Origin of the sequence: Luteibacter flocculans (assembly GCF_023612255.1) — a bacterium.
GTDB classification, from domain to species: Bacteria; Pseudomonadota; Gammaproteobacteria; order Xanthomonadales; family Rhodanobacteraceae; genus Luteibacter; species Luteibacter flocculans.
In genome coordinates, this window is sequence record NZ_CP063231.1 from 3883187 (window position 1) to 4299254 (window position 416068).

Here is a 416068-nt window from a genome sequence, read left to right on the forward strand (position 1 = left end):
GATCTGAATTACCTGCGCTCGCGTGCCCGCAGCAAGGGCGATCGCAGTGTGAGCTTCCTGAGTTCCATGCTCGGCACGGCGCTGGACATCAAGCCGATTCTCCGCGCGCACCGCGGCGAAACCGGGCCGGTGGGCAAGGTGCGCGGCTTCGAGCAAGGGGCGTTGGCCCTGTTTGAATATGCGACCAAGCGTGTGCAGGCCGGCCTGCTGGTGCCTTCGCTGTCGCTCAGCTACGGCGGCGACCTCGACGATATGCGCAACCTGCCGGGTTACGGCGCACTCGTGCGTACCTGCGAGGACGCGGGCGTGACGGTACTCGAATCCCCGATGGGCATCACGGGCATGGTCAACGTCGGCGAGGGCGCCATGACGCTCGGTCTCGCTTGCGAGGACCACGTGGCGGAGTTCTGATCGTGGGCCGCCTCGGTCGCCTGATGGCGCTGGCGCTATGCGCCGCGAGTGGCACCGCGACGGCCACCACGGTCTACAAGTGCCAGGCAGGCGGCCAGACCATCTATCAGCAGGCGCCCTGCGCGAAGAACCAACGCCAGGAGACGATCGCCCTGCCCGACTCCGCGCCTGCCGATGGACAGGTGGCTCCGATGCTCGAGGCACCGGCACGCGCCAGCGCGGACGAGACGGCGCCGCCGCCCACGGCGGCCGTTCCACCTCCCCGACTGTTCGGCTGCATACGTGCGACCGACGGCAAGCCGTATACGAGCGAGAACGGGCAGCCGGCGCCGTATCAGGCGCCGTTCGGCGTGCTCGGCGCCGTGAGCCAGCCGCTGTCCGAGGCGTACGGTCGCGGTGCCGCCGTTGCTTCCGCTCCGGAATTGAACCGCGGCAATGGGATGGCGGCCGCCGTGGCGACACGCAACTACGTATGGGTACAGGACCAGTGCCGCCCGCTCTCGCCCGCCGAGGCGTGCCAGGTGCTGCGCGAGGATGCGGAGGCCAACCAGCGACAGATCCGCAACGCGTTCAAGAGCGAGCGCGGACCACTGGACGCGAAGGACGCCCAGCTTCAAGCGCAACTGAAAGGCTGCGGCTAGCCTACGCCGACGCGGGCTCGGTGCTTCCTTCGACGGCCGCCACCGCCAGACCGGAGACGACGCCGAGCGACGGATCGCCTTCGACCAGCGGAATATCGGGAAAACTCTCGCGCACGGCGGCTTTGACTACCGGCGAACGCGATGTGCCACCGGTGAGGAACACGCTGCCGGGAACGCCCGGCCATTCCGCACGCACTTCGGCGAGCAGGCGCTGCATGCGCTCGACGAACGGCTCCACCGCCGCATCGAGGTCGCTGCGCGCCACGCTTACACCAAGGCCCGGCTCGAGAAAGCCGAGGTCCGCGGGCGTCTCCGCGTCGCTGCTCAGGGCGATCTTGCTGCGTTCAGCGGTCTGGTTGAGCCGGGTGGTGGCGCCAGGCTGTTGCAGGGCGCGCAGGCGCGATTGCCAGGGTTCGTCCACGAAACGGTAATCCTGCCGACGGAACTCACGCTGCTTCGGCAGGTTGTGCACGCTGGCCGCTTCCACGTAGTGGTGCACCGGCACCCGCGTGACGTTGTTACCTAGCTGCGGCATGAAGCTGTGCATGCTGAGGTTCACATCGAGGTCGGTACCGCCCTTGGCGAGGCCCCAGGTGCGGACGATGCGCGGCAGCTCGTCGCCACCCAGTTCGGCAAAGGCGACGTCGGTGGTACCGCCGCCGATGTCCACGATGAGCGCCGTCTGCCGCGTGGCGAGGCGCTTGTGGTAATGCATGGCGGCGGCGGCGGGTTCTTCGAGAAACGTCACGGCGTCGAAGCCCGCAACGGCCGCGGCTTCGCGGATGATCTCCACGGCCTGCTCGGAGCCCCTGTCGCCCATCGAACTACGGAAATGCACGGGACGCCCGATCACGGCCGTGCGCACGGGTCCGCCAAGCTGGCGGCTCGCCGCGAGACGGATGTGTTCGAGGATATGCGTGGCGATGTGCACGATCACCTTGCGCACCTGCGGGTCGAGCCGATAACCCAGCATCGACTTCGGCGATTCAATCAGATTGCCGTCGCCATATTCGAGGTAGGCCTGCACGGCGTCGTCGCCGAACAGGGCGTGCTGAAAGCTCTCGACCGTGGCGGTGGGCGATTCCGCCGCACGGCGCTCCATCCACTGGCGACGCACGGTGCGCAACGCGTCGCGACGCAGATCGGCATCGCTGCGCTCGGTATACGAACGCCCCTGCTGCCGCGCCTCGGTGGCGAACTGGCGTTGCTGTGCACGCGCGTCGCGCACATGGGATTCGACCTGTGCGTCGAGTTCGGGCGTGAGACGGAAGTCGCTCGGATCCGGCACCACTTCGGGAAAGAAGACGGCGGTGCGGAACTGCTTGGCGTCGCCGAAATGAACGAGCGTCAGCTCGCCGTCCACATACGTCGCGGCGGCGGAATAGCTCGTACCGAAGTCGATACCGATGTTCATGACGTCACTCGAAAAGCTGCGGATGCGCCCACCGCTCGCGACGAGCCGGCGCTGGGGAACCGCGTATCTTAATGGCTTTAGAAGCCGTAGCGCAGGAAACCGCCATCCACGGCGATGATCTCACCCGTGATGTAGCTGGAAGCGGGAAGGCACAGGAAGGCCACCGCAGAGGCCACTTCCTCCGGCTCGCCGATGCGCCCCATCGGCGTGCGATCGAGCACTTCTTCCAGGTATTCCACGTCCGCCAATGCCGGTTCGCTGCGCTGGGTGCGGATGTACCAGGGCGCCACGGCGTTCACACGGATACCGTCTTCGGCCCACTCGCAGGCGAGATTGCGCGTCATCTGGTGCAGCGCGGCCTTGGTCATGCCGTACGGCGAACCGGTACGCACATGCGTGATGCCCGATACCGAGCCGACGTTCACGATGGCGGCGTGCGCGTGCTGCACGAGATGCGGATACGCGGCGCGGCTCATCTCGAACGCGGAAAACACGTTGAGTTCGAACAAGGCGCGGTATTCGTCGTCCTCGTAATCCAATGTCGCCTTCGGCGTATTGCCGCCGACGTTGTTGACGAGCATGGAGAGGTTCATGCCGAGGTCGGCCACCCAGTCGAACACCGCGAGGCGATCCTCGTGGTCGGCAAGGTCGGCGGCCATGCCCAGCACTTCCACGTCGGGGCATTCGTCGGCGAGTTCGTCGCGCACTTCCTGCAACACCAGTTCGTCACGCGCCACGAGCAGGACGTCGGCGCCGAGGGCGGCCAGTTCCCGGGCGCAGGCATAGCCGATGCCCTTGCTCGCGCCGGTGACGAGGGCGGTACGTCCGTCGAGGCGCCAGTTGGTGAGTCGTGGATGCATGTCGGGTCTCCCGTGCGATGCCGGGCATCGTACAAGGGATGTGCGCGGTATGCTCCGACGCATGGATACATCCCCGCTGCTTTCGATCGACCGAGCGACCGTGCTTCGCGATGGCCGCCCCCTGCTCGATGCGCTCACGCTCGACATCGCCCCCGGCCAGCACACGGCGATTCTCGGACCGAACGGTTCGGGCAAGTCCACGCTGGTGAAGCTCATCGAGCGACGCATCTATCCGCTCGTCCACGACGATGGCTCGCCGGTGGTGCGCGTCTTCGGCCGCGATCGGTGGAACGTGGCCGAACTGCGCTCGTTGCTTGGCGTCGTGTCCTCGGACCTGCGCCGTGAGTTCGAAACCAGCAGCGAGAGCGCGCTGAACACGGTGCTTTCCGGCTTCTTCGCATCGATGACGCTGGGCCTGGACCACGTCGTGGACGAGACCATGCTCGAGCGCGCACGCCAGGCGCTTGAACGCGTGGGGGCAGCGCACCTGGCGGACCGAGACGTATCCACGCTATCGACCGGCGAAGCCCGCCGGGTATTGATCGCACGTGCGCTGGTGCACCGGCCGCGCGCACTGCTGCTGGACGAACCCTGCGCCGGCTTGGACCCCGGCACGCGCAGGCGCTTCCTCGACCTGTTGCGCGATCTTGCGCAAAGTGGAACGACGCTGCTGCTCGTCACCCATCATGTGGAAGAGATCGTGCCGGAGATCGAGCACGTTGTGATGCTGCGCGATGGGCGACTCCATGCCCAGGGCGGCAAGGCGCAACTCCTCGACGGGAACGCCCTCTCCACCCTGTTCGACTGGCGCATGGACGTGGAACGGCATGGGGAATTCTACGGAACGCGTTTGCGCTGACCTCGCGGGCGCGCGAGACTCGTCCCGAACCAGGAGGACCGCCATGACCCGTTATCTCCCGCTCCTTGCTCTGGCGACCGCTTGCGCGGCCTGTTCGAAGCCACCTCAACCGCACGAGCCGCCCGCGCCTCAGGCGCGGGTCGAAACCCCGTGGGACTCGCTGGAAGCGCAGAAAAAGAAAGCCCAGGACGTACAGAAGGTCGTGGACGACCAGGCCAAGGCGCAAGCCAAGGCCATCGAGGCGCAAGCCAACTAAGCCCGCGCGAACCTCAGTGCGGCGAGCAGAAGCAGTAGGCGTAGACGTGGGGCTTGCCGGCCTCGGCGTTGCGGAACAGCGACCACTCCGGCGCCAGCTTCGGCAATTCGGCCACCCATGACGGCAGGCGCAGGCCCCAGGACATCGCCACGCGCGCTTCGCTGCTGTCGCCGACGCTGGTCAGGAAGCGCTCGAATGCACCCATGGGCTTTTCGGCGTAGCGGACGTTGAAGTCCTTGCCCAAGCCGGCCTCCCCCGCCGCGTCGCGGATGGCGTCGTCGAGGCTGCCCATGCGATCCACCAGGCCGCGCTCCATCGCCTGCTGACCGGTCCACACGCGACCCTGCGCAATGGCGTCGATGGCGGCGTAGTCCTTGCCGCGCGCCTTCGCCACATTGCCGACGAAATCGCGGTAACCCTTGTCGATAATGCTCTGGATCAGCACGCCGACGTTGGGATCGAGCGGGCGGGTCATGTCGAACGCGCCGGCAAGCGAACCCGTCGAAACACCGTCGCTCTTCACGCCGATCTTGGCGAGCGTATCCGGCACGGTGAAGAACATGCCGAAGATACCGATGGAACCGGTGATCGTGTTCGGCTCGGCATAGATCCGATTCGCATTCATCGAGATCCAGTACCCGCCGCTCGCGGCGACGTCACCCATCGATACCACCACGGGGATGCCAGCCTCGCGCGTCAGTTCGACCTCGCGACGGATCTGCTCGGCCGCATACACCTCGCCGCCCGGCGAATTCACGCGCAGCACCAGCGCACGGGTGCGACGGTCCTTGCGCACGCTGCGGATAAGCGCTGCCGTCGACTCGCCGCCGATGGTGCCCTGCGCCTGCTTGCCGCCTGTGATCTCGCCCTCGGCCACGACTACGGTCACGCCCGGACCCGTCTGCAGCATGTCGGCCTGCGAGAGACCGCGGTCGGCGAGATAGCCGGCCAGATCGATCTGACGGAACGACTGGTCCTTCTTGCCCGCCGGCACGCCTTCCTTGCGCAGCATCTGCACGAACTGCTGCTCGGTGGCGATGCCATCGGCCAGTTTCTCTTCCACCGCGAGCTGGGCGAGGCTGCCCTTGGCGTCGCGCACGCGTTCGGCCAGCTCGTCGACGTCGGCGCGCAATGCGGCAGGGTCGATGCCACGCATGCGTGCGACTTCGTCGATCCACGTGGTCCACAGGCCGCCGAGCCAGAACGCATCGGCTTCCTTCGATTCGGGCGACGCATGATCCAGAATGAATGGCTCCGCCGCGCTCTTGAACTGACCGACGCGGAACAGATGCACCTGCACGCCGAGACGGTCGAGCAGATCCTTGTAGAACAGACGGTAGTTCGCGAGGCCCGTAGCCATCACGCCACCCTGCGGATCGATGTAGACCTTGTCCGCGTGTGCGGCGAGGTAGTACTGGCCCTGCTCAAGGCTGTTGGCCCAGACCAGCACCGGCTTGCCCGCCTTGCGGAAGCGATCGAGCGCCGCGCCAACCTCGCGCAGCGCGGCGAAGCCGCCGGGCTGCAGGTGGTCCGGACGCAGCACGATGCGCGTGATGCGCTGATCCTTGGCGGCGCTGTCGATCGCCCGGACCAGATCGCGCACCTGCACCTGCTTCACGCCGTCGCCCGACATGCGGCCAATGGCTCGCGAGAGCGGATCGGCGCTGTACTGCTCCACCAGCGCGCCTTCGGGCGCCAGCACCAGCACGGTGCCGTCGTCCACCAAATTGGCCCGGCTACCGAGGAACACCACCAGCAGGATCGCTGCGAGCAGACCGAAGAAGATCGTGTTGACGATCACCAGTCGCGTGATGTTGATGCCGCGGCCCAGGCCGCGCAGGAAACGTCCAAAGCCGCCTCGCCGGGGCGGCGGTACCGGTTGGGGGCGGCTCGGCAGGGGCGGTGGCACGGCGTCGTAGCGGTCCGACATCTAAGCGGTTCCTCGAAGGTCGCGCGCAGCGTAGCGCGTCGGCCCGTTGGTATCACGTGTGGAATGGCAGGGGCGCCGCGGTCTCCGGATCGTTGCGCCAGTTTCCTTTGGCGCTACTGCGCCAGAATCTTGCGAACAGCAGGATCGCGGCCATGCTCAGGCCCGCGATCAAGCCCATCCACATGCCGCGCGCGCCGAGGTCGTGATGGAAGGCGAGCCACCAGCCGACCGGCATGCCCACGCCCCAATACGCGAACAAGGTGATACCCATTGGCACACGGGTGTCCTTGAGGCCGCGCAACGCGCCGTTGGAGGCGACCTGGATGCCGTCGGAGAACTGGAAGAAACCAGCCAGGATCATGAGCTGGGATGCGGTCGCGATCACCGCCGCGTCGTTCGTGTAGAGACGCGCAATGGCTTCCGGAAAGAGCAGCATCACGCCGGAGGACACGAACTGGGTCACCAGTACGAGGGTGATGCCCGACATGCCGGCGTAACGCACGCCAGCGACGTCGCGACGACCGGCCGCGTTGCCGACGCGCACCGTGATCGCCATCGACAGCCCCAGCGGAATCATGAAAGCGACCGAGGCCACGTTGAGCGCCACGTGGTGGCTGGCCGTCACGGTTTCGCCCAACCGCCCGATCAACAGCGCTACCGCCACGAAGAGCCCTGCCTCCATCAGCAGCGTGACCGCCATCGGCACGCCGATGTGCAGGAGCTGGCCGATCTGCTTCGTATTCGGCACCGCCATGCGCTGGCGCAGGTGGAGGTCGCGGTAGTTGCGGTGCTTCAGCACGTAGATCGCAAAACCCAGCATTTCCAGCCACAGTACGATCGCCGTGGCGATGCCGCTGCCGCGCGCGCCAAGCACGGGAAGACCCAGCTTGCCGTACATCAGCACGTAACCGAGCGGCGCCAGCACGAGCAGGCCACCGAAGCTGAAATACATCGACGGGCGCGGCATCGACAGCCCCTCGGACAAACCGCGCAGCGCGAAATAGGTGGTGAGGGCCGGCGCGGCGAAGCAGATCGCGTGGAGAAAGGCTTCCACATCCGGGCGCATGGACGGCGCGACGCCGAAGATCGCCATCAATGGCGAGGCGTGCCAGACCGCGATGCCCAGCAGCAGGCCGAGCCCCCAGGCGATATAGAGGGCTTGGTGGAATACCGGGCCCACCTCGCTGCGCCGACCGGCACCGTCGAGCTGAGCCACCGTGGGCGGTACCGCCATCATCGTGCCGATGCCCGTCACGATCGCCAGCACCCAGATGCTTGCGCCGGTGACGACAGCCGCCTGCGTGTGCGCGCCCTGGTGGCCGGCGAGCACGGCATCGACCACATTGGTGCCGATGGCGGAGAGTTGAGCGACGATCATCGGCAGGGCCAACCGCAAGGTGGCGCCGATCTCTCGCCGCGCGCGGGCGCGGTCGATGGACATGGAAGGATCGCGGTAAGGGGCCGCCCATTGTAGCGGTTGCCGTGCCATCATCCGCAGCCGAAAGGGGAGGAACAACGGATGAACGAGCTGAAGCCTTCGCCCGTCCTGCTGTGCGCGAACTGCAGCGCAGAGCTACAGGGCGAGTTCTGTCACCGCTGCGGCCAGTCGATCAAGAGCGTGATACGCCCGATCTCGCACATGCTGGAAGACGCGGGCGATCTGTTCTTCCACCTGGACGAGCGGATCGTCCATACGCTCCCGCCGCTGTACACGAAGCCCGGTTTCCTCACGCTGGAATACTTCTCGGGCCGTCGCGTGCGCTATATCGCGCCCTTCCGGCTGATGTTCGTGTTCTGCCTGCTCGCATTCTTCTTCGTGCACCTGGCCTTCAGCGAGGTGCGCTTCGGCGAAGGTGTCACGGACGGCAAGCCGGCAGCCGACGACGTGGCCGCCTTCCAGGCGGCGAAGACGCCCGATGAAGTGCTCAAGCTCTACAACGGACAGATCGACGACCTTGACGAAGCCATGGCCAACCCGGCCCTGCCGGCTCCCGCTCGCGCGGGGCTGGGTGTGGCCAAGGACGTGGTGCTCGAAGCCGCCAATCGCCGACTGACCGAACTGAAGGCACCCCCCATCGCCCCGCCGGCCGGGCAGCCTTCGATGCCGTTGACGGAGCGTCGCAATCAAAACTGGGTGCACCAGCCCACCGTGGTCGACATCGCCTGGCTACCGGACTTCGTGACGCGCCGGCTTGCTACCGGCATCGCCCATTTCAAGTCGAATATCGTGCAGCTGCAGGCGGGCGGCGAGCAGAAAACCGAGGTCCTGCATCGGATGGGCGAGGGCTTCTTCTCGGTGCTCCCGCAGACCCTTCTGGTGATGATCCCGGTCTTCGCGCTGATCCTGAAGCTGTTCTACGTGTTCCGCCGCAGGCTCTACATGGAACACATCATCGTGGCGCTGCACAGCCACGCGTTCCTGTTCATTTCCCTGCTCGGCCTGATGATCCTCGGCTTCGCCAAGGAGGCGATCCAGCCGCATGCGGCGATCGCGGCCAAGCTGATCGGCCTGGTCCAATTCGCCATGTGGGCCTGGATGCCCATCTACCTGCTGCTGATGCAGAAACGGGTCTACCGGCAGGGCTGGCCGATGACGCTGCTGAAGTACTGGCTGATAGGCAGCGTCTATTTCTGGCTGGTGATCTTCGCCGTGGGCTTTGCCTTTCTCATCGGTGCAGCGCACTAGGACTTTCTCCTAAGCGCCAGAGGGTTGTGCACAGGCCGCGGGGGGCCTTCGCGTTTGTCAAGTCTTCATGGACAGTCAGTGAACGGCCCGGCCAACCAAACCGACAAGCCTTTGATTTATAGATACATTTCAGCTTGGTTAAAATGTACCCAAGCTAACCGGAACGGCTCAACCATGCGCCCTGGATGCCTCCCATCCGAGGCTCATCCACAGAGTTATCCACAGGACTTGTGGATAACACGGAAAGCGGTCGCCCAGCAGGCACTTAGCTCGTATTCCTCTTTCGAGGGATCTCATTCGCGGGCAAGCCCATGTGCCGATGACCAATCATTGACCAGCAAAATCGGCATACCCCATGAAACAGGCTCTGCGATAATCCGTCCGAGCTCATGACCGCCGTCCTACGCGTCGCCCTTCCCGTACCGCTGCCCACGCTGTTCGACTACCTGCCCCCGGAGGCAGGTGACGTCCAGGCGGGATCCCGCGTGCGCGTGCCGTTCGGCCGGGGCGAGATGGTCGGCGTGGTGGTGGATCCCGCGGCCGAGGCGGCGGTGGGCGCGAAGCGTCTGAAACGCGCTATCGAGGTACTGGACCCCTACCCGCTGCTGGACGCCGAACTGCTCGCGACCCTGGCCTGGGCCGCCGACTACTGGGCCGGTGCCCCGGGCGAGGCGGTGGCCAATGCCTTGCCACTCGCCTTGCGCGAGCCGCGGCCGCTGCCCGCTACCGGCCGTGAGGTCTGGGGCTTGACCGAAACAGGCCGCGAGGCGCACGACAGCAAGCGCCGCAAGGGCGCATCAGCAACCCTTCTGGACGCTCTCGCCGACGGGCCGCGCAGCGCCGAGGACCTCGGCCTCGCCCTGCCCGACTGGCGCGCCGCGGCACGGCGGCTGCTGGAAGCCGGCCTGCTCGAAAAGCGCATGGTCGAAGAGGCATCCATGCCCGCCATGCCCGCGCCAGGCCCGGCCCTGAGCGACGAACAAGCGGCCGCCGTGGCGGCGATCGGCGAAGGCTTCGGCGGTTTCCAGCCCTACCTGCTGGACGGCGTCACTGGCAGCGGCAAGACCGAGGTCTATCTCGCCCTGATCGAGCGGGCGCTGGCGGAGGGCAAGCAGACCCTGCTGCTGGTGCCGGAGATCGGGCTGGCGCCGCAGACCGTGCGCCGCCTGCGCGAGCGGCTTGGCGTAGCGGTGGAAGTGCTGCATTCGAACCTCGCGGAGGGCGAGCGCGCACGCGCCTGGCTGCGTGCCCGCAACGGCAGCGCGCGCGTGATTCTCGGCACGCGTTCCGCCGTGTTCACCCCGTTGCCGGAGGCTGGCCTGATCGTCGTGGACGAAGAGCACGACCCGTCCTACAAACAGCAGGAAGGTTTCCGTTACCACGCGCGCGACCTCGCCGTGGTGCGCGCTCGTGCGTTGGGCGTGCCGGTGGTCCTGGGTTCTGCCACGCCATCGCTCGAAACCCTGGGCAACGTAGAAGCCGGGCGCTATCGCCGGTTGGTACTGCGCGCACGACCGAGCGCCTCGCAGCCCACGCGCGTGCAGATCGTGGACATGCGTGCGCAACGGCTGGACCACGGTCTGTCGCCGACGCTGGTTCACGCCGTGGCAGCCTGCGTAGAACGCGGCGAGCAGGCGCTCGTGTTCCGCAATCGACGGGGCTACGCGCCCGCCCTGCTTTGTCACGATTGCGGCTGGCACGCCGACTGCCCACGCTGCGACCGGCCGTTGACACTGCATGCCGGACGGCGGCGCCTGATCTGCCACCACTGCGATTACACGACGGCGGTACCCGCGGCCTGCCCCAGCTGCGGCTCGGCGAACCTCAGCCCGCAGGGTCAGGGCACGGAGCGCCTCGAAGAAGCGCTGGCGGAACGCTTCCCCGATATCCCCGTGGTGCGCATCGACCGCGAGACTACGCGGCGGCGCGACGCTTTCGGCGACATTCTGGACGGCCTGCGCGAGGACAAGCCGGCGATCCTGGTCGGCACGCAGATGCTCGCCAAGGGCCACGACCTGCCCAATCTCACCCTCGTCGCCATCGTCGGGGTGGACGAAGGGCTGCACAGCATCGATTTCCGCTCGGGTGAACGCCTGGCTCAGCTTGTCGTGCAGGTCGCCGGCCGCGCCGGCCGCGCGAGCAAGCCCGGCAGCGTGCTTCTGCAGACCCATCATCCCGACCACCCGATGCTGCACGCCTTGTTGCGCGGAGGGTACGCCGCGGTAGCGACCGGGCTGCTCGAGGAACGGCGATTGCTCGACCTGCCGCCCTACGCGCATCAGGTGCTTCTGCGCGCCGATGCCCTGGGCCGCGCCGAGGTGGACGTGTTCCTCGCCGAGGCACACGCCTTGATCGGTGAGCCGAAGGAACTGCGCGTCGCCGGGCCGATGCCGGCGCCCATGCCGCTGCGCGCCGGCCGGCATCGCGGCCAGCTCCTGGTCGAGGCGAGCACGCGCGCGCGCCTGCACAACTTCCTGCGACCGTGGCAGCAAGCGCTCGCCGGCCTTCCGGCGGCACGCAAGGTCCGCTGGTCGCTGGACGTCGATCCCATCGACCTGTACTGAGCCAGGGACACTCAGCCGCTCACGGGAGGTGGATGTCCGCTGACCGATACTTACGGATGCCTACATTTGTCGGGCGATAGGCGCGACAATAGATCCCTTATCAGGTAACGGAACCCCCAACGTGACCAGCCAACTCGAACAGCTCCGCAAGATCACCACCGTCGTGGCCGATACCGGCGACATCTCGGCCATCGAGAAGTACAAGCCGCAGGACGCCACCACCAATCCGTCGCTTCTGCTCAAGGCCGCCGGTATCCCGAACTACGCGGGCTACATCGACGAGGCCGTGCAGTGGGCCAAGTCCCAGGGCGGCGACCGTGATCGCCAGCTCACCGACGCCAGCGACCGCCTCGCCGTCCTGATCGGCCGCGAAATCCTCAAGCTGGTGCCGGGCCGCGTGTCCACCGAAGTGGATGCCCGCCTGTCGTTCGACGAGACCGCCTCCATCGAGAAGGCCAAGCGCCTGATCGGCATGTACGAAGAGATCGGCATCGATCGCAAGCGCGTGCTGATCAAGCTCGCTTCGACCTGGGAAGGCATCCGCGCCGCAGAAAAGCTGCAGAAGGAAGGCATCGACTGCAACCTCACCCTGCTCTTCAGCTTCGAGCAGGCCGTGGCGTGCGCCGAAGCCGGCGTGTTCCTCATCTCGCCGTTCGTGGGCCGCATCTTCGACTGGTACGTCGCCAATACCGACAAGAAGACCTACGCCCCCGAGGAAGATCCGGGCGTGCAGTCGGTCCGCCGCATCTATGACTGGTACAAGCTGCACGACTTCAAGACGGTCGTCATGGGCGCCAGCTTCCGCAACATCGGCCAGATCCAGGCACTCGCCGGCTGTGATCGCCTCACGATCGCGCCTGAGTTGCTGAAGGAACTGGACGAAACGAACGACGCCCTGCCGGTCGCGCTGAAGGACATGGGTCGCCGCGAAGCGGCCACCGAGAAGCTCACCGAGGCCAAGTTCCGCTGGGGCCACAACGAGAACGCGATGGCCACCGACAAGCTGGCCGAAGGCATCCGCAAGTTCGCCGTGGATCAGCGCAAGCTCGAAGAGCTGCTCGGCGCCAAGCTGTAAGAGACACCACCACGCGAAGAGGATCGAGCGTTACCTCTTCGCGTGGCGCGTCAGCGCCGGATTTTCAGCGCCAGCAGGCGCTTTATCGCCGCCCCGTACGGTGGCCGCAGCAACGCCGTGACATCGAAGCGCGACTGCCGATAGACGGCACGCGCGTGACTGAATGTCCGGAAGCCGTCTACCCCGTGGTACGCCCCCATGCCTGACGGACCAATGCCACCGAAAGGCAGGTCGTCCATCGTCAGATGCACGATCGTGTCGTTGAGCGTGACGCCACCCGCCACAACCCGCGAAAGTACGCGCTCGCTTTCGACGCGGTCGTCGCCGAAGTAGTAGAGGCTCAGCGGACGCGGGTGGGCGTTGACGTAAGCAATGGCGTCATCGATCGCGTCATACGGAACGATCGGCAGGATCGGCCCGAATATTTCTTCTTGCATGACCGCCATGCCGTCGTTCACCCCGGTCAGCACGGTAGGTACAAGCCGCCGCTCGTCCGCCCTGCCGCTTTGAACATGCAGCGGATGACGTACGGCGCCCTTGGCTTCGGCGTCGTCGAGATAACCGCACAGGCGATCGAAGTGCCTGGCGTTGACGATCGCCGCATAGTCGGCGTTGCCATCGAAGGTGGGGAACATCGCGACCGTGGCATTCTTCAATGCGCCGATCAAGGCGTCCACCTTGCTCCGCTCTACGAGCACGTAGTCCGGCGCGACGCAGACCTGGCCTGCGTTGAGCGCTTTGCCGAACATCAGTCGTCGTGCGGCGAGGTCCAGATCGGCGTCGCGACCGACGATGGCCGGCGACTTGCCGCCCAGTTCGAGGGTGACCGGTACAAGGTTGTCCGCTGCCGCACGAAGGATGTGTCGCGCAACCGATGTCGCGCCGGTAAAGATCAGATGATCGAACGGCAGCGCCGCAAAGGCTGCGCCCACGTCGGCGTCGCCAGTGAAAACGGCGACCTCGGTCTCATCGAATGCCCCCGCAATCAGCCGCTGCATGAGTGCAGACGAGCGCGGCGTGAATTCGGAAGGCTTGATCATCGCCCGGTTTCCCGCAGCGAGAATCCCGGCCAACGGCGCGAAGGTGAGATTGAACGGGAAATTCCACGGCGAGATCAGCCCGACGACGCCCTTGGGCTGGTAGTCGATCCAGGCGCGTGCGCCAAGCCACGCCAGGGCACCCGGCGATACCTTGCGCGGTTCCCGACGCATCCACTGCCGCACGTGACGGCGTGCATGCTTCAGCGGCTCGATCGACGCCGCCACATCGGTGACCATGGACGCGACGATCGGCCGATGACCGAAGTCCTCTCGCAACGCGTCGGCGATGTCGGCGGCATGGTCGACCAGCAAGCCGATGGCGCGGTCGAGACGATCGATACGCAACGCGGCCGAGGGCGAGCCGTCGTTGAGCTGGGCGAGTTTCTGGCGGTCGAGGATGTCACGCATGCCGCCACTATAGCGTTGTGGCATGCGCGTCGCCCCGACCCGTGCCGATAACGGTCACACCCGCATCGCAGCGCCCTACGGCTGCCGCGAGCGGCGGGTAACGTATCTCATGACGCGCTCCACCCACCACCGAGCGCACGCACCAGTTGCACGCTGGCGCGAAGCTGCCTTGTTTCCAGGTCGATCACGCTGCGACGCGCATCCAGCGCCGCGGTTTGCGCCTGCACCACGTCGAGGTAACCCACGGCGCCCTCGCGATAGCGATTGAGCGAGAGATCCACCGAGCGCTGAGCCGCAGCTGCTGCCGCGCGCTGATCGACCAGCGCCGTGCCGAGATCGCGCAGCAGCGTGAGGTTGTCCTCCACCTGCGCGAACGCCGCGAGCGCCACACCGCGATACTGCGCGCCGGCTTCGTCCGTCGCGGCTTTCGCAGCCTCCACGCCCGCCTTGCGACGCCCGCCGTCGAAGACGTTGAGCAATAGCGTCGGCCCGATGGACCAGAACCGGTTCGGTGCGGTGGCGATGCTTCCCCAACGGTCGCTCTGCCACCCGCCTTGCCCGTCCAGCGTGAGCTGCGGGAAATACGCGGACCGTGCCACGCCCACGCGCGCGTTTGCCGCCGCCGTACGTCGTTCGGCGGCGGCAACGTCCGGTCGTCGCTGCAGCAGCAGCGACGGCACTTCAAGCGGAATGGAAGGCACCTGCACCGGCGCGTCGTTTGCCGCGAGGGTAAAGCCCGAGGCGGAATCGCCGACGAGCACCGCGATGCCGTGCAGGACCAGCGCGCGCTGCGCCTGCGCCTGAGTCAGTTGCGACTTCGCATTCGACAGCTGGGTCTCCGCACGCGCCACATCCAGGCCGGAAGCGATCCCGCCCTCGTGGCGCGAGCGAGTCAGTTCGAGTGCGCGCGCAAACGCATCGATGCTCTCGTTGAGCACCTTGATCTGCCGATCGAATCCGTTGAGCTGCAGATAACTGTCTGCGAGCTGGGCCTGCAGGCTGAGGCGCACCGACGCGAGATCCGCCGCCGAGGCGGCCTGTTCCGCCGTGCCCGCCGCGACGGTATCGCGCACGCGACCCCACAGGTCGATCTCGTAGTCGAGCTGACCGCCGACCGTGTACGAATCGTAGTAGGTCGGCGACGTGGCGCCGCGTAACGGACGCGTATCCGATTGGCGATTGCGTGAGGCATTACTGTTCAATCCCACCTGCGGGTACAGGCCGGCACTCACCTGCCGAGTAAACGCCACCGACTGCTGATAGTGCGCCAGTGCCGCGGCGAGCGTCGCGTTGTTCGCCAGCAACTTCGCCTGCAGGTCGTCGAGGCGCGCGTCGCCGTAGAGCTTCCACCAGCCATCGCGATCGAGATGATCGGCCGGCGTCGCCTCGACCCACGGACCCGACGCATTCGCATAGTGCTCCGCGACAGGTGTCTCGGGCACCTTGTACGCAGGCGCGAGCGAACACGCCGACAGCCCGAGCGACACGCACGTGGCGACCGCCATGGCGACCCAATCAAGCCTTGGCATGATCGCCTTCCGCGGTCTTGGGTACCTGGATGCGCACCGTATCGCCATCGGCCAAACCATCCGGCGGGCTTTCAATCAGTCGATCGCCCGCGGCAAGGCCGGAACCGAGCTGCACCGTCTTACCGAAGTCGCGAGCGATGGTGACCGGCTTGAACGTCACCTTGTTGTCGCGATCGACGACGGCGACCCGCAGGCCCTTGTCGTCGAAGACCAGCGCGCTCGCGGGCACGCGCAACAGCGACGCGTTGGCCGGCAGATCGAAGGTCGCACTGGCATAACCTCCGGGCAGGAGCTTGCCGTCGCTGTTGTCGACCAGCACCTGCACCAGCGTCGTTCCCGAGGCCGCATTGATCGCCGAGGAGCTGGCCTCGATCGTGCCCTTGAACGTTTGCCCCGGGTACTCCGGCACCGTGAGTTTCACCGTGGCGCCCTGCTGGATGGATGGCGCGTAGTTCTGCGGCACGTTCACGTACAGGCGCAGCTTGCGCACGTCCGAGATCACGAACAGTTCCTGGCCGCCACCGCCTGCGTTGATCAACGCACCCACGTCGGTTTCGCGCGCCGTCACCACGCCATCGAACGGCGCCACCAGCTTCGCAAAACCCTTCAACGCTTCGATCCGCTCGAGATTGGCCTGCGCCGCCTGGGCCAACGCGTGCTTGGCGTCGTAGTCGCCCACCTTCTCGTCCACTTCCTGCTTGGACACCGAATCGGAATCGCGCATCGCCTGCCAGCGCTTGGCGGTCGTCTGCGCCAGTGCCTCGTTGGCTCGCGCGCTCGCGAGATCGGCCTTGGCCTGCAGCAGCTGCTGGTCGAGATCCGGCGTTTCGATCTCCGCGAGCACGTCGCCCGCCTTCACCTTTTGCCCGATGTCTGCCTTCCAGTACTTCAGGTATCCGCTGGTGCGGGCAAAGATCGGTGCGCGCGTATAGGCGGCGAGGCGACCGGGAAGATTGAGCTCACCGCCGCCCTGCCCGCCTTCTGGCGTCACCACGCTGACCGTGGGGACGGCTTGCTGATCGGTCCATTCGCGTAGCTTGCGCGAGTCGTTGGCGCGCGTCGCTACGCCGGCCACGACGATCGCGAGCACGACGATCGCAACGATGATGCCGGCCAGACGAAGCCGGCGCGGCGGAGGTGTGTGCAACGTATCAGGCGACATGGACGGGCTCTCCGGAAGCGTTCGCCGGGGTGGGTGACGGGTGACCACGCCGTGCGTGGATAATGCTGAAGACGACCGGGACGAAGAACAGCGTGGCAACCGTGGCGAAGACGAGACCGCCGATCACGGCACGCCCCAGCGGCGCATTCTGTTCGCCACCCTCGCCAAGACCAAGCGCCATGGGCGCCATACCGATGATCATTGCGAGCGCAGTCATGAGCACAGGACGGAAGCGCACGAAGCCACCCTCAAGTGCTGCCGCCGTCGCGTCACCCAGCTCCGCGAGACGTTCGCGGCAGAAGCTCACGACGAGGATCGAGTTGGCCGTCGCCACGCCCATGCACATGATGGCGCCCGTGAGCGCTGGCACCGACAGCGTGGTATGCGTCGCGAACAGCATCCAGACGATGCCCGCAATGGCCGCGGGGAGCGCGGTCACGATGACGAACGGATCGCTCCACGACTGGAAGTTCACCACGATCAACAGGTAGATCAGCACGATCGCTCCCAGCAGGCCGAAAATCAGACCCGAGAACGCGTTGTTCATCGTCTGCACCTGACCCAGCAGGACCGTGCTCGACGCCTTGGGCAGCGCCTTCTTGTTCGCCTCGATGATCTTCTGGATGTCAGCGGCGACGGCGCCGAGATCCCGGTCCTGCGTGGTGGCGTAGATTTCCACCATCGAATTGATGTTGTACTGGCTTACCACCGCATTGGTCGCGGTGCGCGATACGGTGGCGAGACCACCAAGGATCTGCGCACCGGCGTTCCCGCTGCTCGGGCTGATCGGCACGTTCTCCAGATCGGGCAGGCTGTCCAGGCTGTATTGCGGCGTCTGCATCACGATCGGATAGGACACGCCGTTGGCCGGATTGAGCCAGAAGGTCGGCGCGATCTGGCTCGATCCCGCGAGATTCACGCCAAGGCTGCTGGTGACGTCCCGCTCCGTGATGCCCACCTGCTGTGCGCGGCTGCGATCCACATCGACGTTGAAGCCCGGGCTCGTCTGCGACTGCTGGATACGCGCATCGGCGACACCCGGCACGCGGCGGATCTCGCGCAGCAGGCGGTTCGCATAGGCGAAATTCGCAGGCAGGTTCGGACCGCGGATCTGCAGATCGATCGGTGCAGGCGAGCCGAAGTTGAGGATCTGGCTGATGATGTCGGCCGGCGGGAAGGAGAACGTGACGCCTGGAAACTCCCGAGGCAGCGTCTCGCGCAGCGAGCGCACGTAATCAGCCGTCGGTGCGTGGCCTTCGTTCAGCGCGATCTGGATGTCGCCATCCTGCGAGCCGATCGTGCCGGTGTTGTTGTAGGTATTGTTGATGCCCGATGACGACAGACCGATGTTGTCCACCACCGTGCCCAACTCGTCCTTCGGAATGACACGACGCACCGCATCGGTGACCTCGGCAAACAACCGCGCACTTTCTTCCACGCGCGTGCCCACTGGCGCGCGCACATGCATCAGGATCTGCCCGGAATCCACCGCGGGGAAGAAGTTGCGACCCAGCATCGGAACGAGCGCGAACGACAGCACGACGAACGCGATAAAGCCGATCGTGAACACCTTTCGATGCTGCAAGGCCAGGGCGAGCAGCCCGTGGTAGTTCTCGCGGAACCGTTCGAAGCGTGCTTCGAATCCGCGCTGGAAGCGCACCAGCGGATTACGCGAAGGCTTCTTCCCGTCCCCATGCGGATCGTCATGCGAATGGGGATGCAGCAGGTACTTCGCCATTGTCGGCACAAGGGTGCGGGAGAGGATGAAGGACGCGATCATCGCGAACATCACCGCCTCGGCCATCGGCACGAAGAGGAATCGGGCGACGCCGTCGAGGAAGAACATCGGCACGAACACGATGCAGATGCACAGCAGCGACACGAACGCAGGCGTCACGATCTGCGCGGCGCCATCGAGGATGGCGGTCTCGACGTCCTTGCCCTGCTCCAGGTGCCAGTTGATGTTCTCGATCGTCACGGTGGCATCGTCGACGAGGATGCCTACCGCCAGCGCCAGGCCGCCCAGGGTCATGATGTTCATCGTCTCGCCCAGCGCCGACAGCGCGGCGATCGAGCCGAGAATGGCGAGTGGGATGGACGTGGCGATGATCACCGTCGATCGCCAGCTACCGAGGAACAGGAGAATCATGAGGCTCGTGAGCGCCGCGGCGATCACACCCTCGCGGGCCACGCCCTCGATCGCAGCGCTGACGAACAGCGACTGATCACCGATGGGCGCGATCTTGAGGTTCGCCGGCAAGGCGTCCTTCATCGAGGCGACGCGCTCCTTGACGCCGGCAATGATGGCGAGCGTTGACGCGGAACCGTTCTTCAGCACCGTCATCAGCACTGAACGATCGCCGTTGACGTGCACGATATTGGTCTGCGGCGGAGAGCCGTCGCGCACGTGCGCCACGTCGCGAATGAACACGGTGGCGCCGTTGACCGCTTTCACCGGCAGGTTGCCCAGCTCGTCGATCGCCGACGGCGAGTTGTTGAGCTGCAACGTGTACTCGAAGCGGCCGATCTTCTGCGTGCCGACGGGCGTGATCAGGTTCTGCGCGGCGAGCGCATTCGCCACGTCCTGCGCGGAGAGGCCGCGTGCCTGCAGCGCCTGCGGATCGATATCGATCTGCACCTGGCGCGTCTTGCCGCCGAACGGGTACGGAATGGCTGCACCGGCCACCGAGACGAGCTGCGGGCGGATGATGTTGAGGCCAAGATCGGCGAGGTTCTGCTCGGTGAGACCTTCGCCTGACAGCGCCAGCTGGATGATCGGTACCGTCGAGGCGCTGTAGTTGAGGATCAACGGCGGTGTGGTGCCCTGGGGCAACTGACGCAGCAGCGTCTGCGCCACGGCGGTCACCTGCGCGTTCGCCGTACGAATGTCCACGGTGGGCTGGAAGAAGATCTTGATGATGCCGAAGCCCTGGATCGAACTGGCTTCGATGTGCTCCACGTCGTTCACCGTGGTGGTGAGCACGCGCTCGAACGGCGACGACACGCGTCCCGCCATCTGATCAGGCGGCAGGCCGTTGTACTGCCACACCACCGCAATCACCGGAATCTTGATGTCCGGAAAGATGTCCGTAGGCGTGCGCAGTGCAGCGAGCGGACCGACGATGAGAATCAGCAACGCGAGGACGATGAAGGTATACGGCCGCGTGAGTGCGATCCGGACGATGCCAATCATGGGGGACGGATTCCGAGCGCGATGTTGCGTCACCGCGAATTTTGCGCCGTAAGGAATCGTGGGCGTAGTTAAGATTTATTTAGGGGCTGTTTACCGAGCCCTAGATCGCGGGACAGGTCACGGAAAACACCGCGCCCTTCTCGTTGCCGCCGACCGAGAGCGAGAATCCATGAAGGCGCACGATCGCGGCAACGATGGCCAGACCGAGCCCGCAGCCCGGCTTGGATCGCGTCTCGTCGCCGCGATAGAAGCGGCGGAACACCGCTTCGCGTTCGGCGACGGGAATACCGGGGCCGGTATCGGCGACGTCCACGCGGGCGTCGCCACCGGCGTCGGTCGATGCGACCAGGCGCACCGTGCCACCGTTCGGGGTGAATTTGATCGCATTGCCGACGAGGTTGGCGAATGCCTCGAACATCAACTGCGGATCGCCGCGCAGAAGGGGCAGCTTGCCCACCTCGATCTCGAAGCGCTGCTCGCGGTCTTCGGCCAGCGGCGCATAAAACTCGTGCACGTTACGCAGCACGGTGCCGAGATCCATGTTCTCGAAGCAGGCACTGCGTTGGCGATCTTCCAGCTCCGACACGCGCAAGAGCGCGCGGAATCGCGCCAGCACGGTATCGATCTCGGCAACGCAGGCGTCGAGTTGCTCGCCTTCCGGCTTTCCTTCGAACTGTTGCTGCAAGCGATACAAGCGCGTACGCATGCGGGTCAGCGGCGTGCGCAGGTCGTGAGCGATGTTGTCACTGACTCCCTTGACCTCGCCGAGCAGGCGTTCAATCTCGGTCAGTGTGGTGTTCACGGTCGCTGCAAGCAGGTCCACTTCGTCGCCGCCGCGACTGACCGGCAGGCGCACGCTGAGATCGCCCTCGCGAATCGGTTCCATCGCCTGCTGGATCGCACGGATGCGTCGCGCAGGGCCGCGCGCAATCAGCACGCCGCCCAGCAGCCCGGGAATCAACGTGAGCGACAGGCCCCACAGCACGCCACGTCGGATGATCGCGCCGATACCGTCGATGGTGGTGCTTTCCTTGGCGACGACGATACGGCTGCCGTCCGGCAACTCGCGCGTGATGCCTCGCACGCGTGCCGTCGCCTTTCGTGTGGGACTGTCGAGGGTGGCTTCAAGCGGAAGCACCACGCCATCCTGCCCCAGCTCGCGCGGCACGGTGGCGATGTTGCCGGCGATTCGCCTTCCCTGTGCATCGAACAGGCCGATCCACATGTAGCCCTGCACGTCCACTTCGCTGGCAGCCTCCACGGTAGCAGGCAGGCGCCGCGGGTCCGTGCGCTCGAGATAATGGATACGCGCAGCGAGCATCTGATCGACGACACCCGACAGATAACGCGATGCTTCCCATTGCACGACACCAAGGAGCACCACGCACCAGATGGCGAACAATGCGCCGTAGATGATGATCAGGCGCGAGGTGGCAGAACGCCAGGCGTCAGTCAGCGGGCGCAAGGACGTATCCCGAGCCGCGGACGGTGCGAATGAGCGGCAGCTGGCCGGCGCCGTCGATCTTGCGGCGAAGGCGACCGATATGGACGTCGATCACGTTGGTGCCCGGATCGAAATGAAAGCCCCAGACGTGTTCGAAGATCATCTGCCGGGTCACGACCTGCCCCGCATTGCGCATGAGGAATTCGAGCAGACGGAATTCCGTGGGCAACAAGGTCAGTGCCTGCCCGTTACGTTGCGCGTTGTGCCGCACGAGATCCAGCTCCAGGTCCGCTACGCGCAGGCGCGTTTCGTTGGCAGCAGGCCGGCGTCGGCGCAGCAGCACCTCGGCCCGTGCGGCCAATTCGTCGGGCGCGAACGGCTTGGTGAGGTAGTCGTCGCCGCCGGCGCGCAGACCGCGCACGCGCTCGTCGACATCGGACAACGCACTGATCATGAGCACCGGCGTGTCGATCGCGCGTTGGCGCAATGCGGAGACGACGTCGATGCCGTCCATGCCGGGAAGCATGCGATCAAGAGTGATGATGTCGTAACCATCGGCAAGCGCACGTTGCAGACCGTCGCGGCCATTCGCGACCCAGTCGGCCGTGAGACCGTGCGCACCCAGCTCCGCGACGATGTCGCGAGCAGTGACCTCATCGTCTTCGATGACCAGGGCCCTGAGCATCAGGTTGGACTCCCGCATGGTGACAACGGAAAACGGCCCCCGAGGGGGCCGTTCCGGATCTTACGCCGCCGATGGATCAGGCCGCGATGGCAACCCGCATCTTCTTCATCGCATTCGCCTCGATCTGGCGGATACGCTCGGCGGAAACGCCGTACTCGTCCGCAAGATCCTGCAGCGTGGCCTTGTTGTCCTCGGCCAACCAGCGGCGCTGGATGATGTCACGCGAACGGTCATCCAGATTGCCGAGCGCCGAGGACAGCGCGCCCATCTGGTTGTTGCTCGCGTCTTCCTCGGCGAGGTTGTCGTACGGGTCCGCGCCTTCGTCGACCAGGAACGCGGCCGGTGCCGGCTTCTCGTCGTCATCCGCATCAGCCGGGGCTTCGAAGCCCACGTCGCGGCCCGACAAACGGGACTCCATCTCGCGAACGGTGGCCTCGGGCACGCCCAGGTCATTCGCCACGACGCGCACCTCTTCTGCGTTCATCCAGCCCAGACGCTTCTTGCTCTTGCGCAGGTTGAAGAACAGCTTGCGCTGCGCCTTGGTGGTGGCGACCTTCACGATGCGCCAGTTGCGCAGGATGAATTCGTGCATTTCGGCACGGATCCAGTGCACCGCGAAGCTGACCAGGCGAACGCCCTGGTCCGGGTCGAAGCGCTTCACCGCCTTCATCAGGCCGATGTTGCCTTCCTGGATGAGATCGGAAAGCTGCAGGCCGTAGCCGTTATAGCCGCGAGCCACGTGGACCACGAAACGCAGATGCGACATCACCAGTTGCTTGGCGGCGTCGAGGTCGGCTTCCTCATGGAAGCGCCGCGCGAGCGACTGCTCCTCGTCAAGGCTGAGCACCGGAATGCGATGGACCGCCGAGATATAGGAATCCAGACTGCCGACGACGCTCGGTAGCCCGTAGTTACGGGTGGCGAGGGCTTGTGACATGTGTGGAACCTCCTGAAAGTCTTGTACGCAGATTAGCAGTCCCGGGATGAGAGTGCTAAGTCGGCCCGAAGTTCATCGGTTAACTGTACTCAATGGTACAGAAATAGGTTAGGCATGTCCAGGGGCTGGCTTGATCGATTCAGGAGCGGTACGGCGTGGTTCGCTGACGGGCACGGTCGGCAGCGGCGGCTGGACCGCTTAACGCTACGGCGCCAACGCCGCCCGGGGCGGCAGCGACCAGTCGATCGGCGTTTCGCCGCGGGACTCGAGGTAGGCGTTGGCCTTGGCGAAGTGGCCACAGCCCATGAAGCCGCGGTGGGCGGACAGCGGCGAGGGATGCACACTGCGCAGGACCAGGTGGCGTTTGCCGTCGATGAGCTGGCCCTTGCGCTGGGCGTGGCTGCCCCAGAGCATGAATACGAGCCCTTCGCGCTCCCGGTTGAGTGCGTCGATGGCCGCGTCGGTGAAGCCCTCCCACCCCTTGCCCTGGTGCGAGCCGGCCTGCCCTGCTTCCACGGTGAGCACCGCGTTGAGCAACAGCACGCCGCGATCGGCCCAGGGCGTGAGGCAGCCATGGTCCGGGCGAGGGATGCCGAGGCAGTCCTCGATTTCCTTGAACATGTTCTGCAGCGACGGTGGCACACGCACACCGGGACGCACGGAGAAACTGAGGCCGTGCGCCTGTCCGGGGCCGTGGTACGGGTCTTGGCCGAGGATGACCACGCGCACCCTGTGAAAAGGCGTGTGGGCGAAAGCGTTGAAAATCTCAGGCCCCGGGGGATAGATCACCTTGCCGGCAGCCTTTTCCGTCCGCAGGAAGTCCGACAGGGCGAGCATCTCGGGGCGGTCCAGATACGGGCCGATCCGCTCCTTCCAGGAGGGCTCGAGTTTCACGCGATCGTTCAATGCGCCATCCTTTCGCGCAGATGCTGAGCAACACGGAGCTGGAACAAAAGCTTGGTGATGAGGAGCTTTTCCTCCACCGGCTTCTCGACCAGATCGTTGGCACCGGCGCGCAACAGCGCGGCCTGATTGGCGGGATTCTCGTCGCCCGTCATCACGAGCGTGGGCAGTTGGCCCTTGCCGTAGCCGAAGTCGTTGCGAATGCGCTCGACGAGATCGCCACCCGTGAGTTCGCCTTTCAGGCTGACGTCGGTCAGCACGACGTCCGCGCCGACCTCGCCACGCGCTCGCGCCGCGTGGAGATGATCGAGCGCGTCTTCCGCGCTGATCACGTGATGCACGGTGAGCCCGTACTTTTCCATCATGCGGCGCGTCGCCAGCGCGACGACGCGACTGTCTTCCACATAGAGGACTTCGCCTTCCGCGCCGCCTTCGGGGCGCACGTAGCCGCGAATGAATTCCGCCAGGGCGCCGAAGCCCAGGGACTTATCGAAATAGTCGGTGATGAATTCGCCCAGCTCTCGCCGGTGCAGGCGCTGTTCCACATCGCCGGAGACAACGACGATGGGCATGTAGATCTGCGGTGCCGACTCGCGGACGAAGCGGGCGAGATCGAGGCCATCCATGTCCGGCAGGCGCAACGCGATGGTCACGAAGTCGAACACGCCGCGCTGCAACTCGGCCTGGGCTTCGGCCCCTGTGGCTACGCCGACGATCTCCACGCCCGGCACTTCGGCCGTGACGACGCGGGCGATCAACTGGCGCACGACCTTCGAGCCGTCCACCACCAGAATGCGCGGCGTCGCGCCGCCGTCACGTGATCCGATCTGAGTTGCCAACCCCGCCCCCTTTTCGTCAGGCCGCCGTGGCGCGGCGAATTTGCCGCGCGCTGACGAGCCTCGCCCCGAGCCACCCCAGCACGGCCGAAGCAAAGGGTACCGAAAGCAGCAGCCACGCAGGGAGTCCGCCGAAGGTGACGCTGCCATCGTAGGCGGCCGCCAGCCGCCCCACTGGCCCCGCCATCGCCAGTTCCAGCACTACGGCGAGCACCACCGCGAGCACGCCCGCGAGGAAACCCAGCCAGATGCCGGTGTAGAGATAAGGCCGGCGAACGAAGGGCCGGCTCGCGCCGATCAGCAGCAGGACGCCGATCTCCGCACTGCGGCTCTGGATATCGACGCGGATGGTATTGCCCACCACCAGCAAGGCGGCGACACCGAGCAGCAAGGCCAGGAGCGCCACGGCACGGCCGCCCACGCCGAGCAATGCATCGAGTCGCTGCCGCCACGCACCGGTGTCCTGGACCATGTCCACGCCCGGCGTGGCCTTCATGGCGTCGACCAGCCGCCCGACATCGTCGGCGCTGAGGCCCGGCTTCGGCTGCACCGAAAGCACGTAGGGCAGCGGGTTCACGTCGAGTGACTGCAAGGCGCCGGAAAAACCCTGTACTTCGGCAAGCTCGTCCAAGCCGTCCTTCGGCGTGCGGACGACTATGTCGGCCACTTCCGGCCGCCCGCGAAGCGCCGAGGCGGCGGTCTGGGCCATAGCGGCGTTCTGGCCGGGCCTCATGAAGGCGCTGATCGACTGATTGCGGCCAAGCGCATCGCCCATCCGCTGGACGTTGCCGAGCAACAGATAGAACGCCAGCGGCAGCGCCAGCGCCACGCCCATCACGGCCACCGTGAGCAGCGTGCCCAGCGGCCGGGCACCGAGCCGGCGCAGGCTGATCGACATACTCCACGCGTGGTGCTCGCGCCAGGCGCCGAGCTTGCGCGGTTCGCTGCGGCGGGTCTTTTCCGGCTCGGGGGCTCTGCGAGGTTCGCGGACGGCGTTCATATGACCTCCGTGGCCGGAACGTCGGCGATCAGCTTGCCGTGGTCGAGCACGACGACGCGCTTCTTCATGCGCTTGATCAACATCAGGTCGTGGCTGGCGACGAGCACGGCCGTGCCGACGGCCTGGAATTCCGCAAACAAGGTCATGATCTCCATCGCCAGTTGCGGGTCGAGATTGCCGGTGGGCTCGTCGGCGATGAGCACCGCCGGCTTGGCGACGATGGCGCGCGCGATGCCCACGCGTTGCTGCTCGCCCGTGGAAAGTGCCTCAGGCAGCTGCTTCTCGTAGCTCAGCAGGCCGACCTTTTCCAACGCTGCGCGCACTCGCCTGCCACGATCGGCGGGCGGAACGCCGGCAATGACCAGCGGCAGTTCCACATTGGAGAACACGGTGCGGTCGAGCAGCAGGCGATGGTCCTGGAAGACCATGCCGAGCTTGCGTCGTATACGGGGGATATCGCCGGGGCGAACCGTATTGAGTTTCTGGCCGTCGAGCGTGACCACGCCGTTGGTGGGGCGCTCGATCATTGCCAGCAGCTTCAGCAGCGTGCTCTTGCCCGCGCCGGAGTGTCCGGTGACGAAGGCCATCTCGCCCGCGTCGACGTGGAAGGACACATCGGTAAGGGCCTGGTGACCGCCCTCGTACCGTTTGCTCACCAGATCGAAACCGATCACCGCATCACCCATTGGCCCGTGAATCTCGAGAGGATAAGGGATGTAGTGAGGAATTGTGGGCGCCGCCATGGTGGCGAGAAGCCCACGGAACAAAGGTAGGAGCCACCCTGGTGGCGAAAAGCCAACGAAGCGGTGTAGCAGCAAGGCAAGCCCCTATCGCCAGCAGGCTGGCTCCCACCGCAAGCCCGCATCGCCAGCAGGCTGGCCTCCCACCGGCAAGCTCCCCTCGCCGCCATGGCGGCTCCTACAACTGCCGCTGGATCATCGACCGCCGAACAAGCGACCGATACGACGCAGCAAACCGACCTTCTCCTTCGGCGGTGCGGCGGCCGGCGCAGGAGAAGGTGCCGGACGCGTGGCGGTCACCTGGCGCGACGGGCGACGCGTCGCACCGTTCTGGCCGTCCGCGGCGCGTGGCGTGGCGGCCTTCTCGGCGCGCGGGGCGCCGTTGTTGCCGGAGGCGTCTGCGCCCTCGCCGGTACCGCGGCCCCGTCCGCCGCGACGGCGACGGCGCTTCTTCGGCGCCGAGGCGTCGGCCATCGCTTCCGCAGCAGCCGGCAAGTCGGCCACGGTCTCGGCCACTACCACCGTCTTCACCGGCACTTCGGTCGGTGAGGCAGCCGGACGATCTTCGCGCGGCGGGCGCGGACGGCGCTCGCGGCCGCCGGAGCGCTCGCCCGAACGACTACCGGTACGCGAACCGCCACGACCGCCCTTCTCGGGCGGTGCGCCACGGGTCGGCACGTGACCGCCGGTATCGTTCGGGTCGTCGACCTCGTCCTGCACGCCATCGGCGCGGGGCCGCGGCGCCGGCATCACCAGCATCTTCGCCTCGATCGACGCGGTGGGAATCTTCTGGTTGATGTAGGCCTCGATGTCCGGAAGGCCCATGGCGTAGAGATCGCAGGCGAAGCTGATCGCGTCGCCCTCGGCGCCGAGGCGCGCGGTGCGGCCGATGCGGTGGACGTAGTCTTCCGCATCCTGCGGCAGGTCGTAGTTGAAGACGTGGCTAACGGCCGGGATGTGCAGGCCGCGGGCAGCGACGTCGGTGGCCACCAGGAGGTCGATCTGGCCCTCCTGGAAGCGCTGCAACAGCTTCTGGCGCTTCACCTGCGGCACGTCGCCGGAGATGGCGCCGACGCGGAAGTTGTGTCGCTTCAGGCGATCCGTGATCCGCTCGGCGGCGGCCTTGGTGTTGACGAAGATGATGCTGCGCTCGGCCTTGCTCTCTTCGAGCAGGTTGAACAGCAGCGGCATCTTTTCTTCCTTCGACGGGAAGTAGACGACCTGGCGCACGCGGTCGGCGGTGATGTTGTCCGTTTCCACCACGAGCTTCTCGGCTTCGTGCATGTGCTCGTAAGCCAGCTCCAGCACGCGGTGGCTCAAGGTGGCGGAGAACAGCAGCACCTGCCGCTTCTCGCGCGCCGGGAGGCGACGGAAGATGAAGCGGACGTCCTTGATGAAGCCGAGGTCGAACATGCGGTCCGCCTCGTCGATGACCATGACCTCGACGCTGCCGAAGCCGAACACGTCCTGCTTGTAGTAGTCGAGCAGGCGGCCCGGCGTGGCGATGATGATGTCGCAGCCATCGCGAAGCTGCTGACGCTGCTTGTCGTAGTCGACGCCGCCGTAGATGAGCGCGCTGCGCAGGCCGGTGGCCTTGCCGATGGCCTGGAAGTCCTTCTCGATCTGGATCGCCAGCTCGCGCGTGGGCGCGATGACCAGGGCACGGGGATCGGAATCCTTGCGGTCGGGCTGGGCCGGGTGCTTGAGCAGGCGATCCATCAGCGCGACGAGGAAGGCGAAGGTCTTGCCGGTGCCCGTCTGGGCCTGGCCGGCGACGTCGCGCCCCGCCAGCGCCACCGGAAGGGTCAACGCCTGGATGGGCGTGCAGCGCGTGATGCCGGCAGCGGCGAGGCCTTGGTGAAGCAGCGGGTGGAGATCGAGGTTTTCGTAGAAGACGTCGGTGAGAACGGTTTGGGACATGGAGTTGAAGGACCTGGACTGGCGCGCCGCGGGTGAGCGGCGGCGCCCCATGGGCGTGTATGGCCTGGGGCGGTGGGTGATCCGGCGGGCGTCACGGGAGAGTCGAAGGGCGACCGGTTGTCAGCCGGGGGCCGCACGACGCGCCCGGCGCACGGTGGCCGGAGGCGGCGGCGCGCGACCCGACGGTTCCCGCTGGCATAGGTGAAAAAGCTCGCCGAAATCTGGCGGCGGACGGATCATGAACGGCCGGAGCCTGTTCACCTATGTCAACGAGAACCGATCCGTCGGCGCCCTTGAATCGCTTGAATCGCGCCCCGAGTTGGGTTGGAATGAGGGCCGCCGGCTGCAATGGCCAAGACCTTCGGTTCCGGTTGGACCCGTGACACGGGGCTCCTTAGTGTAGCCGATGCCAGCGTCACGGTCGTCAACCCCCTTCTACCCCTCCCTGGAGACCACGGTGAGCGACAAGATCACCCACACGAGCGACGCTGCCTTTTCGAAGGACGTGCTTGAATCCGATACCCCCGTCCTGCTCGATTTCTGGGCGGAATGGTGCGGTCCCTGCAAAGCCATCGCTCCCGCGCTCGAACAGCTTGCCCACGAGTACGAGGGCAAGGTGAAGATCGTCAAGATCAACATCGACGAGAACCAGCAGACGCCGCGTACATTCGGCATCCGCGGCATCCCGACCCTGATGGTCTTCAAGGACGGCAAGGTCGCCGGCACTCAGATCGGTGCCGTGAACAAGGGCGTGCTCGCCGAGTTCATCGACAAGTCGATCTGACGGTTCGCTTCACGTTCCTCTCTTATGCCGCCGCGTGAGGCGCTTTACGCCGCGCCTCACGCGATGCTAGGCTCTAGGAGTTCGCCGGGACACCGCTTGTCCCCCACGCTGCGAACCCTCTCCCTCTTTTCTTCCAACGGCGCCCCGTGAGGTTTGCCCGTGTCCGATATCGAAACCAAAGATTCCATCGACGCCAAGGGCGCCGGCGATCAGCCTGCGACCGAAGCCCGTCCGCGCGGCCGCCGCAAGGCACCTGCCCCCGAGACCCCCGCGGTCGAGACGAGCGCTCCGGTGCCGGCTCCCGCCAAGCCTGCCCCTGCACCTTCTCCGGCCCCTCAGGCTGAGTTGCAGTTGGGCAATGCGCCGTCGGGCGATTCCCGTCCGGCACCCGCACAGCAGCAGGCCGAAGGCCGGGATCAGGGCCAGCAGGGCCAGCCGCAGGGGGGCCACCAGCCCGGCCAGCCGCAGGCTCGCGGCGAGAACCCGAACCCGCAGCAGAACAACCGTAATGACCGCAACGACCGTAACGATCGCGAAGGCCGCGGCCGGCGGCGCCGGAACGAACGCAACCAGCAGCAGCGCCCGGGTGGCGGTGGTGGCGGAAACGGCAACGGCGGCGGCAACTACCAGCACCCGCGCAACAACAACGGCTACCCCGTCGACGACGACGAGAACGCCGACGCAGGCAGCAACGACCGCCTGATCAACCTCACCGAACTCAAGCGCAAGAACTCCATCCAGTTGCTTGAGTTCGCCGAGTCGCTCGGTGTCCGCGAAGGCGTGGCCCGCCAGCGCAAGCAGGATGTGGTCTTCAACATCCTCAAGGCTCATGCGCGCTCTGGGGGCGGCATCTGGGCGGAAGGCGTGCTCGAGATCCTGCAGGACGGTTTCGGCTTCCTGCGCTCGGCCGACGAGTCCTATCTCGCCGGTCCGGACGACATCTACGTGTCGCCCAGCCAGATCCGCCGCTTCAACCTGCGCACCGGCGACTACATCACCGGACGCGTCCGCCATCCGAAGGAAGGCGAGCGTTACTTCGCCATGCTCAAGGTCGACGACATCAACGGCGACCCGCCGGAAGCGTCGAAGAACAAGCTGCTGTTCGAGAACCTGACCCCGCTGTTCCCGCGCAAGGCGTTCAAGCTGGAACGCGGCAACGGTTCCACCGAAGACATCACCGGTCGCATCCTCGACCTGGTGGCGCCGATCGGCCGAGGGCAGCGTGGCCTCATCGTCTCCCAGCCGAAATCGGGTAAGACGATGATGCTGCAGAACATCGCGCAGGCCATCCAGTACAACCATCCGGACGTCCATCTGATCATGCTGTTGATCGACGAACGCCCGGAAGAAGTCACCGAAATCGCCCGCACCGTCCGTGCCGAAGTCATCAGCTCCACCTTCGACGAGCCCGCCGTGCGTCACGTGCAGGTCGCCGAGATGGTGATCGAGCGCGCCAAGCGCCTGGTCGAGCACAAGAAGGACGTGGTGATCCTGCTCGATTCGATCACCCGCCTCGCTCGCGCCTACAACACCGTGGTGCCGAGCTCGGGCAAGGTACTCACCGGTGGTGTCGACGCCAACGCACTCCAGCGCCCGAAGCGTTTCTTCGGCGCCGCGCGCAACGTCGAGGAAGGCGGCAGCCTCACGATCATCGCTACGGCGCTGACCGATACCGGCTCCAAGATGGACGAGGTGATCTACGAGGAGTTCAAGGGCACCGGCAACATGGAAGTGCACCTGTCCCGTCGTATCTCCGAGAAGCGCGTCTACCCGGCGATCGACATCAACCGTTCGGGCACCCGCCGCGAAGACCTCCTGATCGACCCGGACCTGCTCGCCAAGATCTGGATCCTGCGCAAGCTCCTCCACCCGATGGACGAACTCGCCGCTATGGAGTTCATGCTCGACAAGATGAAGAACACCAAGTCCAACGACGAGTTCTTCAACTCGATGAAGCGCTGACCTCGCGGGTGCCGGAAAGGGGCCAGCCAAGCGGCCTCTTTCCCACCTGTCGATCGAAAGCGTGAGGCAAAAGCCGGATCTGAGGCTCAGAATCGGCTGTTGAGTTTAGGCCTCTTAACTTTTAGAGTAGCCCCTAAGTGGACTGGGAGACCCCGGTCGGCGTCATGGCCTCGGTGTGATCACCGGGGCTTTTCGCTTTCTGGGTGCGGGAAAATTTTCAATCCCCACCCCTCGAAATCTACGCCAACACGTCGGCGCCCTCCCTTACAAAAGAATTTGCTTCGCAGAACGTCGAACGCCCGGTTCGGCCGATCAGGTTTCAACACGGAAAGACCTATCGGCCGCGCGACCAGGTCAGCAAGCTGCAGCCCAGAAGAGTTGGTCTTCTTGTCGGCGAACACGATCACGAACGGAAGCTGCTTGCCCCACCGATTGGCGCCATCGCAAATCCGGCGAAACTCAAGCTCGAGATCCCTATCCTCTTTCTTTCCTCGGCATTCCACGACCACATGCGTCGGCAAGCATTCCTGCCCTTTTTCACCGACGAGTTCGAAGAGCGTCTCCAGGCAGAATCCAAGCGCTAGGTGATAGGGGTTGCTACCCCATTGAGATCGCTCGCGCAGACGAGCCTTGTCGATGACGCAACTGATGAGAATGAAGTTGCTGCTGTCGATAATTCCCGTGAGTTCATCAAGGAACGCTTCCTTGTGCTCGCGGTCGATGAAGCGAAACTCACCTTTTTCCTTGCGAATGTCGTGCTCGTGCAATATCACCGTGTCATGTCCGAAGTGCTTGAACTTGAACATCTCGATGGCAGGCACGACGCGCTCCGCATAATGCCCCTTGTGAAAGACGCAGAATGCGAGAGCGAACACGGGATAATTCGGATCAACCGCTTCGAGCCCGTGGTCACCGCTCTCGTCGACGTAGATCACATAGTGGCTGCGCTGGATCAGCGGGACGGTAGGTAACGGCGCGACTTCTGGGCGCGTGGACGGCGATGCAAATGGCAGATCGAATTGGCCTTCCGCTCGATCTTCCCCATCCTTGAAACGATCTTCTTTCCGTTGCGTCATGTCGTCCTGACTCAATGCGGGCTACCGCCGCGGCAGCTTTCCTTCGGTGGATCATAGCTTTCATGTGACCTGACGCGAAAACGCGTCGTGATCCAGCACATTTGCTACGCTTCCTTGCCGGCATGCACCTTTTCCCGGCGTCAGCGCGCCCCCATGTGAGGCGCAACCGGCCCAGAGCCCAAACGTCAAGGAAAGTCCGTGTCCATTCCCAGCGCCGCCAAGAGCACGCCCATCGGCGACCGCCACGATCTGGCCGCCTATCTCGCCAAAGGCGAGAAGCCTCGCTCTGACTGGCGCATTGGCACGGAACACGAGAAGTTCGGTTTCTACGGCGACGACCTGACCCCACCGCCCTTCGAAGGCGACCGTCCGGGGATTCGCGCGATCCTCGAGGGACTGGCATCGCGCTTTGATTGGGACATCGCGCGCGAAGGTGACACGCCCGTCGCGTTGACCAAGGGCAAGGCCAACATCACGCTCGAACCCGCCGGCCAGCTCGAACTCTCGGGTGCGCCGCTAGAGACGATCCACCAGACCTGCGACGAGGTCACCAATCACCTCAAGGAAGTGCGCTCCGTTGCCGAGGAATTCGGCATCGGTTTCCTCGGTATGGGCTTCCAGCCGAAATGGCGCCGCGACCAGATGCCGTGGATGCCCAAGGGCCGCTACAAGATCATGCGCGAGTACATGCCCAAGGTCGGCTCGCTCGGCCTGGACATGATGACTCGCACCTGCACCGTCCAGGTCAACCTCGATTACTCGAGCGAAGCCGACATGGTGAAGAAATTCCGCGTAGCCCTCGCCCTGCAGCCCATCGCCACGGCGCTGTTCGCCAACTCGCCCTTCACCGAGGGCAAGCCGAACGGCTACAAGTCCTACCGCTCGCATGTCTGGACCGATACGGATCCCCACCGCACCGGCATGCTCGACTTTGTTTTCGAGGATGGCTTCGGCTACGAGCGCTACGTCGATTACATCCTCGACGTGCCGATGTACTTCAGCTATCGCGACGGCAAGTACCTTGACTTGGCCGGCCAGGACTTCAAGGCCTTCATGCGTGGCGAGCTGGCAGCACTGCCGGGCGTGAAGCCGTCCATGACCGATTGGGCGGACCACCTCACCACCGCCTTCCCCGAGGTCCGGCTCAAGCAGTACCTCGAAATGCGCGGCGCCGATACGAGCACCTGGAATTCGCTGTGCGCACTGCCCGCCTTCTGGGTCGGCCTGCTCTACGACGACACGGCGCTCGACGCCGCCTGGGATCTGGTCAAGGATTTCAGCACAGCCGAGCGCCACGCGCTGCGCGACGGCGTACCGGAACACGCACTGGCCCTGCCGTTCCGCAATCACACCGTGCAGGATCTCGCGATCGAGGCACTCAAGATCTCGGATGCCGGCCTCAAGCGGCGCAACCGCCTCAGCAGTCGCGGCGCGGATGAATCCATCTATCTCGAACCGCTGATGGAAATCGCGCTGTCGGGCAAGACTCAGGCGGACGTGAAGCTCGAACTCTTCCACGGTGAGTGGAACGGCAGCGTCGATCCGGTCTTCCGCGACTACGCCTACTGACCTTTCTTAACGCACGCCGGAACGCGCCCGCCCTTCACCGCACGCGAGGTGACGAAGGCGCGCGTCACTCGCCTCGCGTCTTGTCTCCACCAAAAGAAAAAACCTCCCTGTTTCCAGGGAGGTTTCATGGACCGATCAGTCGATCGCGGAAGCGATCAGAACTGGTACTTGGCCGAGACGCTCAGCAGGTTGCCCTTGTCGTCGCTCTCGCCCACGAGGCGATCGGCCGTCGCATCGGACACGCCGCCGATGTGAGCCTTGTTCACGAAGATGTGAGCGTAACCAGCGTTGATCTCGAAGCGATCGGTGGCCTTGTAGCCGATACCGAAGGCCAGCCACTTGCGGGTCGAGTCCGGCACGCGCGGCGAGCGGGTGTCGTCGTACGTCGGCGTGCTGTCGACGGCCACACCGCCACGCAGGGTCAGCTTGTCGTTGACGTAGTACTCGCCGCCGACCGAAGCGAACCAGCTGTTACGCCAGTTGTATGCCTCGGTGGTGGACGGCTGGTTCGGGTTCGAGTAGTTGACCGTGAGGTCCTTGAACGAATCCCACTTGGTCCACGACAGGTCGAAGCCGAGACCGAACTTCTGATCCTGGTGCCAGAAGCTGGCGGTGGCGATCGCGGGCGTGGTGAAGCCGGCGCTGCCGTTGGTGTGGGTGAACGGCGGCTGGCCGCTGCCCAGCAGGGCGCCGACGGTCGGGTTCGACAGCACGGCCGAGACGTTCGTCGGCATCGTGAAGTTGCCGGTGCCTTCCAGCGTGTGGCTGATCTTGCTGCGGTAGTTGAGCGCGATGCGATCGTTCGGCGTCAGCTTCCAGATACCGCCGACCTGCCAGCCATAGGCCCAGTCGTCACCCTTGATCTTCGCGTAGCCATCGCTGCCCGGCGGCACGACGGTGGCGTACTGCGTCGCGAGGGCGCGGGCTACGGCCGGCGAAATCTGGCCGGCTGCCGCGGCGCGCTGGATGAGACCCAGGCCCACGGTGTTGTAGTTGATGGCGCTGGTCAGCTCTGCGCTGGTCTTCTGCGCGATGGCGCTGACACCGACGGCGAAGTCGTCGGTGACGTCGAACGAGGCCGACAGCGTGGCATCAAACGACTTGAAGTCCGACTTGACGGCGTTGTAGCGGCCCTTCCAATCGGAGTCGTATTCGGTCTTGAAACCGAACGGGGCGGTCAGGCCGAGGCCCAGATGCCAGCGATCGCCAACCTTGGAAGCGAAGTACAGGGCCGGGACCGGAATGGTCGTGCCCGCGTCGCCGCCATTGCCGCCACTGATCGGACGACCCTGCGCGTCGGTCGCGGTGCCGTGGAACTTGGTGCTGAAGTTGATGCCGGTGACGTCGGCCTGGAACACGTTGCCCTGGAGCAGGCTCATCGCCGCCGGGTTGTTGACGATCACCGAAGCGTCGTCGCCCGCAGCCGCCGAACCGGCGAAGGCGCGACCGAGCGCCTTGGCGCTGTTTTCCTTCAACTGGAAGGCGCTGGCCTGAGCGGCCTGGGGAGCCACCAGCGCGCCGGCGATGGCCAGCGAGAGGGCGGCGACGGCCAGCGGCCGGGTCGAAAGGTTCAGCTTCTGCATTTGGGGCTCCTGCTTTCTTGTTCTGCTGGGGATTTCACGCGCGGAAACCTGAAAAGTTTCCCCTTTTCATACGCGCGTTTAACAATCTCGGTGGGAACTCTGGACGAGTTGACGAGGAATTTGCAAGTGCAACTGCAACAAAGCTGAAATGGCCTCAGGCGCAATGACTCACTTCGCGTCGCGCATTTGGTAAGTTGGACTACCACGCCGTCAGCGAGACCTGCCGTCATGCACTGCTTCGTCTACGCCAGCCAGCGCAAGCCCGACACCTACGTATGGCTTCCCCGCCGTGAGGCCTTCGATCTTCTGCCCGAGACGCTTCTGCTCCTGCTGGGCGAACTCCGCTTCGTACTCGAAGTGGAGCTGACGCCTCAGCGCAAGCTGCCGCAGGAAGACACCGAGCGCGTGCTCGCCAATCTCGCCGAGCAGGGGTGGCATTTGCAGACCCCGTCGAACGAGACACTCAGCGTCTGCAACCAGCCCAACCACAATCATGAGATCGACCCGACGCAGACGCTCGCGCGCAGCTGACACACGCGCCCTGCGCGTGCGTCGAACGTGCAACCTGAGTTAACGCGGCGTTACCGCGTAGGCGGTATTCGCTCCGTATACTCCTGCGCATGGCCAATCCCAAACGTCGTCGACCGTCGCTGATCAAAGCGCTGCCCTGGTTCCTTCCCGCCCTCGCGGCGGTCGCCTGCGCAGGCTTCATCGCCTCCCCGCTGGCGCTTATTCCGCTGTTGTTCGCCAACGCGCTGGCGATGGGCGCCGTGTGTCACGCGATCGGCTTCGACCCGGAGTCGACCTACGTGCGCACGGTGCTGAGGCGCGGTGCGGCGCACGTGGTGATGTTCACGGCCTACACGTTCGCGGTCTTCGTCCTGGTCGCCTGGCCCCTGCTCAAGCTGACCCAGACGCCTAGCCTGGGTGCGGCATTGCTCCTTGCCGCGACGCTGGTGGTCGCCCTCGCGGCGTTGTGGCGGGTGTGGCCGGCGTTCGGACTGGTTTTCGTCTGGGACGACGCGTATCCGGCGCAGAGCGGCAACGGTTCCTGGATCTTTACCGCCATGGCGCGCTCGATCAGCTTCGGCCGGCACCTCTCGGCCGAGGAACGGTTCTTCTCTCACTTCCTTCCGGCGTCGCTGGGCCTCCTCGTCCTCGCCTTCTGTGCCGTGGCACTGTCGGGGCTCTACGGCGTACTGCCCGCAGAGATGCGCGTCGCGGCCCTGGGTGTCTATGCGGTCGTGCTGCTGCCCCTGGGATGCATGGTCATTGCCAACCGTACGCTGCGCGCGCTGCTCTGCGACCGCCGCGGAAACATCCGCACGCCGCGCACGGAACCACGGCGCGAGCCCGCGCTGGACCCGGCGGATGTGCCGCGCCCACCGATCCCCGTGCTCAGTACCGAAGAAAGCCAGCCGGGCGTGCGCGAACGCGAACTGCTGGCGGCGACGCGTGCCGGTGACATCGCGCGTGCGGTGGCACTGGTCGAAGCAGGCGCGGATCCGAATACGGCGGCCGAAACGGGTGACCGCGATCAGCGCCCCGTGCTCACCCTCGCCGCATTGGCGCCCGATACCCGACTGCTGCGTGCGTTGATCGCCAAGGGCGCCAAGGTCGATCGCGTGCACAACGGCATGACCGCCCTGCTTGCCGCCAGTCGCGACAGTTGGCACGGTCGCCCCGAGGCGGTGCTCACCTTGCTCACCAACGGCGCCAACGCAGCCGGTACCGACGCCGAAGGCAACACGCCGCTGCATGGCGCCGTGCTGAGCGCGGAACCGACCGTGGCAGCGATGCTGCTGGATGCCGGCGCTCCCGTCGACGCGGTGAACCATGCAGGCGACACGCCGCTGGTCATTGCCTGCCGCGCGGCCAACTGGACTCTCGCGCGCTTCCTTCTCGAACACGGCGCCAAGCCGGCGCCGGTCGGCGGCGAGCCCGCCCTGGTCGCGGCGGCCGGCATTCCCGATGACGACAGCGAAGGCGTGAAGGTGCTGCTCCGCTACAAGGCCCCCGTGAACGCGACGGACACCCAGGGGCGCACCGCACTGATCGCCGCGGCGGCCGAAGGTCACGAGCAGATCGTGCGTGCCCTCCTGCAGGCCAACGCCCAGCCGAACATCGCCGATCGCCATGGCACCACGGCGCTCATGGAGGCGGCGCGCGCAGGAGCACACGGCATCGTGCAGCTGCTGGCCGACGTGCATGCCGACGCCTCGCCTCGCGACAGCCATGGGCGTGACGCGCTCACCCTCGCCTGCCAGTCACCGCGCGCCCAGGTCGCCACGGTGCGGGCCTTGCTCACGCTGGGCGCGCAGCCGAAGGAGCCCGCCGCCGATGGACGCAGCGCGCTCGATCACGCCGCTGCCGCGGGACGCTGGGACTTCGTCGCGCTGCTCGATCCGGAGACGCCGTTGCCGGCCTCGCTCAGCGAATCGGTGGTACCCGAAGCCGGCGCGGATTCACCGCAACACCTGTACGACGCGCTGCGTTTCGGGCACTGGGCCGTGGCGTCGACCTTCGCCACAAAGGTGCGCGAATGGCCCGCTCACGAACTCGCTGCGCTGTATGTCGACCTTGCCGGCCCCGGCGGCGAAGCAGCGCGCGCCTGGCTGCTCGATCATGGGCTGCCGGCAGAAGCGCGCCTGACCCCGCCGACGAGCGAGGACGAAAGTGCGCTCGGCCGACGCCTGTTCGACGCGCTGCTGCCGCAGTTGCCGCAGTCCGCCGACGCCCTGCTTCAGTTGATGCGCGCGGGCGCCACGCCCGCGGGAACCGGGCTGCTGGGACAGGCGATCTGCCGCCTCGAAGGTGCAGACGAGCGGCTGACCCTGGCGATGCTCGAAGCGGGCGCCGATCCGTTCGGTGCCGACGCCCGCGGTCGCACGCCGGTACACATGGCTGCCGCCACCGGCAGAGCCGCCCTTCTTGCGGCCCTGCTCACCCGCGGCATGGACCCGAACGTTCGCGACACAGGCGGCCGCACGCCCCTGCATGCCGCGCTGGAACAAGGTGGTGACAGCCTGCCGCTGGTTCGCCTGCTCGTCGCCCATGGTGCCGATCCGGAAGCGGCGGACGTCAACGGCGAGACGCCTTACGGGCTGGGCATCGGCCATGGCGACGTGGAGCGCTGGCTGAGCTGGTCGTCGTGGTCGCTGCCACGCCGCGCATTGCGCGCGGAGGACCTGCCTGCCGCCGCCGCGGCGGGCGACGTGAACGCCGTCGAGCGGCTGCTGGAACTGGGTTTCGCCGTAGACGCCCGCGACCATCAGGGTGCCACCGCGCTGCTGCGTGCCGCAGGCGCGGGCAAGCGCGACGTCGCCGAGCGCCTCCTCGAAGCTGGCGCCGATCCGACCCTCACCGCCGCGTCCGGCGTCACCCCGCTCGCCGCTGCGGTGAACGCACGCCGCGACACCGTCGTCGAATTGCTGCTCGCGCGTGGCGTGGCGGTCGATCAACGCCTGCCGGGGGAAACCACCGCGCTGATGATCGCTGCGGCACTCGGCTATCCCGAGATCGTCGACGTGCTGCTGGCCGCAGGCGCCGATGCCGCGGCGGAAGATGCGCACGGTCACACCGCCCTGCACGCCGCCGCGCAGTACTGCTTCGGAAGCAGCGACAGCCTGCGCGCCCGGCGCCTGCTGGACGCTGTGATCCGCAAGGGCGCCGACGTGAACAAGGCGGACAAGGATGGCGTCACGCCGCTGCTTATCCTGCTCGGCGCGCACATGCGTCCGGGCACGGGTGCCGATGCCACGCATCTCGGCGCGCTCGTGCCTGTCCTGCTGGATGCCGGTGCGGTGTTGGAGCACGCCGATCACCGCGGCGTCAGCGCACTGCACGCATGCGCCATGCATGCGCTGCTGGCGCCCGCACGCGTGCTGCTGAATCGCGGAGCCAACCGCAATGCCGCGGACGCGTTCGGCCGCACGGCGGGCGACGTGGCGCGACATCTTGGCTATGTCGACATCGCCCACGAGCTGGGCACGCGCGTCGGTGCAATCCCGAGCGTCAGGCAGACCTTGCGTCAGCCTGCGCAGCCGGACTGATCACCAGGGTCTGAACAGGCCTTACGCGTTGCCGCGCTCGCGCTCTTCCGCCAGGTCGGCCTCGAAGAGCTGCTGCAGATCGTGCAGCGCTTCCTTTGTGCTCTGCACGAGTGCCGTCTCGTCGTCGTAGACGAGGTACTGGGCTCGCAGCACCTGCTCGTCGTGCTTGCGGAAACGGTCGATGCGGCTCTGCGCGACGTCCGCCGGCATGTCCAGCGACTCCAGCACATTGCGCGTCATTTCCAGGCTGGAATAGAACGTCTCGCGCACCGGGTCTTCCACGCCGATATCCATCAAGCGGAACGCGTGCTGGCGGTTGCGTGCGCGGGCCACGATCTTCAGGTGCGGATACTGCCTGCGCACCAGCCGCGCCGTGCGCAGATTGGCTTCCGGATCGTCGGTGGCAATGACGAAGACCTCGGCCTTGTCCGCCTGCGCCGCGCGCAGCATTTCAGGGCGCGCAGGATCGCCGAAGAAGAGCGAGGTGCCCCCGAAGCGGCGCGAGGTTTCCACCTGCTCCACCGAGCTTTCCAGGGCGACGAACTGGATGCCCTGCGCGCGCAGCACGCGCGCCACGATCTGACCCATGCGACCGAAGCCTGCGATGATGACGCGCGGCGTATCCGTCTCGATCTCGTCGAATGCACGATCGGGCTTCTTCACGCGCTCGCGCATGAGACGGGAAGCCAGCAGCACCAGTACGGGTGTCAGCGCCATCGACAGCGAGATCGCCATCACCATCAGGCCGCGCTGGTCGCCGTCGATCAGGCGATTCTGCTGCGCAAGGTTGAGAATGACGAAAGCGAACTCGCCACCGCATGCAAGCAAGGCCGCGAGGCGCACCGAATCCGCCGTGCCGAGCGATCCCACCAAGCGGCCAAGGGGCAGGATCAGCGCGGCCTTGATCGCCAGCAGCAAAGCGACCATCCCCAGCACCAGCAAGGGCTTCTCGACCAGCATGGCGAGGTCGACGGACATGCCCACGCTGACGAAGAACAAGCCCAGCAGCAGCCCCTTGAACGGTTCGATGTTGGATTCGAGTTCGTGGCGATATTCCGAGTCGGCCAGCAGCAGGCCGGCGAGGAACGCGCCCAGCGTGGTCGAAATGCCAGCGAGTTCCATGAGCCACGCGGTACCCATCACCACCAGCAGGGCCGTGGCGGTGAAGACTTCCGTGCTCTTGGCGCGCGCGACGAAACGGAACACGTGACGCAGCAGCAACCGCCCGCCGACAATCACCGCGAAGATCGTGCCGACGACGCGGAGCACGCTCGTCAGGTCGGGCGCGTGTGCGTCACGCGCGAGCGCGCCGCCGAGCAGCGGAACGGCGGCGATCAGGGGAATAGCTGCCAGGTCCTGGAACAGCAGGATTGCGAACGCCTGACGGCCGTAGACCGAGCCCGCCTCCTTCCGCTCGGCAAGGATCTGCAAGCCGAAGGCCGTGGAAGAGAGCGCGAGACTGCCGCCGACGATGACGGCAGCCTTCCAGGTGAGACCGAACAGGAAGTAACCCGTGACGCCGAGCGCCAGCGCGCAACTCAACACTTGCAGGCTGCCGCTGCCGAAGACCGCGCGGCGCATGACCCACAGGCGCGACGGCGACAGTTCGAGGCCGATCACGAACAGCATCAGCACGACGCCGAAATCGGAGATCGTGGCGACACCCGCGGTATCGCTGACCAGGCCGAGTACGGACGGCCCGATCACCACGCCCGCCAACAGGTAGCCGAGCACCGCGCCGAGGCGGAAACGTTTCGTCAGGGGAACGGCGACCACCGTCGCCAGCAGGAAGACGACCGCCGTCTCAAGAAAATGATGCCCGTCCATCCCGGCTCCCTATGTGTCTGCCGGATTATGTCACGCGGGGACGCATGGGTTTTGGCGATTTCGGCGGCGTTTGACGATGCCGCCGGCATCGCATGTTGCCGCTATCGCGTGGGCTCGCTCAGCCAGCGGGCCACGTCGAGGGCGAAGTAAGTGAGGATCGCATCGGCGCCTGCCCGCTTCATCGCCAGCAGCGATTCCAGCACGACAGCCTTCTCGTCCAGCCAGCCATTCTGCACGGCCGCCTTGATCATGGCGTACTCGCCGCTCACCTGGTAGACAAACGTCGGCGCGCCAAAGGTTTCCTTCACGCGACGCACGATGTCCAGGTAGGGCAGCCCGGGCTTCACCATCACGGCGTCGGCGCCTTCGGCGAGATCCAGCTCCACCTCGCGCAGGGCTTCGTCGCTGTTGCCGACGTCCATCTGGTAGGTGTGCTTGTTGCCCTTGCCGAGGTTGGCCGAAGAACCGACCGCATCGCGGAACGGCCCATAGAAGCTGGACGCATATTTGGCCGAATAGGCCAGGATGCGGGTATGGATGTGGCCGGCATCCTCCAGGGCGTCACGAATGGCGCCAATGCGGCCGTCCATCATGTCCGAGGGCGCGACGAAATCCATGCCAGCATCGGCCTGCGCCAGCGACATCTTGATCAGCGCCTCGATGGTCGGCTCGTTCATGACGTAGCCGGCGTCATCGATCAGGCCGTCCTGTCCATGCGTGGTGTACGGATCGAGCGCCACGTCGCCGATGAGGCCCAACTCCGGAAAACGACGCTTCAGCTCGCGCGTGGCGCGCTGGAACAAGCCATCCGGATTCCAGGCCTCGCGCGCGTCATCGGTCTTCACCGAGCCATCGACCGAGGGGAACAGCGCCAGCGCCGGAATGCCCAGGGTCACGCACTGCTCGCCGAGCTTCACCAGCTCATCGATCGAGAGACGCTCGACGCCGGGCATCGACGGTACCGGCTGTCGCACGCCTTCGCCGTCGACCACGAAGGCCACCATGATCAGGTCGGAAGCGGTGAGCACGGTCTCGCGCATCAGCGCGCGAGAGAACGCATCGCGGCGCATGCGGCGCATACGAACGGCGGGAAAGGTCATGGGACGAGCCTGTACGTGGGCGATCCAGCCATTTTACTCCGCTCTGCGGCGCTCCCGGTGGGCAAAGCGCCGCAGGGGGGGACCTCAGTCCGCGATGATGCGGGCCGTGGTTTCCGGATCGAAGAAATGCAGGCGCTCGGCATGGAAACCGAAAGCAACCTCGCTTCCCGGCTGCACCGTGGAATGGGGTGGCACGCGCGCGACAAGCTCTTCGCTGCCCAGGCGCATGTTGAGAAAGACCTCGTTACCCACCGGCTCCACCACGTCCACGTGCGCACGCAGGCGCTCCGCGATCCCGGCATGATCGGCCACGCTGAGCAGATCCTCCGGACGGATGCCCACGATGATGGGCCGGTCGATGTAAGCGGCGAGTCCAGGCGCTTCGGTGCCGAGCGCGATGGTGCCTTGCTTGGTTTCCACCTGCAGCCCGTCGGCACGACGCAGCGTGCCGTGGAACAGGTTCATGGCGGGGCTGCCGAGGAAGCCCGCCACGAACAGGTTGGCAGGCTTGTTGTACAGATTCATCGGCGTGTCGAGCTGCTGGATCTCGCCGCCGTTCAGCACCACGATGCGTTGACCGAGCGTCATGGCTTCGATCTGATCGTGGGTCACGTAAACCATCGTGGCGCCGAGCCGACGGTGGATGCGCGCGATTTCGACGCGCGTGGACAGTCGCAGCTTGGCGTCGAGATTGGACAGTGGCTCGTCAAGCAGGAAGACCGCCGGATCGCGAACCAGGGCGCGGCCAAGCGCCACGCGTTGCCGCTGTCCGCCGGAGAGTGCCGCGGGACGGTGGTCGAGGCGCTCGTCCAGGCCAAGCATGTCGGAAGCGTCGGCCACGCGACGATCGATCTCCTCCTTTGCCACCCCGCGCAGCCGCAGGCCGAAGCCCAGGTTCTCGCGCACGGTCATGTGCGGATAGAGCGCGTAGTTCTGGAAGACCATCGCGATGTCGCGATCCTTCGGCGCCACGTCGTTCACCACGCGACCGCCGATAGTCATCGTGCCGCCCGAGATCGATTCCAGGCCCGCGATCATGCGCAGAAGCGTGGTCTTGCCGCACCCGGAAGGACCTACGAGCACCAGCAGCTCGCCGTCGGCGATCTCGAAGCTCGCCTCCTTCAGGGCAACGTGCCCGTTGGGGTAAACCTTGCGCACCTTATCGAGGCCGACCGCTGCCATTACATACCCTCTCGTTGGACCCGGGGCGGTCAGGCCGTGCCTGCCATTGCCACGGGCAATACGGTATTCTGCCGACGTAATCGTTTACGTGAAAGTGCCGCGCGGCTGATCCACCCCCTGCGGTCCCCCACCTCGCAAAAACATACCGCGACACGCCTTCACTAGACGCGAGCGCGCCCGCGAGGCACCCTTGACGGCTTCCGTGACACGACAGGTTTCCCCAACATGGCCAACGTGAGCGCCCCGGCGCCGACCCTGCTCGCCGATCTCGGCGGCACCAACGTGCGCTTCGGCATTGCACACCCGGATGAAGACCAGCCGCTGATCAGCGAGAGCATCCGGCGCTACCACGTCAAGGACTACGCATCGCTCGGCGACGCGGCGAGGCAGTACTTCAAGGAAACCGGCCACGAGGCGCAGCGCGCGATCATCGCCGCCGCCGGCCGCATCGACAACGGCGAGACGGTGAAGGTCACCAACAACCCGTGGGCGATCTCCGCGAAGAGCCTGGCGAAGGAACTCAACCTGGAATGGGTTCACCTGGTGAACGATTTCGCCGCCCAGTCGATGGCGGTGATGCTCATGAGTCCCGAAAAGACCGTGGACGATCAGGGCCATACCGAACTCGTGCAAGTCGGCAAGCCGGCCATTCCCGTTATCGGCGCCAAGGAAGAGCAGACCTTCGTGGTCGTCGGTCCGGGCACCGGCCTCGGCGTCGGCGGCCTGCTGATTCGCGGCGACAAGGTCAGCGTGTTGCAGACCGAAGGCGGCCACGCCGGCTTTGCCGCGCACACGGCCGAGGACATCGAGATCCTCAAGGTGCTCAATCTGCGTTACGGCCGCGTCTCCAACGAGCGATTGATCTGCGGCGCGGGGCTCGTGAACCTGTACACGGCCATCTGCGAGATCTCCGGTCAGAAGCCGGACGAGGCGATCACGCCGGAAGACATCACCAAGCGTGCGAAGGACGGCACCTGCGCGATGTGCTCGCGCGCGGTCGAGACGTTCGCCGGCATCTTCGGCAGCGTAGCGGGCGACCTGGTGCTTACGCTCGGCGCGTGGGACGGCGTCTACCTCACCGGCGGCATGATTCCGGTGCTGCTGCCGTGGATTCAGCAGGGCAATTTCCGCGAGCGCTTCGAGGCCAAGGGCCGTTTCCGCGACACCATGGAAAACGTGCCCACCCAGGCAATCATGAACCCGGAGCCGGGTCTGGTCGGCGGCGCCGCCCTGGCGATCGTCGAAGCAGGCGGCTCGCCGCTGCGTCGCTGAGCCTATCCGCGAGTCCGCAATACAAAAGATGCCCGGCACATGCCGGGCATCTTCGTTTCATGCCTCAGAGCAGCCAGGAGGGCGGAAAGACGCCGGGCTTGACCGTGACGCGGGACACGCATTTCGGGTTGGCATACGAGAAACCGAAGGCGATTTCGCCCGCGGGGCCGTAGATCGACCATACGGCGCGGGCGTCCGGAGAAGCCGATCGAGGCGCGTCGGTCATGATGGCCGACGGATAACGGGATCGCACGGCTTCCAAGCTCACGCACGGTCCGGCGGTCGCCATGGTCGCGAGAATGAGGCGCGATGCGTCGTCTCGCGCCGTGCGGAACTCCGAGTCCGTCACGTCGATGCCATCCACCAGTGAAGCCGGTCCCGCCACCCAACTGTTGGCAAAGTCCTTGGATTGAGTCAGCGCGTCTCCTGCGGGCCAGTGTGCTCGCAGCACCTCGATGCCTTCAGCCGCATGGGTGCCTAGCGACTCCACATGTTTGAAGAACGGCTCCGGATCGAACCGCGACGGCGGTGCGATGGCCAGATAATGGGCGTCGTACCAATCGCCGTAGTAATCGAGATAGTTCTTTCCGGAGATCGACTCGGTGTTTCGTTCGCAAAAGGCGTAACCGAAATCTCCGTAGAGGATAGGCGGATCCGCCGCCATGGCTTCGTACCACGCGACGAAGTACGGCACATCGGCCGTCACCACGCCGGTATCCACACCAACGCATTGCTTGATCGAGCGGCGCGACGCAATGTTCACGCCAAGCGCGAATCCTTCGTCGGTGCATCGGCTTCGGATATAGGCTTCCCGAGATGAGAGGTTTTCCCGAAACGTAATTGTCGCATGTCCGACCTCATGCGCGACGTGCGAGGTGCCATACGAATCGGTCTGCCCGCTGACGATCGTGATGATCTGCTTATCCTTTTCGGTGGCAGATGCGCTTCCGTAGCGCATCGTCCAGCCATCGTCCACGACCTTCTTCGTGCGCCATTGCAGGGGATAGGCGCTATGCACCAGATCGTCGACGCCCTCGCCGAGCCCCGTGCTGACCCTCGGCGGCGGGACGGGAAACTCGCTTGTACACGTTCCGACGAATTGAGCCTGTGCTGCCAAGGGCAGCCCTGAAAAAATCGCGAGCATGCTCGCGGCCACCATGCGATTCATTCGCGAATGACTCCATTGAATGAGCGCGGCACCATCGGTGCCGCACGCACGCCATAGGGCGCGCACCCCAATGATCGTCAGCGAACGGCCGCTCTGTCTTGAGAATCTGATCCAGACATCAAGGGATCCCGCAAAACGAGATACCGATCACCCTTTGCGGCACTTCAAGCTGGCGGCGCAAGCAGCGCGTCGAGATCGCTTTCGTCGAAGCTGAGGCGTTCGCGGCTGCCACCGCCTTCGAGTACCGCATCGGCCAGTTCGGCCTTGCGCGCTTTCAGTTCCTCGATGCGTTCTTCCACGGTGCCGGCCGTAATCAACCGATAGACGAACACCGGCTTGTCCTGTCCGATGCGATGCGCGCGATCGCTGGCCTGCGCCTCGGCGGCAGGATTCCACCACGGATCGTAATGGATGACGGTATCGGCGCTGGTGAGGTTGAGGCCCACGCCGCCCGCCTTCAACGACAGCAGGAAGAGAGGCACCTCGCCGTCCTGGAAGCGTCGCACCGGTTCGGCACGATCGCGCGTCTCGCCGGTCAGCGTGACGTAGCTGATGCGGCGGCGATCGAGCTCGACCGCGATGAGCTTCAACATCTCGGTGAACTGACTGAAGAGCAGCACACGGCGGCCTTCGGCAAGCAACGCGGGAAGCATGTCCATCAGCAGCTCGAACTTGGCCGAGTCGCGTACACCGCGCGCCGCTTCGAGTTTCACCAGACGCGGATCGCAGCACACCTGGCGCAGCTTGAGCAGCGCATCGAGCACCACGATGCCGCTGTGTGCGATGCCACGTTGCGCGATGACCTCGCGCAGTTCCTCAGCAAGCGAGAGGCGCAGGCTTTCATAGAGATCGCGCTGCTTCGCCTCCATCACCACGCGTCGGGTGATTTCCGTCTTCGCCGGCAGTTCGGAAGCTACCTGCGCCTTCGTACGACGCAGGATGAACGGTGCGATGCGACGGTTGAGCCGATCCTGGCAGTCGTAGTCCTGGTGTTTCTCGATCGGTAGCCGGTAGTGCCGGCGGAAGGCGCCTTCGTCACCGAGCAGGCCGGGCACCGCAAGATCGAGCTGCGACCACAGTTCGCCCAGGTGATTTTCCAGCGGCGTGCCGGTAAGGCACAGGCAACGCGGCACCTTCATCGCGAGCAGCGCACGGCGCGCCTGCGTGCGCGGGTTCTTGACCTGCTGAGCCTCGTCGAGCACGACCAGCGAGAACGCCTGTTTGCGCAACGTCTCCACATCGCGCGGCAGCAGCGCGTAGGTCGTGAGGATGACGTCGTGTTCGGGAATACGGGTGAACGTCTCCGCGCGCTGCGGGCCGTGCAGGGCGAGCAGCGTCAGGCCGGGGGCAAAGCGCGCCACCTCGGAAATCCAGTTGGGCACGAGGCTCGTCGGCACGACCACCAACGCGGGCGACGTGAGGTTGCCGCTCTCCTTCAGCGCGAGAAGGTGCGTGATGAGCTGCAACGTCTTGCCGAGGCCCATATCGTCGGCGAGCACGCCACCGGTGCCGGCCTCCGCGAGTGCGTTCATCCAGCGCAGGCCGTCGCGCTGATAACCACGAAGCTCGGCATGCAGCCCTTCGGGCACGGCGTCGCTCGCGCGTTCCGCGGCTTCGCGCAGGCGCCGCGTGAATCCGCGGAGGCGTTCGGGCGCCTCGAACGACCCACCGCTCGGCAGCGCCTGGGCCAGCTCTTCCAACCGGCCCGCCTGGACACGCGGAAGATGCAATTGCTGCCGTGGCTTTTCGAGGTATTCCGCCAGCGGCGCGAGCAGCCCGCGCAGCTCCTTCAAGCGCACGGGCACGCGGCGGCGCTCGTCCACAGGGGCGTACCACACGGAGTCTTCCGCTTCGCCGGGCGTGGGGCTGAGGCTGAGCTGGTGCTCGGCCAGGGCCTGCGCGACCGCCGGAAGCAGGTTCACCCGGCGGCCTTCCACTTCGATACCGATTTCGAGATCGAAGGCGCGATCGGCGTCGTCTTCATGGGCCTGGCCGTACCAACGAACAGGCCCTTCGAGCACCTCGAACGGAAAGCTCGGCGCGTATTCGAGCACGAAGCCATCGGCCTCAAGCTTCGGCCGCAGCGCGAGCCAGCGAGCCGGCGTGTTCACTTCGAGCGCGCCCGCATAACCCTTGCCGGGAAACAGCCAGGCGTCGTCGGGCAGCGTATCGGCCATGTCCCAGGGGAGGCCCTCGGTATCGACGGCGGGGTTGAGGCCGACCGACTCGAGGTTTTCCATCGAGGCCAGTTCTTCGGCGCGGCGCCGGCTGATCTCGAGCAGCGCCCCGTTGCGCACGCGACGGACGAGCGGTTCGCCGCCGCGACCGGGCAGACGTTCACCCGCGTAGTCGAAGGCCAACCGGCCATACGCCAGGGGCGGGGTGCCTGCGGCCAGCCGCGCATGCCGCGTCAGGGCATGCAGCACGAGCACCGGCCGCGGCGAGACCTCCGCACGCTTCATCTCGCCGAGCATCTGCGGCGCAGGAACGCGTGGCCCCATGCGTGCCGCGTCCAGTTCCGCGCGGAACGCTGCGGTGCTTTCCGGCGGCAGCGGCGGAAGATCGAGCCAGGCGCTTTCTTCGGGAGCAGCTTCGAGCGGCCCAACCTCCGCGTGCTCTGCGTCGAGGAACCACAGCGAGCCCACACGGAACAGGCGCTGGCTGGCGGGCACGTCGGGGAGCAGCTTCTGGCTGCCATCCTTCTCGAGGTTCCAGCGCCAGCGCAGCGGATGCGGCTTGCCGCGCGACAGCTGCAGGCCGGCCACGCCGCCGAAGAAACAGGGTGCGGTGTCGAGGATCTCCGCGAGCAGCTGGTCGCCCAGCGCGCCGGTGAAGCGGGCGTAGCTGCGACTCTTGCGCAGGGTCTGCGGCAGGCCGAGCAGCGTGGCGGCCAGTCGCTTCTCGGCGACGGTCAACGAGACGTCGGGAAGGTGCCGGCTATCCAGCGGCAAGGGTCGGGAGTAGCGCCCCTCGGGGCTCACCGTGAGCAGGACGGGGGCGACGTCGAGATGCGCGGCCGGCTCGTGGTCGTCGTTCACGCCCTCGAGGAAGAAGCCCAGCACGCTGCGCTCGGCGACGGCGCTTGCGGCGGGCTCGGCGAGGACGCGGCGCCACGCCTGGGGCAGGGTCCCCGCGGCGTCGTCCCGCCTGCGCTTGTCGTCCGGTTGATGCATCCCTATCGATCCCGCCCGCGCGACCAAAACAGGAAGCTTAGCAAAGGCGGGATCGGGAACCCGTAGGACTTTTACCCCATGGACCGGCCCGGTTCAGCGAGCCGGGTGACGCCATCAAGCGGCGTCAGACGGGCCGGTTGGGGAACAGATCGACCGGGTATTCGGCCTTCTGCTCACGCCCCATCAGGGTGCGCAAGCCTTCCTCCGGCGTGACCTCGCCGTGCAGCACGGCACGGACACCGAACGAAATGGGCAGGTCGAGCCCGTGGAAATCCGCCAGGCGGGCCACCTCGTCCGCCGTGACCACGCTTTCCACCACCTGGCCGATCTGGCGCACGGCCTCCTCCAGCGGGACACCGCGCCCCAGGGCAAGGCCCAGACGGCGGTTGCGCGAGAGGTCGCCCGTGCAGGTGAGCACGAGGTCGCCGAGGCCGGCGAGGCCCATGAGCGTTTCCGGCCGGGCACCAAGAGCGACCCCGAGGCGCAGCATCTCGTTCATACCGCGGGTGATCAGGCCGGCACGGGCGTTGAGGCCCAGCTCCATGCCGTCGGCCACGCCGGTCGCAACGGCAAGCACGTTCTTCATCGCGCCACCGAGTTCCGCGCCGAGGATGTCGTGCCCGGTGTAGGCGCGGAAGTTGGGGGCGTGCAGCAGAACCGCCAGTTCCTTCCCGAACGCCTCGTCCGTGGCATGCACGGTGACGGCACTGGGCAGGCCGGCTGTGACCTCACGGGCGAACGACGGGCCGGTGACCACGGCGGCGGCCCGCCCCGGAAGCTTCTCGTTGACCAGCTCGTGCAGGAAGCGGCCGGTACCGGTCTCGAAGCCCTTGGTCGCCCAGGACACGCGGGTATGCGGTTCGAGCAGCGGCACGATCTGGTCGAGCAGCGCCGCGAAGGCGTGGCTCGGCACCACCAGCAGCACGATATCGGCACAGCGAAGCACGGTGGCGAGGTCCGCTTCGTAGGTCAGCTCGCGCGGGAGATCGAGGTCCGGCAGGTAGCGCAGATTGCGCCGCGCCGCGGCCATGGCGGCCAGGGCGTCGGCGTCACGTCCCCACAGGCGCGTGGGAACGTCATTACGCGCCAGCAAGGCTGCCAGCGCGGTACCCCATGACCCGGCGCCGAGAACGGCGACGGTGGGTCGGGACGTGGCGCTCATCGCTCAGCTATTGAGCGGATGGGCACCTGCGCCTTCAAGCTGCTGGCGCTGCTGTTCGGCGTAGAGGGCGTCGAAGTTGATCGGCTGGAGCAGGAACGGCGGGAAACCACCCTCCTGGATCATCGACGAGACCATCTGGCGCGCGTACGGGAACAGCAGGTTCGGGCAATAGGAACCCAGGATGCCGTCGCGGTCGTCGCCGGTGAAGCCGGCGATGCCGAAGATGCCCGCCTGGTGCACTTCGGCCAGATAGGCCGTGCGCTCGCCGAGGTTGCAGGTGAGGGTCAGGCTGAGGACAACCTCGAAGAGATCGTTGCCCAGGTCCACGGCCTTGTGGCCGAGGTTGAGCTGGACCTGCGGCTGCGCCTCGGTCTCACCCATTTCCTGGAACACCTGCGGGGCGTTCGGCGCCTCGAAGGAGGCGTCCTTCACGTAGATCTTCTGCAGCATGAGCTGCGGCTGGCCGGCCTGGCCGTTGGCGGTGATTTCTGCCATTGCGTAGTCCTCGAAAAGGCGTCGTGTGGGCTGACTGCGTGCCGCTGGCACGAAAGCCGGGATTGTTTCACACAACCCGGCGCGCCGCACAGTCCGGCTTGCGCCGCCGCGCCAGATTCTGAGAGAATGCCCGGCTTCCCTATGCCAGCCCGACATGTCGGGCAGGTCCGTCACGCGATGCGGGCCTTGTCGGCGGAAGTGCTCCAACCTCCAGCCATCGCGTGGCGTCCGGTCAATCGGCGCGCTGCTGGGCCGATGCCGTCCTGGCCAAAGGGCGGTCCAACGAATCTATAAGGAGGCCACCATGGCCCGTAGATGCCAAGTCACCAACAAGGGTGTGCAGACCGGTAACAACGTCTCGCACGCGAACAACAAGACCCGTCGCCGCTGGTTGCCGAACCTGCACGAGCGTCGCTTCTGGGTCGCCAGCGAGAACCGCTGGGTGAAGCTGCGCGTTTCCAACCACGCGCTGCGCACCATCGACAAGAACGGCATCGAGTCCGTGCTGGCCGACCTCCGTTCCCGCGGCGAAAAGATCTAAGGAGATCGAGACATGGCAAGCAAGCGCGATAAGCACCGCCTGATTTCCACCGCGGGCACCGGTCACTTCTACACGACCACGAAGAACAAGAAGAACACCCCGGAAAAGATGGTCTTCATGAAGTACGACCCCGTCGTCCGGAAGCACGTCGAATACAAGGAAGGCAAGATCAAGTAAGCGCATAGCGCTTCGGATCTTCGAAGGACCCCGCCTCGATGGCGGGGTTTTTTTTTGGTTCATCGCCAATGCGGGGCCTGGGCGATGTGGGTTCCGGCTACACCGCTTCGTTGGCTTCTCGCCGCCGTGGCGGCGAGGGGAAGCTTGCCGGTGGGAGCCAGCCTGCTGGCGATCGGGGCCTGACTCACTGCTACACCGCTTCGTTGGCTTTTCGCCACCAGGGTGGCTCCCACCCTGCTCCGCTGGCTTCTCGCCGCCATGGCGGCTCCCACATGTATCCTTCCCGGAAATGCGCGACGAGCCAATAAAAAACCCCGCCGTCTTTCGACGGCGGGGTTTTTCATGTCACGACCGAGGGTGTTACGCGCCGACGGCCGAGTAACCCTTCAAGCGCTGTGCGAACTGCTGGAGCGAACGGATGCCGCTCTGCTCCGCTTCGACGATCCATTGCTGGAGCGCCTTGAGCGACTTGTCGGCACCGCGCTCTTCCATCAACGCCACGAGGCGTGCACGGAATTCGCAGACCGTCTTCAACGCCGGCCGGTTAGCCAGCGCGGCCTGCAGACGCTCGCGCGCGTCGTTGTCGAGCCAGCGGCCGCCATCGGCAAGGGCGCGGCGCAGGCGACGCGGTACCGACTTGATGCTGTCGCCAGCCTGGGCCATTTCCTCGCGCATCGTCGGCAGGATCACGTTGCGGTAGTAATCGGTGGTGGCCTGGAAACGCAGCGCCAGCACGCCCTTGAGCGTTTCGGCGTCCGGCAGGTGCACGTTCGGGCGGATGTTCAACGTCGGCGCCACGCGAAGTACCTTGGCGAGACCGACGAAGCGCAGGCCGCAGATCGTGGCCCAGCCAATGTCGAACTCCCACTTGCGCAGCGCGAACTTCGCCGAGCTCGGGAAAGCGTGGTGGTTGTTGTGCAGCTCTTCGCCGCCGATCCAGAAGCCCCAGGGCGAGATGTTCGTCGCCGTGTCGGAGCTTTCGAAGTTGCGGTAACCCCACCAGTGACCGATGCCGTTGACGAAGCCGGCAGCCCAGAACGGAATCCAGATCATCTGGATCGCCCAGATCGCGAGACCGACCACGCCGAACAGCGAGATGTCGATCACCGCCATCAGCGTCGGACCCCAGTAGGGATGACGACCGAACAGCGTGCGCTCGAACCAGTCGTCCGGCGTACCGCGGCCGTACTTCTCCATGTCGGCCTTGTTGTAGCTGGCCTCACGATAGAGAGACACGCCGTCGAGGAAGACCTTCTTGATGCCGAAGATCTGCGGGCTGTGCGGATCTTCCTCGGTCTCGACCTTGGCGTGATGCTTACGGTGGATGGCAACCCACTCCTTCACCACCATGCCGGTCGTCAGCCAGCCCCAGAAACGGAAGAAGCCGTTGAGGATCCAGTGGAAGTCCACACCGCGATGGGTCGCGCTACGGTGGTAATAGAGCGTCACCGTGAAGATGGTGAGCTGGGTGACCACCAGCACATAGACCAACATCTCGCCCCAGCTTGCGCGGGCGAGTCCGTTGGCGAGGAAATCGAGCAGGGTGTCGAACATGGAGTCGTTACCGCGCGGCAGTGAAAGGGTTCTTGCGTCACCAGTCTAACGAGCCCCTTCCGTACCCACCAGCACGGAGATCGGCAAAATGTGAAGAGCGCTGTTGTGGTCGGGACGGGCCATTCCGCACAATCGCCCGATGACACACCGCCCGCTCGTTCAGCGAGTTCAAGATCGATTGCCCTGTTGGGCGCGTAATCCTGCGCGTAAGCCGCAGATCGGCGCCGTTCGCTCATGATCGAGAGCGGTTTGCTGAATGTGCAGTCCGTTTCCCGTCGCCGCGCGGGTCGCTCCGCCGTGGCCGACCTGTCGTTTTCCCTGAACCGCGGTGAAGTACTGGGGCTTCTGGGCGTCAATGGCGCGGGGAAATCCACCACTTTGGCGATGCTTGCAGGGGCACTTCGTCCCGAGAGCGGGCGCATCGATCTCGGGGGCCGCGACTTCGTGTCGCAGCCCGATATCGCCCGTCGCCTGGTCGGCTGGTTGCCCGAGAACGCGCCTCTGTGGCCAGAGCTTTCGGTCGAGGAACACCTCGTCGCCTTCGCTCGCCTGCGCGGCATGACGCGCGCCCAGGCACGCCAGGCGGCGGACGGCGTGCTCGCGCGGCTGCAACTGGGCGATCTACGCCGCCGGCTGGCCGGCGTGCTGTCCCAAGGCCAGCGCCAGCGCCTCGGTCTGGCCTGCGCGCTCGTCCACGCCCCCGCCCTGCTCATCCTCGACGAGCCCGCGAATGCGCTCGATCCCGTTCAGGTCGGGGAACTGCGCAAGGTGATCCGCGAACGAGCGGCCGCCGGTGCCGCGGTGATTCTGTCGACGCATGTACTCGCCGAGGTGGTGGCCGTGTGCGACCGCGTCGTCATTCTCCACGAGGGCCGACTCCGCTACGACGCGCCGCTGAGCCGCGAGGGTGACGGGGCCTCACTGGAACATCACTTCTTCTCGATCGCCACCGGAGCCGCCGCATGACCGTCGCCGCGGTTGCCGGACTGGAACTCCGCCGTCTTGCCGTACGCCCGCTGGCCTGGGCATTGGCGGCTTTGACCATCGCCTGGCTGGCCTGGACCTTCGTGCTCGGACTCGGGCAGTTCCTCGGCGCGCAGGTCAAACTGGCCGCCGTGGCCGACGCCCCCGGATTCACCGATCTGGTCGCCATTCCGCTCCTGGCGGAACTGGCGAAACTGGCGTTTCTGGTGGTGCCGCTCATGACCATGGGTTTGCTGGCGGGCGAACGGCGCACCGGCACGCTGGCGCTGCTGGCATCCACCGGACTCGCCCCTTGGCGCATCGTGGTGGGCAAATACCTGGCCGTACTGGCCTGGCTCGTCCTCTGGTTGCTCGCCACGCTGGCGATGCCGCTACTGGTTGGCGCCGGGTCGACCGCTGACTGGGGCAAGCTGGCCTCCGCGACGCTGGGCACCGCACTCATGCTCGCCACGCTGGCCGCCATCGGCATTGCCTGCTCGGCCGCGACGTCCTTTCCCGCCATCGCGGCCGCCATGGCCCTGATCATTACGCTGGCGTTGTGGACGATCGACCGCGGCGCGCAGGCCGCCGGCGTCAACGGAGGGTTTCTGGAATGGCTGACGTTGGCGACGCATCTGCAGAATCTGCTTCGCGGCCTCGTGGTCACCAGCGATCTGGTCTGGTTCGCCCTCGCTATTACGCTCTCCCTCATTCTCGCCACGCGCCGACTCGGCAGTGACCGGGAGCGCCAGTGATGCGTCGTCTCGATCGCTGGCTCGTTCTTCTCGGTCTCGTGGTGGCCACCGGGTGCATCGGGTTTCTCAGCTCACGGCACAGCTGGACCTTCGACTGGACGCGCGGCGCACGCGCCAGCCTCGCGCCCGAGAGCGTCGCGGTCCTCGATCGCCTGCCGGGCCCGGTATCGGTGGTGGGCTACATCTCGCCGACCGGCCCCCTTCGGGAACAGATCGCAGCCGTGCTGGAACGCTATACCCGCGCGAAAAAAGATCTCACGCTGTCCTTCGTCGATCCCGACCTGGATCCGGCCGCCTCGCGCCAATTGGGCATTGCCGGCGACGGCGCGCTGCTCGTGCGCTATCGGGGGCGCGAGGAGCGCGTCGAAAGCCCGATCAACGAACGCAACCTGTCGAATGCGCTCGAGCGCCTGGCGCGTGGCGGCGAGCGCATCGTCGCCTTCGTCACGGGCGACGGCGAGCGACAGGCGGACGGGCACGCAAATGCGGACCTCGGCCTCTTCATGAGCCAGGTGGAGCGCCGCGGCATCCGCGCGGTGCCGCTGAATTTCAGCCAGACCCAGGGCGTCCCCGAGCACACCGATCTCGTCGTGCTCGCCAGCCCGGTCGCACCGTTGCCGGCGGGCAGCGTCGCCGCACTGGTCGACTACGTGCGTGGCGGCGGCAACCTTCTTTGGCTCACCGAACCGGGCAACGAGGATCTCGGCACCGGCGCGCTGGCGGATGTGCTCGGCGTACGCGTGCTGCCCGGTGTTCTCGTGGACGGCCAGGGCAGCACGCTCAACGTCAACGACCCGCGTATCGTCGTGGTGGGCGACTACCCCTTCCACGCCATCACCCGCGCCTTCCGCGATACGACGCTGTTCCCGCAGGTCGCGGCCTTGGCCCAGGTCTCGGATCACGACTGGGCCGTGGTGCCCTTCCTCCGCTCCGGGGAACGCAGCTGGACGGCGTTTGGCGGCATCGACAACGACCATCCCTCCACCGTCGCCTTCCATCCCGAGGCGGGCGAATTGAAGGGTCCGCTGGACTTCGCCTTCGCCTTGAACCGGCTGTCGCCCAGCCCGGCCAAGAGCGAGCAGCGCGCGGTCGTCATCGGCGACGGCGACTTCCTCTCCAATACCTACGTCGGCAACGGCGGTAACCGCGCGCTTGGCGAACGGGTGCTCGACTGGCTGCTCGGCGACGACGTGCTCGTGGACCTGCCGACGCGCGGTGCGCCGGATCGCGTGGTGTCGCTGTCGCAGGACGGCCTGAACGCCCTGAGCTTCACCTTCCTCGTGGCGCTGCCGCTGATCTTGCTCGGCATGGGCGTGGGTATCGCCTGGCGCCGGAGGCGGCGTTGAGGTGAAGGCGCGACTCATTGGCCTGGTGGCGCTCGTTGTCCTCGTCGCCGCGGTCGCATGGCAGTGGCATGCGGACGAAGCGGACGCCCAGGCGCATCGGCTCACCGCGCTCGATCCCGACGCGGTCAATCACATCGAGGTCGCGCTGAAGGGACTGCCGCCGGAGCGTTTCGACCGCCGCGATGGGCGCTGGACGAGCGCCACCGCAGCCACGGACGAAGGGCGGGCAGAGGATCTGGCGGCACTCGCCGCCACGCCGGTGGCGTCATGGCGGCCCGCGGGCGAATTCGACGCAGCCAAGATCGGCCTGGCACCGCCGGTCGCGGTGCTGACGTTGAACGACACCCGCATCGAGTTCGGCGACATGACGGCGTTGCGCAAGCAACGCTACGTGCGGGTCGACCGGCAGATCGCCATCGTTCCGGCGCAGGCATTGCCTCGCCCGCCTCGCGCCGACTCGCTGGCAGCCCCCTCGTCCAGCGCGCGCTGAACGCGACGACATCGCTTGCGCGGGCGGGCATTCCGCCCCATCTTCGCGTCATGCCTGAACTGCCCGAAGTCGAAACCACGCGCCGCGGTATCGCCCCTCACATCGTGGGACGACGCGTCACGGGCGTGGTACTGCGTCGCCCCGACCTGCGCTGGCCCATTCCGCCGGAAGTATCCACGCTGCTCCCCGGGCAGGTGATCGAGGCCGTTGAACGTCGCGCGAAATATCTCTTGTTGCACACTGCGGCGGGCACCGCACTGCTTCATCTCGGCATGTCGGGCATGCTGCGCGTCCTCCCCGAGACCACACCGATCGGCAAGCACGACCACGTGGACATCGCCTTCGACACCGGCAACGTGTTGCGCTTCACCGATCCGCGCCGCTTCGGTGCCCTGCTCTGGCAGATGCCAGGAGAAACGCACGAACTTCTGGAAGGCATCGGACCGGAACCGCTCACCGACGATTTCGACGGCGACGTGTTGTGGCGACTCTCGCGAGGCCGGTCGGCTGCGGTGAAAACCTTCCTGATGGACAACGCGGTCGTCGTAGGCGTCGGCAATATCTACGCGAGCGAGGCCTTGTTCGCTGCAGGCATCGATCCCCGCCGCGCAGCGGGAAAGGTCTCGCGCGAGCGCTACGCACGGCTTGCCGCCGAGGTGAAACGCATCCTGGCCTATGCGATCGATCGCGGCGGCACGACGCTTCGCGACTTTCTCGCACCGGACGGCGCGCCGGGTTACTTCTTTCAGGAACTCTTCGTGTACGGACGTGCCGGCGACGCGTGCAAGGTCTGTGGCCATCCGGTGCGCGTGGTGACGCTCGGTCAGCGCGCGTCGTTCTACTGCGCAACCTGCCAGAAGTAGCGCGGACTACAACGCGAGTCGGCCTAGCCTGACGGCGGGGCACGGGCGAGGGTTTCTAGACTTCCCTCTCCCCACCCACGGAAGGCATGCCATGAACCTCGCCCACGTCGCCGCAGGATGCCTCGGCCTGCTTGCGTTGTCGTTTCACACCGGCAACGCCCTAGCCACTACACCGACAGACACCACACAGAGCTTCGACCGCTACAGTTGGGTCACGACCCACAACGCGTTCTCGTACAACGGCATGCTGCCGAACCAAAGCCAGTCGATCGCGCAGCAGCTACGCGAAGGTGTGCGCGGCCTCATGCTCGATCTGCATTACAGCAATGGACGCGTGCGCCTGTGTCACAACGTCTGTACCAGCGCGTCGTCCATGACGTTCGCCGATCTCGTCAACGACACCTTGCTGCCGTTCCTCGACGCCGATCCGAACGCAATTCTCACGCTTCAATTAGACGACTTCACCGATCGCCGCCAGCTTCGCGCTGAGTTCGACCATATGCCGGAACTCGTCGGCAAGACATTCGATCCTTACGCCTGGCAAACCGACACGTGGCCGACCTACGACGAGATCGTCAAGAGCGGCCAGCGCATCCTCATCTTCACTCTCAACCGCGATCAGAGCGGCACCTTCTTCACGCGTGCGGGCGGCGTGCACATCATGCCCAGCGAGGACTTCACGGTGGAAAACTACTGGAGCCTCGGCACCGTGTCGCTGACGCACGATTACCGCTGCTACAGCCGATGGGGCGAGAACGTGGTGCCGCTGCGGCGCGCAGAGATTCCCGGCAAGCCGGGTTGGCGACCGTTGTTCACGATGAATCAGTTCCACGGCGTGCCGTCCGCGTCGCACGCCGAGAAAGACAACAACTTCGCGGCATTGCACGAGCGTTACGTCGGCTGGTGTCGCCCGGCCGCCATGCGCAAGCCGAACTACGTGGCGGTGGATTTCCACGAACGTGGCGACGTGGATGCCTTCGTGGAATGGCTCGGCATGCAGCCGGCCGACGCCTCGCCCTGACCGGGCAAGGCGTCGTAGCCAGACCTCAGTCGGGCCAGCGCATGGCCGCGTGAGTGTTGTTGAAGCGAGGGTCTTCCTCGTCGCCTGACAAGGTGACGGCCAGACCACCCGCCACGCCATCCACTTCGATTCGCTGCTCGGGGTCGAACTGGGCGCCCAGCGCGCCCAGTTCCACGAAGCTTTCGGCCAGCGCTCCGGCCCGATCGATCTCGCGGTCGGGCACGTTGGTCAGGCTGACGTCCGGGCGGCCGAACTTGCGCATGCCGCGCGTTCGGATCCATGAACGCCCCTTGCCCTCTTCCGGGCTGCACAGGATCAGCACGTGGTGCCGGGGCGGCGCGCCGCCAGGCACGAGGTAGTGCTCACGCCAACCGGCCGCGTCGAACAACGTCAGGATCTGCGGATCGACCACCGCCTTGCCGCCCACATCGGTCAGCGCGGCGACCACGCCAAGCGTGTCGCGCAGGTAATCGAGCGTGGACTTGTCCGGAAAGCGGCCACGGATGGCGATCACATGAGGCGCGCTACGGGCCGCCTCATAGGCGTCCGGATTGTCTTCGCGCAGCAACTCACCAAGCGCGCCGGAGAGCGGATAACCCTCCCACTTCGCGAGCACCGCATTCTGGACACGCTGCAATTCCACGCCCTCGGGAAGCCCGGGGCTGCCGTAGCGGGCGGCAGGTATGGCGAGATCCTCGGGGAAGGCGCCAAACACGAAGAACAGCAGGACCGCCTGCTCATCGTTCGGTTGCCAGTAGGGGCGCGGCCATTCGGCGGCGTGGGTCGTCGTCTCGGTCACGCGTGGGTTCCTTCATCGGGATCGTTTTCGCCGAGCGGCAGCACAGGCTGCTGCAACTCGATACGGCCGTCGCCACCGGTAATGCTCTTGAACTCGGCGCGGCTCACGGAGACATAGCGGTCGTTGCCGCCGATCTCAACCTGGGGCCCCTGGGTGACCGCCCGGCCGTGTTCATCCACGCGGACGACCATGGTGGCCTTCTTCCCGGAGTGACAGATCGTCTTGATTTCCTCGAGATCGTCGGCCCAGGCGAGGAGGTACTTGCTGCCCTCGAACAGCTCGCCGCGGAAGTCGGTACGCAGCCCGTAGGCCAGCACGGGGATGCCCAGCCGGTCCACCACGTCGGAAAGCTGCCAGACCTGCGCCTTGCTCATGAACTGGGACTCGTCCACCAGCACGCAGTGGAGCGCGCCGCGCCGCGCGATGTCGCCTTCGACCATCGCGAAGAGGTCGTCGTCCGCAGCGAAGCGCATGGCGCGGGCCTGCAGGCCGATCCGCGAGGCGACGATGCCCTCGCCGAAGCGATGGTCCAGCGCGGGCGTGAGAATCAACGTGCGCATGCCGCGCTCGTGGTAGTTGTGCGCGCTCTGCAGCAGCGTCGTGGTCTTGCCGGCATTCATCGCCGAATAATAGAAATAGAGCTTGGCCATGCCCGACTCGGTGCGATCACAGCCTCCTATGGTAGCGAAAAGCGGGCCGGAGGCCGGCTCAGCCCGACTCAACCCCGCGCCGCGCACCTGCTACCATGCGTGGCCTCGCCCGTCCCGGTCGACACCATGCTCAATCCGCAACAACACGCGGCTGTCGAATACTGCGACGGCCCTCTCCTCGTGCTGGCCGGCGCCGGCTCCGGCAAGACCCGGGTCATCACGGAAAAGATCTCGCACCTCATTTCGCGCCGTCACCTGGCCGCGGAGAAGATTGCCGCCATCACCTTCACCAACAAGGCGGCGAAGGAAATGCGCGAGCGCGTGGGTCGGCTGATCTCGGAAAGCGCCGCGAAGGCGCTCACCGTGTGCACCTTCCATGCCTTGGGTCTCAAGTTCCTGCAGATCGAGCATGATCGGGCGCGGCTGCGTCGTGGGTTCTCCGTGCTCGACGCGGACGACAGCGCCAACATGATCAAGGAGCTTTCGCCCAAGGGCGTGAAGCCCGAAGTGATCCTCGGCATCCGCAACCTGGTCGGTCGCGCCAAGAACGCCGGCATGACCCCCGAGGAAGCCATGGCGGCGGCGCGCAGCCCGCGCGAGATCGAGGCCGCCACTATCTACGACCTGTACCAGCAGCGACTCGCGGCATTCAATGCCGTGGACTTCGATGACCTGATCCGCCTGCCGCTGCGCATTCTGGAGACGGACGACGAGGCGCGTGCCATCTGGCAGGAGCGCCTCCGTTACCTGCTGGTAGACGAATATCAGGACACCAACGACGCACAGTACCGATTGCTCAAGGCCATCGCCGGACCGAAGGCGCGCTTTACCTGCGTGGGCGACGACGACCAGAGCATCTATGCGTGGCGCGGCGCCAACCCGGAAAACATCGACCAGCTAGGCCGTGATTTTCCGAACCTGCGTGTGATCAAGCTGGAACAGAACTACCGCTGCGCGAAGCGCATCCTCCGCGCCGCGAACCACCTCATCGCCAACAACCCGCACGTACACGAGAAGAAGCTCTGGAGCGACCACCTCGAAGGTCCACCCATCCGCGTGCTGGAATGCAAGGACAACGAGCACGAGGCCGAGCGCATCGCCGCCATCGCAGCCAACCTGCACGAGAAGTACAAGGACAAGGGCGTTCGCTGGGACGATTTCTGCATCCTCTATCGCGGCAATTTCCAGGCGCGAGCCCTCGAGAAGGCACTGCGCCTGGCGCGCGTGCCGTACCACCTGAGTGGCGCGCTCTCGTTCCTCGACCGCGCGGAGGTAAAGGACATCCTCTGCTACCTGCGCCTGCTCACGAATCCCACCGACGATGCGGCGTTCCTGCGCGTGGTCAACGTGCCGAAGCGCGAGATCGGTGCAACGTCGCTGGAGAAACTCGGTCAGGCAGCCCAGTCGCGCAACGCATCGCTGCTGGATGCCGCGCGCAGCGACGCCGTACTGAAGACCCTTTCGCCACGTCCTGCTTCCGCATTGGCAGGCTTCGCGCGGCTGATGGACGAGTTACGCAGCCATGCCGTGCACGAAAGCGCGGCGGACCTCGTCAACACGGTGATCGAGAAGACCGGCTACGGCGCGCAGATCGCTGCCACGACACCCGACGAGACCTTGCGCGAACGCCGCCTCGGCAATCTGCGCGAGCTGGTCGACTGGTTCCGCGCCATGGGCAAGGACGGCGGACGCACCGGCGACATCGCCGCGCAGTTGGCGCTGCTCAGCCACGCCGATCGGGACGACCCCGGCAATGCGCTGCGCATGATGACGCTGCACTCGGCGAAAGGCCTCGAATTCCGCTTCGTCTTCATCGTGGGTTGCGAGGACGGCACCTTGCCGCACGAAGGCGCCATCGACGAGGGCCGCCTGGATGAGGAGCGCCGGCTGATGTACGTGGGCATCACGCGTGCGAAGGAAATGCTGACACTGTCGTTCGCGGCGAAGTCGCGCAAGTACGGCGAGATCCTGTCCAACGATCCCAGCCGCTTCCTGCAGGAGCTGCCGCAGGACGACCTGCACTGGGACGGCAAGGACCCGGAAGCCGACGCCGAGGTCAAGAAGGAAACCGCTGCAACGCACATGGCGCGCATCCGCGCCATGCTTGCCGGCAATCCCTAGTACAGGCTAGACGAGCCCCTCGCCTTCGAGTTCGCTCTTGAGATAGGCGTAGTAGATGGGCGCGGCGACGAGGCCGGCGAGCCCGAAGGCCGCCTCGAACACGAGCATCGCCACCAGCAGTTCCCAGGTGCGTGCACGGATCTGCCCGCCGACGATGCGCGCGTTGAGGAAGTATTCCAGCTTGTGCACGACGATAAGGAAGGCGAGCGCGGCCACGCCGACCCACAACGACACGGAAAGGCCCGCGATCGTCACCAGCGTGTTCGATATGAGATTGCCGACCACGGGTAGCAGACCGACCACGAAGGTAGCGATGACCAGCGTCTTCGCCAGCGGCACATGGATGCCGAAACACGGCAGTGCGACGAGAAGAAACAGTGCGGCCAGTGCGGTATTGATGGCCGAGATTTTCAGCTGCGCGAAGATGATGTTGTGAAACGCATGCGCCAGGCGCGCGGTGCGCGTCGACAGTTCGAACGACAGCGGCTTGGTCGGTCGTCCACCCGACCCATGCGACACGGCCACGATGGCGCCGAGCACGAGCCCGATGAGGATATGCGCGAACACGCGCGCGGCCGTGGTGCCCACCAGGCGCAGATCGCCCGCGTGATCGTGCGCCCAGGTCATGCCCTGGTCGCGGAAGTCGATGAAGCTATCCGGCAGGTTCGCCGTCAACCACGCGGGCAGTTGCTCGTGGGCCTTGGTGAGCAAGGGCAGCAGCTTCGTGTCCCACAGCTCTTGGGGATCGCCTAGATCGCGCCGGTAGAAAGTGAGCGCAGCCACCACGATCAGGATGATGGCGCCCACCACGACGACGGTGACGACCGCTACGGCAATCGGCCGCGCACGCTCACTTGGAGCGATGCGGCGAATGAGCGGCGTGAGCGCCTCGACCACCTCGTAGACCAACAGCCCCGCCAGCAATGCGGAAATCAGGTGAAGCATGAGAACGCCCCACAAGGCCAGCGCCGCCAGGATATAGGTGGCGATGCGAATGGCGCGGGTGTCTCCGGCGGTACCGAGCATGCTGCAACTCCTCGAATGTGCGGCGATTCCAGCAGCCAGGCGATGAAAGCGAGATCAAGCGCCGCCGATGCCCCTGCGCCTGGCTAACGCTAGATAAGGTGCTCGGCTTCCAGCTCTGCCTTCAGATAGGCATAGAAGATCGGTGCGGCCACCACGCCCGGCAAGCCGAACGCCGCCTCGAACAACAGCATCGCCACCAGCAGTTCCCACGCCCGGGCGCGAATCTGGCTACCGACGATCCGCGCGTTGAGGAAGTATTCGAACTTGTGAATGACGATGAGGAACGCGAGCGCCCCCAGGCCGACGTAAAGCGACACCGACAACCCGACGATGGTGATGGCGGTGTTCGACAACAGATTGCCGATCACAGGCAGCAGCCCGACGACGAAGGTAATGACGATCAGCGTCTTGGTCAGCGGAAGATGCACGCCGAACAGAGGCAACACGCCGACGAGGTAGATCGCCGTGAACAACGTGTTGAACAGCGAGATCTTGATCTGCGCGAAGACGATGTTGTGGAAGGCATCGGCCAGACGGGCGCTGCGCAGGCTGAGCTCCGCGGCAAACGGCCCCACCTGATGCGTCGGCCGCGTGCGGCTGAGCGCCACGATCGCACCGAGCACCAGGCCGATGATGATGTGCACCACGACGCGCACGGCCTCCTTGCCGGCCAACTGAAGCGTCACCGCATGCGAGCGAACCCAGTCCATCGCGGTGATGCGCAAGGCTTCCACGCTGTCGGGCAGACGGTCGACCACGGCCTGCGGCAATTGCTGCCGGGCGCGCTCCACCAGCGGCATGAGCCGGTTCTGCCAGAGCTCCTCGGGGTTGCCGATCTCGTTGCGGAAGAAGCTGATGCCGCCAAGCACCAACAAGGTGAGCAAGCCCACCACGATGACGCCGACCAGCGCGACGGCGAGCACGCGCGCGCGATCGCCCGAAAGCCGCCGACCCATGAGCGGCGCAGTGGAGACCACCACCTCATAGACCAGCAGGCCCGCCAGCAGGGCAGGCAGCAGGCGCAGATATAGGACGAGGAACAGGCCGAGTCCGGCGGCGATGTAACTGGCGATGCGCACGGCGTGCGTCCGCGAGGGGGCGGCTTCCATGAGCGGTCTCGTCGTGGATGAGGGCGCAGTCTGTCAGGACGTGGGGGCCGGGCGCCAGAGGTGGCGACTAGCTGTTATTCGTCACCGGGTAGCGGTGGCATCCCTAGGCCCCCGTCGTCACGCTGTCGTAAACTCGCTCGACAATCGCCGCCCCACGGGCGCGGTGCCCGTTTTGCCAGGGGTTCCCATGATGAAGTTCGTCCCGGTCGCACTCGCGGCCGTTCTGTCAGTCGCCGGCTGCGCCCATGCGCCGCAGACGGCAGCGCCTGCCCCCGCGGTGGCACAGGCTGCGCCCGCCGCCCCTGCCGTCCGACCGGCGGCGGACGACAACCTCAACGCGGTGGCTTGGTCGCAGCGTGCCAGCGAGCACGACTTCATCTTCGTGCAGACCTATCGCGATGCGCAGGAGAAACTCCTCAAGGCGAAGAGCGATCCGAACTGGGACGCGCTGCCAAAGGACGATCGCGCCGCGCATCCCTCGCTGAAGGGATTGAAGCCGGCCGTGGTGCTCGACATCGACGAGACCGTGCTGGACAACTCGCCGTACCAGGCGCGCCTCATCCGCTCGGGCGGGGAATTCAACGAGGCCGAGTGGGCGGCGTGGTGCCAGGAAGCCATCGCCAAGCCCATGCCGGGCGCCGTGGCATTCACGAACTTCGCTGCGCAGCACGGCATTGCCGTCATCTACATCTCCAACCGCGCCAAGGACCTGGACGAGCCGACGCTCGCCAACCTTCGTTCCGCGGGATTCCCGGTCGCCGACAAGTCGTCCTTCCTTGGCCTTGGCACCTTCGTGGAAGGCTGTGAGCAGGTCGGCAGCGAAAAGGGCTGTCGTCGTCAACTCGTGGCGCAGAAATATCGCGTGCTGATGCAGTTCGGCGACCAGATCGCCGACTTCGCCAATATTCCCGGCAATACCGAAGACGGACGCACCCGCGCCATGGCGCCCTACACCGCCTGGATCGGCGAACGTTGGTTCGTGCTGCCAAACCCGACCTACGGCGCGTGGGAAAGCGCTTTGTTCGACAATGATTACGCGCTGCCGCGCGAGGAGCGTCGCCAGAAGAAACTGGACGCACTTCGCCTCAAGTAAAATCAGTGAGTTAAGTCTCAAAAGCTGACGTATTGCTTTAGCAATGTCAGCCAACTATCATTCCTTTCGCCGAAACCTGCGGTGCCAAAAGCAATGCAGGCAAGGCCATTTCCCTTTCCGGCTTCGGGCTGGATAACCCCGTGAGACCTCGCGTCTCCGGGGTTTTTTCTTGTTACGCTCCCCGCCCCCGGTTTGACGACGCCTCCCCATGTTCAGGTCCTGGGTCCTGCTGCTGGCCCTCGTGTTCCTCGCCGCCTGCGGCAAGCAAAAAGACGAAGTGTCTGCCACGCCGGGCGGCGGCTCGCCCGAAGATGCAGCGCGCGAATCGCTGATCCTGCTCCGCGACGGCAAGTTCGATGCGTTCTGGCGCCATGCGCTGCCGCCTGCGGATTTCGCGACGCTTCGCGCCGACTGGCCGCGCCGCAACGAGGCCGCCGAACCGTTGAATCCGGACGATCGCGCCAAGTTCGCGGCAGGCCTGAAGCGACTCACCGAGCCGGATGCCGAAAAGAAGCTCTTCGCCGACCTGCGCCCCACGCTGGTCCGCTTCGACCGCGAGTACAAGAGCCAGATGCCGCTCGTCTCGGGCATGGGGCAGTCGATGGCGTTGACAGCGATCGATCAGGCTACGGACCTCTCGGTCTCGCAGAAGCATCAGCTTCGTGAGGCCGTGAACGTCGTGGCGCCGTGGACGCAGACGATCGACTGGGGCGACCAAGCCAAGGCGAAGGAAGCCATTGCGGTGCTCGTCGACACCGCGCGCAAGGCCAACCTGTCCACGCCGGATGCCCTGCATACGATGAATTTCGAGCAATCCATGGCGACCTGGTCCACGGCATGGCTGGGCTTCAAGCGCCTGCTCGACGTCTATGGGCTGTCCATCGACAAGACCTTCGACTCGATCAGCATCGACACGCTCGAGAGCAACGGCGGCTCCGCCCATGTGAAGATCACCTACACCTTGCTGGACAAGCCGATCCAGACCGACGCGACCCTCGTTCTGCTGGACGGCCGCTGGTACGACAGCGACCTGCTGCAACGCGTACGCGACGAGCACGCGAAGCTCACGCCGCCCGCCCCGGCCACCAGCGCGCCGGCCAGCCCCGCCAGCGCAGCGGCGCCGCCTGAACGGGCCGCGGGCATGCCGGTGGCGGGCGCACGGGGTCGTTGAGCCTTACAATCGGCGGATGTCAGAACTTCCGATGAGTGCGGACCCGCACGTCCACGTTGCCCGATCGCCCTGGTGGTTCAAGCTGCTGGGGCGAATGCTCGAGCCCTGGGTGCGGATCAAGCGCGACCCCGCCGAACCCACCACCCTGCTCCACAGCGGTGTGGCCGTCTGCTATGCCATCGAGCGCGACGGCACCTCCGATGCACTGATCCTGGAGCGGGCCTGCCGCGAAGCGGGCTTGCCGAGCCCGATGCAATTGCTCGACCTCCCGGTACGGCGACGTCGCTCGGTGTTCTCGCTGAGCCGCCGCGAGGGCTGGCTGTTCGGCCGCACCGATGCGCGCGGTCCGAAGGAACCCATCGGCCAGCTCATCCGCGCACTGGAAGACGATCCGACGCGCGATATCCAGATCGTGCCCGTGTCGATCTACGTCGGCCGCGCGCCCAACCGCGAAAGTGGCTGGTTCAGCGTGCTGTTCGCGGAGAACTGGCTGGTGGTGGGCCGCTTCCGCCGCATGCTTGCGCTGCTGCTCAACGGACGCGACACGGTGGTGCACTTCTCAACGCCGGTGTCGCTGCGTGCCGTGCTTGCCGAGTCCGGCGGTCTGACGCCAGAACGGCTCACGCGCAAGATCGCCCGCGTGCTGCGTACGCACTTCCGACGCATCAGGGCGGCGGTCATTGGCCCCGATCTTTCGCATCGCCGCACCGTCGTGGATGCCGTTCTGAACACCGGACCCGTGCGTGACGCCATTGCCGCCACGGCGAGCAAGGAAAACATCACGCTCGCGAAGGCGCAGCGGCGTGCGCGCGACTTCGCGCTCGAGATCGCAGCGGATTATTCGCACCCCGTCGTACGCTCGTCGTCGTTCCTGCTCTCCAATTTCTGGAACAAGCTCTACGACGGCATTGCCATGCATCACTTCGACAAGGCTCGCGCCGCTGCGCCGGGACATGAAGTGGTGTACGTGCCATGCCATCGCAGTCATACCGACTATCTGCTGCTGTCCTATCAGCTGCACCATTCCGGTGTGGTGCCGCCGCACATAGCAGCGGGCGTGAACCTCAACCTGCCAGTCGTAGGACCCATCCTCCGTCGCGGTGGTGCGTTCTTCCTGCGCCGCAGTTTCAAGGGCAACGCCCTGTACTCGGTGGTGTTCAACGAATACCTCGCACAGCTGGTCGATCGCGGCGTGCCGCTCGAATACTTCATCGAAGGTGGCCGTTCGCGTACCGGCAGGTTGCTTGCGCCCCGGGCGGGCATGCTGGCGATGACGCTGCGCGCCTTCCTCCGCGCGCCACGACGCCCCGTGATGTTCCAGCCGGTCTACATCGGCTACGAAAAGCTCATGGAGGGCAAGTCGTACATCGGCGAACTGTCCGGCAAGCCAAAGGAAAAGGAATCGCTGCTGGGTCTGATCCGTGGCTTGAAAGTGCTGCGTCAGCGCTATGGCCACGTCACGCTGAACTTCGGCGAGCCGATCCTGCTGACGCCCATGCTCGACGAGGCCGCGCCGAACTGGCGTGAAGCCACCGCAGACCCCGACGTGAAACCGGAATGGATGAACAGCGTGGTCGACGACCTCGCCGAACGCATCCAGGTGAACATCAATCGCGCGGCGGACGTCAATCCGATCAACCTGCTCGCGCTCGCGTTGCTGGCGACGCCGAAGCACGCCATGGCGGAAAACGACCTGCTGGCCCAGCTCGAACTGAGCAAGGCGCTGCTGCAGGAACTGCCTTACTCCGATCGCGTGACCGTTACGCCGATGAATCCGCAGGGCATCATTGCCTACGGCGAACAGATGGGCTGGATTCGTCGCGTGCGTCACCCGCTAGGCGACGTGCTCGTGACCGACGGCGAGCAGGCGGTGTTGCTCTCGTACTTCCGCAACAACGTGCTGCACCTTCATGCAGCAGCCGCGTGGGTCGCTGCGTGCTTCCTCAACAACCGGCGCATGTCGCGTTCGTCGGTATTGCGCCTTGGTCGCATCATCTACCCGTTCATCCAGGGCGAGCTGTTCCTGCCTTGGGACGAGGACGGCTTCGCCGACCAGTTGCAGCACACGATCGAATTCTTCGTCCGTCGCGGCCTGCTGGAAACCAGCGCGGAGGGACGCGTGCTCGAACGCGGGCCCGGGCAGGACGATGGTGCCTATCAGTTGCGTGTCATCGCGCGCGCCATGTTGCAGGCCTTCGAGCGCTACTACATCGCTATCGCCGCCCTGGTGAAGAACGGCCCGCATACGATGAGCGCGGGCGAACTGGAGACCGCATGCACGCTCACGGCGCAGCGCCTCAGTCTGCTCAACGAGTTGTCGGCACCGGAGTTCTTCGACAAGGCGTTGTTCCGTGGCTTCATCCAGAAGCTGCGCGAGGCCAAAGTCGTATGGACCGACAATGCAGGCAAACTCGATTTTAGCGACGCGCTGGAAGACATGGTGCGTGACGCACGGGTCATTCTTGCCCGCGAAGTGCGCCACTCGATCCTGAAGATCACGCCCGGCGGCGAGAACGAACGCGATCTCGATGCCCGCCCCCCTGTCGATCCCGATGACGGCTCCGCGGGCGAATCGCTGCATGATCGCCACGTTGCCAACGAACACACCCGTCACGACAGACCTCACTAGGCAGAACCAACGAGTCCGATTCCGCCCACGCAAGCGCCAGGGAAAAGGCGCTCGTGCTAGGCGCCGCCCGCGGACATACGGAGGGTCTACGCCCACCTAGCCTTGGCGTTCCCCTCCACGCCAAGGATAGCCATTGGACATGCTTCCCCCGCAGGCACCGCCTGCGCACGTTTCCCACGCCAACCAGGCCGCGGTCGACATGCTCCGGCGCATGGGCGACACCCAGCAATGGCTCGCCGATCAGCAGGACGCGCTCTGGGAGTTGCCGGGCACGCTTGCCGGTCGCGATGCGTTTCTCGCCGGACTGGATACCTTCTGGGAAACCCCGGTCGAACACACCGCCGGCGAACCCGCTTCGTCCCGCCGCCAGGCCCTGGCCCGGCGTCTGGGGCAGGCCGCACGCGACGATGCCGCCCTTCGCCACAACGACGGCACGCTCTCCGCGGAGGCTGCGGCGATCGTCGCCCGCCTTCCGCGCCAGGACGGCTCCTTGCCCGACGGCCTGCGCGCGCGCGCGCTGCTCGTCGGCACCACGCCCTATGCCGGTGCGTTCGTGGTCGAGGATGATCGCCAGCCCGGCCAGGTGCTGCTCTTCCTGGCCGACAGCGGCTGGCGAGTCTTCGATTCGCTCGACATGCTCTACCGCGAGGTCGAGGAGCGCTTCCGCCGGCAGCTGACCGACAAGGGCGAACTGCCCGGTGTCGACGCGAACGTGATCGAGGCCCATCTCGACTCGTACTTCCTCGACTCCCGCCCGCTCACCGGCGAGGTCCTCGACACCTTGGCGCGTCGCCTCATCGCACGCCACCGCGAGCGTGCTGCCGCCGCGTACGACCGCGCCCTCACCGACAAGGATCTGCAGGATCCCCTGCAGGCGGCGATCAACCTGCACGAACTGCTCGACACCCACGCCATCGTGCGCCACCGCGACCTCGCCCTGGCTGGTCAGCGCGATCAGGAACGCCTGGCCAGACAGCCCGCCAAGGTCCGCGAACAGTGGCAGCAGGCCGCCACCGCCTACCGCGACAGTTGGCGACAGGCGGATGCGGTCGACGTGTTCGATGCGCCCGCCGACGTCCGCACCTTTGCCGAAGCCCAACTCAACGAGGCTCTGAAGAAACACGGCATCGATGCCCCGGCACACACCGTGTACGTGACCCATAAGCGCATCGCGGCGGAGAAGCCCATCGCGACCCTCTCTCAAGGCTTCCCTACCGAGAACCTCTCGCTGATCGAACTGGCCTTCCGCAACATCAGCTCCTTGAAGACCGATCGCTTGGCCGTCATCCATGCCGATGGCTCGCCGCGAGACGACATCGCCGCGGATATGCTGCGCGACATCGTCCGCGATCTGGACCTGCCCAACGCCTACGCGCGTCACCTGGACGAGACCCTGAGCAATAGCCCCGAGGGCCGTCGGCGGCGTGCCCTGGCCGCGGATACGCTCAAGGCGCGCATGCGCTTCGAGGCCGCCGATGCCCGCCTGTCCTACCTCGACCCCAGCGAGCCCCGCTCGTTCATGGACGATCGCCTGGAGCGTGGCTTCCAATGGGTCCAGGCCGTGGTCAACCACCCCAACCCGGCCCAACGCGCCAAGGTCGAGCGCCACGAGATCGTCGTCCATCAGCTCACCTACAAGGGCTCGGCCTTGACCGACGTCTTCATGATCTCCGCACGCCAGCGCAAAGCCGTGGCCCGGGTCGTGCTCTACACCCCCGGTGCGGCCGACGGCATCGCCTTCCGCGAATTCGACGATTGGGCCGACCTTACCCGGCGCTTCCTTCTCGATCGCCGCTTCGAAAACTATCTGCTCGAGCACCTGCCGGCCGAGTACAGCGAGTTCGACGACAGGGGCAAGCGTCGCGTCAAGAGGTTCAAGTTCAACGGCAGCCGCTCCCTCAACTGGATCCTGGGAGGATGCGGCGACTGCACCCAGTGGAGTGAGGATTTCCAGGAGCGCGAAGTGACCGGCTCCTTCCTCGATGCCGCCTACGACACCACCATCGCGCTGATCAAGCGCAACGCCTACGACGCCTCCCGTACGAGTGAGCAGGCCCAGTTCGATGCATGGATCTCGGCCGTTAGAAGCTCTCACATAGTGCTCAATCTAGGTATCGAGGTGGGCACCAGCATCGTCATGAGCGTCCCGAACACCGCCAACGCCGCCTGGCGTTTCTATGACCACGTCAAGGCCGGTGAATCGCCCGAAGCCTTCCTGGCCTTCACCGACGGCTACGTCAACGCCTTGAACGTCTTGCCGCTCGTCACCCAGGTGCCTGCCGCTTGCGGCCGTTATGTGCGCGCCGCATTCAACGGAAAGGTTCTTGTAGCGAGCGGGCGCGCGCTGCCCGCCGCCGACACCCTGTTCGAGAAACGCTTCATCGCCAAGGGCGTGACCGCACCCCCTGGCCCCGCGCCTGCGTCAGGCGTCTACACCATCGGCCACGATCGCTTCATCCACCACGCCGGCCGGTTCTATCAAGTGCGCTTCGATCCCAACATCGACGGCTGGCGGTTGACTTACAAAGGCACGCCGGATGCCAACTTCACCGGGCCCGCCATCAAACGCCTGGCCAACGGCAGTTGGCATTACCGGCGCGTCGGGCTGCTCGGCGGCATGGATAACGAACTGTCCTATCAGGCCACCGACATGGTCATGAACATGCGTCCGACCGCAGAGCTGAACCCGCAGATATCGAACATGCCTTTCAATCAACAGCATGCCCTTGCGGAGGAACTATTGCGCCGCACGACCCCTGCCGAGGCGAATACGATCTTCACCACCATGACTCGCTCGACGCCCGATGCCACGCTCACCACAGCGCAACTTCGTCTGTGGGACGAAGCCTTGGCGATCGCGTCGAGACAATCGCCTTCTGCCGCGAGCTCCAGCGCGCCCACCCGTCTTGCGGCAGCAGCTTCCCCAGCCCGTTCGGTGCAATACACGAAGCTGACCGATGCGCAGTGGCCTGACCACGTCTATGTGTATATGTCGAGCAGCGAGTTGGCATCCGCGTTCGCAAATGGCAGGCTTTATCTGAAACCGAAACGGCTTCCCTTTGGCAAGAGCGGCATTGCTGTGACGACGCTTCCGCCGGAAACGCCATGGCGCGCCATCCCCCACCGAGGACTCATCTCACCGCGCCCCTTGTCGTCACAACAACCCCACTCCCTCGGTAGCAGCGCTTCCGCGTGGTTCCGGATCGACACACGCGGATTGAGGTCGCTCCATCCCTTTCAAACGCTGTCTCGGGTGGATGGCACCGATCTTTTCGTCATGCCTCGGCCGGGTGGTCGTTGGCTCGACCTGGAAGGTTCCCACATTTTCACCCGAAATCCGGCCGGTCCCGGCACGAGCGGCCAGCCTCTTTTCGGCGTATTCGGCACGCCATAAGCCCGCAATTACCGTCGCGGGTGCCCGAAAGTGGACAAAGCAGTACCATCCACGCATGGATACTCAGAAAACCACCCACTTCGGCTTCCGCGACGTCCCGGCCGCCGATAAGCAAAAGCTTGTCGGCGAGGTCTTCACGTCGGTCGCGCGCAACTACGACCTCATGAACGACCTGATGTCGTTCGGCATCCACCGCCTGTGGAAACGCCATTTCGTCGCCGTGAGCGGCGTGAGGCGCGGTGACCGGGTGCTCGACCTGGCAGGTGGCACCGGAGACATCGCCGCGCTGTTGAAGCCGGTCGTGGGTGACGAGGGCGAAGTCGTGGTGGGCGACATCAACGCCGCAATGCTCGGCGTGGGTCGTGATCGCCTGACCGATCGCGGCATCGTTTCCGGGCTGCGATGGGCGCAGATGAATGCGGAAATGCTGCCGTTTCCGGACAACAGCTTCGACGCCGTGACGATTGCGTTCGGCCTTCGCAACGTCACCGACAAGGACAAGGCGCTGGCCGACATGCACCGCGTGTTGAAACCGGGTGGCCGCGTGCTGGTCCTGGAATTTTCGAAAGTGCGTCATCCGTTGCTGTCGAAGCTCTACAACGTACATTCGTTTCAGATCCTGCCGCGCCTTGGCCGTCTGTTCGCGAACGACGCCGACAGCTACCGGTATCTCGCCGAATCCATTTGCAAGCATCCCGATCAGGAGACCTTGAAGGGCATGATGCTGGCGGCAGGTTTCGGACACGTGGAAGTCCGCAACCTCACTCAAGGTATCGTCGCCATCCATCGCGGCTACAAGCTGTAACGACGGTTACCCCGACAACACATCGGCGGATCACTGACAGGTTGTCGTCTCCGCCCGCGGACATACAAGCCGTCTGCGCGCACCTAGCCTTGGCGTTCCCCTCCACGCCAAGGATAGCCATTGGACATGCTTCCCCCGCAGGCACCGCCTGCGCACGTTTCCCACGCCAACCAGGCCGCGGTCGACATGCTTCAGCGCATGGGCGACACCCAGCAATGGCTCGCCGATCAGCAGGACGCGCTCTGGGAGTTGCCGGGCACGCTTGCCGGTCGCGATGCGTTTCTCGCCGGACTGGATACCTTCTGGGAAACCCCGGTCGAACACACCGCCGGCGAACCCGCTTCGTCCCGCCGCCAGGCCCTGGCCCGGCGTCTGGGGCAGGCCGCACGCGACGATGCCGCCCTTCGCCACAACGACGGCACGCTCTCCGCGGAGGCTGCGGCGATCGTCGCCCGCCTTCCGCGCCAGGACGGCTCCTTGCCCGACGGCCTGCGCGCGCGCGCGCTGCTCGTCGGCACCACGCCCTATGCCGGTGCGTTCGTGGTCGAGGATGATCGCCAGCCCGGCCAGGTGCTGCTCTTCCTGGCCGACAGCGGCTGGCGAGTCTTCGATTCGCTCGACATGCTCTACCGCGAGGTCGAGGAGCGCTTCCGCCGGCAGCTGACCGACAAGGGCGAACTGCCCGGTGTCGACGCGAACGTGATCGAGGCCCATCTCGACTCGTACTTCCTCGACTCCCGCCCGCTCACCGGCGAGGTCCTCGACACCTTGGCGCGTCGCCTCATCGCACGCCACCGCGAGCGTGCTGCCGCCGCGTACGACCGCGCCCTCACCGACAAGGATCTGCAGGATCCCCTGCAGGCGGCGATCAACCTGCACGAACTGCTCGACACCCACGCCATCGTGCGCCACCGCGACCTCGCCCTGGCTGGTCAGCGCGATCAGGAACGCCTGGCCAGACAGCCCGCCAAGGTCCGCGAACAGTGGCAGCAGGCCGCCACCGCCTACCGCGACAGTTGGCGACAGGCGGATGCGGTCGACGTGTTCGATGCGCCCGCCGACGTCCGCACCTTTGCCGAAGCCCAACTCAACGAGGCTCTGAAGAAACACGGCATCGATGCCCCGGCACACACCGTGTACGTGACCCATAAGCGCATCGCGGCGGAGAAGCCCATCGCGACCCTCTCTCAAGGCTTCCCTACCGAGAACCTCTCGCTGATCGAACTGGCCTTCCGCAACATCAGCTCCTTGAAGACCGATCGCTTGGCCGTCATCCATGCCGATGGCTCGCCGCGAGACGACATCGCCGCGGATATGCTGCGCGACATCGTCCGCGATCTGGACCTGCCCAACGCCTACGCGCGTCACCTGGACGAGACCCTGAGCAATAGCCCCGAGGGCCGTCGGCGGCGTGCCCTGGCCGCGGATACGCTCAAGGCGCGCATGCGCTTCGAGGCCGCCGATGCCCGCCTGTCCTACCTCGACCCCAGCGAGCCCCGCTCGTTCATGGACGATCGCCTGGAGCGTGGCTTCCAATGGGTCCAGGCCGTGGTCAACCACCCCAACCCGGCCCAACGCGCCAAGGTCGAGCGCCACGAGATCGTCGTCCATCAGCTCACCTACAAGGGCTCGGCCTTGACCGACGTCTTCATGATCTCCGCACGCCAGCGCAAAGCCGTGGCCCGGGTCGTGCTCTACACCCCCGGTGCGGCCGACGGCATCGCCTTCCGCGAATTCGACGATTGGGCCGACCTTACCCGGCGCTTCCTTCTCGATCGCCGCTTCGAAAACTATCTGCTCGAGCACCTGCCGGCCGAGTACAGCGAGTTCGACGACAGGGGCAAGCGTCGCGTCAAGAGGTTCAAGTTCAACGGCAGCCGCTCCCTCAACTGGATCCTGGGAGGATGCGGCGACTGCACCCAGTGGAGTGAGGATTTCCAGGAGCGCGAAGTGACCGGCTCCTTCCTCGATGCCGCCTACGACACCACCATCGCGCTGATCAAGCGCAACGCCTACGACGCCTCCCGTACGAGTGAGCAGGCCCAGTTCGATGCATGGATCTCGGCCGTTAGAAGCTCTCACATAGTGCTCAATCTAGGTATCGAGGTGGGCACCAGCATCGTCATGAGCGTCCCGAACACCGCCAACGCCGCCTGGCGTTTCTATGACCACGTCAAGGCCGGTGAATCGCCCGAAGCCTTCCTGGCCTTCACCGACGGCTACGTCAACGCCTTGAACGTCTTGCCGCTCGTCACCCAGGTGCCTGCCGCTTGCGGCCGTTATGTGCGCGCCGCATTCAACGGAAAGGTTCTTGTAGCGAGCGGGCGCGCGCTGCCCGCCGCCGACACCCTGTTCGAGAAACGCTTCATCGCCAAGGGCGTGACCGCACCCCCTGGCCCCGCGCCTGCGTCAGGCGTCTACACCATCGGCCACGATCGCTTCATCCACCACGCCGGCCGGTTCTATCAAGTGCGCTTCGATCCCAACATCGACGGCTGGCGGTTGACTTACAAAGGCACGCCGGATGCCAACTTCACCGGGCCCGCCATCAAACGCCTGGCCAACGGCAGTTGGCATTACCGGCGCGTCGGGCTGCTCGGCGGCATGAACCATTTGTCGTCGGCTGAGGCCACCGAGTTGGCCAAGACCATTACCCATACTGAAACCATGAGCCCGGCCCTGGTGCCGATGACTCAATACCAGCGCAGCGTGGTCCTGGGAAGCCTGCAAAGCCAGCTGCCTTTCAATGACGCCTTGCGGGTTGCCCGCGCGATGAACGTGGAGCCCGCCATGTTGACTCCGGCGCAGGTTCGCGCCTGGGATATCGCTGTGGACGCGGGCCGAAGGGCTCCGCCGCTGAATCCCTCCCCGCTACCGCTACCGCCACCGCCCAGAGCGGGGACTTCGAGCGTGCGCCAAGGGAGCTCGAGTGGATCACAGGCCGCACCGAGCGCACGTCCGATCGGAGAGACGACCATGGTGGGACCAGCACCGTTTTTTGTGCAGGTCCCACCCCGTATCCCACGCGCGCAGTGGCCGAACGAGGCCTATGTTTACCTGTCGCCCGAGGAGCTCCAGACATCGCTCGGCACCACCACCGTTGCGCTTCCGCAAGCCCGCGTGGGAAATCACCTTGTCGGTGTCACCGCCTATACGCTCACGCCTGATATGCCTTTATCCATGCTACCGCCAGGCGTGATCGGTACCAGGAATCCAAATGCGTCGCTCGCCAGCAGTCATGGCGCCTGGGTACGCATCAACCTCCAGCAGGTCGCAAACCGCGCAAGCACGCCTGCCGGGCCCGTCATGGAACTTTTCAGCGTACCGGACAGCGGCGGCAATGCCTTTTTTCTTCGCCAGACCACGCCGGGTCACTCGCCATGGATGTACGACACACGGCTTGTGCTCCGCACCAACGAGCACGCCTGGGGTTATACGCAGTAGGCCGATATGGCTTGCGTCGCTGCGCGGCCTGTAAGGCCCGCCAGTCCTCGCCTTCCGGTTGGCGGGCGAGGACTGGCGCATACGGAGCGGGTGGGACGCACTGCGTCCACCACGACGGACCATCAGGCCACCCGATCTCCCTCGCCCGGAGGGAGACGGAACTTAGCGATCCCTGACAGTCGCGATCCACCGCCTACAAAATCCAGGATCGCTCACTGTAGGGGCTTCGTACAGCATTCTCAGCCTTCGACGCCACGATGTCCGGTTTACCACCGGCATAACCAAGGGCGAAGCCGAGCTAATTTCTGGAGTCTTTCCAGAGGTAGCTCATATGGACATGCTTCCGCCACAGGCGCCCCCCGCCCACGTTTCCCACGCCAACCAGGCCGCGATCGACATGCTCCAACGCATGCGCGACGCCCAGCAATGGCTAACCGATCAACAGGACGCGCTCTGGGACCTGCCCCGCACGGTGGCCGGTCGCGAGGCTTTTTTTAAGGGACTGGACACCTTCTGGGAAACCCCTGTCGAGCACGCCTCCGGCGAGCCTGCCCGGTCGCGCCGCCACGCCCTGGCTCGTTACCTGGGGCAAGTCGCGCGCGATGATGCCGCCCTGCGGAACAACGACGGCACGCTCTCCGACCAGGCCGCGGCGATCGTCGCCCGCCTTCCATACCAAGGCGGCGCTCTGCCCGACGGCCTTCGCGCCCGCGAGCTGCTCGTCGGCACCACACCCTATGCCGGCGCACTGGTGGTCGAGGACGACAAGCAGCCCGGGCTGGCACTGCTCTTCATGCCCGACAACGGCTGGCAGGTCTTCGAGTCGCTTGATGCGCTCTATCGCGACGCCGGACCGCTCGTCATCCCACGGATGGAACAGGACGAGCTGCCCGATACCAACGTGGCCGCGATCGAGACACAACTCGATATCGGCACCCGGAACGTCGGCGACGTCTCCGGAACTCAACGGGATGCTCAATCCACCACTGTTCTCGATGCCATCAAGGCCCGCATCGAGGCCTCCTTCCTCGACTCCCGCCCCATCACCGGCGAGGTCTTCGATACGTTGGCACGCCGCCTCATCGCGCGTCAGCGCGAGCGCGCCTCCACCGTGTATGACCTGGCACTCGACGACACGCATCTTCAGGACTCCCTGCCGGAGGCCATCAACCTGCACCAACTGCTCGACACACACGCCATCGTGCGCCATCGCGATCTTGCCCTGGCCGCCGTGCGCCATCAGGAGCGCCTGGACAAGCAGCCGATCAAGATCCGCAAGCATTGGCAGGATGCTGTCCTCGCCTTCAACGACAGTATCCAAGAAGCGAATGAGCTGAACGTCATCCCCCCCATCGCCACCTTTGCCGAAGCCGAACTCACCAAGGCGCTGAAGAAGCGTGGCATCGACATCCCGGCGCCGGCTCTCTACGTGGCCCATGCACGCCGCACGATAACGACCATGAAGACCTCCCTCAAGGGCATCCGCTTCCCCTCCGAGACGCTCTCGCTGATCGAACTGGCCTTCCGCAACATCAGCTCCCTGCCGACTGATGGCTTGACCGTCGTCCGTGCCGACGGAACCCCACGAGACGACATCTCCGCAGACGCGCTGCGCGAGATCGTTCGCGATCTGGACCTGCCCAACGCCTACGCGCAACATCTGGACGAAGCCCTGGGCAGCAGCCCCGAAGGCCTCCTGCAGCGGGCCCTGGCGTCGGATGTGCTCAAGGCGCGCATGCGCTTCGAGGCCGCCGATGCCCGCCTGTCCTACTTCGATGCGGACGAGCCCCGCTCGTTCATGGACGATCGTCTGGAACGCGGCTTCCAGTGGGTCCAGGCCGTGCTCGATCACCCCGACCCGGCCCAGCGTGCCAAGGTCGAGCGTCACGAAATCGTCGTCCATCAACTCACCTACAAGGGCTCGCCCCTGACCGGCGTCTTCATGATCGCCGCACGCCAGCGCAAGGCGGTGGCGCGTGTCGTGCTCTACACCCCCGATGCACCCGACGGCATCGCCTTCCGTGAGTTCGACGATTGGAACGACCTCAACCAGCGATTCATCCTCGATCGCCGCTTCGAAAGCTATCTGCTCGACCGCCTGCCGACCGAGTACACCGAGGTCGACGACCAGGGGAAGCGCCATTTCAAGACGGTCAAGCTCAACGGCCGTTCCGTCGATTGGGTACTCGGGACCGGAAACTGCCTGGAATGCACGCAGATACCCGAGAATTTCCAGGAGCGCGAGGTGACCGGCTCCTTTCTCGACGCCGCCTACGACACCACCATTGCCCTGGCCAAGCGCAACGCCCATCACATTTCTCGGACCAGTCTTCGGGCCCAGGTCGACGGCTGGTTCGACGTCGTTATCGGCTGGAACCTGCCTTTGAACGTCGCCCGCGAGGTGGTCGTCGGCACGATCCAGAGCATTCCCAACACCGCCAATGCGGCCTGGCGCTTCTACGACCACGTCAAGGCCGGTGAATCCATCGAAGCCCTCTCGGCCTTCGCCACGGCCTATGGCTCCGCCGTGCTCCTCGCACACCCCTTCCGCTCACCGCGCTCCATCGGCGGCTCCTACGTGCGCAATGCCTTCCAAGCCAAGGGTTTCGTCCATAGCGGTCGAACCCTGATGGCCCCCGATGCCGTGTTCGAGAAGCGCTTCATCGCCAAGGGCGTGAGTGCCCCTGCCGGCCCCGCGCCCGCCTCGGGCGTCTACACCATCGGCGTCGATCGCTTCATCCATCAGGGCGGCAAGTTCTATCAGGTGCGCTTCGATTCCAACATCAATGGCTGGCGGTTGACCTACAAAGGCACGCCGGATTCCACCTTCACCGGCCCGGCCATCGAACGCCTCCCCGGCGGGCAATGGTACTACCGACGCGTCGGATTGCTCGGCGGTATGGACAATGTCTCGATGGATCAGCTCACCACATTGAGCACGACCCTCCGCAATACCGCGACGCTCGCCCCTGAATTGCAGCCGCTATCGCAATACCAGCGAAGCGTGGTGCTGGGCAAACTGCTCGATCAATTGGGCTTCGATGACGCGCTGCAGGTCTCTCGCGCGATGAATGTGCAACCGGCTGCTGTGTATGCATCGCATCTTCATGCCTGGGACGTCGCTGTCGCTGCCGGCCGACAGGCGCCCTTGCAGAATCCGCGCCCAGTCACGCTGCAACCCTCCTCCGGGTCATCGAGTGCAAGCACCAGTAGCGCAAGCCAGGTCCCGGGCCCATCGCGCTCAGTGGGTTCGCCCATTGCCGGCACACAGACGCAGCTGTGGGAGACGATTGCGACGCGGTTTCACAACGCCCCTGTCCGTGGAAAGGGTTTTTATTGGCCAAAGACCGTCTACGTCTTTATGTCGCGGCGCGAACTCGCCGCAGCGTTCAAACCGCCGGGCCTCGTCATCCCGCAAGCCCAAGTGAACGGCCAGACCATGGGCGTACTCGCATTCAGGGTACCGAGGTCGTCGCACTACCTGCAGGCTCCTTACGAGGTCAGCCGACAGCCTTCGGTAGCGCAGCTGGGCATCAATACCGAGGCATGGGTACGGATCAGGCTCGATCCGCTTGGCGCCCGAGTGAGGCAAGGTGGAGGAACACCCCCACAGCTTCTCTTGGTGCCGAGATCGAACAACAACACCTTCGTCCTGCGCCAACAGCCGCTAGATGGCACAACGTCAGCCGGCGCCGCCGCCAGCGCGGACATGACCTTGCTCCCTGGCGAGTTCACATGGGGGTACACCGACCTGATGTCGACGTCTGCCCCACCGACCAGTGGCGTATCACTGCCCCGATAGGACTGACCCGCGGTCGTTGCGCTCCGGCGCAACGACTCGCTCCGACCCTCTCCGCCTTCACCCCACGAGCGGCTGGTCCAACCACTGCCGGCCCGCATCGTATTCCCAACGGTAGCTCATATGGACATGCTTCCCCCGCAGGCGCCCCCTGCCATCACGCAAGGAACGAACCAGGAGTCGATCGACGCCGTATCTCGGCTGGTCGACACACATGCATGGCTGCTCGATCAGCAGACCGCTGTTCCCGTCACTCCGGAATTGCGCAGCGCTGACGCGTTGGCGACTTACTTAACCACCTTGGACGCTTTCTGGGCGGCATCGGTGGCGAACGCCGATGGCGGTCCCGATGTGCCGCGATCGGCTGCTCTGGCGTCACGATTGGCTTCGCTCATGCGGGACGAGGCCGTATTGCGTGTCGCCGATGGCACGCTGACACCCGAGGCCGGCGAACTTGCCCTGCGTTTTGCGCGTTCGCGTGGCGGCTCGCTGCCTCCCGGTCTGCACGCCGCGGAGTTGCTGCTCGACGGCGCTCCGGACATCGGTGCGGTCGTCGTTACTGATGAACGCATGCAGGACCTCGCACTGCTGTTCACGCCGGCGCGCGGGTGGGATGCCTTCGGCTCGCTCGCCGAGCTCCACGAGGAAACCGAGTATCGGGTCAATCTCGACATCGCACAGGGTACGCCTCCCCCGGTCGTCCCGGTCGAAGACCGCCACGTGTTCGACGACATCCTGCGAGTGGATTCTCGCGAAATCGTTGGCGATCCGTTCGACGCCATGACGGCTCGTCTCCTCGAAGTACAACAGGAACGCCTGCGCAACCTCGTGGCCGATGTCGAAGAGGGCATTGTCGATGCCGGCGGCGACGGCCAACATGCACTGACCATCCCCCAACTGAGCGAATGGCTCGATACCGCCTCGCTGCTCCGAACACGCAATGCGCGACTTGCCGCGACCCTTCTCGAAGAGCGGATGGCGTCCGTACCCGTGCATGTGCAGAACGAATGGCTGGACGCCGTAGAGAAGCATCAGGCCGAGTTGGAGAACAGCCAGGGGTTCGATGAGGATGGGGCGTCCAATCTCGTGACATTGCGCGATTTCGCGCATCGGGCTGTGAAAGCGAGCCTTGCCATAATGGGGCTGTCCCTCGACCCGGACGATGTGACCATATCTGCATACAAATGGCCGAAGGACGCGTTCTACGTCGAGCAGGACCTGACGAAAGCGACACCTCTGGAAACCGTCTCTCTGACTGATCTGGCCCTCAAGAACATCAGCATCCTGGACAGTCGATTTCTGGTGGCGACCGGCCCGAACGGGCAGAACCTGTCGCGACCGCTCACGCACGGCGCCATCATGCACCTGGTTCGCGATCTCGACATAGCGCTGAAGTACCACGATTACCTGCTCGCAACCCTAAAAACCTCGTCCCGAGGCCAGCTCATCCGCGCACGCTCCGTCGAACTGCAGCGCGCACGCATGCGTCTCGACCTTGCCGAGGCCCACGTATCTCAGCATCTACCGGACGAGTCCGATCAATTCCTGCCGGATCGTCTGAACCGGGGCTATAGCTGGGTGAAGGCCATCGTCGATTCGCCTTCGCCGCAACTGCGTGCGCAGGTGGAGCGACACACGATCGTTGCCAGTCAAATCACCTACAACGGCGCCGTGGTGAATGACGTGCTGATGATAAGCGCGGAGCAGGAGCTTGCCGTGCCCAACGTGGTGTTCTACACGCCTGACGCCCCCGACGGCCTTGCGTTTCGCGAGTTTCGCTCGCGCGCGGAGGCCAATGCCGCGTTCTCCAACTCCTCGGCCTTCGACGAATATCTTCTGGATCGACTGCCTAACGATGCCGCGGTCGTGGAGGCGGGCCGGCGAGGCCGCAAGTTCGCGCGAAGCGCCGCTAGCGAACGGTTCCGCTGGGTATTTGCACAGCCGTCGGACTCGCCGTCACGGCCTCGCAGGGCGTATCTGTTCGGCGAAAGGGCGATCGAAGGAAATGTGTTCGAGGCGCAATACGATGCCGCCCTGTCGGTCATGACGCGGAATATCCAACCCTTTGCGCGCACGAGTTCCGCGGCGCTCGCCGACGAGTTTCCCGACATTGACGTGGAACGCGTTCAAAGACGGTTCTCCGCATTCATAGGAAGACCGTTCAATGCCGCCTGGCGAGGCTATGACAGGATCAAAGAGGGCGACTACTCAGAAGGCTTCCTCGAATTCACCGAAGCCTACGTCGCCGCGCTCGACTACGTTCCTATTCCCGCACTCAAGTCATTGCCCGCACTCAATTCATTGTCCGCACTCAAGTCACTTCCCGCGCTCAAGTCATTGAAGGGCCCCGCGATCATGGTGCGCACCGCGAACCAGTCACGGAACGTGAGCGCGACCGGCAAGCGGCTTCGCGATGCGGATACGGTATTCCCCGCCGCCTATCGTTCGACGGCCGATGCATCGAAGGCGCACTCGGTGGAACGCGGCATCCATTACATCGATGGGAAGCCCTATATCCAACAGAATCGCGAGATGTACGCTGCGCGCTTCGATAGCGCCAACGGGACGTGGCGAATTATGCGGCCTGGTGCCCCGATCACTGCGTATGCCATCCCTGTCGTCAGGGATTCGAGCGGTATCTGGCGCTTCAACCGCAACGTGGGTCTGCTCGGTGGGAGCCCATCCGCCCGGCCGCCGGACCTATCCGCGATCCTGCGCAAGACCACGCGGCACGATCCCACCACGCGCGGCATGACGGGCCAGCAACTCGCGACCATGGAGCGGCAACTGATCCAGAAGACAGGCAGTTACGAGGGGGCGCAGGCGCTGGCCCTGCGGCGCTCGCAGCTGCTTCCGATGCGCGAAAGCGAAAGCGGATACTGGAAAGCCGCCAGCGACGCTGCCCGGACCACCACCACGGCCCGACCGGCCGCATCGCGTTCGATGCAAGCGGCTCTGCCTGGACGCCTCCCTGGCCGCACCCACGACCTCATCCCGGTCGATCGCTCCCTTTGGCCCGCGACGGTTCGCCACTTCACACGAGCGGATTCCCTCGCCAGCATCCGGACGGACTATTTCCTGAATCAATCGCTCAGGCGTCGCAACTATCCTGCCGGCGTCTACGTGACCACGATGGACCCCGCGACCGCCACCCGGGAGCAGATTGCCCGCGCCATATCGGGCCACAACCGGTGGCGGAGAGGCGGCAATTTTCAGAAGAAAATGGACACCTGGCTGGAACTCGACACCAGCAAATTGCCCCCAGGAACCACGATCTACAGAGTCTCCAACACAGCCGAGGGTACTTATGTGGTTCGGCCGCCGACGCTGACATCGGGTGCGCACGCTGCGAAGACCGGCGGACCTGTGCTACCCGCCCTTAATGTCCGTGGTGCGATTACCTCCACAAGACAGTGGAGCAGCAGGCCGGCACTCGATTAGGGACTCGTGAGGGAGCTTGGAGGGCGGCACGGCGATGGCATACTGGGCCTTTCTCAACCCGGATGATCCCCTGCGATGCGTCTGCTTCCCGTGTTTGCCCTCACCATGGCGTTCCCCGTCGTGGCCTTCGCCGCCGATCCCCACTCCTATGCTCAGCCGGAGGCGGTCCGCGTCACTCACCTGGACCTCGACCTCAAACTGGACTTCGGCAAGCGCGAACTGGCAGGCAACGCCACCCTCAAGCTCGACTGGAAGGATTCGCACGCAAAAGATCTTGTGCTCGACACACGCGATCTGAAGATCGCACGCGTGGAGTCGCTCGACACCTCGGGCAAGGCGTCTCCGCTGAAGTTCGCACTGGCGCCGCGCGACAAGGAACTGGGCTCCAAACTGACCATTGAAGCCCCTGCGCATCCGGCCAGCGTACGCATTACCTACGCCACCGTGCCGGAAGCCTCCGGACTGCAATGGCTCACGCCGGAGCAGACGGCGGACAAGAAGCAACCCTTCATGTTCTCGCAGTCCGAATCGATCCATGCGCGTTCGTGGGTGCCGCTGCAGGATTCCCCCGCCATTCGCTTCACCTACGATGCGCACGTCAGCGCGCCGAAGGACGTACGCGTCGTGATGAGCGCCATCAACGATGCGAAGCATCCGCTCAATGGCGACTTCACCTTCGACCAACCCCATCCGATTCCGTCCTACCTTCTGGCGATCGCTGCCGGCGATCTGGCGGTGAAGGAAACCGGCCCGCGCAGCGCGGTGTATGCCGAACCGAGCGTCGTCGGCAAGGCGGCCCACGAGTTCGAGGACACCGAGAAGCTGATCGCCACGACCGAGCAGCTTTATGGCCCGTACGCCTGGGGTCGCTACGACATCCTGGTGTTGCCGCCCTCGTTCCCGTTCGGCGGCATGGAAAACCCGAACATGACTTTTGCGACGCCGACCGTGTTGGTGGGCGACAAGAGTCTTGTGTCGCTGGTGTCGCACGAGCTGGCGCATTCCTGGTCGGGTAATCTCGTGACCAGCGCGGCATGGCGCGACATCTGGTTGAACGAGGGCTTTACCACCTACGTGCAGGGCCGCATCACGGAAGCGGTCTACGGCAAGCCGCTCGCCGACGAGGAAGCGCTGCTTTCGGCGCGCGAACTGCAGAAGACCATCGGCGATATGCCCGCCAATTCGCAAAAACTCACGCCCGATCCGCGTGGTGTCAGCGCGGACGATGCGTTGTCCGCCGTGGCATACGACAAGGGCTCCTGGTTTCTGCGTACGCTCGAGCAGCGCTTCGGTCGCGAGAACTTCGACGCCTATCTGAAAGGCTACTTCGCGCACTTCGCCTTTCAGAGCATCGACACCGACACGATGTTCGCGTACCTGAAGGCCAATCTGCTCGACAAGTATCCGGGCAAGATGAGCGAGGCCGAGGCGCGCGCGTGGATCTGGCAGCCCGGCATCCCGAAGGACGCGCCGCTGCCGTCTTCGCCACGCTTCGATAGCATCGATCACCAGCGCGACGACTTCCTTGCCGGCAAGCTCTCCGCCGACAAGCTGGATGCCAAGACCTGGAACACCCAGGAATGGATGTACTTCCTCGATCGCCTGCCGGACGTCACGCCGCTGGCAAAGATCAAGGAGATCGATACGGCCTGGCATCTCACCGGCACCCCGAACGCTGAGATCGGCATGCGCTGGTACGCCCATGCGATCGCAGCGGGCGACAAGGATGTCTGGACGGCTGCTGCCGAACACATGACGCGGATTGGTCGCCTGTATCTGACGACCCCCGTCTATCGCGCGTTCGCCCGCACGCCTGAAGGCCTGGCTTTCGCCAAGGCGACCTACGCCAAGGCGAAGAGCGGTTACCACCCCATGACTCAGCAGGCCGTGGAACGCATCCTCGCCGGCACGCCCAAGAAGAAATAACGCAGTCTGCGGCAACGCCGCCGCGAAAGAACGCTTGCATCCCACCGCGACGCCCCGCATCTTGCGGGGCGTCCTTCCGCCCAGGCTCCGTCCCCATGGCCAATACCCCATCCCCCGTCACCTCGACCACTCGGCCACTCTGGCAGCGGCTGCTGTTGCGTCGATTGAAGTTTCTCGTGGTGGTGGTGCTCGTGCTGGGAGTCGGCGCGGGCCTGGTCTATCTCTTCACACCCTCCCTGCTGCTCAAGGCGGATGCCGCGCGCCTCGCGATGTCGGCGCACGTGCAGAAGAAAACGATGATCGCGGGGGATACCACGTGGTCGTATTACGAGGGCGGCGACGGCCCGACCATCGTGCTGTTGCACGGCTTCGCGGCGAACAAGGAAGTCTGGCTGGAGACAGCCAAGGGCCTGACCGATCATTTCCATGTGGTGATCCCGGATCTCGCTGGCTGGGGCGAGTCATCGCGCAACGACAACGGCGACTACGGCATCCCCGCCCAGGCGACGCGCCTGGAGGCCTTCGTTGCTGCCGTCGGGGCCCAGCGTTTCATGCTGGTCGGTCATTCGATGGGGGGCGCGATAGCAGGCGTCTACGCCGAGCAACATCCGGAGCGCGTCGCCAGCCTGATGCTGGTCAGCTCAGCGGGACTCAGCTTCAAGGAAAACGACTTCGTGCGTGACGTGAAAGCCGGTCGCGATCCGTTTCTTCTCCACGACCGGGCCGATCTCGATGCGCTGCTCTCGCGCATCTACCTCACGCCGCCGTCCATCCCGGGCCGCCTGAAAGATGCACTCGTCGAGCGCAACGAGAAGGACCATGCGTTCATCGAGCACACGTTCGCGGAACTGACCCAGCCCGCACAGGCCTATGCGCTCGATCCGGTGATCGGGAAGCTCGCCATGCCCGTGCTGGGCCTGTGGTGCCGCGAGGACAAGATCATCGACGAGTCCGCGCTCGACACCCTGCGTAACGGCCTCAAGAGCTCGCCCTCCATCGGCGCCACGGTGCTCAACGGCTGCAACCACATGCCGATGCTGGAAAAGCCGGACGAAACGGCGCGGATCATCACCAGCTTCGCATTGGCGCACTGAGGCTGCCGCGTTAGCGCGGTCAGTCGGCGACATCGGCAATCAGGCGATCCAATTGTCGCTTCAATGCGCTGCCGTTGGTCCGCAGCCAGGCACGCTGTTCCTTGTAGTCAGGCGAGAGCGCTTCCACCCAGTGCCAGAACTTCGGCGAGTGATTGCGCACCTTGAGGTGACACAACTCGTGCACCAGCACATAGCGAAGCGCCGCGGGCGGCGCCAGCGCGAGCGCAAGGTCAAGGTTGATCCTGTCGCGCGTGTCGAGGCTTCCCCACAGGCTCTTCAAGGGTCGAATGCGTAACGCGGTGGGCGCGGCGCTGATCTGCGGAATGTAGGCCGGCAGCCAGCGTGATACGTCACGACGGATCTGCATCTCGAAATGCGTGGCAAGCAGCCCACGCGCGACGAGCAGGGCACGGGTATGCGGCCGGGGAATCTGCAGCACGATCTGGCCCGGCTCTTGCTCGACGCGGGGATACGGTCCTTCCGCCCAGTCGAGCACGACGTCCTCGCCGCGGAACGGAAACGTGGTCGGCACACCGACGCGCAACGGCGGCAGCGGTTCGGCATCGAGGTTGAATTCGCCGAGCTTCTGCTCGAGCCAATCGACGTGATGACGGAGGAAGGCCGTCATCTGCGCCACGTGCGTACCGTTGGGATAGGTAAGCCGGGCGCCCTTGGGCGTGACCGTCAGGCGCAAACGACGAGCGCGTGGATGCGCCGCTTTCAGCACACGGATAGTGCTGCCCCCTGGGGCAGTCAGTTCAAGCCACTCACCGTCTTCCGATGCCATGTCGCGATTCTCTTGCTGATCCCGACGAACATCCCACGAACGCGTGTCACGCCTTGCGACTGTCGCCTCACTCCGGCCGGGGCAGCTTGAACCACTCTTCCAGCTTGCTCAGCAGGCGACCGTATTCCAGGGTCATCAAGGCGAAATTGGCGTCCATCTCGGCCGCCGCCGATTCGGGGCTGTCTGCCTGTTCATCGAGCACGACGTCCGTGAACTTGATTTTACGCAGGATCAGGTCTTCGCCAAGTACAAAGGAAATGCGGTCGTCGAAGACCAGACCCAACTGAAAGACCTGTTTACCCGTGCGCAGGTGCTCCCGAATCTCATCGGTATCGAGATCTTGCCGACGGCACCGGGCAATGGCGCCGGTGGCTGTGGCAGGGTCGCGCAGTTCGCACTCGTCCCCCAAGGCCAGGCCGGCCGGCAACTCGCCCGTCGCCACCCAGTGAGTCATCAGCACCCGGGGCGACTCCTCCGGCGCCAGCGGCACCGCGGGGAAGCTGCCAAGGGCCTCGCGAATCTGGCTCAGGGTGTTTTCGGCCGACTTGCGGCTGGACGTATCCAGCACGAGCCAGCCGGCTTTCTTGTCTGCATAGGCTTTCATGCGCGAGCTGCGCACGAAGGCGCGCGGCAGCAGCTCGTTCATGACATCGTCCTTGATCTTCTTGCGCTCGCGCCCACTGATCTTGCGTCCTTCCTCCTCGGCGATCTTCTGCACGCGGTTGGCCAGCTCGTCGTTCACCACGGCGGCCGGCAGGAGCTTATCTTCGCTGCCCACCGTGACCATCGTATGGCGACCCACGCTATGCGTGAGCGCTTCCTCGTTGCGACCGAGCGGCGAGACGAAGCCGCGTGTGGACATCTCCATCGGACCGACCGGCCGCAGCCGGTGCTCGGGCAGCGCCTCGTCGAGGCGTTCCAGGTCGGCGGCGACAGGCTCGGAAAAACGGAACAGCGTCAGATTGCGAAAGAACATGGATCGACAAATCTCGTGCGAAGGAGAAGCCATGACGGGCGCCGTGGCGCCCGTCGGCGAAGAATGCGGTAGAGCGGAAGCTAGACGACGCTGGCGATGGCTTTCGCCACGCGGTCGAGGTTGCCCTGGTTGAGGGCGGCGACGCAGATACGGCCAGTGCCCACGGCATAGATGCCGTATTCCGTGCGCAGGCGTTCCACCTGCGCGGCCGACAGGCCGGAATACGAGAACATGCCGCGCTGCCGCTCGATGAAGGCGAAGTCGCCCGCATCGGCGAGGCGCTCGACCAACCCGCGGCGCATCGCGCGAATACGCTCACGCATCTGGCCCAGTTCGGTTTCCCAGGTCGCACGCAGGTCGTCGTGGTTGAGCACCGCCGAAACCACGGCGGCACCGTGCGTCGGCGGGTTGGAGTAGTTCGTGCGGATCACGCGCTTGACCTGCGATTGCACGCGCAGCGCCTCATCGTGCGAGGCGGTGACGATCGACAGCGCGCCGACACGCTCGCCGTACAACGAGAACGACTTGGAGAACGAGCTGGCGACGAAGAAAGACAATTGCGCGTCGGCGAACAGGCGGACTGCGACCGCGTCTTCTTCGATGCCGTCACCGAAGCCCTGGTAGGCGATATCGAGGAACGGTACAAGGCTGCGTTCGCGCACGGTGTCGATCACGCGCTTCCAGTCGTCGACGCCGAGATCGACGCCCGTCGGGTTGTGACAGCACGCGTGCAAAACAACGACGGCACCCTGAGGGAGCTTCGCGAGTCCGGCCAGCATCGCGTCGACGTCGACATCGTGCGTGGCAGCGTCGTAGTACGGGTATTCCACGACGGAGAAGCCGGCACCCTCGAACAGCGCGCGGTGGTTCTCCCAACTCGGGTTGCTGATGGCGACCGGCACCGAAGGATTGAGGCGCTTCAGGAAATCCGCACCGACCTTGAGCGCACCGGTGCCACCGAGCGCCTGCGCCGTGACGACGCGGCGGTCGGCCAGCAGCGGCGACGAGGCGCCAAAGAGCAGCTTCTGCACCGCGCTGTCATAAAGCGCAATGCCGTCGATCGGCAGATAGCCGCGCGGCAGTTGCGCTTCCAGGCGCGCCTTTTCGGCTTCGCGCACCGCGCGCAGCAGGGGCACGTGACCGTTTTCGTCGTAGTACACGCCAACGCCGAGGTTGACCTTGTCGGCACGCGTGTCGGCACCAAACGCTTCGTTGAGGCCGAGAATCGGGTCGCGCGGAGCGAGTTCGACGGAAGAGAACAGGGTCATGGTCGGAAAGCCTTGAAACGGGTGGGCAGAAGAATCATTCGTTGGCATCGTCGGTCGGGCCACCAGCAAGCCATGCATGGGCATCGGCACGCTTTGCACCTTCCCGCGCACCGAGGCTCGCGAAATCGAACAGGTTACGGTCGGTCAATTGCGACGGCGCGACATTGCCCATCGCGCGGAAGATCGTCTCGCTACGGCCGGGATGGGATTTTTCCCAATCCTGCAGCATGCGCTTCACGACCTTGCGCTGCATGTTCTCCTGCGAACCGCAAAGATTGCAGGGAATGATGGGGAAAGCACGCGCTTCCGCATAGGCGGCGATGTCGTCCTCGCGGCAATAGGCCAGCGGACGGATGACCACGTGGCGGCCATCGTCGGAGCGCAGCTTCGGCGGCATCGCCTTGAGGCTGCCCTGGTAGAACATGTTCAGGAAGAACGTGCCGAGGATGTCGTCGCGGTGATGGCCCAGCGCGATCTTGGTGATGCCATTGGCAGCCGCCCAGTCGTACAGCGCCCCGCGGCGCATACGCGAACACAGGCTGCACATCGTCTTGCCCTGCGGAATGACCCGAGTGACGACGCTGTACGTGTCCTGCTCGATGATGTGGAACGGCACACCGCGCGCCGTGAGGTATTCGGGCAGCACGTGGGCCGGGAAGTCCGGCTGCTTCTGGTCGAGGTTGACCGCGATGAGATCGAAACGCACCGGCGCCTTGGCCTGCAACGACAGCAGCATATCCAGCAGGGTGTACGAGTCCTTGCCGCCGGACAGGCACACCATCACCTTGTCGCCGTCCTCGATCATGCCGAAGTCGGCAATGGCCTGCCCGACCTGATGACGCAGGCGCTTGGCGAGCTTGCCGGCTTCGTAGGTCTGCTTGCGGAGGGCTTCGGGGGTGGCGGACATGTGGCGATCGGGGCACCGGCCTGGGGAAGGGCCCATTGTAGCCGCTGCGGCCGCGTTCGCTGGCGTTACAATGGCGGAACCCCCGCCGCCCGGCCGAACGCCATGCAGGTCCAGGATCCCGCTCAGCTAACCCAGCGCCTCGCCGAACTGAAGGTGGAGCATCGCGACCTCGATTCCGCCATCGAACACCTGGCCACCTCGATCAGCCGCGACGAACTGCAGCTCACCCGCCTGAAGAAGCGCAAGCTGCTGCTGAAGGACACCATCGCCCGCATCGAGAGCAGTCTCATCCCGGACCTGGACGCCTGACCCGCCATGACCCCCGATCGCCTGGAAAGCACGTACGTCACGCTGGAACCGCTGTCACTGGACCACGTCGGGGCGCTGGAGCAGGCCGCGGCGGACGGCGAACTGTGGGATCTATGGTTCACCTCGGTGCCCCGGCCCGGCCTGATGACGGCGTACGTGGAAGCGGCCTTGCGCGGCCAGGAAGAAGGGCGGATGTGCCCGTGGGTCGTACGCGAGAACGGCAGCGGCGAGATCGTCGGATCGACGCGCTACTACGACATCGTCAGCGACCCGTCCCGTGTCGCCATCGGCTACACCTGGTACGCGCGCCGCTGGCAGCGCAGCCACGTGAATACCGCCTGCAAGCATCTGCTCCTGGCAAACGCCTTTCAGCAGGTGGGTGCGGTGGCCGTCGAGTTCCACACCGACGCCTATAACCAGGATTCCCAGCGCGCCATCGAGCGACTGGGCGCCAAGCGCGAGGGCGTGCTCCGCGCACACAAACGCCGCAACGACGGTTCGCTGCGCGACACCGTCTGCTACAGCATCCTCGCCACCGAATGGCCGGATGTAGACAAGTGGCTCCAGTCGCGCCTGCGTCGCCTGGCGCCGCGCTGACGGATCACGCGGCGCCCCAGCGATGGCCATGGCTCAACGCATGGCGACCGCGTCAGGATGGGAAGGCTTCACCACCAGCGTCGCCGTCATGCCTGCGGCCAGCACCGTACCCGGCGGCATGTGGGCGGTATCGATCTTCACCCGGACCGGCACACGCTGCGCCAGGCGCACCCAGTTGAAGGTGGGGTTCACGTCGGCGAGCAGGTCGCTTCCGGTGGGATTCTCGGCATCGGTGATGCCGTGTGCGACGCTTTCCACCGTGCCCTTGAGGTGCACGCCACCGCTCATCAGGCGGATATCGACCGGATCGCCCACGCGAAGGCCCGGCAGCTTGGTTTCCTCGAAGTAGCCGTAGACCCAGTACGAGTGGCTGTCGATCAGCGCGAGACGCGCCGCACCCGCGTTGGCGTAGTCGCCCACGCGCACGTCGAGATTGGTGATATAGCCATCCACCGGGGCGCGCACTTCCGTGCGATCCAGATTCAATTGCGCGGACGCCAGTTCCACCTGGGCCTGCGCCACCGCAGCGAGTGCCTGCTGCTGCGCGGCGCTGGCCTGCTTGGTGCTGGCTTGCGCCTGCTGCCAACCGGCACGCGCTGCATTCGCCGCAGCCGCAGCATTCGCCTTGTCTTCAGCCGAAATCACGTTGTTGATGAGTCGCTGCCGCCGCTCCGACTGGGCTGCGTACATCTCGAAGTTCGCGCGGCTCTGCTGCGCACCGGCCGATGCCGCATTGATGCTCGCGCCGGCCGCCCGCGCGGCCGCCTCGGCGGCGTGGAGATTCGCCTCCGCCTGGGCCACGGCATTCTGGTAGCGCGCCTTGTCCACGACGAAGAGCAGATCGCCCTTCTTCACCGTCTGGTTGTCCACCACGCGTACGTCGGTCACCAGGCCCGCGACGTCGGGAGCGACACGCACGATTTCCGCGCGGACGCGGCCATCGCGGGTCCACGGCGAATACATGTAGTGCTTCCACAAGGCGTGGCCGACGAAGGCCGCCACAACCACGATGGCGGCAGTGATGGTGAAGCGGATGAGGGAGGCAAGTTTCATGACGACATCACTCAATGCAGGAACAGCGCGAAAGCGCCGAAGACACAGACGAACACGGCAAACCGGAACAGCGGCGGATGCCAAACGAGTCGGTAGAAACCGAGGCGGCCAGCCAGTCCGTCGAGCAACCAGAGCACCAGAAGCGCAAGCACGAACAGAACGAGCAAGCCCGGAACCAGGGCGTCGCCGAGTGCGATTTCACGGGGCATGGGCGATCTCCTCGCTGAGAGGCGTGTCGGGCATGTACGCCGCCAGGACGGACTCGCCGTCGAGCAGCGCCATGCGGATGAGATGGAGGTGTTCGAGCAGCGACGCCATACTGGTGTGCTCGCCAACGCCCGCGATAGCCGTGGCGACGGCATCGCGGGCGAGCAGATAACCTTGCGCATCCGGGCGTTCGTAGAAGCGCGCCAGCGTGCGCAACGACGCTTCGAGGTGAGGCCGCAGCATCGCAGGGATCTCCTGTTGCGCCATATCGTGGCGCAGTTCGATCAGCGCCCTGCCCGTCTCGTGCACGGCAAGCGCCCAGGCGATCAGGCTGCGCGAATCCGCGCTGCCCGGCTCGGTCTGCGCGACGACCTGGCTGAAGAGATCGTGGTTCACGCTCTCGAAGCGATGGCGCAGCCCCGGCAAGGGCGCCTCCGCGGCCAACGCAACCTGTGCGCGCAGGCGGGCCAACTGGCGACGGCGTAGCCACACGCTGCCGATGGCGGGCGGAATCACCACGAAAGACATCGCCGCGGCACCCAGGCCCACTGCCTGCGCCACGGCATCGTTGATGAAGTGAGCAGGATCGTAGGTCTGCCCATTCTTCAACGCGAGGATGTACGCGAAGCCCATGGCCCAGCCGAGCCCATGCGAGGCGTAGCGGGGGCTCATCATCATGACCAGGCCCACGGCAAGAAACGGGGCCACGCCGATCACCAGCAAACCGTAGCCGTCCAGTTGCGTCAGCACGAAGAACTCGCAGACGAAGCCCGCCAGCATGCCGCCGATGTAACCGAGCGTGACGTACCAGGTCACCCGCGTCGGATTGGGCGTCGTCGCGAACAGACCGGCGAAGACGGTAGCGAGCAACATGGCGCTGGCGCCTGAGGGCCACGCACTCTCGATCCAGTAAGCGCCGAGCACCAGCATGGTCAACGTCGTGCGGATCGTGGCAATGCCCGCGCCGAGGAAGTCATTGCTTCGGTCGAAGCGCACCCGTTCGGCAGCGCCGCCAATGACGTGCGGCGCCTGCAGCATCGCTGCGGCGTCGACGTAGTCATGCAGTTCTGCCGCGAAACGGTGTAGCAGGGATGCACCGGTATCGAAGTCGCGCAGGTCCTGTTCCCCGTCGAGCCCAGCGCGAAGACGCGTCGCGTTGGCGTGCATGGCGTCGCGTGCCATCGTCAGGCGTGGCAACAACACGCGTGCCGCCGCGCCGGCCTCGATAGGCGCATCCAATGCCTCCCCCAGCGGCGCGTATAGTCGAATCAGGGCCTGCGCGGCTGCGTCACGCCGCGCGCGCTCAAGGCGATTGATGAGGTGATGCAGCGACTGAAAGCTCGTGGAGGCGGCCATGAAGCGTTGGTTGAACAAGCGCAGATGGTTACTCCGCGAGCGCGCTTCCGCATCCTCGAAGATCACCGAGCTGCGCAGGTCTTCCAGCGCGACGGCGGCACGCACGAAGCGCAGATGCGCGCGTTCCATGGAATCGCGCGGAATCGCACCGCCGACGCTGTCGCGGACGAAGCCGACAAAGTGAGCGAACTGCTCGCGCGCCGTACGGCGCAATACGTCGCGCATGCGGCTGGGGAACACCACGTCGCTCACCACGCCGCTCACCAGCAGGCCCAACAGCACTTCGCTGATGCGCGCCGTCGCCGAATCGAACACGGCCGGCGGATTGTCGATCACGGGAATGGCGATGATGGCGGCCGTATAGCCACCGAGCACGAAGGCATAGGACTTGAAGTTGCGGTAAAGCGTGGCGCCACCCGCGCAAAGACCGATCCACAACGAAAGCGACACCAGGAACAGGTCACGCTGCTGGGGGAACATGGCAACGATGGTCACGCCCGCCACGGCACCGGCCAACGTGCCGAGCGCACGATAGAAACTCTTCGCCAGCACCATACCCGCCTGGCGGTTGGCAACGATGATGGTCGTCAGCATGGCGGTGGACGGCGCCGGCAGCGCCAGCCGCATCGCGATCCAGCCGGTCACGAAGAACGCCAGCAGCGTCTTTGCCACAAACAGCCAGGTCGAGGCCTGCTCGCGCAGGGTGTCGGCGATGACCGATGAGACGGCTGGTGCCGGAGTGGAAAGTCGGGTAGCGGACATGACGCGCGCGCTCTTAGTCCCCGAACCCAGCCAGCATCTTCTTCAGCAGGGTTTCCAGTTGACCCTGCTCGCTAGGCGTGAGGTTACGCGTCTGACGGTGAAGCAACGTGACGATGTCGGGAAGAAAGCCCTCGATCAGCGCGACGCCCTCGGGAGTCAGGGTCAAGGTGACCTTGCGACGATCCTCGTCGCTGCCGGCGCGCGCGACGTACCCCTTCTCGCACAGGCTCGTCGTAAGGCGCGTGACGTTGGCGGACTTCTCGCCCGCCGCCTCGGCCAGTGCCGAAGGGTGCATCTGATTGTCGGGCGAGCCGTACAGCATCATCAGGATGTTGTACTCGGCGTGGTTCAGTCCATAGGGCCGCATCACGACGTTGGCCTCGTCGTGGATCTCCTTGAACAGGTGCTTCACCAGCCGCACCAGCACCGCCGGCGACCGCGGAAAGTCGGGGTACTTGGCCCGGGTAACGTCCAAACGGGCTTCGGTCGGGGCGAAATCGCTCATCGTGAGGTTCCAGCAAGTGGTTACCTCATAAGTATATAGTTCATTTATGTATATTCAATAGGGGTATTACTTTTCTTCGCGCCACCTGGGCGAAGACAGATGTCGCTAACCCTTTAGGTCAACACTGGGCCTTAAAGGCGCCATGACCCTTAAGACTCGCCGGGCGGATGGCGACACCGAGGGACTCGGGGGCAGGCATCTTCGTGAAAAATCGTGCTGGCGGCGTGTGAGATTTCGTGCGCTCGCTCGAATCATGGGTTGAAAGGGGCGCGACGATCGCGCTGGTGAACTAATGGATACCATCGCAACCGCCATGACCGCGAACGACGCCCGACAGGCCTTCAGCGCGCTGCTTCAGCGTCATTCCGGCATTGTGTTCAAGATCGCCGGCAGCTACGCGCACGGCGCCGAGGACCGCGCCGATCTGGCCCAGGAAATCGCAGCACAGCTCTGGCACGCCTGGCCGAAGTACGACCCGGCGCGCAGCGTCACCACCTGGATGTACCGGATCGCGCTGAACGTGGCGATCAGCCATATGCGCAATCGCCAATTGCGGCAACGGCACGACGCTTTGCCACTGGACGAAACCCTGCACGACGTGGCCGACGGAAACCCTGTCGATCCGGAGAACGAACAGGCGCTTCGCCTGCTGCACGAGTTCATAGCCCGCCAGCCGCCGCTGGACTGCGCGCTGTTGCTGCTTTATCTCGAAGACCGCTCGCAACGCGAGATCGCCGAGATTCTCGGTATCACCGAAAACAACGTCTCCACCAAGATCGGGCGCCTGAAACAGCGCATCCGCGACGAATTCCGATAACACCGACAGGGATACCTCAATGGAACTCGATGACTTCAAGTCCGCCTGGCAATCGCTCGACCACCGGCTGCAACTGGACAACACGCTGAAACTTCTCGAACTGCGCGAGCGCAGGCTGGACAAGGCTCGCGGCAGCCTGCGCCCGCTGTTCTGGGGTCAGGTGGCACAGATCCTGTTCGGTATTCCCTTCATCCTGCTCGCGTCGCTGCTGTGGATGAGTCAGCCTGCGCATGCCTCGTCCATCGTCGCCGGCGTGGTCGTGCAGGCTTACGGCGTGCTGACGATCGTCGCCGCGGGCATCGTACTGGGGCAGCTCGGCAACATCGACTACTCGCAGCCGGTGCTCGTCATCCAGAAGCAACTGCTGCACGCACGCACGCTGTACGTCCGCAGCGGCATGATCGCCGGTCTGCCGTGGTGGTTCCTGTGGGTCGCGGTCGTGCAGACCCTGGCGGGCCTGGGCGATGTCGATCTGCTGGTCAAGGCGCCCGCGTTCGTGTGGAGCGGATACGGCATTGGCATCGCCGGCCTGCTGGCGACGGGGTGGTTCCATCGCTGGGCGCGCCGCCCGCAACGCGCCGAGTTCGGCCGGAAAATGGACGATTCCTTAAGCGGTCGCAGCCTGCGCAACGCGCAGGCGCAACTGGACGAACTGCAGCGCTTCGAACGTGACTAAATCCTTAATGCAGGCCTCATGTGGGAGTACGAGAAAGTTTCGGCGGGTAATGGCAGCCTGCCATCGACAGGTCCATGAGTACGATCACAGGGGCGCCTCCGAGACGGATATCGTGTGGCGCGGCGTGCAGCAATCCAGATAACAGCAGCCACCCCTATGCGGCCTCGACGCGAAACACATCAACCGCCGTGCGCAGCAACGCCGCCTGTTCGGCAAGCGACCGCGACGCGGCGGCGCATTGCTCGACCAACGCAGCGTTCTCCTGGGTGACCTGATCCATTTGCGTGACTGCGCGATTGACTTGCTCGATGCCGGCAGATTGCTCCTGGGACGCGGCGGAAATTCCGCCCATCACGCCAGAGACTTCGTGAACCGCGCTCACGACGCCCTGGATCGTGGATCCGGCCTCGTGAACCATCGAAGAGCCTTCCTGAACACGCTCGATGGAGACGTCGATCAACGAGCGGATGTCCTTGGCTGCCACCGCGCTTCGCTGCGCCAGCGATCGGACTTCGCTTGCCACCACCGCGAACCCTCTCCCGTGCTCGCCCGCGCGGGCCGCCTCGACGGCGGCGTTCAGCGAAAGAATATTGGTCTGGAAGGCCAGCCCGTCGATGATGCCGACGATGTCGGCCACCTGCGCCGAGCTGGCGGCAATACCGTTCATGGTCTCGACGACGCGGCTGACCGCTTCGCCACCGCGCCCGGCAGCCAACGACGCGGTGTTCGCGATGTTCGTGCCGAGCAGGGCGCTGTTGGTGTTCTCGCGGACCGTGGCCGTGAGTTGTTCCATGCTCGCTGCGGTCTCTTCGAGCGAGGCCGCCTGTTCTTCGGTGCGTTGCGACAGGTTCGCATTGCCTTGAGAAATTTGATCGGCGGCCGTGGCAATGGAATGGCTCGAACGCTTGATGCCGGAAACGATGGTCGACAGGTGATCGCGCATGCCGACGATCGAATACAGCAGGCTCGACGAGTCCCGTCGCTTCAGATCCACGGTCACCGTAAGGTCGCCATCGGCGATGCGACGGACCACCTCGGCGGCATAGAGCGGCTCCCCACCCAATGCGGCGTAGAGGCGCCGTCCCGTCCAGACTGCGACGCACGTACCGAGCGCGAGGCCCGCACTGGCGATGCCGATGAGTACGCGCAATAGCAAGTCGTACCGCTCACGTGACGCGTGATACTCGCTGGCGGCGACATCGACCTGAAGCTTGCGCAGGCGGTCCAGTCGAGCGAGGGTTTCGGGCAGCAGCGTATCCACGCGCCCGTGCAGGGTCTTGCCCGCGCTCGCGATGTCGCCAGCAAGCAACGCCTCGCGTGCCGGGGCGAGGCCTTCGCGCTCCAGCGTCAGATACGCATCGTGAAATCCGTCGGCCAGGATTTTCTCGTCGGGCGTCCAGTAGGTGGCGGCATAGGTCTTCCACTCGTGATCCAACGCCGAACGACGCTGAAGGCTCTGGTCGGCAGCGGATTTGCCCGGGAATTGCGCCGGATCGAGGGTGGCTCGCGACAGCAGCATGGCTTCGTCACGCAGGGCGTCGCTCACCACGGACAGCTGCTGGATACAGACGGTGCGATCTTCATAGACGGTTCGCAGCGCTTCGCCCGTCGTCGACAGGGCATATAGCCCTGAGGCACAGGTGGCCAACATGGCCACGGCAAGGCCACTGGCCAGAAGAGCGAGCTGAGCCCGCACGCTTAAATTTGCCATTTTTGTGCATTTCCCCTCGGTTGGACGAGAGCAACGGCTGCGATGGCTCGAACTTAAGGCTCACGGACGCAATTAGGTAAGAATTAACGGAATTGGTTCATCAACGTGAAATACACGTGACGCGCAACCGTGGGGCGGGGGCCAAAGAACATCCCGCTCGTGCTGCCGCGAGGCGCTACCTCTTGGTCTTCGCCGTAGCGTCATCCGCTAACGCGCCACCACTCACCCGCAGGTTTGCCCTCAAGTACTGGCTCAATACGGGGTCGGGCGGCGTTTCGGCGGGACCGCCGAGGACGGTGCGCAGGGCTTCGGCCGTCAGGTACAGGCCGGCTTCCTTGGCGACGACGCGGTCGTTCTGGTGTCCCGCGGCGGGGTCCACCAGGAGCGTCACGTTCTTGTCCAGCAGCGTCAGCCGCGCCACGTAGCCGAGCACGCCGCGCAAGGCCACGCGCTGATCGTCGCCGCCGGCAAGGATCGTCAGCGGGCGGTTCATGCGCTCCGCATTCGCGAGGGGCGATTGCGCATGCAGCGGACCCATGCGTGCGGGATCGTTCAGATCGAGCGCGACAAGCGACATCCATCGTTCGAACGGCAAGACGGCGGACAGCACCTGCGCTTCGCGCGTCCGCGTGATCCAGGTGAGATCCCAGGCGAAATCCGCAGGTGGCACGAAGGCCACGCCGACGCGGAACAATTCGGGCTGCCAGGTGAGTCCGAGCAAGGTGGCGTAGCCGCCGAACGACGCACCGACGATGCCGACGCGGTCCCGGTCGCCGACACCTGCCGCAAGCAGCGCTTGCGTGCCTTCCACGATGTCGCGCTGCACCCGACCATTACCGAAGTCGCCGTTCGCGGCGAGCATGTAGTCGCGCCCGAAGCCCGTGGACCCGCGGAAGTTCGGCTCGAATACGGCATAGCCCCGGTTCACCAGGAACTGCGCATAGCCCGTACCGAATTCTTCTGCGGCCACCTGACCCCACGGTCCGCCGTGGACCATGGCAACGAGCGGCACGTGGGCGGGATCGCGCCCAGGCGGCACGCGTACGAACCCATGCAGACGCATGCCATCGGAGGCCGTCCAAGAGAACGGCAGTTGCCGCGCCATGGCGGATTCCGGCAGCCACGATGCGGCGCCGTCGTCGCGTGCGCGACGCGGCGGATCGTCGAGGATGTCGCTGACCTGTCCGTTCGTCGGGTTATAGAGGTGATAGCGGACGCCCTGCAGCGCACCGCCTCGCTCCACCACCAGCCAGCGGGAACGTCCCGGTTGCAGCGTCAACGCGCGCCCTCGGTAGCGCTGCTCAATCGCGTCGATATGCGCCTGCATTGCGCGGTCGATACCTCGAACGGTGACTACAGTTCCACGAAAATACGCGAGTCCTGGCGCACCCGACACCGGGTCCGCCATGAAGTCGTCCAGATCGGCCTCGCCGCGCGGATCGGCAAGCACGGCGCTCACCGAGCCATCGGGTTCGAGCCGCTGCAGGCGGCGCAGGCTTCCACCGATGTCGCCAGCGAACAGCATCCGCCCCGCGTCATCGGTGCGCGGCCACAACCCGCAGCGATGCATGCGCTCGCAATGGAGCACGTCCTGCCTTGTGCCGTCGGCGGCAATCCGCCATGTGAGCAGACGGTCGTCCTGCATCACCTGCAGATAGGCAAGTCGCCCGCTCGGGTCGAGCGCATAGCCGGTGACGCGATCCCGCGTTTCCGCCAGCACCTGACGACGACCGTCGACGTAAACGCGTACGAGTCGCCATGACTTCGTTGACCCGGTGGGCGCCAGCGTCCGCTCGCGCACGATCGCCGCAGCGTCTCTGACGGGATCGGCATCCATGAAGTTTCGCTCCTCCGCGCCACCGAGTTCGGCGAGCAGACGCGAACCGCCCTGCCCCACAGCAGCAACGGCGAAAAGGCGTCGCGAGGAAATCACCAACAACCAGCGGCCGTCGCGCGTCCACGCCAACGCCGTGGCATCCGTGGACGCAAGCACCTGTCGTTCGGACCCATCGACGGACGATGCCAACCAGAGCCCCCGCGCATCGTCCACACCGCGAACGAAGGCGTATTGCTCGCCGTCTGGCGACAAGGTCACGTCGGCAGTGGAAGCCCGGACAAGAAACGCATCGCGCTCGAAGCGAACCGCTTGCGGCCGTCCGCGCTCGATCGCCAAAGCGCGCTCGAATGCATTGTCTGCCGCGAAACACGGTGACGCGAAGACGAGCGCGCCGAGCGCCCCGAGCCATACCCGGAACGGTGTCATCTTCTTCTCCATGGCGCGTTAGCTGGCGGGAACGGAACGGAGCGACGCGTCGACCAGACCTTCGCGCCGCGGCACGACGAGCAGGAGGCTGACCAGTGCGGGCACGCTGATGCATCCGCATGCGAGCGTCCAGACGATGCGGGACGAGAGGGACGACAGCCGATGTGCGGCGAACCATCCGCCGATCACCAGCGAAAGCAGCGCAAGTGCAGCGGCCAGCGTTCGCACGGCATCGGGAATGGGCGGCACCGCGGTCTCGCTCAAGGGGTCTTGCGGTGCGAGCCACCGGGTTGCCGCCTGGCGCACGGTGTACAACGCAGGCGACGACCACCATGCTCTGTAGCGGTAGAGGGCCGGGAAATCCTGTTGAATGAGGCGCGTGGCTACCGGCGTGACGCGGCCCTTGTCATTCACCCACAGAATCGTCTGGTAGGGCGGTGCGCCGAGCATGGTGTGCGCGTACTCGGTAAAGGTGAACGATAGGAGGTAGCCGTCTACCAGTTCCACCAGGTCTGCCGCATGGAGGTCGCCGGGCTTGCCTGGGATGTCGACGCGGTAGCGCGGAGACGACGGCGTGTCGCCATCGAGAAGATGTCGCCCGTCGAACAGATAGACGGCTCGATCAGTCAGCGCGGCGAGACTGCCACCGACCGGTGTCGTGCCCAGCAGCCATTCGCCTGCGGGCACACTCGTCCGCGGCACGATGATTCGCGTGGCCGAGAGGTATTGGTATAGCGTGTTTCCCGCGACGATCGCCATGTCGCCTTTCGCCATACCGGGAAGCACGCCGGCAGGCGACGCGATGGCCCCGAAGGCGGTGTTTTCTGTACCCACGCCCAGCTCGCCGCTACGCCGTCCATCCACAACACCGGTTCCCTCGAAACGCATGCGCGCATGACTGAACGTCCATTGCGTTCGCGTTTCCGCATCGTCGAAGGCGAGCGGCCCGGTATTGTTCACTTCGCCACGCGTGGGGATACCACGCATCTGCCGCTGCAGCGCATGCACGTCAGACAAAACGACCTGCTCACGCCACAGCGCCGCATCCGTCGATGTCGCAGTCGCCAGGCCCGCGATCAGGCGCTCGCGCCCCGACATGCGCTCAGCTTCGACCACGCCGCCACGGGGCGGCGTGCCCATGTTGTTCGGATGCGTGCCCAGCATGATCCACGACAATTCGCCAACGAAGCCCAGGAGAAGCAGCCCGGCGTAGACCGCCAGCTGCACCGGCACGACTGTCACCACCATGCCGACCGCCGTCCGCGGCGGCTCGCCAAGATCAGGACGAAACACTATGGACACCATCGCCAGCAGCGTCACGCAGGCGAGCACCTGAACCACCAGTGCCGCGAGGCCCGTGGCATCCGATACCGCCATCCAGGCGAGCGGCACCAACCCAGCGATGGCATAGCGACGATTGGCGAGCACACCGTAGGCTCCCGCCAGATAGCCGCCCATGGCGATAAGCATTGCCGCAACCGGCAGAATCGCTTGGCGCATTTCAACGATGCGCGCCGTACCCGACACCTGCCATGCCACGACGATCGCGATCGGAAGCGCCACCGCCACCAGCATGGCCATCGTGCCGGCGCCAAGCAGGCCGGCACCGATGCGCCACGGTGCCACCGGACGATGCAGAAGATTGATCCACTGGTTCGGTCGGCGCCATGTGCCCATCTGATGCAAACCGAGCAGGATGCCGGTAAGCGCATAGACCGCACCGAACAGGCGGCGAACGTTGATCGGCTGCTGGCCGAGATCTGCCAATCGGTTGAAGAACACCAGCACCAGCAGGTGAACCGCCGCGAAGGCGAGGATCCAGAGTTGGTAACGCAGCCATTCGGCCTTGACGATGTCGCGCATGAGGAACCCCCTGGACGAATGAGCGATCAGGCGGCCGCGGGGGCTGCGTGCTGCTTGGAAAGAAAGCCGTTGACGGCGCGGTCGAGGCTTACCGGCAGGCAATGGATGTCGCGGGCGCCGCACGCGCGAAGGAAGTCCGCGAAGTCTTCGCCTTGATCGAGCACCAGGTAGTGATGGATGCCATCGATGCGCTGCGCATCGAGCAGGCCCGGTACTGTGCGCGGGTCCGGCCCACGAAACGGGATGTCGGCCACCCAGTGCGATACACGCGCGCGGAAATCATCGGGCGGCGAGACGTTCCGCAGCATGCCGCACTCCATGATGATGAGGTTGTCCGCCACGCGTTCCACTTCTTCCATCTGGTGCGAGCAGTAGATGACCGTGCAACCTTCCACGGCATTGGAGTGAAGCAAGGTCTCGAGAAAGGCGCGCTTGGCGACGACGTCGAGGCCGAGCGTCGGCTCGTCGAGCACAAGCAGTTCGGGGCGTTGCGCGAGACTGAGCGCGAGGTTGAAGCCCGCGCGCTCGCCGCGCGAAAGCTGGCTCACCTTCTGCGTCGTCTGCACGTTGTAGTGCCCTACCACTTCGTCGAAAGCGGATTGGCTCCAGCGGGGGTACTGGCGCCGCTGCATGGCGGTGACGGCAGCAACGGTCATCCAGCCCTGCAGCGTGTGCTCTTCGTTGACGAAGCCGATCCGTTCGCGGTCGGACGGGGTCAGCCGGCGACTGTCGCGCCCGAGGATGCGCGCCTCCCCCGAGGTGGCCGGAAGAAAGCCGAGCAGGATGCGAAACAACGTCGATTTGCCCGCGCCATTCGCACCGACGATGGCATGCACGCAGCCGCTCTCGATCGCGAGGTCCAGATGGTCGATGGCGATCTTCTTCCCGTAGCGCTTGGTCAGACCGCGCGTCTCGATCACATACCCGGTGGGTGTCGTCTCGTTCATGGGCGTTCCTTGGCGGGACTCAGGCGGACTTCTTCGCGAGCACGCTCAACGCCTTGTCGAGGCGGGCGATGGCGCGGTCGGGCGGGTAGTCGAGGGCGGCCACCTCGTAGACGAACGCCTGGATCGCCTCGTCCATGCGGCGGTCGCGTTCCGCCGCACTGAGCCGCTGACGGGGGGGCGCAACGTACAGGCCGAGCCCCTGGCGAGATTCCAGCCACCCTTCGGCGGTCAGCTCCGCGTAAGCCTTGGCGACGGTGTTGGGATTGATGGTCAATTGCTGCGCGAGGCCGCGTACGCTCGGAAGCCGCGCCCCGGGCTCAAGGTCGCCCGTGGCGATACGCATGCGCACGGCGTCGACGATCTGCTTGCCGATGGGACGGGGATCGCCGGTGGCGATCTGGATGGGCAATGCCTGGATACGGGTCATCATGGTGAACCATGTGTACTAGTGCAAATAGTACAGCAGGATTCACTGCGCCCCGTCAACAGGTTCGCCGCAGGCCAATCGCCCGCGGCGAACGATGGCCGCCGTCACCCGCTCAGACGTTCGGCGCCAGCAGGTCTTCGATGCCCGCGCGCCAGAACAGCTCGCGGCGGACGCGATCGGCGACGCCGTTGACGATCTCCGCGCCGTCCTGCGAGGGGTCCACGTGCACGCGGAACGGGCGCTTGCCGAAGGGCAGGTTCACCACGTCCACGATCTTGCGCGCTACTTCGGTGGCATCGGCGTCGGCCGGTTCGAGGCTCGCGAGGCCCTTCAGTATCTTCTCCGGCATGCCGGCATACGGGCCCTGCATGTATTCCGCTTCGCGCGCTCCATCCGCCGGCTTTCCCGCATGCGCGAAATGGTTGGTGCCCTTGGTGAACGCGCCCGGCACCATGATGGACGTCTCGATGCCCCAGCGGGTCAGCTCGCCCGAGTAGCTCACCGCCAGTGAATCCATGGCCGCCTTGGCCGCAAAATACGGTGCGAGGAACGGCGGCGTACCACCGCGCGTGCTGCTCGAGGAGACCCAAAGCACCAGCCCCTTGCGCTGGCGGCGCATGGCCGGCAAGGCCGCGCGATTGACGCGCTGCGTGCCGAGCACATTCACGTCGTAAAGCTGCGCGTACTGTTCTGCAGTGAAGGCCTCCGCCGGTCCGAAAACCATATGCCCGGCATTGTGGACGAGCACGTCCAGGCGACCGTCGTTGCGCAGGATGGTGTCGATGGCGTCCTGGGCCGAGTCGTCGGACGTCACGTCCAGCTCGACCACACGCAGGTCGACGTTGCGCTCTGCCGCTTCTTTGCGCACGGCGTCGGCCTGCGCAGCGTTGCGTCCGGCGATGTCGCGCATGCTGGCGTAGACGGCGTGTCCGGCGTCGGCGAGGGCACGGGCGGTCAGCAGGCCGAAGCCACTCGATGCGCCTGTGATGAGGATGATCTGCTTCATGAAAGTCTCTCCGCGGGACAAGGCGTAAAGAAAAGTGGGCTCAGACGACGCCGCCGTTGGCGCGCAAAACCTGGCCGTTGATCCAGCCGCCATCGGGGCCGACGAGGAAGGCGACGGCAGAGGCGATGTCTTCGGGCGTGCCGAGACGCTCCAACGGGGAAAGCTTTGCGAGGCGGTCCACCAGTTCCGGTGATTTGCCGTCGAGGAACAGGTCCGTGCCGGTCGGCCCTGGCGCGATGGCGTTCACCGTGATGCCGCGACCGCGCAGTTCGCGCGCAAGGACCATGGTGGTGGCATCGATGGCCGCCTTCGTTGCGGCATAAGCGGCGTAGGTCGGTTGCAGCAGGCTGACCACGCTGGACGAGAAGTTGACGATCCGACCGCCGACGCGGAGACGCCGGGCCGCTTCACGCATGGTGTTGTAGCTGCCCTTCACGTTGACGTCGAAGAGCCGGTCGAAATCGTCGTCCTTCAGCTCGGCGACGCTGGACAGGATCATCAGCCCTGCGTTGTTGACCAGCACGTCCACGCCGCCAAAGACTTCCTCGGCCTTGTCGAACAGGCGGCGCGCGTCGGTCACCTTGGACACGTCCGCCTGCGCGCTGATCGCACGGCCGCCTGCCGCTTCGATCTCGTGCACCACGGCTTCGGCCGCCTGGGCGTTGCCGGCGTAGTTCACGACCACCGTGTAGCCCTCGCGTGCCAGACGCTTCGCCACGGCGGCACCGATACCGCGCGAGGCCCCGGTCACGATGGCGACCTTCTCGTTCGAGTTCACGTTCATGTCGGTTCTCCTCCCGGCGGGATTGCCGGGTGGAGAAAGCATGAGCGTTGATTCACCGCGGATAATCGCTCACGATACGACATCACCATTCCATCGAATGGAACAATCCATGGCTCTCGACCGGTTCGAAACGATGCGGCTCTTCGTCCGCATCGTGGAGCGACGCAGCTTCACCCTGGCGGCCACGGACCTCGACCTGCCGCGCTCGACGGCCACCCAGGCCATCAAACGGCTGGAAACCCGGCTGGGCGTTCGGCTGCTGCAACGGACCACGCGGCAGGTGAGTCCGACGCTCGATGGCGAGGCCTACTACCGCCGCTGCGTGACGATCCTGGCGGACATCGAGGATGCCGAGGCGGCGTTTGGCGAGGCTCGCCCGAGCGGGCTGCTACGCGTGGACCTGCACGGCACCTTGGCGCGTACGTTCGTGCTTCCGCTGCTGCCGGATTTTCTCGCGCGCTATCCGGCATTGCGCGTCCACATCGGCGAAGGCGATCGCTGGGTGGACCTCGTGCGCGAAGGCGTGGATTGCGTGCTGCGCGTGGGCGAATTGAGCGACAGCACCATGGTAGGCCGGCGCATTGCCCTGCTCGACGAAGTGACCTGCGCCAGTCCCGCGTATCTCGAACGCCACGGGACGCCGACATCGCTCGACGATCTGGAAGGTCACGTCGCGATCGGATTTCTCTCGACCGCCACGGGCAGCACGCTGCCGCTGGAATTCGTCGACGGCCATGACGTCCGCCACGTGTCGCTACCGTCGGTCGTGACCGTGACGGGTGCGGAAACCAACCTCGTGATCGCGCGACTGGGGCTCGGCCTCATCCAGGTACCGCGATACCACGTGGCCGAGGATCTTGCGGCCGGCACGCTGGTGGAGGTATTGCCCGAGCATCCCCCCACGCCTTCGCCCGTCTCGCTGCTGTATCCGCACAACCGCCAGCTATCGCCGCGCGTTCGGGTATTCATCGACTGGCTGACAGGCGCCTTCGCCACCCGGGCGAGCGAAGGCGTGACCATGCTCTGACCTACGCGATCAGTCGATGGCCCGCCCATCGGCGTCGAGCAGGCGAAGGCTGGGAAAGCGCTGTCTGAGCGGGCCTTCCACCACGCTACGATCGCCCATGATCAACCAGGTCATGCGTGCGTTGCTGAGAACCGATTGAATGGCTGAATTCGCCGCTGCCGCATTGGTCTGGCGGAGCAGCGTCGGGAGGCGTTGCCAGAAATCGTCGGACCGACCGAGAACCCGTTGCGCGGACACGTTCGCCAGCATGGCGTCTCCCGATTCGAGCATCCCCACGATCGAGCGTGCGACGCCCATGCGCGTCGCATCGACGGCTTCTTCGGCGAGCGGAGTGCGATTATCGACGAGAGCGGCAACCTCGCTCCGAACCGCATCGATGGCGTCGCCCGTTCGATCGGTCTGCACGGGCACCTGAAACAACAGCGGCCGCGGTCCACGTTGCTGCGCCAGCGTGCTCTCGACACCGTAGCTCCAGCCCTTCGTATCACGCAGAAGGTTGTCCAGACGCGATCCCGACGCGCCCCAGAAGACCATGTTCGCGACGCCCAGGGCCACGTCGTCGCCCGCGGGCGGCGCAAACATGCCGATGGCGATATGCGATTGCCCCGCACCCGGCCTGTCGATCAGATAAGCCACCTCGCCTGGCTCGGGAACGGCTACCGCTGTGCTTGGCAACGGCACAGGACCCGGCGGTGCCGTCCAGTCGCCAAGCACGGCCGCCAGCGTGTCGATGCACGCGGCCAGCGATACGTCGCCGACCACCACCACGCGAACGTTGTCCGGGCGAATGAAGGCGCCGTGGTAGGCGTGCAGCACGGCACTGTCGAATGGCGCCATGGACGGGTGCGCGTCGATCGACGGAGCCAACGCCGCATACGGATGACCTTCGCCGTACAACAGGCGCGACATGACGTCTGCCGCGAACTGATACGCGTCGGTTTCTTGCGAGGTCGACTCCGACAACCAGGCCGCATGCCGCCGCGCGATGTCGGCCGAAAGGAACGTGGGGTGGCGCAGCGTATCGGCCGCAAGAGCGACTGCGTCGGCGAAGCGTCGACGGGGCACGGCAAGATCGAGGAAACATGTGTCGGTGTCGCAACCGTCGCTGACCTCGACGCCCAGCCAGTTCTCCCTTTCCTGGACCTCGCGGCTGTCCGTCGTGGTCGCACCCTCGCGCAGCATGCTCATGGCGAAAGGTGCCGTGCCCGGTGGATACCGCTGCTCGGCGGCGGTGCCACCATCGAAGAGAAAGCGTACATGGACGAGATCGGTGCCGCGTCGCGGAGCCAGAATCACTTCGGCGCCGTTCGGCAGTCGTGCCCGTTCCAGAGCGGGAAGCCGCGGCTCGGGAAACGCCTCGCCAACGGCCGGCAGCTGCCGGCGATCTGCCGACCAACCCGTAACTGGACGTAGCTCGTCGGTGGAAACGCGCACAGACGCGGGCTTGGCATCGGACGCCACGCGGCCTTCGTCGGCGAGATCTTCGGCCTCGCCATCGAAGCCCTCTTCCGCGGGAAGCACGTGCAACGTATGCGCGGGTCGAAGCAACCAGACGGCTTCGCGCGCCACGTGAGCCGGCGTCAGTTGTACGGCGAGTTGGCGTTGCCGAAGACTGGCCCACGGGTCGTCGTGCTGCAGCAAGCCACGGGCAAGCACCTCACCGCGCGCACTCAGCGACTCGGTGTGCAATGCCATCTCGGTTTCAGCGTGTGCGAGCGCGCGATGTAGATCGTCAACGGAAGGCCCCCTGTCGACGAAACGGCGTAGTTCGTCGTCCAGCACGCGTTCCACGGCAGCGACATCCGCGTCGTCGCTGATCGCGACCGAAATGACGAATACGCCAGCCAGGCCCATCGGGGTCAACTCCGCGCTCACCTCGCTGGCGAGGTGTTCGGTCTCGACGAGACGCCGATGCAGCAACGAGCGCCTGTCGCCGCCGAGGACGTCCGCAACGAGCGCGAGGGCCGCACCGGATGGCGATCCGGCCTCCGGTGCCGGCCACGCCCTGACAACACGACGCTGCGCCACGTGGTCGTGCATCACACTGCGCGATGGCGCATCCAACGGCGCGAACCACGGTTGTTGGCGATCCTGCTCCGGGCCCGGCGCCACGTCCGCGAAGTAGGTCATCGCCTTGTTGCGCGCCTCGTCGGGCGTGATGTCGCCCGCCAGCACGAGCACCGCGTTGGCGGCGCCATAGTGGTCTCGGAACCAGGTCTTGACGTCGTCCAGCGATGCTTTAGCCAGGTCTGCCGACAGCCCGAGGGGATCGCGGTGATAGGGATGATTCGCGGGAAAGACGTGACGCAGCAGCCTCGACCAGGTTCTCCCGAGCGGCATGTCGTAACGCTGCCGCCGCTCGTTCTCCACGACGCCACGCTGGGTATCCAGACGCTGCTGGGTCAAGGCGCCGAGCAGGTGCCCCATGCGATCGGATTCCAGCCACAGGGCGCGATCGACGGCCTCGGTGGGAACCGTCTCGTAATACACCGTGTGGTCGAGCGAAGTGGTGCCGTTGACGCCGCTGCCGCCCAGGGCATGCATGGCGTCGATGAACGAACCGTCGTAATGCTCGGACCCGTAGAACATGAGGTGTTCGAACAGGTGCGCGAATCCGGAACGCCCAGTGGGTTCGTCGGCCGAACCGACGCGGTACCAGACGCCGATAGAAACGAGCGGCACGGCGTGGTCCTCATGAACCAGGACCGTAAGACCGTTGGGCAAGCGGAACTGCTTGAACGGCAGTTCCGCCGCGGGCGTCGACCATGCGGGCCCGATCATGGCAGAGAACACGACTGGTAAGGACAGCGCGAGCCGCCTGAGTCGTGCGCCGATGGCTGTCCGTTCCATGGAAACGTCCTTCGTGAGAGGAGCCACGAAGGTAGAAGCCTGGGACAAGGCGAGCTATCGGCACATCGCCCGCCTCATCGTGCGTGTGACGCGTCAGTTCTTGAGCGGTACCGTCTCGAAACCGCCTTGCGGCGTGGTGGCGGCCGGCGGAGGCGGCGTGTCGGCATTGCGTGCCGGCGCGACCGACCGGCTACCGCAGCTATAGGCGCCCCAGTCCTGCGAGCCTTCGTTCGGCTCGCCCAACGGCTTGATGGTGTCCGCGCCCATCTTGGCGGCCTCGTTGCGTGCCAACACTTCGAGTTCGTCACGAACCTTGAGGTCGTTGCGATCGACGGGGCCGACGCGGTTCATGACCGAAACGGTGACCTTGCCCTGCTCATGGCAACTGCCCACGTCGCCGTTCCAGGCGGTGCGCACGTTGCGGGCGGCATCGTCCAGCTTGATCCCCCAGGTACATGCCGAGAGAGCGAAGGGAATGGCGAGTATCAGGATCTTGCGCATGGGGAACTCCGGTGGAACGTGGATGGCTATGCTAGCCGGACGAGCGATGGGGCGCGACGATCGATCGCGCCCCATCGTCCTCAGGGCTTCGAAGGTTCCGCTGCCGGTGCCTTCTTGCGTGCACCACCGGACGCGGCCGCTTGCTTGACCGGATGCCCGTCGGCGTCGATCACCTGTACCTCACCGAGATGCAAGGCGCGCACCGGCGCCTCGATCTTGCGCAGGTCGCCCACGATCACCCAGGTGATCGCATCCGGACGTACGACGGCACTGAGCGCCGCTTCCGCAGCCTTGCGATCCACAGCTTCGATACGCGGCTTGAGCGTCTGCACGTAGTCGTCGGGACGGTCGTAGACGACGATGCCGCTCATGGCGCCCAGTACGGATCCGGTGGTCTCGAAGCTGCCCGGCAGGGCACGGATACGCTGCGCGCGGATCTTTGCGATCTCATCGTCCGTCAGCGGCTTGGCACCGACGACCGCCTTGGCTTCCTTGAGAATTTCCGCCGCCGATTCCGCCGTCTTGTCGGTCTGCACCGGCGCGTAGATCAACATTGGGCGCTGCCCCTGGGCTTCGGCGAGCAAGCTGCTGGCACCGTAGGCCCAGCGTTTTTCCTCGCGCAGGTTCATGTTGAGACGCGACGTGAACGTGCCGCCGAACGCGCCGTTGGCGATGCCAAGATCGATGGCGTTCTTCGCTTTCGTGGACGGCGCGAGCAAGCCCGCGAGGATCAGCGATTGCGGTGCGTCCGTGCGATTGATGAGGAACACGCGCGGCTTCGTCTGCACGGCGACCTCGCCGATGCGCTTCTTCGGGATAGGCGTGGTCGGCGGGGTCCAGTCGCCAAACACTGCATCGAGCTGCGGAAGGATCGTCGCCAGCGTGGTATCGCCCGCCACCAGGATGCGTGCGTTGTCGGGGCGCAGGAAGTCGCGCTGGAAGCCCTTGAAGTCGTCCACGGTCAGCGACGAGATCGCGTCGGCGGTGCCACTGCCTGTGAACGGGATGCCGTAGGCGTGGTCCGGACCGTAGAGCAACGGCGGCAAGGTGCGCATGGCAAGACCGGTGGGCTCGGTCTTCTCCTGCGCGATGCCCGCAAGCCACTGCCCACGGATGCGCTCGACATCCTCGGTCTTGAAGGCCGGATGACGCACGATGTCCGCGAACAGCGCCAGCGACGGAGCCAGTTCGGCGTTGAGCGCGTTGAGGCCAACCGCGCAGGTGTCGAGCGAGCAATCCGCGTTCACGGCGGCGCCGAGGCGCTCCTTGCGCCGCGCGACCTCGACCGAATCGAGCGACGTGGTGCTTTCCTCCAGCAAGGCGGAGGTGAAGCTGGCCGTGCCGAGCTTGCGCCCTTGGTCGGCCGCGTAGCCCGCATCGAACAGCAACTGAATCTGGGTCACGGGTACCGTGTGGCGTTCGGCCAGCACGACCTCGATGCCGTTCTTCAGGCGCCCGCGCTGAAGAGCCGGAAAGATCAGATCGGGGAAGGCATCGACCGATGGCACGCCCTTGGCGCGATCCACCGCCGGGGCCGCGACTGTGTAGGTCTTGGCCGGGGGTTCGGCCACTGCGGGACGCTGGCTCGACGGCCCGAGCCCCACCACCGCCTTGTCTTCTGCCGCCGGATCGAAGCCCGGCTTTGCCGGCAGCACGGTCAAGGTGTAGTTGCCCTTGCCCAGCCACGTCTTCGAGGCTGCCAGCACCGACGCGGCCGTCGCCGCATCCGAACGGGCGAGGTCTTTCTTGTAGGCCTCCGGATCGTTCCGGTAGACCTGACCCTCGGCGAGGATCGCGGCCTTGCCGCCCGAGCCGCCGACCTTCTCGAGACCGCGGATGAACCCAGCGCGGTTGAGCACTTTCGCACGGGCAAGCTCGTCGTCGGTCGGACCGTTGGCGAGGAAGGTCTTCCACACGTCCGCGATCGCCGCCTCGACCTTGGCAGGATCGACACCATTCGTCACGGCGACGGTCAACTGCACCTGGCCGGCCAGGGCGAACGGCGAGATGCCGAGACTCACGTCGTCGGCCAGTTTGTCCTGGTAGACCAGCCGCTGATAGAGCCGCGAGGTCTTGCCGCCGCCGAGCACCGTGGTGGCGAGATCCAGCAGGATCGCGTCGTCGGTGCCGAGCTGCGGCACGACCCACGTGCGGATGATGCGAACCTGCGCGACCTGATCGTGCTGTACGCCGCGAGTGGCCTTTTCCACGGGCGTGATCCATGGCTGCTGACGCGGCACCGGCGGCCCGGCGGGGATATCGCCGAAGTACTTCTCCGCCTTCGCCTTCGCCTGTGCGACCGTGATGTCGCCGGCCAGCACGAGCGTGGTGTTGGCGGCGCCGTAATAGTCGTGGAACCACTTCTTGACGTCGGCGAGCGAGGCCGCGTCCAGGTCGGCCATGGAGCCAATCGTGTCGTGGTGATACGGATGATTGGCGGGATAGGTGTTGACCAGCACGTTCTCATCGACGCGCCCGTAAGGGCGGTTCTCGTCCTGGCGCTTCTCGTTCTGCACCACGCCGCGCTGCGTATCCAGTTCCTTCTGCCCGATGGCGCCCAGCAGATGACCCATGCGGTCGGACTCCATCCACAGCGCCATGTCGAGCGCGGTGGTCGGCACGGTCTCGAAATAGTTCGTGCGGTCGAACCAGGTCGTGCCGTTCATGTCGGTGGCACCGGCCATCTCGAACGGCTGGAAGAAGGTGCCCTTGTGGTTCTCCGAACCGGAGAACATGAGGTGCTCGAAGAGATGGGCGAAGCCCGTCTTGCCTGCAGGCTCGTCTGCCGAGCCGACGTGGTACCAGATGCTGACCGCGACGACAGGCGCCTTGTGATCCTCGTGCACGACGACGGTCAGTCCATTGGGCAACTGGAAGCGTTGGTAGGGAATATCGGGAATGGCGTCTGACGGCACAGGGGCGGCCGACGCGGCACCGATAAAAAACGACAGCCCGGCAACCAGCAGGGCGCGGAATGGCTTCATGTACGACTCCTCAGTGGGCCTTCGTGGCCTCTGGTCACGCAGGCTAGCCCGCGTCGTCTGTCAGGCGCAATCGGGCGCCACTTACAGCCCCGGACGGTGTCCGGTGCGGCGCGGGCAGTGTCCGCGGACACGGTCGCCCTCTGAGCGGACCTGACAAACCTCATACGAATCAGCTCATTGCTGGCAATCGAAAGCTGGCACGGCGTTTGCGTTACTAGTCCTGCCAAGCCGGAGGACATTCCCCCGGTACGCCCTGAGGAGAACGCCATGAAATACGAAATGTTGATGCTGCGCAGCCTGCTCGTGACCTCGATGCTGATCTGCGGCCTCACCCTCGGCCAGATGTTCTGACCCCCTCGTTCGAACCTGAGGAACCGACACCATGAAACACGAACTCCTGATGTTGCGCAGCCTGCTGGTGGCGTCGCTGCTGGTTTGCGGCCTGATCCTGGGCAACATGCTCACCTACGCTGGCGAGCCCATCCAATTGGCGACGCTGAGCGCTTCGACAAGCCTCACGGCGGCAAGCTGCGCCCTGCCCCCGGATGGCGTCGTCTGCCCGCGCGCGGCCTCATAATGGGGGCATGCCCCACGTCATCCTTTTCCGACCCGAGATCCCGCCCAATACGGGCAACGTGATTCGCCTCTGCGCCAATACCGGCGCGGACCTGCACCTCGTACGACCGCTCGGTTTCGAGCTGGACGACGCCCGCCTCCGCCGCGCGGGGCTGGATTACCACGAGTTCGCCCGCGTCGCGGTCCATGACGACCTCGATGCCTGCCTCGACGCCATCGGCCATCCGCGCGTGTTCGCCTTCTCGACCCGCGGCCGCCGGCTGCATACCGACGTGCCCTTCGCCAACGGCGACGCCCTGCTGTTCGGCTGCGAAACGGCAGGCCTGCCCGACGACGTGATCGACGCGCTGCCCGAGCCACAGCGCATCCGCCTGCCCATGCGACCCGGGAACCGAAGCCTCAACCTGTCGAACGCCGTGGCAGTCGCCGTGTTCGAAGTGTGGAGGCAGGCCGGGTTCGAGGGTGCGGCACCGTAGACACGTGGCGCTCACGCGTGGCTGCGGACCCGCCAAGCTACAATCGGCCGCATGACTCCCGATCGCCCCGCGGCCGACGCCGGCCCCAACCGCTTCCTGCCCCGCCCCTTGCGCGCCCTCGCTGGTCGCGCCATGGAGGCGGCGCTCAACCGCGTCGTGGACCTCGATCCCGATACGCGCGCACGCTTCGACGTACTCGATGGCCGCAGCATCCAGGTGCACCTGGATGGTCCGGACCTGGCCCTGCGTGTTTCCGTGGCAAAGGGGCGGCTTCGCGTGGGCCCGCCGGAAGACAACGGCACACTCCGCGTCAAGGCGACGCCGGGCAGCCTGCTCGCCATGGCGTTGCGTCGCGATGACGACGGCGTGGCACCCGGAAAGGTGGACATCGCTGGCGATGCCGAACTCGCTCGCCGGCTGGAACGGCTTGCGCGGCAGTATGCGCCCGACATCGAGGAAGCCTTCGCAAAGACCTTTGGCGACGTCATCGGCGTGCCGCTGGCCAAAGCATTGCGCGACGCCTTGGGTCACGCCCGCGAAAGCGCCGCGCATCTGACCGAGGACACGGCGGACTGGCTGCGCGACGAGGCGCGCTTAGCGGTCTCGCCAAGCGAAATGGACGGGTTCCTCGACGGCGTCGATGCCGTGCGCGAACGCGCCGAACGCGCCGAGGCGCGGTTCGCCCGGCTGGAACGGATGATCAAGGGGACCGGCGCATGACGCCGCTGCGTCTACTGCCCCGCCTGCTGCGCGTGGCCGCCGTCCTACTCAAGTACCAGCTCGACGATCTCGTGGATGGCGCGCACCTGATCCGTCCACTGAATATCGTGCGGCCGTTTTTCCCGAAGGCGACCGCCGAGGTGCGCGCGCTGCCTCGCGGTGCGCGTCTGCGCCTCGCCCTCACCGAGCTGGGGCCCATCTTCGTCAAAGCCGGTCAGGTGCTTTCGACGCGCCGCGACCTCGTTCCAGCGGATGTCGCCGACGAACTCGCCTTGCTGCAGGATCAGGTGCCGCCGTTCCCCGGCGCCGAAGCCCGTGCGATCGTCGAGCGGGAACTGAAAGCGCCCGTCGGCGTGCTCTTCGCATCGTTCCAGGAGACCGCGCTGGCCTCCGCGTCCATCGCGCAGGTTCACGCAGCGACCTTGCATGACGGCCGCGAGGTGGTGATCAAGGTGCTGCGGCCGGGCATCGATACCCGCATCGCTGCCGATGTCGACCTGCTGCACGCGCTGGGTCAGCTCGCCCAGCGCTGGCACCCCAATGCCGACAAGATCCGACCGCTGGAAGTGGTGGCCGAAGTCGAGAAGATGCTTTCCAACGAACTCGACCTGCAGCGCGAAGGCGCCAGCGCAAGCCTCCTTCGCCGCAATTTCGCCAGCGGCATCGATCTGTACGTGCCGGAAGTGCATTGGGACTTCAGCACCGAGCGCGTGCTTACCCTGGAGCGCGTGCGCGGCGTGAGCGCAGACGACGTCGCGGCGATCGACGCTGCGGGACTCGACCGCAAGCGCCTCGCCGCGAAGGGCGTACGACTCTTCTACGAGCAGGTCTTCCGCGACAACTTCTTCCACGCCGATGCACACCCGGGAAATATCTGGGTCGACACGTCGCGATTGGACGAGCCGCGTTTCATCGCGCTGGACTTCGGCATCATGGGTTCCTTACCCGAAGCCGACCAATACTGGCTCGCCGAGAATTTCATCGCCCTGTTCGAACGCGACTACGCACGCATCGCGCAACTGCATGTCGCGGCGGGCTGGATGCCCACGACCATTCGCCTGGACGAACTGGAAGCGGCCGTACGCACGGTGTGCGAGCCGTACTTCACCCGCCCGCTCGCGCAGATTTCGATCGCTGAGCTGGTGGTGAAGCTGTTCCAGACTGCGCGTCGTTTCGAACTGACCCTGCAGCCGCAGCTGATCCTGCTGCAGAAGACGCTGCTCAACATCGAGGGCGTGGGGCGTACGCTCGATCCCGACATCGACATCTGGGCGGTGGCGCATCCCGTGCTGAAGCGCATCCTCCGCGAGCGCTACAGCATGCGTGCGACGCTGCGTGACGTGCGCCGCCGATTGCCGGAATGGATTCACAGTGCGCCACGCATGCCCGAACTGGTACGTGATGCCTTGCGCCAGGTCGCCAGCGGCGAACGCCGCGAGGTCGCCGATCCCCTAGCGCTTGCGCTGGCGCGCGATGACGCACGCCGGATGCGCCGTCTGGTCGCGTGTGGGTTGCTCGGTGCGTCGTTGCTGCTGTGCGCCGCGCTGGTCGGCACACTGGCGCCTCAAGGCGTCTGGCCCGCGATCGGCATGGCATTTGCCGGATTGGTTGCGTTCGCCGTCGGCTGGCCGCGTCGCGCGTCCTGATCGTGCTGGAGATCCTGTACCAGGACGACGACATCGTCGCCGTCAACAAGCCGGCCAACCTCGCGGTGCATCGCTCGACCTTCGTCGGACCGGACGATGCCTTCCTGGTCGATCTGCTGCGCGAACAGGTGGAGGGGCGTCTGCACCTCGCCCACCGGCTCGATCGCGCCACCTCGGGCGTGTTGCTCGTGGCTCGCTCGGCGGACGTAGCGGCACGACTGGGCGAGCAGTTCATGGGGCGCAGCGTTTGCAAGCGCTACCTCGCTGTCGTGCGCGGCTGGCCCGAACCCGAAGAAGGCACGGTGGACTATCCCCTGCCCGGCTCGCGGGAAACCGGTCCGCGAAAGGACGCCCGCACCGACTACCGCCGCCTAGCCACCGTCGAAGTGGACATCGCGCTCGGCCGCTACGAGAAGCAGCGGTACGCCTTGGTGGCTGCCGAACCGCAGACCGGACGCTTCCGCCAGATCCGCAAGCACTTCGCGCATATCCACCATCCCATCGTGGGCGACAGCCAGCACGGCCGCGGCGACCACAATCGCCTGTTCAAGCAACACTTCGGCTCGCACCGCCTGCTTCTTCACGCAGATGCCCTGTCGTTTTCGCATCCTCTGAGCGGACAACCGTTGACGCTGCAAGCGAGCCTCGACGACACCTGGAATCGCATGCTCGACCGGTTCGAGTGGCGTGCTGCATACGCAGCATGGCGTGACGCAGCGGGCTGAGCGCGCGTTGGCGGCCACTCCGCCGCCTGTTTAACCTAGAATCCGTCCGCCATGCTCACCGTGACCGGAACCATCGCCATTCCCGACGCCGAACTCGTCGAACGCTTCATGCGTGCGGATGGGCCGGGAGGTCAGCACGTCAATCGCACTGAGAGTGCTGTGGAATTGCGCTTCGACGTAGCCGGGTCACCCTCGCTGCCTGACGACGTGCGACAGCGCCTTCTCGCTCGTCGCGACCGCCGCATGACGGATGCCGGCGTGCTTGTGATCCAGGCGCGCCGTTTCCGCGATCAGGCACGCAATCGCGATGACGCGCGCGATCGGCTCGTCGCGATCATCCTCGAAGGCACGCGCGTGGAGAAAAAGCGTCTCGCGACCAAGCCTACGCGAGCGTCGAAAGAGCGCCGTCTCGCCGGCAAGGCACAACGCGGCCAGACTAAGCGCACGCGCTCGCGCGACTGGAGCCGCGAGTGAAGGGTGTACCCACGCTTCTTCCTGCGCAGGCGCCTTCACTGCCGGACTCGCGCTGGAAGCGTCTCTGTCGCTGGGCCATCCTGCGCAGCGGCTGGCGCATCGTGGGCGAACTGCCGAACCTGCCCAAGCTGATTCTCATCGGCGCGCCGCATTCGTCCTACTGGGATGGGGTCTGGGGTCTGCTGATGAAGTCGGCGATCGGGCTCGACCTCAGCGTCATGATCAAGCGCGAAGTGTTGAACGGCCCGTTTGGACCGGTCGTGCGTCGCCTGGGCATGATTCCCATCGATCGCTCGGCCGCCACGAACGTCGTCGATCAGATGGTCGCGCGCTTCGCCAGTCACGAGACGATGTGGCTGGGCATCACACCGGAAGGCACGCGCAAACCCGTCAAGCAATGGAAGTCCGGCTTCCTGCGTATCGCCCGCGCCTCCGGCGTGCCGATCCAGCCGATCTTCATCGACTATCCAACGAAAACCTTCACCATCGGTCCGCTGGTCCAAGCCACCGATGACCTCGATGCCGACATGGCGCGCATCCGCGCACTGTTCGTCGGGTATCACGGCAAGCATCGCGACGCTTGAGAGAAAGGCGCCGTGGAAGAGCCACGACGCCCTATCGATCAGCCCAGGCCGCGGCGATGGCGGATCTGGTAGTCCGCGGCCCTTGCCCACTCATTCTTCGCGACGATTCGATACGTGCCGGGACCGAGGTCTGGCACATATGACGGGAACCCACTCGTCATGTCGACCCAACCACTCCCACTAAGCCGCTGAAGGACGACGGTCGCACCGGAAGCCGACGCCGAGAACGAACTGTGGCACGTCGTCCTCCAGGTGAACACCACTTCCGAGTCGCCCCCATTCAACCTTCCTGCCAACGTCAGCGGCGGCAGGTAGGCAATACAACGTCCCCAGTCACCATGCCCCTGGTTGATGACGTCACGGGAGAACTGCGCTTGCGCCGATGGCGCGCCGGCGATGAGCGCACTCACCGCAGCAACGCAAATCAAAGCCTTCATGAAACACCCCTTGAACGCGCACGACTGCGCTTCGAAACCTTATGAAACAGGTCTCCGGGCAACCATCGGTTGTCGGCCATCCTACGTGTAGGTTTGCGCACGGGCACGTGCTGAGACTTCCCTACGCTTTGCGAGAACACGCGAGGTCCCTATGCCGCGTCCCACCGACTGTCGCGCTTCGCCGTTGCCGCGATGCTTGACGCTCGCAACCACGAGGGGATACGCATGGAATATACGATTGGCATGAGGGCGCCGCGCAGTTTCACGCTGGGGGAACGACTGGCAAAAGAACGGCCCAATCAATTTGGTTATCGGGACCAGCCCGTAGAGAAGGGCGATCCATCCCGGGTCGCGGAGGATATGCCGAAGGACATCCAAGATAGCCTGTTGCGCCTGGATCTTCATTCAATCGATTCGCGAGATCTCAGCGAGCTAGCCAACGAACTCATGTGGGAGGGCTACATCTCTCAAAGGGCAGCCCTGAAATTCTCTCTTTATCAACTTGACCACCCCGGCAAGCTCGACCTCACCCAATGGATCGACGCAGCACGAGCGGACATCAAGAAAGGCACGTTCCACGGTTATCCCGTGGCGCTACAAGGCCAGGAAGCCGGCATCGATGCAGCCGAAGGCATCCTCAAGCTGGTGGATTACTTGAATGGCCGGCTTGTGGATGTCCACGCGTAGTTACCGCTCGGAGTGCCCCGATTCGTCGTAGTCGCGATGCGTCAGCAGGCCGGGGCGGATGAGATCGATGAAGGCTCGCGCTTCCGGGCTGAGGAACTTGCCCTTGCGCATCACCACGCCGTAGCTGCGCTGCGGGAAGTAGCGACGCAGGTTGCGTACGACGAGACGTTGTTTGTCCGCTTCCGTGATGCATATGCCGGTGACGATCGAAATGCCGAGGCCCATCGCGACGTATTGCTTGATGACGTCCCAGCCGCCGACTTCGATCGCGACGGTGTACGGCACATGGCGCTGCTGGAACACCATGTCGACCAGGCGGAACGTCGTCAGCCGTTGAGGCGGCAGGATCAGGCCATAGGGCGACAGGTCCTCGAGGGTAATGTCCTCCTTGGTGGCCAACGGATGGTCGGGAGGCATGATGAGCATGGGGTCGTAGTGGTACACAGGGGCCCACGCGATGTCCTGCGGTACGTCGAGCATGGAGCCGATGGCGATATCCGCCTCGTCGGCGCGCAGCAGTGCGAGGCCGTCCTTCCCTGTGACGTTCGCCAGTTGTAGATGGACGTCTGGATGGCGCTCGCGATACGCCTTCACGAGTTCCGGCAGCAGGTACTGGATCGTGGAAGACCCGGCTGCGACGGTGAGCTTGCCGCCCGGCCTGCCTCGCGTCTTGAGATGAAATTCGCGGTCGAGGTTCTCGAACCCTTCGACCAGTGGCCGCGCTATCTCGTAGAGCGCCTCGCCGGCATCGGTCAGGGTGATGCGGCGGCGCGTGCGTTCGACCAGTGGTGCGCCCATTTCCCGCTCAAGCGCCTTGAGCTGCAGACTCACGGAAGGCTGAGACAGGAACAAGGCCTCCGCGGCCCGGCTCAGCGTTCCCATACGGGTGATGTAAACGAAGGCCCGGAGCTGCTTTAGCCGGTTGCCCTTGTAGTAAAAGCGCGCGGCTCCGTCGGCCTCTGCCGGCTTGGAAGTCCCAACGCGACGGGTCGACTTGGCGCCAGTAACGCGGACATTCAGCTTCTTCGGCACCTTTTACTCCATCACTTTCAGTGATTTATAAGGATCATTAGTTTTATTAATACTAGTCTTTGAAACATATGCTTTGTCAAAAGCATGCCTCCGGACCTAGCGTGAATCAACACCGCAGCGGAGGACGGTTTCATGGCAGTACCCCAGAGCGCGATCGACCGGCATCCCGACGTCAAGTTTGGCGACAGCCGCTCCCACTACGACGACATCCTCACCCCGGCCGCCATCGCGTTCGTTGCCGACCTGCACCGTCGTTTCGATGCGCGCCGTCTCCAGTTGCTCGCCGAGCGGACGGCGCGACAGCAGCGCTACGACGCGGGCGACCTCCCCGACTTTCGCGCCGACACCGTCGAGATACGCGAAGGGGATTGGACGGTGGGGCCCATTCCGGCCGCCCTGCGCGACCGCCGCGTAGAGATCACCGGGCCGGTCGAACGCAAGATGATCATCAACGCCCTCAATTCGGGCGCGAAGGTGTTCATGGCCGACTTCGAGGATTCGAGCGCGCCCACCTGGGCAAACCAGATGGACGGCCAGCGCAACCTACGCGACGCCGTGGACGGCAGCATCGAATTCACCAGCCCCGAGGGAAAGCATTACCAGGTCGGTGACAACCCTGCCGTGCTGGTGGTGCGTCCGAGGGGATGGCACCTGCCCGAGCGGCACGCCGAGGTGGACGGCGATGTAGTGGCAGGCGCGTTCGTGGACTTCGGGCTGTTCGCATTTCACAACGCCAAGCGGCTGCAGGAGCGCGACCGCGGTCCGTATTTCTACCTGCCGAAGCTTCAGAGCATGGAAGAAGCGGCGCTGTGGAACGATGTGATGACCCACGCCGAAGGCGCGCTCGGTCTGCCCCGGGCCAGCATGAAGGCGACGGTGCTGATCGAGACCTTACCGGCCGTGTTCCAGATGCACGAGATCCTTCATGCGCTGCGCGAGCGCGTGGTGGGTCTCAACTGTGGTCGCTGGGATTACATCTTTTCGTATCTGAAAACCTTCCGCGCGCATGCCGATCGCCTGCTGCCCGAACGCGGCCAGGTCGCTATGACGGTGCCGTTCCTGAAGGCATATTCGGAACTGCTCATCCAGACCTGCCACCGCCGAGGCGCGTTCGCCATGGGTGGCATGGCAGCGCAGATCCCCATCCGCGGCGACGAGGCGGCCAACGAAGCGGCCATGGTGAAAGTTCGCGCGGATAAGTTGCGCGAAGTGACGGCCGGCCACGACGGCACCTGGGTCGCGCACCCCGCCCTCGTGCCGATTGCGCAGGCGGTGTTCGACGAACACATGCCGACGCCTAACCAATTGCATGTGACGCGCGACGACGTACGCGTGACTCGCGATGCACTGATTGCCCCAGCGATCGGCACGATCACGCGGCAGGGCTTCGACAACAACGTAGAGGTCTGCCTGCGTTACACCGCCGCATGGCTGGACGGCATGGGCTGTGTACCGATCCATCATCTGATGGAAGACGCGGCCACGGCGGAGATCGCGCGGTCGCAACTCTGGCAATGGTTGCACCACGGACCGCTCGAATTCAGCGACCACGCACCCATCACTGGCGCGCTGTTCGATCACGCACTCGCGTCGCACTGCCATCGATTGAAAGAGAGCCAGCACCCTGGCGCCCGTCGCGCCGAAGAGGCCGCAGCATTGATCGCCGCGCTGACCCACGCCGAAGAACTTCGCGATTTCCTGACCCTGCCCGCTTACGAACACCTGCATTGATCACGCGCCTAGGAGCCCGACCATGAAGACGCATACCGCTGAACAGATCACGCTCGACTGGAAGAACAACGACCGCTGGCAGGGCATCGAACGGCCTTACACCGCCGAGGACGTGCTGCGCCTACGTGGCAGCATCCAGGTCGAATACACCCTGGCCCGACGTGGCGCGGAACGCCTGTGGCGTTCGCTCAACGAGCAGCCTTATGTGAACGCCCTGGGCGCGCTCACAGGTAACCAGGCCATGCAGCAGGTCAAGGCCGGCCTTCAAGCCATCTATCTGTCGGGGTGGCAGGTCGCCGCCGATGCCAACACTGCAGGCACGATGTATCCGGACCAGTCGCTGTATCCGGTGGACTCGGTGCCGAACGTGGTTCGTCGCATCAATAAGACGCTGCTGCGCGCCGACCAGATTCATCACGCCGAAGGCAAGAACGGTATTGATTGGCTGGTGCCGATCGTCGCCGATGCGGAAGCCGGTTTCGGCGGCGTCCTCAATGCGTATGAACTCATGTCGCACATGATCGAGGCCGGCGCGGCAGGCGTGCATTTCGAAGACCAGCTCGCAAGCGCCAAGAAGTGCGGACACATGGGCGGCAAGGTGCTGGTGCCGACTCAGGAAGCGGTGCAGAAACTCGTCGCCGCCCGTCTCGCCGCCGACGTGGCGGGCGTGCCGACGCTTATCGTCGCGCGTACCGACGCCATGGGTGCCGCGCTGGTGACGTCCGACGTCGACGATTACGACAAGCCCTTCCTTACTGGCAAGCGCACGGTCGAGGGATTCCACGAGAGCCGCCAGGGCATCGAGCAGGCCATCAGTCGCGGGCTTGCCTATGCACCGTATGCCGACCTGATCTGGTGCGAAACGTCCACGCCGGATATGACCCAGGCGCAGCAGTTCGCGGACGCGATCCACGCCAAGTTCCCTGGAAAGAAGCTCGCGTACAACTGTTCGCCCAGCTTCAACTGGAAGAAGAATCTCGACGAGAAGACCATCGCGGACTTCCAGAAGCGCCTGGGCGAGATGGGCTACGCGTTCCAGTTCATTACGCTGGCGGGCTTCCACGCGCTCAACTACTCGATGTTCCAGTTGGCGCGTGGTTATCGCGATCGGCAGATGGCCGCGTATGTGGAGCTGCAGGAAGCGGAATTCGCCGCCGAAAAGGATGGCTACACCGCTGCCAAGCATCAGCGCGAAGTCGGCACGGGCTACTTCGATACCGTGAACCAGGTCATCGCCGGCTCGCTCAGCTCGCTCTCGGCACTCAGCGGTTCGACGGAGGAAGAACAGTTCCATCCGGCTTCCGCTGCCTGAGAGATGGCCCCTGGCCTTGCCGGGTCGGTGATCCGGCAAGGCCAGCACGCATAAGAACATCGGCCTGCGCCTGGAAGGCGGGCCGATGTGCGGACAAAAGGGTGGTCCCGCGAAGAAAAGGCCGGGTCCCGGTGCTGGAGCGGGGGGAGGGAGGGGTATCCAGCACCGGGACAGGGCGGGCAGCCATTAAGAGAACCGCCTGGTACAGAATTCTCCCCGCGCACCCCCTATTTGTCAACCCATCGGTACATGAAATAAGTATTAACTCTCCAGGGTGGGCTCTGCGACTCTCTGCGGCTCGGCGAAGGTCAGGCCTTCGGTTGGCAGTGAACGGTTGAAAGCGCCTCGGCCTTGACCCCGTCCGCGTCAGTGAAGGTGACGTTCCATTTCATCGTCATCGGCTGCGAAGAGGAACAGCTATGCGTGATGGTCCTCGGCGTTTCCGCGGTGGCGAAGCGCCCTCCCAACGACACGCACAAAATCCCGGAAGGGCACTCGGCCACCGTCGACGTGTACTTGACCGGGAACCGCGGGAACCCTCCGAAGACGATCTCCGCATCACGGGTCGAGTCGGACACCACGGTCACTTCGGAATAAGTGGCACTGAATGTCTCGCACCCATTGCCTTCCTTGAACATGCGGTAGGCTTTTTCGAGACCGCGCATTGCGAGGTCTTGAAAGACATAACTCTGAATGGCCACCGCATCCTTGGGATTCGTATGAAATCCCATCTCAGCAATAATGCTTGGCATCTCTGCCAAGCGGTTCTCACCGTGATTCTTCGGACTGCTCACCAGTGCCACCGGGAAGTCTGCATAAGCGCTGTTCGTTCTTAGGCTCTCCCGCATGTAGCACAACGCCAGGTCGCCTAAACGTTTGCTATCGGAGCTATTGGGTTGATGGAAAACTTCGACTCCGCGTCGACTTGCGCTGGCTGCATTCGTATGCAGGTGGATGAGCGCATCCACACCGAGATGGTTTGCATATAAAGGGCGACTTCTGATGTCTTGCTCGCGCTCGCCCGTGCTCGTCGCTCCGGCGCTTCCCGCACTATTCCAAATCTCTGCATGTTCGGGCAGTACGTTTTTGATGTGGTAGCGGGCAGCCATGAGAGACCAAGGTTGGGCACTATCGGGATGCGCAGATATATCGGTTGAGCGTGCGCGATGTACGGTGGAATTGCTGCGGCCCCGTAAATAGTCCTGCAGAAGACGGGCAAATGCCGGCGTTATGAAATCCTCGACAATCCCGTTCGTGCGATCTCTTTGCGCGCGCCAGTCCTTATATTTCGAGTTGTAGTAGATGCCGTGACCAGCCGCCACGAGAACCTTGCTTTCTCCAATGTCACGCTTGGATCGGCTTCTCGCCTGCGGATTGACTTCAAGTACACGACGCTCGGTCGGACCGCGCTCCTCCGGAAAGTAATCGAAGATGTCTTTGCCATCGAACCAGACGCTCACCCGAAAGATTTCAGTCGGCTTCTCGGTGTAGTAGAGAATGTCGGCGATCTCGTTGACACGCTCCTCCAGGGATATCGAGTAATGCGGCGGAAGAAATCCCTTACCAAGGTCAATGTTGATCGTGTCGCCTTCGTCGCTGTACCAAACTTTGGGGACGATCATCGCTTGCTGACCCTCAAGGGGTTCCTTTTTGGTCAAATACTGCTGAACAAGCGCAGTAAGTATCTGCTCGAACTCGATACGTTCTGAGATAGGCGCCTTTGGCAAATCATTCGATTGCCTTGAAGGTCCTACCTGCTCCGCTGCGGACACACCATCGGACGAGACGCATGTAGTCGCCACGATGGCAACAAGCGCGAGGCACCGCGTGATTGACAGTCTTAAATTTCTCATAGAGGCCTCCGTAGACGGCAGCGATGCAAGTGAGACGTTCGCTGCACCCCTAGACTCATCGCTTCATCGCTCCCAACGTAGCGGCTCGTGCCTGCATTGCCGTGCAAGTCGTTGCCTCGACGAAAGACGGACGACGCCCCGCGAAACCCTCGTACTGGACTGCATTTCCGACCCGCGATGCCGTCAGCACTCGCTGCCTCGTCGCATCGCCTAGAATCAGCAGGTCTGCCGTAACCGAATTCCGCCGCCGCGCGAACAACCCTTCGCCGATGTCGGATCGGCGCCAGGGATCGAGGGGCTCATGACCATCAACTTCTCTTGCACCATGTGCGGCCGCTGTTGCCACGGCTTGCGATTACCCGTCGGCGTGGACGAGGCGGTGGCATGGCTGCGCGACGGCGTCCAGGTGCAGCTTTTCTGCGAAGCGATTCCCTGGCCAGCGGAGCCGCCGGCCGACAACCTGTTGGCCTGGTACAAACGACGCCGGGCATTCGCGGCGACCAGCGGACAGCTTCCCTTGCGGGTCATCGTCTCGCTGATGGCGACGTTTACGGATGCCTGCCCGAACCTCCTGCCAGACTTCCGCTGCGGCATCTATGAGCGGCGGCCTCGTGCCTGTCGGGTGTATCCCGCCGAGGTAAACCCCTTCGTCGTGCTGGAACGGGATGCCAAGCTATGTCCGCCTGAGGCTTGGGAATCCACACAGGTATTGAAGAGCGACGATGGAACGTGGGCCGATCCGGAGGTGGCTGCGTCGGTGGTCGGCATGCAGGAAGCCGACGCACGGGACGCCGACGTCAAGGCACGCCTGTGCGCCATCCTCGGCGTCGCGCGCAGCGGATTGTCGAACGAGGGTGTCGTGATCCATGTTCCCGATGGTCAACGATTGCTTGCGGCCCTGGAGCTGGCGACCGCTGGCGGGGATCATGCGAAGCAGCCCGGCGCGCCCTGGGAGATCGTCTCCCACCGGCAGGCCACACTCGATTTGCTTCACTCGGCCGGGTGCGCGTCGCTGCCCGCCTCGGCTCTCGTGGGACAGGGCGTCAGCTTCCTTGGGTTCGTTCCGGGCGATGCCGCCTGACGTTCCGCTGCGTGATGGACGGGCCGTATACCCGCCATGTGACCGCGCGGCTTTCGTTGGACTGTGCCCGAATCAGAACCGCCGGTAGTGCATCGCTTCCGCCAGGTGCACCTTCTCCACGCAACCCGTTCCGCCTTCGAGATCGGCGATCGTGCGCGCCACGCGGAGAATGCGGTGGTATGCACGCGCAGAGGCACCGAGCTTGTCCAGCGCCGTCTCCAGCCATTCGCGGTCGGAGCTCTGCAAGGCGCAGTCGCGTTCGAGGTTCACGACACTGAGTTCGGCGTTGGCCTGGCCGGCCCGCAGCAGCGCCTTCTCACGCGCGGCGATCACGCGCGCACGCACGGTGGCGCTGTCATCGTCGCGCGGACCACGCACGGATGCGACTTCCGCAAGCGGTACGCGCGGCACCTCCACACAGAGGTCGATGCGGTCGAGCAGCGGCCCGGAGATCCGGCCGCGATAGCGCTGCACCTGATCGGGCGTGCAGCGACATTCATGAAAGGAGTCACCCGCGTACCCGCAGGGACAAGGATTCATCGCGGCGACGAGTTGGAACTCGGCAGGGAACGTCGATTGCCGTGCGGCCCGCGAGATCACGATCTGCCCGGATTCCAACGGTTCCCGAAGCACTTCCAGGACGTGGCGACTGAACTCGGGCAGCTCGTCGAGGAACAGTACGCCGTTATGGGCCAAGGAAATCTCGCCCGGTCGCGGCGACGACCCGCCACCCACGAGCGCGACACCGGACGCCGTGTGATGAGGTGCGCGGAAGGGGCGGCGACGCCAGCAGCTCGGATCGATGTCCTCACCCGACAGCGAACGAATGGCGCAGCTCTCCAGCGCTTCGGACTCGATCATGGGCGGAAGGATGCCGGGAAGCCGCTCCGCCAGCATGGTTTTGCCGGTACCGGGCGGACCGATCAGCAGCAGGTGATGACCACCGGCCGCAGCGATCTCCAACGCGCGGCGCGCTTGATGCTGGCCGCGGACATCACGCATGTCCGGGCCACAGGTCGGCATGTCGTAAAAGTCGGCTGCCTCGGGAGCCGTCAGTTCCGCTTGGCCGCGAAGCCAGGCACAGACTTCGGCAAGGCTATCGGCAAGCAGGACATCGCCTTCGCCGATCAGCGCGGCTTCGGCAGCGTTCGCGCGTGGCACCACGATACGCCGGCCGCTGCGGCGGGCACGGATCAGCGCAGGGAGGATTCCGGTCACCGCCCGCAACTCGCCGGACAGCGCCAGCTCGCCGAGGAACTCGCAATCGTCGAGTCGCTCGCGCGGCACCTGCGAACCCGCAGCCAGGATGCCCAGCGCAATGGCAAGGTCGAATCGGCCGCCGTCCTTCGGCAACTCCGCAGGTGCGAGGTTTACCGTCACCCGTCGGTTGGGATACTCGAAGGCGGTGTTCTGGATGGCAACGCGTACCCGGTCACGCGCTTCGCGGACCGCCGCCTCGGGCAGCCCGACGATGGACGTGGATGGCAGACCGCCGGAAAGATGAACTTCGACGACGACTTGCGGCGCCGCGACACCTTCCTGCGCGCGCGAAAGGGTGACGGCGAGGCTCATGGCGACGAATATCGTAAACGGTAACGGACCGTCACGAGCAGCGAACCTTCGTGATCCAAGTGGGACCGGGTTCGCATGCGCACTCCTTTGCGATCACAGGAAAAATAACCGCCCCCGACCGCTCTCGGGGTGAGGGTGACGGATCGGGGGCGGTCCCGGGACGTGCGGCCGTCCTTACTGGCCGCGGTTTGCCGCGCTGACTTCTAGGTCGGCAAGGCGCTTTTCCAAAAGCTCGAGTCGCTCGCGCGTACGCGCCAGAACCTGACTCTGAACATCGAATTCTTCGCGAGTTACGAGATCGAGGCGGCGTAGTCCTTGCGCCAGAATGTCTTTGAAGTTGGCCTGCATGTCCTCACGCGCTTGCGCCAACCCTGGCGGAACCAACGATGCCAACCGCTGTGCGAGTTGATCGATACCCTGCACATCCATCTTGCGCACCTCGATGTCGTGGAATGAAGTTTAAGTGATGGGTTTGTAGGCGCTATAGGCCTACGCCTACAGTTAGTGTAGGGGTTTTCCTACAAGCTACCGTATGGAGACGGGTCCGGGACCCGGTGGCACAATGTCGTTCCGCCCGCCGGAGACCGGCCGTGCCCCTAGGAGTTCCAACATGAAGCTCGTGGTCGCCATCATCAAGCCCTTCAAGCTGGACGACGTCCGCGAGGCCCTCGCCGACGTAGGCGTGCAGGGGGTCACGGTGACCGAGGTGAAGGGTTTCGGGCGGCAGAAGGGCCATACCGAGCTGTATCGCGGTGCCGAATACGTGGTCGACTTCCTGCCCAAGATCAAACTCGAGGTGGCCGTGGCCGACGAACAGGTCGAGCGCGTGGTCGAGGCGATTCAGCAGGCTGCGCGCACCGGCAAGATCGGCGACGGCAAGATCTTCGTCAGCGCGCTGGATCAGGTGATCCGTATCCGAACTGGCGAGTTGGATAACGACGCCCTTTGATCCTGGACGTCGCTACCGGTCAGACGACCTGCAAGGCGCGCTTGTGCCGACGGTGGTGTACGAGGATGCCGGCGTAGTAGGTCAGGTAGTAACCCACGGTCAGTCCGACAATCGCCATGGTCAGCGGGCTGTTGCCCGGTGCCGGTCCCTGGACGACGCCGTCTCCCGTCAGGGCAGGCATCAGGGCGAGAAAGCGCCAGGCGAGGCGCCCCACCAGCAGCGCCGTGAGTACGCCGCCCATCCAGGGGTTGGGAACGTAGAAGTCCGCGCCATCCGCGCCTGACTCGAAACGGGTCAGGCGCAGGCCAAGCAGAAGCGCCAGCGTGGCACCACCGACCGCACCCTCTAGCGCGCCTTCGGCGAGGCGCACGTCCTGCAGCCCCGACGTCATCATCAGGCACACGACGATCGCGAACATCACCACGCGAGCCGTCATTCGACGGGTGCGGATGAGCTGCCGACCGAAGCTGCCGCGCACACGGCGATATACGGCAAACACCATCACGGGAGCGACGAACAGCGGGAGGACGGACGGAGCCAGCATGGCGGAAACCTCGGTGGGATCGTGTAAGGCCAGCTTAGCGACCCACGGTTTTCGTTCGAGGGGCGATTGTGACCCGTCGCAGGTGACGGCTGTCATCCCGGCAGCGACCGCGGCCGGTGATGACAGCTAGGGTCCCCAGGCCTACTTGGCCTTACCCTGATTCGCCACGGCGGCCATCTTGGCCTCGATCTCCGCCTGATCGCCCAGGTAATAGTGCTTCACGGGCTTGAGGTCGGCGTCGAATTCGTAGACGAGCGGGATGCCGTTGGGGATGTTCAGCTCGGCGATGTCGTCATCGGAAATGTTGTCGAAGAACTTCACCAGCGCACGCATGGAATTACCGTGGGCCGCCATCAGCACGTTGTGACCTGCGCGGATGGCCGGGGCGAGCACTTCGTGCCAATAGGGCAGCACGCGGGCCACCGTATCTTTCAGGCACTCGGTCAGCGGCACGTCGATGCCTTTGTACCGGTCATCGTCCGCGAACGAGGTGGCGCCCGGCTCCAGGGCCGGCGGCGGGGTGTCGTAGCTGCGCCGCCAGACGTGGACCTGCTCGTTGCCATACTTGGCCGCCGTTTCGGCCTTGTTGAGGCCGGTCAGCGCGCCGTAGTGCCGCTCGTTGAGGCGCCAGTCGGTCACGACCGGCACCCACATCAGGTCCATTTCGTCCTGCACGTGCCAGAGGGTCCGGACAGCGCGCTTGAGGTACGAGGTATGGGCCACATCGAAGGTGAAACCGGCCTCCTTCAGCAGGCGACCGGCTTCACGCGCCTCCGCCACGCCCTGTTCGCTGAGGTCGACGTCGGCCCAGCCGCTGAAACGGTTCTCGAGGTTCCAGGCCGACTGGCCGTGGCGAATCATGACGAGCTTGTACATGGCATCCAACGATGGGGAGGAAAAATCCGATGGTGGAACCTGCGCCGGAGGCCGTCAACTTCGGGGCGCCCTTCCCTTCGCCGAGCCAGCGAGCGCCGGGCCGCCTGGGCCGCCCCTGCCGTGAGTCACGCTAAACCCTGGGCGCCCCGGATGCATCCTAGGGGTCCATGCCACCGGAGTTCCGCCATGCGCCGTACCCTTCTCTCGCTTCTCATTGCGCTGTCCGTCTCAGGCGCCGTCATGGCCGACGACGACATCAGCAAGGTCAATGGCACTGCCTCGGTAGAGGATGGGCAGCATGCCGGGGACGTCCACACGGTCAACGGTTCCGTGCGAATTGGCGCCCGCGCCGTGGTGCAACGAGCCACCACGGTGAACGGTTCCGTCGAACTGGGCGACGCGGCAGCGGCGTCCACAGTCAAGACAGTGAACGGCGCAGTACGACTGCACGAGAAGTCGCGAGCCAATGAGGTCGAGACGGTGAATGGACGGGTCGAACTCGCGCGAGGCGCCGAGGTGACCGGGCACCTTTCGAACGTCAACGGGGACATCAATCTCGACGGCGCCCATGTCGGCGGTGGCATCGAAACGGTGAATGCCGACATCACGGTGGGAGATGGTTCCCGAATCGAAGGCGGCATCCTGGTGAAGAAGCCTTCCTCGAGCTGGTTCCACGAGAACAACCGGCTGCCCAAGATCGTCATCGGCCCGCATGCCGTCGTGCAGGGATCGCTGACCTTCGAGCGCCCGGTCGAACTCTACGTCAGCGATTCGGCCACCGTCGGCAAGATCGAAGGCGCCACGGCGAAGACGTTCGCCGGCGCCTCGCCCTGAGGTCGTGCGTCATGCGACGCGGCGCGCACGGCGCCGCGTCGATCAGAACCAGTCGCGCGGGACGAGGTAGTCCTGCAGCCGCGCTTCTGCGCTGCCGGGTTCGGGCGTATAGCCGTACTCGAAGCGCACGCGCGGCGGCAGGCTCATCAGAATCGACTCGGTGCGACCGCCGGACTGGAGTCCAAACAAAGTGCCCCGGTCATACACGAGATTGAATTCCACGTAGCGCCCGCGGCGATACAGTTGGAACTCGCGTTCGCGTTCGCCGTAGGGCATATCGCGGCGCCGCTCCACGATCGGTACATAGGCATCGAGGAAGCCCTGCCCCACGTCGCGCATGAAGTTCATGCACCGCTCGAAACCGCCTTCGTTGAGATCGTCGTAGAACAGGCCACCGACACCGCGCGTCTCGCCACGATGCTTGAGATAGAAGTACTCGTCGCACCAGCGCTTGTAACGCGCGTAGACATCGTCGCCATAGGGTTCGCACAAGTCCTTCGCCACCGTGTGCCAGTGACGGACATCCTCGTCGAACGGATAGAACGGCGTGAGATCGAACCCGCCACCGAACCACCACACCGACTCGGTGCCTTCCTTGCTGGCCTCGAAATAACGCACGTTCGCGTGCGTAGTCGGAACGTACGGATTGCGCGGATGCAAGACCAGCGACACGCCCGTGGCGACGAAGCTGCCGCCGACGAGATCGGGACGATGCGCCGTGGCACTCGGCGGTAGGGGCGACCCCGACACACGGGAAAAGTTGACCCCCGCCTGCTCGAAGATGCGACCGTCGCGCAGCACGCGAGTGCGTCCACCGCCTCCGGCGGGACGCGTCCACGCGTCCTCCTCGAAGTCCGCTTCGCCATCGAGCGCCGCGACCGCGGTGCAGATGCGGTCTTGGAGACCGCGCAGGAAGGCTTCGGCGATATCGGCTTGCTCGGACATGACGATCGATCCTGACGACGGCTAGCCCCAGAGCTTAGCAAGGTGCCGCATGACATCGCTGTGACATGCCGCCGCGCACGACGCCCCTGGCATATGTGCTCAGGAAATGCGCGCCGCCATGCGACGGTTCCCGCTCACGGCGGCCCAGCGCATGCCGGTGTCGATCCACATGAGGTAACCCGCTTCCATCATCAGGCGGATGACGTAGCGCCGCCCCCACGGAAGACGCTCTTCCGCGGCAACCGGCGCGGCATCGAAACCCAGTCGGCGTGCGAGATAGAGACAGCGCGCCAGATGGTAGCGACTGGTGACGAGCCAGACCGGCGGCAGCGACGCGTCAGCCGCTTCACGCAACAACTCGCGAGCGTGGCGCAGGTTTTCCAGCGAGTCGATGGATGCCTGTTCCAATTCCATGCGTACGGTGGCCGGCCAGCCCTGCTCCACCAGCCAGCGGCGCCCCGCCTCGGCCTCGCTGACTTCGCCGCCGCTCTGTCCACCCAGTACGAGGACGCGGTCGGTGCGGCCTGCCCATGCGCCTTGCCGTCCCCGGGCAAGGCGCGCGACGAAATCCGCTTCAGGGCGGTCATCGACCAATCGGCGGCCGAAGATCAGCATCGTGCGACGCTCCGACGGTCGCGTGGTACTCCGGCCCGCATGCCAGCAGACGCGGGCGAGATGGGCGACGTAGAGCAGGCCCAGCGTTGCCGTGAACGCCAAGGCGGTCATCAGCGCCGCGACGAGAATGTCCCGGTCGCTGAGATAGCGCCAGACGCCGCGGCGGAGGATTTTCGGAGCGTGGATGCCGGACATGCGACCGTCCCGGGGGAGAAGCAAAGTCTTGCGGATTCGGCACGTCCCATGCAATCGGCTGAACGCCTCCGCGCGTTCACGCGACGCAAGAGAGCAAAAAGGATAGGCTCCCCGCATGCCGCATCCCATGCCTCCGCTCGCCATCCGCGCGTACACCGCCACCTCCGCTCTCGGCCGTGGTCTTCAGGCCCACGCCGACGCTCTCGCCGCCTCGCGCGGCGGTCTTGCTCCCAACGATTTCAGCTTCGCGCCACTGGCGTGCTGGATCGGCCGCGTTGCCGGCGTGGAGGACGCACCGTTACCGCCGGAACTCACGGAATGGGACTGCCGCAACAACCGACTCGCATGGATGGCGCTGCAACAGGACGGCTTCGCCGACGCCGTACGTGCGACACGCGAGCGTTACGGCGCCCATCGCGTTGCCGTGCTCCTGGGTACATCGACGGCAAGCATCGGCGCCACCGAAGAAGGCTACCGGCGCCTCGATAACGGCAACATGCCGGCCGACCTCCATCGCCCGGTGCTGCACACGCCCCACTCGCTCGCTGGTTTTGTCGCCGCGGCGTTCGAACTGGAAGGCCCCTGCCTCACCGTGGCCACGGCGTGCTCGTCCAGCGCCAAGGTCTTTGCGAATGCCGAGCGGATGATCCGCCTCGGGCTGATCGACGCGGCCGTGGTCGGCGGTACCGACACGCTGTGCGACAGCGTTCTTTTCGGATTCAACTCGCTGGAGCTGGTGTCGCCGGAACCGTGCCGGCCGTTCGACGCACGGCGCAACGGGATATCCATTGGCGAGGCCGCCGGCTTTGCCATCGTGGAGCGTATCGCTGGCGTGGCCGATGCGCCGCTGCTCATCGGTTACGGCGAGGCAAGCGACGCCCACCATATGTCGACGCCGCATCCCGAAGGCCTCGGTGCGGAACTCGCCTTGCGCGACGCGCTCGAGCGCGCCGGCATCGAACCCGCCGACGTCGACTACATCAACCTGCACGGCACCGCGAGCCAGAAGAACGACGAAGTCGAGGCCGCGCTGGTCGCGCGGACCTTCCCGGCCTCGACGCGTGCCAGCTCGACCAAGGGCTTCACCGGTCACACGCTCGGTGCGGCCGGCATATTGGAAGCCGCGATCACGCTGCTTGCCATGCGCGACGGCCGCGTACCCGCCAACCTCGGCGCGACGCAGCCCGACCCGCTGTGCGGACCGCAGATGGCATGGCACGAGGAATCCAAGCCAATCCGCATCGCGCTCAGCAATTCATTCGGCTTCGGTGGCAACAACGCATGCCTTGCCTTCGCTCACGCGGAGCACGCAGCATGAGCGCAGCGCTTTCGGTCTGGGTAAGCGGTATCGGTCTGTGGGCGCCGGGGGCGTCGACCTGGGATGCCTTCCGTGACGTCGTGAGTGGCGGTGCGCCATCTGGCGCCAGCGAGCGGCCCGTGGCCGACGTGCTACCGCCCAACGAGCGTCGTCGCGCACCGGAGAGCGTTCTGCTCGCGGCGGCCGCCGCAGGTCAGGCGGTGCGGATGAGTGGTCGCGATGCCGCCACCCTGCCCTGCGTCTTCGCCTCGGCGCACGGCGACCAGGTCATCACCGACTACATGTGCCAGACCCTCGCCACCGCGCCCCTCGAACTCTCGCCGACGAAGTTCCATAACTCCGTGCATAACGCGCCCGCTGGTTACTGGACGATCGCCACGCACTGCCACGCGAGTTCCAGCGCCGTGTCGGGCGGCGAACAGGCCTTCGGTGCCGGGCTGCTGGAAGCAGCGAGCCTCGCCGTCGCCGACGACCGCGACGTACTCCTGGCCAGCTACGACATCGCGGGTTCGGGCCCGCTCGGCGCCATGACCAGCACCACCGGCCCGTTTGCCGTGGCCATGGTCCTGTCGCCGCGCGCCGGTGGCGCCGCCACGCGACTCGACATCACGCCCGAGCGCGGCAACGTCGGCGCCGAGCCGATCGGCGATCCGTGGCTCGACGGCCTTGTGGCAAGCAACCCGGCGGCCCATTCGGTGCCGTTGATGCATGCCCTGGCACTGATGCGTCCCACGGCGCTGCGTGTGCCTGCCGCGCGCGGTCTCGACCTGCACATCGACATCGGGGTGGCCGCATGAATACCACCGCGGGGCGCTACTGCATCCTGATTCCCTGCCTCAATGAGGAAAAGGCCATCGGCCGCGTGGTCAGCGAGGCGCTGGCGCTCGGCCTGCCGGTGATCGTCGTGGACGACGGCTCGGACGACCGCACGCCCGACATCGTTGGCGCCATGCCGGTCACGCTGTTGCGGCATCCGACCCGGCGCGGCAAAGGCGAGGCGCTGCGTACCGGCTTTCGCGAAGTGCTGCGTCACGACTACGACGGCGTGGTCACCATGGACGGCGACGGCCAGCACCTGGCCGCCGACGTGCCTGCGATCATCGCAGCCGGCGAGCGCTACCCCGGCAGTATCGTGATAGGCGCCCGCCTGCTCGAACGCGAACAGCAACCCCCCGGCCGACGCCGTGCCAACGCCGTGGCCGACTGGGGAATCTCGCTGGCATGCGGCTGGCCCATCGCCGATACGCAAAGCGGTCAGCGTCTGTATCCGCGCTCGGTGCTCGATCTGGTCGACCTGCCTGCGGAACACTTCGTGTTCGAGGCGGCCATGCTCATCACCGCCTGTCGCGAGCGCGGCGTGCGCGTCGTATCGGTGCCGATCGCGTCGCGCTATCAGGGCGAGTTCCGTCTCAGTCACTTCAGCCCCGTGCGCGACGTGACGCGGATCACCACCTATACGATCGGCCGGGTGTTCCATTATGGAAACTTCCTGGCCTGCTATCGCCAAGCCAAGGCGCGGCCGACCATTGTCACCCCCGATATCGGCGCCGCCAAAGAGTCGCACTGACACCACGAGGAAGAGATCGATGGACCGCACGCCACACAACGCTGTCATCCTCGGGGGAGGCCTGGCCGGGCTGACGCTCGCCATGCAACTCAAGGGCAGCTACCCGGACATGGACATCGTCGTGCTCGAACGGCAGGTCCATCCGCTGCCGGAAGCGGCGCACAAGGTCGGCGAATCCACCGTCGAGATCGCCGCGCACTACTTCGCCGACACCCTCGGCCTGCGCGCGCATCTCGATGAGGCGCACATCCGCAAATTCGGTTTCCGTTTCTTCTTTTCCGAAGGGAAGGACGATCTCGCCGACGTCGCGGAACTGGGCGTCAGCGCTGTGCTGCCGACCCCGAGCTATCAGATCGATCGCGGCATTCTCGAGAACTTCCTCGGCGAGGAGGCCCGGCGACGCGGCATCGACTTCCGCGAGGGCGTCACCGTGCGCGGCTTCGACATCGGCTCGGGCGAGGCGCCGCACAGCGTACGTTTCGCCACCCGCGATGGCGACGGCGAGCTGCAGGCCCGGTGGTTGCTTGATGCGTCTGGGCGTGCAGGACTCATGCGGCGCAAGCTCGATCTGACCCGTGACAACGGCCATCACGCCAACGCCGTGTGGTTCCGTATCGACGATCGCATCGCTATCGACGACTGGTGCGACGATCCGGAGTGGAAAGACCGCTGCCATCCGGCCGAGCGCTGGCGATCGACCAACCATCTGTGCGGCCCCGGCTACTGGGTGTGGCTGATCCCGTTGTCGTCGGGTGCGCATTCCGTCGGCATCGTGGCCGATGCTGCGATGCACCCGCTCGAACGCATGAAGACGTTCGATCTGGCGCTCGCCTGGCTGGAAGAGCATCAGCCCATGGTGGCCCGCCACGTCGCCAGCCGGCGCGACAAGCTGATGGACTTCGCCTTCTTCCGTCACTTCTCCTATGGATGCGCGCGGATGTTCTCGTCCGACCGCTGGGCGCTGACCGGAGAGGCGGGAGCCTTTCTCGATCCGTTCTATTCGCCCGGCAGCGATTTCATCGCGATCGCCAATACCTACATCACCCTGCTGGTCGGCCTCGATCGCCACGGCGAGAACCTCGCGTCGCACGCGCGGCACTACGAGCGACTGTTCTTCTCGTTCTACGACGGCACGCTGCGGATGTACCGCGACCAGTACAACCTGTTCGGCGACCCCGAGGTTCTGCCGATCAAGGTGATCTGGGACTACGCCTATTACTGGGGCGTGCTCTGCCAGCTCGTCTTTCAGAACCGCCTCGGCGATGCCGCATTCATCACGCGCATGGGCTCGGAACTGGTGGCCGCTGCGGATCTGAATACGGCCATGCAGGGCTTCTTCCAGCGCTGGCATGCGGTGTCGGAACGGCGCAACCGCAAGACGATGATGGACCAGCGCGAACTCACCTGGTTCGCAGACATGAACGCTACGCTGCACGACAAGCTCGACGATGAAGCCCTGGCAGCGCGCCTGCGCAACAACGTCGGAATGATGCGCTCTCTCGCCGCCACCATCGTGGAACGTGCCGCCGAGGACCATCCGACCGTCCGTGAGGGCTATGACGAACTCGCGAACGGCGGCACGGCACGGATGAAGCTGTTCGCGTAGCGCGCTGTCGGCGCGTCGCGAACGGTGAGACAGACGGCGAGCACACTGATCTGGTCGACCCGGAGGGTGGCGGTCAGGCTCCTCATCAGTCCCCTTTCAAGCCTCTCCGGGTCGACGATCAATCCCGGCGATTACACCGGCGGGTGAATCACCGCCGCACGGCCCGAGGCGATCTCGGCGCCGTCATGGACGATACGGAACGCGTACTGTGCGCCGCTATCGTCCGCCAGCAGGCAGTCGGCATGCACGTGCAGCGTGCCTTCCAGCGTATCCACGCGCTCCACGGCCAAGGTCACGCCACGCAGGCTCACCAGCATGCCGGGGCGGGGTTCGGCACGGTCTTCCGCCTGCGCGCGCAACGCGCCATGCACGGCCATCGCTTGGGCGCCGTATTCCGCAAGATGCACCGCATGCAATCCGTTCGCCCCACGCAGCGGGTGCGTGACCAGCACGTGGCTGGTGCTTACCGCATGGATGGATGACGCTTCCCACGCGAGCACGCCGTCCAACAGGCACATATCGCCCGCATGCGGCACGAGGTCGATGAAGTCAGTCTTGGCGAGCATGCGGAGCCATCAGGATCGAAAGACAGAAGTGGAACGCGACACCCAGCGCCACGGTAAGACCGATCGCACGAAGTACCGGAATCGACGACCACGCCAGCATGCCGAACACGAGCAATGCCGCGAGCACGCAGACCACCGTGGCGTGCAGCGTACGCCGCTGCTCCGCCGGGTCGCCGGTATCGCGTTCGAAGAACAGCGCGTAGTGCAGACCCAGCCCCGCCGCGAGAATCAGCGCCACCAGATGGAACAGCGACACAGGAATGCCCAGCACGCGTTCGACCGCCAGCACCAGGAAGGTCGCGAGCGTCATCGGCGCCAGCACGTGCCACGCGCGACGCAGGCTGCGCAGGGCGAGCGTGATGGTGATGAACAGCAACGCGCCCGCCGCCAGCACGGCGTGCAGGATACGCGTGCGGTAGGCCGCAACGAGCGATTCCGAGGCGTCCTTCAAGTCGAGCAATCGGGCATTCGGCGCCGCTGACGATACCGCCGCCGCGAGCGCCGACGCATCGCGAACACCGCTGAGCGTGGACAGCCCCACCCAGTGATCGCCGCGCTGCACCAGCATTGCCGCAAGCCGCTGCCCGAGCGCCGAGCGCGAGAACGTCTCGGGCGTCAGCAGAGGTGCCGTACGTGCTGCCTCCACGTCCGCTTCGAACGGGGCAAAGAGATCCCTGCGGAACGGCAGCCCTTCCAACGCACCGTCGAGGGCCGCGTCGAGCGCAGGGCGATCGGGCAGCTTCGCCTGGCGGGCGCGCTGGGTCGCCAGGTCCGGCAGGTAGATCGAGGGCAGCTCGAAGCCGTCCAGGTTTTTTGCCGTGACCTGCGCGCGCAAGGCCGGCTCGAGTTTCGCGGACGCGGTGAGCACGCCGTCGGCCGTCGGCGCCTGCACCACGAGCAGGTAGCGCACGTCGGGCGCACCAAGCTCGCCGCGAAGGCGTGCGTCGGTCATCAGCATGTCGCGCGGCAGCGGCGTGAGCGCGGAGAGATCGTTCTGCCAGAACGATCCCGGGGCGAAGGCGAGCATCGCCACCACCGCCGCCAAGATGGGCAACGGCAGCCACCGCGGACGTGGCAGGTTGTCGAGCCAGGTGCGGAAGGCAGCGAGGCCCGGCATGTCGGCGACGTCTCGCGCCTTTTCCGGCAGCAGATAAGGCAACGCATAGCGGGTGGAGAAGCCCGCGGCGAGCAGACCGACGATGGTGAACACCGCCAGTTGCTTCAAGCCACCCACGCCCGACGCATAGAACGCGAGGTAGGCGATGCATGCGGAGCCGATCGCGGTCAGCAGCAACGGCCAGAGGCCACGCACACTCGCCAGCGCGGATTCCCCGGCACGTCGATGGCTGAGCAGGCGGATCGGGTACTCCTGCGCCACGCCCAGCAGCGTAAAGCCGAAGGCGAGCGTGATGCCGTGCACCTCGGGGAACCACAGGCTCAATGCCACGATGCCCGCGAGCGCGCCGGTGGCGACCGGCAGCGCCCCGAGCAGCAGGGCGCCGATGCTGCGATACGCCGCGAGCATCAGCACGATGAACCCGATCGTGGAAATCCGGCCGATCCAATCCGCCTGATCGCGGGTCTGCGCATTCACCACGACCGTGAAATAACCCGGGCCGCTGATGGTCAGATGCGACTGCCCGCTTCCGGGCAGTGCAGCGAATGCCGCACGCAGGCGGCCAATGGCGTCGTCCTGAGCGCCGGGATCGAAACCGGCACCGCGTGTCTGCGCGAGCAGCAGCGCTTCGCCGCGGGAGGAGAACCACACGCCCTCGCGCACCTCCGGCGAGTGCGCCGGTGTCCAGCGTTCGGCCACCTTGAGCGTTTCGAGCGTGGGATCACGCGGCAACAGTCCCTTCAACAGTGTGGCCGCGGGCGAGCTCAGGTCATCGAGACGTTGCTGCAGCTGGTCGGCCAGATAGGCCTCATCCAGGCGCTGGGTATCGAGCGTCGGCGACAGCAGGAAGCGATACGGCAGCAACGAGCTGTCGAGCATGCCGAGGTCGAAATCGCCGTTCACCACCTGAGTGAAGGCAGCATCCTTGCGCAGCGCCGCGGCCAGACCGCGGCTCAGCGCAGCCTTGGTCGTGTCGTCTCCGCCATCGATGGCGACCAGCAGCAAGCGCGAACCTGGGCCCTCGCCCACTTGCTCCATGAGCAGCTTCTGGTCCGGCGTGGTCGGTGCCGGCATGAAGCTACGCAGATCGGTACCCACCTTCAGATGGGTGGCGACCACGACGCCGAGCAGCGCGAGCGTGGCGATCCAGGCGATGAGGAGCCCGAGACGAGCGCCCTTCACATCGCCCCGCCGCACTGCGCGATGAGACCTTCGCGGGTGGGATCCGCCGGCATCTGCGTGGCGAGATCACCGAGCAGGTCGATGGAGGTGTCGCCGTCGCTTTCTTCCATGCGCATGCAGCGCGCCAGGGCGCCGGCACCGTACACGTGGATGCTGGCGATCTGCTTCGCCACGCGCGCATCGCGCGGCGTGAGCGTCAGTTGCCAGCGGTCGGCGTCACGGCCGAGCGACACGTCGAAGGAATCCGCCAGGCGCGACGGATCGCCCGCCAGCAAGGCCACGAAGCTGTCCAGCAACACCTGCAACTGCGGAGCGCGCTTCAACGAGAAGCTGCGCGGCGACTTGCCTTCGCGCTGCTGGGTCACTTCGCCGTCCGCGATGGTGGCGGTTTCCTTGGTCGGCTTTTCTACCTTGCGCTCAAGGCGGTCCCCACCTAGCCACGCCAGTTCGCCGGATACCAGCAGCGGCTTGTCGAGCACGCGCATGAAGCGCGCTTCGGCAAACGACGTGCGTGCCGGTGCAGGACGATGCAGGCTGGAGATCAGCGCGTTGGCGTCGTCCGCATCAGGCGTCGGAGTGGCGAGGCACGTGAACGGCAGCAGGCTCGTCAGCAGGACCAGTTTCTTGCCAGAAATCATAGAAATTGAACCAGTTGAAGGGATGGACGCGGGCGTAATGCTCCAACCGCGAAGCGTAACGGGCAATGATGTCGTCCAGCACGGCAGCACGCTGGGCGCGTGGAATGTCGATGCCTTCGGAGAAGGCTTCGAAGATCAGGCGGTATCGGTTACCGCCCAGGTAGATACCCATGCACAGGATGACCGGCACCTTGAGTGCCGACGCCAGCAACCACGGGCCGACGGGAAACGGCGCAGGCGTGCCGAGGAACGGCACGCGCCGGACCGCCTCGTTGCGATGCCCGCGGTCGGCAAGCAAGGCCACCATGGCACCCTCTGCCGCGCCTTCCGCCATGGCGAGCGCCACCGAGGCGCCACCCCGCGAGGCGTCGATGACTGCAGCGCCGACGTCCGGCGCCAGCGCCTCAAGCACCGCCGTCAAGGCGGGCGTCTTCTGCTTGTCGAGCACCACACGCAGCGGCACCTCCGGTCGCCGTGCGCCGAGCGCGCGCAGGGCCTCGAAGCTGCCCTGATGCGATCCGATCAGCAACACGCCACGACCGGCATCGATGCAACGATCCAGCTCGGCCAGACCTTCCACGTCCACGTCGAAGTCGCGCTCGCCGCGCGCCAGGAAGAACAAGCGATCCAGCAGGGTCGCCGCGAACATGTGGATGTGATGGAACACATCGCGCTGAGTGACCGGCCGATGCAACACGCGCGACAGGTACGCGCGCGATGCGGCGCGCTCATCGGCGCGACGCAGAAAAAAGTACAGCGCGATGGGATAAAGCAGCAGACGCGCGACAGTGCGACCAAGCCGCAGGGCGATCGTGCGGATCAGCCAGATCGCGAACCAGCCGCCACCTTCGCGCTGCTGCCAGTGACTCATGCACTCGCCTCGAGCGTGCCGCGGAGCAAGGTCGCATCGCCGCGGCGCACGGTGAAGCGGAAGCGACGTTCATCGACGGCCATCAGCGTCAGCTCGGCGTCTTCGTCAGGCAGTAACGGCGCGAGAAACTTCGCGTCTACCACCTGACGCACCGAAAGCCCGCGCCATGCATGCAACGCCTGCGCGGCGGCTTCAAGAAGAAGCACGCCCGCGACGATCGGGCGCCCCGGAAAATGCCCGGCGAAACTCGGATGCCCCGCGTCGAAACGCAGGGCATGCACGAACGCGGCGGTATCGGCGGATTCGCTCATCGACATCTCCGGACCTCGGTCGGCGCCAGCAGGGCAGGCACATTGCGCTGAGGCGAAAGCAAAGCACGCCCCGGGCAAGTGCGGCCTGAACGGCGTCAGGCCGCGGCGCGGTGCTGCTCGATATGCTCGGACAGCGTGCGCAGACTCGTGAAGATCGCGCGGTTGTTCTCGTTGTCGGACTTGAGCTGGAAACCGTAGTGCTTGGACACGGCCAGCGCGATTTCGAGGGCGTCGATGGAATCGAGCCCCAGGTCTCCGCCGAACAGCGGAGCATCCGGGTCGATGTCGGCCGGCTTCGTCGATTCGAGGTTGAGGCTCTTGACGATGAGTTCGGCCAGTTCTTGCTGTTCTGCGGTCTGCGTTGCCATTGATCTTTCCAGGTCCTGGATGTGCCTGCCTCCCCCCGGATGGCAGCGGCCGCGGAGTTTAACACAGGGGTATCTCGGCCATGCCTGACGCGTTCAGGCTCGTGAATCCGCGGCATTCACGCTACGGGCTGGCGAGGGAACGATATGATGGCCGGGACACGTTGGACGGACCACTTGATGCTCCCAGGAAGTGATATGCGCGAGCACGCGCCGCTCGCCACCCCAGCCTCGCCACGCGTGGATTATCGGGAAGGGTACGCGGCGCTCTCGCCCCGCACGTTAGCGGCATTCGATTTCGGCGCGGCAGCGCCCGAACAGGACGATCCCCGCTGGTTACGCGTGGTGCTGGAGCCCATGGGCGGCCGGCAGAGCGAGATCTGGGAGGTCGACGGCGAGATCGAGAGCAGCCGCGCGGGCGATCTTCGCTGGTCGCGCGGCGGTGGCTGGCTGTTCGCCGCCGTGACCTGTCGGGAGGATCAGCACGGTGGCACCGAGGGCGCGGCGAGGCACGCGTACGAGCAGCTGTCGCGGTTCGTGGCGGCGGCCGACGAGCGTCACGTCCAGCGTATCTGGAACTACCTGGGCGCCATCAACGCAGGCAGCGGCGATGACGAGCACTACAAGCATTTCTGCACCGGTCGTATCGAGGGCATGGGCGAGGTCTTTGCCCACGGTTTTCCCGCGGCGACCGCCATCGGCCACCATGCCGACGAGGCGTTGCTGCAGGTCTATCTGCTTGCCACGGACCGTCCCGGCACCCGCGTCGAGAATCCGCGCCAGGTGAGCGCGTGGCGCTATCCGCGCCAATACGGCCGCACGCCACCCAGCTTCGCGCGGGCCACGCTCCTGCCCGCGGGCGACGTCCTGGCGATCTCCGGCACAGCAGCCGTGGTAGGCCATGCCTCGGCCCATGCCGGCGACATCGATGCGCAACTGGCCGAGACCTTGCGCAACCTCGACGCGCTGTTGGCCGCAGGCGGTCTGCCGCCCGGATTCGATCGCTCTGCCCCGCTCAAGGCTTACGTACGCCGGCCGGAACATGCGGCCGCAGTAGCCGGGTTTGCGGCCACTCACTTCCCGCAAGCCCCCCTGATCCTGCTGCACGGCGACATCTGCCGCGAGGAACTGCTTGTAGAGATCGACGGCTGGCGCTTCCGCGGCTAAGCAGGAGCGCTCAACGGCGACTCACGTTTTCTTCGTCGGGCGATGCCAGCCTTCGACCGCGGTCTGTCGCCCGCGCGCAATCGTCAACGTATCGGCCGGCGCGTTCTTGGTAATGACCGAGCCCGCGCCGATCGTGGCGCCCGCATGCAACGTGACCGGCGCCACGAGCGAGCTGTTCGAGCCGACGAACACACCATCTTCGATCGTGGTGCGGCTCTTGTTCACGCCGTCGTAGTTGCAGGTAATGGTGCCGGCGCCGATGTTCACCTTGCTGCCGATCACCGTATCGCCCAGGTAGGACAGATGGTTGGCCTTGGAGCCTTCCGCGATCACCGCGTTCTTGGTCTCCACGAAGTTGCCGATGTGCACGCCCGCCGCCAGATCGGTGCCGGGACGCAACCGTGCAAACGGTCCGATGGTGCATGGTCCATGCGTCACCACGCCATCGAGATCGCAATGCGCGAGCACCACGGTGCCGGCGGCAAGGTTGGCATGACGCACGCGGGTAAAAGGACCGATGCGTACGTCGTCGCCAAGCACGACGTTACCTTCGAAGATGACGTCGACATCCACCTCGACGTCACGGCCGGCGGAGACGGTGCCGCGCACGTCGAGTCGCCGCGGATCGGCGAGGCGCACGCCGGCGAGTGCCAGTGCACGCGCGCAGCGCTCGCGGAACAGCGCTTCCAGCGTCGCCAATTGCCAGGGATCGTTCGCGCCTGAAGCCTCCACGGCATCACAGTCCACGCATGCGGCGGGCACGCCTTCGGCCGCCGCCATCTCGAAGACATCGGTGAGGTAATACTCGCCTTGTGCGTTATCGTTACCGAGGCGCCGCGTCCACGTCAGCAGTTTTGCCGCGTCGGCGGCGACGATGCCGGTGTTCACGAGATCGATTGCGCGCTCGGCTGCACTGGCATCCTTCTCTTCCACAATATGGCGAACGCGACCGGCGGCATCGAGCACCACGCGTCCGTAGCCACTCGGATCAGTGAGACGGGTCGCAAGCATCGACAGGGCGTCGCTTGACGTCGCGAGCATCGCCAGCGTCTCCGGCCGAATCAGCGGCACGTCGCCGTAGAGAACCAGCACGCGCCCTTCCAGTTGTCTGGATGCCTGCAGTGATTCAAGCGCGGTGCGTACCGCATGACCCGTGCCGAGCCGTTCGCGCTGCTCGATCCAGCCGAGGCTGGCGTCCGCGGCGAAGGCCTCACGCACCTGCGCACCGTTATGACCGTAAACCACGTGGATGCCAGCCGGTTCCAACGACCGGGCAGCTTCGATGACGTGCGCAAGCAATGGTCGTCCGGCGAGGGGCATCAGCACCTTCGCCGAGGCGGACTTCATCCGCTTGCCTTCGCCAGCGGCCAGGATGAGGACGTGAAGGGGCGTCGCGGTCATGGGCGTCGTTGCCTGCCTGAGAATCGAGGGCCGCACTTTCGCGCGTTTGCGGCCCCGTGCCAAGTCGGCTAGTCGTCTTTCGGCCGCTCGGTCAGGTGTTCCAGGTTTGGCTTGTACGCCTGGATGAACGCATTGCGCAGCACACCCAGGATGGCTTCGAGCGCGGACATGTTCTTATCGCCGATGCTTCCCGAGATCGGCACGCGAGTCGCGAACTGATCCTTGGACTGGTTCTTGAACAGCTTGGTGACGCCTTCTGCCAACGCTTCATAGGCGAGCTTGACCGGGCCCTTCTTGTCCTGCTCGACGTCCTGTTTCCAACTGAAGATGCGCAGGTCGTGGAACAGCGGCTTGGCGTAGCCTTCCAGCCGGCGATCGCGTGCCTGCAACTCCATGAAGAAGTCGCCCTCGCCGCCCGCGAAATCGAGGCCGCTATAGGCGCGTGCCAGATCGTTGGCCTTCACCAGCTTGATGTTGCGGACAGTCAGTTCGTAACGGAAATCGCCCAGTTGCTCCAGCGGATCGAACTCGGCGCGCGCTTCCAGCGGCGCGTCGCCCAGCACCTTTGCCGTGGCATGCATGTGTGCGACCCGCGAGCCACCTTCGCGCTGCACGTTCGTGAGGTTGGTGGCGGTGCCGTTCACGTCGGTCATCTTGAGATCGACCTTCGGACTGGACACGAAGTTGTGGAAGGTGATGGTGCCATCCATGACATTGACCTCGTCCAATTGCGTCGGCACGAGAGCTTTCAGCTGGGCGCGCCAATCGACGCCCTTACCGGTCTGCGTATCGCCCTCGCCGCGCCCATCGACGAAATTCACCACGGGTTTATAGAAGTCGATCTTGCCGCGCAGGTGCCCGCGAGAAAGCGCGAGCCAACTCAGCGAGATGTCCGCACGATCGGTATCGAACAGCGGCACGGGAACCTTGCCGTCCACCTTCTTGATGGTCAGCCGATCGATCGAGTACGCACCGCGCCAGAGATGAATGTCGATGTCGGCGATATGGCCTGCGTACGATCCCATGCGCGACAACCGACCATTGAGGTAGTCGAGCACGACGAAGGGCAAGGCGATGCGCGCCGCGATAAGCACGACGGCGGCCACACCGATGATCCAGAGGCTGCGGCGGTAGCGGGTTCGCATGGGCGTGTCCCGTAAGGCGGATACGCGTCAGTGTGGACGCACCGCGGTCATGGTTACATGAACGCGTGCGGGCGATGGGAGCTTGCCTCATGGCCACACCGCTTGGTTGGCTCCTCGCCACCATGGCGGCTCCCACACACCAAAAAAAACCCCTCCGAAGAGGGGTTTTCGTGGATCAGTGCTTGAGCGTCTTGCGCAGTCGTTCCAACGCCTGGAGCTGGGCGAGCGCTTCGGCCAGCTTGGCCTGGGCCTCGGCCACGTCCAGTTGCTCGCCGCGATTCGCCAGGGCGGCCTCGGCTTCTTCCTTCGCCCTCAGGGCGGCCGCCTCGTCGAGGTCGGCCGCACGGGCCGCCGTATCGGCAAGGATGGTTACAACCTGCGGCTGCACCTCGAGAATGCCGCCGGAGACGTAGAACTGCTGGCGCTCGCCGCTTGCCGCGACCACGTCGACGTGGCCGGGCTTGAGCCGGGTAATCAGCGGGGCGTGACGCGGTGCGATGCCCAGCTCGCCAAGCTCACCGGTGGCGACCACGAGCGTGGCTTCGCCGGAGTAGATCTCGGCTTCGGCGCTGACGATGTCGACGCGGATGGTGTGGGGCATGAGAGGCTCCGGCTTCTTCGTTCTATAGGATGCGATGAGGTACGGCTTGGTGAAGAGTGAACAGTGAACCGTAAGTTGAATCGTGCAGCTTACGGTTCACAAGGCGGCGCCAGCCGCCGCTCACGCTTCACGAGAAGGCCGCTTAGGCGGCCTTCTTCGCACCCATCTCCTCGCCCTTCTTGATGGCTTCGTCGATGCCGCCGACCATGTAGAAGGCCTGCTCCGGCAGGTAGTCCACGTCGCCGTCGACGATCATCTTGAAGCCGCGGATGGTTTCCTTGAGCGGCACGTACTTGCCCGGCGAACCCGTGAACACTTCGGCCACGTGGAACGGCTGCGAGAAGAAGCGCTCGATCTTGCGCGCACGCGACACGGCTTCCTTGTCTTCCTGCGACAGCTCGTCCATGCCCAGGATCGCGATGATGTCCTTGAGCTCCTTGTAGCGCTGCAGCGTGCCCTGCACGCGGCGGGCCACGTCGTAGTGCTCCTGGCCGATCACGCCCGGGTCGAGCTGGCGGCTGGTGGAATCCAGCGGATCCACGGCCGGGTAGATACCCAGCGAGGCGATGCTGCGGCTCAGGGTGACGGTCGCGTCCAAGTGGGCGAACGTGGTAGCCGGCGACGGATCGGTCAGATCGTCCGCGGGCACGTACACGGCCTGGATCGAGGTGATCGAACCGGTCTTGGTCGAGGTGATGCGCTCCTGCAGCACGCCCATTTCCTCGGCGAGCGTGGGCTGGTAACCCACGGCCGACGGCATGCGGCCCAGCAGGGCGGACACTTCCGTACCGGCCAGCGTGTAGCGGTAGATGTTGTCGACGAAGAGCAGCACGTCCTTGCCCTTGCCGCTCTCGTCCTTCTCGTCGCGGAAGTACTCAGCCATGGTCAGGCCGGTCAGTGCCACGCGCAGACGGTTGCCCGGCGGCTCGTTCATCTGGCCGTACACCATCGCGACCTTGTCGAGAACGTTGGAGTCCTTCATCTCGTGGTAGAAGTCGTTGCCCTCGCGGGTACGCTCGCCCACGCCGGCAAACACGGACAGACCCGAGTGCGCCTTCGCGATGTTGTTGATGAGTTCCATCATGTTCACGGTCTTGCCGACGCCGGCGCCGCCGAACAGGCCGACCTTGCCGCCCTTGGCGAACGGGCACATGAGGTCGATGACCTTGATGCCGGTTTCCAGCAGCTCGCTCGCGGCAGCCTGATCGTCGTACGACGGGGCTTCGCGATGGATGACCCAGCGCTCCTGCTCGCCGATCTCGCCGGCTTCGTCGATCGGGTTGCCGAGCACGTCCATGATGCGACCGAGCGTGGCCTTGCCGACCGGCACCTTGATGCCTTCGCCGGTGTTGCGGGCGATCAGGTTGCGGCGCAGACCGTCGGTGGAACCGAGCGCGATGGCGCGCACGATGCCGTCACCGAGCTGCTGCTGCACTTCGAGGGTGATCTCGGTGCCGTCGACCTTCAGTGCGTCGTAGACCTGCGGTACCTGGTCGCGCGGGAATTCGACGTCGACGACCGCGCCGATGATCTGAACAACTTTACCCTGGCTCATGGATGTGCTCCGGATGAATCTTCTTTAGGTTCTGTGCGGCGCCGCTGTCGCGTCGCCATCGCTTGTTTCGTCAGACCGCCGCGGCGCCGCCGACGATCTCCGAGATTTCCTGGGTGATCGCAGCCTGGCGGGCCTTGTTGTAGCTGAGCGTCAGTTCGCCGATGACCTTGGTCGCGTTGTCCGACGCCGCCTTCATGGCGACCATGCGCGCGGCATGTTCGCTGGCGAGGTTTTCCAGCGCGGCCTGATACACCACCGACTCGATGTAACGCGTCATCAGGTGCTCGAGCACCGTGCGCGCATCCGGCTCGTAGATGTAGTCCCAGTCGTGCGTCTGCTCGACCTTGACGCCCTCGGACACCGTGCCCTCGGCGTGTTCCAGTTCGTTCGCGACCAGCGACAGCGGCAGCAGCGCATCGATACGCGGTTTCTGCACGATCGTGTTCACGAAGTCGTTGAAAGCGAGGAACACGCGATCGAGCCGATTCTCGCCGTAGGCGTCCAGCACCACCTTGATCACGCCGATCAGGTCTTCGAGCTTCGGCTTTTCGCCGAGATGCGTCGCACTGCCGATCAGGTTCACGCCCTTGATGCGGCGGAAGAACTGCACGGCCTTCTGACCCACCGCCACGATGTCGACCTCGACGCCCTTGCCCTGCCACTCGCGGATGTTGACGAGCATGCGGCGGAACAGATTGGAGTTGAGACCACCGGCGAGGCCGCGGTCGGTCGAGACCACGATGAACGCCACGCGGGCGACGTTCTCGCGCTCGCTCAGGAACGGATGGGTGAAGTCGGTGCTGGCCTGGGCGACGTGCGCGATGACCTTGCGCATCAGGCGCGCGTACGGACGCGACGCCTTCATGAGGTCCTGCGCCTTGCGGATCTTCGACGCCGAGACCATTTCGAGCGCGCGCGTCACCTTGCGCATGTTCTGCGTGCTCTTGATCTTGGTTTTGATTTCGCGGCCGCTAGCCATTGTGATCGCCGTGGTCGTGTTGCTTGATTACTGAGGAAAGTGAACCGTAAACCGTGAACCGTAAGTTGCACGATGTCACTTACGGTTCACCCTTCACGCTTTACCGGCGCGCTTTCGCGCGACTCACCAGCTACCGGTCTTCTTGAACTCGTCGGCGCCCGCCTTGAAGGTGGCTTCGATGTCCTTGTCCCAGTCGCCGGTCTGATCGATCTTGGTCATCAGCTCGCCGTGGTTCTGGCGGAAGAACGCATGCAGACCCTTCTCGAAGGCAAGCACCTTGTTGACCGGCAGGTCATCGAGGTAGCCCTTCTCGGCCGCGAAGATCGACAGGCCGAGTTCCGCCAGCGACAGCGGCGAGTACTGCGACTGCTTCATCAGTTCGGTCACGCGCTGACCGCGATCCAGCTGCGCGCGCGTGGCGGCATCCAGGTCCGAGGCGAACTGCGCGAACGCTGCCAGCTCGCGGTACTGCGCGAGCGCGAGCTTCACGCCGCCGGAAAGCTTCTTGATGATCTTGGTCTGCGCGGCACCGCCGACGCGGGACACCGAGATACCGGCGTTCACCGGCGGACGGATGCCCGCGTTGAACAGGTCGGTCTCAAGGAAGATCTGGCCGTCGGTGATCGAGATCACGTTGGTCGGCACGAAGGCCGACACGTCGCCCGCCTGCGTTTCGATGATCGGCAGTGCGGTGAGCGAACCCGTCTTGCCCTTCACTTCGCCGTTGGTCATCTTCTCGACGTACTCGGCGCTGACGCGCGAAGCGCGTTCCAGCAGACGCGAGTGCAGATAGAAGACGTCGCCCGGATAGGCTTCGCGACCCGGCGGACGCTTCAGCAGCAGCGAGATCTGGCGATACGCCACGGCCTGCTTGGAGAGGTCGTCGTAGACGATCAGCGCGTCTTCGCCGCGGTCGCGGAAGTACTCGCCCATGGCGCAGCCGGAGTACGGTGCGACGTACTGCAGCGCGGCCGCTTCGGATGCCGAGGCCACCACGACGATGGTGTTGGCCAGCGCACCGTTTTCTTCGAGCTTGCGCACGACGTTGGCAATCGAGCTGCGCTTCTGGCCGATGGCGACGTAGATGCACTTAATGCCGGAGTGCTTCTGGTTGATGATCGCGTCGATCGCCACGGCGGTCTTGCCGGTCTGACGGTCGCCGATGATCAGCTCGCGCTGGCCGCGGCCGATCGGGATCATCGAGTCGATGGACTTGTAGCCGGTCTGCATCGGCTGGTCGACCGACTGACGCCAGATCACGCCCGGAGCCACCTTCTCGACCGGGCTGGTGCCTGCGGCTTCGATGGGGCCCTTGCCGTCGATCGGGTTGCCGAGTGCGTCGACCACGCGGCCGAGCAGGCCCGGGCCAACCGGCACTTCGAGGATGCGGCCGGTGGTCTTGGCGGCATCGCCTTCGCGCAGGTGAGCGTACTCACCGAGCACCACGGCGCCGACCGAGTCGCGCTCCAGGTTCAACGCCAGAGCGAAGGTGTCGTTCGGCAGTTCGATCATTTCGCCCTGCATCACATCGGCCAGGCCGTGGATGCGCACGATGCCGTCGGACACGCTGATGATCGTGCCTTCGTTGCGTGCCTCGGCGCCGAGCTTGAACTGCTCGATGCGGGTCTTGATCAGCTCGCTGATCTCGGACGGATTCAGTGTGGTGCTGGACATGGTCGGTTCCTTGGGTTGCGCCGCTCTCACGGCACCCGGTGGTATGAGAAGCTCGTATCAGTGCGCCAGCGCGCTGGCCAGCCGCTGCAGGCGGCCGCGCGCCGAACCGTCGATGACCTGCTCGCCCGTGTCGATGACGACACCGCCAAGCAACGCCGGATCGACGTGCGTATCCAGTTCGATCTCACGCTTGAAGCGGCGCTTCAGCGAGGCGCGCAGCTGTTCGGTCTGCGCCGCATCGAGATCCAGCGCGCTCGTGACCTTCACCTTCAAGGTCGATTCCGACTCCAGCTTGTACTGGTCGTAGAGCGCGGCGATTTCCGGCAGCAGGTGCATGCGACGGTTCTCGGCCAACTCCTCGAGGAAGCGGGCGAAGGGCGCATCGGCAGCCATGCCTTGCGGAAGGTGGATCGCGACGAGCTGCGCCGGCAGCACACGCGGATCGTTGCCGAGGCCAGCGACCTGAGGGTCGACCGCGACCGCGGCGGCGAAAGTGAGCGCCGCCGACCAGTCGGCGAGCGCACCCGCCGCGTGCGCCACCTCGAAGGCGGCGCGCGCGTAGGGACGGGCGAGGGTGAGCGCCTGGGCCATGGTCAGATCTCGGCGGCGAGTTGGTCGATCAGGGCCTTGTGGGCCGCCGGATCGATCTCGCGCTGGACGATCTTCTCGGCACCGCGGACGGCAAGCACGCCGACCTGCTCACGCAGCTGTTCGCGTGCACGCTGCGCCATCGACGCGATCTCGTCCTGGGCCTGGGCCTTCAGACGGTTGATCTCGTTGGTGGCTTCGGCGCGAGCCTTGTCGAGCAGCTGGTTGGCCTGCTGCTGCGCCTTGTCGATGATCTCGGTCGCCTGCAGGCGGGCCTGCTTGATCTCGGTGGCGACCTTGGCGTCGGCATCCTTGAGCTCGGCGCGCGCGCGCTCCGCGGCGGCGAGACCCTCGGCCACCTTCTTCTGGCGCTCTTCGATGGCACCGTTGAGCTGGGGCCAGATGAACTTGGTGGTGAACCAGACCAGGATCGCAAAAGAGATCATCTGGCCCAGGAAGGTCATGTTGATTTCCATGATCTCTCCGAAAGACTCCGAACGCTTGGGTACTGACGATCGCCGTGACCGGAACGGTCACGGCGACAAGACGAACGGCTGATCAGCCGCCGGTGGCAGCGCGGACGACGCCGACCAGCGGGTTCGAGAACGCGAACAGCAGGGCGACGGCGAGGCCGATGATGAACGCCGCGTCGATCAGGCCGGCGAGCAGGAACATGCGGCCCTGGAGCAGCGGAACCAGCTCAGGCTGACGAGCAGCCGACTCGAGGAACTTCGAGCCCATGATGGCGATACCGAGACAGGCGCCGAGCGCGCCGAGGCCGATGATCACGCCGATGGCGATGGCGGTCATGCCCTGGACGTGGGCGAGAAGCGAGGCGAGTTCCATGGTGTTCTCCTGGGATGTACGAATAGCGAAAGGTGGAAGCGAAAAAAGGTGGAGCCGAAGGTTCTAACGTCGGAGCGGTGAGTCAGTGGTGTTCCCGCGCGGTGGCGATGTAGACGATCGTGAGCATCATGAAGATAAACGCCTGCAAGGCGATGATCAGGATGTGGAAGATCGCCCACGCCGTGTTGAACACGACGCCAGGCACGAAGCTGATCCAGCTCACCATCAGACCGGCAATCAGCATGAACACCAGTTCGCCGCCGTACATGTTGCCGAACAGTCGCATCGCGAGCGACACGGGCTTCGACAGGGTTTCGACGACGTTGAGAAGGAAGTTCGGGATCACCAGCACCAGCTTGGCGATCGGGTTATGCGCATGGAACGGCGCGGTGAGCAGTTCCTTGCCGAAGCCGAAACCGCCCTTCGCCTTGATGCCGTGACCGATAACGATGAACAGCACGGCGACCGACAGGCCAACGGTGGTGTTGATATCAGCGGTGGGGACCATGCGGAAGTAAGTGTGATGCGCGACGTCGTGACCCGCGAAGGTCTGCACCAGCCAGCCAGCGAGATCGACCGGCAGCAGGTCCATCGCATTCATGAGGAACACCCACATGAAGATCGACAGCGCCAGCGGCGTCACCGTGCGACGGTCGCCGTGAAAGGTGTCCTTCACCTGGGTATCGACGAATTCGATCGCCAGCTCGACCAGAGCCTGACCCTTGGACGGCACGCCCGAGGTCGCCTTGCGCGCGAACAGCCAGAACCACAGGCAGAACGCAGCACCGAGCACGAACGAGATGACGATCGAGTCGGCACGGAGATTCCAGAACCAGAAATGGTCGGCGCTGAAATTCACCGTGAGGTGATTCAGGTGGTGCTGGATGTATTCGGTCAGACCGCCCTGCGGTTCGCTCGCCATGCTCAACCCTTGAATCTGAATGCAAATACGTTGACCGCGTAGCCTGCCACCAGCCCCGTCAGTGCGGGCAAGGGTGGCAGCTTCCACTGAACCAGCAAGAGAGCCAGGCCCCCTATGAGCACGATCCAGCGAAGGATCATGCCCACAAGAAACCGCGCAAACGTTGCTCCTGCTCCACCCAGCGCGCTGAACGCTCGCGCGGCAAGCAGCGCGGTAGCGATAGCGACGATCAGGGCGCCCCCGAAGGCGGCCAGCGCGGCTGGACGACCCTGCAGGGAAAAAGCGAGCCCCGCGACAACGGCCACCACCAGCTGCGCAATGACAATGCGCAAGGCGAGGTGACGACCGGCAGCAAGACTGTTGAGCAACGCGAGGCTCCCGTGGTTTCGCTCGAAGGCGGCACCAGATGGTTCAACGGGCCACGGTTTAATCTGGAAAAGTATACCAGTGCCGTAAACGACGGGACAAGCTGCGAAAGTCCACAAACACCCGCCGGCGCGACCGGCCGTCGCGTCGTTGGCGAGGAGGCGCGGTGAGTCAGGCCCTGGCGGGCGGGCCCACCAAAGCGCCGAGCGATGTCGCCGTCTGCACCGCCACATCGAGGATGTCGCCTGCGGCAGAGGCCGTGCGCTCCACACTCTGGCGCTGAAGATCCCCGCCACGCGCAAACACGGCGCGGAGGGCATCGGCGTCGGAGGCCACCATGGCGTCGGCCATGAGACCCGTCGCGGCGCGCGCATGACCTTCCAGTGCCTGCAACTGCAGATCGGCCACGCGCTCCATGCCCCGCCAGGCGAGCGCCTGGGCGGCGGCGGCTTGCTCGACAAGGCGAGCGAAGTCGGCGTAATCGTTTACTGCGGCCATCGAGATGCACCGTCGGGGAACGGGGAGGTGCCGGAGTGTAGACCTGCGTGCCGCGACGCAGCAACCGCGATTATTTGCGGCGGACCGCGGTCAGTCGCCCGTGTATTCGGCACCGGACGTGCAGGTCTCATGCACCACGACCTTCGCCAGACCCGGCACGTCCGGGCGCAACCGTTCGAAGATCCAGCGCGCCAGGTTCTCGCTGGTTGGGTTTTCCAACCCCTCGATGTCGTTGAGATAGTGGTGGTCGAGACGGTCGTAGAGCGGCTGAAACCGAGCCTTGAGATCGCCGAAATCCATCACCCAGCCCAGCACGGGATCGATCGGCCCTTCCACGTGCAGATCGACCCGGAACGAGTGCCCGTGCAAGCGTGAACACTTGTGCCCTTCGGGCACATTCGGCAAGCGATGCGCCGCTTCGATATGAAAGGTCTTGAAGATACGCATGGGGCGACAGCCTTGCTCAGATGACCCCGCATTGTAGCGGAGGCTGTCCCGCGCGCCCTGGATCGCCGGATTCACGACACGGTTCGCAAATCCGAAAATTCGTAGTAGTCATTCATGGACTTTTCATCGCTCAACGGTTGCAGTGGTAACTACTGAAGGGCGCGGAGGGGCGTTCCTTCGGTTTCCATGCGTGCACTGAGGAGGCATCGATGTGCCTTGGTCGTGGTTCGCTCGACGGTCCGCACACCTGCGGACTCGCTGAGGAAGTGTTTGCTGCCCTGCCCTGGCCATGCGTGGTCTGGCGCCAAGAGGGACAGCGTGCGGTGATGGTCAACGCGGCGTTCAAGCGCGAATTCGGCATCGCCTGCGGACGCGCAGGACCGGCGTGGCTGGATGAGCATTTCCAACCGACCGCCGCTGCCGACGAGTTTGTCTTCCGGGACCGGCATGCACGAACGCGGCGTTACCACATGACCCGCCAGCTCATCGACGTGCCCCCTGCCGCCTTTCATGCCGTTTTTTTGATGGCGCTGGCAGACGACGAGCAAGGCATCGAAGAACCGGCCACGAGCCACTTCACCACCCTGCGGCCCGACGTATCGCTCACCCCCCGTGAATCCCAGGTCCTCGACGGCATCATGTGCGGCAAGCTCAACAAGGTCATCGCGGGCGAACTCAACATCAGTCCGAAGACCGTCGAGCTGCACCGCGCGAATCTGATGGCCAAGCTGCGCGTGAACAACGTGGTGGAGCTGGCGCGCGTAGTGCTGGACATGGACCTGTCGCCCCGCCAGGAGGCCGCTACTCCGTTGTAGGAGCTTGCTGGTGGGAGCCAGCCTGGCCGGCGATGGGGACTTGCCGATGGGAGCCAGCCTGGCCGGCGATGGGGACTTGCCGATGGGAGCCAGCCTGGCCGGCGATGGGGACTTGCCGGTGGGAGCCAGCCTGCTGGCGATGGGGACTTGCCTCACCGCTACACCGCTTCGTTGGCTTATCGCCACCAGGGTGGCTCCTACCTTTGCTCCGTAGGCGGGCTGCCACAAGGCCAAAGAAAAAGGCCGCGCCTGGGAGGCGCGGCCTTTGCCGTCTTGGTGGCTAGAGGCGGGCTCGAACCGCCGACCTCAGCATTATGAGTGCCGCGCTCTGACCAGCTGAGCTACCTAGCCGTGAAACCTGGTCGTTCACGGGCGGACCCGCGAAGGCCGGGCAGTTTAATCGGCGCTGGCCTTCCGTTCAAGTAGCGCCTTGCCCGCGCTTCTCACGCTGTGGTTGAATCGGGCGCATCGAGCGTGCCGGCGTACCGCCGGAAAACGCCGGACCGGGTCTGCGGAGGGCGGATGATCGACGCTGATGGCTATCGACCGAACGTGGGGATCGTGCTCCTGAACGGAGACGGCCGCCTGTTCTGGGCGCGTCGCGTCAATCGCGACGGCTGGCAGTTCCCTCAGGGGGGCATGCGTAGCGACGAGACACCCCTGGAAGCCATGTACCGCGAGCTGGAGGAAGAAACCGGCTTGCGCGCCGAACACGTGGAAGTGCTGGCGGAAACCCGTGGCTGGCTGCGCTACCGCCTGCCGAGCCGGTTCGTCCGCCATCACCAGCGGCCGACATGTATCGGCCAGAAGCAGGTCTGGTTCCTGCTGCGCCTCACCTGCAGCGAAGACGCGTTCCGGCTCGACGCCTGCGAGAAGCCCGAGTTCGATCTCTGGCGCTGGGTGGATTTCTGGTATCCCGCCCATCACGTGGTCAATTTCAAGCGCGAGGTCTACGAGCGCGCCCTGCGCCAGTTCGCACCTACCGTGGAGACCGTTTGCCGCGTCGAAGTCGGCCGCTGCCCCCAGCAAGCCGAGGCACTCCGCCGGGCGCCGTAAGCCTGGGCGCCGCGTGGATTAACGGTCGCCCACGCCTTCACATTTGTGTAGTTGACAATCGTTCGCATTCGCGTTCGAATGCGCACCCATGTACATCTGCATGTGCAACGCCGTTACCGACCACGCCATCCGCCGCGCCGCGGCCGAGGGCGTCGAGTCCTTCGCCGAACTCCAGGCCCGCACCGGCTGCTCGGACTGCTGCGGCGCGTGCGAGTCGGAAGCCCGCCAGTGCCTGCGCGACGCCGTCGCGGAGACCCGCTCGGTGCTGACCTTCCTGCCGCAGCCAGCCTGACCTCTCCGCGTCCTTAGCTGCGGACGCGAACCGCCTTCATTCTCGTTACGCTGCTGTCTTTCAGAGCGACGTATAGTCGCGCCTCGTATACGCAAGGAGATCCCCATGAAGGGCGACGCGAAGGTCATCGAATACCTCAATAAGGTCCTCTACAACGAGCTGGCCGCGATCAACCAGTACTTCCTCCATTACCGGATGTTCAAGGACTGGGGCTACAACGAGCTGGCCAAGCACGAGTACGAGGAATCGATCGAGGAGATGAAGCACGCGGACAAGCTCATCGAGCGGATCCTGTTCCTCGACGGCCTCCCGAATCTCCAGCACCTGGGCAAGCTGCGCATCGGCGAGAACGTGGTCGAAGCCCTGCAGGGCGATCTGGACCTCGAAATGCTCGCCACGAAGGATCTGCGCGAGGCCATCGCCTACAGCGAAGGCATCCACGACTTCGTCAGCCGCGACCTTTTCAAGTTCATTCTCGGCCAGGAAGAGGAACACATCGACTGGCTGGAGACGCAGTTCAGCCTGATCTCCGACATCGGACCCGAGCGCTACATGCTAAGCAAGGTGGGCTCGCTGCACGATTGACCGAAAGCCGCCGCAAGGCGGCTTTCCCGTTCAGGGGGCGGGTTCCTTGACCTTGGGTGGAAGCGGGGGCTATACCATCCCGCCTTCACGCCTTCTCCACGGAATTGTCCATGGCTCCTCGCCACCCGCCCCGCTTTGTCGTGCGTACGCTCGACGATGCGGCCAGCCTTCGCCGCAAGCGACTCGTCGTAGCGGCGGGCTGGGTGCTGAGCCTCGTCCTGGTGGCCGCGGGCGCGTGGTTTGCCGCTTCGGGTGGCCCGGCAACCGTCACCGATAAGGGCGCCCTGCGTCGCCTCCGCGCCGAGAACGAAGACCTGCGCCAGCAGGTTACGAACCTGGAACGTGCCGCGCAGGTCAGCGACGTGGCTGCGAAGGAACTCAAACGCAACCTTGCCGAGCGCGACGAGGAAATCAGCGGCCTGCGTACCGACCTGGGCTTTTACTCACGCCTGGTGGGCAACGGTGGCCAGCGTGACGGCCTGAAGATCCAGGGCGTCCGCGCCAGCCCGGTCAAGGGCACCGCCAACGGCTGGAACCTCGTCGTCACCCTGACCCAGAACGCCCGCCGAGGCGATGTGGTGAAGGGTTCACTGAAGGTGGCGGTCGAGGGAATCCAGGGCAACAAAGTGGTGACCCTGGAGGGCGGCGCGCTCGGGCAAGCCGGGCAATCCAGCGAACTCCCCTTCTCTTTCAAATACTTTCAGCAGATTCAAGGCAATTTCACCTTGCCCGCAGGGTTCAAACCGACCCGCCTGCGCGTGGTCGCCGACGTCAGCGGCGACCAGGCCGTCACCGGGGCGGTGGCGTGGGCCGATGCTCTGCGCAACAACGAGGCCAGTGATGTTCAACAGTAACCGGAAGAACCAGGGGCCCGCCGTCAACGCGGCCACCACCAGCCTGATCGCCCGCGGGGTCACCTTGAACGGCGACGTCCAATTCACCGGCACGCTGCACCTGGACGGCACGATCGAGGGCTCGGTACAGGCCGATCCCGCCGGAAGCAGCGTACTCACCATCAGTGAGACCGGCCGTGTCGTGGGTCGGATCGACGTGCCCCATGCCGTCATCAACGGCTGCGTAAATGGCGACGTAGAAGTATCGGAACGCCTCGAACTCGCCCAACTGGCCCGCATCGACGGCGATGTGCATTACCAGATCCTGGAAATTGCGGCCGGTGCTCAGGTGAACGGAAAGATGGTTCACCGCGCCCCCCAGACCATCCGCCAATTGGCCCAGGCCGCGATCGACGCCGCACCGGTCCTCGGCGAGGCTTGACCTGACGGGGAACGGCGCCATTATGAGCGGCATGAACAACCCATTCCCCATGGCTCCGGGCCAGGCGCCGGACTACCGCTCGGCAGGCGCGCCGCTCGTCTTCACGGAGGCCGCTGCCCGCAAGGTGCATGAGCTGATCGAGGAAGAAGGCAACCCCGAGCTGAAGCTCCGCGTATACATCAGCGGCGGCGGTTGCTCCGGCTTCCAGTACGGCTTCACCTTCGACGAGGCGCAGGCCGAGGACGACCTTGCCGTCGCCCGTGAGGGCGTCACGTTGCTTGTCGATCCGCTCTCGCTGCAATACCTCACCGGTGCCGAGATCGACTACGCCGAATCGTTCAGCGGCTCGCAGTTCGTCATTCGCAACCCGAATGCGAAGACCACCTGCGGGTGCGGTTCCTCGTTCAGCGCATGACTGGTCGCGAGGCGTGAGCGTCGAGCAGGAGCGAGACAAGGAAGCCGCCACGCGCGCCCGCGAGAACGTGTTCGCGGGCATAGACATTGATCGGATGTCCGAGCGGCGCGACGACCGGCTCTGGGTCGAGGAGATGGAGCGCCATCCCGATACGCGCTTCCTCGTGCTCGACAGCGAAGGCCATGCCTTCGCCCGGGAAGATGCCGAATGCCTGCTCTGGATGTCGCCGGAAATGCGCGCGGAGCGCTTCGGCGATGTCGCTTCCACCCTCCTTGGCCTGGCAGATGGCCGCGCGTGGTTCGCCCTGGTGCTCGATCACCCGCAGGCTGACCTGTATGCCTCGTTCGCGGCGCACCGCCGCATGTCGCTGCGCGAAGCGGGGCTGATCCTGCCTGCCTTCGAGGCCGGCTTGTTCGCGTATGCGAAGGGTATTACCCATTGGCAACGGCAGACGCGGTTCTGCAGCCAGTGCGGCGCGCCGGTGCTCGTCGTGGCGTCCGGCCATCGTGCCCAGTGCACGAATCCGGACGGCCCGCACATGCATTTCCCGCGCACGGACGCAGCGATCATCGTCATCGTCGAACAGGGCGACGCCTGCCTGCTGGGCCGACAGCGCGGCTGGCCGGCCGGCCGCTACTCCACGCTCGCGGGCTTCATCGAGCCCGGGGAATCGCTGGAAGACGCCGTGCGCCGCGAAGTACGCGAGGAATCGGGCGTCGAGGTCGTACACGCCACGTACCATTCGTCGCAGCCGTGGCCGCTGCCCGCCTCCTTGATGGTGGGCTTCACCGCCACCGCTCGCAACCGCGACATCCACCTGCGCGACGATGAACTCGAAGACGCCCGCTGGTTCACCGCCGACGACATCATCCGGGGCATGCGCTCGGGCAGCCTCGGTGTGCCACCGCCGCTCTCGGTTTCCTACCGACTGATCGAGCACTGGCTCGCGTTGCGCGGCGTATCGCTCGACGATCTGGTGACTACGTCCCTGCCGAAGCGCTAGGGACACGCTAGAAAACGCCTGAATCGTGATCCAGCGCGAAAGCGCGTGACGCGATCCATCGCCTACAATCAAGCATCGTCCTGCGGATCGCGCCTGCCATGGCCTTACGTCTTCTTGCCGTTCTCGTCGCCCTCGTCATCGCCTGGAGCCTTCCTCAGCTCGCGCGCTGGCGCGACGATCGGTGGTTCCGCCTCTGGGTGAATCGACTCGGCGACATCGCCGGTCCCGCTCGGGTTGCGGTCGTGCTGCTGGTGCCGGTGGTGGGCTGCGCCATTCTGGCCGGCATTCTGCGCACCCTGCCCTTCTTCGACCTCGCCTGGCTGGCCTTCGCGATTCTCGTGCTGGTCTACGCCTTGGGCCCCAGAGAAATCGAGAGCGACATCGACGCGATCGTGCGCGCACCCGACACGCTGCGTCGCGAGGAAGCCGTGGCGGCGCTTCGCCACGACGATGCACCGCTGGGCTGGTTCGCACCCGTGCTGGTGGAAGCCGCCTTCTACGGCGCCTTGCGCCGCCGCTTCGGCGTCCTCTTCTGGTTCTTCTTGCTAGGCCCCACGGGCGCGCTCGGTTACCGCCTCGCACAGGTCCTCGGACGCGACGCCGCGCTGGCGCTGGATGGCGCCACCCGTACCGCCGCACGGCGCGTGGCCGACGCGCTCGACTGGGTCCCGGCGCACCTGATGGTGTTCGCGATGGCGCTCGTCTCCGACTTCGACGCGGTCATGGGCGCGTGGAAGCTGTGGCATCGCACATCGGGAAGCCCGCGCTCGCGCCTGGACCCCGAGTTCCTCGGCGCCGTGGCCCGCGCTGGCGTCGACGCCGACGTGGAAGCGGGCGACGGCTACGTGCAGGACGTGAGCGATCCCATCGCCGAACTGGAGGATGCGCGTCGCGTGATCCGGCGCGTACTGGTGGTATGGCTCGCCGTGGTGGCCACGATCGTGCTGGCCGCCTGGTTCGCCTGACCGTTACGCCGCGTCGCCGCGCAAGGCGGCCACGCGGCTTTCCAGTGCCGCTGCGTTGGCTTCACTGGCCGGCACGATCGAACCGCCCACGAGTTCAATCCGCGACCAGAACCGCCTCGGCAACCGCGCGCGGTGCAAAGCGCTGTCGCGACGACTGAAGATGCTGCCCCACATGCCGCGCAACGCCAGCGGCACGACCGGCACCGGACGCCGCGCCAGGATGCGATCCACGCCAGGACGAAATGGCTGGATGCTGCCGTCGCGCGTGATGCCGCCCTCGGGGAAGATGCACACCACTTCGCCCTTCGCCAGCGCCTCGTCCACGAGTTCGAAAGCGCGCTCCATGAGTGCCGGATCTTCCTTGCTCCCCGCAATCGGGATGGCCTTGGCCGTGCGGAACACGAAGCGCAGGATGGGCAGGTTGTAGATGCGGTAGTACATGACGAAGCGCATCGGCCGGCGCACGCTCGCCATGAGGATCAGCGGGTCCATGAAGCTCACGTGGTTGCAAACGACGAGCGCCGCACCTTCATCGGGCACGTTCTTCAAGCCATCCACACGCACCCGGTAAAGCGAATTCACCAGCACCCAGGTGATGAACCGCATCATGAATTCGGGCACGAGGGTGAAGATGTAAACGGCGACGGCAACGTTGACGATGCCGGTGATGAGGAAGATCGTCGGCACGTCGAGCCCGAGTGCCGTCAAGCCGATGCCGAAGCCGGACGCCGCACAGATCAGCAGCGCATTGACGATGTTGTTGCCGGCGATGATGCGCGACAGACGCTCGCGCGGCGCGCGGCTCTGCACGAAGGCAAACAGGGGCACGACGTAGAAACCGGCGAAGGCCCCGATCATGGTGAGATCGAGCATCACTCGCCACGCGCCCGGAATCGCGATGAACGACATCCAGTCGAGCGCCGCACCCGGCGTCACCGCCGGATGGGCAAAGAAAAGATCCGCCGAGAACACGGTAAGACCGAACGCCCCCATGGGCACCAGCCCGATTTCCACGCGGCGATTCGACAACCGCTCGCACAGCAGGGAACCGATGCCCGTGCCCAGCGAGAACAGGGTCAGCACCAGCGTATTCACCGAGCCGTCGCCACCGAGAACGTGACGCGTGTACGTCGGCAACTGCGCGATCATCACGGTGCCGAAAAACCAGAACCACGAGATGCCCAGCACCGCGTTGAACACGGCGCGATCGTCGTGCGTGATCTTCAGCACACGCCAGGTTTCGCTGAACGGGTTCCAGTTGAAGCGCAGGTCCGGCGCCGTCGCCGGCGCAGGCGGAATGGCGCGGCTGGCGAGGTAACCGATGCAGGCGATGCCGATAGTCGTGAGCGACGCGGCCAGCGTGCCGTAACCGGCAATCAGCATGAGCGAATTGCCGACGATCATGCCGATCAGCATCGCGAGCTGAGTACCGGTTTCCACCAGCGCGTTGCCACCCACCAGCTCGCTCCGCTCCAACGCCTGCGGAAGGATGGAGTACTTGATCGGGCCGAACACCGTGGAATGCATGCCCATCAGGAACAGCACTACGAGGAGAAGCGCCACGTGATGCGTGAAGAAACCGATCGCCGCGATCGACATCGCGGCGATCTCGAACAACTTCACGAAGCGAATGATCCTCGTTTTCTCGAACTTCTCCGCCAGCTGCCCCGCCGTGGCGGAAAACAGGAAGTACGGAAGGATGAACAGCGCGGGTGCAAGGTTCGTATAGAGCGATACCTGCGCGTCAGGCAACGCCATCTGGAAGGCGACCAGCATGACCATGGCGTTGCGAAACGCATTGTCATTGAAGGCACCGAGCGCCTGGGTCCAAAAAAACGGGGCGAAGCGGCGCTTGGCGAGAAGAGAGAACTGCGACATTCCGTGGCCGATCCTGAGTGTTCGCCGCAGTGTAACCGAGCGTCGCCAGCACGTCCGGCCCGACGAATCCACCGACGCGTTCGCATTGTTCGAGAGATCCGAACATACCCACGGGAAATGAGGCATTCGCTTACAGCACGTCGTGGACGCTCCCGCCACGCTCTGCCCTCCCCCATGCCAAGGAGATGGCAATGATGAAACCCCGATACCTCGCTCTCGCCCTCGCGGCCGCCATGGCCGGAACATCTGCGTTTGCGCAGGTCGCTCCGCACGTGCCGGGCGAGGCGCCTTCCCCGCGCCTGTTAGCCCCACAGGATCTGTCGAGTGCGCTGACAGCGCCACAGACGATGCGTTCGACCCCCGACGCATCGTCCGCGCAGGCGCTGGTCTGGGTCGAGCGCGCCGACCTCGCCACGGCATCCGTTCGCCAGCGGGTCGTGGACGCATTGGCCCGTAAACGGGCCGTGCTGGTGACCGGATCCAGCGAGGACGACCAAGGCGAAATGGAAACCTTCGGCTTTCGCGCGCCGGGCGTGGCATCGATCTATCGGCGCTCCAGCAACGGCGCCATCGACGTCATCACCGCCGATGCCGATCTGCCTGCACACGAAGCGGCGGAAGCCTTCACCGAATGGCTTGGTCGCCAGAAGCCTCTGTCCGAAGTAGACCACCCCAGGACGAGGTCGCTCGTGCAGAACGGCACGGTGGACGATGGCGAATACACACCACGCATCGAGATTCACCAGGACCGCATCTTTCCCGGCCGTCGCGCCGTGCGCCATCACATCGTCGTGCTGCGCGACATCGATGCGCAACGCGACGAAAAAGTGGTGATGGTGACGACCGAAGTGGACCAGGTGCCCTCATTGGTCGGTGCCATGTGGAACGGTACGGCCCTTGCGGAAGGCAAGGGCTACCACCTGATCGTCCCCGGCCGTTACATCGTGACGACGCAACTCGCAGGCGTGGATCAACCCGTTCCGTTGACCCTTCAGGATTACGCACCGAAGTCGGACGGCGCGACCGAACGGCTCATCAATGACACCGTCTCGATCAAGACGACCTCGGGTGCAAGCGCCACGTTCGACGTATTGAACGGACTGGCTCACAACAACGCCCCCCATCTGGGCAAGGTCGCGCTCGGCTTCAACTATGCCAAGGAACATCTTGAGCAGAGGTCGGTCACCATGTCGCTCAAGGACTATTTCGTGCAGGCCTCGCCGCGCTCGGGCAAGGGAACACGCGCCATGGACTGGACATTTCCGCTGGCATCCGACATCGCGCACTCCGTCGATTATTTCGCGGACGGCGAGAACTTCTACGGGGCGGTGAATTCCACGCGCCGGATGACCCCGATGATGCGCCAGGCGACGTTGCAGGTCGGTTCGGTGTGGCGAGTGCCCGGCAGCTACGAGGGGTCGCTTGACGTGATTACGCGTGCGACCGTCGAGTTGCGCGTGTACGACTCGCTGGAAAAAAGCATCGATTCGGGTCCCGACGACGCCGAGTCGGACATGGCATTCACGACACGCATCAACCTGGGTTCCGCACACCTCACCCGGCAGCCGACGGTCCGTCTGCAATCGCTGCATGGACAGGGCCAGTGCCTGGCGCAGCCGGTGTCCAACGCTCCGGACGTCGTGCTGGAGTTCTGTGAAAAGGGTGAGGGCGGCAAGGCACAGCAGTGGTATCTCGAAGTCGACAACACCTACCGCAATCGCGGCAGCGGCCAATGCCTGACGACCGACCCCCATAGTGGGCGTATCCATGCCGCGGACTGCGCGGGCGCGTCGCTCACCCAGCAATGGCAGTGGTCGGCCGACCGTATCCACTCGCTGTACATGGGTGGCAACACCTGGCGCTTGCACCTGCGCGACGGCATCGTCAATGCGATGTTCGATCCGCAGCGACACCAGATGATGGTTTCGAATCAGTACCACCCACTGCTACGTCCGTGGTCGTCGTATCCCAACCGCCCGAGCAAGGGCGACGTGGTACCGAACCTGAGCAGCGTTTCGCCACCGATCCCCGACAGCTATCTCGGCTATGACGCCGTCGGTACCGAAGAACGCTGGCAGCCGCTGCCCATTCGCTTTGGCCTGTAGCGTTTAAAACCAGGGGCGACGGATCGCCCCTGGTGCTTGCATCACCGGCGGGACAACGCCCGATAGGCGATGTCTCGCCGGTGAAACGCGCCGTCGAAATGAATGCGGTCGACCGCGGCATAGGCCCGCTCACGCGCGGAAGCGATGTCGTCGCCCAACGCGCACACTGCCAGCACTCGACCGCCCGCCGTCACGGGGCGGCCTTCGGGGCCTTCGGCAGTGCCCGCGTGGAAGACTTTGACGTCGGCACCGAAGTCGATATCGGCACCGTCGATCAGATCGCCTGCACGCACCTTGCCGGGGTAACCGCCAGCCGCGATGACGACGCCAATCGCGGGCCGTGGATCCCATTGCGCTTCGACGGCAGCCATGCGGCCGTCGAGCGCTGCGTCGACGAGGTCCACGAGATCCGAGCGAAGACGAAGCATGATCGGCTGCGTCTCGGGATCGCCGAAACGCACGTTGAACTCGATCACCTTGGGCGCACCGTTGCCATCGATCATGAGCCCGGCGTAGAGGAAACCCGTGAAGGGCATGCCATCGGCGGCCATGCCGGCCAGCGTGGGTTCGATGACCTCACGCATCACACGCGCCGACACTTCGTCCGTCACCACGGGCGCGGGCGAATACGCGCCCATGCCACCCGTGTTCGGTCCCTTGTCGCCGTCGTCGCGGCGCTTGTGGTCCTGACTGGTCGCCATCGGCAGCGCGTGCTTGCCGTCGGCAATGACGATGAAGCTGGCTTCCTCACCGTCCAGAAATTCTTCGATGACGACACGCGACGACGCGTCGCCGAATGCCTGCTGTCCGAGCATGTCGTCCAGCGCGGCCTCCGCCTCGGCGAGCGTCATCGCGACCACCACGCCCTTGCCTGCGGCCAGGCCGTCGGCCTTGATGACGATCGGCGCGCCGTGCGTGCGAACGTGCGCCAGCGCAGGCGCGAGGTCGGTAAACACCGCATAGTGCGCCGTCGGGATGGCATGCCGGGCGAGAAAATCCTTCGCGAAGGCCTTGCTGCCTTCGAGTTGCGCCGCCGCGGCAGTCGGTCCAAAGCAGCGCAGGCCTTCCTGGGTGAAGCGATCGACCACGCCAGCGACCAGCGGCACTTCGGGTCCGACGACGGTCAGCTCGACGTTCTCCTTGCGTGCCAGCGCCAGTAGCCCATCGATGTCGGTGACCGGGATGGCGACGTTGCGCATGCGCGGTTCGTGCGCCGTGCCTGCATTGCCCGGCGCCACGATCACCTCATCCACGCGCGGGGACTGGCTGAGCTTCCAGGCCAGCGCGTGCTCGCGCCCGCCGCCGCCGATGACGAGGACTTTCATGAGGATCTCCAGACGTTGAGGCGGGCATTCTACCCGGCACATCCTCACCTTGCCCGCGAAACGCCCTGACCCCGCCCTGTGCGACGCCGTTCGGCTTGTCAGCCTCCGTGAGCACTGCCCATGGAGATCGCCCACATGAGACGTCTGTTCACACTGCTTCCCGCGCTGTTTGCCCTCGTGGCGGCTACCGCGTCGCACGCCGCCGACTGGAAGGAACACCCCGAGTGGGGCAAGGCCTTCGCCGACGCACACGTCAAGGGCACGCTGCTCGTCTACGAGGAGGGTGCGCAGACGATGCACGTCTACGACGCAGAGCGCGCGCGTCGCCCTTATCTTCCCGCCTCCACGTTCAAGGTCTTCAACGCGCTCGTGGCAATCGACACCGGCGCGGTGGCGGACGAGTTCGATCCGATCCCCTGGGACGGCAAGGTCCGCAGCATGGGCGGCACGCCGAATGCGCAATGGAATCGCGCCAACAGCCTCGCCAGCGGCATGCGTTATTCCACCGTGTGGCTTTATCAGGAAGTGGCGCGACGAGCCGGTCAGCAGCGCATGCAGTCCTGGATCGACAAGGCAGGCTACGGCAACCGCGACATCAGCGGCGGCATCGACCAGTTCTGGTTGACCGGCGGTCTGCGCATTTCCGCCGAGCAGCAGGTGGCGTTCCTGCGCCAGCTCGCCGACGGCACGCTTCCGTTCTCGGCGCGCGCGCAGGAAATCGTCCGCCGCATCACCATCTACGAAGCCGGCACCGATTTCATCCTGCACGCCAAGACGGGTTGGGGAACGCATGCGGCGGAGAATCGGCCTGATCCGGCCAAGTCCGACGACATCGGCTGGTACGTGGGCTGGGTGGAACACGGCGGCAAGCGCTGGTTCTTCGCCATGAACATCGACATCGCGAAGCCGGAAGACGGCGTGCAGCGCGTAACGCTGGCAAAGAAACTGCTGACGACGCTCGGCGCCTTCAGCCAGCCTTGAAACTCACGGCCTGGGTGCCGTAAGTCGACGCCCAGGCTCGCTCCCGATCAAAGTGCCGGACGGATGAGTTCCAGCAGGCTGCCGCGCGGCAACTTGCCGGTCTCGTTGCGCGGCAGCGCATCGACCAGACGCAGCGGGCGCGGCAGGAAGACCGGGTCCATGGCATGGCGCAATGCGGCCATCACCGCCTGTTCGCTCATCAGCGGCGCCACGACCAGCCCGGCGATGCGACGCACACCTGACGCATCGGGTTCGTCCAACTGGAACAGCACACCGTCGCGCACGCCTTCGATAGCAAGCAAACGGCGATTCAGATCACCCAGCGATGCGCGCTTGCCGGCGATTTCGAGCAGGTCGGTGTTGCGTCCACGCAACTGGAACCGTCGCCCCTCGTCATGCAAGGTGACGATGTCGGCGAGCGCGATGGGCTCGTCGAGTTGAGGCGCATCGACCAGCGTGCCGTCGGGCTGCGGGTGCAACGTCACGCCCGGGTACAGGGTCCAGTCGTCAGCGGCGGACGTGCGGCGGCTGGCGAAGACGCAGGTTTCCGTCGAGCCGAAGACCTCGTGCAACGGTGCGCCAAAGCGACGTTCGGCTTCCGCGGCGAGATCGACCGGCATCGGTGCGGTCGCTGAGACGAAGGCGGCCAACGTCGGCAAGACCACCCCGGATTCCACCAGCGCACGCAGATGCACGGGCGTCGTCACCAGCACGCGCGGCTCGGGCATCGTGCCGAGCGCCGTGGCAACGTCGGCCGGAAAGAACGGCCGACCCGCATGCACGCTCACCTCGGACAGCAAGGGCATCAGCACCGACATCTCGATGCCGTACATGTGCTGCGGAGGTACCGTCGCGACGACATCGAACGACGTGCCGATCGCGGTCCGCAGCAAGTTGGCATTGCCTGCATTGCTGGCAACGAAACTGCCCCAGGTCTTCACGTTGGGCTTCGGCCGGCCCGTGGAGCCTGAGGTGTAGCCAATCGCGGCCACCGTGTCGGCGGGAATATGCGGGATCTCACCCGGCGCCGCGTCGTCGTCGAGCGCGGGCATCTGCAGGTAGCCCACCGGTGCGGGCGACAGCGGAAGCTCGCCGATGGCATACGACCCAGGATGACCCGACATCACCTCGTCGATCGCATGCGGCGCGCGCGACGGGGGGAGCAGATTGGTCTGCCCACGCACGATCAACGCAGCAAACGCCACCAGGAACGCGTAGCGGTCCTCGCACAGATTGACCGCACCGACGGCCTCGGGCAGCAAGGCGGCGACCGCGCGCACGTGGCCAAGGAAGGTGGCAGCGCTGACGGGGCGCCCGTCACGCCAGGCAATCGGCCGCGACAGGTCGCCGACAAGCAGCGGCAAGGGCGCGCCTGCGGGGCGCCCGGTGAACTCATGAAGGTTGGACGACAACGGATTCTCCCCCGATCAGGCGCGGATCATAGCGCCGCTGAGGGCGTCCCGGATGATGGTTGGGCGGTCCAATCCGCCCAGCGGGGCGTCCAGCGCGCCGTCCAGCCGCTCACCGAAATAGCGTTCCAGGGTCGCCAGATCGCGCGCGGGAGGCTGCCCGTGCGGGTTGGCGCTGGTGGACACAAGCGGGGCTCCGAAGGCGTGGCACAGCGCTGCCGCCGGCTCGTGCGCGGTCACCCGAAGGGCGATGCCGGCGTGTGCGCCCGCTACCCAGTCGGGCACGGCGGCACTGCGCGGAAACACCCAGGTATTCGGACCAGGCCATGACGCCAGCACCTGGTCGAGCACCGCCGGGGGCACGGCGTCCCGGTCGATGTATTGCTCGACCTGCTCGAACGATGCCGCGATCAGTAGCACGCCTTGGGTGGCCGGGCGCTCCTTCAGCGCGAACAGGCGCTCGAAGGCATCGCGGTTGTGCGGATCGCAGCCGAGGCCAAACACGGCCTCGGTGGGATAAGCGATGACGCCGCCGCGGCGCATGACCTCCGCAGCGGCATCGACGTTGGCCGGAACGAAGCGACGCATATCGATCAATCGGCCTGGGGCGACACCGTCTTCGCCGCGGCCTTCTTGGCGGCCGGCGCTTTCTTGGCGGCGGCCGTCTTCGTCGTCTTGGCGGTGGCTTTCTTGGCAGCAGCCTTCTTCGCCGTGGACTTCTTGGCGGTCGCTTTCTTTGCAGCGGCCTTCTTCACCGCCGGCTTCTTCGCCACGGCTTCCTTGGTCGCGGCCTTCTTCGCAGCAACCTTCTTCGTTGCCGTCTTCTTGGCCGCACGACCACCGCGTGGCTTTTTCACCGGCGCTGCGGCGAGCAGTTCGGCGCACTCCGCCTCGGTCAGCGTCTTCGGATCGCGATCCTTCGGGATGCGCGCGTTCTTCTCGCCGTCGGTGATGTACGGACCATAGCGGCCGTTCAACACCTGTACGCCGTTGCCGAAATCGAGAATGGTGCGATTGGCGATCGCTTCCAATTTCTCCTGCACCAGTTGCAGTGCGCGCGGCAGTTCGATGGTGTAGGGATCGTCCTCGGGCTTCAGCGACGCATAGGTCGCGCCCTGCTTAACGAAGGGGCCGAAGCGACCGATGCCGACCGTGACGTCTTCGCCAGCTTCCGACTGGCCGAGCATGCGCGGCAGCTTGAACAGCTCCATCGCCTCGTCCAGCGTGATGGTGTGCATGCTCTGGCCCGGACGCAGGCTGGCGTACGTCGGCTTGGCTTCGTCGTCCTTGCTACCGATCTGCGCATAGGCGCCGTAGCGACCGAGGCGCACGGACACGGGCTTGCCGGTCTTGGGATCGGTGCCCAGTTCGCGCGCACCGGTTGCCTCGCTGCGGTCGACGGATTCGGTCTTGTCGTCCACCAGCGTCTTGAACGGCTGCCAGAAACGCTCCAGCAGCGGCACCCACGCTTCCTCGCCGCGGCTGACCGCATCGAGTTCGTCTTCGAGCCGCGCAGTGAAGTCGTAGTCGACGTACTGGGCAAAGTGCCCCGAGAGGAACTGGCTCACGGCACGACCCACATCGGTCGGCTTGAAGCGGCGGTTTTCCAGCAGGACGTACTCGCGGCTCAGCAGCACCTGGATGATGCTGGCGTAGGTCGAGGGACGGCCGATGCCGTATTCCTCGAGCGTCTTGACCAGGCTCGCTTCCGAATAGCGCGGCGGCGGCTCGGTGAAGTGCTGGTCGGCGGCGATCTGCGAGACCGGCACCACGTCGCCCTGGGCGAGACGCGGCAGACGGCGCTGATCCTCGTCGTCGTCCGTCTTCTGATCGCGCCCTTCCTCGTACACCGCGAGAAAGCCCGGGTCGATGACCGTCGTGCCGCTGGCGCGGAAGGCGGAATCGGCCACCGGGAATTCCACGGACACCGTGTTGAGGGTGGCGTGGATCATCTGGCAAGCGACGGTGCGCTTCCAGATCAGTTCGTAAAGCTTGCGCTGATCGTCGTTCAGGAACGACGCCACGCTGCGCGGCGTGCGCATGGCCGAGGTGGGACGCACGGCTTCGTGCGCTTCCTGGGCATTCTTCGACTTGGACTTGTAGACCTGCACGCCATCGGGCAGCGCGGATTTGCCGTATTCGCGCCCGATCAGGTCGCGCAGCTCGGCCACGGCATCGTCCGAAAGCGCCACCGAGTCGGTACGCATGTAGGTGATGAGACCGACATTACCCTCGCTGCCGAGCGCCACGCCTTCATACAGCCCCTGCGCCACGCGCATGGTGCGGCTCGTGGAAAAACCGAGCTTGCGCGCGGCTTCCTGCTGCAGCGTGGAGGTGGTGAACGGCGGGGCCGGACGGCGCTTGCGCTCACGGCTGGTGACTTCGCCGACGGTGAACTGACCGCCTGCCGCTTTTTCCAGCGCAGCGCGCGCCGCCATGGCGTCCTGCTCATTGGTCAGGTCGAACTGCTCGAACTTCTTGCCGTGCAGCTTGACCAGGCGGGCGTCGAAGGCGCCGTCGGGGTGAGTCAGGTTCGCCTGGATCGTCCAGTATTCGCGAGCCTTGAAAGCTTCGATCTCGAGTTCGCGCTCGACGATCATGCGCAGCGCGGGCGACTGCACGCGGCCGGCCGAAAGACCGCGCTGCACCTTGCGCCAGAGCACCGGGGAAAGATTGAAGCCCACCAGGTAATCGAGTGCGCGGCGCGCCTGCTGGGCGTCGACGAGGTCATGCGACAGCTTGCGCGGATTGGCGACCGCTTCCTTGATGGCGCGCGGCGTGATCTCGCTGAAGACCACGCGCTGCACGTCCTTGCCTTCCAGCAGGCCGCGCTCACGCAGGATCTCGCTGATGTGCCAGGAGATGGCTTCGCCTTCGCGATCCAAGTCGGTCGCGAGATAGATGCTGCTGGCCGCCTTGGCCGCCTTCGCGATGGCATCGACGTGCTTTTCGTTGCGGTCGATGACCTCGTACGCCATGCGGAAGCCGTGCTCCGGATCGACCGCGCCCTCCTTCGGTCGAAGGTCGCGGACGTGGCCATACGATGCCAGCACCTGGAAGTCGGCTCCCAGGTACTTGTTGATCGTCTTGGCCTTGGCCGGCGATTCGACGATGAGGAGGTTCTTTGCCATGCGTTAGCGATTCCAGGGGAGCGCGGGGACGAGTGGACCCCAGCGTATGTATATATTTAGTTGGAAACATATCGCCGTGACGGCTGTCAAGCCGCGGCGATCAGACCACGCGCTGAAAGCGGTTGCCCGGCAAGACCGCGATCTCGCCTTCCAGTTCCAGTATCAGCAGCATCGACGACAGCGCCCCGGGGGAAAGGCCCGTCGTGCCCACCAGGGCATCCAGAGAGGCGGGATCGTACCCCATGACGTCGAGGAGGCGGCGATATTCCTCATCCTGGCGCCAGTCGAACGAGCCCGTCTTGCGTCTGCTGGCCCCGGCCGTGGCCGTGCTGGCAGGGCCGCCGCCTTCGAGCCGGGCCCGCAGCTCGGCACCCAGTTCCATGGCCGCCGGGGCCAGGGCGGCAAGGACGTCGCCCGGCCGCTGGACCAGCCGCGCGCCGTCTTCGATGAGGCTGTGACAGCCCTCGGCCAGGGGGTTGTGGATCGACCCCGGGAGGGCGAACACGTCGCGGCCCTGCTCGCCGGCCAGGCGGGCGGTGATCAGCGAACCTGAACGCTGCCCGGCCTCCACGACCACGACACCCAGGCTGAGGCCGGCGATGATCCGGTTGCGCTGCGGGAAATGATGGGCGCGGGCTTTGATACCGGGCGGATACTCGCTGACGATGGCCCCGTGGGCGGCGATCCGCTGGGCCAGCGCATGGTGCTTGCGCGGGTAGACCCGGTCCGGCCCGGTGCCGATGACCGCGATCGTCGGCTCCCCGGCGTCCAGGGCGGCCTCGTGGGCCGCGCCGTCCACGCCGTCCGCCATGCCGCTGGTCACGAGCAGGCCTCCGGTCGCCAGCTCCGCAGCGAAGCGGCGGGCGTTGGCAAGCCCCGGCTCCCGAGCCTGCCGGGCGCCGACGATGGCGACCTGCGGCCGCAGCAGCAGGGCCGCATCGCCCTTCACGAACAACGCGGCCGGCGCATCGGCAATCGCCTCCAACTGCGGCGGGAAATCCTCGTCCGTACAACGGAGCAGGCGATGCCTGTCGCCCGCCAGCCAGGCGAGATCGCCGGCAAGGGTGGGTTCGTCGGGCTGCTCGATCCAGGCCCGCCCCTCCGCGTCGAGGGCCTCGGGGTGCCGCGCCAGCCAGCGCAGCAGCGACGCGGCGTTGCCGCGCGCGACCAGACCCTCGCGCAGGCGGCGCGCGGTCAGCCCAGGCGTGCGCAGGAGGATCAGCCAGTCACGGTCGTCGTTCAGGGGGTCGGTCATTCGCCCAGTCTACGGGCGCGGCGCGGCATGCCTGTCAGAGCGCACCACCGCACCGGGTCCGCATGGCCGGCGGTGACGAGGTGGTGCGGAGGGGCACGCCGCTCGGGCGCGCCCCGCATGGGCGGTCTTATTCCGGCAGTACCAGCTTGTCGCCCTTGCGCAACGGACGCAGGGCGTCCATCACCAGCGCGTAGCTCACGTGGTCGAACGTACGGAAGACCATGATGTGGCCCGCGTATTCGTCCGGCAGCTTCACCTTGCGCGACGTGTCGCGGCGGTTGTAGTTGCCACTGACCTCGTCGGCGATGGTCTCGCCCTGGTTCATGACGGTGAACGTGGTGCCGTTGTCGATCCCGTCGGCCGTGCCGGCGGAAATGGACACCACCTGGCGGCTGCCCACGCCGATCATGGCGTCGGCAAAGCCGAGCACGCGAGGGTCGGCCGGCATCGCCTTCGGCGCATGCGGGTAGAAGTACGGATCGTACGGGCTGTCGTCCACCTGCATCAGGCGGTCGCCCTTGCGCACTTCGAGGGTGGAATCCACGAGCACCAGGGTGGTCACGTCGCCGTTGGTGGCGATCACCTCACCGGTGCCGATGACCGACACTTCCACGCCGCGATCGTCGCCCTTGCCCACGTGGGTGTCGTGGCGGGTGTCCTCGCGCCAGGGGCTCGGGGCCATGGAGACGTCGCTGTCCAGCTCGTCGGCCACAAAGGAGCCGTGAGACGGGTTGCCGACCAGGTCTGTACCGCCCTCGGAGCCGCCGTGGTCGCGGAAGCGATGGGTCGGCCGCACGATCGCCCAGCGCTGGCCCGGCTGCGCCGAATCCAGATCGCGAGCGTAGATCTTGTTGCCCGGCGTGGCACGCAGGTGGCTTTCCTCAAAGCCCACCAGGTACGGCGACTGCTCGACCTCGTCGGCGTTCATCACGCGCATTTCCTTGAGGAACATGCGCAGCTCGCTGAGCGGGATAGCGGTCACCGGCTCGCCTTCCTCGCGGACGCGCGGCTCGAGGCCGATACGCGGGCCGCCACCGGTCATGGAAAGGTTGAGCACATCGCCCGGATAGATGAGGTGCGGATTGCGCACTTGCGGGTTCGCCTGCCAGATCTCCGGCCACAGCCACGGCTTGCTCAGGAAGCGCGCCGAGATGTCCCACAGGGTGTCGCCGCGGCGCACGGTGTAGGTGTCGGGGTGGTTCGGGCGAAGCTGGGACGCTGCCGCATAGACGGCCACGGTAAAAAACATGCCGCCAAGCAGCATGGCGAACTTCTTGATCATGCGGGTTTTCCCCCTTCCCCGGTGCTGGCGCGAGTGTAACCGAAACGTTAACGGGCACAATACGCAACGGCGCTCGCCCGGCCCCCGGCGCGCGCGTAGAATAATGAGCCATCCTAACGCCGCCGCTGCTTGGATTTCGCCGATTTGCCCGCAAATCCGCGGACAAGGCGCCGCAGCGGCCCGCGAACGTTCAAGGTGACACCGTGTCCACCCTCACCATTCTCGAATTCCCCGATCCGCGCCTGCGCACCGTCGCGGCGCCCGTCACCGAGTTCGACGCCGAACTCAAGCAGTTCGTGGCCGACATGTACGAGACCATGTACGCGGCCAATGGCGTCGGCCTCGCTGCTACCCAGGTCAACGTGCATAAGCGCGTGCTAGTGGCCGACATGAGCGACGACCGCAACGAGCCGATGGTGCTGATCAACCCCGAGATCCTCGAAAAGGACGGGCAGCAGGTCTACCAGGAGGGCTGCCTCTCGTTCCCCGGCATCTACGCCGACGTGACCCGCGCGCTGCACGTGAAGGTCCGCGCGAACGACGTCGACGGCAAGGAGATCGTCGTGGAGGCCGAGGGCCCGTTGGCGGTCTGCATCCAGCACGAGATGGATCACCTCGCCGGCAAGGTCTTCGTGGATTATCTCTCGCCGCTCAAGCGCGGAATGCTGCTCAAGCGGATGGAAAAACAGCGCAAGGCCAGTGCCTGAGCATGGTGGGCCGTCCCCTGCGGGTGGTGTTCGCCGGAACGCCTGATTTTGCCGTTCCCTGCCTCGAAGCCTGCCGCGCCTCCGGTGCGGAGGTCGTTGCGGTGTACACGCAGCCCGACCGCCCCGCCGGGCGCGGCCGCAAGCTCGCCGCCAGCCCGGTGAAGGCCGCCGCGCTCGCCGCGGGTCTTCCCGTCGAACAGCCGGAATCCTTCAAGGCCGAAGCGGACCGCGCACGCCTCGCCAGCTACGCCCCGGATCTGATGGTCGTGGTGGCCTACGGGCTCATCCTTCCGCGCAAGGTGCTTGCCATTCCCCGCCTCGGCTGCTGGAACGTGCACGCCTCGCTGCTGCCGCGCTGGCGCGGCGCGGCTCCGATCCAGCGCGCCATTCTGGCGGGTGACGCCGAGTCCGGCGTCGATCTGATGCAGATGGAGGCCGGACTCGACACCGGCCCGGTGCTGATCGAGCGACGCACGCCCATCGCCCATGACGAAACGGGCGGCAGCCTGCACGACCGCCTGTCTGCCCTGGGCGCCGACGCGCTCGCCGAAGGCCTGCGGCGCACGCTGGCCGGCGAAAACCTCGTGCCGCGGCCGCAATCCGACCAGGGCGTCGAGTACGCGCACAAGCTCGACAAGGCCGAGGCGAAGCTCGATTTCGCACGACCGGCGATCGCGCTCGAGCGCAAGGTGCGCGCCTTCGATCCCTGGCCGGTGGCCGAGGCCGACGTGGCCGGCGAGCACCTGCGTATCTGGGCCGCCCGCGCCGTCGACGGCGTGCCGGGCGCCGAGCCGGGACACGTGATCGCGGCCTCCCGCGACGGCATCGACATCGCCTGCGCCGAAGGCGCGCTGCGGCTCATCGCCGTGCAGCGTGCTGGTGGGCGCCGGATCAGCGCCGCCGACTATCTCAACGCCCGTCCGGAGCTGAAGCAGGCCGCCTCGTGAGCCGCGCGATGTCCGTGCGCGCGCTGGCTGCCGAGGCGCTTTGCGACATCGCCATCGCTGGTCATTCGCTGCGCGATGTCGCGGATCGCGCCTTGCCGCGGCTGTCCGACGCGCGCGACCGCGCGATGCTCACCGCGCTGCTGCACGACGGCGCGCGCTGGTGGCCGCGTTTCGATGCAGCGCTGGATCGCCTGCTGGAGAAACCGATTCGGCGCAACGAGCCCGTCATCCACGCGTTGCTGGTCGTCGGACTGGTGCAGTTGGAGATTCTGGAGCTGCCCAGCTACGCCGCGGTTGCGGCAACGGTGGAAGCGGCACGTGAACTCCGTCGGCCGCGTCTTGCCGGTCTGGCGAACGCGGTGCTCCGTCGCTGGCTGCGGGAGCGCGACACGCTGAACGCGGCACTCGACGCCACGCCGGCCACACGACACGCCCATCCGGCTTGGCTTGCGGATGCCATCGCGCAGGACTGGCCCGACGCGGCCGATGCCGTGCTCGCCGCGGCGAACACCGAGCCGCCGCTCATGCTCCGCTGCAACCGGCGTCGCGCACAGCGCGAGTCGCTGGCGGACGCATTGCGCGCAGCCGGGCAGACGGTCGAATTGCATCCCTGGTTGAGCGATGGGCTGGTCTTGCCGCACAGCACGGACGTCACCCGCCTGCCCGGCTTCGCGGAAGGGTTCTTCGCCGTGCAGGACGGTGCCGCGCAGGTGCCTGCCGACCTGCTCGACCTCGCCAACGGACAGCGCGTGCTCGACGCCTGCGCTGCGCCCGGCGGCAAGGCATGTCATGCACTCGAACGCGCCGACGTGAGCTTGCTTGCCGTGGAGTCGGAGGCAAAGCGTGCACCGCGCATTCGCCAGAACCTGGAGCGTCTCGGCCTGCACGCCGAGGTGATCGTCGGTGATGCCGGCGATCCGTCGGCATGGTGGGATGGACGCCCGTTCGATCGCGTGATGATCGACGCCCCCTGCTCGGCCACCGGCGTCATTCGTCGCCGCCCGGACGTGCGCCTGCATCGCCGCGCTGCCGACATCGACGCATTGGTCGCGCAACAGGCGCGCATTCTCGATGCGTGCTGGAAAACGCTCGCACCCGGTGGAACGTTGCTCTACGTCACCTGCTCCCTGCTTCGCCGCGAGAACGAAGGCGTCGTCGGTGCCTTCCTCGCCAACCATGACGATGCGTCGGCACGCCCGATCACTCTTCCCGTCGGACGCGCGGCGCGCGTCGGCTGGCAGATCCTGCCGGGCGACGGCGACCTCGACGGCATGTACTACGCGTTGCTGGAAAAGTCCGCCACGAGCGCCGTGTAAACCGCTTCCGTCGCATCCACGAAGCGCGGCATGCCGAAGTCGGCCTCGGCATGGCGACGTGCGGCAACGCCCATCGCCAGGAGGGTGTCCCGTTCCGCCAGCAGGCGACGCAAGGCACCCGCGATGGCGGTGCGATCGCGGGCAGGCACGATCCAACCGTCTTCGCCTTGCCGGATGTTTTCGGGTAACCCGGCGTAGTCGCTGACCAGCACGGGCTTGCCCATCGCCATCATTTCGCGGCAGGCAAAAGAGATCGTCTCGACGTCCCAGGACAGCACGAATCCCGCATCCAGCGCGGCGACCATGGGCCGCACGTCTGCCAGTCGACCGGTAAAGTGCACCTGCTCGGCGATGCCCAGCGCATCGATTCGCGCCAGATCCTCGGCGCCCGGCAGGCCGCCCGCCAGCACGACGCGGAAGTGCGCGCGCTCCTCGGGAGCCAGGGATGCCAGTGCCTCGAGCAGGTCCATCCAGCCCTTGTAGCGTGCGGTGCCGGCATTGCTGCCGATCAGCAGCGGTGCGGCCGCCGATTCGGGCGCCAGCCAGGCCGCGCGTTGCGCCGGGTCCGCATCGCCCGGCGCGAAGCGCTCGACGTCCACGCCGTTGAACACCGTGGCGACGCGACAGCGCGCATAAGGCGACGCCAGCACCTGCCGCCGCACGAACTCGCACACGGCGATGACCTGGTCGGTACCGAAGCGCGATCGCCAGACATGGCCGAGCCCGGTCATCGGCTTGGAATTGTGCTTGGTCAGCACGATGGGCGGCCGCGGGGCCAGCCCGCGCCGTGCCGCCATCACCAGCCGATGGTCGGCGGAGCCGTTCACGTGAATGACGTCGAAGCGCTCGCGATGCAGATATTCGGCCAATTGGCGACGCGCACGGCGGCGCGCCGGGAGCCGCCCGAGCCCATTCGGAAAAGGCTGGTCCCGTACCCGCACGCCAGGGATGGCGCGAGCTTCACGATTGAGGCGACTGGTAGGCGGTGCTGCGACGTGCACCTCGTGACGCGCCGCCAGGCCGCGTGCGAGACCGAGGATATAGGTGCTGTGACCGCCGCCGTCGCCGTCGTGGAAATTGGTGAACAGGAGCTTCATCGGGCCGGTCGATCCTTAGGGACACTCTGACCAATTATCGCCAGCGCCACCGAGCCTGTCTGTCGGATGCGGCCAAAGCTGAATTCTGGCCCTCTCGCGTGACTCTGCGGGAGGGCATCGGCCGTCCGTTAAAGTACCATGCCCCACGCGCTTTCCCCGGCCGCGTGGCCTTGGGACGCGCGGCTCATGCGCCGTCCCGATCCAAGCAAGGTGCCTAGTGCTCGAAAACTCCAACTCCTGGCGCACGTGGATCGTATCGCTGCTGATCGCGCTCATGCCGCTGGCTTTCGCGGTGCCGATCAACGCCAAGGCCGTCGTCGCCCTCGTCCTCTTCGCCGCCGGCTTGTGGCTGCTGATCCGCCGCGCAGAAACCCGTCGGGCCTTTCGCCGCGCCGCCTGGGTGGTCGGCCCCGCCGCCCTCGCCTTCGCCTTCTGGTTGGTGAACGTGCTCTCGCATGGTGTGGAGATGCGCGAGTTCGACGTCACGTCGCACATTCTTGCGTACCTGGTGATCGCGGCCAGTTTCACCGCGCCGTTGCGGACGCCCGTGCTCCGCATCGGCTTCAGCGCCACCGCGGCCGTACTGGGCGGCATCTGCCTCGAGCAGCACTACGTCGAAGGCATCGACCGCGTCTACGGCATCAACAACGGCCTGTGGGGCGCCATCGAGTTCGGGATGTACATCCTCGTGCTGTCGCTCGTGGCGGTCGCGCAAGCCCTGCGTAGCGATCTGCGCCGCGGCGAGCGAATCCTTCATGGCGTGTTCGCCCTGCTCGGCCTGTACGGCGCACTGCTGACCCAGAGCCGGGGGCCGTTGCTGGCCTTCGTGCCCGTTTTCATCCTCGTGGTGCTCATCCAGTCGAAGCGGACGGGCCGTTGGCGCGAGGGCCTGATCTGCCTCGCCGTGGGCGTGGTGGGTGCGATCGCCGCTGCGACGACGTTGCACGGCGAAGTATTCAACCGCTTCGCGGCCGTGCAGGAAGAGGTGTCCACATACAGCGAGCAGGACGCCACGGGTGCGGTGCGCGAGCGGCTGGAGATGTGGCGCACCGCCAGCATGGCCGTTCGCGACCACCCGCTGAGCGGCGTGGGGCTCAACCAGTTCGGCAGCTACGCGCGTGCGCGCATCGCCGAGGGCAAGGTGAACGCGACGGTGGAGCGCTACGACCACCCGCACAGCGAATACCTCGAATGGGCGGTGACCGGCGGCCTGCCCGGTCTTGCGGTACTTCTGCTGCTGTTCGGCGGCGCCATCGCCTTCTTTGGGCGCCATGCGTTCCATCGGGAAAACGCGATCGCCATACCGGCCATCGCCGGTCTCAGTACCGTGTGCATGTATGCGCTGTGCGGGTTCACGGATAACGTGTTCTATCGCGCCATGCCGCACTCGCTGTACTTCTTTCTCACCCTCGGCCTGGCGGTCTACGTCGGCCTGATGCTCAATCGTGCCGCCCGCCCGGCGGGAGTGCGCTGATCGTGGCCTCGATCCACCTGATCGCCTGGAACAACGGGCGGGGCCTCAGCCACGACATTCGATTGCTCGACGCTGCGCTGCGCGAACTGGGTCATGCGGTCACGATCACCTCGGTGCCGCGGCGCAGCCGCGGGCTACCTTGGCGGGCGTGGTGGGAAACCTTGCGCATGCATGCGCGCTGGCTGGCGGGTCGCGGGCCGCGCCGCTACGACCTGGGCATCACGCTCGAACACGTGCATACCGCCTACCTGCCGCTCGCTCGGCGAAACGCACTGATACCGAATCCCGAATGGCTGTCGCGCCGCGATCGCCGGCAGCTGCACCGCTTCGACGCCATCCTGTGCAAGACCGCCATCGCCCGCGACACGTTCGCGGCACAAGGCCTGCCGGTGCATGTCATCGGGTTTCAAAGCATCGACTGCCGCCGCGACGGCGTGACGCGCGACCGCGCCTTCCTCCATCTGGCGGGTGCCAGCCGCATGAAGGGCACCGAACGCCTGCTCGATGTCTGGCGCCGGCATCCCGAATGGCCGACGCTGCACGTGCTGCAGTCACCGTCCACGGCACGTAGCGAGCGTCCCGCCGCCGCGCCCAACCTCGATCATCGGGTGACCTATGTCGACGACATCAAGGACATCCGCCAACTGCAGAACGCCCACGCGTTCCACCTGTGCCTGTCGGAAGCGGAAGGTTGGGGGCATTACATCGTGGAAGCGATGAGCTGCGGCGCCGTGGTACTGACGACCGATGCCCCGCCGATGAACGAGCTGGTGACGGCCGAACGCGGGCTGCTGGTGGCGGCCCACGAAAGCGGCACGCTCAATGCCTCGGCCCTCTGGCACTTCGATGAAACAGCGCTGGAAGCCAGCGTCGCGCGGGCCATGGCCATGAGCGACGAGGAACTCGCGCGGATGAGCGCCGCAGCCCGCACCTGGTACGAAACGAACCAGGCGGCCTTCGCCGGCAAGCTTCGCGCCGCCATCGACGCGCTCTGCTGAACACCTGCGTTTCGTGCCCTGAGGGCGCGGTCGCGTGTCCACGTCCCGGCGACAGCCATGCCGGTAGGACTGGTGCCTCGGGACGCCAGTCATCCACAGGCGCCCGCGTGCGTTTAGAATTCATGATCATTTAACGGTGACGACGCCCTTGTCCAACAGCGCCTATACCCGAACGGAACACCTCCGCGCCCTCTGGCCGTGGCTGCCTCTCTGGGCGGCTATGGCCTTGCTTGCGATCTTCGCGCACGGTCCGATGCCCATGTTCTCCACGCGCACCCTCGCGGTCGCCTGGGAAATGTGGGCGCATGGCCATTGGCTCGTCCCGCACATCAACGGCGAGCCGTACAGCGAGAAAGTGCCGCTGCTGTTCTGGATGATCCACGCGGGTTGGGCAGTGTTCGGCGTCAACGACGTGTGGCCACGCGTGCTCGAGGTGATCTTCGGCGGCGTGCAATTGGTGCTTGCTTCGCTGCTCGCCAGCCGCCTGTTTCCGGCCCGGCCGTGGGTCGCCAAGGCCACACCGTGGCTGTTGATGGCGCTGGCCTACTCGTTCCTGTTCGGCCTGCAGATCATGTACGAAGTGCTGCTGGTCGTCTGGGTGCTGGCTGCGCTGCTGTGTCTCACCCCCACGGCCACGCGCGCCGCGCCGCGTTGGTGGCTGTTCGGCCTCCTCGTTGGTGCAGGCCTGCTCACCAAGGGACCGGTGATGGCGCTGCACGTGGTGTTCCCGCTGCTGTTTGGCCCGCTGTGGAACGACTGGGCGCGGCAGAACAAGGCGCGCTGGTACGGCTTTGGCCTGCTTGGCCTGTTGATCGGTTTCGCGCTGCTGCTGGCCTGGGCCATTCCCGCGGGCGAGGCTGGCGGTGAGGCATATCGCCAGCGCCTGTTCTTCACCCAGACCGCCGGCCGCGTGGTGGCCAGCAAGGCGCAGGATCTGCAGAACCACGCCCGCCCGGCGTGGTACTACCTCGTGTTCCTGCCGGTGATCCTGTTCCCGCTGAGCGGCTGGTTGCGCGGCATCGTCGCCGTTCCCACCACGCTGTTCCGCCGTCCCTGGAAGCCGGGCACCACGGCAGCGCTGTGGGCCGCGGGCGTGGCATTGGTGCTGCTGCTGGCTTCCGCCGCGAGCGGTGCGTTCCCTGGCTGGGTCGACAAGCTGCTGGTGCTGGTGTTCGTGCTGCCGCTGTTCGCGGTGCTCATGCGCCAGCCGCTCGAACCCGGTCTGCGGTTCCTGGTGGCGTGGCTGCTGCCGACCTTGCTCGTCTTCTCGCTGATTACCGGCAAGCAGCTCTACTACGTGCTGCCCGAACTGGCGGGCGCGACGATGCTGGTCGCCGCATCGGTGGCGGACCTGCGCGAACGGCACAAGGGGCTGGCCTCGCATTACGCGCTGGGTACGTGGCCGCTGTCGCTCGGTGCATTTCTCCTCGCCATCGTGCTGTTCGCGATGCCCTCCGTGGTGCCCTCGCGCTTTCCGGACAACATCTGGCTCGTCGGCATGGCGCCGTACGCGCGGTTCTTCGGCGTCATCTTCATCGTGCTCGGCGCACTGCTTCTGCTGCGCGGGCGCGGCGAAATGCGCCGCCTAGCCTTCGCCGGCCTGATCGGCACCGTGGCGCTCAATGCCTTGTTCACCCTGGGCCTGTGGTATCGCTACGATCTGACGCCAGCCTCGCTCTTCCTCGCGCAAGCCGATGCGGCGGGAAGGCCGATCGGCAACCTCGGCGTCTCGTACAACGGCCAATACCATTTCGCCGGGCGCCTCATGCATCCGATTGCTCGCATCCAGGTCGCACCGGGCATGCCTACCCAGGTGGACGAGGACGACGATGACGTGGTCCACGACGGCGACACGCTGGACGATTTCGCGCGGCACCATCCGAACGGCGTCATCGTGTCGTACGCCAAGCATCCGCCTGCCAATGCGTTCCGCTATGCGCGGCTGATCCAGCCGTCGCGCACGGGCTGGCTGATGATCTGGGATGCCTCGACGTTGAACGCCCTGCAGAACGGTCGGCAACCGCCGGAGCCGCGCCAGCCCACGCTGCTCTATCCGCAGGACTACTGGCGCACGCGGACCGCGATGCGATGACCGACCCTCTCGTCGATCGGCTGCGCGCACAGATCGGCGGCGTCCGAGACGGCGCGCTGCTGCGGTTCTCGCTCGGCAACGCGCTGCTCGGCGACGGCGTCTACGGCGAAGCTGCGCAGGCCTTTCGCGATGCGCTGGGCTTCGATCCGGACTACTCCGCCGCGTGGAAACTGCTGGGCAAGAGCCTGCTCGCCATGGACGACGAGGAAGGCGCGGCCAGCGCGTGGCGTTCGGGCATCGAGGTCGCCACCGGTCGCGGCGACATGCAGGCCGCGAAGGAAATGACCGTCTTCCTCAACCGGCTTTCGCGCCCTCGTTGACCTTGTAGGGGTCCGGCCGATCATGCGCGGTGTAGCGCTTGTAGTGCCACTGGTACTGCGGGAACGCCCGCTCCACGCATTGCTCCACACCGCGATTGAGCGCGGTGCAGGCGACCTTGAGGTCGGTGCTGTCGATGCCTTCCGGCGCCGGCAGCACGTGGATGCGATAACCGGCGCCGTCCGGCAGGCGTTCCGCGAAGCTGAAAAGCACGGTCGCGCCCGTGCGCGCCGCCAACCTCGGCAGCAGGACCATGGTCAGCGCATCCACGCCAAAGAACGGCGCGAACTCGCCCTCGCCTTCGCGCGGCTTCTGGTCCGGCAGGATGCCGACCGTGCCGCCCGCGCCCAGTCGCTTGAACAGCGTGCGGACGCCAGCGCCCTCCGCGCGGACCTGCTCGGGCGCCAGCTTGCCGCGCACCTTGCGCAGCAGCGCCTCGATGGCCTGGATGCGCGGCGGCCGGTAGAGAATCGCCATCGGCGTCTTGCTGCACAGCCAGTAATTGAGCAGTTCCCAGCAGCCTAGATGGGGCGCCGCGATAATCACGCCCTTGCCCGAGGCCAGGGCGTCGGCAAACAGCTCGCCGCCTACCACCTCGCGCACCAGGCCCAGCGCCTTGTCGGCACCGCCACCCCAGATCGCGGCCACCTCGGTAACCGATTTGCCCGACTCTTCCATGGTCCGACGCAGCAGGTCGCCGCGCTCTGCCTCGGACAGCGACGGCCGGGTGAGCCGCAGGTTCACGGCGCTGTAGCGCGCACTGCGGGAATGCGAACGCAGCGAACGACGACCGATCCATGCGCCGATCGCATGCACGGTACGCAGGGGAAGCAGGCTGACCAGCCTGAGCAGGAGATAAAGGAGGTAGATGTCCGGGCGCATCCTTGGGAGTGTAACCGCCTACAAAGCGTTCACGTCCCCATCAAAGCCACTTAAGCTTGGCGCCCATCTGCCGCTAGCCTGCCCATGATTGCACTGATCCAGCGCGTCGAATCTGCACGTGTCGAGGTCGACGGTGAAACCGTGGGCGCAATCGGCGCCGGGCTGTTGGCGCTCGTGGCCGTCGAGCCGGGCGATGGCGAGGCCCAGTGCGTGCGCATGCTCGAACGCCTGCGGGGTTACCGGGTCTTCTCGGACGCCGAGGGAAAGATGAATCTCGCCCTGTCCGAGACCGGCGGTGGGCTACTTCTGGTCAGCCAGTTCACCCTGGCGGCGGACACCCGCAAGGGCATGCGCCCCAGCTTCACGACCGCTGCGCCGCCTGAGGAAGGCCGGCGCTGGTTCGACCGCCTCGTGGCGCTGGCGCGGGCCGCCCAGCCAGGGGTGGAAACCGGACGGTTCGGTGCCCATATGAAGGTTCATCTGATCAATGACGGCCCGGTGACCTTCCGTTTGGAGGTGCGCTGAGGCGTTCCCCTTCCCCTCGTCGACACGCGCGAATGCCAGGCCGAACCGGCCCACTGGCGCGATTCTTGCGTTGCCCCGACGAGTCCGATCCACTTGAAAACTGGTCAAAAAATCATCAAATGACTATACTGATCGGTTCCTGTAACCCGCGGCGGTCGGCATGACTAATAAAGCTCACGAGCAACAGTCTGAAATCAAACAGCTCATCTCCAAGGGTCTGGAGCAGGGCTACCTGACCTACGCCGAAATCAACGACCACCTGCCCGACGACATCGTCGATCCGGAGCAGATCGAAGACATCATGGCGGTGCTCAAGGGCGTCGGCATCGAAGTCCACGATTCCGCGCCGGACACCGACACCATCTCCGACGGCGCCGCCCCTGGCACCAGCACCGACGACGAGTCCGCGGCCGAAGAAGCCGTGGCCCTGCTCTCGGCTGTGGACGCGGAGGTGGGCCGCACCACCGACCCCGTCCGCATGTACATGCGCGAGATGGGCACCGTCGAACTGCTGACCCGCGAGGGCGAAATCGCCATCGCCAAGCGCATCGAGGAAGGCCTGAGCCAGGTCCAGACCGCGCTGGCCAGCTTCCCGCTCACCATCCAGTTGCTGCTCGAGGAATACGACCAGCACGTGGAGGGCAAGCGCCGCCTGAGCGAGATCCTCGCCGGCTTCGCGGATCTCGAAGAAGCTGCCGACGCCGCCCAGGCCGAAGCCGATGCCGCCGTGGAAGTGGATGGCGACGCCGCCGACGAAGAGGAAGAAGTCGAGGCCGCTACCGAGGACGAGGACACCGGCCCGACCGGTCCCGACCCGGAAGAAGTGAAGCGCCGCATGGAAGAACTGCGCTCGCTGCACGCCAAGTTCCAGAAGGCTGCGCCCAAGGCCGAGATCAACGACAAGAAAGTCGCGAAGATTCGCGAGCAGATGTCGGAAGCCTTCCTCAACCTCAAGCTTCCGTCGGCGCTCATCGACAGCTTCGTGCGCAAGCTGCGCGAGGTGGTGAACGACATCCGTCACCACGAGCGCGTGCTCATGGACATCTTCGTCAAGCAAGTGAAGATGCCGCGCGCCGAGTTCCTGAAGAGCTTCCCGTCCAACGAGGGCAACCTCGAGTGGGCCGCCGAACTGTCGCGCAAACGTCAGAAGTGGTCGCCGAACATCAAGAACTTCCGCGAGGCCATCGACGCGGAGCAGGAAAAGCTCGCCCAGATCGAGCGCACCCTGTACCTGCCGCTGACCGACATCAAGGAAATCAACCGCGCCATGTCCGTCGGTGAGGCGAAAGCTCGCCGCGCCAAGAAGGAAATGGTCGAGGCCAACCTGCGCCTCGTGATCTCCATCGCCAAGAAGTACACCAACCGCGGCCTGCAGTTCCTCGACCTCATCCAGGAAGGCAACATCGGCCTGATGAAGGCGGTGGACAAGTTCGAATACCGTCGCGGCTACAAGTTCTCGACCTACGCTACTTGGTGGATCCGTCAGGCCATCACCCGTTCGATCGCCGATCAGGCGCGCACCATCCGTATCCCGGTGCACATGATCGAAACGATCAACAAGTTGAACCGCATCTCCCGCCAGATGCTCCAGCAGTTCGGCCGCGAGCCGACGCCGGAAGAACTGGCGAAGGAAATGGAGATGCCGGAAGACAAGATCCGCAAGGTCCTGAAGATCGCGAAGGAACCGATCTCCATGGAAACCCCGATCGGCGACGACGAAGATTCGCATCTCGGCGACTTCATCGAAGACACCAACGCCAGCTCGCCCATCGAGTCGGCGACGGAAACGGGTCTCATGGAAACCGTGCGCGACGTGCTGGCCGGCCTCACCCCGCGTGAAGCCAAGGTGCTGCGCATGCGCTTCGGTATCGACATGAACACGGATCACACGCTGGAAGAAGTCGGCAAGCAGTTCGACGTGACCCGTGAGCGCATCCGTCAGATCGAAGCCAAGGCACTGCGCAAGCTGCGTCATCCGAGCCGCTCGGAAACGCTGCGCTCGTTCCTCGACATCGACTGATCGCGGTTCGACAGGCAAACGAGAAAACGCCCGCGCAAGCGGGCGTTTTCTTTTATGGGTTCAACACATCACGCGGATCACTGCACCGTCGGTTGTGCCAAGCGGCCAGGCCCCAGCCACTCGAGCCCGCGGCGCACCCATGCCACGACAGGCTCGGGATTCCATACGAAGGTCGCCACGCTTTCGGGTGGCATCTCGTATTCGAAGCGATTCTTCCCCTGCGTTACCGTCACACGGCGAGCATGGGTGCGGATGTTGACCATCACGAGCACGATCGATCCGTCGTCGTTACGAAACGCTACGTTGGCGATGCCCTTATCGGCATCGGTGTCGTTGGATTTGATCCGCACGGCGCCCGGCAGAACGAAGCGACTGAAATGCGCCAGCGCGTAATACTCGTCGTTGCGCGTGACCTCGCCGGTACGCGAGTCAATCTCGATCACACCGTTGCACACGCTGCACCCGCCGAGATGCGGACCATGGTTCTCATCGAGCGCGAGGTTCCAGTAGATCACCCCACGCGCCCATTGCCGCGTGCCAGTGACGAGCAGGTTGCGCGTGAACCACAACAACTCGCCATTCATGCTCAGCGCCCAGTCGCCGCCCGAGCACTCGGTAATGAAGGCGTCCTTGTCCGGGTGCTCGCGATGCACGCGCCCTTGTTCGTGCTGGCTGCCCTCATAGCAATGCCATGCCACGCCATCGACATAGCGTGCCGCCGTCGGATTCGACAGCACCGCGAGGGGTTCTTCCGGGTGACTCCAATTGTGGTCCCAGTCGAGGATGCGCGTCTTCGGTGTGCGGTTCGCCAGCTTCGGCCCGAGATAGCTTCCGATGATGCGCGCACGCGTTTCCGCATTCATCGGCATGCCCGGGTAGGTGATCGGCGAGAAATGCGGTTCGTTCTGCAAGGTCAGCGCGTAGATCGGGATGCCGTACCGACGATAGAGATCGAGGTAGCGCACGAGGTAATCCGCATACACCTCTTCGTACTGTTCGAGCAGCTCGCCGCCGATGAGGTTCTCGTTGGTCTTCATCCATGCCGGCGCGCTCCACGGCGACGCCACGATGAGAAGACCTGGGTTAATCGCCAGCGTCGTGCGCACCGTGGGAATAAGGTCCGGCAGGTTGGCGGCGACGTTGAAGTGGTGAAGGTCGGTATCGGTCTGCCCGAACGACAGATCGTCGAGGGTGTAGAACTGCGCCGAAAAATCCGATGCGCCGATCGTCAGCCGCATCATGTTGAAGTTGAGCCCGGGCGGCGGGCCGTATAGCTCGCGCAACAGTGCGCTGCGTTTCGACGCGGATAGCTTGTTCTGTATGAGCCACGCCGATGCGTCCGTCATCGCCGCGCCAAAACCGGTGATGGTTTGATAGGTCTGATCCGCTTCGATCACGATGTCGGCGGGCGATGCATCCGCCGCGCCCATGGGGATGTCCGGTTGCGATGCGAGTTTGTAGCGGTGATCCGCCGTACTGAGCCAGAGTGCGACAGCCGGCCGATACATACTGGCGGATGCCGCTGCCTGCGTGAGTGGCACGGGCTCCTCGAAATGCGGCACGGACAAAGCCGCGAGCGTGAGCAGCGGGATCAGGGCCAGAAGCGCCGCGATGAAGCGCCTCGCTATCGGGCCGTGTTCGTGGTGCTCATGATGTTCGTGGTGCTCATGCATGGCGTTGCTGTCGACGTGCCTCGATCCACCCGCGAATGCGCGCGGCATCCGCGGGGTCTACCGCGTTGTAGACGAGCATCCCCAAGTCGGGCCGGCCGTCCACGGCAAACGCGGAGTATTCGAGTTCGAGCAAGCCGTGCTCGGGAAGATGCAGGCGCTTGAGTCCTTCGCCGTGGCCACGCACGTCGTTGTCCTGCCACATCGCCTTGAACTCGGGGCTGATGCGCGACATGTCCTCGACGAACTGGCCGATCTCCGCGGTGGCGCCGGCACGCGCCGCGTCGGCGCGAAACGCCCCGACGACGAAGCGAGCAACGCTCATCCAATCTTCCTGATGCGCACGCACGCGCTCGTTGGAGAACATCATGCGAATGATGTTGCGTTCCGCGGGAGGCAACTTCGAGTAATCCGTAAAGACCGTTGCCGCCGCCTCGTTCCACGCCACCACGTCCCACAACGCGGTGCGGATGATGGCGGGGCTGGCTTCGAAGGCATCGAGCACGCGCTGCAAGCGCGGCGATACACCCTCCGGCGATCGATAACGCACCTCGGGCGGCCGACCGAGCGCCAGCATGAAGAGGTGCTCGCGCTCCGGCTCGGTCAGCATCAGTCCCGCGGCGATGCGGTTGAGGACGTTAGCCGACGGTGCGCCGCCCCTGCCCTGCTCCAGCCACGTGTACCAGGTGGGGCTGATGTTCGCCCGCTGCGCGACTTCCTCCCGGCGCAACCCAGGCGTGCGCCGCCGGCCGCCGATGACGCCAAAGGCGGCAGGATCGAGCCGGGTGCGGCGATCGCGAAGAAAGGTGCCGAGCGGGTTGTGGGGAGACGCGGACATCGCAGCCTGTTGGTCCTTATACCCGGATAACGTCACTACTTTACCGGTATCGGTGTGCGGCCCATCGTACGCCTTCCCGACTTTGGAGACACCCCGATGCGTATCTTTCTGACAGGCGCCACCGGCTTCATCGGCTCACGCGTCATTCCGGAACTGCTTCAGGCGGGGCACCAGGTGCTCGGCATGACCCGCTCGGACGCCGGCGCGGAGGCTTTGCGTGCGGCGGGCGCCGAGGTGCATCGCGGGGAGCTCGAAGATCCGGCGAGCGTCCAGGCCGGTGCCGCCCAGGCCGATGCCGTGATCCACACCGCCTTCGACCACGACTTCTCGAACTTCGCCGCCAACTGCGAAAAGGACGCCCGGGTCATCCGCGCGATGGGCGAGGCGCTGAAAGGCAGCAATCGCCCGCTGCTTATCACCTCGGGCACCGGCATAGGCTCGAAGGGCCCGGGACAACTCGCGACCGAGGACGTGTTCAACACCGCCCATGCGAACCCGCGCATCGCGACGGAACTGACCGGCGCAGAACTGCTGGAGCAAGGCATCGCCGTGTCGGTCGTGCGCTTGCCGCAGGTACACGACACCAAACGGCAGGGCCTGATCACCCCGTTGGTCGGAATCTTTCGCAGCAAGGGTGTGGCGGCATACGTGGGCGACGGCCAGAACCGCTGGCCCGCGGCGCACGTGTCGGATGTGGCGCGGCTCTACCGGCTCGCCATCGAGAAATGCACACCGGGCTCGCGCTACAACGCCGTGGACGAGGAAGGCATCACCACCCGCGCCATCGTCGAAGTGCTCGGCGAAGGACTGGGCATCCCCGTGACCTCCATCGCGGCCGACGAAGCCGCCGGGTTCTACGGCTGGATGGGCGGCTTCGTCGGCATGGATCTACCCGCCTCCAGCGCGTGGACCCGCCAGGCGCTCGACTGGCATCCAACCGGCCCGTCCATGCTCGATGACCTAAGAAACATGGACTACTCGCGACGCGCCTGAGCGCGTCGCAAGCGCCTCAGCGCTGATTGCGCTTCTTCTCGTCCTTGGCAGCCTTCTTTTCCTTCATGGTCTTGGCAGGCTTCTTCTTCTCGCTCTTCTTCGAATCCATTCCCTTGCTCATACGACACCTCGGTAAGTGCTTCAGCCAGACGCCGTCGCTCGGGTGCAGATTACGCCGTATCGGCGGCGTAAAGGAGCCGGCGCATACATGGCCGCGTTTTCGGCACTGCCGGGCGCATGGCGGCGAAGGACTTGAGATAGACCGCGCGCAAGCAAGCCTCCGCCGACATGCCAACCCACCGCCCTATCGGCTAGACTTCTCGCCCGCGCAGGGCCTATAGCTCAACGGTTAGAGCAGGGGACTCATAATCCCTTGGTTCCAGGTTCGAATCCTGGTGGGCCCACCATCAGTCGCCCGGCGGCATCCAGCAAAACCGCGGAAAGAAACTGCCGGTCACCGATCTACGGTGCCGAGCTGATGGCGCGTATGCGCATGACATACATTACTCTCGTCCGCTCCAAGCTGTTGCTAACGGCGACGCCCTTGCAGAATTCATTGCTGGAACCGGATGCCTTCGCACCCCAACCCTCCCGCGTAAGCACGAGAGGCAGAACGGCGACAGCCAAGCCGAACACGTTTGGAGACACGGAATGACCAAGGCCGCCCCAGAGGAGAACCGTTCAGAACTGATCCTGTTCCGCTCGGACGATGCCCTGACGCGTATCCAGGTCCGGCTTGAAGGCGGAACCGTCTGGCTGACGCAAGCCCAGCTCGCAGAGCTGTTTCAGGTGACGGTGAAGACCATCAGCGAGCACCTGCAGAACATCTACGACGAGGGCGAGGTGGAACCTGAACGAACTATCCGGAAACTCCGGATAGTTCAGATCGAGGGCGAGCGGCAGGTACGCCGCCTTGTGGATCACTACCACCTGGATGCCATCCTGGCCGTCGGCTACCGCGTGCGGTCTGACCGGGGCACCCAGTTCAGACAGTGGGCCACTGCCCGCTTGGGGGAGTACCTGGTGAAGGGTTTCGCTCTGGACGACGAACGCTTCAAGCGCAGTCCAGACGATGGCTACTTCGAGGAGCTGCTGGCCAAGATCCGCGACATCCGCTCGTCGGAGAAGATGTTCTGGCGGAAGGTGCTGGACATCTACGCCACCAGCGTGGACTACAACCCGTCTGTCGAGGCCAGCCAGAAGTTCTTCGCCACGGTGCAGAACAAGATGCACTGGGCCGCACACGGACACACCGCGGCGGAGTTGATCCGGGCGCGCGCCGATGCTGGCAAGCCCAACGTCGGCATGACCAACTGGGTAGGGGCCAAGCCGCGCAAAGCCGATGCGCTGATCGCCAAGAGCTACCTCGATGAGGAGGAGCTGCAGGCATTGAATCGCGTAGTCAACGCCTACCTGGAGTTCGCCGAGCTGCAGGCGATGAATCGCAAACCGATGACGATGGCCGAGTGGATCGCCAAGCTGGACGACTTCCTGCGCCTGAGCGAGCGGGACATTCTGACCCACGCCGGACGCATCAGCCACAACAAGGCGATGGAATTCGCCGAGCAACAGTTCGAGCAGTACCGCAGGCAACAACTGAACCAGCCCAGCCCGGTGGAGCGCGACTTCGAGGAAGCCACGCGCAAGCTGAAAACATTGGCGAAAACCCACACGAAGCCCGTGGGCCGCGGCAAGGGAAAGGACGACGGGAAATCATGACGCGCGTGTCTTGAACCACGCCGCAAGCCGATCGCTAGCTAACCTCCGCCAGGCACTGGACACCGACCCGGAAATGCTTGACCAAGGGCAGGACGTGCCAGCCACACACAGGCCGCCGCAGCATCCGCACCCTCGGCGACTATCGGGTAAGCCTCTGTCGCCTGCTCCACATAACGCGAAGTTCCACCTTCGATCCGAGGCAGAGATAATCGTTCTGATGTGTAGCCGCGAAGGTTAGTTCTTCGCTCATCGAGAATTGCCACCAGTTCTTGGCGAGACGCAGCCATAATTGACTTCGACAAGGGAGTGCCATGACGGATCGTCGCGTACTTAACGTGCTGTATGTACTTGTGGTTCTTGTTGTCATCAATCTTGGGGCGACGTTCTATTTCCAGCTTACCAAGACCCAGACGAATCCTGGCACCTCGCATAACGGGAATACAGATTCGACACTGATCTCTGCCAAGGACGCGACCGATTTTGCGCGAAGTGCGATAGACCTCTACAACGCCAAGAACACGCATGGCTTGTATCTGAAATTCGACGAGCTTGCGCGCCTGAAAATCACGGAAAAAGAGTTCAGTGACAAGATTTCCAAGGTCCAGGGAATGATGGGGCAAGTGCAGGATTTCGCTTACGCGAATGCGTCGATAGCGGGAAGGGAAGGTGACAGGACGTATCTTGTTCTTGAATACAGGACGCGTCTGGCGGGCGGCACTTTCAAGGCAGGCATCCTGAAGTTGACCGTCGCGATGAAGGATGGGCATCCCAGTCTCTTCGGTTTCTATATGGCCGGCCAAGAGGAGTAAGGTCACTTGATCAATACTCCCTGCTAATCCGATCAAGGATTCGATGATGGTCATGCAGTCCGAGGTCATTGCGGCCGTAGACGAGGCCTTCGGCTCTCTACCAAAGCCCGAGCACTTCACGAACTACACGCATTGCGACGAGTGCGCGGAGCATGACCAGCTTCTGAGCAATCGCAATCGGGAGACGCTCACGTTTTCGGATGTCGGAAATCCAGGCTGGGACCCCATGTGCTTTTCAAGCCCCGACGGCGTGGCGTTCTACATGCCGTCGCTTGCTCGATTGGCGTTTGCCGACCCGCCTTGCGGGTATGACTGGTATGGCTATCAACTGCTATTTCATCTCCATCACGGCGGGTTAGACAACAAGCTTTACACGTACTGCAATGCTGCACAGAAAGCTGCAGTTGCCGTTCTTATCGGTGCGATGACTGAGCTGAAACGCGCTGAAATCGAAGTCGCAGGCAGTGAAGATGAGTTTCTTCGGGCTCACCAGATGTGGGGGTACGGAAGAGCTTGAGTATCGATAAACTCCCTGCAACAGGGGCGATGGGTGAACGACTAATGGTGCGGACGTTTTGGTGTGTTGCGCTTTTTTGCCTGGGCTTTTTTCCCGCATATGGGCACTGCGAACAACCGGCTCGGGTGACGGCTTGCCAGCTACTTGCGGAGCCGGAACGCTACGACCACGCGTTGGTTGAGGTTTCAGGCGATGTGAGCCATGGTTTCGAGGACTTCACCATCGACTCCCATCGATGTGCCAACTCAAGCCTCAGCACGGGTTTATGGCTTGAGTACGGAGGAACAAGGGCATCCGGCACCATGTATTGCTGCGGCGTTACAGCGGACCGAACGAGGTCAGAGCCCCTCACCGTGGATGGGGTTGTGACGGGTCTAAGAGACGACTCGATCTTTCGTGACTTCGACCAAATCATCCATAACAAACCCTATGCGCAGGCCAGAGCAACGCTAGTTGGTCGTTTTTTCGCTGGAAAGCCTCAAAAATCGTGGGGTGGCAAGTGGGCGGGTTATGGTCACTTTGGCATGTTCACGCTACTGGTCATTGAGCAGGTTCTATCCGTCGCTCCTCTGCCAGATCTCGTTGCTCGCTCGTAAGTCGCCCTTAGTTCGGGAAAAACTTCTCAGGAGGATGAGTGAGCCCATTCAAACGACTTGCCTTACCCGGTCTTGTGATGGCGATGGGCGCGATATCACCTGCCTCTTACGGCTCGTGCTGGGAATCAGGTGCAGGGCCGACCGCCATCTATCGAAATCCGACGGTTGCTGCCGAGTTCAAGGGTGCGGCGGCGGTCATCACGGGGCGAGTCACAGCTGCTCGTAATATCTCCGAACCAGACGATCCGGAGGGCTACGCCTGGACGATTTATTCGGTCCAGGTATTGGAAACCTTCAAAGGTCCGCCGCAGCAGACGATCCAACTGTTGTCGGAAAACACAACGGCCAGGTTTCCCATGGATACCGGGAAGACCTATCTCCTCTTCTTAACCCGATCTTCAATGATCGAGATGGCTGGGAAAGAACGCCTTCCTGCGAACTTTGTAGACAACTGCGGAAACTCTGCCGTCGAAGAGGATGCACAGCCTTTGATCAAGAAGGTGCGGCATTTGTCGAACTCTCAGTAAGGTTCGTTTCCCACACGTGACCTGCGGACAAAAACTGCGACCAATCCGCCGGTGAATTCGATACAGCATCGAAAGACGCGCTCATCATGAACAAAATGGCGGCCGATAGCGGTTCGGCAGTCGTGCATAGGCACCCGACGCAGACGCTGGGTCACCACGGTTATTGACGGATGGTGCAGAGCCCCATACGCCCGGTCAGGGACCGGGCATAGAGTGCGACATGGCCTGGGCCTGCTGCGCGACTTGGTGCTGCGATGCCGCCTGCTGTTGTGTGCCCAACTGTTGGGCCGCTTGGTGCGCGTGCTCTGCAACAGACTGCCAGGCGAGACTGCTTTGCTCGATCGGTGTGTTGACAGCCTGCTGCGTGAATGTTTCTGCGATGCGCTTGTGCGGTGAATCCAACTGACCTTCAACGGCGTACGCTTTCGACGCATCCGCGTTAAGCACCACGTGATCGACTGACTTCAGGCCCTGCTCGCGTGCCGCGACGGTCAGCGCGCCGGCAAGGTTTTCGCTCTGCAGATCAGGAGTCCTGCCGTGCTGCGCATCAAGTCTATGCACGGCGCCCTGCGTTTGCTTGAACAGCGCGTGGTCGGGGTGATCCACATCATCCAATGTAACGGGCGCCGAACCGGGCACCACCGGCCGATAAACGTGCGAGGTAGCCGAGTCGCGGAAGTTTCGCGGCGTCGGCGGCTGAGTGCTGGTGTCGAGATACGGCATGGCGTTACGGTTCGCACCGAGGTCAATGCCGTTCTGCGCCATGATGTTGGGATCAAGGTGCAGCGACTTGAGATCAAGCGCCATGGGCACCTGCCCACCCCCGTAATGGCGCTCGTATTGAACGGCCACGCCCACTGCCCAGGCGCCGTAGTAATTCGCATACGACGAGTTACCGTTATGCCCGAGCGTCGATGACCGGTCGAAGTAATTTTTGCCCATGCCCTCGATGTTGCCCGGTGTGACGGGCATGGTCAGGTCGGCGTTCACGGTGAGATTGGAACGCATGCTGTAAGTCGCGGGGAACTGGGTGCGATCGACGTGAATGAAGTCGTCCATGCGTCCAGGGTTGCGCTTGTAGATGTCTTCGAGTGTGGGCGCGGGCGCATGGCTCTTCTGTGCCTCGAGACGCGCGGCGCTGACCGTTGCGTTCCATCCAGAGATCTCCGCACCGGCTTCGTCACGGCGGCTCGCGGCGATCACATCGCCCACGGGCTTCGTGTAGTCGTGTGGCGTCGTCTTTGATTGCGCCACGGCCTGCAGGTCGTGGGTGAACTGTGTATTGGCCTTCGCGATATCGGCCGCGTTGAACCCGTGCTGCAATTCATGACCAAGTACAAACGTTGCCTCCGACGCGTCGTACTTGCCGCCAGCCGGTGTCGAAAGGCTGGTGAGCGGCAGGCGCATCTCGTGCGCACTGGCGTTGTACTCACCACCGGCGTGCGGGTTGTTCAAAGCGACAATACGCTGCAGATGGCCTGCATCGACGGCACGGTTGACCTCATCAACCAGGGCTGGCGAGGCATTGATCGTGTCGGTCAGGTTCTTCAGTTGGTCCGGGGTGACGCCAGGTTCTTTCCCGAATGTCTGGAGGACCGCTTCGGCTTTCGCATTCAGTGGCATGACCGGCCCCTTTAGCGCACGAGTACCATGTGCACGCATGCCGCCGAGGCATCCGCGCCCTCGGCGACCAAGGGGTAGACCTCAACATGCTGTCCAGGGCGGTCGAAGGCATCATAGGTCCAGCGACCATGCTCGCCGTGCGCACTCTGGCGTTTGAAGCCCATACGCTCCAGTTGCTGCGTGAAGTGACCGAAGTCAGGTGTGCATATCGGCGTCGCGGGCGGGCGATCTTCGCCGACCGGGGAAAAGATCAGGTCGACGCGCGGCCCCATCGCACCTATTTGCTGCCGCTCGACGCTGAAAGCCCAGCCATCGCTCAGAGGCTGTGCGTAACCGTAATGGTCCGTACTGAGGCGCTTGATCGGAAGCCCCAGGCGCTCACCCATGGCTTCCGGCGTGAGTTCGGCCACCGATGGCGTCGCGCGGATCAGTTCCAGCATGCCGTGCATGACCTGCTCGGCGGTGACATGGGCAGCGGGCGCGTTCATGCGTGGTGTCTCCTTCGCTTCGGTAGCGAACGTTAACGGGGCCGAGCAGGCCATTAAGATGGCAAGGGCCAACCGAACTGGATGGCCGGGGAAACCGGGGTGACGCAAGCGTTGCCGGGGCATCGCGACTCCTTCCATGGCCGCTAGGGCGCGGCCCGCATTAAGGTAGCAAAAGGCCCAACGCGATTCCGGCACGATGTCTCGGTTCGTTCAGCCGAGCCACACCCCCTGCGACACGTTGCCATACCACCAAGGTCGCATGTGCCATGCTGCGGGGCCGGTGAGAAAATGGCCGGTCATCCTTTGTAGCCTCGACGCCAGCCATGTCTTCCGATCGCATCCGCTCCTCCCTCCTGCGCGACCGCGTGGTCAGCGCGGAGGCTGCCGCCGCCTTCATCCAGCCCGGCGAGACCGTGGCCATGAGCGGGTTCACGGGGTCGGGTTACCCGAAGGCCGTGCCGCTGGCGTTGGCGCGTCGTATCGAGGATGCGCATGTGGCCGGGCAGGACTTCCGCATCCGGCTCATGACTGGCGCCTCTACGGCGCCGGAGCTCGACGGCGCGCTGGCGAAGGCTGACGGCATCGCATTGCGCATGCCGTTCCAGACCGATCCGGATGCCCGCCAGCGAATCAACGCGGGCACGCTCGATTACATCGACATCCACCTGAGTCACGTGGCGCAGCACGTGTGGTTCGGTTTCTATGGCGACATCGATACCGCTGTGGTTGAGGTAGCTGGCATTCGTGAGGACGGCTCGCTGATTCCGTCCACGTCCATCGGCAACAACAAGACGTGGCTGGACCTGGCGAAGAAGGTGATCATCGAAGTCAACGACTGGCAGCCGGAAGGCATCGATGGCATGCATGACGTGTACTACGGCACGGCCCTGCCCCCGCATCGCAAGCCGATTCCGTTGCTGCATGCGGATGACCGCATTGGCGAGACGTCGTTGCGCGTGGACCCCGACAAGGTCGTGGCCGTCGTGCGTACGAACGGTCCCGACCGCAACAGCCCCTTCTCGCCTTCGGATGACACGAGCAAGCGCATCGCCGCGCACCTGATCGAGTTCCTGCAGCACGAGGTGAAGAAGGGTCGCTTACCGGCGAACCTGCTGCCGTTGCAGTCGGGCGTGGGCAATATCCCCAACGCTGTGCTAGCGGGACTTTCCGAGAGCGGCTTCCGCGACCTGGCCGCATTCACCGAAGTGATCCAGGACGGCATGCTCGACATGCTGCGCGACGGAGTGTTGCGCGTGGCCTCATGCACGGGCTTTGCCCTTAGCCCGGCCGCGAATGAGGAGTTCAAGCGGAATATCGATTTCTATCGCGAGCGGATCATCATGCGCACGCAAGAGATATCGAATCACCCGGAACTGGTGCGCCGACTTGGCTGCATCGCCATGAATGGAATGATCGAGGCCGATCTGTACGGCAACGTGAACTCCACGCACGTGATGGGCAGCAAGATCATGAATGGCATCGGCGGTTCCGGCGACTTCGCGCGCAACAGCTTCCTGTCGATCTTCCTGAGCCCAAGCACCGCGAAGAACGGCAGCATCTCCGCGCTGGTACCGATGGTTAGCCACGTCGACCACACGGAACACGACGTATCGATCATCGTGACCGAGCACGGCTTGGCCGACCTGCGCGCCCTGCCGCCGCGGCATCGTGCCCGGCAGATCCTGGATCACTGCGTGGACCCGTCGTATCGACCGCAGCTCGAGGATTATTTCGAGCGGGCTTCGCGGGCGAGCTTCGGCAAGCACACGCCGCATCTGCTGCCGGAAGCGCTGTCGTGGCATCAGCGCTGGCTGGATACGGGGTCGATGCGCGCCTGAAGGCGCGCCGCTCCGCATCGAAGAAGCACGTTTGAAATCGGATCGCCCCGCGCCATTACCGCAACGCCATGCCTTGATGGCTCGAATCGAAGCGCTAGCGATGAGCCATCCGCTGACTCAAAACGCACGCGCCGAATGCATTCAATCCCCAGCACCAACAACACGATTGCGTCCCGCCTGCTTGGCCGCATAAAGCGCCTGGTCGGCCGCGACCACGACGTCGCGCCAGCTCTGTTCTTTCCCCGTGGACAGGCAGTAGCCGATGCTGACCGTGCAATGCAGCGTTTCGCCGGATGGCAGGGTGATCGTTTTCTTTTCCACGGCCTGCCGTAATCGCTCTGCCGCTTCGTTCGCCGCCGACGCTTCTGCGTCATGCAGCAAAACCATGAACTCCTCGCCGCCCACGCGGGCCAGGATGTCCTTCTCGCGGATATGCCGGCTCAACGTGTTGGCGATCGCAATAAGCACATGATCGCCTCCTTCGTGACCCCACCGGTCATTGATCGACTTGAAATGATCCACGTCGATCATGAGCGCAGCCACGGGGGCGCCGCGTGCGTGGGATGCCGCGATTCGGCCCTGCCCTTCCTCCCACATCACGCGTCGATTGGCGACGCCGGTCAACGGGTCCTGGCTGGCGTGCCGGATCAGTTCCGCGTCCAGCTTGCGCGTCAGCATCCACAGCAGGGCCGGCGTAATCACCCAGGTGAGAACGATGCGCGAGAGCAGCCCGAAAGTCGACGTGGGGTCCTTCCCCGCGAATTCGGCCGGCTGGGCGATCCACCATCCGATCCGCACCAGCAGCATCGCTGCCCAGAGAAAATGGAATATCGCCGCCAGTCGCGCGACGGGACGTTGCGCCTCGTCCTTGCATTGCCAGAACGCGGCGCCGGTGGCGACGGTGAGCAGGGCGGTCAGCGCGCCGCCCAGGATGACCATGTGGCGAAGGTTCTCTCCCTCAACCAGCACCAGGCCGGCTTCGGTCAGCGCGATCATGACCACCGGCACCAGCACCCACAGTCGGCGTCGGGACCGTTCCAGATACAGGTTGGCCGCTAGCAGCGCCAGCACGGCACCCGCATCGATCGAGAGGTTCCCGATCAATTGCAGGCCTGGAAAGATGACGTGGAACGCGGGCAGGAAGAGCAATCCGAAGCCGGTCGCAAACGCCGCGTAGCTCATGCCCCACCACAGCACGCCGGGCTGACGTTTGACCCTTGGGTGGCCGAGGTACAAGGCAAAGAAGAGTGCCGACGCCAGAGCCGCCAACAACGCATTCACCAGCAGCAGCGTGCCCGCATGCACCAAGCCAGCGATCCACTCCATGCTCTCTCCGATGACGATGGTGCCGACGTCTGCCGCTCTTTGCAGCCAGTCGGTTTGAAACCGTGGTTACCCGGCCGCCTTCGGCTTAGCCGCCCCTATGGGCGCCGCTCCAGCGCCCCATCCAAAATCAGATCGATCCCTGCCAAAAACTGTTCCCGATCATCATGACCGGGAAGCTGCACGGCGACTTCATGTAGAAAGGGAAATTGGCTGGCGTCCAACTGGCCCCACGCTTCGGCGAGCGTGCCGAGCATGTCTTCCCGGGTTCTCCCCTCCTCCGCCCGTCGCGCATTATCGGCGTTTTGCGCGGCCACGCCGAAGATGTAATTGACGAGCGCCGACCAGACGTCGAAGCGGTCTTTGGCGGGCACGCCGAGCGCGACAAGTCGCCCGCCGATGGCTTCGAAGACCTGCAACATCCCCGTGCGCCCCGGCGCGAGCGAGAGCTGCCCGCCGATCCACGGATGCGCGTCGAACGCATCGAACACGGCCGTCGCGATAGCGCGGATGGCCTCGCGTGGCTTTCGGTTGGGGACTTTGGCGGCGTCCATCGCCGCGGCCACGATGTGGTCAGTGGCGGCGCCGAGCAGTTCTTCCTTGTTGGCGATATGCCAGTAGATCGCGCCGCTGCCCGTCGCGAGTCGCGTGGATAGCGTTCGAAACGTAAGCGCCGCCACGCCTTCGCTATCGAGAATGGCAATGGCGGCTTCGACGATTTGCGCCTTGGTGAGCGCTTCGGTGCGCCGCCCGGCACGAGCAGGTTTCTTGGACATGGCCTAGCTTGACAGGAATGGAACGCCGATCCAATATCGCCAAATGGAACGCCGTTCCACATTTCGAAGGTATCCCATGTTGCGATCGGTCACGATTATTGGCGCCGGCCTGGGCGGCCTCGTCTTGGCGAGGGTGCTTCATTTGCACGGCATTCGCGCCACCGTCTACGAAGCCGACGCGTCCCCCACGTCACGGCCACAAGGCGGCATGCTCGACATCCACGCCCACGATGGTCAGGTCGCGCTGGAAGCGGCGTGTCTGACAGAGGCTTTTCGCGCGCTGATCCTCGAAGGACGACAGGCCTTTCGCCTGCTGAGCCCGGACGGAACCGTGCTGCTCGACCATCCCGACGATGGCACCGGCACGCGGCCCGAGGTGCAGCGGGGGGAGCTGCGGCAGCTTCTGTTGGATTCGCTGCCACCCGATACCGTTCGCTGGAACCGGAAGGTGAATCATGTCATCAGCCTTGGCGAGGGACGTCACGAGGTTCACTTCACCGACGGTGGCTCCGTCCAGACGGATCTGCTGGTCGGTGCGGATGGCGCATGGTCCAAGGTCCGCCCACTCGTGACGGAAGCTGTGCCGACATACACGGGAACCGGGTGCATCGAGACTTACTTGTTCGAGTCCGACACGCGGCATCCCGCCACCGCGCAGGCCGTCGGCAGCGGCGCGATGAGCGCGCCAGCACCCGGCAGTGCGATCATGGCGCACCGCGAACGCGGCGATACGTTGCATGCCTATGTGATCCTCAATCGGCCCCAGGCATGGTTCGCAGACATCGACGTCTCGGACGCCCAGGCCGCTGCGGCTCGTATCAAGGACGAGTTCCGCAATTGGGCCCCAGCGATCACGGCACTCATTACCGACAGCGATACCACGCCGGTAGTGCGGCTCTTCCACGCCCTGCCCGTCGATCATCAGTGGACGCGCGTTCCCGGCGTGACCTTGATCGGCGACGCCGCCCACGTCACCGCGCCCAACGGCGAAGGCGCCAACCTCGCCATGCTCGACGGTGCGGAGTTGGGTCTCGCCCTTGCACGCAATCCAGACAACCTCGAATACGCACTGGCCGAGTTCGAACGTGCGATGTTCGAGCGCGGTGCAAAGTCGGCGGCCGACGGTGTCGGCTTCTACGAGATGCTTGCCAGTGACAATCCTGCCGGCGGCTTTATCGCCCTGTTTGAGCAGGACGAGGCGGCATCATAGTGAAGCGCGTGTCTGCTATCCCCTGTGGCCCACGACAGACCTTGGATAAGATCGGAGACGCGATGGGACAGGGGAAATGAATTGGCTCGCTTATGGAACTTGAAGTGGCAAACAAGGTTGGTGATTGTTGCCATGGCGCTGGGCTATCTATGCCTCCTCGGGCCATGGCGTCAGGTCGACCGGTCGCTGGTCTATGACGCCTACTCAAGTGCCGGCGCCGTGCTCTCATTGGCCTTGCTTCCACGAGGGACTAAGCTTTGGGTCGCGGTGGCAATCGCCCTCGGCATCGCGCTGCTGATCATGATGGCGGGCAGATTGATCTGAGCCACAAAAGCTTGCCAAAAGATTTCCCGGCGATCCTAGCCTCCCCCTCCGCCATCCCCTGACTGTCGGCCCCATGCACATCCTCCTGCTAGAAGACGACATCGAGCTGGGCGGGGCGATCAAGCATGCGCTGGAGCAGCAGTCGTACGCGGTCACGTGGCTCACCGACGGGCGCAGCGGCGCGTCCGCCCTGCCCGATGCCTTGTTCGACCTGATCCTGCTGGATCTCGGGCTTCCCGGTCGGGATGGAATCGACCTGCTCCTCGAAGCGCGCCGCAACGGCGTCCGGACCCCCATCCTCATCATGACCGCCCGGGATACCCCTGAAGCGCGGATCAAGGGGCTGGACATGGGCGCGGACGATTACCTGGTCAAGCCATTCCACCTGGGCGAGCTGGCCGCCCGCATCCGCTCGCTGACGCGCCGGGCGCAGGGCCTGGTCGACAATCGCATCGAAGTCGGTGGTCTGGTGCTGGACCTGGCGACGACGGACGTCGTGTTTCGCGGCGAGCGAATCACGCTGACGCGCCGCGAGTTCGCGGTGCTGCGCATCCTCATGGAACGGGCCGGGCGCATCGTCCGACGTGAAAGCCTCGAAAGCTCGGTCTACGGCTTCGACACCGTGGTCGATCGCAATGCCATCGAAGTTCACGTGCATTGGCTGCGACGCAAGCTCAGCCCGGAACTTATCCACACGGTACGTGGCATCGGCTACATGATGCCGCGGGAGCCCAAGTGAGCTCGCACAGCCTCCGCGCGCGACTCACCTGGCTCATCATCGCCGTGCAGGTGATGGTGCTGATTCCGCTGGGCGCCATCAGCTACCAGCGCGAGCAGCACGAGATGGTCAAGCTGCTGGATGGGCGACTCGCTCAAGCGGGGCGCACCCTCGGCACCTTGATTGCGTACAACAAGCGTGACTACAGCGACGCCGACGCCGAGCGGGCGGTCACGCTTGCCACGGAGGCGCAACGCGCCGCGGTGGTCGTGGCCGTGCATGCCAAGAACTACGAGCCCGAAGTCGGATTCCAGGCCTACGATCCGCACGGCACGCTCATCGCTGCCACGGCGAATCTGGCGGACTTGCCGCCACCCGTGAAGGGCGAGCATGGTTTCCGCGATATCGAGCACAACGGTTCGAACTGGCGGCTTTTCACGCTCACCAACCGCTTCAACCTCACGATCCGCATCGGTGAACGCGCCGAGAACCGCGCCGACATCACGCAAGGCCTCATCCTCGAACACTCGCTGCCGCTGGTCATCGGGTTGCCCTTGCTGGCCCTCCTCGCGGGCCTTGCCGTCAAGCAGGGATTGCGGCCGCTGGACAAGCTGACCAAGGTGCTCGCCGAACGCGCGCCGCGTAGCCGTACGCCTATCGCGATCGAACGCACGCCCGATGAGATCAAGCCGCTCATCGTCACCTTGAACCAGCAGCTGGAACGGCTGGAGGACGTGATCGAGCGCGAGCATCGCTTCGCGGGCGACGTGGCCCACGAACTGCGCACGCCATTGGCGGCGGCGACCATCCACCTCGAAGGCGCGCTCATTGCCAAGGATGCCGGCGAGCTGGCGTACACGCTGCACAACGCCAGGCGCAATCTTGGTCGCCTGGGGCGCCGTATCGAACAGATTCTCGCCATCGCACGCCTGGAAGCCGGTGCGGCGGCCGAGCAGCGCACATCGCTGGACCTCATCACCCTGGCGACGGAAGTGGTCGAGGAACTGGCGCCGCTCATCGCCGAGAAGGATATCTCGCTGAGCCTGACCCACGACGAGCCCGAGGTACGTATCTCAGGGCACGAGGTGGCGATGACGGCCATGTTCCGCAACCTCGTCGAGAACGCGCTCCGCCACACCCCCGAGCGAAGCCGGGTGGATATCTCGGTCCATCGTCACGGCGATACCGTGGTCATCGACATCTGCGACGACGGACCGGGCATTGCGCCCGAGCTTCGCGAAAAGGCTTTCCAGCGCTTCGAACGCGGCAACGATACGAAGGAGTCCGGCTACGGCCTGGGTCTCAGCATCGTGCAGCGCGCCGTGGAGTTGCATGAGGGTTCGATCGAGTTGCTCGATAACCCCTCCGGCCAGGGGCTGCTGATTCGCATCCGCATCGCCGGCGGCAGCGTCGGCTGACCCTCGTTCCGCGGTGACGCGGGACAAAAGATTTCCACAAGGTTCGGGTCGAACAATGGCACTGGGCGATTCTGCCCGAGGCCTGTTGAGTGGCTCCACCCATGAATCCCAACGCGTCCTGCCGATGCGCCTTTGTTCGAGAGTGCGTCATCCGACCGTCACAGTCGCCCAGTGAAGGCGCGGCGACATGCTAGGGCTCGTTCGCGTCGCGCTCTCGCGTCCCTATACCTTCATCGTGCTGGCCCTGCTCATTCTCATCGTGGGCCCGTTGGCCGCGATGAGGACGCCGACGGACATCTTTCCGAACATCGGCATCCCCGTCATCAGCGTCGTCTGGACCTATAACGGCTTGCCGCCGGATCAGATGTCCGGTCGCGTGATTTATTACTACGAGCGCCAGTTGACCACCTCGGTCAACGACATCGAGCACATCGAATCGCAGTCGTTGCCCGGCGTGGGCATCGTCAAGATCTTCTTCCAGCCAGGCGTGGACATCCGCACGGCAACGGCGCAGGTCACATCGATCTCACAGACCGTGGTGAAGCAGATGCCGCCAGGCATCACGCCTCCGCTGATTCTGAATTACAACGCCTCGACCGTGCCGGTACTGCAGATGGCGCTGTCCAGTCCGATCCTCTCGGAGGCGACGATACGCGACATTGCGCAGAACTTCATGCGCCCCACGCTGATCTCCGTACCCGGCGTCGCCATTCCGACACCCTACGGCGGCAAGCAGAAGCAGGTCACGCTCGATCTGAATCCGCGCGCGCTGGCGGCCAAGGGGCTGTCGGCACAGGACGTCGGCAACGCACTCGCCGCGCAGAACCAGATCATCCCCGTAGGTACCGCCAAGATCGGCACCTACGAATATCACGTGCAATTGAACAACAGCCCCACGGCGATCGACGAGCTCAACAATCTGCCGATCAAGACCGTGAACGGCGCCACGATCACCATCGGCGACGTTGCGCACGTTCGTGATGGTGCGCCTCCGCAGAACAACATCGTTCGCGTGGACGGCAAGCGCGCCGTGCTGATGCCGGCCTTGAAGAACGGCAACGCCTCGACGCTCGACGTGGTGGCCGGCATCAAGAAGCTGCTGCCGCTGATTGCTGAAACGCAGCCCAAGTCGCTCAAGATGCATCTGCTCGGCGACCAGTCGATCTTCGTGAAGGCCGCCGTGACGTCGGTGGCACGCGAGGGCGTGATCGCCGCCGCGCTGACCTCTGTGATGATTCTCCTGTTCCTGGGGAGCTGGCGATCCACGGTCATCATCGCCTTGTCGATTCCGCTGGCGATCCTGTCGGCCATCGCGCTGCTGGCCGTCTTCGGTCAGACGCTCAACGTCATGACGCTCGGCGGCCTGGCGTTGGCGGTGGGCATCCTGGTCGACGATGCGACGGTCACCATCGAGAACATCAACTGGCATCTCGAACAGGGCAAGGGCGTCGTTACCGCGATCATGGACGGCGCCCAGCAGATCGTGACGCCTGCCTTCGTCTCGCTGCTCTGCATCTGCATCGTGTTCGTGCCGATGTTCATGCTGAACGGCATTGCCGGCTTCCTGTTCCGGCCGATGGCGCTGGCTGTGATCTTCGCGATGGTGTCGTCGTTCATCCTCTCGCGAACGCTGGTGCCGACCCTGGCGATGTACCTGCTGAAGCCGCATACGGTAGAAGCCGGCCCGGGCAATCATCCCGAAGACCAGGTCATCAATCATCACGAAGGCGATCGCCACACGAAGAAGCGCCACAACCCGCTGGTTCGCGGCCTGATTGCCTTCCAACTGGGCTTCGAGAAGCGCTTCACGCGTATTCGCGATACCTACTACGCCGTGCTCGGCATGGCGCTGGAGAACCGCAAGCGTTTCGTCATCTTCTTCCTCGGCTTCGTGCTCGTGTCCTTCGCGCTCCTGCCGGCGCTGGGGCGTGACTTCTTCCCGGAGGTGGATGCCGATTCGCTCTCGCTGCACGTGCGTGCGCCGATGGGTACCCGCGTGGAAGAAACGGCCGCCGAGTTCGATCACATCGAGCGCGCCATCCGTTCCGTCATTCCGCCGGACGAGCTGGACACCATCATCGACAACATCGGCCTGCCGCTCTCGGGTGTGAACCTGGTCTACAGCAGCAGCGGCACGATCGGTTCGCAGGATGGCGACATCCAGATCGTGCTCAAGGAAGGGCATCGCCCCGCGGCGGAGTTCATGAAGAAGCTGCGTGAGGTGCTGCCCAAGCAGTTTCCGGGCACGCAGTTCGCCTTCCTGCCTTCCGACATGTCCAGTCAGATCCTTAACTTCGGCGCACCGTCGCCGCTGGACGTGTCGATCGCCGGACGCGACCGCAAGGCCAACGAGGCCTACGCGGAAGAAATCCTCAAGGAGCTGCGCAAGATCGACGGCATCGTGGACGTCCGCCTGCAACAAAGCTCCAGCTACCCGCAGCTCAACGTCAAGGTCGATCGCGTGCGCGCCGACGGCCTGGGCATCACGGAGCGCGACGTCACCAACAGCATGGTGGCCTCGCTCGCGGGCAGCTCGCAGGTGGCACCGGCGTTCTGGCTGAATCCGAAGAATGGCGTGTCCTACGCCATCGTCGCCGCCACACCGCAATACCTCATGGACTCGATGTCCGATCTGAAAGCCTTGCCGGTGACCTCGGCCGGCAATGGCTCGACGCAGATTCTGGGCGGCCTGGCGAGCTTTACGCGCGGCCCGAGCGATGCGGTCGTTTCGCACTACAACATCATGCCCTCGTACGACATCTACGCGTCGATTCAGGGGCGCGATCTCGGCGGCGTCTCTGCCGATGTGCAGAAGGTGCTCGATCAATTCGCGTCGAAGCGGCCGCCCGGCACGCTGGTCAGCCTGCATGGGCAGGTAGGCACGATGAACGAGGCCTTCAGCGGTCTGATCTTCGGCCTGGTCGGCGCGATCGTGCTGATCTACTTGCTGATCGTCGTGAACTTCCAGTCGTGGCTCGATCCGTTCGTGATCATCACGGCACTGCCTGCCGCGCTGGCCGGCATCGTGTGGATGCTGTTCCTGACCCATACCAGCCTGTCGGTACCGGCGTTGACCGGCGCCATCATGTGCATGGGCGTCGCGACCGCCAACTCGATCCTGGTCGTGAGCTTCTGCCGCGAACGCCTTGCCGAACACGGCGATGCCATCAAGGCAGCGCTCGAAGCGGGCTTCACGCGCTTCCGTCCGGTGTGCATGACGGCGCTCGCCATGATCATCGGCATGCTGCCCATGGCGCTGACCCAGGAACAGAACTCGCCGCTCGGACGCGCCGTCATCGGCGGCCTGATCTTGGCGACGTTCGCCACGCTCCTCTTCGTGCCGGTCATCTTCTCGATCGTGCATGGCCGCACCGCCCCTGCTCCGTCTGACGACCGACTACTCGGAAATCCCTCCCATGTCGCATGAAGCTACCGTCCCCACCTCGGGACGCCCTCCCCGCGTCCGCCTCGCTTTAGCCATCGGCATGGCGCTCGCCGCCGTGGGCGTCATTGCCGGACTGTCACTGCGCGCTGCCGAGTCACACGAACTGAGCCAGTGGACCCTGGCGCAGCTCACGCCATCCGTCCAGGTCATTTCCGCGTCGGCATTGAGCTCGACGCAGGGGCTGACGCTGCCAGGCCATCTGGACGCATGGATCGCTACGCCGATCCACGCTCGCGTGGGCGGCTACCTCAAGTCGTGGAACGTGGATATCGGCGAGAAAGTGAAGGCCGGCCAGGTGCTCGCATCGATCGACACGCCCGAACTCGACCAGCAGTTCGAACAGGCGAAGGCCGAACTCGTCCGCGCACAGGCGAATGTCCGTCTCGCCGACACCACCGCCAAGCGCTGGCAGAACCTTCTGCAGTCGCACTCGGTGTCGAAGCAGGAAGCCGACGAGAAGGCGAGCGAAGCCGAGACGGCGCGCGCGAATGTGCTGGCCGCAAAGGCGGACGTCGATCGACTGGCGGCGCTGGAATCCTTCAAGCAGATCGTTGCGCCATTCGATGGCACGGTCACCGCACGCAACACCGATATCGGCGACCTCATCACCGCAAACAACGATGGTGGTCAGCCGCTCTTCTCCATTGCCGACACAAGCAAGATGCGCCTGTATACGCAGGTACCGCAGAGCTACGCGTCGAGCATCGTCCCCGGCATGACGGTCAAGCTGCTGGTGCTGGGACACGGCGGCGAAACCGTCAACGGCACGCTGATCGGTACGTCGCGCGCGATCAGTCGCACGTCCGGCACGTTGCTCGCTCAGTTCAAGGTGGAGAACCCTCGCCAGGATCTTCTGCCGGGTGACTTTGCCGAGGTGCAGTTGGCGACGCACGCGCCGGGCAACTCGGTCACCGTGCCGGCCACCACGTTGCTGTTCCGCGCGGCCGGACCGCAGATCGCCGTTCTCGGCAAAGACAACCACGTCGTGCTGCGCGACGTCCACATCGCCATGGATCTGGGCGACAAGCTGATCATCGATCAGGGGCTGCATCCGGACGACCGCATCATCGATCACCCGACCGACTCCCTTGCCCAGGGCGACCTGGTGCAGATCGCTCAACCCACCCACGACGAGCCGAGCCATGCCAAGAATGCGTGATCTCGCTCGCCGATCGCTGTGCGTCGGCACGCTACTGGCACTCGCCGGTTGTTCGTTGGCGCCTGACTACGTGAAACCGACGGCAGGCCCCATGCCCGATGCGTTCAAGGGCGCGGAAGCGCCTGAGGGTTGGACCGTCGCCACGCCCAAGGATGACGCCGCGCGAGGACCGTGGTGGTCGGTCTACAGCGACCCCACGCTCAATCACCTGGAAGACGAACTCAACGCCAACAATCCGGATCTGGCCGTCGCCCTGGCCCGACTCGATGCGTCGCGCGCCTTCCTGGAACAGCTCGGCGCAGCGCAGGAACCGCAGGCCGGCATCAGCGCCAGCCCGACCAACAATCGCCAGTCGGATCATCGCCCGCTGCGCGGTTCGAACCAGCCCAACGAATACGACACGCGAACGCTGGGCTTTTCCGCCGGCTACGAACTCGATCTGTGGGGGCGCATCCGCAATGAAGTCGCCGCCGGCAAGGCGCAGACGCAGGCCGCGGAGGCCGACCTCGCGTCGGCACGACTCAGCCTGCAAGCCAAGCTCGCGGATCTGTACATCGAGCTTCGCGGCTACGACGTGCAGGCCAAGATCGTGCAGGACTCCCTCAAGGCCTTCGGCGAAGGCCAGCAGATCACGCAGAACCGCATGGACGGCGGCGTGTCCTCCGGACTGGACGTGGCGCGTGCCAACGCGCAGCTGGCTGATGCCCAGGCCCAGGCGACGCAACTGCACGTGCAGCGGACGCTGACCGAACATGCCATTGCCGTGTTGGTCGGCGAATCGCCCTCGACGTTCTCGCTGCCGACGCAGGAAACGGCCTTGTCGTTGCCCAAGATCCCGTTGGGCGTGCCGTCCGAGCTGCTGGAACGTCGCCCCGATATCGCAGCCGCCGAACGTCGTACGTTCGCCGCGAATGCCGGCATCGGCGTCGCGCGCGCGGCCTTCTATCCGGACATCAGTCTCAGTGCTGCGCTCGGCTTTCAGGATGTCGGCCACGGCTCGCTGCTGACTGCGGCAAACCAATTCTGGAGCCTGGGCCCACTGGCGTCGCTCAATCTCTTCGATGGTGGTTTGCGTCGCGGTCGCGAAGCGGAAGCCAAGGCGGAGTTTGCAGCCGCATCGGCGCAGTACCGGCAAGTGGTGCTGCATGCATTCCAGCAGGTCGAAGACAACCTCACCTTGCTGCAGGACCTGGGCCGTGAAGGCGACCAGGAAGGCGCTGCCGCGGATGCGGCCAAGCAATCCCAGACCTTGGCAACCAATCGCTACAACGAAGGTGTCGTCAGTTATCTGGAGGTCGTGACGGCACAGACCGCCGCCCTGCAGGCCGAGCGAACGGAGCAACTCGTCCGTACCCGCCAACTGCAGGCCAGCGTCGATCTCATCCGTGCGCTGGGCGGCGGCTGGGACGGCGACATGTCGCTTTCCCACGCCGACAACGACGCCAACCGAAACCTCGCGGCGCGCAAGGTGCCTTGATCGCACCCGCCCACCCCTTCAACGCCAGCGCTGGTCAGCGCTTCGCCTTCACCAGGAGATTGATCCATGTCACGCCGAAACCTGTGCCGCATCGGCCCGATGATCCTCGTCACTGCGCTCTCGGCGGGTTGCGCGGCTCACTTACAGACCAAGACCGTGCAGACGTCCGATACCTATGACCTGTGGGCATCGCGCATGCAGAGCATGCCCTTCGTGATTCACCAGAAGGATGGGCAGATCGCGCTGGTCGATGTGCATGGCGATCCGTGGCGCGGTTCGACCGAGGGCCTGGAGGATGGCAGTGTGCAACGCGTCGAGGTGTACGAGGGCGCATTCGCCGCGCCGTCGGCGACGATGTGCAAGGCGCCCATGGCGCCTCCTCGGAGCGGTATCACCGCGAGCAGCGACAACGTGGTGGCCGCCATCTGCGATCGGGACCGGACCGTGGTGTCCTTCAGCGACACGATTCGTCCCCGCGTGCTCGGAAGCAAGACGGAATACGTATCGCGCGTCAGACACCTGCTGCTCGAGGGCATCTGGGAGAGCGTCGCTCAGGAACCCGAGCCGCTGCATACCTGATCGGACGCCGTAAAAAAGTAAAGGCGGCGGGCAATGCCCGCCGCCTCTTTTCTTCCGTGAACGGAACTCGTCCGTGAACGGTTAGAACGGGTAGTAACGGAAGCTGGTGAAGACCATGTCTTCCTTCGCCTTCGGCGAACCACCCACACCCTCGAACGCCTCACGCACCGTGTGCGAGTACTGGGCGCCGAACTGGGCCTTGCCGAACTTGCCCTGGTAGAACTTCCACCAGAAGCCGAGCGTGCCGTTCCAGATCTGCTTGGTGTTACCCACGCAGGCGCCACCTTCGATGTCGCAACCGGCGTTGTTGTACGACTTGTTGCCGTAACCGAGAGCCACGCCGTTATAGGTGTAGTCCTGCTTTTCCTCGCGCTCGCGGCCACCGAAGGCGTAGATGTCCAGATCCGGATTGGCGTGGAAGGTCAGGCCGGCCAGCAGCATGTTTTCCTTGATCGGCGAGATCTCGCCGTTCGGCTTGAACGTCACGTCAGGCAGCTGCGCCGAACCGTAACGACCGATGCCGCGACCCTGCATGCCGGTGAACTGGAAGTCCAGCACCTTCTCGACCAGCGGAAGCAGCATGCCGACGCCGACGCCGCCGCCGTAGACATTGTGATTGCTGTTGCCGGCGCCCGAGTTGTAGCGGTTGTAGAAGGCGCGGCCCAGGCCGAACACTTCGTAATGGCCGAAGCCCGGATCCGCGGCAAACTTCACGACCACATCGGGGATGTGATTCAACGACAGGGTATTGGCGGAGTCGTAACCCGAGCCAGCCTGCGTGTTGTAGATCGACGTGACCGGCGCCTTCGACTGGTTCGGGCTCACGTAGAAGGTCGTCTGCGGGTTCTCAAGCGAGATACCCAGCCAGTACTTGTGGTCGAAATCCTTGACCAGGCGAATCTGGGTCTGGCGAGCCCACGCAAAGCCCGGGAGGTACTGGGCATCGATCTGCGGCGGCGCGGCTTCCGTGCGGGGCGTGATGCCCTTGGCATTCAGCGTCAGCAGCGACCAGTTCTGACCGGCCAGCAGGTGCAGGCCCGGCGTGTCCCAGTCGACCGTCATGTAGACGTTGCGCTCGCGCGGGTTGAACGAGTTCGACTCATTCTGGTTGGCGGTCTGCGCGCCACCCAGGAAGTCGGCCTCGATGTAGCCGGCCACGTGCGTATCCGGGCTCACGTCGCCCTGGGCCAGCAGCGAGACGCGGCTCTGGCGCGCGCTGAAGCGGCTCTCGGACATGCGGCCGACGGACGAATTCTTGTACGGGATCGCGTTCCAGTTCGACGCGATGTCGGCGCCTTCCTGGTGGGTGCGATAGATCGTTTCAGCGGCGAGGAAGCCACCGAGCGTGAGGTTCACGCCCTTGTACGACAGCTTGTCGCTCGACTTCTTGGTGGCAGCGACGGCATCCGAAGCCTGCACCTGAACGTCGTTGACCGCCTTTGCGGTTTCCACCTGAGCGTCGGCCTGGGCTTCCTGCTTGGCCTGAAGGTCGGAGACCTGGGCCTGCAGGGCAGCCAGCTGGGCTTGCAGCTGCTGAAGGGTGGCAGCATCGATCATGACCTTGGCCGGCTGCTGCGACTTGGTCGCTGCCATCGCCGAGATGCTCGTCAGGCCCAGACCGGCGGCAATGGCCACCGTGAGCAACTTGGAACGCATGGGATTTCTCCGCTGGGTTTAGTGTGTGGTGTCCCCTGTGTCCGGGCTTGAGGTTTTTCTATCCGAAAATACTCAAACCGGGCCAACGCCGCGAAGAATGGGTGAAGAGCTTTGCGCTCCGATGGCTGATTCGTGACAGTCCTGTGACACACCCGCAATTTCGTGACAGGCGGCAGCTGTGGGAACCGCCATGGCGACGAGGCCAAGGCATCGGTGGGGAGGCACCGGTGGGGAGGCACCGGTGGGAGCCACCCTGGTGGCGATAAGCCCACAAAGCGGTGTAGCCGTGCGGTGTAGCCGTGAGGCAAGTTCCCATCGCCAGCAGGCTGGCTCCCACCAGCAAGCGGCCATCGCCAGCGGGCTGGTTCCCACCGGCGAGTTCCCATCGCCACCAGGGTGGCTCCCACCAGCAAGCCCCAGCCCCTCGCCGCCGTGGCTGCCCCCTACAAGAGCGGCGGGGTCCTGTGGGAGCCGCCATGGCGGCGAGAAGCTGACGAAGCGATGAGGCCAGATACCCCGATCAACGCGGCGACGCGTCGAGAGCGAGGTTCAGCTCCAGCACGTTGACGCGCGGTTCGCCGAGGATGCCGAACTGGCGACCGTCGGTATGTGCCGCGATGAGTTCCCGCACCTTCGCGGGCTCGATGCCACGCACGCGCGCCACACGGCTCACCTGATACTCCGCCGCAGCAGGGCTGATCTCCGGATCCAGTCCGCTACCCGACGCGGTCACCAGATCCACCGGCACCGGCGCGGTGTTCGACGGATCGGCCTGCTTCAACGCGTCGATCCGCTGCTTCACCGCGTCGGTAAGAGCGGGATTGGTCGGGCCCAGGTTGGAACCCGACGAACTCGCACCATTGTTCGGGTTCGGCGACGTCGCCGACGGGCGGCCCCAGAAGTACTTCGGTTCGGAGAAGGCCTGACCGATCAGCGTCGAGCCGACCGTCTTGCCATCCTTCGCAATGAGGCTGCCATTCGCCTTCGCCGGGAACAGCACCTGGGACACGCCCGTCGCCGCCAGAGGGTAGAGGATGCCGGTCAGTACCGTCATAGCGAGGAACAGCACCACGCACTGCCTGATGAGTCTGCTCATGATCATGCCTTCAGAAGGTGGCCTGGAACATAACGGAGCCGCGCGTCCCGCCGACGTTGCGGGTGTCCGCAGCGCTGACGAAGCTGGATACGCGGTGATAGAACGCGTCGTCGGTGGCGTGCGTGAGGCTGCCGCTGACCGACCAGTGCGCAGCGAACTGGTACTTGAGGGTGGCGGAGTAGTCGCTGTAGCTCGCGTCCCGCGCGCCGTTGCTGAGCGGCGTCGCCAGCTTGGCGGTGTAATGGGTGTGTCCCGCATGCAGGGCAAGCGACCACGCATCCGACAGCGGGAACGCCGCGTCCAACTGCAGGTAACCGGTACCGTGCGTGTTGCCGTCATAGCCTTGCTCCTTGTCGGCAGCGAAGTAATCGGTCAGCGAATGGTTGTATTTCAACGTGAACTGGCGCCACGTCAGCGCCGCGTTCGCTTCGAGCGTGTTGAACGAACGCGAGGCGAGACCCGCTTCATCGAGGTTCGCACCCGGATACACATACCCGTAGAGGCCCACGCGCCAGGACCAATCGGTGTTGATGGAACGGCCGAAGCTGGCGTACAGGTCCAGCTCCATGGAGCCGCCCGGATAGCTCTTGTCGCTGATGCTCGATGCCCAGGTGCCCGCAGCGAAGCCGTTCGGGTTCGTGTAATCGGCGCCGCCCTGGATGGCGGGGTGGCCCCAGGTCTGGGTCAGGCCGCGGAACATATAGTCCGAGACCATCGCCACATTGGCGGTGACCGGCGCGGCGTCCTGCGCCTGCGCGACGGAACCGAGAGTGAGGAAGGAAACGACCGCGGTGGCGGCCAGCGAAACGATCTTCATGGAAGTGCTCTTGAGTGCGGTGCAGTTCAGATGCCGGCGTAGCCGCCAAGCGTGTATTCGTCATCGAGGCGCTCGGGGGCCGCGACGACGACGTGCGGCTTGATGGGCGTGACGTTGGCCCCGACGTGTTCGGCGTGGGACGCCACCACCCGGACCTCCATGTCCAGGTCGTCGGTGTCGTCGATGAGTACGGTGAGCTTCATGGAATGCATGGGTGCGACCTCGGGTCAGGCCAGTCCGAACAGGACCAGCAACATGTCGATCAACTTGATGCCGATAAAAGGAACCACGATGCCGCCGAGCCCGTAGACGAGCAGGTTGCGGCGAAGCAGCGCGCCTGCGCCCAAGGCGCGATAGGCCACGCCCTTGAGCGCGAGCGGGATCAGGAAAATGATGATCAGCGCGTTGAAGATGACCGCCGACAGGATCGCGCTCTGCGGCGTCGCCAGATGCATCACGTTCAGAGCATTGAGCGCGGGATAGGTCGTCGCGAACGCGGCGGGGATGATCGCGAAGTACTTCGCAATGTCGTTGGCAATCGAGAATGTGGTCAGCGAACCGCGCGTGATCAGCATCTGCTTGCCGATGGCAACGATCTCGATCAACTTGGTCGGGTTCGAATCCAGGTCGACCATGTTGCCGGCTTCCTTCGCCGCCTGCGTACCGCTGTTCATCGCCACGGCCACGTCGGCCTGGGCAAGAGCCGGCGCGTCGTTGGTGCCGTCGCCGCACATCGCTACCAGGCGGTTCTCGGCCTGCATGTCGCGGATGTACTTCAACTTGGCTTCCGGGGTGGCTTCTGCGAGGAAGTCATCGACGCCCGCTTCGGCAGCGATCGCGGCAGCGGTGAGGGGGTTGTCGCCCGTGATCATCACCGTGCGGATGCCCATCTTGCGCATCTCGGCGAAGCGCTCCTTGATGCCCTCCTTCACGATGTCCTTCAGCTCGACCACGCCAAGCGTGAGCGAACCGTCGACCACGATCAGCGGGGTGGCGCCACGTCGGGCAACATCCTCGGCCATGCGCTTGACCAGCGGCGGGAGATGGCTGTCCTGCGATGCCAGGTAACGCTCGACCGCGTCGATCGCGCCCTTGCGGATGTGGCGCGTGCCGACGTCCACACCGCTCATGCGGGTCTGCGCCGTGAACGGAACGAATGTCGCCTCGCGGTCCATCCGGTGGTTTTCCGGTCGGCTCCCCTGCTTCGACGCCAGCGTGACGATGCTGCGGCCTTCCGGCGTTTCGTCGGCACGGGACGCCAGCTCGGCGGCTTCGGCCAACTCCCGCTCCTCGATGCCCGGTGCCGGGTGGAAAGCGACGGCCTGACGGTTACCGAGCGTGATCGTGCCGGTCTTGTCGAGCAACAGCACGTCGACGTCACCCGCGGCTTCGACAGCGCGGCCCGAGGTGGCGATGACGTTGGCGCGGATCATGCGATCCATGCCGGCGATGCCGATGGCCGAGAGCAACGCGCCGATGGTGGTCGGGATCAGGCACACCAGCAGGGCGATCAGCACCGTAAGCGTGATCGGATTACCGGCACCCGCGGCCTGCACGCTGTAGATCGAGTACGGCAGCAGCGTGGCGCAGGCCAGCAGAAAGATCAGCGTGAACTTGGCGAGCAGAATCGTCAGCGCGATCTCGTTCGGCGTCTTGCGGCGCGATGCGCCTTCCACCATGGAGATCATCCGATCGAGGAAGCTCTCACCCGGGTTGCTGGTGATGCGCATCACGATCCAGTCCGAGAGCACCCGCGTACCACCGGTGACGGCGCTGCGGTCACCGCCGGACTCGCGAATCACCGGTGCCGATTCGCCCGTGATCGCGCTCTCGTCCACGCTCGCTGCACCGTCGACGATCTCGCCGTCGCCCGGGATGATCTCCCCGGCTTCGACCAGCACGAAGTGACCGGTGCGAAGCTCGCTCGACGGGGTGAACACCACTGAGGCATTGCGATCGGCCGACGCAAGCTTCTTGGCCGCGACGTCGCGGCGCGAACCACGCAGGGCATCGGCCTGAGCCTTGCCGCGACCTTCCGCCAGCGCTTCCGCAAAGTTGGCGAACAACAGCGTGAACCAGAGCCAGAGGCTGACCCAGAAGATGAAGCCCGTGGGTGCTTCGCCGTGTCCGGCCAGCGCCTGCACCCACAGGAGGGTGGTCAGCACGCTGCACACGAAGACGACGAACATCACCGGATTGCGGAACTGCATGCGCGGTGAGAGCTTGATGAAGGCATCACCCAGGGCGCGCGTTACCAGGGCCCGGTCGAAACCGCGCCGTGCCGTAGTCGAGTTATTCATGGATCAGTGCCCCGTAGCGGACATCAGGTACTCGGCGATCGGCCCGAGGGCCAGTGCCGGGAGGAAGGTAAGCGCGCCGACCACGATGACCACGCTGGTCAGCAGTACGACGAAGAGCGGCGTGTGCGTGGGCAGCGTGCCGGCACTCTCCGGTACGTGGCGCTTCGCGGCCAGCGATCCCGCCATGGCGAGCATGGCGATGGCGAGCGGATAGCGGGCGAAGTACATGCAGACCGCCAGCAGCACGTTCCAGAAGGGCGTGTTTGCCGACAGACCGCCGAACGCGCTGCCGTTGTTGTTGGACGCCGAACTCACGGCATAGAGAATCTCGCTGAAGCCGTGGATGCCCGGGTTGGCGACACCTGCGATACCTGCGGGAGTCATGACCGCAATGGCGGTGCAGATGACCACCAGGGCGCACGGCAGCAGCACGGCGAGACTCGCCATCTTCATTTCATGCGCCTCGATCTTCTTGCCGAGGTATTCCGGCGTACGACCGACCATCAGACCCGCGATGAACACCGCGACCACGGCGAACGCGAGCATGCCGTACAGACCCGAGCCCACACCGCCGAAAATCACCTCGCCCAACTGCATGAGCCACATCGGCACCAGGCCGCCCAGCGGGGTCAGCGAATCGTGCATGGCGTTGACTGCACCGCACGACGCCGCCGTGGTGATCGCCGCGAACAGGCCCGACGACGCGATACCGAAGCGGGTCTCCTTACCCTCCATGTTGCCGCCGCTTTGCAGCGCACTGGCGTGAGCGTCGATCGCGAGCCCATGGAGTGCCGGGTTGCCTGCCTGCTCGGCAGCGACGAGACCGATGGTCAGGGGAATGAAGATAACCAGCATCGTCGCCAGGATCGCCCAGCCCTGCCGGCGGTCGCCGACCATCTTGCCGAACATGTAGCAGAGGCCGCCCGGGATCAGGAAGATCGCCAGCATTTCGATGAAGTTCGAGAACGGGGTCGGGTTTTCATACGGATGCGCGGAGTTGGCATTGAAGAAGCCGCCGCCGTTGGTACCCAGCATCTTGATCGCGATCTGCGACGCCGCCGGACCCATGGGGAGCACCTGCTCCTGCGTGGTGGCCGGGTGCGTGACCGGCTTGCCGGCCGCATCCAGCACGGGATTGCCGTCGGCATCCTTGGTCGGTTCGTCGTATGCCGTGGCCTGGACCGTCGTCGCATGCTCATACGGACGCACGTTCTGCACGACACCCTGCGAAACGAGCAGCAGCGTGATGAGGAACGAGAGCGGCAGCAGGATGTACAGCGTCGTGCGCGTCAGATCCACCCAGAAGTTGCCGATCGCCTTCGCGCCGCGACGAGCGAAGCCGCGGATCACGGCAATCAGCACTGCAATGCCGGTGGCGGCGGAGAGGAAGTTCTGCACCGCAAGGCCAACGGCCTGGGTGAGGTAGCTCATGGTCGATTCGCCGCCGTAGCCCTGCCAGTTGGTGTTGCTGGCAAAACTCACCGCCGTGTTCATCGCCGAATCCGGCGTGATGGCCGCGAAGTGCTCGGGGTTCAGCGGCAGCCACTGCTGGACGCGCTGCAGTACATAGACAGCGAGCATGCCGACCACGTTGAACAGCAGCATGGCGAGGGCGTACTTCTTCCACGACATGTCCTCACCCGGCTCGACGCCTGCGACGCGGTATATCAGGCGCTCGAAGCGCGCACCGAAGCGCGTGACGCCGTTCGGCTGCTCGGCAAACACCATCGCCATGTAAGCGCCCATCGGCTTGACGAGCAGCAGGAGAACGACGAGGTAGACAATGATCTGGAGCCAGTCGTTGCCGCTCATTCGAACCACTCCGGCTTGAGAAGTGCCACGACGAGGTAGCAGACAAGCGCCACGGCAATCAGCCCGGCGATGAGATAGGAGATCGTCATATCGACACCCTCACCGCCGACCGAGGCGGTCGCAGATCATGAGGAAGCCGATCGTCGCCGCAGTGAGGACGAGGATCAGGAGGACGTACAGGATTTCCACAGGTTCACCCTAAAGAGGAGCACTGCGGAATTATCGGAGTCGGAAAATATCGTCCGCGTAAGGCGTTTCGCGGGGGGCGTAAATTCCGAGTAAATTTTTTTGCGAGCACCGGCAGCGACGTCGAGTTCGATCGAGATCCGGCGTAGCGCGCGACACGTCCCGCGACCTGCTGCGGCAGCGCTGGAAGACCAGGGTTACCACCACACGCCTGAGGTCGTCGCTGCCATCGAGGCCAAGAACCCACACCTTCGCTGGTCGGAAATGGAACTCAGCGACTAGGCCTATCGCTTGCTGAGTTTAGGACGCGCGCGGGAATCGCTGCCCATCTTCCAGCTGATCGTGGATAAGTTTCCGCACAGGGGCGACGCCGAGGACAGCCTCGCGCGGGGCCATCACGTGCTGGGCGATACCAAAGAGGCGATTCGACATTACCGGCGCGAGCTGACGATTGATCCCTCGGTCGAAAGCGCGAAACGGCATGTTGAGGGGATGACTCGCCAGGCGGTGAACTGATCACCAGGCCGAGGGGATGCGGCGTTTGCAGGTGGTGGGGCCCCCAGCTCTCGTCGATCCTGCCAAGCAGGTCGCATAACGCGGCACGCGTGTAGGATTTGCCCTACATACAAGGACTAACTCCCTTGTTAGGTTCTCCGTCAAATCGGTAGGGGAATCTCCATGTCGCCAGTGCTAAATCGAGCCGCGCAGCGCGTGGACGTGCGTTCGCGTTCACCATGGCGGAGCGTCTGCAGCTTCATCCTTGTTCTCTGGGCTGTACTGACGTCTATTTCCGCAACGGCACAGGATCACCTGGTGTGCCCCGGGAATCAGATAAAGATCTATGGCTGGGGTGGCGCTCTATGGGCAGCGGCAAGTCCGGGATGTCCAGGCGGAGGGGTTTTCGTGTATCCCTCCATGGGCGTATGGGAGACAACCGTGCGGTCCACATGCCTCGCATCTGAGGGAGCGGCAAACCTCGTGTGGGGAGCTGTCCGTCCCTGCTCCGATCCCGCAGTAGGGGGGTGCGGTGTAGGCACTAAAGGCTTCGCCATGGAGCTATCGTTTGACCATCCCATGGGATATCACGCAGACGTCCTTGAGGGGGCGCAGGTGCTTCCTCAGTGCAAGCGCGGATACTACGTGGCGGTACCACTAGCCGACCCCAACCCGAAACCTGGCAACCCTTGCGACCGCTGCCAAGCGGAGAAAGGGGCTTCGGCATCGGTCGGCGATCCAGCAGATGCGCTCTCCGGAAACGAATATCAAGCAAGTACGGACTTCGTTTCTGGCGACGGCCGCTTCTCATTCGAGCGCAGCTACAACAACGGCTCAAACCAGACCACAAGCATAGGCATTCGATGGCAGACCGAATATGACGCCCGAATAGAGACCACCTGGAACAGTAGCGACTCGGCCGCATACGCCTCCACCGTCTATGACGCTCCCCAACAGGCTTGCGAAGAGGGTTGGTTAACAATTGCCGCAGCGGCGAAGGTTGTCTGGCCCGATACAGACGGCGCAACGGCGACCTATCATAGCGATACCACTGCATGCATGCTCTCGTCCGGCCGGCAGCTCCCCCTTGCCTTCACGGGTAACAGTGCGGACTACGTTGCGCTCGCTAGCAAGGTACCGAACTACATCGGCGGTTATGGGGCAGCGACCGTTGCCTTGATGACCGCTCGCCGCCCCGACGGTCGACTTTATCGGTTCACTTGTCAGGATGCCGTCTGCGAAGGCGAAAGCAATGCTTCGTTGAAGCTGATTCTGCTCGCGACCGCCTATCGGCTGGATCTCGGGAACGGTACTGTCGAGAACTACGACAACGCCGGTCACCTGATCAGCATCGTCGATCGTGACGGATATACGCGGACGATTACATGGGACGGCGAGCACATGGTCAATGTGACCGATTCGTCTGGCCGGTCTATTGCGTTCACCTATAACAATGACCTCGTTTCGGATGCCGCCTTCCCAGATGGCTCGTCTGCCCATTACACCTATACGAACCGCTACGAACTTCAGTCTGTAACCCGATCGGATGGAACAACCGTTACCTATGGATACGACGCAGGTATTACCGCTGGCCTGCTCACGTCCATCACGGACGAACTCGGTAAGTCCTACTTGACGATTCACTACGACGCACAAAATCGCGCAGCGGGCGACTTTCTCGCCGGTAATGCAAACGCGACATCGATCACCTACCCCGATGCCGACAGCTCGGCCGTAACCGATCGGTTTGGAGCGACGCGCACCTATCGATTCACGAGGGTTAATGGCCTTCGTCTCTTATCCAGCATTGATGGTCCGTGGTGCGAGGAGTGTCTCGGATCGAACGTGTCTTATGATGCGAATGGCTATCCAAGCGCCATCACGGATTTCAAGGGAACCATCAAGAAGACCACCTATGGATCAGATGGACTTCTCAGTCAGCAGATTGAAGCATTCGGTTTGCCAGAAGAACGCACCATCCGGATATCGTGGGACACCACCCACCGGGTGCCTCTGACTCGCACGACAAGTGACCATCAGGGCAACATCCTCGAAAAGCACGGCTGGGAATATGACGACGGCGGCAGGGTCACCGCCAGCTGCAAGCTCGATCCCTCGGTAGCGCCCAACTACGTTTGCACCGCCACGGGCGCAACGCCGGCCGGCGTAGCGCGAACAACCTATACGTACTGCACTGCTGCCGACCAGACTACGTGCCCCAGGGTTGGCCTTCTACTCGCGATCGACGGTCCGCGATCCGACGTTGCAGACACGACTTCGTACATTTATTACATGGACACTGATGAGTCGGGCTGCACGACAAGTGGAGGGTCATGCCATCGCATAGGCGACCTCGCTTCGGAAACACAGGGCGGTCTGCTCACGACCCATTATCTGTCTTACGACAAGGCGGGGAGACTAACTCGACTGAGAGAACCATCGGGTGTCATCAAGGACTACGGATACAATGCACGTGGCCAACTCGCAAGCGTCTCGGTGCGCACTGCAACGAGTGGTCAAGCCAATGCAAACGATGCGGTCACCACTGTCGAATACGACCCCACCGGTACCGTCCACAAGATAACGGACCCCGACGGCGTAACGACGATCTTCAGCTACGACGACGCCCACCGCCTGACAGACGTAGTGGATACGACTGGCGCCCGAATCCACTACACCCTGGATTCCGCGGGAAACCGCATCGGCGAGAAGGTCACTGACAGCGCAGGTACTGTGGCGACCGGGCTGAACCGCACGTTCAACGCCTTGGGCAAGATCGCCACATTGACGGACGGCCTCGGGCATACGCGATTCTCGGCAACGTTTGCCGATAGCTACGACGGTCAAGGCAATCTTGTACACAGTCAGGATGCAATGTCCGTTCAGCACAAGCAGGCGTACGACGGCCTCAATCGTTTGGTAAGCGCGCTTCGCGATTACAACGGAACCAACGTCGCAACCGCCAATACCTCGACGGTGCTCGCGTTCGATGCGCTCGATCGGGTGAGGGGCGTCACTGATCCTGATGGCTTGCTGACGACCTACGACTTCGACGGCCTTGGCAATCCGACCGGCTTGCACAGCCCTGATACGGGCACGACGACGCTCGGCTTCGATTTAGAGGGCAATCCGACCAGTTCAAAAGATGCCGCCAATATCACCACGTCCTCAACTTACGATGCCATTGGCCGCATCCTGGGCACTTCGTATCCAAATTCGTCGTTCGACATTCAGTACAAGTACGACGAAAGCGATGCCGTTACAGCTTGCACGGGCAGCTATGGCATCGGGCGGCTGACTCGCATTATCGAGAGCAATGCGTCGCTCACGTATTGCTATGACCAACGAGGCAATGTCGTCACGAAACGCCAGACTGTCGGCTCGGCGACAACCACAACGCAGTATGTATGGACTCGCGGCGACCGTCTGTCTTCCGTCACAACGTCTAACGGGACCATCATAGCCTACGCTCGGAACAGCAACGGGCAGGTCGCTGCCGTCACTGCCACACCCAGCGGCGGCACCAATGCAACCATTGCCGACCACATCACCTATCGCCCGTTCGGTCCCGTCGCCTCTTACGTCCTCGGTAACGGCACGGCGGTGACACGGACATTCGACGCCAACGGTCAGATAAGCGACATCAGCAGCCCCGCGTTCTCATTGCACGTCCGGCGCGATGCAGCGGGGAACATCGTAGCCATTGGCAACGCGGCTGGCGTGGCGAAGCCCACCGAGACCTACGATTACGACCCGCTGTACCGTCTGATGAACGTCAAGGATGGTACCGGCGGCCCAATTGAAACCTACACCTACAACAAGACTGGCGACCGTCTATCGAAGGCAGCGCCCGGGCTTCTCACAGGAAGCTATAGCTACAAGAGCGGTACGCATCAACTTATAGGCATTGGGACCACGACGCGTGAGGTGGACGCTCGAGGCGACACCACGGCCAACGTCATGGCCGGCAGCACACTCGGATTCGGTTACAACCAGCGGAACCGTCTGACCGTCGTGCAGAGAGATGGCGTCACGGTGGGAAGCTATGTCTTGAACGGCTTAGGCCAGCGCGTCATGAAGACCGCAGGAGGCGACACGTACCGCTTTGACTACACCGAGACCAGCCAATTGCTTTCCGAGTCAACCACTGGCACGTCGCGCGACTATGTGTGGCTCGGCGACCTGCCGATCGGTGTCGTTGATAGGCAAGGCACTACTGTGTCCGTGGCGTACATCGTTGCGGACGCCTTGCAAACGCCTCGCACAGTTACCGATGCGGCAGGCTCTACGCTTTGGAAGTGGGACTATGCGAGCAATCCGTTCGGCGAGAAGGGACCTATTTCGACAAGCGGGTATACGCTGAATCTTCGCTTTCCGGGTCAGTATTTCGATGCGGAGAGTGGACTGAACTACAACGTCAATCGGGACTATGAGTCGGCGACGGGGCGGTATATGCAGAGTGACCCATTGGGGCTCTACGCCGGCCCTAGCACGTACACATATGTCAGCGACAATCCACTATTACGAAGCGATCCCCTTGGGCTAGCTGACTACTTGGGAAAGTGCGTGGGCCGATACACTGTGTGCAGTTCGAACCAAACCCCGAATGGCTTTACGCCATGGAACTATGTGAAATTCCGCTTTTGCAAAGGCGTGGTAGACATGGGGATTACTACCGGCGACAAAATGTCATCACCCGCGCGCCCCGTCGGCACGATGGATGCCTGTGACACAGAGAGGAAGCTATGTCTCGGAAGCCTCGATACGGAAGACCCCTCGGATAACCCCGACGCGGCAAAGTGCTTCGCCGATGAAATAAAGTGTTACTCAAAAAGCGGGAAAGCCAAATGAAGCTATTTCTGATGAGCATTGGAAGCTTCATCGTTGGAGCGGCTGTAATGGCTTATATGGCTCAGTATACGAGCCAAATGTATGGTCGCGATCAGATTATTCGCGCGCGCGAAGGCATCGTCCAACTTGTGATCGATAAGTACCGTGCAGGTGACTACGAGAGCGCAGCTGCTCTCGCGACTGGCGTGAATCTTCTCGAAACCTATAGCAACCGGGAGTGGCCTTTGCTTTCGCCCGTGACAGGAACGGTTTACGGCCTTTCTCGACCCACAGAACACTTAGGCCATGATCCGCGGTACTTCGTGGATCTTGTGGCCTATTTGTACAGTGCCTCGGGGCATGAAGAAGCCGCCAGACCCTACTATAGGCTTGCAATTGGAAATGGATCGTTGAAGAAGGAGCAGGTCGATGCGCGCGCTAAAGCAATTCTTGATGCCATTAGTGGAAGCAATACAGATGAGTTGAAAGACAAGCTGAGATCTGACGACTGAACTCGAATGGTAGCTTTTCCCATAAGACTTGCTACTACATGAGTCCGTGGGAGTGGCGTTGACTGGACATCAACGTTCGGCGTTTCGTCAGCCAGCGCTCCACCACTCAAACCGCCCTACCACCACCCGCAGCCCGCACCAACGCCACCACGCCCAAGACATAAGGCATGACCCACGGAATGGCCGGGATACCGACGATCATGCCGGGCATCGTGTACCAGTTGTCGGGGAGGTCGGGGTACTGCAGGCCGCGCGTGATCAGGCCGACGATGGCGACGGCGGCAATCACGACCATGACGGTTGCTGTGCGTTTACCTAGCCAACCTCGGCGGGCGAAAGACAGGGCGTAGAAGGCGGTGCTTGCATAGGTGAGCAGTCCCGCGAAGAACAACAGCACGTCGGAGGCGTTTGCCATGGGCGTGCCGTCGAAGGGCAGATAGGTTTTCGCCTTATGGGCTTCGGACATGGTCCAGCCGACGAGGATGGCAGCCCATACCAGTTGGGTGCACACCGCGAACAGTGCAGTCACTTGGCCCATCGGTGCCGCGAGCCGGTCGCCGGCTTCACCGCGCGCAAGCGGATCTTTCAGCGACCACAAGCCCAAGCCGAGAAACATCGTCGAGATGAAAAGGATCACGAACCGTTCGTGGTTCATCGCAAGCGTCGCGGCGAACGGTGGCCCGAATCCGGGCATCAGTGTCAGCAGTGCCCAGGGGACGATAAGAAGCAAACCGGCCAAGGCAATACCGCGCCTGTCCTCGTCGCCGGACCGCCAGACGGGCAAGAACAGCGAGAGTGCGGCTGCGCCGATCACCACGAGTTGCACGAGGGTCAGCGTTGCCGAGATCACGAGTGAATAGCGCGATGGCACGCCGAAAACGCCGATGGCGACAAGCAGCATGACGAGTAGGACCGGCGCGCCCCATCGACGATGTCCGAGATCGCTAGCCATGCGTGCCCCCCCTTTTTGATCCGTCTAAGCTCCCCCCGCGCGGGCCTGCGGTCAACTAGGAGAATGCACGTATATCGATTGGCGGAGCCCAGCTGATCGACCCAGTGAGACCAGGATCATGTCAGGTTCTGGGAGGCCGACGATCGCAGGCGCGCGCCGTCGCTGACGGGCAAGCAACCCAGACCGCGCAGCGTCGCTTCGACCGCCACCTCCAGCGGTGTATGCGGCGCGCCGTCGAGCAAGGCTTCCAGGCGCGAGCCATCCATGTGCACCGGCTGTTGCCACAGGTAACGCATCTCCTGCATCTCGCGCAGCGTCGGCACGAAGGGTGCGGCGAGCTTGGTCAGCCACCAGGGGAACGGTGAGACCTTGGGGTCCGTTCCGTAGCGCGTTGTCACGCGACGGATGGCCTCGATCATCGCTAAGCCATCGGCATCCCAGTGCCCTTCCATATGAAAACGGGCGAAGGGTTCCAATGCATCGCGCCGCTCGATCAACGCGAGCATGGTCTGCGCCACGTCGGGTAGATACGCCCATTGATGGCCTACGCCGGGCTTGCCGGGCTGCTTGACCTTGCGCACCGGCTTCCCGGGCTGGACCAAGCCTTGCGCGAACCAACTGTTGCCGGCCCGCGGTCCGAAGAAATCGCCTGCACGGAGCACGATGGTGCGCGCACCGTGCCGGGTCGCATCGCGCAGTCGTTCTTCGAGCTGCACGCGGATGCGCCCCTTGCGGGTCAAAGGACACTGCGGCGCGTCCTCGTCGATGTGCCGATAGGCGTCCGGTCCGTAGTTGTAGACGGTCCCCGGCAGGACCACCGTCGCGCGTTCGGCGATGGCAGCGGCGATGGTGTTATCGACCATCGGCACGACTTGTTCGGCCCAATGTCGGTAGCCCGGAGGGTTCACGGCGTGGACGATCACTGCGCATCCCTTCGCCGCATCCAGCACGTCCTGACGCTCCATCGCGTCGCCCCGCAGCCAAGTGAGGCCGTCGCGCTGTTCCGTCTCCGTGGAAAGGCCGCGCTTGAGGGCGAGCACGTCCCAGCCGGTATCGCGTAATTGGCGGGCGACTTCGCCGCCGATGCCGCCGGTTGCGCCGAGGACCAGCGCGCGCTTTTCTTGGGATGAGAGAACAGACATGGGCGTACTCCACGAGAGGTAGGCTCAGCTTCCTCCGAGCTCCGCACCCATGGAATTGCCTAACATGTCCTAGCTGCTATACATTTTCGTATGACCAAGGGCATCGAGTGGGAGCACTACCGCACGTTCCTCGCCGTACTGACGGAGGGGTCGCTGTCGGGCGCGGCGCGCCGCCTTGGCATCGCTCAGCCCACCGTGGGCCGCCACGTCTCCGCGCTGGAAGCGGCGTTCGGGCAAGCCTTGTTCACCCGGACCCAGGCGGGGCTCGTGCCGACCGAGACCGCCGAGGCGCTGCGCGGGTACGCCGAGTCCATGCACCACATGGCGGCGGCGCTCGAACGCGAGGCGCTGAGCCAAGGCGAAGGCATACGCGGCAGCGTGCGTATTTCGGCGAGCGAAGTGATTGCCGTCGAGGTACTGCCAGCGGCGTTGGCACGCCTGCGCCGTGAGCATCCTTTGCTCGCCATCGAACTGGTGCCGACCAATCGCGTACAGGACTTGCTGCAACGCGAAGCGGACATTGCCATCCGCATGACGCCGCCGCAGCAGGACGCACTGGTCGCGCGCCGCATCGGCACGATCGAGGTGGGCCTGTTCGCGCGAGACGATTATCTGGCGGCATGCGGCGCGCCCGCCACGCTCGATGAGCTGCCGAATTACACGCTCATCGGTTTCGACACCGAGACGCCCTTCGTGCGCTCCGCTCAGGTGCGGCTTCCGTTCTGGCATCGCGATGCGTTCGCCCTGCGCTGCGACAGTGACGTCGCGCATCTTGCGATGATCCGTGCGGGCTTCGGCATCGGCGCCTGTCAGTCGGCGATCGCGGCCCGTGATGCACGGCTGCAACGCGTGCTGCCTGACGCATTCTCCTTCCCGCTTGAAACCTGGGTGACGATGCACGGCGATCTGCGTGGCAGCCGCCGCTGCATGGTGGTGTTCGATGCACTCGTCGCCTGCATGCAGGCGCACATCGATAGCGAATGAGTGGGGTCAAACCTCGCGCGATGTCATCCGCGTGTTCGCGGCTTGCTCTTCCGGCGCTTGCCGATGCTGGCGGACGTGGGGGCGCCGGCGTCGATGGATGCCGCCTTGCGGTCTGCCAGGCCTTCCAGCCACGACAGATCATCGAGATAGGAAAGGAAATGGCGCAGGTAGCCGGGGGACGTGTCGCGCATCAGCGCAATCGAGCGATGAACGAGCGCACTCGAGTTCAGCGGTCCTGCGTTCTCCGCGGTGTGTTCGAGCGAATGACGCCATTGGCTCTCGGCGCGCAACTGTGACCATCGTGCCTGGAATTCATCGAGTGCGGGCAACATGGGATACGCCGTATTGCCTGGCAACCCGGCAAGTAGATCGCCAAGCGCACTGTGCGACGATTGATCCGTCGTTGCGACATCGTCCACACGCGCATCTGCAACGTGCGATTGCCTGAGCGCACGCAAGCGCTCGTCGAGCACGCGCCGCACTTCACCGTCATGCATCACGGCGCGCCGTTCCAGCGCCTCGATGAGATGCAGGTGCAGCAGGGATGCGGCCTTACGATCCATGCGGCGGTTTGGTCGACTTGGGCGGTCGCGGAATCGGCGCAATCTCCACGCGACGATTCATCGCGCGACCTTCCTCGCTCGCGTTGGAACCGACGGGTTGCTCCGCACCGAAAGCGGCTGCAAAGACCGACGAAGCCGGCACGCCTTCCGCTACCAGCGCGCGCGTCACCGTCAAGGCGCGTTCGGCCGACAGTTCCCAGTTATCCGTGAAATGACGATTACCGTCGTGTACCTGGCGGTCGTCGGTGAAGCCGCTGACCATCAGGATCTCGTCGCGCGACTTCAGATACTCGGACAGCGGGCCAGCGATGCTTTTCAGGACGTCTTGTCCTTCCGGCTGCAGCTGATCGGAGTTCAGCGCAAAAAGCACACTGCCGCGTATGCCGATGCGGCCATCCACCAACGTCACCCGCCCCGCAGCAAGCGGCGCCGCGAGCGCCTGTTCCAGCGTGGTACGACGCCTTTGTTCGGCCTGACGCTGGCGCACCTCCTCGTCGAGCCGATGCGATAGCTGCAACTGCACGCCGATCACGCCCACGAGAATGAGCACGAAAGCGCCGAGCAGCACCGACATCAGATCGCCGAACGCCGCCCAGATCGGTACGCCGGCTTCGCCTTCGAGTTCCAGCTCGTCGCTCATGCCGACGTCGCTCCGCCAGCGAGGCGCTGCATGTCTTCGATGATCTGCTTCTGCGACAACACGCTGAGATCGACCACTTCGCGCGCCTGTGCCACGTAGTACGCCAACTGTTCGTCACTGCGAACGAGCGAGGCGTCGAGCGCACCCGCGATGCGGTCGAGGCGCTCCATCAAGGCCTCATTGGACTGCCCGAACGCCGTCACCGCCGTGCCGAAGGCCTCACCGAGGCTTGCCACTTCCACCGCGCTTCCGGTGAGCTGGGCCGCCACGGCTTCGAGCTTGCCGGTCTCCGCTTCCACGTGATCGGTGAAGCGGCTGCCCACGCGGTCGAGCAGATCCGCAGACGTCGCCACGAGAGCATCCACTGCCGTGCGCTGTTCGGTCGATGCGTGATTGACCGCATCCAGCAGCGTCTCGAGCGTGGCGAGCAGGCGGCTGCGCTCTTCGAGCATCGCCGTGTCACGAAGCATGCTGTCCGACAATTTCTCGCGCAGTTCGGCCACCACTTCCGCGGCAATACGCGGCGCTTCCGTGGCCGCCTCTACTAGCCGCGAGACCTCGGTGATGGTGTGGCTGGCCTGCGCCTGCGTGCGCTCCGACAGCTCGCGCGTCGTGGTTGCCAGCGCATCGCCGAGTTCGAGCTGGCGCTGCGCGAACTGATCGCTCGTCTGCGTCCAGCGCGCGCTCAAGGCGTCGGCCATCGAAGAAAGCGCGTCGGTCCATGCCGCGAGACGTTCGCGATCGCGCGACTCCAGCGTCGCCTGGACGTCGTTCTGCGACTGTCGCACGGCGTCCAGCATCGACGTCGTACCGTTCTGCAACACAAGCCCCGCGTCGGCGAGCGCGTCCTTCCACTGGCTGGCTGCCGCTGCCGAAGCGGTCTGGAACGCGCCGGCCAGCCCATCGACTTGCCGCTGCACGGCCTGCGTCATGCTTTCGTGCAGCGATGTCGTCTCGCGAGCGAGCGACGCCATCGTCGCTTCCACCGTCGTCGATGCCGCCTGGAATGCACCCGAGAGACCATCCATCTGCCGCTGAGCAGCTTGCGTCACACTGTCGTGCAGCGCTGCGGTCTCACGCGAGAGCGACGCCATCGTCGTTTCCACCGTCGACGACGCCGCCTGGAATGCACCCGAAAGACCATCGATCTGCCGCTGAACGGCGTGCGTCACACTGTCGTGCAACGCTGCCGTCTCGCGAGAGAGCGCGGCCATCGTCGCTTCCACGATCGGCTGCGTCGCGCTGGCCGAAGCGGTCACGCCTTCGGCAATGCTTTCCTTCAGCGAGCGCTCCACCGACGACGCCAACTGCTGATAGAGGGCCTCGGTGCGCGCATGGAAGGCTTCCTGGCTGGCGAGTTGGCGCTCGGCGGCGGCGATGCTCTGCCGCTCGATCGTCGCCATGGTCGCTTCCAGTCGTTCGACCAGCGTGGGCATCACGGCGGACTGCTGCTGCAATAGCCGGAAGGCTTCTTCCCGCTGATGCGCTTGCGAATAGGGCCGCAGCAGAGTGGCGATCGCCACGTCCAGGCGCTGCACTGCCAGCAGGCGTTCGCGCCGGCACAGTGCCGAGAGCAGACCGAGCATGGCCGAGGTCGCTACACCGGCAATGGAGGTGCCGAACGCGAAGCCGAGGCCTTTCACCGGCTCGGCCAACGATCCGCGGATGGCCTGCAGATCCGTCGCGCTTTCCAGCGCCATGCCGGTACCGCGCAAGGTCGCCATCATGCCGAGCAGCGTACCGAGCATGCCGAGCAGCACGAGCAGACCGACGAGATACGGCGTCAGCGCCGGCGTGGGCAACGCAGCGCGCGCACCCTCGATGCGCAGCCGCACGGCATTGCGCAGGCTCGGATGGAGGTTCGCCAGCCATGTACCCAGATCGGAGGGTGCGCTATCTAGCCCCGCAACGGCCTCGCTCAGGCTCGCGGTCGCCTGACGGTAGCGATGCAGTTCCAGCGCACCGACGAGGTAACACGCACCGATCGCGGCGGCGACGGCAGCACCCAGCGGATTGGACGCGAGATAGCCCCAGCCGACCCAGACGACGACGGCCAGGCCCACGAGAAAGACGATGAAATAGAGCGACTGTCTGAACATGATGTCTCGATTAGCGGGTGCGAAGCGCGGCAAGCAGCGCCTCCACCGGTTGAAGGCGAACGTCCAGCTCGGCGAGCAGCACGTGGCGCATGTCCTGGCGAAAACGGTCCAGCCACGCGCCCGGTGCGGTCTCGCCATCGGCGTCGGCACCGCGACGCAGGCGGTCGAAATGGTCGGCCATCACTGTGGGCACCTGGCCCAGCAAGCGATGTTCGCGTGGGCTCAGCGCCATCTCCATCACGGCATCCACCTCGGCCAGCCGCGCCATCTCCGGCGAGCGCTGCGCCAGCATGTCGCGCAGCCGGCCGCGCAACTGGCCGGTGTGCGCCTGAATCGAACGCTGGATGGCGAGGTGGCGCTGGCGGAAAGGCGCGTAATCCGGCGTGGAGGCGGTCATCGTCGCCGGACCCGGCGTGGCGAGTTCACGGGCTCCCTCGATCGACCGGACCAGGCTGGCGCGGACCTGCGCGCACTCCGCTTCCACGTCGGCGTCGAAGGCGGGGGCCTCTGCATCGGGTGCCTGGGTCTGCCCATCGAGCGCCGTGGACAGGGCAATGGCGTGCGTCCAATCGAGCCAGCGACTCAGACGATCCGGCAGGGAGGCGCCCGGCGCGTCGGTCTCGACGGCCGTGAGTCGGGCCAGCAGGCGAATGAACGTCGGGCCGCGCAGGGCCGCCCGTGGGACTGAATGCACGATTCTACTGACGAAAAAACGCCCATTTTACACGCGGATGGCGGCAAGCCGTCGCCCCGGCCGACGGGTGACCGGTTCACGCCGGCCGCCCTCGGCTGCGCCCTGCCCGAACGCGCCCTTCGCGGGGACGCCGGCCGCAGGGGCGATGCCGCGCCATCACGCTATCCGCATCGACACTTCGATGTCTTCCCCGAACGGCACGGACAGGTAGCCGTTGGCCGGATCGCGTACCCGAGCGAGGTAGTCCGGGCTGTAGTCGGCGTTGTCGGCAATGACGAATGCGCCCGGACGCAGGGCGTGCTCCACGAGATCGAGGATGTCGGCATACAGCGCCTTGGCTCCGTCGAGCAGGAGCAGGTCGATGCGTTCCGGCATGTCGATCGCCAGGGTCTGCAAGGCATCGCCTTCGCGAATCTCCACCAGGTCGGCGAGGCCGGCCGCCATGAGATTGGCCGTCGCGCGGACCACCTTGGACGGTTCGAACTCGCTGGTGATGAGGCGGCCACCGCCGTTGTCGCGCAGGGCGGCGGCAAGATGCACCGTCGAAATGCCGAACGAGGTACCGAACTCGACGATGGTCTTCGCTCCGCAGCCTCGTGCCAGCATGTAGAGCAGGCGGCCGCCTTCTCGGGAAACCGGAAGCGGGAAATCCTTGAGGCGTTCGTAGAACGCGCGATAGGTGGTCTTGCTGCGCATAAGGCGGTCGACGTCATTCCGATCCATCGCGGCAAACTCGGCCGTCATCTCGGGCGACGCCATGTCCGCTTCGACAAAGAGGCGGTCAAGCAGGGGAGCCACAGGCGTGGCAGTCAACGTAGTCATAAGTGTTCCAGCGAAGTGAGAGGCGTGGTTTTGCGCGCCGGATTAGAATGCGACTGATTCGTCACTTTTCCTATTCGCATTGGCGGCCAGCCCATGACCGAACGCTCGAAACCCCGTATTCACTCGCGAAAACAGCCAAAACAGGCACGCTCGAACGAACTCGTGGCGGCGGTGCTGGAGGCCGCTGCTCAGGTTTTGGCGAAGGAAGGCGCGCACCGGTTCACCACCGCGCGGGTCGCGGAGAAGGCCGGCGTCAGCGTGGGCTCGCTCTACCAGTATTTCCCGAACAAGGCGGCGATCCTGTTTCGCCTGCAAAGCGACGAGTGGAGGCAGACGTCGGACTTGCTGCGCGGCATTCTCGAAGACACGAGCAAGCCGCCGTTCGAACGCGTGCGCATCCTCGTCCATGCATTCATTCGTTCCGAGTGCGAGGAAGCCGCCATGCGCGTGGCGCTCGACGATGCCGCGCCGTTCTATCGCGATGCGCCCGAGGCACAGGAGATCAAGGCGGCAGGCCGACGCACGGCCGAGCGCTTCGTGCAGGAAGCGGTGCCGAAAGCGCCGAAGGCCACGCGCGCGCTCGCGGCCGAACTCATGACCACGACACTGAGCGCGGTCGGCAAGCAGTTCTCGGAGAGCCCGCGGTCGGCAGCGCAAATTCACGCGTATTCAGAAGCCATGGCCGACATGTTCTGCGCTTATCTGGACGGCCTCGCGACGACCCCGACATCCAAGCGGACATCGGCGGCGCGGTAAGCACAGCGAGGCGATCGGAAACCTTCGTCGAGAAAGACGAGTCGAGCGCCAGCACGAGGGGGAAGCCGCTTCGCATGATGTCGCACCGAATAAGGTAGGTACGCAGTACACACGAAACGGCTGCTTCCAGCCGTCGAAATGGTTCGCGGTTCGACGACGTAACGCTGATTCTTACAACTGCGCCGACGACTTCCAGAGGTCGACGCCGCCGTCGTTCGCGTAGCGATCGATCTCGGCCAGCTCTTCGCTGGTGAAGGCGAGGCCCGCGAGGGCGCCGAGCGAATCGTCGAGCTGCTCCACGGTGCGGGCGCCGATCAGTGCCGACGTTACGCGCGGGTCGCGCAGCACCCAGGCGATCGCCATCTGCGCCAGCGACTGGCCGCGACGCTCGGCGATGGCGTTCAGCGCGCGGATGCGCTCCAGGTTGGCCTCGCTCAATTGCTCCTTGCTGAGTGAGCCGGCGCGCGTGGCGCGCGTATCGCTGGGTATGCCCTTCAGGTACTTCGACGTGAGCAGGCCCTGCGCCAGCGGCGAGAAGGCGATGCAGCCGGTGCCGAGTTGTTCCAGCGTGTCGAGAAGGCCTTCCTCGATCCAGCGGTTGAACATCGAGTAGTTGGGCTGGTGGATGAACAACGGCACGCGCTCCTCGGCGAGGATGGCAGCGGCCTTGCGCGTCAGTTCCGGCGAATAGCTGGAGATACCGACGTACAACGCCTTGCCCTGACGATGCAGATGCGCCAGCGCGCCCATCGTCTCTTCGAGTGGCGTGGTCGGGTCCACGCGATGCGAATAGAAGATGTCGACGTAATCGAGACCCATGCGCTTGAGCGACTGGTCGAGGCTCGCGATGAGGTACTTGCGGCTGCCGCCGATGCCGCCATACGGACCGGGCCACATATCCCAACCGGCCTTGGTCGAGATGATGAGCTCGTCGCGGTAAGGCGCGAGGTCGCTTGCCATCACGCGGCCGAAATTCTCCTCGGCAGACCCGTACGGCGGACCGTAGTTGTTCGCGAGATCGAAGTGCGTCACGCCGCGATCGAACGCGCGGCGCAGGATCGCGCGGCCGGTCTCGAACACGTCGGCACCGCCGAAGTTCTGCCACAGGCCCAGCGAGATAGCGGGAAGGTCGATGCCGCTGCGGCCACAGCGGCGATAAGGCATGAGGTTGTCGTAACGGTTGGGCGCAGCTTGGTAAGGCATGGCGGGGCTCCGGGGGGCGGTGGGGGCGCAGGAAGGCCAGGCGAAGCCTCGAATGGTACAATGCGCGACCGCCATCGCTTGCCTCCGTCGCTTGCCCCCTAGATGCGTGAATCGACGCTGCCACGCATGACCACGTTCGCGTCGGCCCTTCGCCTGTGGCTGGTCATGTTGTTCATCGCTGCGATCGTCGTGCTCGGCTCCCTGCTGCTGGGCGGTGCCGATTCCAGCATGGCCTCCTCCTGGCAGGCGTTGCGCTCCGCCGATCCCACGCCCATGCATACCATTGTCTGGGAGCTGCGCCTGCCGCGTTCGATCGCCGCATTCGGCGTGGGCGGTCTGCTCGCGATCTCGGGATGCCTGATGCAGATCCTGGTGCGCAACCCGCTGGCCGATCCGTACACGCTGGGACTGTCGGGTGGTGCGGCGGTCGGCGCACTGGGCGCCATGCTCGCGGGAGCCGGCGCGCTCGCCACCGCGGCGGGTGCCGCCTCCGGTGCACTGCTCGCCTGTATCGCCGTGTTCGTGCTGGCGCATCGCGATCTCCTGGCGCGCGCACGTGCGGCGCAGCGCGAAGATTCCACCGACCTCATCCTGATCGGCGTCATGCTGGCGGCCGGCCTCGGCGCCATCGTCAGCATGATGCTGGTGCTCGCGCCCGACCGTAACCTGCGCGGCATGCTGTTCTGGATGATGGGTGACCTGAGCGGCGTGGCGCACGGCGCTTGGCCCGTCGTGACCCTGCTCGTCTGTGTCGTCCTGGCCGCCCCGCTGGGGCGGCAACTCAACCTGCTGATGCGCGGCGAGGAATCGGCCAGCGCGCTCGGCGTACGCCCGAACATCGTCAAGTCGGCGATCTTCGCCCTGGCCTCGGTCGCCACCGCGGTGGCGGTGACCACCGCCGGCACGGTCGGCTTCGTCGGGCTGGTGGTGCCGCATGCCTTGCGCCGCGTGGTCGGCAACGACCAGCGCGTGCTGCTGCCGGCTTGCGCGATCGGCGGCGGCATCGTGGTGACCATCGCGGACACGATCTCGCGCATCGTGGTCGATCCGATCCAGTTACCCGTGGGTGCGGTGATGGCGATCATTGGCGTTCCCGCCTTCATGGTCCTGCTGGTGCGGCGCCGATGAGTCTGGAACTCGCCGCCGAATCGCTCGCCTTGTCGATGCGTGGCCGGCGCCTCGTCGATGCGTTGGACATGCGCGTGGCGCCGGGTGACGTCTGGTGCGTGCTCGGCCCCAACGGCGCCGGCAAATCCACGCTGTTGCGCACGCTTGCCGGGTTGCGGCCTGCCGATGGTGGCCGCGTGACGCTGGGGGATCGCGACATCGCGTCGTACCGACCGATCGAACTGGCACGGCGGCGCGGTTTTCTTCCGCAGACGATCGTGGATGCCTTCAGCCTCAGCGTGCTGGATGCGGTGATGTCCGCACGTCACCCGAGCCTGCCGTTCTGGGCCTGGGGCGAGGACCAGCCGGCACCCGCCCAACGCGCGCTGCGCACGTTCGAACTGGAAACGCTGGCCGAACGCGATGTCACCACGCTCTCCGGCGGCGAACGCCAGCGCGTGAACATCGCCACGTTGTTCACGCAGGACGTGGACGTGCTGCTGCTCGACGAACCGCTGGCCTCGCTCGACCTGCATCATCAGATGAAGGCGTTGCACGAACTGATGCGCGCGGCGTCGCAGGAGGGCAAGTCCGTGGTCTACACGGTCCACGACATCAACCTCGCCTTCCAGCACGCCACGCATGCGGTATTGCTCGATGGCAGAGGCGGCGCGCTGGCAGGCCCGAAGGATGCCGTCATTACCAGCGATCACCTGAGCGCTGCCTTCCACCACCCCATCCACGGCGTGACACTCGGCGGCGAACTGTTCTTCCGCGCCGAGCGCCTGGCCGAACCCTGAGGGCCGCGCCATCGCCATGATCCGCTTTCTCGCATGTCTCGCCTTCGTCGTTGCCGGCACCGCCGCCGCAGCGTCGGTGACGGTGACGGTGGTCGACGATGCCGGCCGCACGGTAACGCTCGCCGCACCCGCACGGCGCATCGTCAGCCTCGCGCCGAACATCACCGATACCTTGTTCGCCGCGGGTGCCGGGGCCTATGTCGTGGGCACCTCGCGGTTCACCGAATACCCGCCGGAAGCGCGCAAGGTGCCCGTCGTCGGCGATGCGACCACGCTCGATCTCGAACGGATCGTGGGCTTGAAGCCCGACATCATCGTCATCTGGAAGAGCGGTACGCCCGCGGCCCAGGTGGACAAACTCAAGCAGCTCGGCATCCCCGTGTTCTACGCAGAAACGGTACGCCTGGCCGACATTGCGCCTGCCGTGCGCCGCTTCGGCACGCTGGCGGGCACCTCGGCGGCGGCGGACCAGGCGGCGCGCACGTTCGATGCCGCGCTCGATCACCTGCGCGGTGCCTATGCCGGCAAGCGGCGGCTCAAGGTCTTCTACCAGGTGTGGGACCGCCCGCTCATGACGATCGGCCATGCGCAGATCACGGATGACGCGCTAAGCCTCTGCGGCGGCGACAACGTGTTCGCCGATCTGGCGCAGGCGGCACCGACCGTCACCCGGGAGGCCGTACTGGCGCGCAACCCGGACGCCATTCTCGGCGGCGGCGACGGCGGCTCGCTGGACGGCTGGCGCCACATCGCGTTTCTCGCCGCGGCACGGCACGGCAACGTGCTGGCTGTGGATGCCCCGACCCTGGCCCTGCCCTCGCCCTCGATCCTGCCCGGTGTGCAGACCCTATGCCACGTACTCGACGACGCACGGACCCGCGCAGGTCCCTGAACGATGCGGTCGGGTCTTGCGGTCGCCATCACGTTCTCACTGGCTAAACTCCACTCCAACCCGCAAGTGATGTCCTGGACCGGAGCACGATGATCGCCAACTCCCCTGCCCCGCCCGGCGACCCGACCGATCTGCCCTGGCTTAAAGGCGGTGGCGAAATGGGCGCGCTCATCCGCGCCTTCGACTGGGCGTCGACCGACGTGGGTCCGCTGGAGCAATGGCCCGCGGCGCTGCGGACGGTGACCAGCCTGCTGTTGCTCTCGCCCGTGCCCATCGTGCTGCTGTGGGGCGAGAAGGGCTTCATGATCTACAACGACGCCTATTCGGTGTTCGCGGGCAGCCGACATCCGGGCATCCTCGGCTCCGAAGTTCGCAAGGGCTGGGCGGAAGTCGCCGACTTCAACGACAACGTCATGCGCGTCGGCCTGGCCGGCGGCACCCTGGCCTACAAGGATCAGCGCCTCACCCTGGAGCGCCACGGCAAGCCCGAGCCGGTGTGGATGGATCTCGATTATTCACCCGTGCTGGACGATAGCGGCAAGCCCGGTGGCGTGATTGCCATCGTCGTCGAGACCACGGAGCGCGTGCTGGCCGAGGAGCGCGTACGCGAGAACGAAGCCCGCCTGCGCTTTCTCGATACGTTGCGCGAGGAAACGTCACGGCACGCGGACGCCGACACGATCCTCAAGGTGACCACGCGCATGCTCGGCGAACATCTCGGCGTGTCGATCTGCGCCTATGCCGACATGGACGCCGACGAGGACGGCTTTACCATCCGTGGCGACTGGGCGGATGAAGACTCGCAGAGCATCGTCGGCCGCTACAGCCTCAACGACTTCGGGCAGTTGGCCGTGCGCAACCTGCATGCCGGCGAGCCGCTGGTGGTCAACGACAGTCGCGCCGAACTTTCCCCCGACGAAGCGAAGGCCTTTCTCGACATTGGCGTCGGCGCCACCGTGTGCATGCCGTTGCGGGAGGAAGGAAAGCTCACCGCGCTGATGGCGATTCACGCCAGGGAGCCGCGTCAATGGCAGGAGCGCGAGCTGGCGCTGCTGCGCGAAGTGTCGGAGCGATCCTGGGCGCACATGCGCCGTGTCCGTGCCGAAGCCGACGTGCGCGAAAGCGAGCGGCGTTTCATGGAGGAGCTCGAAGCGAAGGTCGTCGAACGCACGGCGGCACTGGAGCGCAGCGAGGAGGCCATCCGCCAGGCGGAGCAGAAGCTGATGCAGGTCCAGAAGATGGAAGCGCTGGGCAACCTTACCGGCGGCGTCGCGCACGATTTCAACAATCTGCTCATGGCCATCCATGGCAGCCTGGAACTGTTGCGCGAACGCATGCCGGCCGAGCCGGTGCTCCTGCGCTTGCTCGACAATGCACAGGCCGGCGCGGAGCGCGGTGCGACGCTGACGCGGCGCATGCTGGCCTTCGCCCGCCGACAGGAACTGAAGACCGAACGCGTCGATCTCCGCCTGCTGGTGGAAGGCATGAAGGATCTCATGCAACGTTCGCTCGGCGGCACCATCGTCATCGAAACCCGCTTCGCCACCGGCTTGCCTGCCGTGGAGGCGGATGCGAACCAGCTCGAGACCGCCCTGCTCAACCTTGCGGTAAACGCACGCGACGCGATGGACGGCGTGGGCACCCTCACCATCGCCACCGATGAGGTGCGCGTGCAGGATGCCGATGGACCGGTGCGCCCCGGTCACTACGTCAGACTCATGCTGTCGGACACGGGTTCGGGCATGGACGAGACCACGCTCAAACGCGCCGCGGAACCCTTCTTCACCACCAAGGGCGTCGGCAAGGGCACCGGCCTTGGGCTGTCGATGGTGCTCGGCCTCGCCGAACAGCTCGGCGGCGCACTGCTGCTGCGCAGCCGGAAGGACATAGGCACCACCGCCGAGATCTGGCTACCCGCCGCAGCGCCGGAGGCGATGGAGGCACCGGCGCCCGTCGTGGAGGCGGAGGCACATGTCTTCGAACGCCGCTCGTCGTCGCGTACGTTGCGTATCCTTTCGGTGGACGATGACGACCTCGTTCGCGCCACGACGATCGAAATGCTGGAAGACCTGGGCTACACCGTGATCGCCGCGCGTTCGGGACGGGAAGCCTTGTCGGTGCTGGAAGGCGCAAGCGTGGATCTCGTCATTACCGATCACGCCATGCCGCAGATGACTGGCATGCAGCTCGCGGCGCAATTGCGTGAACGTTATCCCGACTTGCCCGTGATCCTCGCCACCGGTTACGCCGATCTTCCGCCGGGCCCACACATCGAGCTTCCGCGTCTGGCGAAGCCCTATTCGCAGGCCGCGTTGGCGGAAGCCGTGGCCCGTGTGGTGCGCCCCGACTGAACGACGGGGCGCACCACGCCCACAACCGGCCGCCGCCGCGATACCATCGCCATCCCACCCTTCGCCAGGAACCTCGTCCGATGCGCCAGTAATGCCGTTGCCCCTCGGGGCAAGCTCGATCTTCCCCGCCTTGGGAAAGCGCTTGGCATGAATGGAACATCCCATGACGAAGACCTTTCTGACGCTCGACGGCGTCAGCTGCATCCTGCCGGACGGCCGCGCTCTCTTCGCTGACCTCCACGAGACGTTCGACGAGCGCGCTACCGGACTCGTAGGGCGTAACGGCACAGGCAAAAGTGTGCTCGCACAGATCCTGGCCGGGCGGCGCGAACCCACCCTCGGCCGCTGCGTCCGTAAGGGGCGCATCCACTACCTTGCGCAGCGCGTTGCCGAAGACGCCGACGAATCCGTCGCCGCCCTGGCCGGAGTGAACCATGTGCTCGCCGCGTTGGACCGCATCGCGTCGGGCAATAGCGATCCAAACGACTTCGATACGGTTGGCGAGCACTGGGACATGCACGATCGCTTGCGCGATGCCCTGAATTCGGTAGCGCTCGAACATGTCGACATCCATGCGAAGGTGAGCGCATTGAGTGGTGGCGAGGCCATGCGTGTCGCATTGCTCGGCGCGCGCCTCAACGACGCGGATTACCTGATTCTCGACGAGCCCAGCAATCATCTCGACGGCGTGTCGCGCGCTGCACTTAGACAATGGTTACGGGCGTGGCACGGTGGGCTGCTCGTCGTGAGTCATGACCGCGAGCTGCTGGGCGACATGCAGCGCATCGTCGAGCTGTCACCTTCTGGACTGCGTAGCTATGGTGGCAACTTCGCCTTCTATGCCGAGACGCGCCGTAACGAAAGGGACGCCGCGCAGCGAACGCTCGATGCGAGCCGGATCGAACGTCGACGCGGCGAAAAAGCGCTGCGCGAACAAAGGGAACGACAGACAAGGCGACAGGCGCGGGGCCGGCGCGATGCCAGCGACGCCAACCAGGCGCCCATCCTGCTCGGTGGGCAGAAAAACCGCAGCGAATCGAGTGCCGGACGGTTGCGTCAACGGCAGGACGCTTTACGCGAAGCGCTCTCGGCCAAGGTTTCACAAGCGGCGCTCGGCGTGGAGCACAACGTAGCGCCCGCGTTGCTCGTGCCATCCGCCGAGCGCGTGACGCGAAAAAAAGTGGCGGCGTTGGAACACGTTGTGCTGCCGTTCGTGCGCGGTGCCACGCGCGAGATCGACCTCGTCCTCGCTGGCGGTCAGCGACTAGGCGTCACCGGGCCGAACGGCAGCGGCAAGTCGGTGCTGATGCAGGTGCTGGCGGGGCGGCTGGCGCCGCTGTCCGGCGAGGTCCATGTATCCGTGCGTTCCGCGTGGCTCGATCAAAGACTGTCGACGCTCGACCCCATGCTGCCGCTGATCGATCAGATGCGCGACGTCGCAACGTCAGAGAGCGAGGACAGCTTGCGCCTGCGTCTCGCACTGATCGGCCTGGAGGCCGACAAGATACGGGTGCCCACGGGCTTGCTGAGTGGCGGAGAGCGATTGAAGGGCGCCCTGTTGCACGCGCTGATCGCCGAACCGCCAACCCCCTTGTTGCTGCTCGACGAGCCCGGGAACCATCTCGACATCGCGTCGCTCGATGCGCTCGAGACCATGCTGCAGCACTATGAAGGCACGCTGGTCGTGGTCTCGCACGACGAGGTATTCCTCGACCGCCTCGACCTCACCGACCGGCTGTCGCCAACGGCCGACGGCTGGCGAATGCAACCGTGGTGACGCCGCCAGCCTTTCGCGCGCATCTTCCGCACAGGAAAGCCCGTGCGGAAGATATCGTCGGCAGGTCTAGCGACCTGCGTGACCGGCGATTCTCGTCGGCGGGGCGGCCACCAGATAACGCGAACGGGGTGACTCGGGCACGGGAAACAAGGTCATTCGCGTGAAATAGACTTCGATGGACCTGCCCGCGAATTGGCGCACGTCATCTTCGTTGAAGCCATGGACCAGGAACCCCGAATCGATGGCTCCGCGCGTCACGATCAACCGCGCACTCAGGACGAGTTCGCCCGGCTGTAGCGGATACGTCGGGATGAAGATGCGGACAAGTTCGTTTTCCAGGAACCCTTCGACGTCCATGCTGACAGTGAGGCCGTTGAGCAGTTCCTCGTACGGAATGAAGCCGTCGACGGCACCGTTAATGATCGGCGCCTTCAATTCGACGTGTCGGCCCTGCCCCAATCCTTCCTGCCTTCCCTCTGCCCAGCCGTCTTTCCAACCCTGCCGCCAACCTTCTTTCCAGCTTGCGTTGCTGTCGTCCGCTTGATGAGACATTCCGTGTTCTCCTGGCTACGTGTCGATTCGTGCGGCCGTCGGCGCACCGCAATCCCTTGTAGCGACACACCCAGCCGCCAGTCAATGCGGATGAAAAACGGAAATCACAGCGCTAACAAGCGGTGCGGCCACGTTTGCCGGAGTCGCATAGCGATGATGTCCGACCGAGGGGTCGTCGAGCACGTCGCCCCCCACGAAGCCGTCGTCTCAGTCCTTCGGCGTCTTGTCCGCTGCCTGCGGCAGCCGGTAGCGCTGTTTGCCGTACGCCCAGCTCGGCCACAGCGCGTGCGCCAGCGCCACCTTTTCCAACTGCGGATCGACCGGCTGCGAATCGAGCTTCTCGCCTTCTACCGCGTAGTGATACTGCGCGGCAGGCTGGTTGGGACGCAGCACGATGAGTGTGTCGTTCTTCAGATAACCGTAGTTGTCGCCGTACTGCATGATCGCGCGGTCGGGGTAACGCTGCGTGAGATCGGCACCGAGCATCGGATGCTCGCTGCTGATGCCGATCAGCGAGAGCAGCGTGGGCGCGAGGTCGACCTGACTGACGATGTGGTCGTCCTTCTTCACCGGCACGCCTGCACCGAGAATCAGCGCCGGGATATGGAAGTGACGCACCGGCACAAGACTCGCACCGAACACGCGCGCGTCGTGATCGGCCACGATGAGGAACACCGTGTGGTTCCAATACGGCGACTGCTTCGCCTTTTCGAAGAAGCGCCCGATGGACCAGTCGGCATAGCGCACGGCGTTGGCGTTGCTGGCCGGGTCACCCTCCGGCTGGATGCGGCCCGCCGGGTATTCCCACGGCGTGTGATTCGAAACGGAGAACGCCACGGTGAGGGTCGGCTTGTCGCCGTCGTCGAGCAGCCGCTGGTGCAGTTCGTTGAACATGTCTTCGTCCGACGCGCCCCACGAACCGACGAATGCCGGCTTGGTCTTGAACGTGGCGCGATCGACGACTTCGTTGAAGCCGTTGCCGAAGAAGAACGAGCGCATGTTGTCGAAATGCGCCTCACCGCCGTAGAGGAAGCGGGTGTGATAACCGAACGTATCCAGCAGCGCGCCCAGGGTGAAGAAGTCGCGCTGGCTGCGCGGCAGTTTCAGCACCGCTTCGGCCGGCGTCGGCAAGAAGCCGGTCGTGACGGCTTCGAGGCCGCGCGCGCTGCGCGTGCCGGTGGCGTAGGTGCGCGTCAGCCACCAGCCTTCGTTCGACAGCTTGTCGAGTTCCGGCGTGTAACCCGCCCCGCCCAGGCTGCCGACGAACTGCGCGCCAAGGCTTTCTTCCAGAATGATCACGAGGTTAAGCGGCTTGTCGCCCTGCCGCGTCGCCTGCTGGCGATGGAGGCTCGGGTATTGCGGATCCAGCGGCGCGCCGTCGAATCCGGCGGACGCTCGGACGATCGACTGCATCTCGTCTTCCGGCATCTTGCCGTACACGGCCGACGCCGAACGCTCGTTGCCGAGTGCGATGGCCGCATTGAGTACGTTGTAGAGCGAGTTCAGCGGCAGCGAGTTGACCATCGCGTCGTTGGTGAACGCGACCTGCGACGCATTCAAGGGACGATGCTGCAAGGTGCCGCGACCGGCAAGGAACAGCGCGACGAAGGCCAGCACCGTCGCCACCGGGCGCATCCAGCCGCGCATCGGTCGCGCGTCGGGGCGCCGTGTCGGCAACAGGCGGAAGCCCAGCCACCCGAACAAGGCGAATGCAATCAGGCCGGCACCGACGGAGAGCTTGTAGCCGTGCCAGAGCATGGCCAACACTTCGTTGGGGCTCGTGAGGTATTCGAACCAGAGACGGTTGGGTCGGGTGTCGTACTCGATCATGAACTGCGGCGTCGACACTTCCAGCAGGACGAACGCCAGCCACCAGAAGCGCAACCACCACGCCGCGATGCGCGTGGGCCATGCGCGGTGCCCCAGCCAGGGGGAAAGCAAGGCCGGCCAAGCCACGACCATCGCCACCAGCGAGAGATCGATGCGCCAGCCGCCGAGAAGGATGGGCCAGAGGCCGCCGGCATCGTGGACGCGGGTCCACTGCCAGAGCGAAAGACCGACGCGCGACAGCGTCAGGAACACGAGGGTGGCGACGATGAAGCGCCAGGTAAGCTTGCGCACGATGCGGGTCCGGCTGGGGCGCGGCGGCCGCCACGCGTGGAAGGCGTCATGTTACAGCCCCGAGACTTAAGGATGCTCTGAATAAGTTCTCGCAAGCGCCATGACGTCAGGAAGGGTCGCCAAGGTGGCTGCGTCGCGCCGGGAAGGGTGGTTCCCTTGTCAAGCGACGCGGGCGCCTTGGCGGCCTATGACGTCACCCTAACCTTTTGTTTTTATGCGTGAGGGCCGAGCCTGTCTGTCCGCAGTTCTTCGGTGCGCCGGCTCGACAGACGGCCAGTCTGCCTTCGCCGACGCCCCTGTGATCTGCGAACAGACAGGCTCGGTGGCGCTTGCGATAACTTGTTCAGAGCATCCTCTACACTGGTCGTTCTTTGGACAACTTACGGCGGCCTTTCAGGCGCCGCACGAGGAAACACGATGTTCAGACTGGCCGAGGCCACGCCGATCGCCACCGGGCACGTCCGCGAGGTGTATCAGCACCCGGACGACGAAAACCTGCTGATCAAGGTGATTGCCAGCGCATCCATCGAAGAACGCTGGAACAAGGCGCCCTGGTACCGCCGCATGGCGCGCAGCGGACCGTACAAGGACTTCGTACGCGAGTTTCGTGAATACGTCACCGGCATCTACGTGGGCGGCTACGCCACCTCGCCGATCGCGCGCGTGGTGGGCCTCGAGATGACCGACATCGGCCTGGGCCAGATCGTGGAGAAGGTGCGCACGCCGGATGGCCGGCTGGCGCCGACGCTGCACGACTGGGTCAAGGCGGAAGGTTTTACGGCGCACACGCAGGCGGAACTGGACGCGTTCTACGCGCGGCTCCTCTCGCACAACACCATCGCGGCCGACCTGCACGCGTGGAACGTGGTCTACGGCGAGGACTCGCGTGGCGGGCCGCGCCTGATCATGATCGACGGCTTCGGCGAGAAGAACATCATTCCCCATTGCTCCATGAGCCGTTCGCACAACGCGTCGCGCACGAAGAAGAAATACGAGCGCATGCTGCGCCGAACGAAGGCCGATGCGCCTGCCGGGAGTCAGGCGTCGCGCCAGGGTTCCTGACGCGACGCCTCGAACCTACCGCGGTGTGGCGGAAGGCACGCAGTCCGGTTTCGAAGCGTCGGCCGGCAGCAGCGCGAAGCGCGTGCGATTGGCGATGCCCAGCGGCACGACCTTGTCCTTGACGACGCAGTCGTCGAAGGCTTCCTCGTTGACGAGCAGCCAGCGATGAGCCGGATCGTCGTGCTGCCAGGCGCGGGCTGCGCGCAGCTGCAAGGCGGAATCGCGCGCAAAGCCGAATTCCGTCACGGGGCGGCGTGCCTGGTAGAGCAGCTCTTCGCGCCACGCCACGAGACCTAGTTGCCCCGACGGACCGATCGCGGCATCCGCCTCCTGCATCAGTTGCCGCGTGGACTGGTTCGCATCCAGTAATGGATAGGTACCCAGCGGCCAGATGATCCACGCCAGCGCCATGCCGCCGAGCAGCGCGGCGACACCACGGCGCGGCCGGAACACCAGCGCCGACAGCAGGAACCCCGTCCCCACGGCGATCACGCACCACCACAGGGCCTCCCCGTGGCCGGGCAGCTCATAGCCTTGAGCAATGCGCTGCGCCGCTGCAGGCGCCTTGGTCAGGGCCCAGGTGCCGGCGCCAGCGAATACCGCGGCACAGGCCACAGCGATCCAGAAGCTGGCACGCGGCAGCCAGCGCGTCTTGAGCAAGTCCACCAAGTACGGCGCCATCGCCAGAGCCAGCATGGGCAGCGCGGGCAGGATGTAGATCTCGCGCTTGCCGCGCGGGATGGAGAAAAACACGAGCACCAGCACGAACCAGATCAGCGGCATCCATACCCGCGGATCGCGCAGGCGCAACGCTTCGCGCCAGCGCGGCACCAGGAAGGGAATCAGCAGCCAGGTGGGAATCCACTGGCGCAGGATCACCAGCAGGAAGAACCACGGTTTTTCCTCGTGCTGCCACGAATTCGCGTAGCGCTCGGCGGTCTGGCGGAACAGGATGTCATGCACATAGGCCAGGTATTCCGGCGTCCGCAGTCCGTAGGCGGCGCTCAGCATCGGCACCAGCCACAGCGCGATGGCGAGCAGGAAGGCCAGCGCACCGCCGGCCCAGCGCCAGCCGTCGCCCCGCGTGACCGTCACGCCCGGCCACTGGCGTACCCGCAGCAGCACGTAGGGCAGCAGCATCAGCAGGGCGATCACGCCCACGCCCTTGGTAATAACGCCGAGACCGGCCGCGAAACAGCCCAACCAGTACATGCGCCAGTTCGGCCCACGCAGGCAATGCAGCAGGATGCCGGTGTTGGCCAGCGTGATCCAGAACAGGTTCAGCGGGTCGATCTGCGCGTGCTTGACCACGTCCACGAACTGCATGGTCGCCAGCACGAGGGTGGCGGCCACCATGCCCGTGCGCGCATTCCAGAGGCGACGGCCGAGATGCCAGACGAGCGCCAGCGTGCCCAGGCCGGACAGCAGCGAGGTCAGCAGGAACGCACCGCGCCAGCCACCGGTCAGCCACATCCAGAAGGCTTCGGTCCACATCAGCACCGGCGGCTTGTCCGAATACAGCTCCATGCCCCGGTGAGGAAACAGCCATTGGCCGGATTCGAGCATCTGACGCGCGACCAGGGCGAAGCGCGGTTCGTCGGGCGGCCAGGGGTCGCGCAGGCCGATGCCTGCCGCAAGCACGGCCAGGGCGATGAGCATGAACCAGCCGAATTCGCGGCGCAGGGAACGGTCGTCGGGAGCTAGCATGAGGACGTCGAGGCCAGGGATCGGGCGATCGTAGCGGAAGGGTCGCCCCTCTGCCCTACCGTGGCCTTAGGAAATCGTCGGCGGTCATTTCAATTTTCCGTCGCTGAGACGTCTAAGGGGTTCGCCGGTGCGGAAATCGGCGTTCGTCCCTGCCCGTACGGGCGTCGATTTCCCACCGTGCGACCATCAGCTACAGACACCATGAACGCGGTCAGGCAACCCATGGATCCCACCGAAGCAGGCGCTCCGCCCGACGGCACCCGTGCCGCACAGGTGGTCGCCCTCTTCCGCGAGCACAACGCGGCGCTCGTCGCCTTCCTGCGAGCGCGGCTCAATTCACATGCCGATGCTCAGGAGGTGGCGCAGGAGGTTTATCTCAAGCTGCTCTCGCTGAAAGAGAGCACGGTGATCGACTCGCCCCGCGCCTTCCTGTTTCGGGCCGCGTCCAATCTGGCCGTGGATCGCCTGCGCATGCGCAACGTGCGTGCCGCGGCGCCACCCGATCCGGACGACGATGCATGGCACGCGACCCCGATGCCGGAGCAACACGCCTCGGCGCTCGAACAATGGCGGGATCTGCACCTTGCGCTGGACGAACTGCCCCCCAAGACCAGCCGCGCTTTCGTCATGCACGTGATCGACGGCCGCGACTTCAGCGCCATTGCAGCTGAGATGAACCTCAGCGAGCGCATGGTGCGCTACCACGTCGGCAATGCCCTGGCGCATTGCCGTGACCGCCGCGATCGCGCGGAGAGCCCTGAATGACCACGACGTTGCCTTTCGACCGGCAGATCGAACATACCGCCGCCGACTGGTGGGTACGCCTTCGCGATCCCGCCCTGCCGGAACACGCCCTGCTGGAATGGAGTGACTGGCTGGAAGCCGACGCCCGCCACGCCGAGGCCTTCGAGCGCGCGTGCGCGCTGGCCGAGGCCGCAGCGTCCATGGATGCCGCGAGCCGGCGCGCCTTCGTCGCTCGCTTCGCTCCCGCCGGCCCGGCGCACAGTACCCGGCCGCGGCGCACATGGTTTGCGTGGAGTGCCGCCGCGGCGGTAACCCTCGTGGCGCTTGGCGCCGGCCTGTTCCTGACGCTGCGGCCTGGTACCACGGACGCGCCGCGCCAGTACGCCAGCCAACGTGCCGCACACCGCGACATCGAACTGCCCGACGGCTCCAGCATCGAGCTGGGTGGGGCCACGTCGGTGGTGGCGCGCTACGGCCGCGACGAGCGCGCCGTGGACCTCGAAACGGGCGAGGCGTTCTTCCGCGTGGCGCACGCCGAGCGGCCGTTCGTCGTCAATGCCGGGCCGCTGCGTATCCGCGACCTGGGCACCGCGTTCAACGTGCGGCGCACGGGCGATCGCGTGATCGTGGCCGTGACGGAAGGCCGCGTGCGCGTGTCGCCCCTCGCTGCACAGGGGGATGCCGGCACGATAGAGTTGGGTGCCGGTCGCGAAGTCTCGTTCGATCCCGAGACGCAGGCCATGCACATCCTCGACATCGATCCAGCGACCGCCACGGCGTGGCGCGGCCATCGCCTCGAATTCGTCAATGAGCCGCTGTCCTCGGTGATCGACAACGTGAACCGCTACAGCGCACGGCCGATCCGCCTGGCCGACCCCGGCCTCGGCAAACTGACGTTTACGGGCACGGTGGAGGTCGATACCATCGACAGCTGGGTATCCGCGTTGCCGCGGGTATTCCCGCTTCGCGTCCACGCCTATCCCGACCGGCTGGAACTCGCACGCCAGACGACGATGGCGCGGGGAGCCCGGCCACACTGAAAGAACGACTTGGGGCCGCAGGTCTTGCCGTACATGTTTCGCGGGCGCCGGCGCGTACTCACCGGCGCACTCGCGCTGGTGCTCGCTCTCGGCAGCGCTGAAGCGGCGGTGCCCGAAAGCCCTGACGGCGGCACATCGCTACCCATCCCGTTTTCGATCGCTCCCCAGCCGCTGGCCACGGCGCTGCTGGCCTGGGGCAAGCAGACCAACGTGCAGGTACTCACGGCGTCCGGCGCCATCGCGAACTGGCGCTCGGGTGGCGCCAGCGGCCTGCTGACGCCGAACGCGGCGCTCGACGAACTGCTGCAGGGCACCGACCTGGAGCGGGAGTCCTACGACACCCGAACCGTGGTCGTTCGCCAGCGGCAGAAGCCCGGCAACGCTACCCCCGCTCCCGCAGACCCTGCCGAAGCCTTCGACCCCACCACCATCGTCCCGCTCGCTACGGTGGACGTGCAGGGCCTCGTATCGGAAACCGCGTTCAAGGCCGACACCACACGCACCGTGACGCGCGGCGAGGCACACCTCAGCGATGTTCCGCAGTCGGTCACCGTGCTCACGCGTGAGGTGATCGAGTCGCAGCAGGCGGTGGATATCGGTGACGTCGCTCGCTACGTCGCGGGCGTGCAATACGTGGACGGCTACGGCGGCTCGCCGTTGTTCCTGATCCGCGGCTTCGACGCCGGTCATGGCATGACGGACGGCATGCCCAACGGCATCGCGCGCACGGAAGATCTGCCGCCATTGATCGGCATCGAACGTGTCGAAGTGCTGCGCGGGCCGGAAGCGATCCTCGGCGACGCGTCGCAGAACAACAATTTTGGCGGATCGATCAATGTGGTGATGAAGCGTCCGCAGGCGGACACCGTGCGTACGCTCACCTATTCGCTGGGCGAGTACGACGGCGCACGACTCGGCGTGGATCTTGCCGGTACCGCGTCGAAAGATGGCGCCGTGACCTATCGCCTGGTGGCCGCCGGGCAACGTGGCGAGAAGACGCCTCAAGGCGACGGCGGTGGTCGCGGTGCCTATCTCGCTCCATCGTTGGCGTGGCAAGGCGATCGGACTCACGTGATGGGCGGCCTGGAGTACGTGGACAACCGCGTGCCCGGTCCGGAGCACAGCGTGCTGCTTGGTCCCGGCGTATCCACCGCCTTGCGCCCGGGCACGTCGCTGGGCGGCGGGTCGGACATTTCCACGTTCCGCACGACACGCGCGGTGTTCGAGCTGGACCACGATTTCGTCAACGACTGGACCTTCCACAGCCAGGGCCAGTACGTGCGCCAGCGCAGTGACGGACGCAGCCAGTCCTTCATCGCGGGTGCTTTTCCGGGCGCGCTGGATGCCGTGGCCCGCACCTTCCGCTACTCGGGCAACTACTGGACCTGGCAGAACGATTTCAGCACCAGCTTTCACCATGGCAACGTCACGCATGCCGTGTTGGTGGGTCTGGACCTTGCGCGCACCCACGCGGGCGACGGCGGCAGTGGCAGCATCGTGGAGGCCAGTTCCCAGACCGCCGACCTCGATCGCGACGCCGTCATCGTCACGCGGCCGCTGGCCTTCGGCCTGCGCAGGGGTGACGACAGTGCACCCAAGGTGTCCCTGCTGGCAGTACCCGCGAGCACCACGGTGCAGAACCTGGGCGGCTCGTGGCAGACCAACGCCGGTCTGTATCTGCAGGACCAGATCGCCATCGGCGACCGTTGGAACGTGTTGGCCGCAGTGCGCCGAACGCGTTACCAGCTGGACACGCGCTGGCAAGACGGCTCGCCGCGACGCGTGCGCGAAGCCCGTTGGATTCCGAAGCTTGGCGTGGTCTACAAGGTGTCGCCGGAGATCTCGCTCTACGCGGACTCGTCGACTGGCTTTCAACCCGATCCCCTGCTGGGCAAGGACGGCCAGCCGTTGCCCGTCGCGACCTCGCGGCAGATCGAAGTGGGCGGCAAGTTCGATCTGTTCGACCAGCGCGCACGACTCACGGCGGCGCTCTATCGCATCCGCGTCGATCACAGCGTCGATCTGGTGTCGCCCGAGCCACCCTTCTTTGCCACGCCGGGCCCGGGGCAGACCAATCGCGGCCTCGAGGTGGAGTTCGCCGGGCAGGTGGCACCGGGGCTGGATGTACTGGCGAGCCTGACCGAAGCGCGCACCCACAACAACGACGATACCCGCGCCACCGGTGCGCCGAAGCATCAGGCAGCCGTCTGGGCGAGCTACCGATTCGGCGACGGCTCGATGAAGCCGTGGGGTGTCGCCGCGGGCGTGCTGGCGCGCAGCCGCAGCCTTGGCCGCACGAGTGCGGACGGCGTCTACTTCGGCATTCCCGGCCAGGCCAGCGTGGAAACGAACGTTTCCCGTTACGGCAGCAACTGGCGAGTGACGCTCGGGGTCAAGAACCTGTTTGCGCGCACGCTGTACGCCGTCAACTTCGACGAGACCTTCGTGCCGATTCGCCAGGGCCGCGTGGTGCTGCTCACGGGTACCTACAACTTCTGATCGTCAGGCGGTCCGGGCGAACGCTTTCAGCACCGCCTCGCAGGCGTCGCGCCGGAACGCGTCGCGCGCGGAGCCATCGCTGGGCATGGCCTTTCTCGGCAGGTCATAGCATCCGTCCGTGCCCAGCACGCCGCCGTGGCGACGCCAGAACCGGTCGTACGACGAAGCGGTGACTCCCGCGCGGCGATCCTGCGGATGCGCGGCCTGTCCCACGCCACGCACGCGCTCAATGCCATACGAAGCTGCCAGGGCGCGCACCACCGCAAGCAACAGCTCGCGCGGACGCAGACCACCCGCGGCGCGGCTGAAACGCGTGATGGCCGCGCGCCCCAGGTAGGCCCAGGAGCCGCGCATGTCGCCGATCAGCAATCCGTCGCTGCCACCGAACGTGACCGTGCAGGACGAAATCACTTCCTTCTCGCCGTTCAGCAGATACAGGCCCATTTCGCCCGTGCATTCATGCTCGGGTGCACGGGCGTGCAGGTAGGCCATGTCACCGTCGCCGAGCGGCAGCGTTGCGAGACGGACGTCGTGCCCCTTGAGCAGACGGCGGCTCAGGCGCTCGGGAAACTCGCGGGCCACGAAGCGGTAGTGCGCCTCGATGAGTCGCGCGCGGGCGACGAGATCGAACGAGCGGGAGATGTAATGCGATTGCCAGCGCTCGTAGACCCGCGGATTGGTTTCTGCCGCGGCGCGCATGGCGCGTGACGCGCCCACCAGACCGAGCCAACGCGCCTGACGTCGAAACGCCGCCAGCGTGCGAAGCAGATAGGCCAGCCGTCGCTCGGGCATCGGCCGCTGGCGGCGCAGGGCGGCACGCCGTCGGGCATGGTCGATCACGAGGGCCAGGGGGCCGCGTGTGCGAGGGGACGAAGCCCATCCGAGCGGCAGGTCGTCGAAGGTCGAATGCTGGGGATAGCGGGGCTGCATGCCCTAGAAGACGTTCGAGCCCGCCGAAATTGAAATGGCGTGGGACTAGCGATTCGGGGAGACGTGCCGGCGCCGCTCGTCCCGCCAGACGATCCCGGCGCCGATCAGCGTCAACAACGCCAAGCCGTACCAGGTGATGGCGTACATCAGATGATTGTCCGGGAAGGCGATCACGGTAAGGCCGCCCACGGGGCCATCGTTGCCCTCGCCACGGCCGGGCGACGACGCGGCGTCGGCATCGACGAAGTACGGTGCGACACGCTCCGGCGCCAGGCCCTTCGCTGCCGCGATGGCCGCGACGTCGCGCGAGTACCAGCGATCCTGCCCCGGTTGGTTGTCCTGCAGGAAGGCACCCTTGGGCTCGCTGATGCGCAGCAGGCCGCTGACCGACGCCTCACCCGACGGGCCGGGGATGCAGGTGGCCTTGCCCTCGCACCAGGTCGTCGAGACGAAGCCACGGTTCACCAGCACGATGTCGCCGTTACGCAGACGCAGCGGCGTAAGCAGCCACGAGCCCATGCCCAACTCCGTGCTGGCGCGGACCCGCACGCTTTTTTCCGTAAGGAACGTGCCGACCAGACGGACCCGTCGGTACTCATCGCTGGCAGCGCTGACCTGGGGCCATTGACCGCGGCTCGGCGCATCCACCGGTTGCGCATGGACGCGTGCATCCACCCGCGCTATCAGGTCGTGCTTCCACGCACGCCGATGTACCTGCCAGGTACCGAGCGCCACGAACAGCGCGAACAGGCTCACGCCAAGCAAGGCGAGCAACCCAAGAACGAAGACGCCGCGCGGGCGCGGCGTCTTCGTCTCGGCGTGGTCGCGATCCGGGCTCAAGGCAGGCTCTTCGCCTGTTGCTCGGACATGCTGTGGGACATGCCGGGCATCATGTTCGAGTTGAGGTGGAACATGACCCAGATGGAACCGGACAAGGTAATGACCACCAGCACCAGCGTGAAGATCAGCGCCAGCATGTTCCAGCCACCCTCGGACTTCGTGTCCATGTGCAGGAAGTAGATCATGTGCACCACGATCTGGATCGCGGCGAAGGTGAGGATCACCACCGCCAGCGTCTGCGAGTTCGGGATGACCTTGCCCATCACCAGCCAGAACGGGATCGCGGTGAGCACCACCGCGAGGAAGAACCCCGTCATGTAGCCCTTGAGGCTGATGTGAGGGATGCCGTCGTCGTGGTGGTCGTCGTGGTGATCGTGCGATTCGATGTGCGCGCTCACGGCAGCACTCCCATCAGGTAAACGAAGGTGAAGACGCCGATCCAGACCACGTCGAGGAAGTGCCAGAACATGGACAGGCACATGATGCGACGCTTGTTCGCGGGCGTAAGGCCAAAGCGCCCGACCTGGAACAGCAGGGTGATGAGCCAGATGATGCCGAAGGTCACGTGCAGGCCGTGCGTGCCGACCAGCGTGAAGAACGACGAGAGGAACGCGCTGCGCTGCGGACCTGCACCCTCATGGATGAGATGTGCGAACTCGTACATCTCGATGCCGAGGAACGCGGCACCGAACAGGCCGGTGACGATGAGCCAGGCCATCATCGTGCCGCGGCGGTTCTTCTGCATCTCGATCATGGCGAAGCCATACGTGATCGAGGACAGCAGCAGCATCGCGGTGTTGACCGCCACCAGGGGCAGCTCGAACAGATCGGCACCCGACGGACCGCCTGCGTAGCTCCGCCCCAGCACGCCATAAGTGGCGAACAGGCAGGCGAAGATGAGGCAGTCGCTCATCAGGTAGATCCAGAACCCGAGCAACGTCCCGTTCGCGGGATGGTGCTCTTCCTTCATCCAGAACTGGGCGTCCTGTTCCGCAATGGCCGCGGAAGGCGTGGCGTGCATATCAGACATGGGCGGCAAGCTCTTCCGTGCGGGCGGCCTCGGTCCGGGCCACGACGTCGGCGGGGATGTGGTAGTCGCGCTTGTAGTTGAAGGTGTGGACGATCGCTGCGGCGATCATTGCCACGAACGAGATACCGGCAATCAGGAACATGTGCCAGATCATCGCGAAGCCGAACACGAAGGCGATACCCGCGATGATGACGCCCGCGCTGGTGTTCTTCGGCATGTGGATCGGCAGGTAGCCTTCGAGACGACGGCCGGCGTTGCGCTCCTTCATGTCCCACCAGGCGTCCATGTCATGGATGACCGGGGTGAATGCGAAGTTGTACTCCGGCGGCGGCGACGACGTGGACCATTCCAGCGTGCGGCCGTGCCACGGATCGCCGGTCACGTCGCGCAGTTCGTCGCGGCGCTTGTAGCTCACCCACAGCTGCATGAGGAACGAGCCGATGCCGAGGGCGATGAGGACGGCGCCGAACGCGGCGATCTGGAACCAGATCTGCAGCGACGGATCCTCGAAGTGGTTCATGCGGCGGGTGACGCCCATGAAGCCGAGCACGTACAGCGGCATGAAGGCGACCCAGAAGCCCACCAGCCAGAACCAGAACGAGCACTTGCCCCAGAACGGATCGAGCTTGTAACCGAAGGCCTTGGGGAACCAGTAGTTGATGCCGGCGAACAGGCCGAAGATCACGCCGCCGATGATCACGTTATGGAAGTGCGCGATCAGGAACAGACTGTTGTGCAGCAGGAAGTCGGCAGGCGGCACCGCGAGCATCACGCCGGTCATGCCGCCGATGACGAAGGTGACCATGAAGCCGACCGTCCACAGCATCGGCACCTCGAACTTGATGCGTCCGCGGTACATGGTGAACAGCCAGTTGAAGATCTTCGCGCCCGTCGGGATCGAGATGATCATCGTGGTGATGCCGAAGAACGAATTGACGCTCGCTCCCGAACCCATGGTGAAGAAGTGATGCAGCCACACGAGGTACGACAGCACGGTGATGACCACCGTGGCGTACACCATCGACGCATAGCCGAACAGGCGCTTGCGGCTGAAGGTGGAGGTCACCTCGGAGAACACGCCGAACACCGGCAGCACCAGGATGTAGACCTCGGGGTGACCCCAGATCCAGATCAGGTTCACGTACATCATGGCGTTGCCGCCGAAGTCGTTCGTGAAGAAGTTGGTGCCGGCGTAACGGTCGAGCGAGAGGAGCACCAGCGTGGCCGCCAGCACAGGGAACGCCGCGACGATGAGCACGTTCGTGCACAGCGAGGTCCAGGTGAAGATGGGCATCTTCATCATCGACATGCCCGGCGCGCGCATCTTGACGATGGTCGCGATCAGGTTGATGCCGGACAGCGTGGTTCCTACGCCCGCTATCTGTAGCGACCATAAGTAGTAGTCGACACCGACGTCTGGACTCTGCGCCAGACCGGACAGCGGCGGATAGGCCAGCCAGCCGGTGCGGGCGAACTCACCGACGAACAGCGACGCCATGACCAGCATCGCGCCGGCCACGGTCATCCAGAAGCTGAAGTTGTTGAGGAACGGGAACGCCACGTCGCGCGCACCGATCTGCAGCGGCACCACGTAGTTCATGAGGCCGGTGACCAGCGGCATCGCCACGAAGAAGATCATGATCACGCCGTGGGCGGTGAAGACCTGGTCGTAGTGGTGCGGTGGCAGGAAGCCCGGGTTGCCGTTGAACGCGATGGCCTGCTGCGCACGCATCATCAACGCGTCGGAGAAGCCGCGCAGCAGCATCACAATGCCCAGCACCATATACATGATGCCGATCTTCTTGTGATCGATGCTGGTGAACCACTCGTGCCAGAGGTAACCCCAAAGCTTGTGCTTCGTGATGAGCGCCAACAGCGCGACGCCCCCGAGCGCGACCGCGATGAAGGTGCCGACGAGGATCGGCTCGTGGTACGGAATCGCCTCGAGCGAGAGGCGTCCGAAGATCAGTGTCTGTAGATCGGGCATGTTCATTACCGGGCTCGGCAAGGCGTGAATTCTTGAAAGGCAGCCGCGCTCACAGCGGGCGTCCGGCAGGCGTCATGGGCTGGCCGGCGGCGCTGTTGCCGACGCAAAGCGCGCCGACATAGCGCTGACCGTCGTCGGCGAGACCGATGCGGGCGCGCGTCGCGGCATCCAGCGAGGTCACGTTGTACGCGCCCACGATGCCCTGCCCGCCCTGCGCGTCGAGGGCCATCATGTCGCTGGTGCACATGCGGTTGGCTTCGACGCAGCGGTTGAGGATGGCGTTGTACAGACCCGGCGCCACGCTGCCGTAGTAGTGCACGGGCTCCTTCTCGCTCGGCTGTTCGAGCTTCAGGTAGTCCTCGCGGCTGAGCGGCTCGGGGCTGGCCTTGGCCTTCGCCACCCAGGCGTCGAAATCGGCGTCGGACAGGCTATGGAAGCGGAAGCGCATGTCCGAGAAGCCGGCCCCGCTGTAGTTCGCGGAAAGACCCTCGAAATCGCCGGTCTTGTTCATGACCGCGTTGAGCTGCGTCTCCATGCCCGGCATGGCATAGATCATGCCCGCCAGGGAGGGAACGAAGAACGCGTTCATGACCGTGGACGCTGTGATGTGGAATTCGATCGGGCGATCGACCGGCGCGGCCATTTCGTTCACCGTCGCGATGCCCTGCTCGGGATAGAGGAACAGCCATTTCCAGTCGAGCGCCACCACTTCCACTACCAGGGGCTTGGTGCCGGGCTTGAGCGCGCGGGCCTGGTCGATCTGCTCCACCGGGCGGTACGGGTCCAGCTTGTGGGTGCTGGTCCAGGTCACCGCGCCGAGCGCGATGATGATCAGCAGCGGGGCCGACCAGATCAGCAGCTCCAGCACCGTGGAGTGGTTCCAGTCCGGGGCGTACTCGGCATGGGCTGCCTTGTTCGACTCCCGGTACTTCCAGGCGAAGGTCAGGATCATCACGATCACCGGGACGATGATGATCAGCATCAGGACCACGGAAATGATGATCAGGTCGCGCTGCTGCCGGGCGATATCGCCCGAGGGCGAAAGCAGCACGGCGTCGCAGCCCGAAAGGATCAGGGCCAGGGCGGGGATCAGCAATCCGCGCAACATCTTCATGGACATTCGCATGATGGGTTTAACCGTGGGGACACGAAAAAATACGCCGATCCGCGTGCGCGGGCCATAGGACACTTTGTCCCATGGTCCTCCAAGCGGGTTAGTGCGATCCTTCGCTATCCTGCCATCCACCTCCCCGAGCGGGCCGAATACGATGTCGAGCATTTCACACGCCCATCACAATGCTGCCGAAGGCGCGGAACACGATGTCCGCCGCCAGCACCAGACTAGCCATGCGCCGGTCGCCCCGGGCGAAATCGCCGTCGGCGTGGTCATTGGCCGCGCCTCGGAGTATTTCGACTTCTTCACCTACGGCATCGCCTCCGTTCTGGTGTTCCCGGCGGTGTTCTTCCCGTTCCTGAGCCAGCTCGACGGCATCCTGCTGGCGTTCGCGATCTTCTCGCTCGCCTTCATCGCCCGGCCGATCGGCACGACGCTGTTCATGGGCATCCAGCGCACCTGGAGCCGCAGCACCAAGCTCACGGCCGCCCTGTTCCTGCTCGGTACGTCCACGGTCTGCATCGCGTTCCTGCCGGCCAATACGTCCAACGGCTACACCGTGATCGTGATCCTTGGCGTGCTGCGGTTCTTGCAGGGCATTGCGCTTGGCGGCTCGTGGGATGGCCTGCCCTCCCTGCTGTCGCTGAACGCGCCGAAGGGCCGTCGCGGCTGGTACGCCATGCTCGGTCAGCTCGGTGCGCCGACCGGGTTCCTCATTGCGGCGTCGCTGTTCCTGTTCCTGAACACCCAGCTCTCGCGCGAGGATTTCCTGGGCTGGGGCTGGCGCTATCCGTTCTTCGTGGCCTTCGCGATCAACGTCGTGGCCCTGTTCGCCCGCCTGCGCCTGGTCGTGACCGAGGAATACACGCAGTTGCTGGAAGAGCGCCAGTTGGAGCCCATCGGCATCATCGAAATGGTGCGCGCCCAGGGCTACAACCTGTTCATCGGCGCCTTCGCCGCGCTGGCCAGCTATGCGCTGTTCCACATCGTGACGATCTTCCCGCTGTCGTGGATCTCGCTCAGCCGTTCGCAGGACATCAACAACGTCCTGATCGTGCAGATCGTGGGCGCGTTCGTGGCGATCCTCGCCACCGTGGCCTCGGGCGTCATCGCCGACAAGATCGGTCGCCGCAATACGCTGGGCACCATGGCCGTGCTGATCGGCCTGTTCGCCATCGCCTCGCCGTGGCTGCTGGGCGGCGGCAAGATCGCGCAGGATGCCTTCCTGATCATCGGCTTCGCCCTGCTCGGCCTCTCCTACGGGCAGGCGGCGGGCACGGTCACGGCGAATTTCGCCAAGCGCTTCCGCTACACCGGCGCGGCTCTGACCTCCGACTTCGCCTGGCTGTTCGGCGCCGCGTTCGCGCCGCTGGTGGCGCTGGGCCTGTCCACGCGCTTCGGCCTGGTCGCGGTCAGCGCCTATCTGCTCTCCGGCGTGGCCTGCACGCTGGTCGCGCTGCGCATCAACAAGGCGCTCGAGACGGACCGCGCCAAGGTCTGACGCCCGGTCTTTCGAGGGAACCGCCGTGACGGTTCCCTCGAAATAGCCGCCCGATCCTCGGCGGTGAAGGCGCCCCATCCGGCGTATCGTCGCGCCCATGCTCTTCGACCTCCCCGACCACGAGACGCTCTACCGGGCGCTGCTGGACCGCGATCCCGCCTACGACGGCCATGCCTTCGTGGGGGTGACCAGCACCGGCGTGTTCTGCCGGCTGACCTGCCCCGCCCGCAAGCCAAAGTTCGAGAACACGCGTTTCTTCGATTCGGTGGCCGGCTGCTTCGAAGCGGGCTTTCGTCCGTGCCTGCGCTGCCGGCCGCTCGATCCCATCGGGCAGCGCGAACCTATGGTCTCGGCGTTGCTTCGCCTGCTGGAGGACGAGCCCGAGCGCGTCTGGTCGGAGGACGATCTGCTCCGGCTGGGCTACGACCCTTCCACGGTCCGCCGCGCGTTCAAACGCCACCTGGGCCTGACCTTTCTGGACATGGCGCGACTGCGCCGTACCGCCCGCGGCATGGACCGCCTGGCGGCAGGCGCCAGCGTGATCGATGCCCAGCAGGCGGCGGGCTACGACTCCGGCAGCGGCTTTCGCGAAGCGATCGTGCGGCTGCTCGGCGACTGCCCCGTGGAACTGCGTGGCCGCGAGTGGCTGAAAGCGGAATGGATCGACACGCCCATCGGCAGCATGCTCGCGGTGGCCGACGATCACGCACTGCACCTGCTGGAATTCTTCGACCGCACGGCCCTGCCCAACGAACTGAAGCGCTTACGTCAGGCCACACGATCGGCCATCACGTTCGGTCGCACGCCGATCATCGAGCGCATCGACGCGGAGTTACGCCGCTATTTCGCGGGCGAAGGCACGACGTTCGACACGCCGCTGGCCGCGCATGGCTCACCGTTCACCCGCATCGTCTGGGACGCCTTGATGGCAATACCGCCGGGGACGACGCGAAGCTACGCGGAGATCGCCGTGGCGGCGGGTCGCTCCACGGCCACGCGCGCCGTGGCCCGGGCCAACGGCGCGAACCAGATCGCCATCGTCATTCCCTGCCATCGGGTGATCGGGTCGGACGGCTCGCTGACCGGCTACGGTGGCGGCCTGTGGCGCAAGGACTGGTTGTTGCGTCACGAGCGAAAGCAGCTCGCCTGACAACGCACGTCGCGTTACGGCAGGACGGGATAGGGACCGTGCTCGAAGACCGCGTCGTGGTAGCCCTTCACCCCGATGGCGCGCGCCATGTCGCTGCGGAAATCCTCACCGCGGCGCAGACAGTCGAGCACGAAGGCGAAATCGCGCTTCGGTCGCCAGCCGAGATCGCGCGTGGCACGACGGCTGTCGTAGACGCGGTCCAGCGACGGCAGCAGCTTCCAGCCGCGCTCGGCGTACAGCGCATCCACGTCCGGAAACAGCCGGCGCACGACGGACGCCGCATCCTCGCGCAACGCGATGACGTCATCGGGTGAGAACGGCGTGGTGGCGGAAACGATGTATCGCCCGAAGCGCAGGGCCGGCGCGCGCTCCAGCGCGAGCACGTGAGCCTCCACGACGTCGTCGAGGTCGGCACGGCGATACAGCAGCTCGTTGGCCTGCATGTTCACGCTGTCGTATTCGGCGCGGACACCTGCGTTGTCGTCGTCTTCCGGAAAGAACCGCGACGTGCGCAGCACGAGCACGGGCAATCGGTCCTGGCGCGCCACGCACTCGCACAGACCTTCGGCGGCTATCTTGGTCGCGCCGTAGATGTTCTTCGGCACGGGCACCACGTCTTCATCGATCCACGCGGCCGGTTCACCCGGTGCCGGCGACAGCGCCGCGCCGAAGGCGCTCGTGGTGCTGGTGAATACGAACGCACGTACACCGTGCGCCACGGCCGCTTCGAGCAATGTCGTTGTGCCACCGACATTGGTATCCACGAACGCTCGCTTGCCATGCGTGGCGATGTGCGGCTTGTGCAGCGTGGCGCTGTGGATCACCTCCGTGACATCGGACATCGCGTCGCGCACGAAACCTTCGTCGGCGATCGAGCCCACGACGTCGGTATAAGCGGAAGCCTTGATGTCCATGCCGCGCACCGCGCGTCCGTCTGCGCGCAGCCGCCGAACCAGCGCCTCGCCGAGGTGTCCCGCACTGCCGGTAACGAGAACGGTCATGGGCTGTGCTCTTACCAGATGAGGTCGTCGGGCACGACAAACTGCTTGTAGTAGTCGTCCACTTCTTCCTCGGACGGCGCGGCGGCGCCTTCCTTGCGCCCGTGATCCAGCACGATCGTTTCCGGCGACCGGGCGTGAATCTTGTCCGCGGGACCACGCGGAATCAGCTCGTAACCGTCGCCGAGGCGCGCGACCACCAGCGCCCCCGACGCAAGCTGCGCACGCAGGTTTTCATTGACGAACACGCTGGCGATCTTGTCGCCGTCCGGAAAGCGGTAGGGAAGATCGCCCTCGCGCTTCACGCGCGTGGTCTCCACGATCTGCCGTACCTGCGCGCGGATTTCCCTCGCCCGCGCCTCGGCGTTGCGTTCGGCGGCAAGGGCGCGGTCGCGTTCGGCGCGCTCGGCCTGCAGGCGACGGGCGTCCACCTGGTCCTCGGCGGGCGCCGCGGGCGCCTTCCCCTGGCGCTGCTTCGCCTGGTCGCGCACGATCTTGGCCGCCTTGTCCTTCTTGACCAGCCCCGCCTTCAGAAGCTGTTCCTGCAGTGGATTGCGCATGGTGAGGTACTTCATTGCCCGCGGAATGGCGAATTCTACCGCCGAAGGGTTGGTTACATCGCGTTACGTGCCTAGGCTAGATGACCTCCCCAGGAGGTCGCTTCATGTCCATGCCTGCTCCTGCGCGCTGCGCGCGCCTGACCCTCGCTGTCTCCCTTGCCGCCATGGCTGCCTCGGCATCTGCCGCAGACGGCCTCCCACCGCGCAGCGCCTGGAAGGCCAGCAGTTCGTCGCAACAGGTGCCTGCGCTGGCACCGGAGCATGCCATCGACGGCGACGAGACCACGCGTTGGGGCGGCGCTTTCAGCCCCGGGCACTGGTTGCAGGTGGACCTCGGCAAGGTGACCCGGATCGGCGGCGCGCGCATCCACTGGGACAGCGGGTTCGCCGCCGCCTATACGGTCCAGGTCTCGGTGGATGACAAGGATTTTCACCCGGTCTATCGCGTGACCGATTCGCCGGGCGGGACGGAGTACCTCGTCTTTCCGGCCACCGACGCACGCTATGTGCGTCTTGCGGCGCCGGACCGCACGGCCGACTGGGGTGTCTCGGTCTTCGAGTTCGAGCCGTTCGCCGCGGCGCAGGCGCCGCGGATCGCCGGTCTGGACGGCAAGGACGACGGCGCCTCGCTGTGGGCGGACGGCCCGTCGCGCGGCGTCGTCGGCAAAGGCCCGCATGACGCGCGACAGCTCGACATCGCCCTGCCCCGCCCGCTGTCGATCGCCGGTCTCGAGGTGCGCTGGGACGGTCCACGCGACGGCGCGACGCTGGAAGCACGTGACGCGAAGGGCCACTGGCGCACCCTCGCCAGCGATCCTGGCAGCGTTGGCGACAGTTCCTACCTCGCCGCACGCGAGGCGAGCGAGGTGTCCGCGCTGCGCCTCGTCGTCGGCACGAAGGATGGCGCGACCCCGCGGATCGCACGGTTGCGTTTCCTCGGGCCATCGCGGGTCATGACGCCGATGAAGCGCTACCAGGTCGCCGCTTCCCGCGCGCACGCCGAACTGTTTCCGTCGTCGCTGCACATGCAGCAGGTGTACTGGACTGCCGCGGGCGTACCGGCCGGCTTGCAGAAAGCGATCTTCGACGAATACGGCAACCTCGAACCGTTCAAGGGCGGACCGCAGGTGCAGGCCATCTGGCGCGACGCGTCCGGCCACGCCGCCGTATCGGACGGCGCGCAACGCACTCACGCCCTGCGCGATGGCTGGAAACCCATGCCCTCGGTGAGCTGGACCGCCCAACCCGGTCTGTCGATACGCAGCGAGGCCGTGGCAGTTCAAGGCGAAAGCCAGCCGGTGGTGCTCTTGCGACATCGCCTGCGCAACACCGGCAGCACGACCATCCAAGGCACGCTGACGCTGGTCGTTCGTCCCATCCAGGTCAATCCGCCTTGGCAGAACGGGGGCGCCTCGCCTATTCACGACATCGCCATCGACGGTGATCGCACGGATACCGATGTGCGGGTGGACGGGCGCACGCTGCTGTCGTCGCTGACCCCCGTCGACGCCGCGGGCGCTGCGCCATTCGGCGCGCATGGCGAGACCGAAATCACCGGCAATGTGGCTGCAGCGCAGTTGCCAGCCGCGCGCGACGCACACGACGACGATGGTCTCGCCGCGGGCGCACTGGGCTATCGGGTACGCCTCGCACCGGGCGAACAACGCGACGTCGTCCTAGCGTTTCCCTTGGGCAACGCGCCCGCAGATGCACAGGGCCGTCTGCCGGAACCGCCACCGGTCGACCGGTCCGCCTTCACCACCGACGGCTATGACGCACTGGCCGATCGCGTGTCGGCGGCCTGGCAAAAGCGACTGGGCGGCGTCGGCATCTCCCTGCCGGATCACACGCTCGTGGACATCCTGCGCTCGCAGGCGGCGTATATGCTGGTGAACCAGACAGGCCATGCGATGCAGGCGGGTCCGCGCAACTACAACCGCTCGTTCATTCGCGACGGTGCTGCGACCGCGTCGATTCTGCTGCGCATGGGCGAAGTAAAAACCGCGCGCGATTACCTCGACTGGTACGCGTCCCACGCCGTGCACGAGAATGGACTGGTGTCGCCGATCCTCAACGCCGATGGCAGCGTCAACCGCGGTTTCGGCTCCGACATCGAGTACGACAGCCAAGGCGAATTCATCAACCTCGTGGCCGATGTGGCGCGCTTCGGTGGCGGCCCCGCGAGCGTGAAGGATTACCTGCCCAAGGTCCGTGCCGCGATGCATTTCATGCAGGAGCTGCGCGAGCGCACGATGGTGCCGGGTTATCTCTCGCACCTGCCCGCCCCCGAGCGCTTCCACGGCATCATCGCGCCCTCGATCAGCCATGAAGGCTATTCCAGCCCCACGCACAGCTACTGGGACGATTACTGGGCGTTGAAGGGGTGGCACGACGGCGCATGGCTCGCGGAGCAATGGGGCGACGAGGCGCTTGCGACGTATGCGCGCGAGCAATACGCGGCGCTGCGCGAATCGATGCGCCAGTCGATCGTCACCACCATGGCGTGGAAGGGCACCGACACCATTCCCGCGGCCGCCGATCTGGGCGACGGGGACCCCACCAGCGTGTCCATCGCCCTCGATCCCGCCGGCCAGATGGACATCCTTCCGCACGATGCGCTGGTGCGGACCTTCGACCGCTATCTTGCGGACGTGCGCAAGCGTGAAGCACCGGACGCCCTGTACGCGTATACGCCGTACGAGCTACGCAACGTGTTGACCTACGTCTATCTGAACCGACCGAACGACGCGGCCGAGCTTCTCGCCGATGTCGTTCGCGATCGTCGCCCACCCGAATGGAACATGTGGGCGGAAGTGGTCCACTCACGCCTGCGGCATCCCGGCTATCTGGGCGACATGCCGCATACGTGGATCGGTTCGGAGTACGCGCGAACACTCTTCGGCATGCTGATGCGCGAAGCCGACGACGGGCTGTATCTACTTCCCGGCGCGCCCCCGTCTTGGGTCACTGGCGAAGGGTTGTCGGTCACCCGCCTGCCCGTGGCCTACGGTTCCCTGAGCATGACGGCGCGGCGTGATGGCAAGCGTTTCACCGTCACGCTCGGCGACGGCATTCGTCCCGGGACGCCAGTGCGCGTGTACTGGCCCGACCGCGTGCGCCCGTCGCGGATAACGGTCGACGGCAGGGCGCTGCATGATTGGGACGCAGACGGCGTCAGGCTTGCGAAGCCGTTCCGCACGCTGGAAGCGGACTACTGAGTTTCAGCGCATGCCGAGCGTTTGCAGCTTCAGGACCAGTTCGCGCGCCATGCGCGGCGCGGGAAAACCGCGCGCATCAGCGGTGTAGCGAATCAAGCCCACCGCTACCGGCGACGCATCCGTGGCGGTAGGCTCCAACCGCCAGTGCAGGACGCCATGGGTGACACCCGTGGACCGATCCACGATGACGCGCGAAGGCAGTATCACGAGGCGATGCGTCGCCGCTGAAACGGCCGCGGCGGGTTGATCGGCGGCCAGCACCTCGCGCTCGGGGAGTATGAAGCTGCGTTTCCGCCCTTCCCGGTCGGAAACGCTCACGTCCACCGCCAGGCCATCACGGCGCACGAGGGCTTCGACGTCCACCGCAACCGCAGAGACCTTGGCATCGTTCAGACGCCGCACCAGCGCCCCGTCGAAGCGCTGGGCATCGCGGTAGAGACGCTCCGAACCCATGGTGTGCAAGGGGATAAACGAATACACCTGCAATGCAGAGACCGTGACGTCACCCCCGGCGTCCATGCGCTTACCGACGACCGCGACCGACGCGCAGCCGGTCAGCGACGCCAGTAAAGCCACGCCGACCGCTCGCACTATGCCTATACCGAGACGACGGGAGGCCATCGCCCGGTCACATGAATTCGACGAGCACGGTGACCGGCCGGGAAATCCGACCGCCGCGCACATTGGACCTGGTTTCGCGCAAGCGCGCGTTGAACTCGAATGCCTCGCCAGTCTCCAGCGCGTTGAGCGTGATCGGCACGCCCGGCTCGATGGTGTCCTTGTGACGGTCGGCGATCTCGATACCGACGTTCTCCGGCGCATCGGCCCCCGACAGGGAGATCAGTTTCGGGTTGTCCGGGTCTCGATCCGCCGAGGTGCCAAAGGTGAAACTTGCCACCAGGCCAACCGGCTCCTTGCACTCCTTTACGGTCATGCGGAACGTCACCCAGGGTGTCGCGCGATCGGGTGTAGCGAAGTTGCCTACGTGGTAATCGCCCAGGGCGACCTCTTGGTTGAGGCTCTCCGTATCGATGCTGCACCCAGGCCGCACGAAGGAGAGATCGTAGATGACCATCTTCCGGAAGGATTGGGTTCGCGCACCGTCAGGTTGGTACGACCATTGCTGCGCAACTTCCATCTGGTCGACCCGACCGAATCTCACGGGGCCAGTCATTCGGATCACGCGGTAGCCCACCTCGGTCTCGTTGCTACGCAATGGATAGGGCTGACTGAAAGAGCGCTGATAGCGATGCGGAAAGCTAAACTCGCGTCCTCCGTCATTGAGCTCCTTGAGGGTCAATTCCAGACCGAAACCGGAGGCCACCCCTCCCACCATCAGTGGTACCAGTGAGTTCACCCGGGGCGTAGTGTAATCGCCCTCGAAGGTGGCGACGCCTTCCATACATGTCGCGAGCGTCACCCCATCACCTGCCGCGGCCGATTCCCGAACGACCTCTCCTTCCGGTATGTCGTTAGACACGACAATTTCCCTGGTCTGGCCGATCTGATAATTGCCAGTGGCCGAGTAATAGCAACCATCCTTGGCGGCCATGGCCGCGCTCCACGGTGCGCCGGCACAGAGCGCCAAGGCGAGGACGATTCGACGGCGTGGAATTTCGAGCGGAATCTTCATTGCTTATCTCTTTCCATAAGGGGCAACGTCCACGACGGCGTCGTGGGTCGGAAAATGGCCATCCAGCCATGTGGTCCAGCGGGTCGCGCGACGGATTAGATCGGCGCGGTAGCGGGCGTTGAAGCGAGGCGTGCGGGAGTGGTAGTTCGCCGCTCTCGTCCAGACGTCGCCTTCGTCGTTGCGCAGGTGCCCGCGAATGCGCCATGCCGCGAGCAGGAAGGGGTAGCAGCCCGGTGCTGCCACGTCCTTGGGCGTGATGCCGAAGCGACTCAATTCGCGCAGGTACGCGGTGTTGAACTGCAGCGCACCGACGTCGAAGGTGCCGTTTTCGTTGCGCACCCATTGCCCGGGCTTGCCGCCTTCCTTCTCCGCCACGGCGAGCAGGATATTCGCTGGTATGTCGTATGCCAGCGCGGCACCGAGCGAACACGCCACCATTTCCTGGCGCTCCGGTGGGATGTCCGGAAGCACGTCCATCATGGCTGTGCCATCGGCGGTTCGTTGCCGTCCGTCTCGCCGTTCGGACTATCGGACGCTGATGATGGACGCGGCGTCAGCTCGTCCGACGCGGTATCCGTCGTTGTAAGGGGCGCCGTATGACCGGGCAGCGAAACCGTTGCGGGGTCGGAAGCCGCACCCTTCTGAACGACATCCGCCGCATGGGGCATCGACGTGTCGACAGGAGCGCTCGACGCCATGCGAGGCACGGCACCCTCAGTCGTCGAGTCCGATGCGACGATGTGCGTAGCGACACGTTGCGTGACGTTCGTGTCGCTCGACGTCGTTTCGTCAGTAATCGTGCCCTGCGTCATGTTCGACGTCACGTCGACGGGCGCCGCTACCCGTTCGATGCGTTGCTGCGTTTCCACCGTCGTGTCGATGCGCGTGCTCACGTCCCGATGCGCCTGCACGTGTGCACCGGTCTCCGGCTTCAGATCGTCGGCGTCCCGTTGCGTCGTGACCTCGTGGCGCGTGGTCGGTTCGCGCGGCAACGCGGTTGAGACAAAGAGCGCTGCGTCATCGGTGCGGCTGTGCGGGATCGCTTTCGTATCCTCGGTAAGCACGGATGGCGATGTCCCGGATACGTTGGCCTCCGTATCGACCGTGGCACGACCGGCCGATAGCGACGCGGTGGCAGGCGTCGCCTCCGACGCTGCGACATCGGCCCCCCGAATATTCAAGGCCGAAACGGGACCCTGGCCTTCCGACGCCATGGACGCGGTCTGCACGGAGGTGTCGGCGCGTGTTGGCATACGGACGTCCGCCGCACTGGGCGTTGTGGACACGGAGCGCATATCGCTTGCGTCGACCGTCATTCCGGGCTGCACCGACGTGGGCATGTCATCGGTCCGGTGCTCGATGTACGAGTGATCCGCGGGCACGATGGACGCCGTCTGCAAGGACGTGTCGTCGAGTGCTTGCATACGGACACCCGTCCCATTGGACGCCGTGATCATGGCGCGCATATCGTTGCCATCGCCCGCGATCGGAGGATGCGTCGAAGGGGATGCGTCATCGGAGCGAATCGACGCATGCAGGGAAGCCGTGCGGTCGGCATACCCTGCCGAGATCGGCGACGACGATGCCGGGCTCGGCAGGCTGGACGCGTGATCGATCTGCGTGACGTGAGATGTCGACCGACTGATCGGCATGCCCGTCGTCTCGCCCATGGCGACGCCACCGTCAGCCTCCGCAGCGATAGGCGTGTGAAGCTCGGGCACGGCGGCAGCGTAAGGCTCTGTGTGGGACGAGCGCATCGAGGTCACTGCCGAACGGGGAGAACCACTCTGCGGAGGATCGATGGACGCCTGGCTTCCCGACGTTGCGGCCTCATACGCGCCCGGCATGCTGCCTGGCTGGGACGCATCGCCCGGGAACGGCTCGTGTTCTCTCTTCGGTGCGAAGGACGGGACGTTGCCGCTGCGTGTGCCGGGAAAGACGGAGCCGTCACTCTGGCCGCCCTCGACACCGCGTGGTGTTTCACTTCCACCACTGTCGAAAGCGCGCGATACGGCGTCGCCGCCGGGTCCCCCTGTGGCGTCACGCAGCGTCGTCGCCACCGCCGTGCGCGTCGCGCTATCGGCTTCGCCGAATCCCACCGTATGCAATGCGCTGGCGACGTCGGACGTGCTCCCGAAGACGCTGCCCCCACGACCGCCCCGTAGCGAATCGGCGCTACGCGGAACACCGAAGGGATCCGAGCTCGAACCGACGTGGAAGGGATCGCTCATGCCGCCCGCAGCGGAGGTCGAACGTTGAACGGCCTCCATCACCGAGTCAGTGCGACTCGATCCGGCGCCCGAGGAGGCAGGGTGCACACCGGGCGAGCCTCCACCCGCACCACCGCCGCCAGGGAATCGGCCCGAGGCAACGGCGTACGCCGAACTGCCGGCCGTCGCGATAGCCATGCCCGCGGCGCTGGCCGAACCGGCGTAGAGGCCCAGCGTCGAACCCGTGATGAGCGTGTACAACAACTGCGGCACCTTCAGCGAAAGCACCATCATCAGAATGGAGGCGCCAAACATGAGACCGAGGTACGAGTAACGAGAGACTTCCCGCAGGTTCTTCGGAAAATCCAGAGTCTGCAGGAACGACACCGACACCGAGCCGACGACACCCAGTGCCAGAAGCACGCCGCCCACGGCAAGCACATGCTTGTAGTAGTTGATGGCGATGGGTGACGACCAACGCGAGCCGCCGAAGCCGAGCAGGAAGATTCCCGCGTAGCCGAGCACCCAGGCCAATACGAGGGCAAGCAGAAACTGGGCGGCGATGACCGCACAGATACCCAGGATGAGGGTGGCGATGGCACTCATGACGAGCCGGTCGATATCGCCGCCCTGCTCGGTCCCGAGAACGACCTCGAAGAACACCAGCAAGCCCTTGCTCAAAATCCCGTTGCCCTTGTTGACCATGAGCATGTCGCTTGGTTCGTCGTTCGGAAGCTGCAGGAACGAGCGCACGATGGCATCGACGTAACCGTCGCCGTTCTGGTGCGTGCTCGCGTTGACGAGCAGCCAATAGAACACACCGGTCAGGATGATGAAGCGAATCAGCTCCATGAGCAGCTCGCCGATGTCCTGACGCACGATCAGCATGCCCATGGTCCACACCAGGCTGATCGTCGCCAGGGTCCAGAACAGCTTTTTTGCGGAATCGAGAATGGTGTCGCTGAGGGTCTGCGCTCTGAACCGGCGCAGTGCTTCTCCGACGACATCGTCCATCGGTATGTCCTCGGCGCACGCGTAGGGAACGACGAGGAGACACAGCAGCGCAACAAGTACGACGCGATGACGGATAAGAAACTGCATGCTTGACTGGCCGACGGGGGAGCGAAGGGAGCATCGTGGCGGCGCTGCCCGGCGCCGCCTTCGACGTCAGTTGGGAGCGGCGCGCGGAAGCTTCGCCTTCATGATGGCGTTCTCGAGGCCACTGCGTACGTTGCGACCCACGGCAACGGAACGCGCCTCACGATCCGCCGAGGCCTGCGATTCCGCCGCCCGAGCGGATTCGGATGCAAGCATCATCGCGCGCAGCTTCATCATCTGGTTCAACTCCGACGCGGCGAGCGCGTTGGCGACCTGCAGCTGCTTGGCGTGGCCCTTTGCGTTTTCGCTAGTAGCAATCGTGAAGATGGCATTGGCGTTTTCTGCGTCCACCCTCAGCGCCTTTTCGTCATCCGCAATGGCGGCCACCAGCGTGTCGTTGGCTGCCTTACGGGCTCGCGACGCTTCGTCGATCGTGCCGTCCGCGTAGTTAGCCAGTGGTCGGCTCTCATAGTCGCTGATGGTTCGGTAGTGCCCCGTGTATTGATCAACGGTCTGACCATCCATGATCTTATTGAACTGTTTCTCGAACGGAATCGGGATGATCTCGTCCCCACCCTCTTTATTGATGATCCAGGTGAAGTCGTTATTGATTTCGGTGTTTATCTCAATGTTCTTATTGATATTCGTGGTCGTTGTGTCGATGTTGGTGGTCGACGTATCGATGTTCTGCGTTGACTTGTCGATGTGAAGGGCAGACTTATCGATATTGATCGTGTGATGGATCACCGTGCCCTTGTCCTTGCTTTTCAGCTGATGCTTGATCGCGGTCAACTGAAAGTTCTGCGCCACGTTCGAGAACATGGTGGTCTCATTGACCACCAGGTTCGCTGCATCAAGAACGTTCAGGACGCCTGCCTGCGCCGTACTCGACGCAAGAAGCACCGCGATCGCGGGAGCAACACGTATCGACTTTTTTGTTCTCTTTTTCATTGGATATGCACCTTGGGGATAGCCGGCTCGTGCCGGAGGGGGGGGAATCATCGATAGTCAAAAGCGCGATAGGGCTTCTCAAAGGTGAGATCCTTCACGGCCATCACGTTGAAGCGATAGCCAGGACGGATCCTGAGCGTCGGCGCGATGTTCATGTTCTTCTCGATCATCTTCGTCGCCACCTCGCCGATTTGTTGAGCAAGGCTCTGGCTGAGCTGCGCTGCGCTGGACGATCCGAACGGGTCGTTCTCCGGATCCACGCGGGACGATGTCAAGCCGGCAGTAATGCCGGACATAAGGATGGCGGAGCCGAACAGGCGCATGTAGTGGCGGTCGATCTTGTCGGTGAGACCGGCATAGCCGGCGCTATCCACACCTTCCATCGAGCCGATATCCATGGCCTTGCCATCCGGAAAGACGATGCGCTGCCATGCGACGAGGACTCGCGACTGTCCCAGCACGATACCGTTGTCGTAGCGACCGATGAGCTTGGATCCCTGCGGAACCACCCTGTAGCGCCCCGTCGCCGTATCGAAGACGTCCTGGCTGACTTGGGCGATGATCTGCCCGGGAAGCTCCGAATTAATGCCTGAGATCAACGTCGCCGGAATCACGGCACCGGCGCGCACTTCATAGACCGTGCGCGGCGCGTCGACCGTCGAATCGAGCTGCCAGCGATCTTCGTTGCGCCCACCCTTTTTCTTTCGGTCGAACTTCCCATAGTCGCCCTGCGCGACAATGGGTCTCTGTGGCGGCGGGAATCCCGACGGCTCAGCCTCCGGTTCGTCGGGCTTTTCCGGTGCCTCCCTGTCGGTCGCGGGGGCCCGGTCAGCCTGCGCCGATGTACCCGAGATCACTGCGGTCTTCGCCTGCATCGCTGTTTGGAAACGGCTCATTCGCTGCTTGGCCATGGCGTCATCGACGGGAATTTCCGCAGGAGCGGTCGGTGCCGTGTCGGGACGCGGCGGAAGATCGGGATCCGCCACCCGAGCGACGGGAAACGACGGCACGCGGTTCTCGTCGGGATCGGGAATGAGTCCACCCTTCGGCGCATTGGCCAGCATCTGGTCGAGCAATCGGCTGTTCTCGGGCAGCGCGGCCGCCGCGGCGGGCTCAGCGGGCGCCTTGGCGCCACGCTGCGCGGCTACCAGCGCGACAAGCACGACGAAGATCGCCAGTACGCCGCCAATGATCAGCAGGGGCATGTTGTTGACGCGACGGACGCCGGTTGGCTTCTCGTCGGACCGGGGGGTGAGTACGGCGTCTGAGGGAGACGTCTTGGAGTGCTGCCTTTCCATGCCGATCACTCCCGGCGCGTCCAGGCGCCACCGGTGTAGGCGCGCTCACCGTCGAACACCCACAACCGCGACAACACGGTGCTGCCGATGGCCGCCGTAACGCGATACAGCGAGCCTTCCACACGGTCTACGGAGCAATCGAAAGGCGTACCACGGACGACGCTTTCCCCGATACGAAAGCCTTGTGCTCTGAGCGCTGCCAGCAACGCGACACCGAAGGCGCCGTCCATCGGATGGGTGGGTACCAAGACCGTCTGTGTCGGCTCGTAGACCTCGCTCACGCCGGCAACGACGTCAGCGACGACGGCACGGCGCAGCGGATCCGTGTCGGCCACGGTGCTGCGCCTGGGCGGCAGCGGCGTACAGCCGACGAGGCAGACGGTCAGTGCGAGGACGACCGCGCGTTTCATCGGCGCCTCTCGATGGTGATCTTGCGCTGCCCCACGCCGACGCCGGTCACGAGCACGGCCTTCTCGAACAGCGTGTCCACAATGTAGCGGCCGTCCTGCAGCCGATAGTTCACCATGACCTCGTCGTCCTTCTTGAAGACGCTGCCGCTGTCGCGCACCACGAGCAGCGTTGGCGCTTCACCCTGCGAGAACGTCTTCGGCATTTCGATGATCGTCTTCACACCGTCGTTGTAGACGCGTGACGGCTTGAATGGCGCGTTGCCGGTCACGCGATAGCGGAAGTCCAGGTTGCCGAGGTACTCGTTCGTACCCGTTGACTCGGATGGCTTGCTTGCCTGGGCCTGCGCCGTGCGCTTCTTCATCGCGGCCCACTTCGCATCGACGGATTCAGGGTACGAAAACGCCACGCGAGGCATGTACTCGGTGCGATGCGAACGCAGACGCAGGTGATACGTGCGACGGTCGGTGGTGACCATCAGCGAGGTCTCCAGACCGACGTCCAGCGGTTTGATCACCAGGTGTTGAATGGCGTCGTCGCCTGCGCCCGACACGGCAGGCTCCACCAGCCAGCGCACCGCGTCGCCAAGATTCACCGAACTGACCTGCTCACCGGGCTCAAGCTCCACGTCGCACACCTGCAACACGGCACATACGATGCTCGGCTGCGACTGGCCGTAGAGAAAACGGATCGTGCCGTCCGGTCCCGGCACAGGCTTCACCGACGCAGACGTACTCGCAATCCATTTATGCGAAATGTCCAGGCCCGCCTTCTCCTGCGCGGTGAGCTTGGGGTTCTCGGTCGAGAAGAACTGGTTGGCAAGCTCTGTTTCGGTCGTGGAGGCGGCCGCGGCCGCTCCCGCGGCGAACCATGCGACCGCGGCGGCTAGAAAGGCTGTTTTCATTGATCGTGCTCTGTCAGAACTGCTTGGACCAGGAGTAATCGGAGACATAGATGCCCAGCGGATTCAGGCGGATCTGGTCCTCCGTGACGTCGGGTGGCAAGGGCTGGCTGGCGATGTTGAGCAGCGCGCGCATGCGATAGGGCTTGCCGATGAGTTCGCCCTTGCGTGTCCGCTGCGTCTCGATCCAGTCGACCTGCCAGGTCGCAGCCGTCTGCGGGATTGCGGAGACGATCTCGACGTTCACGGTCTGCTTCTCCGCACGCTTGAAGGGCGTCGTTTCCGGTGACCCGTTAAGGTATGCGGTCATCTTTCCGGTCGCTGCGCTTCCCGCCGTCATCAACGCGTACACCTTGAAGATGGCGCGGCGCTGCATGGCAACGTCAGGCGTGACGGTACGCGCGTTGACAATGAACTCGGCCACTGAAGCACGCACGATGCGTTGATCGACCTTGGATGCCTTGGCGGCTGGCGATACGGCCATTGCCTCGCCGAGCTTGTTGACCTCGACGACATAGGGCACGAACTTTGACTGGCTGCCGATGTAGATCACACCGCCTACGGCCGCAAGCGCCAGCAGTAAGCTGATGAGTGCCGTGGCCTGCCATAGCGTGCGCGATGCAATGAGGCTACCCACGTGCGAGTTCCAGCTTCGCCGGGCGTTGAGGTAGGGGTGCGCCAGCGCCTGACCCATCGAGACCGGCGGTACGCGCGGTCCGTTCTTTCTTGGTTTCATGCTCGGACTCCGTAATCCGCCAGGCGCAGCCCTTTGAGCTGCAGCCACTCATGAACCCACTCGTCACCGTGGCGCGCCTCGAGCGTACGTATGGTGGCGAGGGATTCCTTATCCGTGCTGCCGATGAAGGCCAGCGCCAGCGGCCCGAGCGCGAGGTCGTAGAGCCGACGCCCCTTGTCGGACACGTAGTAGTAGTGGCGCTTCTGCACTGCCGTCGCGAGGATCTCGATTTGCCGTGTGTTGAGGCCCATGCGCCGATACAGCGCAGCCGCATCGTCGTCGCGCGCAAAAGGATTGGGCAGGAAGATCTTCGTCGCGGTGGACTCCACGATGACGTCGAGGATGCCGGAGTTGGCGGCATCCGAAAGACTCTGCGTAGCCATGACCACGAGGCAGTTGGATTTGCGTAGCACCTTGAGCCATTCACGGATCTTGGCGCGGAACACGGGATGGCCGAGCATCAGCCACGCCTCGTCGAGAATGATCGCGGCGGGCTGACCCTTGAGCGATGTCTCGATGCGGCGGAACAGATAGAGGAGCACCGGGAGAACGAATTTGTCGCCTAGATTGAGCAGGTCTTCGATCTCGAACACGGCGAAATCAGAAAGTCGCAGGCCGTCGACCGACGCATCCAAGAGGTGCCCCATCGCGCCATCGGCGGAATAGATCTTCAGCGCCTCGCGGATCGATTCGTCCTGGATCATCAGTACGAATTCGGAAAGCGTGGTCGCTCCCGAGCGATGCATCGACTGGATCGCGCTGCCGATCTCGTTGCGCTGCGCCGGCGTGGTCTGCACGCCGTTGAGTGCGAGCATGGCATCGATCCATTCCATCGCCCACGCCCGATCGCCCTTCGACTCCAGAAACTGCAGAGGGCAGAAGGCGAGCGTGTCGTCGTCACCGGCAATGTCGAAATGCAAGCCGCCGCACGCCTTCACCAGCGGATACAGGGAGCGCCCCTTGTCGAAGCAGTACAACGACATGCCCCTGTAGCGGCGTAGCTGGGCGGCCAGCATGCCGAGATGGGTCGACTTGCCGGCGCCGGTCGGACCGAAGATGAAGGTGTGGCCCAGGTCGTTGACGTGCAGGTTGAGCCGGAACGGCGTCGCACCCTGGGTCACGCATTGCATCAGCGGTGGCGAGCTTGGCGGATACATCGGGCACGGCGCATCGGCCTGGCCCGTCCAGATGGTCGCACTGGGCAGCAGGTCGGCGAGGTTCAACGTATTGATCAGCGGACGACGCACGTTCTCGACGCCATGTCCGGGGAAACTGCCGAGCAACGCGTCCATGGTATTGATCGTCTCGATGCGAGCAGCGAAGCCACGCGCATTGATGGCCTTCTCGATCTGTCTGACCGAGCGATCGAGGCGCGAGCGATCCTCGTCCGACACGACGACCACGCTGGTGTAGAAGCCTTGCGCTACGAGCCCGCTATTGATTTCCGCAATGGCCGCCTCGGCGTCCTGCATCATCGACAGTGCGTCGTAGTTGACGGCACCGGTGTTGGTCTGGAACACCTGATCGAAGAAGCCGCGCACCTTCTGCCGCCACTTCTTGCGGAACTTCTCCATCTGCCGCAGGGCTTCGTGCGGGTCCATGAAGATGAAGCGGTTCGACCAGCGATACTCACTTGGCAGCTCGGCCAGCGAGGCAAGGATGCCGGGATAGGACTCCATGGGGAAACCCTCGATCGCGACGACCTGCACGAAGCGCCGGCCGATGCGTGGTGCAACGCCCGCCCATATCTCCTGCCCGCCAACGAGGGCGTCGATGTAGATCGGGTTGTCCGGCAACGCGATCGGATGATCGAGTCCCGTCACGCAGAACTGCAGCCAGCGCAGGAAGTCATCGTGCGTCAACTTGCGGCCTTCTTCCGTGATCTGCGTGTGTCCCTTGAGCCGATGCATGCGGAAGACACTCGACAGGCGGCTCTCGAAGCTGCGGCATTCACGTTGGAAGTCGGCAATCAGCGCATGGGTCTGCTCCGTGCTTCCTACGACCTCGGCGTCGTCGTCGAACATCATTTCGACGAACTTTCGCTGTGCGATCTGCGGCGGGAACCAGGTCAGCGTCATGACGAGGTAGCCCTCGTACGTGGTGCCCAGGCTACGGAACAGGCGGCGGCGTTCTTCATCGATGGCGGCAGACACCGGATCGGGGAAATGCGAGGCGGACGCGTCGGCGTATTCGTGCGCCGGACGGCGCACGGCATCCACGTGAAGCATCCACCCGTTGCCGAGCCGGGACAGCGCCTGGTTGACGCGCATCGATGCGGTTTCGCGCTGCTCGTCGGTACTGCTCGCCGCGTCGTCGCCCTCGAACATCCACGCGGCCATGAACGCGCCGTTCTTGCAAACAATCACGCCGTCGTCCACCACCGCCGCGTAGTTCAGCAGGTCGGCCACCGCCTGCCCATGCGGGCGACGGAAGTCGAGCTTGGGCTCGGCATCCAGGCGGCGGATACCCGCGATCAGGAGGACGACGAGGGCGGCCGTGATGACCGCCATCGCCACGATGATCCAGACCATCATCGGTACTGCCGCTCCTCGGCCGGTCCGTTCGTACGGAACGGCGTGGAACGCGGCGCGTAGTACGCCTTGTAGCGCCGCTGACGCAGATACACGAAGCGCATCTTCGGGTCGGCCTTTGCCATCAGGCGAAACACCTGCACGGCAAAGATCCACATCGCGACGCCGAACAGACCCGCTTTGAGTTCCTGCGCAGAGAACACCAACGCACCCGCGAGCAGACCCGTGAACATCACCATCTCGCGATCCCCGCCCAGGACGAGGTTGTCGCGATTACCCGCTCGCCGGATGGGGATCGTGCGGATCGCCATTACGCAACGTCCCGCGTGAGTGCCGGCGTGCTCAGGTCGCTGCTAGAAACGAGGGTGTCCGTTCCGCCCAAAATCTCAACGAGGGTCGTCGCCTGCACCATGACGGCGACCACGAGCACGATGAAGACCATCGTCCGCAGGAAACCGCTGATTTCGCCGCCAAAGATCAACATGGCACCGCAGGCCACGATGCCGACCAGTGAGATTGCGAAGGGCACCGGCCCTTTCAGCGACTTCTGGAACTTACCAAGCCCCTCTTCGTAGGGAAGTGCGTCGTCACTTGCAGCAAACGCCAGTTCAGGCACGAAAAGGAAGGCGAGAACGATGAAAATGACGACGGTCACGTGCAGACGCGACACGTTTTGAGGGGGCTTAAGAAACGACTTCTGCATGACAACTCCTGGTTCAAAGATTTCGCAGCACGTAACGTCCGTTCTCGTAGCCATCGACGGCGACGATTTCCTGGACGCGGCGGCCACCGGGGGTACGCGCGATGTGGACGAGGAGGTGGACGGCCTCCCCAATCAAGGGCTCGATGGGACGGGGCGCGTCGCGGTGCATGCTGATGAGCATGGCCAAGCGCGACAGCCCGGCGCGCGCGTCGTTGGCATGTAGCGTTGCGGCGCCGCCTTCATGCCCGGTGTTCCACGCCATCAGCAGGTCCAACGCTTCGGGGCCACGCACCTCGCCGACGAGGATGCGGTCAGGTCGCATGCGCAGCGATGTGCGAAGAAGCTGGGTCATGCTCACTTCGAACGAGGTGCGATACTGCACGAAGTTTTGGGCCAGGCATTGGATCTCGCCCGTGTCCTCGATGATGAAGACCCGCTCGTCGGCGTTGGCTTCGACCATCTCGCGGATGATCGCGTTGATGAGCGTGGTCTTGCCTGAGCCCGTGCCTCCGGTGACGAGGATGTTCCGATGCCCATGAATTGCCTTGATCAGCTCGTCGCGCTGCGTGGCGGTCATCGTGCCGCTGGCGACGTAATCGGCGAGGCCGAAGATGGCGACGGCCTTCTTGCGCAGCGCGAACGTGGGGCCACCGACAATCGGTGGAAGCTGCGCCGCGAAGCGTGATCCGTCGAGCGGGAACTCCGACTCAAGGACCGGATTGAGGCGAGTGATTTCCTTGCCGTAATAACCCGCGGTGGTTTTGATGACGGCTTCGGACTGGCTCGGGCGCATCGTGCCGATGCAGCGCATGCCCTCGCCCAGCCGTTCCTGCCAAAGCCGGTTGTCTGCGTTAAGCATGATCTCGACCGTTCGCGGGTCGTTGAATGCATGCATGAAGACGTCGCCGAGGTCGCGCACCAGCTTTTCGCGAGCGCGCTCCCTCACTACGGCAGCGGGCCCGCCGTCTTGTATCTGTTCCATGGTGGTATCGATCTATCGGACACCGGTGCGACCGTCATGGTCGCCGACGATGTGGGGTGCCTGCGGGCGTCTCCGCGCCCCGCGACTACGCAGCTGGCTAGGCGGCTTTCTTCATCGCAAGGCCCTCCGTGGGTAACGTGCAAGACGCGCGCAGCGAGCGGTGCAACCCGTGCGTTTCGAGCGTGTCGAGTGAATCCGGAATGACGATGTGGCAGGCGTTGCCGTCGTCATCGCCCCACTGGACTCTGAGCCGAGCGCCCGCCAGGGCGCCGCGGGCGAATATCTTGCTGCCCTGGCCGACCACGCCGACGGCTTGCCCGTCACGGTCGTACACCGAAGCGCCGAAGGGCAGCGGTGTGCCGTCCGGCTGCGTCGCGTGGATGAGCAAGGCTTCTGCGACCGACGTGCGGTAGTCGACACGAGCAAATGCACCGGCGCGTGGCGCCACCGCCTCGGTCGTGCTTTCCAGCGCAACGTCGTGAGACGCGCCACGCGGGTCGATCGACACCGTGTTGAGCTGATACGGCATGAGCCCGCGCACCACGGCATTGCCGTGCCGATCGAGACGCACGCCGGCATGGCTTTCGATGCGCGCTCCAGCCGCACCGGGCGCATGCACGATGACGTTCGTCTCGCCGAGTTCCTGAGCCAGGGTGACACCATCGCGGTGGGCCACGATGGCGCCGGTGGCACCCAGGGAATATTGGGTGCTACCACGACTGCCCCGGCTCACGCCGGCCCGATAGCTGCCTGCATAGGTGCGATAGGCAAGGTTCGCACTCTCCGTATGCGAGGTGCGTCCGGCTGCCGATTCCGAGCGCCCCGCGGCCAACGTATAGGTGAGATCCTCATTGCCGCCCAGCGGCCCGCTGAGCCGAGTCTGGATGTTTCCAGCGCCATCGCTCCCGCGGTTGTAGGAAAGACCGAGGTTCGGCGACGCAGGCGCGGCGCCCAGCGGTACCGACAGCGACACGTAGAAGGTGGTATCCGTACCGTCGCGGCGTCTGCTGCCTGGCGAAGAGACAAACAGGTCGCCGATACGCGAGCGTTGCACCGACACGTTGTACGACACCGTACGCCAGCTACCGCCGTAGCCCACGGTGTAGTCGATACCGCGCGAACGGCTGCCCCAGTAGTCGACGACGGAACCCGTGAGCGAGAGCTGTCCCGGCCCAAGCGATTGGCCGATGTTTGCGTCGAAGCGACTGCGCTCACCGCCCACGGGGTCGCCGGTCACGCCACGGCGGAGGCGGCTGCGCAGGCGCGCCGCATCGGTGACATTGAGATAGTCGCGGGTCGAGAAGCGCTGCGCCGCGAGACCGAAATTCGTGCCCGTCGAGGGCAAGGAACGCGAATAACGAACGCGAGTACTGATACCGCGACGCAATCCGTCCCGCCGGAACGCCGCGCGTGAACTCGTCACGTCGACGGCGACGGCACCGAACGGAAGGTTGAACGCAGCGCCAAGAAGACCCGATGCATAACTGTTCGATGCCGTGGCACCGCCATACAACGTGGTGTTCGTCGTGACACCGTGCTGCACCGTGCCTTGGAAGACGAACGGCGTGTCGGCGATGCTGTTGTCCGCCACCTGGCCAGCCCAGACACCAAACCGTGTGGTGCCTTCGCGCAGCATCTGCGGCACGGCGGTATACGGCACGAGAATGCGCTTCGTACGTCCGTCCGCTTCGGTAATCACGACTTCCAGGTCGCTTCCATAGCCGGTCGGATAGAGGTCGTCGATTTCGAATGCACCGGGCGCCACCGTCGTGCTGTAGATGGCGTAGCCGCCCTGGCGCACGGTCACCTGCGCGTTGCTTTCCGCCACGCCGCGGATGACGGGGGCGTAGCCCCGCTGGGATGCGGGAAGCATGCGCTGATCGCTGACGATGCCGACACCGCGGATACGCACGCTGTCGAGAATCTGGCCATTCGTATAGGCCTCGCCAAGGGTCAACTGAGCACGCGCGGCGGTCAGGTCGTGCTGGGCGTATACCTGGGTATTGCGCCAACGGCTCTCGCCTTCGCGCAGGGACAACGACCCGGCATGACGCAGGCGCCATCCGCCCACGTTGGCCCCGGCGTTGAGGCCCATGAAGCTCTGGGTCGACCGCTGCCCATCACGGCGGACGTGAAAGGTGTTCACGTTGTAGTTGAGCATCGCGGCCTGCTCGCCCTGGTCCCAGAATTCCGGACTGACATAGCCGCGCGCCCGCGACACCATAAATGCCTGCGGAATCGTGATGCGCAACACCTGTTCGGCGTCGTCGAAATCCAAGGTGGCACCCGGAATGTAAGCCGCCAGATTTCCACAGATCGGCAGGTCGCTCAACGGGCGCACGCTACCGTCGTCTTTCGTTCGGGCAACGAGCTTTTCGGGATCGAGGCCGAAGCGCATGAGCATGCTGCGATCCAGGCACGGCTGGGCATTCTCGCTGTTTGCCACCTGGCGGAAGGCGATGTCGCGCGTACCCGGCACGGCCTCGCCGTTGACCAGGACACTGGGCCGATAGATGCCCGCGAGCGTGACGTTGCCACGTTCGAAGCGCGACAGGTCAAGCGATCCACCGGCGGTCTGGATGAAATCGGCATTGAAGGTCGCCTGCGGAGCAGCCGGGCCGGGTGAGGGGTCCGGACTGACCGGATCGATGGCCGCTCGCGCGATGGCAGGCCCGAGCAAGGCGAGCGCCACGGCCAGCGGGCGGCGAGCCAGCCGGATGGGGGAGCATGATCGACGGCTCATGGGCTTTTGATCGCCTTGGTATGCGGGACGAAGCCGCCGTAGTCATTGATGCTGCGGTAATGCACTTCCACGCGATCGGCCGTGGGCACGGGCTTCGCAGGCTTTACATCGACGTGCGCGTTCGGAGCGATAGCGAACGGTTCGATCTCGATATCGTCGCCGGCCACCGAGACCCGCGCCTCGTTGAGCGTGACGTAAAACGGTGTGGGATTGTCCACACCCAAGACGCCGTCCGCACCGCGACGCCACACGAGCTTCTCGGGAGCCAGATCAGCGGAGCCGGCGAGACCCTTGGGCCGGTAGAACAATTTGAGCCGGTAGCGAAACGCGAGCTGCATCTTGCTCGTATCGCCACTGTCCTGAGGCTTCGGCGGCACCTCCAGCACGTTGATCCAGAACTGCGATTCGCGATCATTCGGCAACACGCCACCCGTGTACGACACGCGCAGCGTCTGCGACTTACCCGCTTCAAGGCGGGAAATCGGTGGTGTGAGGTTGAACGGAACGTCGATGTGCTCGGGCGTGGACGCGTTGTTGCCGTCGTCGATCCAGGCCTGCATCAATGCTGGCAGTTTGCCGACGTTACTCACCTTCACCGTGATTTCTTTGGCATCGGCCGCGTAGACATAGCGGGTCGAGTTCATGACTACGCTGGCGTGCGTGGTGCCGCCGGTGGCGTAGGCGACCACGGCCGCGGCGCAGCCGAGGCGGCGAGCCGTAAGGGAAATTCCTGGCATGTCGAAGCGTTCCTTCGTGGAGCGAACGACCGCCGGCGACGCCGACGGTCGAATCCCTTTACGGGTTAGGGCTCGAAGCGCACCGAGTACACCACCGAGCTGTTCGCCGCGCCTGCCGCGACGTTGCCGGTCTGCTGGTACGCCACGGCGTGCGCGAGGACCGCCTGGTTGTTCGCGACGGTTTCTTTCACAACCTTCTGATCGTCGCTCCAGGCGTCGATTGCCTCGCCATCACGGTTGAAGAGACGCAGCTGCACGCCGGTCGCGCCACCCGTCGTGATCAGGCCACCGGTCGACGGATCGACCGTCGGGCCCGGTACGAACTGCGCCCACACCTTGGTGCCGTCGGTGCAGGTGGTTTCGCCGCTCTTACCCACGTAGATACGGAAGCCCGTGGTGCCGGCGTAGTCGCCAATACCGGAGAAGTCCGCCGCGTTGACCGGACCGATGTTGACCGTGAAGTTGGGATCGTCCGTATTCGGGGTACCGCCGCTGATCGAGCAGGTGACGTTAACGATCGAACCCGTGAAGGTGATCGTGCCCGTGTCGGCGGCGAATGCGGAAGGAGCGGCCAGCCCTGCAATCAGCAGGGCGGAGGTAAGTGCCTTGAGGTTCATCCAGTTAACCTTAGTGTCATTTGATTGAGCAACAGTCCTCATGGACCGTCGGCCTGGGGGAGGCACGGGTGCTTCCCCGCGCATCACGCAGCCGAGCTCGACTACGCGAGCGCTCAGCAAATTCTGTCGGAATGCCCCTACATTCCATATGGAAGTTTGCTCAAAATTTCGACTTTTTTCTGAAACTCAGAGACCGCTCCCACTTCGTGGAAACGGTCTCTGATTCTCATGACTGGATTGAAAAAAACTGCTATGTAGGCAAGCACGCCTACATTACTGGCCAATTTTGCGCAGTGGCTTGCCGCTCATGAGATTGCGCTCGATCTGCTCGAGCGTCACGTTCTTCGTCTCCGGCACCAGCCAGAGCGTGATGCCAATGAAGATCCCATTGAGTGCCGCGTACAACCAGAAGGTCTGCGCATTGCCGATGCCACTCAACAACGTGAGGAAGGTTGCACCCACGATCATGTTCGTCACCCAGTTGGTGAACGTGGAACAGGCGATGCCAAAGTCGCGCCCCTGGAGCGGCTGCACCTCCGAACACAGAGTCCAGATCAGCGGTCCTGCCGACATCGCAAACCCCACGATGAAGAGCAGCAGCATGCCCACGGTGAAGAACTGTTCACCGCGCGAGTTGATGCCCAGACCCATCATCGTGCCGACGACGCCGAGGCCGACCGCCATGATCGCGAAGCCTGCATAAAGAATGGGCTTGCGTCCAAGGCGATCGACGAAGGCGAAGGCAATCAAGGTAGCGAGTACGTTGGTGAGACCGACCGCCGCGGTAAACCACATCTGCGCATGCGTGTCGTAGCCCATGTCCTTGAAGATACGCGGTGCGTAATACATCACCACGTTCATGCCAGTGAATTGCTGCATGGCCTGGAGCAGTACGCCCAGGCCTACCGAGCGGCGGAAGTTGCGGTTCTCGCGGAACATGCTCCAGCCATGCTGGCGCGTCTTGAGTTGCTCCTCGATATCGTCGATCTCCTTGCGGACCGCGCCTTCGTCACCGCGCAGACGCGCGAGCACGACTTCTGCATCCTGCCGGCGTCCGCGCAGCAACAGCCAGCGCGGGCTGTCGGGAAGGAAGAACAGGCCGGCGAGAAAGAGCACACCGGGCACCGCGATGACCCCGAGCATCCAGCGCCAGTTTCCAGAGCTGCTGAACGCCGTATCGGAGAGAAACGCCAAAAGAATGCCCGTGGTGATCATCAACTGGTAGGTCGAGATCATCGCGCCGCGGATCTTCTCCGGCGCGACCTCCGCCAGATACAGCGGTGCCGTAAAGGTCGCCACACCGATTGCGAGACCGAGCACGAAGCGCGCAACGATAAGAATCGTCGCCGATCCCGCGACCGCACAGAACAGAGAGCCGGCAATGAACAGCACACCCGCAAGAATCAGCGAGCGCTTGCGGCCCAGCGCCGCGGACATCCAACCCGCTGCCAGTGCGCCCATGGCGGCACCCGCCATCATGGAGCTGACGATCCACTCGATGGTGCGATCCGACACTTTGAAGTCGGCCTGGATGAACTGTGTGGCGCCCGAGATCACACCGATGTCCAGGCCGAACATGAGACCGGCCAGTGCGGCGAGAATGCAGGTGGTAACGATCGCCGCCCGGGGATGGGCAGCTTGTATTTCTTTCTTGACGACGGCATCCATGGTGGCCGGGTCCTTGCTTGGCATAGGTAGCCCGGATTGGATGCCACGGCATGTATTCGGCCTGTGTCGGTCGCGTCGCGCCGAAGTGAGCGCACCGTCGCATATCCTTGCGAACGTACTGCCATCGCGATCCTCCGCATTGCCCGCCGGACTGACGCGGCGAAGCATCTGCCAGGATACGATCGTTCGACCTACTCGACGGCCCCGACGTCCAATGCACGCGAATCGGTACGGCCCTGATCGTCCACCACGCGTACGAGGAAGCGGCCTGTTCGTTCGGGTGCCCACATCAGCGGCTGGCCGTTCGACGCACTGCCGAGATACGCGTCGTCGACGAACCAGTAAAGCATGCGTGAGCTGGCGTCGGCCGTCGCGGTGAACGCGATGCGTTCGTCGCCGAGCCGCGACATGCGAATGCGGTAGCTGCTGCCTTTCAGCGGCGAGGTGATCTGTGGCGGATCGCCGGCCGGCTGCCCGCCACCCTGGCAATCCGGCAGCGGCGGCGGCGCGCGACGCGGCATGCCGGCCTGCGCAAACACGCGCGCGAGGTCGGACGGCCAGTATTCGTACACTTCCACGCGCGTGCGGCCCGGCTCGTACGGCGGACAGGCGGGTTTGCCCGTCGCCGTGTCGACGACCACGGGACGATGCACGTTGCTCACCCGGATCGGCGACTTGCCCGGAATGAACCAGGTGCTGCCGACCTGGGGACACCAGGCGTTGGGCAGGTCGCCGCTGGCGAGGCAGATCGGTACACGGCGAAGATTGGGCGGGTTGCGGCGTATCGGTTCGGCCAGACCCGGCCGCTCGGCGCGCAACGCGTCGGCGATGCGAAAGAACAGTGGCGCCGCGGCATCCACGCCGACGAAGGCCGGGTTGCCCGAGCCGTCGAAGTTGCCGATCCACACCACGAGCACGTACGGGCCAAAGCTGCCCGCCGTCCACGCATCGCGGAAGCTCCATGAGGTGCCGGTCTTCCAGTACACGGGCAAGCGCGACGGCTGTCCGGCGACGGCGTCGTCCGGGCGCGGGTTCTGCCGGAGCATGTCCATGACCATGAAGCTCGCTTCTTCACTCAGCAGCCGTGTGCCGCGTGTCTTGGGCGTACTTGCAAGGAGGCGCAGCGGACGCAGTTCGCCGCGATTGGCGAGCATGGCGTAGAGGCTCGCCAGTTCCTGCATGGTCACCTCACCGCCGCCGAGCACGAGCGCGAGGCCATAGTGCCGCTCGCTCGCCATGCGCGAGATGCCTGCGTCGCGCAGGAACTGATAGAGGTTGGGGCTGGCCAGTTTCGCTGCGACCTGCACCGCGGGAATATTTCGACTGCGCACCAGCGCCTGCGTGGCCGTCACCGGCCCGAGGAAGTGCCCGTCGAAATTCTCCGGCGTATACGGGCCGAAGGCCGACGGCACATCACGCAACACGGTCTCCGGGTGCAGCACGCCCTGGTCGAAACCCAGCGCGTAGATGAAGGGCTTCAAGGTGGAGCCCGGCGAACGCTTCGCCAGCGTACCGTTCACCTGACCCTGGATGGACGCGTCGGAATAGCCGGCCGAGCCGACCATGGCCTTGATGCCCATGTCACGCGTGTCCACGAGGATCGCCGCCGCGTTGCGAATGCCGCGCTCGGCACCCCGCTCCACGTACTGGCGCACCTGCCGTTCCAGGCTGTGCTGCAAACCGAGATCGAGCGTGGTGACGACGCGCATCTCGTCGTCACCGTCGAGCCGGCGCTCGGCGAGTACCTGTTCGACAAAATGCGGTGCCTCGAACGGCAGACGAGACAGTGGACGCAAACGCAACGGCAGGTCGAACAACGGGCGGGCCGTAGCGTCATCGGGGTGCTTGGCGATCCAGCGCGCGAACAACCGGTCTCGCGAGGTCTTCAACGCCGTATCGATCACGGCGCTGCCGTTGACGTTACCGGGCAGGCCCCGCGCCGGGTCCTGTGGAATCACCGCGAGAGTCAGTGCTTCGGGCAGGCTCAGTCGCGCAGGCGCCTTGCCGAAGTACGCAAGACTGGCGGCACCCACGCCCTCGACGTTGCGGCCGTAAGGCGCGGCATTGAGATACGCCTCGAGAATGTCGTGCTTGGAATAGAACAGTTCCAATTGCACCGCCCGCGCCATCTGCACGAGCTTGCCGCGCGGATGCCGTGTATCGAGGTGCCAGATCAAGCGCGCGAGCTGCATCGTGACGGTGGAGCCACCCTGCCGGTTGCCGGCGCGCACGTAGGTCATCCATGCACCGCGAAACAGCCCCCATGCGCTGACGCCGGGATGCCAGCGGAACCAGCGGTCCTCATGCAGCAGCACGCCCTCGACCATCGCTGGCGAGATGTCTTCCAACGGCACCCATAGGCGATAGCGATCGTCGCTCGCGAGCGTCAGGCGCAGCAGATGTCCATCGGCATCGTAGACCGCCGTGGAAGACGGAAACCATGCGCGCAGCGGATCGTGCGGCCAGAGGCGGCACGTGACCGGTATGGCCGCCAGAAGCAGCAACGCAACCAGTACGTTGTGCCAGCGGGGCAGACGAAGGCGAGGGAATGATTTCATCGGCGACACGTCGAGGCTCGGCGGGACTCGGTCTGGGGGCGAGGCCGTCGGGCCTCGCCGCACATCGATCCCTGGGTTCCAGCGCGAGCGTCAGGGCGCTCGCGCTGCCATCCCGCGCCTAGCGCTTGTCTTCCACGGTGAGCTTGCTGCCGCCCGGCGCGCGGGCCTGCACGCTGCGGTCGTACAGCGACTCGGCGAACACAGGCGGCACGACGAAGGTGCCTGCGTTGGTCGCCTTGATCCGGTACACGAACTCCTGCACGTCGCTGCTCGCGTAGCCGTACACGACCACGCGATCCTCGCGCACGTCGGCGTACTCGGGCTTCCATGTGGACTCGGCAGTGCCGATGGGCGAATGCCATGCGGGGGTTTCGTCCCCACCGTCTTCCGGAGCCGTGCCTTCGTCCTCGCCGCTGTTCTCGCTGGCATCGCCTTCCTCGCTCGCATCCGCCGAATCGCTCGCCGAGGCCGTGGAGGCGTCGTCGGACGCGGGCGGTGCCGTGTCGAGCACCGGTTCGAAGCCGCCGGGCAGCAAGTCCACGATGGCGACATTGGGTACGCCGTCGGCGTTGGTAGCGCGGATGCGCACGTGCACGTCGATCTCGTCGCCCGCGTTCACCGTATCGATGGCCTTGCCCTTCAGGTCGGTGTACGTGCGGGTGATCTCGAGACCATCCTTGCGCGTGTCGGTGGACGGCTTGCGGTCGAAACCGCTCTGCGCCACGCCGTACCAGGCCGTGATGTCCGCGTCGTTGACCAGCCGCAAGCGCTGCGTGCCAGCCGTCCAATGCGCATCCACGAGACTGCCCTTCGGCGATCCGATCGGCGTCACCGTACCGTTCGCTGCCACGGCACCGATCGTCAGCTTGCTGGTGTCGCCGCCAGCGTCCTTCGCCCAGGCGTCGAGCGCGAGGATCACCATGCCCGACGAGAGCGTGTTGTAGTGACCCTTGCCGAGCGGCCGGACGAGGTTTTCGATGGTCTCGGGCGGCAGTGCCTTGGCCTGCTCGGGGAAGTGCTTCGCCAAGAGGTACAGCACCGTCGCATCGCGGATCGGCGTGTCGTAGTACTCCGCGTAGCTGTACGCCTCGTCTGCCGGCTTGCGGCCGAGCAGCTTGCGCGGACCGGCTATCAGATCGTTCGCCAGGCGATCCTGCCGCAGCAACTGATACGACGACGCGAGCCATGCCGCCGCCAGATCGTTCTTCCACTCCTTCGGATAGGTCTCCTGCAGGCGACGCTGCAACGACGCGAGATCGTTCGTGGTGACGTTGCCCTGGCGGGTCAGCAGGTAGATCGCGTATGCACGCTGACGCATCTGCGCCAGGCTGTCGCCGCTGTCGTCGGCCGCAATCTGGCGCAGCGCGCCGTCCGCAGCGGTGAGCATGTCGCGCGGCACGGCCACGCCACGATCGCCGGCTTCGATCAGGTAATGCACGGCATAGTCGGTGGCAAAAACGTTCGTGTCCGGCGTAGCGGTCCACAAGCCAAATCCGCCCTGCCCGTTCTGCCGCGCGCGCAACGTGTCGAACAGTGCCGCGACCGGATCGGCCGGAGGCGCGGCATCATCGCTCATGCGTGCCGGCTTCACGTCGCCGAACTCCGGACGCTGGCCGAGGATCAGTGCCGGCATGGCGGCGCTGATGACCTGCTCCGTGCAGTAGTGCGGGAAATCGACGAGGTACGCCGCGAGTCCGCGCGCCAGCACCACCGGCACAGTGGAGAAGGATGCATCGCGCTTCGCGTATTTGTCGTGCATGTCGCGCAGGTCGGTCACGTCGCCGCGCGAGTGTGCATCGACGTGACCAAAGGCGAGATCCGTACGCATCGGGGACGCCGGCCGCACGGAAAGGTCCACGGACTGCTTGGCGCCCTTACCACCGTAGCCCGCGGTGAAGGTGAGATTGCCGGAGCCAAGCTTGTCGGTAGCACGCACGCGGAAGATCGCCACGCCTTCGCGCATTTCGCCGAGGCTCAACGTCTTCGCGGCCTCACCGACCACCTGCAACTGCGGACCGGTCTTCAGGTTCACGGCGATCGGGACGTCCTTGCCGCCAAGGCCGGTGAGGTTGTTCGCCACACCGACGCTCACTTCGGCCTCGTCACCCGGCGCCAGCGTGGTCGGCACGTTCGGTGAGAGCACGAAGTCACCGCGTACCGTGGTCGCACCTTCGAAGGTGCCCATGCGTTCGGGCGACACGCTTACCGCCATGACGCGGAGCTTGCCGTTGAAGTAGTCCGGCACCTTGTAGGTGAGATCGCGCGAGCCGTCGATGTCGACGATGCCCGACCAGTAGGCCACCGGCTTGTCGCGCTTGCGCCGGAACGGATTGAGCTGGCGCCCGATGCCGCCGTCGGCGTCGCCGCCGGGGGCCGCCATCGACATCAGCTTCTGGAAGTCCGGAATGATGAGGTCGAGGATCTGCGACGTGGAGACTTCGAGCATGCGCTTGCGGAAGAAGTACTGCAGCGGATCGCCAAGCTTGTAACGCGCCACCTGCAGGATGCCTTCGTCCACAGCGAACACCACGGCACGCGTCGGCGTGGTGGAGGTGACGTGGAAGGTGACGGTATCACCCGGCTTCACCAGCGCCGGCGACTCAACCGTCAGCGTGTTGCGACGTGCGTCCATGTTCACCGAGAACGGTACGACGCCGAACGAGAGCGGGCTCATGAAGATCTCGTCCGAGGACGGATCGCGCACGTACTGCACGTTGATGTAACCGTTGCCCTCGAAGTCGGCGGGCACGGTGATGTGCTGCACCGAGCTGGTCGTATCGGCGTGGAACCACGCGTGCGCATAGACCTTGTCACGCTCGATGGTGATGAGACCGCTACCCGCATAGGGCGCGCGAATCGCCACATCCACGGCTTCGCCCGGGGCGTAGTCTTTCTTCGACAGGGTCAGCTGCAGTTCGGCGTTGCGCTCCAGCGAACGGGACACGTTGCCGTCGCCCGCCACCGACCAGGCCACGCGGTTCACTTCCTTGCCGTCGGCGTTCTTCACCACCAGCGCGAAGTTGCCCGGCTTGTCGGTAGGCAGCGTCACGTCGAGGCCGTTGGCCGGGATGGACAGCGGCGTTTCGGAGATCGTGGATTCGCGAGCCTTGGATTCGTACTTGAAGACGCCGGAATCCTGTTTGGTCAGCACCGAGACGTAGCGGGTTTCCACGACCGCCTGCTTCAGGCCACTCAAGGCCATGCGCTTGGCGCTCGGGTCGATCGCCACAAGATTCACGCTGCGCGCGGATCCGCGGCTGACGTAATCGAGGTTGTCGACCGACTTGTAGCCGACCAGCCAGTCGTTGGACGAGACCATGCCTTGCGTGGCCGCAGCCACGCTGCGACCGCCTTCGGCCTCGTAGGCCTTGGCGAGGAAATACAACTGGTAGGTCGCATCGGCATAGCGGGACAAGTCCAGCGCGAACTCCGCATGGCCCTTGTCGTCGGTCTTGACGTCCGCGAGCTTCTCTTCAAAGCCTTCCTTCGCACGACGGATGTCGTAGAAGTGATAGTCCTTGTAGCTCGGGAACGCGGGGAAGGCGGGGCGCAGGGTCAGCGTGCCTTCCACGCGGCGATCCGCGGCTGGCGTGCCGAAGAGGTTGCGTACGTCCACCAGCGCCTTCAACTGCGCGGGTTTCACCCAGCCCTCGGGCACCGCGGTGGAAAGCGTCGCCGACACCTTCATGCGATCGGGCTGGAACTCCTTCACCTGCACCGTCGTGCTGCCGATCTGCGAATACGGCTTGCCGTCCTTCGCGATGTACAGGTTCACCGTCCAGTTGCCGGTGGGCGAGGTTTCCGCCGTGGTGTGTTCCAGTTCGGCAAAGCCGGCCGCATCCATCGACACCGTCTGCTGGCGTACCGTGGTGCCGCGCGGATCGACCACTTCGGCAATCAACGGCATGCCGGCCACGCTGCGCGTCCAGCTGTTCGCGCGCACGATCATGCCGATGTGGAACAGGTCGCCCGGACGGTAGATGCCGCGGTCGGAGAACAGGTAACCCGACAGCTGGCCCTGGCTGTGTGCGTTGGGCTCGCCGCCGATGTCGAAGCGCGAGAAGTCCAGGGAGCGGTCGTACGCGGTCACCGGGAGGAACGAAAGATCCTCGCCCTGGCGCACCACGAACATGGCCGGGGTCTTCTCCTGCGTGAAGCCCTTGAGGTTGGCGAAGTGCGCGCGGCCATCGGCACCGGTGGCCTGGGTGGCGAGGGTGCTGCCGTTCTTCGCGATCACCGCCACCGAGGCACCACCCACGGGCGATCCCGTGTGGATCGACTGCACGAAGATGTCCTGGCTGCCGTCGAGCGACTTCTTGGCAATGACACCGAGGTCGGTGATGACCACGAGCCGTTCGTCGCGCGGCCAGTCGTACGGTGCGGTGTCGGTGTCGTCGTCACGTTCGGCGGCTTCTGCCGCGGCAGCATCCGGATCGCCGCCCGCCTCGCGCTGCGCCGCTTCGCGCGCCGCCTTCTCGCGGTTCTCGCGACGCTCCTGTTCGGCCTTGGCGTCGTAACCGGAAAGCTTGAGCAGGAAGACGCCGCGCTTGCCGGCAGCGAGGTACTGGCCGAGATCGAAGCCTTCGTAATGCGCCTTGCCCGGACCCTCGGCCGGGAAGGACACCTTCTTGACGAAGCGGTCGACGATGTTCTCGGGCGAGAATCCATACATCTCCGGCTTGGTGTACGTGCCGGAATTCAACGAGACGAGGTGTTGCAACTGATCGGGCAGCACACGGCCCACTTCCACGCGCATGCCCGGCATGTTGCGCGAGACCACCGAGATACGCCGGTCGCCGCTCAGCGACAGCAGGGAGCCGTCGGCCATGAAGCGCAGCAGGCGCGGGTAGTCCGGCACTACGAGCAGTTCGGCACGCGCCTTGGGCATCACGTACCCACCGAACGAGGTCATGCCCTTGTCCACGCGCACATAGATGCGCTGGCCGGGCTGGGCGTGGAAGCGGAAGCTCTGCGTTTCGGACCAGTCGTTCTCGGTCGGCACGACCTCGGGCTTGAGCGCCGTGAAGCTGCGCAGGTCGTCCTCGCCGATGGTATCGACCGAGGCGTGCTTGTCGTCGTCCATGGGCAAGGCCCATACGTGCAGCTTCTTCGCCAGTTCGGCGTCGCTGACAGGACCGCCGAAGTTCAGCGCGACGACCTGTTCCGGTTCGAAGCGCTCGTTGTCCACGAGGGTCGGCGTCATTTCCTCCAGCTTCAGGCTGTAGAGGCCGGGTACGCGCACGCTCGTTTCCAGCGGCTTGTCCGTGCCGTCGCCGCCACGGCTGCTGCGCACGCCGTCGTCGAGGCGCAGGCCGACCGAGCCGTCGTCGCGCGGCAGTTGCAGCGGTTGCGAGTGAACAAAGGCGTTCAGGCGACGCTCGTCATAGGTGACGGTGTACTTCAACGCGCTGCCGCGCTTTTCGTTGCCGTTGCGCAGGTCGAGCGCCAGGCGCTTTTCCAGTTCGGCCGCGTCCACCGGGTAGTTGAAGCCCAACTGGACGATCGTCTTCTTCCGGGTGGGGTCCTGCGGATCCTGATAGAACTCGCCATTGACCACGCGCGCGGTGAACGGCGCCGTCTCGACGGTGAAGTGGTCGTCAGCCAGCAACGCCTGCGGCGCGAACACCTTGGCCTTGTCGAAGCGCACCTCGATACGTCGACCGACCGGCCAGTCGTTGGCGGGCACGAAACGGAGCACGCGATCGTTTTCCCACGTCCACTGCCCAGGCAGTTTCGGGTCCATGGCAATGCCGTCCGTGACCGGCTTCCCCAGCGACTCCAGCCGCGCGGCCGAACCGGAAAAGGTCACGGTCAACGGATGGATCGTGACCGGCACCTGCGTGTAATCGGTGATCTCGGGCGCGGGGGCCTCGAAGGTGATCCGGTTGGGCTCCGCCGCCCGCGGCCGGTTCTGCCACCAATGCCAGCCGAACCAGCCGGCAGCAGCGAGGAGCAGCACGGCGGCGATGCCACCGACGAACTTCAAGGGATGGCTGCGCGCGGCGCGGCCGGTGGCGGGCACCCAGGCGGGCGCGGACCAGGCCATGTCGCCAAAGATCGGCCTCGTCACTCTTCCCAGCAGCCGAAATAGCGCGCGTACGAAGCGCAGAGGCAACGAAACGATAAAGCGAAGCAGGTCCATATTCCCTTCCGATCCTTCTCGAATGACGGCGCCATTGCCCGTGCCATGGATACGACGACGGCCGTGCGCCGCAAGAACGGCGAACGGGCAGCGTGCTATGTATCCCCACGACATCGTGCGCGCGGTTTCTGCCGGCGCAGCGGCGAGATTCTGGCATAGCGGAGCCATTTCACGGAAATGGAGCACCCCGGGAGCGGGTTTTCGGCAAACACGACCGCCCTACGCGGGGACGAGAGTCGCGACGATTAGCAATAGAAGAATTCTGAAAATGCTGCGGACGAGAGCTGGGCGTGACGCGGCTCACGCGCTGCGTGTAACGGCATGTAACGCGCAAGTATGTTGCTCTATCTTCGCCTCCCGGTCTGCCATTCGGGTGACCGGTGCGCCAACAGGATGAGGGCGCGGCCGCATGCGCGCCGGAAGTGACGGCGGCGAAGCGCGAACCTGATGGGGAGCACGATGATCGACGAACTGACGAGCCGCCAGGAGGACGTGACGGTCCTGCGTGACACCGCGCGAGCCCAGCGCGTGGTGATCGACGACCTCAACCACCGACTGAAGAACGTGCTCATGGTCGTACAGGCCATGGCACGCCAGAGTTTCCGCGGCGACCGTCCGCTGGATTGCTCGATGAGCGCCTTCGAATGCCGCCTGCGCGCTCTGGCCGCGGCGCACGACCTGCTGTTGAAGCGGACGACCCAGGCCGTGCCGTTGCGCGACGTCGTGGCGGCGACGCTCGCCCCTCACGATCCGGGGAACGGGCGGGTGTGCTTCAGCGGCCCGGGGCTGACCCTGGAGCGCGAAACCGCGCTGGCCGTGGCGATGGCGTTGCACGAACTGCTTACCAATGCCGCGAAGTACGGTGCGTTGTCCACGCCGTCCGGCCGCATCGCCATTACTTGGCAGGTGCCGAGCGAAGCGACCGACAAGGTGCGGATCGAATGGAAGGAGCGCGGTGGCCCGCCCGTGACGGTGCCAGTCCACCGGGGCTTTGGCACCCGCTTCATCGAGCGCACACTGGCTTGCCAGGCCGCCGGTGGAGCGACCATCCGTTTCGAGCCGGATGGCGTGCGCGCCGTATTCGAGGCGCGGACGCAACCTGACTGACGCCGGCCGCCTGCTGCATTGAAAAAATGTCGATCGCCCTTGTCGATCCGGGCGAGTCACAATCGACGTCTCCATGAAAGCCGGGGATCGCCTGGCTGAAGGCAAGGAGACATCCAATGCGTTTCATGGTGATGGTGCGAGCGAACAAGGCCTCCGAAGCCGGCGAAATGCCGAGCGAGGCGTTGCTCACGGCAATGGGTCAATACAACGAAGCCCTGGTCCGCGCGGGCGTCCTGCTGGCGGCCGAGGGTCTTCGCCCCAGCCGGGAGGGGGCGCGCGTGCGTTTCTCGGGCGACCGCCGCGAGGTGATCGACGGCCCGTTTGCGGAAACCCGTGAACTCATCGCGGGTTTCTGGCTGATCCAGGTACGGTCGCTGGACGAAGCGATCGAATGGATGAAGCGCGCCCCCAATCCCTTCGAAGGCATCGAATCCGAGGTGGAGATCCGCCGCGTGTTCGAAGCCGAGGACTTTGGTAGCGAATTCACCCCGGAAGCCCGCGCCCAGGAAGAACGTCTGCGCGCCGAGATCGCTTCCCGCACCTGACCCACGACCGACGGAGTCGTCATGAAGATCCAGCCCTATCTTTTCTTTCAAGGCAATTGCGAGGAAGCCTTCCGCTTCTACGAGACGGCACTCGGGGGAACGATTCGCGAGCTGCATCGGTTCAAGGACATGCCACCGGGGGGCGAAGGCGGCATGCCGCCGGAGGCCATGGCTGCCATGGCCGAAAAGATCATGCACGTGAATCTCGCGGTGGGAGACCAGACGTTGATGGGCTCCGATGGCGCCGACGAGCCGGGCGTCCGCAACATCACCATCAGCCTCGGTGTCGACGACGTAGCGCAGGGTCGCAAGGTGTTCGACGCCCTGGCGGCCGGCGGCAACGTGAAGATGCCCTACGGCGAGACGTTCTGGGCCGCCGGTTTCGGCATGCTCACCGACAAGTTCGGCGTGCCCTGGATGATCAACGCTGGCGACAAGCCCAGCCCTTGAGGAGCGAGCGATGCGATTTCTGATTCTGCGCAAGGCGTGCAGCGACAGCGAGGCGGGCGCGAAGCCCTCCCCCGAACTGATCGAAGCGATGGGCGAGTACATGGACACGCTCGCCGCGGAGGGCCGGCTTCTTGCCGGCGAAGGACTCAAGCCGAGCAGCCAGGGCGTGCGGGTAACGTTCGGCCCGGGTCGCAAGGCGATGGTCGAGCACGGCCCCTTTCCCGAGCGCGGCGAACTGATTGCCGGCTTCAGCATCATCGAGGCCGACTCGATGGAGGATGCGGTGGCCTGGGTGAAAGACTGGCCGAGCGAAGACGCCCAGGGCCACGCGGACATCGAACTCCGCCCGATCGGTTGCCCGGGTGGGCTGTCCGGCTTCGGCGATCCGAGCGAGGGCGACTCGCCCTCGCCGCGTTACATCGTGATGTTGAAATTGAACGAGCGCAGCGAAACCGACTGGAACCCCGGGGAGGAGATACTGGGCCGGATGATCGAAGCCAACCGCCAGGGCGAGGCGGCGGGCCTGCTCATCGCGGGGCACGGGCTGTCGTCGAGCCGCCACGCGAAACGCGTGCACTTCGGCCACGGCAAGCCGGCCGTAACGGACGGCCCGTTCGCCGAGATCAAGGAGATGGTCGCCGGCTTCTGGGTGCTGCGCGCGAACGACCTGGACGACGTGATCGCCTGGACGGAGCGCTATCCGTTTCCGGATGGCGACGACGCGCGGCTCGAGATCCGCGAGCTGTACCGCATGGAAGAGCTGCTGCCCGTCTCGTCGTAGCCCTCGGCAGCGCATGCCGCAACGCGGCTTGCCACGCCCGAGGGGTGGGTGGTGTCATGCGTGGCGATGACCACGCATGACACTCATCGCGCTATCGACGCGATCTGGAAGATCGAGTCGCCACGCCTGATCGCGACCGTCGCACGCATGGTGCGCGACCTGGACCTCGCCGAGGAGCTGGCGCAGGACGCGCTGGTCACGGCGCTCGAGCAATGGCCGCGCGACGGCGTACCGCGTAACCCTGGCGCCTGGCTCACCCAGACGGCAAAGCACCGTGCGGTGGATCGCATCCGCCGTGAACGCATGGCGGGGCGGAAGCTCGAAGCGCTGGGCAAGGACATGGAAGGGCTGCTCGAAGCGGACGACGATCGCTTGATCGATGCGCTCGACGACGACATCGGCGACGACATGCTCCGGCTGATCTTCACGGCGTGTCATCCCGTGCTCTCGGTGGAAGCGCGCGTGGCATTGACCTTGCGGCTGCTGGGTGGCCTCACCACCGACGAGATTGCGCGCGCCTTCCTGGTTTCCGAAGCTACGGTGGCGCAGCGGATCGTGCGTGCGAAACGCAGTCTCGCCGATGAAGCCGTGACCTACGACGTGCCGCGCGGCGACGCCTTGAAAGAGCGCCTGGCGTCCGTGTTGCGTGTGCTCTATCTCATCTTCAACGAAGGCTATGCGGCGACAGCAGGCAGCGACTGGATGCGCCCGGCATTGTGCGAGGAAGCGCAACGGCTGGGCCGCGTACTTGCGGAGCTGATGCCTGGCGAAGCGGAAGTCCACGGCCTGGTCGCGCTGATGGAAATCCAGGCATCGCGTCTGGGCGCGCGCACGGCCGCGGACGGCGCACCGATCCTTCTGCTCGACCAGGACCGGGCACGTTGGGACCGTCTGCTGATCGGCCGCGGCATCAAGGCGCTCGAGCGGGCCGAGCGCCTGGGCGGTGCACGCGGACCTTACACATTGCAGGCCGCCATCGCCGCGTGTCATGCGCGCGCAGCGCGGCCGGACGACACCGACTGGCCGCGCATCGCCGACTTGTACGCCGCGCTGGTGGAGGTGCTGCCTTCGCCGGTCGTGGAACTCAATCGCGCGGTGGCGGTGTCGATGGCGGAAGGCCCCGATGCCGCACTGCCCATCGTGGAGGCGCTGCTCGACGAGCCCTCGCTGAAGGACTATCACCTGCTTCCGAGCGTGCATGGCGACCTGCTCTTTCGGTTGGGTCGCGCCGCCGATGCACGCCTCGCCTTCACCCGTGCCGCGGGCATGACGCGCAACGAGCGCGAACGCAGCCTGCTGAAAGCGCGCGCCGAGGCTTGCGGCGCCCGCTAGCCACCCATCAGTGGGTGATGTCGATATTCACGTTGGTGCCGTCAGGCACGTCCTGGAGCTGCTGCAACACCGAACCGGTCAGTTCGAAGTGTTCCTTCGCCGGAACAGGGTTGAGGTTCTCGACGGTGTATTCGCCTTCGGCGAACACCGGCAGGGTCACGTACGTGTAGCACTCACCGGGCGCGCGCGTCTTGCCGGCCTCGATCAGGGCTTCGACCAGGCCCGGCAGCAGCCAGTCCTCGGCCACTTCCTCGCGGAGGAGATTGTTGAAGCCCTCCACGCTTTCGGCCACGCGCTCGAGCTCCGCGGTGCCGGTGTTCAGCCAGAAAATGCCGCCTTCGTCCGCCTCGTAGAACATATCGCCGAAGGCGGTGAACACCAGCGGCGTGAAGGCGTCGCCGACGCGCCAGCGCCACGATTCGGCAAGCGCCTCGATGGCTTCCGCATCGGGCGTACAGGTGAGGTCGTTCCAGGAAAGGGCCATGAGAGGGGCCTGTCGTGCGGGGGATGATGCAGTTTAGTCGACCGCGCTGTTCACTGCCTGCACGAACGCCGCGCGCGCCGAGGCCTGCGCCTCGTCCGTGGCGACCGGCCACGCCGCGAGCTGCACGATCACGAGGTGCCGCCGCGGATCGATGTGGAGCAACTGGCCGAAGATGCCGATGCCCTCGAAGCTGCCGTCGTCGTAGGTCCACCATTGGTAGCCGTAGCCACGACCGGGCACACCGATAGCCGAATGCGTGTGGGTCGCGTCGGTCAGCCAGCCCTCAGCTAGCACGGGTTTGCCTGCTGCGATGCCACCGCCGAGCAGGAACTGGCCGAAGCGTGCGTAATCGGCGAGGGTGGCGGAAACACCGGAACCGCCGGCTTCCGTACCGTCTACCTCGTCCTTCAACCAGAGCGCATCCGTGCCCATCCCATAGGGCTGCCAGATCTTTTCAGACAGGTATTGCGCGAGCGACTTGCCGGTGGCGCGTGTGACGAGGATGCCGATGAGATCGGTCTCGCCAGTCTTGTAGACCCAACGCGTGCCAGGCGCGGTGTCGCGCGGCAGGCGGGCCATGTACGACACCAGCAAGGGCACGCCGGGTTGGCGCGCACCTTCGTACATCATCGCCACGTCCGAGTGCGGGTCGCTGTAATCCTCGTTCCAGCGCACACCCGAACGCATTTCCAGGAGCTGACGAACGGTCACGTCGCGATACGCACCGGCCGCGAGTTCGGGGATGTAACGCGTCACCGGATCGTCGAGCCCGCGGATTGCGCCATCGCGCAGCGCGGCGCCGACGAGGGTGGAGGTAAACGACTTGGCGACCGAAAACGAGGTCCATCGCGTGGAGGGGCCGGCACCCACACCATAGCGTTCCAGCCGGACGCGCCCGTCCTGCAGCACCATCACGCCGGCCACGTGATGCTCGGTCATATAGGCGTCGAGCGTTTTTCCATCCGCGAAGCGCGGCACCAGCGGTGCGCCCACAGGCAACGGATGCGGCTGGCCGTGGTGCACGACGTTGCTCGCGTAGTGCGTCTGCATCGCACGGAACGCGGCCTCCCGCTGCGCCTGGTTCCAGAACAGTACGTCGGTGCGACGTGCATGCGGTGTCGCGCAGGCGACGAGCAGCAGCACGGCCAGTGCAGCGCTGCCCCGCATGAGGCGCGACATCACGACGATGCCCCGACGCGACGACGCATCTCGAAGACGCCAAGGGCCAACGAGGCGACCGCGAGGGGTCCGAGACCATAGATCACGCGATAGGCCAACAGCGCAGCCAGAACCTGCGCGCGTTGCTCCTGAGGAAACGCGGCCAGCGTCAGCGCTTCGAAGGCACCGATGCCGCCCGGCGTGTTGCTCACGATGCCGGCGAGGATCGCGCCGACGTAGATGGGCGCGAAGTCGATGAAGCTGCCCGCCACGTCCGGCGGCAGCAGCAGGTACATGGCGCCGGTCGCGCCGATCATCTCCACGACGCCGATGACGATCTGCGCGCCAGCCGAGCGCGCCGATGGCACGGGCGTGCTGAATTTCCACACTTTCAGTTCGTCGTGCTTGCCCGCCAGCCAGCGCAGCAGGAGCACAAACAGAACGATGAGCACGATGCCGGGCCAACGCCCCCACCCCTGCGCGATCGACGGCTCCCAAAGCAGCGCGATGCAGGTGACGGCCGCGAAACCCATGCCCACCGCGAAGCCGACGAGGCCGACCACGCGCGCAACATCTGCTGCGCTGATGCCTTGCGTGGAGAGCACGCGGTAACGCAACGCCGTGCCGGTGATGGCATGAAAACCGAGGGCGTTGCAGATCGCATGGGTCGTGAAGCCGGAGAAGATCCGCATGCGCAGCGACACCTTGCCCGGCGCTACCGTGTCCATCGCGAAGACGTCGTAAGCCGTAAGACAGGCCCAGCTCACCAGGGTGGCCGCGATCGAACCCACCACGTGCCAGCGTGGGATGCGCTCGATGGCGTCGCGCACGTCGTGCCACGACATGCGTGCGATGTAACGGTGCAGCAGGAACGCCGCGCCAGCGACGATCGCCGCCGTCAGCAGATACTTCGCTGCCCTCGCCGCCATCGTTCTGGCGCCCGTCGTGTTCTGTACTTCCGTCACCGCTCGGCTCTGAATCGTGCGGGCCGCTGCCCGCGAACGGCGGGCATCATCCCACGACGGCGCGACTTCGGGGGTTCGATCGGGCGCATCTAGGGACATACCCTGCCGTCGCGCAACGCGATGGTGTGGCCCTCCAGCGCCTCGACGTCGGCAGGGTCATGGGTGATGACCAGCATGGGAAGGTCGAGGCGTTGCTGCAAGGTCAGCAGCTCGTTGCGCATGCGCCCGCGCAGCGCGGGGTCCAGCGCGGCGAAGGGTTCGTCGAGCAGCACCAGACGAGGCTCAGCCACGACGGCGCGTGCCACGGCCACCCGCTGGCGCTGACCGCCCGAGATCCGTGACGGGTAGCTGTTCGCCACCCCGCCCAGGTCGAACACGTCGAGCCAATGGCGAACGCGCTCGTCGTGCTCGCGACGCGAGGGATTGAACCAGCCGCGCACCAGCCCGAAGCCTATGTTCTGCGCCACCGTAAGGTGCGGGAACAGGGCGTAGTCCTGAAAGACGTAAGCGACGCCGCGCTCGCGGGCCGGGCGGTCCACGCCTGCCGCGCTGTCGAACAGCGTGCGGCCATCGACCCGTACGTGGCCAGCGTCCGGCGACAACAGGCCGGCAACGGCACGCAGCGTGAGACTCTTGCCGGCGCCCGACGGACCGAACAGCACGATGCGCCGATGCGCCGACGCAAACTGCACGTCGAGTTCGAACTGCCGCGCGTCGCCGCGAAGCGTCTTGCGGATGGCGATATCGACGCTCATGACCGCGTCCGTCGCAATGGATTGGGCGCCAGCCAACCGGCGAGCAACAGCGCAAGCACGCAAGTGACCGAGGTGACCGCGACCATGATGCCGGCCGTGCGATCGTCGCCGGCTTGCACGGCCGCGTAGATCGCCACCGACAAGGTTTGCGTGCGGCCCGGCAGGTTGCCCGCGATCATCAGCGTGGCGCCGAATTCACCCAGCGCACGCGCGAAGGCCAGCAAGGCGCCGGCCGTGATGCCGCGCGCGGCCAAGGGCAGCGACACACGAAAGAACACCGCCGCCTCGCGCAGTCCGAGCACGCGGGCGGCGTCTTCGAACTGTGGGTCCACCGCCTCGAATGCCGCACGCGCCGCCTTCTGCACGAGCGGAAACGCAACGAGCGTGGCCGCGATGACCGCGCCCTGCCAGGTAAAGACCAGATGGATCCCCATCCCGTCGAGCCAGCGTCCGAGCATGCCGTGCCGGCCCAACAGCACGAGCAGGTAGTAGCCGAGCACGGTCGGCGGCAATACCAGCGGCAAGGTAAGCACCGAGTCCACCATCTCGCGGGCGGGCGAGCGCCAACGCGACAGGCCGAATGCGACGGCCACACCGAGCACGAGGTTGATGACCGTGGCCCACAGAGCGACCTTCAGCGACAACGCGAGCGGTACCCAGATCGCTCCCACGTCGGTCACGGCGCCTGGAAGCCGAACCGGGCCAGGATCGCCCGGCCTTCCTCCGACTGCACGTAGGCGGTGAAACCGGCTGCGTCGCGCGCATGCGCCGAGCTGGCGACGACGGCGATGGGATAGGTCAAGGGCATGGGCGTCGGCACTACAGCGGCCACGTGCACGCGATCGCCAAGGATCGTCGCATCCGTCGCGAAGACGAAGCCGGCGTCCACTTCGCCACGGGAGACGTAATCCAGCGCCTGGCGCACGTTCTGCGCCAGCACGCCCTTGGCGGAAACGGCGTCCCACAGTCCCGCCTTTTCGAGCGCGGCCTTGGTGTAGCGGCCAGCGGGAACGGACGCCGGGTCACCATAGGCCACACGGGTGACATCGGGTTTCGCGAGATCGGCCGGCGCAGCGATGCGCAAGCGCGAGTCTTTCGGCACCACCAGCACCAACCGGTTACGGGCGAAATCGCGGCGCGTCGAGGGATCGACCGCTTGGGCGGCCACCGCCTTGTCCATGGCGGTCTGGTCGGCAGAGGCGAACACATCGGCCGGCGCGCCATTGGCGATCTGGCGAAGCAGCACGTCGGAGGCAGCGAAATTCAGCACCACGTGCGTCTCGGGGTGCTTTGCCTCATAGGCCTTGCCCACGGCCTGAAAGGCATCGGTGAGGCTCGCGGCCGCCGACACGACCAGATCGGCGGCACCGGCGGCGCCCGGGCCGGCGAGAAGAAGCAGCGCAACGAACGCACGGAGGCGCATGGAAAATTCCCGAGATGGCATTCCGCAATATAGGAAGCGCCGCGCGGGCCGGTCAATGACGGGACGGGTGCGAACGCACGCAGGAATCGCCAATCCAGCCGCCTCGTCCGGTGGCAGCGTGGTGGACACATGGAGGGGAATGGAAACGCATGAAACACGCCTTGCGCATCATCGGGGGACTGCTCGTGCTCGGCACACTGGCCGTGCTGCTGGTCTTCTGGCTCGATCGCACCGAAACGACCACCGACGCGTACGTGACCGGCCGCATTCATCCCGTGGCGCCACGCGTCACCGGTACGGTGCTGGCGCTGCACGTGAACGACAACCAGCACGTGAAGGCGGGCGACGTGCTGCTCGAACTGGATACGCGCGACTTCGACGTCCGCGTGGAACAGGCGCGGGCCGAGATCGCCCGAGCCAACGCGCAGCTCGCGAGCGCGGAGGCGCAGATCGCAGAAGCATCAGCGGCCATCGTCGCGGCGGATGCCACGGTGCGGAAGACGGCACTCGATCTGCGTCGGGCTGGCGAGCTGGTCGGCGAAACGCCGCGCGGCATCTCGCAACAGGAGTACGACGCCGCCAAGGCGGCAGCGGATTCAGCGGTCGCGAACCGCGCCAGCGCGGGGGCCCGCAAGGTCGCCGCCGAGGCGGCGCGGGAGTCGGCACGCGCGCAGGTCGCCACCGGCGAAGCGGCACTGCACGATGCGCTGCTGGCGTATGGCTATACCCGCGTCGTCGCTCCTGTCAGCGGCTACGTCGGACGACGCACGGTGGAAGTGGGCGCGCGGGTAACCGCCGGGCAGACCCTGCTTTCCATCGTGTCCGACGAGGTCTGGGTCGTGGCGAACTTCAAGGAAACGCAGTTGCCGGGCATCCGGCGCGGCACGCCGGCCCGGATGACCATCGACGCGATCCCTGGCGCGCATTTCGTCGGTCGCGTGGACAGCTTCTCGCCAGCGTCCGGCTCGCAGTTCGCCTTGCTGCCGCCCGACAACGCCACCGGCAACTTCACGAAGGTGGTTCAGCGCGTGCCGGTGAAGATCCTGTTTTCGGCCGACGATCTGCATCGTTACCGCGAGCGACTGACGCCGGGGCTCTCCACGATCGTGAAGATTCACGCTGACACGGCGGACGCGCCATGAGCGCACGTCCGCTCGTGCTGGCCGCGCTGCTGGCCGGTCTCGGCGGTTGCGTGGTCGGCCCGGATTACCAGCGGCCCGCGTCGGATGCCCCCGGAGCATGGCGCGACGCGCCAACGACCGCCACGACAACCGTTCCCGATCGATGGTGGACGCTGTTCGGCGACGAGGAACTCGATCGCCACGTGCAGGCGACGCTGGCAGCGAATCAGGATCTGGCAGCCGCCCTGGCGCGCTATGACCGCAGCCGCGCTTTGCTCGGCGTGGCGCGCGCGGACGAGTTTCCAGACGTATCGCTCGACCCCGTCTATGCGCGTGCGCGCACCTCCGGCACCGTGGCCAATCGCCTGCCCCAGCTCGAAACCACGTTGTGGCGCGTGCCGGTGGACGTGGCGTACGAAGTGGACCTGTGGGGACGCGTGCGGCGCAGTGTCGAAGCCGCCGGTGCCGACGTCCAGGGAGGTGCCGATACGATCGCCGCGATGCGCTTGAGCCTGACCGCCGCGACGGTCTCGAACTATCTCTCGCTGCGCAGCACCGACCGGGACATCGATGTGCTCGCAAGTACGGTGCGCCTGCGCGAAGACGCGCTGCGGCTGGCCGAACGGCGCGCGCAGGCAGGCGTAGTGGGCGACCTCGACGTACTGCGCGCCCGCGCCGACCTCACCCAGACCCGGGCCGATCTCGCCGATGCGCACCGCCGTCGCGGCAACCTCGAACACGCGCTCGCGGTTCTGGAGGCACGCAACGCCCCTGACTTCGCCATCGCACCGCGCGCATGGACGCCCACGGTGCCCGTGGTCCCTCCCGGCCTGCCGTCGACACTGCTCGAACGGCGCCCCGACGTTGCCGCTGACGAACGCGCGCTGGCCGCCGCGAGCGCGCGGATCGGCATCGCGCGAGCCGCTTTCTTTCCGCAGGTTCGGCTTACCGCGTCGGCGGGCGTCGCGAGCGACGACCTCGGCGAGCTCACCGCCGCCGACAGCCGTGCGTGGTCGATCGGCCCGTCCGTTCACCTGCCGATCTTCGAAGGCGGACGCAACCGCGCGCGCCTGCAGGCCGCACAAGCCGACTTCGAGGGCGCGCTGGCGAACTGGCGGCAAGGTGGCATCGTCGCCTTCCGCGAAGTGCAGGATGCGCTGGCCGACACACGCTGGCTGCGCGAACGCGGTGAGGCGCTCAATGCGACCGTCGACGCCGCCACCGCCGCGGCGCGCGTGTCGCGCTCTCGCTACGACCGCGGGCTGGCCGGCTATTTCGAGGTCGTCGATTCGGAACGTCAGGCGCTCGCCAGTCGCCGCGCGGCGATCCAGAACGACCAACAACGCCTGCTCGCCGCGGTCGCCTTGATCAAGGCGCTCGGCGGCGGCTGGTCGCCATCGGCATCGGTGCCGCGGCAGCCACTGGCAGCGGCCGAGGCTCGCCCTTGAACGCGACCGCCACGGCCGTGGCCGCCCCTGCACCGCCGGCTTCGCTGCCGTGGCTGGGTATCGTGGCCGTGCTGATCGGCGCGGTCGCGACGACGCTGACCTCGCGATTGACGTCCATCGGTCTCGCCGACGTGCGCGGCGCCATCGGCGCGGGATTCGACGAGGGCGCCTGGATTCCTACTGCGTTTTCCGCCGCGCAGATGATGATCGGTCCGCTCGCGATCTTCCTCGGTCGCGCGTTCTCGCCACGGCGCGTGCTGCTGGTCGGCTGCGTGGTCTACGGCCTCGCCGAGTTCCTCATTCCGTTCGCGCCGGACCTGCGCATCATGATCGCCTTGCAGGTGCTCGCGGGACTGGGTTCGGGCACCTTCATCCCGCTCACCGCGTCGTTCATCCTGCTCAGCCTGCCGCGCGCGCTGTGGCCGTGGGGGCTTGCGGCCTACGCCATGAACATCATCCTCGGGCTCAACGTCGCGTCGTCGCTCGAAGGTTGGTACGTGGAGCACGTGACCTGGCACTGGATCTTCTGGCAGAACACGCTCGTGGCTGCGCCGTTGTTCGTGCTGTACTGGTTTGGCCTGCGCCGCCTCCCCATCGATCGCGAGTACCTGCGCGGCGGCGACTTTCGCGGCATGTTCGTCGGCGCGTCGGGCTTCACGCTGATCTTCATCGCGCTCGATCAAGGGGACCGGCTGGACTGGTTTTCCTCCACGCTCGTGGTGACGCTGCTCGCCCTCGGCCTGATCGCACTGGGTCTGTTCCTGCTGCACGAATCGACCCTGGAGACGCCCAGCGTCGATTTCGGACTGCTCGTGCGCCGCAACGTGTTCGTGTTGATCGTGCTGGTGCTGGCGACGCGCTTCCTCGTGACGTCGAGCAACACGCTCGTGGCGAACTATCTGATCCAGGTGCGCGGCCTGCGCCCGCTGGAAGTGGGTACTGCGTTACTCTGGGTAGCCTTGCCGCAACTGGTGATCGCGCCGACGGTCGCCTGGCTGTTGAACCGCATCGACGCACGCTTCGCCATAGGTACCGGGCTCACGATCGCCACCGCCGGTTTCCTTCTGGGCACCGGTATTACGTCGCAATGGGCGGAAGGCAACTTCAGCGTGGCCCTGTTGCTGCAAGCGGTGGGAGAAACCCTGGAACTCACCGCCGTGATCTATTTCTTCGGTCACCACGTGGGGCCGACCGATGGCATCACCTTCGGCGCGATCATCCAGACCGCGCGGCTGTTCGGCGGCGAACTCGGTACCTCCGTCCTCATCATGTTCACGCGCAAGGCCGAGCAGTGGCATTCGAACCTGATCGGACAGCACGTCTTTACCGGCGATCCGGCAACGATGGAACGCATTGCCGCGTACGCACGCGTGGTGGGCAGCACCACCCAGGGCACCGGCGATGCCGAGGCGCGCGGCGCAGGCTTGCTCGCGGCGGCGATCCGGGCCCAGGCGTATACCTTGTCGATCCTCGATGGCTTCCTGCTCGCCTCCTGCGTCGGCGTGCTCGGCGTCGGTCTGGTGCTGCTGCTTCGCGAACCGCCGGTCATCGCGACGCCGGCCGCCGTGCCGCCGCTGCCAACGGCGAACTGACGGGGCCACCCTGACCGTCGCGACACCGTGTCGCACCGGTTTCACGCCCACCCGCGCACCGTGCGATGATCCCTGGACCCACGTCCAGGGTTAAGAGGAGAGCGATCGGCGTGCGCCGAGGGGCAGCGAACAAGCGATGGTGGGCATGGATGGCGCTGGTCGCCGTCTGGCTCACCGTGCTCGCGCCGACCACCTCGCGGACGCTCGCCGCCCTGGCGGTACCGGACCATCCGCCCGGCTGCGAAGCGATGGCCGAAGGCCATCACCACCACGAGGGGCATCAGGACAACGCGGCGCACCTCACCCATGACGATGAGGCGTGCGCCTACTGCACGCTGTTCGCGCAGCAGCCCGCCGTGGGCGGCACGTTCTTCATGGGCAGCGTGCTGCCCATGGCGGCGCCGGCTCCCGTCGCACGGCTCGCCGTCGACGCCCGCCCTGCCCGGCCCATCACCCACGCTCCCGCCCGAGGTCCACCGTCCGTCGCGTTCGCCTGATCGCTCCGATCCGCACACGACAATGGAACCTCCGTCATGCTCCTACTCGATTCCCGTGGGCGCGCGCTCGCGCGCGCCATCGCCTGCGCCCTGGGCGCGTCCTGTCTTTCCGTGCACGCCAGCGACAGCGGTGGCGATACGCAGCGCGCCACGACATTGCGCGAAGTGAAGGTGACAGCCGCGCGCCAGGCCAGCCAGCTCGATCCCGACCTGCCGGCGGCGGTGGAAACCGTCAGCGCCACCCAGCTGCAACACCTCAATGTGGTCAACACCGAGGATGCCTTGAAGTACCTGCCGGCCTTCGGCATCCGCAAGCGCTTCATCGGCGACGAAAACGCCACCTTCTCCGTGCGCGGCACCAGCAATCAGCAGAGCGCGCGTGGACTCGTCTACCTCGACGGCATGCTGCTTTCCAACCTGCTCGGCAACAACTGGTCGAACCCGCCCCGTTGGTCGATGGCGTTTCCCGAGAACCTCGCACGCGTGGAGGTGATCTACGGCGCCTACTCCGCGCTCTATCCGGGCAACGCCATCGGGGCCACCGTGCTGATGACCACGCGCATGCCCGACACGCTGGAGTTCAATGCCACTGCGCAGGCATTCACGCAGCATGTGGACACCTACGGCGTGGATCGCAACTTCGGTGGTAGCCGGCAAAGCGCGACGATCGGCGATCGCTCGGGACGCTTCGCCTTTCTTCTCGGCGTGAGCCATCTGCAAGCCAACGGCCAGCCGCTGGTCTATGCGACGCAGAACATCGCGCCACGCGTCGGTTCGGTGAATCCGGCGACGGGCGCGGTCGCCGATACCGGTGCCAATGGCCTGCCTCGACAAGTCATCGGCATCAACAGCGAAGGACAGGAGGCGACCCGGCAGGACGAAGCCCACCTCCGCCTCACCTATGACTTCACGCCCGAGCTGACCGGCGCGGTGACGGCGGGATACTGGAAGCAGAATCTGTCCCATCGCACCGACACCTTCCTGCGCGATGCCGCCGGCCAGCCGGTGTGGTCGGGCCCGGTATCCATCGATGGCCGCCAGTACACGCTGCCCGCCAATTTCTTCGCACCGAGCACCCGACAGAGCCGCAATTATCTCTACGGGGTCTCATTGGGCACCCATCGCGAGAGCGGATGGAACGTGACGGCGGATGTGTCGTACTTCGATATGGATCGCAACCGCGATCGCACGGCGGCGACGGTGAGCGACGACGGTGCCGGGCTTCTGGCCGCAGGCGACGGCAGCCGCTGGCGCACGTTCGACCTCCGCGCCACGCACACGCCGGACAGTGTGTTGCCGAACACCCATACGATCAGCCTCGGCTACCACTTCGACGGATACCGACTCGACAATGCGAGCTATGCGCTGGATCGCTGGCGTAACGGTAGTGCGGGCGCTCTGACGGCAGCGAATGGCGGCAGCACGCAGACGCAGGCGCTGTATCTGCAGGACGCGTGGCAACTGGCCGAGCGCTGGCGCCTGACCGTCGGGGCGCGCTACGAACAATGGCGTGCCTTTGGCGGTTCGCGCTCGACGGCGAACGCGACCGTGGTCTATCCCGAGCGCAAGGAATCGCATACGTCGCCCAAGGCGTCGCTTGCGTGGAGCGTCAGCGACACCGTGCTGCTGCGCCTTTCAGGCGCACGAGCCTATCGCTTTCCTACGGTGAACGAACTCTTCCAGGGCACGTTCAACGGCATCTCCCTGGTCAACAACGATCCGTCGCTGAAACCCGAGAACGATCTGTCTCGCGAGCTTTCCGCCGAGTGGTACCGCCCCAATGGCGTTGCGCGTTTCACGCTGTTCCGCAGCGATACGCGCAATACCTTGTTCAGCCAGACCGACACCACGGTGTTTCCCAACGTCACCAACGTGCAGAACGTAGGGCTGGTGCGCACACGCGGCGCGGAGGCCAGCTACGACGGTCGCGACGTGATCGTGGAAGGCATCGACCTCACGGCGAACGTGGCCTATACCCAGGCAACGACGGTACGCAACGTGCGCAACCCCGCGTCGGAGGGCAAGCAGTTCTATCGCATACCTCGTTGGCGAGCGAACGTGGTCGCCACGTGGCGGGCGACGGAGCGGCTGGCGCTGACGCTCGCCGGACGCTATTCGGGAAGGCAATACAACACGCTCGACCACAGCGACGTAAATCCGGACACGTTCGGCGGTGCCAGCGACTTCCTGACCTTCGATACGAAGGTGTCGTGGAAAGCCAGCGACCACGTCGATCTGGGTGTGGGCGTGGACAACCTGACCAATCGTCGCTACTACGTTTATTACCCGTATCCGTCGCGCACCTGGCTCGTCGAGGCCAAGTTCCACCTTTAGCGCTCCTGCACAGCCCGGGCTCCCACCGGCCGCTTCTCCGGTGGGAGCCCCCGCACCCCGGCACCGCTAGGGAACGTGTGCCGGGATCAGGCGACTGCCTCGACGTCTCGCGCGTGCATGGCGCGCGGCAGGCGTTCGTCTAGCATGAAAGACGCCGCGGCGCCGCGATGCAGGCGGTCAAAAAATGCACCGACACCTGCGTTGCCGGTGGCGAAGTCACAACTGATGCGAAGCAGTTCGGCGCCGGGAACGGCCAGGCCACCTTTGCGCGGTATCAGGAAAGGACTGATGCCGCCAGCGATGCGGCCCGCCGCCGTCGCATACCGCAGCGCACGCTCCGGAAAGATCTCCGCCAGGTCGAGCAAGGTTTCGCCGATACCCGCCAAGCCATCGAACAGGCCTGGAGCGATGGCATAGCGGCGCATGAGGTCCGCTTCCGCATCGAACACGATGTCGCGATAGCGCGTTTCGCCCGTGGCGGCGAAGAACCGCGCGGTCACCGCGACAACGCCCGCTGTCCCCCGACGCAAGTACGGGAAGCGTGTGGCGCCACCGACCTCGCCAGGCCAGCTTGCCTTGTCGTCCGGATTCAAACCACGCTGTGCGTGGTCGAACGCAAGGCCCGCATCCGCGGCAATGCGAAAGCGTTCGTCGCCGCTGGCGAGCCACAGATGCAGCAGGAACAACGCCACGCCTGCGGCCCCATGCGCCAACCCGACGGGGTGTGCATCGTCATGCGCCCAACGCAGCGTGCCGTCTGTCTCGATGGCCCGTTCGAGCAACAGGTCGCCTGCCTCGCGCGCCGATGCAAGAAACGCCGACGCGCCCGTTTCGTGCCACGCCTTGAGACGAGACAGCCCCCAACCCGCGAGCCCGTCGTACACGCCGGGCCGCGCGCGGATCGCGTCATCTGGCGAACCATCGCGCCACAGCGCCAATGCCTGCTCGCCCTCGCCGGCATCGAACAACACCCAGGCCATCCCGGCGTCGCCGTACATCAGGCTCGCACCGCGTGGCTTCGGCGATCGGCTGCCTTCCAGTACATAGGCGACCAGACCCTGCGGCGGCGTGCGCCCTCCGCGTAGATACGCGTGCAGCACACCGGCCGCCCCATGCGCGACGCCCCAGGGATGCGTTTCAAAGACCTCCGGCCCAGCGGGCACGTAGCGATCCGGCCGGGCGTGCGCGGCGCATGCATCGAGGTAGGCAAAGATGGCGTCGGCGTGGTCAGGCGTAGGCTCCTGCGTGACCGATGGGATGCCGACGCTCGTAGTGGCAAGCGTTTCGCGCAATGTCGCCATGGCATCTACCGGCGATGGCCGCTGCGCCGCCACGTCATCCAGCAGCGCCGCGATCGTCGCAGCCAGCGCGGGCGGATAACCCATCTCGTCGCCAATGCTTTGGGCAAAGCGGAACGCTGCACTGCGATCGAGCGGCAACATGGCGTTGATGGGAATGACGGCCGCCAACAGATTCGCACCGAAAGCATAGGCGTCCTCGGCACGGGCACTGGCGGGATCGTCGCGCCGCGGCCGCGCTGAGGTGAAGCCAGGCGTGCGCAGATCGACGGGAAGATCCAGGCCTTCCTCGACCGCCGTCTCCAGATCGATCAAACGTATCTCGCCGCGTGGGGTGACCATGCAGTTGTGAAACGACAGGTCGCCCAGCGACACGCCCTCCTTGTGCACCTGGGCCAGCACCTCGGCAAAGCGCGCGAAGACCGTGGTCACCTCGTCCAGATAATGCACGACGTCGTCACGCGTGGGCCGGATCTTCAGCCATGGATAGCGACGCGCCAGCCAGCCGCGCAGCGTCTCGCCCTCGATGTATTCCTCGACCAGATAACTGTGTTCCCAATCCTTGAAGTGCGCGATGGGCGCAGGTGCAACACGCAGGGGAGCAAGCCGCCGCAGGAGCCGGAATTCCTTGCGAAGCGTCGACGCCGCCGAATCGCCGCCACCGATGAACGGTCGCGCCTCCTTGATGACGACGGGCCGGCCTTCGTCCAGGTCCTCTCCGAAATAGACGCCGCCGGCAGCGGAAAACGACAACGCGCGCCGGATCCGGTAGCGCCCGCCCCCCAGGGTGGCCGGTGCGAGTTCGGTGGTGTCCTTGGGGAAGGGGTCGCGCAGCCAGTCGGGCAGGTGGAAGATCGGACCGCGGCGATCCGCTTCCATGTGACCGTCCGGCGCACGCAGCAGCCACTCGCGACGCCCGTCGGCGGCCACACGATGTTCCCCTGCGATACCGCCATAGCGATAGTGCAGCACACGCGAATCGCGGTATCGGCGGTCGCTCAACACGTAAGGCCCGGCGTAGCCCGACAAGGCCACGTACAGGTCGTCGATCACGCGTCGAAAGTCATCGATCCCGCGCGGATAGACGGTGATGAACTTGCCCGAGCCGCCTCGCGGCCAGCGCTTGCCGTTGAGGCCGTCCAACATGCGTCCGTCGGCGGCAAACTTGAACGCCGTGCCCGAGGCGACAAGGGTCGCGGCGGCGATGGACAGGACGATGCGTGCCGTAGACGCCACACTGGATACGTGAATCTTCCAGCCTTGCGACGGCAGGTCCGCGGCCGGAGGCGTGCAGTGCATCCAGATGCCCGCTCGCCGCATCGTCCATTGCTTGGGCAGGATGCGGCGCACGGGTACGACAAAGTCGGCCTCATCGATGGAGCGGTGACCATAAGGCTCGAAGAATTCGCGGTCCACCGCGGTGTAATGCAACAGGTCCGTGTGTCGCTTCATCGCTTGTATTCATCCGGCGGCGTGGCATCGACTGGCGAAGATCCAGGTCAGCGCCCCCGTGCCGCCGACCCGTCCGGTGTTCCCTGCCGGCTTCAATCCTCGAACGCATCCGCGTTGGCCATGGAACAGGCGCGATGACTGCAACTGCTGTAGTTCGTGTTTGTCTCGTCACTCGATTCCGTTTCCGGCTCCAGTAATTGAAGACTCAGGATGCGATCCATGGCGTTTCCTCTTGGTCGTTGTGACGTGAATGCGTGCGGTAGGCGCAAGATATGCATGTGATGTGGGGGACGCAACGCCGTGGCTGGTCGCTGCTGACATAAAGCGCCGTGGTGCAGGGATATTTTCGTTCGCACCATCAAAATCGGGCACGCGAACGTCCGAAATCGGACAGTGGCGTCCGATATCGGACATGCACCTATGCTCAAGAAGACAAAGGAAGTCTCACGGTGGCGACAGCGCCGTGCCTGTCCGTCCGCGGCGCCAGATCGACGCTGCCTGCATGCGCCTGGACAATCATCCGGGTGAGGCTGAGGCCGATTCCCGAGCCCTGCGGCTTGGTGGTGAACAACGGCACGAACAGCGCATCCGGCTCAGGGAGCCCGATGCCTTCGTCCTCGATGAACACGCAGACGCGGCGCCCATCCCGATACCAACGAAGGCGCACGCTTCCACCGATGGGGAGCGCCGCCTCCGCCGCGTTGCGAAGCAGGTTGATGAAGGCCTGTGCAAGCTGGTCCTCGTCAGCGTAGATGACCAGCGGTCCACCATCGACGACTTCGACAGGCACGCGGCGCTCCAGCAGAACCAGCTTCACAAGCAGCAGGTCGAGCCGGAAGGGCGCGGGGCGAGGCGGCGGCAGGCGAGCCAACGTTCCATAGCCTGCAATGAACCGGGCAAGGGCGTGAGCACGGCGTTCGATGACGTCGAGACCGACACGTAACTCGTCGAGCGTGTCCGCGCCATCGCCGTTGAGCACGACCGCAAGACTGCCGGCCAGCGAGGCGATCGGGGTGAGGGAGTTGTTGAGCTCGTGGCTCAGCACGCGGATCAGCCTCTGCCATGCACGGCGCTCCTCGTCACCAAGCATGGCGCTCAGGTCGCGCAGCATGATGAGGCGGTGCTCGCGTCCATTGCTGTGCCACGTCACGTGACGAAGCAGCCAGCGCCCTTCACCACCCGGAAACCGCCCCTGAAAGACCGCATGGTCGGGGGTGGCAAGCACCTCCGTGAGGCCGAGCGATGCGAGGCCCTGACCCAGCACCGCCTGTCGCTCGGCACCGATCAACTGCCGTGCCGCAGGATTGATGAGCGTGAGACGTTCTTCGGTATCGACCACGAATACCGGATCGCTGAGCGCCGTGAGGGTCTTGCCCAGAAAACGCAGAGCTTCCGTACGCTTGCGACGCCCGTCGCGCAGCGTGTCCGAAAGCAGATTCACATCGGCCACCAGCGCCTGGAGCGGACGGTACCCCAGCTCAACGCGACCTCGCATGCCGAAGTCCCCCTCGCGCAACGCGCCCAGCAGATCCGACACGGTCGACAACGTATCGAGTACGCGCCGCCCGATCCACCAGGCGACCATCAAGGTGACGATGAGCCCAACCAGAAAGATGCTTAGTCGCGGCAACCAGTGCAACCGGGGGACGGTGATGAGAATTGCACTCGCAAGGAGCGTCGGCAGCAACACGAGCGCGCTCCCGAGCACAACCTCCAGCGACAATCTCGTGGAAAATATCGTCTTGGACACACTGGCTACCGATGTCTGTGGCGTCGGCGCCTCAACCGATGTGCTCGAAGCCGGCGCGCGCACGGTGTTTCTCCAGGCGCCGGTACAACGCTTGCCTGGAAATGCCTAGCGCATCGGCCGCGCGTTGCAGGTTGTGGTCGTTTCGTTCGAGAGCGTGTCGAATCAACAACTCCTCGGCTTCGGGTAACGTCAGGGAGTCGAGGACCACCGCAAGGTCGGTGCGTCGATGCAGCGAAAGCGACTCGGCGTCGATCTGATCGTGACCCGCGAGCAGGATCGCTCGCTCTATCGCGTGCTCCAGTTCGCGTACGTTGCCCGGCCAGTCGTAGCTGCGCAGCGCTCGTTCGGCCGATGGGGCGAGTGTCATGGCACCACGCGCCATTCGCTTGCATTCGCGCAACAGGAAATGCCTCGCCAAGGGCACGATGTCCTCCGGCCGCTCGCGCAGTGGCGGCAGGCGAACCTGCATGGCATTGAGGCGGTAGAGCAGATCGCGACGAAAGCGGTCCGTACGAACGGCCGTATCGAGGTCGATGTTCGTGGTGGAGATCACCCGGACGTCCACGCGACGCGTCCGCATGGTGCCGCCTCGTTCCAGTTCGCCCTCTTCCACCACACGCAGCAGTTTCGCTTGTTGTGCAGGGTGGATGGCTCCGATCTCCTCCATGATCAGGCTGCCGCGATGCGCCAGTTCGAACTTCCCCGGATACGGTTGCGGTTTCTCCTCTCCGAACATCTCTTCGGCAAAGCGCGAATCGGGAAGCGTGCTCATGTCGACACGGATCACCGGAAAGTCCGTACGCGGCGACAGCAAGTGGATTTCCCGTGCGAAGAGCGACTTCCCGGTGCCGTTCTCGCCGAGGATCAGCACATTGGCATCGCCGCTGGCGATGCGCCGAATCAGATCGACGACATGGCGCATGGCGGAGGATTCACAGACCCGCAGCATATCTCCCGGCTGCCGGGACAGAAGTGCTTCGGCACGGAGACGGCGATTCTCGTCGAACATGCTGCGCAACGCGATCTGGCTGCGCACGGTGTGGATCATGTGCGCGTTGTTCCAGGGTTTCTCGATGAAATCGGCCGCGCCGATCCGCATGGCCCGAACCGCGAGGCCGATGCTTCCCCAGGCCGTCATCGCAACGATCGGCAGATCCGGCGTTTCCATCCGTATCCGCGCTACCAGATCGAGCCCCTCGTTACCCGATGTGGTATCCGCGCCATAGTTGAGGTCGAGTACCGCACAGGAGAAGTCCTGACGCGATACGGCATCGATCGCGGCCTCCGCGGTACCTACCTCGACGGAGGACAGGCCCTCCGATCGCAGGAGAACGCGCAATGCCAGGCGGACGTCCGGGTGATCGTCGACCACCAGGACCGGCCAGGCATCTTCGTTGTTTCTCAACATAACGACCCCACCTATTTGATGTCGCAGCAGACGGGTTCAACTGCTACGCAAGACCCACCAGGGCTCCACCGCCGCCGCGCGCCGCGCCGGCGCAAGGACTGAGGAAAGCGTGACGGCAAGCATGACGACCACGACCGCCATGATCGCCGCCGGTCCCACCGCATCCGATCCGTGGGACTCTGCGTACCACGACTGCTGAACCACGAGCACGGCGGACAACCCAAGCAGTGTGCCGATGAGCCCGATCCATCCGCCTCGCCGAACGACCTGAAACAGGAGTTGCGTCGGCGTGGCGCCGAGGGCCCCCTGCAAGGCGATCGCCGAGCGTCCCGTCGCGACTTCCACCGACTGCACCGAATAGTGACCGACCGCCGCGAGGCCGACAGCCAACAAGGACAAAGTGGCGAACAGCAAGGCGTCACGCCGGGATGCAACCGTGGCCAGTCGAGCGGCCTCATCCAGAGAGCGCGCCGGAGCGACGGCAAGCGAGGGTGCGATGACATGCGCCCAACGGGTCAATACGTCGTGGACTGCCGCGCTCGCCTCCGAGCCGCGGACGATCGCGTACAGCGGCGCCAGCGCACGCACGCGCGCAAGCGACGGTGCATCTACCTGGGAAAACGCGAGGAATACCGTCGGCTCTGCGGCCTGCCCCGCCACGGCGTACGTGTCCTCGACGACACCGACAATCCGCGCCGGTGGTGCCGATGACCCGCCCTGCCGAACCGCTCCGCCGATACCGACGGCGTCGATCCGATGAAGGTAGGCCTCGTTCACGAGAGCCACGCGCAAGGTATCGGCGCTATCGTCTTCATCGAGCCAGCGCCCTGCAACCTTGTGCATGCCCAACGCCTGCGCCGCACCTGCTGTGAGCAGCACGTAGCGTACGTAGGCGTACTGACCGTCCGGTCGCCGGAACGGCATGGCAAGCCCCTGACCCACGGGCAGCTGCGTGGACCAGCCTACGTGATCGACACCCTGCGATGCCGAGACGCTGGCGCGCAGGTCGTACAGCAGATTCACCAACTCGGCGCGCGCCGGATAATCGGCGACGGGCGGGTGCAGCTCGACAACCATCGCGTTGTCGCTGTCGAAGCCCATCGGTGCGTGGGTCAGGCGCCAGGACCGCTCCGTTGCCGCTACGCCCAGCGCCAGCAGGCAGGTCGCAAGTGCAACTTGCGTCACGAGCATCATGGCGCGAACACGGCGCCAGCGGACCGTGCCTCCGAAGCCAATCATGGCGTTGCGCTCGCGGAGCAGAAGCGCCCTGTATACATTCAGTGCGCCCGCGAGATTCGCCACCCATGCCGCCAACAGGGTCACCACCGAAGTCAGCAACAGCACGTGCCAACGCGGACTCAGCGGCAGCGCCGAGTTCAGCCATTCGCTAGGAATGAACGGCTTGTAGATACCGACCAACGCCATGCCCAGTGGCAAGCCGATCATGCTCGCGATCAGTCCGATGATCGACGCTTCGGCAAGGTTCGTCGACCAACCCTGCCAACGCCCTGCGCCGAACACCATCATCAATGCGGTCTCGTGCGAACGGTCGAGCGCGCGTGTGAGCATCAACTGCGCAAGGGTCACGGCTGCAACCACCAGAACCAACAGACCGCAGATCGTGAACGCCCATAGTCGCGTGCGCGCCGCGCGTGCCACAAGATCGTCGATCGCCGTCGCGCCATACCATGGCAAGTCCACGCGCTGCAGCTTGAGGTCGTCCGCAGCGTCCTCTACTGCCCGCGCGACCTGTACGGAAAATGTCTCCGCGTCGTACCCAGGCGCAAGGCGAGCTACAGCCGTCAGGTTTTCATCCGTGTCGGCATCGTTCGCCGAAGGCAGCGGTAGCAGGAGGTCGACATGGGCAAAGAAACGGTAGTCCGCTGGCAGCACGCCGCGAACGCGCATCCGTTGGCCATCGACGGTAACGAGGCGTCCGACGACGTCGTTTGTGTCGGCCATCCACGCGCGCCACAACGCATCGGACACCAGAACGTCGCCGCTGCCGATCGAGGCGCTCTGCATGCCTCCCAAGGTTGGTATCACGCCGAGGGTGGGCAGGAAGCCCGGCGTCACGCGCTGCGCGCGCAGAAGTCCCTCGTGGCCCCCCAGACGAACGTTCACGGTCTCCGGCATGCTTGCCATGCCCCGCGACAACACGCCGGGCGGCTGGCCTAAGATGTCGTAGAGCTTGGGTGACGCGGCACGCATGGGGTCGCTGGCTGTGCGCCCTCCGTAGATCGCAACGGCCGCATGGTTCGGCCACGGCGGTGCCTGCAGAAGCAGTGCATCAAGCAACGTGAGCGCACCGAGCAACGCGGCCGTGCCGATGGCCAGAGTGCTCGATGCAAGCACGAGGAAACCCGGGTGCCTGAGCAGCTCCCGCAGCGCATGAGCTGCGTCAACCAGCCGGTTCACAGTGTCGATTGACTGAAGCGACGTTCGTCCAGACCCGAATCCGCCTCGCTACGGCGCTGCTGGTAGGTGCTTTCGTCGACGACACGACCGTCAAAGAGGCGAACCATGCGATCGGCCCTGGCGCTGAAGCGGTCCTCGTGGGTGACCATGCAGATGGTGCGTCCCGAAGCGTGCAACTGACTCAGGAGAGCCATGACGATGTCGCCATTCTGGGTGTCCAGATTGCCCGTCGGTTCGTCAGCGAGGATGACCGACGGATCGCCCACCACCGCTCGCGCCACGGCGACGCGTTGCTTCTGCCCTCCCGACAGACCGCTGGGATAGTGCCGCATGCGGTGCGTCATTCCCACGCTCGCCAGTGCCTCCATCACACGCAGGCGTCGCTCACGCGCCGACATGTCGCGACGAAAGGACAGCGGCAATGCCACGTTGTCCGCCACGTTGAGGTCATCGATCAGGTTGAAGCCTTGGAACACGAAGCCGACATAGCGATTGCGCAGCAGCGCACGTTGCGCGCGTCCAAGCATCGCCACCGCTTCGCCTGCGAAGCGAAGTTCGCCATGCGTGGGTACGTCGAGCAACCCCATCAGCGACAGCAAGGTCGTCTTGCCACAGCCGGATGGCCCGGCGATGGTAACGAACTCACCCTCACGTACGCTCAGATGAACGTCGGTGAGTACCTGACACTCGATCGCTCCCACGGCATACGACTTGCCAACGCCACGCAGCTCAATGAGCACGGGCCTGGTTACTGCCTGCATCGCGCGACTCCACGCGAAAGGATATGGACCGAGCCTAGCGCAGGGGACCGTTCCGTCGGCAGCAGCGAACTCATCCCGATTCGCAAAGCGCCGGAAACTGCCGGAAAGGCATAGCGATATTCCCCGTTGGCCCAGACGAGCGGTTCGCTTTCGCGTTCCGGGAACGACTTGCGGGCAGAGCCGCACAGGTGACCGCGACCTCGCGGGGCCTGTCCCGAAGCTAAGCATCAACTAAGAAAAGTCGGCGGATGTGGGCCACGCCGTAAACGCGCTATCCGGCGCGCCAACGCCCTACGCCACGCGGCACCTGCGACCGATCGTCCCGCCCCGACGCACTGCTTAGCGTAGTGGCCCCCTGACGGAGCACTACGATGAAGCACCCACCGCCTCCACGCGCCTTTCTTGCCCTGGCGTTCATGTGCCTCGCCGGCATACACCCCGGCGCGGCGAAAGCAGCCAATCCCGCCGCGCCGCCCCGCATCATCTGGTCTCCGTGCCCGGCTGGCTTCGTCGCTCCGGTTTGGCAGCCCATATGGGGCGAGCGCATGGAATGCGGGATCATGGCGGTCCCGCTTGCCTACGACGGCTCCGCGACCGGCCAATTTGGCACGGCACTCATACGCATCAAGGCAGGCATACCGTCGGAACGCCAAGGTGCGCTGTTCTTCAACTTTGGCGGCCCTGGCGGTTCGCCCCTCGACTATCTCCCCGACGTCGCCTATCTGTGGTCGTCCGCGTCAAAAGACGATCCATTGGATGGTGACAAGCGGCGCCTTGCCGATCACTTCGACCTGATCGGCGTCGTGCCTCGCGGCTTACGTCTCGGTGACCGGTATGATTGCGCGTCCTCATCCGATACCGCCGTGCGGTCACACGACCCCACCATCAATCCGGACGACGCCGTGTGGGAGTGGGTCGTGAGACTAACGGCAGCCCAGGCCAGGGCATGCCCCAATGAGCTCAAGCCCTATATCGGATCGCTCGATCACGTGCATGACATGGAGCAGGCGCGACTCAGCTTGGGCGAGCCGGTCATGAACTTCTTGGGCATCTCATACGGAACGTGGGTCGGCGCGCTGTATGCGGCGACCTATCCGCAACATGTTGGACGGATCGTTCTGGATTCCTCGATGAATTACGCAGGAACCTTCGAGAACCAGCTCGACGATTCGGCGCGCGAAAGCCAAGACCTGTTCATGCGGCGCGCCGTCCTGCCTGCAGCGGCCGATCCGCGCTACGGACTCGGCACCGATTCGCAGGCCATCCTGCAAAAGGTCATGCGCATGCCCGCGCACGTCCTCGAATTATGGGTTCCGATTCTCAGAACCCCCGCGGATCTGACAGCAGCGCTGATCATGGCCCCATGGTTCTACGCCAACCCCTACATAACCCCCGAGTACCTGATGTATCGGCTGCAAGGACGCCATTTCAGCGCCGATCCGAGCATCAGCGATGCCATCAGGAATGCTGCGACCCAGCTGGCCCGAACGGCGGCCCATCCGGCGTTTTCCGGCCGGAATCTCCTCAGCCATTCGACGTACGACGCCTCTGCCAACGAGGACGTCAACAGCCAGTCGGTGTATTTCGCTACCATCTGTGGCGACACGCCGTGGCGCAAGACGCTGCCGGAGTTTCGCGCCAAGGCCGAGTCCTTGCAAAAGGACTATCCTGCCGCGGGCCTGGTCAGCGTAGAGTTCGGCCTCGTATGCCATCACTGGGGGACCGCGCCGCGCTTCCATCCGCCACTGGCTGGACTGGCCGATGCCCCACCCTTCCTGATCGTGAATGCCGAGTTCGATCCGGCGACGCCATTGGCCCTCGCCCGCAGGGCGTTCGCTGCGTCTCCAAGCGCCCATATGGTAATCGCCGATGGCATGGCCGCCCATGGCATCTTCGGCGCCTCCGCCACGCCGTGCGTCGAGCAATCGGTGGGTCATTTCCTGCTCACGGGTGAACTGCCTGAGGAACGCGAGACCCACTGTGCCTTCGTACCCCGCACGCCCAAGGCACGCAGCGGTCGTACCGACGGACTGGATCCCGACGAGCGGCGGGAGATCCTCTTCAAGCGTCTTCGCCACAGCTGACGCACCGGCGCCGTACCTTCGTAAGGTGTACCCCTGGGCCCACGCCACGCATGATCGGCGTGAGCATTCGACCAACCACGCAAAACGATAGCGAAGCGCGCCTGGAGTAAGCGGCGTTACTCCAGGCGCACTTCCACCTCATGCGCTTTCCCTACACGATGCGGCACCGGTAGCCGCTCGTGTGGTTCGGACACAGTGCCTAGCGTGGCTGCTCTCAACCACGGAGCACCACGATGAAACGTCATTCTTCTCGCCTACGCGGCTTTCTTCCCATGGCGATCCTGTGCGTTGCCGGTAGCCATGCTGGAGTGGCTACGGCAACCGTAGCCGACACGGTACCCCGCATCGCATGGTCCCCATGCCCCGCCGGATTCGTCGACCCGGTATGGCAACCCGTGTGGGGCCAACGCTTGGAATGCGGGATCATGACCGCGCCCCTTGCCTACGATGATTCCGCCGAAGGCGACATCGCCGTGGCGTTGATCCGCATCAGGGCTGGCGAACCATCGGAGCGACAGGGCGCGCTGTTCTTCAACTTTGGCGGGCCGGGCGCCTCGCCACTGAAGTTCCTTCCGGACACCGCCTACCTGTGGTCATCCGCATCGAAGGACGATCCGCTGGACGGTGACAAGCGACGCCTCGCCGATCGCTACGATCTGGTCGCGGTGATACCCCGGGGGCTGGCCGGGGGGACCTGGTATGGATGCCTGCCCGTCGCGCCCACAGGGATAGACGGAAACGATCTATCGATCTACCGAAACAACGCCGCCTGGCGGATCTTCGTGGGCGATGCCGCGGCCCGTGCGAACGCTTGCGCGGATCGACTGATGCCTTATCTGGGAACGCTGGACCACGTCCATGACATGGAACGCGCGCGCATGGCGCTGGGCGAAACCCGAATGAACTTCTTCGGCGTCTCTTACGGTGCCCGCGTCGGAGCGCTATATGCGGCGGCTTATCCGATGCGTACCGGCCGCATGGTCCTGGATTCATCGATGAACTTCACCGCCACGTTCGAAGAGCAGTTCGACGAGACGCTTCGAGAACGCCACGAACAATTCATGCTCCGGGCCCTGATTCCAGCCGTCTCCGACGTGCGCTACGGACTCGGCACGAACCCCGACGCTGTGCTGCGGCAGTTCATGCGCATGCCCGGCAAGGCGCGACAAGCCTGGGGTCCTCTGATTTCGACGCCTGCCATATTGTCCGCCGCGATGGTCATGGCATCGCGGGCCGTTTCCGACGACGAGGTAACCGCCGACTTCATGATGCAGCACATCGATAGCCACCCTTTCAGCATCCACACGGCCGTCAACCGGTATATCCGGACCGCTGCCGTATCGCTGATCGATGCCCTCGAAGCCGACGCACCGGACGACATCATCTATCGACCCGTGTATTACGCCGTGATCTGCGGCGATACGCCATGGCATCGCACGCTCCCTGCGCTTCGCGAGCGCGCCCGTGGCTGGGCTAAGTCGTTTCCCACCAGCACCGGGGAGAGTATCGATGCCGGTCTCGTCTGCCATCACTGGGAACGCTCCTCGCGCCGCCAGCCACGGCTGCCAGGCCGGGAAGACGCCCCGCCCTTCCTCATGGTCCACGCCGCAGTCGACTCAGCGACCCCATTGGCGCTTGCACGTAACGCGTTCGTCGCCTCGCCGAGAGCATCCATGGTGGTTGCCGACGGCATGGTCGGTCACGGTATCTTCGGCGCCTCCGCCACGCCGTGCGTCGAGCAGTCGGTGGGCCATTTCCTGCTCACGGGCGAGTTGCCTGCGGAGCGCGAGACCCACTGCGCCTACGAACCTCGCAAGCCGCAAAAACACACCGATCGAGCGGACAGGCCCGACCTCGACGAGAGGCGTAAGGTGCTCCTCCAGCGTCTTCGTCACAGCTGACGGAGCGGCCCCGTACCTTCGTACCATGGCCGACGGCGGCCCACGCCACGCATAATCGGTGTGGGCATCCGACGGACCATCAGCATGAACGACCTCATGGGCAAAGTAGCCCTCGTTACCGGCGCGGCCAGTGGCATCGGCCGCGCCATCGCAGAAGCCTACGCGGCAGCGGGCGCGCGTGTGGTGATCGCCGATATCGCCGCGGATCGCGCGGAGGGCGCCGCTGCCGACATCGGCCAGGGGGCCATCGGCATCGCCATGGACGTTACCGACGAGGCGCAGGTCGAAGCCGCTTTCGCGCGCACGCTTCGTGACCTCGGGCCCGTCGACATCCTCGTCAGCAACGCGGGCGTGCAGATCATCTCGCCATTGGTTGACCTGTCGTTCGCCGATTGGAAGCGCATGCTGGCCGTACACATGGACGGCGCCTTTCTCACCAGCCGCGCCGCCATGCGGCAGATGATCGATAGCGGCCGCGGCGGCTCGGTGATCCTGATGGGCTCGGTGCATTCGCACGTCGCCTCGAAGTTCAAGGCACCCTACGTTGCGGCAAAGCACGGCCTGCTCGGGCTTGCGCGCGTCATCGCCAAGGAAGGTGCGGCGCACGGCATTCGCGCCAATGTGATCTGCCCGGGCTTCGTGCGTACGCCGCTGGTCGAGAAGCAGATTCCCGAACAGGCGAAGGAGCTCGGCATCAGCAACGACGAGGTCGTGAAGCAGGTGATGCTGCGCGATACCGTCGATGGTGAGTTCACCACCCTGGAAGACATCGCCAACGCCGCGCTGTTCTTCGCCGGCTTCGGTTCGCAGGCGCTGACCGGCCAGTCGCTGCTGGTCAGTCATGGATGGCACATGCAGTGATTCAGAACATGATCTGCGCACGCATCTCGAAGATATGCGGATCGATGCGCAGGTCACGACGATCGCTGGTCGCGCGCACGTAGTTCGCCTGCAGCTTGAGGAACTTGGTGAGGTACCAGTTTGCGCCCAGCGTCCAGTCGCTCTCGGTGCCGCCACGCGTGATGCCGTCGTCGAGGTCGAGCGTGCTGTAGCGAAGCACGAATTCCAACGCACCCCAGGGGCTCTTGGGCACCACGTCTGATACGTTGCCTGCGGAGTACCCACGCGACTCGCCCGTCATGACCCAGCTGCCGTAGGCATACCAGCCGCGGGCGTCGTACGCCGGCCGCCCGCGGAGTTTCACCTTGGCATCCAGGTACTCGCTCTGCACGGACCAGGGGCCGCCAATCCACAGGGCTTCCAGACCGCGACGATCGACATGCTCGGCGATGCGCAACGCACCGGAATCCACCAGGCGCTGCGTGATCAGGCCGGCTTCGGGCAGCGCGCGCAAACGTACGCTGGGCGGGTTGTAGTGGCCGCGTCCGTCGGTCGTTCCCTGCGGCGACTCGCGCGACAGGGAGCCGCCAAGATGCAACACGATGCCCGGCGAGTTGAGCGGCGTCCAGGCAGCGCGTCCGGCCACCATGCGGCCGTCGAGATCGCCTTGGAGGTTGCCACCTTTGTAATAGCCGAGTTGAACGAGGTAGTTCTTGCGGGTCAGCGCCCAGTCCATACCGAGGCGGCGGTTCGCATAGATCGCCTGCATCGGCAGCGATGTCTCCATGAACGACGTACTGCCCGTACTCGTATTGCCCTCGAAACCCACGGGCGTCTTCATGAAACCGACGCGCAGCGCACCGTAGTCAGCGCCAAGCAGCGCCTTGCTCTGCACGCGGAAGAACACGTCGAGCCAGGTCTTGGTCTGGAAGTCGAACACAACGGTACCGTCGTAGACGCCCTTCTTGCGGATGAACATGCCGAATTCCTTGCGGCGGTTCGTCTGCGCGTCCTCGTACACGCCCTGGTCGTTGGAAAACCGATCCAGGTCGTACTGGTACTTCAACGAGAAGCCGACATCGGTGCCGTCGGCGAAGACGTAGTGCGTCGGCCAGTTGGTGCGCCAGTCGTAATCGTTGCGCGGCGCATCGGCCGCGGTGGCGATAGCCGGCGCCATCAGCGCCAGGGCGCCGAGAATGGTTTTCTTCACGATGGAACCCCTGACTGGCGAGCCTTCGTCGGCACCGCGCTGTGAAACCCGAGAATGTGCGTGCCTGAGAATTCGCTCATGTCACGGTAGTGTCATCGGCAGAATCTTGCGAGCCTTTAAGTGGCTGTCTTCACAGTGGGAGCCGCCATGGCGGCGAGAAGCCCACGAAGCGGTGTAGCCGTGAGTCAGATCCCCATCGCCAGCAGGCTGGCTCCCACCGACAAGTTCGCATCGCCAGCAGGCTGGCTCCCACCGGCAAGCTGCTCTCGCCGCCATGGCGGCTCCCACAAGCCAAAAAAAGACGCCCCGAACGGGGGCGTCTTCATGGTCCAGCGGATCGGCGGAGCGCCATGGCGCCCCCGCCGGGTCCTCGATCAGATCGCGTAGTACATCTGGAACTCGAGCGGATGCGTGCTTGCACGGTAGCGGGTCACTTCCTGCATCTTCAGCGCGATGTAGCCGTCGATGAAGTCGTCGGTGAACACACCGCCCGCCTTGAGGAACTCGCGGTCCTTGTCGAGCGCTACGAGGGCTTCGTCGAGGCTCGCGCAAACCTGCGGGATGTTCTTCTCTTCTTCCGGCGGCAGGTCGTAGAGATCCTTGTCGGCCGGAGCACCCGGGTCGATCTTGTTCAGGATGCCGTCGAGGCCCGCCATCATCAGCACAGTGAAAGTGAGATAGCCCGACTGCATCGGGTCCGGGAAGCGGATCTCGATGCGACGACCCTTCGGGCTCGACACGTACGGAATGCGGCAGGACGCCGAACGGTTGCGCGCCGAGTAAGCGAGCATGACCGGCGCTTCGAAGCCCGGCACCAGACGCTTGTAGCTGTTGGTGGTGGAGTTGGCGAAGGCATTGATGGCCTTGGCGTGCTTGAAGATGCCGCCGATGTACCACAGCGCCGTCTGCGAGAGGCCGCCGTAGAGGTCGCCCGCGAAGAGGTTCTCGCCGTTCTTCGACAGCGACTGGTGCACGTGCATGCCCGAGCCGTTGTCGCCGACGATCGGCTTCGGCATGAAGGTCACGGTCTTGCCAGCCTGGTGGGCTACGTTCTTGATGACGTACTTCATCGTCATCAGCTCGTCGGCCTTCTTCACCAGCGTGTTGAAGCGGGTGCCGATCTCGCACTGGCCCGCGTTCGCCACTTCGTGGTGATGCACTTCGACCACCTGGCCGAGCGACTCCAGCACCTTGCACATATCGGCACGCAGGTCGCCCAGGCTATCGACCGGGCTGACCGGGAAGTAGCCACCCTTCACGCCCGGGCGGTGGCCGGTGTTGGTGCCGTCGTACTTGTAGCGCGAGGACCAGGCTGCTTCTTCCGAACCGATCTCGTAGAACACGCGGCCCATGTCGTTCTGCCAGCGGACCGAATCGAAGATGAAGAACTCCGGCTCGGGGCCGAAGAACGCCGTATCGGCGATGCCCGTGGACTTCAGATAAGCCTCGGCGCGCTTCGCGATGGAACGCGGATCGCGGCCATAGGCCTGCATGGTGCTGGGCTCGAGCACGTCGCAGTGCAGGATCAGCTGCTTGTGCGCGCTGAACGGATCGAGGTGCGCCGTCTCCGGGTCGGGCATGAGGACCATGTCGGACTCGTTGATGCCCTTCCAGCCAGCGATCGACGAACCGTCGAACATCTTGCCGTCTTCGAAGGTGCCTTCGTCGATGGCGTGCGCGGGGAACGTGACATGGTGGTGCTTGCCGAGAATGTCGGCGAAGCGCAGGTCGACGAACTCGATTTCCTCGTCCTGGATCAGGTTCAGCACTTTGGAAGCGGCAGACATACAAACCTCGAATGGGTATGGGGCGGGATGCTTTTAGCAATCGCTGTGCCAGCGGCGGCACCCTATGAAGGGCGCGCCGGGCCGGGCTCGCGCATCATAGACCCGCAGGATGACATGCACGCTTTTGCACCACATGAGTGCAAATGACGACCCCATGCACCAATCGAGGCACAAGACGCCCTGACCCTGCGGCGCCGACCACGATCAGGCGCGCTCGGGTTCGACCTCCCTTTGATAGAAGTGCGAGAGCGCCTGTTGGAGGTGACGAACGGTCGCCTCGTCGGTCAGCCGCTTTCCGTCCACCTTGGTCTGCACGAACGTTATCGCGACTTCGCGAAGTGGGGGCAGCTTGCAGAGCATCGACGCCAGGATCTCGCGGAGGTGCGCCTGTGCCCGCACGCCGCCCAGCGGGCCTGGAGAGAACGTGCAGAAGTAGACGGGCTTGCCAACCATGCAACTCTTGAACGCCGGTCGTGACAGCCAGTCCAGGGCATTCTTCAGCACCCCGGGCACACTGTGGTTGAACTCGGGCGTGACGATAAGAACCACGTCGGCGCTTTCGACCGTTTGCCGGGCCAGCATGACCGCATCGGGGAGAACACCGTCCTCCAGGTCCTGGTTGTAGTGAGGCAGCTGCCCCACGTCCAACGCTTCGCATGTGGCTCCGTCGGGAGCCAAAGAGAAAAGCGTCGCAAGAATCATCTTCGCGTAGGAACCCTCGCGAAGGCTTCCGGCCATACCTACGATTTTCATGTGACGATCTCCCGGTAAATCATGACGAGGCACGGTCCGCTCACGCGTTCGGCCTGAGCGATGAAGCCGAGCACGACGTGCATCTCCGCATTGTGTGGCATCAGGCTTTCAAAGCCGTCCTGACGATAGCGACGATCGACGCCCAACCGCTTTCCCCGAGCACCATGCCCAGCAAGCCGGTGAGAGCGACCAAGGGTGGCGCTGGCGAACGCACCTTCAACGCGGCGTACAGGACGCCGACGAGGGCGCCAACGACGAAAGAAACAAGATAGGACTTCATGGCGACGATCCATGGCATCTGCGGATGGCTGACGACGTTAGTCACCGCGCTGGTGAGCGTCCAACGCATTGTCGGCATGCCATTTATCTGCATTGGCTATAAATGTCGGCCCGGCCGTTCTCACTTCGCTATCATCCGCCGACGGCTCGACCTGTTCGAAGAGAGGCGGACACGCTCATGGACATCCGGCATCTGAAGCACATCGTTGCGCTCGCCGATGAGGGCACGTTCACGGCCGCGGCCGCACGCGTTCATATCGTTCAGTCGGCCTTGTCCGTCTCCATCCGGGAGCTGGAAAGCGAACTGGGCGTTCAACTTGTCGAGCGCACCACGCGGCGGATGTCGCTGACGCCCGCGGGCGAGATGTTCGTGGCGAAGGCACGTTCCACGCTGTTGCATTTGGACGATGCCGTCCAGGCTGTGCGTGCGTTCAAAGGGGTGGTCCAGGGGAGGCTGCGCATCGGCATTCTGCAAAGCCTGGCGCCTTATATACGCCTGCCGGAACTCCTGGAGAGCATGCGTTCGCGCTATCCGGGTATCGAGTTCACCGTGCGCTCCCTGACCAGCAAGCAGGGCCCGGCGCTGGTCGCTTCCGGCGACATCGATCTGAGTTTTCACCCCGTCTATCCCGACGAGAAAACGCGAGGCGTCGAGGTGACACCGTTCATCGAGGACGCGCTGGTCGTCGTGTGTGCCAAGTCGCATGCGCTTGCCGGACGAAGAGATCTACGCGTCGATCGGTTGTCTGAGCAGCGCCTTGTCCATCTGTCTCCCGAGCGGACCTTACGCAAGGTCACCGATCGGATACTGGACGAGCATGGGCTGGTGAACGAGGTCGTCTACGAGGTCAACGACGTGGAGACCATGCTTCAGTTCGTTTCGAGCGGTCTGGGAGTGGCCGTGGTGCCTTCGAAGCTGGCGTCCTATTCGACGCATCGGAATGCCCTTAGATCGTTGCGCCTCGTCGCGCCGGGGACGACGCTTCCCAAGTGGCGCGTCGTGATCCTGACCCGCGAAACATCCCCAGGCAGTGAGACCGGATTGCGGATGGCAAAGGATATCTTCCTCGCGGAAGTCCCCAAGTTCTTGCGCAAGTAGGTGTACTGCGCTGGCGGTGGGATGGCGTGCGACGTGTATCGGCATTTCGCAGATCAGCCCACTTCGTTTACCCTGCGCAGTCTCAACAAGCGCGTAAACCGTGTCGTGGCTATGAAAGCGTTCGACGAGCATGGCGGCTCGCCCTTGTCCTCGGTCGTGGAAATCGTCCCCTAGCCCGCGACCCTCGCTTTTCCTCGGATCGGTGGCATGACGAACAAGCACGACGACGACACCTTCGATGCCGGCAGGCGACGCCTGCTCGGCGGCATGGCAACCACCGGTGCGGTACTGGCACTGGGCGGCCTTTCCGAAGGCGCAACGGGCACGGAACATCCACCCCTACCCGCGCCCAAGGGCGAAGCGCTGGATGCACTTCTCGAAAAGCATATCCAGCACGTCGTTGTGGTGTATGCCGAGAACCGCAGCTTCAACAACCTGTTCGGCGAATTCCCTGGCCTGCAGCAGCCATTGAGCGCGGTACCCGTGGAACGCTTGATCCAGCGCGATCGCGACGGCACGCCGTTCAAGACGCTGCCGCCGATCTGGGGAGGCATGGTGCCTCACGAGCAAGTGGTGGATCACAAAACCTACAAGATCGGCGAGAAGGACATCGTGGGTCTTCCGAATGCACCATGGGCGTTGCATACGGGCGACGGCACGCCGCTGCCCCACGGTGTCGTTACACGCGATCTCGTCCATGCGTTCTACAACAACCAGCTGCAGATCAACGGCGGCAAGAACGACGGCTTCGTCGCCTGGGGCGACAATGGCGCGCTTACCATGGGCTACTACGCCAGCGCGCCGGTGCACCTGCGCCTATGGCGCCTCGCCGAACAGTTTACGCTTTGCGACAACTTCTTCATGGGCGCCTTTGGCGGCTCCTTTCTCAATCACCAGTACCTCGTGGCGGCGCAACCGCCTTTCTATCCGAATGCAGACAAGAGCCCCGCGCAGTTCAATATCGCGGTGACCGAGAGCGGCGAACCCACGGACCATCGCCTGAAGATGGCGGACGAGTCCCCGAAGAGTGCGATGGACGGCAAGCCGAAGTTCGCGCACCACAACACGCTCACGCCGGATTTCTGGGCAGTCAACACGATCGGGCCGCCCTACTCGCCCGGCTTCAATGTCGACAGGAAGAACCCGCTGCTGGCCGATGCGAGCAGCCCGAACACCCTGCCGCCGCAGGCGCACAAGCACATCGGCGATATGCTTTCCGCAAAGCAGGTCGATTGGGCATGGTACGGCGGCGGTTTCCAGGCTGCGCTCGATGGCAAGGGTGATGGCGACGACGGCAGCTTCCCGCAGACGCCCAACTTCCAGCCACACCATCAGCCGCTCAACTATTTCGTTTCGCTGGCGCCCGGTAGCGAAGCACGCAAGCGTCATCTGCGCGACGGCGGCGTGGGTGAGACCGCGGCGACCAATCATTTCCTCGCCGACGTCGCGGCCGGGAAGCTGCCGCCGGTCACGTTCTATAAGCCGCAGGGCGATCTCAACATGCATGCCGGCTACTCCGACGTGGAGGCGGGCGATCGCCACATCGCGAACGTGGTGCATGCGCTGCGCACGAGCCCGCTGTGGAAGCACATGCTGGTGATCGTCACTTTCGATGAGAACGGTGGCTGGTGGGATCACGTGGCACCGCCGAAGGGCGATCGCTGGGGTCCGGGCACGCGCATCCCCGCGCTGGTGATCTCACCGTTTGCGAAGAAGGGTCACGTGGAGCACACGATCTACGACACGGGCTCCATCGCGCGCTTCATAACGCGACGATTCAAGCTGGAAAAACTGCCGGGTCTGAAAGTCCGCGAGGACGCCATGGTGGCGGCGGGCGGACCGGCGCCCGGCGATCTGACTGAAACGCTCGACTTCTCGGGCAGGGCCTGACGCTGCTGCTACACCGGCACCCTGCCCGCTGCCGCGGGATCGCCAGCAGGCTGGCTCCCACCCTGGACAGGCATCCCAACCGAGATCATGGCTCCGCCAGACGGATGGCTGCCGACGACGGTGGCCCGCTGCGTCCGGCACCCTGCCCGCTGCCGCGGGATCGCCAGCAGGCTGGCTCCCACCCTGGACAGGCATCCCAACCGAGATCATGGCTCCGCCAGACGGATGGCTGCCGACGACGGTGACCCGCTGTATCCGGCACCCTGCCCGCTGCCGCGGGATCGCCAGCAGGCTGGCTCCCATCCTGGACAGGCGTCCCAACCGAGATCATGGCTCCGCCTGGGCGGATGACTGCCGACGACGGTGACCCGCTGCGTCCGGCACCCTGCCCGCTGCCGCGGGATCGCCAGCAGGCTGGCTCCCACCCTGGGACAGGCATCCCAACCGAGATCATGGCTCCGCCTGACGGATGGCTGCCGACGACGGTGGCCCGCTGCATCCGGCACCCTGCCCGCTGCCGCGGGATCGCCAGCAGGCTGGCTCCCACCCTGGACAGGCATCCCAACCGAGATCATGGCTCCGCCTCGTCGGATGACTGCCGACGACGGTGGCCCGCTACACCGGCATCCGCCTGCCGCGGAGCCGGCCAGCCTCCCATGCCGCGGTGGGAGCCAGCCTGCTGGCGATAGAGGCTTGCCTCAGTGCGCTGGCGTGCCGCCCGAGGCGAAGGGCGGCTTTGCGAACCACACGGCCACCATTGCCAGGCCGAACATCAAACCGAAGATCCAGAAGACGTCGTTCACGGCGAGCGTCGCGGCCTGCAGGTCCACGATGCGATTGAGCGCCGCGTTCAAGGTCGGTCCCTGCACGCCGAACGACTGGAAGCGCTCCACATATTCGCTCGTCGCGCGGCTGCCTTGGCTCACATTCTCCGCCAGCACGGCGTGGTGGTAGGTGGTGCGATGCGAATACAGCGTCGTACTGACCGCCGTTGCGATACTTCCCGCCAGTGTGCGGAAGAAGTTCGACAAACCCGACGCACTCGCGACCTGGTCGTCGGGCAGCCCGGACAAGATGATCTGGTTCACCGGAACGAAGAACAGCGCAACGCCCGCGCCCATGCATAACCGCGGCAGAGCGAGTTCACCGTAGGGCGCCAGCGTGCTCAAGGTCGACATGTAGAACGACGCGCCTGCAAAGATGGCGAAGCCGATCGTGTTCAACAGACGCAGGTCGAACTTGCTCTGGAATGCACCGACGAGCGGCGACAGCACAATGGCGAGCAAGCCGATCGGCGCGACGACAAAGCCCGCCCAGGTCGCGGTATAGCCGAGCACTTCCTGCACCCACATCGGCATCACCACCGTGCCGCCGAAGAATGCAAACATGCCCAGCGACAGGCAGAGCACACCGATGAAAAAGTTGCGCCGACCCAACAGTCGCAATTCCACCACCGGGTTCTTGTGCATCAGCTCCCAGGCTATCAGGAAGGTGAGGCAGACCACCGCGACGATCGCCAGCACCACGATGGTGTTGGATGTGAACCAATCCTTGTCGTTGCCGTTGTCGAGCATGAACTGCAGGCATCCTACGCCGATGGCGAGTAGCCCCAGGCCCACCGCGTCGATCGGCATCTTTGCCGTCTTCGATTCACGGTCACGCAGCAAGACATACGTGATGATCAGTGCGAAGGCGCCGACGGGAATGTTGATGAAGAAGATCCACGACCAGTGATAGTTGTCGGTAATCCAGCCGCCGAGGATGGGACCGAACACGGGCGCCACCACAACGGTCATCGCCCATAGCGCGAGCGCAATGGGTCGCTTCGCTACGGGGTAGTTATTGAGCAGCAGGGTCTGCGACAGCGGCACCATCGGACCGGACACCGCACCTTGGCAGAGGCGGAAGACGATGAGCATCGTCATGCTCTGCGACAGTCCGCACAGCGCCGAAAAGATCACGAACAACATCACCGAGACGGAGAACGTGCGCACCTCGCCGAAGCGTCGCGCGATCCATCCCGTCAGTGGCTGCATCACGGCGCTCGCCATGGAATAGGCACTGATCGCCATGGTGCCTTCGTTGCTGCTCACGCCGAGGTTGCCGGCGATGGTACGCACCGAAACGTTGACGATGGAGATGTCCAGCACCTCCATGAAGGTGGCCAGCGCTACACCGGCGGTAAGCAGCGCCAGCGCACCACCTTTCAGCGGCGGCTTGCCCTGCGCCGGCGCGTTTCCCTCCGCCATCGCTCAGCCGCCGCGACGTGAAGCGAGCGGCGGGGGCGTTACGTCCACCGTGTTGGCCCGGATGATCTCTTCCGCGCGCGCGTCGGCGCGATCCATCTCCTGCTCGTAGACGTTCGTGGTAGCGAGCGGCTTGTTGCGGGGCGTCTCGGCGAGCACGCGTCCATCGCGGTCATGGGTATCGACGTTCACGTCAGTCGAAAGGCCGACGCGCAGGGGATGCTTGCGCAGCTCTTCCGGGTCGAGCGCGATGCGCACCGGCAACCGTTGCACGACCTTGATCCAGTTGCCGGTGGCGTTCTCGGCTGGCAACAGCGAGAACGCGCTGCCGGTACCGGCGTTCAAGCCGACGACCTTGCCGTGGTACTCCACATCCGAATACATGTCGGTGGTGATCTTCACCGGCTGGCCGATGCGGATGTGCTCCAACTGGGTTTCCTTGAAGTTCGCATCCACCCAGAGGTCGGACAGCGGCACCACCGTCAGCAGGTCCTGTCCCGGCTGGATCCGCTGACCGACCTGCACCTGCCGGCGCGCTGCATACCCTTCGATCGGCGAGACGATGGCGTTGCGGCCGTTGTTCACCCAAGCGTTGCGGAACTGCGCGCGCGCCTGGATCACAGCGGGGAAGTCGGCCACGCTGGTGCCATCCACTTGGGCGTGGGCTGCCGCGGCCTCGCGCTCAGCCGCCTGCAAGCCGGCAAGCGCCTGCTGCATTTGGCGTCGACCGGTATCCACCTCTTCCGCAGAGACGGCGCGTCGTTCCAGCAAGGGGTGGCGACGGTTGTACTCGTCCCGTGCCTGCTCATACTGCGCACGGCGCTGGGGTATGGCGGCGTCCGCCTGGCTCGCCTGCTGCATGCGTGCCTGCGCCTCGCGCACCGCCTGCGCCAACTGACCTTCGGCATTCATCAGCGCCACGCGCGCATCCACCGGATCGAGCCGGATGAGCACCTGGCCCTGATGCACACGTTCGGTTTCCTCCACCGCCACTTCCACGACGGTGCCGGCGACGCGCGACGAGATCGTCACCATGTCGCCCTTCACATAGGCGTCGTCGGTGGTCTCGCGCTGGGAGAACACGAAAATGTACAGCAACAGCCAGACCAAGCCGGCCAGCACAAAGACGGCACCGATGATGGAGAGGACGATGATCTTTCGGCGCTTCGCCTTGGGATCGTCTTTCTTTTTCTTGTCGTCCTTGTCTTCTTGATCGCTCTTTCCGTCCTGGTCGTGCTTGCTGCTGTCGGCGTCCTTCCGCTTCGTCCCGTCGCCGTGCTCGTCGGCGCGCTGCGATCGTTCCTTCGTTTCGTCCTGTTCGTTGTCGGCGGTCATCGGGTGGCATCCTCGCCGGCCTTGGCGGCCGGTAGATCGGGCAGGTCGTCGGCGTGGTAACCGCCGCCGAGCGCATGGATGAGGGAAAGGTTCGCGGAAAGCATCTGGCTGGCGAGTTGCAGCCGCGCGTCGCGTTGCTGGTCGAGCTGCATGTCGGCATCGAGCCAGGTGCGGTCGTCGATGAGGCCCTTGGAGCGGCGATCGGCGGCCTTGGCCTTCTGGGCCGCCGTGGCGTCGTATTGGCGATCCACCTGCACACGTTGATCGTCGAGCATCTGCAAGGTGGCGACGCCTTGCGCGATCTCGCCCGCCGCCTGTACGACCGCCGCGTCGTATTGCGCTACCGTCGAATCGAGCTGGGCTTGAGCGCCCTCGTACTGCGCACGCAGACGCCCGCCGCTGAAGATGGGCAACTGCACGGATGCACCGACATTGCCGAGCGTGAGGTCGGTGCGCGTACCCGAGCCGAGGTCCGGATACGTGCGCAGGAACGCGCCAAGCGCCGTGAGGCTCACGTCGGGGTAATACGCCTTGCGTGCCTGGTCGATGTTCTTCGCCGAGGCTTCGATCTGCCAGCGCGCCGCGGCAATGTCCGGGCGCCTTGCCAACAATCCCAGGCGAGCGTCGGACGGCAGGTGGGTGTCCGCCGCGGGCAGCGGCGATGGTTTCAATGTGCCGAGGTCGTCAGGCGACACGCCCGCCAGTGCCGCGAGCTGGGCCAGGTCGAGACGCGCCGCACCATCGAGTTGCGCCACCGAACGGCGGAGTTGCGCCAGCCGCGCGTCCGCTTGATCGAGCGCCGTCGGATCGTCCAGACCACTGTGCACGCGCAGCGCCACCAGCTCGCGGTATTCTTCGGCGTTACGCGCGGCGTGGCGTGCCACATCGAGGCGGGCCTGCTGCGCCTGCCAGTCGAAATAGGTATTGACGACGTTGTATTGCAGCGAGGCGGCGGCAGACGCCCGTTCGGCTTCGGCGGCACGCGCCTGGCCGACTGCGGCGGCGACGGCGTCCTTCTGCTTGCCCCACAAGTCCAGATCCCACGTCGCCAGGGCGCCGGCAACGCCGCTGTTGCTCCAGCTGTTCCCAGGATTCAACTGAAAACCCTGCGCATTACCGGGCGCACCGGGCACTTCGCCGCGCACGTCCACATCGCTGTAACCGTGCCCGCCGTTGACGAGGCCACGCACTTGCGGGTTCAACTCCGCTTTCGCGGTGTCCACGGCGCGCAAGGCCGCGCGATAGCGTGCCTCTGCCTGTTCCATGTTCGGCGAACCGCGCATGGCGCGCGCCACGATGCCGTCGAGCTGCTCGTCGTGGAAGCGGCGCCACCACTCGGGTGCCGGCCAGCCGGCCTTGCCCGTCGGCAGGCCGGCAAGCGGTACCTCGTCGCGCGGCACGAAGGCCGGTGGACGTACCGGGGGTGCGCAGCCGAACAGCACGAGCAGCGCCGCGACAACAGCGACACGCGGGCCACGAAAGTGTCGGCCCGGCGGGTGGGGAAGGAACGCCATGGCAAGTCCGTAAGGAAAGTTCTTGCGATCGGACGGCTACACGGTGCCGCCCGCGATTGCGTCGGCGAACATATCAGCGCCCTGCGTGGGCGGGATGTGATGGTGCATGGCAAGCTATGCCGTCGTCCCTCCATGGAAGTCCCCACCCCGTGAACGATCTGCTCAGCGCCATTCTTCTCGGCATTGTCGAGGGAATCACCGAGTTCCTGCCCGTCTCCAGTACCGGCCATCTCCTTATTGCCGAACGCTGGCTAGGGGCGCGGTCCGACCTCTTCAACGTGGCGATCCAGGCCGGTGCGATTCTTGCCGTCACCTTCATCTACTGGCGCACGCTGTGGAGCCTCGTGATCAACTGGCGCCGGCCGGAGACGCGCGACTACGTGGCGAAGCTGTTCGTAGCCTTCCTCATCACCGCGGCACTCGGCCTCGTCGTGACCAAGATGGGCTTCAAGCTGCCTGAAACGGTGACGCCGATCGCCTGGGCGCTGATTGCCGGCGGCATCTGGATGATCCTGGCAGAGAAGGTGGCGGAGAAGCGTCCGGAACGCGCAGCCATCACCTGGAGGGTCGCGATCCTGGTCGGTCTGGCGCAGATCGTGGCCGGTGTGTTTCCGGGCACGTCTCGCTCGGCGGCCACCATCTTCATTGCGATGCTCGCCGGCACCAACAATCGCGCCGCCGCGACCGAGTTCGCCTTCCTCGTCGGTATTCCCACGATGTACGCCGCCACGGGCTACGAATTGCTCAAGACCTTCCAGCATGGCGGCGCCGCGGGCGAGGACTGGACCGGTCTCGGCGTGGCTTTTGCGGTATCCACCGTTGTGGCCTTCGCCGCCGTGAAGTGGCTGCTGGGTTACATCCGCTCGCACCGGTTCACCGCGTTCGCCATCTACCGGATCGTGCTCGGTATCGCCCTCCTCCTGCTCCTGCCGGCGGGCGGCTAACGCATGACGGGCGCCTCCCGTTACCGATTGCTCGACCTCACCATCGACCTGGCGCGCCAGCAGGTCGAACGCGAGGGCACGCGGCTCGAGGTAACGGGACTGAGTTTCCGCTTGCTTGCCTGCCTGCTGGCACATGGCGATCGCGTGGTCGGGTTCGACGAACTGATCGCCGAGGTGTGGGCACCCGCCGTCGTGAACGAGGAAACGGTGACCCAGCGCGTGCGCTTGCTGCGCCAGGCGCTGGATGACGACGCGCGACAGCCGCGCTACGTCCGTACGGTGCGCAGTCGCGGCTATCAGCTCGGCGCGATGCCCGTGCCGGTAGGCGATACGGCGCCAGCACGTCGTGCCTTTTGGCCCGCCTTGGCGGCTGTGGGCGTGCTCGCCGCCACCGCGGTCGGGGTCGGCTTTCTCGCGCGCGAACAGGCGCCTGCCGTCAGCGCACAGCGCGAGGTTCTCGATCGTGCCCACTGGTATGGCGCCATGGGTCAGCGCGAGAACAACGAGCGAGCGCTCGCCCTGTACGACCGCGCGTTGCAGGACGCACCCGCCGACGTCGAGGCGTTGTCCGGCGCAAGCCGAACGCGGGCCGCACGCACGTGCCTCTACAACGCCGGACCCGACGAGGCGCGCGAGGCGTTACGCCTGGCAACGCGTGCGGTGTCCGCGCGGCCGGACCATGCCGCCGCATGGTCGGCGTTGGGCTATGCGCGCGATTGCCTCGGCGATATCCAGGGTGCCCTCGCGGGATACGAACGCGCGGTGCGTCTTGATCCCGCTGACGACAACAGCCGGGCATCGGCGGCGTATCTGTATCAAGAGCAAGGTCGCCTGGCCGATGCGCTGCACGCCAACCTGGACATGCATGGCGACCCCTCGAGGGTGCGCTTCCGCGAGGTGCAGATCGCGCGCGAGTACGACCTGCTCGGATTTACGAACGCCGCGGAGGCGGCCTATCGCCACGTGTTCGATCTCGCGCCCGACAATGTCTTCGGCAACGTCGGCTGGCCGGCATTCCTGTTTGCACACGGCCGCTTCGACGAAGCACGCAACTCACTTGCGGAGGCGCGCAAGCGTGGCACGACTCGCGCCGAACTGGCGCAACTCGAAGGCGAGCTCGCGCTGCACCGTGGCGATCGCGCAGCCGCAACGAAGGCATTTGCCGAAGCACGGTCGCTGCAACCCTCGGCCACGCTGCCCGCGACGCTGGCCGTGCTTTACGGTGGCGACACCGTGGATCCCGCCTGGCTACGCGAACGCATCGCAGCCACGCGAGCCGCATTGGCGACCGATCCCTGGCCAGCCAGTCGCCTGGAACTCGCGCTACTGCTGCAGGCGAGTGGCGATCGCGCGGGTGCCATCGCCGCGATCGCCGATGCCGTGGACAAGGGCTGGCGCGATGCCGCCTATCTCCGGGCCTCACCGTTGTTCGCGCCGCTCGCTGAGGAGCCCACGTTCGCCTCCGTGTTGGCGACCATCGCGCGGCGGGTCACTGCGGAACGCGAGCGTGTCGAGGCGGCACCGTGGTGCCCCACGGTTTCTCGAGCGGAGCCCCTGCCTTGTAGGACCCGCTAAAGCGGCGATGGGAGCTTACTGGTGGGAGCCAGCTTACTGGTGGGAGCCAGCCTGCTGGCGATGGGTACTTGCCTCACGGCTACACCGCTTCGTTGGCTTATCGCCAGCAGGCTGGCTCCCACCTCTCCTAAATGGGCCCCACCCATTCCTAAATGGGCCCCACCTCTTCTAAATGGGCCCCACCTCTCCTTATGGCTCCCAGCTCTTCTTATGGCCCCCAACGTTTGGACTACCGTCGCGGCAATGCCTTGAGCACCACGTCGCGGAAAATCGCCTGCGATTGCGGATGGGCGTAGCTCTGGTTGTACGCCTGGCTCGTAATCACCGCGACGAGGCCGCGTTCGGGCAAGACGAACACATAGTTGCCGCCGTTGCCGCTCATGGCCCACACCTTCGTCTCCACGCCGTGGACGGGAAAGCGGAACTGCCACCACAGGTAGCCGTAGTCGGCATCGTCCCTTGCCTGCGCGTGCGGCGTCAGCATCGCCGTGACCCAGGCGGCGGGGAGCACCTGCCTGCCGTGCCATCGCCCGCCGTCGACCGCGAGTTGACCGAGCTTCGCGAGATCGCGCGACCGGTAGCGCGTACCGCCACCGCCCATGCCGATGCCTTCGCTCGACACGTTCCATTTCACCTGGGTAATGCCCAGGGGCGCCTCGAGCGCCTCGTGCGCAAAAGCGGCCAACGGTTGTTTCGTGGCGCGCTCCAAGACAGCTCCCGCAACGAAGGCCCCCGCAGTGCAGTAGGCGAACGTGCGGCCATAGGGCGCATCCTTCGGGCGGGTGACCCATGGCGCGTAACCGCGAATGGGCAGGTTGAGCGCAAAGTCCAGCCAGCGCTCCGTGACGTACATGCGTTCCTCGTTGCCGGAGGAAAACGCGTTGTCGTCATCGCATTCCCAGGTCGAACTCATAGTCAGCAGGTCTTCGAGCGTAATCGTGGCGAGCCGGGCATCCGGGTGGGCGATGCGGATGTCGGGAAAGAAGGCGTACACGGGCGCCTTCACGTCACGGATCGCACCGCGCTCGATGGCGGCACCGACGAGCATGGCCGTGAGGCTCTTGCTGGCGGAGCGGACGTCGTTCAGCAGCTCCGGCGTGCCACCGTTGAAGTAATGCTCGTAGACGAGCCGGCCGTGGTCGGCGACCACCACGCTGGTGATCTTCTTGTAGGTGCCATCGGCGACCCGGTCTTCGAGACCGGCCAGCGTGGATGCGTCCCAGCCGAGGGTCGCGGCATCGGCCACCGGCCAACCGTCACTCGCCTGCCGGGGTGGCTGGTACGAGGCGGCCGTTACAGGCCATGCCATCGTTACGGCAAGGCAAAGAATGGCGAGACGCTGACAAACAGGGAAAGCGATGGAAAGCATGACGGGGCTCCGGTCGTGGGAGCCCCGAGTGCAGCGCTTCGTCAGATGAAACGCCTGAAGAACGGATGAAGTTTCATGAAGGCGCACCACAGCCGGCCATACAGGCCGGCATGCGCCTCAGGCGACCGCGGCGATCTCTTCGATCTGCCGCGTCTTGCGCAGGCGGGCAAGCTCGGCCTGCTGCTGTTCCACCAGCTTGCACTTGGGCTCGCTGGTGCGCTGGAACAGTTCGCTGGTCCACTCGATGAAGGCCTGCACACGCGCCGAGAGGTGACGCTTCTGCGGGTAGACGATCCACAGGTTGGAGCCGGTGGAGATCGTGTCGGTCATGATGATCTCCAGAAGGCCTTTCTCCAGCGCCGTGGCCGCCAGGCAGTGCGGGGCCTGGATGATGCCCAGGCCGGCAATGGCTGCCTGAATTACCGACTCGCCGTCGTTGATCAGCATGTGCGCGTCCACGTCGACCGACACGCGGCCGCTGGGCGAATCGAACTGCCACTGGTACGGCTTGCCGGTGCTCGGGTGGACGAAGTTCACCGTGCGATGGCTTTTCAGGTCTTCGATCGATTTCGGCATGCCGTTCCGGGCGAGGTACGACGGCGCGGCGCACAGCACGTTGCTGAAGTGCCCGATCTTGCGCGCGATGAGGCTGGAATCGGCCAGTTCGCCCATGCGGATGGCGCAATCGAAACCTTCCTCGTTCAAGTCGAACGGGAAATCGCACATCGTGAGTTCAAGACGGATGTCCGGGTACTTGCGTTCGAATTCCGCCAGGTTGGGAATGATCGCCGCTCGCCCAACCGCCGACGAGGCGGCCACCCTGAGCTTGCCGGCCGGCTTGGTCTTGGCATAGCCCAAAGCCTCCGTCGCCTCGGTCAGATCCGCAAGGATCTCCTTGCAACGCGCATAGAACGCGGAGCCATCGTCGGTCAATCGCAGAGAACGCGTCGATCGGAAGAACAGCCTCGCACCGAGGCTTTCTTCCAGCCGAGAGATGGCGCGGCTGACACCCGAGGGGGTCATCTGAAGGTGTTGCGCGGCGGACGAGAAGCTCTTGGCTTCCACCACGCGTACGAAAACGCTGATCGCGGAAAAGTCTTCCATCGCTGGCTCCGAGCATCGTATTCGTGACTGGGGGTCACAGGCGGGGTGATTGTAGACCCATTTTTCGCTTGACGAGCAAGACCTAGATTTCGCCACCTGCGATGGACCGAGTTGACCTCAACCTTTGTTGAGGCGACACGCTGAGCGGCCATCGACCCCCTTTCCCATCCTCATCGCAAGCTCAGGACGTCCCATGAAGAAGAAACTTCTGTTCGGTTCGACCGCCCTGGCGGTCGCCATCGCCTCGGCGATCTGGCTCAGCGCCGGTAGTTCGCCCAGCCACGCGGCCGAACCCGCCGCGGCGGCGCCCGCGCCGGAAGTGACCGTCGCCCAGGTGCTGCTGCGCCCGGTCTCGGACGCCAGCACCTTCACCGGCCGCATCCAGGCGGTGGACACGATCCAGATCCGCCCGCGGGTCAGCGGCTACATCGACTCGGTGCATTTCCGCGAAGGCGCCGCCGTGAAGAAGGGCGACCTGCTCTTCACCATCGACCCCCGTCCGTACAAGGCGGAAACCGATCGTCTGGCCGCCAACCTCGCCCAGGCCCGCGCCGAAGCGAAGAATGCCGAAGCCAATGCCGCCCGCGGTGCCAAGCTCGTCGAGCAGCACGCCGTCTCGCGTGAGGAAGCCGATCGCCTCGATACGGCCGCCGCCAGCGCGAAGGCCCAGGTCGCTTCGGTGCAGGCCGCTCTCGACAACGCCCGGCTCAATCTCTCGTTCACCGAAGTGCGCGCGCCGGTAGACGGCAAGGTGAGCAACGCTCAGATCACGGCGGGCAACCTCGTGACGCCGAGCGACACGCTGACCAGCGTCGTGACGGTCGATCCGATGTACGTGTACTTCGACGTCGACGAGCAGACCTTCCTGAAACTCGACCGCCTGCGCCGCCAGAACGGCCGCGCGCCGGAAGTGGAAATGGGCCTGGCCGACGAAGACGGCTACCCGCACGTGGGCAAGATCGACTTCATCGACAACCAGGTGCGTGCCGGCGCCGGCACGATCCGCCTCCGCGCCGTGTTCCCGAACGGCGACGGCGCCTATACGCCCGGTCTCTTCGCCCGTGTGGAACTGCGCAGCGGCAACAGCCAACCGCGTGCGCTGATCGACGACAAGGCCGTGGGCACCGATCTCGGCAACAAGTTCGTCTACGTGCTCGGCAAGGACAAGAAGGTGGAGTACCGCCGCGTGTCTACCGGCCCGCTGGTGGGCGGATTGCGCGTGGTGGATTCGGGCCTGAGCGCCGACGACGTGGTCGTGGTGAACGGCTTGCAGCACGTGCGCCCCGGTGTGGAAGTGAACGCCAAGCGCGTGGCGATGGCGTCGTTGGTACCGGATAGCGCGCGCAACGTCGCGTCGCGTCCGGCCGGCGTCGACAGCGTGGCGCAGAACCAGGACTGATCCACCATGAAAATCGCTCAATTCTTCGTCGACCGCCCGATCCTGGCGGGCGTGCTGTCGGTGCTGTTTCTGATCGCGGGCGGCATCGCCGTGTTCAAGCTGCCGATCAGCGAATACCCCGAGGTCGTTCCGCCCACCGTGGTCGTACGCGCCTCCTATCCGGGCGCCAACCCCAAGGTGATCGCCGAAACCGTCGCTACACCGCTCGAAGAGCAGATCAACGGCGTGGAAGGCATGCTCTACACCTCCTCGCAGGCGACCAGCGACGGCGCCATGACGCTGACCGTCACGTTCGCGCTCGGTACCGATCTGGACAACGCGCAGGTGCAGGTGCAGAACCGCGTCTCGCAGGCCTTGCCGCGCCTGCCGGAAGAAGTGCAGCGCCTGGGTGTGACGACGAACAAGAGTTCGCCCGACCTGACCATGGTCGTGCATCTCACGTCGCCCGATCACCGCTACGACATGCTCTACCTGTCGAACTACGCACGCACGCGCATCAAGGACCAGCTGGCCCGACTCGATGGCGTGGGTGACGTGCAGTTGTTCGGCGCAGGCGAGTACAGCATGCGCATCTGGATGAACCCGGAAAAGCTGGCGATCCGCAATCTCACCACGGGCGATGTGATCAAGGCGATTCGCGAGCAGAACATCGAAGTGGCGGCCGGTTCGCTCAATGCGCCTCCCGGCCCGAACACCAGCGCCTTCCAGGTGAACATCAACACGCGCGGTCGCCTCGTCAGCGAGGACGACTTCCTCAACATCATCGTGCGCAGCGATCCCACCGGTTCGGTGACGCACCTGCGTGACGTGGCACGCGTGGAGCTGGGCTCGAACAACTACGCGCTGCGCAGCCTGCTCAACAACCGCGAAGCGGTGGCGATCCCCATCTTCCAGCGCCCGGGCTCCAACGCCATCGCCATTTCGGATGAAGTGCGCAAGGAAATGGCGGAGCTCAAGAAGGACTTCCCGCAGGGCGTGGACTATTCGATCGTCTACGATCCCACCGTGTTTGTGCGTGGCTCGATCGACGCGGTGGTCCATACGCTGTTCGAAGCCATCGTGCTCGTCGTGCTGGTGGTGATCCTGTTCCTGCAGACGTGGCGCGCCTCGATCATTCCGCTGGTGGCCGTGCCCGTGTCGCTCATCGGTACGTTCGCGGTGATGTACCTCGCGGGCTTCTCGCTCAACGCGCTGTCGTTGTTCGGTCTGGTGCTGGCGATCGGCATCGTGGTCGATGATGCGATCGTGGTCGTGGAGAACGTGGAGCGACACATCGAGCACGGTCTCGATCCGAAGATGGCCACGCGTCAGGCGATGACCGAAGTCACCGGCCCGATCGTCGCTACGGCGCTCGTGCTCTGCGCCGTGTTCGTTCCCGCAGCTTTCATCAGCGGCCTCACCGGTCAGTTCTATCGCCAGTTCGCGCTGACCATCGCCATCTCGACGGTGATCTCCGCGTTCAACTCGCTCACTCTGAGTCCGGCGCTCTCGGCCATTCTGCTGAAGGGTCGCGACGAGCCGAAGGACAGGCTCACCGTGTGGATGGACCGCAGCCTCGGCTGGCTGTTCCGTCCGTTCAACCGCGCGTTCGAGCGCAGCGCCGATAGCTATGTCGGCGGCGTGAAGAAGATCCTGCGCTTCTCGGCGGTGGTGCTGGTGCTGTACGCGGGTCTGGTGGGCCTGGCCTTCCTCGGCTTTGCCAAGGTGCCGACCGGCTTCGTGCCTTCGCAGGACAAGCAGTACCTCGTCTCGTTCGCGCAGTTGCCGGACGCGGCGTCGCTCGATCGCACCGAGAGCGTCATCCGCCGCATGGGTGACATCGCGCTGGCACAGCCCGGCGTGGAAAGCGCGGTGCAGTTCCCGGGCCTGTCGATCAACGGTTTCACCAACAGCACCAATGCAGGCATCGTCTTCGTAACGCTCAAGCCATTCGAGGAACGCCGCAGCGCGGATGTTTCGGCGGATGCCATCGCGGCAGCGCTGAATGCGAAGTTCGCTTCGATCCAGGATGCGTACATCGCGATCTTCCCGCCCCCGCCGGTGAACGGCCTCGGCACGATCGGCGGCTTCCGCATGCAGATCGAGGATCGTGGCGGTCTCGGCTTCGAGGAACTGTTCAAGCAGACCCAGGGCATCATTGCGGCCAGCCAGAAGACGCCGGAACTCGCGCATCTGTTCACCAGCTACCAGGTGAGCGTGCCGCAGTTCGATGCCGACGTGGATCGCGAGAAAGCGAAGTCGGAAGGCATCGACCTCGGTGACGTGTTCCAGACCATGCAGGCGTTCCTCGGTTCGCTCTACGTCAACGACTTCAACCGCTTCGGCCGCACCTATCAGGTGAACGTGTCGGCCGAGCCGTCGTTCCGTCATGAGCCGAGCGACATCGTGGGCCTGAAGACGCGTAATGCCGCGGGCGATCTGGTGCCGCTGGGTTCGTTCCTGACGGTGCGCCAGACCAACGGTCCGGATCGTGTGCAGCACTACAACGGCTACCCCACCGCCGAGATCAACGGCGGCCCGGCCCCGGGCTTCAGCACGGGCCAGGCGCAGGACGCGATGGAAGCGCTGGTGAAGGCCAATCTGCCGAACGGCATGAGCTTCGAGTGGACCGAGCTGACCTATCAGCAGATCCTCGCCGGTAACACGGCGGTGCTGGTGTTCCCGCTGTCGGTGCTGCTGGTGTTCCTGGTACTGGCGTCGCTGTACGAGAGCCTGAGCCTGCCGCTGGCGGTGATCCTGATCGTACCGATGGTGCTGCTGTCCGCGATCTTCGGTGTGTTCATTACCGGAGGTGACAACAACATCTTTACCCAGATCGGTTTGATCGTGCTGGTGGGCCTGGCCTGCAAGAACGCCATCCTGATCGTGGAGTTCGCCCGCGAAGCCGAGATCGGTGGCATGAACCGCGTTGACGCCGTGCTCGAAGCGGCTCGCCTGCGACTGCGCCCCATCCTGATGACGTCGTTCGCGTTCATCATGGGCGTGGTTCCGCTGGTGACCTCGCACGGTGCCGGCGCAGAGATGCGTCATGCCATGGGTGTCGCCGTGTTCTCCGGCATGCTCGGTGTGACCTTCTTCGGCCTCATCTTCACCCCGCTGTTCTACGTGCTGATCCGCGCCTGGAACGAGCGCTCGGAGGCGCGCCGCCAGGCACGCCGCGAGCGTCGTCTCCTTGCCCATGCAGCCCGGGAGTCGTGACATGAAAAGCATTCTTCGTTCCACTGCCTTGTTCACGGCACTCGTGCTCGCGGGTTGCGCGAGCGTGGGGCCCGACTATCAGGCACCGAAGGAAACGCCGGTGACGCTGATCGGCGTCGACGCCGCTCACCAGGACAGCGCGAGCTTCCAGGCACAGTGGTGGAAGCAGTTCGGCGATCCCACGCTCGATGCGTTGATCGTTCGCGCGGCAAAGAACGCACCCGATCTGAAGATTGCGGTGGCGCGCCTGGCGCAGGCGCGTGCCGCGCTGGGTACGGCGAAGTCGCAGCAGATTCCCGACATCGAAACCGGCGTGTCGTACCAGCGCAGCCGCCAGCAGCAGCCCGGCTTCAGTGATCAACGGCAGACGGTGACCGCGTACCAGGCCGGTTTCGACGCGTCGTGGGAACTGGACCTGTTCGGCGGCATCCGACGCTCGGTGGAAGCCGCGCGTGCCGACGCCGCTGCGGGTGAAGCCTCGCTGCGCGATGCGCAAGTCACGTTGTTTGCCGAAGTGGCACGCAACTACTTCGACCTGCGCGGTACGCAACTGCGCATCGACGTGGCGAAGCGTGACATCGCCAACCAGCGGGATTCGTTGAAGGTCATCGCCGCACGCGTCGACGTCGGTACCGGCGCGGAGCAGGATCTCGCCAGCGCCAAGGCACGGCTGGCCGCGGTCGAAGCACAGCTGCCCGTGTTGGAGACGCAGGCCAGCGCCGACCAGTTCCGCCTAGCGGTGTTGCTCGGCCAGCGCCCCGGCGAATTGGACATCGACCTGTCCCCGGCCTCGTTCAAGCCGATCGACGCGGCACTCGCCATCGGCGGCGCGGATGAAGTGCTGCAACGTCGTCCGGACATCCGCATCGCCGAACGCGAACTGGCCGCTGCCAATGCGCGCATCGGCGTGGCGAAGGCGGATTACTTCCCGCATATCTCACTCGGTGGCTTCATCGGTTTTCTTGCCGGACGCAGTAATAACTTTGGGGGTCCCGATTCGCGCGCGTGGTCGATCGCACCCAGCATTTCGTGGTCCGGTTTGAACGTACAACGCGTACGTTCGGGCGTGAAGGGCGCGGAAGCACGCGCCGACGAGGCCCGTGCAATCTACGACCGCACGGTGCTCACCGCGCTCGAAGATGTCGACAATTCGCTCGTGGCGTTCAATCGCCAGCGCGATCGCGTGGAGAAGCTGCTCGTCCAAGCAACGGAGAGTCGCCGCGCGGCGGCGCTTGCCAAGCTTCGCTACGACGCAGGCCGCACGGATTACCTCGAATTGCTCGATGCCGAACGCACCCAGCTCGCGGCCGAAGACCAGCTTGCCGAAGCGGAAGCCGGCATCAACCTGCGTGCCGTGCAGTTGTACAAGGCGCTCGGCGGCGGCTGGCAGGCCTGCGGTGACGAAGCCTGCAACGAGGTGGCGAAGGTGCCATGAGCACGGCGAAGGTTCACCGCCTGCCGGTGCAGGCGAAGCGAAACCGTGCGGTCGCGTTGGAACCGCCGCTCACCCAGCGCGTAGCGCTGGTGAGCGGCGCCAATCGCGGTATCGGTCTCGAGGTGTCGCGCCAGCTCGCCTCTCTCGGCGTCACGGTATTCATGGGCATGCGTGAGCCTGGCAAGGGCGAAAAGGCGGCGCGTTCCATTCGCCAAGCCGGTGGGGACGCGCACGCGCTGCGGCTCGACGTCACGAAGCAAGACGACATCGATCGCGCCATCGCACATATCGCCGAGCATTCCGGCCGCCTCGACATCCTCGTGAACAATGCCGGCGGATACTTCGACGCCGAGGGACATCCCTCGGTACTCGATCTCGATGCCATTCGCGGCGCCATGGAAGTGAACCTCATCGGTGCGTGGAGCCTCACTTCTGCCGCCCTCCCGTTGATGAAGCGGCATGGGTACGGCCGCGTGGTGAACATCTCCAGCGAATGCGCCGTGCGCGCGATGTGCGGCGAGAACAGCCCCGCCTACCGCGTATCGAAAGCGGCGTTGAACGCGTACACCCAGGTGCTCGCGCGCGAACTCAACGGCAGCGGCATCCTGGTCAACGCGGTCTGCCCTGGCTGGACGGCAACGGCACTCGGTGGGAGCGGTGGCAGGCCGGCAGCGGAAAGTGCGGAGGGCATCGTATGGGCTGCATTACTCGCGGAGCGCGAAGCATCGACGGGCGGGTTCTTTCGCGACCGCATGAAGATCGCCTGGTAGGGACATCGATCAATACGACGGCGCTTCGTTGCCGGAGTGTGACCGCGGTCGCAACCCGTAGTCCTACGGTGAGCGTTTAGGACGAGTCCTATGTATGGCGCGGCGGCGGGAGGCGTAAGTTCTCGCTCCCCTTTCCATACCGCGAGGACCGCCATGAAATCCATCCTTATATGCGCTGTCGCACTGGCGTCGTTTTTCTGCACGCCTGTCATGGCGGAGGATGCCTTCGAAGGCTTCGACCACTTACCGGCACAGGAGATCCACCGGGACACACCGCTGGTGCTCGATCACTTCAGCGTGAGTCTCCCGTTCGGCGGTTTGGGTGTCATCCGAGAGACCGACGTGGACGATGGCCTGGAGTCGGGCATGGTGTTGTCGGCACCCGCCGAATGGAATCTGGCCACCTTTGAGTTGACCTTCAATAAGCCATGGGAGCGTGTGACCTTTACGCTCGTTCTGCCACCGAACCAGGAGGAGCGCATCCGTACCCTTGTGATGCTCTACGGCGCTGACCCGGCAAGTCCCGCCACGAACGTCACGCTTTTCTGGCATGGTCCCGAACGCCGCCGGGTGCGCGTCGAGATGGTCCGCCTATCGGATAGCGAACCGTTCCAAAGAGTACTTCTCCACCTCATGCGCGGAGCATATGTCGACAACATTCACGTGGAGGGACGAGGCTCCGACTTGACCATGCCGATGCCGACACCGATGCACGTTCCCCACATGTGACATCGAAGCCACCGGCGAGCTGTAGGGTTTGCCGGTGGCTTGTGCTCGAATAGTCTCAACGCGACACGATGTGCGCGAACCACTGCCAACCGCGCAACTTCAAGGTAATCAGTTTCGCGCAGGTGAGCATCGGGACAGCAAGCAAGGCGCCGGGAATCCCCCACAGCCAGCCCCAGATCAGCAGCCAGAGAAGGATCGCCACGGGGCTGAGCCGCGAGCGTCGGCCTTGCAACATCGGCGTGATCAGATTGCCTTCCACGGCCGTGATGCCTGCGAACGTCGCAGCGGGGAGCAACGCGGTGCCGAGTTCCTGGAAATGCAGCACACCCACGATCGCAAGCACCGTGGTCGTGGTGATGGCACCGACGTACGGAATGAAGTTGGCGACGGTGGCGACCGTGCCCCATAGCAACGGGTCCGGTACGTCGTACAGGTAGAGCATGCCCGCGGTGATGAGGCCCAACGTGACGTTGATGGCTGCGGTAAGCAGCAGATAGCTCGACACTTCCGTCTGAATACTGCGAACGATGCTTACGGTGTGTCGCTTGTACGAGAAGGTGGGCGATATTTCGACGGCTCGGCGCAGGATCTCGTCGCCGTAGACGAGAAAGAAGAACACCAGCAGTGCCACGGTAAGCACGCTGGCAAGCACCTTGGGCGCACCCGCCACGATGTCCCACATCGTAAAGGCGAGCGTACTGGCCGTTTGCGGTGCGTTACGCGGGGCCGCACCGCCGACCAGGTTCTGCGTTGCCCGACTCGCGGCCTCGATCTGCTGCGTCATCGGCTTGATCTTGGGCGCGAACGTACGCATCGCTGCGGGCGCGTCGTGAAACCAGTTGAGGGCGGGGGTCGACAGCGTGACGATGGCAGAAACCAGCCCGACCCCGAGCAACACCATTACGGTGACGGCTGCCAGCCAACGCGGAATACGCACGCGCGCGGCAGCGGCCACGATGGGATTGAGCGCCAGACCAATGAACCCGGCGAGCACCAGCGGCACCAGAAGCGATTTGCCGATGGCGACGGTATAGACCAGGGCCAGCAGGATGATGCCGGTCAGGGAGACACGGATCGATCGAAGATGGCGCGAGATGCGACGCGTACTGCGGCTGCTGCCCGGCTTGCGGCGCAATCGCTTCGGAAGTGTGGATACCGCCACACCGGGTGCCGCCGCTGAGGGCAGCGGCGTGGGGAGCGAGCTTGGCATGTCGCTCATGACACGCTGTCGGCCGCATCGGCCGCGTTGCCCGCCAGGTCACCGAAGAACGTGCCAGCGGCAATGGACGCAGCGCGCGCGACCAGGTCGGCGACACCGCCTGCAACGAGGCCACTCACACCAGGCACAGCCATCGGGTTCAGCTTGATGTTGCTGAGGAGAAATCCGGACCCGGCGGCTACGCCTAGTACGGTAAGGGGATGTTCGTAGCCTCGCGCGATCAGTGCGGCTGCGGGGCGTACGGTTTCCTCGCGCGCGACGGCAACACGCAGCTGTGCCGCCCTGACCTTTGCCATGCTGCTGAAAATGCCCATCCCTCAGTCCCCCGCCTGTTCACTTTCCGCTTTGCCGCGCGTGGCCGCTTCACGTGCCAGCGTCGCAAGTTCGGAGCGCGTGGCAGGCAGCGTAAGCCAATGCATCGCGCGGCGAAACGTGAGGATGGCGACGATCAACAGAACAAGTTGCAGGCCGGCGAGCGCGGTCAGCGCCCAGGCCCACGAGCCAAACCATTGCGCCAGACCCCAGCCCGCCAGAGCGAGCAGGGTAAAGCCCAGCGCCACCGCGAACACGATGGCGGCCAGGCCCATGAACAGCATCATGACGATGCCGCTACGCGCCAGGCCCATCTCGGCGGTGAAGAGGCTCCACTGCGCCGCAAAGAGGTCTTTCAGTCCGGCGCCGAGGCTCCGGAGATCGTCAACCCATGAAGGCATGACCGGCTTAGCGGAACGGGGCGACGCCTCGTCATTTGGCGTCGCCCCGTCCATACCGTCTCGCCCCGAGGGACCGTCGTCCAGCATTCGTCACGCCCCTGGGGAAGATGGAATCAGTTGCGGAAAATGCGGCCGGCGAGCCAGCCCGCGGCGATCGCCAGTGCAATGGACTGGACCGGCTTCTCACGCACGTAATCGCGGGCGGTGTCGAGCCAGTCGTCGACCTTCTCTACCGCTTCGCCGTAGGCCTCTTTACCACGCAGCTTGGCTTCTTCGGCTTTTTCGGCAGCACGCGTGGCACCGTGTGCCGCTTTGTCCGTAGCGTTGTGGAGGGTGTGCTCCACCTTGTCGGCAGCACGCTCGACGGCGTCCTTGGTGCGACCGACGGCGTCGGAGGTGGCTTCCTTCACTCGCTCGGCGCGTGCGTCAATGCGCTCGGCGGCCGATACGGTGTTGGCGGCGGCGGTCGCAGCGTTGGCGACATGATCGACGGGCTTGTTCATGGGGCAGTCTCCGGTGCTGTGGTCGAGCAACATAGGTCAGAAGAGGTGACGCCGGGGTTACGGCGGAACTATACGCTGCGGCCCCGGAAGAACGAGATGATCGCCAGGATCAGGAAGATGACGAACAGGATCTTCGCAATGCCGGCTGCCGTACCCGCGATGCCACCGAAACCGAACACGGCGGCAATGATCGCAATGACGAGAAAAACGAGGGCATAGTGCAGCATGTGGGTATCTCCGTGGAGTGGCGCGGCACCATTTAGTCCCGCGCCCCGCGCATGCCGCGTGAAGCCCAGCGCTCTCGCTCAATGGGCGTTCAGCCTCGCGCCTTCACTCGGTCGTCACGCGTTGACCTTCGGGTTCAACGAATAGGTGCCGGTGATCTTCGCTTCAGCGACCACGTGACCCTCGATCACGTCGCGCAGCTCTTGCAGTGAGAACCCGTTTTCCAGTGGAACGTGGTCCACGTCCAACGCGTACACGTGGAAGTGGTAGTGATGCGGAATGGTGTCGTTCCACGGCGGGCACGGACCGTCGTACCCGTGGTAATGACCTTCCATGTCGCGGTCGCCCTTGAACCAGCCGGTGTAGTCGTTGAGACCCTGCACCGATCCGGGCGGACCCACCGGCGCCTTCTTGCCGCGCGGCACGATGCCTTCGCCACAGGCGCCTTCGGCCAGCTCACGGCATTCCAGCGGAATGTTCGCCATCAGCCAGTGGACGAACTCCACGCGCGGCAGGTCGCGGCGAACCTCACGGCCTTCCACGTTCACATCGTCGGGCTTCGAGGGCACGTCGGTATCGATCACGGCGATCGCGAACGACTTGGCCGTGGCCGGCACTTCCGTCCACGCGAGGTGTGGCGTGATGTTGCCGGCGGGCCGGATGCGGTCGCCGCTGGCCGGCTCGGCCACTTCCATGAAAGCGTAAGCCGCGGGGATCGGCTTACCGTGTTCGATGCTGTCGCTCTTGAGTCGCATGGGGCTTTCTCCGTTCTCAGTTCTTGTAGGTCACGCGATAGATGGCACCGTTGTCGTCGTCACTGATGAGCAGGCTGCCATCCGGCAGGGGCTGCACGTCGGCCGGACGACCCGAGACCTTCTCGCCCTTGAGGAAACCCTCGACGAGCGGTTCATAACTGGCCACCTTGTTGCCGTTGAAGCGCACGCTCATCACCCGGTAACCCGACTTCGCCGTACGGTTCCAGGAGCCGTGCTCGGCGATGATGGCGGCACCACGATAGGCCGCAGGGAACTGCTTCCCATCGTAGAAGCGCATGCCGAGCGCGGCCACGTGCGCTCCCAACTTCAACACGGGCGGTGTAAAGCTTTTGCAATCCTTGCCCTTGCCGAACTCGGGATCGGGCGTGTCGCCTTGATGGCAATACGGATAACCGAAGTGTTCGCCTGTCTTGGTGACGTGATTCAGTTCATCGCTGGGGAGGTCGTCGCCAAGCATGTCGCGGCCGTTGTCGGTAAACCAGAGCGACTTGTCGCTCGGGCGCCAGTCGAAGCCCACGGTATTGCGGATGCCCTTGGCGACGGTTTCCGCGCCTGTGCCATCGGGATTCATGCGCCATAACTGCGCAAAGCCCTCGTCGCCGCGATCGCAGATGTTGCACGGCGCACCGACGGGAACGTACAGCTTGTCGTCCGGGCCAAACGCGATGAACTTCCAGCCATGGGCGGTCTCGGTATGCAGCTTATCGGTCACCAGCTCGGGTTTCGGCGGCGTATCCAGGTGGTTTTCCAGATCGCGCAGCACATAGATGCGATTGACCGCCGACACGTAGAGGTCACCGTTGTGGAACGCCACGCCGACCGGCAGTTGAAGGCCGCTGGCGACGGTGCGGATCTTTTCCACGCGGCCATCGGCGGCGTAGCTCACCGCATAGACCTTGCCCGCGTCGCGCGAGCCGACGAACACCGTGTTCTTCGTGCCGAGCGCCATCTCGCGTGCGTCGGGCACCTGGTCCGTCCACACCGCTATGTGGAATCCCGCTGGCAAGGTCAGCGATGCCATGGGCGGCGGAGTGGCGAATGCGGGGGCCGCTGACAAGGCGAGACTGAAAGCAAGGGCGCTGCGCATGATGACTCCCGGTGCTGGAATGACCCGCCGTGCCGTCAGGACAACGAATGACTCAGCGGACGATAGCGTCGAAACGAGCGGCGATGTAGTCGTCGGTGAAGCTGGTCATGCTGAAGTCGCGGATGAAGCCGCAGTGCCCGCCGTACATGGCGATGTCCAGTTCCACGTTCGGTGGCAGGCGCAACTGATCGAAGGCCGTCACGGGGATCACGGGGTCGTCCCGCGAGGTCAGGATGGTGGCGGGCAGGTGCAGGTCCATCAGCCGGTCGCCCGCGACGGAATAGCCGTCCAGATAGGCTTCCAGCGAATCGAAGTCGGTATGCCGCAGCACCAGCGAGCGGGTCAGGTCACGCATGTTCTGACGCAATTCTTCGAGTTCGAAGTAGGTCTGTTGCGGAAAAGCCTGCTGCTTCAGGCGCAAGGAACGGCGCCACTTCTGCATGAAGTACGCTTGGTAGAACCAGGGCGCATCACTCTCCAGCGAAAAGAGGCCTTCGGCCGGATCGATGATCGGGCACACCGCCAGCACGTAGTCGATGGGGACGCCGAGCTTTGGCGCCAGCATCGCCGCACGCAGGGCGAAGTTGCCTCCGAGCGAGAAGCCCGCCACGCCGATCGCCCTGGCGGGAAACATCCGTGCGATCTCGCCGAGCGCTGCCACCACCTCGTCGATACGGCAGGAATGGAACAACGCCTCGTTCAGCCCGTGGCTGTCGCCGTGATCGCGAAAGTTCAGACGAAAGACGTCCCAGCCGTCCTCGAGCAGGCGACTGCCGGTCTGCAGGACATAGGTGGAATCGACGCTGCCTTCCCAGCCGTGGAACAGGATGGCGAGACCACGTGACTCGCTGCGGGTGCGCTGCGCCGTGAAGCGGCCGCTGAGGCGATCGCCTCGCCCGACATCCACCAGCACTTCCTGCGCATGTTCCTGCACCCGACGCGCACGGCGCGGCAGCAGCTGGCGGCGAATGCCGCTGGACGAAAGCATGGTCTGGATATGACCGCTGCGCAGCGGCCATGGCGGACGAAAATCGGCCCCCGTCGGCAGGCTCATGCCGGGGAGTCGGTATCCAGGGCCTGCGCGATGCGTTCGCGCGAAGCCTCCGCCATGCGGCGACGTCCGTCCGGGGAGACCGGCACGGGTTCGAGGAAATGCACTTCGACGTCGAGCGGCGCCTCACCGAGCAGGCGCAAGAAATTGCCCATGAAGCTCTCACCCTGGCGGAACCCGGCGTCGATCACACGCCGACCGTTGCGCGCAAAGCGCAGCGCCACGGGCTGCACCGGCACGTCGGCATCGAGCGCCGCCTGGAAGATGCGGGCGTGGAATACGCGCAGAACACCGTCATGACCCGTACCGCCCTCGGGGAACACCGCCACGGAGCGGCCCTCACGCAGGCGCTCGACCATGGCGGCCATTACCGAGGCCAGCGAATGGTTGTTGCCGCGACGGTGAAAGATCGTGCCGCCACGCGCGGCCATCCAACCCACCAGCGGCCAGCGTGCGATCTCCGCCTTGGCGACGAAACACGCGGCACGCTGCGAATGGAGGAGTTCGATGTCCAGCCAGGAGGTGTGGTTCGCCACGAACAGCACCGGGTCGGGCAGTGCCTTCCCAAAGCGGCGGCTGCGGAAGCCAAAGACCCGCAACAGCAGGGTCGACCACATGCGAATAGTGCGGTGGGCGAGCGGCTCGCGGCCGTTCTTCATCACGCCACCGGCCCAGCTCAGGATGAACGCGCAGACCAGAATGCCGAACAGCACGTGGAGCAAAAGCAGGGGTATCCGCCACACATAGCGCAGCGGACGCAGGCGGTCGCGTGGGGTCGGGTTGGTGGTGGCGGCTTCCATCGAGCGCACAAGATTAACGATGGGCGTGTCCTGCCGCTAGGGGAACCTGACTTTATTCTTATGTCACGTGGGCTTGGGCCGTCGTACCAACGCTCATGTACGGACATTTCCCAGCGGCAAGGCTGTCGATGCCTTGACCGTGCGCAGCACGAAGCTGGTGTTGACGTCCGCCACACCGGAGGCATTGAGCAGGCGATCGAGCAGGAAACGGGAGAACCCGTCGAGGTCCGCGACATACACCTGCAGCAGATAATCCATGTCGCCGGTCAGGGCATGGCAGGCCACCACCTCTTCCCAGGCCGCCACCCGCTCGGTGAACGTCTCGATGGCCTCGGCCTCGTGCCGGGAGAGCTGCACACGAACGAAGGCCTGCAGACCCAGCCCGATCGACCGCGGTTCCAGTCGTGCCCCATAGCCTGCGATCACCCCATCGGCTTCGAGCTTCTGCACGCGCCGCAGGCAAGCGGACGGTGAGAGGTTCACCTCCGCCGCCAGTTCGGCATTGCTGGCGCGGCCGTTCGTCTGGAGCGCGGCGAGAATGCGCAGGTCTGTGCGGTCGAGGGCGGCTTGCACGTTTGTTTCTCTATTTGTTGAATAGGCGCCGCATTATTGCGCTTATGGCGGCGTGCCTTGCAACTTTGCAAGCCTATTGCGCCGAATCACGGCTAATCTGTGGTTCTTGTCACCCCACCAGGAGCCTCGCATGGACACTCCCCGTCGCGTCGAACACCAGCAAACCGACCGCGGTTACGTGCCCGTCTATGCGACCGGCACTGTGGAACAGCCGTGGGCCAGCTATTCGAAGACGGACCACGAGGTGTGGGACACCCTGTATCGGCGCCAGCGGGAACTGCTGCCCTCGTACGCCTGTCAGGAATTCCTCGATGGCGTGGAGCGCTTCGGCCTCGGCGATGGTGGGATCCCGCGCTTCGATGATCTGAACAAGGTGCTGGGCAAGGCCACCGGTTGGGAGCTGGTGGCCGTGGAAGGGCTGCTTCCCGACGAGGTGTTCTTCGATCACCTCGCCAACCGCCGCTTTCCGGTCAGCTGGTGGATCCGCAAGCCCGACCAGCTCGACTACCTGGCCGAGCCCGATCTGTTCCACGACCTGTTCGGCCACGTGCCGCTCCTGCTCAACCCGGTCTTTGCCGATTACATGCAGGCATACGGCAAGGGTGGCATGAAGGCCCATGCGATCGGGCCCGAGGCGCTGATGAACCTCACGCGCCTGTACTGGTACACGGTGGAATTCGGCCTGATCCGCACGGAACGGGGCCTGCGTATCTACGGCGCCGGCATCGTGAGTTCCAAGGGCGAGTCCATCTACTCCATCGATTCCGCCGCCCCCAACCGTCTGGGTTTCGACCTGGAGCGGGTGATGAACACCCGGTACCGGATCGACACGTTCCAGCAGACCTACTTCGTGATCGACAACTTCGAGCAACTGTTCGACGCCACGGGGCCGGACTTCACGCCGATCTACGCGAAGCTCGCCCAGGGCGAGGCCGTCGCCGCGGGCGATGTGCTCCCGACGGACACGATTTACCAGCGGGGCACCCGGGAAGGCTTCGTTTCCGGCGGAGACAACTGAAACTCAACGGCGGCCTAACGAATGACCGCCTACGATGACTCCACTTCCGATCAAACAGGGTGGGTCCATCGTGGTCGTCTTCGATATTCCGTTCGAGTCCGTCGGTCCGGGGCTGTGGCTTCTTCAGAAGAACGAGTTCGAGGTCGGCGAGTTCTGCTCGCGCGACGACGCCCTTGAGTGCGCCATCAACGAAGCACGCCGTATCGAGGCCGCCAACGCGGCGTCCGACATCGTGCTGAACATCGAAGGCAACGACGGCGTATGGCGCGCTTTCGACACGTCGATCAAGCCGTACGCATCGCGCGTCCAGCACGCCTGAGTCGCAAACACAGCGTTGCCCCCAGCGGGCGGGTCGGGAAACCGGCCCGCCCGCTTTCCGTTCGTAGGGGTTCCAAGCTCGTCGTGCCGGGTCGCTGAGGGCGGCAAGGCCACCGCCTTGCGCCACGCTGGCAGCTTCAGGGAGCGCGCCGCTACCCACTCGAGGCACGGCCACACACTCACCGCGAACCGCTGCGGCGATGGAGCCGGAGGGCCATGGGCAAATGTCGGACAAAATAAAACCCCGGCAGCCAGGGGAGGAGCTGCCGGGGTCGCGTCGGGTCCAGGCTATCAGGGGAAATAGCGGGACCCGGGACAACCGATCAATACATCGCGTCGGTTGCCAACAGGTCGCCTCTCGGCGATCGAATACTTAGATAAGGGCGGAGCCGTGAAGTTCCCGTATCACCTCAGGGGAGCATTTGGTTCCCGTTTAACTTCGGCCGCCGCCGCATGCTCGGCAAGCCACGGACCCACCTGCGCCACCCACAACGCATAGCCTGACGCATTCATGTGCAGCCCGTCCTCGCGGAACAGGCCGGGCTTGGGTTGGCCCTGCGCATCGAGCATCGCCGGGGCGACGTCGAGGAACGCAACGTTCTTCTGTGTCATCGACCAGGTGCGGATGAGCTGGTTGGCCTTGCGGATGTTCGGTAGCAGGGCGAGCCGGGCAATGCTCGGCTTGATCGAGATGAAGGCGATCGGTACCTGGGGCTGGTCCTGGCGAACCTTGGCGACGAAGGCGGCGAAGTCGTCGCGGACCTGTTCGGGCGTGTCGCCGTTCTGCAGGTCGTTGTCACCGGCATACATCACGATCGCCACGGGATGGTACGGCGTCACGATCCGGTCGGCGAACGCCGTGCTGTCGTCCAGGTCCGAGCCGCCGAAACCGCGGTTGATCACGCGATAGCCGGGAAAATCCTGCGCAAGCGTGGACCACATGCGAATCGACGAGCTGCCGATGAACAGCACCGCGTTGGCAGGTGGCGGATTGCTGCGGTCCGAGGCCTCGAAGGCCTGGATATCGTGTTCCCACTGGCTGTGGTCAGGGCCTTTCGCGTGCGCGGCGAAAGAAATAACGAGCAAGGTGAGGAGGATCGTCAGCTTCTTCATCCGGCGCACCGTAACCGCTTACGTCGGCGGGGGCAAACCGCCCTGGCGTTCCACAGGTGTGACCTTGAGCACCGCTTCGATGCGCTTGCCGTTCCAGCGATAGATGAAATGTTCGGCCTGAACGCACGGCGCCACCACGTCCGGATAGAACGCCGCAATGCACTCGCCGCCGGCATGACGTGCGCTGTCGTAGACGATGCCGTTGGAGCCTTGCTCGCGCAGACTCCGCGCCAGTTTCACGCTGGCCACGTAGGAGTCGGGATCGTGCTCGTCGACCCACCCTCCGCGGATGTCGTGGAAGCGACCCGTGATCGCGGTCTTGTAGCAACGGACCTGTACGTCCATCGGCGGCTCGTGAGTCGCGGCGAGAAAGGCTTCGCGATGGAACACCGTTTCCTCGATCGCCGTGGGAATGCTGTGCGCCGCGTAGAACACACCCCAGTGTCCATCGCTGAAACGGCTGCCTTCCGGCGGGATATGGGTAAACGCGGCCATGATCGGCGTGGTGCCGTGCCCGGACACGCGCCGCTCGGGCGGCACGAGGCGCAAGGCGCCCATTTCTTCGCGCAATCGGGGGTTGGTCAGCGACTCGATCTCCATCACCGCATCGATGTCCGCAGGGTCCGCGATGCGATCGAACAGGCCCACAGGCGGGAACCGGCTCGGCACGATCCGATAGGCATGGCTCCAGCGGATGCGGCGAAGCGGCGGCGTCGCGCTCATCCGTTCCAGCCGCGCTGGGCATCCAGGTACTGCCGGACCACGTAAAGGTCGGCCACGTTGCCTGAAAGCATCCGATCCAGCGCCGAACGCCCGCCGAACAGCGGCGCATCGTTGGGCCGGCGCACCCAGGCGTCGGCCTGGGTGGGATCGGGGAAGAGGATCTGCAAATCTTTCCAGATGCCGAGCAGGTAGCTGATGCGTTCGATCACATCGCGCGAGGGCGTGCCGTCCTGCTGTTTCTTCCACTTGAAGTAGGTGGATTCGGGCGGCTCGCCGAGCAGCGTACGTTGCTCGGCGGCGCGGAGCTTCCAGCGGTCCGCCAGTGAGAAAAAGGCGCGGAGGGCGGGGCCGCCCAGGTCGGTGGCCGGCGGCGGTGCGGCTTGGATGACATGGTGCATCGTGGCTTCACCTGTGGAGTTGTGATGCAGTGTACTCCACTTGTGGAGTAAATGCTGTAGGCACCACCTCGCCGGCCGGCTTATTTCCGGGACGCGATCCAGGCGTCCACATGCTGCTCCAGCACCGGCAGCGGCACGGAGCCCAGCGCCAGCACCGTGTCGTGGAACGCGCGCAGGTCGAACTTCTCGCCCAATTGCTTCTCGGCGCGCTCGCGCAGCTCGCGAATCTTCAGGTAACCCAGCTCGTAGGACAGCGCCTGTCCCGGCCAGCTGATGTAGCGGTCCACCTCATTCGCGATTTCACGATCGCTCAGCGCCGTGTTCTGGGTGAGATAGTCGATCGCCTGCTGGCGGGTCCAGCCGAGATGATGGATGCCGGTATCCACCACCAGGCGACACGCACGCCACATCTGATAGGTCAGGTAACCGAAGTGTTCGTAGGGCGTGTGGTAGATGCCCATCTCCTCACCCAGGTATTCCGAGTACAGCGCCCAGCCTTCGCCATAGGCGGAGATGTAGCCGTCGCGGCGGAACGGCGGCAGGCCCTGCTGCTCGGCCGAGAGGGCCAGTTGCAAGGCGTGGCCGGGCATCGATTCGTGCAAGGTCAGCGCCGGCATGTTGAACAGTGGCCGGGACGGCAGATCGTAGGTGTTGACCAGATAGACGTCCGCACCGCCGCGACCGGAGGTGTAGTACGGCGCGATATCGGCCGGCACGGGCTCGATGGCAAACCGTTGCCGCGGCAGCAGGCCGAAGTATTGACCGAGCTTCGCATCGACCTGCTTGGCGACCCAGGCGGTACGCATCAGCAGCTCGTCGGGCGTCTTCGCGTAGAACTGCGGATCGGTGCGCAAAAAGGTGAGGAACGCCGGGAAGTCACCCTTGAAGTCCGTTTGCTTCATGGTCTCGAGCATCGCGCGGTGGATGCGGTCCACCTCGCGGAGGCCGATGGCGTGGATCTCGTCGGGCGTCAGGTCGAGCGTGGTGTATTCGCGGATCTGCTGCCGGTAGTACGCCTTGCCGTCGGGGAGCGACTCGGCGGCCAGCGTCGTTCGCGCCTTCGGCAGGTATTCGTTGCGGAAGAACGTCAGCAACTTGCCGTACGCGGGAATGACGCCCTTGGCGATGGCGTCACGGGCCTCCTTGCGCAGCGCGTCGGCGTCTGCTGCCGGCAGCGTCTTCGGCATGGCCTTGAAAGGCTTGTACAGCGCGCTGTCTTCGGGGTTCTTCAGCTCCGCGACGGCAGCGATCGAGGCGTCGCGACCGTCCAGCACGGCGCGCGGCACGGTGAAGCCGCGCGCGAGGCCCAGGCGCATGTTCGCGATCTCCTGGTCCATGTAGGTCGGGATCTGGCGCAGACGCTCGATGTAATGCCGATAGTCGTCACGCGTGCGCAGATCGTCGCCGTGCAGCACATAGCCGATGTCGGACCAGAACGCCGAGTCGCTGTTGAACGGCATCTGCCACTGCGCGAAGCGCTGCGACGCGGCGAGATTGCCGATCTGCTCGCGGTACACCGCGTAGTCGACCTTCACCTCCGGGCTGAGCGACGCCGTGTCGATGCGGTCGAGCTGGGCCAGCACGTCGTTCCAGTAGGCCAGACGCTTCGCCTGACTCGCCGCATCCACGGTGTCGAGCCGTCCGTCGCCAGGCTGCGCCTCGCCCGAGGTGAGTATCCCCGACTGGCCGTTACGCCACTGCCATTCCTTTGAATAGATGGCCTTGAAAGCATCGTCGGCCGTGGTGGCCGCCTGGGCGGTGCCGGCGAGAAGGCCAGCGAGGGCAAGAACTCGGATCCAGGGGGACATGCGCATTCCGTCGGGTCGGGTCGGGGAAACCCCGATCATCGCATCCTCAGCGGAGGGTCTGCAGGCTTTGCGCGGTGTTACATGCCGTCGTAGTGACGGCGCATCGTGTCCAGGTACGCGTCCAGGTTGCGTCCGGGCAGATCGGCAAAGGTCTCGCCGGCATCGCGGCAGTCGGCGATGCGGTCGGGGCGGAAGTTACGGAAGGCGTGGCGATGGCGACACCAGGTGCCGAGCGTCCACGCGCCGCCCCAGAAGGAAAGGCATAGCGGCTCGACTTCGCGCGTGGTACTGCGCCCTTCCGCGTCGCGATAGTCGAGGCACAGCACGCGGCGCGCCAGTACGGCCTCGTGCAGGCGGTCGAGCATCATCGCGACGTGATTCTGGAACGGATCGCGCCAGATCGGCGCGAAGATGCGCGACTGCGCCGACTTCTCGCGCAGGTCGGGCGGCAGCACCGCCTCGATCTTGATCAGCGCCGCCTGCGCCTCGCGCGCCAGCCGCTCGCCGGCAAACGCGCGAACGAAGCGCGTGCCGGCGACCAGGGCTTCGAGTTCGTCGGCGGAGAACATCAGCGGCGGGATGTCCGAGCCCTTGCGCAGGAGATAGCCCACGCCGGCCTCGCCTTCGATGGGCACGCCGGATAGCTGGAGGTCGGCGATGTCGCGGTAAACGGTGCGCAGCGACACCTCGAGCGTGCCCGCGAGCTGTCGCGCGGGCAGCGCCGTTCGCCGCCCGCGCAGCGCGTTGATGATGAGGAAGAGACGGTCGGCGCGGCGCATCGATGCATCATCGCTTTCCGCGCGGTGCGCGGGAAGCGATGAAGGTCACGGCCACGCATGTCGGCCGACTCAGGCGGCCGCCAGGGTCTGCGCCCGAGCGAGCGCCGCGTCCTGCACCACGGCACGGACGATGGCGGGGCGCACCATCAGCCGTGCCACGTAGGCCTCGAAAGCATCCCGACGCGGCACCACCCCGAACTTCATGGTCCAGTCCAGCGCGCTGGCCCAGAGAATGTCGGCAGCGGTGAATCGCTCGCCCAACAACCAGGGGCCGGGCGACAACTGCGCTTCGAGGGTGTCCATCACCGTGTCGAAGTCGCCATAGGGGCAGGTCGAGACCGGCGCCGGCTCATGCTTCATGCGTCGATCCATCACCGCCGGTTCGAAACACGATCCGTAGAACGCGAGCCAGCGCAGGTAGGGACCACGCAGCGGATCGTCCAGCCCAGGTGCCAGGCCGGCGGACGGATAGAGGTCGGCGAGATAGGTAAAGATCGCCGGCCGCTCGGTCACCAGCCCGCCGAGATGTTCGATCGCAGGCACCTTCCCCAGCGGGTTGATCTTCAGGTACGCCGGCCGACGCTGCTCGCCCTGGGTCAGGTCCATCACGTGCATGTCGTACTGCGCGCCCAGTTCTTCCAGCAGCATCAGAGCGGCGCCGGAACGACTATTGGGTGCGTGGTGGAAGGTGATCCGATTCGGGTTCATGCGGTGGTCCTTCTGAAGGTGGAGATCAAGCCGGTGGGTGTTCCTGTCGTCGCGCCAGCCTTGCGGCGATCGCCGCTGCGCGCCCTGCGGCCGCCGCTGCGCGGCGCTGCGTCGGGTGCAAAGCGGTATTGGCCGTCCATGAGGAGGCCGCGCCGACCCAGCGGCGCATAGAGCTCGGCGAGCCGGTCCAGGAAACGATTCATGGCATTGCCCTCCCCTTGCGCTGCGGTGAAAAGAAGTCTGCGCCGGGGCTACTGACACCGTGCTGTCAGCAGTCCCTCTGGCGCCGTTCACGCATCACCCGGACAATGCACGCTTTCGCGCCAGGGCCCGTAGCGATGACGAAACCGATTTCCCTGATCCAGTTCCTGATCGAAGAGAAGCGCGCGGGGCACATCAACGCCCAGCTCAGCCTCCTGATCGAGGTGGTGGCCCGCGCCTGCAAGCGCATCTCCGTCGCCACCGGCAAGGGCGCGCTCGGCGGGGTCCTCGGCAATGCCGGCTCGGACAACGTGCAGGGCGAAGCGCAGAAGAAGCTGGACGTCATCTCCAACGAGATCCTGCTGGAAGCCAACGCCTGGGGCGGCCACCTCGCAGCCTGCGCCTCCGAGGAAATGGAAGACCCGCAGCCGATTCCGGACGCCTACCCCAAGGGCAACCACTTGCTGCTGTTCGATCCGCTCGACGGCTCCTCGAACATCGACGTGAACGTGTCGGTCGGCACCATCTTCTCGGTGCTGCGCTGCCCTGACGGCGTCACCGAGCCAAAGGTCACCGACTTCCTCCAGCCCGGCACCGAGCAGGTCGCCGCGGGCTACGTTGTCTACGGACCGAGCACCCTGCTCGTGCTGACCTTCGGCCACGGCGTGCACGAGTTCACGCTGGACCGCGAGCACGGCAGCTTCGTGCTTACCCGCCGCAACATCGTCATCCCTGCGGACACCGGCGAGTTCGCCATCAACATGTCCAACCAGCGTCATTGGGAAGCCCCGATGCAGCGCTACATCGGCGAGCTGCTGGCGGGCACCGACGGTCCGCGCGGGCGCGACTTCAACATGCGTTGGGTGGCATCGATGGTCGCCGATGTGCATCGCATCATCACGCGCGGCGGCATCTTCATCTATCCGCTGGACGCGAAGATCACCGCCAAGGGTGCCACCGGCAAGCTGCGCCTCATGTACGAGGCCAACCCCATGGCCTTCATCGTGGAACAGGCCGGCGGTGCGGCCACCACGGGCCGCGAACGGATCATGGCGCTTCAGCCCACGGCGCTGCACCAGCGCGTGCCGGTATTCCTCGGCTCGAAGAATGAGGTCGAGATCGTCACGCGCTACCACCGCGAAGCCGACGAGACCCGCTACTGACGCCACCGGGCGGTTCGCCGCCCGGTTTCCGCCGCCTGCCGGTCACGCCAGCGCCGCGGCCGTGCCCGATGATCCGCCTGCCTCCACCCGGTCCCCCTCCATGCTTCCTCGTCGCGTCCGCCCCTGGCTACCGTCGCTCTGTGCGCTCCTGCTCGCCGGTTGTTTTGGCAGCAAGCCGGACGTCCGACCGGATACCGCCCTGCCCGTTCTCGCCGCCAAGCCGCGTATCGGGCTGGCGCTGGGCGGGGGCGCGGCCAAGGGCTTCGCGCATATCGGCGTCATCAAGATGCTGGAGGCCAGCGGCATCCATCCGGACGTCGTCTCCGGCACCAGCGCGGGCAGCGTCGTCGGCGCGCTGTACGCGAGCGGCATGGACGCGTTCCGCTTGCAGGAACAGGCGTTCGCACTGGACGAGAGCAGCATCCGCGACGTGCGCTTCTTCTCCGGTGGGCTGGTCGAAGGTCGCCGCTTGCAGGACTACGTCAACGAACTCGTCCGGCAGGCGCCGATCGAGAAGATGCACATTCCGTTCGCCGCCGTCGCCACCGAACTGGAAACCGGCGAGCGTGCCGTCTTCGTCCGCGGTAACACAGGTCAGGCCGTCCGCGCGTCGAGCAGCATCCCCGGCGTGTTCGAGCCGGTGGAGATCGGCGGCAAGCATTTCGTCGACGGTGGCGTCGTGAGCCCCGTGCCGGTCGACGCCGCGCGCCAGCTCGGCGCCGACATCGTCATCGCCGTGGACATCTCTGCACGGCCCGATGGCAGCAACCCCGACAGCATGGTCGGCATCGTGGGCCAGTCGATCACGATCATGGGCCGCAAGCTCGCCGAGCAGGAACTGGCGCGAGCCGACGTGGTGATCCGGCCGAAGGTCGGGCAGATCGGCCCCACCGACTTCGATCAGAAGAACGTGGCAATCCTCGAAGGCGAACGCGCCGCGTTGGCAGCGATCCCTGCGATCAAGGCGAAGATCGCCGCGAAAACGGCGGCGATGGGCGCCCCGCCCGTCGCCGCGCACTGATCAGCTGGCGTCCACCAGCGCCAGCGCAGCCTGCTTGCCCAGCGTCAGGATCTCGTCCGAGAGCGTCGGGTCGACCACGGCACGCGACAGCGAGAGCGAACCCACCAGCGATGCGAAGAGCGTCATGGCAAGGCTGCGACGACGCTTGCCCCGCACGCCGGCAGGCAGCGTCGAGGCGATCAGTTCGACCATGCTCTCGTAGCCATCGGTAAAGACCTGCCGCGTCCCCGCCGGCCGGCGCGCCATTTCCGCGGCGAGCGCGGCGGCCACACAGCCCGCCCCGGGGTGGTCGCGATGTTCGGGCGACAGATAGGCGTTGATCAGCGCGCGATGGCCTTCGCTACGCGAGGCGGCCACCTTGGTCGCCAGTCGTTCCTTTGCAGCGGACGTCGCCATGGACACGCTCTCGCGGACGAGATCTTCCTTGGAGTCGAAGTGGTTGTAGAACCCGCCCTGGGTGAGGCCCACTTCGCCCATGAGACTGACCACGCCGACGGCATCGATACCGTCGGCACGGAAACGTTGCGATGCCGCCTCCACGATCTTCTGGCGGGTCTGTTCCTTATGGCCTTTTTCGTACCGCATGCTGCTCGCTCCGCAGGGCATCGCGGGGCCCTGCCTGGAGCGATTGTAGCCAATCCTTGCGGATTGAAATGTCGGGCGTCATGGCGTCATAACTGACGCCGCTTCGCCACGTCCTCCGCGGTGACCGTGCCCTGCTTGCCGCCGAAGTGGCCGATCACGTAGTTCGCCAGCGCGGCGACCTCGGGATCGCTGTACGCATGGCCGAAGGCCGGCATGTACACGTCGGTGTCGCCGATGCGCATCTTCACGCCCTGCAGAATCGCCTGGGTGACGTTCGCACCGGAGGGATCGTTGACGCCGCGCGTGCCGGCCAGCCCGGCGTACGGCGTCTGTTGACCCGCGCCATTCCACTGGTGGCAACTAGCGCAAGCGCCTTCGAACAGACGCAGGCCGTCGGCGTCGCGCGTGGCATCGTCGCCGCCGGGCGTCATGGCGTTCGAGGCGAGCATCGCCTTGGGCGACGGATCGACGGTGATCGGATCCTTGCCTTCGCGCGCGGGCACCGTGCGCAGCCAGGTCACGAGGGCCGCCGTGTCTTCGGGTTTCAGGAACTGCAGGCTGTGCGCTACCGCTTCGCCCATGGGACCGGACGCCGAGGCATGACCGTCAGCGTGGCCGGTACGCAGGTACTGGATCAGCGCCTCGTCAGTCCACTTGCCGATGCCGTGATTCGGGTCGGATGTGATGTTGTAGGCGCGCCAGCCTTGCAGTTCTGCTCCCGCGAGAGATTCGCCGTGCTTCAGGCCGAACCCGAGGTTGCGCGGCGTATGGCATTCCGCGCAGTGACCGAGCGGCCCGGCAATATACGCACCGACATTCCACTCGGGCGACCGCGAGGCGTCCGCTTGGAAGCGCTGGCTGCGGAAGAAGGCCGCATTCCAGAAACCCATGGCCCAGCGCTGGTTGAACGGGAAACCGAGCTGGTTCGGCGTTTCGGGCTGACGCACCTTGGGCAGGCTGAAGAGATAGGCCTTGATCGCGAGGACGTCGGCGCGGCTCAGCTGGGTGTAGGCGGTATAGGGGAATGCAGGATAAAGGTGCTGGCCGTCCTTCCGCACGCCTTCGCGCACGGCGCGCACGAAGTCGTCGTCGGTCCAGCGACCGATGCCGGTCTCGTCGTCGGCCGTGATGTTCGACGAATAGATCGTGCCGAACGGCAGCTTGAAGGCGACGCCACCGGCAAACGGTTTGCCTGTCTCGGGCACCGTGTGGCAGGCGATGCAATCCGCGGCGCGGGTGAGGTATTCACCGCGTGCCACCGGATCTGCGTTGGCCGGTGCGCCGGCCAGCACGGGGGCGCTGCCATCCGCGTGATCGGTGCGATTGAGGAAGAAGTACGCGGCCACGCCCACCGCGAGCAGCACGACAACGATGATGAGAAAGCGCTTCATGCCACGTCCTCCTTGTGCTCGCCCGTGGATGCGACGCGCTTCAATGCATCCGGCGACGCCGCAAGCTGCGTGCGCGAGATCGGCAGCTCACGCAGACGCACGCCGGTGGCCGCAAAGATGGCATTCGCGAGCGCGGGCGCCGCGATGGCCGTGCCGACTTCACCGATACCGCCGGGCGCTTCGTCGTTCTCGACCGAATACACCTCGATCTCGGGTACCTCGTTGATACGCAGATTCCGGTAGTCGTGGAAGTTGCTCTGCTCGATGACGCCGTTCTTCAGGGTGATGCCGCTGTACATCGCTGCACTCAGACCGAACAGCAGCCCGCCCTGCATCTGCGCCTGCACCGAACTGGGATTGACGGTGATGCCGTTATCCACGGCGACCACGGCCTTGCGCAGGCGTACCGTGCCTTGCGGCGTGACTTCCGCTTCCACGATCGCGCAGACATGGCTGCCGAACGGCGAACCGACGGCGATGCCGCGACCCACGCGTGCCGGCAACGGCTGGCTGCCCCAACCGATTTTCTCCGCTGCGAGATCGAGTACGCCGAGCGCACGCGAGCCGGGCTTCATCAGCGAGCGGCGATACGCGAGCGGGTCCTTGCCGGCAACGTGGGCCAGTTCGTCGATGAAGCTTTCGACGATGAACAGGTTGTGCGTCGGACCGACGCCACGCCACCAGCCCACGACGAGGCCGGGCGGCATTTCGTGGCGGACCCACTCAACCAGCACGTTGTCCATGTCGTAGGGCAGATCGGCGGCGGACTCGATCGCGTCGCTGTCCATGCCGTCCTTGCCCATGGCACCGGGCATCCAACGGCCGAGGACCGTGCCGCTGGTGATGCGATGCTTCCACGAGGTGGGCTTGCCATCGGCCCCGAGCGTGGCGGAGATGCGATCGAAGTAGAGGGGGCGCACGCGATCGTGGCGAATGTCTTCTTCGCGGCTCCAGATCACCTTCAACGGATAGGTCACCTGCTTGGCGAAGGCGACGGCCTGTTCGACCTGGTCGGTTTCCAGCCGGCGACCGAAGCCGCCGCCGAGATACTGGTTGTTGACCGTCACCGCCTCCGCCGGAATGCCGCAGATGCGTGCGGCTTCCTTCACCACGCGGGTCGGCACCTGGGTGCCGGTCCAGATCTCGCAGTGGCCCGGTGTGACGTGCACCGTGGCGTTCAACGGTTCCATCGTCGCGTGGGCAAGCATGGGCGAGACGAACGAGGCCTCCACGAGCTTGCCGCCAGCTGCCGCCTCACCCTTGGGCTTACGGCCGACGATCGCAGGGCCCTTCTCCGAGCTTTCCCGCAGCCCCGCCACGAGGGTCTCCGTGTCCAGGTGCGCGTTGACGCCCGGCGTCCACTCGATGACGAGCGATTCGAGACCGCGCTGCGCCGCCCAGTAGTGCTCACCCACCACGGCGACCGCGTCGCCCAGTTTCAAGACGTCGATCACGCCCGGGATCGCGCGTGCCTGCGTCTCATCCACACGACCGAGCGTGCCGGCGAGTTCGGGGCTGGTCTTCACCGCCGCGATCTTCATGCCGGGCACCTTCACGTCGATACCGAACTGCGTACCGCCGTTGACCTTGTCCGCGGAATCGACGCGACGCAGCGGCTTGCCGATGAGCGTGAAGTCCTTGCGCTGTTTCAAGGTCACGTTGGCCGGCTGGGGCAACTTGCCTGCCGCATCCGCCACGGCACCGAAACCCAGGGTGCGGCCCGAGGGCACGTGCGTGATGACGCCACGCGCCACGGAGCAACTGGCGGGATCGACATGCCATTGCGCCGCGGCAGCCGCCACGAGCATCTCGCGCGCCACTGCACCGGCTTCCCGCAACACCTGCCACTGGCCGCGCGTACTGGTGGAGCCGCCCGTGACCTGGCCGCCACCCAACAGCGGAAGGCCATAGAGCGCGTCGTTCGGCGGGGAGTGTTCCACCTTGACCTGATCGAGCCCGACCCCGAGTTCTTCCGCCAGCATCATCGCGATGCCGGTGTAGATCGCCTGGCCCATCTCGGCCGAAGGCATCACGAGGCGGACGCTGCCGTCCGCTCCGACACGAACGAAGGCGTTGGGGGCGAACGGTGGATTTCCGTCCGCCACCGCTGCGGCCGCATCGTCGGGCTGGCGGCGCGCGCTCATCTGCGCGAGAGCCGGACCAGCGCCTGCGCTCCAAAGAAACGCGACGGCAAGACCGCCGCCCGCCAGCCGCAGGGCCTGGCGACGGCCGGCGTCGATGCTTTCATCCATCGGGTGGCGGGCGCTCATGTCGTGCTCCCGTCGACAACGACCTGCAAGCCGTGGACCTCGCCCGTGGCGGCCTGCTTGATGGCTTCGCGAATGCGCACGTACGTGCCGCAACGACAGATGTTGCCGGCCATGGCGGCGTCGATGTCGTGATCGGAAGGGTTCGGGGTGCGCGCCAGCAGCGCGGTCGCCGACATGATCTGCCCGGACTGGCAGTAGCCGCACTGCACGACGTCCAGCGCCAACCAGGCCTGTTGCACCTTGGCGCCTTCCGCCGTGCTGCCGATGCCTTCGATGGTCGTGATGGCGCGATCGCCTACCGCCGAAACCGGCAACTGGCAGGAGCGCACCGGCTGACCGTCCAGGTGCACGGTGCATGCGCCGCACTGGGCGATGCCGCAGCCGAACTTCGTACCGGTGAGGCCCACCACGTCGCGGAGAACCCACAACAAGGGCATGTCCGGTGGCACATCGGCCTGGCGGTCTTCGCCGTTGACGCGCAACGTGACCATGGCGAACTCCTTCTTGGCTGCGAGGACCGACATGGCCCGCTGGCTGGTGCCGTGCAGCTTACGATGAATTCGTCGAAGGACGGTTTACGGAAATTCGTGCTTTTGGATAAAACCACCGCCGCATGGTCATAAGTCGCCCATCATCCCATCCATGGATTCACTCAGCGCAGGGGATGCGCCTGCACACCCTCGTTGGTGATCTTCACCGGGAGAATTCGACCGTCCTTGTCGAAGGCCATCCGATCGATGGCGGTCTGGCGGTCGTTCGCCTTCGTGTCGCCCAGCGGCCGACGGTGATAGACGATGTACCAGGTATCGTCCTTGGCGACGTGGAAGACCGAATGGTGACCGGCGCCCGTCGCGATCTTCGGATCCTGCTGGAGCACCTTGCCGATGCGCTTGAACGGGCCGGTGGGCGAATCGCCGATCGCATAGGCCACCGAGTAGTTCGGACCGCCCCAACCGCCCTCCGACCACATGAAGTAGTACTTGCCGTTGCGTTTGAACATCAGCGGCCCTTCGACGTACTCGGGCGCGGGCGTGATTTCCTTGAAGACGGTGCCGTCGGCGAGCGGCTCAAGGCCGGTGAAGTCGGGCTTGAGCTTGACGATGTTCGCGTGCTTCCAGCCGCCGTAGATCATGTAGTACGTGCCGTCGTCGTCGCGGAACACGAACTGATCGATGGGCTGGGCGCCGTTATGGAAGGCGCCGACAAGCGGCTTGCCGAGCAGGTCGCGGAACGGGCCGTCGGGTTTGTCTGCCACGGCCACGCCGATACCGCCCAGCTCGTGATCGTTCTGGATGTCGTTGGCGGCGAAGAAAAAGTAGTACTTGCCGTCCTTCTCGATCACGGCCGGAGCCCAGAGCGCTTTCTTTGCCCAGGGTATGTCCTTGATGTCGAGCACATCGGCGTGCTTCGTCCAATGCACGAGATCGGGCGACGAGAATGCGTCGAATTGGCGCTGAGCGGCATATTCGAGCGAGGTGGTGGGATAGATCCAGTACGTATCGTTGAAGATCGCGGCTTCCGGGTCGGCATACCAGCCGGGGAACACCGGATTGCCCGAGTAGCCCGGCGGCGGTGCGGCGGCGGCTCCCATCGACGTCAGCGCCACCAGCAACGTGGCAGCCAGTACCTTGCGAAAGCCCATCGCGCACCCCTCGTGGTATTCGAACGTCCGATCCTAGCGGGTTCGGACGTCCGGATGCCAATCGCGTGGTGACGACTCAGAACCGATAGCTTGCGGTGCCGACGATGCTGCGGCGCGGTCCATAGAAGCAATCGCCACGTGCGAGGCAGCTCGCTGCGTACACCTGATCGGTAAGGTTCGCCGCATTCACCGAGAAACGCCATGGTCCGCTCGTATACGCCACCATCGCGTCGAACAGTGTCTTGGCCGGTACATGCAGGCGACCGGTTTCGTCGCTGTTCTTGCCGATGTAGCGCGCACCGAGGCCGAAGCTGAAGCCGTCGCTGTCCGCATCGTTGACGTGATACACGCCCCATACCGAGCCCTGGTTCTTCGGCAATCCAGCCACGATGCTGCCATCGTCAGGACGCGCCCGGGTCCAGGTGTACGTACCGATCAGATCCACGTGCGACGCGATGCGTGTGGATGCTTCCAACTCCACGCCGTGCGTCTTTGCCCTGCCCGACTGAATCTGGTTCAGCGGATTCGCGGGATCGGGTGCCAGGCGATTTTCCTCGCGCAGATCGTAGTAAGTAGCCGTGATCAACGTGGGCGACCCCACCGGCTGATACTTCACACCGGCTTCGTATTGCTTGCCTCGCAGTGGCTCGTAAGGGCGGTTGTAGAAGTCCAGGCTATCCAGCGGTTGGAACGATTCGGTATAGCTGACGTAGGGCACCAGACCGTTGTCGAAGCGATACATCACGCCGAAGCGCGAGGTGGTCGCGTTGTCCACGGAGCGCGTGTCGCCCGTGGTCAGCGTGGCGCGGTCGTGACGCAGGCCGAGCGTCGCGATCCAGTGCTCGCCCCAGTGAATCTGATCCTGGAGATAGACGCCGGTCTGACGACTGCGACTGGACGCCACCGGGAAGACATCGGGCGCAACAAAACCGTTGCCGTAGACGGGCGCGTAGAGATCGAACGGCGTGGCGTCGTAACCGTTGCCCTGGCGGCTGTCGGTATGCGAGTAGCCCACATCGAGGCCGATCAGTACGCGATGCTGCATACCGGCAACGTCGACGTCGGCTTCGGCATGCGTGTCCGTGACGAAGCGCTTGTGCCGGTTGATCGAGACGTAACTGTAACGCGCGACGGTCCGCTGCTCGGGATCGAGGAACGGGTAGGAAGGGTCCGAATAGACGTTCGGATACAGCGTGCGGTAATCGACGTTGTCGTGCGAGTAGCGCATGTTCTGGACGAATTTCCACGTATCGTTGAAGCGATGCTCGAACAACGAGGTCACGGCACGCTGGTTCGTGTCGTACCGATCGAAGTCGGGCTCGCTCACGAAGCGCCGCGTATCGATGCGGCCATTGGGGTTCGGCAGTAGCGTGCCCGCATGCGGCAGGAAATTCAGCGACGTACCGTTGTGGTCGAACTGCAGGTTCGCCAACAACGCCCAGCGCGTATCGCTGTCCGGCATCCAGGTGATCGACGGCGCAATGGCCTTGCGATCGTCCGGCACGTGATCGATCTGCGAGTTCGCGTCGCGATACACGCCGATCAACCGGTAGGCCCAATGCCCGGCTTTATCGAGCGGCCCGGTGAAATCGAAAGCGACCTGCTTGCGCGCGTTGTTGCCCCATTGCGCTTCCACCTCGTGCGCCGCGGTGAACTGCGGCAGCTTCGAGGACAGGGCGATCAATCCGCCCGTGGTTCCCTGGCCGTACAGTACCGACGACGGACCGCGAACGATTTCGAGGCGGTCCAGGAAATACGGCTCGGTGCGCGCATACGAGTTCCCGAAGTACTGGCGCAAGCCATCGAGGTACTGTGTGAACGAGGTACCGCGGAGAAACGCGTCATCGCCGCGGCTGTCCACGCCGTACGCATCGGCGCGCACGCCGGCCGAATAGCGCAACGCGTCCTGCACCGTGAGCACGCCCTGGTCGCGCATCTGCGCGCTGGAAACCACGGAGATCGCCTGCGGCGTCTCGATGATCGGCGTGTCGGTCTTGGTCGCGGCCGAACCTTCGGTGCTCACATAGCCGGTGACCGGTGTGGTGCCCGTCACGGACACCGGCGCGAGCTGCACGGCCTTGTCGTTCGATGGCGTGCTGTCCTGGGCGGATGCCGCCAGCGGAAGGAATGCGCCCGCGATCATCAAGGGCAGCGACTTCTTCAGCAAAATCATGGTGTTCCCCAGCGGAGGGGCGTGAAAGCAGGCCACGCCCGTCAAATCAATGCGAATGAATCTCATTCATATTGACGGAATCCACTGGTTGTCGCAAGAACGCGCTGCGGTTTTCAGGCCGCGATAAGCAGATCCTCGAAGAACGCGCCGATAGGCTGGTCGGGATGCGCGATCTGGATTTCCAGGATCCAGAGACCGGGTACAGGCACCGCATCGAACTTCCCGAGCGTGCCCGCCTTGTGCACGGCGTGCGGGTAGTCGCCGACCCGATGGCCCTTCGTTTCGTGGTTCAGGCGCCAGCCCATGGCCCGGGCCTCCGCATCCGCGAAGGCATAGAGGTCCGTGCCCATGACGCCGTCGCGCCAACGCGCCGCCGTGCGTTCGAACAATTCGCGAGCGGCGTTCGCGCACGCGTGCATGGTGGGGTCGTCGCCCACCACGAAGGTGTCGCCGACGTCGCCTTCGTGGCCGTCGAACACCGGGCCCAGGTCGATGAAGAAGAGGTCCGCCTCGCGGAGGACGGTCCCGGGTTCGGAACGCTGGCGGAAGGTCTTCAATGTATTGGCGCCGAAGCGCACGATGCTCGGATGCCAGATACGCTGCATGCCCGCGGCCTTGAGGCGTTGCTTCGCCAAGTCGCGTGCCGCCGGTTCGTCCATCCCCACCTCGATACGCGATGCGATGTCGCGCAGCGCGGCCCACGACCGCTCACGGGCGGCGAGCATACGTTCCGGGGAATATGCGGCGCCGACGTGTTCGGCAGTAGCGACGGGCATCGATGCGGTCCTGCGTAGCGGCAGAGCATTATGGCCCTGCCGCTACGCAGCGTCGATGTCGATCATCGCCTGAGCAGCTTGCATGCCGCTTTCCAGCACGGTTTTCACACACGCAATGACGGAGCCGATACGTATAGGCACCCACCCTCTGCCCATCTGTCCGCTACTTTTTGATTTTAGTTTCGACGTAAGAGACAAGGTCGTCGACGGTGTTCAATTTGGTGAGGTCCTCGTCATCCAGCTCGATATCGAATTCCTCGTCGATGGCCATAATGAGCTCCACTGTATCGAGACTATCGATCCCCAAAGTCTTTGCGGTGCTTTCCGCCTTGACATCTCCTTCCTGCAGCCCTAGTTGATCGCTCAATATCTTGTATATTTTGGCGCGAACGTTATCCATGTCGTCTTCCCTCCCACTGTCGTCTCGACCGAGCACACCCTTGAGCTCTGGTTGCGGCATGCACAGAATGCCCCAGCTACAGCGCTGATAAACGCCATCGGATGGGATTTTTCGCTGTGTCGTATCGGCACGTTGTGGCGCCACGCACGGTTAACTAACGCGATGGCGAAGCCGAGCCGAAGAGATCAGCGCACGTCGAGCAGCGAACGAATATCCCGCAGCGCCTTGTAGCGCCGCACGAGATTCAGTGGCTTGCGCTTGAGCGTGCCGAAATCGCCGCGATGAAACGCATCTACCGCGTCGAGCACGCGTTCGCTCGAACGCCCATCGCGATACGGATGAATGTCGTCGCCATGAGCGCGGATCGCCGCCATCAGTTCGGGCGGATGAGACAGCGCGCGGTCGATGGCAGCGTCCACGTCTGCGGGTGACGCCACGTCAAGCATGAAAGGCTGCGGCACGCGATTGGCGACCGTGACCACCGGCTTGCCCATCACCGCGAACTCATGCACCACGGACGACGTATCGCAGACCAGCACGTCCGCCGCACGCTCCATCTCGATCAGGTGTTCGGAGGTAAGAAAGCGCGCATTCGGTCCTTCGAGTCCACGGTAGGCGGCGAACAGATCGTCGGAGCACTTGGGATGCAGTGTGAGCAGCCATTGCCGATCGCCGCGCGCGATCATTGAGCGCAGCGGCTCCACCATGGCCGGCGCGCTGCTCAGTCGATGGCTGAACGTGGAGGCGTACATGACGACGGGCCGCCCATCGCGCGGCAGGTCGATCGTCGATGCCGCCGATGGCGCGAACAGCGGATCCAGTTTGGGCCAACCCGTCTCGCGCACGGCGAAGTAGCCATGCTCGCGCGCCAGCGCCTCGAAGGGCAGCGTCGTGGACGGCCCCTGCGTCACGTAAAGGTCGAAGAAACCGCGAATGGCGAAGTGACCCCGGTCCGGCTCCCGCTTCTGCGCATTGAACCCGTGGAACACCTGCACCTTGGTACCCGGAAGCGCCGGAGAGACCCAGTTGGCGGCGCAGTACACGGCTTCCGGTCGCATGGCACGCGCCTCGCGCAGGCTGCGTACGCGACGCTCGTCGGGCGTGAGCTGCGCTGCCATCGCTGCCGGCACGACCCAGGCCACGTCGATGCCCCGCGCGCGCGCCGCCGCGGCCAGCGGACGCAGGATAGGCAACGCATACGACTCGGTGGCAAACATCAGGCACGCGCTCAAGGCCGGCACTCCGCGCTGGACGACATGGCATTATGACGGCTGCCTACCCGACCCCGCACCTGGTGACGCCCCCGATGACCGCACGGCCCCTTTCCCTTTGCGTGATCACCCAGAACGAGGCCGATCGCATTCGGGACTGCCTGGCATCCGCTGCACCGTTCTGCGACGACATGGTCGTGGTCGACGGCGGGTCCACCGACGACACCGTGGCCATCGCGCGCGCGGCGGGGGCGCGCGTGATCGAACGCTCCTTCGATGGCTTCCGCAGCCAGAAGGCCTTCGCGGTGGCGCAGGCAAAGAACGACTGGGTGCTCTGCCTGGACGCCGACGAACGCGTTGGCCCGGAACTCCGCGCAGCCATCGAGAAGGCCTGCGACAGCGGGTTCGACGCCGCGGGGTACCGGTTCTATCGCCGCAACGATTTCTTCGGCCATTTCATGCGCCACGGCAACGCGGGCGCGGACAAGGTGCTGCGCCTGTTCGACCGCCGCCGCGGCGGTTGGCGCGGGCCCCGCGAGATCCACGAGTCCGTGACGGTGGATGGCGAGGTGCGCATGCTGCCTGGCTTTCTCGACCACTATCCCTATCGATCGCTGTCTGAGCTGATGGCCAAGCAGGAACGCTACGCGCACATGATGGCGACCGAAGAATTCGCTGCGGGCAAGCGAGCCACCATGATGCAGATCGTCGTGAGCCCGGCATGGCGGTTCTTTCGCGGCTACGTGCTGCGCGCGGGCTTTCTCGATGGCTGGCGCGGCATCGTGTATGCCTTGCTGCGCGTGGAGTACGTACGCCGCAAGTACGTGAAGCTCTGGCTGCTCCAGCACGGCCAGAAGCCGTAGCGCCTTACAGCCGCAGCAGCCTTGCTGCGTGTTCCACGATGTCCCGCACGATAGCGTCCGCGGCGCTCTCGCGTGCCAGCGCGGCCGCCTGCCCCGCCCATAGCGGCTGAAAGTCACCGATGCCGCGCGCTTCGGTCGACGTACGAAGCGGCGCAAGCGGCCCTCCTGCCAGCGGGAATGGCAGCACGTCGGCGGACAACGGGCCCAGCTCACGCATGATCCTGTTCACCACGCCACGCGCTGGACGCCCGGTCAGCACATTGGTGATCGCCGTATTGTCGTCGCGCGCCATGCGCACCGCCTGCCGGTGGACCGGCACGCTGGTAGCTTCGTCGGCCAGCAGGAACGCACTGCCGATCTGCACGGCGGAGGCACCGAGACACAGGGCCGCCGCCATACCCCGACCGTCGGCGATGCCGCCCGCGGCAACGACCGGCACGTGCAGGGCATCGACCAATTGCGGCACCAGCGCGAGCGTGCCCGGTTGCGTGGACATGTCATCGGTCAGGAAATTGCCGCGGTGCCCGCCCGCTTCGTAGCCCTGCGCAATGACCGCGTCGCAACCCCGCTCGGCGAGCCAGCGGCCCTCGGCCACGGTGGTGGCCGAAGACAACACGACCGCCCCAGTCGCTTTCACCCGCGCCAGCAAGCGCTCGTCAGGCAAGCCGAAATGGAAACTCACGACTTCGGGGCGCAGCGCTTCGACCATGGCGCACAGGCTCGCGTCGAACGGCGCCCTGCCCCCGGCCGGCGGTAAGCCATGCGGATCGACACCGAACTCGTCGAAGTACGGCGCCAGTCGCGTCAGCCAGCGCGCCTCGGCCTCCGGCATCGCAGGTTGGGGATGGTGCGCGAAGAAATTGAGGTTGAGCGGACCGTCCACGGCTGCACGGAAGGCGGCCACCTCCGTGGTCGCCTTCTCCACGCCGATCGACGAACACGGAATGGCACCGAGTCCACCGGCCCGCGCGACGGCAATCGCCAGCGCGGACAGACCCGAACCGGCCATCGGCGCGAGCAGGAGCGGGTGTTCGATCGACAGAAGATCGAGCAGTCGACGGTCGGTCCAGGCGGGCATAAGGTCATCGGAAGCAGCCAGTACCGCGCAAGGATAGCGCCGGACGTGTTGCCCGAGCGTTGCGCCAGCGCGGCGACTAACCGGCGACGGGTGGCAAGCGCCCGATGATCTTGTCCAACGTGATCGGGTAATCCCGCACGCGCACACCCGTCGCGTTGTAGACCGCGTTCGCTACCGCAGCCGCGACGCCGCAGATGCCCAGTTCGCCCACGCCCTTGGCCTTCATCGGCGAGGAGATGGGATCGGTCTCGTCGAGGAACACCACCTCCTGGTGCGGGATGTCGGCATGCACCGGCACCTCGTAGCCCGCCAGGTCGTGGTTGACGAAGAAGCCGAGGCGCTTGTCCACCACCAGTTCTTCCATCAGGGCCGCGCCAGCTCCCATCGTCATCGCGCCGATGACCTGGCTGCGTGCCGATTTCGGATTCAGGATACGGCCCGCCGCGCATACGGCAAGCATGCGCTGGATACGGATTTCCGCCGTGGCCGCGTCGACGCGAACCTCGACGAAATGCGCACCGAACGTAGACTGCTGATAGCGCTTGTCGAGATCGCCGTATTCCATCGCGTCCTCGGCGACGACGTCGCCGTTTGCCGCGGCTTGGGCGAGTGGCACGCGCCGTCCATCCACGACAACCTGCCCGTCTTCGAAACTCGCCTTCGCCGGATCCAGGCCCAACGTCGTCGCGATGGCCTCGCGAAGTTTCATGCAGGCAGCATAGACACCCGCGGTGGAACTGTTGCCACCCCACTGCCCGCCGGACCCGGCCGAGACCGGGAACGAGGAATCACCCAGGCGTACATCCACGCCGCTCAGCGGCAAGCCGAGCATTTCCGCGGCGGTCTGTCCGATGATCGTGTAGCTGCCGGTGCCGATATCGGTCATATCGGTCTCGACGACCAGGCGTCCGCTACGTTCGAGACGTACGCGCGCACCCGACTTGGTCACGAGGTTGTTGCGGAACGCAGCCGCCATGCCCATGCCCACCAACCAGCGGCCATCGCGCGTGCCGCCCGGACGCTGCGGTCGACGATCCCAGCCGAATCGGCTCGCGCCCGTACGCAGGCACTCCACCAGCCGGCGTTGCGAGAACGGCCGCGTCGGTTTTTCGGGGTCTACCTGCGTGTCGTTGCGAACGCGAAACTCGACCGGGTCCATGCCGAGCTTTTCGGCCATCTCGTCGATCGCGATTTCCAGCGCCATCATGCCCGACGCTTCGCCGGGCGCACGCATCGCGTTGCCTTCCGGCAGGTCCAGCGTGGCAAGTCGCATCGCCGTCATGCGATGGGCACCGGCATACAGCAGCCGTGTCTGCTCCACTGCCGTTTCGGGATCGCCCTCAGGCAGGTTGCCCGACCAGCTCTCGTGCGCGATCGCCTCGATCTTTCCGTCCTTCGACGCGCCCATGCGAAGACGCTGGATCGTGGCCGGTCGATGCGTGGTGTTGTTGGCAATGAGTGGTCGTTGTAGGGCCACCGCCACCGGCCTCCCTGCGGCGCGCGCGCCGAGCGCGGCAAGCAGGGCGTCGGCACGCAGGAAGAGCTTTCCGCCGAAGCCGCCACCGATATACGGGGACACCAGGCGAACGTTCTCCTTCGGAATCCCCAGCGTCTTCGCCACGTCGCCGCGGCTCCAGTCGATCATTTGATTGGAGGTCCACAGCGTGACCTTGTCGCCGTCCCACGCCGCGATAGTGGCGTGGGGCTCCATCATCGCGTGGGAGTGATCGGGCGTCGTATAGGTCTGGTCCAGCGTCACCGCCGATGCAGCAAAGGCTGCGTCGAAATTGCCCACGGCGGTATCGGGCTTGCCGCCATCTGGCTTCTTTGCCGTGGCTTTTGCCGCGGCAAGATCGAACTGGCCCTTGCTGCGCGTGTAATCCACACGTACGAGCTGCGCCGCGGCGCGCGCCTGTTCAAAGGTTTCAGCGACCACGACGGCCACGGCCTGATGGTAGTGCTCGACGTCCGGACCGCCGAGAAGACGCGCGGTGTTGAATTTGCCCTTGCCGAGCTTGCCGGCATTCTGAGCCGTTACCACGGTAAGCACCCCAGGTGCACGCTTGGCGCGCGTCGTGTCGATCGCGGTAATGCGCCCCTTGGCGATGGCCGATCCGACGACGTAGCCGTACGCGTGATCGGGTACCGCATCGTGCCGTTCGTAGGCGTAGTGGGCCGTACCCGTGGTCTTCAATGGGCCGTCGATGCGGTCCGTGGGCTGGCCCACGACCTTGAGGCGGTCGATGGGATTGGTCGTGGCGGGCGTGTCGAATTTCATGCGGCGCGCCCCTTTGCCTCGACCAACGCAGCGGCGAGGGTGCGCTCCGCCAGCGTGATCTTGTATGCGTTCTGCTCGGTAGGCTGCGCTCCATCGAACAGATGCTTCGCCACAGCCGCGGCGCCCTCCGGCAATGCCGCGTCAGCCGCCTCCATCCGCCACGGCTTGTGTGCCACGCCACCCATTGCCACGCAGCCTTTGCCATCCTTCTGCACGATCAACGCCACCGATACGAGCGCGAAGGCATAGGACGCGCGATCGCGCACCTTGTGATAAAGCTGCGCTCCGCCCACAGGCCGAGGCAGTGTGACCGCTGTGATCAATTCGCCCGGCGCCAGCGCGTGCTCGATGTGCGGTGTGCTCCCCGGCAAGGTATGGAATTGCGCAATCGGGATGCGGCGCGTTCCGCCATCGGGCTTTACGGTTTCCACGGTCGCATCGAGTGCGCGCATGGCGACGGCCATGTCGCTCGGATGCGTCGCGATGCAGGCCTCGCTTGCACCGACCACGGCGTGTTGCCGGCTGTAGCCACCGATGGCACCGCAACCGCTACCCGGCAAGCGCTTGTTGCAAGGCTGGTTGATGTCGTAGAAATACGGGCAACGCGTGCGTTGGAGCAGGTTGCCGGCCGTGGTCGCCTTGTTGCGCAGCTGACCCGATGCGCCAGACAGCAAGGCGCGGGACAATAACGGGTAGTCGCGACGCACGCGCGCATCCGCGGCCAGATCGGTGTTGCGGACCAGTGCCCCCACGCGCAGTCCACCCTCGTCGGTCGGCTCGATCCTGTCGAGATCGAGGCCATTGACGTCGATGAGATGTGACGGTTCCTCGACGCCTGTCTTCATGAGGTCGAGCAGGTTGGTGCCACCCGCAATGAAGCGAGCGCCCGGCGTGCATGCCGCTGCCGATGCCGCGGCCTTCGGCGAATCGGCGCGCTCGTAGCTGAAAGGCTTCATGCGACACCCCCTGCGACATCGGCGATGGCATCGTGGATGTTGGAATACGCGCCGCAGCGGCAGATATTGCCGCTCATGCGCTCGCGCACTTCCATGCGGCTTACCCGTGCCTTCGCGGACAGGTCTTCCGTTACGTGGCTGGGAATATCGCGTTGGATTTCGTCGAGCACCGCCACCGCTGAGCAGATCTGCCCCGGCGTGCAGTAGCCACACTGGTAGCCATCGTGCTTTACGAAGGCCGCCTGCATGGGATGCAGCTTGTCCGGTGTGCCGAGGCCTTCGATGGTGGTTACCTTGGCATCCAGGTGCATGACGGCGAGCGTCAGGCAGCTGTTGATGCGACGCCCATCCACGATCACTGTGCATGCCCCGCACTGACCGTGATCACAGCCTTTCTTTGTGCCGGTCAGGTGCAGGTGCTCACGCAGCGCATCGAGCAGCGTGGTACGCGTATCGAGCGACAGTTCCTGCGCCTTGCCGTTGACCTCAAGCGCCACCTTGGCTTCCACCGGCTGTCGCGGCGTCTCGACAGCGGCCTGCGCGGCGACGAGCCGCGGCACCGCCATGGCCGTCATCGACATGGCGCCCATCTTGAGGACGTCACGTCGGGTGAATTTCCATTCGTTGGATGAATTCATGATCGGCCTCCGGAGCGGCCAACCATCGCGGGAGCCCCGTGAAGCGCCAGCGAAGACCTTGCGAATCACCCGTTGGGGCGAGCGGATGCCCACGCCTACATGCGCTTGGGTATCGCTATGCCAAGGAGGTACAGCGCTCGCGACAGCACGTGTCGCGCGAGCATGCACAGCGTCAACCGCGAGGCTCGTACCTTCGCGTCATCGCTCCCCAGGACGGGGCATTCGCCGTAGAAGCGGCTGAAGGCCTGGGCGAGCGCGAAGGCCATTTCGGCGAGTTCGTTCGGTGCGTAATTCGCGGCCGCCGACCCAGCCACCTCGGGCAGTCGTGCGCAAAGCAGTACCAACGAGCGCTCGGCGGGTTCGACGACAAACACGGGTCCGGGCGATATCCCCTGCGCGTCGGCCTTCTCCAGAATCGAACCGATCCGGACGCAGGCATATTGCACATACGGACCGGTACGCCCCTCGAACGAAACCATCCGCTCCGGATCGAACACGTAGCCCGAAGTGCGGTAGGTCGAAAGATCGGCAAACTTCACCGCACCGACGCCGATGGCTTCGGCGGCGTCCTCGCCAGTATCGTCACCGCGCCGTTCCCGGGCACGTTCGACTGCATCGGCCAGCAGCTCGCCGAGACGGGCCACGCCGCCATCGCGTGTCTTGTACGGTTTGCCGTCAGGACCATTGACGGTACCGAAACCGACGTGCACCAGTGCCATGCCGTCCGCATAACCTGCCTTCCTGGCAGCACGGAAGACCTGCTCGAAGTGCAGCGACTGGCGTTGGTCCACGACGTAGACAATGCGCTGCGGCGCAAGGCGCCGTTGCCGATCGAGGATCGTGGCGAGATCGGTCGTCGCATACAGCGCCGCACCATCCGACTTCGCGAGCAGCAGGGGCGGCACGGGTGCGTCGTCGCCCGGCTCGGCAACCTCCACCACAAGCGCTCCTTCGCTGGGCTTGGCGATCCCGCGCGCCAGCAGGTCGTCGATCATCGGCGGAATCAACGGCTGCGCGAGGCTTTCGCCATGGAGTTCGTCGAAATGTGCATCGAGCAAGGCGAAATCGCGACGCTGGGCATCCAACGACACCCGCCGGATGACTTCCCACAACGCCACCGACGCGGTATCGCCCGCCTGCAACCGCGCCGTGGCCGCCCGTGCCAGCGCCATGCGCTCCGCATCGGCCTTGCAGGCAGCAGCCACCCGCGGGTAGATCGATTGCAACTGGTCCATGTCGAACGGTGGCGCATCGCGCCACGCGCCGGGTACCGCAAGCTCAGGCCAGAGCAGCGGCAGCTCGGAAATCAGCATGCCCATCTGCAAGCCCCAATCGCCGAGGTGCACGTCGGAGATCACGTCGTGACCGAGCGCCACCAGGATGCGCCGAAGGCTCTCGCCGATCACGAGCGAACGCAGATGGCCGACATGCAGCGGCTTGGCGACGTTCGGACCACCGAAGTCGATGACGATGCGTTCGCGTGGCTGGGCGACGAGTCCCGCACCGGCATCCGCCAGTTGTCGCTGCGCGGCTTCGGCAAGCAGGCGCGCCGAAAGCCGGAGGTTGATGAACCCTGGTCCGGCGATGTCCACGCTGGCGAAGGCCGGTTGACGCCGCAGTCGTGCGGCAACCTCTTCTGCCAGCTCGCGCGGCGGTCGCTTCAATGAGGCCGCCAACGGCATGATCGCGTTGCATTGCAGGTCGGCCAGGTCCGGGCGCTGAGCGGGTACGGCGCGCACGCCATGGGTATCCAGACCGGCGTCGGCAAAAGCGCTCACGAGCCATTGCTCGACCTGGGATATCAGCGTGGTGGGCCCGTTGGGCATCGTCATCCTTGTCCTTCATTCGCACCGTCGGTGCGCATCGATCCACGTTACGGGTTGGCACGAGACAAGGCAATTGGCGCGCCTATTCGAGCAGGCGGTTGATCTCCTGCACGTCCTGCAGCGACGCGGCCCCCACCGTGCGCTTGAGCAGCAGCTTGTTGAGGATGAACTGGTGGCGCAGCGCGGTGTACTGGCTGCGGATTTCCGCCAGCGTGCGGATCGCGACGACCACGTTGGTGAGGCTCTGCGTACCGATGTCGTAGCCCGCGCGCATCGATGCCAGCGCCTTCCTCGCGGCATCGACCGCCTTGCGAGCGTCGTTGACCTGTTCGATGCCGGCTACCACGAGGTTGAAATAGTTGAAGGCATCGCGCGCCGTCTGCCGGCGAACCGTTTCCAGTTCGCCCTGGTCCGCGTCACGTTGATGGATAGCCTGGCGAACCTGCGATTGTGTCAGGCCGCCGCTGAACAAGGGCACGGCCAGCACGAGGCCGACGGTCGTGCTCCCGGGTCCGTAGCTCGCGCTACCCGGCACCCGATTCGACCACGCGCCCGCCTTGTCGTAACCCACGGCGAGATTGAGGGTGGGCAAGTGACCGGCCCGTGCGGCGGTGAGCGAATGCTCGTCCGCACTGACCAGACGGCTCGCGGCCAGCACGGAAGGGTTCTGATGCATCGCCTGATCCACCCACGCGTTGGCGTCCCCCGGCGACGGCAGTTCCATCGGGAGGTCTTCGCGCAGCACCTTGAGCGTGCCCGGTTCCTTTCCCGTCAGTTGCTGCAGTGCTCGGCGCGCGTCCTTCAATGCGTTTTCCGCATCCACACGGGACGACTTGATGTACAGGTAGTACGCCTGCGACTGGGTCAAATCGGCCTCGGGAGCAAGGCCCTGCTGGAACAAGGTAGTCGCCTGGTCGTACTGCTGCTTGTATGCGTCTTCATACGACCGGAACACTTCGACCTGGTCCTGAGCGACGAGCACGTTGAAGTACGCGCTGGTGGTACGGACATAGAGGTTCTGCAATTCGCCTTCGTACGTGGCGTCCTGCGCCTCGGCCGTGAGTTTGGCCTGCCGTTCGCGCGCGAACTTGGACAGGTCGAGCACCGTCTGGTCGAGCGTCAGGGTGAGATCGCGCTGGCGACTGTGCCCCGGACCGTTGGTCGTCGATGACGAGGTGCCGTCGTTGACCACACCCGTATTGCCCGGATGGAACTGCTGCAGGCTCAGCCCGGCCGACAACTGCGGAAGCAGCGATGCACGCGCCTGCGGCACGCCTTCGGCCACCACCAGACGCTGCGCATCGGCGGTGGCGAGCACCGGATCGTTCGCTACCGCGAGGCGATAGATGTCCATGAGGTCTTCTGCGGTGGCGATGCCCGGGACGCATGCGATTGCTGCGAACCACCATGCCAGACGAACCGCTAACTTCCCCTTTTGCATGTCCGCCCCTGCGTACGGTGATGATGATGCAGGGCGGATCAGCAAGAAGCATGCCGTGTCAGCGGCTCCATGGAGACGCCTGTTTTGCGGCGCCTGGGCTCAGCGGCGCGGCGACCCGATGTTCGCGGACGGAGGCCATGGCCTGTCCGCGGACGGTCGGGCCGGACACCCGCGGTCACGCCTTGGGAAGGCGATCGATCGCGTAGTAGAGGAGATTTCCCAGCCCCGTGGCGGCGAGCAGGATGGCGATCACCCCCGGTGTCACGTTGTCCACGCCCATCCATTGGATGATCCCGAAGCCGCCGCCGAGGATCGCCAGCACGCAGCCCCAGTGCAATGAAGCGTTACGTCGGCGCATGGTCTCGCCTTCGAGCAGCGACCGCACCATGTCCTCCGAGCCGCGCGATTCCACGATCTTTCGGCGCGCATAGGCATCGACGACGACTTTCAGGCTATAGGCAATGCAGATGAAAAGACTGATTGGAACGAGGACTTCGGGATGCATGACGGAACTCCGGTGGTTTGAGCATGGAGATACGCTGCCGGGCGAACCGGTTGCAGAACGTCGTTGCAACCGTTTCTTACCCGCCCGTATCTTCAGGAGACATGGCCACTCCGCTCGACTCCCTCGATGCGCTTGAAGCGGACCGGGCACTCGTCTCTGCCGTGCTCGCCCGCGAGCCGTGGGCGTTCAACCAACTCGTGCGCCAGTACCAGGGACTGGTCTGGCACGTGGTGGACCGCATGGTGCGCCATCCGGATGACACCCGGGAACTGTGCCAGGACGTGTTTCTTCGCGTCCATCGCTCCGTCCACCAGTACCGTGGCGAGAGTGCGTTGAAATCATGGATCGCACAGGTGGCGTACTCGGTGGCGCTGCGTCATCTGGAACGGAAACGCATCCCGATCATGGAAGAGGTGGGCGACGACGATGCGAGCCCAATGGCCGAGCGCGTGGCGGACGGATTCGACCTGGAGGCCGCGATGGTGAACGAAGAATCTGCCCGCCATCTCCATGCCGCCATGGCGGCGTTGCCACCGCTGCAGCGCACGTTGCTCACGCTGTACCATCTCGAAGAGATGCCGATCGGCGACATGGCCCTCGTGACGGGCCTTGCCGAAGGCACTATCAAGAGCCATCTTTTCCGCAGCCGCAAGCGTTTGCGTGCCATCCTCGAAACGCGCATGGGAGTGCCGGCATGAACCGCCACGAGCCACCGATCGACGAGACTGAATGGGCCGCGCAGGAACGTGGCCTGCGTGCCGCACGCACCGGCACGCATCACGCCATGGATCCCAGCAGCGAGAGTTACCGCGCGCTTGCCGATGCCCTGGCGTCTGCACCCATCGCCGAGCCACCTGCAGGCTTTGCTGCCAGCGTGGCGGCGCGCATCGCGCACGACGATGCGCGCTTCGAACGGGGCCTCTCGCGTGTTCTCGCAGGTCTGTTCATCACCGCACTCGTCGTGGTCGCCTCGATCTACGGCGGGGAATGCCTCGATCTGCTGGCAGGTCGCTGGGGTAGCGGCGCGACCGGTCTGGTCATGGCCGGCCTGAGTTGCCTTGCGCTTACCTGGACCATGGCACGCCTGTGGGAGCGCACTCGTCCCGGTTGAGGGTGCACCTAGTGGCGTCGCAGAGGATGGCCCTCTATTTCCGTCATCGAAAGACAGTAGCCGATTTCGACAAGACGACGACACCAGGCATCGGTGGTATGTCTCCTCTGCCGTGCTGCAGTCAGCAGCGCCGGCTGTGAGACTATGAAGTACGTCACCGACGTACGCGACCCGAGGCCCTGCCATGACCGATTCCAAGCCTGTCCTTGTCGAAACCACCGGCACCGAGGGCTACCAGGTGCGCATTGCCGCGCAAGGACCGAGCTTCTTTGCCGATGAACCCATCGACCTCGGTGGATCGGCAAGCGGACCCACGCCGTATGAATTGCTGAGTGGCGCCCTGGGTGCATGCACCGCGATGACCATGCAGATGTATGCACGCAGAAAGAAGTTGCCTGTGTCGGGAATCCACGTCGCCGTTTCGCATAGCCGGGATGCAAGCACAGGGCGCGACCGCTTCGATCGACAGGTCTATGTGGAGGGCACACTCGATGCGGACCAATGGGAGCGCTTGATGGACATCGCCGATCGCTGCCCCGTGGGCAAGACCCTCGCTGCCGGCGCCGAGATCACCACGCAACGCGTGGCGTCGCTGCCGGGGCATGCACACGAACCACCGCGGGATCGCATCCATGAACCCGCCATGGCGAAGGTGTGCGACGAATTCGATCAGACAGGCTGATCGTTACATCGCTGCCGACAGCCGAACACCCAAGCTGGAGACCACGCGTGGAACCACGAATGCGATATGTCCTGATGGCCGCCGCGTTGGCTGCGGCTGCGTCGACGACGACACAGGCACAGAGCGACCCCAAAGCCACTGAGCAATGGCAGCCGGTGCCGAAGGTCGTCACGCCGGGACACACCGACGATGCACCGCCGTCGGACGCGACCGTCCTATTTGACGGCCGCAATCTCGACCCATGGGAATCGTCGAAGGATCACTCCCCCGCGCGATGGAACGTGCATGACGGCGTTGTGACCGTGAACAAGACCGCGGGCAACATCCAGACGAAGGAACACTTCCGGAACTACCAGCTCCATCTGGAGTGGCGCGTGCCGAAGAACATTACCGGCGAAGGCCAGGAACGCGGCAACAGCGGCGTGTTCCTCGTCTCTACCGGCCCTGGGGATGAAGGTTACGAGATCCAGATCATGGACTCATGGAAGAACGACACCTACGTCAACGGGCAAGCGGCCAGCGTGTACAAACAGGCCGCCCCCTTGGTGAACGCCATGCGTCCGCCTGGCGAATGGCAGACCTACGACATCCTCTGGACCGCACCCGTTTTCTCGACCGACGGCAAGCTCATCTCACCCGCCTACGTGACGCTCCTGCACAACGGCATCGTCGTCCAGAATCACACGCAACTCGCCGGTGAAACGCTACATGTCGGCAAGCCCTCGTATGCGCCGTACGCAGACGCACCCATCAAGCTACAAGCGCACGGCGATCGGTCTCCACCGATCAGCTTTCGCAATATCTGGGTGAGGCGGTTGGATTGAAGGGGACGCATGCACTCCCTCGAACATAGGTCGAGGGAGTGCATCAGTAGCTCAAGGCTGAACCGCGATAGCCGTCGGGCCGCGACCGGTAGGAACCGTCGCGATGACAGTGTTGTTCAGCAGGTTCATTACCGAAACCGTACCGTCGCCTATACTGGCGACATATCCGCGAGTGCCATGACGCGCAATCGCGATGGCGCTGGGTCCAGAACCCGTCGACACGGTCGTGATCGTCCGGCGAGTAAACGGATTGACGACCGAAACCGAATTGGCATCGACGTTTGTCACGTAGAGCGGCACACCGATGGGACCAACCGCTGCTCCCGTCGGTCCACTGCCTGCTGGCAGTGTGGATACCACTGCATTTGTTGACGTGTCGATCACAGACGCCTGGTTGGTGTCATAGTTGGCGACGTAGAGACGTGCGCCCAACGGGCCCATGGCGACAGCGTACGGCATCCCGTCGACGGGTATGTTGGCGGCCAGGGTATTCGTCGTTGTGTCGATCATCCGATGGTTGGGAGCCTTCTACCCATCCGTTCCGGTGCATCTGATGCCCGCACTGCCTCCGGGAACAGCCGCTACGGAAAGGCGACCTTGTCGGGCGCTTTCTGGCAGTACGTATATGCCATGTCACGTAGCTTCTTCTCGCCGTCTGACCACGGCGGCATGTCACCGTCCAGATGAGTCTTGGCCCGCGCGATCAGGTCATGCTCAGCGGTGGTGCAATCGCTATATCGCGGCACCACCGCCAGGCCGAGCACAGCGTTGTATAGCAACTTCGTCGTTCCCTTGCGGAGTTCGGCGGGGTCGTTGCTGTCAAGGGCGCTCAGCGCGATGCGAATGCGGCCCAGGTTTTCCTGCCGTTGGTTCGTCATCGACATGGTTCCCAAGGTTCCACCGGACCAGCGCATGCCGAGCAAGATCCCCGCCATGAACAGGGTCATCGCCAGTAGCGCCCACCCGACGTGGACAAGCCAGCGCCTCGGCTTAGGCGGAGACGGGTTGCGTATGGGCGTGGTCATGCGTGTCTTCCCTGTGCGAATCGCACGGCATGGTACCAGCGTTGGCCAGGGCGACCACGCACGATGCCCGTTCCTGCATCAATCCTCCGGACTGGTGCAAGCCGCGTAGCGATCCCCTTCTACCTTCGTGATCTCGCCACGGCCTTCGAGCGTGACGCTACCGGTGTAGTGCTTCGCGCTGTCGAAGTCTACGTGCGCTGAAGCTGCCGGTGCCGCCTTGCAGGTGAGCTTCCAGGCCAGAGAGGTGGTGCGGCGTTGCTGGTCTGTGGCGGTGCACTTGCCCTCCGCGGGTGTCCATGCGGCGAAGGTGGTCCAGGGATCGGCCCCTTCGTCCACGCAATGCCATTGCACTTCCGGTGCGCCTGGCTTGCCATGGATCACATGTCGCACCTGGATCTTCCATAGTCCGGGCATGGCGCCGAAGTCACCGGCATCGGCGTGAACAGGCAGCGCGACCGTCGAGGCGGCGGCACATAGAACGGTCACGACCAGCGAGCTAGGGCTCATGGCCCTGGCCCGCCATGTGGCCGCTAAGAACTTCATCATCATCCGACTCCTTGCAAATGCGAAAACCCTGCCCGCTTTCGCGGGCAGGGCCGGTATCGAGGCTTACCTTGAGCGATCAGTCATCGATCGCAGTGGTCTCGCTGACATCGTTCCGGTTGAAGTTGAACATGTCCATGAGGTTGCCGATGGCCGGCGCATTCACCGGTACGTACGGGTTCCCCCGGAACGACACGGGATTGGGCAGGTTGTCGCGACTGCGGGGTGAGATGCGGTCCTTGAGCATCCAATTGGCTTCGACGAATTTGTCGAACGAGACATGATCGTAATAGGTGTGCACGACCTTGCCGCCCGTGGAGTACTTCGACACCACCAGCATCGGGATGCGCGTGCCGTCGCCGAAGAAGTCGATCGGTTGGATGTAGCCCGAGTCGTAGTAGCCGCCACCTTCATCGAAGGTCACCATGATCACGGTGTCGTCCCATACCTTCGGGTTGGCCTTTGCCATTTCGACAATCTTGCGCACATAGCCTTCGAACAGATCCAGCTTCGAGGAGGCCGGGTGGCCGTCGAGAATGCCGTCCGGCTTGGCGATGGAAACGGCCGGCAGTGTGTCGTTCTGGATGTCGTTGTACAGGTCGTTGAGATCCTGGTTCTTCGCGCGCAGTTCCGGGTTGGTCATGATCTGCGTGGAGTACAGGAACGGGTTGCAGATGTTGCAGAACGTACCGCCCTCGCCGTCTTCCTTGCCGCCTGCGTAACCTTCACCGTAGTACTTCCACGACACATGGTGCTTCTCCAGCAGCAGTGCCAGGTTGTCCTGCATAGTGGGCGGGATCGTGAACTGATCGGCGCCCAACGGCGCTGGCGTGCCGTCGCCCAGATAGCCCGGGTTGTAGTTGTTCACGAGGTAGTAGGCGTGCGGTTTGCAGTCCGATCCCTTGAACGTCTCATACGGCAGAGAGTGCAGATAGTTCCTGATCTCCTTCACGCCGGGCTGGCTCTCGTCGGAGCAATTCACGTACGAACCGCCGGAGTATCCGTCCTGCTTCCACCAGTTGTCCGTACCGAACTGCGTATCCGGATTCTCGATCTGGTTTTCTGGAGGGGTAGCCGGCTGGCCGTTGGCGTCGGCGTAGTAGATCAAGTTGCCGTAGCCCAGCATGATGTGGTTAGCACCCGTGCCGCCCATCACCGACTGGTGAAAGTTGTCGCTCAACGCATACGTCTGCGCCAGCTCCTTGAAGTAAGGCGCATCGCCCTGCGCCATGTTGAGGAACTGCATGGCGGTGGCACCTTCGCCGGTGCTCTGGTCGGTGAAGTTCGCCGGGAGCGGATCGCCGTTGGTGCCCGCGCCAATCGTGGTTTCCACCCATGGAAACAGGTCATTGCGGCAGCCGCTGGGGTTGGCCGGCGTGGCGGCTTTGGTATCGCAGTCGAGCTGCTGCCACATCTGGAAGAAGCGATGCACAGGGCTGTTGGCGTAAGCGTCGTAACTGATGGACGCGTGCATATCGACCGGCGCATTGGGCAGCTTGGCCGGGAACCGCGTATCGACCACGTGCTTGGGCAAGCCCGTGCCGCCGCTCGCGAGCATGTCGTAGGTGCCATCGGGTAATGCCGGTTCGATCGCCTGTGCCTGCGCTGCAGAAGCAAAAGGTGCTGCGGTGGGCGCACCACCGGTATTCATCTGCGGGAGCGTCTTGTACTTGCCGACTTTTCGCGGCGACATGTCGAACGGGCCGGTGCTCGTAGCTACGTACTGCGCGGCGCGTTCCACGTTCGGACCGGGTGTGCCATCGGCATTGACGATACCCTTCGACAGCAGGTTGTCCACTGACTGTCCCTTCGGCGGCGTGTAAGTGGCATACACGTGATCGAATGTTCGGTTCTCGCCAATCAGCAGAATCACGTGCTTGATCGGGGTGACGGTGCGGTCGCTGTTGTCCTCACTGCGGGGCGGCTTGTGCAGCGTGACGACACCGCCGGGAAGACCGCCCGGGTTCTTGAACGGTGCCACGGGTACATTCTGGCGAAACGGCGCATCGTGATCGGGTGGCGTGGTGTCCTGGGCGCTGACGACGCCGGCGAGGCCGGCGGAAAGCGTGCCCATCAACAGCGGCAGAAGCCGCGTGTGGCGCAGCCATGTAACCATGGTGAACTCTCCCTACGTGAAGTCTTCCCCCTGATTGGTGTCGAACGCGGTGGTGGGTGACCTGTCGACGGCGGTGAGCATCGGCTTCGGATATGACCGATCGTTGGCATGCGCGCGACAATGAGTGAGGTCGTGATGGCAATCACGTGTCAACGCAAGATGTTGCGAACAATCGCTGTTATTGCGGCAAGAACTTCGCAGCGCTTCACACCACTTCGTAAGGACGCATCATCTCGTTGTCCTCGTGCTCTAGGTAATGGCAATGCCAGACGTACTTGCCTGGTTCGCCGTCGAAGCTCGCGATGATGCGGGTGATCATGCCGGGATCGCAGCGCACCGTGTCCTTCCAGCCGGCTTCGTGGGCGGGCGGTGGTATCGCTGGCCCGGTGAATTTCAGTTCCTTGCGGGCGTTCCACGCGTAAAGGTCGAAGGGACGGCGCTCCAGTATCTGAAAGCGCACGAGATGCAGATGGATGGGATGCGCATCGCCCGTCACGTTGACGAACGTCCAGGTTTCGACCGTGCCCTTCTTGGGCTTTTCGCTGATGGGATCGCTCCACATCTTTCCATCGAGCAGCATCGTGATCGGATTGCCGCCTGCGTCGTCCTGCTCGCCCAAGCCGAGCACACGATCCTGCACTGCCGTGGAAGGATCGATGCGCCGGACCGGCCGCAGGGTAGTTGGCACCACCGAGGTATCGCGGCGTCCCTTGCCGCGAACGCGGAACTCCACGATGCCATCGGCCTGATGGCGTAGTTGTACCGACTGGCCCGCATACGCGCTGAAATCGACGATCACCTCGGCACGTTCGGCGGGATAGAGTGCGATCGCCTCGCGATCGACGGGCGCTGCCAGCAGACCCTGATCACTGCCGATCTGTTGAAACGGTTTGCCATGCGACAACGAGAGATTGAAGAAGCTGGTGTTGGCGACGTTGATCAACCGGAAGCGGTAACGGCGTGGTTCCACGTCGAGATAGGGATACAGCTTGCCGTTGCATAGCAACGCATCGCCGTGGCACTCGGACACCCAGGGCGCCTCGGGGTCGTCCGACACCGGGTAGTAGAGCTCACCGCTCTTCGCGAGCAGACGATCGTAGAGCACCAGCGGTATGTCGAATTCACCCGACGGCAAACCCAGCGCTCGCTCGTCGTCGTCGTGCACAAGGAAACTGCCGAACAATCCCGCGTAGATGTTCAGTCGCGTAATGCCCATGGCGTGATCGTGGTACCACAGGGTGGTGGCATCCTGGTTCCCTGGATAAAGAGCGGTCGACGATTTTCCCGGCACGTACCAGTCTTCGGGCCAACCATCGTTCTGTGCGGAAACGCGCGCACCGTGCACGTGAGTGACGGTGCGGACGTCGGGTTTGGATTTCTCCGCACCGTGAATGCCGTGATCGATAGGAAGGAAGTGTCGGGTGGGAAGTTCGTTGACCCATTCCACCAGCACCGGCTCGCCTCGGCGCGTCACGATCGTGGGACCTGGCGCGGAGCCTGCATAACCCCATTGCGGCGTGGGAGGCAGATCCCGATGCACCTTTGCACGGAACGCCCGCATCGGCATGCGATAGAGCGGCAGCTGCTGGCCCCCGTACGCGGGATGTGTGCGCTTTCCGATCGGTGAGGCAATCGGCGGCACCGGCAGTGCATCGACGAATCTTGCCAGGGTCAACGGATTCACCAATGGAACATTCGGCGCGGCCAGCCCCGGCATGGCCATGCGCTGCGTCATCGGCATGGTCATTGATGAGTCCATCGCCTGCGCCACGCGCCATGCATCGATGAACGCTAACGCGCCGACCAAGCCACCAGCGACGCTCAGGAAATGACGTCGGGAAGTATCCATGGGAAACCATCGTCGATTGGCTGTCGAGCAAATCAACGTAGGTCGCCTGAATGACAGAGACGTTTCACGCGTATCAGTTATGCACGAAAGGCAACCGAGCACGCGCAACACAAAACATCGTTTCGCCATACCCCATTTCGGACGAAGCACGATCGACGTGCTGACGGTCACAAAACCGAGAATTTCGCAGGTTCATGCGATCGATTTGCGCAAGACAGAAACATGACGCGCCTAGACTCGCGGCACAACATCACTGGGGAAACAACACATGAATCGTCTGAGCGGTTGGCTGTTCGTCGCGTTCTTCGTCGTGTCCGGCTCGTGCTATGCGGGTACCGCGTGTCCGGATCTGTTCACCGGCGGCGTAGAGCCGGCCATCGATACGTCGTTGACCGCGCGCACCACCGAGGTGTGTCATACCGAATACGCGCTACTGGCCTCGGGCGTCACCAAGGGCCCGCTGTACTCGGCCGAACATCTCACCGCCAGCCAGATCGCCGGCTCGGAATCCATCGGCCGTACCGGCACGTGGCACGCGGAAACCGGCATCCCGGTCGCCGATCGCTCGCAGTCGTCCGACTACACCAACAGCGGCTACGATCGCGGCCACATGTCTCCGGCCGGCGACGCGTCAACGCTGTCGAACGAGAAGGAAACCTTCTCGATGGCCAACGTGGTACCGCAGTTCCATTCGCTCAATGCGGGCCAGTGGGAGCGCATCGAAAACTACGTGCGCTCGGTCGCGACGGACCAGGGCGAAGTCTACGTGGTGACCGGTCCGGCATTCGAACCGGGTTCGAGCACCACCATCGGTGCGGACAACGTCAAGGTGCCCGACTATACGTGGAAGGCCATCTACGAGCCGGGCGTCGGTACGGGCGCCTACCTCTGCACCAACCTCCAGCAGTACACCTGCACGGTGGTATCGGTGAGCGATGTCACCACCATGTCGGGCGTGGATCCGTTCCCCAGCTTGTCGGCCACGATGAAGTCGCATTCGATCAGTCTGCCGCTGCCGTAATGGGTAGGTGGGAGCCAGCCTGCTGGCGATGGGAGCCAGCCTCACGGCTACACCGCTTCGTTGGCTTATCGCCAGCAGGCTGGCTCCCACCCGGCTTCAGCGCGATGAGGCGACGGCTGGCCGCAGGTATCTAAAACAACTCGCCCTGCGGCGAATGCACCCGTGGCGGCACGAACTGCGATGTATCCAACACCGTATCCCAGGCACGATTCAGCCCCGCCTTCCGCGCTGCCACCTGCACCCGCTTGCGAATGATGTCCGCGAAAACACCCTGCCCGCGCATGCGTGTGGCGAAGTTGCTGTCGTAGTCCTTGCCGCCATTCATTTGCTGGATGAGGCTCATGATGTGCGCGGCGCGGTCGGGATAGTGTTGGTCCAGCCATTCACGGAACAACTGCTTGAGTTCGTGTGGCAGGCGTATGCAGGTGTAGCCGATCGCGTTCGCACCGTTGGCGCCGGCTTGCTCGATGATGGCTTCGAGATCGCGTTCGTTGAGTGCGGGGATGATCGGTGCGACAAGCACGCCGACGGGTACGCCTGCGTCGCGCAGATTGCGCACGGCGTGCATACGACGATGCGGCGCTGACGCACGTGGTTCGAGCTTCGCGGCGAGCTTGTTGTCCAGCGAGTTGATCGACACGAACACCTGGACCAAGTTGCGCTTTGCCATGGGCGCGAGGATATCGAGGTCGCGCTCGATCAACGCGTTCTTGGTAACGATCGTGCAAGGGTGATTGCATGCGTTGAGCAACGCCAGCGCGGCGCGGGTGAGACGCCATTCCTTCTCGATCGGTTGATACGGATCGGTGTTGCTGCCGATGTTGATCGGCTTGCACACGTAGCTACGCTTGGAGATCTCGCTGCGGAGAATTTCTTCAAGGTTGCTCTTCGCGAACAGCTTCGTCTCGAAGTCGAGACCTGGCGAAAGGTTGAGGTACGCGTGCGACGGGCGTGCGTAACAGTAGATGCAGCCGTGCTCGCATCCGCGGAAGGGGTTCAGTGCCCGGTCGAAGCCGACATCCGGTGAGTCGTTCTTGCTGATGACCGAGCGGGCGAGCTCTTCGCGGATTTCCGTGCGGGGTCGTACGACCTCGTCCTCCCGGTACCAGCCATCGTCCTCGGCCGTGGCGCGCGTGGTTTCGAAGCGCCCTTCCGGGTTGGAAAGGGCGCCGCGGCCCTTGTGCGGGCGGATGGGGGAGATGGGATGCGACATCGTACAAATGTACGATGTCGCAGTCTCAGCCGCCGCGATCCTAGGTCGGCCCTTGTCGGACTTGTCCCACCTCGCTGAGCCAATAAGCAGCAAATGACAAGAAGCTTAGGTGATCGAGTGCTCCAATCGGAGCCACCTTGGCGACGCCCGAGGAGCGCGATGTCCCAGGGCCCCTCTGCCTCGCGCCCGACCCATTCGTTAGCCCCACTGCCCTTACCTGCCCATCGGGAGACTTGCTCATGCGTCGTTCGCTACTTCGCGCCGCCCTGTTCGCCACCGCTGCACTAAGCACAGCCGCGGCCTTCGCTGCGGACAAACCCACGGTCGTTCTTGTGCATGGCGCCTTTGCGGATGCCTCCAGCTGGAATGGCGTGATCGAGCAACTGCACAAGGACGGCTTCACCGTCGTCGCCCCAGCCAATCCCTTGCGCAGCGTGAAAACCGATGCCGCCTATATCGCGGACCTCTTGGCCAGCATCAAGGCGCCGGTCGTGCTCGTCGGTCACTCTTACGGCGGCTCGGTGATCACCGAAGCGGCCGAAGGCAGGGACAACGTGAAGGCGCTCGTCTACGTCTCTGCGCTCTCGCCGGATGTGGGTGAGACGGCAGGTCAGTTGGTAGGCAAGTTTCCCGGCAGCACGCTCGGTCCCGTGCTCGCACCGCCCGTGGCGTTGTCGAACGGCGACAAGGATCTTTACGTGCAGCAGGACAAGTACCCCGCTCTGTTCCCTGACGTGCCGCTCAAGCGAGCCACGGTGATGGCGGCGGAGCAACGCCCGATCGCCGCCGCGGCGTTCGACGAAGCCGAAACGGCCGCGGCCTGGAAGCACATTCCTTCGTGGCACATCTACGGCACCGCCGACCAGGGCATTCCGCCTGAGTCATTGAAGTTCATGGCTGATCGCGCCAAGTCGAAGAAGACCGTCGTGATCAAGGGCGCTTCGCACCTCGTGATGATCTCGCACCCGAAGGACGTGGCGAGCCTGATCGAGGTTGCCGCGAAGGGCGACTGACGTACCGTCCAGCCCGTCTCCCTACCCGCGCGGTAGGGAGGCGCGGCGGCTAACCTCTCCGCTCGATGTTCGTACCGATGCGCCAGAGGACGCCGGTGGGATCGGTGATCACGAAATCGCGAATGGCCCAGGGACGGTCTTCCGGCGGTGACGCCTTGACGGCGTATTTGGCAGGAAGGCCGCTCGCCTCTAGGCGACGCCACCATGCGTCGACGTCTGCCACAAGCATGTGCATCATGAAGTTTTCAGCGTGCTCCTTGACGTAGAAGCGCTGCAGCAGAAAGGCGCACTCGCCTGCCTTGAGGTACGCCAGGCTGTCGTCGGAGAATGCGACTTCGAAGCCCAGATCGACGTAGAAGGCCTTCGAAAGCTCGAAGTCCCGGGACGGAACAAACGCCTTTATTTCCACTGTTTCTAGCGTCACGCGTGCATGCCCCCGTAAGGCGACCGTGCAGCCGCGGCGCGACGCACTTCGCGCACGGAGCGTAGTCGCCACGCCAACGTCGTGCAAGGACGGGGAGCATGGCGCGCCTATCGCGTGATGCGCATCGACTAACAACACGAAAGCCGGCGCTCGCTCGAGTCGCCGGCTTCCGAGGTTTCTATGCTCCTTCGGCTCAATGCTCCAGCGGCAGGTCCTTCGTCTCCTTCACGAAGAACAGGCCGATGACGAAGGTCATCAGTGCCACAGCCACCGGGTACCAGAGGCCGTAGTAGATGTCGCCCTTCCAGGCAACGAGCATGAAGCCAATGGTCGGAACGAAGCCACCGAACCAGCCGTTGCCGATGTGGTAAGGAAGGCTCATCGACGTATAGCGGATGCGGGTCGGGAACATTTCCACCAACCAGGCTGCGATCGGGCCATAGACCATCGTTACGTAGAGCACGAGGATCGCCAGCAGCACGATAAGCATCGGGTAGTTCGATTGCGACGGGTCGGCTTTCTCGGGATAGCCCGCTGCCTTCACCTGCGCACCGACCTTTGCCACGAACGCCTTGTTCTGCTCGGTAAACGTGGCCTTGTCGAGTGTGGCGCCCTCGAAGGACTCGATGACCTCGTCGCCGATCTTCACCGTGGCGACGGTGCCTGCAGGTGCCGCGGCATTGCTGTATGGAATGCCCTTCTTCGCCAGCACGCTCTTCGCCACGTCGCACGAACTGGTGAACGTCTTCTTGCCGACCGGATCGAACTGGAACGTGCAGGCCTTCGGATCGGCGGTGACGACCACCGGTGCCGAGGCGGCGGCCGCTTCGACGGCGGGATTGCCGAAGTGAGTGAGGCCCTTGAAGATCGGGAACATCGTCAGCGCGGCGATCAGGCAACCGGCAAGGACAACCGACTTGCGCCCGATACGATCGGAGAGCCAGCCGAAGAACACGAAGAACGGCGTGCCGATGAGCAGTGCGCCAGCAATCAGCAGGTTTGCCGTGGTGCCGTCGATCTTGAGACTCTGGGTGAGGAAGTACAGCGCATAGAACTGGCCCGTGTACCAGACCACCGCCTGGCCTGCCGTGGCACCGAACAACGCGAGGATCACCAGCTTCAGGTTCTTCCACTGACCAAAGGCTTCGGTGAGCGGCGCCTTCGAATGCTTGCCTTCCGCCTTCATCTGGCGGAACACCGGCGACTCCTGCAATTGCATGCGGATGTACACCGACACGCCGACCAGCACGGCCGAGATCAGGAACGGAATACGCCAACCCCATGCTTCGAAGGTTTCGGTGCCGAGGCCGAGACGCGTGCCGAGAATCACCAGCAGCGACAGGAACAGTCCGAACGTCGCCGTGATCTGGATGAAGCTGGTGTACAAGCCACGCTTGCCCTGTGGTGCATGTTCGGCCACGTAGGTTGCCGCACCGCCATATTCGCCACCGAGCGCGAGGCCTTGCAGCAGGCGAAGCAGAATCAGCAAGGCCGGTGCTGCCACGCCAAGTGTCGAATACCCCGGCAGCACACCCACGAGGAACGTGGACGTACCCATGATGACGATGGTGACCAGGAACGTGTACTTGCGGCCGATCAAGTCACCGATGCGACCGAACACGATCGCGCCGAACGGACGCACCGCGAAGCCGGCAGCAAACGCGAGCAGTGCGAAGATGAACTGACTGGTCTCGTTGAGTCCGGTGAAGAACTGCTTGCCGATGATCGCGGCGAGCGAGCCATAAAGGTAGAAGTCGTACCACTCGAAAACGGTGCCCAGACTCGACGCGAAGATCACGCGCTTGTGGCTGGTTCCGATGGTGCCATCGGCACGGAGGCCGCCTGCAGTTGTCGCCATGTCGGTCTCCGATCAGAAACGGTAGTTGCCGTTGAGCGTGAACTCGTTGGCAGAGGTCTTCTGGCGCCCGAGCCCGTTGGTGGTGCTCGAGTCGAGATTGCTGTGGATCCATTCCACGCTGAAGTCGTAGGCACCCGCGGTGTACTGCAGGCTCAGCGCGTTCTGCCGGTTCTTCAACAGACCCGCGGTATTCGCGGCGCGCCAGCGGAGCACGTCGCGGTCATCCGGGTTGCTTGCCGCGTAGGTGCCGTACACACTCCAGTTCGGGGTGAACTTGTAGCCCACCTGCAGGTAGCCGCCCTTGTCCTTGATGTCGCCGAACTGCGAGAGGTCGCCGAAGAGCTGCCCGATCGCCGTGCCGGTATACACGGCGCTCTTCAGGATGAAGTTGCCGGGCGTCCACATGCCGCCCACTTCCACGGCCGTGCTCTTGATGTTGCTCTTGATCGGCGTGATCACCGTGCCGTCGACACCATGGAGGTCCATCTTGCTGTAGTGCGCGGCAGCGAAGGCCTGCCAGTTGCCGCCCTTCGCCGTCAGCCTGGCTTCCACCTGCGGCTTGAAGCCCGCATTGCCTGCGGTGAGGTAATTGGTCGTCTGACCCGGGCCGTTCCAGCTACCCTCGAATGCCGCCAGGTCGAAGCGCCACTTGGTACCTTCGGAACCGTGGTTGAGATCCTGCATCCACATCACGCCCGGGTAGCGCCAGCCGATCACGCCGGTGCCGTAGCCCAGCGGGAACGCGATATGCGAGAGCGACTGAGGAATGTATTCGAGCGGGAACATGAGATCCCACATCTGGCCGATGCGGAACGTGGTGCCCGTGGAAGCATTGGTGAGGTCCATATAGGCCTGACGCAGGCGCGGCGTGGGCTGCTGCTGGCTGTAAGGACCCGTGCCGTTGAAGCCGCCGAAGAAGTCCATCTCGATACGACCGCTGCCGGCCCAGCTCTCAGTGAACTTCGCGCCGGTGAAATCGAGCCAGAAACGCGTATTGCGAATGTCCACGCCGCTCAGCGAATCGTTTACCCGGCCGCCCTGGCCCGGGATCGGATATTCGGCGTTGGCGCCGTTACCGAAGGTGTAACCCTTGCTTTGCGAGAACGCGTTGGCGTTGATGAAACCGTGCAGCGCTACCGAGACGCCCGGTGCCGAGCTGAAGGTGGGCTTGGCGGGCGCGGAGGCCACGACCTTCTCCACCTTGGCGACCTTGTCATCGGTCTGCTGCGCCTGGGTCTGGGCGGCCTGCGCCGTGGCGGTCGCCTGGCTGGTCTCGGCCTTTTGCTCCTGGATCATCGCTTTCAGCTCGGCAAGCTGTTGCTCGAGCTGATTGACGCGGGACTCCAGTTCCGCCTCGCGGCTGGACGTCTTCTTCGACTTCGACTGGGCGTGAGCCAGATCAGGCACTACGGCCATCGGCAACATCAGCGCACAGGCGACACTCAGGGCGATGGCCTTGCGGCCACCGGAACGGATCGTCTTCATCATGGTCTCCCCAACCATTGGCAGGCCGAGCATGTGACACGGCCCGTAGCCGTGCCATTCGCCAAAGGTCGAACCTCGACCAAAGTCGTAGCGAGGTCGCAGCTTTATGCTGCGCCGCAGAGATAAACTTCCTCGCAAAGCCCCACGCACTCTTTCGGCAGCGCCGAAGCCCACGTATCGCAGGAGCCAGCATGTCCGATCTACACCCGGTCGATCCCGCCTTTGCCGCCAGGGCGCGCGTCCGCAAGGACGACTACCAGCGCATGTACGCGCGCTCCATCCAGGATCCCGACGGCTTCTGGAAGGAGATGGCCGAACGGATCGACTGGATCGTGCCGCCGACGAAGATCAAGAACGTCTCGTTCGACCCGAGCGACCTTTACATCCGTTGGTACGAAGATGGGCAGCTCAACGTCTCGGCCAATTGTCTGGATCGGCATCTCGAAACGCGCGGCGACAAGACCGCCATCATCTTCGAGGGCGACGACCCGAACGAAACGCGGAGCCTCACCTATCGCGAGCTGCACACGGAAGTCTGCAAGTTCGCCAACACGCTGAAGAATCTCGGCGTGGTCAGGGGCGACCGCGTGGTGATCTACCTGCCTATGATTCCGGAAGCCGCCGTGGCGATGCTTGCGTGCGCGCGCATCGGCGCCGTGCATTCCGTGGTGTTCGGCGGTTTCTCGCCGGATTCGCTTGCCAGCCGCATCGCCGATTCGGGTGCGAAGCTGATCGTCACCGCCGACGAGGGCTGCCGCGGCGGCAAGAAGATTCCGTTGAAGGCCAACGTGGACGAGTCGCTGACCCGTCCACGCACGAACAGCGTGGAGACGGTGATCGTGGTTCGCCGCACGGGTGGCGCCATCCAGTTCCAGTCGCCGCGCGATCGCTGGTATCACACGTTGATGGAAGGGCAGTCGACCACCTGCGAGCCCGAACCGATGGGCGCGGAAGACCCGTTGTTCACGCTGTACACCTCCGGTTCGACCGGCCAGCCCAAGGGCGTGCTGCACACGAGCGGCGGTTACCTGGTCTATACCAGCCTCACGCACGAGCTGACCTTCGACCTGCGCGAAGACGACATCTACTGGTGCACGGCCGACGTGGGCTGGATCACCGGTCATAGCTACGTCGTCTATGGTCCGCTGGCAAATGGGGCCACGGTGGTCATGTTCGACGGCGTGCCCAATTACCCGGACTTCAGCCGGTTCTGGCAGGTAGTGGACAAGCACAAGGTCACGCTGTTCTATACGGCGCCCACGGCCATCCGTGCGCTGATGCGCGAAGGCGAGGGGCCGGTGAAGAAGACCTCGCGCAAGAGCCTGCGCGTGCTCGGTACCGTCGGCGAGCCGATCAATCCGGAAGCATGGAACTGGTATTGGCGCGTGGTCGGCGACGAGCGCTGCCCTGTGGTGGACACCTGGTGGCAGACCGAGACGGGCGGCTTCATGATCACGCCGCTGCCTGGTGCAACGGATCTCAAGCCCGGATCGGCGACGCTGCCTTTCTTCGGCATCCAGCCGGCGATCGTGGATGCCAACGGCGCGCAGCAGGAAGGCGCGTGCAGCGGCAACCTCGTCATTACCGATTCGTGGCCGGGCCAGATGCGCACGGTGTATGGCGATCACCAGCGCTTCGTCGACACGTATTTCAAGACCTACCCCGGCAACTACTTCACCGGCGACGGCGCGCGACGCGACGAAGACGGTTATTACTGGATCACCGGTCGCGTGGACGACGTCATCAACGTCTCCGGTCACCGCATCGGTACCGCGGAAGTGGAGAGCGCCCTGGTCGCGCATCCGAAGGTGGCCGAGGCGGCCGTGGTGGGCTGTCCCCACGACATCAAGGGTCAGGGCATCTATGCCTTCGTCACCCTCGTGGCCGGCGAATCCGGCAGCGATGCGCTGGGCAAGGAATTGATCGCGGGCGTGCGCAAGGAGATCGGTCCTATCGCGGCACCCGATCATCTGCAGTGGGCCCCTGGCCTGCCGAAGACACGTTCGGGCAAGATCATGCGCCGCATCCTGCGCAAGATCGCGGAAAACCAGCCCGATCAGCTCGGCGACGTGTCCACGCTGGCGGATCCTGGCGTCGTGAAGAACCTCGTTGAAGAGCGGTTGATAAAGTAGTGAAGAGTGAACCGTGAAGCGTGAACCGTAGGTTTCCCCAGAGTGCTCGCTACTCACGCTTCACCATCCACTGTTCACCGTTAACACTCTCTCTCGGTCTACCCCATGTACGTTTTGATCGCCGATGACCACCCGCTGTTCCGCGATGCCTTGCAGCGCGCGGTGCTGGCGGCCGTGCCGGATGCCACCGTGCACACGGCGGACAGCGTGCCTGCGCTGTTCGCCTTGATCGAGTCGTTGCCGGACGCCGACCTGCTGTTGATGGACCTGCACATGCCAGGTGCGCGTGGCTATTCCGCGCTTGCGCATATCCGCGGTCAGTATCCAGGCCTTCCGACCATCGTCGTCTCCGGCCACGAGGAGGCGCAGGTGGCCCGTCGTGCGCTTGCACATGGCGCATCGGCGTACATACCCAAGTCGGCGGCCGTGGAACAGATCGTGGAAGCGGTACGCACGGTGCTCGATGGCGACGTGTGGCTCCCACACCAACTGGTGGGCGGCAGCGTCGAATTGAAAGCCGACGAGGCCGACGTCGCAGCACGTGTTGCGACGTTGACGCCGCAGCAGTTCCGCGTATTGACCATGATTGCGGAAGGTCTGCTCAACAAGCAGATTGCCTATGATCTCGGTGTCTCGGAGGCCACGGTGAAAGCGCATATGACGGCGATCATGCGTAAGCTCGGCGTCTCCAATCGAACGCAGGTGGCGCTCGCTGCGAGCCATCTCGATGTGGAGCAGGAAGCCCTGCCGAGCGTTCCCGAAGAGGGATGAGGCCTTCCGGCGGCTCGCGTCGCCGGTCGTGACACGTCAGGCGGCGTTCGTCCCTGTCCGCTTCGCCAGCGCGACGAGCAGGGCACGCAAGGCGGCGGGCCGTACCGGTTTGTGCAACACCGGATAGCCCAGTGCGCGCGCACGTTGCTTCAACTCCGTGCTGCCGTCCGCCGTGACCATCGCCGCCGGGGGCATCGGCGCGATCTTCGTGCCCAGGAGGTGCAAGGCTTCGAGGCCATCCATGCCCTCACCGAGGTGATAGTCCGCGAGGATCAGGTCGACATGCGTTTCTGCCAGCACAGCGCAAGCCGCGTCGATATCGATAGCCACTCGGCAGTCCACGCCCCAGCGACCCAGCAGCGCGCGCATGCCATCGAGGATGGTCTCGTCGTTGTCGAGGCACAGCACCGTCAGCGGTAGCTGTTCGCCGCCGCCGGGGCGCACGACGGCGGGCGGACGTTTGCGTGACACTGCTGCTGCGCGTGGAACCGTGATGCTGAAACAACTGCCGCGGCCGATGCGCGAACGCAACGACAACGGGTGGTCGAGAATGCCGGCCAGTCGATCGCAGATGGATAGCCCGAGCCCAAGGCCTTTCTCACCCCAAGGCGAAGGACGTTCGAGACGTTGGAATTCGCCGAAGATGCGCGCTTGTTGCTCGTCGGCAATACCGGGGCCGGTATCCCATACTTCGATGCGTACTTCATCGCCCTTGCGGCGCACGCCGAGTACGACGCCTCCGGCACGGGTGTAGCGCAAGGCATTGGAAAGAAAGTTGGCGACGATGCGGCGAAGAAGCTGCGCATCCGATCGCACGGATAGCGAACTCGGTACGACGTGCAAGGTCAGTCCGCGCTGCTCCGCGATCACGGCGAATTGCTGCTTCAACGAATCGAACAGGTCGGCCAATGCAAACGGCGCAATCTCCGGCCGATAGCTGCCTGCGTCAAGACGGGATACGTCGAGCAAGGCGTCAAGCAAGTCTTCCGCGGCACGGAACGACGCGTCGATCCGCTCGGCCAGTTGCGCCACCTCGCCATCGAGACCGGGATGCTGCCGCAGCGCGGAGGTGAAGAGTCTCGCTGCGTTCAGCGGTTGAAGCAGATCGTGGCTGGCCGCGGCGAGAAATCGTGTCTTTGAGGCATTTGCCGCTTCGGCTTCGCGTCGTGCAATCGCCGTTGCGTTCAATGCTTCGGACAGTTCGGCCGTACGATCTTCGACACGCTGTTCCAGCGTTTCGTTGGCATCGATGAGCGCCTGTTCCACGTGCTTATAGGCCGTGACATCCGTGAACGTGGTAACGAAGCCGCCGCCAGGCAGAGCGCGTCCGCGCATTTCGATCACCGTGCCGTCCGGACGCACGCGCTGGAAAACGTGCGGCGAGCCGGCGCGCATGTAGCGAATGCGCTTCGCGACGTGTTCATCGACTTCACCGGGCCCGCATTCGCCATGCTCCGCGTTCCAACGAATCAGGTCGGCGACGGGCAGGCCGACGTAGACCATGCCGTCGGGGTAATCGAACAACTCGAGGTAACGGCGATTCCACGCGACCAGTCGCATCTCACCATCCACCACGCTGATGCCTTGCGATACGTTTTCCAGCGTCGTGGACAACAGCTCACGATTGAAGCGCAGCTCCTGCGACGCTTCGTCCATCAGCGCCATCGCCTCGGCGATGTCCAGACCGGTTCCCGACAGCGCGCCCATGAGAATGCGCCGTGCGCTCGCGGCGCCGACGGCGCTCGCAAGCAATCGCTCGGTGAACTGGATGAGAGGGCGATCGGCGGCGTCGCTCGGTGCCAGCGTCACGCCATGCCGTTGGCCATACTCGTTGAACGCGCGCGCGGTCACACGGTCACCGACGATGCGTCCTGCAATGGTACCGAGATCGCGAACCGTCACGCGTCCGCGCCAGTCGCCCGCACCCGTCGCACTGCGTACGAAGGGATCGACGAACAATGCCGCGTGCAATCGCTCCGCGACACTGGGTCTAAAGCGAAGGGAGATAAAGACCAGGCAGCCGACGTTGAACAGCAACGACCAGAACGTACCGTGCGTGACCGACTCCCACCCCGTGACATGAAACAATTCAGTCGGCTTCAACCAGCCGATGCCGAACGGACCATCTTCGATCCATTGGCTCTGCAGCCATCCCGCGCGGGTCATCGCCGGCAACAGCAGCGTGTATCCCCAGACGACGAAACCTGCCAGCAAGCCCACTTGCACGCCGATGCGACTGGCGCCTCGCCAGTACAGCGCGGAGACGATGGCTGGGGCAAATTGCGCGACGGCGGCGAAGGAGAGCAGACCCGTGGCTGCGAGGTTTTCCGCGTTGGCGATGATCCGGTAATAGATATACGCAAGCGCTGCGAGCACCACGATCGCCACACGGCGTACGAGCAGGACGACATGCGAGAGATCGCCACGTCGTTCCAGGTCGAATCGTTTTACACGCAGCAGTGCCGGCATCACCAAGTCGTTGCTTATCATCGTGGCAAGCGCCACGGCAGCGACGATTACCATGCCGGTCGCCGCCGAGAATCCTCCGACGAAGCCAACCAACGCAACACCGCTGTCGCCAAGGGCGAGCGGTAGATTCAGCACCCACGCGTCCACGTGCCCCTGCGTGACCTGGGGCAAACGCAGTCCCGCGCTGACGATCGGCAGCACGGCCAAGGATATGAGCACCATGTACGCGGGAAAGAACCAGCGTGCGCGGCGCAGATCGCGCGGGTCTTCGCATTCCACGACGCCGATCTGGAACTGTCGCGGCAGGCAGAACATGGCGCAGAACGCGAGCAGCGTCTGTGCAACGAAGCCGGGTGGCATGCTGCCTTTCTCGACCTGTGTCAGCGGCGTACGCAGCGTCTCGGCAATGCCGGGCCCATGCATATAGGCATAGACGCCGATGCCAACGAAGGCGAGTAGCTTCACCAGCGACTCGACGGCGACGGCCAGCATCATGCCGTGATGATGTTCGGTCGCATCGATGTTACGGGTGCCGAACAGGATGGCGAACACGGCAAGGAGGGCAGCGCACCACAAGGCCGTATCACCGAACCACCAGGCGGAGTTGCCGGCGCCGAGTACAGCGAACGACATAGCCACGGCCTTGAACTGCAGCGCGATGTACGGAATGACGGCGACGACGGCAATCACAGCGACGAGCGCAGCAAGGCCATGCGATTTGCCGAAGCGCGCCGCGATGAAGTCGGCGATGGACGTGATGTTGCGTTCGCGCGCCACGAGCACGAGTCGCTCGAACAGACCGAACCCGAGCACGAACAGCAGCAGGGGCCCGAGGTAGATCGGCAGATACGCGAGGCCGGACACGGCCGCTGTGCCCACCGCCCCATAGAAGGTCCAAGACGAGCAGTACACGGCCAGCGCAAGGCTGTACACGAGCGGGCGCAGCTTGGGCTGACGAGGATAAAGCGGCCGGCGATCGCCCACGTAGGCGATGCCAAAGAGCAAGCCTACGTAGAGCAACGACACCAGAAGCAGCAGCCAGCCTGCCATCACGATTGGGCTCCCCTTGCTAACGTCCCCATTCTAGGGCGTGCGCGGTCGCTCGACACCCGTTGCGCCCAAGCGGATGACGCCTGCCGGCGCCGCGCTGAGCGTAGAGGTTTTCACATCACTGAGAATGCAGGCTCCATGGTTCGGGTCAAGGCGGTAGCATCGCGGCATGGACCTTGATGCCATCCACGTAGCACCCCTCGCCGACGACGAAATTCATCTCTGGCAAACCGCCTGGTCGGGCGGTGCTGGCGAGGACGTCTTCGCGCGCTTGTTGGGCGCTTATACCGGTGTGACCGAGTCACCGATCATCGTCCGTGGGGAGCACGGAAAACCTACGTTCCCACCACCACTGGACACCCTCGGCTTCAACTGGTCGCACAGCGGAGACGTCGCGCTTCTTGCCGTCGGCAAGGGGCCGTCAGGATTCGCTATCGGCGTTGACGTGGAGGTGGTTCGGCCCCGGCCGAGGGCGCTGGAGCTGGCACGGCGGTTCTTTGCACCGGACGAGGCTGCCGAGCTGAACACGCTCCCCGAGGCCGCCCACTTGGGCGGATTTCTAGCCCTGTGGACGGCCAAGGAAGCGGTACTCAAGGCACACGGTGGTGGGCTGTCGTACGGCTTGCACCGCGTGTCGTTCAGGCTCGCTCGCGGGGGTGCCGTGCCCTGGGAGTTCGAAGGTGACGTTGGCCCGGCGTCTGAATGGCAGGTACGACCGGTGGCCCTGGGCGACGAACGGGTCGCGGCGCTGGCGTGGCGCGGTGGCGAGCGCCGCGTTCGCGTCTTCACATCTTCGGTTTGAACCTTTCCGCATCGGGGTGTGTCTTACCTGATGTGTGTGTGAGCCGTGGAGTGCGCCACAGGGACGTGGCGAGTTATGCTGAGATGACAGTCATTACGCACGTCGCAATGGTGGCGTGCGTTTTTTTATGGACCGTCGATGACCCTACTCAGCGTTAACCTGAACAAGATCGCCGTTTTGCGCAATTCGCGCGGCGGCACCGAGCCAAGCATCGCTACCGCTGCCAATACCTGCATTGAAGCTGGCTGCGGCGGGCTCACCGTTCACCCTCGCCCCGATATGCGGCATGTCACGCCCGACGACGTACGCACGTTGGCTGGATTGCTGCGCGGTCGCGTGGAATACAACATCGAAGGCAATCCGTTCGCGGGTGCACGCGGTGCGTATCCCGGTCTGTTGGCGCTCTGCCGTGAGGTGAAGCCGACGCAGGTGACGTTGGTTCCCGACGGCGACGGTCAAATCACTTCTGACCACGGCTTCGACCTGACCAAGGACATCGAGACGTTGAAGCCGATCGTGGCGGCGTTTCGTGAGATCGGTTGCCGGGTCAGTGTCTTTGTCGACGCGGGCGGTGCGGGTTTCGAAGAAGCGAAAGCCATTGGCGTGCAGCGCATCGAGCTTTACACCGGCCCGTACGCTGAAGCGTTCCACGAAGGCGACGCGCGAGCCGAACTGGAATCGTTTGCCGACACGGCGCGACGCGCACAGCAGGCAGGGTTGGCGGTAAATGCCGGGCATGATCTGAGCCAGGCGAACCTTGGCACGTTCAAGGCTGCGATTCCTGGCCTGGCCGAAGTGTCGATTGGGCACGCGTTGATCGGCGAGGCGTTGTATCAAGGCCTGGCGAATACCGTCCGCGCTTACCTGGACATCCTGAAATAAAAAAACCCCGCCGAGAGGCGGGGTTTTCGGTATTACCGGACGATCGATCGATTACTGCGCGTTGACGAAACCGATCTTGGTCAGGCCCTGGCCCTTAGCGTCGGAAAGCACGCGTGCCACGACCTCGTACTGAACCGCGTCATCCGCGTCGATCTGCAGTTCCGGCTGGTTCGACTGCTGGGCAATCACCGCGATCTGGGCACGAAGACCCAGTTCATCGACAGGCGTGTCGTTCCAGTACAGCGAGCCATCCTGGCGAATCTGCAGCCGGACGGGATCCGGCGGATTCTCTGGGTTGACGATGTTCGGATTCGGCTGCGGCAGATCGATCTTGATCTTATGCGACAGCATCGGAGCCGTGATCATGAAGATGATCAGGAGCACCAGCATCACGTCGACGAGCGGCGTGACGTTGATGTCCGACATCGGGCCACCGGAGTTGCCTGAACTGAATGCCATGTTCGTTACTCCTTGCCAGTCGACATGAAGCCGACGTGGACCATGCCGGCGTCCTTGGCGTCGCCAAGGATCTTCTTGACCACCTTGTATTCGGTGGTGCGGTCCGCACGGATCTGGAGTTCCGGCTGCGGCGACTTCGCCGCCGCAACCGCAAACTGAGCCTTCAGTTCAGCCTCGCTGACTTCACCGTCATTGAGGAAGTACGTACCGTCCGGCTTGACCGCGAGATCCATCGGCTCGACCGGGGTGTCATCCTTAACGTTCGGATTCGCCTTCGGCAGATCGATCTGGACCTTGTGGGACATCAGGGGCGCCGTGATCATGAAGATGATCAGCAGAACCAGCATCACGTCGACGAGCGGCGTGACGTTGATTTCCGACATCGGACCGCCGCTGTTGCCACCGCTGGACATAGCCATGGGTCAGCTCCTTACTTCTTGACGACGACCGGCGCCGTACCTTCGACGCGAGCGCCGGTGGCGAAGAAGTCGTGCAGGTCATGCGCGAATTCGTCGAACTGGGCGTAGGTCAGGCGGTTCGAGCGCATGAAGAAGTTGTACGCGAGCACGGCCGGGATAGCGGTGAACAGACCGAACGCGGTCATGATCAGCGCCTCACCGACGGGGCCGGCCACCTTGTCCATCGACGCGGAACCCGAAGCGGCGATACCGATCAGCGCGTGGTAGATACCCCACACCGTACCGAGAAGACCGATGAACGGAGCCGACGAACCGACCGTGGCGAGCAGGGTCAGGCCGCCTTCCAGACGCAGGCTCTCACGAGCGACGGCCTGGCGCAGGGCGCGATCGATGAATTCCGAACGCGACAGCGTCTCGGCGAGGCGACCGCCAGCAGCCTGCTGGTGGTGAGCGACGGCCGAAGCGGCGTCGAGCGCGATCTTCGAGAACGGTTCGCCCTTCGGCTGCTCTTCGAGCATACGAATGGCTTCCTGCGTCGACGAGGTGTTCCAGAAGCCCTGGATGACCTTGTCGGCGCGCGAACGCACCATGCTGTTACGGATGAAGTTGGCGACGATGAAGTACCACGAGAGCACGGACATCGCGACCAGCACCACGAACACGATCCAACCGAGGAAGTCGAAGTTGTGGATCAGGTGGTCGAAGCCCATCTGCTTGAGGGCGTCGGCGTTGGAGTTTTGACCTGGATTAGCAGGCTGAGCGGAGGTGTCTTGCAACATAACGCTACCCTTGGGAAGTCAAGCGTGAACTTAATAGCTGTAAGTGAGGAATTACAGCTGGTTTAGGTTGAACGTAACGGGGACACGTGCATAGCCTTCGACGGCCTGACCGCCTCGCTTGCCCGGGTTGAATCGCCAGTTCCTTGCCGCATCCTGCGCTGCCTTGTCCAGTTCGCGGAAACCGCTGGACTGATCGACCTGGATGTCTTTCGGCGCACCGTCGACACCCACGAGGACCAGAAGTACCACCGTACCTTCATGCCGCTGGCGAACCGCCTGCGGCGGATACTTTGGCGGGTTGCGCTGACGGTACGACAGATTCTCGCTCGGCGCGATGTCGGCCGGCGGTGCAGGCGGCGCGGGGGCGCCGGCGGCGGTGCCGGAACGGCATTCGTGCTTGCCTCCTCGACAGCCGGCGGCGGCGGGGCCGGCGGCGGCGGTGTCGGCGGCGGCTTCACCTGCTGAATGATCTTCGGCGGCGGCTGCTTGGGGGTTCCGGCGGCGGCGGCGGAGGAGGAGGCGGGGGGCGGCGGCGGCGGTTCGATGAAATCGACCTGTACCACCTTCTCTTTCTGCTTTTCCTGCGTCTTGGGCGGCGCCATGGGCGCGACCAGCAGCAGGAAAGCGAACGAGTGCAGCGCGATGGCTACTGCCAACGCACTTGTGCGCCCCCAACTGAACGGCGCTTGGCCGGTTGATTCGTTACTTGAGGCCATCAGTCACTATCAAGAGCTAATCAAGCGGAAGTGAGCCCGCACTGCTTTCCGGCGCTCGGCGGGTTGACATTGCCGAAAACGCAGGTTTCTGCAAGCGGAAAGGTATGCAAGTTACACCAGCATATGGCGTTTGTATAGCTCCTGAAGGGAAGGTTTATGACCATCCACAAGCCCCCCTTCCGGCTCTTTACAAAGCCTTACTTACCGGTACCTGCGGTTTTCAACCAGGCGTTGGCCTTGGCAGACGTTTCAGGGTCCTGCGCCGCGAGCTTCATGTCCGCGATAGCACCCTGCTTGTTCTTCTGACCACGCTTGGCTTCCGCACGCACCATATAGGCCTGGCCTTTATGCTGCACACCCTTGCTGATGGCATCCGTCGCGGACTTCTCGGCCGCGGCGTACTGATTCTTCTGGAGCTGGAGACGCGCCACGCTCAGCATGACCTCGCCGTCTTTCGCGAGCGGCGCAGCCTTCTGATAGGCAGCCAGCGCCGCATCTTCCTTGCCGGCGGTGATGGCAGCGTCACCCTGGAGCTTGTAGACCTCGGCGCTAGGCTTGACCACGCCCTTGGCGAGACCGTCGTCGAGCACGGCCGCAGCCTTCGCCGCGTTGGCTTCCTGACGGTCCGTGTGGTCCTGGCCGTCGATCAGGTAGACCTTGGCGAGGTTGATGTACTGCTTCTCGTCGTTGAAGGCGCCCGACGCACGGCCCTTCTCCATCAGCGCGATCGCGTCCGGATACTTCTGCGCCTGGATCAGGGCGGACGCGGCATTGTTGAGCGCGGTCGGATCGTTGGGATTCTTCTGCAGTTCGGCGGCAGCGAGTTCGGCGGCCTTGTCGCCCTGACCGGTCTCGGCGTAGCTGGCGGCGAGGATCTGGTCCCACGAGCCCTGCGGCTTCGCGTCCGGCATCGACTTCGCCTTGGTGATGGCAGCGATCGCTTCCGGGAACTTGCCCAGGCGATAGTCGATGTTGCCCTCGAGGCCGTAGGAATCGGCGGTTTCTTTCTTGCCCTCGGCGCGCCATTCCTGGAGCGACTTCAGCGCGGCGTCGTACTGCTCGTCCGCGACGAGGAACTGCGTGTACATGTACTTGAGCTGGAAGTAGGTGTCGTTCGGCATTACACCGATATCGAGCGCCTGCTTCAGCGTGGTGATGGCGCCCTTAACGTCGCCATCGTTGTACTTCATGTTCGCGATGCCCTGAAGGGCGAGCGCCTGCGCGTACTTGCTGCTGGTGGCCGAACCATCGGCCAGCGGCTGCAGAAGCTGGAGGGCCTTGTCCTTCTCGCCGTTGTTCGCGGCATCGAGACCTTCGTTGAGCGCCTTCTGGTCCTTCTCGCTCTTGAGATCGAGCTTGGGTTCCGTACGAGTGGCATTCGGATACAGCGCTTCTTTCTTGTCCTTGGGAGCCGTGTCGCGCGCGACGGCGGCACCGCTGGCCAGGGAAAGTGCGATCGCGGTAGCGAGCGCCAACTTGATGAAGGAACCCTGTTTCATTGACAGACCTCTGTTGAAGGAGTCGGCGCACAAGGCGGCTCTCCGGGGGACTACAGAGGTTACCCTGATTCGATTCCTAAGAACAAGTCGCAGTGCAAGAAAAAAGCAGAGTCAAAACAATGACTTGTTAGAAGAATGTTGGCGCTTACCGATTTGTAGGCCAAAGGTTGCCTTGAAAACGCCATTTTCATCCACGTCACTTCGGGCTGTGACGTGGAACACGAAAACGCCCGGCCGTCGCCAGCCGGGCGTCTGTTTCGTGGTTCAACCGTCGGCGCGATGGATCACACGTCGAGGTTGGCCACCTTCAGTGCGTTGGATTCGATGAATTCACGACGCGGTTCCACCGCTTCGCCCATCAGCATCGAGAACATCTGGTCGGCCGCCACGGCGTCCTCGATACCCACCTGCAGCATGCGCCGGGTCTCCGGGTTCACCGTGGTTTCCCAGAGCTGCTCGGGGTTCATTTCGCCCAAGCCCTTGAAGCGCTGGATCGTACGACCCTTCTTGGCTTCGTCGAGCAACCAGTTGCGCACATCGGCAAAGTTGAGCACGCCACGCGAGGCGTTACCGCGACGAACCACCGCCCCAGGCTGCAGGCCCAGTTCCGCCAGCTGCTGCGAAATGGACTGGATAGCGCGGAATTCCAGACCGCCGAAGAAAGCCTGCGGCATGATCCAGGTGTGGCTGAGGCCGTGCTGCTTGCGCTCCACTTCGATCGCAGCGCCCTGCTCGTTCAGTGCCGGGCGGAAGCGCAGCGTATAGCTCGGCTTGCCCAGGCCGCTGGCGGTGAGGCGCGTAGCGATGCCGTCCAGCCAGACCTGCATACGTGCTTCGTCGGTCCAGAGATCCTCGCCGAGCGGCGTGTGTTCGATCAGCGCAGTGAGCACCGCCGTGTCGAAGCGGTGGCTGAGGCGCTCGATCTGGTCCAGGGCAACCTGGTAATCGCGCAACAGCTTCTCCAGTGCCACACCGTCGATGGCGGGTGCGCCCTCTTCCGGCACCAAGGACGCGTTGTCCACGGCGCTGGCGATCAGGTACTCGTTCAGGACGTTGTCGTCCTTAATGTACATCTCCTGCTTGCCCTGCTTCACCTTGTACAGCGGCGGGAGGCCGATGTAGACGTGGCCGCGCTCGATCAGCTCGGGCATCTGGCGGTAGAAGAAAGTCAGCAGCAGTGTACGGATGTGCGAGCCGTCCACGTCCGCGTCGGTCATGATGATGATGCGGTGGTAGCGCAGCTTGTCCGGGTTGTATTCCTCCTTGCCGATGCCCGTGCCCAGCGCGGTAATCAGCGTGCCAACCTCGGCAGAGGAAATCATCTTGTCGAAACGGGCCTTCTCGACGTTGAGGATCTTGCCCTTCAACGGGAGTACGGCCTGGGTACGGCGATTGCGGCCCTGCTTGGCGGAGCCGCCTGCAGAGTCACCCTCGACCAGGAACAGTTCGGAAAGCGCCGGATCCTTCTCCTGGCAGTCCGCCAGCTTGCCGGGTAAGCCTGCGATGTCGAGCGCGCCCTTACGGCGAGTCATTTCGCGCGCCTTGCGGGCGGCCTCGCGGGCGCGGGCGGCGTCCACGGCCTTGGAGGCGATGGCCTTGCTTTCCGCCGGATGCTCCAACAGGAATTCGGCGAGCTTGTCGTTGACGACCTGCTCCACCGCGGTTTTCACCTCGCTGGAGACGAGCTTGTCCTTCGTCTGCGACGAGAACTTCGGATCCGGCACCTTCACGGAGAGGACGGCGATCATGCCTTCGCGCATGTCGTCGCCCGACAGACCGACCTTGGCGTTCTTGGCCAGGCCTTCCTTCTCGATGTAGTTCTGCAGCGTCCGCGTCAGCGCCGCGCGGAAGCCCGTGAGATGGGTGCCGCCGTCACGCTGGGGAATGTTGTTGGTGAAGCAGAACATCGTTTCCTGGTATGCATCCGTCCACTGCATGGCGAGTTCGACGGTGATGCCTTCGGACTGCGAGCTGAAGCTGATGACCGTGGGGTGCAGCGCCGTCTTCAACTCGGCCAGATGCTGCACGAAGGACTTGATGCCGCCCTCGTAAGCGAAGATGTCTTTCCGATCGTTCCGCTCGTCGAGCAGTTCGATGGTGACCCCCGAGTTCAGGAAGGCCAGCTCACGCAGGCGCTTCGCCAGGATGTCGTAATGGAAATCGATGTTGTTGGTGAACGTGGCCGGGCTGGGCAGGAACCGCACCATGGTGCCGCGGCGGCTGGTGTCTCCCGTCACGGCAATGGGCGCCACAGGCTCGCCGTGGGCGTATTCCTGGCGGTGTTCCTTGCCTTCGCGCCAGATGGTCAGCCAGAGCTTCTCGCTCAGGGCGTTGACCACGGACACACCCACGCCGTGCAGGCCGCCGGACACCTTGTACGAGTTGGCGTCGAACTTACCGCCGGCATGGAGCACCGTCATCACGACTTCGGCCGTGGAGCGGCCCTCCTCCGGGTGGATATCTACCGGAATGCCGCGGCCGTTGTCCGCCACGCTGGCCGAACCGTCCTGATGGATGGTGACCGTCACGTAGTCGCAGTAACCGGCAAGGGCTTCGTCGATGGCGTTATCGACAACCTCGAAAACCATGTGGTGCAGGCCCGTACCATCGTCAGTGTCGCCGATGTACATGCCCGGACGCTTGCGGACGGCTTCCAGGCCCTTGAGGACCTTGATGCTGCCCGAGTCGTAGGTATTCGAGTTCGTCGGATCGAGAGGTTCGTTCATGCGATGCCCGGTGATGGCGCCAGAATGCGGTCCCGAGGCGGCGCGTAAAGGCGTCGGGACAGTCGGTCGATTATAGCAAAGCCGTGACGGCACCCTGTTCCACGTGGAACACCGTCACAGGGCGTTCCACGAGGGCGGAAGGGATCTCAGTGCCGGTGACGAAGACCTGAACGTCGCGCCCCAGAAGTTGGGCTACAACCCACTCTTGATGGGTACGATCCAGCTCGGATGCAAGGTCGTCGAGGCAGACGACAGGCCACTCTCCGCGAATCTCAGCGTGCAGGGAGGCTTGCCCCAGCAGGCACGCCAGAGCACATAGTTTCTCCTGGCCTCGGGAGAGGTGCTCACGTAACGGAGCATGCTCGAAGGTGATGGAAAAGTCGGCGCGGTGCGGGCCTACCGTTGTGTGACCCCGTGCCATGTCCCGTAGCCGCCGGGATACCAGGGTGGCCGCCAGATCCTCCGTCTCGTCCCAGCCTGGGCGGTAGCGGACGGAAAACACGCCAAGCTCCGGCAGCACGTTGTTCATGAAACTGCGCACGTGAGGAAGTAGTCGATCCAAGTAGGTCCGGCGGTACGCGGTCATGTCTTCACCCGCGCTAGCTAACTCGGCCTCCCAGGGCGCCAGGGAAGCATCGTCCACCGCTGCCCCGCCTGCCCTCAGGAGTGCGTTTCGCTGTTTGAGAGCCCGCTGGTAGCGCCGCCACCGCCCCATGAATTCATGTTCCACGTGGAACAGACCCCAATCGACGAAACGCCGCCGCTCGTCGGACGCGCCAGCGATCAGATCATGCGATCCGGGCTCAAAGCAGACGACGGCACATTCCTGCACCAAAGCGCCGAGGGACGCCGCCTGATCGCCATCGATCCTGGCCTGCCACCGCGAGCCATCGCGGCCCAGCCCGATTCGGCGCACACGGCCATCCGCCGATCGCACCTCGGCAAAGACCGAAAGCGACGTGGCGCCCCGCTTCAAGAGCACATCGCGCGACCCGGCACGGAACGATCGCCCGTGGGAGAGCAGATATGCCGCTTCCAGCACACTGGTTTTCCCAGCGCCATTTGAACCGACGAAGACGTTGATGCCAGGCGACGGCGTAACCGCGACACCGTCCAGACAGCGCAGCCCGGCGATCCGCAACGATTCGAACTTCATCCCGCGCCATCCCCTTCCAAAACGAAAAGCGCCGGGGTGTCGAAGACATCCCCGGCGCCTTGGCCGACCGCCACGCGACTTGGCGTGAAAACGGTCAGAGACGGAGCGGCATCACCACGTGCCGCGCCTCGTCGTTGCCCTCTTCCTGCAAGAGGCAGCTCGACTGCGCATCGCGCAGATTGATCCGCACCTTGTCGCCGCGAAGCGCGCCGAGCGCATCCAGCAGGTACCCCACGTTGAAGCCGACTGCCAAGTCATCGACGACCGTCTCGGCTTCCACTTCTTCCTGAGCTTCTTCCTGCTCGGGGTTGTGCGCCACGATCTTGATCCGGCCCGGGGTCAGTTCGAGCTTTACGCCGCGATACTTCTCGTTGGAGAGGATGGCGGCGCGCTGCAGCGCGCTGCGCAGCACGTCGCGCTCGATCGTCGCCGACTTATCTGCACCGAGTGGAATGACCGCCTCGTAGTCCGGGAACCGGCCATCGATCAGCTTGGAGGTGAATACGACACCGCCGCGACGCACGCGCAGGTGATTACGGCCAAATTCCAGTTCGACCGAGCCCTCGCCCGATTCGAACAGGCCGATCAGCTCGTTGACACCCTTGCGCGGAATGATGATCTGCCGGCGTGCGGACACCGAGCTTTCGAGCTTCGTTTCCTTGAGCGCGAGCCGATGGCCGTCAGTCGCGACGCAACGCAGCGTGTGCTCTTGCAGATCCAGCAACATGCCGTTGAGGTAGTAGCGCACGTCCTGATTCGCCATGGCGAATGCCGTGCGGTCCATCAGGTCGCGCAGCACTTCCTCGGGAAGCGTGACGCGTTCGACCAGTTCGATTTCGTCGATGGTCGGAAATTCGCTGGATGGGAGCGTGGCAAGCGTGAAACGGCTACGACCGGCATTCAGCGCAATGCGCTCGCCGTTCAACTTGATGTCGATGCGTGCGCCATCGGGAAGCGCGCGAACGATGTCGAACAGTTTGCGCGCCGGAATCGTTATCTCGCCTTCCTGCACGCCCTCGGCGGCGGTCGTGGCGATCATCTCTACTTCGAGATCGGTACCGGTAAACGAAACCTCGCTACCGGAGGCGCGAACCAGGAGGTTGGCCAGCACGGGCAGCGTCTGGCGGCGTTCCACGACGCCCACCACCTGCTGCAGGGGTTTGAGCAGTACTTCCCTCTGGATGCTGAATTGCATGCGTCCCCTACTCCTGCTTTTAAGTTTTTAAGATTTTATAGTGGTAGTTGTTGGGCCGGTGGATATCTTGAAAAGCCCGAAAACTTTTATTTGTTCAACGAGTTATAGCTAGATATCGACTGGCTTGAACATGCGGATTCGTG

351 protein-coding genes, 2 tRNA genes and 2 pseudogenes (1 of these 355 only partly in view) are annotated in these 416068 nt (G+C 64.9%); 146 read left to right on the plus strand and 209 right to left on the minus strand.

Annotated features, from left to right (window positions below; translation table 11 throughout):
* Positions 1 to 411, plus strand: the final stretch of a protein-coding gene (locus IM816_RS16890) for a DegV family protein (protein ID WP_250338974.1). It extends 534 nt beyond the left edge of the window; only the last 411 of its 945 coding nucleotides appear in the window; its start codon lies beyond the left edge, outside the window; the stop codon is at positions 409 to 411.
* Between the two features lie 2 nt (positions 412 to 413).
* Positions 414 to 1052 carry a DUF4124 domain-containing protein gene (locus IM816_RS16895; RefSeq protein WP_250338975.1) on the plus strand — a complete coding sequence of 213 codons (639 nt, stop codon included), beginning with the start codon at positions 414 to 416 and terminating at the stop codon, positions 1050 to 1052.
* A gap of 1 nt (position 1053) precedes the next feature.
* Here the strand turns inward: IM816_RS16895 and IM816_RS16900 are convergent, their stop codons facing one another.
* Positions 1054 to 2466, minus strand: coding sequence for an Hsp70 family protein (locus IM816_RS16900; RefSeq protein WP_250338976.1), 1413 nt, complete (start codon positions 2464 to 2466; stop codon positions 1054 to 1056).
* A gap of 77 nt (positions 2467 to 2543) precedes the next feature.
* Complete coding sequence (locus tag IM816_RS16905; protein ID WP_072322392.1) at positions 2544 to 3326, minus strand: SDR family oxidoreductase; 783 nt, start codon at positions 3324 to 3326, stop codon at positions 2544 to 2546.
* A gap of 61 nt (positions 3327 to 3387) precedes the next feature.
* On the opposite strand from IM816_RS16905, the gene IM816_RS16910 reads away from it, so the two are divergent.
* Both IM816_RS16910 and IM816_RS16915 read left to right on the plus strand, forming a co-directional pair.
* A complete protein-coding gene (locus IM816_RS16910) occupies positions 3388 to 4185 on the plus strand; it encodes an ABC transporter ATP-binding protein (protein ID WP_250338977.1) in 798 nt (265 codons plus the stop codon).
* Positions 4186 to 4228: 43 nt separating this feature from the next.
* Complete coding sequence (locus tag IM816_RS16915; RefSeq protein ID WP_250338978.1) at positions 4229 to 4441, plus strand: hypothetical protein; 213 nt, start codon at positions 4229 to 4231, stop codon at positions 4439 to 4441.
* A gap of 13 nt (positions 4442 to 4454) precedes the next feature.
* On the opposite strand, the gene sppA is transcribed toward IM816_RS16915, so the two are convergent.
* The gene (gene sppA / locus IM816_RS16920; RefSeq protein WP_250338979.1) at positions 4455 to 6371 is read right to left on the minus strand and encodes a signal peptide peptidase SppA; all 1917 of its coding nucleotides are present in this window, start codon (positions 6369 to 6371) and stop codon (positions 4455 to 4457) included.
* A gap of 52 nt (positions 6372 to 6423) precedes the next feature.
* Complete coding sequence (locus tag IM816_RS16925; protein WP_250338980.1) at positions 6424 to 7812, minus strand: MATE family efflux transporter; 1389 nt, start codon at positions 7810 to 7812, stop codon at positions 6424 to 6426.
* Positions 7813 to 7890: 78 nt separating this feature from the next.
* Here IM816_RS16925 and IM816_RS16930 point away from each other — a divergent pair, with 78 nt between their 5' ends.
* The 3 genes from IM816_RS16930 (at position 7891) to tal (ending at position 12696) form a co-directional block, all read left to right on the plus strand.
* Entirely contained in the window at positions 7891 to 9057 is a 1167-nt protein-coding gene (locus IM816_RS16930; RefSeq protein ID WP_250338981.1) for a DUF3667 domain-containing protein, read from the plus strand.
* Between the two features lie 389 nt (positions 9058 to 9446).
* Positions 9447 to 11621 (plus strand): primosomal protein N', encoded by a 2175-nt coding sequence (locus IM816_RS16935; protein ID WP_250338982.1) that lies wholly within the window; start codon positions 9447 to 9449, stop codon positions 11619 to 11621.
* A gap of 121 nt (positions 11622 to 11742) precedes the next feature.
* Complete coding sequence (gene tal / locus IM816_RS16940) at positions 11743 to 12696, plus strand: transaldolase (protein WP_072322385.1); 954 nt, start codon at positions 11743 to 11745, stop codon at positions 12694 to 12696.
* Positions 12697 to 12746: 50 nt separating this feature from the next.
* Here the strand turns inward: tal and IM816_RS16945 are convergent, their stop codons facing one another.
* From IM816_RS16945 to IM816_RS17000, 12 genes are all read right to left on the minus strand, one after another.
* Positions 12747 to 14168: a coniferyl aldehyde dehydrogenase gene (locus IM816_RS16945; protein WP_250338983.1), complete on the minus strand. Its 1422-nt coding sequence runs from the start codon at positions 14166 to 14168 to the stop codon at positions 12747 to 12749.
* 83 nt (positions 14169 to 14251) lie between these two features.
* Entirely contained in the window at positions 14252 to 15673 is a 1422-nt protein-coding gene (locus IM816_RS16950) for an efflux transporter outer membrane subunit (protein ID WP_250338984.1), read from the minus strand.
* Positions 15660 to 16835: an efflux RND transporter periplasmic adaptor subunit gene (locus tag IM816_RS16955; protein ID WP_250338985.1), complete on the minus strand. Its 1176-nt coding sequence runs from the start codon at positions 16833 to 16835 to the stop codon at positions 15660 to 15662. Before IM816_RS16955 ends, IM816_RS16950 begins: the two co-directional genes overlap by 14 nt.
* Positions 16825 to 20028 carry an efflux RND transporter permease subunit gene (locus IM816_RS16960; protein ID WP_250338986.1) on the minus strand — a complete coding sequence of 1068 codons (3204 nt, stop codon included), beginning with the start codon at positions 20026 to 20028 and terminating at the stop codon, positions 16825 to 16827. Before IM816_RS16960 ends, IM816_RS16955 begins: the two co-directional genes overlap by 11 nt.
* 100 nt (positions 20029 to 20128) lie before the next feature.
* Positions 20129 to 21493 carry a sensor histidine kinase gene (locus IM816_RS16965; protein WP_250338987.1) on the minus strand — a complete coding sequence of 455 codons (1365 nt, stop codon included), beginning with the start codon at positions 21491 to 21493 and terminating at the stop codon, positions 20129 to 20131.
* Positions 21477 to 22157, minus strand: coding sequence for a response regulator transcription factor (locus IM816_RS16970; RefSeq protein WP_250338988.1), 681 nt, complete (start codon positions 22155 to 22157; stop codon positions 21477 to 21479). The genes IM816_RS16965 and IM816_RS16970 overlap by 17 nt, the downstream gene beginning before the upstream one ends.
* A gap of 76 nt (positions 22158 to 22233) precedes the next feature.
* Positions 22234 to 23094: an RNA polymerase sigma factor RpoH gene (gene rpoH / locus IM816_RS16975; RefSeq protein WP_072322378.1), complete on the minus strand. Its 861-nt coding sequence runs from the start codon at positions 23092 to 23094 to the stop codon at positions 22234 to 22236.
* 204 nt (positions 23095 to 23298) lie between these two features.
* Positions 23299 to 24000, minus strand: coding sequence for a uracil-DNA glycosylase (ung, locus tag IM816_RS16980; RefSeq protein ID WP_250338989.1), 702 nt, complete (start codon positions 23998 to 24000; stop codon positions 23299 to 23301).
* Positions 23997 to 24836: a response regulator gene (locus IM816_RS16985; RefSeq protein ID WP_250338990.1), complete on the minus strand. Its 840-nt coding sequence runs from the start codon at positions 24834 to 24836 to the stop codon at positions 23997 to 23999. Before IM816_RS16985 ends, ung begins: the two co-directional genes overlap by 4 nt.
* A 16-nt stretch (positions 24837 to 24852) precedes the next feature.
* Positions 24853 to 25833 carry a permease-like cell division protein FtsX gene (gene ftsX / locus IM816_RS16990; protein WP_250338991.1) on the minus strand — a complete coding sequence of 327 codons (981 nt, stop codon included), beginning with the start codon at positions 25831 to 25833 and terminating at the stop codon, positions 24853 to 24855.
* Entirely contained in the window at positions 25830 to 26519 is a 690-nt protein-coding gene (gene ftsE / locus IM816_RS16995; RefSeq protein WP_218184746.1) for a cell division ATP-binding protein FtsE, read from the minus strand. Before ftsE ends, ftsX begins: the two co-directional genes overlap by 4 nt.
* Positions 26520 to 26768: 249 nt before the next feature.
* Positions 26769 to 28493 (minus strand): DEAD/DEAH box helicase, encoded by a 1725-nt coding sequence (locus IM816_RS17000; protein ID WP_250338992.1) that lies wholly within the window; start codon positions 28491 to 28493, stop codon positions 26769 to 26771.
* 457 nt (positions 28494 to 28950) lie between these two features.
* Here IM816_RS17000 and trxA point away from each other — a divergent pair, with 457 nt between their 5' ends.
* Together trxA and rho are read left to right on the plus strand one after the other, a co-directional pair.
* Positions 28951 to 29277, plus strand: a complete 327-nt coding sequence (gene trxA / locus IM816_RS17005) for a thioredoxin TrxA (protein ID WP_250338993.1) — start codon at positions 28951 to 28953, stop codon at positions 29275 to 29277.
* Positions 29278 to 29436: 159 nt separating this feature from the next.
* On the plus strand, positions 29437 to 31239 hold the full coding sequence (gene rho, locus IM816_RS17010) for a transcription termination factor Rho (protein ID WP_250338994.1): 1803 nt from the start codon (positions 29437 to 29439) through the stop codon (positions 31237 to 31239).
* A 179-nt stretch (positions 31240 to 31418) separates the two neighbouring features.
* Here the strand turns inward: rho and IM816_RS17015 are convergent, their stop codons facing one another.
* Positions 31419 to 32315: a DUF3800 domain-containing protein gene (locus IM816_RS17015; protein WP_250338995.1), complete on the minus strand. Its 897-nt coding sequence runs from the start codon at positions 32313 to 32315 to the stop codon at positions 31419 to 31421.
* A 198-nt stretch (positions 32316 to 32513) separates the two neighbouring features.
* On the opposite strand from IM816_RS17015, the gene IM816_RS17020 reads away from it, so the two are divergent.
* Positions 32514 to 33884 (plus strand): glutamate--cysteine ligase, encoded by a 1371-nt coding sequence (locus IM816_RS17020; protein ID WP_250338996.1) that lies wholly within the window; start codon positions 32514 to 32516, stop codon positions 33882 to 33884.
* Positions 33885 to 34039: 155 nt separating this feature from the next.
* Here IM816_RS17020 and IM816_RS17025 read toward each other — a convergent pair whose 3' ends face one another.
* Positions 34040 to 35467, minus strand: coding sequence for an OmpP1/FadL family transporter (locus tag IM816_RS17025; protein WP_250338997.1), 1428 nt, complete (start codon positions 35465 to 35467; stop codon positions 34040 to 34042).
* 228 nt (positions 35468 to 35695) lie between these two features.
* On the opposite strand from IM816_RS17025, the gene IM816_RS17030 reads away from it, so the two are divergent.
* Both IM816_RS17030 and IM816_RS17035 read left to right on the plus strand, forming a co-directional pair.
* Complete coding sequence (locus IM816_RS17030; protein ID WP_072322368.1) at positions 35696 to 35998, plus strand: YcgL domain-containing protein; 303 nt, start codon at positions 35696 to 35698, stop codon at positions 35996 to 35998.
* Positions 35999 to 36087: 89 nt separating this feature from the next.
* A complete protein-coding gene (locus IM816_RS17035; RefSeq protein ID WP_250338998.1) occupies positions 36088 to 39519 on the plus strand; it encodes an ankyrin repeat domain-containing protein in 3432 nt (1143 codons plus the stop codon).
* 21 nt (positions 39520 to 39540) lie between these two features.
* Here the strand turns inward: IM816_RS17035 and IM816_RS17040 are convergent, their stop codons facing one another.
* The 3 genes from IM816_RS17040 to IM816_RS17050 form a co-directional block, all read right to left on the minus strand.
* Entirely contained in the window at positions 39541 to 41346 is a 1806-nt protein-coding gene (locus IM816_RS17040) for a monovalent cation:proton antiporter-2 (CPA2) family protein (protein ID WP_250338999.1), read from the minus strand.
* A gap of 101 nt (positions 41347 to 41447) precedes the next feature.
* A complete protein-coding gene (hemB, locus tag IM816_RS17045; RefSeq protein ID WP_250339000.1) occupies positions 41448 to 42446 on the minus strand; it encodes a porphobilinogen synthase in 999 nt (332 codons plus the stop codon).
* A gap of 84 nt (positions 42447 to 42530) precedes the next feature.
* A complete protein-coding gene (locus IM816_RS17050; RefSeq protein ID WP_250339001.1) occupies positions 42531 to 43628 on the minus strand; it encodes an ABC transporter ATP-binding protein in 1098 nt (365 codons plus the stop codon).
* Positions 43629 to 43862: 234 nt separating this feature from the next.
* On the opposite strand from IM816_RS17050, the gene glk reads away from it, so the two are divergent.
* A complete protein-coding gene (gene glk, locus IM816_RS17055) occupies positions 43863 to 44900 on the plus strand; it encodes a glucokinase (RefSeq protein ID WP_072323137.1) in 1038 nt (345 codons plus the stop codon).
* 64 nt (positions 44901 to 44964) lie between these two features.
* On the opposite strand, the gene IM816_RS17060 is transcribed toward glk, so the two are convergent.
* The 4 genes from IM816_RS17060 to secB form a co-directional block, all read right to left on the minus strand.
* Entirely contained in the window at positions 44965 to 46059 is a 1095-nt protein-coding gene (locus tag IM816_RS17060) for a hypothetical protein (RefSeq protein WP_250339002.1), read from the minus strand.
* 173 nt (positions 46060 to 46232) lie between these two features.
* The gene (locus IM816_RS17065) at positions 46233 to 49241 is read right to left on the minus strand and encodes a DEAD/DEAH box helicase (RefSeq protein WP_250339003.1); all 3009 of its coding nucleotides are present in this window, start codon (positions 49239 to 49241) and stop codon (positions 46233 to 46235) included.
* A gap of 124 nt (positions 49242 to 49365) precedes the next feature.
* The gene (locus tag IM816_RS17070) at positions 49366 to 50403 is read right to left on the minus strand and encodes an NAD(P)H-dependent glycerol-3-phosphate dehydrogenase (RefSeq protein ID WP_250339004.1); all 1038 of its coding nucleotides are present in this window, start codon (positions 50401 to 50403) and stop codon (positions 49366 to 49368) included.
* A gap of 3 nt (positions 50404 to 50406) precedes the next feature.
* On the minus strand, positions 50407 to 50898 hold the full coding sequence (secB, locus tag IM816_RS17075; protein ID WP_072322355.1) for a protein-export chaperone SecB: 492 nt from the start codon (positions 50896 to 50898) through the stop codon (positions 50407 to 50409).
* A 304-nt stretch (positions 50899 to 51202) separates the two neighbouring features.
* Here secB and rpmB point away from each other — a divergent pair, with 304 nt between their 5' ends.
* A complete protein-coding gene (gene rpmB / locus IM816_RS17080; protein ID WP_072322354.1) occupies positions 51203 to 51439 on the plus strand; it encodes a 50S ribosomal protein L28 in 237 nt (78 codons plus the stop codon).
* A 12-nt stretch (positions 51440 to 51451) separates the two neighbouring features.
* Positions 51452 to 51616 carry a 50S ribosomal protein L33 gene (gene rpmG / locus IM816_RS17085; protein WP_036109728.1) on the plus strand — a complete coding sequence of 55 codons (165 nt, stop codon included), beginning with the start codon at positions 51452 to 51454 and terminating at the stop codon, positions 51614 to 51616.
* 360 nt (positions 51617 to 51976) lie between these two features.
* Here the strand turns inward: rpmG and IM816_RS17090 are convergent, their stop codons facing one another.
* Positions 51977 to 53170, minus strand: coding sequence for a DesA family fatty acid desaturase (locus IM816_RS17090; RefSeq protein WP_250339005.1), 1194 nt, complete (start codon positions 53168 to 53170; stop codon positions 51977 to 51979).
* Positions 53171 to 53404: 234 nt separating this feature from the next.
* Here IM816_RS17090 and IM816_RS17095 point away from each other — a divergent pair, with 234 nt between their 5' ends.
* The 6 genes from IM816_RS17095 to IM816_RS17120 all read left to right on the plus strand — a co-directional run bounded on the left by IM816_RS17095 (position 53405) and on the right by IM816_RS17120 (position 58608).
* Positions 53405 to 54136, plus strand: coding sequence for an ABC transporter ATP-binding protein (locus IM816_RS17095; RefSeq protein ID WP_250339006.1), 732 nt, complete (start codon positions 53405 to 53407; stop codon positions 54134 to 54136).
* A complete protein-coding gene (locus IM816_RS17100) occupies positions 54133 to 54888 on the plus strand; it encodes an ABC transporter permease (protein ID WP_250339007.1) in 756 nt (251 codons plus the stop codon). The genes IM816_RS17095 and IM816_RS17100 overlap by 4 nt, the downstream gene beginning before the upstream one ends.
* A complete protein-coding gene (locus IM816_RS17105) occupies positions 54888 to 56234 on the plus strand; it encodes a GldG family protein (protein ID WP_250339008.1) in 1347 nt (448 codons plus the stop codon). Before IM816_RS17100 ends, IM816_RS17105 begins: the two co-directional genes overlap by 1 nt.
* 1 nt (position 56235) lies before the next feature.
* Positions 56236 to 56724 (plus strand): DUF4340 domain-containing protein, encoded by a 489-nt coding sequence (locus IM816_RS17110; RefSeq protein WP_250339009.1) that lies wholly within the window; start codon positions 56236 to 56238, stop codon positions 56722 to 56724.
* A gap of 50 nt (positions 56725 to 56774) precedes the next feature.
* On the plus strand, positions 56775 to 57587 hold the full coding sequence (gene mutM / locus IM816_RS17115; protein WP_250339010.1) for a bifunctional DNA-formamidopyrimidine glycosylase/DNA-(apurinic or apyrimidinic site) lyase: 813 nt from the start codon (positions 56775 to 56777) through the stop codon (positions 57585 to 57587).
* A 91-nt stretch (positions 57588 to 57678) separates the two neighbouring features.
* Positions 57679 to 58608: a phosphoinositide-specific phospholipase C-related protein gene (locus IM816_RS17120; RefSeq protein WP_250339011.1), complete on the plus strand. Its 930-nt coding sequence runs from the start codon at positions 57679 to 57681 to the stop codon at positions 58606 to 58608.
* A 25-nt stretch (positions 58609 to 58633) separates the two neighbouring features.
* Here IM816_RS17120 and IM816_RS17125 read toward each other — a convergent pair whose 3' ends face one another.
* Entirely contained in the window at positions 58634 to 59407 is a 774-nt protein-coding gene (locus IM816_RS17125; protein ID WP_250339012.1) for a hypothetical protein, read from the minus strand.
* Positions 59404 to 60057: a thymidine kinase gene (locus tag IM816_RS17130; protein WP_250339013.1), complete on the minus strand. Its 654-nt coding sequence runs from the start codon at positions 60055 to 60057 to the stop codon at positions 59404 to 59406. The genes IM816_RS17125 and IM816_RS17130 overlap by 4 nt, the downstream gene beginning before the upstream one ends.
* A gap of 126 nt (positions 60058 to 60183) precedes the next feature.
* Between IM816_RS17130 and IM816_RS17135 the strand changes: the two genes are divergently transcribed.
* Entirely contained in the window at positions 60184 to 62178 is a 1995-nt protein-coding gene (locus IM816_RS17135; RefSeq protein ID WP_072322344.1) for a UvrD-helicase domain-containing protein, read from the plus strand.
* A gap of 6 nt (positions 62179 to 62184) precedes the next feature.
* Here IM816_RS17135 and IM816_RS17140 read toward each other — a convergent pair whose 3' ends face one another.
* Positions 62185 to 63204, minus strand: coding sequence for an AI-2E family transporter (locus IM816_RS17140; protein ID WP_250339014.1), 1020 nt, complete (start codon positions 63202 to 63204; stop codon positions 62185 to 62187).
* A gap of 89 nt (positions 63205 to 63293) precedes the next feature.
* Positions 63294 to 64313 (minus strand): AI-2E family transporter, encoded by a 1020-nt coding sequence (locus tag IM816_RS17145; RefSeq protein WP_072322342.1) that lies wholly within the window; start codon positions 64311 to 64313, stop codon positions 63294 to 63296.
* 187 nt (positions 64314 to 64500) lie between these two features.
* On the opposite strand from IM816_RS17145, the gene IM816_RS17150 reads away from it, so the two are divergent.
* The 10 genes from IM816_RS17150 to IM816_RS17195 all read left to right on the plus strand — a co-directional run bounded on the left by IM816_RS17150 (position 64501) and on the right by IM816_RS17195 (position 87109).
* Positions 64501 to 65406, plus strand: a complete 906-nt coding sequence (locus IM816_RS17150) for a 5'-nucleotidase, lipoprotein e(P4) family (RefSeq protein WP_250339015.1) — start codon at positions 64501 to 64503, stop codon at positions 65404 to 65406.
* A gap of 208 nt (positions 65407 to 65614) precedes the next feature.
* The gene (locus IM816_RS17155) at positions 65615 to 66577 is read left to right on the plus strand and encodes a hypothetical protein (RefSeq protein WP_250339016.1); all 963 of its coding nucleotides are present in this window, start codon (positions 65615 to 65617) and stop codon (positions 66575 to 66577) included.
* Between the two features lie 16 nt (positions 66578 to 66593).
* Complete coding sequence (plsB, locus tag IM816_RS17160) at positions 66594 to 69206, plus strand: glycerol-3-phosphate 1-O-acyltransferase PlsB (RefSeq protein WP_250339017.1); 2613 nt, start codon at positions 66594 to 66596, stop codon at positions 69204 to 69206.
* Positions 69207 to 69345: 139 nt separating this feature from the next.
* On the plus strand, positions 69346 to 72600 hold the full coding sequence (locus IM816_RS17165) for a dermonecrotic toxin domain-containing protein (RefSeq protein ID WP_250339018.1): 3255 nt from the start codon (positions 69346 to 69348) through the stop codon (positions 72598 to 72600).
* A 55-nt stretch (positions 72601 to 72655) separates the two neighbouring features.
* The gene (gene ubiE, locus IM816_RS17170; protein WP_072324098.1) at positions 72656 to 73405 is read left to right on the plus strand and encodes a bifunctional demethylmenaquinone methyltransferase/2-methoxy-6-polyprenyl-1,4-benzoquinol methylase UbiE; all 750 of its coding nucleotides are present in this window, start codon (positions 72656 to 72658) and stop codon (positions 73403 to 73405) included.
* Positions 73406 to 73531: 126 nt separating this feature from the next.
* Entirely contained in the window at positions 73532 to 76849 is a 3318-nt protein-coding gene (locus tag IM816_RS17175; RefSeq protein WP_250339019.1) for a dermonecrotic toxin domain-containing protein, read from the plus strand.
* Positions 76850 to 77180: 331 nt separating this feature from the next.
* A complete protein-coding gene (locus IM816_RS17180) occupies positions 77181 to 80651 on the plus strand; it encodes a dermonecrotic toxin domain-containing protein (protein WP_250339020.1) in 3471 nt (1156 codons plus the stop codon).
* A 120-nt stretch (positions 80652 to 80771) separates the two neighbouring features.
* The gene (locus tag IM816_RS17185; protein ID WP_250339021.1) at positions 80772 to 84089 is read left to right on the plus strand and encodes a dermonecrotic toxin domain-containing protein; all 3318 of its coding nucleotides are present in this window, start codon (positions 80772 to 80774) and stop codon (positions 84087 to 84089) included.
* A 75-nt stretch (positions 84090 to 84164) separates the two neighbouring features.
* Complete coding sequence (locus IM816_RS17190) at positions 84165 to 86015, plus strand: M1 family metallopeptidase (protein WP_250339022.1); 1851 nt, start codon at positions 84165 to 84167, stop codon at positions 86013 to 86015.
* Positions 86016 to 86110: 95 nt separating this feature from the next.
* Positions 86111 to 87109: an alpha/beta fold hydrolase gene (locus tag IM816_RS17195; protein ID WP_250339023.1), complete on the plus strand. Its 999-nt coding sequence runs from the start codon at positions 86111 to 86113 to the stop codon at positions 87107 to 87109.
* A 19-nt stretch (positions 87110 to 87128) separates the two neighbouring features.
* Here the strand turns inward: IM816_RS17195 and IM816_RS17200 are convergent, their stop codons facing one another.
* The 4 genes from IM816_RS17200 to ttcA all read right to left on the minus strand — a co-directional run bounded on the left by IM816_RS17200 (position 87129) and on the right by ttcA (position 91047).
* A complete protein-coding gene (locus tag IM816_RS17200; RefSeq protein ID WP_250339024.1) occupies positions 87129 to 87896 on the minus strand; it encodes a M48 family metallopeptidase in 768 nt (255 codons plus the stop codon).
* A 67-nt stretch (positions 87897 to 87963) separates the two neighbouring features.
* On the minus strand, positions 87964 to 88872 hold the full coding sequence (locus IM816_RS17205) for a recombination-associated protein RdgC (RefSeq protein WP_250339025.1): 909 nt from the start codon (positions 88870 to 88872) through the stop codon (positions 87964 to 87966).
* 80 nt (positions 88873 to 88952) lie between these two features.
* The gene (locus tag IM816_RS17210) at positions 88953 to 90140 is read right to left on the minus strand and encodes an amino acid aminotransferase (RefSeq protein WP_250339026.1); all 1188 of its coding nucleotides are present in this window, start codon (positions 90138 to 90140) and stop codon (positions 88953 to 88955) included.
* Between the two features lie 34 nt (positions 90141 to 90174).
* Entirely contained in the window at positions 90175 to 91047 is an 873-nt protein-coding gene (gene ttcA / locus IM816_RS17215) for a tRNA 2-thiocytidine(32) synthetase TtcA (RefSeq protein ID WP_250339027.1), read from the minus strand.
* A gap of 102 nt (positions 91048 to 91149) precedes the next feature.
* On the opposite strand from ttcA, the gene IM816_RS17220 reads away from it, so the two are divergent.
* Together IM816_RS17220 and IM816_RS17225 are read left to right on the plus strand one after the other, a co-directional pair.
* A complete protein-coding gene (locus IM816_RS17220) occupies positions 91150 to 91356 on the plus strand; it encodes a YdcH family protein (protein WP_072323699.1) in 207 nt (68 codons plus the stop codon).
* 6 nt (positions 91357 to 91362) lie between these two features.
* Positions 91363 to 91953 (plus strand): GNAT family N-acetyltransferase, encoded by a 591-nt coding sequence (locus IM816_RS17225; RefSeq protein WP_072323643.1) that lies wholly within the window; start codon positions 91363 to 91365, stop codon positions 91951 to 91953.
* A 33-nt stretch (positions 91954 to 91986) separates the two neighbouring features.
* On the opposite strand, the gene IM816_RS17230 is transcribed toward IM816_RS17225, so the two are convergent.
* From IM816_RS17230 to IM816_RS17245, 4 genes are read right to left on the minus strand one after another with little or no spacing between them, the layout of a single operon-like run.
* Positions 91987 to 93006: an HlyD family secretion protein gene (locus tag IM816_RS17230; RefSeq protein ID WP_250339028.1), complete on the minus strand. Its 1020-nt coding sequence runs from the start codon at positions 93004 to 93006 to the stop codon at positions 91987 to 91989.
* An 11-nt stretch (positions 93007 to 93017) separates the two neighbouring features.
* Complete coding sequence (locus IM816_RS17235; RefSeq protein WP_250339029.1) at positions 93018 to 93215, minus strand: DUF1656 domain-containing protein; 198 nt, start codon at positions 93213 to 93215, stop codon at positions 93018 to 93020.
* Positions 93205 to 95331, minus strand: a complete 2127-nt coding sequence (locus IM816_RS17240) for an FUSC family protein (RefSeq protein WP_250339030.1) — start codon at positions 95329 to 95331, stop codon at positions 93205 to 93207. Before IM816_RS17240 ends, IM816_RS17235 begins: the two co-directional genes overlap by 11 nt.
* 13 nt (positions 95332 to 95344) lie before the next feature.
* Entirely contained in the window at positions 95345 to 95836 is a 492-nt protein-coding gene (locus IM816_RS17245; RefSeq protein ID WP_250339031.1) for a MarR family winged helix-turn-helix transcriptional regulator, read from the minus strand.
* Positions 95837 to 96128: 292 nt separating this feature from the next.
* On the opposite strand from IM816_RS17245, the gene IM816_RS17250 reads away from it, so the two are divergent.
* Positions 96129 to 96653, plus strand: coding sequence for an RNA polymerase sigma factor (locus tag IM816_RS17250; protein ID WP_250339032.1), 525 nt, complete (start codon positions 96129 to 96131; stop codon positions 96651 to 96653).
* Positions 96654 to 96672: 19 nt separating this feature from the next.
* Entirely contained in the window at positions 96673 to 97329 is a 657-nt protein-coding gene (locus IM816_RS17255; RefSeq protein WP_250339033.1) for a serine/threonine protein kinase, read from the plus strand.
* Between the two features lie 154 nt (positions 97330 to 97483).
* Here the strand turns inward: IM816_RS17255 and IM816_RS17260 are convergent, their stop codons facing one another.
* The 7 genes from IM816_RS17260 to IM816_RS17290 form a co-directional block, all read right to left on the minus strand.
* Positions 97484 to 99040, minus strand: a complete 1557-nt coding sequence (locus tag IM816_RS17260) for a methyl-accepting chemotaxis protein (RefSeq protein ID WP_256470199.1) — start codon at positions 99038 to 99040, stop codon at positions 97484 to 97486.
* A gap of 175 nt (positions 99041 to 99215) precedes the next feature.
* Entirely contained in the window at positions 99216 to 101303 is a 2088-nt protein-coding gene (locus IM816_RS17265) for a S9 family peptidase (RefSeq protein WP_250339035.1), read from the minus strand.
* An 18-nt stretch (positions 101304 to 101321) separates the two neighbouring features.
* Positions 101322 to 103166 (minus strand): hypothetical protein, encoded by a 1845-nt coding sequence (locus IM816_RS17270; protein WP_250339036.1) that lies wholly within the window; start codon positions 103164 to 103166, stop codon positions 101322 to 101324.
* A gap of 26 nt (positions 103167 to 103192) precedes the next feature.
* Positions 103193 to 104113 (minus strand): ABC transporter ATP-binding protein, encoded by a 921-nt coding sequence (locus tag IM816_RS17275; RefSeq protein WP_250339037.1) that lies wholly within the window; start codon positions 104111 to 104113, stop codon positions 103193 to 103195.
* 19 nt (positions 104114 to 104132) lie between these two features.
* A complete protein-coding gene (locus IM816_RS17280; RefSeq protein WP_250339038.1) occupies positions 104133 to 104543 on the minus strand; it encodes a GntR family transcriptional regulator in 411 nt (136 codons plus the stop codon).
* Positions 104544 to 104652: 109 nt separating this feature from the next.
* A complete protein-coding gene (locus tag IM816_RS17285) occupies positions 104653 to 105546 on the minus strand; it encodes an SDR family oxidoreductase (RefSeq protein ID WP_250339039.1) in 894 nt (297 codons plus the stop codon).
* A gap of 40 nt (positions 105547 to 105586) precedes the next feature.
* A complete protein-coding gene (locus IM816_RS17290; RefSeq protein WP_425602650.1) occupies positions 105587 to 106324 on the minus strand; it encodes an SDR family oxidoreductase in 738 nt (245 codons plus the stop codon).
* Positions 106325 to 106439: 115 nt separating this feature from the next.
* Between IM816_RS17290 and IM816_RS17295 the strand changes: the two genes are divergently transcribed.
* Entirely contained in the window at positions 106440 to 107357 is a 918-nt protein-coding gene (locus IM816_RS17295) for a LysR family transcriptional regulator (protein ID WP_250339041.1), read from the plus strand.
* 9 nt (positions 107358 to 107366) lie between these two features.
* Here IM816_RS17295 and IM816_RS17300 read toward each other — a convergent pair whose 3' ends face one another.
* The 3 genes and pseudogenes from IM816_RS17300 to IM816_RS17310 all read right to left on the minus strand — a co-directional run.
* The gene (locus IM816_RS17300) at positions 107367 to 110207 is read right to left on the minus strand and encodes a M16 family metallopeptidase (protein WP_250339042.1); all 2841 of its coding nucleotides are present in this window, start codon (positions 110205 to 110207) and stop codon (positions 107367 to 107369) included.
* A gap of 93 nt (positions 110208 to 110300) precedes the next feature.
* Positions 110301 to 110708 (minus strand): DUF4156 domain-containing protein, encoded by a 408-nt coding sequence (locus IM816_RS17305; protein ID WP_250339043.1) that lies wholly within the window; start codon positions 110706 to 110708, stop codon positions 110301 to 110303.
* A gap of 80 nt (positions 110709 to 110788) precedes the next feature.
* A pseudogene (locus tag IM816_RS17310) lies at positions 110789 to 113641 on the minus strand (M16 family metallopeptidase); the annotation flags it as partial.
* Positions 113642 to 113869: 228 nt separating this feature from the next.
* Between IM816_RS17310 and IM816_RS17315 the strand changes: the two are divergent.
* Genes IM816_RS17315 through IM816_RS17350 form a run of 8 tightly spaced genes read left to right on the plus strand, consistent with a single transcriptional unit; the run spans position 113870 to position 118893 of the window.
* The gene (locus IM816_RS17315) at positions 113870 to 114043 is read left to right on the plus strand and encodes a hypothetical protein (RefSeq protein WP_250339045.1); all 174 of its coding nucleotides are present in this window, start codon (positions 113870 to 113872) and stop codon (positions 114041 to 114043) included.
* Between the two features lie 31 nt (positions 114044 to 114074).
* Positions 114075 to 114269 carry a hypothetical protein gene (locus IM816_RS17320; protein WP_072323626.1) on the plus strand — a complete coding sequence of 65 codons (195 nt, stop codon included), beginning with the start codon at positions 114075 to 114077 and terminating at the stop codon, positions 114267 to 114269.
* 7 nt (positions 114270 to 114276) lie between these two features.
* A complete protein-coding gene (locus IM816_RS17325) occupies positions 114277 to 114744 on the plus strand; it encodes a tRNA (cytidine(34)-2'-O)-methyltransferase (protein ID WP_072323625.1) in 468 nt (155 codons plus the stop codon).
* Positions 114745 to 114795: 51 nt separating this feature from the next.
* Positions 114796 to 115464 (plus strand): ubiquinone biosynthesis accessory factor UbiJ, encoded by a 669-nt coding sequence (locus tag IM816_RS17330; RefSeq protein ID WP_250339046.1) that lies wholly within the window; start codon positions 114796 to 114798, stop codon positions 115462 to 115464.
* On the plus strand, positions 115461 to 117110 hold the full coding sequence (gene ubiB / locus IM816_RS17335) for a ubiquinone biosynthesis regulatory protein kinase UbiB (protein ID WP_250339047.1): 1650 nt from the start codon (positions 115461 to 115463) through the stop codon (positions 117108 to 117110). Before IM816_RS17330 ends, ubiB begins: the two co-directional genes overlap by 4 nt.
* A 2-nt stretch (positions 117111 to 117112) precedes the next feature.
* A complete protein-coding gene (locus tag IM816_RS17340; protein WP_250339048.1) occupies positions 117113 to 117835 on the plus strand; it encodes a pseudouridine synthase in 723 nt (240 codons plus the stop codon).
* A gap of 51 nt (positions 117836 to 117886) precedes the next feature.
* Positions 117887 to 118309, plus strand: coding sequence for an alternative ribosome rescue aminoacyl-tRNA hydrolase ArfB (arfB, locus tag IM816_RS17345; RefSeq protein ID WP_250339049.1), 423 nt, complete (start codon positions 117887 to 117889; stop codon positions 118307 to 118309).
* On the plus strand, positions 118306 to 118893 hold the full coding sequence (locus IM816_RS17350; RefSeq protein WP_250339050.1) for a lysophospholipid acyltransferase family protein: 588 nt from the start codon (positions 118306 to 118308) through the stop codon (positions 118891 to 118893). Before arfB ends, IM816_RS17350 begins: the two co-directional genes overlap by 4 nt.
* Positions 118894 to 118931: 38 nt before the next feature.
* Here the strand turns inward: IM816_RS17350 and IM816_RS17355 are convergent, their stop codons facing one another.
* On the minus strand, positions 118932 to 119330 hold the full coding sequence (locus tag IM816_RS17355; protein WP_250339051.1) for a hypothetical protein: 399 nt from the start codon (positions 119328 to 119330) through the stop codon (positions 118932 to 118934).
* 225 nt (positions 119331 to 119555) lie between these two features.
* Here IM816_RS17355 and IM816_RS17360 point away from each other — a divergent pair, with 225 nt between their 5' ends.
* On the plus strand, positions 119556 to 120017 hold the full coding sequence (locus IM816_RS17360) for a hypothetical protein (RefSeq protein WP_250339052.1): 462 nt from the start codon (positions 119556 to 119558) through the stop codon (positions 120015 to 120017).
* On the opposite strand, the gene IM816_RS17365 is transcribed toward IM816_RS17360, so the two are convergent.
* Positions 120018 to 121049: a LysR family transcriptional regulator gene (locus IM816_RS17365; protein ID WP_250339053.1), complete on the minus strand. Its 1032-nt coding sequence runs from the start codon at positions 121047 to 121049 to the stop codon at positions 120018 to 120020. It lies immediately after the preceding gene.
* A 132-nt stretch (positions 121050 to 121181) separates the two neighbouring features.
* On the opposite strand from IM816_RS17365, the gene aceB reads away from it, so the two are divergent.
* Both aceB and aceA read left to right on the plus strand, forming a co-directional pair.
* Positions 121182 to 122780, plus strand: a complete 1599-nt coding sequence (gene aceB, locus IM816_RS17370) for a malate synthase A (protein ID WP_250339054.1) — start codon at positions 121182 to 121184, stop codon at positions 122778 to 122780.
* A 22-nt stretch (positions 122781 to 122802) separates the two neighbouring features.
* Positions 122803 to 124092, plus strand: coding sequence for an isocitrate lyase (gene aceA / locus IM816_RS17375; protein WP_250339055.1), 1290 nt, complete (start codon positions 122803 to 122805; stop codon positions 124090 to 124092).
* 308 nt (positions 124093 to 124400) lie between these two features.
* Here the strand turns inward: aceA and IM816_RS17380 are convergent, their stop codons facing one another.
* A complete protein-coding gene (locus tag IM816_RS17380; RefSeq protein ID WP_250339056.1) occupies positions 124401 to 125714 on the minus strand; it encodes an N-acetylmuramoyl-L-alanine amidase family protein in 1314 nt (437 codons plus the stop codon).
* 532 nt (positions 125715 to 126246) lie between these two features.
* Here IM816_RS17380 and IM816_RS17385 point away from each other — a divergent pair.
* Entirely contained in the window at positions 126247 to 127026 is a 780-nt protein-coding gene (locus tag IM816_RS17385) for a YkgJ family cysteine cluster protein (RefSeq protein WP_250339057.1), read from the plus strand.
* A gap of 72 nt (positions 127027 to 127098) precedes the next feature.
* On the opposite strand, the gene IM816_RS17390 is transcribed toward IM816_RS17385, so the two are convergent.
* Together IM816_RS17390 and IM816_RS17395 are read right to left on the minus strand one after the other, a co-directional pair.
* Positions 127099 to 128598 carry a YifB family Mg chelatase-like AAA ATPase gene (locus IM816_RS17390; RefSeq protein WP_250339058.1) on the minus strand — a complete coding sequence of 500 codons (1500 nt, stop codon included), beginning with the start codon at positions 128596 to 128598 and terminating at the stop codon, positions 127099 to 127101.
* 174 nt (positions 128599 to 128772) lie between these two features.
* Positions 128773 to 129027 (minus strand): accessory factor UbiK family protein, encoded by a 255-nt coding sequence (locus IM816_RS17395; RefSeq protein WP_072323613.1) that lies wholly within the window; start codon positions 129025 to 129027, stop codon positions 128773 to 128775.
* 181 nt (positions 129028 to 129208) lie between these two features.
* Between IM816_RS17395 and glnK the strand changes: the two genes are divergently transcribed.
* The gene (gene glnK / locus IM816_RS17400; protein WP_072323612.1) at positions 129209 to 129547 is read left to right on the plus strand and encodes a P-II family nitrogen regulator; all 339 of its coding nucleotides are present in this window, start codon (positions 129209 to 129211) and stop codon (positions 129545 to 129547) included.
* 19 nt (positions 129548 to 129566) lie between these two features.
* Here the strand turns inward: glnK and IM816_RS17405 are convergent, their stop codons facing one another.
* Both IM816_RS17405 and gpmA read right to left on the minus strand, forming a co-directional pair.
* Positions 129567 to 130091 (minus strand): CcdC protein domain-containing protein, encoded by a 525-nt coding sequence (locus IM816_RS17405; protein WP_250339059.1) that lies wholly within the window; start codon positions 130089 to 130091, stop codon positions 129567 to 129569.
* 141 nt (positions 130092 to 130232) lie between these two features.
* A complete protein-coding gene (gene gpmA, locus IM816_RS17410; RefSeq protein WP_072323610.1) occupies positions 130233 to 130967 on the minus strand; it encodes a 2,3-diphosphoglycerate-dependent phosphoglycerate mutase in 735 nt (244 codons plus the stop codon).
* Positions 130968 to 131153: 186 nt separating this feature from the next.
* Here gpmA and IM816_RS17415 point away from each other — a divergent pair, with 186 nt between their 5' ends.
* On the plus strand, positions 131154 to 131801 hold the full coding sequence (locus IM816_RS17415; protein ID WP_250339060.1) for a DUF4097 family beta strand repeat-containing protein: 648 nt from the start codon (positions 131154 to 131156) through the stop codon (positions 131799 to 131801).
* A gap of 42 nt (positions 131802 to 131843) precedes the next feature.
* Here IM816_RS17415 and hemF read toward each other — a convergent pair whose 3' ends face one another.
* Both hemF and IM816_RS17425 read right to left on the minus strand, forming a co-directional pair.
* A complete protein-coding gene (gene hemF, locus IM816_RS17420) occupies positions 131844 to 132746 on the minus strand; it encodes an oxygen-dependent coproporphyrinogen oxidase (RefSeq protein ID WP_250339061.1) in 903 nt (300 codons plus the stop codon).
* A gap of 99 nt (positions 132747 to 132845) precedes the next feature.
* On the minus strand, positions 132846 to 133556 hold the full coding sequence (locus IM816_RS17425) for a YdcF family protein (protein ID WP_250339062.1): 711 nt from the start codon (positions 133554 to 133556) through the stop codon (positions 132846 to 132848).
* A gap of 127 nt (positions 133557 to 133683) precedes the next feature.
* On the opposite strand from IM816_RS17425, the gene IM816_RS17430 reads away from it, so the two are divergent.
* From IM816_RS17430 to IM816_RS17445, 4 genes are read left to right on the plus strand one after another with little or no spacing between them, the layout of a single operon-like run.
* On the plus strand, positions 133684 to 134874 hold the full coding sequence (locus IM816_RS17430; protein ID WP_250340792.1) for a beta-ketoacyl-[acyl-carrier-protein] synthase family protein: 1191 nt from the start codon (positions 133684 to 133686) through the stop codon (positions 134872 to 134874).
* Complete coding sequence (locus tag IM816_RS17435; RefSeq protein ID WP_250339063.1) at positions 134871 to 135671, plus strand: beta-ketoacyl synthase chain length factor; 801 nt, start codon at positions 134871 to 134873, stop codon at positions 135669 to 135671. Before IM816_RS17430 ends, IM816_RS17435 begins: the two co-directional genes overlap by 4 nt.
* On the plus strand, positions 135668 to 136441 hold the full coding sequence (locus tag IM816_RS17440) for a glycosyltransferase family 2 protein (RefSeq protein ID WP_250339064.1): 774 nt from the start codon (positions 135668 to 135670) through the stop codon (positions 136439 to 136441). Before IM816_RS17435 ends, IM816_RS17440 begins: the two co-directional genes overlap by 4 nt.
* Positions 136442 to 136460: 19 nt before the next feature.
* A complete protein-coding gene (locus IM816_RS17445) occupies positions 136461 to 138047 on the plus strand; it encodes an NAD(P)/FAD-dependent oxidoreductase (RefSeq protein ID WP_250339065.1) in 1587 nt (528 codons plus the stop codon).
* A 131-nt stretch (positions 138048 to 138178) separates the two neighbouring features.
* On the opposite strand, the gene IM816_RS17450 is transcribed toward IM816_RS17445, so the two are convergent.
* The 6 genes from IM816_RS17450 to IM816_RS17475 form a co-directional block, all read right to left on the minus strand.
* Complete coding sequence (locus IM816_RS17450; protein ID WP_250339066.1) at positions 138179 to 138613, minus strand: hotdog family protein; 435 nt, start codon at positions 138611 to 138613, stop codon at positions 138179 to 138181.
* The gene (locus IM816_RS17455; protein WP_250339067.1) at positions 138597 to 140912 is read right to left on the minus strand and encodes an MMPL family transporter; all 2316 of its coding nucleotides are present in this window, start codon (positions 140910 to 140912) and stop codon (positions 138597 to 138599) included. Before IM816_RS17455 ends, IM816_RS17450 begins: the two co-directional genes overlap by 17 nt.
* Positions 140909 to 141550, minus strand: coding sequence for an outer membrane lipoprotein carrier protein LolA (locus tag IM816_RS17460; RefSeq protein WP_250339068.1), 642 nt, complete (start codon positions 141548 to 141550; stop codon positions 140909 to 140911). The genes IM816_RS17455 and IM816_RS17460 overlap by 4 nt, the downstream gene beginning before the upstream one ends.
* Positions 141477 to 142421 carry a lysophospholipid acyltransferase family protein gene (locus IM816_RS17465; RefSeq protein WP_250339069.1) on the minus strand — a complete coding sequence of 315 codons (945 nt, stop codon included), beginning with the start codon at positions 142419 to 142421 and terminating at the stop codon, positions 141477 to 141479. Before IM816_RS17465 ends, IM816_RS17460 begins: the two co-directional genes overlap by 74 nt.
* Positions 142418 to 142732: an ApeI family dehydratase gene (locus IM816_RS17470; protein WP_072323694.1), complete on the minus strand. Its 315-nt coding sequence runs from the start codon at positions 142730 to 142732 to the stop codon at positions 142418 to 142420. The genes IM816_RS17465 and IM816_RS17470 overlap by 4 nt, the downstream gene beginning before the upstream one ends.
* A gap of 95 nt (positions 142733 to 142827) precedes the next feature.
* Positions 142828 to 143100 carry a phosphopantetheine-binding protein gene (locus IM816_RS17475; RefSeq protein ID WP_072323599.1) on the minus strand — a complete coding sequence of 91 codons (273 nt, stop codon included), beginning with the start codon at positions 143098 to 143100 and terminating at the stop codon, positions 142828 to 142830.
* A gap of 195 nt (positions 143101 to 143295) precedes the next feature.
* On the opposite strand from IM816_RS17475, the gene IM816_RS17480 reads away from it, so the two are divergent.
* Positions 143296 to 144264, plus strand: coding sequence for a chorismate transformation FkbO/Hyg5 family protein (locus IM816_RS17480; protein WP_250339070.1), 969 nt, complete (start codon positions 143296 to 143298; stop codon positions 144262 to 144264).
* 21 nt (positions 144265 to 144285) lie between these two features.
* Here the strand turns inward: IM816_RS17480 and glmU are convergent, their stop codons facing one another.
* The 13 genes from glmU to queD form a co-directional block, all read right to left on the minus strand.
* Complete coding sequence (gene glmU / locus IM816_RS17485; RefSeq protein ID WP_250339071.1) at positions 144286 to 145665, minus strand: bifunctional UDP-N-acetylglucosamine diphosphorylase/glucosamine-1-phosphate N-acetyltransferase GlmU; 1380 nt, start codon at positions 145663 to 145665, stop codon at positions 144286 to 144288.
* Between the two features lie 68 nt (positions 145666 to 145733).
* Positions 145734 to 146810, minus strand: a complete 1077-nt coding sequence (locus IM816_RS17490; protein WP_250339072.1) for an AsmA family protein — start codon at positions 146808 to 146810, stop codon at positions 145734 to 145736.
* A 175-nt stretch (positions 146811 to 146985) separates the two neighbouring features.
* The gene (locus tag IM816_RS17495; protein ID WP_250339073.1) at positions 146986 to 147411 is read right to left on the minus strand and encodes a F0F1 ATP synthase subunit epsilon; all 426 of its coding nucleotides are present in this window, start codon (positions 147409 to 147411) and stop codon (positions 146986 to 146988) included.
* A gap of 142 nt (positions 147412 to 147553) precedes the next feature.
* Positions 147554 to 148966 (minus strand): F0F1 ATP synthase subunit beta, encoded by a 1413-nt coding sequence (atpD, locus tag IM816_RS17500; protein ID WP_072323594.1) that lies wholly within the window; start codon positions 148964 to 148966, stop codon positions 147554 to 147556.
* 70 nt (positions 148967 to 149036) lie between these two features.
* Entirely contained in the window at positions 149037 to 149945 is a 909-nt protein-coding gene (atpG, locus tag IM816_RS17505) for a F0F1 ATP synthase subunit gamma (protein WP_072323593.1), read from the minus strand.
* Positions 149946 to 150068: 123 nt separating this feature from the next.
* The gene (gene atpA / locus IM816_RS17510) at positions 150069 to 151619 is read right to left on the minus strand and encodes a F0F1 ATP synthase subunit alpha (RefSeq protein ID WP_072323592.1); all 1551 of its coding nucleotides are present in this window, start codon (positions 151617 to 151619) and stop codon (positions 150069 to 150071) included.
* Positions 151620 to 151676: 57 nt separating this feature from the next.
* Positions 151677 to 152210 (minus strand): F0F1 ATP synthase subunit delta, encoded by a 534-nt coding sequence (locus IM816_RS17515; protein WP_250339074.1) that lies wholly within the window; start codon positions 152208 to 152210, stop codon positions 151677 to 151679.
* A 2-nt stretch (positions 152211 to 152212) separates the two neighbouring features.
* A complete protein-coding gene (locus IM816_RS17520) occupies positions 152213 to 152683 on the minus strand; it encodes a F0F1 ATP synthase subunit B (RefSeq protein WP_072323590.1) in 471 nt (156 codons plus the stop codon).
* Positions 152684 to 152765: 82 nt separating this feature from the next.
* Entirely contained in the window at positions 152766 to 153053 is a 288-nt protein-coding gene (gene atpE / locus IM816_RS17525) for a F0F1 ATP synthase subunit C (protein WP_072323589.1), read from the minus strand.
* Positions 153054 to 153135: 82 nt separating this feature from the next.
* On the minus strand, positions 153136 to 153975 hold the full coding sequence (atpB, locus tag IM816_RS17530; RefSeq protein ID WP_072323588.1) for a F0F1 ATP synthase subunit A: 840 nt from the start codon (positions 153973 to 153975) through the stop codon (positions 153136 to 153138).
* Between the two features lie 2 nt (positions 153976 to 153977).
* On the minus strand, positions 153978 to 154343 hold the full coding sequence (locus tag IM816_RS17535) for an ATP synthase subunit I (protein ID WP_250339075.1): 366 nt from the start codon (positions 154341 to 154343) through the stop codon (positions 153978 to 153980).
* 169 nt (positions 154344 to 154512) lie between these two features.
* On the minus strand, positions 154513 to 154839 hold the full coding sequence (locus tag IM816_RS17540) for a phasin family protein (RefSeq protein ID WP_250339076.1): 327 nt from the start codon (positions 154837 to 154839) through the stop codon (positions 154513 to 154515).
* A 90-nt stretch (positions 154840 to 154929) separates the two neighbouring features.
* Positions 154930 to 155286: a 6-carboxytetrahydropterin synthase QueD gene (gene queD, locus IM816_RS17545; RefSeq protein WP_250339077.1), complete on the minus strand. Its 357-nt coding sequence runs from the start codon at positions 155284 to 155286 to the stop codon at positions 154930 to 154932.
* 209 nt (positions 155287 to 155495) lie between these two features.
* Between queD and IM816_RS18775 the strand changes: the two genes are divergently transcribed.
* The gene (locus IM816_RS18775) at positions 155496 to 156101 is read left to right on the plus strand and encodes a LuxR C-terminal-related transcriptional regulator (protein ID WP_305884069.1); all 606 of its coding nucleotides are present in this window, start codon (positions 155496 to 155498) and stop codon (positions 156099 to 156101) included.
* A 274-nt stretch (positions 156102 to 156375) separates the two neighbouring features.
* Here IM816_RS18775 and IM816_RS17555 read toward each other — a convergent pair.
* Positions 156376 to 156452, minus strand: a tRNA-Met gene (locus tag IM816_RS17555).
* A gap of 171 nt (positions 156453 to 156623) precedes the next feature.
* Here IM816_RS17555 and IM816_RS17560 point away from each other — a divergent pair.
* The 8 genes from IM816_RS17560 to IM816_RS17595 all read left to right on the plus strand — a co-directional run bounded on the left by IM816_RS17560 (position 156624) and on the right by IM816_RS17595 (position 161692).
* Positions 156624 to 157157 (plus strand): RNA pyrophosphohydrolase, encoded by a 534-nt coding sequence (locus IM816_RS17560; protein WP_072323584.1) that lies wholly within the window; start codon positions 156624 to 156626, stop codon positions 157155 to 157157.
* Between the two features lie 88 nt (positions 157158 to 157245).
* Entirely contained in the window at positions 157246 to 157449 is a 204-nt protein-coding gene (locus IM816_RS17565; protein ID WP_072323583.1) for a (2Fe-2S)-binding protein, read from the plus strand.
* A gap of 105 nt (positions 157450 to 157554) precedes the next feature.
* Complete coding sequence (gene bfr, locus IM816_RS17570) at positions 157555 to 158034, plus strand: bacterioferritin (RefSeq protein WP_072323582.1); 480 nt, start codon at positions 157555 to 157557, stop codon at positions 158032 to 158034.
* Positions 158035 to 158144: 110 nt separating this feature from the next.
* Positions 158145 to 158888, plus strand: coding sequence for a DUF6776 family protein (locus IM816_RS17575; RefSeq protein WP_250339078.1), 744 nt, complete (start codon positions 158145 to 158147; stop codon positions 158886 to 158888).
* Positions 158875 to 159309, plus strand: coding sequence for a bactofilin family protein (locus tag IM816_RS17580; RefSeq protein ID WP_250339079.1), 435 nt, complete (start codon positions 158875 to 158877; stop codon positions 159307 to 159309). Before IM816_RS17575 ends, IM816_RS17580 begins: the two co-directional genes overlap by 14 nt.
* 31 nt (positions 159310 to 159340) lie before the next feature.
* Positions 159341 to 159724, plus strand: coding sequence for an iron-sulfur cluster insertion protein ErpA (gene erpA / locus IM816_RS17585; protein ID WP_425602596.1), 384 nt, complete (start codon positions 159341 to 159343; stop codon positions 159722 to 159724).
* 13 nt (positions 159725 to 159737) lie between these two features.
* Positions 159738 to 160727: an NAD(+) diphosphatase gene (gene nudC, locus IM816_RS17590; protein ID WP_250339081.1), complete on the plus strand. Its 990-nt coding sequence runs from the start codon at positions 159738 to 159740 to the stop codon at positions 160725 to 160727.
* A 98-nt stretch (positions 160728 to 160825) separates the two neighbouring features.
* A complete protein-coding gene (locus tag IM816_RS17595) occupies positions 160826 to 161692 on the plus strand; it encodes a beta-lactamase induction protein (RefSeq protein ID WP_250339082.1) in 867 nt (288 codons plus the stop codon).
* A gap of 3 nt (positions 161693 to 161695) precedes the next feature.
* Here the strand turns inward: IM816_RS17595 and IM816_RS17600 are convergent, their stop codons facing one another.
* The gene (locus tag IM816_RS17600) at positions 161696 to 163570 is read right to left on the minus strand and encodes an MFS transporter (protein WP_250339083.1); all 1875 of its coding nucleotides are present in this window, start codon (positions 163568 to 163570) and stop codon (positions 161696 to 161698) included.
* 191 nt (positions 163571 to 163761) lie between these two features.
* On the opposite strand from IM816_RS17600, the gene IM816_RS17605 reads away from it, so the two are divergent.
* The gene (locus IM816_RS17605) at positions 163762 to 165675 is read left to right on the plus strand and encodes an RICIN domain-containing protein (protein WP_250339084.1); all 1914 of its coding nucleotides are present in this window, start codon (positions 163762 to 163764) and stop codon (positions 165673 to 165675) included.
* A 41-nt stretch (positions 165676 to 165716) separates the two neighbouring features.
* Here the strand turns inward: IM816_RS17605 and purD are convergent, their stop codons facing one another.
* Positions 165717 to 167000, minus strand: coding sequence for a phosphoribosylamine--glycine ligase (gene purD, locus IM816_RS17610; protein ID WP_250339085.1), 1284 nt, complete (start codon positions 166998 to 167000; stop codon positions 165717 to 165719).
* Positions 167001 to 167135: 135 nt separating this feature from the next.
* On the opposite strand from purD, the gene blaOXA reads away from it, so the two are divergent.
* Positions 167136 to 167981 carry a class D beta-lactamase gene (gene blaOXA, locus IM816_RS17615; protein WP_250339086.1) on the plus strand — a complete coding sequence of 282 codons (846 nt, stop codon included), beginning with the start codon at positions 167136 to 167138 and terminating at the stop codon, positions 167979 to 167981.
* Positions 167982 to 168028: 47 nt separating this feature from the next.
* On the opposite strand, the gene IM816_RS17620 is transcribed toward blaOXA, so the two are convergent.
* From IM816_RS17620 to IM816_RS17640, 5 genes are all read right to left on the minus strand, one after another.
* The gene (locus IM816_RS17620) at positions 168029 to 169393 is read right to left on the minus strand and encodes an AMP-binding protein (protein WP_250339087.1); all 1365 of its coding nucleotides are present in this window, start codon (positions 169391 to 169393) and stop codon (positions 168029 to 168031) included.
* Positions 169394 to 169408: 15 nt separating this feature from the next.
* Entirely contained in the window at positions 169409 to 169978 is a 570-nt protein-coding gene (gene tsaC / locus IM816_RS17625; protein ID WP_250339088.1) for an L-threonylcarbamoyladenylate synthase type 1 TsaC, read from the minus strand.
* Positions 169979 to 169983: 5 nt separating this feature from the next.
* Complete coding sequence (locus IM816_RS17630; protein WP_250339089.1) at positions 169984 to 172521, minus strand: DNA topoisomerase I; 2538 nt, start codon at positions 172519 to 172521, stop codon at positions 169984 to 169986.
* Positions 172522 to 172621: 100 nt separating this feature from the next.
* Positions 172622 to 173776: a DNA-processing protein DprA gene (gene dprA / locus IM816_RS17635; protein WP_250339090.1), complete on the minus strand. Its 1155-nt coding sequence runs from the start codon at positions 173774 to 173776 to the stop codon at positions 172622 to 172624.
* Positions 173777 to 173903: 127 nt separating this feature from the next.
* Positions 173904 to 175058 carry a LysM peptidoglycan-binding domain-containing protein gene (locus IM816_RS17640; RefSeq protein WP_072323568.1) on the minus strand — a complete coding sequence of 385 codons (1155 nt, stop codon included), beginning with the start codon at positions 175056 to 175058 and terminating at the stop codon, positions 173904 to 173906.
* A gap of 203 nt (positions 175059 to 175261) precedes the next feature.
* Here IM816_RS17640 and def point away from each other — a divergent pair, with 203 nt between their 5' ends.
* The 3 genes from def to rsmB are packed head-to-tail and all read left to right on the plus strand — an operon-like array spanning position 175262 to position 178028.
* Positions 175262 to 175765, plus strand: a complete 504-nt coding sequence (gene def / locus IM816_RS17645) for a peptide deformylase (protein ID WP_072323567.1) — start codon at positions 175262 to 175264, stop codon at positions 175763 to 175765.
* A gap of 2 nt (positions 175766 to 175767) precedes the next feature.
* Positions 175768 to 176712: a methionyl-tRNA formyltransferase gene (gene fmt, locus IM816_RS17650; protein ID WP_250339091.1), complete on the plus strand. Its 945-nt coding sequence runs from the start codon at positions 175768 to 175770 to the stop codon at positions 176710 to 176712.
* 8 nt (positions 176713 to 176720) lie between these two features.
* The gene (gene rsmB, locus IM816_RS17655) at positions 176721 to 178028 is read left to right on the plus strand and encodes a 16S rRNA (cytosine(967)-C(5))-methyltransferase RsmB (protein WP_250340793.1); all 1308 of its coding nucleotides are present in this window, start codon (positions 176721 to 176723) and stop codon (positions 178026 to 178028) included.
* Here rsmB and IM816_RS17660 read toward each other — a convergent pair.
* Positions 177989 to 179125, minus strand: a complete 1137-nt coding sequence (locus IM816_RS17660; protein ID WP_250339092.1) for a glycosyltransferase — start codon at positions 179123 to 179125, stop codon at positions 177989 to 177991. The two genes, rsmB and IM816_RS17660, sit on opposite strands and share 40 nt — an antisense overlap.
* A gap of 217 nt (positions 179126 to 179342) precedes the next feature.
* Between IM816_RS17660 and IM816_RS17665 the strand changes: the two genes are divergently transcribed.
* From IM816_RS17665 to IM816_RS17680, 4 genes are all read left to right on the plus strand, one after another.
* Positions 179343 to 180599, plus strand: a complete 1257-nt coding sequence (locus IM816_RS17665; RefSeq protein WP_250339093.1) for an O-antigen ligase family protein — start codon at positions 179343 to 179345, stop codon at positions 180597 to 180599.
* Positions 180600 to 180601: 2 nt separating this feature from the next.
* Positions 180602 to 181597 carry a glycosyltransferase gene (locus IM816_RS17670; RefSeq protein WP_250339094.1) on the plus strand — a complete coding sequence of 332 codons (996 nt, stop codon included), beginning with the start codon at positions 180602 to 180604 and terminating at the stop codon, positions 181595 to 181597.
* 148 nt (positions 181598 to 181745) lie between these two features.
* Entirely contained in the window at positions 181746 to 183689 is a 1944-nt protein-coding gene (locus IM816_RS17675) for an ArnT family glycosyltransferase (protein ID WP_250340794.1), read from the plus strand.
* Positions 183686 to 184009 (plus strand): tetratricopeptide repeat protein, encoded by a 324-nt coding sequence (locus IM816_RS17680; protein ID WP_250339095.1) that lies wholly within the window; start codon positions 183686 to 183688, stop codon positions 184007 to 184009. The genes IM816_RS17675 and IM816_RS17680 overlap by 4 nt, the downstream gene beginning before the upstream one ends.
* Here IM816_RS17680 and IM816_RS17685 read toward each other — a convergent pair.
* Entirely contained in the window at positions 183984 to 184889 is a 906-nt protein-coding gene (locus IM816_RS17685) for an LpxL/LpxP family acyltransferase (RefSeq protein ID WP_250339096.1), read from the minus strand. The two genes, IM816_RS17680 and IM816_RS17685, sit on opposite strands and share 26 nt — an antisense overlap.
* Before the next feature lie 84 nt (positions 184890 to 184973).
* Between IM816_RS17685 and dtd the strand changes: the two genes are divergently transcribed.
* Together dtd and rpoD are read left to right on the plus strand one after the other, a co-directional pair.
* Complete coding sequence (gene dtd, locus IM816_RS17690; protein ID WP_250339097.1) at positions 184974 to 185414, plus strand: D-aminoacyl-tRNA deacylase; 441 nt, start codon at positions 184974 to 184976, stop codon at positions 185412 to 185414.
* Positions 185415 to 185574: 160 nt separating this feature from the next.
* A complete protein-coding gene (rpoD, locus tag IM816_RS17695; protein ID WP_072323559.1) occupies positions 185575 to 187434 on the plus strand; it encodes an RNA polymerase sigma factor RpoD in 1860 nt (619 codons plus the stop codon).
* Between the two features lie 77 nt (positions 187435 to 187511).
* On the opposite strand, the gene IM816_RS17700 is transcribed toward rpoD, so the two are convergent.
* Both IM816_RS17700 and IM816_RS17705 read right to left on the minus strand, forming a co-directional pair.
* Positions 187512 to 189107 (minus strand): glycoside hydrolase family 30 protein, encoded by a 1596-nt coding sequence (locus tag IM816_RS17700; RefSeq protein ID WP_250339098.1) that lies wholly within the window; start codon positions 189105 to 189107, stop codon positions 187512 to 187514.
* The gene (locus IM816_RS17705; protein ID WP_250339099.1) at positions 189100 to 189942 is read right to left on the minus strand and encodes a helix-turn-helix transcriptional regulator; all 843 of its coding nucleotides are present in this window, start codon (positions 189940 to 189942) and stop codon (positions 189100 to 189102) included. Before IM816_RS17705 ends, IM816_RS17700 begins: the two co-directional genes overlap by 8 nt.
* A 96-nt stretch (positions 189943 to 190038) precedes the next feature.
* On the opposite strand from IM816_RS17705, the gene IM816_RS17710 reads away from it, so the two are divergent.
* The 7 genes from IM816_RS17710 to IM816_RS17740 all read left to right on the plus strand — a co-directional run bounded on the left by IM816_RS17710 (position 190039) and on the right by IM816_RS17740 (position 195103).
* A complete protein-coding gene (locus IM816_RS17710; protein ID WP_250339100.1) occupies positions 190039 to 190935 on the plus strand; it encodes an SDR family oxidoreductase in 897 nt (298 codons plus the stop codon).
* A 331-nt stretch (positions 190936 to 191266) separates the two neighbouring features.
* Positions 191267 to 191342 (plus strand) — tRNA-Ile (locus IM816_RS17715).
* A gap of 244 nt (positions 191343 to 191586) precedes the next feature.
* The gene (locus IM816_RS17720; protein WP_250339101.1) at positions 191587 to 192654 is read left to right on the plus strand and encodes a virulence RhuM family protein; all 1068 of its coding nucleotides are present in this window, start codon (positions 191587 to 191589) and stop codon (positions 192652 to 192654) included.
* Between the two features lie 311 nt (positions 192655 to 192965).
* Entirely contained in the window at positions 192966 to 193463 is a 498-nt protein-coding gene (locus IM816_RS17725; RefSeq protein ID WP_250339102.1) for a hypothetical protein, read from the plus strand.
* A gap of 43 nt (positions 193464 to 193506) precedes the next feature.
* The gene (locus IM816_RS17730; protein WP_250339103.1) at positions 193507 to 193980 is read left to right on the plus strand and encodes a hypothetical protein; all 474 of its coding nucleotides are present in this window, start codon (positions 193507 to 193509) and stop codon (positions 193978 to 193980) included.
* Positions 193977 to 194576 carry a hypothetical protein gene (locus IM816_RS17735; protein ID WP_250339104.1) on the plus strand — a complete coding sequence of 200 codons (600 nt, stop codon included), beginning with the start codon at positions 193977 to 193979 and terminating at the stop codon, positions 194574 to 194576. Before IM816_RS17730 ends, IM816_RS17735 begins: the two co-directional genes overlap by 4 nt.
* Positions 194577 to 194614: 38 nt before the next feature.
* Entirely contained in the window at positions 194615 to 195103 is a 489-nt protein-coding gene (locus IM816_RS17740) for a hypothetical protein (RefSeq protein ID WP_250339105.1), read from the plus strand.
* Between the two features lie 195 nt (positions 195104 to 195298).
* On the opposite strand, the gene IM816_RS17745 is transcribed toward IM816_RS17740, so the two are convergent.
* Together IM816_RS17745 and IM816_RS17750 are read right to left on the minus strand one after the other, a co-directional pair.
* Entirely contained in the window at positions 195299 to 196726 is a 1428-nt protein-coding gene (locus tag IM816_RS17745) for an XVIPCD domain-containing protein (RefSeq protein ID WP_250339106.1), read from the minus strand.
* Between the two features lie 11 nt (positions 196727 to 196737).
* Positions 196738 to 197214 (minus strand): hypothetical protein, encoded by a 477-nt coding sequence (locus tag IM816_RS17750; RefSeq protein WP_250339107.1) that lies wholly within the window; start codon positions 197212 to 197214, stop codon positions 196738 to 196740.
* Positions 197215 to 197537: 323 nt separating this feature from the next.
* Here IM816_RS17750 and scpC point away from each other — a divergent pair, with 323 nt between their 5' ends.
* Entirely contained in the window at positions 197538 to 199052 is a 1515-nt protein-coding gene (gene scpC, locus IM816_RS17755) for a succinyl-CoA:acetate CoA-transferase ScpC (protein ID WP_250339108.1), read from the plus strand.
* A gap of 141 nt (positions 199053 to 199193) precedes the next feature.
* On the opposite strand, the gene IM816_RS17760 is transcribed toward scpC, so the two are convergent.
* Positions 199194 to 200357 (minus strand): GGDEF domain-containing protein, encoded by a 1164-nt coding sequence (locus IM816_RS17760; protein ID WP_345779972.1) that lies wholly within the window; start codon positions 200355 to 200357, stop codon positions 199194 to 199196.
* Between the two features lie 116 nt (positions 200358 to 200473).
* The gene (locus tag IM816_RS17765) at positions 200474 to 201151 is read right to left on the minus strand and encodes a TetR/AcrR family transcriptional regulator (RefSeq protein ID WP_250339110.1); all 678 of its coding nucleotides are present in this window, start codon (positions 201149 to 201151) and stop codon (positions 200474 to 200476) included.
* A 76-nt stretch (positions 201152 to 201227) separates the two neighbouring features.
* On the opposite strand from IM816_RS17765, the gene IM816_RS17770 reads away from it, so the two are divergent.
* The 8 genes from IM816_RS17770 (at position 201228) to IM816_RS17805 (ending at position 211481) form a co-directional block, all read left to right on the plus strand.
* A complete protein-coding gene (locus IM816_RS17770) occupies positions 201228 to 202361 on the plus strand; it encodes an FAD-dependent oxidoreductase (RefSeq protein ID WP_250339111.1) in 1134 nt (377 codons plus the stop codon).
* 132 nt (positions 202362 to 202493) lie between these two features.
* Positions 202494 to 202685, plus strand: a complete 192-nt coding sequence (locus IM816_RS17775; RefSeq protein ID WP_250339112.1) for a hypothetical protein — start codon at positions 202494 to 202496, stop codon at positions 202683 to 202685.
* A gap of 73 nt (positions 202686 to 202758) precedes the next feature.
* A complete protein-coding gene (locus IM816_RS17780) occupies positions 202759 to 203424 on the plus strand; it encodes a response regulator (RefSeq protein ID WP_250339113.1) in 666 nt (221 codons plus the stop codon).
* Positions 203421 to 204821: a sensor histidine kinase gene (locus tag IM816_RS17785; RefSeq protein ID WP_250339114.1), complete on the plus strand. Its 1401-nt coding sequence runs from the start codon at positions 203421 to 203423 to the stop codon at positions 204819 to 204821. Before IM816_RS17780 ends, IM816_RS17785 begins: the two co-directional genes overlap by 4 nt.
* Before the next feature lie 187 nt (positions 204822 to 205008).
* Positions 205009 to 208248, plus strand: coding sequence for an efflux RND transporter permease subunit (locus IM816_RS17790; RefSeq protein WP_250339115.1), 3240 nt, complete (start codon positions 205009 to 205011; stop codon positions 208246 to 208248).
* 58 nt (positions 208249 to 208306) lie between these two features.
* Positions 208307 to 209425, plus strand: a complete 1119-nt coding sequence (locus tag IM816_RS17795; protein WP_250339116.1) for an efflux RND transporter periplasmic adaptor subunit — start codon at positions 208307 to 208309, stop codon at positions 209423 to 209425.
* Positions 209409 to 210902 (plus strand): efflux transporter outer membrane subunit, encoded by a 1494-nt coding sequence (locus tag IM816_RS17800; RefSeq protein ID WP_250339117.1) that lies wholly within the window; start codon positions 209409 to 209411, stop codon positions 210900 to 210902. The genes IM816_RS17795 and IM816_RS17800 overlap by 17 nt, the downstream gene beginning before the upstream one ends.
* A 66-nt stretch (positions 210903 to 210968) precedes the next feature.
* Positions 210969 to 211481, plus strand: a complete 513-nt coding sequence (locus IM816_RS17805) for a hypothetical protein (RefSeq protein ID WP_250339118.1) — start codon at positions 210969 to 210971, stop codon at positions 211479 to 211481.
* Positions 211482 to 211562: 81 nt separating this feature from the next.
* Here IM816_RS17805 and IM816_RS17810 read toward each other — a convergent pair whose 3' ends face one another.
* The 7 genes from IM816_RS17810 to kdpF form a co-directional block, all read right to left on the minus strand.
* Positions 211563 to 213137 (minus strand): hypothetical protein, encoded by a 1575-nt coding sequence (locus IM816_RS17810; protein ID WP_250339119.1) that lies wholly within the window; start codon positions 213135 to 213137, stop codon positions 211563 to 211565.
* 520 nt (positions 213138 to 213657) lie between these two features.
* Positions 213658 to 214233: a potassium-transporting ATPase subunit KdpC gene (kdpC, locus tag IM816_RS17815; RefSeq protein WP_250339120.1), complete on the minus strand. Its 576-nt coding sequence runs from the start codon at positions 214231 to 214233 to the stop codon at positions 213658 to 213660.
* Positions 214234 to 214243: 10 nt separating this feature from the next.
* A complete protein-coding gene (locus IM816_RS17820; protein WP_250339121.1) occupies positions 214244 to 215050 on the minus strand; it encodes a TorF family putative porin in 807 nt (268 codons plus the stop codon).
* 26 nt (positions 215051 to 215076) lie between these two features.
* Positions 215077 to 215262 carry a hypothetical protein gene (locus IM816_RS17825; RefSeq protein ID WP_250339122.1) on the minus strand — a complete coding sequence of 62 codons (186 nt, stop codon included), beginning with the start codon at positions 215260 to 215262 and terminating at the stop codon, positions 215077 to 215079.
* Positions 215263 to 215277: 15 nt separating this feature from the next.
* Positions 215278 to 217350, minus strand: a complete 2073-nt coding sequence (gene kdpB, locus IM816_RS17830; RefSeq protein WP_250339123.1) for a potassium-transporting ATPase subunit KdpB — start codon at positions 217348 to 217350, stop codon at positions 215278 to 215280.
* Positions 217351 to 217353: 3 nt separating this feature from the next.
* A complete protein-coding gene (gene kdpA, locus IM816_RS17835; RefSeq protein WP_250339124.1) occupies positions 217354 to 219162 on the minus strand; it encodes a potassium-transporting ATPase subunit KdpA in 1809 nt (602 codons plus the stop codon).
* Entirely contained in the window at positions 219159 to 219251 is a 93-nt protein-coding gene (kdpF, locus tag IM816_RS17840) for a K(+)-transporting ATPase subunit F (protein WP_072323533.1), read from the minus strand. Before kdpF ends, kdpA begins: the two co-directional genes overlap by 4 nt.
* Positions 219252 to 219639: 388 nt before the next feature.
* Between kdpF and IM816_RS17845 the strand changes: the two genes are divergently transcribed.
* From IM816_RS17845 to IM816_RS17855, 3 genes are all read left to right on the plus strand, one after another.
* Positions 219640 to 219864 carry a bacterial transcriptional activator domain-containing protein gene (locus tag IM816_RS17845; protein ID WP_250339125.1) on the plus strand — a complete coding sequence of 75 codons (225 nt, stop codon included), beginning with the start codon at positions 219640 to 219642 and terminating at the stop codon, positions 219862 to 219864.
* A 534-nt stretch (positions 219865 to 220398) separates the two neighbouring features.
* Positions 220399 to 224694 (plus strand): RHS repeat-associated core domain-containing protein, encoded by a 4296-nt coding sequence (locus IM816_RS17850; RefSeq protein WP_250339126.1) that lies wholly within the window; start codon positions 220399 to 220401, stop codon positions 224692 to 224694.
* Complete coding sequence (locus IM816_RS17855) at positions 224691 to 225185, plus strand: hypothetical protein (RefSeq protein ID WP_250339127.1); 495 nt, start codon at positions 224691 to 224693, stop codon at positions 225183 to 225185. The genes IM816_RS17850 and IM816_RS17855 overlap by 4 nt, the downstream gene beginning before the upstream one ends.
* A gap of 106 nt (positions 225186 to 225291) precedes the next feature.
* Here IM816_RS17855 and IM816_RS17860 read toward each other — a convergent pair whose 3' ends face one another.
* Both IM816_RS17860 and IM816_RS17865 read right to left on the minus strand, forming a co-directional pair.
* A complete protein-coding gene (locus IM816_RS17860; RefSeq protein WP_250339128.1) occupies positions 225292 to 226086 on the minus strand; it encodes a hypothetical protein in 795 nt (264 codons plus the stop codon).
* Between the two features lie 167 nt (positions 226087 to 226253).
* A complete protein-coding gene (locus tag IM816_RS17865; RefSeq protein ID WP_250339129.1) occupies positions 226254 to 227279 on the minus strand; it encodes an SDR family oxidoreductase in 1026 nt (341 codons plus the stop codon).
* A gap of 90 nt (positions 227280 to 227369) precedes the next feature.
* Between IM816_RS17865 and IM816_RS17870 the strand changes: the two genes are divergently transcribed.
* Complete coding sequence (locus IM816_RS17870; protein ID WP_250339130.1) at positions 227370 to 228263, plus strand: LysR family transcriptional regulator; 894 nt, start codon at positions 227370 to 227372, stop codon at positions 228261 to 228263.
* A gap of 23 nt (positions 228264 to 228286) precedes the next feature.
* Here the strand turns inward: IM816_RS17870 and IM816_RS17875 are convergent, their stop codons facing one another.
* From IM816_RS17875 to IM816_RS17895, 5 genes are all read right to left on the minus strand, one after another.
* Complete coding sequence (locus IM816_RS17875) at positions 228287 to 228826, minus strand: DUF2894 domain-containing protein (RefSeq protein WP_250339131.1); 540 nt, start codon at positions 228824 to 228826, stop codon at positions 228287 to 228289.
* Complete coding sequence (locus IM816_RS17880) at positions 228816 to 229466, minus strand: OmpA family protein (RefSeq protein ID WP_250339132.1); 651 nt, start codon at positions 229464 to 229466, stop codon at positions 228816 to 228818. Before IM816_RS17880 ends, IM816_RS17875 begins: the two co-directional genes overlap by 11 nt.
* Complete coding sequence (locus IM816_RS17885) at positions 229463 to 231565, minus strand: hypothetical protein (RefSeq protein ID WP_250339133.1); 2103 nt, start codon at positions 231563 to 231565, stop codon at positions 229463 to 229465. The genes IM816_RS17880 and IM816_RS17885 overlap by 4 nt, the downstream gene beginning before the upstream one ends.
* A gap of 10 nt (positions 231566 to 231575) precedes the next feature.
* On the minus strand, positions 231576 to 232262 hold the full coding sequence (locus tag IM816_RS17890) for a DUF3348 domain-containing protein (RefSeq protein ID WP_250340795.1): 687 nt from the start codon (positions 232260 to 232262) through the stop codon (positions 231576 to 231578).
* 153 nt (positions 232263 to 232415) lie between these two features.
* Positions 232416 to 233081: an O-methyltransferase gene (locus IM816_RS17895; RefSeq protein ID WP_250339134.1), complete on the minus strand. Its 666-nt coding sequence runs from the start codon at positions 233079 to 233081 to the stop codon at positions 232416 to 232418.
* 93 nt (positions 233082 to 233174) lie between these two features.
* Here IM816_RS17895 and IM816_RS17900 point away from each other — a divergent pair, with 93 nt between their 5' ends.
* Complete coding sequence (locus IM816_RS17900) at positions 233175 to 233837, plus strand: TetR/AcrR family transcriptional regulator (protein ID WP_250339135.1); 663 nt, start codon at positions 233175 to 233177, stop codon at positions 233835 to 233837.
* A 171-nt stretch (positions 233838 to 234008) separates the two neighbouring features.
* Here IM816_RS17900 and mgrA read toward each other — a convergent pair whose 3' ends face one another.
* The gene (gene mgrA, locus IM816_RS17905; RefSeq protein WP_250339136.1) at positions 234009 to 235040 is read right to left on the minus strand and encodes an L-glyceraldehyde 3-phosphate reductase; all 1032 of its coding nucleotides are present in this window, start codon (positions 235038 to 235040) and stop codon (positions 234009 to 234011) included.
* A 126-nt stretch (positions 235041 to 235166) separates the two neighbouring features.
* Between mgrA and IM816_RS17910 the strand changes: the two genes are divergently transcribed.
* The 5 genes from IM816_RS17910 (at position 235167) to IM816_RS17930 (ending at position 241967) form a co-directional block, all read left to right on the plus strand.
* Positions 235167 to 236168, plus strand: a complete 1002-nt coding sequence (locus IM816_RS17910) for a FecCD family ABC transporter permease (RefSeq protein WP_250339137.1) — start codon at positions 235167 to 235169, stop codon at positions 236166 to 236168.
* Complete coding sequence (locus IM816_RS17915) at positions 236165 to 236947, plus strand: ABC transporter ATP-binding protein (RefSeq protein ID WP_250339138.1); 783 nt, start codon at positions 236165 to 236167, stop codon at positions 236945 to 236947. The genes IM816_RS17910 and IM816_RS17915 overlap by 4 nt, the downstream gene beginning before the upstream one ends.
* Positions 236948 to 236963: 16 nt before the next feature.
* Complete coding sequence (locus IM816_RS17920) at positions 236964 to 237839, plus strand: cobalamin-binding protein (protein ID WP_250339139.1); 876 nt, start codon at positions 236964 to 236966, stop codon at positions 237837 to 237839.
* Between the two features lie 89 nt (positions 237840 to 237928).
* Positions 237929 to 240190: a response regulator gene (locus tag IM816_RS17925; RefSeq protein WP_250339140.1), complete on the plus strand. Its 2262-nt coding sequence runs from the start codon at positions 237929 to 237931 to the stop codon at positions 240188 to 240190.
* Positions 240191 to 240353: 163 nt separating this feature from the next.
* Positions 240354 to 241967 carry an ABC-F family ATP-binding cassette domain-containing protein gene (locus tag IM816_RS17930; RefSeq protein WP_250339141.1) on the plus strand — a complete coding sequence of 538 codons (1614 nt, stop codon included), beginning with the start codon at positions 240354 to 240356 and terminating at the stop codon, positions 241965 to 241967.
* 66 nt (positions 241968 to 242033) lie between these two features.
* On the opposite strand, the gene IM816_RS17935 is transcribed toward IM816_RS17930, so the two are convergent.
* Positions 242034 to 242519 (minus strand): hypothetical protein, encoded by a 486-nt coding sequence (locus IM816_RS17935; RefSeq protein ID WP_250339142.1) that lies wholly within the window; start codon positions 242517 to 242519, stop codon positions 242034 to 242036.
* A gap of 207 nt (positions 242520 to 242726) precedes the next feature.
* The gene (locus IM816_RS17940; RefSeq protein ID WP_250339143.1) at positions 242727 to 244640 is read right to left on the minus strand and encodes an LTA synthase family protein; all 1914 of its coding nucleotides are present in this window, start codon (positions 244638 to 244640) and stop codon (positions 242727 to 242729) included.
* Positions 244641 to 245057: 417 nt separating this feature from the next.
* On the opposite strand from IM816_RS17940, the gene IM816_RS17945 reads away from it, so the two are divergent.
* Positions 245058 to 245702 (plus strand): YrbL family protein, encoded by a 645-nt coding sequence (locus tag IM816_RS17945; protein WP_250339144.1) that lies wholly within the window; start codon positions 245058 to 245060, stop codon positions 245700 to 245702.
* Positions 245703 to 245717: 15 nt separating this feature from the next.
* On the opposite strand, the gene IM816_RS17950 is transcribed toward IM816_RS17945, so the two are convergent.
* Positions 245718 to 247409 (minus strand): ArnT family glycosyltransferase, encoded by a 1692-nt coding sequence (locus IM816_RS17950; RefSeq protein ID WP_250339145.1) that lies wholly within the window; start codon positions 247407 to 247409, stop codon positions 245718 to 245720.
* Between the two features lie 222 nt (positions 247410 to 247631).
* On the opposite strand from IM816_RS17950, the gene IM816_RS17955 reads away from it, so the two are divergent.
* From IM816_RS17955 to IM816_RS17965, 3 genes are read left to right on the plus strand one after another with little or no spacing between them, the layout of a single operon-like run.
* Positions 247632 to 248174, plus strand: coding sequence for an RNA polymerase sigma factor (locus IM816_RS17955; protein WP_250339146.1), 543 nt, complete (start codon positions 247632 to 247634; stop codon positions 248172 to 248174).
* Positions 248171 to 249193, plus strand: a complete 1023-nt coding sequence (locus IM816_RS17960) for a FecR family protein (RefSeq protein WP_250339147.1) — start codon at positions 248171 to 248173, stop codon at positions 249191 to 249193. The genes IM816_RS17955 and IM816_RS17960 overlap by 4 nt, the downstream gene beginning before the upstream one ends.
* Before the next feature lie 33 nt (positions 249194 to 249226).
* Positions 249227 to 251692 carry a TonB-dependent siderophore receptor gene (locus tag IM816_RS17965; protein WP_250339148.1) on the plus strand — a complete coding sequence of 822 codons (2466 nt, stop codon included), beginning with the start codon at positions 249227 to 249229 and terminating at the stop codon, positions 251690 to 251692.
* A 3-nt stretch (positions 251693 to 251695) separates the two neighbouring features.
* Here the strand turns inward: IM816_RS17965 and IM816_RS17970 are convergent, their stop codons facing one another.
* The 6 genes from IM816_RS17970 to cyoA all read right to left on the minus strand — a co-directional run bounded on the left by IM816_RS17970 (position 251696) and on the right by cyoA (position 257605).
* The gene (locus IM816_RS17970; protein ID WP_250339149.1) at positions 251696 to 252622 is read right to left on the minus strand and encodes a DUF535 family protein; all 927 of its coding nucleotides are present in this window, start codon (positions 252620 to 252622) and stop codon (positions 251696 to 251698) included.
* A gap of 45 nt (positions 252623 to 252667) precedes the next feature.
* Positions 252668 to 253462, minus strand: a complete 795-nt coding sequence (locus tag IM816_RS17975) for an SURF1 family protein (RefSeq protein WP_250339150.1) — start codon at positions 253460 to 253462, stop codon at positions 252668 to 252670.
* Positions 253459 to 253860: a cytochrome o ubiquinol oxidase subunit IV gene (gene cyoD, locus IM816_RS17980; protein WP_072323505.1), complete on the minus strand. Its 402-nt coding sequence runs from the start codon at positions 253858 to 253860 to the stop codon at positions 253459 to 253461. Before cyoD ends, IM816_RS17975 begins: the two co-directional genes overlap by 4 nt.
* Positions 253857 to 254483 (minus strand): cytochrome o ubiquinol oxidase subunit III, encoded by a 627-nt coding sequence (gene cyoC / locus IM816_RS17985; protein ID WP_143144608.1) that lies wholly within the window; start codon positions 254481 to 254483, stop codon positions 253857 to 253859. Before cyoC ends, cyoD begins: the two co-directional genes overlap by 4 nt.
* Position 254484: 1 nt before the next feature.
* Complete coding sequence (cyoB, locus tag IM816_RS17990) at positions 254485 to 256458, minus strand: cytochrome o ubiquinol oxidase subunit I (RefSeq protein WP_250340797.1); 1974 nt, start codon at positions 256456 to 256458, stop codon at positions 254485 to 254487.
* 70 nt (positions 256459 to 256528) lie between these two features.
* Complete coding sequence (gene cyoA / locus IM816_RS17995; protein WP_250339151.1) at positions 256529 to 257605, minus strand: ubiquinol oxidase subunit II; 1077 nt, start codon at positions 257603 to 257605, stop codon at positions 256529 to 256531.
* Positions 257606 to 257747: 142 nt separating this feature from the next.
* Between cyoA and IM816_RS18000 the strand changes: the two genes are divergently transcribed.
* Positions 257748 to 259094, plus strand: a complete 1347-nt coding sequence (locus IM816_RS18000) for an MFS transporter (protein WP_250339152.1) — start codon at positions 257748 to 257750, stop codon at positions 259092 to 259094.
* 97 nt (positions 259095 to 259191) lie between these two features.
* Positions 259192 to 260244: a bifunctional transcriptional activator/DNA repair enzyme AdaA gene (locus tag IM816_RS18005; protein ID WP_250339153.1), complete on the plus strand. Its 1053-nt coding sequence runs from the start codon at positions 259192 to 259194 to the stop codon at positions 260242 to 260244.
* Positions 260245 to 260258: 14 nt separating this feature from the next.
* On the opposite strand, the gene IM816_RS18010 is transcribed toward IM816_RS18005, so the two are convergent.
* Entirely contained in the window at positions 260259 to 261245 is a 987-nt protein-coding gene (locus IM816_RS18010; RefSeq protein WP_250339154.1) for an NAD-dependent epimerase/dehydratase family protein, read from the minus strand.
* Positions 261246 to 261256: 11 nt separating this feature from the next.
* Entirely contained in the window at positions 261257 to 261802 is a 546-nt protein-coding gene (locus tag IM816_RS18015; protein ID WP_250339155.1) for a DUF2058 domain-containing protein, read from the minus strand.
* Between the two features lie 104 nt (positions 261803 to 261906).
* Here IM816_RS18015 and IM816_RS18020 point away from each other — a divergent pair, with 104 nt between their 5' ends.
* On the plus strand, positions 261907 to 265020 hold the full coding sequence (locus tag IM816_RS18020) for a discoidin domain-containing protein (RefSeq protein WP_250339156.1): 3114 nt from the start codon (positions 261907 to 261909) through the stop codon (positions 265018 to 265020).
* Between the two features lie 3 nt (positions 265021 to 265023).
* Here IM816_RS18020 and IM816_RS18025 read toward each other — a convergent pair whose 3' ends face one another.
* The 19 genes and pseudogenes from IM816_RS18025 to IM816_RS18115 all read right to left on the minus strand — a co-directional run bounded on the left by IM816_RS18025 (position 265024) and on the right by IM816_RS18115 (position 292936).
* Positions 265024 to 265641 carry a hypothetical protein gene (locus IM816_RS18025; protein ID WP_250339157.1) on the minus strand — a complete coding sequence of 206 codons (618 nt, stop codon included), beginning with the start codon at positions 265639 to 265641 and terminating at the stop codon, positions 265024 to 265026.
* Positions 265642 to 265648: 7 nt separating this feature from the next.
* Positions 265649 to 266653 (minus strand): fimbrial protein, encoded by a 1005-nt coding sequence (locus IM816_RS18030; RefSeq protein ID WP_250339158.1) that lies wholly within the window; start codon positions 266651 to 266653, stop codon positions 265649 to 265651.
* A gap of 33 nt (positions 266654 to 266686) precedes the next feature.
* A pseudogene (locus IM816_RS18035) lies at positions 266687 to 267130 on the minus strand (lysozyme family protein); the annotation flags it as partial.
* The gene (gene trbL, locus IM816_RS18040) at positions 267130 to 269964 is read right to left on the minus strand and encodes a P-type conjugative transfer protein TrbL (RefSeq protein WP_250339159.1); all 2835 of its coding nucleotides are present in this window, start codon (positions 269962 to 269964) and stop codon (positions 267130 to 267132) included. The pseudogene IM816_RS18035 and the gene trbL, both read right to left, overlap by 1 nt.
* Before the next feature lie 66 nt (positions 269965 to 270030).
* Entirely contained in the window at positions 270031 to 270912 is an 882-nt protein-coding gene (locus IM816_RS18045; protein WP_250339160.1) for a TrbJ/VirB5 family protein, read from the minus strand.
* A gap of 47 nt (positions 270913 to 270959) precedes the next feature.
* Complete coding sequence (locus IM816_RS18050; protein WP_250339161.1) at positions 270960 to 272210, minus strand: TrbI/VirB10 family protein; 1251 nt, start codon at positions 272208 to 272210, stop codon at positions 270960 to 270962.
* Between the two features lie 5 nt (positions 272211 to 272215).
* Positions 272216 to 272620, minus strand: a complete 405-nt coding sequence (locus IM816_RS18055) for a hypothetical protein (protein ID WP_250339162.1) — start codon at positions 272618 to 272620, stop codon at positions 272216 to 272218.
* Positions 272617 to 273522, minus strand: a complete 906-nt coding sequence (gene trbG, locus IM816_RS18060) for a P-type conjugative transfer protein TrbG (RefSeq protein WP_250339163.1) — start codon at positions 273520 to 273522, stop codon at positions 272617 to 272619. The genes IM816_RS18055 and trbG overlap by 4 nt, the downstream gene beginning before the upstream one ends.
* 13 nt (positions 273523 to 273535) lie before the next feature.
* On the minus strand, positions 273536 to 274255 hold the full coding sequence (locus IM816_RS18065; RefSeq protein WP_250339164.1) for a VirB8/TrbF family protein: 720 nt from the start codon (positions 274253 to 274255) through the stop codon (positions 273536 to 273538).
* The gene (locus tag IM816_RS18070; RefSeq protein ID WP_250339165.1) at positions 274252 to 276789 is read right to left on the minus strand and encodes a VirB4 family type IV secretion/conjugal transfer ATPase; all 2538 of its coding nucleotides are present in this window, start codon (positions 276787 to 276789) and stop codon (positions 274252 to 274254) included. The genes IM816_RS18065 and IM816_RS18070 overlap by 4 nt, the downstream gene beginning before the upstream one ends.
* Positions 276786 to 277097 carry a conjugal transfer protein TrbD gene (locus IM816_RS18075; protein WP_250339166.1) on the minus strand — a complete coding sequence of 104 codons (312 nt, stop codon included), beginning with the start codon at positions 277095 to 277097 and terminating at the stop codon, positions 276786 to 276788. The genes IM816_RS18070 and IM816_RS18075 overlap by 4 nt, the downstream gene beginning before the upstream one ends.
* Positions 277097 to 277489: a TrbC/VirB2 family protein gene (locus tag IM816_RS18080; RefSeq protein ID WP_250339167.1), complete on the minus strand. Its 393-nt coding sequence runs from the start codon at positions 277487 to 277489 to the stop codon at positions 277097 to 277099. The genes IM816_RS18075 and IM816_RS18080 overlap by 1 nt, the downstream gene beginning before the upstream one ends.
* A 13-nt stretch (positions 277490 to 277502) precedes the next feature.
* Positions 277503 to 278471 carry a P-type conjugative transfer ATPase TrbB gene (trbB, locus tag IM816_RS18085; RefSeq protein WP_250339168.1) on the minus strand — a complete coding sequence of 323 codons (969 nt, stop codon included), beginning with the start codon at positions 278469 to 278471 and terminating at the stop codon, positions 277503 to 277505.
* A 97-nt stretch (positions 278472 to 278568) separates the two neighbouring features.
* Positions 278569 to 281214 (minus strand): fimbria/pilus outer membrane usher protein, encoded by a 2646-nt coding sequence (locus IM816_RS18090; protein ID WP_250339169.1) that lies wholly within the window; start codon positions 281212 to 281214, stop codon positions 278569 to 278571.
* Positions 281211 to 281951: a fimbrial biogenesis chaperone gene (locus IM816_RS18095; RefSeq protein WP_250339170.1), complete on the minus strand. Its 741-nt coding sequence runs from the start codon at positions 281949 to 281951 to the stop codon at positions 281211 to 281213. Before IM816_RS18095 ends, IM816_RS18090 begins: the two co-directional genes overlap by 4 nt.
* Positions 281952 to 282016: 65 nt before the next feature.
* Complete coding sequence (locus tag IM816_RS18100; RefSeq protein ID WP_250339171.1) at positions 282017 to 282568, minus strand: fimbrial protein; 552 nt, start codon at positions 282566 to 282568, stop codon at positions 282017 to 282019.
* Positions 282569 to 282841: 273 nt separating this feature from the next.
* Entirely contained in the window at positions 282842 to 284236 is a 1395-nt protein-coding gene (locus IM816_RS18105) for a sugar porter family MFS transporter (protein WP_250339172.1), read from the minus strand.
* A 191-nt stretch (positions 284237 to 284427) separates the two neighbouring features.
* Complete coding sequence (gene pbpC, locus IM816_RS18110; protein ID WP_250339173.1) at positions 284428 to 286794, minus strand: penicillin-binding protein 1C; 2367 nt, start codon at positions 286792 to 286794, stop codon at positions 284428 to 284430.
* Positions 286795 to 286912: 118 nt separating this feature from the next.
* The gene (locus IM816_RS18115) at positions 286913 to 292936 is read right to left on the minus strand and encodes an alpha-2-macroglobulin (RefSeq protein WP_250339174.1); all 6024 of its coding nucleotides are present in this window, start codon (positions 292934 to 292936) and stop codon (positions 286913 to 286915) included.
* 459 nt (positions 292937 to 293395) lie between these two features.
* On the opposite strand from IM816_RS18115, the gene IM816_RS18120 reads away from it, so the two are divergent.
* From IM816_RS18120 to IM816_RS18140, 5 genes are all read left to right on the plus strand, one after another.
* A complete protein-coding gene (locus tag IM816_RS18120; RefSeq protein ID WP_250339175.1) occupies positions 293396 to 294043 on the plus strand; it encodes a sensor histidine kinase in 648 nt (215 codons plus the stop codon).
* 116 nt (positions 294044 to 294159) lie between these two features.
* Positions 294160 to 294588 carry a YciI family protein gene (locus IM816_RS18125; protein WP_250339176.1) on the plus strand — a complete coding sequence of 143 codons (429 nt, stop codon included), beginning with the start codon at positions 294160 to 294162 and terminating at the stop codon, positions 294586 to 294588.
* Between the two features lie 21 nt (positions 294589 to 294609).
* A complete protein-coding gene (locus IM816_RS18130; protein WP_250339177.1) occupies positions 294610 to 295038 on the plus strand; it encodes a VOC family protein in 429 nt (142 codons plus the stop codon).
* A gap of 10 nt (positions 295039 to 295048) precedes the next feature.
* Positions 295049 to 295819 carry a YciI family protein gene (locus tag IM816_RS18135; RefSeq protein WP_250339178.1) on the plus strand — a complete coding sequence of 257 codons (771 nt, stop codon included), beginning with the start codon at positions 295049 to 295051 and terminating at the stop codon, positions 295817 to 295819.
* A gap of 66 nt (positions 295820 to 295885) precedes the next feature.
* Positions 295886 to 297151 (plus strand): RNA polymerase sigma factor, encoded by a 1266-nt coding sequence (locus IM816_RS18140; protein ID WP_250339179.1) that lies wholly within the window; start codon positions 295886 to 295888, stop codon positions 297149 to 297151.
* A 7-nt stretch (positions 297152 to 297158) separates the two neighbouring features.
* Here IM816_RS18140 and IM816_RS18145 read toward each other — a convergent pair whose 3' ends face one another.
* The 6 genes from IM816_RS18145 to modA form a co-directional block, all read right to left on the minus strand.
* Positions 297159 to 297635, minus strand: a complete 477-nt coding sequence (locus IM816_RS18145) for a T6SS immunity protein Tdi1 domain-containing protein (protein WP_072323489.1) — start codon at positions 297633 to 297635, stop codon at positions 297159 to 297161.
* A 33-nt stretch (positions 297636 to 297668) separates the two neighbouring features.
* A complete protein-coding gene (locus IM816_RS18150) occupies positions 297669 to 298814 on the minus strand; it encodes a serine hydrolase domain-containing protein (RefSeq protein WP_250339180.1) in 1146 nt (381 codons plus the stop codon).
* Complete coding sequence (locus IM816_RS18155; protein WP_250339181.1) at positions 298814 to 299758, minus strand: lysylphosphatidylglycerol synthase transmembrane domain-containing protein; 945 nt, start codon at positions 299756 to 299758, stop codon at positions 298814 to 298816. Before IM816_RS18155 ends, IM816_RS18150 begins: the two co-directional genes overlap by 1 nt.
* Positions 299759 to 299847: 89 nt before the next feature.
* Positions 299848 to 300513, minus strand: a complete 666-nt coding sequence (locus IM816_RS18160; protein ID WP_250339182.1) for an ATP-binding cassette domain-containing protein — start codon at positions 300511 to 300513, stop codon at positions 299848 to 299850.
* The gene (gene modB, locus IM816_RS18165; protein WP_250340798.1) at positions 300510 to 301184 is read right to left on the minus strand and encodes a molybdate ABC transporter permease subunit; all 675 of its coding nucleotides are present in this window, start codon (positions 301182 to 301184) and stop codon (positions 300510 to 300512) included. Before modB ends, IM816_RS18160 begins: the two co-directional genes overlap by 4 nt.
* Before the next feature lie 5 nt (positions 301185 to 301189).
* Positions 301190 to 301936, minus strand: a complete 747-nt coding sequence (gene modA, locus IM816_RS18170) for a molybdate ABC transporter substrate-binding protein (RefSeq protein WP_218184768.1) — start codon at positions 301934 to 301936, stop codon at positions 301190 to 301192.
* A gap of 149 nt (positions 301937 to 302085) precedes the next feature.
* Here modA and IM816_RS18175 point away from each other — a divergent pair, with 149 nt between their 5' ends.
* The 5 genes from IM816_RS18175 to IM816_RS18195 all read left to right on the plus strand — a co-directional run bounded on the left by IM816_RS18175 (position 302086) and on the right by IM816_RS18195 (position 308928).
* On the plus strand, positions 302086 to 303078 hold the full coding sequence (locus IM816_RS18175; RefSeq protein ID WP_250339183.1) for an HlyD family secretion protein: 993 nt from the start codon (positions 302086 to 302088) through the stop codon (positions 303076 to 303078).
* Positions 303075 to 304505, plus strand: a complete 1431-nt coding sequence (locus IM816_RS18180) for an efflux transporter outer membrane subunit (RefSeq protein ID WP_250339184.1) — start codon at positions 303075 to 303077, stop codon at positions 304503 to 304505. Before IM816_RS18175 ends, IM816_RS18180 begins: the two co-directional genes overlap by 4 nt.
* Entirely contained in the window at positions 304502 to 306097 is a 1596-nt protein-coding gene (locus IM816_RS18185) for an MFS transporter (protein ID WP_250339185.1), read from the plus strand. The genes IM816_RS18180 and IM816_RS18185 overlap by 4 nt, the downstream gene beginning before the upstream one ends.
* A 110-nt stretch (positions 306098 to 306207) precedes the next feature.
* Positions 306208 to 306594, plus strand: a complete 387-nt coding sequence (locus tag IM816_RS18190; RefSeq protein ID WP_250339186.1) for a DUF2946 family protein — start codon at positions 306208 to 306210, stop codon at positions 306592 to 306594.
* Between the two features lie 36 nt (positions 306595 to 306630).
* Positions 306631 to 308928 carry a TonB-dependent receptor gene (locus tag IM816_RS18195; protein WP_250339187.1) on the plus strand — a complete coding sequence of 766 codons (2298 nt, stop codon included), beginning with the start codon at positions 306631 to 306633 and terminating at the stop codon, positions 308926 to 308928.
* Positions 308929 to 309014: 86 nt separating this feature from the next.
* Here the strand turns inward: IM816_RS18195 and lanKC are convergent, their stop codons facing one another.
* The 6 genes from lanKC to IM816_RS18220 form a co-directional block, all read right to left on the minus strand.
* Complete coding sequence (lanKC, locus tag IM816_RS18200) at positions 309015 to 311678, minus strand: class III lanthionine synthetase LanKC (protein WP_250339188.1); 2664 nt, start codon at positions 311676 to 311678, stop codon at positions 309015 to 309017.
* 92 nt (positions 311679 to 311770) lie between these two features.
* Entirely contained in the window at positions 311771 to 311899 is a 129-nt protein-coding gene (locus IM816_RS18730; protein WP_255369452.1) for a hypothetical protein, read from the minus strand.
* A 203-nt stretch (positions 311900 to 312102) separates the two neighbouring features.
* Complete coding sequence (locus tag IM816_RS18205; RefSeq protein ID WP_250339189.1) at positions 312103 to 313368, minus strand: sensor histidine kinase; 1266 nt, start codon at positions 313366 to 313368, stop codon at positions 312103 to 312105.
* Positions 313369 to 313459: 91 nt separating this feature from the next.
* On the minus strand, positions 313460 to 314836 hold the full coding sequence (locus tag IM816_RS18210) for a sigma-54-dependent transcriptional regulator (protein ID WP_250339190.1): 1377 nt from the start codon (positions 314834 to 314836) through the stop codon (positions 313460 to 313462).
* A 36-nt stretch (positions 314837 to 314872) separates the two neighbouring features.
* Positions 314873 to 317191, minus strand: a complete 2319-nt coding sequence (locus IM816_RS18215; protein WP_250339191.1) for an FtsX-like permease family protein — start codon at positions 317189 to 317191, stop codon at positions 314873 to 314875.
* Positions 317192 to 317250: 59 nt separating this feature from the next.
* The gene (locus IM816_RS18220; RefSeq protein ID WP_250339192.1) at positions 317251 to 318015 is read right to left on the minus strand and encodes an ABC transporter ATP-binding protein; all 765 of its coding nucleotides are present in this window, start codon (positions 318013 to 318015) and stop codon (positions 317251 to 317253) included.
* A 371-nt stretch (positions 318016 to 318386) separates the two neighbouring features.
* On the opposite strand from IM816_RS18220, the gene IM816_RS18225 reads away from it, so the two are divergent.
* The 3 genes from IM816_RS18225 to IM816_RS18235 all read left to right on the plus strand — a co-directional run bounded on the left by IM816_RS18225 (position 318387) and on the right by IM816_RS18235 (position 322861).
* A complete protein-coding gene (locus tag IM816_RS18225; protein ID WP_250339193.1) occupies positions 318387 to 320099 on the plus strand; it encodes an alpha/beta fold hydrolase in 1713 nt (570 codons plus the stop codon).
* 425 nt (positions 320100 to 320524) lie between these two features.
* Entirely contained in the window at positions 320525 to 322000 is a 1476-nt protein-coding gene (locus IM816_RS18230; RefSeq protein WP_250339194.1) for an alpha/beta fold hydrolase, read from the plus strand.
* An 84-nt stretch (positions 322001 to 322084) separates the two neighbouring features.
* A complete protein-coding gene (locus IM816_RS18235; RefSeq protein WP_250339195.1) occupies positions 322085 to 322861 on the plus strand; it encodes a 3-hydroxybutyrate dehydrogenase in 777 nt (258 codons plus the stop codon).
* Between the two features lies 1 nt (position 322862).
* On the opposite strand, the gene IM816_RS18240 is transcribed toward IM816_RS18235, so the two are convergent.
* The 4 genes from IM816_RS18240 to IM816_RS18255 all read right to left on the minus strand — a co-directional run bounded on the left by IM816_RS18240 (position 322863) and on the right by IM816_RS18255 (position 326948).
* Positions 322863 to 324017, minus strand: coding sequence for an OprO/OprP family phosphate-selective porin (locus IM816_RS18240; protein WP_425602651.1), 1155 nt, complete (start codon positions 324015 to 324017; stop codon positions 322863 to 322865).
* A 407-nt stretch (positions 324018 to 324424) separates the two neighbouring features.
* A complete protein-coding gene (glnA, locus tag IM816_RS18245; RefSeq protein WP_072323472.1) occupies positions 324425 to 325837 on the minus strand; it encodes a type I glutamate--ammonia ligase in 1413 nt (470 codons plus the stop codon).
* A 204-nt stretch (positions 325838 to 326041) separates the two neighbouring features.
* Positions 326042 to 326590, minus strand: a complete 549-nt coding sequence (locus IM816_RS18250) for an NADPH-dependent FMN reductase (RefSeq protein WP_250339197.1) — start codon at positions 326588 to 326590, stop codon at positions 326042 to 326044.
* A 100-nt stretch (positions 326591 to 326690) separates the two neighbouring features.
* The gene (locus tag IM816_RS18255) at positions 326691 to 326948 is read right to left on the minus strand and encodes a DUF1427 family protein (protein ID WP_250339198.1); all 258 of its coding nucleotides are present in this window, start codon (positions 326946 to 326948) and stop codon (positions 326691 to 326693) included.
* Positions 326949 to 327047: 99 nt separating this feature from the next.
* Between IM816_RS18255 and IM816_RS18260 the strand changes: the two genes are divergently transcribed.
* Together IM816_RS18260 and acpA are read left to right on the plus strand one after the other, a co-directional pair.
* Positions 327048 to 327968: a LysR family transcriptional regulator gene (locus IM816_RS18260; RefSeq protein ID WP_250339199.1), complete on the plus strand. Its 921-nt coding sequence runs from the start codon at positions 327048 to 327050 to the stop codon at positions 327966 to 327968.
* 207 nt (positions 327969 to 328175) lie between these two features.
* On the plus strand, positions 328176 to 329858 hold the full coding sequence (gene acpA / locus IM816_RS18265; protein WP_250339200.1) for an acid phosphatase: 1683 nt from the start codon (positions 328176 to 328178) through the stop codon (positions 329856 to 329858).
* A gap of 698 nt (positions 329859 to 330556) precedes the next feature.
* Here acpA and IM816_RS18270 read toward each other — a convergent pair.
* From IM816_RS18270 to IM816_RS18280, 3 genes are read right to left on the minus strand one after another with little or no spacing between them, the layout of a single operon-like run.
* Positions 330557 to 332107, minus strand: a complete 1551-nt coding sequence (locus IM816_RS18270) for a DHA2 family efflux MFS transporter permease subunit (RefSeq protein ID WP_250339201.1) — start codon at positions 332105 to 332107, stop codon at positions 330557 to 330559.
* A gap of 3 nt (positions 332108 to 332110) precedes the next feature.
* Positions 332111 to 333439 (minus strand): HlyD/EmrA/EmrK family protein, encoded by a 1329-nt coding sequence (locus IM816_RS18275; RefSeq protein WP_250339202.1) that lies wholly within the window; start codon positions 333437 to 333439, stop codon positions 332111 to 332113.
* The gene (locus tag IM816_RS18280) at positions 333436 to 334953 is read right to left on the minus strand and encodes an efflux transporter outer membrane subunit (protein WP_250339203.1); all 1518 of its coding nucleotides are present in this window, start codon (positions 334951 to 334953) and stop codon (positions 333436 to 333438) included. The genes IM816_RS18275 and IM816_RS18280 overlap by 4 nt, the downstream gene beginning before the upstream one ends.
* A 149-nt stretch (positions 334954 to 335102) precedes the next feature.
* Here IM816_RS18280 and IM816_RS18285 point away from each other — a divergent pair, with 149 nt between their 5' ends.
* Both IM816_RS18285 and IM816_RS18290 read left to right on the plus strand, forming a co-directional pair.
* A complete protein-coding gene (locus tag IM816_RS18285; RefSeq protein ID WP_250339204.1) occupies positions 335103 to 335897 on the plus strand; it encodes an undecaprenyl-diphosphate phosphatase in 795 nt (264 codons plus the stop codon).
* A gap of 3 nt (positions 335898 to 335900) precedes the next feature.
* The gene (locus IM816_RS18290; RefSeq protein ID WP_250339205.1) at positions 335901 to 337472 is read left to right on the plus strand and encodes a winged helix-turn-helix transcriptional regulator; all 1572 of its coding nucleotides are present in this window, start codon (positions 335901 to 335903) and stop codon (positions 337470 to 337472) included.
* A 229-nt stretch (positions 337473 to 337701) separates the two neighbouring features.
* Here IM816_RS18290 and IM816_RS18295 read toward each other — a convergent pair whose 3' ends face one another.
* Together IM816_RS18295 and IM816_RS18300 are read right to left on the minus strand one after the other, a co-directional pair.
* Positions 337702 to 338841 carry a serine hydrolase domain-containing protein gene (locus tag IM816_RS18295; RefSeq protein WP_250339206.1) on the minus strand — a complete coding sequence of 380 codons (1140 nt, stop codon included), beginning with the start codon at positions 338839 to 338841 and terminating at the stop codon, positions 337702 to 337704.
* Between the two features lie 117 nt (positions 338842 to 338958).
* On the minus strand, positions 338959 to 339945 hold the full coding sequence (locus tag IM816_RS18300) for a LysR family transcriptional regulator (protein ID WP_250339207.1): 987 nt from the start codon (positions 339943 to 339945) through the stop codon (positions 338959 to 338961).
* A 193-nt stretch (positions 339946 to 340138) separates the two neighbouring features.
* Between IM816_RS18300 and IM816_RS18305 the strand changes: the two genes are divergently transcribed.
* From IM816_RS18305 to IM816_RS18325, 5 genes are all read left to right on the plus strand, one after another.
* Entirely contained in the window at positions 340139 to 341344 is a 1206-nt protein-coding gene (locus tag IM816_RS18305; protein WP_250339208.1) for an efflux RND transporter periplasmic adaptor subunit, read from the plus strand.
* Between the two features lie 6 nt (positions 341345 to 341350).
* Complete coding sequence (locus tag IM816_RS18310; RefSeq protein ID WP_250339209.1) at positions 341351 to 344542, plus strand: efflux RND transporter permease subunit; 3192 nt, start codon at positions 341351 to 341353, stop codon at positions 344540 to 344542.
* 1 nt (position 344543) lies between these two features.
* Positions 344544 to 345977 (plus strand): efflux transporter outer membrane subunit, encoded by a 1434-nt coding sequence (locus IM816_RS18315; RefSeq protein WP_250339210.1) that lies wholly within the window; start codon positions 344544 to 344546, stop codon positions 345975 to 345977.
* Entirely contained in the window at positions 345974 to 346747 is a 774-nt protein-coding gene (locus tag IM816_RS18320) for an SDR family NAD(P)-dependent oxidoreductase (protein ID WP_250339211.1), read from the plus strand. The genes IM816_RS18315 and IM816_RS18320 overlap by 4 nt, the downstream gene beginning before the upstream one ends.
* A gap of 153 nt (positions 346748 to 346900) precedes the next feature.
* Positions 346901 to 347476 carry a hypothetical protein gene (locus IM816_RS18325; protein ID WP_250339212.1) on the plus strand — a complete coding sequence of 192 codons (576 nt, stop codon included), beginning with the start codon at positions 346901 to 346903 and terminating at the stop codon, positions 347474 to 347476.
* A gap of 55 nt (positions 347477 to 347531) precedes the next feature.
* Here the strand turns inward: IM816_RS18325 and IM816_RS18330 are convergent, their stop codons facing one another.
* The 10 genes from IM816_RS18330 to IM816_RS18375 all read right to left on the minus strand — a co-directional run bounded on the left by IM816_RS18330 (position 347532) and on the right by IM816_RS18375 (position 354423).
* Positions 347532 to 348686 (minus strand): AI-2E family transporter, encoded by a 1155-nt coding sequence (locus tag IM816_RS18330; RefSeq protein ID WP_250339213.1) that lies wholly within the window; start codon positions 348684 to 348686, stop codon positions 347532 to 347534.
* Between the two features lie 5 nt (positions 348687 to 348691).
* A complete protein-coding gene (locus IM816_RS18335) occupies positions 348692 to 349009 on the minus strand; it encodes a hypothetical protein (protein WP_072323457.1) in 318 nt (105 codons plus the stop codon).
* Between the two features lie 3 nt (positions 349010 to 349012).
* Positions 349013 to 349495 carry a phage holin family protein gene (locus tag IM816_RS18340; RefSeq protein ID WP_250339214.1) on the minus strand — a complete coding sequence of 161 codons (483 nt, stop codon included), beginning with the start codon at positions 349493 to 349495 and terminating at the stop codon, positions 349013 to 349015.
* Between the two features lie 26 nt (positions 349496 to 349521).
* A complete protein-coding gene (locus tag IM816_RS18345; protein ID WP_083527506.1) occupies positions 349522 to 349911 on the minus strand; it encodes an ElaB/YgaM/YqjD family protein in 390 nt (129 codons plus the stop codon).
* A gap of 68 nt (positions 349912 to 349979) precedes the next feature.
* Positions 349980 to 350138 carry a DUF1328 domain-containing protein gene (locus tag IM816_RS18350; protein ID WP_046965775.1) on the minus strand — a complete coding sequence of 53 codons (159 nt, stop codon included), beginning with the start codon at positions 350136 to 350138 and terminating at the stop codon, positions 349980 to 349982.
* Positions 350139 to 350252: 114 nt separating this feature from the next.
* Positions 350253 to 350891 carry a YbhB/YbcL family Raf kinase inhibitor-like protein gene (locus IM816_RS18355; protein ID WP_250339215.1) on the minus strand — a complete coding sequence of 213 codons (639 nt, stop codon included), beginning with the start codon at positions 350889 to 350891 and terminating at the stop codon, positions 350253 to 350255.
* A gap of 16 nt (positions 350892 to 350907) precedes the next feature.
* A complete protein-coding gene (locus IM816_RS18360) occupies positions 350908 to 351999 on the minus strand; it encodes a PQQ-dependent sugar dehydrogenase (RefSeq protein ID WP_250339216.1) in 1092 nt (363 codons plus the stop codon).
* 52 nt (positions 352000 to 352051) lie between these two features.
* On the minus strand, positions 352052 to 353053 hold the full coding sequence (locus IM816_RS18365; protein ID WP_250339217.1) for a YheT family hydrolase: 1002 nt from the start codon (positions 353051 to 353053) through the stop codon (positions 352052 to 352054).
* Positions 353050 to 353850 (minus strand): lysophospholipid acyltransferase family protein, encoded by an 801-nt coding sequence (locus tag IM816_RS18370; RefSeq protein ID WP_250339218.1) that lies wholly within the window; start codon positions 353848 to 353850, stop codon positions 353050 to 353052. Before IM816_RS18370 ends, IM816_RS18365 begins: the two co-directional genes overlap by 4 nt.
* A gap of 93 nt (positions 353851 to 353943) precedes the next feature.
* Positions 353944 to 354423: an Lrp/AsnC family transcriptional regulator gene (locus IM816_RS18375; protein WP_250339219.1), complete on the minus strand. Its 480-nt coding sequence runs from the start codon at positions 354421 to 354423 to the stop codon at positions 353944 to 353946.
* Positions 354424 to 354553: 130 nt separating this feature from the next.
* Here IM816_RS18375 and phhA point away from each other — a divergent pair, with 130 nt between their 5' ends.
* Positions 354554 to 355441 (plus strand): phenylalanine 4-monooxygenase, encoded by an 888-nt coding sequence (gene phhA, locus IM816_RS18380; RefSeq protein WP_250339220.1) that lies wholly within the window; start codon positions 354554 to 354556, stop codon positions 355439 to 355441.
* 34 nt (positions 355442 to 355475) lie between these two features.
* Complete coding sequence (locus IM816_RS18385) at positions 355476 to 355760, plus strand: hypothetical protein (protein ID WP_250339221.1); 285 nt, start codon at positions 355476 to 355478, stop codon at positions 355758 to 355760.
* Positions 355761 to 356164: 404 nt separating this feature from the next.
* Here the strand turns inward: IM816_RS18385 and IM816_RS18390 are convergent, their stop codons facing one another.
* The 7 genes from IM816_RS18390 to IM816_RS18420 all read right to left on the minus strand — a co-directional run bounded on the left by IM816_RS18390 (position 356165) and on the right by IM816_RS18420 (position 361491).
* Positions 356165 to 356872, minus strand: coding sequence for an SGNH/GDSL hydrolase family protein (locus tag IM816_RS18390; RefSeq protein ID WP_250339222.1), 708 nt, complete (start codon positions 356870 to 356872; stop codon positions 356165 to 356167).
* Between the two features lie 18 nt (positions 356873 to 356890).
* The gene (locus IM816_RS18395; RefSeq protein WP_250339223.1) at positions 356891 to 357595 is read right to left on the minus strand and encodes an RES family NAD+ phosphorylase; all 705 of its coding nucleotides are present in this window, start codon (positions 357593 to 357595) and stop codon (positions 356891 to 356893) included.
* The gene (locus tag IM816_RS18400; protein WP_250339224.1) at positions 357592 to 357993 is read right to left on the minus strand and encodes an MbcA/ParS/Xre antitoxin family protein; all 402 of its coding nucleotides are present in this window, start codon (positions 357991 to 357993) and stop codon (positions 357592 to 357594) included. The genes IM816_RS18395 and IM816_RS18400 overlap by 4 nt, the downstream gene beginning before the upstream one ends.
* A gap of 80 nt (positions 357994 to 358073) precedes the next feature.
* Positions 358074 to 359801 carry a DUF885 domain-containing protein gene (locus IM816_RS18405; protein ID WP_250339225.1) on the minus strand — a complete coding sequence of 576 codons (1728 nt, stop codon included), beginning with the start codon at positions 359799 to 359801 and terminating at the stop codon, positions 358074 to 358076.
* 77 nt (positions 359802 to 359878) lie between these two features.
* Entirely contained in the window at positions 359879 to 360580 is a 702-nt protein-coding gene (locus IM816_RS18410; protein WP_072323444.1) for a helix-turn-helix transcriptional regulator, read from the minus strand.
* 69 nt (positions 360581 to 360649) lie between these two features.
* Positions 360650 to 361288 (minus strand): glutathione S-transferase family protein, encoded by a 639-nt coding sequence (locus tag IM816_RS18415; protein WP_250339226.1) that lies wholly within the window; start codon positions 361286 to 361288, stop codon positions 360650 to 360652.
* The gene (locus IM816_RS18420; protein WP_250339227.1) at positions 361285 to 361491 is read right to left on the minus strand and encodes a hypothetical protein; all 207 of its coding nucleotides are present in this window, start codon (positions 361489 to 361491) and stop codon (positions 361285 to 361287) included. The genes IM816_RS18415 and IM816_RS18420 overlap by 4 nt, the downstream gene beginning before the upstream one ends.
* 135 nt (positions 361492 to 361626) lie before the next feature.
* On the opposite strand from IM816_RS18420, the gene IM816_RS18425 reads away from it, so the two are divergent.
* Both IM816_RS18425 and IM816_RS18430 read left to right on the plus strand, forming a co-directional pair.
* The gene (locus tag IM816_RS18425) at positions 361627 to 362652 is read left to right on the plus strand and encodes a class 1 fructose-bisphosphatase (protein ID WP_250339228.1); all 1026 of its coding nucleotides are present in this window, start codon (positions 361627 to 361629) and stop codon (positions 362650 to 362652) included.
* 100 nt (positions 362653 to 362752) lie between these two features.
* Positions 362753 to 363673: a patatin-like phospholipase family protein gene (locus IM816_RS18430; RefSeq protein ID WP_250339229.1), complete on the plus strand. Its 921-nt coding sequence runs from the start codon at positions 362753 to 362755 to the stop codon at positions 363671 to 363673.
* Here IM816_RS18430 and IM816_RS18435 read toward each other — a convergent pair whose 3' ends face one another.
* The 9 genes from IM816_RS18435 to IM816_RS18475 form a co-directional block, all read right to left on the minus strand.
* Complete coding sequence (locus tag IM816_RS18435; RefSeq protein ID WP_250339230.1) at positions 363674 to 364258, minus strand: TetR/AcrR family transcriptional regulator; 585 nt, start codon at positions 364256 to 364258, stop codon at positions 363674 to 363676.
* Positions 364259 to 364344: 86 nt separating this feature from the next.
* On the minus strand, positions 364345 to 365649 hold the full coding sequence (locus IM816_RS18440) for a c-type cytochrome (protein ID WP_250339231.1): 1305 nt from the start codon (positions 365647 to 365649) through the stop codon (positions 364345 to 364347).
* Positions 365646 to 367919: a xanthine dehydrogenase family protein molybdopterin-binding subunit gene (locus IM816_RS18445; protein ID WP_250339232.1), complete on the minus strand. Its 2274-nt coding sequence runs from the start codon at positions 367917 to 367919 to the stop codon at positions 365646 to 365648. Before IM816_RS18445 ends, IM816_RS18440 begins: the two co-directional genes overlap by 4 nt.
* Positions 367916 to 368443, minus strand: a complete 528-nt coding sequence (locus IM816_RS18450; protein ID WP_425602597.1) for a (2Fe-2S)-binding protein — start codon at positions 368441 to 368443, stop codon at positions 367916 to 367918. The genes IM816_RS18445 and IM816_RS18450 overlap by 4 nt, the downstream gene beginning before the upstream one ends.
* A gap of 128 nt (positions 368444 to 368571) precedes the next feature.
* Complete coding sequence (locus IM816_RS18455) at positions 368572 to 369561, minus strand: glycoside hydrolase family 43 protein (protein WP_250339233.1); 990 nt, start codon at positions 369559 to 369561, stop codon at positions 368572 to 368574.
* 76 nt (positions 369562 to 369637) lie between these two features.
* The gene (locus tag IM816_RS18460; RefSeq protein WP_250339234.1) at positions 369638 to 371734 is read right to left on the minus strand and encodes a TonB-dependent siderophore receptor; all 2097 of its coding nucleotides are present in this window, start codon (positions 371732 to 371734) and stop codon (positions 369638 to 369640) included.
* Positions 371735 to 371847: 113 nt separating this feature from the next.
* Complete coding sequence (locus tag IM816_RS18465) at positions 371848 to 372510, minus strand: M24 family metallopeptidase (RefSeq protein ID WP_250339235.1); 663 nt, start codon at positions 372508 to 372510, stop codon at positions 371848 to 371850.
* A gap of 163 nt (positions 372511 to 372673) precedes the next feature.
* Entirely contained in the window at positions 372674 to 372910 is a 237-nt protein-coding gene (gene acpP, locus IM816_RS18470) for an acyl carrier protein (protein ID WP_250339236.1), read from the minus strand.
* 185 nt (positions 372911 to 373095) lie between these two features.
* Positions 373096 to 374127, minus strand: a complete 1032-nt coding sequence (locus tag IM816_RS18475; protein ID WP_250340799.1) for a CDP-glycerol glycerophosphotransferase family protein — start codon at positions 374125 to 374127, stop codon at positions 373096 to 373098.
* A gap of 89 nt (positions 374128 to 374216) precedes the next feature.
* Between IM816_RS18475 and IM816_RS18480 the strand changes: the two genes are divergently transcribed.
* Positions 374217 to 374984 (plus strand): glycosyltransferase family 2 protein, encoded by a 768-nt coding sequence (locus IM816_RS18480; RefSeq protein ID WP_250339237.1) that lies wholly within the window; start codon positions 374217 to 374219, stop codon positions 374982 to 374984.
* Between the two features lie 4 nt (positions 374985 to 374988).
* On the opposite strand, the gene IM816_RS18485 is transcribed toward IM816_RS18480, so the two are convergent.
* The 7 genes from IM816_RS18485 to IM816_RS18515 form a co-directional block, all read right to left on the minus strand.
* A complete protein-coding gene (locus tag IM816_RS18485) occupies positions 374989 to 376062 on the minus strand; it encodes an NAD(P)H-dependent flavin oxidoreductase (RefSeq protein WP_250339238.1) in 1074 nt (357 codons plus the stop codon).
* A gap of 76 nt (positions 376063 to 376138) precedes the next feature.
* Entirely contained in the window at positions 376139 to 378340 is a 2202-nt protein-coding gene (paoC, locus tag IM816_RS18490) for an aldehyde oxidoreductase molybdenum-binding subunit PaoC (protein ID WP_250339239.1), read from the minus strand.
* Complete coding sequence (locus IM816_RS18495) at positions 378337 to 379296, minus strand: FAD binding domain-containing protein (protein ID WP_250339240.1); 960 nt, start codon at positions 379294 to 379296, stop codon at positions 378337 to 378339. Before IM816_RS18495 ends, paoC begins: the two co-directional genes overlap by 4 nt.
* Entirely contained in the window at positions 379293 to 379934 is a 642-nt protein-coding gene (gene paoA, locus IM816_RS18500; protein WP_250339241.1) for an aldehyde dehydrogenase iron-sulfur subunit PaoA, read from the minus strand. The genes IM816_RS18495 and paoA overlap by 4 nt, the downstream gene beginning before the upstream one ends.
* A gap of 95 nt (positions 379935 to 380029) precedes the next feature.
* Positions 380030 to 381766: an arginine--tRNA ligase gene (argS, locus tag IM816_RS18505; protein WP_250339242.1), complete on the minus strand. Its 1737-nt coding sequence runs from the start codon at positions 381764 to 381766 to the stop codon at positions 380030 to 380032.
* A gap of 76 nt (positions 381767 to 381842) precedes the next feature.
* On the minus strand, positions 381843 to 383114 hold the full coding sequence (locus IM816_RS18510) for a TolC family outer membrane protein (protein WP_250339243.1): 1272 nt from the start codon (positions 383112 to 383114) through the stop codon (positions 381843 to 381845).
* Between the two features lie 262 nt (positions 383115 to 383376).
* Positions 383377 to 383706, minus strand: a complete 330-nt coding sequence (locus tag IM816_RS18515) for a hypothetical protein (RefSeq protein ID WP_072323426.1) — start codon at positions 383704 to 383706, stop codon at positions 383377 to 383379.
* 101 nt (positions 383707 to 383807) lie between these two features.
* Here IM816_RS18515 and IM816_RS18520 point away from each other — a divergent pair, with 101 nt between their 5' ends.
* From IM816_RS18520 to IM816_RS18535, 4 genes are all read left to right on the plus strand, one after another.
* Positions 383808 to 384404, plus strand: a complete 597-nt coding sequence (locus IM816_RS18520) for an RNA polymerase sigma factor (protein ID WP_250339244.1) — start codon at positions 383808 to 383810, stop codon at positions 384402 to 384404.
* Complete coding sequence (locus tag IM816_RS18525; RefSeq protein ID WP_250339245.1) at positions 384401 to 384817, plus strand: hypothetical protein; 417 nt, start codon at positions 384401 to 384403, stop codon at positions 384815 to 384817. Before IM816_RS18520 ends, IM816_RS18525 begins: the two co-directional genes overlap by 4 nt.
* 184 nt (positions 384818 to 385001) lie before the next feature.
* On the plus strand, positions 385002 to 385499 hold the full coding sequence (locus tag IM816_RS18530) for an OsmC family protein (protein ID WP_250339246.1): 498 nt from the start codon (positions 385002 to 385004) through the stop codon (positions 385497 to 385499).
* 59 nt (positions 385500 to 385558) lie between these two features.
* Positions 385559 to 386323, plus strand: coding sequence for a 3-keto-disaccharide hydrolase (locus tag IM816_RS18535; protein ID WP_250339247.1), 765 nt, complete (start codon positions 385559 to 385561; stop codon positions 386321 to 386323).
* 51 nt (positions 386324 to 386374) lie between these two features.
* Here the strand turns inward: IM816_RS18535 and IM816_RS18540 are convergent, their stop codons facing one another.
* The 5 genes from IM816_RS18540 to IM816_RS18560 all read right to left on the minus strand — a co-directional run bounded on the left by IM816_RS18540 (position 386375) and on the right by IM816_RS18560 (position 391856).
* Complete coding sequence (locus IM816_RS18540) at positions 386375 to 386833, minus strand: YncE family protein (protein ID WP_250339248.1); 459 nt, start codon at positions 386831 to 386833, stop codon at positions 386375 to 386377.
* Positions 386834 to 386904: 71 nt separating this feature from the next.
* Positions 386905 to 387270, minus strand: coding sequence for a hypothetical protein (locus IM816_RS18545; protein WP_250339249.1), 366 nt, complete (start codon positions 387268 to 387270; stop codon positions 386905 to 386907).
* A gap of 156 nt (positions 387271 to 387426) precedes the next feature.
* Positions 387427 to 387855 (minus strand): DUF3617 domain-containing protein, encoded by a 429-nt coding sequence (locus tag IM816_RS18550; protein ID WP_250339250.1) that lies wholly within the window; start codon positions 387853 to 387855, stop codon positions 387427 to 387429.
* A gap of 115 nt (positions 387856 to 387970) precedes the next feature.
* Positions 387971 to 390007 carry an alkaline phosphatase family protein gene (locus IM816_RS18555; RefSeq protein WP_250339251.1) on the minus strand — a complete coding sequence of 679 codons (2037 nt, stop codon included), beginning with the start codon at positions 390005 to 390007 and terminating at the stop codon, positions 387971 to 387973.
* Positions 390008 to 390212: 205 nt separating this feature from the next.
* The gene (locus IM816_RS18560) at positions 390213 to 391856 is read right to left on the minus strand and encodes a multicopper oxidase family protein (protein WP_250339252.1); all 1644 of its coding nucleotides are present in this window, start codon (positions 391854 to 391856) and stop codon (positions 390213 to 390215) included.
* 268 nt (positions 391857 to 392124) lie between these two features.
* Between IM816_RS18560 and IM816_RS18565 the strand changes: the two genes are divergently transcribed.
* The gene (locus IM816_RS18565) at positions 392125 to 392877 is read left to right on the plus strand and encodes a DNA/RNA non-specific endonuclease (RefSeq protein ID WP_250339253.1); all 753 of its coding nucleotides are present in this window, start codon (positions 392125 to 392127) and stop codon (positions 392875 to 392877) included.
* A 130-nt stretch (positions 392878 to 393007) separates the two neighbouring features.
* Here the strand turns inward: IM816_RS18565 and IM816_RS18570 are convergent, their stop codons facing one another.
* Positions 393008 to 394090: a PA0069 family radical SAM protein gene (locus IM816_RS18570; protein ID WP_250339254.1), complete on the minus strand. Its 1083-nt coding sequence runs from the start codon at positions 394088 to 394090 to the stop codon at positions 393008 to 393010.
* A gap of 239 nt (positions 394091 to 394329) precedes the next feature.
* Here IM816_RS18570 and IM816_RS18575 point away from each other — a divergent pair, with 239 nt between their 5' ends.
* A complete protein-coding gene (locus IM816_RS18575; RefSeq protein WP_250339255.1) occupies positions 394330 to 395103 on the plus strand; it encodes an alpha/beta fold hydrolase in 774 nt (257 codons plus the stop codon).
* Between the two features lie 49 nt (positions 395104 to 395152).
* Here the strand turns inward: IM816_RS18575 and IM816_RS18580 are convergent, their stop codons facing one another.
* From IM816_RS18580 to IM816_RS18590, 3 genes are all read right to left on the minus strand, one after another.
* The gene (locus IM816_RS18580; RefSeq protein ID WP_250339256.1) at positions 395153 to 395527 is read right to left on the minus strand and encodes a VOC family protein; all 375 of its coding nucleotides are present in this window, start codon (positions 395525 to 395527) and stop codon (positions 395153 to 395155) included.
* Positions 395528 to 395720: 193 nt separating this feature from the next.
* Positions 395721 to 397385, minus strand: coding sequence for an MFS transporter (locus tag IM816_RS18585; RefSeq protein ID WP_250339257.1), 1665 nt, complete (start codon positions 397383 to 397385; stop codon positions 395721 to 395723).
* Between the two features lie 12 nt (positions 397386 to 397397).
* Positions 397398 to 398873 (minus strand): hypothetical protein, encoded by a 1476-nt coding sequence (locus IM816_RS18590; RefSeq protein WP_345779956.1) that lies wholly within the window; start codon positions 398871 to 398873, stop codon positions 397398 to 397400.
* A gap of 188 nt (positions 398874 to 399061) precedes the next feature.
* Between IM816_RS18590 and acs the strand changes: the two genes are divergently transcribed.
* Both acs and IM816_RS18600 read left to right on the plus strand, forming a co-directional pair.
* On the plus strand, positions 399062 to 401002 hold the full coding sequence (gene acs / locus IM816_RS18595) for an acetate--CoA ligase (protein ID WP_250339258.1): 1941 nt from the start codon (positions 399062 to 399064) through the stop codon (positions 401000 to 401002).
* Positions 401003 to 401107: 105 nt separating this feature from the next.
* Complete coding sequence (locus IM816_RS18600; protein WP_250339259.1) at positions 401108 to 401773, plus strand: response regulator transcription factor; 666 nt, start codon at positions 401108 to 401110, stop codon at positions 401771 to 401773.
* Between the two features lie 36 nt (positions 401774 to 401809).
* Here the strand turns inward: IM816_RS18600 and IM816_RS18605 are convergent, their stop codons facing one another.
* Positions 401810 to 405295 carry a hybrid sensor histidine kinase/response regulator gene (locus tag IM816_RS18605; protein ID WP_250339260.1) on the minus strand — a complete coding sequence of 1162 codons (3486 nt, stop codon included), beginning with the start codon at positions 405293 to 405295 and terminating at the stop codon, positions 401810 to 401812.
* A 166-nt stretch (positions 405296 to 405461) separates the two neighbouring features.
* Between IM816_RS18605 and IM816_RS18610 the strand changes: the two genes are divergently transcribed.
* Together IM816_RS18610 and IM816_RS18615 are read left to right on the plus strand one after the other, a co-directional pair.
* Complete coding sequence (locus IM816_RS18610; protein WP_250339261.1) at positions 405462 to 406094, plus strand: 4'-phosphopantetheinyl transferase family protein; 633 nt, start codon at positions 405462 to 405464, stop codon at positions 406092 to 406094.
* Between the two features lie 138 nt (positions 406095 to 406232).
* Positions 406233 to 406976: a pyridoxine 5'-phosphate synthase gene (locus IM816_RS18615; protein ID WP_250339262.1), complete on the plus strand. Its 744-nt coding sequence runs from the start codon at positions 406233 to 406235 to the stop codon at positions 406974 to 406976.
* A gap of 51 nt (positions 406977 to 407027) precedes the next feature.
* Here the strand turns inward: IM816_RS18615 and IM816_RS18620 are convergent, their stop codons facing one another.
* From IM816_RS18620 to dnaN, 8 genes are all read right to left on the minus strand, one after another.
* Complete coding sequence (locus IM816_RS18620; protein WP_072323403.1) at positions 407028 to 407435, minus strand: ExbD/TolR family protein; 408 nt, start codon at positions 407433 to 407435, stop codon at positions 407028 to 407030.
* Positions 407436 to 407440: 5 nt separating this feature from the next.
* Positions 407441 to 407854 carry an ExbD/TolR family protein gene (locus IM816_RS18625; RefSeq protein ID WP_072323402.1) on the minus strand — a complete coding sequence of 138 codons (414 nt, stop codon included), beginning with the start codon at positions 407852 to 407854 and terminating at the stop codon, positions 407441 to 407443.
* An 11-nt stretch (positions 407855 to 407865) separates the two neighbouring features.
* A complete protein-coding gene (locus IM816_RS18630; RefSeq protein ID WP_072323401.1) occupies positions 407866 to 408633 on the minus strand; it encodes a MotA/TolQ/ExbB proton channel family protein in 768 nt (255 codons plus the stop codon).
* 51 nt (positions 408634 to 408684) lie between these two features.
* A complete protein-coding gene (locus IM816_RS18635; protein WP_250339263.1) occupies positions 408685 to 408882 on the minus strand; it encodes an energy transducer TonB in 198 nt (65 codons plus the stop codon).
* Between the two features lie 664 nt (positions 408883 to 409546).
* On the minus strand, positions 409547 to 410848 hold the full coding sequence (locus IM816_RS18640; protein WP_250339264.1) for a tetratricopeptide repeat protein: 1302 nt from the start codon (positions 410846 to 410848) through the stop codon (positions 409547 to 409549).
* A 284-nt stretch (positions 410849 to 411132) separates the two neighbouring features.
* Positions 411133 to 413574 carry a DNA topoisomerase (ATP-hydrolyzing) subunit B gene (gyrB, locus tag IM816_RS18645; RefSeq protein ID WP_250339265.1) on the minus strand — a complete coding sequence of 814 codons (2442 nt, stop codon included), beginning with the start codon at positions 413572 to 413574 and terminating at the stop codon, positions 411133 to 411135.
* Positions 413575 to 413644: 70 nt separating this feature from the next.
* On the minus strand, positions 413645 to 414730 hold the full coding sequence (recF, locus tag IM816_RS18650; protein ID WP_250339266.1) for a DNA replication/repair protein RecF: 1086 nt from the start codon (positions 414728 to 414730) through the stop codon (positions 413645 to 413647).
* A 94-nt stretch (positions 414731 to 414824) separates the two neighbouring features.
* Positions 414825 to 415925, minus strand: coding sequence for a DNA polymerase III subunit beta (gene dnaN / locus IM816_RS18655; RefSeq protein ID WP_072323396.1), 1101 nt, complete (start codon positions 415923 to 415925; stop codon positions 414825 to 414827).
* Positions 415926 to 416068 lie beyond the last annotated feature (143 nt).

Bases quoted from the DNA above. Each gene is read 5' to 3' on its own strand.
- rpoD (WP_072323559.1), top strand. From the start codon at position 185,575: ATGACTAATAAAGCTCACGAGCAACAGTCTGAAATCAAACAGCTCATC.
- IM816_RS17270 (WP_250339036.1), bottom strand. From the start codon at position 103,166: ATGCGCGACATCGTCAAGGCCGAATGGCTGCGTTACCAACTCTGGATC.
- IM816_RS18095 (WP_250339170.1), bottom strand. From the start codon at position 281,951: ATGCCAGGAATTTCCCTTACGGCTCGCCGCCTCGGCTGCGCCGCGGCC.
- IM816_RS18630 (WP_072323401.1), bottom strand. From the start codon at position 408,633: ATGTTGCAAGACACCTCCGCTCAGCCTGCTAATCCAGGTCAAAACTCC.
- IM816_RS18195 (WP_250339187.1), top strand. From the start codon at position 306,631: ATGCTCCTACTCGATTCCCGTGGGCGCGCGCTCGCGCGCGCCATCGCC.
- IM816_RS18030 (WP_250339158.1), bottom strand. From the start codon at position 266,653: ATGAAGATTCCGCTCGAAATTCCACGCCGTCGAATCGTCCTCGCCTTG.
- IM816_RS17285 (WP_250339039.1), bottom strand. From the start codon at position 105,546: ATGAAGCAGATCATCCTCATCACAGGCGCATCGAGTGGCTTCGGCCTG.
- IM816_RS17930 (WP_250339141.1), top strand. From the start codon at position 240,354: ATGACGAAGACCTTTCTGACGCTCGACGGCGTCAGCTGCATCCTGCCG.
- IM816_RS18075 (WP_250339166.1), bottom strand. From the start codon at position 277,097: ATGGCGATCCGCACGATCCCCATCCGGCGAGCGGGTAATCGCGACAAC.
- IM816_RS17445 (WP_250339065.1), top strand. From the start codon at position 136,461: ATGGACCGCACGCCACACAACGCTGTCATCCTCGGGGGAGGCCTGGCC.
- IM816_RS17430 (WP_250340792.1), top strand. From the start codon at position 133,684: ATGCCTCCGCTCGCCATCCGCGCGTACACCGCCACCTCCGCTCTCGGC.
- IM816_RS17380 (WP_250339056.1), bottom strand. From the start codon at position 125,714: ATGATCGTCCCCAAAGTTTGGTACAGCGACGAAGGCGACACGATCAAC.
- IM816_RS17050 (WP_250339001.1), bottom strand. From the start codon at position 43,628: ATGGCAGCGGTCGGCCTCGATAAGGTGCGCAAGGTTTACCCCAACGGG.
- IM816_RS17935 (WP_250339142.1), bottom strand. From the start codon at position 242,519: ATGTCTCATCAAGCGGACGACAGCAACGCAAGCTGGAAAGAAGGTTGG.
- IM816_RS17800 (WP_250339117.1), top strand. From the start codon at position 209,409: ATGCCAAGAATGCGTGATCTCGCTCGCCGATCGCTGTGCGTCGGCACG.
- IM816_RS17495 (WP_250339073.1), bottom strand. From the start codon at position 147,411: ATGCCCCACACCATCCGCGTCGACATCGTCAGCGCCGAAGCCGAGATC.
- fmt (WP_250339091.1), top strand. From the start codon at position 175,768: ATGGTGGGCCGTCCCCTGCGGGTGGTGTTCGCCGGAACGCCTGATTTT.
- IM816_RS17480 (WP_250339070.1), top strand. From the start codon at position 143,296: ATGCGCGAGCACGCGCCGCTCGCCACCCCAGCCTCGCCACGCGTGGAT.
- IM816_RS17305 (WP_250339043.1), bottom strand. From the start codon at position 110,708: ATGCGCAAGATCCTGATACTCGCCATTCCCTTCGCTCTCTCGGCATGT.
- IM816_RS18540 (WP_250339248.1), bottom strand. From the start codon at position 386,833: ATGATCGACACAACGACGAATACCCTGGCCGCCAACATACCCGTCGAC.
- argS (WP_250339242.1), bottom strand. From the start codon at position 381,766: ATGACGATGCCCAACGGGCCCACCACGCTGATATCCCAGGTCGAGCAA.
- IM816_RS17135 (WP_072322344.1), top strand. From the start codon at position 60,184: ATGCTCAATCCGCAACAACACGCGGCTGTCGAATACTGCGACGGCCCT.
- IM816_RS18415 (WP_250339226.1), bottom strand. From the start codon at position 361,288: ATGAACCCGAATCGGATCACCTTCCACCACGCACCCAATAGTCGTTCC.
- IM816_RS18620 (WP_072323403.1), bottom strand. From the start codon at position 407,435: ATGGCATTCAGTTCAGGCAACTCCGGTGGCCCGATGTCGGACATCAAC.
- aceB (WP_250339054.1), top strand. From the start codon at position 121,182: ATGGCAGTACCCCAGAGCGCGATCGACCGGCATCCCGACGTCAAGTTT.
- IM816_RS17860 (WP_250339128.1), bottom strand. From the start codon at position 226,086: ATGCTGCTTGTCGCCATCGGCGTTTTCGGCGTGCCATCGCGCTATTCA.
- IM816_RS17720 (WP_250339101.1), top strand. From the start codon at position 191,587: ATGACCAAGGCCGCCCCAGAGGAGAACCGTTCAGAACTGATCCTGTTC.
- IM816_RS18385 (WP_250339221.1), top strand. From the start codon at position 355,476: ATGACTCCACTTCCGATCAAACAGGGTGGGTCCATCGTGGTCGTCTTC.
- IM816_RS17490 (WP_250339072.1), bottom strand. From the start codon at position 146,810: ATGCGAACCCGCTACCGCCGCAGCCTCTGGATCATCGGTGTGGCCGCC.
- acs (WP_250339258.1), top strand. From the start codon at position 399,062: ATGTCCGATCTACACCCGGTCGATCCCGCCTTTGCCGCCAGGGCGCGC.
- IM816_RS17235 (WP_250339029.1), bottom strand. From the start codon at position 93,215: ATGCCCCGTGAAATCGCACTCGGCGACGCCCTGGTTCCGGGCTTGCTC.
- IM816_RS18300 (WP_250339207.1), bottom strand. From the start codon at position 339,945: ATGGAAGACTTTTCCGCGATCAGCGTTTTCGTACGCGTGGTGGAAGCC.
- IM816_RS17630 (WP_250339089.1), bottom strand. From the start codon at position 172,521: ATGGCAAAGAACCTCCTCATCGTCGAATCGCCGGCCAAGGCCAAGACG.
- IM816_RS18015 (WP_250339155.1), bottom strand. From the start codon at position 261,802: ATGCGCAATCCACTGCAGGAACAGCTTCTGAAGGCGGGGCTGGTCAAG.
- atpG (WP_072323593.1), bottom strand. From the start codon at position 149,945: ATGGCTAGCGGCCGCGAAATCAAAACCAAGATCAAGAGCACGCAGAAC.
- IM816_RS18445 (WP_250339232.1), bottom strand. From the start codon at position 367,919: ATGAGCGCCCGCCACCCGATGGATGAAAGCATCGACGCCGGCCGTCGC.
- IM816_RS18455 (WP_250339233.1), bottom strand. From the start codon at position 369,561: ATGGGCTTTCGCAAGGTACTGGCTGCCACGTTGCTGGTGGCGCTGACG.
- IM816_RS16910 (WP_250338977.1), top strand. From the start codon at position 3,388: ATGGATACATCCCCGCTGCTTTCGATCGACCGAGCGACCGTGCTTCGC.
- IM816_RS18050 (WP_250339161.1), bottom strand. From the start codon at position 272,210: ATGGAAAGGCAGCACTCCAAGACGTCTCCCTCAGACGCCGTACTCACC.
- IM816_RS18250 (WP_250339197.1), bottom strand. From the start codon at position 326,590: ATGAAAATCGTAGGTATGGCCGGAAGCCTTCGCGAGGGTTCCTACGCG.
- rpoH (WP_072322378.1), bottom strand. From the start codon at position 23,094: ATGTCACAAGCCCTCGCCACCCGTAACTACGGGCTACCGAGCGTCGTC.
- paoC (WP_250339239.1), bottom strand. From the start codon at position 378,340: ATGAAATTCGACACGCCCGCCACGACCAATCCCATCGACCGCCTCAAG.
- IM816_RS17710 (WP_250339100.1), top strand. From the start codon at position 190,039: ATGCGTATCTTTCTGACAGGCGCCACCGGCTTCATCGGCTCACGCGTC.
- IM816_RS18125 (WP_250339176.1), top strand. From the start codon at position 294,160: ATGCGTTTCATGGTGATGGTGCGAGCGAACAAGGCCTCCGAAGCCGGC.
- IM816_RS17820 (WP_250339121.1), bottom strand. From the start codon at position 215,050: ATGAAGATCGTTTCGCTGGCCGCCACCGCGGTCGTTTCCTTCCTCACT.
- IM816_RS17885 (WP_250339133.1), bottom strand. From the start codon at position 231,565: ATGTTCAGACAGTCGCTCTATTTCATCGTCTTTCTCGTGGGCCTGGCC.
- cyoC (WP_143144608.1), bottom strand. From the start codon at position 254,483: ATGCACGCCACGCCTTCCGCGGCCATTGCGGAACAGGACGCCCAGTTC.
- IM816_RS18290 (WP_250339205.1), top strand. From the start codon at position 335,901: ATGACGGGCGCCTCCCGTTACCGATTGCTCGACCTCACCATCGACCTG.
- sppA (WP_250338979.1), bottom strand. From the start codon at position 6,371: ATGTCGGACCGCTACGACGCCGTGCCACCGCCCCTGCCGAGCCGCCCC.
- IM816_RS18530 (WP_250339246.1), top strand. From the start codon at position 385,002: ATGACCGATTCCAAGCCTGTCCTTGTCGAAACCACCGGCACCGAGGGC.
- IM816_RS18070 (WP_250339165.1), bottom strand. From the start codon at position 276,789: ATGATGGTCTGGATCATCGTGGCGATGGCGGTCATCACGGCCGCCCTC.
- IM816_RS18625 (WP_072323402.1), bottom strand. From the start codon at position 407,854: ATGGCTATGTCCAGCGGTGGCAACAGCGGCGGTCCGATGTCGGAAATC.
- IM816_RS17595 (WP_250339082.1), top strand. From the start codon at position 160,826: ATGGCCTTACGTCTTCTTGCCGTTCTCGTCGCCCTCGTCATCGCCTGG.
- acpA (WP_250339200.1), top strand. From the start codon at position 328,176: ATGACGAACAAGCACGACGACGACACCTTCGATGCCGGCAGGCGACGC.
- IM816_RS17205 (WP_250339025.1), bottom strand. From the start codon at position 88,872: ATGTTCTTTCGCAATCTGACGCTGTTCCGTTTTTCCGAGCCTGTCGCC.
- IM816_RS17970 (WP_250339149.1), bottom strand. From the start codon at position 252,622: ATGCAGCCCCGCTATCCCCAGCATTCGACCTTCGACGACCTGCCGCTC.
- IM816_RS17520 (WP_072323590.1), bottom strand. From the start codon at position 152,683: ATGGAAATCAACATGACCTTCCTGGGCCAGATGATCTCTTTTGCGATC.
- mutM (WP_250339010.1), top strand. From the start codon at position 56,775: ATGCCTGAACTGCCCGAAGTCGAAACCACGCGCCGCGGTATCGCCCCT.
- gyrB (WP_250339265.1), bottom strand. From the start codon at position 413,574: ATGAACGAACCTCTCGATCCGACGAACTCGAATACCTACGACTCGGGC.
- hemF (WP_250339061.1), bottom strand. From the start codon at position 132,746: ATGTCCGAGCAAGCCGATATCGCCGAAGCCTTCCTGCGCGGTCTCCAA.
- rpmB (WP_072322354.1), top strand. From the start codon at position 51,203: ATGGCCCGTAGATGCCAAGTCACCAACAAGGGTGTGCAGACCGGTAAC.
- IM816_RS17945 (WP_250339144.1), top strand. From the start codon at position 245,058: ATGTTCAGACTGGCCGAGGCCACGCCGATCGCCACCGGGCACGTCCGC.
- IM816_RS17040 (WP_250338999.1), bottom strand. From the start codon at position 41,346: ATGGACGGGCATCATTTTCTTGAGACGGCGGTCGTCTTCCTGCTGGCG.
- IM816_RS17565 (WP_072323583.1), top strand. From the start codon at position 157,246: ATGTACATCTGCATGTGCAACGCCGTTACCGACCACGCCATCCGCCGC.
- IM816_RS17260 (WP_256470199.1), bottom strand. From the start codon at position 99,040: ATGGCAAATTTAAGCGTGCGGGCTCAGCTCGCTCTTCTGGCCAGTGGC.
- IM816_RS18550 (WP_250339250.1), bottom strand. From the start codon at position 387,855: ATGAGCCCTAGCTCGCTGGTCGTGACCGTTCTATGTGCCGCCGCCTCG.
- IM816_RS17165 (WP_250339018.1), top strand. From the start codon at position 69,346: ATGCTTCCCCCGCAGGCACCGCCTGCGCACGTTTCCCACGCCAACCAG.
- IM816_RS17390 (WP_250339058.1), bottom strand. From the start codon at position 128,598: ATGAGCCTCGCCGTCACCCTTTCGCGCGCGCAGGAAGGTGTCGCGGCG.
- IM816_RS18210 (WP_250339190.1), bottom strand. From the start codon at position 314,836: ATGTTGAGAAACAACGAAGATGCCTGGCCGGTCCTGGTGGTCGACGAT.
- IM816_RS18430 (WP_250339229.1), top strand. From the start codon at position 362,753: ATGCTTCCTCGTCGCGTCCGCCCCTGGCTACCGTCGCTCTGTGCGCTC.
- IM816_RS17600 (WP_250339083.1), bottom strand. From the start codon at position 163,570: ATGTCGCAGTTCTCTCTTCTCGCCAAGCGCCGCTTCGCCCCGTTTTTT.
- IM816_RS18600 (WP_250339259.1), top strand. From the start codon at position 401,108: ATGTACGTTTTGATCGCCGATGACCACCCGCTGTTCCGCGATGCCTTG.
- IM816_RS17460 (WP_250339068.1), bottom strand. From the start codon at position 141,550: ATGATTTCTGGCAAGAAACTGGTCCTGCTGACGAGCCTGCTGCCGTTC.
- IM816_RS17560 (WP_072323584.1), top strand. From the start codon at position 156,624: ATGATCGACGCTGATGGCTATCGACCGAACGTGGGGATCGTGCTCCTG.
- IM816_RS18480 (WP_250339237.1), top strand. From the start codon at position 374,217: ATGACCGCACGGCCCCTTTCCCTTTGCGTGATCACCCAGAACGAGGCC.
- IM816_RS17280 (WP_250339038.1), bottom strand. From the start codon at position 104,543: ATGATGACCCGTATCCAGGCATTGCCCATCCAGATCGCCACCGGCGAT.
- IM816_RS18405 (WP_250339225.1), bottom strand. From the start codon at position 359,801: ATGTCCCCCTGGATCCGAGTTCTTGCCCTCGCTGGCCTTCTCGCCGGC.
- IM816_RS17730 (WP_250339103.1), top strand. From the start codon at position 193,507: ATGATGGTCATGCAGTCCGAGGTCATTGCGGCCGTAGACGAGGCCTTC.
- ubiB (WP_250339047.1), top strand. From the start codon at position 115,461: ATGACGCCGCTGCGTCTACTGCCCCGCCTGCTGCGCGTGGCCGCCGTC.
- IM816_RS18280 (WP_250339203.1), bottom strand. From the start codon at position 334,953: ATGGCGTTCCTTCCCCACCCGCCGGGCCGACACTTTCGTGGCCCGCGT.
- IM816_RS17100 (WP_250339007.1), top strand. From the start codon at position 54,133: ATGACCGTCGCCGCGGTTGCCGGACTGGAACTCCGCCGTCTTGCCGTA.
- IM816_RS17025 (WP_250338997.1), bottom strand. From the start codon at position 35,467: ATGCAGAAGCTGAACCTTTCGACCCGGCCGCTGGCCGTCGCCGCCCTC.
- IM816_RS17895 (WP_250339134.1), bottom strand. From the start codon at position 233,081: ATGACTACGTTGACTGCCACGCCTGTGGCTCCCCTGCTTGACCGCCTC.
- IM816_RS17440 (WP_250339064.1), top strand. From the start codon at position 135,668: ATGAATACCACCGCGGGGCGCTACTGCATCCTGATTCCCTGCCTCAAT.
- IM816_RS18565 (WP_250339253.1), top strand. From the start codon at position 392,125: ATGAATCGTCTGAGCGGTTGGCTGTTCGTCGCGTTCTTCGTCGTGTCC.
- cyoA (WP_250339151.1), bottom strand. From the start codon at position 257,605: ATGCGAATGTCCATGAAGATGTTGCGCGGATTGCTGATCCCCGCCCTG.
- IM816_RS17780 (WP_250339113.1), top strand. From the start codon at position 202,759: ATGCACATCCTCCTGCTAGAAGACGACATCGAGCTGGGCGGGGCGATC.
- IM816_RS17155 (WP_250339016.1), top strand. From the start codon at position 65,615: ATGTTCAGGTCCTGGGTCCTGCTGCTGGCCCTCGTGTTCCTCGCCGCC.
- IM816_RS17095 (WP_250339006.1), top strand. From the start codon at position 53,405: ATGATCGAGAGCGGTTTGCTGAATGTGCAGTCCGTTTCCCGTCGCCGC.
- IM816_RS17190 (WP_250339022.1), top strand. From the start codon at position 84,165: ATGCGTCTGCTTCCCGTGTTTGCCCTCACCATGGCGTTCCCCGTCGTG.
- IM816_RS18090 (WP_250339169.1), bottom strand. From the start codon at position 281,214: ATGAGCCGTCGATCATGCTCCCCCATCCGGCTGGCTCGCCGCCCGCTG.
- IM816_RS17210 (WP_250339026.1), bottom strand. From the start codon at position 90,140: ATGACCCTGTTCTCTTCCGTCGAACTCGCTCCGCGCGACCCGATTCTC.
- IM816_RS18515 (WP_072323426.1), bottom strand. From the start codon at position 383,706: ATGCATCCCGAAGTCCTCGTTCCAATCAGTCTTTTCATCTGCATTGCC.
- kdpB (WP_250339123.1), bottom strand. From the start codon at position 217,350: ATGAATAACTCGACTACGGCACGGCGCGGTTTCGACCGGGCCCTGGTA.
- IM816_RS18145 (WP_072323489.1), bottom strand. From the start codon at position 297,635: ATGGCCCTTTCCTGGAACGACCTCACCTGTACGCCCGATGCGGAAGCC.
- dprA (WP_250339090.1), bottom strand. From the start codon at position 173,776: ATGACCGACCCCCTGAACGACGACCGTGACTGGCTGATCCTCCTGCGC.
- IM816_RS16900 (WP_250338976.1), bottom strand. From the start codon at position 2,466: ATGAACATCGGTATCGACTTCGGTACGAGCTATTCCGCCGCCGCGACG.
- IM816_RS18055 (WP_250339162.1), bottom strand. From the start codon at position 272,620: ATGAAACGCGCGGTCGTCCTCGCACTGACCGTCTGCCTCGTCGGCTGT.
- IM816_RS18140 (WP_250339179.1), top strand. From the start codon at position 295,886: ATGACCACGCATGACACTCATCGCGCTATCGACGCGATCTGGAAGATC.
- IM816_RS17795 (WP_250339116.1), top strand. From the start codon at position 208,307: ATGGCGCTCGCCGCCGTGGGCGTCATTGCCGGACTGTCACTGCGCGCT.
- IM816_RS18130 (WP_250339177.1), top strand. From the start codon at position 294,610: ATGAAGATCCAGCCCTATCTTTTCTTTCAAGGCAATTGCGAGGAAGCC.
- IM816_RS17865 (WP_250339129.1), bottom strand. From the start codon at position 227,279: ATGTCTGTTCTCTCATCCCAAGAAAAGCGCGCGCTGGTCCTCGGCGCA.
- IM816_RS17580 (WP_250339079.1), top strand. From the start codon at position 158,875: ATGTTCAACAGTAACCGGAAGAACCAGGGGCCCGCCGTCAACGCGGCC.
- IM816_RS16970 (WP_250338988.1), bottom strand. From the start codon at position 22,157: ATGCTCAGGGCCCTGGTCATCGAAGACGATGAGGTCACTGCTCGCGAC.
- IM816_RS18345 (WP_083527506.1), bottom strand. From the start codon at position 349,911: ATGAACAAGCCCGTCGATCATGTCGCCAACGCTGCGACCGCCGCCGCC.
- IM816_RS17180 (WP_250339020.1), top strand. From the start codon at position 77,181: ATGGACATGCTTCCGCCACAGGCGCCCCCCGCCCACGTTTCCCACGCC.
- IM816_RS18010 (WP_250339154.1), bottom strand. From the start codon at position 261,245: ATGACCGTTCTCGTTACCGGCAGTGCGGGACACCTCGGCGAGGCGCTG.
- atpB (WP_072323588.1), bottom strand. From the start codon at position 153,975: ATGGCGAGCGAACCGCAGGGCGGTCTGACCGAATACATCCAGCACCAC.
- IM816_RS18640 (WP_250339264.1), bottom strand. From the start codon at position 410,848: ATGAAACAGGGTTCCTTCATCAAGTTGGCGCTCGCTACCGCGATCGCA.
- secB (WP_072322355.1), bottom strand. From the start codon at position 50,898: ATGGCAGAAATCACCGCCAACGGCCAGGCCGGCCAGCCGCAGCTCATG.
- acpP (WP_250339236.1), bottom strand. From the start codon at position 372,910: ATGGATAACGTTCGCGCCAAAATATACAAGATATTGAGCGATCAACTA.
- IM816_RS17060 (WP_250339002.1), bottom strand. From the start codon at position 46,059: ATGGTGGCCGCGAGCATGCTCGCGATTTTTTCAGGGCTGCCCTTGGCA.
- IM816_RS17330 (WP_250339046.1), top strand. From the start codon at position 114,796: ATGACTCCCGATCGCCCCGCGGCCGACGCCGGCCCCAACCGCTTCCTG.
- IM816_RS17750 (WP_250339107.1), bottom strand. From the start codon at position 197,214: ATGAACGCGCCCGCTGCCCATGTCACCGCCGAGCAGGTCATGCACGGC.
- IM816_RS17870 (WP_250339130.1), top strand. From the start codon at position 227,370: ATGACCAAGGGCATCGAGTGGGAGCACTACCGCACGTTCCTCGCCGTA.
- IM816_RS17810 (WP_250339119.1), bottom strand. From the start codon at position 213,137: ATGCGTTCCAAGTTGCTCACGGTGGCCATTGCCGCCGGTCTGGGCCTG.
- kdpA (WP_250339124.1), bottom strand. From the start codon at position 219,162: ATGAGCGGCAACGACTGGCTCCAGATCATTGTCTACCTCGTCGTTCTC.
- IM816_RS17900 (WP_250339135.1), top strand. From the start codon at position 233,175: ATGACCGAACGCTCGAAACCCCGTATTCACTCGCGAAAACAGCCAAAA.
- IM816_RS18160 (WP_250339182.1), bottom strand. From the start codon at position 300,513: ATGAGCGTCGATATCGCCATCCGCAAGACGCTTCGCGGCGACGCGCGG.
- IM816_RS17185 (WP_250339021.1), top strand. From the start codon at position 80,772: ATGGACATGCTTCCCCCGCAGGCGCCCCCTGCCATCACGCAAGGAACG.
- IM816_RS18365 (WP_250339217.1), bottom strand. From the start codon at position 353,053: ATGAGCCTGCCGACGGGGGCCGATTTTCGTCCGCCATGGCCGCTGCGC.
- IM816_RS18575 (WP_250339255.1), top strand. From the start codon at position 394,330: ATGCGTCGTTCGCTACTTCGCGCCGCCCTGTTCGCCACCGCTGCACTA.
- IM816_RS17175 (WP_250339019.1), top strand. From the start codon at position 73,532: ATGCTTCCCCCGCAGGCACCGCCTGCGCACGTTTCCCACGCCAACCAG.
- IM816_RS18615 (WP_250339262.1), top strand. From the start codon at position 406,233: ATGACCCTACTCAGCGTTAACCTGAACAAGATCGCCGTTTTGCGCAAT.
- IM816_RS17070 (WP_250339004.1), bottom strand. From the start codon at position 50,403: ATGAGCGCCACGTCCCGACCCACCGTCGCCGTTCTCGGCGCCGGGTCA.
- IM816_RS18590 (WP_345779956.1), bottom strand. From the start codon at position 398,873: ATGATGAAGACGATCCGTTCCGGTGGCCGCAAGGCCATCGCCCTGAGT.
- IM816_RS18360 (WP_250339216.1), bottom strand. From the start codon at position 351,999: ATGCGCAGCGCCCTTGCTTTCAGTCTCGCCTTGTCAGCGGCCCCCGCA.
- IM816_RS18115 (WP_250339174.1), bottom strand. From the start codon at position 292,936: ATGGACCTGCTTCGCTTTATCGTTTCGTTGCCTCTGCGCTTCGTACGC.
- IM816_RS17925 (WP_250339140.1), top strand. From the start codon at position 237,929: ATGATCGCCAACTCCCCTGCCCCGCCCGGCGACCCGACCGATCTGCCC.
- IM816_RS16950 (WP_250338984.1), bottom strand. From the start codon at position 15,673: ATGCCAAGGCTTGATTGGGTCGCCATGGCGGTCGCCACGTGCGTGTCG.
- IM816_RS17575 (WP_250339078.1), top strand. From the start codon at position 158,145: ATGGCTCCTCGCCACCCGCCCCGCTTTGTCGTGCGTACGCTCGACGAT.
- IM816_RS17775 (WP_250339112.1), top strand. From the start codon at position 202,494: ATGGCGCTGGGCTATCTATGCCTCCTCGGGCCATGGCGTCAGGTCGAC.
- IM816_RS18220 (WP_250339192.1), bottom strand. From the start codon at position 318,015: ATGCAGGCAGTAACCAGGCCCGTGCTCATTGAGCTGCGTGGCGTTGGC.
- paoA (WP_250339241.1), bottom strand. From the start codon at position 379,934: ATGAATTCATCCAACGAATGGAAATTCACCCGACGTGACGTCCTCAAG.
- IM816_RS17515 (WP_250339074.1), bottom strand. From the start codon at position 152,210: ATGGCCCAGGCGCTCACCCTCGCCCGTCCCTACGCGCGCGCCGCCTTC.
- IM816_RS17765 (WP_250339110.1), bottom strand. From the start codon at position 201,151: ATGTCCAAGAAACCTGCTCGTGCCGGGCGGCGCACCGAAGCGCTCACC.
- IM816_RS18080 (WP_250339167.1), bottom strand. From the start codon at position 277,489: ATGCAGAAGTCGTTTCTTAAGCCCCCTCAAAACGTGTCGCGTCTGCAC.
- IM816_RS18230 (WP_250339194.1), top strand. From the start codon at position 320,525: ATGACCGCGCCCCTTGCCTACGATGATTCCGCCGAAGGCGACATCGCC.
- IM816_RS18325 (WP_250339212.1), top strand. From the start codon at position 346,901: ATGAAATCCATCCTTATATGCGCTGTCGCACTGGCGTCGTTTTTCTGC.
- IM816_RS18475 (WP_250340799.1), bottom strand. From the start codon at position 374,127: ATGTTTGCCACCGAGTCGTATGCGTTGCCTATCCTGCGTCCGCTGGCC.
- IM816_RS18100 (WP_250339171.1), bottom strand. From the start codon at position 282,568: ATGAACCTCAAGGCACTTACCTCCGCCCTGCTGATTGCAGGGCTGGCC.
- IM816_RS18005 (WP_250339153.1), top strand. From the start codon at position 259,192: ATGCTCTTCGACCTCCCCGACCACGAGACGCTCTACCGGGCGCTGCTG.
- IM816_RS17245 (WP_250339031.1), bottom strand. From the start codon at position 95,836: ATGAGCGATTTCGCCCCGACCGAAGCCCGTTTGGACGTTACCCGGGCC.
- IM816_RS18560 (WP_250339252.1), bottom strand. From the start codon at position 391,856: ATGGATACTTCCCGACGTCATTTCCTGAGCGTCGCTGGTGGCTTGGTC.
- hemB (WP_250339000.1), bottom strand. From the start codon at position 42,446: ATGACCTTTCCCGCCGTTCGTATGCGCCGCATGCGCCGCGATGCGTTC.
- atpA (WP_072323592.1), bottom strand. From the start codon at position 151,619: ATGTCCAGCACCACACTGAATCCGTCCGAGATCAGCGAGCTGATCAAG.
- IM816_RS18510 (WP_250339243.1), bottom strand. From the start codon at position 383,114: ATGGACATCTATCGCCTCGCGGTAGCGAACGATCCGGTGCTCGCCACC.
- IM816_RS18295 (WP_250339206.1), bottom strand. From the start codon at position 338,841: ATGCTTTCCATCGCTTTCCCTGTTTGTCAGCGTCTCGCCATTCTTTGC.
- IM816_RS17640 (WP_072323568.1), bottom strand. From the start codon at position 175,058: ATGATCAAGAAGTTCGCCATGCTGCTTGGCGGCATGTTTTTTACCGTG.
- ttcA (WP_250339027.1), bottom strand. From the start codon at position 91,047: ATGTCCGCCACCCCCGAAGCCCTCCGCAAGCAGACCTACGAAGCCGGC.
- lanKC (WP_250339188.1), bottom strand. From the start codon at position 311,678: ATGAAGCGACACACGGACCTGTTGCATTACACCGCGGTGGACCGCGAA.
- IM816_RS17130 (WP_250339013.1), bottom strand. From the start codon at position 60,057: ATGGCCAAGCTCTATTTCTATTATTCGGCGATGAATGCCGGCAAGACC.
- IM816_RS17850 (WP_250339126.1), top strand. From the start codon at position 220,399: ATGGAGCTATCGTTTGACCATCCCATGGGATATCACGCAGACGTCCTT.
- blaOXA (WP_250339086.1), top strand. From the start codon at position 167,136: ATGAGACGTCTGTTCACACTGCTTCCCGCGCTGTTTGCCCTCGTGGCG.
- IM816_RS17140 (WP_250339014.1), bottom strand. From the start codon at position 63,204: ATGCTCGGTACCGCCGGAGACACCCGCGCCATTCGCATCGCCACCTAT.
- IM816_RS17920 (WP_250339139.1), top strand. From the start codon at position 236,964: ATGATCCGCTTTCTCGCATGTCTCGCCTTCGTCGTTGCCGGCACCGCC.
- IM816_RS16935 (WP_250338982.1), top strand. From the start codon at position 9,447: ATGACCGCCGTCCTACGCGTCGCCCTTCCCGTACCGCTGCCCACGCTG.
- mgrA (WP_250339136.1), bottom strand. From the start codon at position 235,040: ATGCCTTACCAAGCTGCGCCCAACCGTTACGACAACCTCATGCCTTAT.
- IM816_RS17250 (WP_250339032.1), top strand. From the start codon at position 96,129: ATGGATACCATCGCAACCGCCATGACCGCGAACGACGCCCGACAGGCC.
- IM816_RS17915 (WP_250339138.1), top strand. From the start codon at position 236,165: ATGAGTCTGGAACTCGCCGCCGAATCGCTCGCCTTGTCGATGCGTGGC.
- IM816_RS18255 (WP_250339198.1), bottom strand. From the start codon at position 326,948: ATGCCGACAATGCGTTGGACGCTCACCAGCGCGGTGACTAACGTCGTC.
- IM816_RS17120 (WP_250339011.1), top strand. From the start codon at position 57,679: ATGAACCTCGCCCACGTCGCCGCAGGATGCCTCGGCCTGCTTGCGTTG.
- IM816_RS18570 (WP_250339254.1), bottom strand. From the start codon at position 394,090: ATGTCGCATCCCATCTCCCCCATCCGCCCGCACAAGGGCCGCGGCGCC.
- tsaC (WP_250339088.1), bottom strand. From the start codon at position 169,978: ATGCGTCGCTTCGTTCCGGCCAACGTCGATGCCGCTGCGGAGGTCATG.
- IM816_RS18260 (WP_250339199.1), top strand. From the start codon at position 327,048: ATGGACATCCGGCATCTGAAGCACATCGTTGCGCTCGCCGATGAGGGC.
- IM816_RS16955 (WP_250338985.1), bottom strand. From the start codon at position 16,835: ATGTCGCCTGATACGTTGCACACACCTCCGCCGCGCCGGCTTCGTCTG.
- IM816_RS18020 (WP_250339156.1), top strand. From the start codon at position 261,907: ATGTCCATGCCTGCTCCTGCGCGCTGCGCGCGCCTGACCCTCGCTGTC.
- IM816_RS17475 (WP_072323599.1), bottom strand. From the start codon at position 143,100: ATGGCAACGCAGACCGCAGAACAGCAAGAACTGGCCGAACTCATCGTC.
- trbL (WP_250339159.1), bottom strand. From the start codon at position 269,964: ATGCAGTTTCTTATCCGTCATCGCGTCGTACTTGTTGCGCTGCTGTGT.
- gpmA (WP_072323610.1), bottom strand. From the start codon at position 130,967: ATGTACAAGCTCGTCATGATTCGCCACGGCCAGTCGGCCTGGAACCTC.
- IM816_RS16925 (WP_250338980.1), bottom strand. From the start codon at position 7,812: ATGTCCATCGACCGCGCCCGCGCGCGGCGAGAGATCGGCGCCACCTTG.
- IM816_RS18485 (WP_250339238.1), bottom strand. From the start codon at position 376,062: ATGCCCGCCTGGACCGACCGTCGACTGCTCGATCTTCTGTCGATCGAA.
- IM816_RS16930 (WP_250338981.1), top strand. From the start codon at position 7,891: ATGAACGAGCTGAAGCCTTCGCCCGTCCTGCTGTGCGCGAACTGCAGC.
- IM816_RS18270 (WP_250339201.1), bottom strand. From the start codon at position 332,107: ATGGCGGAGGGAAACGCGCCGGCGCAGGGCAAGCCGCCGCTGAAAGGT.
- IM816_RS18235 (WP_250339195.1), top strand. From the start codon at position 322,085: ATGAACGACCTCATGGGCAAAGTAGCCCTCGTTACCGGCGCGGCCAGT.
- IM816_RS18000 (WP_250339152.1), top strand. From the start codon at position 257,748: ATGTCGAGCATTTCACACGCCCATCACAATGCTGCCGAAGGCGCGGAA.
- IM816_RS17230 (WP_250339028.1), bottom strand. From the start codon at position 93,006: ATGAAACTTGCCTCCCTCATCCGCTTCACCATCACTGCCGCCATCGTG.
- queD (WP_250339077.1), bottom strand. From the start codon at position 155,286: ATGCGTATCTTCAAGACCTTTCATATCGAAGCGGCGCATCGCTTGCCG.
- IM816_RS17415 (WP_250339060.1), top strand. From the start codon at position 131,154: ATGCGCCGTACCCTTCTCTCGCTTCTCATTGCGCTGTCCGTCTCAGGC.
- IM816_RS17745 (WP_250339106.1), bottom strand. From the start codon at position 196,726: ATGCCACTGAATGCGAAAGCCGAAGCGGTCCTCCAGACATTCGGGAAA.
- atpE (WP_072323589.1), bottom strand. From the start codon at position 153,053: ATGGAACTCGCCTCGCTTCTCGCCCACGTCCAGGGCATGACCGCCATC.
- IM816_RS17090 (WP_250339005.1), bottom strand. From the start codon at position 53,170: ATGTTCGACACCCTGCTCGATTTCCTCGCCAACGGACTCGCCCGCGCA.
- glnK (WP_072323612.1), top strand. From the start codon at position 129,209: ATGAAGCTCGTGGTCGCCATCATCAAGCCCTTCAAGCTGGACGACGTC.
- IM816_RS17770 (WP_250339111.1), top strand. From the start codon at position 201,228: ATGTTGCGATCGGTCACGATTATTGGCGCCGGCCTGGGCGGCCTCGTC.
- IM816_RS17030 (WP_072322368.1), top strand. From the start codon at position 35,696: ATGCACTGCTTCGTCTACGCCAGCCAGCGCAAGCCCGACACCTACGTA.
- IM816_RS18440 (WP_250339231.1), bottom strand. From the start codon at position 365,649: ATGAAGCGCTTTCTCATCATCGTTGTCGTGCTGCTCGCGGTGGGCGTG.
- IM816_RS18535 (WP_250339247.1), top strand. From the start codon at position 385,559: ATGCGATATGTCCTGATGGCCGCCGCGTTGGCTGCGGCTGCGTCGACG.
- atpD (WP_072323594.1), bottom strand. From the start codon at position 148,966: ATGAGCCAGGGTAAAGTTGTTCAGATCATCGGCGCGGTCGTCGACGTC.
- IM816_RS18410 (WP_072323444.1), bottom strand. From the start codon at position 360,580: ATGCGCCGCGCCGACCGTCTCTTCCTCATCATCAACGCGCTGCGCGGG.
- purD (WP_250339085.1), bottom strand. From the start codon at position 167,000: ATGAAAGTCCTCGTCATCGGCGGCGGCGGGCGCGAGCACGCGCTGGCC.
- IM816_RS18495 (WP_250339240.1), bottom strand. From the start codon at position 379,296: ATGAAGCCTTTCAGCTACGAGCGCGCCGATTCGCCGAAGGCCGCGGCA.
- IM816_RS17240 (WP_250339030.1), bottom strand. From the start codon at position 95,331: ATGTCCGCTACCCGACTTTCCACTCCGGCACCAGCCGTCTCATCGGTC.
- IM816_RS17275 (WP_250339037.1), bottom strand. From the start codon at position 104,113: ATGAACGAGACGACACCCACCGGGTATGTGATCGAGACGCGCGGTCTG.
- IM816_RS17950 (WP_250339145.1), bottom strand. From the start codon at position 247,409: ATGCTAGCTCCCGACGACCGTTCCCTGCGCCGCGAATTCGGCTGGTTC.
- arfB (WP_250339049.1), top strand. From the start codon at position 117,887: ATGCTCACCGTGACCGGAACCATCGCCATTCCCGACGCCGAACTCGTC.
- kdpF (WP_072323533.1), bottom strand. From the start codon at position 219,251: ATGACGATCTCCTATCTCATCGCCGGGCTGATTGCCGTGGCGCTTGTC.
- IM816_RS18420 (WP_250339227.1), bottom strand. From the start codon at position 361,491: ATGAATCGTTTCCTGGACCGGCTCGCCGAGCTCTATGCGCCGCTGGGT.
- IM816_RS18400 (WP_250339224.1), bottom strand. From the start codon at position 357,993: ATGCACCATGTCATCCAAGCCGCACCGCCGCCGGCCACCGACCTGGGC.
- bfr (WP_072323582.1), top strand. From the start codon at position 157,555: ATGAAGGGCGACGCGAAGGTCATCGAATACCTCAATAAGGTCCTCTAC.
- trbB (WP_250339168.1), bottom strand. From the start codon at position 278,471: ATGGAACAGATACAAGACGGCGGGCCCGCTGCCGTAGTGAGGGAGCGC.
- IM816_RS18520 (WP_250339244.1), top strand. From the start codon at position 383,808: ATGGCCACTCCGCTCGACTCCCTCGATGCGCTTGAAGCGGACCGGGCA.
- IM816_RS17395 (WP_072323613.1), bottom strand. From the start codon at position 129,027: ATGGATGTGCAGGGTATCGATCAACTCGCACAGCGGTTGGCATCGTTG.
- IM816_RS18335 (WP_072323457.1), bottom strand. From the start codon at position 349,009: ATGGGCATTTTCAGCAGCATGGCAAAGGTCAGGGCGGCACAGCTGCGT.
- IM816_RS18045 (WP_250339160.1), bottom strand. From the start codon at position 270,912: ATGAAAAAGAGAACAAAAAAGTCGATACGTGTTGCTCCCGCGATCGCG.
- ftsX (WP_250338991.1), bottom strand. From the start codon at position 25,833: ATGAACGCCGTCCGCGAACCTCGCAGAGCCCCCGAGCCGGAAAAGACC.
- glmU (WP_250339071.1), bottom strand. From the start codon at position 145,665: ATGACCGCGACGCCCCTTCACGTCCTCATCCTGGCCGCTGGCGAAGGC.
- IM816_RS18555 (WP_250339251.1), bottom strand. From the start codon at position 390,007: ATGGTTACATGGCTGCGCCACACGCGGCTTCTGCCGCTGTTGATGGGC.
- IM816_RS16905 (WP_072322392.1), bottom strand. From the start codon at position 3,326: ATGCATCCACGACTCACCAACTGGCGCCTCGACGGACGTACCGCCCTC.
- IM816_RS18120 (WP_250339175.1), top strand. From the start codon at position 293,396: ATGATCGACGAACTGACGAGCCGCCAGGAGGACGTGACGGTCCTGCGT.
- IM816_RS17435 (WP_250339063.1), top strand. From the start codon at position 134,871: ATGAGCGCAGCGCTTTCGGTCTGGGTAAGCGGTATCGGTCTGTGGGCG.
- kdpC (WP_250339120.1), bottom strand. From the start codon at position 214,233: ATGAGCAGACTCATCAGGCAGTGCGTGGTGCTGTTCCTCGCTATGACG.
- IM816_RS17685 (WP_250339096.1), bottom strand. From the start codon at position 184,889: ATGCGCCCGGACATCTACCTCCTTTATCTCCTGCTCAGGCTGGTCAGC.
- IM816_RS18390 (WP_250339222.1), bottom strand. From the start codon at position 356,872: ATGAAGAAGCTGACGATCCTCCTCACCTTGCTCGTTATTTCTTTCGCC.
- IM816_RS18135 (WP_250339178.1), top strand. From the start codon at position 295,049: ATGCGATTTCTGATTCTGCGCAAGGCGTGCAGCGACAGCGAGGCGGGC.
- IM816_RS17875 (WP_250339131.1), bottom strand. From the start codon at position 228,826: ATGGATCGTAAGGCCGCATCCCTGCTGCACCTGCATCTCATCGAGGCG.
- IM816_RS17150 (WP_250339015.1), top strand. From the start codon at position 64,501: ATGATGAAGTTCGTCCCGGTCGCACTCGCGGCCGTTCTGTCAGTCGCC.
- IM816_RS17255 (WP_250339033.1), top strand. From the start codon at position 96,673: ATGGAACTCGATGACTTCAAGTCCGCCTGGCAATCGCTCGACCACCGG.
- IM816_RS17265 (WP_250339035.1), bottom strand. From the start codon at position 101,303: ATGACACCGTTCCGGGTATGGCTCGGGGCGCTCGGCGCGCTCGTCTTC.
- IM816_RS17000 (WP_250338992.1), bottom strand. From the start codon at position 28,493: ATGTCCCAAACCGTTCTCACCGACGTCTTCTACGAAAACCTCGATCTC.
- scpC (WP_250339108.1), top strand. From the start codon at position 197,538: ATGTCTTCCGATCGCATCCGCTCCTCCCTCCTGCGCGACCGCGTGGTC.
- IM816_RS16960 (WP_250338986.1), bottom strand. From the start codon at position 20,028: ATGATTGGCATCGTCCGGATCGCACTCACGCGGCCGTATACCTTCATC.
- IM816_RS17035 (WP_250338998.1), top strand. From the start codon at position 36,088: ATGGCCAATCCCAAACGTCGTCGACCGTCGCTGATCAAAGCGCTGCCC.
- glnA (WP_072323472.1), bottom strand. From the start codon at position 325,837: ATGTCTGCCGCTTCCAAAGTGCTGAACCTGATCCAGGACGAGGAAATC.
- IM816_RS18180 (WP_250339184.1), top strand. From the start codon at position 303,075: ATGAGCGCACGTCCGCTCGTGCTGGCCGCGCTGCTGGCCGGTCTCGGC.
- IM816_RS18465 (WP_250339235.1), bottom strand. From the start codon at position 372,510: ATGCCCGTCGCTACTGCCGAACACGTCGGCGCCGCATATTCCCCGGAA.
- IM816_RS17825 (WP_250339122.1), bottom strand. From the start codon at position 215,262: ATGCATTCCATGAAGCTCACCGTACTCATCGACGACACCGACGACCTG.
- IM816_RS17195 (WP_250339023.1), top strand. From the start codon at position 86,111: ATGGCCAATACCCCATCCCCCGTCACCTCGACCACTCGGCCACTCTGG.
- IM816_RS18775 (WP_305884069.1), top strand. From the start codon at position 155,496: ATGTGCCTTGGTCGTGGTTCGCTCGACGGTCCGCACACCTGCGGACTC.
- IM816_RS18320 (WP_250339211.1), top strand. From the start codon at position 345,974: ATGAGCACGGCGAAGGTTCACCGCCTGCCGGTGCAGGCGAAGCGAAAC.
- dnaN (WP_072323396.1), bottom strand. From the start codon at position 415,925: ATGCAATTCAGCATCCAGAGGGAAGTACTGCTCAAACCCCTGCAGCAG.
- IM816_RS18350 (WP_046965775.1), bottom strand. From the start codon at position 350,138: ATGCTGCACTATGCCCTCGTTTTTCTCGTCATTGCGATCATTGCCGCC.
- IM816_RS18435 (WP_250339230.1), bottom strand. From the start codon at position 364,258: ATGCGGTACGAAAAAGGCCATAAGGAACAGACCCGCCAGAAGATCGTG.
- IM816_RS17425 (WP_250339062.1), bottom strand. From the start codon at position 133,556: ATGTCCGGCATCCACGCTCCGAAAATCCTCCGCCGCGGCGTCTGGCGC.
- IM816_RS17955 (WP_250339146.1), top strand. From the start codon at position 247,632: ATGGATCCCACCGAAGCAGGCGCTCCGCCCGACGGCACCCGTGCCGCA.
- IM816_RS17200 (WP_250339024.1), bottom strand. From the start codon at position 87,896: ATGGCATCGGAAGACGGTGAGTGGCTTGAACTGACTGCCCCAGGGGGC.
- erpA (WP_425602596.1), top strand. From the start codon at position 159,341: ATGAACAACCCATTCCCCATGGCTCCGGGCCAGGCGCCGGACTACCGC.
- IM816_RS17880 (WP_250339132.1), bottom strand. From the start codon at position 229,466: ATGAGCGACGAGCTGGAACTCGAAGGCGAAGCCGGCGTACCGATCTGG.
- IM816_RS17325 (WP_072323625.1), top strand. From the start codon at position 114,277: ATGCCCCACGTCATCCTTTTCCGACCCGAGATCCCGCCCAATACGGGC.
- IM816_RS18585 (WP_250339257.1), bottom strand. From the start codon at position 397,385: ATGGCGACAACTGCAGGCGGCCTCCGTGCCGATGGCACCATCGGAACC.
- IM816_RS17405 (WP_250339059.1), bottom strand. From the start codon at position 130,091: ATGCTGGCTCCGTCCGTCCTCCCGCTGTTCGTCGCTCCCGTGATGGTG.
- aceA (WP_250339055.1), top strand. From the start codon at position 122,803: ATGAAGACGCATACCGCTGAACAGATCACGCTCGACTGGAAGAACAAC.
- IM816_RS17960 (WP_250339147.1), top strand. From the start codon at position 248,171: ATGACCACGACGTTGCCTTTCGACCGGCAGATCGAACATACCGCCGCC.
- plsB (WP_250339017.1), top strand. From the start codon at position 66,594: ATGTCAGAACTTCCGATGAGTGCGGACCCGCACGTCCACGTTGCCCGA.
- IM816_RS17805 (WP_250339118.1), top strand. From the start codon at position 210,969: ATGTCACGCCGAAACCTGTGCCGCATCGGCCCGATGATCCTCGTCACT.
- IM816_RS17225 (WP_072323643.1), top strand. From the start codon at position 91,363: ATGACCCCCGATCGCCTGGAAAGCACGTACGTCACGCTGGAACCGCTG.
- IM816_RS17965 (WP_250339148.1), top strand. From the start codon at position 249,227: ATGTTTCGCGGGCGCCGGCGCGTACTCACCGGCGCACTCGCGCTGGTG.
- IM816_RS18340 (WP_250339214.1), bottom strand. From the start codon at position 349,495: ATGCTGGACGACGGTCCCTCGGGGCGAGACGGTATGGACGGGGCGACG.
- recF (WP_250339266.1), bottom strand. From the start codon at position 414,730: ATGAAGTTCGAATCGTTGCGGATCGCCGGGCTGCGCTGTCTGGACGGT.
- IM816_RS18525 (WP_250339245.1), top strand. From the start codon at position 384,401: ATGAACCGCCACGAGCCACCGATCGACGAGACTGAATGGGCCGCGCAG.
- IM816_RS18305 (WP_250339208.1), top strand. From the start codon at position 340,139: ATGAAGAAGAAACTTCTGTTCGGTTCGACCGCCCTGGCGGTCGCCATC.
- IM816_RS17220 (WP_072323699.1), top strand. From the start codon at position 91,150: ATGCAGGTCCAGGATCCCGCTCAGCTAACCCAGCGCCTCGCCGAACTG.
- IM816_RS17065 (WP_250339003.1), bottom strand. From the start codon at position 49,241: ATGCATCAACCGGACGACAAGCGCAGGCGGGACGACGCCGCGGGGACC.
- trbG (WP_250339163.1), bottom strand. From the start codon at position 273,522: ATGAAAACAGCCTTTCTAGCCGCCGCGGTCGCATGGTTCGCCGCGGGA.
- IM816_RS17465 (WP_250339069.1), bottom strand. From the start codon at position 142,421: ATGAGTCACTGGCAGCAGCGCGAAGGTGGCGGCTGGTTCGCGATCTGG.
- IM816_RS17540 (WP_250339076.1), bottom strand. From the start codon at position 154,839: ATGGCCGCAGTAAACGATTACGCCGACTTCGCTCGCCTTGTCGAGCAA.
- IM816_RS17680 (WP_250339095.1), top strand. From the start codon at position 183,686: ATGACCGACCCTCTCGTCGATCGGCTGCGCGCACAGATCGGCGGCGTC.
- IM816_RS17320 (WP_072323626.1), top strand. From the start codon at position 114,075: ATGAAACACGAACTCCTGATGTTGCGCAGCCTGCTGGTGGCGTCGCTG.
- IM816_RS17385 (WP_250339057.1), top strand. From the start codon at position 126,247: ATGACCATCAACTTCTCTTGCACCATGTGCGGCCGCTGTTGCCACGGC.
- IM816_RS18175 (WP_250339183.1), top strand. From the start codon at position 302,086: ATGAAACACGCCTTGCGCATCATCGGGGGACTGCTCGTGCTCGGCACA.
- IM816_RS18275 (WP_250339202.1), bottom strand. From the start codon at position 333,439: ATGACCGCCGACAACGAACAGGACGAAACGAAGGAACGATCGCAGCGC.
- IM816_RS18065 (WP_250339164.1), bottom strand. From the start codon at position 274,255: ATGAAACCAAGAAAGAACGGACCGCGCGTACCGCCGGTCTCGATGGGT.
- ubiE (WP_072324098.1), top strand. From the start codon at position 72,656: ATGGATACTCAGAAAACCACCCACTTCGGCTTCCGCGACGTCCCGGCC.
- IM816_RS18310 (WP_250339209.1), top strand. From the start codon at position 341,351: ATGAAAATCGCTCAATTCTTCGTCGACCGCCCGATCCTGGCGGGCGTG.
- IM816_RS17470 (WP_072323694.1), bottom strand. From the start codon at position 142,732: ATGAGCGAATCCGCCGATACCGCCGCGTTCGTGCATGCCCTGCGTTTC.
- IM816_RS18225 (WP_250339193.1), top strand. From the start codon at position 318,387: ATGAAGCACCCACCGCCTCCACGCGCCTTTCTTGCCCTGGCGTTCATG.
- IM816_RS16945 (WP_250338983.1), bottom strand. From the start codon at position 14,168: ATGCCACAACGCTATAGTGGCGGCATGCGTGACATCCTCGACCGCCAG.
- IM816_RS17300 (WP_250339042.1), bottom strand. From the start codon at position 110,207: ATGGAACGGACAGCCATCGGCGCACGACTCAGGCGGCTCGCGCTGTCC.
- IM816_RS17790 (WP_250339115.1), top strand. From the start codon at position 205,009: ATGCTAGGGCTCGTTCGCGTCGCGCTCTCGCGTCCCTATACCTTCATC.
- IM816_RS18730 (WP_255369452.1), bottom strand. From the start codon at position 311,899: ATGGATCGCATCCTGAGTCTTCAATTACTGGAGCCGGAAACGGAATCG.
- IM816_RS17295 (WP_250339041.1), top strand. From the start codon at position 106,440: ATGGCTCTCGACCGGTTCGAAACGATGCGGCTCTTCGTCCGCATCGTG.
- phhA (WP_250339220.1), top strand. From the start codon at position 354,554: ATGGACACTCCCCGTCGCGTCGAACACCAGCAAACCGACCGCGGTTAC.
- IM816_RS18460 (WP_250339234.1), bottom strand. From the start codon at position 371,734: ATGATTTTGCTGAAGAAGTCGCTGCCCTTGATGATCGCGGGCGCATTC.
- IM816_RS17855 (WP_250339127.1), top strand. From the start codon at position 224,691: ATGAAGCTATTTCTGATGAGCATTGGAAGCTTCATCGTTGGAGCGGCT.
- IM816_RS17705 (WP_250339099.1), bottom strand. From the start codon at position 189,942: ATGTCCGCGTCTCCCCACAACCCGCTCGGCACCTTTCTTCGCGATCGC.
- pbpC (WP_250339173.1), bottom strand. From the start codon at position 286,794: ATGAAATCATTCCCTCGCCTTCGTCTGCCCCGCTGGCACAACGTACTG.
- IM816_RS18240 (WP_425602651.1), bottom strand. From the start codon at position 324,017: ATGGCGCCGGCTATCGCCACCGCGGCCGATGCGCCGCGCAACGATTAC.
- IM816_RS17660 (WP_250339092.1), bottom strand. From the start codon at position 179,125: ATGAAGCTCCTGTTCACCAATTTCCACGACGGCGACGGCGGCGGTCAC.
- IM816_RS17015 (WP_250338995.1), bottom strand. From the start codon at position 32,315: ATGACGCAACGGAAAGAAGATCGTTTCAAGGATGGGGAAGATCGAGCG.
- ftsE (WP_218184746.1), bottom strand. From the start codon at position 26,519: ATGGGTGATGCGGTGATCGGTTTCGATCTGGTGAGCAAACGGTACGAG.
- rsmB (WP_250340793.1), top strand. From the start codon at position 176,721: ATGTCCGTGCGCGCGCTGGCTGCCGAGGCGCTTTGCGACATCGCCATC.
- IM816_RS18425 (WP_250339228.1), top strand. From the start codon at position 361,627: ATGACGAAACCGATTTCCCTGATCCAGTTCCTGATCGAAGAGAAGCGC.
- IM816_RS18105 (WP_250339172.1), bottom strand. From the start codon at position 284,236: ATGGATGCCGTCGTCAAGAAAGAAATACAAGCTGCCCATCCCCGGGCG.
- IM816_RS18545 (WP_250339249.1), bottom strand. From the start codon at position 387,270: ATGACCCTGTTCATGGCGGGGATCTTGCTCGGCATGCGCTGGTCCGGT.
- IM816_RS17700 (WP_250339098.1), bottom strand. From the start codon at position 189,107: ATGCATGAGCACCACGAACATCATGAGCACCACGAACACGGCCCGATA.
- IM816_RS18395 (WP_250339223.1), bottom strand. From the start codon at position 357,595: ATGAGCGCGACGCCGCCGCTTCGCCGCATCCGCTGGAGCCATGCCTAT.
- IM816_RS18150 (WP_250339180.1), bottom strand. From the start codon at position 298,814: ATGTCGCGCCTCATGCGGGGCAGCGCTGCACTGGCCGTGCTGCTGCTC.
- IM816_RS17360 (WP_250339052.1), top strand. From the start codon at position 119,556: ATGGAATATACGATTGGCATGAGGGCGCCGCGCAGTTTCACGCTGGGG.
- IM816_RS18355 (WP_250339215.1), bottom strand. From the start codon at position 350,891: ATGCGACTCAAGAGCGACAGCATCGAACACGGTAAGCCGATCCCCGCG.
- IM816_RS17910 (WP_250339137.1), top strand. From the start codon at position 235,167: ATGACCACGTTCGCGTCGGCCCTTCGCCTGTGGCTGGTCATGTTGTTC.
- IM816_RS18610 (WP_250339261.1), top strand. From the start codon at position 405,462: ATGGACCTTGATGCCATCCACGTAGCACCCCTCGCCGACGACGAAATT.
- IM816_RS17145 (WP_072322342.1), bottom strand. From the start codon at position 64,313: ATGGAAGCCGCCCCCTCGCGGACGCACGCCGTGCGCATCGCCAGTTAC.
- IM816_RS17450 (WP_250339066.1), bottom strand. From the start codon at position 138,613: ATGCTCGCCAAGACTGACTTCATCGACCTCGTGCCGCATGCGGGCGAT.
- IM816_RS16915 (WP_250338978.1), top strand. From the start codon at position 4,229: ATGACCCGTTATCTCCCGCTCCTTGCTCTGGCGACCGCTTGCGCGGCC.
- dtd (WP_250339097.1), top strand. From the start codon at position 184,974: ATGATTGCACTGATCCAGCGCGTCGAATCTGCACGTGTCGAGGTCGAC.
- IM816_RS17355 (WP_250339051.1), bottom strand. From the start codon at position 119,330: ATGAAGGCTTTGATTTGCGTTGCTGCGGTGAGTGCGCTCATCGCCGGC.
- IM816_RS18450 (WP_425602597.1), bottom strand. From the start codon at position 368,443: ATGTCGGTCCTCGCAGCCAAGAAGGAGTTCGCCATGGTCACGTTGCGC.
- modA (WP_218184768.1), bottom strand. From the start codon at position 301,936: ATGCGCCTCCGTGCGTTCGTTGCGCTGCTTCTTCTCGCCGGCCCGGGC.
- IM816_RS17605 (WP_250339084.1), top strand. From the start codon at position 163,762: ATGATGAAACCCCGATACCTCGCTCTCGCCCTCGCGGCCGCCATGGCC.
- IM816_RS18025 (WP_250339157.1), bottom strand. From the start codon at position 265,641: ATGGCCTCCCGTCGTCTCGGTATAGGCATAGTGCGAGCGGTCGGCGTG.
- IM816_RS17105 (WP_250339008.1), top strand. From the start codon at position 54,888: ATGCGTCGTCTCGATCGCTGGCTCGTTCTTCTCGGTCTCGTGGTGGCC.
- IM816_RS17725 (WP_250339102.1), top strand. From the start codon at position 192,966: ATGACGGATCGTCGCGTACTTAACGTGCTGTATGTACTTGTGGTTCTT.
- rpmG (WP_036109728.1), top strand. From the start codon at position 51,452: ATGGCAAGCAAGCGCGATAAGCACCGCCTGATTTCCACCGCGGGCACC.
- IM816_RS18370 (WP_250339218.1), bottom strand. From the start codon at position 353,850: ATGGAAGCCGCCACCACCAACCCGACCCCACGCGACCGCCTGCGTCCG.
- IM816_RS18315 (WP_250339210.1), top strand. From the start codon at position 344,544: ATGAAAAGCATTCTTCGTTCCACTGCCTTGTTCACGGCACTCGTGCTC.
- IM816_RS18330 (WP_250339213.1), bottom strand. From the start codon at position 348,686: ATGCCAAGCTCGCTCCCCACGCCGCTGCCCTCAGCGGCGGCACCCGGT.